This is a genomic window from Sulfitobacter sp. W074, assembly GCF_025142275.1.
Taxonomy (GTDB): domain Bacteria; phylum Pseudomonadota; class Alphaproteobacteria; order Rhodobacterales; family Rhodobacteraceae; genus Sulfitobacter; species Sulfitobacter profundi.
This window is the reverse complement of sequence record NZ_CP081130.1, coordinates 490001-950312: the sequence shown is the minus strand read 5'-3', so window position 1 is coordinate 950312 and position 460312 is coordinate 490001. Positions and strand designations below refer to the sequence as shown.

Here is a 460312-nt window from a genome sequence, read left to right as displayed (position 1 = left end):
GCACCAGATCATGGTTCGCGCCGATGCCACCGGTGGTGAGGATCACCGCCTCGGCGCTGTGGTCGAAATCGGCTTTGATGGAGCGCGAGGTGATGTGGCCGCGTGGGGCGCTGCTGTCGTCGAGGACATCCCCCGCGACGCCCGTCACGGCGCCGTCGGTGGTGATCAGACGGGTCACCCGGTGGCGGAAGCCGAGACGTAGTTGGCCTTTGGCCGCATGTTCCTGCATGAGCCGCGCAAAGGGGGCGACGACGCCGGTACCGGTGCCCCATGTGATGTGGAAGCGCGGGACGGAGTTGCCGTGGCCCTCTGCCCCTGCCCCACCGCGTTCGGCCCAGCCGACGACCGGGAACCAGCGCATGCCGAAACCTTGCAGCCAGTCGCGCATGTCGCCCGCGGCCCATTCGAGGAAACCCACCGCCAGCGCGCGGGGATTGGCGTCTTCGGGCCGGTCAAATTGCGCGGACCCCATCCAGTCGCGATAGGCCAGTTCCGGGCTGTCGCGGATGCCCATGCGGCGCTGCTCGGGCGTGTCGACCATGAAGAGCCCGCCAAGCGACCAGAACGCCTGTCCGCCAAGGCTTTGCGGCCCTTCCTGATCCAGCAGCAGAACCCGGCGCCCGCGCAGCACCGCTTCGTGAGCGGCCACCATGCCAGCCAAGCCCGCGCCGACGACGATCACATCTGCGTTGAAAGTCTCACTGCCCATCGCACCTCTCCCCTTTTGAAACGAGTGTGCGGCGAGTTCACGGCAAAGGCAATGTCACAGGCGCGGCGTGTCGAGCCCTTTGAGGCAGCGGTCCGGCGGGCCTTCGCTGCGGTAGGCTTCGGCCCCGCAGGCGACGCAGTGGTATTTGCGCAAAGCGCCCTTGTCGCCGGTCCGGTCTTCGCGCCAGCGGCAATCGCGCGTCGGCGCGTTGCGGCGGGCAAAGATCAGCACGATCACAAAGACGACAACGATGATGAAGGGCAGGATCATAAGATCACCAAAGGCCCGGCGCTTGGCCGGGCCTTGTTGTCTTTAGACGGTCCGTTCGACCATCAGTTTCTTGATATTGGCAATCGCCGCGGCCGGGTTCAGCCCCTTGGGGCAGGTCTTGGCGCAGTTCATGATCGTGTGGCAGCGGTAGAGCTTGAACGGGTCTTCGAGGTCATCCAGACGCTCGCCCGTGGCCTCATCCCGGCTGTCGATGATCCAGCGGTAGGCGTGCAGCAGGGCGGCTGGCCCAAGGTAGCGGTCGCCGTTCCACCAGTAGCTGGGGCAGGATGTCGAGCAGCAGGCGCACATGATGCACTCATAGAGGCCATCGAGCTTAGCGCGGTCGTCGATCGACTGCTTCCACTCTTTGCGGGGCTCGGGTGTCTCGGTTTCCAGCCAGGGCTGGATCGAGGCGTGCTGGGCGTAGAAGTGGGTCAGGTCGGGGATCAGGTCTTTGACCACCGGCATATGCGGCAGCGGGTAGATTTTGACCACGCCGTTGATCTCTTCCATGCCGTACGTACAGGCCAGCGTGTTGATGCCATCGATGTTCATCGCGCAGGAGCCGCAGATGCCTTCGCGACAGGAGCGGCGGAAGGTCAGCGTGGGGTCAATCTCGTTTTTGATCTTGATCAGCGCATCAAGGATCATCGGCCCGCAATCGTCCATGTCGACGAAATAGGTGTCGAGCGCCGGGTTCTTCCCGTCGTCGGGGTTCCAGCGATAGATGTGGAACTCACGCAGGTTGGTCGCGCCTTGCGGTTTGGGCCATGTCTTACCGCTGGTCATGCGGGAGTTTTTCGGAAGCGTCAGTTGAACCATTGTGCGTCTCCTAAAGCGTCAGACCGGCTGCGGGCGCGGCGGCCAGCAGGCAGGTACGGGTCTCGGGGCGCGACAGGATCGTGCGCACGGTGCCCGCTGTTGTGTCATCCACGCCGACCACGGCGGCGCGGGCCAATTCGCGCAGTTCCAGCGCGTCGGCATTGTCGATGATGCAGTCGGTGAAGGGCGTGATCAGCTCTTTGGGCACCTGCGGGAAGCGGGTGGCCAAGATTTCGGTCACCACCCCTTTGGAGCCTTGGCGGGCGGTGTCATCCACCGCCTGCTGGACTTCGACACAGCCCGAGAGAGCGAACAACGTGGCCGCGATGAGTGCTGTGCGAACCATCAATACACCCGTGCCTTGGGGGCGATTTTCTTCATGTCGATCCCGCCTTCGTCTTCTTTGGTCAGCGGGTCGAGGTGCACAGCGCGGTAGGTGAGTTTCGCGTCATTGCCATCGAACCACGCCAGCGAGTGCTTGCGCCACTCGTCGTCGTTCCGATCCGGGTAGTCCTCATGGGCGTGTGCACCACGGCTCTCTTTGCGGGCAGCGGCGGCGGTGATCGTGGCGGTGGCGTTGGGCATGAGGTTGGTCAGCTCCAGCGTCTCCATCAGGTCCGAGTTCCACACGAGGCTGCGGTCGGTGACATGCAGGTCGTTCAGCTTGTCGGCGACTTCGATCATCTTCTCGCGGCCCTCTTCCAGCGTCTTATCGGTGCGGAAGACGGCGGCATCGGCTTGCATGGTTTTTTGCATCTCAAGCCGCAGCTCGGCGGTGGGCGTGCCGCCCTTGGCATTGCGCAGACCGTCGAAACGATCGAATGCCTTTTCCACCGATTTGAGGTTCGGCGCAGGCACCGGGCTGTCGGCGTCGACAATCTTGGCGGCGCGGATCGCGGCGGCGCGGCCAAAGACCACGAGGTCAATGAGCGAGTTGGAGCCAAGCCGGTTCGCACCGTGGACCGAAGCACAGCCCGCCTCGCCCACAGCCATCAGGCCGGGTGCGATGGCGTCGGGGTTGTCGGCGGTCGGGTTCAGCACTTCGCCCCAATAGTTGGTGGGGATGCCGCCCATGTTGTAGTGCACCGTCGGCAGCACCGGGATCGGCTCTTTCGTGAGGTCCACCCCGGCAAAGATACGCGCGGATTCCGAGATGCCCGGCAGGCGCAGGTCTAGCGTTTCGGGCGGCAGGTGGTTCAGGTGCAGGTGGATGTGGTCTTTGTTTTCGCCCACACCACGGCCTTCGCGGATTTCCATCGTCATGCAGCGCGAGACAACGTCGCGGGATGCGAGGTCTTTGTAGGTCGGCGCGTAGCGTTCCATGAAACGCTCGCCTTCGGAATTGGTGAGGTACCCGCCCTCGCCCCGTGCGCCTTCGGTGATCAGACAGCCCGCACCGTAGATGCCGGTGGGGTGGAACTGAACGAATTCCATATCTTGCAGCGGCAGACCCGCGCGGGCTGCCATGCCGCCACCGTCGCCGGTGCAGGTGTGCGCCGAGGTCGCCGAGAAATAGGCACGGCCATAGCCGCCGGTCGCCAGCACGACCATCTTGGCGCTGAACAGGTGCATAGTGCCGTCGTCGAGCTTCCAGCAGAGCACGCCTTGGCAAACGCCGTCGTCCGACATGATCAGATCGATGGCGAAATATTCGATGAAGAATTCCGCGTTTTGCTTCAGCGACTGGCCGTAGAGCGTGTGCAGGATCGCGTGACCGGTCCGGTCGGCGGCGGCACAGGTGCGCTGCACGGGGGGGCCTTCGCCAAATTCGGTGGTGTGGCCGCCGAAAGGACGCTGATAGATCTTGCCCTCTTCGGTGCGCGAAAACGGCACACCGTAATGCTCAAGCTCGTAAACCGCCTTGGGCGCTTCGCGGGCGAGGTATTCCATCGCGTCGGTGTCACCCAGCCAGTCAGAGCCTTTGACCGTGTCATACATATGCCACTGCCAGTTGTCGGGGCCCATGTTGCTCAAGGACGCGGCGATGCCACCCTGCGCCGCCACGGTGTGCGAACGGGTTGGGAAAACCTTGGAGATACAAGCCGTGCGCAGCCCCTGCTCCGCCATGCCCAAAGTCGCGCGCAGACCAGCACCGCCTGCCCCCACCACGACAACGTCATATTCGTGGGTTTCATATTCATATGCTGCCATTTAATCGGTCTCCCGTTTGGGCGTATTTATTACAGGGCGAGCTTGGCGATGGCGAAAACGCCGACCGCTGCTGCGCCGTAGCTGATGATGGTCATCACGATGAGGGCGACTTTGTTGGCGAGACCGTGGACATAATCCTCGATCAGCACCTGCACGCCATCATTGAAGTGTTTAAAGCCCACGATCAGCGTCAGCGCCGCCACGATGGCCGGGAAAGGCCGCGCGTAATAGGCGAGGATCTCTTCGTATGTGCCGCCAAGCGCGCTGCCAAAGGTGAAGACGAACAGCGGGATCAACACCAGCAGCGCCAGCGAAGAGACTTTCATCGCCCAGAAATGCGCGGTGCCGGTTTTCGCCGAGCCAAGGCCGCGGGCGCGTTTGCGATCTGTCATGTATGCCATGGTGTCGCTCCTCAAACGATAATGATGGTCAGGATGGTCAGCACGACCGACCCGATCAGTGCCGCGATGCCTAGCTTTTCAGCGGTCGGCACGTCGAGCATGCGGCCTGTGTCCCAGATCAGGTGTCGGATGCCGGCGAGCGTGTGATACCACAGACCCAAGAGCGACAGGGTGAACACCAGATCACCGAACCAGCTGGTCATGATCCCGTTCACGGTATCAAAATACTCAACCGACGTCGCCGCGGCGAGGAACCACCACACGATCAACAGCGCGGTGATCAACATCGCGTTGCCGGTGATCCGGGTGAGAATCGACGTCATAGAGGTCAATTGTGGGCGGTAGATCGTCAAATGCGGGGAAAGCGGGCGGTTACCCCGGTTCACATCGGCCATGGCGCGGTCCTTTGTCCTGTGCTTTGTCCTGTGCTTTGCATCTTGATAGCGGTTTTTACAGGACTGTCACGGGGAACTGCGGGGAATCTGCGAGGTTTGGCCAGTGTTTCGGTGGAAAAATGGCAGACTGATGTGGTCATGCCCACTTTTGTGATCACAGCAGATTATCGTGTGATCACAAATTCTGCATCTCCCCGGAACGAAAAAGCGCGCCCCGTGAGGGACGCGCTTTCCAATTGATATGCTCTGGCGCTTACGCGAGGCTCTCGTCGATGCCTTTGCAGGCTTCGACCAGACCTTTGACCGCGTTGACGGAATTGTCGAACATGGTCTGTTCGTCTTTGTTCATCGAAATCTCGACCACGCGCTCAATACCACCGGCACCGATCACTGTAGGCACGCCCACATAGAAGCCATTCAAGCCGTAGGCACCGTCAACATAAGCGGCGCAAGGAAGCACGCGCTTTTGGTCTTTCAGATAGCTTTCAGCCATCTCAATCGCCGATGTCGCAGGCGCGTAGAAGGCGGAACCTGTTTTTAGCAGGCCAACGATCTCGGCGCCACCATCACGGGTGCGCTGCACAATCGCGTCGAGCTTGTCTTGCGTGGTCCAGCCCATTTTTACCAGATCGGGCAGCGGGATGCCTGCAACGGTGGAGTAGCGCACCAGCGGCACCATTGTGTCGCCGTGGCCGCCCAGAACGAAGGCAGTGACGTCTTTCATCGAGACGTTGAACTCAGTCGCGAGGAAGTGACGGAAACGCGCGCTATCAAGCACGCCTGCCATGCCGCAAACCTTGTTGTGCGGCAGACCGGAGAATTCACGCAGCGCCCACACCATCGCGTCGAGCGGGTTGGTGATGCAGATCACGAAAGCGTCGGGGGCGTGTTTGGCAATGCCCTCGCCCACGGATTTCATAACCTTAAGGTTGATGCCCAGCAGGTCATCGCGGCTCATGCCCGGCTTGCGCGCAACCCCGGCGGTGACGATGCAGACGTCCGCGCCTGCGATATCCGCGTAATCTTGGGTGCCCGACATGGTGGCGTCGAACTTGCCCGAGGGGCCCGACGACGCGATATCGAGAGCTTTGCCCTCGGGTGTGCCCTCGGCAATGTCAAAAAGGACGACATCGCCCAATTCCTTCAACGCTGCGAGATGGGCGAGAGTGCCGCCGATTTGCCCCGCGCCAATAAGCGCGATCCTGGGTCTGGCCATGGTCATGTCTCCGACAGAGGTTTCATTTGCGCCGGAAATACCGAAATGCACGGTCCCGTGCAAGTTGCAGCATTGAACAGCGGCTAACCCCTGCCCTCGCCACGAAAAAGGCCGCCCCGTGGGGCGGCCAATTGCTGAAACTTAAGGCGAAATATTAGTCGCCTTGGTACTCAGGCTGCGATTCCAGACGCTCTTCGGTGCTGTCGATGTAGATACGTACATCATCACCTTCGACGTTTTTCAGAACCTGCAGTTCGTCAAATGTCACGGCCACTGGCTTTTCGCCTAGACCAAGGAAGCCGCCAACGTTGATGACAACACGGTCGATCTGGCCGTTGTCGCCGATCAGCAGCGTGTCGATCTCACCTACGGTTTCGTCATTGGCACCATAGACATAGGAGCCTTCGAGGTCGTCAGCGCTCATCTGTTGGATCATGTCCGCTTCGGCAGCGGCATAGCCTTCACGCTCAACTTCGGGGCGCGGCAGCAGTTCACGCTCAACAGTTTCGTCGCCGGTGATCACGGTGGTGTTGGCATCCGCTTCGTTGACAGCTTCTTCTGTCTCAGCTTCGGCGTTCTCCATCATGGTTTCGGCTTCTTGCTCCATTTCCTCGGATTCGGCCTCTACTTCGTTGGCCATCTCTTCGGTTTCGGCTTCAAGGTTCTCGGCCGCGTTCTCGGTGTCTTGAACCATTTCCTCGGTCTCGGCCTCTACTTCATTGGCCATTTCCTCGGTTTCGGTTTCGCCGTTGGTGACGACGGTGACGTTGTCGTCAGTCTCGGTCATCGCTTCGCCTTCCATCGCTTCGCCGTCCATCATGGGGCGTTCGAATTCAGGCGCTTGCTCCAGCATCTCTTTCGAGGTGTTCACAACGAGGAAACGGTCGCCGTCTTCGTCGTTCAGGATGCGAATCTTGTCCATGGAGATGGAAACGTCACGTTCGCCCAGCCCAAGGAAACCGCCGATGCCGAGGATAACGGCAGTCACTTCGCCGTCTTTCGACACGATGATGTCGTTGATCTCGCCGATGTCATCCCATTCCTGCTCTGCGCCATTGGCAACGGGGGTGGCCGCATCGACTTCGGCTTCAGAGTTGTAAATGCGCATGCCGATCAGGTCGGATGCAAGGAAGTCTGTTTGTTCAACAGCAACGTTGCCAAAGCCTTCGGAATGCGCTTCCGCAAAGGCTGCGCCGGTCATTGTCAGTACGATGGCCGTGGTGCTCAGAAAACGTTTCATTGTAGTACTCCTTCCAAAATTGAGCGTTAATTGCTCTTCTGGAACCACAACCCGGATGGCCCTATCCAGTTCCACTGCCACGCAAATAAATAGATCGCGCCACCTTGGCCCAGACACAGGAAAGGCGGCCAATGGCCGCCCGCGCGTTCAGTCAATATCGCCCTTTTCAGGCGTCTTCGCCCTTGGCAGGCAATGCTTCGGCCAATGCCTCAAACCCCTGACCCGAGGCGACCAGACAGGTGATCCCATTGACCCCGGTCACCGTGATCGTCCAGCTGCCCGTTTGATCCGACGCGAAAACCTCCATCACCGCGTTGTCGCCGCCCAGCCCCATCGACTGGCGCGTCTCCCCATACCCATCGGCCAGTCGCAGCACCACATGATCGCGCGGCGCGCAGTTGCGCGGGGTCTGCGCCTCTGTCGTCGTGGCCAGCACGATTGCAGAGGCGGCGGTGAGTGCCGCGAGGTGGATAAATTTAACAAAACCTGACATAGCATCTGCCTTTGCATCAAAAGGCGTGACCCTTGGGGATGACAATGCGCGTCTTTCGCACCGGCCCTTAGGCAGCCTTGGTTGAAATGACTGCATCCGCTTTGCAAAAGGGTGCGGCAGATGCGATGCGCAAAAGACTGCGCCTCAAGCCTGAAGGACTGGTTAATCTGCCGCCCGCAAAAACAGCGCAACGGGTTCGCTGCGTCGCGGCATGTTTTGCCTTGAAGTTTTCGCACAAAAATGCCCCTCTGTGCGCAACAATGTTAGGCGGCCAATGCGCCGCCCTGCCCGAGGAGCCTTACATGACCGCCACAACCCGCCCGCTGCGTTCCGTTCTCTACATCCCCGGCTCCAAGCCCCGCGCCCTCGACAAAGCGCGCGGATTGGCCTGCGACGCGGTGATCTTCGACCTCGAAGATGCCGTCTCCCCCGATGAAAAGGTCGCCGCCCGCGAGACATTGGCCGAGGCGCTTGCCACAGGCGGCTACGGCGCGCGGATGCGGGTGGTGCGGATCAACGGGCTGGACACCGAATGGGGCGTCGATGACGCCCGTGCCGCCGCCGCGATGAAGCCCGACGCGATTCTCTTGCCCAAGGTCGGATCCCCCGCCGATCTCGAAGCGCTGACCGAGATTGTGGGCGACATCCCGCTCTGGGCGATGATGGAAACCCCCGGTGCCATGCTCAACGCCGCCGCTATCGCCGGACACCGCCAGTTGCAGGCCATGGTCATGGGCACCAATGATCTAGCGAAAGACCTGCAAACCCGCTTCCGCCCCGACCGCCTGCCGCTGATCACAGGGCTGGGCCTCTGCCTGCTGGCCGCCAAGGCGCATGGCGTGGCAATCATCGATGGGGTGTATAACGCCTTTAAGGACGACGACGGGCTGCAGTCCGAATGCCAACAGGGCCGTGACATGGGCTTTGACGGCAAAACGCTGATCCACCCCGCCCAGCTCGACATCGCCAACGCGGCCTTCACCCCGTCGGAAGACGAAGCCGCCCTCGCCCGCCGTCAGATCGACGCCTATGAAGAGGCACAGGCGGCGGGCCAAGGTGTGGCGGTCGTTGATGGCAAGATCGTGGAAAATCTCCATGTTGCCACCGCCCGCGAAACACTGGCAAAACTGGCGGCAATTGCAGCCATGAGCCCGGAGCCCTCGCCATGACAATCCTTATCCTCGGTCTGATCCTTTGGATCGGTGCCCATCTTTTCAAACGCCTGATGCCCGCCCAACGGGCGCAGATGGGCACCGCGGGCCGAGGCGCGGTGGCCGCCGCACTGGTCGTGGCGCTGGCCCTCATCATCTGGGGCTATCGCGCGGCGGAGTTCATGCCGGTCTGGAACCCGCCGAGTTTCCTGACGCACCTTAACAACCTTCTGATGCTGCTGGCCTTCTGGGTCTTCGGCTCAAGCGCCGCCAAGGGGGCCAAAGCGTGGCCCGCCTATAAGACCCGCCACCCGCAACTGCTGGCCGTGAAAATCTGGGCCACTGCACACCTACTGGTGAACGGTGATCTCGCCTCGATCCTGCTCTTCGGCACCATGCTGGGCTGGGCGGTGAGCGAAGTAATCCTCATCAACAGGGCCGAGCCGGGCTGGACGCCCCCGCCCCACGCAGGCCGCGCCACCTATATCCGTCTGATCGTGATCTCCACGATCCTCTTTGTCCTCGTCGCCGGCATTCACACTTGGCTCGGCGTTATTCCCTTCCCTCATTGACCCGGAGCCTTCCATGAAAGTTTACCGCTTCCTTTCCGAAGAAGACACGTCCGCCTTTTGCCACAAGGTCACCGACGCGCTGAACAAAGGCTGGGAGCTTTACGGCACCCCGACCCAGACATGGGACCACAAGGCCGGTGTCATGCGCTGCGGCCAAGCGGTGGTGAAAGACGCCCCCGGCACCTATTCGCCCGACACCAAACTGGGCGAGCAGTGATGAGCAAGACCAACCGCGGCCGCTTTTTCGAAGACTACCAACTGGGCGAGGTGCTGCATCACGCGGTGCCCCGCACCGTCGGCGCGGGCGAACGCGCGCTCTATCACGCGCTCTACCCCGCGCGGCACGCGCTTTATTCCGCCGATAGTTTCGCCCAGTCCTGCGGGCTGAAGGCCAGCCCGCTCGACGATATGATCGCCTTTCACATCGTTTTTGGGAAAACCGTGCCTGATGTCTCGCTCAATGCCGTGGCCAATCTGGGCTATGCCCAGGGCCGCTGGCTGCGGCCCGTCTGGCCCGGTGACACGCTGCGCGCGGAAAGCGAGGTCATCGGCCTCAAGCAAAACTCCAACGGCAAGACCGGCGTCGTCTGGGTCCGCACCACCGGATTGAACCAGCATGACGAAAAGGTGCTCGACTATGTCCGCTGGGTCATGGTCCGCAAAGGCGATATCGACGCCCCCGCGCCCGAGACGATCGTGCCCGATCTGCCCGACGCCCTGTCCGTGGATCAATTGCACATCCCGCAGGGCCTCGACTTCTCCAACTACGACTTCGCCCGCGCCGGGGAGCCGCACCGCTGGGGAGACTACGAGGTCGGCGAAAAGATCGACCACGTCGATGGCGTCACGATCGAAGAGGCCGAGCACATGATGGCCACGCGCCTGTGGCAGAACACGGCCAAAGTGCATTTCGACACCTCCGCCCGCCCGGATGGGTCGCGGCTGATCTATGGCGGTCACGTGATCTCAATGGCGCGGACGCTGTCCTTCAACGGGCTGGCCAATGCGCAGATGGTCGTGGGCCTCAACGGCGGGGCGCATGCCAACCCCTGCCTTGCCGGTGATACCATTCGCGCTTGGTCCGAAGTGCTCGACAAGGCCGAGACCTCAGCCCCCGGTGTTGGCGCTGTGCGTTTGCGGCTGGTCGCGACCAAAGGCGGCGCGCCGTTCGAACTGCGTGACGCGGCGGGCAAATACCGCCCCGAGGTTCTGCTTGACCTCGATTACTGGGCGCTCATGCCCCGCTAAAGCGCTGGCCCGCCCCTTTGGCCGGGCCAGCTATCCCCCGCAATACAAGCAAAAATCAGCCGATTCGGAGCCGTTGAGCGCATTTGTGATCACACGTATTTATCGTGTGATCACAAAACGCATTTTTAGCTGGTCAATCCCGGCTTTCTCCGAAAAAACCCTTACAGGAACGAAAGTCATCCCCATACTACGGGGCAACTGGAACAGAAACGGGACCGTTTTCATGAACATCCACGAATATCAGGCAAAAGCCCTCCTGCGCAGCTATGGCGCCCCTGTCTCCGACGGCCGCGTTGTGCTGAAGGCAGAAGATGCCAAGAACGCAGCCGGCGAAATGGACGGACCGCTTTGGGTTGTCAAAGCGCAGATCCACGCAGGCGGTCGCGGCAAAGGCAGCTTCAAAGAAGCCGCCGCTGGCGAAAAAGGCGGTGTGCGCCTTACCAAATCCGTGGAAGAAGCCGCTGAAGAAGCTAAAAAGATGCTGGGCAAAACGCTGGTCACGCACCAGACCGGCCCCGCAGGCAAGCAGGTCAACCGCATCTACATCGAAGACGGTTCCGACATTGAGCGCGAATTGTACCTCGCCCTGCTGGTTGACCGCCAGACCAGCCGCATCTCCTTTGTCTGCTCCACCGAAGGCGGCATGGACATCGAAGAGGTCGCCGAAGCGACACCCGAAAAAATCCTCAGCTTCTCTGTCGATCCGGCCACCGGCTACCAGCCCTACCACGGCCGCCGCGTTGCCTTTTCGCTGGGTCTTGAAGGCACAGCCGTCAAGCAGTGCGTCAAACTGATGGGTCAGCTTTACCAAGCCTTCGTCGACAAAGACATGGAGATGCTTGAGATCAACCCGCTGATCGTCATGCCCGGCAACGACCTGAAAGTGCTGGACGCGAAAGTCGGCTTTGACGGCAACGCCATGTACCGCCAGCCCGACATCGCCAACCTGCGCGACGAGACCGAGGAAGACTCGAAAGAACTCGAAGCCTCCAAGTATGACCTGAACTACATCGCGCTCGACGGTGAAATCGGCTGCATGGTGAACGGTGCGGGCCTTGCGATGGCGACGATGGACATAATCAAACTCTACGGTGCCGAGCCTGCCAACTTCCTCGACGTGGGCGGCGGTGCGACCAAAGAGAAAGTCACCGAAGCTTTCAAGATCATCACCTCCGACGAAAACGTCAAAGGCATCTTGGTCAACATCTTCGGCGGCATCATGCGCTGTGACGTCATCGCCGAGGGCGTTGTCGCTGCGGTGAAAGAAGTCGGTCTGAAAGTGCCGCTGGTTGTTCGCCTTGAGGGCACCAACGTCGAAGAAGGCAAAGCGATCATCAACAACTCCGGTCTTGATGTCATCGCCGCCGACGACCTGAAAGATGGCGCACAGAAGATCGTGAAAGCTGTCAAAGGCTAAACCCTCCCCCGGCCATCCCCCCACGGCTTTCGCGCCGGTCGGGGGTGGCCGATATCACCGTTCTTGCCGCCCCCGTGCGGCAGGGGCAAATGCGACGACGCCGCGCCGCGCCCACCCAATGATGCCCCGATGAGCAATGAGGTCAGTATGGATCAATCTCCCAAATCCTCCCCCGTCTTGACGGGCATTGCGCTATTGGGGGCCGGCATTCTGATCCGGCAATGGCACCCCGACGCCCTGCGTCTGCCTGAGCCTGCCAACCATCACCGCCGCGACCGCGGCCTGCGGCGCGCCGCGCGCAAGTCGCGCAACGGGTTGGCGATGATCCTACCATCGAACCTCACCGGCTCCATTGGGCGCAGCCTGATGATCATGGGCGCGGGCCTGCTGACCCTGCGACTGCTGGATCTGCTGGCTGATCAAGATGAGCAGCTTTACTGATGCCTGTCCTGTCGTCCGCTCCCCTTATGCCCAAAGCGGCCAAGCGCGACCGCGCTGCGCTAAAGGTGGTTCTATGACGCGGGCGCTTTCCTCCTCTCTCACCGGCTGGTGGGTGATCCTCGCCCTTATTGTGGCTTTTGCCGTGCAGATGGTGGTCGTGAACGCCCTCCCGGTCGCCACGCAGACCACCCTGCTGGCCGAAGGCGGTTTTTACGAAAACCTTTCGGTCGTGGGCTACCTGCTCTGCATTGTGGCGCTGGTCTGGACGCTGCGCGGCGCGGTGCTGCGGGTCTGGTATCTGCCGCTGGTGCTGGCGGTCATGGCGGCGCGCGAATTGGACCTCGACAAAAGCCTCTTCTCTCGCGGTCTGTTCAAAGCCCGGCAATATACCGGTGAGGGCGTGCCACTGGCCGAACGGCTGATCGCAGCGCTGATCCTTGCGTCGATCGTCACCGCGATTTTCCTCATGCTCTGGCGTCACGCTCGGCCCTATCTCTCGGCCCTCTGGCACGGCCGTGCATGGGCCGGGGCCGTCCTGATGGGGATCGGTTTCACCGTCGCTTACAAACTGCTCGACGGCATCGCCCGCAAACTCGCCCCCTTAGGGATCGAGATTTCCGCCGATGCCGAACGCACCGCTTTCGTCGTCGAGGAGATCGGGGAGCTTGGCATCCCGGTCATGTTCCTCGCCGCCATCCTGCTGTGGCCCGGCCCTTCGCCTGCCACGGCGCATCCCACCAACCGGGCGCACCGCGTCTGACGCCCCCGGGGCCCGCCCCCGGGATTAAATATCACCGACCAAGGAAGAAATCATGGCCGTACTAGTCAACGAAAACACCAAAGTCATCTGTCAGGGTCTGACCGGCTCGCAGGGGACGTTCCACACCGAACAGGCCATCGCCTATGGCACCAAGATGGTCGGCGGCGTGACACCCGGCAAAGGCGGTCAGACGCACCTCGACCTGCCCGTGTTCAACTCCGTGCACGAAGCCAAGCACGTGACCGAGGCGAACGCCTCCGTGATCTACGTCCCGCCCCCCTTCGCGGCAGATTCGATCCTTGAGGCGATCGACGCCGAGATGGAGCTGATCGTCTGCATCACCGAAGGCATTCCGGTGCTTGACATGGCCCGCGTCGCCCGCGCGCTCGAAGGCTCCAAGTCGCGCCTGATCGGCCCCAACTGCCCTGGTGTGATCACGCCTGACGCCTGTAAAATCGGCATCATGCCGGGCCACATCCACCGCCGCGGCTCCGTCGGCGTTGTCTCGCGCTCGGGCACGCTGACTTATGAGGCGGTCAAGCAGACCACCGACATGGGCCTTGGCCAATCCTCTGCCGTGGGCATCGGCGGCGACCCGATCAAAGGGACCGAGCATATCGACGTGCTGGAAATGTTCCTTGCCGACCCCGAGACCCAGTCGATCATCATGATCGGTGAAATCGGCGGCTCCGCCGAAGAGGAAGCGGCGCAGTTCTTGGCCGACGAAAAGAAGAAAGGCCGCTGGAAGCCCACCGCTGGCTTCATCGCGGGCCGCACGGCCCCTCCCGGCCGCCGCATGGGCCACGCAGGCGCAATTGTCGCCGGTGGTAAAGGCGACGCGGAGAGCAAGATCGAAGCGATGAAAGAAGCCGGTATCGTTGTGGCAGACAGCCCCGCGACACTGGGCGAAGCGGTCAAAGAAGCGATCGACAAGGGCTGATGCCCGCCGGGCGGGCCTTGGCCCGCCCATTGACCCACTCTGCAAAGCACTACGTTTTGCGGGGTCTTGAAAAGAACCACCCGGCGCCGCCCGCTTGCGAAGGAGGGTAAGATGCACATTCAGACCGCGCTCACTCCCTCCCGCCCCCGCGTGGCGCTGGCCCTTGGGCAAACGCCCGAACCGGCGGCCTTGGCTGACCTTGTGACCCCGCCCTCAATACCTATGGCCCCCCGCCCCGGGCCTGACTATAGACCGACCCTGATTCTGACCCTGTCCCGTCTGCCCCGCCGAACAAAGGTGACCCAATGACCGACCAACCCGCCAACGAACAGTTCCACGCCTCTTCCTTCATGGAAGGCGAAAACGCGGAATATCTTGAGGCGATGTACGCCCGCTATGCCAACGACCCCAACACGGTCGACGAGGCATGGCAGACGTTTTTCGCGGCGATGGGCGATGACGCCGAAACCGCACAGGCCGAGGCCGCTGGCCCCTCTTGGGCGCGGCCCGATTGGCCCCCCGCCCCCCAGAGCGAGGTGATGGGCGCGCTGACCGGCGTCTGGCCCGAACCGACCGAAGCAAAAGCCGCTGGCGACAAGATCAAGAAAAAGGCCGAGGAAAAGGGCGTTGCCGTCTCGGATGACCAAATCCGCGCCGCCGTGCTCGACAGCATCCGCGCGCTCATGCTGATCCGCGCCTACCGCATCCGTGGGCACCTCGCCGCGCAACTCGACCCCTTGGGCATGCGCGACATGGGCAACCAGCCCGAGCTTGACCCGAAATCCTACGGTTTCACCGATGCCGACATGGACCGCCCGATCTTTATCGACAACGTGCTGGGCCTCGAAGTCGCGACAATGAAGCAGATCGTCGGCATCGTCCGCTCGACCTACTGTGGCACCTTCGCGCTGCAATACATGCATATCTCCGACCCCGAGCAGGCCGGTTGGTTGAAAGAGCGGATCGAGGGCTACGGCAAGGAAATCGCCTTTACCAAGGAAGGCCGCAAGGCGATCCTGAGCAAATTGGTCGAAGCCGAGGGCTTTGAGAAGTTCCTCCATGTCAAATACATGGGCACCAAACGCTTCGGTCTTGATGGCGGCGAAAGCCTTGTTCCCGCGATGGAGCAGATCATCAAACGCGGCGGCCAGTTGGGCGTCAAGGACATCGTCATCGGCATGCCGCACCGGGGCCGCCTCTCGGTGCTGGCCAATGTGATGCAAAAGCCCTACCGGGCGATCTTCAACGAATTCCAAGGCGGCAGCTTTAAGCCTGACGATGTGGATGGTTCGGGCGATGTGAAATACCACCTCGGCGCCTCGTCGGACCGTGAGTTTGATGGCAATTCTGTCCACCTGTCGCTGACCGCGAACCCCAGCCACCTCGAAGCGGTGAACCCCGTGGTTTTGGGCAAGGTCCGCGCCAAGCAGGACCAGCTGAACGACAAGGACCGCACCGCCGTCATGCCGATCCTGCTGCACGGCGATGCGGCCTTTGCTGGCCAAGGCGTCGTGGCGGAATGTTTCGCGCTTTCGGGCCTCAAGGGTCACAAGACTGGCGGCACCATGCATATCGTGGTGAACAACCAAATCGGCTTCACCACCGCGCCGCATTTCTCGCGCTCCTCGCCCTACCCCACTGACAACGCGCTGGTGGTTGAGGCGCCGATCTTCCACGTCAACGGCGACGACCCCGAAGCGGTCGTGCACGCCGCCCGCGTGGCCACCGAGTTCCGTCAGAAGTTCCACAAAGACGTGGTCATCGACATCTTCTGCTACCGCCGCTTTGGTCACAACGAAGGCGACGAGCCGATGTTCACCAACCCGGTGATGTACAAGAGCGTCAAGAAACAGAAAACCACGCTCAGCCTTTATACCCAACGTCTGGTGGCCGACGGTCTGATCCCCGAGGGTGAGATCGAAGACATGAAGACCGCTTTCCAGAACCATCTGGGAGATGAGTTCGAGGCCGGTAAGGACTATCGCCCGAACAAGGCCGACTGGCTGGACGGCAAGTGGTCCGGCATGGACAAAAAGAACAAGTCCTACCAGCGCGGTAAAACCGCCATCGCGCCCGAGACGCTGCAAGACGTCGGCAAGGCGATCACCACCGCGCCGGACAAATTCCCGCTGCACAAGACCATCGGGCGTCTGCTCGAAGCGAAAAAGCAGATGTTCGAAAGCGGTGAGGGCTTTGACTGGGCCACGGCTGAGGCGATGGCCTTCGGTTCCTTGCTGACCGAAGGCTACAAAGTGCGCCTCTCGGGTCAGGACAGCACGCGCGGCACGTTCAGCCAGCGTCACTCCGCTTTCGTGAACCAAGACAACGAGGACCGCTACTATCCGCTGAACCACATCCGCGAAGGTCAGGCCGAGTATGAAGTCATCGACTCCATGCTCAGCGAATACGCGGTGCTGGGCTTTGAATATGGCTACTCGCTGGCCGAGCCGAATGCGCTGACGCTCTGGGAAGCGCAGTTTGGCGACTTCGCCAATGGCGCGCAGATCATGTTTGATCAGTTCATCTCAAGCGGTGAAAGCAAATGGCTGCGCATGTCCGGCCTCGTTTGCCTGATGCCGCATGGCTATGAGGGTCAGGGGCCTGAGCACTCCTCTGCCCGTCTGGAGCGTTTCCTGACCATGTGCGGCGGCGACAACTGGATCGTGGCGAACTGCACCACGCCCGCCAACTACTTCCACATCCTGCGCCGCCAGCTGCACCGCAGCTACCGCAAGCCGCTGATGTTGATGACGCCCAAGTCGCTGCTGCGCCACAAGCTGGCCGTCAGCAAGGCCGAGGATTTCACCACCGGCTCCAGCTTCCACCGGGTGCTCTGGGATGACGCCGAGAAAGGCAATTCCGACACCAAACTGCTGGCAGATGACAAGATCAAGCGCGTCGTGATGTGCTCGGGCAAGGTTTATTACGACCTGCTGGAAGAGCGCGACGCCCGTGGCATCGACGATGTCTACATCCTGCGGTTCGAACAATTCTACCCCTTCCCCGCGCAATCCGCGGTCAGAGAGTTGGAGCGTTTCAAAGGGGCCGAGATGATCTGGTGTCAGGAAGAGCCCAAGAACCAAGGTGCATGGTCCTTCATCGAGCCCAACATCGAATGGGTTCTGGGCCGCATCGACGCCAAACACGGCCGCGCCTCCTATGTGGGCCGCGCCACTTCGGCCTCGCCCGCGACGGGTCTGGCCAGCCAGCACAAAGCACAACAAGCCGCCCTCGTCGACGAGGCGCTGACCATCAAAGGAAACTAAACCATGACAAGCGAAGTACGCGTCCCAACGTTGGGCGAATCCGTCACCGAAGCCACCGTTGCCACATGGTTCAAAAAGCCCGGCGATACCGTCGCGGTGGATGAAATGCTCTGTGAATTGGAGACCGACAAGGTCACCGTCGAAGTGCCCTCCCCCGTTGCGGGCACCCTGAGCGAGATTGTTGCTCAAGAGGGTGACACCGTCGGCGTCGACGCCCTGCTGGCTAACGTCAGCGAAGGTGACAGCGGCTCTGCCACCGCGCCCAAAGCCAAAGAAGCCGCAGAAGACCCCGATGCCGCCTCTCAGTCCGACCGTGGCGGCGATGCGCCCAAAGCCATCGACGCAGGCGCCGCCGAAGTCGCCGCCCGCGAAGGCGAAAGCATCGACGTACAGGTGCCTACTTTGGGCGAGTCCGTAACCGAAGCGACCGTAAGCACTTGGTTCAAAAAAGTCGGCGACAAGGTCGAAGCCGATGAGATGCTCTGCGAGTTGGAGACCGACAAAGTCAGCGTCGAAGTCCCCGCACCCGCCGCTGGTGTCTTGGCCGAAATCTTTGCCGAAGAAGGCAGCACGGTTGAAGCCTCAGCCACGCTGGCCGTTCTGACCACTGGCGCGGGCGCTGCGGCCCCCAAGGGCGAAGACGCTAAATCCGGTGCCGGTGCCGCGCCCGAAACCAAAGCCGCCGATGGCAAAGATGTCGAAGACGCACCTTCGGCCAAGAAAGCCATGGCCGAAGCTGGCATCAGCCGCGATCAGGTCACAGGCTCGGGCCGCGATGGCCGCGTGATGAAGGAAGACGTGGCCAAAGCCGTGGCCGCTGGCACCTCTGCCGCGCCCAAGGCCGAGGCCAAACCCGCCGCACCGCGCCCCGCCTCCGCCCCCGACGATGCGTCGCGCGAAGAGCGGGTCAAGATGACCCGCCTCAAGCAGACCATGGCGCGCCGCCTCAAAGAGGCCCAGAACACCGCCGCGATCCTGACCACCTTCAACGAGGTCGACATGACCGAGGTCATGGCGCTGCGGAACACCTACAAGGCTGATTTTGAAAAGAAACACGGCGTCCGCATGGGCTTCATGTCCTTCTTCACCAAGGCCTGCTGCCACGCGCTGAAGGAAATCCCCGAGGTCAACGCCGAGATCGACGGCACCGACATCATTTACAAGAACTACGTCCACATGGGTGTCGCCGCAGGCACGCCCACGGGCCTTGTGGTGCCGGTGATCAAAGACGCCGACGCGATGTCCTTTGCCGAGATCGAAAAGGCCGTGAACGCCATGGGCAAAAAGGCCCGTGACGGCAAGCTGACCATGGCCGACATGACCGGCGGCACCTTCACCATCTCCAACGGTGGCGTCTACGGCTCGCTAATGACCGCGCCGATCCTGAACCCGCCACAGTCCGGTATCCTCGGCATGGCGAAGATTCAGGACCGTCCGATGGCGATCAACGGTCAGGTCGTGATCCGTCCGATGATGTATATCTCGCTCAGCTACGACCACCGGATCATCGACGGCAAAGGCGCGGTCACGTTCCTCGTCCGCGTCAAAGAGATGCTCGAAGATCCGCGCCGTCTGTTGATGGATCTGTAAAATGGAGCTTTTGCACGAAGAGGACTTTTCTGAGCTTCCCGAGCAGTCAAATCATAAATGGCTTGAACTCCAAAAAGTAGTTAGAGTGCGACGGAAGCTGGTGATGAAAGTGCGCAACTCTCAATGCGCTATATGGACTTGATAGCTACCCTCGCTGCTGAACATAAAGTTGGTGGCATTCAAGTACCTAGCAACGGCACTCTAGACGATCGACTGGCTCAATTTGAAATACTAACCGAACGTGCAAAAGCAAAAATTTGGTCGACTGGCCTACCAGAGTATCCCTTGGGACGCGTTCGATTAGCGAACGATGTAAAGTCAACAATCTTGTCGCTGGCGGCTGAGATAGAACAGCAGCTAGACGGATTGGAAGTTTGTGAGCGGAGAAGAACCTTAGCTCACAAACGGTTGGAAGCGTTCAGGAAGGAGATTAACCAACCACAAACGAGAGTAGGAGCGGCATTGCAGCAACTGGCACCTGTTGCCACTGTTCTAGCGATGGCTACCACAACTTTGGCACAAGGGCTGGACGCCGCCGCGGAAATTCAGCGCCTTTTAGGAGCCGAGCAACTCGAAGCCAGCCAGCCTGAACTGCGTCTCACAGAAGAAGAGAAAAAACTACTCTTGCCCCCTCCACCGAAGCAAATTGAAGGTCCGAAGTAATCTGAAAAAGGCATCTTGAAATGACAGAAACGACCCTCCTCGCCGCCTATGGCCTTCTGGTCATGCTGACGATCCTGCTGCAAGTGCTGGGCGCGACCCGGCAGCTCTCAATGGGCTACCTGATGTCCTCGCGGGATAAGACGCGGACCACCACCGGCATGACGGCCCGTCTGGGCCGCGCGGTTGATAATTCCGTCGTGGCCATGGCGCTTTTTGCGCCTGCCGTGCTGCTGATCGAGATGCTGGGCCGCAACAACAGCGCCACGCTGCTGGCCGCGCAGGTCTTCCTGCTTGCACGCATCATCTACGTCATTGTCTACGCCCTTGGCGTGCCGACGATCCGCACGCTGGCATGGCTCGCGGGCTATGCCGCCACCGCCGTTCTCTATTTCCACGCGCTCTGAAAGGCACTCCCATGCAGATGATCTGCCACTTCGACGTTACCGATTACACCGCTTGGAAAGACGCCTTTGACTCCGATGCCGAAGCGCGGCGCAACGCGGGGCTTTCGGTGCTGCAAATCTGGAAACACGCCGACAGCAGCACCAAGGCTTCCGTCCTGCTTGATGTGAACGACCGCAAGAAAGCCGACGACTGGCTCGCCCGCTCCAACGCGCTCAGCAGCGACGACAAGGGCTCCGTAACCGGCTCCACCGCCTATTTCGTGAAATCCGCATGAGCGCCGAACTCACCGTCCTGACCCTCGCGGCCCTGCTGCAAGGGCTGCAATTCGTCCTCTACGCCGTGCCCGCAAACCGCGAGATCGGCCCCGGCTATACCATGTCGGCCCGCGACCGCGAGCCGAGCCGCAAGCTGTCGGACCGCACCGCCCGTCTGGGCCGCGCGCTGGACAACCACTTCGAGGGGCTGATCCTTTTCGGCATCGCCGTGGGCGTGGTGCAGATGTCGGCCCAGAACACCGCGTTCACTGCCGCCTGCGCTTGGGTCTATCTCGTCGCCCGCGTGCTTTACGTGCCCGCCTATGCGCTCGGCCTGCGCCCGCACCGCTCACTCATCTGGGTCGTGGGTTTTGCCGCGACCATGTTGATGCTGCTGGCGGCCCTCATTTAACCCTTTCCCCAACACCCGCAGGCAGCGGCGCTTGCACCTGAAACCCGCGCCCCCTACCTTGCCTGCAACACCCGACTGCTAAGGAGACCCCCCATGTCGAGCTATGATGTCATCGTGATCGGCTCCGGCCCCGGCGGCTATGTTGCCGCCATCCGTTGCGCGCAACTGGGCCTGAAAACCGCCTGTGTAGAGGGCCGCGAAACCCTTGGCGGCACCTGCCTCAACGTGGGCTGCATCCCTTCCAAGGCGCTGCTGCACGCCACGCATATGCTGCATGAGGCCGAGCATAACTTCGAAGAGATGGGTCTGAAGGCAAAAGCGCCGACCGTCGATTGGAAGCAGATGCTGACCTACAAGGATAAGACGATCGAGACCAACACCAAGGGCATCGAATTCCTGTTCAAAAAGAACAAGATCGACTGGCTCAAGGGCTGGGGTTCGGTGCCGGAAGCGGGCAAGGTCAAAGTCGGTGATGAGGTCCATGAGGCCAAGAACATCATCATCGCCAGCGGTTCCGAGCCTGCGGGCCTGCCCGGCGTCGAAGTCGATGAAAAAACCGTCGTCACCTCCACCGGCGCGCTGGAACTGGGCAAGATCCCCAAGAAGATGGTCGTGATCGGCGCGGGCGTCATCGGGCTGGAACTGGGCAGCGTTTACGCGCGTCTGGGGACCGAGATCACCGTCGTTGAATACCTCGACGCGATCACGCCGGGCATGGACCCTGAGGTGCAAAAAACCTTTCAGCGGATGCTGAAAAAGCAGGGGCTAAACTTCGTCATGGGCGCCGCCGTGCAAAAGACCGAAGTTGCCAAGGGCAAAGCCAAGGTCAGCTACAAACTGCGCAAAGACGACAGCGAGCATGAGATCGAGGCCGATACCGTGCTCGTCGCCACGGGCCGCAAGCCGGTGATCAAAGGGATGGGTCTGGATGATCTCGGCATCAAGATGACCGAGCGTGGTCAGATCGCCGTGAACGAGCATTGGGAAACCTCCGTCAAAGGCGTCTATGCCATCGGCGACGTTATCGAAGGCCCCATGTTGGCGCACAAAGCCGAGGACGAGGGCATGGCCGCCGCAGAGGTGATCTCGGGTAAACATGGCCATGTGAACTACGGCGTGATCCCCGGCGTGATCTACACCCACCCCGAAGTCGCCAGCGTGGGCGAAACCGAGGCGACGCTCAAGGATGCGGGTCGCGAGTACAAGGTCGGCAAGTTCTCCTTCATGGGCAACGCGCGGGCCAAGGCGGTCTTTGCCGGAGACGGTTTCGTCAAGCTGATCGCCGACAAGGAAACCGACCGCATCCTCGGCTGCCACATCATCGGCCCCGGCGCGGGCGATCTGATCCACGAGGTCTGCGTGGCGATGGAGTTCGGCGCCTCGGCACAGGATTTGGCGATGACCTGCCACGCACACCCGACCTACTCCGAAGCCGTGCGCGAAGCCGCACTGGCCTGCGGTGACGGGCCGATCCACATGTAAGACCGAGGGGGCGGACCAAAGGTCCGCCCTTTTTCGTTGCGCAGGGTGCGCGCGGCGAGCGTATCAAGCGTTAACACCCCTGCTCTACAACCTCTCCCGTCGCGACACACACGGAAGACGAGGCCCTTCGCGGGTCATGTCGATACGTAGAGACATGCAGGGTGACGCCTGTCTTTTCCACCTCCCCAAGGCGGCGCCGCCACTTTAACGGCTTCCCAGTATAAAATAACGATAGCCCGCGAAGCATTGGCTTCGGCGGTGGTTCTACCTGTGCTGGTAGATAACAAAGGGCAGCGGCTTAGAAGGCACAGATCATGCCGAAAGCATTAAGCCGTGACCACAGGCCGCCACCCAGCTTCATGCAGCAAGGCGTTCGAACGGCTCTCGACCTCTTCTTCCAACCGCGCCATAAAGCTTCGCTTATCCAGCCCCGGCTCAATCGGTTCTAGAAACTCAACGACAGCCAAACCCGGCTTGCGGTAGAGCCCTCGACGCGGCCAGAAATGGCCCGCATTGGTCGCTACCGGCACGCAAACCTGCCCCATCTGGTCATAAAGCACCGCCGTACCAACCTTGTAAGGTGCGCTGAGGCCCGGTGCCACGCGGGTGCCTTGGGAATAGATCACCAACTGCCCCGGCTCGACCCGACCGGCGTTCACGTCGGCCATCATCTTGGTGATCGCCTGCCCGCGTTTGCCACGGTTGACGGCAATCATGCCCATCCGTTTGGCGTATTGGCCAATCACCGGGGTCCAAAGCACCTCGCGTTTCATAATGAATTTTGCACGCGGCAGAGCGTGAAAGATCATCAAGATATCCAAAAACGATTGGTGTTTTGCGGCCACCAAAACTTCACCATCCGGTACCGTGCCACGCACCTCGCAGCGCAGCCCGATCAGCCAGCGGGCCGACCACATGGCCCAAGCGGCATAGGTCTTGCAGGCCCGATAGGCCCCGCGTTTCGAAAACATCGCCCAAGGCGCAAAGGCCAACCCGAGCACCGGCATCGCCACGGTCACCTGCACGATATAGAGGATCGACCGGACCCATTGCAGCAGCTTCATGTCAGTTCCCTCAACGTACGCCGGGCCGCAGCCCCGGTGGCGGCAAAGGCCACCGCCCCGACCAAGATCGGCACCATAAGCGGCACCACCCAGTGCCAGCCGCGAAAGCCCAAGCCGGTCAAAAAGCCGCCCGCCTCGCCAGCATCTGGCAACAGAACGACCGCCACCATGCCAAGCACCGTGCCCGCCGCCGCACCCAAAAGCGCGCGCAGGGTAAAGCGCCGAATGAAGGCTCGGGCGATATAGTCATCGGTCGCCCCCACCAGCCGCAGCACCGCGATCACCTGCGCATTCGCCGCAAGGGCCGCCTGCGCGGCCAGCGTCACCATGGCCGCCACCGCAGCCCCGATCAGCAGGGTCGAAATCCAGCCCAACAGGCGCAACCGGCTTGCCGCCGCAACCAACGGCGCGCGCCAGCGGCTGTGGTCATCCAGCACGGCTCCGGGCACTTCGGCAGAGAGACGCAGGCGCAGGCCCACCGGGTCCAGCCCCTCGCCTTCCTCAACCACTTCGATTAAACGCGGCACCGGCAAGCTCTCCATCGCCAGTTCAGGGCCGAACCATGGGGCAAGCAGTTCTTCCTGCTCCGCATCCGTCAGCGCGCGGGCCGAGGCCACGCCCTTGGTCGTCTGCAACACCTTCAACGCGGCCTCAGTCTGGGCCGCGCGTTGGTCCAATGGCGCGACAATGCGGACCGTAGCCGACTGCGCCAACTCCTGCCCCCAAACCTGCGCCAACCGGCCCGAAGCAAGCGACAGCGCCAAGGCAAATACCGCGAGAAAGGCCATCGCCCCGGCGGCAAACAAGGTGAGCTGCGCCGTGAAACCCGAGGGCGGCACCACGCGGTCCGCTTGCCTGTCGCCTTTGAAAATCGCGCGCAGGGCACCCATGTCGAACCGCTTCACAAATCCGCCCCCGCCAGTTGAATGCGCCGGTTGGCGATCCGCAGCACGCGGGCTTGGACATGCGCCTTGGTAGCGCGGATCAGGCCCAGATCATGGGTGGCGATCAACACGGTCTTGCCCATGCGGTTCAACTCGATCAACAGGCGCAGCAGCCGTTGCGACATCTCCCAGTCAATGTTCCCCGTCGGCTCATCCGCCAAGATCACATCCGGCGACATAATCACTGCGCGCGCCAGGGCCGCACGCTGCCGCTCCCCCCCCGAAAGCTCGGGCGGCAGGGCATCGGCGCGGTGGGTCAGCCCAACCCAAGACATCAACTCTTCCAAATCCGTACCTCCGGCCTCGGCCTGACGGCCTGAGACGTTCAGTGGCAGCGCGATATTTTCGGTCAACGGCAGATGGTCGAGGAATTTTACATCCTGATGCACCACACCAACGCGGCGGCGCATCAGCGCAATGTCATCACGCCCCAGCCCGCGCACATCGGCCCCGAACATCCGCAGATGTCCCGCCGTGGGCAGCAAGGCCCCGTAGCAGAGCTTCATCAAGGTGGTCTTGCCCGCGCCCGAGGGGCCGGTGAGGAAATGGAACGATCCGGGGGCGAGTTTCAGCGTGATGTCGGACAGCAATTCGCCCCCGCCATAGCTGTAGGCCACATTTTCGAGCTCTATCACGCAACCACCTTAAAACACTTCGACCTGTTGTGCCTCAGCACCGGAAAGGATTCAATCACTCAGAACCCCAGCACCCTGTCCAGATATCACTTTTCCTACGTTATTCTAGGACATATGCTGTCCGTTACGATCCGAAAGCACCGAACGAACCCAGGAATGACCATGCGGCTGATCTGCCCCAACTGCGACGCGCAATACGAAGTCCCCGATGAGGTGATGCCGGTGGCAGGGCGTGACGTGCAATGTTCCAACTGCGGGCAGACGTGGTTTCAGCATCATCCCGACAATGCGCCCGAACAGGACGACAGTGAATTCGACGACCCGGATTTCGATGACGACGTGATGCATATGAAGCAACGCGCGTCGGATGACACCGGCGAAGAGCAGTCTGCGGCCAATAGCCTACCTGATCTGCAGCCCTTCGGGGATGAGGGTTATGAGGATTACGAAGACGAGGGCTTCGAAGACGACGGATTTGAAAAGGGGGCATTTGAAGAGGGCGACTTCGAAAACGACGCTTCTGATACCGACGCCTTCGAAAACGCTGCCGTCGCGCCGGAGGAGGAAAACGCGCGCCCGGCCCCCGCCGCCGCGCCCGTCAGACGCTCGCTCGACCCTGCCATCGCGGAAATCCTGCGTCAGGAGGCCGCGGCAGAGCAGGAAGCCCGCCGTCGCCGTCCGTCAGAGCCGTTGGAAAGCCAGCCGGACCTCGGGCTTGACGACGCGCCCCGTCCCGCGCCCAAACAAGCCCCCCATCCCGACATCGCCGAAGATGACCACGTGCCCGAGGACGAAGACGCCCGCCGCGCCCATGAAGCCCGGCTGCGCATGGCCAAAATGCGCGGAGAGCCGGTTCCCGAAAGCGAGAATGACGCCTACGGCAGCGCGTCGCGCCGGGATCTGCTGCCCGATATCGAAGAGATCAACTCAACCCTGCGCCACGACCGCACGCAGGGCCAGCAGGCGGGGCCAACGCCCACCGCCGCGCTCGACCGCCCTGAAAAACCTCGCAAATCGGGCGGGTTCATGCGCGGCTTCACCGTGATGATCGCCTTGGCGGCCATCTTGGCGGCAATCTATGTCTATGCGCCGCAGATTGCGCAATCCTTGCCGCAGGCCGATCCTTACCTATCGTCCTATGTGGCATGGATGGACGACGCACGCATTTGGCTCGATGGGCAGTTACAGGACCTGCTGGTCTGGCTCGACACCGTGGCGACCCAATCGCAGGGCTGACCCCGCTTAAAACCGATCCAAAAGTCTGTTGAGGTAATCGCGTTCAACTTCGGGCCGCTCCGCCTCGCCCGAGCGGCGGCGGATTTCGTCCAGCAGACGCCGTGCGCGGCCCTGATCGTCCGGCCCCTGTGCCAGCGGCGCGTCTGAGCTATTCGCCCCATTGCCCCCCTGCTCGCGTCCCAGCGGATCGCGCGCCTCGGCCCGGCGGTCGCCCTCAGCGGTGCCTTGACCGGGCTGGCCCTCGCCCTGTTCTTGCTCCATCGCATCGCCAAGCGACCGCATCCCTTCGCGCAGCGCCTCCATGGCCTGTGCTTGATTGTCGATTGCCTCGGCCAACTCATCGCGGCGCAGGGCGTCTCCGGCGCGGCCCATCGCCTCTCCGGCGCGGTCCAGTGCATCACGCGCGGCATCCCCTTCGGGCGTGCCTTGCCCCGGCAGACGGCCTTCCTGACGGCGCAGCTCGTCGCGCAGCGCTTGCTGACGCCCGGCCAGCCCTTCTTCGGCCCCCTCTTCGCCGGATTGGCCGCCCTGCCCCCGCTGGCCCTCATGGCTCTGACCGCGGCCCTGACCACCATTGCGACCTTCGTTGCCTTCATTCTCGCCCGCCCCGGTGCCGGGGTTGAACTGCTCTTGCAGGTCGCGGAAGGCCTGATCGCTCAGCCCCTGTTGCTCGCGCAGGGTTTCCGAGAGCCCCTCCATCGCCTGCTCACCCGGTGAATTGCCGCCCTCGCCGGGCTGGCCTTGGGTGACGCGCATGTTCTCCATCATTTCCTGCAACTGACGCAGCGCCTCAGCGGCTTCAGCCATGCGGCCCTGTTCCATCAACTCCTGAATGCGGTCCATCATGCGTTGCAGATCGTCTTGGGTCATCTGCATGGATTCGCCTTGCGGCTGCTGGCCCTCGCCTTCGCCCTCCTGCGCCTGTTGGCGCTGGAGTTGCTCCAGATACTCTTCGGTGGCGCGGCGCAGCTCTTCCATCAGTTCGGCAATCTCGGCCTGTGAGGCACCGTTTTTCATCGCCTCATTCAGCCGATCCTGCGCGCGACGCATCCGCGCCAGCGCATCGGCCAACACGCCTTCCTCCAGTTCGATCGCCAGCGCCCAGAGGTCTTCGGCCATCTCGGTCTGGACCTCTTCGTCCAACCCAAAGCGCGCCCGGATTTCCAGACGGCGGATCAACTGCTTGAGCCGCAGAACCGTCACATCCGAGCGCAGATCCTCCCCCGGCGCATAGGTCACAGCGCGAAGCACCTGCGCGATGCGCGGCGCATTGGCCCGCGACCACAAAAGATCGCGGCGCATCTCGATGACTGCTGCCGCCGCGGGATCGAAAAAGCGCCGCCCCGGCAGGGTCAATTGGCTCACCTCGGTCACGGCTTGCTGTTCGGCAGCGTCGAGCACGGAAAGCTCTAGAGATACCGGCAGATTGGCCCAAGGGTGCTTAGAGAAATTCTCGATCAAGCTTTCTTCAAAATCGCGCCGGTCACCGGTGATCGGCATGGGCAGCGGCACGACGATCTCGGGCCGTGTGTCAGGGTCGATGGTCAACCCATAGCGCCGGTCGACAGAGGCCAGATCAAGGCTGATCCGCGCCTCGCCCGCTTCGACGCCGTAATCATCCCGCGCGGCAAACGGCAGGCTCATCTCGCCCAAGGCAGTCACCTCGGGCGGGCCCAACCGCTCGATCTGGGGGGCGGCGTCGGGCAGCATCGTGATCTGCCATGCCCGCGCGCCCGGACCCTCAATGCTGATCACGCCGCTTTGGCGCAGGGTGAAATCCTGCGCGGGTTCTGACGACGCCGCCCCCTCCCGGCCCGAGACGTTTTCCGCGACCGTCAGCGTGCCCAACTCGCCGTAAAGCCGCAGGGTGATCAAGGTGCCCGCAGGCAGCGACAGTGCCCCGGCCTCAAGGTCATTCAGATAAAGCGTTGGCTTGCCCGTATGGCGCGGCGGTTCGGCCCAACCTTCCCAAACCGGACCAGAGGCTAACGCGCCGCCCGCGCCGCCGGGGGTCAGTTGCGTCACCTCACCCAGCCGCCAGACCGAACCAAAGACCAATGCCACAGTGAACGCCAGCAGCGCCAGATAGCGCAGCGCATAGGGGTCAGCACGCGACACACGCAGATCACCCTTTACCGGTTTGGCTGCCGCCGCCCGTGCCGCCATCCGTTTCTGATGGGCCTTCCAGACCGCCGCCGACGCCGCATCACCCGCGCCGATTGCCTGATCGTCCAACAGCGCCCGAATGGGCCGCCCCGGCAGGCTGGCATCCAGCCGGGCCAGCGCATCGGCGCGTGAGGGCACCCGAAAACGCCGCAGCGCAAACACCAAGGTGCCCAGAAATGCGATACCGAGAACGGCAAATACGGCCCAAAGCAGATTACCGCCCAGACCGTCCTGCGCCCCCATCATCAGCGCCGCGAGCACCGCCAGCGCCAGCGCAAGCATCGGCCAAAGCGCCTGCACCAGCGCCTCGGCCAGCATCCCCGCCCAAGTCAGCCGCAATGGCCCGCGCAATACGCGCAGCCCGTCTGCCTTGTCAGTGGATGTTTCCATGCGTCACGCTCCGGTGGCCCGGCGGCGGGATGCCGTCAAAGCCATTCAGGGATGGTATCGCGGTTTATCATTTCGTCAAAGCTTGGCCGTGGGCGGATAACCGCGAATTGATCGCCATTGACCAGCACCTCGGGGATCAGAGGCCGCGAATTATATTCGCTGCTCATCACCGCGCCGTAGGCTCCGGCAGAGCGGAAGGCCACCAGATCGCCTGAACCCAGCACCGGCATCATGCGTTGTTTGGCGAACGTATCGCCGGATTCGCAAACCGGGCCGACGATATCCACCGGACGCGGCTCGGCCCCCGGAGCGGGTTCATTCAGCGGCACGATGTCATGCCATGCGTCATACATGGCGGGCCGGATCAGGTCGTTCATCGCGGCATCAAGGATCAGGAAATCGCGGCCCTCGCCGGATTTGAGGTAGATCACTTCGCTGACCAAGACACCCGCGTTGCCCGCGATCAGGCGGCCCGGTTCAATCTCGACCTCGCAGCCCAGATGCCCCAGCGTGCGCTGCACCATCGCGCCGTAATCTGTCGGCAATGGGGGGGCGGAGTTGGATCGCTCGTAAGGGATGCCCAACCCGCCGCCAAGGTCCAGCCGCCGGATGTTATGACCATCGGCGCGCAGCACTTCGGTCAGTTCCGCGACCTTGCCATAGGCCTGCTCAAAGGGGGCGAGATCGGTGAGTTGGCTGCCGATATGCACGTCGATGCCGACAATCTCCAACCCCGGCAGATTGGCCGCCATGGCATAGACCTCGCGGGCGCGGGCGATGGGGATGCCGAACTTGTTTTCGCTTTTGCCGGTGGCGATCTTGGCGTGGGTTTTCGCATCGACATCGGGGTTCACGCGGATGGTGATCGGCGCGACCTTGCCCAATTCACGCGCCACGATATCAAGCAGGATCATCTCCGGCTCGCTCTCGACGTTGAACTGACGAATGCCGCCCGTCAGAGCCAATTCGATCTCTTCGCGGGTTTTGCCGACGCCGGAAAAGACGATCCTGTCGCCCGGCACGCCTGCCGCCTTGGCCCGGCGGTATTCCCCGCCCGAGACCACATCCATCCCCGCGCCCGCCTGCGCCAGCGTGCGCAACACGGCTTGGTTGGAATTGGCCTTCATCGCGTAGCAGACCAGATGATCCATGCCCGAAAGCGCATCGTCGAACAGGTGAAAATGCCGCAGCAGCGTCGCGGTGGAATAGACGTAGACCGGCGTGCCGACAGCGGCGGCGATCTCGGCCAAGCTTACGTCTTCGGCGTGCAACACACCGTCTTTATAGAGAAAATGATCCATTTGCGCGTCGCCTTACGTCGTCCCGGCCCTATTTGATCGGCGCTGTCCGCAGAAACAGATAGAGCGGCAGGCCACAGCTCACCCCAATACAGAACGTGGCGGGAATGGCAATCAGCGCGCTGAAATTCCGGCGCACGGCGACCTCGGCGATGATCCAGATGGTTAATGTGACGGCAGCGATGGTCAGATCCCAAACCAGCCCGCTGGCGGCGGCATTGGCGTGCCAAGCATCGACCATGGCGCTGAGGCTCCAGCCTTCGGCGTTGAACCAAGTGATGAAGTAGTACATCGGATGGATCGTGCCCCAGACCGCGAGGGCGAGGTAGAGCATGCGCAGGGGCGACATCAGAAAGTCTTTGCCACGCCGACGGTGGCATAGCCCGACAGGCTGATCCCCGGTTCGGCTGGCGGCGGCGCATCTTGCCGCGCCGATGGCTGCGGCGGGGTGCAGGCGGCCAAGCTAAGTGTCCCGACCACCAGAGCAATCTGCAAAAGCGGCCTCACGACCCGACCCCAAGCGCCAGCGAAAACGGCCCGCGGCGCAGCCCGACAGCAGTGCCGACCGACACGCCCGAAGACGACATGGTGATTGTGCTGCTGGCTGTCGGTTTCACAGGTTCGCCATCCGCGCCACAGGCGGCAAGGCTTAGCAAAGCAAGGGTCGCGAGGGCGCGTTTCACTTCAGAATTTCCTTCCAACGCTCGACTTGGGCACGCACCTGCGCAGGGGCGGTGCCGCCATAGGACATGCGCGAGTTTACCGAGTTTTCGACGCCAAGCACATCGAAAACGTCCTTAGTGATCTCGGCGTGCACCGATTGCATCTGTTCCAGCGTGAGGTCCGGCAGATCGCAGCCCTGCGCCTCGGCCATGGCGACCAGCGTGCCGGTCACATGGTGCGCGTCGCGGAACGGCAGGTTCGGCACTCGCACCAGCCAGTCGGCCAGATCGGTGGCGGTGGAGAATCCCGAGCCCGCGGCGGCGGCGAGGTTCTCGCGCTCCGCAGTCATGTCGCCCACCATCCCGGTCATCGCGGCGAGCGCCAGCATCAGGTTGTCGGCGGCGTCAAAGACCTGTTCTTTATCTTCCTGCATGTCCTTGGAGTAGGCCAGCGGCAGGCCCTTCATCACCATCATCAGCGCGGTATTTGCACCAAAGATACGGCCCACTTTGGCGCGGATCAGCTCGGCAGCGTCGGGGTTTTTCTTTTGCGGCATGATGCTTGAGCCGGTCGAGAAACGGTCCGACAGCGCCACGAAGCGGAACTGTGCCGACGACCAAATCACCAATTCCTCGGCAAAGCGCGACAGATGCATGGCGCAGATGCTGGCGGCCCCCATGAACTCCAACGCGAAGTCGCGGTCGCTGACGGCATCGAGGCTGTTCGCCGCGGGGCAGTCAAAGCCGAGCGCCTCTGCTGTCATGTCCCGGTCAATCGGGAAGGAGGTGCCAGCCAGTGCGGCGGCCCCCAGCGGGCATTCGTTCATACGGCGACGCGCATCGCGGATGCGCGAGAGATCGCGGCCAAACATTTCGACATAGGCCATCATGTGATGGCCCCATGTCACGGGCTGCGCGGTTTGCAGGTGGGTGAAACCGGGCATGACCCAATCAGCGCCCACTTCGGCCTGAGACAAAAGCGCGCGGATCAGGGCTTGCAGACCCTCATCGGCAGCGTCCAACTGATCGCGCACCCAGAGTTTAAAATCGGTGGCGACTTGGTCATTACGCGAGCGGCCCGTGTGCAAGCGGCCTGCGGGCTCCCCGATCAGATCTTTCAACCGCGCTTCGACGTTCATGTGAATGTCTTCGAGTGCTGCAGAGAACTCGAACCGGCCCTCTTCGATCTCTGACAAGATCGTGAGAAGCCCTTCCCGTATCGCGTCGGCGTCGTTATCAGTCAGAATGCCCGTGGCTGCCAGCATGGCGGCATGGGCACGCGACCCGGCGATGTCTTGTGCGGCCATCCGTTTGTCGAACCCGATCGAGGCGTTGATCGCCTCCATGATCGCGTCCGGTCCGGCGGCGAAACGGCCACCCCACATTTTGTTCGAGGTCGTGTCGGTCATGTTGAATACCCTTGGAGGGACGTATGAAAAATCTCGTGCTCGGCTTCGTTTATACGCTGCTTGTCGCAGGTGCAAACCCCGCCCTTGCTGGAACGGCTGACATCGCGGGGCTGCGCGACGGGGACATGAAGAAACTTGTGATCCATGACGCGCCACAAGCGGCCTCTGACGTGACCTTTGAGCGTGAGGACGATGGCGAGGCGATGTCGCTGGAGGATTACGAAGGTAAGATCGTGCTGGTGAACTTCTGGGCCACATGGTGCGCGCCCTGCCGCAAGGAAATGCCGCAGTTGAACGCGCTGCAAAAGGAATTCGGAGGCGATGATTTTCAGGTGCTGACCATCGCCACAGGCCGCAATTCAGAGGAAGGGATCAAGCGTTTCTTTGAAGAGGCCGGCGTCGACAGCCTGCCCCGCCACCAAGACCCGAAACAAAAGCTCGCCAGCCAAATGGGCGTTTTCGGCCTGCCGATCAGCGTGCTTTTAGACCGCGAAGGTCGCGAGATTGCCCGGTTGCAGGGCGATGCGGAATGGGACTCTGAGAGCGCGCGGGCGATCATCGCGGCGCTGATCAAAGAAGATGCCGAGGGCTAAACCCCAAACGTAAGGTCGGGCGTCAGCGCCCGGCCCTCAGGCCACATGCCGCAGGATCGCTGCCTCTGACGTGCTGAGATTGCGCCGCGCGAACGCGCCGTAACTGTGCGGATCAGCCTCCAACAGCGGATGCGCCGCCAAAAGCCGCGCCCGATCCTGCGCGCCAAGACTGGTGAGCGGGGCTGCGGCGGGATGAAAGCTCTCGGTTTCGACCCCATTGGCCCACATCACCTGATGCTCGGCCAGCAGCACATGGATATAGGTCACTTCGCGCAGGGACATATCGCTGGCCACGCTGCGCCCGTTAATCAGGTCTTTGGCCGCGACCAGCACCTCGTCACAATTGAACAGATCACGGGCCTGCGGGCCTTTCAGCACGATCCGGTGATCCGGCGAGACCAGCAGTGAAGCGTCTGGCTGCGCGATCCCTAACGCGCCGGGGCGTAACCGCACAGGGCGCAGATGAGGCATGGCATGCAGCCGTGCGCCGCTCATGCGGCGGCTGCCGATCCATTCGAGCGGCTGCGCGCCGTTGTCTTTGGTCTGGATCAGATCACCTTCGCGCAGCTCTTCGATGAGGGCGCTGCCCATGGGGGTGCGGATGCGGGTGCCGGGGGTAAAGCAAATCACACCACCGCTTTCGGCCTCTGAAAGCTCATCGCGCTGCGGCTTGAGCGTGCTGTGCATCACCCACAGTTCGCAATCCCGCGGTGGCAATTCATCGACAAACATCAACAGCGGTGTGCGACCTTGGCCTGCGTCAATCAGCGTGACCGTGTAGGTCCGCGCACCGTTGGTGACCATGAAACTGTTGTCGAGCGGTGGGGCGGTATGGTCTCCACGCTGGGGTTTGGAAGGCATCACGCCGCCCTCCTCCAGCGCTGCGCCGATCAGGCGCTGCACCTTGCGGGCCGCGCGTTTGCGCAGCTGCTCTGCCCCGTCCGCCATATCCAGCCGCAACACATCGTTCGGCCCATCCACACGGAGAGTATCCCCGCGCCACGACCAAGCCGAGCCCAGTTCGAGCGACTGAACCGGCGCGGCCTCCAGACCGTCGATCTCTGTTTGCGACCAGCTGATGACAAACGTGCCTCGAAAGCCCGTTTTCATTGCTGCTCTGCCTGCCTCACGTATTTTTATTAACGCCAGCCTAACAAAGCCGCTGCCCTCGCGGAAGATGGCATGAATGTGGCAGTGCAACCTGTTGCAATTTGATCTTCCCACCGCAGCACGCGCCGGAACGCTTGTAACTCGTCAGCGTCTTTGTAACGTTATCCGGATAAAACAACCGGAGGCACCGCATGTCGGAAGAAGTATCCCCCACCCCGTCACGCCGGATCGTCTCTTCGCGGCATTTGGCCGAGGGCGACGGCTGGGAAGCCTCCGAACTCGAATACGGGATGATCATCGCCTACAATGCTTTCACCCGCTGGATGTCGCGCTGCATGGCGGCGGCGGGCAATGGAGATCTGACGCCGCTGGAAATCCTCGTACTGCACAACGCCAATCACCGGGGCCGGGAAAAGCGGCTGACGGATATCTGTTTTCTGCTGAATATCGAAGACACGCATACGGTGAACTATGCGCTGCGCAAATTGGTAAAGGCCGAACTGCTGAGTGCCGAAAAGCGCGGGAAGGAGGTGTTTTATCGCACCTCCGCCGCGGGGTCCGATCTTTGCGAAGCCTATCGCGCGATCCGGCAGGCCTGCTTTCTCGATGGATTGCCGCGCACCGATATCTCGGGCGAGGAATTGCGCCAGATAGCAGCGCAGCTTCGGGCGATGTCGGGGCAATATGACCAAGCGAGCCGAGCGGCGGCGTCGCTGTAGAGTGGAACGCGGGAAGGACCTCCCCGCGCCCCAGAACTCTCGGCTTAGATCAACGCGGCAAGCGCACGCGCGGTGTCGTTCATGCGGTTCGAGAAACCCCATTCATTGTCGTACCAGCTGACCACGCGGATCATGCCGCCATCGGTCACCCGCGTCTGCTCGGGGGCAAGGGTCGAGGAATGCGGATCGTGGTTGAAATCAGCCGAAACCAATGGCGCGGGTTCATAGGCCAGCACGCCCTTCAGCGCACCGTTGGCCGCCTCTTGCATCGCCGCGTTCACCGCCTCTGCCGTGGCGGTTTTCTTGGGCATGATGCACAGATCAACGAGCGAGACATTGGCCGTTGGCACCCGCACGGCAGAGCCTTCGAGCACGCCTTTAAGATGCGGGATTACCTCGGAAATCGCGGCAGCGGCACCGGTGGACGTTGGCACCATCGACAGGGCAGCGGCGCGGCCCCGATACGGATCGCGGTGCGGGCTGTCGTGGGTCGGCTGGTCGCCGGTATAGGCGTGGATCGTGGTCATATAGCCGGTCTCGATCCCAAAGGTGTCGTCGAGCACCTTGGCCACCGGAGCGAGGCAGTTGGTGGTGCAAGAGGCGTTGGAAACGATCACGTCTTCGGCGGTCAGTTCTTGATGGTTCACCCCGTAGACCACGGTGCGGTCGACGCCCTTGCCGGGGGCCGAGATCAGCACCCGCTTGCTGCCGTTTTCCAAATGCTTCGCCGCCGCATCGCGCGTGGTGAAGAAACCGGTGCATTCATAGGCCACATCGACATCGCCCCAAGGCAGTTTCGCCGGGTCACGTTCCGCCGTCATGCGGATGGTCTGGCCTGCGACATGCAGGCTGCCGTCTTTCAATTCCGCGTCCGCGGTCAGGCGACCATGGACGGAGTCGTATTTCAGCAGGTGCAACAGGTTTTCGGCATCGGTCAGATCGTTGATGGCAACGACTTCGATCCCGTCAAAGCCGTTCTCGATCAGCGCGCGCAGCACGCAACGTCCGATGCGGCCAAAGCCGTTGATCGCGATTTTTGTGGTCATGGTGGGTCCTCCGGTGGCCCGGTTTCGGGCGGATTGGCGCGGTTAGCGCTAACATAGCATTGGATGCAGCGGAGTTCAATCGGCCTTAGATGCGAAATCGGCCCCCGGTGAGAGGGGCCGATCAAAAGTCAGCTAGAGAGCGGTTTTACGAATGTGCGCTGTGGCGGCGGCGTACGCTGTCCGGCCGCCCGGGCAGGCTGAGCCGCGCATCATTGCGCGACTGGCGTGAGATCACCCGCCCCTTGGCCACCACGCACAGACGGTCGGGCCGCAGGCGCAGCGCCTCAATCGGGTTGCCCGCGTCCAGCACCACCATGGAGGCCGTCGCGCCGACCTTGAGGCCATAGTCCTGCAAGCCCAGAATCCGCGCGTTCACATTCGTCACCATGTCGAAACAGCGGTGCATTTCCTCGGGCGAGGTCATTTGCGCCACATGCAGCCCCATGAAGGCCACGTCGAGCATGTCGCCCGTGCCCATGGAATACCACGGGTCCATCACGCAATCCTGCCCCCATCCGACGTCGATGCCCATGGCCTGCATTTCTTTCACGCGGGTCAGGCCACGGCGTTTGGGATAGGTATCGTGGCGGCCCTGCAGGGTGATGTTGATCAGCGGATTGGGAATCGCGGCGACCTCAGCCTCGGCCATCAGCGGCAACAGTTTCGAGACATAGTAGTTGTCCATCGAATGCATTGAAGTGAGGTGCGAGCCAGCCACCCTGCCCTGTAGGCCGAGGCGTTGGGTCTCATAGGCCAGAGTCTCAATGTGACGCGAATGGGGGTCGTCGGTCTCGTCGCAATGCAGATCGACCATCAGGCCGCGCTCGGCGGCGAGTTCGCAGAGTGCTGTGACGGAGCGTGCGCCGTCGGCCATGGTACGCTCGAAATGCGGGATGCCGCCGACAACGTCGACGCCCATGTCGAGGGCGCGAATGGTGTTCTCATGCGCCGTCGGGTCGCGGTAGAGCCCGTCTTGGGGGAAGGCGACGAGTTGCAGGTCGATGTAGTCTTTGACCGTTTCGCGCACGTCGAGCAGGGCTTCGACGCCTAGGAGCCGGTCATCGCAGGTGTCGACATGGCTGCGGATCGCCAGCAGGCCGAGCGAGGCGGCCCAGTCGCAATATTCCAGCGCGCGGGCTTTGACCTCGTCTTGGGTCATGACCTCTTTGAGTTCGCCCCAGAGGCCGATGCCCTCCAGAAGCGTGCCCGAAGCGTTGATCCGCGGGGTGCCGTAGCTGAGCGTGGCATCCATGTGGAAATGTGGGTCGACGAAGGGCGGGCTGACGAGGTCGCCGCTGGCGTCGATGGTCTCGCGCGCTTCAGCGGTAGAGAGGTCTTCGATGGCGGTGATTTTGTCGGCCTTGATGCCGATGTCGGTGCTGCGGCCATCGGGGAGTGTGCCGCCTTTGATGATGAGGTCGAACATGGGGTTACTCGTGTGATTGATTTGGCCCGGCGAAGGGCGTGATGGGAAGTGCCAACTCAGCGCTCCCCCTTGTTGAACGGCACCATCAGCGCCGCTGGCACCTGTGCCCGGCGGGACATCACGACCAGCGCGAGGATCGACAGGATATAAGGCGCCATCAGGAAGATTTGATAGGGAATATCCGCCCCGAGCGGCGTCTGCTGCACGCGGATTTGCAACGCATCAAAGGCCGCGAACAGCACCGCGCCCAAGAGCGTCTTGCCCGGTTTCCATGAGCCGAAGACCACCAGCGCGATGCAGATCCACCCGCGTCCGTTGACCATCTCAAAGAAGAAGGAGTTGAACGCCGACATGGTCAGAAACGCCCCGCCCACGGCCATAAACCCGCTGCCGACCATCACTGCGCCGATGCGGATGGCAGAAACGCTGAGCCCCTGTGCCTCGACCGCGGCCGGGTTTTCGCCCGCTGCGCGCAGGGCAAGGCCCATGGGCGTGCGGTAAAGGACCAACGTCACAGCGACGACCAGCACAAAGGCGAGATAGGTCAGCGGGGTCTGGTTAAAAAGCGCAGGGCCGATCACGGGGATATCGGAGAGGATCGGGATTTCAAGCGGTTGGAAGGCTTCAATCTTCGGCGGCGAGGTGACCTCGGGCAGCACCAGACGGTAGCAATAGTAGGTCAGCGATGTGGCCAGCAGCGTGATGCCAAGGCCGACGACATGCTGGCTGAGGCCAAAGGGCACCGTCAGCACCCCATGCACCAAGCCAAAGGCCATGCCCGATAGCATTGCCACCGCCACGCCGAACCACAGGCCGCCGCCGAGATAGACGGTGAGCCAGCCGGCGAAAGCGCCGACGACCATGATGCCTTCGATGCCGAGGTTCAGCACCCCTGCTCGCTCACAGATCAACTCGCCCAGAGCGGCAAAGATCAGCGGCGAGGCGATGCGGATGGCGGCGGTCCAAAAGCTCGCCTGAAGGAGAATGTCGAGAATATCCATCAGTCGCGCCTCACCCGGAATTTGGTCAGCATGATCGCCAGCACCATCGCCAGAAGCGCCAGCGCCAGCATGATGTCAGCCAGATACGTCGGCACGCCCGCCGCGCGGCTCATGCTGTCGGCGCCGACGAAGATGCCCGCGACGAAGAGGGCGGCGACCACCACGCCAAGCGGGTTCAGCAGCGCCAGCATGGCGACAATGATGCCGGTGTAGCCAAAGCCCGGCGAAATATCCAACGTGAGGCTGCCCTTCAGCCCTGCCACTTCGGAAAACCCTGCGAGGGCCGCGAGGCCACCCGACAGCAGTGCGGTTTTGATCAGCACGCGGTTCACCGGGATGCCCGCGAAACGTGCCGCTGCGGGGTTGAGGCCCACGGCGCGCATCTCGTAGCCGAGCGTGGTGCGGCGCTGGATGACCCAGACAATAAGGGCAGAGATCAGTGCGAGGCCAAAGCCCCAGTGCAGGCGCAGCCCGTCGACCATGCGTGGCAGCCGCGCCTCGCCAATGAGCCGCGCGGATTTGGGCCAGCCGAGGCCCATCGGGTCTTTCAGCGATCCTTCGAGCAGCATAGAGACCCAAAGCAGAACGACGAAATTGAGCAAAAGCGTGGTGACGACTTCATCGACGCCGAAGCGGGTTTTCAGAAAGGTCGGGACCAGCAGCACCAGCGCACCGCCGAGCATGGCAGCCACGGCGATGGTGGGCAGCAGGGCAAAGGCGGGCCATGCCAGCGCGCCGGTGCCCAAGACCACAGTGACCACCGCGCCCATGTAAAGTTGCGCCTCGGCCCCGATGTTCCACAGTTTCGCGCGAAAGGCGACGGCCACGGCGAGACCGGTAAAGATCAACGGCGTGGCGCGGTTGAGCGTCTCCAGCGTGGCGAATTTGGAGCCGAAGGCGCCCTTAACGATCAGGCCGAGCACTGAAAACGGCTGCGCGCCTGCGACCATCGCCAGCAAAGACGCGGCAACCACCGTAGCGAAAAGCGCCAGCGCGGGCAGGCCCAGCGAGCGGGTCCATGTCGGGTTGGTGACGGGTTCAAGCCGCATGGGATGTCTCCTCGAAACCGTCCCCGGCCATCCAGACGCCAAGCTCGGCGGGCGTGAGTTCGCCACGAGAGAAACCGGGCGACAATCGGCCTTCCGAGATCACGTGGATCACGTCCGAGAGCGCCGTGACCTCGTCGAGGTCTTCGGAGATCAGCAGCACCGCCGCCCCCCGGTCGCGGGCGGCCAAGAGTTGTTCGTGCACATAAGTGAGCGCGCCGATATCAAGGCCGCGCACCGGCTGGTTGGCCAGCACGACCGAAGGCGCGGTCTCCAACACGCGGCCCAAAATCAGCTTTTGCATGTTGCCGCCCGAGAGCAGCCGGATGCGGGTTTCCGGACCGGGGCAGCGCACGTCGTAGCCTTGGATGATCTTAGTGGCGAAATCACGGGCAGCGCGCCAGTTCATCCAGCCGTGGCGGGAGAAACCGGGGCGCGAGTAAAGCTCAAGCACCGCGTTTTCGGTGAGGTCGAAATCAGCGATGGTGCCGGTCTTGTGGCGGTCTTCGGGGATGCGGGCGATGCCTGCGCTTATGGCGGCATGGGGCGACCAACCGCGCGGCGCGGCGTCCTTCACGTGAAACGCACCGGAGGTGGGGCGGATCAGCCCGCCGATTAGGTCGGCCAGCGCGGTTTGGCCGTTGCCGGAGACCCCGGCCAGCCCAGTGATTTGCCCCGCACGCAGATCAAGATCGACGTTTTTCAGCCCCGGAGCAGAGCCGATGTCAGGCGAAGAGACGCCTGCAAGCGTGACCAGCGCCGCACCCGGATCGGCACGGCGCACGATCGGAGCGGCGACTTCTGAGCCGACCATCATCTGCGCCATTGCGGCGCGGTCGGTCTCGGCTGTCTTGGCCTCGGCCACCAGCCTGCCGTGGCGCAGTACGACGACGCGCGAGGAGATCGCCATGACCTCATGCAGCTTGTGCGAGATAAAGATCACCGAGAGGCCAAGCGCCACGGCCTTGCGCATGGTGGCAAAAAGATCGTCGGTCTCTTGCGGGGTGAGAACGGCGGTGGGCTCGTCCAAAATCAGGATACGCGCCTCGCGGTAAAGGGCTTTGAGGATCTCAACCCGCTGGCGTTCGCCCACGCTCAGGCTGCCGACCTGAGCATTAGGGTCCACCCTCAGCCCGTAGTCCTCCATCAGCGTGACAATCCGCTGCCGCGCCTGCGCACGGCCAAAACCGGGGCGCCAGATCGAGCGGGTGCCGAGCACGATATTTTCCAGCACGGTCATATTGTCGGCCAGCGTGAAATGCTGGTGCACCATGCCCACGCCTGCGGCCAGCGCGGCGCGCGGATTGCCCGCGGGCAGACCTTGGCCGAAGACTTCGACATGGCCTTCGTCGGGCGTGTAATGGCCGAACAGGATATTCATCAGCGTGGTCTTGCCCGCGCCGTTTTCGCCCAGCAGGGCAATGACTTCGCCCTGCCGCAGATCAAAGCTGATCGCGTCATTGGCGGTGAGCTTGCCAAATCGTTTGGTAATATTATCGAGGCGCAGGACAACCTGCGCCTCGGGTCTTGGATCGGTCATTAAGAGGACTTCGGTTCTTCGTCGTTGATGTCGACGGTGAAGGAGCCGTCCTTGATCGCCTGCTCGCGTTCCTTGACCAGATCAAGCGCCTCTTGCGGGATCTTGCCCTCGAAGGTGCCAAGCGGAGCCAGTGAAGACCCGCCCTCGGACATGAAGGAATAGCGGCCATAGTCGTCGGCCATGAACTCGCCTGCTTTGACGGCGGCGATGGCGGCATCAAGGGTTGGCTCAAAATGCCACAGGGCCGAGGCGACGACGGTTTCGGGGTACTCGGCTTGCGTGTCGATCACATTGCCGATGGCCAGAATGCCCTTTTCCTGCGCCGCGTCCGACACGCCGAAACGCTCGGCATAGAGCACGTCGGCCCCCTGCTCCACCATGGCGAAGGCGGTCTCCTTGGCTTTGGGCGGATCGAACCAAGAGCCGATAAAGCTCACTTGGAACTTGATATCGGGGTTCATTTCCGCGGCACCCGCCATGAAGGCATGCATCAGGCGGTTGACCTCAGGGATGGGGAAGCCGCCGACCATGCCGATGTTGCCGCTCTCAGTCATGGCACCGGCGATGATGCCCGACAGATACGCCGCATCTTGGATGTAGTTGTCGAAGACCGCGAAATTGGGCAGCGCATCATCTTGCTTGAAGCTGGAGCCCATGAGGAAAGCCACATCTGGGTAATCGGCGGCAACCTCGCGCGCCTCGGCTTCGGCACCAAAGACTTCGCCGACGATTAACTGGTTCCCGGCCTCGGCATATTCGCGCAACACGCGGGCGTAGTCGGTGTTGGAGACGTTTTCAGTGAAGGTATATTCGATATCGCCGCGCGCCTGTGCGGCTTCGGCAGCTTTGTGAATGCGGCTGACCCATTGCTGTTCGACAGGCACGGTATAGACGCCAGCCACTTTAAGCGGCTCGGCAGCCAGCGCGCCCTGTGGCAAAAGGCTGGCCCCGGCCAGCATGGCCGCCGTGCCCAATAGGAAGCGGCGTGTGAGATTGCGTTGTGTCATATTATATCCCCCGTTGGTTAGGTATTTTACCGTTTGATAAAATAATTTACCTGTCAAGCTTCTCCTGACCCTAGGTCAGCCCAAGCTTTTCCGAATACGCGCGGTGTGCTGATTAATGTGGCAGTCAGCAAGCGAAGCGGTAAATAGGGTCGACCCCAAGGATCGGATTCTACGATGAGCCATGTATTGCACCGTAACCTGCGCGCCACGCAACCTGTGATCGTGCGCGGAGAGGGAAATTTCCTTATTGATGACAAGGGGAAACGCTATCTGGATGCCTGCGGCGGCGCTGCGGTGTCGAGCCTTGGACATGACAACGCCGCCGTGCGCGCCGCTGTCGCCGCGCAGATGGACCAGCTCGCCTTTGCGCATACCGGCCTCTTCACCAACACCCCGGCAGAGGCTTTGGCCGACCATTTGATTGCCCGGGCGCCTGAGGGCACTGGCGAAGGGCGGGTGATGTATCTGGGCAGCGGGTCCGAGGCGATGGAAGCGGCGCTGAAGCTCGCGCGGCAGTATCATCTGGAGCGGGGCGACAAAGCGCGGGCGAAAATCATCGCGCGCAAGCCCAGCTATCATGGCAACACATTGGGCGCGCTGGCGGTGGGCGGCCATGCCGGACGCCGCGCGCCCTTTGCGCCGATGCTGATGGATGTCGAACATATCGACGCGGCCTATGCCTACCGCCTGCAACGCGAGGGCGAGAGCGAGGCAGATTTCGCGCAACGCTTGGCGGATCAGTTGGAGACGCGGATCGTTGAGCTGGGGCCGGAGACAGTCGCCGCCTTTGTGGCTGAGCCGGTGGTGGGCGCATCGCTCGGCTCACAACCCGCGCCTGCGGGGTATTTCAAGCGGGTGCGTGAGATTTGTGACCGCCACGGCGTGCTGCTCATCGCCGACGAAGTGATGTGCGGCATGGGGCGCACCGGCAGCCTTTTCGCACTTGAGCAGGAAGGTATCTGTGCCGACATCACCACCATGGCCAAGGGGCTAGGCGCGGGCTACCAGCCCATCGCGGCGGTGATGGCCCGCGAAAGCGTGATCGACGCGATCATGGCGGGCAGCGGCAATCTGTGGAACGGGCATACCTATATGTCGCACGCGGTGGCGACGGCGGGGGCGCTGGCTGTGCTGCAAGAGGTCGAGAGCCGCGATTTGCTGAGCGCGGTGCGCGCGCGGGGGCAGCAGTTGGAAACGGCGCTGCGCGAGCGGTTCGGCCAGCATGCCCATGTCGGTGACATTCGCGGGCGCGGGTTGTTCTGGTCCATCGAACTGGTGGCCGAGCGCGACAGCAAGACGCCCTTTGAGGTGAGCCGCAACCTTGCGGGCAAGATTCAGTGGGCGGCGATGGAGGCCGGGATGATCTGCTATCCCGCGCAGGGCTGTGCCGATGGCACGGCGGGGGATCACGTTCTGCTGGCCCCGGCCTTTACCTCTCCGCCCGAAGAAATCGAGATGACGGTCGAGATGCTGGGCAAGGCCGTCGACGGGGTGATTGCGGAGGGCTAAGCCCTCCGCCCGCTCATCGGCCTTTGATCTGGATCGAGAAGTTGCGCTGCGCCCCGGCGGGCGGGCGCGGGAAGGGTGCGGCCTGCCGTATGATGCCAAGCGCCGCTTGGTCCAGCGCCGCCGACCCGGAACTGCGCGCCACCCGGACGCCAGCCAACTGCCCGCCCCCGCCAATGGAAAAGGCGATCACGGCGGTCCCGCGTGAGCGAACACGCGGTTTGCCGACGCGGCCGATGCGGCTCATCACTTGGCCGGGATAGTTGCTGGCCGCCGCGTTGCCCGCAGGTGCTGCGGCCCGCTGACGGGTGCCGGACTGCGCGGCGTTGCCCGTCCGGCTGGCGGTCTGCGCGCCCTTGGTGTTGTCGCGCTTCGCATTGCCGCGCGCGGTTTGCTTGGGCTTGGTTTTCTGGGGTTTCGGCTGCGGCTTGGGCTTGGCCTTCTTGGCGGCCTCGGCGGCGCGTTCGGGGTCGCGGCGCTGTGGGCGCTGCGACAGGCGTGGCGCATCGTCCTCGGCCTCGGCGGTGAGGGTTTCGACCGGGGGCACCGGGGCCGCGGCTGTGATGGTCGGCGTGGCGCTGGTGGTCTCGGGCGGGGTTTCGACCGGGGTCAGGGCAGGCAAGACGGGTGTCTGCGCCGCAGTGGCGGGAGGTGGGGCCACGTGCATGGGCTCTGCCTTCACCGCTTGCATTGGCTCGGCGGCAGGCGTGGGCGTAACCGTTGGCGCGGGGGTCGGCGGCGGCGCCTCGGCGGTCTCCAAGGGTTCGGGCTCGGGGGTCGGCGTGATCTCTTCCACCGGTTCTGCCTCTAGAGTGCCGACGGCCATATCCTCAAACCGGGTGCCAAGCTGGGCCGCGGCGGGCGCACCGCCGCCCGCGATCTTGGCGCTGTCGTCAATTTGCGCGAGCTGCGACACGCCCACCACAAGGCTGGCGGCGATACCGACGGAGAATGTTTTGACAAGACCGGACCGGGGGATCATTGCAGCGCCCTTTCGGTGACAAGCATGACGCGCTCTGCCCCGGCCCCGCGCAGCTCGCGGGTCAGCTCCACAAGGCGGCGGGCGGGCAGCGCGCGGTCAGGCAGCAGCCGCACGGTGTCGCGCTCTTCTTCGGGGAGCGCGTCGATGAATTCAGCCACGCTGGCGCGGTCTTGGCCTGCGAAGGTCATGCGGCCATCGGCGTGGACCACCAGCGCATTGGGCGGCGCGCGGCCCTCAAGCTCACGGGTTTCCACGAGGTTCAGATCGGAATCCAGCGGCTGCGACAGGGTGCCCGCGACCATGAAGAAGACCAGCATCAGAAAGACGATGTTGATCAGCGCGATGGTCGGTTCGCGTTGCGGTTTGGCCTTGGCGATAGGACGCATGGTCAGCCCTCCAGAACCGAGACGCTGAGCCCCGGCAGGGCGCGCAGCGCGATGAGCAGATCGGCCAGCGCCTGCGCCTCGACCTCGGCCCCGAGCGAGACCAGAAGCGGCGTGCCCTTCTCGGCCTCGGCCAAGGGGCTGGCGGTCAGCGCGTCAAGCGCCAGCGCATCGCCATTGAGGCGCAGCCCCTCGGTGGTCAGTTGCAAAAAGAACGGTTTCGCCCCCGTCTCAGCCCCTGCCCCGGATGTCGCTGCGGCCAATTCGATCTCGGCAAATTTGGAGAAGGTCGAGGTCAGCATGAAAAACAACAACAGCAGAAAGATCACATCGATCAGAGAGGTCATGGAGAGGCGGTTGCGCCGCCGGCGTGGCCTAGCCATGGGCTGGCCGGGGCGCGGCGGCGGCAAATTGGGTCGCGGCAGGTGTGGCGGCGGGGGCCGCGTTCTGGCCGGGGTGCAGCACGGTGAGGATCGCCTTGTCGGCGATGACGCGCTCGGTCTCCATCCGCTGCTCCAGCCAGCTGAGCACCAGCGCGGTCGGCATGGCAACGACGAGGCCCACCGCAGTGGTCAGAAGCGCCACCCAAATGCCCCCCGCGAGGATCGAAGGATCCACCTGCGACCCTGCATCCTGCAAGGCGCGGAAGGCTTCGATCATGCCCAGAACCGTGCCGAAGAGGCCCAAGAGCGGGGCAAGCTGCGCCACGGAATCGAGCAGACGAAAGCCGCGCTCCAGCTTGGCAAAGCGCAACTCGGCCTCGGCCTGCAAGCGCGAAGCGCCCGCGTCGGGCGCAGACATGGCCAATTCGATCACCGGGGCGAGGTAGCTTTTCGACCGGCCCAGCGCAGAGCGTGCAGCGGCTGCATCGCCACGCTCCCAAGCATTGACCGCTTCGGACAGCGCCCGGTGGCGGCCCACGGCGGCGGCGCGGAACTGCCATGTTTTATAAAGTGCCACGGCGAGGGTCAGCACTGCCACGGCCATCAGGATTACCACCACCGGGCCACCGGTTTCGGCAATGCCCCGCAGAGGGGTCAGCAGTTCATCCAGTTGATCCATCAGCCCAGCACCTCGATCTCAGTCCGGGTTGCTGGGGCCAGCGCGTTTTCGCAGGTGCCCGCCGCGATCCCCGCGCCTTCGCAGCTTTGCGCACCGTTAAACAGGATACGGCCAAGGTTTTCGCAGGTGGTCTGCGGCACCACGAATTGGCGCACGCGCGGGCGGGCTACGGGCAATTGACCAAAGTCGAAAAGGGTCAGCCGGTTCACGGTGCCTTCGCGGTCGAACAGCACGGTCTCATAAACTGCCTTGTCCAAGGGGGCAGAGAGGTCGTTCGTGATGAGGAAGGTCAGCTTGCAATTGGCCTCCGTGGTATCGGCGGCGTTCAATTCGACCTTGAGCGAGGGGGCCGCAGTCGCCGCTGCGGCGGCAGGCGTCTCGGCGGCGGCACCTTGGGCAAAGGTCAGGGACAGGGCCGCGAGGAACGCGGAACGAAAATGCGGCATGGGGTGGCTCCCGATGGGTTTATCTTTGATCACGGCGCGTTGCTGGGACGCCTGCCACGGCTGGGCAGAATCGTCGCAGCACCTCTCGCGCCAAGCGGAATTTCTGCCTGCTGCCTAACAAAACCGGGCGGCAGTGACAATCCTGACTTTAATACTCGGATAAGGCGGCCGCCGCCCTGCCCACTTGGTGAGCAGGGAACAGTTGCGTCGATCTGGTGTTAGGCTGCTGAAACCATTGCCTGCGGGAAAACGACACCCGCGCAGAGAAGGAGGCCAGAATGACCGACGACAGCCAAAAGATCGCGACCATCGACCCTGCCCATAACGTGGCCCTGTTCACACCGGACGCCAAAGCACTGGAACAGGCGGCCTCGGCCGGGATGAAAACAGTGGTAAACTTCCGCGCCTCGGATGAAAAAGGCGGCCTCTCCCCCGATGAAGAGCGGCTGGTGGCTGAGAAGCTGGGGCTGAACTACCTGCACCATCCGGTCACGCCCGATACGCTTGGCCCCGAGACGGTGGACGAATTCCGCGAGTCACTGGACGACCTGCCGCAGCCGGTGTTCCTGCACTGCGCCTCGGGCAAACGGGCCGGGGCGATGACGCTGATGGCCCTTGCGGCAGACAAGGGATGGGACGGTGACACGGCCCTGCAAGAAGGCAAATCACGCGGCATTGACCTGACCGAAGAGAAGATCGGCCAGTTCGTCAAATCCTACGCGGATAGCAAAGCGTGAAAGAGGCGTCCGGTTTTACCGGGCGCATTATTTTTGCGCGCAGTAGAGGCCGTGCAGCGTTTCCAGAACGGCCACGGCCTCCTGCCCTTTGACCCGGTAAAAGATCGTCTGCCCCGCGCGGCGACTGTCCACAAGCCCCGCTTCTTTCAGCTTTTTAAGCTGCTGTGACATGGTGGATTGCGACAACCCGCAGGCCTGCGCCAAATCCCCAACCGAACGCTCTCCGCCCAGCAGCCGGCACAAGATCTGCAACCGCGCCTCTGATGCGAGCATCGTCATCAGGGCAGCCGCTCCGGCAATGTCACCGTCCAAGAAATCGTCCGAGTTTTTCATATTAGCATCATTGAATATTAGGAATGGGTAATATATACTAAATGACAGTCTGAGACAAGCCAGCCGCCAAGGCGGGCGCGTAAGGAGTTGAGAGATGGAAACCGAATTCACACCTTGGCTGTCGCTGGGCGGCGGCGCGCTGATCGGAGCCTCGGCGGTGCTGCTGATGGCGACGAACGGGCGCATCGCGGGCATCAGCGGGCTGACCTCACGGCTATTTGCGCGCAGCAGTGACGGCGAAGCGCGGGGCGTTTCGTTCTTCTTCGTGCTGGGGCTTTTGCTGGCAGCACCGCTTTGGTTGATTGTCTCGGGCGGCTGGCCGCAGCAGTGGGTGCCTTCGAACCCGCTTTTGATGGCTCTGGCCGGGCTGCTGGTCGGCTTTGGCGCGACCTATGGCAATGGGTGTACCTCGGGCCACGGGGTCTGCGGCATCAGCCGTGGCTCGGCGCGGTCGATCGTGGCAACGGTGACCTTCATGGCAACGGCTTTCGTGACCGTGTTTGTCATGCGGCATGTGTTAGGGGCGTGATATGAAACAGATATTCGCCCTCCTCTCCGGCCTCGTCTTTGGCATTGGCCTTATCGTCTCTGGCATGGCGGACCCCGCCAAGGTGCTCAACTTTCTTGACGTCTTTGGCACATGGGATCCCAGCCTCGCCTTTGTCATGGGCGGTGCGATCGCAGTGACAGCACCGGGCTTTGCATGGCTGTTCCGCAGCCGTCAGACCCCCTATTTCGACACCACATTCCGCGTTCCCACCCGCAACGATCTTGAGCCGAAACTGCTGACCGGCGCTGCGATCTTTGGCATCGGCTGGGGCTTGGGCGGCTTTTGCCCCGGCCCTGCGTTGACTGCCCTGCCCTTGGCGGCCAGTGGCACGTTGATCTTTGTCCCCTTCATGCTGGGCGGCATGTGGATCGCCCGCCACACCCCTGATTTGATGACCAAAACCAAGAAAGGACCTGCCTGATGAGCGACCCTCTGAATACACCCGTCGTGCGCCATTCCCCTTCAACCGGTGCGGGCAGCCCCGATGTCTGGGGCATCTATGAGCCCGACACAGGCTCGATCCAATACATCTGCGCCGATCCGGCGACCAAGAAGGCCGCGCTGATCGATGTGGTTTGGAACTTTGACCCGAAGAACTACAAGTTCAGCACCGAAAGCATGGATCAGGTCTTGGACCTTGTGAAAGAGCACGGCCTGAGCGTGGAGTGGGTGCTTGATACGCATCCCCATGCGGATCACGTCATGGCCTCCGCCCATCTGAAAGAACGGACCGGTGCGCCCAATGCCATCGGTGCGCTGGTGCCTGAGATCGCCAAGATTTGGGCGGACCTCTACAACCTGCCAAACGCCTTTGACCCCGACCGCGATTTTGATCATCTGTTTGAAGAAGGCGAGACGTTTAAGATCGGTGAATTGGACGCCAAAGTGATGCTGTCGCCCGGTCACACGCTGGGGTCGATCACTTACGTCTGCGGCGATGCGGCTTTCGTGCATGACACATTGATGCAGCCCGATGCAGGCACCTCGCGGTCGGATTTTCCGGGGGGCAAAACGGCAGAGCTTTGGGATTCGATCCAAGACATCCTCGCCCTGCCCGGCGACACACGGCTTTACATCGGCCATGACTACGGCACCGATGACCGCAAGGAACCGACGTGGGAGGCCACGGTGGATGAGCACAAGGCCAAGAACATCCACGTCAAAGATGGCACCAAGCGCGAGGACTATATCGAGCGCCGCCAGAAGCGGGACGCGACGCTTTCGCTGCCCAATCGGATCCTTGCGGCCTTGCAGATCAACCTGCGCGGCGGGCGCCTGCCCCCGGCAGAGGATGACGGCAACCACTACCTGAAACTGCCGGTGAACCGCTTCGACTAAACCAGACCGGGCGGCCCTTGGGGCGGCCCCTTCCCCTTGACGGATTGCCTGACATGACCCTGCGGCCCCTTGCGCAATATCTGCCGATCCTCGACTGGGGGCGGCGCTATGACCGTGGCCAATTCACCGGAGATTTGGTGGCGGCGGTAATCGTTACCATCATGTTGATCCCGCAATCGCTGGCCTATGCGCTGCTTGCGGGGATGCCGCCCGAGGCCGGTATCTATGCCTCCATCGCGCCGATTGTGCTTTATGCGATTTTTGGCACCAGCCGCGCACTGGCGGTGGGGCCAGTGGCCGTGGTGTCACTGATGACAGCGGCAGCGGTGGGCAATATCGCCGAGGCTGGGACGGCGGGCTATGTCACGGCGGCGCTGACGTTGGCGTTTCTGTCGGGCGCGATGCTGCTGGCGCTTGGGCTGTTCCGGCTGGGGTTTTTGGCGAATTTCCTGTCTCACCCTGTGATCGCGGGGTTCATCACCGCCTCGGGCATTCTGATCGCCGCCAGCCAGTTGCGTCATATTCTGGGGGTCGAAGGCGAAGGCCATACGCTGGTCGAAATCCTCGCTAGCCTTTGGGCGCATCTGGGGGAGGTGAACCCCATCACCCTTCTGCTGGGCGTTACCGCGACGGCTTTCCTGTTCTGGGTGCGGGGCGGGTTGAAACCCTTGCTTTTGCGTATCGGGCTGGGGTCACGCATGGCCGATATCGGGGCAAAAACGGGCCCGGTTCTGGCGATCGTCGGCACCACACTGGCGGTTTGGGCCTTTGATCTGGGCAGCCGTGGTGTCGCCATTGTGGGCGACGTTCCACAAAGCCTGCCGCCGCTCACCCTGCCCTCCTTCTCGCCTGACCTGCTGTCGCAACTGTTCATCCCCGCGCTGCTGATTTCGATCATCGGCTTTGTAGAAAGCATCAGCGTGGCGCAGACATTGGCCGCCAAGAAACGTCAGCGCATCGATCCGGATCAAGAACTCATCGGTCTGGGCAGTGCGAACCTTGGGGCCGCCTTCACCGGGGGTTTTCCGGTCACCGGGGGCTTCTCTCGCTCTGTGGTGAACTTTGACGCGGGGGCCGAGACGCCCGCCGCGGGGGCCTTCACCGCCGTAGGGCTCGCGCTCGCGGCGCTGTTTCTGACACCGCTGATCTATTTCCTGCCCAAAGCCACGCTGGCCGCCACGATCATCGTCGCGGTGCTGAGCCTCGTTGATTTCTCAATCCTCAAACGCGCGTGGGCCTTCAGCCATGCCGATTTCGCCGCCGTGAGCGTGACGATCCTGCTGACGCTGGTCTTCGGCGTGGAAGCGGGCGTAAGCGCAGGGGTCATCACCTCGATCCTCGTGCATCTTTACAAGACCTCGCGCCCGCATATGGCCGTGGTGGGCCGGGTGCGGGGGACTGAGCATTTCCGCAATGTGCTGCGCCATGAGGTTGAGACCCAGCCACATGTGCTGTCGCTGCGGGTGGACGAAAGCCTATATTTTCCCAATGCCCGCTTCCTTGAAGACCAATTGGCACGCCATGCCGCCGAAAAGCCCGAACTGACCGATGTGGTCCTGATGTTCCCGGCGGTGAATGAGATCGACCTGTCGGCGCTTGAATCCCTTGAGGCGATCAACACACGGCTGCGGGATGCCGATATCCGGCTGCATCTGAGCGAGGTGAAGGGCCCGGTGATGGACCGGCTGAAGCGCAGTCATTTTCTGGGTGACCTCACCGGCGAGGTCTTTCTAAGCCAGCACGAAGCCGTTTGCGCCTTGGCAGAGCGGCGGTAGAGACTGTCGAAAATTTGGCGGAGCCTAGGGAACCGCCCTGCCCGTCGCGCGTTGGCCTGCCATGAACAAGATATTCGCGCGCGCCGCCGCCCTCTCCGTCTGCCTTTTCGCCACTGCTGCCCCTGCCGAACAGGTGGGGAATGTCGATGTGGACTGGCTGGGTAATGACATCATCGTCGAAGCCGTGGCCGACCCCAAGGTCAAGGGCGTGACCTGTCATCTGGCCTATTTCGAACGCGGTTTGATTGACCGGCTGCAAAAGGGCAACTGGTTCGAAGACCCGTCGAACTCCTCCATCTCTTGCCGCCAGACCGGCCCGATTGAAGTTGGCGATATCGAGATGGATGATGAAGGCGAGAATGTCTTTAGCGAACGCCGCTCGATCATCTTTAAAACCCTGCGGGTGAAGCGTATTTTCGACAAAGAGAACAATACGCTGATCTACATCAGCCACAGCCAGCAGGTGCAGGACGGGTCGGCCAAGATGTCGATGTCGACTGTGCCGCTCTACCAGCCCGGACAATAAGCCTCAGCGGCCAAGTTTTCCTCGGCAAAGCCTTGCCAGCTTAGTGATCTCGCCTTGCCGGGCGACCTGCCTGCGATATGCTGCGCAAAACGCAACAAGCAGCGACAGGCAGGTTTATGAGACATTCACGCAGAACATTCGCATTCGGCCTCGCCGCTCTGGGGCTGACCTCGGCCTGCTCAACGGGAGGCGGGGCGCTTGGCCCCGCAGCGGCGGCTGGGGTGCCGGACGATCTGCGCCCGGTGCCCAATGCAGGATATGACGCTTGGGTCGCGGCGTTTAAGGGGCGTGCCTCGGCACAAGGGATTTCCGCCAACACCTTGGCTCAAGGGTTTCGCGGCGCGGGCTACCTGCCCGGCGTCGTGAAACGGGACCGTAACCAGACGGAATTCAGCCGCAGCTTGGAAGACTACCTCGCCATCGCGGCCTCGGACGAGCGTGTATCAAAGGGGCGCGCGGCTTTTGCACGGCACCGCAGCACGCTGAGCGCGATTGAGAACCGCTACGGCGTGGCGGCAGAGATCGTCGCGGCAGTTTGGGGGCTAGAGAGCTATTTCGGTGAGCGGCGCGGGAATGTGCCCGTCGTTTCGGCCACTTCCACATTGGCCTATGACGGGCGGCGCGGGGCGTTCTTTGAAAAGCAACTGATCGCGGCGCTGAAAATTCTGCAAAACGGCGATATCACCGCCGATCGCATGACCGGGTCTTGGGCGGGGGCCATGGGGCATACGCAGTTTATTCCCACCTCCTATCAAGCTTTCGCGGTGGATTTCACCGGCGACGGGCGACGCGACATCTGGTCGGAAGACCCCAGCGATGCACTAGCCTCGACCGCCGCGTATCTGTCGCGCAACGGCTGGACGCGCGGCGTGAAATGGGGCGGCGAAGTGGGCAGCATCCCCGCCAGCGCCGGGTCCGTGATCCAGCCACAGGCAGGCGGGCCGCAGTTTGTGGTAACCAGCAACTTCCGGGCACTGAAACGCTACAACAACTCCGACAGCTACGCGATTGGCGTGGGCCATCTGGCGGACCGCATCGCCGGGGGCGGACCGCTGCGCGGCAGCTTCCCCCCCGATGCAAACGGGCTGACCAAGGACGACCGTATGGCGCTGCAACAGCGGCTGACCGCGCGGGGGTTTGATACCGATGGCACCGATGGGGTGATCGGGCCAAACAGCCGCAAGGCGATCAGCGCTTATCAAGCCAGCGTGGGCCTGCCTGCGACGGGCGAGCCTTCGGTCGATCTGCTGCGCCGCCTGCAATAGGCGGTATCAGCCGGGGCTGATCCCGGCCCGGTCGAGCATCCCTGCCACCTCAGCAAATGAGGACTGCGGCGGGGTGTGCTCGGCCTTGCGCTGGCTAAGGAACGTCTCGCACGGCCCAGCGAATGCAATCGCGCGGTCCAGTTCGGGATTGCTGCCGCTGCGGTAGGCACCGATGCGGATCAATTCTTCCATATCGGCATGGGCCGCGAGCGCCTTATGGGCGGCGGTGAGCAACGTATACTCCACATCACTGTGGCAATCCGGCAACGTCCGCGAGACCGATGCGAGCAGGTCAATCGCCGGATAGCGCCCCTTTTCGGCAATCTTGCGGTCCAGCACGATATGCCCATCCGTGATCCCGCGCACGGCGTCGGCGATGGGGTCATTCATATCGTCGCCATCCACCAGAACAGTGAAAATCGCCGTGATGTCGCCCTTGCCCACCGGCCCCGGCCCGGCGCGCTCCAACATCTGCGGAAGCTCCGAGAAAACCGTCGGCGGATAGCCCTTGGCGGTGGGCGGCTCGCGCGAGGCGAGACCGATTTCGCGCTGCGCCATGGCAAAACGGGTGACGCTGTCCATCAGCAGCAACACATGCTGACCCTGATCGCGGAAATGTTCGGCCACGGCCATGGCGGTCCAAGCGGCTTGGCGACGGGTGAGCGGCGGCTCATCCCCGGTGGCCACGACCAGCACGGCCTTCTCCATCCCCTCTGGGCCGAGGTCGGTTGAGATAAAATCCTGCACCTCACGGCCCCGTTCACCAACCAGCGCCATAACCACCACGTCACACTCCGTATAGCGTGCCAGCATGGCCATCAGCGTCGATTTACCCACACCAGAGCCCGCAAAAATGCCCAAGCGCTGGCCTTGGCAAAGCGGGGTAAAGACATCGAGCGCGCGCACATGGGTCGCCAGTTTCGGGCCGATGCGTTTGCGGTCGAACGCACCCGGCGGGGCGGCGCGCAGCGGGCGCGGTTGGTTGCCTTCGGGCAGATGCCCCTTCCCGTCGAGCGGTACGGCAGAGGCACTGATCACCCGCCCCTTCCAGCTTTCATCCGGGCGGATCACATCGCGGCCAACGGCGACCTCGACCCGGTCACCCGCCGCGACCCCGCGCCACGACCCAAAAGGGAGCAACTCGGTGCCATGGGTGCCCAGCCCCACGACCTCTGCATGGACCGGCCCGTCAGAGCCATGCACGATGCAGCGCTCGCCGATGCCCAGCACCCGCTCCAGCCCCACGGCGGTCAGCGTAATGCCGGTGATCGCGCGCACTTCGCCGGTGATCTCGGCCTCGCCCGCCTCGCGGGCAAAGCTGGTCAGCTCGGAAAAGAGTGTCTGCATGGATAAATTTCCTCTAGGAGAGCAAGCTAATATTTACTATACAAGGATTAAACAGGCTATAGGCAAAAAAATGAACTTGTCTAATCTTTCTATTCTTGGACTTGCTTCGGACCGGATGCAGTGGCTTTCGGCCCGGCAAAAGGTCGTGTCTGAAAACGTGGCCAATGCGGCGACGCCGAACTTCAAGGCGCGCGATGTGTCGTCCTTCGCCTCAATGCTCAGCGGAGAGCTGTCGCGCGATAATGGGCTGGTGACCACCCATGACAAACACTTCACCGGCGTCGCCCAAGGTACGCCCGGCGTGCGTGAGGTAACGGACCGCAGCGCTGCTGGCGCGACGCTGGATGGCAATACCGTGAACCTTGAAGAACAGGCCGTGAAGGCCGCCGAGATCGGCGATCATTACCGGTTGGCCGCACAGCTTTATCGCAAGAGCTATGACATGCTCACCATGGCCGTCACCGGAAACAGGTAAGGAAAACGCATGGATCCGCTTCAGTCTATCGCCAAAATCGCCGCCAGCGGGATGACCGCGCAGACCGCGCGTTTGCGGGTGATCTCGGAAAACGTGGCCAACGCAGATTCCACGGGCACCACGCCGGGCGCCGACCCGTTCCGCCGCAAGACCATCAGCTTTTCCGAGTTGATTGATCGCAACGGCGGCGGCTCTTTGGTTGAGGTTGACCGCATCGGACGCGACCAGTCGCCGTTTCGCCGCGATTATGACCCGTCGCATCCAGCAGCGGATGACACCGGCTATGTCAATCGGCCCAATGTCGATCCGATCATTGAGATGGCCAACATGCGCGAGGCATCGCGCAACTACGAGGCCAACATGAACATGTTCGAGTCCGGTCGCCGGATGCGCGGCCAGATGCTCGACCTGTTGAAGTGAGGTAACCTGAGATGAGCGATCCCGCCTCCCTGATCTCGACCGCCGCCGTTCGCGGTGCCTATCGCACCTCGCAATCGCTAACGGCGCAAAAAGGCGAAGCTATCGCCGAAGAGGCAGGCGCCAGCGCCAATAGCTTCACCAATATGGTGCAGCAAGCCTCGGAAAACGCGCTGGAAACAGTGCGCGAGGGCGAGGCCGTGGCCCAAGCCGGGCTGCGCGGTGAGGCGGATACCCAGCAGGTGGTCGAAGCGATGCTGGCGATGGAAAGCACAGTCAAAGTCGCCGTGTCGGTGCGCGACCGCTTTGTCGAAGCCTATCAGGAAATCTTGCGGATGCCGATCTAGGCCATGACCGAAACCCAGACCTATGACATCATCTCTGCTACCGTCTGGGCCGTGCTTTTGGCCTCGGGTCCGGTGCTGGGGGTGGCGCTGGCGATCGGACTGGTGATCGCGTTTTTCCAAGCCCTGACGCAAATTCAGGAAATGACGCTGACCTTCGTGCCCAAGATCGTGATGATCTTTGTCACCCTGCTGGCCGCAACGCCGTTCATGTATGCCACGCTGAAGAACCTGTCGGACACAATCTTTGACCTCGTGCAGAACGGTGGGCTGTGAGGGGCTGGCGGCATATCGCAGCGGCGCTTTTGGCGGCCGCGCTCGCCACCCCTGCCCTCGCCCAAGGCTGGGGGTCGTTCTATGAGCCGACGCGCAAGGACAAAGTGACCGCGACCGCACAGACGCTGGCGGCCAAGGGCGGGCCGGAAGGCGTCTGCATCCGCGAAATTCTGGCGGCACAAACGCGGCATGGCATTCCAGATAACCTGCTGCTGGCCATTGGACTGCAAGAGGCGGGCACCCGGCGCAACGGGCATTTCACGGTCTGGCCCTATGCGGTCAACGCGGCGGGCGAAGGGCGGCTGTTCGACAGCCGCAACGCCGCGCTTGATTGGATCGCAGAGCGGCAGGCGAGTGGCATCCGCTCCATTGACGTGGGCTGTATGCAGATCAACATGCGCTGGCACCCGGATGCTTTCGACAACCCCGCCCAAGGGTTCGATCCGCGGGTGAATGTCGATTACGCGGCGCGGTTCCTCAAGCGGTTGCACCGGCGTACGGGCAGTTGGATGCAGGCCGCGGGGTCGTACCATTCTTTCGAGCCTGAGTACCGCGACACCTACCTTGACCGTCTGCAAAAGAACATTTCCGCCGCCAATGCGCGGCTGCCGGAGTTTCAGGCGCTGGCCAGTGCCAGCCCCGTTCCCGCGCGTCCGCGCAAGACGCCCCGCAGCACCTCGGGCAGTTATGACAGGTTAGCGGCCAAGGCCACATGGGGCGCGCAGATCGGCGGGGCGGCGAATGCGCGCCGTTCGCTCTATTCGGCACATGAGATGCAGCCGGTTCTGCCGCAGTTCACCACCGTCCGCGCGGAGGATGCGGGATGAGTACGAAACCCAACACCATCCTGCCGCAGCTGAGCATGTTCAGCGCCAACAAAGACGTCAGCTTTGCCGTTGGCATGGCGCTAGTGCTGGCGGTTCTGTTCTTGCCGCTGCCGCCGATCTTGCTCGATTTCGGGCTGGCGCTGTCACTGTCGCTCAGCGTGTTGATCTTCATGGTGGCGCTCTGGATCCCTTCACCGTTGCAGTTCAACTCTTTCCCGACGCTGCTGCTGGTCACGACCATGTTGCGCCTGTCGCTCAACGTGGCCTCAACCCGGCTAATCCTCAGCGAAGGCCATGCAGGTCTGCATGCGGCGGGCGATGTGATCCAAGGGTTCTCCAAGTTCATCGTGGCGGGTAATTTCGTCATCGGTGTGGTGATCTTTGCCATTCTCGTGATCATTAACTTCGTCGTGATTACAAAGGGTTCGACCCGTATCGCCGAGGTTGCCGCGCGGTTCTCGCTGGATGCGATGCCGGGCAAGCAGATGGCGATCGACGCCGATATGGGGGCGGGGCTGATCGACGAAGATGAGGCCCGTCGCCGCCGTAAGGAACTGGAAGACGAAAGCGCGTTCTTCGGGGCGATGGACGGTGCGTCAAAATTCGTGCGCGGCGATGCGGTGGCAGGGCTGATTATCACGCTGATCAACGTCATCGGCGGCATTCTGATCGGTGTCGTGCAGCGCGGCATGGGTGTAGGCGATGCCTTTAACGTCTTTACCTCGCTGACCATCGGGGACGGGCTGGTGAGCCAAATCCCGGCATTGGTCGTCTCGCTCGCCGCCGGTCTGATCGTGACCAAGGGCGGCACCCGGGGCGCGGCGAACGAAGCTGTCTTTGACCAGCTTTCGAACTTCCCCAAGGCGCTTTACATGGCGGCCTTGCTGCTGTTCGGCATCGGCCTTTTGCCCGGCTTTCCGCTGCTGGTCTTCGCCCTTCTGGCCGCTGCCATGGTGGGCTTGGGCGTGGTGATCCAGCGCGGCGCGGCAGAGGCGGCAGAGGCCAAGGCAAAGGCCGATGCAGAAGCGCAGAAACAGCAGGACATGCCAGAGGTCGACAGCAACCCGATGCACCTCGATGAGTTGCGGTTGGTTCTGGGCGAAGGGCTGGTGGCGCTGGCCAACCGCCCAGACGCGGTGCTGCCGAGCAAGATCAAATCCCTGCGCAAGCATTTCGCCGAAGAGTTCGGCTTTCCCATGCCCTCGGTCCGGATCAAGGATGACGTGAGCCTGCCGATCAACAGCTATTCCTTCCAAATCCACGGCGTTGATGTGGCCAAGGGCGACATTCGCGCCAATCAGATGATGGTGATCAACCCCGAGGGCGCGCCGCTGCAACTGCCGGGTGAGGCCACGCGCGAACCCACCTTTGGGCTGGACGCGCTTTGGGTCGACAGCAAGGTTGCCGATCAGGCCGAGGCGCAGGGCTATACGGTGGTGGACCCCGAAAGCGTGATCACCACGCACCTGACCGAAGTGGTCAAGGAAAACATGTCTGAACTGCTCACCTACGGTTCGGCGAAAGAGGCGATTGAGGGGCTGGACCGGAATTATCAAAAGCTGGTCAACGACCTGCCCGTCCCCTCCCCCGCCATTCTGGTGCAGCAGGTGTTGCAGGAACTGCTGCTCGAGCGTGTCTCGATCCGCAACCTGCCGCTGATCGTAGAGGCGATGGCCGAAGCCACGCGCCAGACCTCCAAACCCGCGCTGGTGCTTGAAAACGTCCGCCGCCGCCTGTCGAGCCAGATTTGCCAAGGCCTGTCCGATGGTCAGGGCTTCGTGCCTGTCATCACCCTGTCGCCCTCGTGGGAGGCCGAGTTCATCGAGGCGGTCAAGATCGTCGGCGAGGATCGCACATTCGTCATGTCCCCCAAACGGGTACAGGAATTCGTGCTGCAAGCCCGCCAGCAGATCCAGCGCTTCGCCTCCGAGGACAGCTGGCCCGCGCTGATGGTCAACCCCGAGGCGCGGTCCTATGTGCGCTCCATGTTGGAGCGGGTCAGCCCGATGACGCCGGTGATTTCCAACGCCGAAATTCATCGCAAGGTATCCCTGCGGACCGTCGCCACCATCGGGGGCTAGGGATGGACCTGTCCGCCCTTTTGACCGACGCGCTGATGGGATATTTCGTCGTCTTCGCCCGCATCGGCAGCGCGCTTTTGTTCATGCCGGGCTTTGCTGAAACCTCGGTGCCCACGCGGCACCGGCTGTTCTTTGGTCTGATCCTGAGTGCCGCGCTTTATCCGGTCACGGGCCTTGGCCCGGTGGCCGAGGATCGCCCCGGCGCCCTGCTGTTGATCTTCGGTTCCGAGATCACCGTGGGCCTGTGGATCGGGCTGGTGGCGCGCACCCTGCTCTCGGCGCTGCAATTCGCGGGCTATCAGATGGCGTTGATGTCGGGGCTGGCCAATGCCTTGGCCCCCAACATTGGCGCGTTTGAGGGAGCCACGAGCATGGCGGCGATGCTGCTGATCGGGGCCACGGCGCTGATTTTCATCACTGACCTGCACCACCTGATTATTGAATCCTTGCTGATGTCCTATCAGGTTTTCATCCCCGGCACCTTCATGTTGGCCGATCTGACCGATCAGTTTGCCCGCGCGACGCAGGTCAGCCTGTATCTTGGGCTGTCGATCGCCGCGCCTTTCTATGTGGCGGGTCTGGTGCTGAACGTCGGGATGGGTCTGGCCAACCGCATGATGGCGAGCCTTCAGGTCTTCTTTATTGCCCAGCCCTTGCTGATTGCCGCGGGGCTGGCCTTGATGGTGCTGGCGGTTCCGACCATGATGCGCGGGTTTCTTGAGCCTTTCGCGAATTGGCTCACCACCTACGGATTCTAGGCCATGTCAGACGAGGACAAGAGCAGTAAGACCGAAGAGCCGACGGAGAAAAAGCTCCGCGACGCGCGCAAGAAGGGCGACGTGCCTCAATCGCGTGAGACCGGCACGGCGATGCTGGTCTTTGCCCTGCTGATGATCCTGATCTTCGTGCTGCCAAGTTCGATTGGCCGGATCGTCGAAGCGCTGCAAGGCCCGCTGCTGGACGCTGGTGTCACCGCCATTGGCACCGGCGGCACCGGGGTCGTTGAGGCCGGGAATGTGCTGAAGTCACTTGGGTTTACGCTGGGGCTGGCGATGATGCCGGTCGCGGGGATCATGGTGTTGGCGGCCCTCTTTGGGGTGCTGATCCAAGGGGAAACCGTGGTCTCCGCCGAACGGATCAAGCCGAAAATTTCCAAACTGAACCCGCTGTCGGGGTTCAAGCGGCTGTTCTCGGCCGAAGCCTTTGTTGAGTTTGCCAAGAACACCGCCAAGGTGCTGGTGATCGGCTTCATCACCGTCTGGGCCGTGCGCGATATTGCGCAATCGCTGGGTCAGACACAGGCCTTCATCCCCGAGACATTGCTGGATGCGGCCTTGCAAAAGGTGCGCTGGATCTTTCTGGTCACCACCGTGCTGCTGGTGCCCATCGCCATTGCCGACATCATCTGGAAGCGTGCGCAGTGGAAGAAAAAGCAGATGATGAGCCTCAAGGAAATCCGCGACGAGCATAAAGACAGCGAGGGCGATCCGCAGATCAAGGGCCGCCGTGCCGAATTGCGCCGCGCCCGCGCCCGCCAGCGCATCGCGCAGGCCATCCCCAATGCCAGTGTGATCCTGACCAACCCGACCCATTACGCCGTGGCGCTGAAATATGAACAGGGCGTCGATGATGTGCCAGTCTGTGTAGCCAAGGGGGCGGATGTGATGGCCCACCGCATCCGCGAACTGGCCAAAGAGCACGACATTCCGATGATCGAAAACCGCCCGTTGGCCCGTGCGCTACATGCAGCGGTGGAAGTGGATGACCGTATCCCGATGGAGCATTGGCAAGCGGTGGCCGAGATCATCGGCTTTGTCATGGATCTGCGCCGCAACGTGCGCCGCAAGCCGCCCGCGGGGTCGTCGATCCGCGAAGATTAACCCGCCCGCTCAGCGCAGGCGCAGCCCTTCGAGATTGCGGTCGGCGGGGAGTTTGGAGCGTTCCAGCAGGATTTTGGTGATCAACCGCGCACGGACAAGGCTGAACGAGCCCATGATCTGCGCGGCATCGCGTTCGGGCATGGCACCGATCACCTGCACGGCGGTTTCCACGTCGATTTCATCCATGATGCCCGCCGCCACCTGCGGCTTCATGTTGCGATAAAGCTCGACCAGTTTGGTCATGTCTTGGTTGTTGGCCTCTTCGATCACCTTCAATTGCGCGCCGATCTCATCGCGCAGGCTGGCCAGCCGGGTCTGCTCGGCCTTGAGGCTTTCTTCGGCCAGCGCCAGCTTGGCTTCCCGGTCGGCGATCGTGTCGCGTTGGTCTTTGAGCAGGGCACGCTCTTCGGCGATGGCCTCGGCGATCAGATGGCTCGGCTCGCACATGCCGCTCTGACCCGGGGCGCTGGCGTCATAGCTGGGCGGCGCGGGGGCTGCGGCAAGCTCGACCGGTACCGGGGGTGTGTCACCCGGCGTCTCGGCGATGGCCATCATTGGCATGAACTCAACCGTGAGCTTGAGCACCCCGGCGACGCCAAGGCCAAAAAGCGCGATCTTTGGTAGGGAGATACGGCTCATTCCTTACGCTCCTTGGTGATGTCGAAAAAGGTGCGGACCAGCTCGGATTTGCCCTGCACCGCCGCCTGCCCCCGCACTTGGGAACGCCCTTTGAGACGCGCGGCACGCATCTGTGCGGGGCTTTGGCCTGCGGCGGCAGGCTCAGCCGCGGCTTGGCGCGGCTGCGGGGTGTCGCGCTGCACGGGTGGCTCGGGGCGCTGCACCTTGGTGCTGAGATCGCGGAGGTCGTCAACCGATTTGGCGGATTGATCAACCGCGCTGGAAAAGGCCCCAACCATCGGCTCCATTTCCTTCAAGGTGGTCATGAGCGCGCGAACCCGACGATCAAGAATAAAGGCATAGACCAGCGTGCCGACCAGCAGCACGATGATGAGGATATCAATCAAGGCCGGCATCATCGTCGCTGTCCTCCTGACTTTCCTTGGGCAGCAAGGACTGGATCACCCGCAGCGCCAAGGCGCCATTGCTGCGCTGGCCAAAGGCGGCTTGGAACATCGGCCGCGCGTTCACCATGCCGACGACGGGGGTATCAACCGTCATGCCCAGATCAATCACCTGACCGGGCTTCCATTCCAGCACCTCATGCAGCGGGATCGTCACCTCTTGGAGCACGCCGGTGATGGTGACCGTGGTGCTGGAAATCTGGCTGTTCATATCCTTGCGCGCGTTGCTGTCAGTGGGCGAGCGCCCGCCAAGGAACGGCTGCGCCAACTGCGCGCTGACCTCATCCAGCGTGCCATAGGGCAGCACCAAGGCCATATGGCCGCTGCGGTCTTCGAATTGCAGATGCATCCGGACCAGCACCGTCGCGGTGCGCGGGGCCGCCAGCATGACCGACCGGGGATTGGACTCCAACGATTGGATGTCGAATTGCACCGGGCTGACATCATGCAAGCAATGCGCCAGCCCTTTGAGCGACAGTTCCGCCAGTCTGCGGCCCAGTTTCTGCTCAATCGCAGTCAATCCACGCGGCTTCCACTGTTGGCTTGTGGCGCGGCGACCGCCCAGCATGATTTCTAGGACCGAAAACAGCAGGTCCGGCTCGACCACACAGGCGATCTGGCTGCCCCAGCCTTCGGCATTGGCGATGGCGATGAGCGAGGGCGCCTGAATGCTCTCCATCGCGTCCTCATAGGGCATGTATTCCAGCGAGCTGAGCTCGATCTCTGGCGCTACGGTGCAATAGGATTTGAGGTCGGGCACCAAAGCCAGCAACAGACGGTCGATGATGATCTCAAGCGTGGGCAGGCGCTGAAAGCTTTCGCGCGCCTGACGGATCATCGTCTCTTCGAGGCTTAGCGCATCGGAGGAATCCGCTATCGTCATTGCACCACCATATCGGCAATCAGTATTTCATGCGGCGCGTCAGTGTGGCCGACCGCCCGCGCCCGGCGCAGCAGTTCGGTCTTCAGCATCGCCAGCCCATAGCTGCCAGTCAGGTCGCTGACATGCAACTGCCGCAGGAAGTCTTGGAAGCTGTCGCGCAGGTAAATCTCACGCGCGATCAGGCGGTCCGCGCCCTCGGCGGTTTCGTCATAGACCATCAGCATGTTCAGCTTGAGAAATCGGCTGGTCTGCCCGCCCTGCGGCCCGGTATCGGTGACGTTCACGATGATCTCGGGGAAAGGCATGACCGGCATCTTGATCTCGGTCTTCGGCTTTTCGCCATGCGCGTCTTCGCTGCCTTCCTCACCATGGGCATTGTCAGCGGTCTCAACCGTATCCTCGACGGCTTCATCCCCGCCGAGCCCCACCATTTTCAAAAGCCCCGAAGGACCGATGGCAAGCGTCACCCCACCGACGCCAGCAAGAAGGCAGAGCAAGACGACAGCAAGGATAGCAAGAGGCTTTTTCATTCTTCAACTCTTAATCGGATCCTGCGCGGAGCGCCATATGCAAGAACAAATACATCCCCAAACAAGCTTTATTGCAACAGAAACCTGTTTATTTTTCGGTTCTCACAAGTATAAATCGATATATGCTTGCATAGTGGCGACCGAGCAGGGAATGCTCGGACTATCCAATCGAGTGAGGGCCCGTGAATCAGATCGTTGAAAACCTTAAGGATTTAGGTCCAAAGCGGCTGGCTCTTCTGGGCGGCATCGGTCTGGCGATCACCGCGGCCATCTTTATCGGCGCGCGGACCATCCTCGCCCCTACCTATGTTCCGGTTTACAGCCAGCTTAGCCCCGGCACCGCATCGCAGATGATGCAGACGTTGGAACAGGCGGGGCTCACGGTCGATCTGTCGCGCAATGGCGATACCATTTCGGTGGCCGAGACCGATATCGCCCGTGCCCGCATGGCGCTGGCTGATGCGGGGCTGCCGGGCGAAGGCGTGCCGGGTTGGGAGATTTTCGACAATATGTCCGGCATGGGGATGAACTCCTTCATGCAAAAGGTGAACCGGCTGCGCGCACTGGAAGGCGAGCTGGCCCGGTCGATCCAAACCATTAGCGGCATCAAAGCCGCGCGGGTGCATCTGGTACTGCCCGAACGCGCCGCGTTTTCGCGCAGCCGGGCCGAGGCCAGCGGCTCGGTCATCGTGCGCTCGCAAGCCAACGCCAGTATGACCCGCAGCCAAGCACAGGCGATCCAAGCATTGGTAGCCTCTGCCGTGGCGGATTTGGAAGCGCAGAATGTGACCGTGCTGTCGGCCTCGGGTGAGACGATCTTGGCCAAGGACGAAGGCGGCAGCTCTGACTTCTCCCTTCAAGGTCAGCGCAGCATGATCGAAGAACAACTGGCGCAAAAGGTTGAATCCATTCTCAACGCCCGCGTCGGGCCGGGCAATGCCCGCGTGCGGGTCAGCGTCGATCTGACGACCGAACGCGAAGTCCGCGTCTCGCGTAGCTTTGATCCTGCCCAGCAGGTGGCGCGGTCGATCGAAACCCGCGTGCGCAACTCCAATGAAACCGACCCGGCGGCGGCGACGGTGGATGTGGCCAATAACATCCCCGATGAGCTGCGCGACGATGCGGGCGGCGGCGCGGGGCAGTCCACCCGCTCTGAGAACGACGAGATCATCAACTACGAAATCGGCTCGATCCAGAGCGAGCTTGTGCGCGAGCCGGGCGATATCGAGCGTATCTCGGTCGCCGTGCTGGTGAACGGCAGCTATGGCACCCTGCCCGACGGGTCCGAGGGCTATATCGAGCGCAGCCCCGAAGAAATGCAACGTCTGAGCCAACTGGTCAGCACGGCCATCGGCTTTGATCAGGCACGCGGCGATCAGGTGCAGGTCGACAGCCTTCAGTTCCTTGATTTCGATTCCGAGTTCAGCAGCCCCGCAGGCCGTGGCTTGGGCGCGGTACTGGCCGATAACGCCATGACCATCCTGCGGTCGCTCTTTGCCTTGGCGCTGGTGGCGATCATCATGGTGCTGGGCGCGCGCCCGCTGCGCATGGTGCTGGATGCCACCCTGCCCCAGCCCGCGCTGGCCGGTGCTGGCGCAGACGCGGGCCTGCTAGACGGTCCTGAGCAGGATAACGCGCCAAAAGCGCTGACCGGCGGCACCCAGAACGAAACCCCGCCAAACCGCCTGCCCACCCCGGCGGGCGTCCAAACCGGTGCGGTGCTTGGCCCAATGGACGAGATGCCCCGCGACATGGTGCAACTTGCTTCGGTCGAGGGCGCGGTGCAACACAGCCAGTTGCGCGCCGTAGCCGAACTGGCCGAAGACAACACCGAAGACGCCCTGCGGGTTCTGGGCCAATGGCTGTCGGAAGGGGATGATCTGTGATCACGACCCTCAAGCTGCAAAACTTCGACGAAGACGGCAAAAGCAAGCCGCAGGATCCGGCGCTGCCCACGCCCGAAGAAATCGAAGCGAAGATCAAAAAGGCCCATAAGCAAGGCCATATCGAAGGCTATCTGGCCGGGGCCGACGCGGGCCGGGCCGAGATGCACCAGACCATGCAGGCCGAACATGCCGTGATGGCTGAAAAGCTGGCACAGGAACTGGCGCGGCTGTCGCAGGCGATGCAGGCCCATCAAGAGGCGCTGATGGCGCAGATCGTGGGCTTTACCTTGCAAACCTGCGAGATCGTCCTGCCCGAGGTGATCGAACGCCTGTCGACCGCGCGGGTGAAAAAGACCGTGACCCAATCGCTGAAAATGGCCATCGGGTCGAGCCAGATCAAAGTGCGCCTGTCGCCCGCCACGCTTGACCAGATCGGCCCAGACCTGCGCCAACGCGCTGTGTACTACAAATGCGACGGCGTGCTGGACCTGCGCGCCGATGCCGACCTGCCCGATGGGGATGCCCGGATGGAATGGGATCACGGCAGCCTTGATTACGGGTTCAAAAAGATTTGCGACCGCCTGCTCGCCGAATTGCGCGACACCCATGCGCGGGCGCTGACAGCACAAAAGGAGAAGGACGGAAATGGACAAGCCTGACCTGCAATCGCCCAAAGATGACAACAACGCCGCGAAAGGCACCCCGCCCGACGCCACACCCGGCGCGCAAGAACAGCCGCGCGCTGACGCCTTCGGCAATACCGCCAGCACAGGCAGCGATGACGCGGGCGTCTTCCCGCAACTCGACACCGAAGACTCGCGCAACGCCCTTGCCCCCCGCCCCGAGGCCGGTGGCGCTGGCATCAACGCCATGTTGAACGTCGGCCTTGATGTGCAGATCGTGCTGGGCCAAGCCCGCATGCCGATCTCGCGCCTGCTGGAACTCACCCGAGGCTCTATCGTAGAGTTGAACCGCAAAATCGGCGCACCGGTCGACCTCATGGTCTCTGACCGTCTGGTGGCACGCGGGGATCTTGTGAAGGTCGGCGAAGACCGGCTTGGCGTGTCCCTGACCCAGATCGTCAAGGACTATGTCCCTGACTGACCTCCCCTCTCTGCGCGCCTATGCGTCGGGCCGCATGGGCCTTGCCCTGCTGGTGCTTCTCGCCAGTGGCGGCATGGCCATGGCCCAAGACGGAGGGTTTCTCTCCACGCTGTCGGATGTGATTGGCGACACCGCGCCCGGCAGTGACGAAAACGCCAATCTGTCGGGCCGGATCGTTCAGTTCATCGCGCTGGTCACCGTGCTTAGCATCGCGCCGGGGCTCTTGGTGGTGATGACCAGCTTCACGCGCTTTGTCATCGTCCTGTCGATGCTGCGCTCGGCCCTTGGCCTGAACCAGACCCCGCCCAATATCGTGCTGACCTCGCTGGCGCTGTTCATGACCTTCTTCGTCATGCAGCCAGTGTTCAAGGACGCCTATGAGGCCGGGGTCGAGCCGCTGTTGGAAAACGCCATCGGCGAAGAACAGGCGCTGGAGCGGATCGCCACGCCCTTCAAAAACTTCATGTACGTCAACACCCGGCCCGAGGATTACGCCCTGTTCCTGCGCATCGCCCCAACGGATGAAGAGGCCGAAGAGACCCCCCTGCCCGCCTCGGCAGAGGAGGCCACCTTTCGCCATCTCGTTCCGGCCTTCATGATCTCGGAACTGCGCCGCGCCTTTACCATCGGCTTTCTGATCTACCTGCCCTTCGTCGCCATTGACCTCATCATCGCCTCGGTCTTGATGAGTGCGGGCATGATGATGCTGCCCCCGGTGTTGATCTCCCTGCCGTTCAAGGTGATCTTCTTTGTGCTGATCGACGGTTGGTACATGCTGGCAGGATCGCTGATCGAAAGCTATGTGCCGCTTGCCGGTGGCTGACCTGCACTGAAAGGATTTAACCATGTCGACCAATGCCCTTTCCAAAACCCGCAGAAAGCCCATCACGGTGGAGGATCTGAACGGTCCCACCAAGGCGGCCATCACCTTTCTCTGCCTCGGAGAGCAGACCGGTTCGGAACTCATGCAAAAGCTCGGCACCGCCGAGATTGAACGCATCACCAGCGCCATGAGCCGCCTTGGCCCGATCCCCGCAGAGGTGGTGGAACATGTGCTTAAAGAGTTCACTCAAAAGGTGGTCAGCGGCACAGGATCGGTCGTAGGGTCGCTGTCGACGGCAGAGTCCATGCTGCGCAAGTTCATGCCCGAAGAACAGGTGACCAGCATCATGGCCGGGCTCAAGGACAGCGAGCGCGAGAACGCCATGTGGCGCGGCTTTGGCGCGCTGGATGAGACGGTGATCGCCAACTATCTCAAGGGCGAGCACGACCAGACTGCGGCGGCGATCCTCAACAACGTCGACACCAGCGTGGCCGCCAAAGTGCTGCCGCTGCTGGGCCCTGAGCGGATGCAAGACATCGCCGAGCGCATGATCGCGATGGAGGCGGTGCCGCTGCACATGATGCAGCAGATCGAAGAGACGTTGAAACAAGACATTCTGTCGAACGCGATGCACACCAATTCGGTCGAGACGCATCAGCGCATGGCGGATCTGTTTAACCAGTTGGATGTGCAGGCATTCGAAGAGCTTTCCGGTGCGCTGGACGCGCGTATTCCCGACGCTTTCCAAGCCATCAAACAGCGTATGTTCGTCTTTGACGATCTGTTCAAACTGCCGATGCAGGACTTGGCGCAGGTGATGCGCGGGCTGGATGGGGCCACCCTGCCCATGGCGATGCGCGGCGCCAAGAAAGAGCAGCGCGATCACCTGATGGAATGCCTGCCACAACGCTCGCGTCAGATGCTGATGGACGAGATGGCCGCCACCGGTCCGGTCCGGGGCCGCGACGTGCGCGCCGCACAGGCCGCCATGGTGGAATATGCCAAGACCCTCGCCGACGAGGGCGTGATCGAACTGCCCTCGGCAGCCGATGACGACGAATTCATCGAATAAAGAGGATCAGCGGTAGGCGCTCGACGCGCTGTAGCCACCAGTGATCGTGGGGATGTCGATGGTGATGGCCGTGAAGGTGCCGCCCTGACCGATAGAGACGGCCCCCTGCATCAGCGAAAGCACGGTGTTCGACGACGACGAGACACCCTCTACCGCATCGTAAATCGCCGAGAACCGCGAGACGAGCTTGTCGACCTCGGCGGGGTCTTTCAGCTTTTCGATGTCGAACTTCTGTTCAAAAAGCGCGATCTGGCGGTCGAGATCGACCCCAATCGCCTCATCCGGTACGCCAAGCGCACGGCGCATAAAGCTGCCGAGGTCTTCGTCTTTCAACACGTCGAGCCAAGTGTTGATTTCAGAGGCTTTGGATTTGAACTCCAAGGCAATCCGGGCGCCTTCGTTGTCTTCCCCGGCAGAGTTTAGAACGACCCGTTCTTTGAACCGGTCGATCATCTCATCCTGCCAGCCCGTGCGATTGAAGTTAAAGCTCCGCCCACCATCGGGGGCAAAGCCCAACGTATCGTACATATCTTTGATCTTCGGGTTGCTCAGCCGGTTCACCAGAGCCGAAGACTCATCGGAATTGCTCTCTAGCGTTTTGCGGATCATTGCCTTGCCGAAGATCTGATCCTCAAGATCAAAAGCCCGCATGACAAAAGTATAAACTTCGGTATCGGCAACAAATTCCTTCGCAGATTTGATGTCGCCGATACGCTCTTTAAAGGCTTCGATCTGCCGGGCGTTCAAGGCATCGTTGGCGGCAAGGTCGAGCTGTTTGTCGCGCGTTGCGTCAAACAGCTTAACCGCCACCTGCGTGCCGATACCGCCCAGCGAAATCATGCGTGCGCGGCCTCATGGTTAGGCGCCGGAGGCGCCGGGCGAAGCTGCATCAGCTCAGTCTCGTATTTGAGAACCCCGCGCAATTCGCTCATCGCTTTGTAGAAGTCGGCCATAGAGACGAAGTTCGCCGCTTCCATGATCCGGCTGCGCATCTCAGCGCCAAAGCAACAGGCGAGATCAGCCAAGCCTTGCTGGATCATCGGCAAGATTTGATCGCGGGTATCGGGACGGATCAGCGCGGTTTGCACCAAGAAATAGACCTTGGACACGGGCGTGGATTCCGCATCCGGCTTCAACAGATCGGACTCGCGCACAATGTCGGCGCGGTTTTCGACGGTCAGCGCCTGACGGCGGTCGCCGTTGCGGATGACGCAGCCGTTCACGACCACACGTTCACGGGGGCGGAGGGTGAGTTTCAGCATCTTACACCTCCTGCATCTGCGGCGCGGCCTGCCCGGCCAAACCTGCGGCAATGTTGCCATTGATCTCAACGAGACCCGCCAGACGCCCCTCGCCTGCCATCAGCGCGGTGCTATGACGGTCCACCCAAAGTGCGATGGAGATCAGCGACGCTTTCAACGCATTAGGCATCTTGTTTTCCGGCTCAGATAGGTCATGGCGCAGGGCCGACCAGAACCGTTGATTTTCGTAGATTGCATCGCGCAGACCGGAGGCGAGGATGTTCAACCGCTCGCTTTTATCCTCGGTCGCATCAAAGCCTTGGCCCTTTTCGGCAAGGTCATGTGTGACGCGGCTCAGGATGCGGCGCTCGATCTGCCGCGGGGTTTCGCTTTCGCGAATTGTTCGTTTGTATGCTGCCAGCCCCATAGGAATTCTTCCTTGTTTTTATAGTTTGCTGCCTGCCAACCGCAAATTCTGAGGCGGTTGGACCGGGGCCAAAGCGCTAGGCTCTGGCCCCGAAAACCCTAATCCTTAACGGAACAGGCTCAGGATGTTCTGCGGTGCCTGGTTGGCGATCGACAGGGACTGCGATGCCAGCTGCTGCTGAACCTGAAGCGCCTGAAGACGGGCGGCTTCTTCTTCCATGTTGGCGTCAACCATCGCGCCAACGCCAGTGTCGAGGTTGTCGGAGAGCTTGGTCAGGAATTCCTGCTGACGCTCGATCGACTTTTCGGCCTGACCCAGAGTTGTGGAGGCACTTACGGAAGCTGTTTTGGCTTCATCGGCCTCGGTCAGCACTTGCGCAAGGAAAGCTTCACCGGTGGTGGCGTTGCCCGCGTTCGTCGCAAAGCCTGTCGCGATCAGGGCGAATTGCTCGCGCTGACCGTTCAGGTCGACCGGGGAGACGCTGATCTTAGTCGTGGTCAGGTTGCCAGCAGAATCACGGCTGATACCGCTTACGACTTCACGCGCCGCTTTTGCGCCGCTGGTGCCATCCGTGATTATACCAGTTGCGGGATCAATCGTTGACGCGGTGGCCGCGGTCCCGTCCGTTGCTGTGCCCTCTGCGTTAACCAAGTCGTCGCCGTTAAAGGTCGACTGCGAAATGATCGCGTCCATGTCGGCCACGAGACGGGTCAGGTCGGCTTCGATTTCGGTCAGACCCCCCTTGTTCTCTTGGGCGAATGCAACCTTGTCACGGAATTCCGATGCAAGCTCGGAGAACTGCTCTGCGCCAAGACGCGCGGTCGCAACCGAGTTCTTGGTCAGTGTCAGGCTCTCATTCACGGCTTTGGTCATGCCGCTGTCGCCCTTCATGGTTTCGGAAATCGCGAAGTAAGCTGCGTTGTCCTTACCGGAAGAAACTTTGAGACCGGTCGAGATACGGTCTTGGGTTGTCCCAAGGTTCGAGTTGACGTTCCGCAGAGTTGCGAGAGCATTCATTGCGGAGGTGTTTGTGTTGATCGAAGACATGTTCTTATTCCAGACTATTCTAGTTCGTTATGTCGTCGTTCTGACAACTGCGGGGCGAACCCGCTTGATTACGTTTTTACGCGAAAAACTGGCAACATTGAGGCAATTCAGAAACTTTTGTCCACGGTTGTCATCAGTGTTGCGCGGTTGTCACGCTTCGCACCGCTTCGGCCGTAAATGCCTGCAATGCTGTGCTTTTCCCGGATTCCGGAAACTTCTTTGATCATCTCTGCCGTGGCTTGGCGGGCCAATTGCAGGTGGTGATGATCGCGCGCAATCAGATCTTTTAGATCGCGCAATTTATCTTTGCTGACCGCTTCGGGGTCGTGGCTGAGTTGCTCTTCCAACACGGCGGTGAGTCGGGCTTTTTCGCTGGCAAACTCGACCAATTGATTGAACGCCCCGCCCTCGACCGCGGCGATTTCGCGGCGCAGCAGGTTGCCCAAAGCGTCAACGGCGGCGAGTGCTTTGCGCGGATCGCTCATCGGTCTGCCCCCGTTTGATAGCGCTGCATGGCGGTTTCAATGCTGCGGGCGATGCCGGTGCTGTTCTGCTCGGCGATGCTTTCGCCAATCGCGTTGGACAAAAAGCTGCGCCATGTCTCTTCGGCATGGCCGCCGCCAAAGCTGCCGATGTCCACAGTCGAGAGCATTTCATCGACCATCTGGCCGAGGAACATGGCCTCGAACTCCTGCGCTTTTTCGGCGGTGACAGCATCGGCCTGTGTCACTGCAGGCTTCGCTGCCGGAGGCGGCGCGGGGATTGGGAGAGATGCGAATTCCATGACCTGCCCCTAGATGATCTCAAGGTCGGCATGCAGAGCGCCCGCCGCCTTGATGGCTTGAAGGATTGAAATCGTCTCGGTCGCGCCGACGCCAATGGCGTTCAGCCCGTCGACCAGCCGTTGCAGGCTGACCGACCCGTCGATGACGGCGAATTTCGCGTCTTTCTCTTCGACGCCGACCGAAGAATTCGGCACCACCACGGTGGTCCCGCCAATCGACAGCGATTCAGGTTGGCTGACGTTGAAATCATCGCGGACGGTGACGGTCAGGCCACCTTGGCTGACCGCGACGCGGTCGATACGAACATTCGCGCCGATGACGATGGTGCCAGAGCGCGCGTCGATCACCACTTTGGCGACTTGATCGGGCTGCACTTGCAGCGGCTCGATCAGGGCCATCGTCTCCATCAACGATCCTTTGCCGTAGGCGGATACGGTGATGGTGCGCGAATCGATGGCGGTGGCGACCGGGCCCATGGCTTGGTTAATCGCGGCTTCCACCCGTTGCGCGGTCACAAAATCGGCGTTGCGCAGTGCGAGTTTGATGCTGGTCATCTCGCTGAAGTCAAAGTCGACCTCACGCTCGACGATGGCGCCGTTGTCAATCCGCGCGCCGGTGGGCACGCCTTCGACGATGGAGGCATTGAGACCTTGGGCCGCGAAACCCGCGACGGCGATCGGGCCTTGGGCCACGGCGTAAATCTCACCATCGGCGGCGGTCAGCGGCGTGACGATCAAAGTGCCGCCGCGCAGCGAAGACGCATCGCCCAAGGAGGATACGACCACATCAATGGTGCTGCCCATCCGCGCGAAAGGCGGCAGGGACGCGGTGACCATGACCGCGGCAGTATTCGCCGTGCGCATCTGGTCCTCGGTCAGGTTGCCGATGCCGAGCCGCTCCAACATGCCCTCAATCGCGCGTTCGGTGAAGGGCGCGTTGCGCAGGCTGTCGCCCGTGCCGTTGAGGCCCACAACCAGCCCGTAGCCGACCAATTGGTTCGACCGCACGCCTTCGACGGTGACGATATCCTTGATCCGCACCTGTGCAGCCGCCGGCGCGGCAAGCGCGAAGGTGAGGCCGATCAGCAGGAGTTTAAACAGGGCGTTCATGGGCGGCGGTTCCGGTTAAAGGTAGTTCAAAAAGGACAGGCGCGAGAGGCGCGCGGTGACGGCAAAGCTGGAGTCGAGCTGGTTTTGCAATTGGGTCAGACGGGTGGCTGCGTCATATTGATCGACGCCTTCGAGGTTCATCACTTCGGCGTCGAGAAACAGCGCCCGGCTTTCCTGAGCCGAGATCGTATCGGCCAGTTGCGCCCGTTTCAGGCCGGTCTGGGTTTCCAGATCGGTCAGCCCTTCGAGCCCGGCGCCGATGGCGCTGCGGGCCTCAGTTAGCCACGCATCACGGGCGGCCTCATCAGGGATATCGCTGGGGTTTACCGCGCTCAGCATGGCCAGACCGCGCATCAGATCGCGGATCGCCGGATCGTTGGCCTGCGCGCCTTGGGTCAGCGTCTGGGTCTCAGAGGTGCGCGAGGTCAGCGGCGGATTGCCCGTCGGTGCGCCGTTGTAAAAGGTGTTTTCGAAATTATGGTTTGGGAACACTGAACTATCGCCAAACCCCGCCTTAAGATCGTCGATGGCGCGCTGCACATCGGCCATATCCGTCAGGGGGCCGCCAATCATATGATCCACTGCGATGGCTGGGGATTCCCCCGTGCGCGGGTTGATCTCGTCCCATGCCTGAAGCGGGTTCGTGTCAGTGCGGGTGCCGGACATCAGGAAACCGGAACTGTCGCTGACCGCGGCTCGTTCCAACACCCGGTCAAGCGCCGTGCGCGCCGCCTGAGACAGGTAGCTCGTCGAAAGCCCGCCCGCGCTGTCAGCGGTGAAAGCCTGTTCAAGCACCTCTTGCCCGACATCGCGCATGGCGCCAAGCGAGGTTTCCACGGCGAGAAAGCGACGATCTAAAAGCGCATTGGAGGTCAGGAAACCATCGTTGCGGGTGATCTGCATCCGGATGGCGATGGCATCGGCAGAGCGATGGCCCAGATCGTCATAGGGGTTGGCCTTCAGCCCCGTTGTCACCTCTTTCGACACATCCGAGATCTCGGCGGCGAGGCGGCTGGTCTGCTCGCGCTGGCGCAGGCTTTGCAGGGCGGTGGAGACGGTGCGGGAAATCTCGGTCATTCTATCCTCACACGCTGGCCAAAAGGGTATCGAGCATGTCGCTCAGGCTGCTGAGCACCTGCGAATTGGCGCCGTAGGCCTGTTCAATTTCCAAGAGCTTTTGCAATTCGGTGTCGACGTTGACGCCTTCGATGCTGCTGCGGTTGTCCTCAAAGGTGATAAGCCGCACGCGGGCCGTCTCGGCCTGCGCGTCGGCGCTGACCCGCAGGACGTTCTGCTGGCTGACCAGATCAGCGGCGAAATCCCCCAGACGCGCATTGGTGCTAAGGCCGGTCGCCGCGTCGAAGGTCATCCCCGTTTCAAGGACATCGACGAAGGCGTTCAATTGCGTGGTGTCGCCCGGCTCTCCGGGGAGAGTGGCCCCGACGCCATCGCGCAGACGCCACAGCGCGCCGCCCTTGTCGGGCTGAACGCTGTTGTTGATCGAAAGCCGCCCGGCCAGCCCATCCAATTGCGCCGGGTCAAACGCGCCGCCCGCGTCGGTGAACAGCCCCGGCTGCCCGGCCCCAACAGAGGCATCGGCGGCCTCGAAACTCTGCACCAGCCCGCGGGCGAGCTCATCCAGCTGCAGTTTCATCTGCGGCAAATCATTGGCGATCAACCCGCTCAGCCCCGCAAGGCGGCCGCTGTCGGACCCGCGCGCGGTGGCGCTGTTTGGTGTGATATCGACATCCCCGGCCATCAGCCGCCCGGTATCGCGGTTGGCGCTTAGCTTGACGGCTGTCTCTCCATGAACCAATTCCGTGCCGCCGGTGGTGTGCAGCGTCAGCGTTCCGTCCGCTTCCCATCGGCCTTGGAAATCCATCTGCGTGCTCAACGCATCAAGGCGACGGTTCATCTCATCCATCAGCCCGCTGGTGCCGGTGGGATCGGTCCCGGCAAGCGCCAGACGTTCGTTCAGTTCGGCAATATCCGACAGCGCCGCGTTCACCTCGCCCACGCTCGACACAAGGCTATCGCCAGCCTGTCCGCGGCTGGCTTCAAGCTCGATGGCGGCTTTGTTGATGCTGTGCACCAAGGTCTCGGTCCGCGAGAGCAGGTCGTTCTGCGCCGCAGGATCGGAGGGGTTATTGGCCAGAAGGTCGAGACCGGCCTGAAACTCCGCCAGACGGGCGGCGGGGGAAACCTCATCGCCCGGCTCGCCCAAGGTAATCAGATAGCTGCTGAGAATCTCGCTCGTGGCAGAGGCTTGGCCCAGTTCGGCCGAAGCATTCCGCGACATGCCTGCAAGGCGTTCATCCACCTGCCGCGCGATGCGCAGCTCGACCGCTCCGCTTTGACCGTTGGTGGAGACCTGCGCCGCTTCACGGCGGACGTAACCTTCGGTTTGCGCATTGGCGATATTGCCCGCAACAAGGCTGGCGCGACCCTCTGTCGTGCTCAGCCCGCTGCGGGCAATGCTAAAGGCGGATGAGATGCTCATTCATGCACCGGGTTAACGTTTGATACTCAGCGTTTCACTCAGCATTTCGTCGCTGGTGGTGATGATCTTGGCGCTTGAGGAATAGGCCCGCTGCGTTTGGATCAGGTCGGTAAGCTCTTGGGCGATATCCACGTTGGAGCCTTCCAGCGCGCCGCTGTTGATGCTGCCCAGACCGTTCAGCATCGGATTGCCGATGCTCACTGCGCCGGAATCGCGGGTGGCAACATAGGCGTTGCCATCGACCGAGCGCATCTGGTCGGGGTTGGCAACATTGGCAAGCGGCACTTGGAACAGCGCACGGCGCTGACCGTTGTCAAAGACCCCATAAAGGATGCCGCTGTCGCTCATCTCGGCCCGCTCAAGGCTGCCGGTCTCGGTGCCGTCGTCCGAGAAGGCCGGGGGCGTGTAGTCGCCGGAAAACTGGGTCATCCCCTCAAAGGTGCCGGGCGCGCCGAAATCGATCTCAAGCGGTTGTGGAGTGCCGCCGTTGTTGATCTGCAGCGTCACAACACCGGTCGCGGGGTCAATCGGCAGGGTGCCGGGCGTGTAGCTCTCGGGGCTGCCCGCGTTGACGCCGCTGTCGGTGAAATTCACCGTTGCATCGCCATAGCTGTTGCCTGCCTCATCGCTGATGCTGACGGTCCATTCATTGGCCGTGGTGCCCGGAGCCCAAGACAGGGTCAGCGCGTCGCTGCCGCCCAGTTGATTGACGTAGCGCAGGGTGGATTCGAAGGCCGTGCCGGTGGTGCCAGCCCCGGTCTCTTGCGCAGGCACATTGCCCGACACGCCGACGCGCGCACTGGGCGTGCCTTGAACCTGATAGCTGGCCACATTCACGGTGCTGAGATCATTGTAGCTGGTGCTGCTGACGCTGCCGGTGGCCCCGGCTGCATCGGTGGGAAAGCCCGACAGAAAATAACCCGCAGAGTTGCGCAGGTTGCCGTCCTGATCCGGGGTAAAGGAGCCCGCACGGGTCATGTAGTAGTTGGATTCGACAGGATCATTCGGGTTGCGCGACACGACGAAAAAGCCATCACCCTGCACCGCCAGATCCGTTGAGCGACCGGTGCCCATGATGTTGCCATTGGCCGAGATATCGGCCCGCACGTCCGTGAGCACCCCCGCCTGCGTTGCCCCAGTATTCTGCGTCACGAATTCCGAAAAGGTCCGCCGATAGCCAACCGTATTGGCGTTGGCGATATTGCTAGAGATATTCTGGACGCGGGAGGAGTTGGCCTGCAACCCGCTGACCCCGATCTGGAGGGCGCTTGTAATGCTCATGACTTGATCCTGCTCGTTCTTGTTATTCTTGACCTATACATGAGAAAGCCGATTCTTCATGACTAAAGCAAGAATAAATTTTGCATTTGATATTTATGTCACTGACTTTCCTTGACATCCGTTACTTTGGTCACGGCATCAAGGATACGGTCCGCGCTTTCCATGCTCAGCCGCATCACGTCTGATCCCAGCGGCCCCTCCCCTCGGGGCTGTGCGCCGAGCCCGGTGGCGAGGTCTGCCCAGCCGGGCAATTCGGCAAGCGCGGGAAAGGCCGCGGCGGCCCGGGCGACGGTCTCGCTGTCGCCCGCTTGATAGGCGGCAAGGGTCAGGCGCGTAGCATCGGCAAAGGCGAACTGCGGGGGATGGGCCTCCCACATTTCAAGAAAGGCCTGCCGGGCCGCGCCCCATTTGCCGGTCTCGTATAGAGCCACCGCACGGCTGCGGCGCAGGTCCATGTCTTGGGCGCGCAGGCGCAGGGCGGCCAACTCATCCGTGCGGCCCGCCTGCGCCAAGGCTTCGACCAAAAGGGCTTCGGCCTCGGCCCCCTGATCGTCGGCATAGCCGCTTAGTAAATCTACGGCCGCATCCGCCTGCCCGCCTGCCAAAAGCGCGCGGGCCTCGCCGCGGCGCAGATCGGCCAAAAGGGCTGCATCGGGGGCATTCGTCCCGACCCCCTCCAGAGCCTCCACCATTTCACGCAGCGCGCGATACTCGCGCGCAGCAAGGGCGGTCATCCCGGTGTCCAGCAGGCGCTGCGGCACGGCGGCGGCATGTTCCACAAAACCCGGATCAAAGCGCCAGCGGGCGCTGATGCGGGCGTGCCCCTCAAGGAACGGCCCCAGATCGAGCTCACCTGCAGCGCCCGCGGCGTAGAATGCGCCATAGATGTCCCGCGCCTGCGCGCGTAGCGCGTCGGCCTCATCATCAGGTGCGCTGCGCAGCAAATTGTGCAAGGCCCAAAGGGCGGTATCGGTATCGCCCTGCTCTGTCGCGACCTCGGCCAGCAGCACCGCGCCCTCGCGGCCAAGGTCATCCCCGCTCCACATCCAGCGCGCGGTTTTGAGCAGCGACAGCGCATCTTTCCCCGGCAAAGTCTCGGTTTCTCGCCCCATCCGAACCAGCGCGAGCCGCGCCCGTTGCGCATAGAGATCGCGGCCCTGCGCGGCTTGGACATACCCCTCAAAGGCCATCAAAAGATCGCCCGACACTTCTGACGCGCGGGCCAGCAGGTAGCGATAGGCGGGGCCATCGCGCAACTCTGCATGTTTGGGAAACTGCGCGGCCAGTGCCTGCGCCACATCCCAATTCTCGGCCTCCAAAGCCGCCTCAAGCAGGTCCGGCAGGACCGCGGCTTGGATCGCGGGTGACAGGGCGCCGAGACTCTCCAACGTGCGCGGCATCAAACGCGCCGCCTCCTCCGCCGCCCCCAGCCGGGCAAAGGCCGCTGCCCGCAGGGCCTGCCCCTCGCTCCACCCGACGGACCAAGACACCGCCTGCCCCAAATCTCCGCCCGCGCCCGCGTCCTCTTCCAACAAAGCAAGGGCGAGGTTCAATGTTCGATGCCGCCGCGCTGCGTCACCTTTGAGGGCCTCGGCGTCGAGCGCCGCCAAAAAGCCTGCCGCCTCAGGGCGCATCATCCATGCAAGGTGCAGTTCCGAAAGGTCCAGCAGCGCCGCGGCCCGCTGAGGGGCATCCGGATCGGTCGCGGCGAAAAGCTGCGTCATCAGCGTCTCACGGGCGGCAAGGAAATCCTCTCGCCCATGTTCCACCAAGGATAGAGGCGCAAAGATAGCGCCCTCCTCCCCCGCCACAGGCGCGGCCAAGATCAAAGAGAGACCAAGGACAATGTTGTGCAGATGCTTCATTCTATGAATAGATGCACTTTATTCTTGTAAAGATCCATTCTTTATTTCACACTGACCTTCAATAAAGTCACGCCATCTTTGCCCAAACTGAGGCCCGCCATGACGGAAACCAGCCATATCAGCATGTCGCTGGCGACTTCCCTTCAGCGCCAACTCGACATCACCGCCAACAACATCGCCAACGCCAGCACCGCAGGCTACAAGGGCGAACATGTGGTGTTCGAAGCGCTGCTGCAGGACAACACCGCGCTTGGCGACGATCAGGCGGCATTCGTCAGCGACACGGGCTCCTACATCGACACCCGCCCCGGCGCGCTGTCGCAGACCGGCAACCCGCTGGATGTGGCGCTGCATGGCGAGGGGTGGTTCAGCTATCAAACCGCCGACGGGCAGCAGGCCTTTGGCCGCGATGGCAGCTTTGTCCTCGACCCAGAGGGCAATCTGACCCTGTTGTCGGGGGCAAAAGTGCTCGACGCGGGCGGTGCGCCGATCCAACTGCCACCCGCAGGCCTGGGCGACATCAACATTTCCGAAGATGGCACGATTTCGGGCAGTGAGACCGGCCCGCTGGGCCGTATCGGCGTTTTTAATATCCCAGAAATCCAAAGCTACAAGCGCCTTGGCGGCGGCATGCTGGTTGCGCCCGAGGGCGCTGCCAATCCCGCCGTGGCCGAAGCCGTGCAGGTGCGCCAAGGCACGCTGGAGCTTAGCAACGTCAACCCGGTGCGCGAGATGACCCGCCTGATCGACGTGCAACGCGCCTATGAGCGCACCAATACCATGATGGGCAATGCGGACGACCTGCGCCGCGACTCGCTCAAACGGATCGCGCAGGCGGTCTGACCCCGACATCCGTGAAACGGAAGGAACGAGACAATGAAGGCACTTAGCATCGCCGCAACCGGCATGATGGCGCAGCAGACCAATGTCGATGTGATCTCGAACAACATCGCCAACGCGAACACCACCGGGTTCAAAGCCAGCCGCGCCGCCTTTCAGGATCTGATCTATCAATCCATGCAGCGCGAGGGCGCTGTCACTTCCGAGGCCGGATCGACCCGCCCCGTGGGCATCGATATCGGCATGGGCGTGCAGACCGCAGGCACCGTGCGGCTGAATACTCAAGGCGGCATGGTTGCCACCGAGAACCAGCTTAACGTCGCCATCGACGGGCGTGGGTATTTCTCGGTCACGCTGCCCGATGGCGGCACTGCTTATACCCGCGACGGGTCGTTCCAGCTTTCCCCCGAGGGGGAGATCGTCACCATGCAGGGCTACCGCGTCGAACCGGGCATGGTCGTGCCCGAAAACACCACAGCGGTCGAAATCAACGAACAGGGCGTCGTGATGGCCTATGTCGAAAACGATCCCGTGCCGGTGGAGCTGGGCCAGTTCAGCCTGACCACCTTTGTCAACGAGCCTGGGATGCGCCCGGTGGGCAACAACTTCCTGCTGGCGACCGAAGCCTCGGGCGAAGCGCAGGTGGTGAACCCCGGTGATCCGGGCGCGGGGATGATCCGTCAGGGCTATCTTGAGGCGTCCAACGTGAATGTCATCCAACAGATTACCGATCTGATCTCGGCGCAGCGCGCCTATGAGATGAACTCCAAGTCAATCGAGACCGCAGACCAGATGCTCTCGGCTGCGAACCAAATCCGCTAATGAAACGGCTCGCCGCCCTCTTCCTTGGCCTGATGGTGCTGACGGGCCCTGCTCTCTCGGCCCCCATCGGCGTGTTGGTCGAGGAACGCGCGCGCACGGATTACGCCGACAGCCTGCCGCAGGATGGCGAGTTCGAGATCACAATCAAGGACGCCCCAGCTGACGCCGTGTTGACGCTGGCAGAGTTCTGGATGGACCCGCGCAGCGGCAAATTTCTGGCGAATGCGGTGCTTGAGACGGGCGAGGTGCAGCGCATCGGCGGCTATGCCCTTGTGACCATGCCGGTCCCTGTCCCCGTCACGCGCCTGCTGCCCGATGATATCATCATGGAAGACGACCTGACCGTCATGCGCCTGCCCGTGGGACGCATCGGCACCTATGTGATGACGGATATGGAAGAGGTCATCGGCAAGCAGGTCCGCCGCGTCCTGACGCCGGGCCGCCCGATCCAGATCCAGTCCATCATCCAGCCCTTGGTCATCAACCGGGGTGAGCGGGTGGATATCTATTTCAGCGACGGGCTTCTCGCCCTCTCCTCTCCGGGGCGCGCACTTGATGATGCGCATGAGGGGCAGGAAATCCGTATCGTGAACCTTGTCAGCAACAAAACGGTCACCGGCATCGCCACCGGCGAAGGGACCGTGGAGATCATTCGATGACCACCGCTTTCGCGCGCCCCTCTGTCTTGATGTTGGGCGCGGCCCTTGCCCTGACCGCCTGCGATACCGCAGATCACTTCGACCGCGATCCGCAGCCCTCGCCGATCGTGGTGGATGGGCAAACCATCCCTGAAGTGGCCCGCGTTCAAGTGCCGATGCCCGCCGTCGCGATGGAGCCGCCACGCCGCGGCAGCGCCAAAGCCTCGCTCTTCTCGGCCCGCAGCGAAGCGTTGTTTGCGGACCAGCGCGCCGATGATATCGGTGATATCGTCACGGTCGTGATCTCAATCGACGACCGCGCGCAATTGCGCAACTCCACCGACCGCGAACGCGAGGGCGCAAGCTCCATCGGTTTCCCGACATTCTTTGGCTATGGCGCGAAAATTGCCGCAATTCTGCCCGGAATCAGCGCAGCCGACCTCCCGAGCGGCGATGTCGTCGAGATCGGCTCGGCCTCCGAGGCAAGCGGCTCTGGCGCCATTTCGCGCAACGAACAGATCGAGCTTAAAGTGGCCGCCTTGGTCATCGACAAATTGCCCAACGGCACGCTCGTGGTCGCGGGACGCCAAGAAATCATGGTGAATCAAGAGCTGCGTGAGCTGCGCATGGCCGGGATCGTGCGCCCTGCCGACATCCGTGACGACAACACCATCTCTTATGACAAGATCGCCGAAGCTCGCATCGCCTATGGCGGTCGCGGCACGCTTTCGCGCGCCCAAGAGCGCAGTTACGGTGAAGATGCGATGGATGTGATCCTGCCCTATTAATTCGCGACTTGGTCACAAAGTGAGACCATTGCCGTCGCAATCGACCGTTAAACCTGACGAAAGCTCAGGAAAGGTCGAACATGAAAAAGGCAGCAATCGCATTCGTAGCACTCCCCTTGCTTTGCATGGGCGCAGGCTATGGCGCCGGTCTGGCCCTTGCCCCTGCCCCAGCCGAAGCGGCGGGAACAGAGATTGATGAAAACGCCCCCCATGGCGCGGATGAGGCGGCAAAAGACGCAGCCCATACCCCCGAGAAAGACGCCCATGGCGAGGCATCCGCCAAGGATGAGGCCCAAGCGCCGATGGACAGCTATGAACTGGCCAAGGACCGCACCGTGGTGCGGCTTGGTCAGATGACGATCCCGGTGGAGAAGACCAACAGCGTCTCTTATATCGTGGCGGATTTCGCGCTGAAGATGGGAACGCTGGAATTGGCCGAACGCTACCGCCGGGTCGAGGATGCGACGCGGATGCGCGATTCCCTTTTGCAGGCGATGAACCTCGCCGCCGAAAGCGCTGTGCTGCGCGGGGTGGCGATTGACAGCGAAGCTCTCTCGCGGCTGCTGCGCGATCTGATCAGCAAAGAGCATAAGGGCGTCGACGATGTGATGTTCGTATCGCTCTACAAACAGGATGTGGCGCGGCTCTGACCCGCGCCGCGCCGAAGGTTTACAGAACCGATCGCACCACGTTCGACAGCACGGATTCCCCGTTATCTAACTCCAACTCCGGCCCCAAGGCGGTGAAGTTCACCCGCGTCACCTCGGACCGGGTCAACGGGGTCACCCCCACGTCATTGCCAGCGGCATCCGTCGCCGTGATCTCAACCCGGAAAGTATCGGGCGGCACCGGCAGGCCCACAGAATCGAGGCGGTTCCAATCCACGTCGATCACCTCCCCCTCTGCGGTAGAGGGGCCGGGCATCTCGCGGATCAGGCTGCCGTCTTGGGAATAGATGCGGACGGTCACATCCTCCGCCCCGGCATTGAGCTGATAGCTCAGCGGGAATTCATCTTCGGTCATGCGCACTTGGGTCGAGGGGACAAGCACGTCGCGCCCGATCAATTGCAGGTCCGACATCGCGCCGACGGTGGAAAGCATCGTGCTGATCTGCTCAAGGCTCGCGTTGGTCGCGATGCTCTGCTCGACTTGGGTCAATTGCGCCAGTTGCGAAACGAACTGCGTCGAATCCACCGGGTTCAGCGGGTCTTGGTTTGAGATCTGCGCCGTCAGCAGAGTCAGAAAGCTGTTGTAGCTCTCTTGAAGCTCAGCCGAAGAGGTCGCCGCCGCCGAGGTGTTGGCGGTGCTCAGGGTGCTTGCTGTGGTCGCGTCAATCATGGTCTCGCCTTTCAGGTGAGGATATCCAACTGCCCGGCGCTCAAGTTTGAGCTGGGGGTTTGGGCCAAGGGCTGGGCGTCACTGCCCGGCGCGTCATCGGCCTGCGCTGCTCTTTGGGTGAACTCTGGCCCCTGCTGCTGCCCGCCGTTGCGGCCCCGGTCGTCGAAGGTCTGGAAATCAAGGTCGGCGTTATCGGCGCTGATGCCGCGCGACTGCAGCGCATCCAGCAGTTGTTCGCGGTCTTGCCGCAACATGTTCAGCACCGAGGCGCTTTCGGTGGTCATGGCGATCTGCATGCGGCCCGTCTCGCTGCGCACGACTTCGATCTCGATCTCGCCCATGCCGTAGGGCGAGAGCGAGAAGCGCAGCTTGTTGTCGGCGGTGTCGAGGCCGCGGATCTGCTGGCTGACATGCTGGCGCAGTTGCTCATCAGGCGCGGCGGCGGGGTTCGGCGCGGGCGCGGGTGTCGGCTGTGGCGGGCTGAGGCGAAGCCCCTCACTCTGCGGGGCCTGCGGCGCGGTCAAAGCGGCGACTTCGCGCAGCGCGGCCTCGGCTGCCGGGGCATTCGTGCCGGGCTGGGGCGCCTTGGCGGCATCGACAGAGGCGCTGAACCGGTCGGCGGCGGCGGTGATGCGGGGATCTGCGGCTTCCGCGCTCAAGTCCACCTGCGCGGCGGAAATTGTACTGGCCTCGGCAGCCGCAACGGGGGCGGCGGACGCAGCAGCCGCAACGGGCGCGGTGGGCGCGGTGGGCGCGGCGCCCATTTCTGTAGTCGAAGCAGGCGTCAACCGCAGGACCTGCGTGTCGCCCGAGGTTACCGGCTTGGCGGCCACTTGACCGACGATACCATCAATTTGCAAAGCCGGCGCTGCCCCTTCGGCCATCCCTAAGGCCTGCCCCTTAACGATGGCGATCCGCCCGACGACCGGCACCACCGCCGACGCGATGCTCAGCTGGCTGGTCGGCGTCGGGATGCGCATGGCACGGCCAAGTTTTTCTTCCAGCGCGGCCTCAAGGCTGGGGTCGTCAAACTGGGCCACCGCTTCCAACGCGCCGACGCTGTCGGGCGGCGCCGCGCCCAAGGCTTCGGCAAATGCGGCGAGTGCGGCCTTTGGGGTGACCGGGTTGTTGGTCTCCTCCAGCCCAGCGATGGTGTGATCCATCAGGGCCATCAGCCCCTCTGCCGTCTCAAGGTCGATCCCCTCGGGCAGCGCATCCTCGGCGGTGTCTGTTTCCGGCAAGGGGGTTTGCATGCCCTGAACTTGCGGCTCTGACGCAGCCTCTTGGCCCGCCATGCCCTGCATCAGCGCAGCAAAGCCTTCGGCCGCCCCTTTTTGGGACGGCTGCCCGAGACCTGCGGCTGTCTGCACCGCAGGTGCTACCTGAAGCTGAGCAATCATTTCGCGTCCTCCAACTTGGGCCTTCGCAAGGGAATCCGAAGGCCCTTTTGGGATCAGGAGATCCGCACGTTTCCGCGCTGATCTTCGAAGGCGCGGCGCGCGCTGCGGCCTTCAACAAGGGCTTTCAACCGCAAAGTCCACTGATTGAGGGTCACGGGTGTCTCCGTGCCGGTCAGGGCCCGCAGCGAAATCTGCGCGCTCTCGGCGGGCTGTGCTGCAAAGACCGAGTGACTGTCGACCGGACGGCCCCAGTACTGCCCCAGAACCGCGCTCAGCCCCATGCGGAAGGCCGCAGGCTCAAGCCCCAGCTTGAGCAGCTCATCCGCCTCTGCCGCGTGATGATATGCCTGACCCAATGCATGCAGAACGCTGTCTTCGTCCATCATCGGGAACAGTCCGCGCCCGATGATCCCGATCAAGACTTCGCCCACCAGCGCACCGGCGGCTTGGGAGATATTGGTGAAATTGTCGCTTTTGCGAATGACGACGAGCGAGCCATAAGGCACATCGGCGTCGAGTTCTTCGGCAAGGATATCGCCAAGGCAGATGCCCGGGATCGGTTCGATGCAATCAGGCATTGCCACCGGGTGACCGGCCCAATCCTGCATCTCAAAGACCGAAGCTTGAACCGGAATAAGCGCCCGGATCAGCATGTTGAAATGACGGCCATCGGCCGATGAATCCATGTGGCAGGCACCCTTCCAGATGCCACCTATAAGTGAGTTTACCTGCATTTCCGCCTCGTTCAGGACGTTCTGTCCATGGTTTATCCGGGCGTTTTTTAAAAGTTTTTTAGGTGCCCGGTGCTCGTTTATTGCTTTAGGTCTAGATCGCAAGACCTTGACCGTCAACAATTTTTCAAGTCCGGATATTATTTTTGGGAATCAGCGGCAGGGATGTCGCACTTTTGCCGAGGCTTGAATTACGCACAACCGGGCCGATAGAGCCTTGAAAACAAGGGCTACTCGGCCTGGTACACCAAGCGAATCGAGATGCGGCGATTTTCCGAAGCCAAGGGATCGATTGTGTTGATCGGTTGTGTGTCGGCCACACCGGAAACCCGCATGAAGCGCGCGCCAGTGATGCCTGCGGCCATCAACGTGCGACGCGTGGCGTTGGCACGATCCGCCGACAATTCCCAGTTTGTGTAGCCGTTGTTCGCGCCAAAGGCGGCGGCATCGGTATGGCCCACGATCTCAACGGGCTGGTTCTGATCGGCGATCACATCACCGATGGCCAGCAGCAATTCACGGGTCTTGGGCGTCACATCAGCACTGCCCCGTGCAAAGAGCGACCGTTCGTCCTGATCCAGCACCTGAACCGTCAGCGCCCCGTTCGATTTCTCCAACCGGACATTGCGCGCCAGATCATTCAGCGCGCTGTCCGAGGTGATCCGCTCAGCGATGTCTTCGGCCATGCGGTCGATCTCGGACTGGCGGCGCTCGGATTCCTCAATCGCGGCCAATGTGGCGGGATCGGCGGCTGCTGCGGGCTCGGGCGCTTCGGCATATTCCACGACCACTGCCGCCGGTTTGTCGCGCAGCCGGCTGTCGAAAACCATCATCGGGTTGTCCCGGCCAAAGGTCGGCTTTTGCACATTGCCGGTGTTGTCGACCGCGCCGGTCATCACCCCAGCGGCCATCAGCGGACGCAGGTCCGCCGCCGCATCCGAGGAGGAGCCCCCATCCGACACCGTCGGCGTAAAGTAATTAGCCAGACCGCGGAGCTTTTCCTCATCCGAGGCGGCGAGGATCCACAGCAGCAGGAAAAACGCCATCATCGCGGTCATGAAGTCCGCATAGGCCACCTTCCAACCGCCGCCGTGGTGGGCATGGCCGCCCTCCGCGTCGTAGCGCTTGATGATGATCATCGCGTTCTTTTTGTCAGCCATCACACGGCCTCCCGACTACGCAAGATCGGGCCCGGGGCCAGATCAGGAAAGCTCTGCGTTGTTGTCCGACTTGTCGCGGCTGTATTTGCCCAGCCCTGCGCGTTTCGCGTATTCGGCCTTGCGCTTGGAGTAGCTCGGCGCGACCAGCGGCGCGTCGGCGGGCAGGCTGAACATCACGCGGTATTCCGCTTCGGTCAGCCCATGTTCGGCCCCGAGGTGACGCTTGAGCATTTTGAACCCCTTGCCGCAGCACAGGCAAAAGATCGTGTCATCGGTCATCGGTTGCTCACCCGGCGCGGCAGTCATGCCTTGGGCCTTGGGCGCGATGGGCGCAACGGCGGCGGGGATATTGGCCAATGCGGTGGCAGGGGCGTCAGCCGGGGTGGCGCGCAGACGTTCGACCAAGGTCAAGATATCGTCGATCGTCACGTCGCTGCGGCTGGCGAAACCCGAAACGATGGTCGCAATCGCGGTATCGCTTAGATTCTGCTTGGGGGGTACATTAGGCATGAAGCAACTTCCTTGTTAAGTTAATCTTGCCTTCTGCAAGGTTCGCGAAGCATTCAAGAAGCGCTTCGCAAGGGACGCAGCAAAGATAAATAATTCTTTGCCGTTTATTCTTATCACGATTCGAATTGTATTTGGAACCCGCGCAAGCATTGGCAAGCACTTTTCCGCCATATTGTGCAGAATGCATCACGGCTCCATCTGCGCGACGGTTTTGAAAATCGCGCTTTTCGGGGCCGGATCAGGAACCACGTCATTCCCCGTCGTCTGCGCGATGATCGTGCTGAACAGACCGGTCACCCCCAGCCCTGCCACCGCGATCAGCGGGATATGCAGCGACTTCCACAGGCTCTTGCGTGGTGCGGGCGGCTGCGGCGTCAACGTCGCGGGGTCGAGCAACTCAGGCTCGGGTGCCGGGGGCACGTCAATCGGTGCGCCGAATTCGACAAAGATACCGCGGGGCATGACCGCGACCTTCACTTCGCGCCGCTCACAACTGTCGCTGAATCCGGCGGGGAAAAGCTCGGCCGGGATGTCGATCACCATGTTATCCTTGGGCCGCCACTCCGCCGCGAGCGTGTCGCGGGGGATATAGACCGATGCAAAATCGTCACGGAACGCAATGTCACGCACCAAGGTCGGCACCATGGGCAGCGGCTTTTCCGGGCTGGCCGCGATTCGCATCCGCCCCCCGGCGAGCCACATTTCAAGGCGCACGTAGAAACACTCACCCGGCTGCACCTCGGCGGAGGGCATATAACCTTCGGGCGGGCCCGTGCGCAGCTTGCGGCGCTTGCGGGTGCCGATAGGAAAGATCTTGTTGGTGCTGACGCGCTGGAACTGCTCCAACTCGGGGCGCTGGCGCATCAGCTCGTCGAAATCCAAGCCCTCTTCGCGGGCGAAGTTGTAGTTGATCAGGTAATCCGCCGCTGTTTCTTCCAGTGTTTTGCTTTCCTGAATTGCCTTCAACAGCGCGTTTTCCTCAGAAAACAACAACCTACGGCAGGGATGCCCCTCAACTTCAGGGCTGACGGCAAAGCTGCCCACGGGACGATCAAGGATATCCGCAACCCGGTCGAAAACCGCGTGCTCTTCGTCATTGTGAAAGACCACGAACTCACAAAGGCCACCCGCATCCATGCAAAGCAGCAGCCGCATCTCTTCGGGCCAGCCCTGCACGAGCACCGAAAGCTCAGAGGGGTCGACGAAATAGGCGAAGGCGTCGGGCTCTTGCAGAGCGTCGACATCATTCCTCAACTCTTCTTTGACCGAAAAACCACTATTCATCATAGAAACCCAAGTTCTTTCCTAGATAATACTTGTATAGACCCATTCACTCAAGGATAAAGTAAGAATAGTTTCTTTTTGGAGGCGTGTGCAGCAATGACACTCTTGCTTGGTCTTGTAATGGTCTTCGGTCTGGTCTTTGGCGGCTTCATGCTGTCAGGGGGCAATATGGACATCGTCCTGCACGCCCTTCCTTATGAAGGCATGATGATCGGCGGCGCCTCTCTCGGGGCTTTCGTGATCGCCAACTCCTTCTCGGTGGTGAAGTCATCGCTGGTCGGCGTGATGCGCGTGATCAAGGGGCCGCGTTGGAAGGCGGCGGATTACAACGATCTGCTGGCGCTGATGTTCGAGCTGGCGCGCCTTTATAAGACCAAGGGCATTGTCGCGATGGACGAGCATATCGAAAACCCCGAGGCCAGCCCGATCTTTCAACGCTACCCCAAGCTGATGAAAGACCATTTTCTGACCGACCTCATCGCCGACAGCTTCCGCATGATGTCGATGCAATTCGACGACCGTTTTCAAATGGAAGACGTGTTGAACCGCAAGATCAAGAAGCACCACCATGAATCGCTCGTCTCTGCCAGCGCGATCCAGAGCATGGCCGACGGGCTGCCCGCCATCGGCATCGTCGCGGCGGTGCTGGGGGTAATCAAAACCATGTCCTCAATCGACAAGCCGCCAGAGATCCTTGGCGCGATGATCGGCGGGGCCTTGGTGGGCACCTTCCTTGGGGTCTTCCTTGCCTACTGCATGGTGCAGCCCATCGCGGGCCGGTTGGAGCAGATCGAAGAGGAAGACGGCGCGATATATACCGTGATCCGCGACGTGATCGTGGCCATCGTGGCGGGCCACCCCCCCGGCATCTGCATCGAATTGGGCCGCGGCAACATCCCCACGACGAAACAGCCGAACTTCTCCGCCGTGGAGGCCTCGCAGCGCGAACTGCCCGCGGTATGATGCGCGCCCTGCCCCTGATCGCGCTCGTCGCGCTTCTTGCCGGGCCGGGGCTGGCTGCCAGCACGGACGACGAAAAGGGCGCAGAAAAGGTCGACAAGGCCGCCGAAGCAGAAGCCCGCCTGCCCAATTCCATGCGTCGGCACGGGGTGATCGGCCATGTTCCCCCGATGGCGGGACTGCCGCTGCTTGATCCTGAGGTGCTGGAACGGATGCGCGAGCGGCTCATTGTCCTGTCGCAGGGCGCCAAGCCGTGAAACCGCGGCGCGGCGACGGGCTGGCCGTATTGTCGCGGCTCAAACGCTTCGAGATGGAAAATGTGGCGCTGGAGATGGCCGAGGTGAACCGCGCCCTGACCCAGATCGAAAACGAACGCCACAGCCTGATGGAGCAGCTCAATGACCGTGGCGACCCCGATGCCGTGGAATCGACGCGCGTGGTCTCGGCCTTCATCCGCAACGTCTCGGAAACGATCCACCGCAAAGAGGCCGAGGCCGAGCGGCTGCGCGCCGATAGCGCGGGCATCCACGACAGGCTGAACGGGCTCTTCGCCGAGGCCAAGCGCATTGACCTGATCCGCAACCGCCGCGCCGAGGCCCGCAAGCAGGCTTTGCAAGAAGCCGAAACGGCTGCCCAAGCCGAAGGATTCCTGTCGATCTGGCTCGACGATCAGCGCTAGCGGGTCTACCCATTTACGGGAACTATTTCCGAAAATTCCCCTAAATAGCGAATATCGGACAAGAAAAAACCGCAATTCGATTCCATCAAAACCGCATTGTATATGCCGCCCCGGGGAGGGGCGCCGAGGCCGATGAGTTTGTATTTCGGCTTCGGTATAGTTTGAGAGGAATTACGATGAAGCGAAGAGGTTTTTTCACCGCCGCCGCTATCGGTGCTGCGTCATTGCGTGTCAGCCCGCTCTACGCGCAATCGGCGGAGGTGACCCTTGCCGAGGTGCAGGTCCTGTTCCAGAGCCGCGATCTGGGCGCGCGCCGCATGGTGCAAGACAGCTTGAAACACGAAGGCTATTACACGGGGGCCATCAACGGTGCATGGGGGCCGGGGACCGCAGAGGGCTTTCGCGCGCTCATGGCCTCCGACCGCTACCAGCGCCACGCGCCAACATGGACTTTCGCCCATGAGATACAGGTCAGCGAAACGATGTTTTTCCTGACCTCCGACGCCTATATGTGACCCCTGCCGGGGCCCTTTGGGGCCTCGGCCTTAGCTGGCTTCCGCAACCGCCAGTTCGGCCATGCGCAGCGCTGCCTCTCGGGTTGCCGCCACGGCGATGAAGCGCGCGTTGTGGCAGAATTTTGCCCCCGGCACTCCGCTTGCAGCCTCCAATTCGGCATCCGTTAGCCCGGCCCAAGCTTCGGGCAGATCGGCGCGGGCCTCAAAACCATCGCCGCTTTTGCGGATCGTGGTCAGAGCCCAATCGTCCCCACGCGGGTGCACAACGAAAAGCAAATGGTCCGCTCCGGCCTTTTCCACCGCCGAGCGGAAGGGCATGCCCGTCGGCAGTTCCAACACGCGCCCGCTGCCTGCCGCCTCAATGGCCTGCATCACCATCGACTCGGCCCGGCGTTTGGCGGCCTTGCCTTTGATCGCGGCTTCGACAAAGGCGCGGGCAACTGGTAAAGCGGCCATGAACGCGCGGTCGTCGGCACCCTCGCCCCGTTCATCGAAAACGGGTTTCAGTGTCTCCAACAGCACCGGCAGGGTCATGCCCGCCAGCGGCCCCGCCACCGACGGCTCAAGCGCGCCATTGTCGATCAGGTCAACCGGCAGCACGAAACCTTGGTCGAAGCTGCGGTGAATATCCTCAAGGTCCGCCTCGGGCAGGTCAAAGCTGCGCAGATAGTCGCGGCCATAGTGCTGCCAAATCAGCCCGAAAGAGCTGAAAGGCTGGCCATCTTCGCGCAGCGGGCCGGGGCGCTGGTGGTGGTCAAAGATCAACGCCTCGGCGTCATAATCGCGGCCTACGTCATAGATGATCCGCCCCGCGCCCGGCGTGATCCACTGGGCGTCACGGCTGCGCAGCAGCGTCGCTTCCGGGTAGAGCCGCGTCAGAATGACGGAGGACAAAAGCTCATCCGCGTGAAAGCCGCCCGAATGGGTGACGAGATGGGTGATGGTCATGGGGCTGGCTCCGCTCGGGCTGGGGAAATCGGTCTTTGGTGGTGGCTCGCGCCCCCATACTGCGCGGCGCGGGCCAAGTGCAAGCCGCCCGCCTTAGCGCGACAGCGCGACCAGCGTGGCCGAGACGGGATCAAGGATGAAGGCACCGACCTGTGCCCGGGCCTCCGCCAGCCTATCGCCCCCTTCCGGCATCAACTGCACGAGAGACGCAAAGCGGTTGTGATGGGTGCCATCCACCGCGCCAATGGCCGAGATATCGACCAGCAAAACACCATAGCGTTTGGCCAGCGCCTGCACCGCAGGCGTGCTGGCGTTGGTCCGCCCGATCCGAGGCCGCGCCCCGGCAAGACCCGCCGAGATGCGCAGCGCCCGATCATCCGGCGCGACGAGGATGGCCATGGGTGGATCAAGTGGCCCGATCACCTCAATCTGTTTGCGAAAGACATCCACGTCAATGTCGGGTGCCGCAAGCACGACATCGCTCAGCCGTGCGATCACCTCATCTTGCCCCGACAGGCGCAATTGCCGCAGCGCCTCGGCCACCAGCCAGCCGCCCATGCTGTGCCCGAAAAGTGTGATCTCCCCCACATCGGGATCAGCGGCGAGGGTACCGAGCATGGCGACCAGTTCATCGCGCGAATAGGCCGCTGCGTCTTTGTCGGCGACATAGCCCACCACTGTTCCGGCAGAGGGCCAAGCAAACAGGATCGGCTGTTCGGGCAGATGCCCGTCTGCCGCCACCTGCGCCAAACGGAACAGCGATTCGGGAAAGGTCTGGTTGTAGCCATGGACAAAGACCATCACATCCTGCCGCGCCCGCCCTGATCGGCGGATATCTAGCCCGCGCAGGGGATCACGCGCCGTCACCGCAAAGCTGCGGCTCGGGTCGGGGTCTTCGTCAGGCCATTCGATCTTGCTGGCCTCATGATTTGGCGGGATGGCGATGGTAAACCGCTCATAATTGAGCCCACGGGCGCGGTCATCGGTATAATGCCCCGACTGCGCGTCGCGGCCCCGGGTAGAGGCCACGGTGATCGCCAAAGACCGCGCGGAGCCGTCTGCCGGCACGACGGTCAAAGTCTCTCCGCCGGGGCGCGGCGCGCAGGCCGACAGCAGGACGACCAAAACCGCGCAGAGCGACTGTACCCCCCCGCCCCCGATGCTATGTCTTTGCATGTCGCGCCCCAGCCCCCATCGTTCCCGCATCGTTCGGCGCAGTTCTAGCCTGATCACCCAAGGAATTCATAGATCAAAGGCCAGACGCCGCTCTGGACCTAGATCTGGCCCGCTTCCCCGCCCGCCTCTGCCGCCAGCAGCTTGCGGCCCGTGTCGAGCACACCGTCGACGATGTCATTGGCAATCGCCGCGCTCAGCGCTGCGCCATCGCGTGCGGAAAGTGCCGCCAACACCTCTTTATGTCGGTCAATCTGATAGTATTCCGCCACCTCAGTGATGACCTGCCGCTGAAAGGGGCCGAGTTGCAGCCAGATGCTTTCGATCATCGGCAAAGACGCCTGCGCCGGGTTCACCGAATACAGCATCCGGTGAAAGGCTTGGTTCTGCAGCGTCAGTTGGTCCGAGTCCCGTTCCGCCACAAACCGATCCATGCTGCCGTCAATCTCGGTCAGCCTGTCGATCACGATGTCCGAGATATAGGGCAAGGCGCGCAGGGCGGCGTGGGTCTCGACCGCGATGCGCAGGGCGACCAGTTCCTCGAACCGGTCAGAGGTCATCAGCGGCACGGTCAGGCGGCGGTTGTCCTTGATCTGGATGGCGTGTTCCGAACTCAGCCGCCGCACTGCTTCGCGCACCGGGGTCGGGCTGAGGCCAAGACGCTCTGCAATGCCGCGCATGGTCAGCGAGGTGCCGGGCGTGATCGCGCCAAGCATGATCGCATTGCGCAGCCGCTCATAGACATATTCCTGCGTCGTCCCGCCCGGAATCTCAGGGATTTCGGGAATGTTGAGCGCGTCGTTTTCGGTGTCGGTCATCGGGCCGCCTTTGGTCTTTCGCCGCTGACCATACGCTCCGGGGCGATTGACAGACAAGCGAATAGTGGTATGACGTTTCCCTAAATGGTATCACATTTTCAGGTTCGATATCGAAAGGAACCCCATGTCTCAGAGCAAAGCCGAAGCGTGGCTGGCGCAACATCCCGAAATCGAATCCATCTTTGCCTGTGTCTGCGACCTTAACGGCACCATGCGCGGCAAGCGGGTGCCAGCGGATCAAGTCTCCAAGGTTGTCGAAGGCGGGCTGCGCATGCCCCTGTCCATCGTTGGCATGGATATCTGGGGCGAAGATGTCGAAAACAGCGAACTGGTGTTTGAGACCGGGGATTCCGATGGCCTTTGTGATTTCACGGGCCGCCCCTTGATGCCCATCACATGGACCTCGCGCCCGACCGCGCTTGCGATGCTCTGGATGCGTCAGGAAAACGGCGCCCCCTTCCCCGGCGATCCGCGCCGCGCGCTGGCCGAAGTGGCAGCTAAGTTCAAAGCACGCGGTCTGACACCGGTAGTGGCGACCGAGTTGGAGTTCTACCTTGTCGACCCGTCCGAGGATCACCCGCAGGCGCCCTGCTCTCCGGTGACCGGCAAGCGGCTGGATTCCGACGGCGCACTGTCGCTGGACGAGTTGCAGCACTTCGATGAGTTCCTGAACGAGGTCTATGACGCCTGCGAATTGCAGGGCATCCCGGCGGATGCGGCGATCTCGGAAAACGGGGCGGGCCAGTTCGAAATCAACATGCGCCATGTGGATGACCCGCTGCGCGCGGCTGATGACGCGGTGCTGTTCAAAAGGCTGGTGCGCGGCATCGCCCGCAAACATGGCTTTGCAGCAACCTTCATGGCCAAACCCTATGGCGATCTGGCGGGCAGCGGTTTTCACGTGCATTTCTCGCTGGTGGATGAAAACGGCGTTAACGTCTTTGACAATGGCGGGGATGAGGGCACGGCCCTGATGCTCAACGCCGTGGCCGGTCTGCTGGCAACGATGCAGCAAAACACGCTGACCTTCGCGCCGCATGAAAACTCCTATCGCCGCTTGCTGCCGGGTGCCCATGCGCCGACCAATGTCGCGTGGGGCTACGAGAACCGCACCGCCGCGATCCGCATCCCCGGCGGAGATGTCAAGGCACGGCGCATCGAACACCGCGTCGCCGGGGCCGATGCGAACCCCTATCTGGTGCTGACCAGCATCTTGGGCGGCGCGCTTTTGGGGATCGAGCAAGACATGCAGCCCGTCGCCCCGATCACTGGCGACGCCTATACGATGAAGCTCGACAACCTGCCGCTCGACTGGGCCACGGCGATTGATGCCTTCCGCAAAGGGCCGGATGTTCCCGGCATTTTCTCATCGCGGTTGCAGACCATGATGGTCGAATGCAAGACCCAAGAGCTGCGCAAATTCGCGCGGCAAGTGACCCATTTCGAATATGATACCTATCTGGAGATCGTCTGATGTCTCGTCCCCCCTACGCCGGTGACGGCAGCCATACGTCAAGCTACTACGCGGCCTCGGCCAATCCCTCGCCTGAGCGCCCAGAATTGCGGGGCGATCACGACATCGACGTTTGCATCGTCGGCGCGGGTTATAGCGGCCTGTCGACGGGTCTGCATCTGGCCGAAAAGGGCTATAAGGTCGCCATCATCGAAGGCGCGCGCGTGGGCTGGGGGGCCTCGGGCCGCAATGGCGGGCAGATCGTCAACGGGCTCAACGCCAGCCTGCAAACGATCAAGCGCCGCTACGGTCAGGACACGGCAACCTTCGTGGCCGGGTTGGTGCAAGAGGGTGGCGAGATCATCCGCGAGCGGGTCCGCACCTATGACATCAAATGCGACCTCAAGGAAAAGAACATCTTCACCGGGCTCACGCCTGCGCATATGCGCGAGTTGGAAGAGCGGCAGAAGCTCTGGCAAAGCTACGGCATCGACAATCAAGAGATGCTGGACAAGGACCAGTTGCGCGCCCACATCAATTCCGACCTCTATGAAGGCGGGCTGATCGATCATTCGGGCGGCCATATGCACCCGCTCAACCTCGCCCTCGGTGAGGCGGCAGCGTTTGAGAAAAACGGCGGCACGATCTATGAGATGTCCCCCGTGACGGATGTCGATCACGACGCCCCACGCCCCGTGGTCAGAACCGCCAGGGGCACGATGACCTGCAAGACGCTGGTGCTCTGCGGCAATGCCTACCTTGGGCATGTGGTGCCCACGCTGACCCCGCGCGTGATGCCCGTCTCGACCCAAGTCATGGCAACCGAACCGCTGAGCGAGGCACAAGCCCACGCGCTGCTTCCCACCGACGCCTGCGTCGAGGACATCCGCTATATCCTCGACTACTACCGTCTGTCGGGTGACAAACGCATGCTTTTCGGGGGCGGCACCGTCTATGGCGGCGCAGACCCGCGCGACATCAAAGCCAAGCTGAAGCGAAACATGGACAAGGTCTTCCCCCAACTCAAAGACGTGAAGATCGACTATGCCTGGAGCGGCAATTTTGCCCTGTCCTTCAGCCGTGTTCCGCAGATGGGCCGGATCGGAGACAACACCTATTTCGCGCACGGATACAGCGGCCACGGCGTGACCGGATCGCATACCTTCGGGCGCATCCTTTCGGAGGCGATCGACGGCGACCTCACCCGCTTTGATGTCTTCGCCAATGTGCCGTGGTTCCCCTTCCCCGGCGGGCGCATGTTGCGCGTGCCCTATTCGGTGATGGGTTCATGGTGGTACGGGCTGCGCGACCGCTTGGGGGTCTGAAACCTTTTGACAGGGCTGGGGGTTTCTTCACAATGACCGGGCGCATCGCCCGCCGTGACAGGAAGGACCCCCATGCCCGATCAAAAGCCCGTCTCTACAATCGTCTTCGACGTGAACGAAACCCTGCTCGACATCACGACGCTTGAGCCGCTGTTCGCGCGGGTGTTCGGCGACGCCTCGGTCCTGCGCGAATGGTTTGCCGAGTTGATCCTCTATTCCCAGACCATGACCCTCTCGGGACGCTATGCCCCCTTCGGTGCGCTGGCGGGGGGTGTCTTGCAGATGGTCGGCGCAAACAAGGGCGTGACGATCAGTGATGAGGACGTGGCCGAGTTAAAATCTCTCATCGGCTCCATGCCCGCCCATCCGGATGTCGCCCCCGCCCTGCGCAAGCTGCGCGAGGCAGGTTTCCGGCTGGTCACGCTGACCAATTCACCCCCCTCTCCCGCGCCGACACCGTTAGAGAAAGCTGGCATCGCTGACTTCTTCGACCGCAGCTTTAGCGTTGATGAGGTGGCAAAGTTCAAACCACATCCGGCGACCTACCAGATGGTGGCCGATGCATTGGACCTACAGACCGATGACCTTTGCATGGTGGCCTGCCATCTGTGGGACACCATCGGCGCGCAGGCGGCGGGCTGTAAGGGGGCGTTCCTGACCCGCCCCAACAACAACCTGATCGAGGCCGAAAACGTGCCGCAGCCGCATTACCTCTCGGACGATCTGGTAGACTTGGCCGAGCAGATCATCGCCGCGAACGGGGGCTGAGCCTCAGCCGCCCATGCGCCGCGCCAGCCGCGTTTCAAGCTGCACCATCGCGTCATAGATCAGCACCGCAAACAGCCCCACCGCCAGCCCGCCTTGCACAACGAAAGCGGTGTTATTCGTCAGCAGCCCCGCGATGATCACCTCACCCAAGGTCCGCGCCGCCACGGTCGAGCCGATGGTCGCCGTGCCAAGTGCGATGACCACCGACAGCCGGATGCCCGTCAGCGTCACCGGCAGGGCAAGCGGCAGTTCCACCCGCCACAGCCGTTGCCAACGGCTCAGCCCGATGCCGCGCGCGGCCTCCATCGTTGCGGGCGGCAGATTGGTCAGCCCCGTCACCGCGTTCTCAAAAATCGGCAGAAGCCCATAAAGAAAGAGCGCCACCAGCGTTGGCCCGGCGCCAAAGCCCAAAGCGGGAACGGCCAGTGCCAGAACAGCGACGGGCGGAAAGGTCTGCCCCATGTTGGTGATGGTGCGAGACAGCGGGCGGAACGCCGCGCCCGCAGGCCGGGTCACAAGGATCGCCAACGTCACCGCCACCACCGTCGCCGCAGCCGAGGCCATCGCGACCAGCGCCAGATGGCTCAGCGAGAGCGACAAAAGCGAGGCGCGCGTGTAGATCACCGGACCATTTGCCGGCGCCAAGGGCGCAAGCAGCGGCGTGAACCACTCAGGCCGCAGGACCAAAGACAGCAATACTGCCACCAAAAAGGGCCGCAGGATCCACCCGATCCTCATGCGTGCTGTCCGGCCCGCGCGCGGATCGCATCCAGCGTCACGCGGCCCAATGGCACGCCATCTCTCGCGACCGGCACCGCCCCACGCCCCGACCACAGACAGGCCGAGAGCGCGTCGCGCAGGCTGGCGTCGGCAGCCAGCGGTATGCCCTCGGCGGTGCCTTCTTCGACCAAATCAGCCACGGGGATCAGAGAGAGCAGGCGCAAGGGCCGCTCCACATCGCCGACCATATCCGCGACGAAATCCGTCGCAGGATCGGCGATGATCTCGGCGGGGGTGCCGTGCTGCACCAGATGCCCCCCGTCCATCACCGCCACCCGGTCACCGAGCCGGATCGCCTCTTCCATGTCGTGGGTCACCAGCATGATGGTCGAGCCAAGCCGCTGCTGGATGTGCCGCAGGTCTTCTTGCGCGCGGGTGCGAATGATCGGGTCCAGCGCGCCAAAGGGTTCGTCCATCAACAAAAGATCGGGCCGCGAGGCCAAGGCCCGCGCCACACCGACACGCTGTTGCTGCCCGCCCGACAGTTCCGCCGGATAGCGGTCGCGGAATTGCGCAGGGTCCATCGAGAATAGCGCCAGCAGTTCATCCACCCGCGCCGCGATCTTGTCGCGCGGCCAGCCCAGCAGTTGCGGCACCGCGCCGATGTTGCGCCCCACCGTATGGTGCGGAAACAGCCCGTGCCCTTGGATGGCATATCCAATCCGCCGCCGCAGGATATGCGGCTTGACCGAAAGGGTGGACTCCCCGTTGATCCGTACCTCCCCCGAGGTCGGCTCCTCTAGCCGGTTGATCATCCGCAAAAGCGTCGTTTTCCCTGACCCAGAGGTGCCGACGATCACCGTGATGGTTCCCGTCTCAACCGTCATAGACACGGAATCTACCGCTCGGATATCGCCATAGGTCTTGGTGATGCGGTCGATCTCGATCATGTGCTTTCCTTTGGGGTCTTGCGGGTCAGTTCGACCAATATGTCCATCACGATGGCCGCCGTAAGCGCCAGCACCACCGTCGGCAAAGCACCCAGCAGGATCAGATCTGTCGCGGTCTGGTTCAGCCCTTGGAAGACGAACGTGCCGAACCCGCCGCCGCCGATCAGCCCGGCGATGACCGCCAGCCCGATGTTCTGCACCAATACAATGCGCAGCCCGGTCAGGATGATCGGCAAGCCCAGCGGCAACTCTACCCGCAACAGACGCTGCAGCGGCGTCATCCCCATGCCTCGCGCGGCCTCAAGCGCCGCAGGCGGGGCGGATGCGAGCCCCGCAACCGTGTTGCCGACCACGGGCAGCAGCGAATAAAGCACCAGTGCGAGAAAGGCGGGCGCAAAGCCGATGCCCGCAATGCCAAGCGCCCGCGCGCCGGGCAAGTTCGCCCCAACCCAGCCGAGGATCGGGATCATCAAGCCGAACATGGCAAGCGAAGGGATGGTTTGCAAAAAACTCAGCACCGGCAAGGTGGCACCGCGCAGACTGGCAAGGCGGTGGCACAGCACCCCAAGCGGGAAGCCAATTACCGCTGCGGCGGCAAGCGAGCCGAAGGCCAGCCCGAGATGACGCAAGAATTCCCGCCCGAAAGCATCCGCACGGCTGGCGTATTCCTGCATGACCGACAGATCAGACAGCGCGCCCGACCACAAGATCGCGCCCAGCACCGCGAGCACCGCCGCCAGAACGCCGCCGCGCATCAGCGGCCCCGGTGCCATCGCGGCCAGCGCATCGGCCATGAGCAACATGAAAACAACCAGCAGACACCAAAACCCTACCGAAGGTGACACACGCGCATATTCACCCGCCCCGGCCAGCTGGCCAGACGCGCCTTGGGTCAGCAGCCAAAGCAGCCCGCCCAACCCCAAAACCGCGCCGCCGATACGCAGGCTATTGCGACCCGCAGGCAGCCCCATGACCAGCCCTGCGCCAATCGCGGCAAGGCCGGGCAGCACCACGGGAAAGCTGGCCACGCGCCATGCCATCACCCCCTCGCCCGCGACGATGCGGTTGGCCGCCAGCGTCATGAAGGGGGTCAACAGCGCCACCGCGCCCAGCACGGCGAACAAAAGCCCCGGCGCAGAAAACCCTGCGCCGGGGCCGGTCAATGTCCGCGTGGCGGAGATCAGTCCAGCACCCCGGTCTCGGTCAGATAAGCGCGGGCCACCGCCTCGGCTGGCTCCCCGCCGACCTGAATGCGACCGTTAAGCTTTTGCAGTGTCGCCATGTCGAGCCCGGCGAAGATCGGGTTCAGCACCTCGGCGATCTGGGGGTATTCCTCCAGCACCTCGGCGCGGACGATTGGCGCGGGCTCATAAACAGGCTGCACGCCCTTGTCGTCTTCCATCACCACAAGGCCGGTCGCACCGACACCGCCATCGGTGCCATAGACCATCGCCGCGTTCACGCCCGATGTGCCACGCGCCGCCGCCTGAATGGTCGCCGCCGTGTCACCGCCCGACAGGATCACGGTCTGGTCTTGGGTCAACGAGAAACCATAGGTCTCTTGCATCGCGGGCAGCACGGCCGGGGAGGACACGAACTCGGTCGAGGCGGCAAGCTTCACCTCACCGCCCTCGGCCACCCATGCGCCGAAATCGGACATGGTGGTGAGGTTGTTTTCCTCGGCCAGCGGGCCGGTCACGGCGATGGCCCAAGTGTTGTTGGCCGGGGCGGAATCGAGCCATGTGACGTTATTCTGACCGCCGTCCAATTCCTTGGCGCGGGCATGGGCCTTGGCCGCATCTTTCCAGACATCGCTTTCCGCTTCGTTAAAGAAGAAGGCCGCGTTGCCGGTGTATTCGGGGTAAATGTCGATCTGATCGGACAGGATCGCTTCGCGCACCACCTGTGTGCCGCCCAGTTGCAGACGGCGTTCAACCGGCAGGCCCGCATCTTCGAGCGCCAGTGCGATGACATTGCCCAAGAGACCGCCTTCGGTGTCGATCTTGGACGAAACGGTGATCTCGGCAGAGGCGGCAGAGGCCAGAGCGGCGGCAAGACCAGCGGCGGCAGCGGTAGAAAGAATGCGGGGACCCATGGGCGGAGAACTCCTTGAAACAATGGCCAGACACGGCGACGCGCCGTTTGAAAATGGTAAGGTAGCTGGCATTTTTGCGAAACCAAGGAAGGATTGCACGGTGGCGCGGAATTTTTACCACCCGCGGGTACGCCCAAGGGCGCGCCCGGAGTGACCGGGCGCGCCCTTCGTATTGCTGCGACACACCCCGCTAGGCCGCGCGCGCAGCCTCAGCTTCCCGCGCGGCGCTGCGTTTGAAGAAGATGAAGTAGAGCACCGGTGCCGCAATCAGGGTCAAGACCGAGGCAAAGGCCAGCCCGCCCATGATCGTTGCCGCCATGGACTGAAAGAAGGCATCCGACAACAGCGGCAGCATCCCCAGGATGGTCGTCGCCGCGGCAAGGAAGACCGGACGCAAACGTGAGGTCGATGCAAGCACGATGGCGTCCTTCAATTCTATCGTCGGATCGGCAGCACGGGTAAGGTCGATTTCTTCCACCAGCACGATGCCATTCTTGATCAACATCCCCGAGAGCGACAACAGCCCCAGAAGCGCGGTGAAGGTAAACGGCAACCCCGTCCCGAGCAGCGCAAGGCTGACGCCGTTCACCGCCATCGGCACCAAAAGCCAAATGATGATCGGCTGTTTCAGCGCGTTGAACAGCAGGACCGAGATCAGCACCATGATGATAATACTGAAGGGCAACTGTTTGCCCAAAGCGGCCTGCGCTTCGCCCGCGCTTTCCAACTCGCCGCCCCATTCCATGGCATAGCCTTCGGGGATTTCCATCGCTTCGATGGTTTCCTGTACCTCGGCCTGCACCTGTGCCGCCGTGACACCGCGCGGGATATCGGCCCCCACGGTGATCACATCGGCCCGGTCGCGGCGGTAGAGCAGCGTGTCCTGCGGCTCGAAGCGGAAACCGTCGATTACCTGCTCCATCGGGATCAGCGCGTTGGTGTTTTGCGCATAGATCACATGATCGGTCAGCGCCAGATCGGCATCCTGCGGGGCGCGGATCACGATGGGGATCTGACGATCCCGCTCGCGGAAGGTGCCGCCGCTGGTGCCTTCGGTGGCGAACTTCAGGGTCTCCGTGATCTCGGTCCGAGAGATGCCCGCGTCCTGTGCACGTTCCTCGGCATAGATCGGACGCAGCACCAATTCACGCTCGCGCCAATCCTGCCGCGGGGTGATGATATTGTCCGATGCCGCCTGCATCCGCGCCATGGCCTCATCCGCCAGTTCGCGCAGCACATTCGGATTGCGACCCGAGAAACGCACCTCAATCGGGGCACCGCCGCCGGGGCCGAAAGCCAGACGCTTGGCTCGGAACTCTCCTTGCGGGACCGCATCGATGGCGAATGCCTCCAGCGCCTCCATCTCATTTTGGATCACGTCAAGCGAGGCGACCCGAACGATCAGATGCCCATAGCTGGGGTTGGGGTCTTCGGCCTGATAGGTCAGCATGAAACGCGCCGCCCCCTGCCCTGCGTAAGAGGTCACGTCCTCAACATTGTCCCGCGCGACCAGCCAGTCTTCGAGCACGGCCAGATCGTTGGAGGTCTGGTGGATCGACGACCCCTGCGGCAGTTTGTAATGCACGAAGTACAGCGGTGTGTTGCTGTCGGGGAAGAACTGCTGCTTGATCTGCCCAAAGAGGGCATAGCACACCGCCGTCCCGGCAATCAGCGCCACGATCACCAGCCAACGCAGCTTGAGCGAGGCGCGCAGCACGGCAGCATAGCCTTTGAAGATCGCCCCGTCATAGCCGCCAGCCCCGCCTTCGGCCCCGCGTTTGAAAAAGTAATGCCCCAAAAGCGGCGTCGCGGTGATGGCCAAGAGCCAAGAGAGCAGCAGCGAGATCGCGATAACGGCAAAGAGTGAGAACAGGAATTCACCCGTCGCATCGGGGCTTAGCCCGATCCCGGCAAAGGCCATGATCCCAATGACCGTCGCCCCCAGAAGCGGGATCTGTGTCTTGCTTGCCGCCTCGGTCGCCGCATCTCGAGAGCTTTTGCCCTGCTGCATCGAGATTTGCATCCCCTCGGCCACAACGATGGCGTTGTCGACAAGCATCCCCATCGCGATGATCAACGCCCCGAGCGAGATACGCTCCATTTCAATCGCGCCGAGCGCCATGAAAAAGAGCGTCCCCACCACCGTCAGCAGCAAGGTGGAGCCCACCACGATCGCCGCGCGCCAGCCCATGAAGACGGCCAGCACGGCCACCACGATGGCAACGGACATGGCAAGGTTTAGCAAAAAGGCGTTTGACGCCTCTTCGACGACCGTGTGCTGGCGGTAGATCGATTCAATCGAGATGCCCAAGGGCAGCGTTTCGCGCAGCTGCGCGAGCTTGTCGTCGACCCGTTTGCCGATGTCGACGATGTTCTCGGTCGCGATCCCGGCCACACCGACGGTAAAGGCCTCCTGCCCATTGTGGCGGATCACCAAATCAGGGTCGGCTTCGCGGGTGCGGTAGATATTGGTCACATCGGCAAGGTTGATGACCTGACCGCCAACCCCCACCGACAGCGCCGCAATTTCGGACACGCTGTCAGAGCCTTCGGGCCGCTGGATCAAAGTGCGCCCATCTGCGTCTTGAATGGCGCCCCCGTCGACGATCTCATTGGCGCTGGATACCGCGCCGACGATTGCCGTGGGTGGGATGCCAAGCGTGGTGCTCAGCGCAAGCTGCGGCTCGACATAAATCACCTCATTAGGCACGCCCGAGAGCGCCACATCCGACACGCCATCGACCAGCAGCAATTCGCGCCGCAGATAGGTGGACAGCTCGTTCACCTCGGCATCGGAGTAGCCCTCGGCGGTGACGGCGTAGTAAAGCCCGTAAACGTCGCCGAAACCGTCGTTCACATAGGGCTGGGTCGCCCCGCTCGGCATGGCGGCCTCGTTCACGCGGTTGCGCAGTTTGGTCCAGATTTCCGGCAGTTCGGACCCGTCAAAGGTGTCCTGCATATTGACCGTGATCCACGACAAACCGGGCTGGTTCATGGATTGAATGTCCTTGATCTCGGACATCTTCTGGATTTGCGATTCCAGCGGTTCGGTGACCTCTAGCGCCACTTCCTCGGCAGAGGCACCGGGGTATTGGGTCACGACCACGGCGGTTTTAATGGTAAAAGCCGGGTCTTCGAGGCGGCCAAGGGTTGCAAAGCCCCAGATGCCGCCCAAAAGACAGATCAGCATGATGATCCAAGTATAGATCGGGCGGTTGATCGACAGACGTGCGATATCCATGCGCTCAGTCTCCAAAGCCGACGAAGCGGCGCACGGCGGCACCGTCTTCAAGCTGGCTTGCGCCGCTCACCACGATCTCTTGCCCATCCGAAAGCCCCGTCTCGACTTTGACATCGCCGCGCGCGGTGGGGGTGATCTCAACCGCCGTGCGGGCGACCGTGCCCTCGCGTGCGCCGGTGGGGTCAAAGACCATGACATAGGTGCCGCGGTCATTGCCCACCACGATGGCGGAATCGGGGACGATGATGCTCGACCCGCCGATGTTCAGCGTGGCGCGCACCTCAACCGAAGCGCCGGGCAGCGGCAAGAAATCCTCGGGCAAGTCCGCGCCAAGGGTGATGCTGTAGGTCTGGCCGACATCCGCCGTCTCGGCGTTGTATTCGCGAATCTGCATCGGGTAGCTATTGGCGTTCGCCGGGAATTTGGCCATGAACCGAACGTTCGGATCGCGCCCTGCGCGGAGGAACAGGGTTTCGGGCACGTCAATTTCGACGCGAAGCTCAGACATGTCATGCAGACGCACCACCGGCGTGCCCGCGCTGACGGTCGAGTAGTTGGGCACCAAGCGCGAGGCCACGATCGCATCGAACGGCGCGTGCAGGGTGGCATTCTCAAGATCACGCTCGGCATTGCGCACGGCGATATCATTCACCGTCACGGCGGTTTCGGCGTCTTGCAGATTGACCTCGGCCACCGAAGACCCCGCCAATTTCTGATAGCGTTCCATGGTCCGGCGGGCCTGCGCGTCATTGGCCTGCGCTTGCTCTAGCGCCAGTTCAAACGGCTCTAGATCCATTCGAGCGACGATTGAATCCTTGCTGACCGTGGCCCCCTCTTCGACCGAAAATTGCTCAATCTGGCCGCCGACCTGAAAGGCAAGGTCCACGGTTTCACGTGCAACCACCTTGCCGAAGAACACGCGCTCCATCTCGGCATCGCTGACTTTGACCGTCTGCAGCTTGACCACCGGGATTTCGGCGGCCGTGGCCATCGGCGCGGCCACGCCGCCGGCCAAGGCCAGCGCAAATCCCAATAGCCGCCCTGCGCCCGAACCGCGCATCGTCTTAACAAGCCACTTGGCCATGGTCAGTCTTCCTTATGAATAGCATCCGGCACGGGCCCAAGGGCGGCGGTCAGACTAAGTTGTTTGAGGGTGCGCAGCTGCGCGAGAAAATGGTCACGGTCCAGCGCATGCATGCCGGCGGCTTTGGCGGAACGCTGGATAAAATCGGCAAGTGCCTCGACGGTCAGGCCATTGCGGGTGAGCGCCGCCTCATGGGGCTGCAACACCTCGGCGATAACGCCACGGAAACGCCCTGCGGAACATTGCAGCGCCTCTTGGCTGACCGCATTGGCTCCGGCGATGAAATCCTGCGCGTTGGGCATCGCCTGCATGGTGTCATAGCCGCGCACCGCCATCCGGTCAAAGATCAGGTCCAGCTGTGCCCCCAGATCGGGTGCATTGGGCATCTCTTCGGCGATCTCTTGCAGTGCCAATTCGGTGTAGCGTGCGATCAGCCCGCGCAGAATGTCATCTTTGTTGCGAAACCGGTTGTAGAGCGTCTGGCGCGAGACACCGGCCTCTTCGCACAGATCGCCCATGCTGGTGCGCTTGACCCCATAGCGGGAAAAGACATGCAACGCAGCGTCAAGCACGGTCTTTTCAAGTTCGGTCATGCGGGCTCCTTGGCTGTCGTCAAGGGCAATTGGACAGTTGGACCGAATATGTCAACCTGTAAATACTTGGCCATGCGGCAGGCGCAGATCACATTCGCGTTTCACACATGGTCCGGGCCTAGGGCGCGGAAATCAGGCTTCCCAGATAGAGCGTGAGCGGCAGAGTGAAAAAGCTCAGTAATGTCTGCGTGGTGATGATGGCCGCCATCAGTGGCGCATCGCCCCGCATCTCACGCGCCAGCGTATAGCTTGCCACCCCGGTCGGCAGGGCCGCGAAGATCAGCGCGATTTGCAGGGTCAGTGGCGCAGGGGTCAACACCAGCGCCGCCAGCAGCACCGCCAGCGGGTTCACCAGATGTTTGCCGATGATCGAGAGCCCGATGACCGAGACAGACCCAGAAAGCCCCCGCAGTCGCAGATTGGCCCCCACGCAAAGCAGCATGATCGGCAGGGCCGCATCGCCCAAGATCCGCGCGCTTTCATGCAGAACGGGTACTTCGTGGAGACTCGCAAAGTTGAAAAGCACCCCCGCAAGGATGCCAAGGATCAGCGGGTTCTTGACCAAGCCTTTGAGGATAGACTTGCCACCGCCGCCCAATTGCCGGGTCATCAGCGTCACCACCGTCACATTCACCACCGGCACCAGCAGCGCCGAGCCCAGAACGGCGATCTGTAGCCCCGCGGTGCCAAAGACGGCCTCGGCAATCGCAAGGCCGATAAATGTGTTGAACCGCGCACTTCCCTGCATCAGCGAACTGCCCTGCGGCGCGGCATAGGCCCGCCCAAAGAGCCACCCGCAAAAGATCGCTGCAAAGAACCCGGCATAGAGCAGCAGGGCATAATCGCCCAAGCCCCCGCTGAGGTCCGCCGCCGAGATCTTGGCAAAGAACAACGCGGGCATCAGCACCCAATAGACCAGCCGGTCATTCAGGTTCCAGAATTTGGTTGAGGGGATGCCGCCCCGCCGCAGGCCATAGCCCATGAGGATCAGCGCAAAGACCGGCGCGATGGCCAGAAAGATAGTGAACATATTAACCGCCCGGAAGGATCGCGCGGACCGTAGGCGGCGCTTGGCCCGGATGCAACAGGGGCCGCTGCCTCAATTGAGGGCACCCCGGCCCCGAAGGGCCGGGGCGTGGATCAGTCGCTGCCGTGCACGGCAATCTGCGCGTCGGGCGCGGGGCGGAACTTCCACTGGATGGCAAAGATCAACGCCGCTACCGCGATGCCGATGAGGTCGGTCACCAAACCGCCCGCGATCATGCACAGCGCGGCAAGGATCAGACCCAACCGGATGAACCACGCGGCCCTGCTGCCCGCAAACCAGCCCTGCATCCCCGAAGACAGCAGATAGACCCCAAAGATCGCCGTGATGCCTGCGCGGATCACCTCGAACCATGTGCCGTCCATCAAGATCGCGCCGTTGTAGAAGAACATGAAGGGCACGATGAAGGCCGAGATGCCGATCTTGAACGACGCCACCGAGGTCTCCATCGGGTTGGCGCCCGATATCCCCGCTGCTGCATAACTGGCCAGCGCCACGGGGGGCGTGATGGCCGAGACGACAGCGAAGTAGAAGACAAAGAAGTGTGCCGTCAGCAGCGGAATACCCAGTTGCACCAGACCCGGTGCCACGACCGAGGCCGCCACCGCATAGGCCGCCGTGGTGGGCATGCCCATCCCCAGCAGGATCGCGATGCACATGGCGAAGAACAGCGCGAGGAACTGGCTCGCCTCGGCCAACCCCAAGAGTACCGAAGAGAAACGCGCGCCAACGCCGGTCAGGCTGATGACGCCAACGATGATACCGGCACAGGCACAGACCGCGATGATCTGGATCGACATGATCCCGGCAAGGTCAAAGGCTTTGACAATGCTGCGCAGCCCCATACGGAAGGGGGTGAACCACGAGACAACCGCCGCCGCCGCCGTCGCCAGCGTGCCCGCGCGGATGATCGAATAGCCCATGAACAGCGCATAGATCAGGATGATGATCGGGATGAACAGGAACACCCGGCGCAGCATGTCCTTGAGCTTGGGCAGTTCTTCGGAGCGCATGCCGCGCATGCCCAGCTTGGCCGCTTCGAAATCCACCATGAAGTAGATCGACACGAAGTAAAGCACCGCCGGGATGATCGCGGCGACGGCGATGTCGGTGTAAGGGATGCCCGTGATCTCGGCCATGATAAAGGCACCTGCGCCCATGATCGGCGGCATGATCTGCCCACCGGTCGAGGCGGCGGCTTCGACCGCGCCGGCGGTGCGGGCCGGGTAGCCGACTTTCTTCATCAGCGGAATGGTCAGCGAGCCTGTCGCCACCACATTGCCCGCCGAGGTGCCGTTGATCATGCCCATGAGGCCCGAGGCAAAGATCGCAACCTTGGCCGGACCGCCGCGCGAACGGCCAGCGGCGGCAAAGGCGAAGTTGACGAAATAGTCGCCCACTTTCGAGGCCTGAAGGAAGGCCGCGAAGATGATGAACAGGATGATATAGGTCGAAGACACCGCCGTGGTCGGCCCAAGGATGCCGGCATCGGTGTAGACTTGGCTAAAGAACCGCGTCCACTGGATGTTGGGCGCATTCAGGAAGCCCGGCAGCATGTCCCCCACAAAGACATAGATGAGGAAGATGCCTGAGATCACGATCAGTGCCAGCCCCGCCACGCGGCGCGTTAGTTCCATGATCAACGCGGTGCCTGCGACAGCGGCGATGGAGATACCGATGGGCGCGAAGGGCGTGCCCGTCGAGTTGCGCATCAAGGTGCTGTACATGGTGATCAGATAGATCGCCACGGCGATGCCACAGACCGACAGCAACAGATCCGCAGGCGAAACCTGCCCCCGCTCACGGCCCCGCAGCCAACCGACGACGATGCCGATGGCCGTCGCGCCCACCAGCGGCAGACCGTAGTGGTAAATTTCAAGGTTCTTGAACTCGGGGCTCATGCCGTTCCACTGCACCCCGGAGTTGATCTGGCTGGCGATGCCCCAGGCAGTCCAAATCGAATAAAGCGCCGGGATCATCGCAGCCCATGCCACGAAATCCAGCGGGTGGCGGCCCTGCCCGGTGCCTTCGTCGACAAAGCCCCGCGCGGAATAGAGGGTGAAGCCAAGGATCAGCGCGCCCGCAATGTGCACGATGCGGAAGTTCCACGTCTCCATCGGGAAGGTCGGCAACAGCGGGAGGCGGATGCCGGTCAGCTCACCGATCGACATGCCGTTGAGTGCCGCCATGTGGAAGAAGGCATAGATCGCCGACATCGCCGCGACGACCAGATAGGTGCGCCCGGTGAATATGCGGCGGTTGCTTTCTACCGGTTCGTCATCGACCCCTTCGGCGACAATCGGGCCCTGAGGGTCGGCGCTATGCTGGTCTGTCATGGAGGCTTCCTTTCCCGATATCTGCGCGGGATCTGTCCCGACAATCAGGCGGGATGATGGCAAGATGCCGCCCCGATTAGGGACGGCATGCACGTTTGTCTAGGCGTTTGCTTAGTTGCCGTAGATCATGTCGTCAGAAATGTCGGCATCCGCGTTCTCTTTGAACCACGCCGCCGCACCGGGGTGCCATTTCAGAACTTTGTTCTTGTCCCAGTTCTCAGGCAGGGAGGACGCAGCCGCCTTGTGAATGCCCTTCATCCGCTCATTGTCGGACATGACCACATCCACAGCCGCTTTGACGAAGGATTCCGGCAGATCGCAGTTGGCGATGGCGAAGTTCCACATGGAGACCGATCGCGCATCTGCTTCAAGCGTGGTGTAGGTGCTGGATGCGATGTCGAACTGAGATACCGGGAATTCTTCGAGCAGTTTGGCCTGCTCTTCCTCGGTGAACTCGATGATGTTCACATCCGTCTGCACTTCGAGCTGGCTGACCGCGGGGACCGGCACGCCGGCAGCAAAGGCGATCACGTCCAGCAGACCGTCCTGCAACTGGCCGCCCAGATCGGTCCAGCCGCCGTTGCGGCGCTCATACTCGACGCCCAGCGTGTCCATCATGCGCGGGAAATAGGTGTCGGAGGTGGAGCCCGCCGGACCAAAGCCGATCTTGGCGCCCGCCGGAATGTCAGCCACGGTTTCGATGCCCGAGGACGCAAGCGCAGTCACCGAGAAAGGTGTCTGATACATCGGGAACATCGCGCAGGCTTGGGTCATTTCCAGACCGGGTGCGATGGGGTTGGTGCCAGCCAGCGATTCCGCTGCCGGACCCATCGTGGTCATGCCGAAGGCCGCCTCGCCGGTGTGGACCAGCGCCATGTTCTGCATCGGACCGCCGGTGACTTCGCCGCCGCCTGTCAGGCCCAGTTCTTTGGCCACAAGGTTCGCCCAGCCGGAGCCATAGGCGAAGTAGGTGCCGCCTTGGCTGGCTGTGCCGACGGTAAAGCTGCTGGGCCAGTCGGATTTATCAACGTCCTGAGCGGCGGCAGCGCCTGCCAGAATGGTGCTTGCAGCGAGGATTGCTGTGAATTTCATGTCTCTCTCCCTTGGTTGCTCTTAACGGGCGTCGGCACAGGGTGCCGCGCGCCGCTGCTGTATTCAGCTTGCCCGGCCAATTAACTGTACTCTGACATGCAGAGGCAAGACCGAATTTACCGCCAAGCGCGAGATGAGGAAGAAAGAGGCAGGCTACCGTTAGGTCAAAAACGATTTCCTTAGCGCTCGCCGCCCACCCTCCCTCTTCAGAGGGAAAGTTAGGGCAGCAAACAGTCCCTACCCCGCCGCAAAAGATACGCGGCGGGGCGGGAGGATTTCGGGCCGGGTCAGACCTCAATCACCACCTTGCCGAGGGCCTGCCCGCTTTGCAGCCGCGCATAGGCCTCGCCAACTTGGCCCAGATCAAAGGTCTTTTCGTCCAGCAAGGGTTTCACCGCGCCCTCATCCACCAACGTGGCGAGGTTGCCAAGGATCTGCCCATGTACCGCGCGGTTCACGTCGTGCAGCATCGGCAAGAGCATGAAGACCACGTGCAGGGACAAGCCGCTGAAGTGCGCCGGGGTCAGGTCGATTTCCGAAAGGGCCACGGTTGTCACCACATGGCCGTTCAGCGCAGTGGCAGCGAAAGAGTTGGTCAGATTATCCCCGCCGACGGTGTCAAACACTGCATCGAACCCGCGACCCTCGGTTTGCCCGGCCACATAATCTTCGATTTTCTGGGTCTTAAAGTCGATGGCCCGCGCGCCATAGCCTTCGATCACCGCAAGCTGGTCATCCCCGGTACCGGTCGAAGAAACCTCGGCCCCCAGATGCCGGGCCAGTTGGATCGCCAGATGACCCACGCCGCCTGCGCCGCCTTGGACCAGCACCTTCTGCCCTGCCCCGACGCCCGCCCGGTGAAGCCCTTCCCAAGCGGTGATGCCCTTCCCAAGCGGTGATGCCCACCAGCGGCAGGGCAGCCGCCTCGCGCATCGACAGCGATTTGGGTTTATGGGCGATCAGCCGCGCGTCGGCGCGCATGAATTCGGCCAAGGCCCCTTGCAGATCAGCCAACCCACCGGCGCAGCCATAGACTTCGTCACCAACAGCGAAACCGGTGACGCCTTCGCCCAGTTCTTCGATAATCCCGGCGAAATCCATGCCCAAAACGGCAGGCAGATCGGGCGACAGGGGCAGGTCTTTGCCCGCGCCCTTGATCATGGTGTCGATGGTGTTCACGCTCGTCGCTTTGACGCGCAGCACCACATGACCGGGGGTGGCCAATGGGCGCGGCAGTTCGGCTTCGACAAAGGGAGCATCAGCGCCGTAGCTGGTGAGGGTCATGAATTTCATCGGTCTATCTTTCGTTGAATGTTGCGTTGAGGCAGATATAGACCAGCGGGATACGCCAGATAATCCAGCGGGAGCTAAGTTCAGTTTCTTGATATTAAATACAATATAAGCCACCTGTATGCTGGCCCTGCGGATAGCCCGCAGCAAGGACAGCCCCATGGACATCGACAACCTGCGCCTTTTCGTCATGGCTGCCGAACGGCTTAACATCTCGGCCGCCGGGCGCGCCTTGGGGATGGCCCCTGCCGTGGCCAGCGCGCGTTTGGCCAAGCTTGAACAGGAACTCGGGGTTGAGCTTTTGCGTCGCACCACGCGAAAGGTGTCGCTGGCGCTGGATGGGTCCGACTTTCTGCCCTATGCGCGGGAGATACTGGCGCAGGCCGATGCCGCGCGGGCCATTCTGGGCGGGACCAAGGCGGGGCCGAAGGGCATTTTGCGCTTCGCCGCCCCCAGCAGCTTTGCCCAACGCCATATCATGCCGTTGCTGCCAAAGTTTCACGAAACCTACCCTGAGTTGACCCTCGATCTGCGCCTCTCCGACACCCGATTTGACGCGATCGAAGGCAGTTTCGACCTCGCCCTGCGCAGCGCGCCTTTGACCGACAGCAGCCTGCGGGGGCGCAAGCTGGCCGATGACACCCGCGTTCTCTGTGCCGCGCCGTCCTATGTGGAGACCTATGGGATGCCCGACACCCCTGCCGACCTGCGGGGTCATCACTTTATCGCATGGGGCGATCTTGAACCGCGCGCGCTAATCGGGCCGGAGGGCGAGGCCGCCACGCTAGCCCCCAGCGAGATGACCTGCCGCGTCATCATGGACGATGGCGACGCCCAGCGGGAGGCGACACGCGCGGGGGCTGGCATCTCGGTCAATTCGCTGTGGAGCGTGGCGGATGAACTTGCCTCGGGCCAGCTGCTGCGGCTACTTCCGGGCTGGCGGATGAATGACCGCTCGGTGCTTTGGCTGGTCTACCCGCGCTCGAACGTGCTGACCCCCAAGACGCGGTTCTTCATCGACTTTCTGATCGCCCACCTTGGCAACCGCCCCGATTGGCGCGATTGAGAGGGCCCGGCGTGCGCCCTAGAAGCTGTGCCAAACCCCGACTTTGACCTTGGTCACGCTATCGGTGAATTCATGGGACAGGCCGAACTCCAGAAAGCTGTTCTCGGACACTTTGACCACATGCGAGGGCGCGAAGGCCAATGTGTCATCGCCGTCAGTGGGGGCCGCAAATTCCAGCTTGAAAATCGACAGGTTGCCATTGGCGTGGTTGATGCCAAAGGAACTGTCGATCTTACCCAGACCTTCGCCGTCTTCGTAGAGTGCATAGGTGCTTTCCACCCCTAGCCAGCCGTTGCCCCATGCGCCCGACACCGGGCGGCCCCATGACAGGCCGGGCCGCAAAGCCGCCACCGCGCTGCCATCGCGCTCGGCCCAGCCAAGACCAAGTTCAGCGGCGAAAACGTTGTCCCCCTCAGGTGCCCCCAATGGATAGCGCAAAAAGGCGATGGCGCTGACCTGACCGGCGTCTCGGCTTTTGCCGATGTCGAGACCGAAGGTCAGTTTCTCGGTGACACCGTATTCATAGTAAAACGCGCCGTAATCGCCGAAGTCGGGGCCATCTACCGTCGTTTCATATGACAGCGTTACAAAGCTTTTGTCCTCGCCCCGTGGCCAAGCCGCCGAAGTCACCTCGCTTGCCGGCACGGTCAATGCCGCAAAGGCCGAGAGGAAGGCGAGGCCGGACCATATGCGCCGCGTGGATTGTGTGGGCATCTGTGCTGTTTTGGGCATGATAAGTTCCGCTTAATCAAGGCCGCGAGGGGCTGCGCGATGAGGTATTAGGCGATCGACCGAATGAAATCCGCCAGCTTTAGCGGTTTGAACGGTTTGTGCAGAATGTAGTCGGCCCCAAGGGCGCGAAACTTCTTTTCCGATTCCGGCGAGGTTTTGGCGGTGCACATCACGATCTTCGTGTCGTCCAAATCCGCATTGGCCCGCGCACAGCGCAGCACCTCCATGCCATCGGGGGGCGGCATCATCACATCCAGCATGATCACGTCGAAAGACTGGGTTTCCATCGTGGCAATCGCGTCCAGCCCGGTGGCCGCGAATGTCGGTTCGATGTCATCTTCGGTCATGATCGCAAACTCGATCAACTCGCGGATGTCATCCTCGTCATCGACGAACAACACTCTCATGCCGCCCCCCCCTGCTCGGACGTGGCACCAGTATCACGGGCGAACCGCACGTAGAATGTTGTGCCGGGGTTTTCGTCTCCGTCTTCTTCAGAGCGCGTCTCAAAGCTTATATCGCCATCTTGTCGCAACACCAACTCCCGCGTGATGGCCAAACCCAGCCCCGTGCCATTCGCTTGGTTTTCGCGAGAATGCACAGGGTCAGCGAACCTTTTGAACATACGATCATGCGCGGATCTAGGGATGCCCGGCCCCGCATCGCAGACATAGAACGTGACCCATTGGTCGTCCACCTCGGCGCCGATTTTTACCGTCCCGCCGCGCGGCGTATATTTTACCGCGTTCGAGATTAGGTTGGAAAAGATCTGCTGCATGCGCACGGTGTCCACCTGCACATAGGCCTCTTGCGCCGCGTTTGGCCCTGCGTGAATGTCCAGTTGCACATCGCGGTTCACCCCATAGCCGGTGTTGGCGGCAATCGCCTCTGACAGCACTTCCGACACCGCGACCCGCTCGGCTTGGATGCTGAGTTGGCGTTGGTCGATGGCCTGAAGGGTCAGGATGTCATTGACCAGCACCAAAAGCCGGTCGGCGTTGCGGGTGGCCATCGACAACAGTTTGCCCGCGTTCTTTGGCATGGTATCGCCAAAGCGGTCATGCAGAATTTCAAGCGACCCGGCAAGGGATGTAAGCGGGGTGCGCAATTCGTGATTGACCGAGGTGACAAAGGCCGTGCGCGCCGCCACCAGACGCTCTTCGGCAGAGATATCCTGAAGCACGTTATAGGCGATATAATCCCCATGCAGATGCAGTTTCATCACCCGGCATTGCACCGCCACACTCTCGTTCTCTGCCGTGGGGATCTGAACGCGGTGAACGGCCACGTCTTCGTCCATCTGCGAGAAGGGAGGGACCATGCCGCGCAGCTTTTGAACGGCATCGATATCCGATGAGACGCCCATCAGTTGCCGCGCCTTGCGGTTGGAGCGGTGCAGCTTGTTGTTGTCATTGTAGACGATCAGCCCGTCGCCGACATTCTCGAAAATCGCGTCGAATTCGCTCTGCGCCACACGAATGCGCTCGCGGTCGCGTTCGGAGTTGCGCAGGGCCTGCGCCAGTTGGGTCGACTGCCGTCTGGCGCGGATCGCGGCGTTGATCACCGTCAAGAACAGGATCGTCGCAAGGCCCGCAAACGCCACCGTGCGCTGCCAGTAGCTTTGCATGACCGCCGCTTTGCTGCGCGTCACGTCGATATAAAGGTCAAGCGCCGGGATCTCCTTGCGCGCGCGGAACACCGGCGTGTCGGGGTCACGCTGGGGCCGCCCCGAGGCAAAGGCGCGCTCTCCGTTGGAGGTCACCACCTCGACGTACATGTCCTGTTGCAGCCCATCCAACGCAAGCAGTTGGGAGTAGTAGTCCTCGCCCAAGGACGACGCCAGCACCCCGCGCCCTTGACCGTCGATGCCGATCAAGGGCCATGCAATCGGCGTCAGCCGCCGCCCTGTGGCGCGCGATACGATAGGCACCCCGACCGTGTATTCATCAACATCAAGCCCGATCGCTGCCTGAAAATAGGCCCGGTCCCCAAGGTACTGCCCCATCAGAGGTTTGATCGTGGCCCAAAGCACGACCCCATCCGCACCGATCAGCACCAGCGCATCGACCTGTTTGGTCTCTTGCACGGCGGAATTCATCAACGCGCCATATTGCGCTTCGAATTGATCCGGGTCGCTCAGACGCGCGGTCGACAGCTCGTCGATGAGCCCCCACATCCGCACATTCGCAACCGAAAGGGAGGCATCGACCGCCTGCTCATAAAGCTCTGCGAAATGCTCCAGCTCCACTTCCGCACGGGTCGTGGCGCGGTTGTAGTCGGACCACGTGAGAAACGCGAGCCCAACGAAATAGATCAAAACGACCGTTGAGATCAGTCCCCAAAACAGGGTTTGCGAGCGCGAGGAAGGCTCCGCGTCGACTTTGTTGGTGGGCTCAGTGCTGACCATTCCTTGGCAGATGTCCTATATCGTTGGCGGCAAGGCAGATTGTGCCCGTCGCGCCTGTTTTTCCAGCACTTTCGACGCCCTGAATGCCCCGCGCAAGCGACGTGGCGACAGCCGCGTCGGAGGGCGGTACGACACAGGCACTGACGCTCAAAGGACGGGATGTCCAGCCTTCTTTCACAGAGGCCGACGCCTCTGCCACGGCAGAGATAAACTGCTGGGCCCGCGCTTCAAGCTGCGCGTGATCGGCATGAAGCGAGCCGTAGACGAACAGGTCATCCTCCCAATGGGAAAAACCGTCCCGGGCGGGGATATCGACCTTGCCAAAAAGCCCAGCCACAAGGTGCTGAAGCTCTTGCCGCTGGCCACGCGCCGCGTCTGCTTGATCGCGGTCACCGTCGATCCTAAACACGATCAGGCCAAGGTCTTTTTGCATCGCGGGGGACAACGACATGAGGTTGCCCTGAAAGCCGCCCTTGCTGCCAAAAAGGCTGGGCACCGTGGCCTCTGAGAAGCTCTGCACGGCACGGCGGCGCGCGCCCCGGTTTTCGCCCGACCGGCGGCGGTCCAACTCTGATTTCAAGCGCAGGCAACTGCGCATTCGGGCCTGAAGCTCAATCTGGTTGAAGGGTTTGGTGACATAGTCATTGGCCCCTGCCATGAAGGCTTCGGAAAGGGAGCCCATATCTGTCCGGCTGGTCAGCATAATGATCGGCACATCGCTCCATCTGTCTAGGGCGCGGATACGGGCACATAGTTCGATACCATCGATATCGGGCATCATTATGTCCATCAGGATCAGGTCTGCGGCGGCCTCATCGCTTTCGATCGCGTCAAGTGCCGCGCGGGGATCGATGAAGCTGACGACATCGTCGAACCCAAGCTCCGAAAGCGTGGCATTGATGAAATCCTGCGCGATGTCCGAGTCGTCGACTGCGATAATTCGTGGGCTCATGATTTTAATTCCACTCGTTAATTCTTTCAAAAACAAGCCATTGGCTGTTTTGAAAAACCTCCTCATACCCCGGCAGCTGCAATAGTCTCAGCTGCGGGAACCTGCGCAGAATTCTGTCTGCTGTGATCTGCCCCTCGGCCTGCCGCGGGACCACGATATAGTTTGTCCGCGGCACGCCCCCCTCAAGCGCCCAGTCGTAGGCAGGCTCTCCGGCGATCACCAGCCGGTCTATATTCCCCAAACCGACCACGATCTGGGGATTTTTTTCAACATCTACCATAATTTCAGACTTGTCGCGCAAGAATGAAACAACTTCCTGCGTGGGGCGCGACGCTGCGTTCTCTTTCCCAAGCATTGCATTGGTCCAAACGCGGGTTTCGTTATGGGCGACATGGCGCATGACAAGCGCAGAGGTCAGCAGCGACAGCGCCATCAGGGTGATGGCAATGGGTTCGCGCAGTGGCAGGTTGGGCCAAAAGCGGATCGCGGCGACCAAGACGCCCAGCATGGGCGCCAGCGCCATGGCCGGATCGCCTTCGACGTGGAAGAATGTGTTCAGCGTATACCCGCCCAGCACAGCGCCTACGGCGGCCAGCAGCGGCATGAACAGCCGCGGGATCAGGATGTTGCGCAGGATCGCGACAAAGGCCGCGGGGCCAAGCCCGGCCAGAATGACCAAATGCTCGCGCAGGGTCAGCGGCGTCGCGGTTTCCGACAAAAGCGGGACAAGGCGGCTGTCGAAGATCATGCTGACAAACATCAGCGACCCCACGGCGGCAAGCACCGGATAGAACATCGCCACAAGATACCCCGTGGAAGAGGCCGCAATCATGCTGGGCCGCGCCGCCACGATCATGAAGGGCATCGCCCCCAGGCAGAGCATCAGACCGTAGCTGTCCGAAAGCGCCACCACCAAAAGCCCCACGGCCACTTTCATCATGTCGGGCGCGTTGCCGGTCAGCCGCAGATTAACGATGCCGCGCGCGAACAACCATGTGCCCAAGATACAGAACATCGTTTCAGGCCCATCGGCCAAGGCGCGTAGGAAAAAGGGGTTCAACGCCAGCAGAAGCACGACCAGAGCCGCAGTCACACCCGAAAACTGACCCGTATCGCGCAGATTGAGGAACCACACAACCAGCAGCCCCGCCCCCACCAGCGCAGAGAGCACGAAGGGCACTGGCACCTGTGTGTCAGGCAAGACCGCCTGCCCCAACAGTGACAGCGCATAGGGCACGGGCGGGTAGAAGGCATCCGTCGCCTTGAACTGCACCGGCCCGTCGATCTGCACGATGGACTTGGCCCAGAGGTCGGTCACATCCATCGACATAAAGCCATGCGCCTCGGTCCAGCCAAGGCTGAGCAAGAGCACCAGCGCCAACACGACAAAGCCAAAGGACCAAGAGGCGGCGCGGATCATTGCGTGGCCTCCGTCGCTTCGGCGCTGGCTTCGGCGACCTCATTGGCGGTGTGTTTGGACAGGCCGTGCTGGGTCTTCTCCCAGTAGAACGGGTTGAAGATCAGTTGCGACAGCGCCTTGTAAGAGGCCACGGTCATCAACACCCAATAGCCCACCACCGTGATCCCCCAAGGGGCCAGATCGGTCCATCTGCGCCGGAAGGGCGCGACCATCGTGAGGTAGATCAGCAGCCCATTGCCCGCCAAAAGGTTGACCAGCGAAAGATACAGCACCGGCAGCGGGAAATAGGGGGTGATCACCTCGGTCCCGAAGATCAGCCAAATGGCAAAGATCGACCAGAACACCGGGTTCAACAGGCCCGACAGCACCGTGCCCCCGATGAAGAAGATAAAGCCAAAGACCCCCGCACTGCCGACCGATTGCCACAGGTGAATCGGTCTGCGGCTGTGCACAAGGAAGGTCTGCATATAGCCCTTGATCCAGCGCGACCGCTGGCGCACCCAGTTCGGGATCGAAACATTGGCCTCTTCAAAGGTCGTGGAATCGATGACGCCGACGCGGTAGCCCTTTTGCGTCAGACGAATGCCCAGATCGGCGTCTTCGGTCACGTTGAAGGGATCCCATGCGTTCAACTCGCGCAGCACATCCATGCGGAAGTGGTTCGAGGTGCCCCCAAGCGGGATCGGCACGCCCAAACGCTCCAACCCCGGCAGCATCAGGTCGAACCACAGCGAATAGTCCAGCGTGAACATCCGCGTCAGCCAGTTTTCCCGCGCGTTGTAATAGTTCAACCGGCACTGGATGCAGGCGGTATTGGGCGCGGATTGGTTGAAGGCGGCGATGACCTTTTTCAATTGATCCGGCTCTGGCTTGTCCTCGGCGTCAAAGATCACGAGGAAATCGCCCTGCGCATAGCGCAGCGCAAAGTTGCAGGCTTTGGGCTTGGTCTGCGGGTGGGAGGCCGGGACGCGGATGATCTCAAACACGCCTTCGAGGTCGAGCTTGCGCGCCGCGTCGATCGTCTCGTGGTCACCTTCCTCCAGCACGATCTTGATGTCGAGCTTGGCCAGCGGATAGTCGAGGTTGCGCAGCGCTTGGGCAAGGATCGGCAGCACCTCAGGCTCGCGGAACATCGGCACTAGCACGGTATAGATCGGCAGGTCTTCGTCGCGCAGCAGCGATGCCTCAGCCGCGATGGCCCGCGATGAGGTCTCCTGCGCGGCACCGCCCAGCCAGACAAGCAGCGCCTTGAACAAGAAGTTTCCGGTGTAGAAAACGGTCAGAAAGACGTTCAGCACGATCAGCGTGATCACCGGCGAAAACGCGAGCCCCAGCAACAGGGCCGAGACCAAGAGGTAAATCACCAAGATCTGCGGCGGGGTCACCACATTCTGCGCCGACATATCCGGGTCAAGCTCTGCCAGAGCAAAGACCGCTTCATGGGAATGTTTCTCCCGGAAAGCGCGTTGTAGCTGCCATGACACATCGAAATGCGATGCCACCACGATGGTCACGCCGGTGCCGTAGACCTCGCGGATGTGCAGCAGTGTGCGCGGCCCGGGCCGCGAGGTGGCCACCGTCAGGGTGCCATCCTCTGCCCGGCCAATCGGCACCGTCATAAACTGGTTCATCACCACCGGATCATACCGCCGGATCAGATCATCATCGGCGCGGTCTTCGATCAGATCGACCAGCGTCAGCCCATGGTAAAAGGCGATCTCCCGGTAGAGTGTCTGCGTGGTCAGCCAGCGCCGCGACAGTAGGACCTTGACCAGAGAGACGTTCCAGTCTTCGGCCAAATCCTCTGCCGCGTCGAGCTGTTCAGCCGTTAGCGCACCACGGTCAAGCAGCAGCGAACCAATGGCTTCGCTTTCGGCATCCAACGCCACGGTGACTTACGTCTCGTCTTTGCCGCGACGCGCGCGGTAGACGCGCTGGAAGACGACCAGCACAAGCAGCGTCACCAGCACCCAGATGGCCCCAACGATCCAAGGGCGGTACTTGGCCAACATCTGCGCAAGGCTGGTGCGGTCAGGGTAGACGACATCAACAAGCGGGCTGCGGTCAGTGGCAGTGGCAAGGATCACCCCGTCCTGCCCGATGAGGGCCAGATCGCCCCGGTCCAGCATCATGGGCCGCTCGGGCGTCAGTTCCGGTGCCGGGCCGTTGCCCGGACGCAGCCACAGACCACGGGTATCGCCACGGGTGACGATCTGCACCACACCAAGGCGCGACAGGTCTTCGCCCGAATAGATCAAGTTGTCTTGACGGTCGCGCACCTCAATGCGGCCCTGATCAAAGGTGATCAGCGGGTCGCCATCTCCGGGGTTTTGCTCAGAGATCACAAAGAAAGGCTCGTCCCCTTCAAGCGCGTCAACCGAGGCGCGGGGCAGGATGGTGGCACGGTCCGGGATCACGCTGCCCGCAACGCCTGCGAGCCACGGCAGTGTTTGCGCGAAATCCAGCGATAGATCGGGGTCGAGCACGACCTGAACGCCATTGCCGAACTCTTGCCGCAGGGCAAAGAAATCCTGATCCTGCGGCGCGGCATCGGAAAGCAACAAGGCGCTGCCAGGCAGGATCTGCGCCGGATAGCCCTGCGGTTTGAACCGGCATTCGCCGCCCGTGGGCTGACGCTGGACCGACACGCGCAGCAGGTTGTCGCGCCCCAGCAGGCCGCTGGGCACAGAAAAGGTCAATTGCTCGGGCTTGCCACTGCCAAGCGGGCGGTTGCCCAAAAGCGTGTCATTCAGAAAGACCGAGGCCGTCGCCCCGCGCCCTTCGGGATCAAGCGCTGCGGCCACATGCAGGTTAACACCGGCCACGCCCTTGCCCGCCGGAAGATCCGAGGACTGGAACGGAACAAAGAAGTCTTCGGTCGAGACCACGGCGCGCGGGGTGAGATCGGCCTGCAAAGCAGAGAGCGGCAAGCGGTCATCGAACAGAGCCTGAGCCCCTGCCACATCGACCACGGTCGCATCCGTGTTCGACAGGGCCGACCATTCCGACATCATCTGCCACAGCCCCACCTGCGGATCACTGCCGCGCAGGGTCAAGACCGGCAGGCCCGTTTGGGTGTCCACGGCCATCTCACTCGCCACGCCAGAGGCAGTCACGTCAAGCTGGATGACACCTTCGGACCATGCGCCCGCCGGGCTTGCCGTTTCCTCAGCAAAGGTCAGTCGCCCTGCCTCGGCGTCAAACAACGCCGCGGCGCGGGTCGCGGCAGCCAAGGCGGCGAGAGAATCGTTTCCGTTGATCGCAAGGCGCGTATTCGCAGGACGCAGCCCCGCGAAGGCAGCCGATGTGTCGATTTCCGAGGGGTCCAGTTGCAACGTCACGGAAGACGCCGCCGTGATCTCAAGGAAATCCCCCGAGGCACGCTCGTCCACACAGACCCGATCACTAAGGGCGCCGGAATAGGACAGGCCCACGGCGATAAACCCGCCAGAGACGTCTTCGGGGCTGAGCGGCACGGGCAGGCTCAGGCGCCCTGCCCCATTCGGCAGCGCCTGCGAAGTCACGGGGCGGCCCGCGACCGACACTTGCAAATAGCGGTCCACCTCGGTGGTGGAGGCGTGTTCAAGCTCTAGCTGCAAACTGCCCGAGTTCAGCGCATCCGCGTCGGGCAGCGGAATATAGATCGTCGCATTTCCAGACAGTTGGCGGAAAGAAATGCCGTTTTGAAACCCAAGCTCCGCCAGATCGAAGGTCCGTGCGATCAGCCCCTCTTGAACCTGCTCCGCGGGGGCACGCGCCGCGTCCTCACCCGTGGTCGTTTGAGCGTGAACTTGAAACGGCAGCAAGGCCGCCAACAAACCAATTGCGGGATACTTCATGGAAAGGCTTTCTTAGATATTTTCGACGACGCTATTGGCATCGGCCAGAGCCGTCTCAATTATACGAACATCATCGGCTGACAAGGGCGAAGAGGACTCATCGGCATCTTCGGCGACGCGCAGCCCCTTGCGCAGACAATCTTCAATCTTAAGGTATTCCAGCATCGCGGCGTTCCCGGCCAGATCGTGCAGCATGCGGTGGACCTTGCGCGCTTTCGTCTCGCGCGGATCGGCCCCGTCCGTCTCGCGCATTGCGTCAGAGACGGCCTGCAGGCGATCCGGGATCCCTTCGATAAAGCGTTTTCGCGTGGCGGCAACGCGCTGCTCATATGTCTCGGTAGGTGCCACAGATTGTCCTTCGTACCAGCCCGCAACCGGGCATAGATCGCGCGTTTAGATTATTGTTCGAAACCTGTCAGAATTATGGCGTGGAGGGTAAATCCCCACGTTTTTAAGAGAGAACGCGCAAAATTTTGGGCCGTTGAATTTGGGCAGTCTCTGTGCTGCCCGCCGAATGCACCCCCCGCTCAAGACGACGACGCCCCCGGCCAAGATGAAAGACGGGCGCGGCATGTCGCGCCCGTCTCTTGGTATCAGCTTTCCAGCGCCGCGAGGACCGCATCAGCGGTGATCGGCAGATGCCGTACCCGCGCCCCGGTGGCGTTGAAGATCGCGTTGGCAACCGCCGGCGCGATGACCGTGGTGCCCGGCTCGCCAAGACCGACGGGCGCTTCCGTGCTCTCGACAAAGGCCACTTCGATGTCCGGCACATCAACCATCCGCAACGGCGTATAAGACCCGAGGTTGAGATCAACGACATTGCCGTCTTCGATCCGCGTGCCCTCATGCAGAGCCATGGACAGGCCCCAGAGCGCCGCGCCTTCGCATTGCGCGCGCGCCCCGTCGGGGTCGACCACGGTGCCACAATCGAAGGCCAGCCACATCTTCTCGACAGCGACCTCGCCCGTTTCGGCATCCACCGCCAGTTTGACCGCGGCTGCGGTCCAAGTTGGCATGGTCCGCGACTGACCAAAGGTGGTGGCGATCCCGATTGCCGTGCCCTCGGGCAAGTCGGTCTTGCCGTAGCCTGACATCTCGGCCACGCGCTGCAAGACAGCCGCCTGACGCGACGCACCGCCAACCGCATTGGGCGCAGAGCCCGCGTTGATGCCTTCGGCCTTCAGGTGATCCAAACGGAACTGCAACGGATCGGCATCGACCTTATGCGCGGCCTCGTCCATGAAGCTTTCGACAGCAAAGTTGGTCCAGCCCGGCCCGACCGAGCGCAGCCAACCGGGACGGAAGGTCGCATTCGCCAGATCGTTGGAGATCGCCCGCACGCGGTGCGCGCCCACGCTGTACCAGTGATCCGCACCGTCGATGGCAAAGGGATCATAGGGTTCTTCGTTGACACCTTTGGGCATGAAACCCGGTGCCATCACCTGTGTCGGCCAACCGGCGGCGGCGTGGTGTTCCATGCCCGTGACGGCTTTGCCATCGTCAAACGCCATGCGCAATTTCTGCACCGAAGGCGAGCGAATGCTGTCAAACTGGGCGTCTTCCTCGCGGGAGAAGACCAGTTTCACGGGCTTGCCCACAGCCTTGGACGCCAGCGCTGCAGGCACGATATAGTCACCGTTCAACCGGCGGCCAAAGCCCCCGCCCAGCATGTAGCTGCGCATCACGATCTTATCGGCGGGCACCTCCAACGCGACGGCCAGCGTCGGCAGGATCAGCGATTGCCACTGGTTGCCCGCATGAGTTTCCCAGACGCCATCGGCGTTCTGGAAGACGGTCGCGTTCACCGGCTCCATCTGGAAGTGCAGCACGGACTGCGTGGTGTACTCGGCCTCAAGCGTCTCGGTGGCGGCGTCGAAAACGGCGCTGGTCTCGGGCTGTTCCGTGTGCAGGATCGACCCGGCATCGCTTCCGATCAACTCGCGCGAACGGGTTTGGATATCGTCCTCGGACACATCAGCCGTTTCGCCTGCGGTCCAATCGACGCTGATCTCATAGGTGGCCATCCGCGCGGCGTGGAGCGTTTTGCCCAGCACCACAACCCAGCCGGGCACGGTGCCCGATGGGTCATCCAGCACCACGGTCTCAAGGTAGCCTTTGACCTCTTTCGCGGCGCTGTCATCGACAGAATTGACCTTGGAGCCATAGCGCGTTGGCGGCAGCATCGGCACGCCGTAGACCATGCCATCGACCTTGGCATCCAGACCATAGATCGCCTGACCGGTGGTCTTCGTATCCAGATCAAGAGGATGCACGTCTTGGCCCACAAGACGCAGATCGGCATGGGGTTTCAACGGCAGGGCTGCCAATTCGTCTTCGGTAAAGCTCCGGTCAAGCCCTTCGGCCACCAGATCGCCGTAGCTAATGCTCTGGGTGCCATCGGTCACAGCACCGTCGCGGGCGGTAAGGCCAGAGGCGTCAACGCCCCATTTAGCCGCTGCCGCTTCGATCAGCGCAGTCCGCCCGGCAGCGCCTGCCTGACGGTAAACCGGCCAGCTTTGCCAGATCGACCAGCTGCCGCCGGTGACCATCAGGCCCCATTTCTCGGCTGAATCCACATGGGTGATGTGCACATCTTCCCACGCGACTTCCAGCTCATCGGCCAGAATACGCGCGATGGCGGTGCCGACGTGCTGGCCCATTTCGGCGCGGATGATGTTGACGTTGACCTGACCGTCGGCGTCGATCCAATACCACATCGACGGCTCGAACGTCTGGCCGTTTGGCATGATCGGTGTGCCATCTGCCACAGCGGGGTTCATCGCGGCGTTCGACGCCTGTGGGAAGCCAAAGGCAACGCCAGCGGCGGTCATGGACACCAGAAACCCACGGCGGGTCATTTGCGATTGATTGTCGGAGCCTTTCAGGCGGGACATCAGATTAGCCATTGTCGGAGCCTCCCATTGCGGTGGCGGCGTCGCGCACGGCTTGGCGAATACGGGGATAGGTCATGCAGCGGCAAAGGTTGCCGGTCATCACCGCGTCGATGTCTTCGTCGCTGGGGTTCGGCGTGTCTTGCAACAGCGACGCCGCCTGCATGATCTGACCCGACTGGCAGTAGCCGCATTGCGGCACGCGCAAGTTGCGCCATGCCTCTTGAACGGGGTGATTGCCCTTCTCGTCCAGCCCTTCGATGGTGGTAACCGACAGGCCCTCTACATCCCCGAGATAGGTGATGCAGGACCGTGTGGCGGTGCCGTCGATATGCACGGTACAAGCGCCGCAGGCACCGATGCCGCAGCCAAACTTGGTGCCGGTAAGACCGATTTCATCGCGGATCGCCCACAACAGGGGCATGTCCGGGTCTGCGTCGACAGAGATCTGCCGCCCGTTCAATTCGAATTTTATCATGAAGTGATTGTCCCTTGGGGTATGCTTTGCCTGAGGTGAGCGCGCGTATAGTTGCCCTGACGTGAGGGGCTGTACATAGGTCTAATGCCCGGCAATGACAGCCGCAGACTGCCCCGATCACGGAATTGTCAGACCGGGCACCCGCGCGCAGATCCCGGCCTTAGGGTAGCTCCTGCGCGCGTCTTAGACGTGCTGCCCGCCATTGATCTCAATCTCGGTACCCGAGACATAAGAGCTTTCCTCACTACACAGGAAATAGATCGCCCGCGCCACCTCATCCGGCTGGCCGAGGCGGCGCATGGGGATGTCGCGCACGATCTTGTCGGTGCCTTCGCTGAGGATCGCCGTCTCCACCTCGCCCGGTGCGATTGCGTTCACCCGCACGCCCAGCGGGCCGAAATCATGGGCCATTTCACGGGTCAGCGCGGCAAGCGCCGCCTTGGATGTCGCATAGGCCGCACCGGCGAAGGGATGCACCCGCGACCCGGCGATAGAGGTCACATTCACCACCGATCCGCGCCCGGCAGAGAGTTCATCCTGAAGCCCCCGCGCCAGCACCACGGAGGCAAAGAAATTCACATGAAACACCTGCCCCCACGTCCGCAGATCGGTGTCGAGCGTGCTGAGCCGCGCGCCATCTTCACCCTTTGGCGAAATGCCTGCATTGTTGACCAGCGCATGCAGCGGGTTACCGTTCAGCAGCCGCTTGACCTGCGCGACCGCCTCAATCGTCTGGTTCGGGTCGCTGAGATCGACCTGCACATGATCCTGCGCCCCACCGGGCCAAGGGCATTCGGGCGAGAATGCCTGACGCGAGCAACCGATCACCCGCCAGCCCTTGCCCGCGAAAGCCTTGGCCGTGGCATGTCCGATGCCCCGGCTCGCCCCTGTCAAAAGCAGCGTCTTTTGGTCGTGAACCGCAGTATCCATCGCTTGATCCAAATCTGGCATAACGCCTGAAATAGCGCCCTAGTCGGCAGCCGCCAGCGCGCGTTCATAATCCTGCCCCGGAATAGCGTCGAGCAGGCTGCGCGTATAGGCGGTATCGGGATCGTGCAACACTTTGCTGACCGGCCCGGCTTCGACGATCTGGCCCTTTTGCATGACGATGATCCGGTCGCAGATCCGCGCCGCGACCCGCAGGTCGTGGGTGATAAAGAGCATTGATAGGTTCAGCCGGGTCTTCAACTCGGCCAGCAGATCAAGCACCTGCGCCTGAATGGATACATCGAGCGCCGAGACGGCCTCATCCGCGATGATGATCGACGGCTCTAGCGCCAGCGCGCGGGCGATGCCGATGCGCTGCCGCTGCCCGCCTGAAAACTCATGCGGGAAACGTTTCATCGCGCTTTCATCTAGTCCGACGAGCTCGAGCAGTTCACGCGCCTTGGCCTTTGCCTCTTTATCCGGCGTGTCATAGGCGATCAGCCCTTCGGTCAGGATACGCGAGACACGGGCGCGCGGGTTGAGCGACGAGAACGGGTCTTGAAAGATCATCTGCAACTTGCGCCGCTGCGCGCGCAATTCCGCGCCGGACATATGGGCGATGTCGACGTCATCCATCAGCACCCGACCCCCATCTGGATCGAGCAGACGCACCAGACAACGCCCGACGGTGGATTTGCCCGAACCGGATTCTCCGACGATGCCGATGGTTTCACCTGCGTAGAGCTCAAAGCTCACGTCTTGCACGGCTTTCACCACGCGGCGCTTGCCAAAGAGCGTGCCAGAGCCGGTCGAAAAGGTCTTTTGCAGCCCTTCGACCTTGAGCAGCGGCGCGCGCTCTACCTGCTTGGGCGCGTCGGTCTGGGTCAGCCGGGGGATCGCGTCGATCAGGGCGCGGGTGTAGGGGTGCTGGGGTTTCAGCAGCACCTCTTGGGCCGGACCAGCTTCGACGATTTCGCCCTTTTTCATGACGATGACCCGGTCGGCGATATCGGCCACCACGCCAAAGTCATGGGTGATGAAAATGACCGCCATGCCACGCTTGCGGCGCAGGTCTTCGATCAGCGTGAGGATCTGCGCTTGGGTGGTAACATCAAGCGCCGTCGTCGGCTCATCCGCGATCAGGATATCAGGCTCCAGCGCCAAGGCCATCGCGATCATCACCCGCTGCCGCTGCCCGCCCGACAGTTGGAAGGGATAGGCCCGGATCGCCGCTCGCGGGTCGGGAATGCCGACCTCCTCCAACAGTTTCAACGCCCGCGCACGCCGTTCCGAGCTGTTGAGCGCGCCATGCGCCTCAAACACCTCGGCGATCTGCGCGCCGATCCGCATCAGCGGGTTCAGCGCGCTGAGGGGTTCCTGAAAGATCATCGAAATGCGGCTGCCGCGCAGCTTCAACATCTCTTTCTCAGACAGGCCGAGGATCGACTGGCCGTCAAAGGTGATGCTGCCCTTGTCGGGTTCAACACCTTGCGGCAGCAGCCCCATCACCGCATTGGCCGACATGGATTTGCCCGACCCGCTTTCGCCAACGATGCAGAGGATCTCCCCCGGTGCGAGGTCAAAGTTGATGTCTTTGGCGGCATAGAGCCGGTCCGCCCCCACGGGCAAAGCGATAGACAGATCACGGATGCTAAGCAGGGTCATTCGGATTTCCTCGTCAATCGCGGGTTCAGCGCGTCGTTCAGGCCCTCGCCGATCAGGTTCAGCGCCAGCACGGTCAAAAGGATCGCCATCCCCGGCAGGAACGACAGCCACCATGCGGTGCGGATCACAGTCCGCGCGGCCCCGATCATATAGCCCCAAGACATGATGTTCGGATCGCCCAGCCCCAGAAAGGACAGTGAGCTTTCCAGCAAGATCGCCTGCGCCACCATGAGCGAGGCCAGCACGATAATGGGCGGCAGCGCGTTGGGCAGGATGTGGCGGGTGATGATCTGAAGGTTGCCGAGGCCCGACAGGCTTGCCGCCTCGACAAACTCGCGGGTTCTGAGCGACAGCACCTCGCCCCGCACCAGACGCGCCACCGGGGGCCATGACACGATGGAGATCGCGATGATCACGAAAGTCAGGCTGGGCTGAAAGATCGCCAAGAGCACGATCGCCAAGGCGAAGCTGGGGATGGTCTGAAAGAACTCGGTAAAGCGCATGAGCGCATCATCAATCCGCCCCGCGAAATACCCCGCCGCCGCCCCGACCGGCACCCCGATGGCCAACGCCACGATGGTCGAGACCAGCCCGACCAGCAGGCTCACATAAGCGCCATGGGCCAGCCCTGCCAGCACATTGCGGCCAAGCGCATCGGTGCCCAGCATCAGCCCATCTTGGGTAAATGGCGGCAGAAAGGGGCGCTGCACCATTTTCCACGGGCTTTGCGGGAAAAGGATGGGCGCGAGGATGGCCGCGGCCACGACGAAGGTCAGGATGACCAGACCAATGACCGCGCCCCGGTTATAGCTAAAACGTTTCCAAAAGCTCATCATGTTGTCAGCCTTATCCGCGGATCAACAATGACATAGATGACATCCGTGATCAGGTTGAACAGCAGCACCATGGCCGCCGAGATGTAAAAGACCCCAAGGATCACGTTGTAATCTCGCTGGTTGATCGCCTCGAACATCAGCCGCCCGATGCCGGGCCATGCAAAGACGGTCTCGGTCAGGATCGCCCCGCCAAAGATCTGCCCCGCCTGAAGCCCGGCCAGCGTGATGACCGGCAAAAGCGCGTTGCGCAGGATGTGGCGCCGCTGGATCACGCCGCGGGTCAGCCCCTTGGCACGGGCGGTTTTGACGAAATCGAGCCGCGACACTTCGAGCATCGAAGCCCGCGTCATGCGCATGTAGATCGCCGTGAAGAACAGCCCCAAGGTACTGGCCGGGAGGACGAGGTGTTTGGCCACGTCCAGTACATGGGCAAACCCCGTATAGCCCGCCCCAATGGTCGAATAGCCAAAGCCCGGCAACCATTCGAGCCAGACTGAGAACACCAGCGTCGCCATCAGCGCCACCCAAAACAGCGGTGTCGCGTAAAACAGCAGCGCGAAGGTCGAGATCAGCGTGTCACCCCATCGCCCCTGCCGCGCGGAGGCCGCGACACCGGCGGTCACGCCCAAGACCAGAGACAGCACAAAGGCCACGCCGGTCAGCAGAAGCGTCGCAGGCAGGCGGTCGCCGATCATCTCGGCCACCGGCATCTGCTGACGGAAGGAATAGCCCAGATCAAGCTGCACCGCGCCTTTGATATAAAGCCAAAGCTGCATGTAGAGCGGTTGATCCAGCCCGAAACGCGCCCGCAGATCTGCAAGGAATTTCTCATCCGCCGCCCCGGCTTCGCCCGCCATGACCGCCGCAGGGTCACCCGGTGCCGCATGGATCAGCAGGAAATTGAAGACAAGGATCGCCAGCAGGATAAACACCGCCTTGACCAACCTGCCCAATATGAAACGTATCACGCTATCCGCCCCGTGTTGTTCTAAGGTGCGTCCGAGCCGCCGAAACGGCTCGGGCCTTGAGCGTTGTCGCTCTTTTTATTTGTCGATCCACACGTCGCGGAAACCGTCGTTCACCCCAAAGGCGGTGTTAACGGGGTTCTTCACGTCGCAGCGGTAGATCGTGGGGAAACCCAGTTCCAACAGCCAGATGTTCGGTACATCTTCGACGATCTGATCTTGGATTTCTTTATAGGCGGCCTTGCGCTCTTCGGGGCTGGCCATCAGTGCCGCTTCGGCGAACAGCTTGTCCGTCTCGGCGTTTTGATAGTTCGCAACGTTGTTCCAAGGCGAACCGGGGGCGGCGTTGTCGCCCATATAGGTCCGCGAAACGCCAAGTGCCGGATCGCCGTATTGGTAGAGGTAGGTAAAGGCGAGATCATAGTCACGGTCCGCGACTTTCTGGTTCCAGCCCGCCACGTCCGACGGCACGATCTCGGTCGTCATGCCGATCTCGCTCAGGTTTTGTTTAACGGCTTCGGCCCAACGCTGCCACGTCTCACCGTAGGGCAAACCCAAGATACGGATGGTTTCGCCGTCATAGCTGCTTTCTTCCAGCAGGGCTTTGGCTTTCTCCGGATCATAGGTGATGTCCGGCGTGTCGCCATCATAGAACCGTGTGGAAGACGACAGTGGCCCGGTCGAGACCTTGCCCAAGCCATTCCAAAGCGCGTCCCTGGCGAACTGACGGTCGACGCCATGCATAATCGCTTTACGCACATTCACATCATCAAGCGGCGCGTTGTCGTTGTTCACCCACATCCAAGACAGCGGGCCGAAGTATTCCCAGCCCTTGTCGGTGATGCAGGTGTTGTCCATCGCCTGAATGCGCGCCACGTCGAAGTTTTCGACCGAGCCGCCGGGCAGCACGTCGACCTTGCCGGTCTCATAGGCCACCGCGCGCGAGGCCGCATCGGGGATCACGTGGTAATAGACTTCGTCGACGTAGGGCTTGCCCTCCATGTAGTAGTCTTCGTTCTTCACCAGATGGATGAAGCTGCCCTTTTCCCATTCGTCGAACTTGAACGGGCCGGTGCCGATGGGCGTGTTGTTCGCCTCATTGTTGGCGAAATCCGTGCCTTCGTAGATGTGCTTTGGGATCATCGGCGCGGTGCCGGGCTCAAAGATACCGATGAAGGGGCCGAAGGGCTGCTTTAGGTTAAAGACGACCGTGTGATCGTCGGGCGTCTCGATGCTCTCGACATGCTCCATATAGGTGCGCATCCGCGAGTGGCTCTCGCGCAGGAACTTATCCATGGAGAATTCGACATCCGCCGAGGTGAAGGGCTCTCCGTCATGGAACACCACACCTTCGCGCAGCTTGAAGGTATAGGTCTTGCCGTCCTCTGAAATCTCCCAAGATTCCGCCAATTGGCCTTCGGGTTTCAGATCGAAATCATAGCGCAGCAGGCTTTCATAAATATCGCCGCCGACCATCTGTGTCGGGCCGTTCTGCACAAGGCCGATCATCAGGCTGGGCGGTTCGGGCTGGATCACAACGTTGAGCGTGCCGCCGGACTTTGGTTCGCCATCCTGCGCGGCCAGTGGCCCGGCCAGTGCCAGCGCCAGAACGGCTGCGGTTAATTTAGTGGTGTGTAGCATGTAAATCCCCATTGGTTTTGCTTTGACTCGCCCAGTGACAGCGTCCGCTCTGGTGTCGGCTTCTTGCAGTCGCTCGGGTGATGGCCGCGCGATGCGCAGCGCTTGAATTGCTCATTCGTCTATGGTGAACGATTGGATGTATCTGATGATCCCCTCCTTTGCGTCATCTATGTCTGCGCGCATCTCCGCGGCAGCCGCCGCAGGATCGCGACTTTCACAGGCGGCAATGATCGCCTGATGATGCCGGACCAGCCCCAGTTGCTCCCGCGCATAGTACCCGGCAATCAGCGGCCCCATGCGCAGCCACAGCCCGCTGAGTATCGCCAGCAGAATGGGCATCTCAGCCGCCTCCACCAATGCGAAATGGAACTCCTGATTGTACTTGACCGCCTGCGGCCAACGCCCGGCCACGGCTGCGGCCTCATTCCGCTCCACGATCTTTTTCAGGCGGCGGATTTCCTTGGGGCCCACCATCTCGGCGGCGCGGCCTGCGGCGAACCCCTCCAACTCGCGCCGGATGCTTGCGATCTCAAGATACTGCGCCTCTGTCAGCACCGGCACGCGCACGTCGCGCATGCTGCGCTGGATCAAAGCCTCATCCCGCAAGAGCCGCTGCACCGCGTCGCGTACCGGGGTCGAACTGGTGCCCAACCGCTCAGCCAACCCGCGAATGGTGACCTTTTCATTCGGGCGCAGCTTGCCTTCCACCAAGTCCTGACAGACCCGATCATAGATCGCATCGCCCAATGAAACTTGACTGATCTCGGCCATCGCGCCCTCGTCCTTACCGACCGAACCGTGGCCCGTTTTGATGCATGATGCATCATTTCTATTGAGCCTGCAAATTAAAACTGCAATGCTCCGCCGCAGCGACATCAGACCACAGGGAATGTGATGAAAGTCTTTTTCGACGAACGCCAGCTTGGCCACGCACCGACCCACTACTTTCGGCGCGGCGCGGCCATGCCGCATCAAGAACAGCCACAACGTGCTGAAATTTTACGCGATATGTTGATTGGCGAAGGATTTGAAATCGCCAAACCCCAAGATCACGGGCTGGCCCCGATCAAGGCCGTGCATAACCCCGATTACGTCGATTTCCTGCCCGACGCCCATGCTCGTTTTGTGGAAAGTGCGGGCCCCGATGCGCTGGCGATTCCCACGATGCACCCCGGCGTGCGCCGCGGGAAAGAGCCCAAGGACATTCACGGCCAACTGGGCTGGTGGATGACCGACACGTCAACCCCGCTGACCGAAGGATCATGGGACGCCGCCTATTGGTCGGCGCAAACCGCCGTGGAGGCCGCTGAGGCCATCGCCGCGGGCGACCGCGCCGCCTATGCGCTCTGCCGTCCGCCCGGCCACCACGCGATGCGCGATTGCTCAAACGGGTTTTGCTTTTTCAACAACGCCTGCATTGCGGCGGAGCATCTGACCCAGACCTACAAAAAGGTCGCACTGATCGATATCGACGTGCACACCGGCAATGGCTCGCTCGACATCCTCTATGAACGCGGCGACATCTTCTTCTGCTCGCTGCACCCCGACCCGGCCACCTACCCCACCTTCTACCTTGGCCATGCGGATGAAACGGGCGAAGGCGACGGGGCGGGCAAATCGCTGAACCTGCTGCTGGAACAGGGCGCGAGCCAAGATGACGTGCTGGCCTTGCTCGACAAAGGCATCGCCGCGATCCGTGATTTCGGAGCCGAGGCGCTGGTGGTCTCACTGGGTTTTGACATGGCCGCCGATGATCCGCTGGCCGCCGTAAACGTCTACCCCGACGGCTTTGCCGAAATGGCGCGGCGCTTGGCGGCGCTCAACCTTCCCACAGCATTGATCCAAGAGGGCGGCTACCTTGGCCCCTCCCTTGCCGATAACGCAAAATCATTTCTCACGACATTCCGCGAGGCCACAGCATGAGCAAGACACCCAAAGAGATGAATGGCGCTGAAAGCGTTGTCCGCAGCCTGCACGCGGGCGGGGTGGAGGTCTGTTTCGCCAATCCCGGCACCTCCGAGATGCAGTTTGTCGACGCGCTGGACCGGACCAAACTGATGCGCTGCGTCTTGGGCCTGTTCGAAGGCGTGGTGACCGGTGCCGCCGATGGCTATGCGCGCATGGCCGGGAAACCGGCAGTGACCCTGCTGCACCTCGCGCCCGGTTTTGCCAACGCCGCCGCCAACCTGCACAACGCCCGCAAGGCACGGGTGCCGATGGTGAACCTTGTGGGCGACCACGCGCTGCGGCACCAAAAGTATGACGCGCCCCTCTCGGCAGATGTCGAAGGCGCCTGTGCGCCCTTCAGCGATTGGGTGCGTTCGGGCCGGGATGCTGGCAGCTTTGCGGCGGATGCGATGACCGCCCTCGCCGTGGCGCAAAGCAAGCCCGGCAAGGTCGCCACACTGATCGCCCCTGCGGACATCGGCTGGGACGCGGGCGGCAAGATGGCCGAGGCCGTGGCCCCCGCTGCCCCTGCCCCGCTGGATGAACGCGCGCTAGATGCCGCGATCAACGCTTTGGAGAGCGGTGAGAAAACCGTTCTGCTGGTCGGCAGCGCGGTGCTGGAAAGCCAAGAAGCGATGGCCCTACTGCACGGCATCGCAGAAAAGACCGGGGCCGACATCCTCGCGCCCACCTCGAACCGCCGGATGGAGCGCGGACAGGGCCGCTTTGCGATCAACAAAGTCCCCTACCCGATCAACGCGGCCCTTGAATGCCTTGCCCCCTACAGCCGCGCGATCCTGATTGAGACGCCACCCCCCGTGGCCTTCTTTGCCTATCCCGGCAAGCCGAGCCTGCTGCTGCCGGTCGATTGCCACACCGTCACATTGGCCGCCGTCGATGCGGACGGCTCCACGGCTTTGGCCGCACTCGCAGACCGCATCGGCGCGAAACCCGCCACCCCGCGCGACCACGAACGACCCGCCGCACCGCAGGCAGGCGGCATCACCCTGCAAAACCTCGGCGCGGCCTTGGCGAACGCATTGCCCGAAGATGCGATTGTGGTGGATGAAGCCGTCTCCTCCGGCGGAGCCACCTTCCCCGCGGGCGACAGTGCGGCGCCGAACACGTGGCTGGCCCTGACCGGCGGGTCCATCGGCATCGGTATCCCGCTTTCTGCCGGAGCGGCCATCGCCTGCCCCGACCGTCCGGTCATCACGCTGCAGGCAGATGGCTCGGCCATGTACACCATCCAAGGACTCTGGACCCAAGCGCGCGAGAACTCCAACGTCACCACGATCATCCTCGCCAATCAGTCCTATGAGATCCTCAAGGGCGAATTGCACAACGTCGGCGCGCAGCCCGGCCCCGACGCGCTGAGCATGCTGAACCTCGACCGTCCGCAATTGGATTTCGTTGCCATGGCCAAGGGCATGGGCGTGCCGGGCAAACGGGTCGAAGACGTGACCGAGCTGATGCGCGCCATCGAAGACGCGGCGAAAGAACCCGGCCCTTTCCTCATCGAAGCGATGCTTTAACCCCTCGAAAGGACACGACATGACCCTCGATCCTGATCTGAAATCCCGCATCCTTCAGGCCGTTGAAGATGGCTTCGCTGAGCAAGTGAGCTTTACCCAACAACTCGTGCAGACCCCTTCGCTGCGCGGCCATGAACATGCGATCCAAGACCTGCTGTTTCGCAACCTGCAAAGCCGTGGCTACGCGATGGACCGTTTCAAGATGGACCGCGCCGCGATTGAGGCGCACCCCGGCGGCTCGAGATACTCGGACGATCACTCCGACGCGCCCATCGTCGTGGGCATCCACCGCCCGCGCGATGAGGCGGGCCGCTCGCTGATCCTGCAATCGCATCTCGACGTGGTGCCCGAAGGGCTGCACGACATGTGGGATGATCCGCCCTACTCGGCCAAGATCGGCGGCGACTGGATGTATGGCCGGGGCGCAGGCGATATGAAGGCGGGTGCTGCGGCGAATATCTTTGCCCTAGACGCGCTGCGCCGCATTGGGTTGCAACCAGCGGCGACTGTCTATGTGCAATCCGTGGTCGAAGAGGAATCCACCGGCAACGGCGCGTTGCAGACGTTCCTACAAGGCTACACCGCCGATGCGGTTTTCATTCCCGAACCCGAAGAAGAAATGTTGGTGCGCGCCAATACCGGCGTCATCTGGTTTCAGGTGCAGGTGCGCGGCGTGCCCGTCCATGTGCGCGAAATGGGCGAAGGCGCCAATGCGATTGACGCGGCGACCCGGGTTATGACCGCCCTGCGCGAGATGGAGGAAGACTGGAACGCCGAGAAAGGCGACCACCCGCATTTTGAAGACGAAGCGCATCCGATCAACCTCAACATCGGCAAGATTGAAGGCGGCGATTGGGCGTCATCGGTGCCGTCATGGTGCAATATCGATTGCCGCGTTTCCATCTATCCGGGCCGAAGCGCCGAGGATGCCGCGCGCGAGATTACCGAGCGGGTCAAAGCCTTTGCCCAGACCGACAACTTCCTGTCCAACAACCCGCCCGAAGTGGTCTTTAACGGCTTTCACGCCGAAGGCTATGTGCTGGAGCCGGGCAGCGAGGCCGAAGCGGTGCTGGAACGCGCCCACGAAGACGCCATCGGCGCGCCGCTGCAGTCTTTCATGACGGCGGGCTATCTCGATACGCGGGTCTATGCGCTGTATAACAAGATCCCGGCGCTCTGTTACGGGCCGAAGTCGCGCAACATCCACGGGATCAATGAATCCGTCAGCCTGAGTTCGGTCAAGAAAATCACCCAAGCCATGGCGCTGTTTATCGCCGAATGGTGCGGGACCGAGGACATCACCCCATGACCGAGGTCGGGATCACGCCTCAGGGCGGCCTGCCCCCCTTCCTCAGCGGCGTGCTGGTCGAAGAGAGCGGCAACAAGACCGATCTTCTAGCGCAAGATCCGCCCGCCTTTGACGCGGCGCGCGCGGCAGAGGTTGCCTTGCAGCGCTATGGTATCTCAGGCGAAATCAAGCCGCTTGCGGCGGAAAAGGATGCGAATTTCCTGATCACCCTGCCCACCGGGCAACAGGCGCTGCTGAAGATCACCAATGCCGCCGAAGAGCGTGCCGTGACCGATATGCAGACCGCAGCCCTGATGCATCTGGCCTCTGCTGATCCCGATCTGCCGGTGCAGCGCATCTGCGCCAGCCTCAATGGCAAGGCGGCCGAGGTTGCCACAGCGGCTGACGGTCAGCCCCATGTCGTGCGGCTCATGACCTTCCTTCGCGGCACTGTCCTCAGCAATGCCACGCCGCGCCCCGGCCTGCACCGCGCCTTGGGGGATTTTCACGCGCGGGTCACCCTTGGTCTGCGCGGTTTTTTCCATCCGGCGGGGGGGCATTTCCTGCAGTGGGACATCAAACAGGCGGGCCATCTGCGCCCGCTGCTGGCGGATGTGCAAGACGCCGCCCTGCGCGCCCAACTGGGGCGAACCCTCGATCACTTTGATGCAGAAGTCGCGCCCCAGCTTCCACATCTGCGGGCACAGGTCGTCCATAACGATTTCAATCCGCACAATATTCTGGTCGACGGACCAGAGGCGCAGCATCCCGTCGGGCTGATTGATTTCGGTGACATGGTGCATACGCCGCTGGCCTGCGATCTGGCGGTGGCTTGCTCCTATCAACTCGGCCAAGGCGCTGAGCCGCTACAAAACGTCTGCGAGATGGTCGCGGGCTTTGCCGCACGGCTGCCGCTGGAGGCCGAGGAAATCGCGCTTCTGCCCAGTCTGATCCGCCTGCGCCATGCCACCACCTTGGCAATCGGCGCTTCCCGCGCCCGGCGCTATCCCGATAACGCCCCCTATATCCTGCGCAACGCCGCCGCCTCGCAACGCGGGCTGGCAGCACTCGACGAAATTGCCGACGCCGCCGCGATCAAAGCCCTGCACCGTGCGGCGGGAACGGAGTGACCGATGACCATGATCAACGCCTATGACAGCGCCCAAGCCGAGGCCCTCAGCCCGGACGACCGCGCCCTGATCGACCGCCGCGCCAAGGCGCTCGGCCCCGCCTACCGGCTGTTTTACGACCAACCGCTGCACATTGAGCGCAGCGAAGGCGTCTGGCTGTGGGACAAGGACGGGCGCAAATACCTTGATGCCTATAACAACGTCGCCTCGGTCGGTCATTGTCATCCGCGCGTGGTCGAGGCGATTACTCAGCAGTTGGGCGTGCTGAACACCCACACCCGCTATCTACATGAAAACGTGGTGACTTACGCCGAACGGCTGCTCGCCACAATGCCCGACGCACTCGGCCATGTGATGTTCACCTGCACCGGGTCCGAGGCGAATGACATCGCCCTGCGCATCGCCCGCAGCTATACCCGGCGCGAAGGGGTCATCGTCACCCGCCTTGCCTATCATGGGCTGACCGAGGCGGTGGCGGAACTGTCCCCCTCCTTGGGGGATTTCACCCCGCGCCGCCCGCGCATCCGGCTGATCGACGCGCCCGACACGCTCCGCATCCCCGAGGCGCAGCAGGGCGCGAAACTCGCCGCCGATCTGGCCCAAGCGATTGCCGAGATACGCGCCGATGGGATCGAGCCTGCGGCCTTCATCGTCGATACGATCTTTTCCAGCGACGGGCTGCACCCCGATCCGGCGGGGTTCCTGCAACCGGCGGTCGATCTGATCCGCGCCGAGGGGGGGCTTTTCATCGCTGACGAAGTGCAGCCTGGCTTTGCCCGCACCGGCGATGCCTTCTGGGGGTTCCAGCGCCACGGGCTGGTGCCTGACATGGTCACGATGGGCAAGCCGATGGGCAATGGCTTCCCCCTTTCCGGCACCGCGATGCGGCCAGAGCTGGTGCAAGAATTTGGCGAAAAGGCACGCTATTTTAACACCTTTGGCGGCAACCCCGTGGCCGCCGCCGCGGGCATGGCCGTGCTCGACGTGATCGCGGATGAAGGGTTGCAGAACAATGCTGCCACGGTCGGCGGGGCCCTCAAGAACGGCCTGCAGGATATCGCGGCGCGTTACCCCGAGATCGGCCATGTGCGCGGCGCGGGGCTGTTTCTGGCCGTTGAGTGCGTCACTTCGCGCGCGACCAATGCCCCCGACGCCGCCCGCGCGAAATTCGTGGTGAACCACATGCGCCAGAATGGCGTCTTGATCAGCGCCACCGGGCCAAGGGCCAATGTGCTGAAGATCCGCCCGCCCCTTGTCTTGCAGCAGCCCGAAGCCGCATTGTTTCTCGACGTGGCAGAGGCCGCCTTTGCTGCGGCCCGCGCCGCGGATGTATAACCCGCCAGCGCCCTACTCCGCCTCGCGCAAGGACCGCTCCCGCGCGCGGGCCTCGGTCAGCCATTCCGGATCCATCTGCGGCACCGAGGTCAGCAACCGTTTGGTATAGGCCTGCTTTGGCGCGCCGAAGATCTCATCGCGCCCGCCCTGTTCGACGATCTGGCCGTTCTTGAGCACGATCACCTTATGGGCAATCGCCTCAACCGTGGCCAGATCATGGGTGATGAACATAAAGGTCAGGTGCAGCTCGGTCTGCAAACGCACCAACAGCCGCAAGATCCCCTCGGCCACCAGTTGATCAAGCGCGCTGGTCACCTCGTCGCAGATGATAAACTCAGGCTCGGCGGCCAGCGCACGGGCGATGCCCACGCGCTGCTTCTGACCGCCGGAAAGCTCGCTGGGTTTGCGGTCAAGGAAGGCGCGGTCAAGATCGACCAGATCCATCAGTTCCTCCACCCGCGCCCGAAGCACCCGGCCCTTGCGGCCCGTGAACTTGCGCACCGGACGGGACAAAATCTCGCGGATATTGTGGCGCGGGTTCAGCGAGGTATCCGCCGATTGATAGATCATCTGGATATTGCGCAGCGTCTCGGCCCCGCGTTTGGCCAATCGCGGTTCCAGCGGCGCGTCGTTCCAGAAAAACTGCCCCGAGGCGGGGGGCAGCAGCCCCGCGATCACCCGCGCGAGAGTGGATTTCCCCGACCCGCTTTCCCCCACCACCGCCGTCGTCTGGCCGCGCGGAAAGGTGAAGTTGAGATTGTCCAACACGGTCATCGGCCCATAGGCCGCCGAAACTCCCTCGCAGCGGATCAGCGCCGGAGCCTCCCCCGCCTCTGCATCGGGGCGGCGAAACGACCGCACGGCCCAGAGCGACCGGGTGTAATCCTCTTGCGGGGCGTCCAGCATGATTTTGGTCGGCGCGGTCTCGACCGCCTCACCGTCTTTCATCACGCAGATGCGGTCGGCCATCTGGCTGACCACGGCAAGGTCATGCGTGATGTAGATCGCCGCCGTGTCATATTGCTCGACAATATCGCGGATGGCGCCCAGCACTTCGATCTGGGTGGTGACGTCCAAGGCGGTCGTCGGCTCGTCAAAGATGATCAGGTCGGGGCGGCAGGCCATGGCCATGGCCGTCATCGCCCGCTGCAACTGGCCGCCCGACACTTGGTGCGGATAGCGAAAGCCGATCTCTTCGGGGTTGGGCAATTGCATCTGACGGTAGAGTGCGACGGCGTCCTGCTCTGCCGCCGCGCGGCCAGAGACACCGTGCAGTCGCGGCGCTTCGGTATATTGGTCGATCAGCGTCTTGGCGGGGTTAAAGCTTGCCGCGGCGGACTGGGCGACATAGGCGATCCGCTTGCCGTGCAGACGGCGCAATTGCCCGCCCGCCATGCCGATCAATTCGGTCCCGTCGAATTCGACGCTGCCCCCGGCAAAGCGCACCCCGTCGCGGACATAGCCCATCGCCGCCAACCCGGCTGAGCTTTTGCCCGCGCCGCTTTCACCGACAAGGCCCAGCACCTCACCCCGGTCGAGTTCCAGATCGAGCCCTTTGATAATCACACTGGGCCGCGCGCGGCTGCCTGCCTCAAGCCGGAGACCGCGAATGTTCAGAAGATTTCCCATATGCTTGGCCCCTGCTCGGTTAACTTTTCAGACCGCTGGCGCGGTGCAGCATCCAATCGACGATCAGGTTGATCGCAACGGTCAGCAAGGCGATGGCCGCCGCCGGGATCAGCGGGGTGATATCCCCGAAACTGATCAAGGTGGCGTTTTCCTTTACCATCGACCCCCAGTCCGCCGTGGGTGGCTGGATCCCGATGCCAAGAAAGGACAGCGCCGCGATAAAGAGGAACACAAAACAAAAGCGCACCCCAAACTCGGCGATCAGGGTCGACCAGATGTTGGGCAGAATCTCGCGCCGTAGCAGCCATGGCGTGCGCTCTCCGCGCAGCCTTGCGGCTTCGACGAAATCAAGGCCGACCACATTCATCGCCGCAGCCCGCGACAACCGGTAGACCGGCGCCACATAGATCACCGCGATCACCCCGACCATATTCGGGATCGACGGGCCGACGATGGCCAAGAGCATCAGCGCCAAGATCAGCGGCGGCACGGCCATCAGCACATCGACCAAGCGCGACAGGACTTCGTCCAGCCAGCCGCCTTTGAGCGCGGCCAGCATCCCCAGCGTCGACCCGACCGAAAAGGAAATAGCCGTCGTCAGCAGCGCCAGCCCGACCGTATTGCGCGCGCCAAAGATCATGCGCGACAGCATATCGCGGCCCAGATTGTCGGTGCCCAGCGGATGCGCCGCACTCCATGGCAAATAGGCATCGCCTACCACCTGCGTCTCGCCATAGGGCGCGACGATGGGCGCGAATATCCCCGTAAAGGCGACGATGGCCAGCACCACCATCCCAAAGATCGCCGAGGGGGGCGCGGATTTCAGCAAAGATTTCATCGTTATCTCCCGTGCCGCAGACGCGGGTTCGACATGATCGAGATGATGTCGGCCAAGACGTTGAGCGTGATATAAACAGCGGCAAAGAACAGCCCCACCGCCTGCACCACCGGGAAATCCCGGCTGGAGACCGCATCCACCAGTAACTGCCCAAGACCGGGGTAGGAAAAGACGACCTCTACCACCACCACGCCGACCACCAGATAGGCAAGGTTCAGGGCCACGACATTGACGATCGGCGCCAATGCGTTAGGCAGCGCGTGCTGCACGATGATGCGCCAGCGCGGCACACCTTTAAGGCGCGCCATCTCGATATAGGGCGAGGCGAGCACGTTGATGATGGCCGCCCGCGTCATCCGCATCATATGAGCGACAACCACCAGAATAAGCGTCAGCGCGGGCAGAAAGCTGCGGTAAAGCGCGTCCCACAGCCCCGTGGCGCTGTCGATCCGCGCCAGCGTCGGAAAGACGCCGGCCTTGATCGACAGAAACAGGATCAGCACGTAGCCCACGAAAAACTCCGGCATGGAGATCGCCGAAAGCGCGGTCAAATTGACGCCCCGGTCAAACAGCGTGTTGCGCCACAGAGCGGCCAAAAGACCAAGGATCACCGCCAGCGGAGCGGCGATGGCGGCGGCATAGGTGGCCAAGAACATGGTATTGGCAAGGCGCGGCCCCAAAAGCTCGGACACCTCGCGCCCCGAGGCCAGCGAGGTGCCAAAATCACCGCGCAACACGCCGCTCAGCCAATCGAAATAACGAAGATGCGCGGGCTGATCGAGGCCCAGTTCGGCGCGAAATGCCGCGAGGGTCGACTCGGTCGCTGATTGGCCAAGGATCTGCTGCGCCAGATCACCGGGCAAGAATTCGATGCCAACGAACATGAGGGCGGATACGACAAAAAGGGTCAGAATGCCGAGGGACACTCGGCCGATAACAAGCTTCTGAAGCCGGGACATTTTAAGGTTTTCTCCGGCCCGGATCGGGCCATTGGTGCGGGAAACGGACGGCCCCTTGGGGCCGCCCGGATGAGGCTGTGGCTTAGGACATCCACCAGCGTTCGATGAAGCGCTGGCTGTCGAGATCCCACATCTCGGACACTTCCTCAGGCATCTGAACGCTTTCGCTCATGGCCGAGACATATTGACCAAAGGCCGGGATCAGCGCGCCGCCCTGCTCTTTCACGATCTTTTGCATCTCGCCGTACATCTCGGCGCGGCGGGTCTGGTCCAGCTCAGGCCGCGCTTGCAACAGCAACTCGTTAAAGCGCTCGTTGTCCCATTTGGTCTCGTTCCACTCCGCATCGGCGGCATAGCCGGTCGAGAACATCAGGTCAGGCGTCGGACGGCCACCCCAATAGGAGCAGCAGAAGGGCTTTTGCAGCCAGACATTCGACCAATAGCCATCATCCGGCTCACGCTTCACCTCGATGTTCAGCCCCGCAGGCCGCGCGTTTTCGGCAAAGAGAACCGAGGCATCCACCGCCCCGTTAAAGGCAGCATCCGAGGTGGACAGCGTCACATCAAGGCTTTCAAGCCCCGCCTGTTTCAGGTGGTACTTCGCCCGCTCCGGATCATAGGTGATCTGCTCAAGGTCGTCGTTGTAATAGGGCATGGAACGCGAGATCGGTTGGTCGTTGCCCACGGTACCATAGCCGCGCAGAACCTTTTCGATCATATCTTCGCGGTTGATGCCGTATTTCAACGCCATCCGCACGTTCACGTCATCAAACGGGGCCGTGTTGGTCTGCATCGGCATGATGTAATGCAGCGTGCCGTCTTGGGTGTGGATCTTCACGTTGGGCGCGCGGCCCAGCAGGTTGATCGTCTTGAGGTCGGGCCGGTCGATCAGGTCAACCTCGCCGGTCATCAGCGCGTTCATCCGGGCCGCCGGATCGCCGACTTTCAAGATCACGACCTTGTCGAAATGCGCGCGGCCCTCTTTCCAGTAGTCATCGCGGCGCGTCAGTTCGACCCGTACGCCCGGCTCGAAAACGTCGATCACATAGCCGCCTGTGCCGATGCGGCTGTTGGGGTCGATCGTGCCATCGCCGGTGTCTTGGCGAATCCCGAGGTGGTAGTCATTGAAGATAAACGGGAAATCCGCGTTCCCTGCGGCCAGTTCAAAGATCACGACCTTGTCGCCATCGGCACGGATGTCGGTGATCTGCTCAAGCAGCGGTTTGATGCCGGATTTGGACTCTGGCCCCATGTGGTGACGGATCGAGGCGATCACATCATTCGCTGTCGCCGTTTTGCCGTCCGAGAATTGCGCGTTGTCGCGCAGGCGGAAGGTCCATGTGGCGGCATCGCTGCTGGCCTCAAAGCTCTCAGCCAAGTCGGGCTGGGCGGTGCCGTCGGGGGCGATTTCCGTCAGAGTGTTGAAGACCGCATAGCCGCTGGCAAACATGAAGTCGTTGTTGAAGGTTGCGGGATCAAGGCTGTCGGAGGTCGACCCTTGGGTGAAGCCAACCCGCAGCGTGCCACCCTTTTTGGGCTGAGCCTGTGCCCGTGCGCCCTGTGGCAAGATCAGCCCTGCCCCCACCGCAGCCGCGCTCCCGGCTAGAAAACTGCGACGGCTCGGTCCGTTTTGACGTTTTGTGAAATTGGTCATTGTATCCCCCTATGTTTGTTTTCTTGGTCAAGCGCTCTGACAAAGCGCTCGGCGTAATGGTCGGTTACGCGGCGTTTACCGCCGCCCCTCGCAGTGGCATGGGCCAGTCGCCCCACCTGCTATCGCGGTCGAAACACCGCCATCGCTGAACGACAGCGCGTCTCTGCCTGCAATGCGATCAGCCGCGGCAGTTTGCCCGCCGCAACGATCTTGGTCATAGGCATAGCCGGTTCCACCGCCGGGGTATAGATGCCCGGCGCGCGTGTCGCGAAGTTACGCTACGGCTAGAGAGGTTTTTCGGGGAGAACAAAGTGTTGTGGCCGGACTAGGAATGCGCCGAGCGCATCGACCTTTGCCGCGAGCGCCGCAAGACCGTGGGGCTGATCCCGCCCCGTCCGCGGCACCGCTTAGGGTATTTTTCGCCCGACAATAATAACTGAGCGATGCGAGAAAGCAGCGCGGGAATTTCGCACTGCTTTCGCGTTCACTTCTCTTTCTTCACCGCCTTTTGCGGGTTCTTTGGATCGAACTCCTCAGGACGGTGCGCCGCGCCTTCGTGGTCATCCTGCGCATTGTGGCGCTCCCGGTGGGGTGGGCGTTTCTCTTTGGCGTGATCTGGCTCGTTTGGCATGACGTTCTCCTTTCGGGCTGTTAATGCGGTCAGCGGCCTGTATTCGGGGCTTCATCAGCATAGACGCCGACCATCTACTGCGCGTTGTCACTCATCGGGCGCGGCACCGTGGGGCGCCATTCCTATGGTATAAATTGCCACATCGGGGTCGGTGTTCCGAAAGAGTTGGTCAGCCCCCCCCTACCGGCAGGAAATGACCGACCTGTGGTTGAAGCGCGCAGAGACCTAAGCGCCGCCCCGGGCCGCCCTCCTGCCCCGGAACCTTTTGATAAACCGCCCGTTATCCCCTTGCGATCCGGCCCGAAGGAATAAAGAGATGACGCCCCGCAAAGCCACGCCGCACGGTGCCAAAGGCGTGGGAAACCCACTCAACTTTACGACTGCAATGCTCCTCGCGGGGGTGAGCCTGCTTGCCGCCTGCGACGATCTGCGGTTCCCTCGCGATGTGGAAGGAACCCTCGAGACCGTTCTCTCCGACCAAGAAATGACCGTCGCGGTATCGGAAAACCCGCCATGGGTCGTGTTGCCTGACAGTGGCCCGCCACAGGGTGTCGAAGCCGATCTGGCGCGCGCCTTTGCCGAAGAATTGGGGGTCGCCATCGAATGGAAGCCTCTCGGCGCATTCGCGGCGCTGGAGGGGTTGGAAAAGGGCGATATCGACCTCGCCATCGGGAGCTTTGCCCGCAAAGACGTGACCAAGGTGAAAGGTGCTGCGCCAAGCTATACCTATTTCGAAGAAGCCTTTGTCATAGGCAGCCGCACGCCAAACGCCCGGCCCCATGACATCGAAGATCAGCAGGTTTTCGTACCACCCCACCTCCCCCTCGCCGCACTGGTGGCGGAGGAAGGCGGCATTCCGGTAGACCAATGGACCGAGGATCAGACCCTCGCCGCCCTTCCGCATTGGCAACTTGCGGTGAAAGACCTTGCCGCGACCGAAACGACGCTGGACCGGGCGGAACATGTCGTCGCCGTGCAGCAAGGCGAGAACGCTTGGCTGATGAAGATCGAGGATTTCTTCCGGCGCGAGGCCGGGACCATCGGGGCGCGTTTGCGCGCCTATGCACCGTGACCCGTTCCATCCGCACCATGCCCGAGGCGCAAAAGAGGGCGCTCCACCGGGCCCGTTGGTTGGAGGCCATCTGGCTCGTCGTCTTGGCCTCCATCGTGGCCGCGATTTACTTTGCGGTGGGCAGCAGCCAAGCGATGAAAACCGCATGGATCGAAGACCTGCTCAGCTTTGTACCGCCCATCGCCTTTCTCGTGGGGTCATGGATCGAGGGGTGGAAACCGAACCGCCGCTTCCCGCTGGGGTATATCCGTGTCACCTCAATCGCTTATCTGATCAGCGCGGTGGCCCTTGGCGGCGTGGGGATATTTCTCATCGTCGATTCCTCCATCGCCTTGATCAAACAAGAGCACCCTACCATCGGCAGTGTCGAACTCTTTGGTGCCACCATCTGGTTCGGCTGGGTGATGATCGCGGCGCTGGCCTATAGCGTCGTGATGCCGGTCATTTTCGGCCATCTAAAGATGAAGCCCGCCAAGATGTTGCATGACAAGACCCTCTACGCGGACGCCATGATGAACAAGGCGGACTGGATGACGGGGCTTGCCGGGATCGTGGGCATCCTCGGGATCGGGATGGGCTGGTGGTGGGCCGATGCTGTCGCGGCCATCGTGATCGCGTTGGACGTGCTTCACGACGGCTTCAAGCATACCGGCGCGGCGATCCGCGACCTCAGCGATGAGATGCCCCGGACGATCGAAGACAAAGAGTTCGATCCCCTGATCGAAGAGGTTCAAAAGACCTTTGGAGCGCTGCCGTGGGTGCGCGAAAGCCGCCTGCGTCTGCATGAGGAAGGGCGTTTTCTGACCGGCACGATCTACGTCGTGGCCCATGAGAACGGCTGTTCTGCGGAAAGGATCGAGGCGGCGGAGGCAAAGCTGCTGGACCTGCACTGGCGTATCCACGACATCTCGATCATGCCACGGACCAAGATCGAGGCATCGGTCACGATTAAAGGCGTCGATGACGGCACTTTGCCTTTGCGATCCGGGGCGCGGCGGCATCCAGTGGGCTGAGTACGATTTCTGTGAAAGAGGCTGAACTGAGCCGCAGGCCGGCTCAGTTGTCTTTCCACTGGGTGCGCTGAAACGCCCCCCGGTATCACCCCGCACGGCAACTGCCATACTGTGCGGGGCATAAGGCAACTGGTCTATCCCCCAACCAGCGTGCCGCCGTTCGGGTGCAACACCTGCCCGCTCATATAGGACGAATCCTCGCAGGCGAGAAACAGCAGGGAGGGCGCGACCTCATTCGGCTGACCGGGGCGGCCAAGGGGGGCGTTCTGGCCAAACTCCTCAACTTTATCGGCGGGGAAGGACGCCGGGATCAGGGGCGTCCGGATCGGCCCCGGTGCCACACCATTGACCAAAATACCCTCGGGCGCGAGCTTGCTTGCCATGGCGCGCAAGAAAGACAGGATCGCCCCTTTGGTCGAAGCATAGTCGATCAGCAAATCCTGCCCTTTATAGGCGGTGATCGAGGTGACACAGATGATCCGCGCGCCCTTTTTCAGGTGCGGCAACGTCGCCTGCGTCATCAAGATCATGCCAATGATATTGGTGCGGAACGTGCGCTCAATCTGGGCTTCTTCGATATCCTCAAGGCGCTCCTGCGCGTGCTGTTCGCCGGCGTCATTGACCAGAATGTCGATCTTGCCGAAGGTCTCCATCGTGCGGCGCACGGCATCTTTGCAAAAGTCTTTCTGGCCGACATCGCCCTCCAGCAACAGCGCCCGGCGGCCCTCGGCCTCGACCAACTGTTTGGTCTCTTCGGCATCACGGCTTTCGTTGCGGTAAACGATGGCGACATCCGCTCCCTCGCGCGCATAGAGAAGCGCCGTGGCCCGTCCGATCCCGCTGTCCCCCCCGGTGATAAGCGCAACCTTATCCTTGAGCCGATCCGAGCCGGGGTAGCGCGGCGTGTACTCGGGCGCAGGGTCCATCTTATGTTCCTGACCGGGCTGGCTCTGCGGGCTGTCGAGGGCATCAAAATTCTGATCTGTCATGGCGCATTCCTAACAGTTGCGGCCCCGAAAAGCGGGGCGTTCAAAAAAACTAGGGCTACAGAGGGCCAATGTTCGCCCCGTGGCTAGGGTTTCACCACGGGGCAGAGATGAGAGAAAACTTGCGCATCATGAACACCTGTCTCAGGTGCCAATCGGGAGGCTGCGCCTCTACCGCGTGCCGTCTTTGGCACATGCCTGACTTTCGCCGCGTAGCTTGCCGGTCGCCATGCGGTTTGCGCATCACATTCGCGGCCAACCCCGCGGGTCTCGCGTCTAGGATATTAAGCGCAAACCGCCCACCTCCAAAACGAACCCCTAGTCGCGTGCCTTTTCCAGCAAGGCGACCAATTCACGGAACTTCTGGCGCTGCTCTTCGCGGTCGCCCGATAGGATCGCCTCTTCCATACAGTGGTTGGCGTGATCCTCGATCACCAATCGCTCGACCGCGCGCAGTGCCGAGCGGACGGCGGCGGTTTGCACCAGCACGTCCACGCAATAGCGCCCCTCATCGACCATCCGTGTGACGCCGCGCAACTGCCCTTCCAGCCGCGCCAGTCGCTTAAGGATCGCTGCCTTGTTCTGCTTTGCTTCCACGTTTGGTGCCTCCACCTATCGGAACTAAGACGACCGTGGCCAGTTAACATACCATAGGGGGGTATCTAGGGCCGCCTCATTCGCACTTTGCCGGCGCGTTGCAAGGCCCGCATTGGCTTTGGCGATCATAGCCCCCCATGCCCTTGATTGCCACGGTGCGCGCCGCAATCGCGCAGAAATTTGAAAGAGGAGACACCCCATGTCCTACTGGCGTTTCGCCGCAATGATCGCGACTTCGACCATCGTGATGTTTGGCCTGATGTACCTGAACACCTACGCATTTGAGCATGTCTTTTTCAGCGAAACGCGGACCTATATGGCGCTGCTGATGGGGGCTGTGATGGCGGTCATCATGCTAAGCTTCATGTTGTCGATGTATTCCAACAAGGCCATCAACATCGCCATCTATATCGGCTCCATCGCGGTCTTCGCCCTGACCCTTTGGCTGGTGCGCAGCCAAGTTACCGTGGGCGATACCAGCTATATGCGCGCCATGATCCCGCACCATTCGATCGCCATTATGACCTCTGAACGGGCAGAGCTTTCGGACCCGCGCGTGCGCAAGATGGCCGATGGCATCATCGCCGCACAGCGCAAAGAGATCGCCGAGATGCGCAGCCTGATCGCCGACATCGAAGAGAACGGCGACGCGGTTGATCCGGAACTGGGCGAGGCCGAAAGCCAGCCCGAAGTCGGTACGGTGGACGACGCGCTATCCTCCGCAGAGGTCGCAAAAGTCGACCCGGCGGGGCTGACCCCTGAGGATATCAAAAGCCTGCTTGGCAGCGCCGCCACCTGTGAGTTTGGCCGCACCAACGAAGGCGACCCAAGCCTTGTGATGGCGGGCAACGCCGGGGGCATCAAACTCTCGGGCACCTTGATCGAATTGCAATCCGATGAGGCCATTGACCAAGCCGCGCTTGCCGATGGCGCCCGTTTCACCGCCGATGGCGTTGACGTGACCGTCACCCCCCTTGCCGGGGCGGATTGGACCGATACCGAAAGCAACCTGCGCCGCTCGGAAGCCGAGATGAAATTCCATCTCGACCGCGGGCTGACCGTTGGCTACCGCGGGTTCCTGGACTGCACGAACGAGATGTGACCCTCGCCAAGGGGGGCCTGCCGAACCGGGTGGGCCTCCCTTCGACTTTCGCGGCTTTGATGCAAAGGCCGAAGATTTAATTGCAATCCTTCCAGCGCTGGACGCGTTGACAGGCATCGCGACTTACGACACTGCTAAGGCCATGCGTGCTCTGGCAAACATATCAAACCTCTGCCGCACCCTACTGGGTGTGGTTCTGGCCTGTGGTTTGCTGCTGCTTCCGCCCTCTTCGGTTCATGCCGAAAGCGGAATGCACGAAAGCGCGCAGGCGGCGCATCACGCGGGCCACCAGATGACCGCAGCGTCAGACCTGCAACAGGATGTTGCGGCGCTACCTGATCTGACAGACATACCAGAGAGTTTCGAAGGCGAGCCTTGCTGTGGTGGCATCTGTCTGACGGCAGCGCTGACCACTTCGCAGGACGCCAAGATGACGGCCGTGCGATCCGTTGAATATACCAGCGTGTCCCACTCTGTCGCCTCTGGCCAGCCCACGGGCCAATTGCGTCCGCCTCGAGCCTGAGTTGATCCCGGCCCCCTGACGGCCTTTGCATCCGCGGTTTCGAGCCGCGGGTAAGATCACCTCTTTCTCAGGCAAAATACCAATGAAATTACCACTGATCGCAGGGACGCTGTCCCTGACCCTTGGCGCCTGCGCCACGGCGCTCCCGCCTCTTCCTGATGTCACTGCCGCCTATGTGCAGCAGCCCACGCCTCTGCCCCAAGTCGCCGCGATGACCGCCGCCGACAACAGCGCACGTGGCAGTGCTGCCACCGCCGAGGAACAGCCCTTTTCAGGCTACCGTCGTCGCGGTGTCGTCGAACCGCTCGATTGGCGGCGACTGAATGCGGAACAGGCCCCCAAGCCGGGCGCAATGCAAGGGATGAACCACTGATGCGTTGGAAATTGAAAACCGCCGCCGTCATTACGCCTCTGATCTTGGGCGCCTGCACGGCCCCGGTGCTGCCGGTAAATTACTCGGCCCGCGATGCCGGTTTTGCCGCCGTTGAGGCGCGCACCTCCAAGGCCATCGGCAAGCGCACCGTCTGGGCGCAGTCGCAGGCCGAGACCGTCGCGGCCTCCAAACAGGTCCGCGCCATGGTGCAGGGCAAGACGATCAGTGCTGAAACCGCGGTGCAGGTCGCGCTTTTGAACAACAAAGGGCTTCAGGCATCCTATGCGCAGATCGGCCTTTCGGCGGCCGAAGCATGGCAACAGTCCACGCCAGAAAACCCTGTCGTTTCCATTGGTCTTTTAGGCATCGGTGCGCCCGAGGTCGGGCTGTACCGCGCCTTGGAGAGCATGATCGCCGTTAACCTTCTGGACGCCCGCACCCGCAAACAGCGCATCGCCGCTGCCGAGGCCGAGTTCCAGCACGCGCAGATGCAAGCCGTCAGCGACACGCTGGCGCTGGCCAATGAAACGCGCGAGGCTTGGGTCAATGCGGTCGCGGCCTTTGAAACGGTCAGCTATCTGAAACGCGCGGCCGTCACCACCGATGCGGCGGCGGAACTGGCGCAGCAGCTGGGCAAGACCGGCGCGCTTAACAAAGCCGCGCAGGCCCGAGAGCAGGCGTTCAACGCCGAAATGGCGGGCCAATTGGCACAGGCGCGGCTGGACGCGCAATTGGCCAAGGAGCAACTGACCCGGCTTATGGGCCTTTGGGGGCAGGACGTGGCCTATTACGTGCCCGATGCCCTGCCGCGTGTGCCGAACACGGTCAGCAGCCACCGGGGCATCGAACGGCTGGCACTGGCCAATCGGGTTGATCTGGAAGTCGCGCGGCTTGGCCTTGCCGCCACGGCCAAAGCCTATGGCCTGACCGATGCCACCCGGACCCTGACCGATTTGGAAGTCATCGCCGGAGCCGAGATCGAGCGTGAAGAAGAGAACGGGGAGATTGAGACCAGCGTGTCACCGCAGGTCGAGTTTGAGTTCGTGATCCCAATCTTCGACAGCGGCAAAGCGCGGCTGCGCAAGGCCGAGCTGAGCTATCTTCAGGCGGCCAATGTGCTGGCCGAGCAGGCTGTGAACGTCCGCTCCGAAGCGCGGGCGGCGGCCACGGCCTACCGATCAAGCCACCAGATCGCGCGGCACTACTCAGACGTCGTGCTGCCCCTGCGCCGCACAATCGACGAGGAAGCACTGCTCAGCAACAACGGCATGATCACCAGCACCTTCGATCTGCTGAACGACGCCCGCGAGAAGATCGCGAGCCAGCTCGAAGCAGCCAGCGCCAAGCGTGAATTCTGGCTGGCCTCGGCTGGTCTGACTGCCGCGATCTACGGCGGTGGCAGCGGCGGCGGTGGCGCCGGTGGAGAAACCCAAATCGCCGCCGGTGGCGGCGCCGGACATTGAGACAAGGAAGCAACCACATGATCAACAGACGTCAACTTCTGGGGGCCGGTGCTGCGGGTGCAACGCTCGTGTCCTCCAAAGCATGGGGCCAGACCATGAACATGGGCCTGCCCGAAGCCGCGGTGATGGACAGCGCGCTGACCCAAGCCCCGACCCGTCCCACCAGCGGGCCGGATTATAACCCCGTGGTCACGCTTAACGGCTGGACCCTACCCCACCGGATGAACAACGGCGTCAAGGAATTCCACCTTGTTGCCGAACCGGTGGAACGTGAACTGGCCGACGGAATGGTCGCGCGGCTTTGGGGCTACAACGGCCAATCCACCGGCCCGACCATCGAAGCCGTCGAGGGCGACCGGGTGCGCATCTACGTCACCAACCGCCTGCCCGAGCATACGACGATCCATTGGCACGGTCTGATCCTGCCCTCGGGCATGGACGGTGTCGGCGGGCTCAGCCATCCCGGCATTCCGCCGGGCAAGACCTTTGTCTATGAGTTCGATCTGACCAAATCCGGCACCTTCATGTACCACCCTCACGGCGATGAGATGGTGCAGATGGCGATGGGCATGATGGGCATGTTCGTGGTCCACCCCAAGGATCCCGATTTCATGCGCGTCGATCGGGACTTCCTGATCATGCTGAACGCTTTTGATATTGATCCGGGCACCTACATACCCCGCATCATGACGATGACGGATTTCAACCTGTGGACTTGGAACAGCCGCATCTTCCCCGACATTGACCCGCTGGTGGTCAATCAAGGGGACAAGGTGCGCGTGCGCGTCGGCAACCTGACGATGACCAACCACCCGATCCACATGCACGGCTATGACTTCAAGGTTACCTGCACCGATGGCGGCTGGGTGCCAGAATCGGCGCAATGGCCCGAGGTCTCCATCGACATCCCTGTGGGTGCCATGCGCGCCTATGAGTTCGTGGCCGACCATCTGGGCGACTGGGCGATCCATTGCCACAAGTCGCACCACACGATGAACGCCATGGGCCACGACGTGCCGACGCTCATTGGCACCAGCAGTTCGAACATGACACGTCAGGTCCGCCGCGTGCAGCCCGAGTTCATGCCCATGGGCACGGCGGGCATGGCGGATATGGGCGAAATGTCGATGCCCCTGCCCGACAACACCGTGTCCATGATGGCCGGTTGGGGGCCACATGGCCCACTGGAAATGGGCGGCATGTTCTCGGTCGTGAAGGTGCGCCAAGGCATCGACGCGGACGACTACGAAGATCCCGGCTGGTACGAAAACCCTCCGGGCACCGAGGCGTATGAATGGACGGGCGAGCTGCCAGAGTTCGCGCAGAACCACAGCCCAAAAACCCAAATCACGCCGAAACCAACCTCCGAGGGCTAAGCGGCCCTCGGACCACAATGACAACCAACCCATACAGGAAACACCATGAATAAACTTCTTCTTTCGACCGCCCTCAGCCTTCTCATCACCGCCCCTGCCTTTGCCGCGGGCACCCATGACGGCGGTCATGACGATGATGGCCACGGCGACATGCACAAAGAGATGGCCATCGGCATGCCTGGCAAGGCCGAGGCGGTCGATCGCACCATCGACGTGACCATGCGCGAAACCGACGATGGCGAGATGATCTTTGAGCCCGCCGAGTTCGACATCAAGAAAGGCGAGACCATCCGCTTTGCCGTCACCAACAAAGGCGAGATCGAGCATGAGTTCGTGATCGACACGATGGAAGGCAATGCCGAGCACAAGGAAGCCATGGCCAAGATGGACATGGAGCATGACGACCCGAATTCGGTCCGTCTCGACTCCGGCATGGAGGGCGAGGTGATCTGGACCTTCGCCAACGAAGGCTCCTTCGAGTTCGCCTGCTTGATCCCCGGCCACTACGAATCCGGCATGCATGGCCCGATCACCGTGGCGCAGTCTGATGAGGCGCCAGAAGCGCCCGCGGTCTACTCCACCGGCAAGATCAAAAAGGTCGACGCCAAGGGCAAGAAGGTCACCATCATTCACGGCCCGCTGGAAAACCTCGACATGCCGTCGATGACCATGGTGTTCAAAGCCGATGAGACGCTGATCGCCAATATGAAGGAAGGCCAGAACATCGAATTCGTGGCCGACCGTGTGAAAGGCAAGCTGACCGTCACAGCGATGAAGTAAGCGCCGACAGCAGGGCCGGCGAACGGGCTGGCCCTGCTCTTTCCACCAAAAAAAGGCAGTTCGAGCAATGAGAACGCGTGGAACCATCGCCCTTTGGGCCATCGCTGCACTACAGGCAATTGTGGCAATCTTCTTTTCCGTCTGCTTCTTGCTGGACGCTGTCGGACTGGAGCCTGAATTTCTGATCTGGCAGAGCCATGAGTATCAGCAGACCGTGCTGGCCATCGGGTTGAACCTCGGCGTGGCACTTGGCTGGATCGCCCTTAGAACAAGCCTGCAACGCGCCCGGCTCGCCGAAGAGAAGATGCGCAGATGCACCTCGGAGTTCTCGCTGGTGATGACGCAGCATTTCACGGATTGGCGTCTGACCCCCGCCGAGCGGGATGTCGCGGTGTTTTTGGTCAAGGGCCTGAGCACCCGCGACATTGCGGACCTGCGCGGCACCTCCGAAGGCACGATCAAAGCGCAGACAAACGCGATTTATCGCAAGGCTGCCGTTACCGGGCGCACCCAGTTGCTCAGCACCTTCATAGAGGACTTGATGGATGACGCATTGATGCCTGCGGAGGCCCTGCAAACTGCGGCTGTGAATGGCTCAGCGATAGGCCCTGCAACCAGATCAAACGCCGCCCCGGCGTAATCGCTTGAGGAAAAGCCCCCCGCAAAACAGGTTGCCCCTTCATGATCCAAGCAATGCTTCTATCCGTTCTGGTCGTCAGCATCTGCACGGCGATCCACTATCTCGTGCTCAAACGGGTTTCCGATACCATCGCGCAGCGCAAAAGTGCTGCGCATGGCCAGAACCTTGGCTTGGCCGTCGGCGCAATCACAATCGCGCATGTCATCGAGGCTTTCATCTATACGCTGTTCTTCCTTTGGGCCGTGCAGGGTTTGCAAATCGGCGCGCTGAACGGATCCGGCCCGGCGGGCAAGCCCACCACGATGATGGATTATTTCTATTTCTCGCTGGTCAACTTCACCACCTTGGGGCGCGGCGACTTGACCCCCGTGGGGCACCTGCGCTTCATCACCGGGATAGAGGCATTTCACGGCTTTCTCATGATTACGGCGTCAGGCAGCTTCGTGCTGCAGGTCATGGCGGGACGCGCGCCCCTGTCGGACAAGGGGTGACCCAAGTGGTTCGGCCCATTCTCTTTCCCGATAGAGAGCGCATAGGCGGTCCACCTCCACCCCGTCACCGACAGTTGGAATTGGCCCCGGCAGGACATACCTACATGCCTCGGACATCGGCGCGCTCCGCCCCCCGTGGCAGCATCAACCGCAATTCATTCCGATAAGGCATGACATGAACAGAAGACAATTCCTCGCCAGCGTTTCCGCCGCCGCGGTTCTGCCCCTTCCGGGCTTTGCTGGCCAGACGCCACTGAAGCTGAAGGCCGAAACCGTAAGCCAGCAAATCCTTCCCGAAGGCGAAGGCTCCACCGCAATGCTGGGGTTCAACGGCTCGATGCCGGGACCTGAGATCAGGCTTAAACGGGGTGCGCGGGCATCGATTGAGGTCGAGAACGGGCTTGAAGAGGGCACCGCCGTTCACTGGCACGGCATCCGGCTGGAAAACCGGATGGACGGCGTCCCGGTGCTGACGCAAGACCTGATCAACCCCGGTGACAGCAAGACCTACAGCTTCGTGCCGCCCGATGCGGGGACCTATTGGTATCATTCGCACTATATCTCGCAAGAGCAGGTGGCGCGCGGCTTGATGGGGCCGCTGATCGTCGAAGACGACGCCCCCCTCGATCTGGATCATGACATCACCGTGATCCTGTCCGATTGGATCATCGACGAAGATGGCAGCCTTGTTGATGAATTCACCGACATGCACAGCGTCGCCCATGCGGGCTATATGGGCAATTTCGCCCGCGGCTTCCTATCGCGAAGCGAGGTGCGGCAAGGTGATCGCATCCGCCTGCGGCTGATCAATACGGCGACGAATCGTATTTTCCCCCTAAGCATCTCTGGCGTTTCTGGTTCGGTTGTCGCCCTGGACGGCATGGCACTGCGCCAACCCCGCGCGGCCTCTGACCTCGTTCTGGCGCCGGCCCAGCGGGCCGACCTGATCGTCGATGTCACCGGCCCGGTCGGCTTTGACATGCCCACGCGACAGGAACCTTACCGTCTGGCCGAATTGTCCATCTCTGGCAAAAATACGGATCGGCAATCGGGGCCTCTGCCGACCTTGGCGGCACCGGACCTCCCCGCACCGGGTGCCCCCTCCCAGCACCTGACGCTGACCATGATGGGCGGTGCCATGGGCGGGCGGCACGGCGGTGCCAATATCTGGTCCTTCAACGATGTCTCGGACCTGCCACAGGACCCCTTTGCCGCCATAGAACGCGGCGAAACGGTGCGGATCACCTTGGTTAATGATACCGCCTTTCCGCATGGCATCCATCTGCATGGCCATCATTTCTATGAACTTGCCGCCGATGATAGCCTTGGTGATCTGCGCGATACGACCTTGGTGGCGGCAGGTGAAAGCCGGGATGTGCTTTGCGTTTTTGACAATCCGGGCCGCTGGCTGATCCACTGCCATATGCTAAGCCATGCCATCGGAGGGATGCGAACATGGGTAGAGGTCACATGATCCGATATTCACTGCTTGCCCTTGTCTGGGCGACCACGGCGCAGGCGGGCCACGAGCTTGAGGGCCGCGACATCGATGCGGGTCGCACGCTCTATGCCGAGACCTGCGCGGCCTGTCATGGCGCCAACCTCGAAGGCCAGCCTGACTGGCGGACACCGGATGAGGGCGGCATTCTGCCAGCACCCCCTCATGATGCCACAGGCCATACCTGGCACCACGACAATGCCCTGCTCTTTGAATATACCAAGCGCGGCGGCAGCGCCGCATTGGCCGCGCGCGGGATTGATGATTTCGCCAGCGGAATGCCCGCCTTTGAAGGGGTTCTGTCGGACGCGGACATCTGGGACATTCTCGCCTACATCCGATCGACTTGGCCGCCCCGCGAACAGGCCGCTCAGGCAGGTCGCAACCGGCCACATTGAGGCCCCAGCCTCAGAACGCCAGCTCCAGCAGTGGCGTTAATGGCCCAGACCAAGTGCGCATGCCACAGAACTTCGCGGTGCTATGGCATGCGCAGCCGCCCCTACCTCTTGGGCTTCTCGCCTGCCGCTGCAAAGGCAGCTTCAAGGTCGGCCTCCGTCGGAAAGCCGATCAGCACACCCGCCCGCGCTTCGTTGAGGTCGATCCCGCGCCGTTCAATTTCAGCGTCGGACATCGTGGTGCGCTGGCTGATGCGGCGGGTCCATTGAAAGAACAGGTTTTGCAGCCGTTCGCATTCTTGCGCGGAATGCGGATCATCGCCCAGATCGTTGAACTCATCCGGATCAGCCTGCAAATCGAACAGCATCGGGCGGAAGCCTTCGGCAAAGACGTATTTCCAACGTCCATCAAAAAGCATCGTCAGTTTGGCCTCGGCAACGCTCACGCCCAAACGACGGCGGGCTTGCCGGAAAGAGTAGTCATATTCGGAGATGACAAAATCGCGCAAGGAGTCCGCCTTGCCCTGCATGAGCGGACGCAGGGACTTGCCCTCGATGATATGCGGAACGGCGGCCCCATCGAAATAGTCGAGGATGGTCGGCACCACATCAATCGCTTCGACCAGCGCGTCTGACACCGTGCCGCGTGTGGCATCCGCCTCTTTGCTGGGGTCGACAACGATCAGGGGAATGCGTGCCGAAGGGTCGTGAAACAACTCCTTCTCGCCAAGCCAGTGATCGCCCAGATAGTCGCCATGATCCGAGGTGAAGACGATCATCGTCTCATCGGTCAAACCCTTGGCGTCCAGAAACGCCATGAGTTCGCCCATCTGATCGTCGATCTGTTTGATCAACCCCATATAGGCGCCGATCACCTTGGTCCGGGTGATGTCACTGGTAAAGGCTTTAGACACCCGCTCTTCCATGAAGGCACCAAACACCGGATGCGGGTCCGTTTGTTCCGCGTCGCTGCGCAGCACCGGCTGATGGGTCTCTGGCGGGTACATATCGTGGTAGGGTTCCGGCACGATATAGGGCCAATGCGGTTTGATATAGCTAAGATGCAGGCACCATGGCGTGTCGCCCGCCTCTTGAATGAAGTCCATCGAACGGCGGGTGATATAGGGGGTCTCACTCTCTTCATCCGAGGCGCGGGCCTTGGCGTCCGAATTGTCGAGGAACCAGCCGCTCAGGATGTTGCCGTCTGCATCCTCGCCACTGTTGGCGACGCTCTCCCAAGGATTTTCATCCTCCCAGCCGCGGTCTTTCATGTAGTCATCATAGGCTTTGTTGCGCTTGCCGTAACTGGTGCTTGGGTGCAGCCCGTCGTCGCGCTCATAAGGCTCGAAACCACATTCAGACACCAAAGCGCCGATGGTGCTGTCGGGGGCCAAACCGAGGCGTTTCATCCCTTCGGCATCGGCGCTCATATGGGTCTTGCCGCAGAGTGCCGTGCGCACGCCCAGCGGGCGCAAATGGTCGCCCAGGGTCATCTCGCCCACTTTCAGCGGCACGTTGTTCCACGTCGATCCATGCGAACTGACGTAGCGGCCCGTGTAGAAAGACATGCGCGATGGGCCGCAGATCGTCGACTGCACATAGGCGCGATCAAACCGCACGCCGCGTTTGGCCAAAGCGTCAATATGCGGCGTATCAAGCCCCGGATGCCCTGCGCAGGACAGGTAATCCCATCGCAGTTGATCACACATGATGAAGAGTACGTTTTTTGTCATGATGGCGTCCGGGTCCGAGGTGTATTTAAGCTATAGCAGAAGGGACCGGGGCTGGGCGCGCCCCGGTCCTTGAGGTTAGGCTTTCGCCGCGTCAGGGATTTCGACCCCCAGTTCGGTCAAGGCACGCAAAGCGCCGGGGTGCAGCAGCAGGTTGATGTCTTGCACAGCGCCCGCTGGCGTGATTGCCCGCAGCCAAGGTGCACTTTCGCCCGCCTCTTTGACACCGTCGTAGAAGGCTTTGGTCATCTGATAGATCATCTCCTCGTCCGCGTCCTTGTTGGTTACGATCCCAACGATTACGCCCAGTGTCGTGACATCCCCCTCATTGGCCTGATTGTCGCCATAGATGCCCGCAGGCAGCGTGGCCGCGCTGAAGCCCGGGCGGCCAACAAGCGCCTGAACGCCTTCGGTTTCAAGCGTATCGGCAGGAATACCAAGGAAGCGGATCTTGTTGGTCACCGCGATTTGGGTCAGCGCAGGACTGGGCGCGTTGGTCGGGTTGCAGTACACGTCGAGGTTGCCGTCTTGGAAAGCCGCCGCCGCCGCATCCCAGCCGAGCTTGACGGCTTCGTAATCGGTGCCTTCTTCCAGCCCGGCCACGGCTTTGAACAGGCGCGCCATGGTGGTGTAGGCCGCCCCTCCGGGAGGGCCGAGGAACACACGTTTGCCAGCGATCTGATCCATCGACGTGATGCCGGAGGAATCGTAAACCGCGATGTGATAGACCCCCATCGGGAAGTTCAGCACGGTGCGCAGGTTGTTGACCAGTTCGGGCGCCTGTTCGATCTTTTCATACATGGCCGCCTGACGGCGCATCAGCGCGTGAATGACGGGCGAAGACATGCAAAAATCGCTGCGTCCCATCGCCACTTCCAGCACATGGCGCGTGGCCGCGCCGGTCGCGTTCAACTGAATTTCATAATCCGGCAGCGCGCCGTTCACGATGCTCGCGAAGGTGGTCATCACGAGGTTCGGACTGGTGCCCGGCCCCAGCGTCGACATGCGCAGAATGTCTTTTGCAAAAGCCGCGCCCGGCAAAGCGGCAAGCGCGGCAGCACCTGTGGCGGTGCCTAGAAAACCGCGGCGTGAGAATGTTGGGTTGGTCATGGGTTGTCCTCCTCTGGATTATGAAACTTCGGGTGTCATAAACGCCCCGAACCGAACGGCGGACCAAAGCGCCACGGTGGCTGCCACGGCAATCCACGACACCAGCGGTCCGAAAAACAAAAGCGCAAAGGCAATCCCGAGACCCAAGGGCGCATAGCCCGCCTTGCCTTTCGCCGGGTAGCAGGCGCGCGAGATATGCAGCACCGCCAAAGTAACGAACAGGATTGACTGCGCGGACTGCGCCAGCGGGTAGCCCGTCCCAAGCAGCATGGCCGGCTGGTAGATAAAGGCGAAAGGGATCACGAAACCGGGCATTGCCAGTCGTGACGCCTCGATCGCCGTGCGCATGGCCCCTGCCCTCGCGATGGGTGCCGCGGCAAAGGCCGCAAGCGCCACAGGCGGGGTCACCGCAGAGAGCACGCCGAAATAGAGCACGAACATATGCGTGTGAATGATCGGCACGCCGAGCCGTTGCAGCGCTGGCCCCATGACCAACACGATGATCAGATAGGCAGGCACGGTGGGCATCCCCATGCCCAAAAGCAGACAGGCCACGGCCATCAGCAACAGCGAAATCGCCAACTGCCCATCCGCATAACTTGCCACCAACGACGCGAACCGCAGGCCGACGCCGGTCAGGTTCAAAATACCGATGATGATACCAACCGCGCCCACGATCACCACAAGCTGGGCCGAGATCAGGCCCGCCGAGCGAATGAACCTGACCCACGACGATAGATCGGTCAAAAGGCCCGGCTTGATCGCGAAACCCAGCACGACGGCAAAGGCCACGCCGATAAAGCCTGCATAGGCCGGAGAAGAGCCGCCGACCATGGCAACGACGATGGCCGTCAGCGACAGCATAAAGACAATGATCTGCGCAAGCTCACGCCAAACGAAACTGGGCTTTGGCTGTTCGGAAACGTCCAGATCCATGCTCCGCGCCGCACTTGAGGTCGCCATGAACAACCCAACGTAATAAAGGATCGCCGGAACGGCGGCCGCCGCGCAGATGGTCAGATAGGGCTCACCGGTGACATCGGCCATGATAAAGGCCACGGCCCCCATGATGGGCGGCGTGATCTGCCCCCCGCTTGAGGCCGCGGCTTCGACCGCTCCGGCAAAATGCGCTTTGAACCCGCGTTTCTTGATCAGCGGTATCGTAATGACGCCGGTGCCGACGACATTGGCCACCGCGCTGCCGGAAATCGTGCCGAACAATCCGCTGGCAATGGTCGCCGCCGCCGCTGGCCCCGAACGGACCCGCCCGGTCGCCGCAAGCGCCAGCTTTACCAGCACCCGGTCGATCGTGAGAAACTCAAGGAAAGCGCCGAAAATAATAAAGATTAGGATGGTCGAGACGACCGTCGCCATGGGGCGGCCAAACACACCGTCAAAGGAATACCATAGAACTTGGATCAACTCTTCTGAGGTCATGCCCGCATGGCGCATGAACCCCGGCGCATATTGCCCAAAGGCCCCATAAAGCAGCACAAGGGCCGCCACGCTTGCCATGACCATGCCAACAGACCGGCGCGTAAGTTCGATCACGGCGATCAGCCCCAAAGTGCCCAGCCAAATGTCGGTGGAGGTCAGGAAATACAGCCCGGTTTCGATCTCTGCCGCTGCGCGAAAGTATTGAAAGACCGAGACCCCCAATAGTGCCGCCGTAAGCAGGGCCAAAGGTTTTTCAGCGCCAGTTTGGCCGCGTTCCATCTGGGTCAACAGGATCAACAACCCTCCGACCAGCAGCATCCCGACGCGCAGATAGGACTCGCTGAACACGCCAAAGACGGAAACGTAGAAAACGACGGCGATGATCAGTCCCGATAGCGCAAGGTTCAATCCGGTCACGGATTTTGAAAGCAGGTTTTGCATCGGTCCTCATCCCCCTAAATGCGGCACCCCGGCAAAGACCTCCTCCGCCCCTGCCGTGATTGCGCAAAAACTAGACAGCGAAGGGGTAACGGTCCAACATGGATTTCACTAGGTGGAACGCTATGACGAAATTAAATCGCTCCGTTGAACGCGGGCTCAACATCCTCGAAGTTATCTCCAGCAATGGCGTGTGTTCCTTGGCCTTTCTGGCCGAGCGCACCGGCTTGCCCAAGCCGACAATCCTGCGCATCTGCGCCACATTGGTCCAACAGCGCTGGCTGACCCAAAGCAGAAGTGACAGCCGCTACAGGGTCGGATCCCGTTTCCCGCGGGTGAATTCCCGCCCTACGTCGATAGACACGCTGGTCGAAGCAGGTGCCTCTGCGATCCTTTCCCTTTCTGATGCCACGGGACTTGGCGTGGACCTTGCCGCGCCCATCGGCAATGGCCGGGTCGAGATTGTGGATACGACGCGGACCTTTTCCACCCACGGTATCTTTCCCGATTGCATCGGCTACAGGCCCTCGCCTTTCCGCTCTGCACTGGGGTGCGCTTTTCTGGCGGCACTGGAGCCTGAGCAGGAGGCAGAATATTCCGCCCGTTTGGCCGTCCACACCACCCGCAAAGACCGCGCCGCCGCTTTGGCGCTGCCAGCAAAGTTGCGCGAGGTGCGCGCGCAGGGTTTCGCCATCCGAGAGGACGGCTATTGGGGGCGTGCGGTGGATTACGGCGGCATTCCAAGCGCGATTGCGGTCGCCATAGGGTCACAGGGTCATGCTGTCGGCGCGGTTAGCCTGATTTGGCTGGCCGAACAGCATAGCGTCGCCGCCATCGCCAAAGCGCATTTGAAAAAACTGACCGAGACGGCAGAGGAAATCGGCAAGCTCTACGCGGCCAACGTCGGTTAATTTCGTTGACCCGTCGTTCAGAGCTCGTCCGTTTGTTCATCTAAAGCGTCCTGCAACCGGGTTGTGCGCGGCCAATACGGACAGTCTGTAGGGGAGGAAGTCCGACAGGTTGAAGTCATCCGATGCCATCCGGAACGGCCCTCCCGCGATCGTTGCACCTGGAATTTTCTTGACGGATTGTCCCACGGCTCCCTATTAGTTGCAATTGTAACGATTCTGAAACGGCGGTTCTGGCATGGTTTATGGCCGACGCATGAAGGATCGAGGGGAGGGGAAAGATTGATGACTGGCACTGACAAAAACGGGCTCAATCCGGCCAGAGGGGACAGGCCCAGCTGTATGCCCGGTGGCGACTATTTCGAGCCCAAAGCGCTCCCCGATGCCCTGCCTCAAGTCATGAGCACGGTGCTCAAAGTTGTGCATACCCAGCCTTCCAGAAAAGAGACACAGCCTCAGGATGGTTACATCGACTGCTGGGCGGATATGGAAATAAACTTGGTCGGCACGCCGGGTAATGAATAACGCGATGCTTACGCTGTATTCCTACTGGCGCTCGACCACATCTTACCGCGTGCGGATAGCGCTGAATCTCAAGGGCCTGCCCTATCGGGTGGTTCCGGTGGACCTCGTGGCCGGGGACCAACGCAGCCCAGACTATGTGGCCAAGAACCCCATCAAGGGGGTGCCAACCTTGCTTCTTGAAGACGGGCGGGCGTTGACCCAATCGCTGGCAATCATGGCCTATCTGAACGAGATCGCGCCAGACCCTGCCCTTTTGCCCGAGCCTGCGTTTGAGCGGGCTCAGGTACTGGCCGCCGCTCAGTTGATCGCGACGGACATTCATCCGATCAACAACCTCAAGGTGGTCAGCCACCTGAAAACCCATCACGGACTGACCGCGGATGAAGGAACAGCATGGATGCGCCATTGGATGACTGAAGGGCTGCACGCCTATCAAGCGCTGCTGCCGGACGGCCCGAAATTCAGCTTTGCCGATCAACCGCTGCTTTGCGACCTTTGCCTTATCCCGCAGCTTTACAACGCCCACCGGTGGGGCGTTGAGATGACACCCTTCGCGCGGCTGCTTGAGATCGAACAGCAGGCCCTGCGCCTCCCGGCCTTTGACGCCGCACGCCCCGAAAATCAGCCGGACGCCAATTGAAGGGCAGCTCATGCCTTCATGGGCTGAAAGCGGCAATACCGCCGGGACTGATGCTGCGTGTCTCAATGGACGTCCGGGGCGACACCTCGAACGCCTCTGGCGATCTTGAAAACAGGCGGACATCTAACCTGAAGCAATCGACATTGGCCCTATCACGCCTATTTTCAAATCTCACCGAATAGAGTTGTCGTCACTTTGCTGGTGGTCGCCCCCTAGCCGCATCGAATACCCTCGCATAAACAGTCTTTTTCTTCCGGAGCATCCATGAGCACCAAATATTTCGCGCCACACGGGGGACATCCCGGGCAAGAGCAGCTTCTCACTGATCGCGCAGTTTTCAAGGATGCCTATGCGGTCATCCCAAAAGGTACGATGCGGGATATCGTCACCAGCTTTTTGCCTTTTTGGGAGGATACGCGCCTGTGGGTCATCGCGCGCCCGATGAGCGGCTTCGCCGAGACATTTTCGCAATACATCATGGAGGTACAGCCCGGAGGCGGTTCTGAAAAGGCTGAATTGGATCCGGAAGCCGAGGGCGTATTATTCGTTGTGGAAGGCGCGGCCACTTTGCGTGTCGGGGGCGAGACTTACGAGCTGAGCCCGGGCGGTTACGCATACCTGCCCCCGTCGAGCGCCTGGACCCTGCGAAACGAGGGCGATGAAGTCTTGCGCTTCCATTGGGTGCGCAAGGCATATGAGGCCGTCGAAGGGTTGGATATGCCCGATGTGTTGGTCCTGAACGAAAACGACATCGAACCGACGCCCATGCCGGGCACAGATGGCAAATGGTCGACGACCCGCTTTGTCGACCCATCCGACCTGCGCCACGACATGCATGTCACGATTGTGACATTCGAACCGGGCGGCGTCATTCCCTTTCTTGAGACACATGTGATGGAGCACGGGCTCTATGTGTTGGAGGGCAAAGCCGTTTACAATCTAAACAATGATTGGGTCGAGGTCGAGGCTGGCGATTACATGTGGCTCCGCGCTTTTTGCCCCCAGGCATGCTATGCGGGTGGCCCGGGGCGGTTCCGGTACCTGCTTTACAAGGACGTAAATCGCCATATGGCGCTCCGTCCCGGCGCCGCGTCATACCCTCAACATCAGCGCCTCAAGGCTGCGGCCGAGTAACGCTGCCCCCGATTGCGAAGCTCAATTGGTGAGCCGCCTTGATGACGGGGCGGCTCAATTCTTCGACCTCGGACGCGCCGACCCTGCTGGTTGGCCCGGATATCGAAATTCCCGCGACAGCTTCGCCATTCACGTCGAATACCGGCGCCGCGATACAGCGCATGCCTTCGTTCCTCTCTTCATTATCAACTGAAAAGCCGCTTTCCCGAATGGCTTCGAGATTCTGGCGCAGTGCTGTCGGATCGATGATCGTATGTGCGGTAAACCGCGTCATCTGCCCCTTCGAGAGTAGTTTGTCCAAACGCTCAGGATCCATATATGCGAGCAACGCCTTGCCAATGCCGGATGCATGCATCGGAGAAAGGCTGCCGGGCGGGAAAAAGGCGCGGATGTTCGCATGTGTCTCCACTTGGCTCAGGAACAGGACCGCCTCTTCTTTTCCGACGCCGATATTGGCTGTTTCACCGGTCGTTTCCATCAGCTTTCGCATGATGGGTCGCGCACGATCGACAAGACTTGTGCGCCGAAGGAAACGCGCGCCGATCACAAACGCGCGTGGACCAATGTACCAAACCTGCTCTTCGTGATCGAATTCGACCAGCCCCCTGCCCTCAAGGGTTACAAGGATACGGTAGACGGTCGCTGGCGATTGGCGCATCTCATCTGCCAACTTAGAGAGCGGCTTGCCCTGTGCTTCGCTGAGATACTCGAACACCTCCATGGCCCGGTCGAGCGATTTGATCGTGTTCTGCGCGGTCTTGTCCGTCCAGCCACGGGGCCTTCCGCGTGCTTTCCGACCAGTTCCTGAACCATTGTCTTGAGATTCCATAAGAACCTTTCGTTTCTATGTGAAAGCCGAAATCACCATGTGAAAAATATAACGCACTGACAACATTCATCTTTACGCATGAACCCAAAAACTGAAACCCTATTTCAAAAAAATATCGGTTCGCGCTGGTTCCGTCTATTGTGAAGCCAACAACGGAAGGAGACCGTCCATGAGCTTTCAAAATCCCGTTTTCATCCCGGGCCCGACCAACATTCCCGAGAGCCTGCGCAAGGCTTGCGACATGCCTACGATCGACCACCGGTCACCGCTGTTTGGGCAAATTCTACATCCCGCTCGCGCAAGTGTTCGTAAGATCCTCAAAAGCGACAACGCAGAAATCTTCATTTTTCCGTCCACCGGCACGGGGGGGTGGGAAACTGCGCTGACCAATACGCTCTCATCGGGTGACAAAGTGCTTGCGGCACGCAACGGCATGTTCAGCCATCGTTGGATCGATATGTGCCAGCGTCATGGTCTTGCTGTGCAGACAGTCGAAACCGCATGGGGCGCAGGGATCCCGGCGGATCGCTACGAAGAGATCCTGACCGCTGACAAAAGCCATGAGATCAAGGCCGTTCTCGCCACGCATAATGAAACAGCCACCGGCGTGAAATCAGACATTGCGGCCGTGCGCCGTGCGCTGGACGCATCGGGCCATCCAGCGATGCTGCTGGTCGATGGTGTTTCGTCGATTGCCTCAATGGATTTCCGTTTCGACGAATGGGGCGTGGATGTTGCCGTGACCGGGTCACAAAAAGGCTTCATGCTGCCCGCTGGTCTCGCCATCGTTGGCTTCTCACCCAAGGCGATGGAGGCCACCAAAACCGCCACTCTGCCCCGCACGTTTTTCGACGTACACGACATGGCCAAAGGCTACGCGAACAACGCCTATCCCTATACGCCTGCTGTGGGACTGCTGAACGGTCTGAACCAAGCCTGCAACATGCTGCTGACCGAAGGTCTGGAGAACGTGTTTGCCCGGCACTTCCGGATTGCGGAGGGTGTGCGCGCGGCGGTGGGCGCTTGGGGCCTTGATCTTTGCGCCACGGACCCTTCGGTTTACTCTGACACTGTCAGTGCCATTCGGACGCCCGAAGACTTCAACGCAACCGATATCGTGACACATGCCGCCAACAAGTATGGCGTGGCCTTTGGCGTGGGGCTCGGTGAGGTCGCCGGCAAGGTCTTCCGGATTGGCCACCTCGGCAGCCTGACGGATGTCATGGCACTCTCCGGCATCGCGACCGCAGAAATGTGCATGGTCGATCTTGGATTGGACATCAAACTCGGCTCCGGGGTCGCGGCGGCCCAAGAATACTATCGCGGCCATACCGCGGCAGCGCAAAAAGACGCGGCGTGATGAAGGATTACCAGATGTACATCCCGACGTACGAGGACATGTTGGACGCCCACGCGCGGATCGGCCCCTATATTCGCCGCACGCCGATCCGCACCTCGGACTACCTCAACGAACTTGCCGGTTGCGAGCTGTTCTTCAAATGCGAGAACTTTCAAGAGCCGGGTGCCTTTAAGGTGAGGGGCGCCTCGAACGCGGTGTTCGGACTTAGCGAGGAGCAGGCGGCCAAAGGCGTCGCAACACATTCCTCAGGCAACCATGCATCCTGCCTGTCTTATGCCGCTATGAAGCGCGGCATTCCATGCAACGTGGTGATGCCCCGCACAGCCCCTCAGGCAAAGAAGGATACGGTGCGCCGTTTTGGCGGTGTCATTACCGAATGCGAGCCGTCGACCAGTTCCCGTGAGGCGACCTTTGCCGAGGTGCAAGCTGCGACAGGGGGCGATTTCGTGCACCCCTACAACGATCCCCGAGTGATCGCCGGACAGGGCACATGTTCGAAAGAATTCATTGAGCAGACGGATGGTCTTGATGCTGTGGTGGCGCCAATTGGTGGTGGCGGCATGATATCGGGCACCTGCCTCACCCTCGCGACCCTCGCGCCCGAAACTCATATCATCGCGGCCGAGCCTGAACAGGCAGACGACGCTTACCGCAGCTTCAAGGCGGGTCATATCATCGCCGACGATGCCCCCAAGACCATTGCCGACGGCCTTCTGGTCCCGCTCAAGGACCTGACTTGGCATTTTGTCTCAAACCACGTGTCCGAAATCTACACGGCCTCCGAGCAAGAGATCATTGAGGCGATGAAGCTGACCTGGAAGCATCTGCGCGTGGTCATGGAGCCATCCTCTGCTGTGCCGCTCGCGATAGTTCTCAAGAACCCCGAAGCCTTTAGGGGCAAGCGCGTCGGCCTGATCATCACGGGCGGCAATGTCGACCTCGACAAGCTGCCGTGGCTGAACGCCGCCTGATCTCAAATATCGACTGAAAAACGAAGGAGCACGGACATGAAAGATATGACCAATCTCGACGAATTCGAAGTGGGCTACGATATCCCGGCAAAACCGGGCATGGACGAGGCCGACATCCAAACCCCGAGCCTTGTGCTTGATCTTGACGCGCTGGAGCGCAACATCAAGAAAATGGGAGACTACGCCAAGGCGCACGGCATGCGCCACCGGACCCACGGCAAGATGCACAAGTCGGTCGATGTCCAAAGGCTTCAAGAAAAGCTCGGCGGTGCATGCGGTGTCTGCTGCCAAAAAGTCTCAGAGGCCGAAGTCTTTGCGCGGGGCGGCATCAAAGATATCCTCGTCTCGAACCAAGTACGCGATCCCGCCAAAATCGACCGCCTCGCCCGTCTGCCCAAGCTTGGCGCCCGCACGATCTGTTGCGTTGACGACCTTGCCAATGTGGCTGATCTGTCATCGGCGGCGCAAAAACATGGCACCGAGATCGAATGTCTTGTCGAAATCGATTGTGGCGCGGGGCGCTGCGGTGTGACCACCACGCCTGACGTGGTGGCGATTGCCAAGGCCATCGACGGTGCCGAGGGGCTTAAGTTTTCCGGCCTGCAAGCCTATCAAGGCGCAATGCAGCACCTCGACAGCTATGACGAACGCAAGGCGAAAATCGATATCGCCGTGGCGATGGTCAAAGATGCGGTCGATACGTTGAAGGCAGAAGGTTTGGACTGTGACATCGTCGGCGGTGGCGGCACTGGCTCCTACTACTTCGAGTCCAACTCGGGTGTGTATAACGAACTGCAGTGCGGCTCCTATGCCTTCATGGACGCGGACTATGGGCGCATCCTCGACAAAGACGGCAAACGCATCGACCAAGGGGAATGGGAGAATGCCTTTTTCATCCTCACAAGCGTGATGAGCCATGCAAAGGCGGACAAGGCGATCGTCGACGCTGGCCTCAAGGCTCAATCCGTTGATAGCGGATTGCCAGTGATCTACGGGCGCGATGATGTCGAATATATCAAGTGTTCGGACGAGCATGGGGTGGTGATGGACCCAAACGGCGCGCTGAAGGTCAACGACAAGCTGAAGCTGGTTCCGGGTCACTGCGATCCGACCGCCAACGTCCATGATTGGTATGTTGGTGTTCGGAACGGCAAGGTTGAATGCCTCTGGCCAGTTTCGGCACGCGGTCACGCCTACTGATCTAGCGATGTAAGACAACTGCCCCATGTGTCTGCTTCCGGCGGGCACATGGGCGAACTGATTTGAAGCGTGTCAGAATACTCTTTTCCGCCCCAACCTGCGGCGCGACGTTCTCAAGCCATTGGCGAACCTCTCGGAGTCTTCTGAAACGAAATATTTGGAGAGACACATGCTGATCGTACCTGAACGTGAGATCGCCAACCTAATGACTCGCGAGGCAGCTTTTGATGCTATCGAGAAAGTCTTTGCCGCAATGGCCTCCGGCGACGCCTACAACTTCCCCGTCGTACGCGAAGCGATTGGGCACGAAGATGCGCTTTACGGGTTCAAAGGCGGTTTTGATCGCGCCGGGTTGAGCTTGGGATTGAAGGCCGGTGGATACTGGCCGAACAATCTTGAAAAACGCAACCTTATCAACCACCAGTCCACCGTATTCCTGTTCGATCCTGACACCGGCAAGGTCAAAGCGATGGTCGGTGGCAATTTGCTGACAGCGTTGCGTACGGCGGCGGCTTCGTCGGTTTCAATCAAACACTTGGCACGTGAAAACGCGACCGTCATCGGCATGGTAGGCGCAGGCCACCAAGCCACCTTCCAGCTACGTGCCGCATTGGAGCAGCGAAAGTTCGAGAAGGTGATCGGCTGGAACTACCACCCAGAGATGCTGCCCAATATCGAGAAAGTCGCGCATGAGGCTGGGGTTCCCTTTGAAGCCGTCGATCTGCCCGGCATGACCGAAGCCGACGTCATCATCTCGATCACCTCCGCCTTTTCACCGTCTTTGATGGCCGATCACGTCAGCCCCGGAACCCATATCGCCTGTATGGGCACCGACACCAAAGGCAAACAGGAGGTCGAAGCGGCCTTGCTGGCACGGGCCTCGGTGTTCACCGATGAGGTCGCCCAGTCCGTGAGCATCGGCGAGGCGCAACATGCCATTGCTGAAGGGCTTATCAAGGACACGGATGTCGCCCAGCTTGGCGCGGTCATCAATGGGACCAATCCGGGCCGCACGTCGGATCATCAAATCACACTGTTCGACGGGACCGGCGTGGGCCTTCAGGACCTCGCGGTGGCGGCCAAAGTCGTTGATTTGGCCGTTGAACAGGGCGTCGCAATCGACGTGGACTTCTAAGCCAAGGCACATTGAACTGGCCCAGAAACCGAAAGACTTTCTTTCAGCGCACAAACGGTAGGTTTCATGTTTTTGCCAATATCCCTGCTGTTTGTGGGGGCAGTTCTTGTGTTGAATGGTCTTTGGATGTCTGGGCGCATCTCGGATCGAGAGATTGTTGTCATCAACTTTGCCACAGCGGCAATTACCGCCACAGTCGCCGCTGTGTCACTCGTGCGCGCCACGACCGGGGATGAAATCCGCTCTGTTGCCCTGACGCTGCTGTTCAGCGCGACCTACCTTTGGGTGGCGGTTAATCGGTTGAATGGCGCCGATGGCCGCGGTCTGGGCTGGTTCAGCCTGTTTGTCTCTCTTTCCGTATTGCCTCAGGCCTTTTTAGCCCTCGCCTCTGCAGCGAAATTCATTGATATCTGGCTGGGCATTTGCTGGCTTATTTGGTCGGGTCTTTGGTTCATGTATTTCGTCACTTTGACGTTGAAGAAACCGGTTCAAGATCAAACAGCAGTTGCCACACTCCTAAGCGGCGTGCTGACTGCCTGGCTCCCCGCCCTTTTCCTGATGTACGGAGCTTGAACGTGACCCGCCAGCTAAGTGTCTTTATCAACGGTTTTGGTCGCATCGGCAGGACTTTGTTGCGCCAGATTTTACAAAATGAAAGCCAGTCCGCCGTCAAAGTCGTTGGCATCAACGATATCGCGCCACTCGAAACTTGCGCGTACCTGCTGCGCTACGACAGTGTTTTCGGTCCTTTACCCCTCCAAGTGGAAACGGGAGATCGCCAGATAACAATTGGCGGTCGCCCCATCCCATTTACCTGCGAACCGGACCTGCGGGCCTTGGATTTACGCGGTGTGGATGTTGTTTTGGAATGCACCGGAAGGGTCAAGGATAGAGACTTTGCAGAAGCAGGCATCGAGGCTGGGGCATCGAATATTCTGATTTCCGGCCCGTCCGAGGTCGCCGACCAGACGGTTGTCTTGGGCGCCAATGAACAAGAACTTGGCGATGCGCGGATCGTGTCCAATGCGTCTTGTACGACCAATGCGATCGCCCCCCTCCTCCGCACGATTGATCTAGGGCTTGGAATTTCCAGAGCACATGTAACGACCATTCATTGCTACACCGGGAGCCAACCGACTGTTGACCAGCCCGGTGCCAGTCTTGAAAGAAGCCGTGCTGCTGCTGTCTCAATGGTTCCGACAACAACCAGCGCGCTTAATCAAATCTTTAACGTCTTGCCAGAATTTCACGGACGCCTCAGTGTCAGCGCCGTCCGGGTTCCCTGCATCTCAGTTTCGGCAATCGATGCGACGCTGCAAATCTTGGAAAAGCCCGAAGGTTCTTTTGTCGAGTTCTTGCGCGAAGCCTTTGCAGACTCGACCCTCATTGGTCTGACAGAAGACCCCTGTGTTTCGACCGATTTTCGGAGCCGCCCTGAATCTCTGGTGATCGCCCTTCCCGAAACGCAATCGATCGAACAGCGCCAGCTGCGCGTCTTTGGGTGGTACGACAACGAATGGGGCTTCTCTGCACGCATGCTTGAAATGGCGGAACGCCTCGCGGCGAGAAGCCGGTGATCTGCCGGGAATGACGCACCTCTGAAAGGTTAAAGATATATTTCAGAAGAGGGCCGCGCTCTGTGAGCGATGTCTGAACCTTGGGCAAACCAGCGCTGGCGAGCTGCACGTTGGCACAGGTGCAGCTATCGTTGCGGCCTTTGGAGGTGGCATCGCCTAGTGTTTTGACCCCCCCATGTATCCTTTATCTGTTTGAGCCGTCCCCTTTGACGCTGCTCTCCGTCGGGCTGGCCAAGTCCCGAAATGAACCCGGTGATCCCGGCACGTACTTCTTCCAGCCCTAGCAGTTACCCACGAAAAAAATGCGGCGCAGAGACCTGCGCCGCATTTGCTATTCCTATTCCGCAGCAATCATCTCACCGCGAAAGCGACATCAGACGCGGTCACTCTGCGCGAGTGATCCGCTCCCTTGTCCTGCCATACCGCCAGAGACTTCCTCGGTGGCTTCACCCGAAAGCTCCTCGGGCAGTACCAGATTGAGAACGATGGCGATGAGGGCCGCAGGCAGAATGCCCGAAGTCCCTAGGACTTTCAGCGTGCCCGGCAGATACTGAAGCGCATCCGGCTCAAGCTGCAGGCCCAGACCAAGTGACAGCGCGATGGCAAAAATGACCATGTTGCGACGGTTCCAGTTCACATCGGACAGCATCGAGATACCAGCCGCGACCACCATGCCGAACATCACGATGACACCACCGCCCAGCACTTCGATCGGGATCGAAGAGATCACCGCACCGATTTTGGGAACAAGACCGCATATGATCAGAAAAATCGCCCCGATTGTAACGACCATCCGGCTCATCACACCCGTCATGGCGATGAGACCTACGTTCTGACTGAACGACGTATTGGGCAGCGCGCCGAACATGCCCGAGATGGCCGTGCCGATCCCATCTGCATAGGTCGCCCCTTGGATTTCGCGGTCGCTCGCCTCGCGGCCTGCGCCCCCTTTGGTGATCCCGGAAACATCGCCAACAGTTTCGATGGCCGAGACGAAAGACATGGCACAAAAGCCGATGACCGCGGCGGCCGAGAATTCGATGCCAAAGTGTAGCGGGTTCGGCAGCGCAAAGCTTGCCGCTTGACCTACATTGCCAAGATTGACCTGACCAAGCGCAAAGGCGACGACATAGCCAACCAAGAGGCCGATCAGAACGGCCGACACAGAAAGCATGCCGCGGGTAAAGAACTTCAGGCCAAGGGTCACCAAAATCACGGTACCTGCCATGAACCAGTTGAGCCCGGAGCCGTATTCTTCGGTGCCGATTGCAGGCACACCCCCTGCCGCATATTGAACACCGACCTTGACCAGAGCCAGGCCAATCATGGTCACGACCAAGCCAGTGACCAACGGCGGCAGTGCAAAACGAAGTCTCCCGATGAATAGCCCCAAAAAGGCGTGAAACAGGCCACCGGCGACGATACCCCCCATCAGGACCGCAATCGCGTCCACGCCCTTCCCGGCGACAAGCGGGATCATAATTGGAATAAAGGCAAACGATGTCCCCTGCACGATCGGCAAGCGCGCGCCAATCGGACCTACGCCGATCGACTGAAACAGCGTCGCGACCCCGGCAAAGAACATGGACATCTGTATCATGTAGATCATTTGCGGGAAATCAGGGCTGTTTGAGCCAAAGCCGAAACCTGCAGCGCCGCACACGATGATCGCCGGAGTGACGTTCGATACGAACATCGCCAGCACGTGCTGGATCCCCAGCGGCATCGCTTTTGTGAGCGGCGGGGTGTAATTTGGATCGCGGAGTTGGTCCGGCGTTCCGATGGATGCATCAGACATTATAATTGTCCCTCCCTATGGATGCGTGAGCCGGCGCTTTTTTTGCCGAGTTATTTATTATCGCTCGATGATGAATGGCTCATCGAACCAATGTTCCTCCAGATTTGGCCCCTCGCTGACGCGGTCGACGACCATGAAAAGCCCCGGATCGGACAGCGGACACAAAACCCCGTGCCAGACGTTGCGCCCGATGTTTACGCCCTGCCCCGGCCCAGCAATAAAGGCCCGGGGCGCAACCGGAGCACCGTCTTTATCTTCGGCTAGCACGACCAGATATTCGCCTTCCTGCATCGGCAGAAAAGCTTGGCTGCCCAAAGGATGACGCTCCATCATTTCCATTTTGAAAGGCATGGAAAACGATGTGGATTGAAAGACGCTGACCCCTACGCGACCATCAACGTCGAGGGTCGCCCGATCATGAAAACGTCCGCAACGCCCTTGGTTTATGAACTTGTCGGGCGTGTCTGATGCATCGATCAGTTCTGCTAGCCCCGCAATGGCATCGGAATTAATTGTGGTTGCCGTCAAAACGTTGTTCATGATGCAAACCTCTCAATCAGGCGCAGTTCTGCAATTCGCTCAACCTGTCGGCAGGCTTCGGAGAACTCGGTATCGCGGTCATTTTTGATACGGCGGTGAAATGCTTCGAGAATGCTCGATTTGGTGTTATCCTTCACGGCGATGATGAAAGGAAAGCCGTGCCGCTCAACGTATTCAGCGTTGAGGGCCTGGAAGGTCTCCCGTTCTTCGTCGGTCAGCAAATCCAGTCCGGCACCCGCCTGTTCGACAGTGCTTTCCTTTGTGAGGCGCCCGGCTGCCGCCAGTTTTCCCGCCAAGTCAGGGTGGGCGGTCAGCACACCCAGCCGCTGTTCTTCGGATGCGTTACGGAACACACGCGCCAGTGCGTTGTGAATGCCTGCTGCATTGTCATGGGTCGCACCAAGCTCAAGATCAAAGGCACCCTCGGCAATCCAAGGGCTGTGTTCGAACATGCCACCAAATTCCGCGACAAAGGTTCCCCTGTCCATATCAGATGGCGCGGCCCCCTCGGCAGGCGGGTGCAGGCTTGCCCAGTGATCGGCGATCTGTTCCCTTGTGGCGAACCAGACGCCGTCGTGTTTCGCGAAATGTTCCAAGGCGCGTTTCAACGCCATTGCGCGCCCCGGACGCCCGATAAGACGACAGTGCAAACCGATCGAAAGCATCTTGGGCGCACCTTCGGCCCCCTCGGCATAGAGCATGTCAAAGCTATCCTTGAGATAGCTCTCAAACTGATCACCGTTCGTGTATCCCGCTTGAATCGCGAAACGCATGTCGTTGCAGTCCATCGTGTAAGGCACGATCAACTGGTTCTTACCGCCAGCCCGCACCCAGTAGGGCAAATCATCAGCATAGCTGTCGGCGATATAGGCGAAATCGCCCTCCTCGGCGGCAAGGTCCACAGTGTTCATGGAGCAGCGTCCGGTGTACCAGCCGCGCGGGGCCTCCCCCACCACTTCGGTATGGAGGCGGATTGCCTCGCGGATCTGGGCGCGCTCTTCCTGCGGCTCCATATCCTTGTGTTCGATCCATTTCAGACCATGGCTGGCAATCTCCCAGCCCGCCTCCTTCATCGCCTTGAGCTGCTGGGGCGCCCGCATAAGAGCGGTTGCTACACCATAAACAGTAATTGGCGTGTTTTTGAGCAGTTTGTGAACACGCCAGAACCCGGCGCGGCTGCCGTATTCATAGATCGATTCCATGTTCCAATGGCGTTGACCCTGCCAGGGAGCGGCCCCGGTGATTTCCGATAGGAACGCTTCAGACGCAGCATCACCGTGGAGAATATTGTTTTCCCCACCTTCTTCATAGTTCAGCACGATCTGAACGGCGATTTTTGCGCCATTCGGCCATTGCGCCGCTGGTACAGCGCCACCATAGCCGGTCATATCTCTTGGGTAACGTTTCACGCAAATATTCCTTTTCTTCTAAAACCCAACCTAAACAGGAAAAATGGATCTGTTTTTCAAAAAAATTTTAAAGGAGCCTTCTGTTAGTGGAGATTTGTCACTTAAAGGCATTCAGCCTAGAAACAGACAGCGTTTCAGGAGAAGTTAAAAATGGCCGGCTATCTTACAACCCATGTCCTCGACACCGCCCTTGGGTGCCCCGCCGAAGGGCTGAAAATTGAATTGTTTCGCATCAGCGGTGTTGAACGGCATCTGTTGAAAACGCTTACGACGAACAACGACGGGCGCACTGACGAACAAATCCTGCCTGAAGCAGAGTTCGAAGTGGGCGAATATGAACTGGTGTTCCACGCAGGCCCCTATCTGGATGCAAGCGGCACGCCGCCTGAAGACCCCCGGTTTCTAGGCGTCATACCGATCCGCTTTGGGATGTCCGAGCAATCGCACTACCACGTGCCCTTGTTGCTTTCTCCTTTCGGATACTCAACATATCGCGGAAGCTGAGGCTTCGGCCCACTGATTGCTTCGCTAGATTGTCGCGGCGATGCGATCAACCATGAACTCCATGAAAAGGCGCGTTTTCGGGTCCTGTCTACGGCGATGCGTAAATAGGCACGCCATCTGAATCGGCTCGGGAGGCGTCTTTTCAGCGACAGGCACCAAAGCGCCGGTCCGCAAGTGTTCTGCAATTTCGAAAACCGGCTTCATTGCGACGCCATGACCGGCAAGTGCCCAATCGGTGAGCACGTCCCCGTCATCTGACTCATAGCGCCCCGAGACACGAAATCGCTTGGGGCCGTCCGGTGTCGTTAGCCGCCATTGAAATTCGGTCGCCCCCGGAAAGCGAAGGCTCAGGCATTCATGCCCCTCCGCCACCAGCGCGCTTCCGCTGTCGGGCATGCCACGGCGCGCAATATAGTCCGGCGATGCGCAGAGCACCCGCTCCACGTCTGCAATTTTTCGGATGCGCAGATTGCTGTCCTCGGGCTGCCCCAGAAAGAATGCCAAATCCAGACCCTCTGTGGTCAAGTCCACTTTCCGGTCGGACAAACGCAACCTCACGCTGACTTCGGGATAGTTCTTCAAGAAACCCGGGACCTGCGGGGCGATTAACCTACGACCGACACCTAAAGGCGCCGCAACATAGAGCGATCCTTTCAGGTTCTCGGTGATGTTGACGATCTGCGCCTCGGCGCTTTCGACGGCTTCGAGGATTTCAGTCGCCCCGCGGTAGAACGACTTGCCCTGCTCGGTCGGGGATAGACTGCGTGTCGTCCGTTGAAAAAGTCTGACGCCAAGCCGTTCTTCTAATTGTGAAATCCGTGATGACGTAACAGCTGGAGATATCCGTAAATCCCGCCCCGCGGCAGACATGCTGCCCAGTTCATAGACGCGCACAAAAGTGCGGATGTTATCGAAGTAGGACATTATTCTGTCTTTTTTGATGCTGCTTGGTCCTTTACGGCGATACCAGAACAAACCCGTCTCGCCTAGGGTGTTAGAAAATTCGAATCTAAGGAGACCAGCCATGTACGATTTGGCAATTCTGTGGGACTGGATCGCGTTCAGCGTCCGCTGGCTACACGTGATCACTGCAATGGCGTGGATCGGTGCGTCGTTCTATTTTATCGCGCTCGATCTAATGCTTAAACCAAACGACGCCCTGCCCGACGGCGCCTACGGCGAAGAATGGGAAGTACATGGCGGGGGTTTTTATCACACAGTCAAATATCTGGTCGCGCCCGCCCGGATGCCAGAGCACCTGACATGGCACAAATGGCAAAGCTACAGCACTTGGTTGTCAGGGGCGGCGCTCTTGATGATCATCTACTGGGTCGGCGGTGAATTGTTCCTACTCGACCCCACCAAAGCCGATATTTCGCTGTTTCAGGGCATCCTGATCTCCGGCGGCTCCCTGACGATTGGCTGGTTGCTCTATGATGCGATGTGCAAATCCAAATTGGCCGACCACCCCACAGTTCTGATGCTGCTTTTGTTCGTAATCCTTGTGATCATGTCATGGGGATACAACCAAATTTTCACCGGCAGGGCGGCGTTGCTACATCTCGGCGCTTTCACGGCGACGATCATGACCGCCAATGTGTTTTTCCAGATCATGCCCAACCAACGGGTCGTTGTCGAAGACCTTAAGGCCGGTCGCACACCTGACGCGAAATACGGCAAGATCGCCAAGGTGCGCTCGACCCACAACAACTACCTTACCTTGCCGGTGGTGTTCCTGATGCTGTCGAACCATTACCCGCTGGCATTTGGAACAGAGTTCAGCTGGATCATTGCAAGCCTGATCTTTTTGACCGGTGTCACCATTCGCCACTACTTCAACACGATGCACAAAACCGGTTCCGGTCCGCATTGGACTTGGGCGGTGACCGTGCTGCTTATGGTTTTGATCGCATGGCTTTCCACCATCAGAACGGGGGAGACATGGGAGGACGCAGAAGCCCGAGATCTGACGGCATATGAGCAGGCCTATGCCTCTGCTGAGGGGTTTGAGAGCGCTTACGATACCGTCATCGGCAATTGCTCTATGTGCCATGCCCGAGAACCAGTCTGGGGCAATATGCAGTGGGCGCCAAAGGGGGTCTACCTTGAGACCCCCGGCGACGTTGCGCGTCATGCGGACCAGATCTATCTCCAAGCGGGCGTGAGCCACGCCATGCCCCCGCCAAATGCCGTACAAATGGACGAGGAAGCGCGACGCAATATTGTCGCTTGGGTGCGCGAAGTGCGTAGCCAGTAACGCTCCCCATTCCGCATTTATTTCAAAGAATTATCGGCACCGACAGCGCGCGTTCACTACTGCAATTGGCAAAAAACCTTTGGCGCGGCGGCAGGCACCCGGCCATCCGTCACACCAGAGTGCAACGCTGAACGGGCGTCGAACTCAGACGAAAAAGCGTTTGCTGTTTCGTGCGATGTGATCAACGAACAGACGAACCTTTGGATCCTGAAGCTTTTTGTGGGGATACAGGCAGCCAAAAATGGTCGGCTTTGGCGGAGTGTGCGGTAATACCTCGACAAGTCGTCCCGACTTGAGGTGTTCACGCACATCAAAGCGCGGCTTGTTGATGATCCCACGCCCGGCCAGCGCCCAATCGGTCAGTACATCACCGTCATCAGCATCGAACCGACCGCGAACCTCCAGCTTTCGGGGGCCCATATCGGTCTGAAGTGTCCAATAATACTCTGGCGATCTTGGATACCGCAGCAAAAGGCAGTTGTGCGCCTGATCGTGAAGATCGTCAGGCGTCATCGGCGTTCCACAACGCGAAAGATAATCCGGAGAGGCACATAAGACCCGATCGCAATCCGCGAACTTTCGCAGCTTCATCGTGGAATCACTCGGCTCCCCGATAAAGAAAGCGATATCGAGCCCGTCTGCCATGATGTCTACCCGTCGGTCGGACAGCCGCATCCTTATCTCAGTATCAGGATAGGTTTCAGAGAATTCCGGGACCAAAGGTGCAACTATTCGACGCCCGACCCCAAGCGGTGCCGTGATCCGCAGGGCCCCTCGCGGGGCGTCGGAAAAGCTGGCGACCCGGGCCTCGGCGTTATCCAGCGCCTGCAAAATAGCATGGGCCTCATCGTAAAAAACGGTACCGACCTCTGTCGGGGTTATCGAGCGGGTCGTCCTGTTAAACAGGCGCACGCCGAGATGTTTCTCTAGCTCTTTCAAACGCTTGCTGGCAACTGCAGGCGTCAGCCTCAGGTCCCGCCCGCCCGCGGTGATACTTCCCAAGTCCATCACGCGAACGAAGACGCGCAAGCTTTCGATATAAGACATACGGCGCCCCCCCCTTCCATATGAACATGCCCAAGGTCCGATGAATTCTCAACGTTTTGTTGAAAGTATTTAGCGTTTCCGGTGATTTTTTTACCTAAACAACTGTGTCTATCGTAGCGGCGACGATCACAGCCAGACTGGCGATTGGGAGGCACCCCTTGGACTATCAACGCGACATCCGTTTCATTCTCAACGGCACAGACGTGGCGCTGGACGACGTTTCAGCCAGCCAAACGCTTTTGGACTTTCTTCGGCTCGAACGCCGTCTGACCGGGTCAAAAGAAGGCTGCGCCGAAGGCGATTGCGGCGCCTGTACCGTACTGGTGGGCCGGCTTGGCAATGCCGGGCTGGTCTATGAGCCCATCAATGCCTGCATTCGGTTTCTGGCCTCGATCAACGGTTGTCATGTGGTCACGGTCGAGCATCTCTCCGGCCCGAAAGGTCGGCTGCACCCTGTTCAGGAAGCAATGATTGAACATCACGGGAGCCAATGTGGTTTCTGCACGCCCGGATTTGTCATGTCGCTTTATGCGCTCTGGATGCAGACGCCCGAACCAACATCGCAAGAGGTTGAGACGGCCCTACAGGGGAACCTGTGCCGCTGCACCGGCTATGAGCCCATCATCAAGGCAGCGGTGGCCGTGTCGCGCTATGGCACGCCATCATCGGATCTTCTGAATGCCGAACGCGCGCAGATAATGACGCGACTGCAAGCGCTTCAGCATGGCAAGCGCATCGTCTCCGGACCCAAAGACAACCTGAGCATCATCCCGGCTAACGTGGATGATCTGGCCGATTGCCTTTTGAGCTACCCGAACGCAACCATCGTGGCGGGGTCCACAGACGTCGGGCTTTGGGTGACAAAATTTCTGCGTAAAATCGGGCCCGCGATTTTCACCGGCCATCTGAACGCGCTGAAAACAGTTGAGCGTCAGGGAGGGCAGCTAAAAATCGGGGCCGGGGCCAGCTACACCGATTGTCAGGCCATTCTGTCAGAGCACCTGCCTCATCTTCTCCCCTACTGGAACCGTATCGCGGGATGGCAGGTGCGAAACATGGGCACGGTCGGGGGCAATATCGCCAATGGTTCTCCTATCGGTGATACCCCGCCCGTCCTGATCGCGCTTGGCGCAGAGATCACGCTCCGCCACGGTGCTGCCCGTCGAAACGTGCCTCTTGAAAAGTTCTTTATAGACTATGGCAAGCAGGACCGCGCACCGGCGGAATTTGTCGAGAGCATTCAGGTTCCCCTGCCCGGCCCCGATGATTTGAACGCCGCCTATAAAATCTCCAAACGGCGCGACGAGGATATCTCGTCGGTGGCCGTTGGCATCCATATGACGGTAACCGGAAACGTCATCAGCAATGCCCGCATTGCCTTTGGCGGCATGGCCGCGACACCCAAACGTGCGACGGCGGCAGAAGCTGCGCTGAATGGTCAGCGCTGGACGCGAGAAAACTTCGAGGCCGCCGCAGCAGCGCTGGCCGAGGATTTCGAACCGCTTACGGACTGGCGCGCCTCCGCGGCGTATCGAAAGCTCTCTGCTCAGAATCTTCTGCGCCGTTTTTATCTGGAACAGGATGCGCAAAGCGCCGCTCCCGTTCAACTCATCAACGCTTAAAGCAAGGAGACGCAAAAATGAAAGACAACGTTTCCATTACCGGCACCGCCCACAGCGACCGCATTCATGACAGCGCGTCAAAACACGTCACGGGCGCGGCAGACTACACCGACGACATTACGCTGCCCGAAGGCACGTTGCATGCCTATCTAGGTGTCTCGGATGTTGCCCATGCGACGCTTTTGGACATCGACTATACCGATGTTCTGGCAACTCCGGGCGTGATCGGCATCCTAACCGCCGAGGATGTGCCAGGCGTCAACGACCTAAGCCCCACGGGACTGAATGATGAGCCAGTTTTCCCCACTGATTTGATTCAATTTCATGGCCAACCCCTGTTTGCGGTGATCGCAGAGACACGGGACATTGCGCGCCACGCCGCAGAAAAAGCCAAGATCAGCTGTGATGTTTTACCCCATGCGCTTGATCCCATTCAGGCGCAACAGGCGGGATACCCACACGTCACCGCTCCGTTGAAACTCGAACGCGGCGATGTCGATGGGGCGTTGGAAACCGCCAGCAATCGGATCAAGGGCAGGATCGCTGTAGGCGGACAGGACCACATGTACCTCGAAGGGCATATCGCCTTGGCCATTCCCGGGGAAGACGATGATATCAACGTGCATTCCTCCACGCAGCACCCCTCCGAGGCGCAGCATATGGTGGCTCAAGTTCTCGGCGTGCCCTCGAATGCGGTTGTGGTGAACGTGCGCCGCATGGGCGGCGGGTTCGGCGGCAAGGAAAGCCAAATGAACCTGTTCTGCGCTGTTGCCGCTATGGCGGCGAAAAAGTGGAACCGCGCCGTGAAGATCCGCCCCGACCGGGACCAAGACATGACGGCTACGGGGAAACGCCACGATTTTGTAATCGATTACGATGTGTCTTTCGACGCAGCGGGACGCATCGAAGCGGTGAATGGCAGCTTTGCTGCACGGTGCGGTTTTTCATCCGACCTCTCGGGCCCCGTGACCGACCGTGCCCTCTTTCACGCCGATAACGCTTATTTTTACCCGAATGTGCGGCTTGAAAGCCATCCGATGAAGACCAACACAGTCTCCAACACGGCTTTTCGTGGCTTTGGCGGCCCGCAGGGTGTGGTGGCGGCTGAACGAATTATCGAAGAGATCGCCTATGCCACAGGCCAAGATCCACTGGACGTGCGCAAGGCGAACTTCTACGGCGGCAAAGGGCGAGACATCACGCCCTATCATCAGAAAGTCGAAGACAGCATTCTCGAACGGCTTGTCGAGGAGTTGGAAACCACCTCTGACTACCGCCAGCGCCGCAAAGACATCATGGCCTTCAATGAGACCTCGCCGGTGCTCAAAAAGGGGATTGCCCTGACCCCGGTCAAGTTCGGGATCTCCTTCACGGCGACGTGGTACAATCAGGCCGGCGCATTAGTACATGTCTATAACGACGGGTCGATCCACCTGAACCATGGCGGCACCGAGATGGGTCAGGGGCTGAACACCAAAGTGGCGCAGATTGTCGCTGAGGCGTTTCAGGTCGACTTCGAGCGGATCAAGATTACCAAGACCACCACTGAGAAAGTGCCGAACACGTCAGCAACCGCTGCCTCCAGCGGAACCGACCTGAACGGCATGGCCGCGCTCAACGCGGTGGAACAAATCAAAGCGCGGTTGGTCGAGTTCGCGACAAGAACTTGGGGTGTTACCGCAGAAGAGGTAAGTTTCCACGCCAATCATGTGTTTATTGGCAAAGACATCCTGACATTTGCGGAGTTCATCAAGCAGGCCTATCTTGCCCGCGTGCAGCTTTCGGCGGCCGGTTTCTACAAGACGCCGAAAATTCACTGGGACCGCGCCAAAGGCCAAGGGCGTCCGTTCTATTACTATGCTTACGGGGCAGCATGCTCTGAAGTGACAATCGACACATTGACGGGCGAATACCGTGTCGAGCGTACCGACATCCTGCATGATGTGGGCCGCTCCCTCAATCCGGCGCTCGACAAAGGCCAGGTCGAAGGCGCGTTCATCCAAGGCATGGGCTGGCTCACAACCGAAGAGTTATGGTGGGACAATGCCGGACGACTGCGGACCCATGCGCCCTCTACATACAAAATTCCCCTCGCTTCCGACCGCCCCCGCATATTCAACGTGAACCTCGCCGACTGGTCGGAGAACCGCGAACTGACCGTGAAGCGCTCCAAGGCGGTAGGAGAGCCGCCCTTCATGCTTGGCATTTCGGTGTTCGAAGCGCTGTCGATGGCCGTCGCTTCGGTGGCCAACTACCGCGCGTGTCCGCGTCTTGATGCGCCGGCCACGCCGGAACGGGTGTTGCTGGCTGTGGCACGGTTGCAGGCCGAGGGGTGAACCATGTCGAATAACGCCGTTTCTTTGGATGAATTTCTTGCGGCACATGCATCGGTCATTCGCGTCGCACTGACCCGCGTGCGTGGTTCCTCCCCCCGGAACGAGGGAACTGAGATGTTTGCCTCTGCCCAAGGGCTTTGGGGAACGATAGGCGGTGGCCAGCTGGAATTTCTGGCCATCCAAGCAGCGCGGGACATGCTGCAGAGCGGAGATTTGGTGCGAGAGTTGGACGTGCCGCTTGGCCCTGAGATCGGCCAATGCTGCGGGGGAAGGGTCGAAATCCGCCTGACACGGATGCGGTCATCAGACAAGCGCGCCGCAGCGGACCGGGCTCGCGAGACAAAAGCCGCCCTGCCTCATGTCTATGTCATGGGGGCCGGTCATGTCGGGCGGGCCTTGGCCGACCTGTTTCAACATTTGCCCGTCAGATGCATCCTGATTGACACCCGAACCGAGGAGATCGCCCTCAATACGGCAGCGGTAGAGACCCGTATCAGCGTGCTGCCAGAGGCCGATATCTGGAGCGCGCCAGCAGGCAGTGCTTTTATCGTTCTGACCCATGATCATGCGTTAGACTTTCTGCTGACCTCCGCCGCGTTGGAACGGGGTGATGCCTTGTACGTCGGTATGATCGGCTCGGCGACCAAGCGCGCAAAATTTAAAAACTGGGCGCGCATGCACTGCGACGGCCAAACGATCGAACATTTGAATTGCCCCATTGGGGCATGCGGTAGCCGCGACAAGCGGCCCAGCGTCATTGCAGCCTTCGTGGTTGCCGAGGTGATCGCTGAATTGACCACTGAAACTGCCGCAACCGCCCCGATCGGGGCAATAGAAGCGCCCCACGGGCGCGCATATCTGGGCCGAACGGGGAGACTGGCCTGATTGGCCAGAGGCGTTCCGCCCTATCAGTGGAGGAGACCGTCATGGACGGGAGGATTTATAACTACAAGCTGTTTGCACGCAGCGATTTCAACGCTTTTTGGGCGTTATTTACCGACAACCTTGTGAACTTGCTGATCCTGACTGGCGTTTGCCAGTTCGTTTTTCAGATGCCACCCGAAATCGTTTTTGGCCGCATCGTACCCGGCGCGGCCATCGCCATTTTGGCCGGTGTTGCGGTCTATACCTATATGGCCAAATGGGCAGCCAACAAACAGGGCAAAGACGTGACCGCCCTGCCCTATGGCATCTCGACACCCGTGATGTTCGTCTATCTGTTCGGAGTCATCGGGCCAATCTACTGGGCCACGAACGACCCGTTGCTGGCATGGCAGGTCGGCATCGGGGCTGGCTTCATGGGCGGTGTCGTCGCTGCACTTGGGGCTATCGTCGGGCCGTGGTTGAAAGAGATCACGCCGCGCGCGGGCATGCTCGGCACCCTATGCGGCATCGCGCTTGTGTTTATCGGCTCGGTGCCCTTGGCGCAGATTTTCGAAAGCCCGATCATCGCCTTCACGTCGTTGTTGTTCATCCTATGGGGGCTGATCGGACGGTTTCGCCTTCCGGGCAACTTGCCTGCCGGTCTGGTGGCAATCGCTGCGGGTACAGTGATCGCCATTGTCTTGGGGGAGTCCAAAGTTGACGTGAGCGGAATCGGATTCTACCCGCCGGTTCCCTACATCGGCGATCTACTTGCCGGCATTCAGTACCTGTTCGCGAACCCTGAACTGTTCCTCGTGCTGATCCCGGTGCAGATCTACAACTTCATCGAAACCATGAACAACGTGGAATCTGCGGAAGCGGCAGGCGACCACTATCCGGTCGGTCTGTGTCAGGTTACCGATGGGGCGGGCACGATGCTGGGCGCACTCTTTGGATCGCCCTTTCCGACGACTGTCTACATCGGCCATCCCGCCTACAAACGGCTTGATGCACATGCGGGCTATATCATTGGTGTTGCTGTCGTCATCGCCGCTGCCGCATTTGTCGGGCTCTTGTCGTTCCTTGCGGGTCTGATCCCGGTTGCCGCGGCCGCACCGGTCTTGGTCTTCGTATCCGTCAGCCTGATCACCAATACGGCATGGGCGGTAAAGCCGATGCATATGGCTGCCGTGTCCTTCGCCATCCTGCCGCATATCTCGGCCTTCTTGGTGACCAAATGGGGTTCGTTGATGAATGCCCTGCGCAGTTCCGGCGTTGAGGGTCTGCCATCTTTGGGTGACGAAGCGCTCACCGCTGCGCTTTTGATGGAAGGCGCGCATTACGAAGGCCATCTGGCGCTTAGTCAGGGGGCGATTATCACCGGACTTATCTGGGGTGCGATCGTCGCTGACATCATTGACGGCCGCTTCAAAATGGCAGGCGGTTTTGCAATCGCAGCGTCTTTGATGTCGTCGGTCGGGATCATTCATTCCTACAAGCTGCAACTGCCGCAACTGGACCCGATCACCATAGGCTACCTGATCGTCGGCGCCTTCATGTACCTATATCCGTTGGTCGCACCGAAAGAGGACCTAGAGCACCGCATTGTTGTGCCCGATGAGCCAGACTTCATGGACGAAGATATGCCCGCCCATCAGGCGTAACCAAAGGATGGGCGGCAGGTCGCCGCCCCTCTAAACTCTTCCCTAGATTTGAGAACCATATGACCCAAAAACTACTTCGCGGTCGCCTGTTGACCTTTCACCGCGCGCCGCAAGATGGCTCTGATACCCAAGCCTACACCTACCTTGAAGATGCCGGTTTGTTGATCAGCGATGGCATCATTCAAGACAGTGGTCCCTTCGACAGTATATTGGCCAAAGCCCCCGATGTGCCGATCACGGATCACCGCCCTCATTTGATGATGGCAGGTTTCATCGACACCCATATTCACTTTCCGCAGGTGCAGGTGATCGCCTCATGGGGTTCGCAACTGCTGGACTGGCTCAACAATTACACTTTCCCGGAAGAAACGCGCTTTGCCTGCGAAGACCACAGTCACCGCATGGCACAGGCGTTCTTTGACCAGTTGGTTGCGCATGGCACAACCAGCGCCGCCGCATATTGTTCGGTTCACAAGACCTCGGCGGACGCTTTTTTCTCAGAAGCGACGCGGCGCAATATGCGGATGCTGGGCGGTAAGGTCTTGATGGACCGCAATGCGCCAGCCGATCTTCTCGACACGCCGCAGAAAGGGTATGATGAAACAAAGGCGTTGATCTCCGAATGGCACGGCAAAGGCCGGAACGGCTATGTCATAACGCCCCGGTTCGGCATCACGTCATCGCCAGAGCAGATGGAAACGGCGATGGCGCTCGGTGCGGAGCATTCTGATTGCCACATCCAGACGCATTTGTCCGAAAACAAAGATGAAATCGCCTTCACCAGAGAGCTCTATCCGCAGGCGCGTGATTATTTGGATGTGTACCAGTCCTACGGCCTGTTGCGGGACAACACACTGTTAGGACACGCCATTCATCTCGAACCTAGAGAGGTTGACGCGCTGGCGGAAACCGGCGCGCATCCCGTGTTCTGCCCCACTTCGAACCTTTTTCTCGGCAGCGGTCTGTTTGATCATCCCAACCTAACTGCGCGTGGCGTTCAGAGCGGGATTGCGACGGACGTGGGCGCGGGCACAAGCTATTCGATGCTCCAAACCCTGAAGGAGGGCTATAAAGTTCTGCAGCTACAGGGGCAATCTATGCATCCGCTCCAAGCTTTCGATTGGGCGACACGAGGCAACGCCAATGTTCTGGGTCTGGAGGACAAAATCGGTACGTTGGCATCGGGAACAGAGGCAGACGTTGTGATCTTGAACTCATCTGCCACAAGCGCGATGGCCCTGCGCATGGAGCGCGCCGAGAGCCTCGCGGAGGAGTTGTTCGTGCTGCAAATCATGGGGGACGACCGCGCTGTCGAAGAAGTCTACGTGAGTGGCGTTGCTCAAAAAGCTTGCCAAGACCGGCCTGCAGGGGTGGTCCGCTTCAGTGGGGGGATTACCGCCTAGCGCCTCGCGCAGGTTCTGCCGATTGATCGCGATTTACCGCAGCCTGCCCTTATGTTTGGCGAAGGGCTCGGGGCTGCGGGTCTCGTTCCTGCACGCAAAGCAAAACAGCGCTTTGCCGAAATGCTCACCGGCGTGGTTCAGCCGCAGAAGGAACACGACGTCATGCCGCCCGCTCGCACCTGACATGGGTGTCGCGCAACTCCCGGAGCTCTTGCGGGCCTTTGACGCAGCCTTCCCGCACATCCGGACAGCGCGGCGCGAAAAGGCACCCGCGGCGTGCGGCAAACGGGTCCGCCGCCGCCGCGCCCAGCTTTTGTTCCGGCAGCCCTACCTGTGGGTCCGGCAACAAGGTCGCGGCAAGAAGGGCACGTGTATAGGGATGGCAGGGATTTTCGAAAAGTGTATCGGTTCCGGCTTCTTCAATCTTTTGCCCAAGGTACATGACAGCCACGTGGTCGGCCAAATGCTCGACCACGGCCAGATTGTGGCTGACGAAAACCATCGTGAGGCCAAGCTCTTTCTTGAGCGAAAGCAGCAGATTGATGATCTGCGCCTGTACCGAGACATCAAGTGCCGAGGTCGGCTCGTCACAGATCAGCACACGTGGGCCGAGGATGAGCGCGCGGGCGATGGCGACACGCTGCCTTTGCCCGCCCGAAAGCTCGCCGGGATAGGCATCGGCCAATCGCGCGGGCAGCCCCACCAGATCGAGCATTCGCTTGACCTCGGCGTCGACATTTGTGCCGCCGTGCAGGCGCAGCGGCTGGCCGACGAGGGTCTGAATGCGCTTGACCGGGTTGAGCGAGGCATTGGGGTTCTGAAACACCGGTTGGATCAGCCGCACGCGGTCGGCCACCGGCATGGCGCCGATCTTCCGGCCCGCGATCTCGACCTCGCCTTGGTCTGGCTGCAACAGGCCCAGCATAATGCTGACCGCCGTGCTTTTGCCGCAACCGGATTCGCCGACGAGCCCAAGCGTTTCGCCCTCGGACACCTCAAGCGACAGGTCGTTGACCGCCACCAGCTCCTCGGTCGGAGCGAACATGCCGCGGCGCAGACGGTAGGCTTTGCGGATGTTGGTCATTCGGATCATGGGCGGCGTCATGCTGCCACCTCCGCTGCCTTGACACATTCAACGAAATGGCCGGGACCGGTGTCGACGCGCGGCACCGGGTCATTGATGCAGCCCGGTCCCGCAAGGGCGCAGCGGTCGCGAAAGGCGCAGCCCTGCATTGTGCCGATCAGCCCCGGCACGCGCCCCGGAATGGCGGGCAATTCGCTCCCGCGCGGGGTGACGCCCGGCACCGGGATCGCAGCAAGTAGGCCTTGGGTATAGGGGTGGCGCGGCGCGGCAAAGAGGTCAGCGGCGGGCGCGCGTTCGGCGATGCGTCCGGCGTACATCACCGCGACATCGTCAGCGATGGCCGCGACCACGCCCAGATCATGCGTGATTAGCAAAAGCGATAGGCCAAGATCGCTTTGCAGCTCGCCCAGAAGCGCCAAGATCTGGGCTTGAATGGTTACATCCAGCGCGGTCGTCGGCTCGTCCGCGATCAGCAGTCCGGGCCGCCCCATGAGCGCCGAAGCGATCATGATGCGCTGGCGTTGGCCGCCGGAGAACCCGTGCGGATATTGCGTCAGGCGCGCCGCCGGATTGGCGATGCCCACGCGGTCGAGCATCTCGATGGCGCGGGAGTTAGCGTCCTTACGGCTCAGCTTTTCGTGGCGCATGACGCCTTCGGTCAGCTGTCGCCCGATGGTCAGCGTCGGATTCAGCGCGCTGGTCGGATCCTGAAAGATCATCGCAACATCACGGCCACGCAGCTTTGCCAGCTTGCCATCGGTCCTCGTGGTCAGATCCTGACCCGCCATCTGAAAGCGGTCGGATGTGACCTTGGCGTAGCGCGGCAGCAGTCCCATGATCGAGGTCGCGGTCAGCGATTTGCCGCAGCCCGACTCGCCCACAAGGCAGAGCGTCTCGCCTTTGGCAATTTGCAGATCCACCCCGCGAACCGCGTTCAAGATGCCCCGTTCGGTGGGGATCGAAACGCGCAGGTTGCGAATATCAAGCATCATCTCGGTCATTTCCGTGCAGGTCCCGTTATATCGCGCAGTCCGTCGCCAAAGAGGTTCACAGCCAGCACCAGCAGACAGAGCGCCGATCCGGGAAGGGCGATCAGCCACGGATCAAACAGAATATTGTCGCGACCCTCGGAAATCATCAGCCCCCAGCTTGGCGTCGGGGGGCGCACCCCCAGCCCGAGAAAGGAGAGCGCGGCTTCCAGAAGGATTACGTTTGCGACCTCCAGCGAGACGACGACAAGGATCGTGGCGCGCATGTTGGGCAGAATCTCGAGGAATAGGATGCGGGTTCGGCTCGCCCCGATGGCCCGCAGGCCCATGATGAATTCCTGATGTCGAAGGCTTTGTGCGGCAGCGCGGGTGACGACGGCGAACCGATCCCAGAGCAGCAGACCCAGAACCGTGATCAGCGTGATCAGCGACGCGCCGCCAAGTGCCACCGCCGCCAGTGCGATCAGCACGATGGGCAGCGACAGCCGGGTTGTGATGGCGAAGCTGATAACCATGTCGATCCAGCCGCCAAAATAACCTGCAAGAAGGCCCAGCGTGATGCCGATGGCACCCGAGACGAGGATAACCCCCAGCCCCACACCCAGAGACACCCGCGCGCCATAGATCAGGCGCGACAGGTAGTCGCGGCCAAGGTGATCGGTGCCCAGAAGGTGTTCGGGCACGGAACGGTCATGCCAGAACGGCGGCAGAAGGCGGCGCGTCAGGTCCTGCGCGATCGGGTCATGCGGGGCGAGCAACGGCGCCAACAGCGCGATCAGAATGATCCCCGCCAGCAGCGTGCCGCCAATCAGCGCCCCGGTATTGCCGCGCATCTTGCGCCAAAGGCTGGGCCGTGCGGTTTCCATGGTGACTTCGGACATCAGGAAGCCCCCCGCAGGCGCGGATCAAGTACAGCGTTTAGAATGTCGGCCAGTGTGGTCAGAACGACGTAGAGCAGCGACAGGATCAGGATAATCGCCTGCATCACCGGCAGGTCACTGCGCAGCAGCGATTCCCAAGCCAGCCGCCCCAGCCCGTTCAGCGCAAAAACGCTCTCGATCACGATGGACCCGGACAGAAGCTGGCCCAGTTGCACGGCCGCCAGCGATACCAGCGGCAGCACCGCGTTGCGCAGCGCGTGGCGTGAAATCACCAAGTGCATTGGCAGCCCTTTGGCTTTGGCCGCTCGGATGTACTCTGTGGCCAGCACATCGATCATGCCCGAGCGGGTGATCCGCATAAGTTCTGGAATGGCGTAATAGCTCAGCACGATTACCGGCAGGATATAGCCCTGCCACGTGTCCGCACCTGAAATCGGCACCATGCCGTACCAGACGCCGAAGACGACGATGGCCATGAGCCCCAGCCAGAAGCTCGGGATCGCCTGTCCCGAGACGGCGATCACCAGCGCGAGGCGGTCAATCCAGCCATTCGGCCGCAGCGCCGCCGCGACGCCCAAGGGCACGGCGATCACCAAGGCAACGATGAAGGAGACGAACCCCAACGTCAGGGTGACGCCGACACGATTGCCGATGATCTCGGTCACCGGCACGTTGAAATAAATGCTCTGCCCCAAATTTCCGGTCAGCGCGCTGCCGATCCAATCGAGATATTGCACAATCAGCGGCCTATCGAAGCCATAGGCGATACGGACCGCCTCGGCGTCCTCAGCCCTGCCGCCGGAGCCCGCGATGGCAATCGCCGGGTCGCCCGACAGGAACATCAGCCCGAAGCTCAGCGCTGAAACGGTCAAACAGACCAGCAGCGCCACGGCCAAGCGTTTGGAGATGAAAGAGAGCATCGGTCTTTCCATTAATAGGGGCCGGACAGTGGGGAGCGGTCCGCCCGGCCCTGTTCCGCTGGAGGGGTCAGCCTATTTCCAGCTGGCCGCCCACCAACGGGCGAACTCGTCGGGGTGCGGGGTGAAGTTCAGGTCGTTGGACAGCCCGTAGTTGACGTTGAAGTTGTACATCGGCATCCAATAGGCCTCGTCCGCGACCTTCTTGACGGCCTTGGCGTAGTTCTCGGCGCGCACCTCGCGGTCGGATGCGGTATCGGCCTCGGTCAGCCATTCAGCCAGTTCGGCGTCCTGCACAAGATCGTCCGCGCCGCCGCCAAAGAAGTTCGACAGGATAAACGCCGTGTCGCCAATGCCGTAGCTGCCCCAGTTCGAAAAGAACGCCGGAAGCTCCTTGGCGCGCCACTTGCCGATACCCGAGGAATATTGCTGTTCGTTCAACTCCAGCGTCACGCCGACATTCGCGAGGTCCGCAGCCACAGCCTCGGCCGTCGGGCGGGGCATGGCGGCAAACACCATTTCCATCTCGAAGCCGTCTTCATAGCCTGCTTCGGCCAACAGAGCCTTGGCTTTCTCCGGGTCGTATTCATAGGCCGGAACGTCCTGCGCGCACCCGAATTGGGCCGGGTTGCAGGGGGTATTCAGCACCTCGGAGGCGCCGCCCGCGAAAGCTTCGACAATCGCGCCTCGGTTGGTGGCATGGATTAGCGCCTGACGTACCTTCTTGTCGGCAATCGGCGTGTCGCCCGCCATCGCTTCTGGAGCAAAACCCACATATCCGATGCGCATGATCGGCGCGCTGATGATTTGAACCCGGCCTTCCAGACGCGACGCCTGATCCGGGGGAATGCGCCAGATCCAGTCAAGCGAGCCCGAGATCAGCTCGGCATACTGGGTGTTCATTTCGGGGATGGTACGGACGGTGATCTTGTCGATGGTCGCGCCACCCTTGGGGCTGCCGGCGTAGTGATCTTCGAACCGCTCCATCTCGTATCGAATGCCCGGCTCTTGGCTCACCAGCTTGTACGGCCCGGTGCCGATCGGCGTGGCGGCTATCCCGGCAGACCCGTTTTCAGCAAAGAACTCATGCGGATAGATCGGAAGCGCATCGGCCAGCATCTCGACCGCGCCGGCAAAGGGCTTGGACATATTGATGCGCACCTTGTAATCGCCCAGCATCTCGACGTTGTCGATCCAGTCGACCGAAATCGAATAGCGGGTGCCGTATTCCGGGGTGATCACGGTATTGAGCGTTTCGACCACGTCGGCGGCGGTGAAATCGGCGCCATTGTGGAACTTCACACCCTGACGCAGAGTGAACTCCATCGTCAGCGGGCCGGTGAATTCCCAAGATTCCGCCAAGGCGGGCACGATCTCTCCCGTGTCGAGGTTCTTGTAAAGCAACCCGTCATAGATGTGCCGCGCGAGGATCAGGCCCTGACGACCGGCGATCTTATAGGTGTCAAGCGGCTCGGGTTCGGCGGCGAAGGCCACGTTGAGCGTATTGGATGCCTTGTCGGCCAATGCGGGCGTGCCCAGCATCAGCGCTGTGCTGGCGGCAAGCGCCGCCATCCCGGTGAAACGTTTTCTAGATACAGTTTGAATCATGGGTCTCTCTGTCGGTTGAGTGAAGTGAAGAAAGGTGGTGCCGGTTTTCCGGTTCTAGGAAGACTGCTTTGCGCCCCGCGTGATGTCGGCCAGTGTCTCGCCCGCGCGCAGGCGTTCGAGAATCCCGACCTCGTCTTTCTGCATCTTGCGGGCGCGCGCCGCGTGGTTTGCGGCCTGTTTCTTGTCCAGCACAACAACGCCGTTTTCGTCGGCCAGGATCATGTCGCCAGGCCGGACGGAGACACCGCCACAGCCCACGGTCACGTTGAAGTCGCCGCCAAGCCGGCGCGGCTTGGTGGTGATTGGCGAGCGACCGCGGCACCAGACCGGGAAGTCTTCGTGCTCTATGGCGGACCGGTCGGTGACAAAGCCATCAATCACCGCGCCCACCACGCCGCGCGCCTTGGCGGCGGCGGTGGTAACCGCGCCCCAGCAGGCATGGCGCAGATCGCCGCAACGGTCGATGACAATGACCTGACCGGGTTTCGCGGCAGAGAGTGCATCGGTGAGCATCGCGCCATCGTCGCCTTGTATGCGCACGGTCAGCGCCGGGCCAAATACCCGACGGCCGGGCAACAGCCCCTGCAGCGACGGCGCCATGAAGCCGGTTTCAAGGAAATGGCCCAGCGTCGCCGTTTCGATGTCCGAGAGGTCGAGTTGGGGTGTCATGCTCTGTCCTGTCGCCTGTTTTCTAGGAAAAGGATGGCGGCGAGAGAGCTAATGGGTCAAATAGCCGGGAGTTATGACAGGCATAACCCCCGGGCCGGGTGGCGGTGCTCAGACCGCCGCGGTGACGATGAATTCCACCTTGTAGTCAGGCGTGGCCAGTTTGGCCTCGCCACAAGCGCGCGCGGCCGGATTGGCAGGATCAATCCATGCGTCGTAGACCGCGTTCATCTCTTGGGAATCTGCCATGTCGTCCAGCCAGATAATAACCTGCAACAGCTTGGACTTACTGCTGCCTGCCTCATCCAGCAGGCGGTCGATGGCGTTCAGGCAGTCCTGGGTTTGGGTGGCGACATCCGCACCGGCGGTGCCGACTTGGCCGGCGAGGTAGACGGTGTTGTTGTGAATGACGGCCTGGCTCTTGCGCGGGCCTGGGTGCAGTCGTGTGATGCTCATGCTTTTCGCTTTCCGATTAAATGAGCGGCAAGCCTATCCGACGGCGGGCGAAGCGCACAGTTGCGCCACATAGGCGCTGTCAATCACAGGCATCCGCATTGACTATGTGGCCAGTGACCAAAAATAGGGCATTCTCAGCCAACCCGAACAAAATCGAGTCGCCCCCATGATCACCCAATCGCAATCCGACCTGAACTGGAACCTGCTGCGCATGTTCTACATGATTGCGAAAGAGCAGAGCATCACCAAGGCGGCCAGGCAGCTGGGCCTAAGCCAGCCTTCGGTCAGCAATGCGCTGCAAAAGCTCGAAGCGCAACTCGATTGCCAGTTGGTCTTCCGCGACAGCCGCCATTTCGAACTGACGACACGCGGCGACAAGATTTTTCAGGAATGCCGCGATATCTTTCACAGTGCCGAGCGGATCAACCTTCTGGTGCGCAATGCTGAAGAAGAGGAACGGGGGCAGGTCCGGTATCAGATCATCAGCAATCTGGTGTCACCGATGTTGGACGAGTTGCTGCGGCTTTATCATCAGCGTTATCCTTCCGTGGCCTTTCAAAGCGAGGTCCAGAACAGCCAGTCCATCGTCCGCTCGATCCAACAGGGGCGCGGCACGATCGGATTTTGCCTCTTGGCCAAACCGTTGGTCAATCTGCCGTCGATCCGCCTATTTCGAGAAGAGTTCCTCGTCTTTTGCGGTGCCGAGCATCCGCTCTTCGGGCAGGAGACCGTGGCACTGCGGGATCTCAGGCACGAGCCCTTCATCAGCTTCGCCTGCGCCACCGAAGGCATGGGGCTCGAGCCGATGTCGGTTCTGCGCGAAGGCACCCGGCTGGGCAGCCGCATCAACGGGCTGAGCACCAACATCGAAGAGGTTCGCAGGATGATCGTGGCCGGCCTTGGCGTTGGCATCCTGCCGCTGATGACCGCGCAGGACGACATCCGGCGCGGCGATCTCTGGCCGCTCAAGATCACCGATGAGGCCATCGGCGCCGATGTCTATCTCGTGCACGCCCCGAGAGAGAAGCTGTCGCCCTCGGAGCAGAAATTCGTCGATATCGCGCAGGAACTGCTGGCGCTTTACCCCGATATGGCGTGATCGCGCGCTAGGTTGGCCGCAGCCAAGTCCTGAAGCGCCATGCCTGCGGATTTGAAAACGGTGCGTGCTGTGTCATCCCTCCGGCCCGGATGCGCCCTTTGGCACAATTCGGCCAGATCGGCACGGATGTGGCCCGGCGTGATCTGCCCTGCGTCCAGCGGCTGAGCAAGGTCACCCGCCAGAGAGGCCCCGGCGCGCAGATCAACGAACAGCTCCGCCTGCGTGATCGCCTGATCGTCGCTTTCGCGCATATCACCCTTAAAGGCACCAATCAGGTCAAGGTGACTGCCGGGTTTGAGCCAGTGGCCATGGATGATCGGCGCTGTCGAGGCGGTGACTGTGCTGATCACATCCGCGGCTCGGCACGCCACCTCGAGGTCACGCGCGGCTTGCGCAGGCAGACCCTGTGCGCGGAGCGCTTCGGCGACAGCCACCGCCTTTTCGCGGCTGCGCCCCCATATCGACACCGTTGTGTAAGACCGCACCGCACAATGCGCCGCCGCCACGGCGAGCGAAAGCTGCCCGGTGCCGACGATCAGCAAATGACGGGCGTCCTTACGTGCGAGGAAATCCGCCGCCAGTGCCGAGGCCGCCGCCGTGCGCCGCGCGGTCAATGCGTCGCCATCCAGCGCCGCCTGCATCTGTCCGGTTTCGCCATTAAACAACAGATACCCTGCATTGATCGTCGGGCACCCCTTGGCGGCGTTGTCGGGAAAAAAGGTCACCACCTTGACGCCGATGCTTTCACCCGGAACCCATGCGGGCATGATCAGAAGCGAGGCTTCGCTGCCATCGGGCTGAGCGATGCTCAGCACCTGCCGGTCCGGGGCCTGCACCGCGTTGCCGCAGTACCAGTCGCGCAATTGCCCGATCAGATCGGGCCAGCCCAGCGCCGCTTCAAGCGCCTCATGTCCGATCAATGCGCTCATCGATCGGCCCGATTGACGACGGCATGCAGCAAGATATTCAGCCCGGCGACGAAATTCTCGGGCGTGCAATTTTCTTCGTTATTGTGGGTGATGCCGTTTTCGCAGGGCGTGAAGATCATCGCGGTCGGGCAATGGGTGGCAAGGAAATAGGCGTCATGGCCTGCTTGGCTCTGGATATCCCGCCAGTTGAAACCCATTCGGATCGCCTCATCGCGGATGCCGTCGATCATCTCGTGATCGAAGATGTCGCCACCCCATTCCCATTCATCTTCGATCTGCGCCTCGCAACCACAGCGCGCAGCGGATTCATAAAGCGCACGGCGCATCTTTTCCGCCATCGCACGGGTCGTGATCGGATCGGGATGCCGGACGTCGCAAACCGCCTCGGCCTTGTCCGACAGGATGCCCGGTTTATTGGGCCAGGCGGTCAACCGTGCGGCGGTGGCCTTGCCGTCATGAACCGCGAAATCCCAGCCAATGTCGTCTACCGCCGTCAGCCAGCGCGCCCCTGCCGCCAGTGCGTTCTTGCGCAGATCCATCGGCGTCGGCCCGGTGTGCGAGGTCTGGCCCCTGAAAGACGCCCGCATGCCGCGCACAGGGTAACCGCCGGTGACGATGCCGACCTGCCTATTTTCTGCGTCAAGGATCGGCCCCTGCTCGATATGCAGCTCGAAATAGGCGTCGATCTCCCCCGCATTGCAGGCGCGGTCGCCCTTGTAGCCGATCCGCTCCAGCTCATCCCCAAAGCGCGCGCCATCGTCGCCGACTAGGTCATGCACCCAATCGATATCGTATTTTCCGATGAAACAACCCGACGCGACCATCGGCGGCGAGAACCGCGCGCCTTCCTCATTGGTCCAATCGACAACGACGATAGGGCGTTTGGTGACATGGCCCGCATCGTTGAGGCTGCGGATCACTTCCAGCCCGGCCAGCACGCCTGCGATGCCATCAAAGCGCCCGCCGTTAATCTGGGTGTCGAGATGGCTGCCGATCAGGATGGGCGGCAGGTCGTTATCGGTGCCGTCGCGGCGACCAAAGATATTGCCGACGGCGTCCACCTCGACGCTCAGCCCGGCCTCTTCGCACCAGCTACGAAACAGGTCTCGCATGGCTTGGTCGTCATCGCTCAGCGTCAGGCGCGACAACCCGCCCGGGCGGCCTTTGCCGATCTCTGCCGAGGCTTCAATGGTCGACCAGAACCGATCGAGGTCAACGCGGGTATCGGGAGTTATTGACATGAGAAACTTTCTTTCTTGAGAGCCGGGATCAGAACAGGAGGCCCGGAAGATCGGTAATTAGAGCAGGAAACAGGACAAGAAGCAGCAACACGCCGACCATCACGCCAAGCAGCGGCACGAGGTATTTAAACGAGTCGCTAAGCGGAATTTGCCCCACACGACAGGCGGCCATCAGGTCAATGCCAAGCGGTGGGGTGTTCGCGCCGATGGCAAGGTTGATGGTCAGCAAAATGCCAAAGTAGACGGGGTCGATACCGTAGTGGCCAAGGATTGGCAGGAAGACCGGCGCGAGGATCAGAATGATCGCGATGCTTTCCATGAACGTGCCGAGGATCAACAAGACCGCCATCATCATCAGCAAGGCAACAGTGCCGCTTTCGGTCGCCTGCGTGATCCCTGCAACGGCCATCTGCGGCACCTGTTCGGCAGCGAGGATCCAGCCAAAGACCGACGCCGCGGCAATCACCAGCAAGATCACACCGGTCATTTCCGTAGTCTCACGCAAGAGTTGGGCCAGCATCTTGAGGCTCAGCGCGCGATAGACAAAAATGCCGATAAAAAGCGCATAGGCCACGCCGATGCCCGCAGCTTCGGTGGGGGTAAATATCCCCAGTCGGATCCCACCGACAATGATGATCGGTGCCAGCATGGCGAGGATCGAGCCCTTGGCAGCACGGCCAAGTTCACCCCAAGAAAACGGCTCTCCGCCCTGCCATCCGTTGCGGCGCGAAATCCACCACGCTACCAACATCAGCCCGAGGCCCAGAAGGATTCCGGGTATGATCGCGGCCACGAAAAGTTGGCCGATTGAGCTGTTGGTGGCGGTGCCATAGACGATCAGCACGATTGAAGGCGGTATCACGGTGCCGAGCGACCCCGCGCAGCCCAGAGCTGCCGCGCTGAACCCCGGCGCATAGCCTTGGTCGCGCATTGCAGGCAGCATCATCGTCCCGATCGCCACCACATCGGCCACGCCAGACCCGGAAAGCGAGCCGAACATCATGCAAGCAATGATCATGACCATCGCCAGCCCGCCGGTGCGCCGCCCGATGAGCGCCGAACACAGTGCAATGATCCGGGGTGCGAGCCCGCCATGGACCATTAACAGCCCGGCCAAAAGAAACAGTGGGATTGCCAGCAGCGTAAAGCTGTTGATCCCTGCCACGGCCCGCTGGGCCACAACGATCATCGGCGCAGCATCGGCAATCAGCAGGTAGAACATCGACGACAAGCCCAACGCGACGGCAATCGGCGCGTCCAGCAGCACCAATACAACGAAGACCACGAGAAGAAGAGCAAGCGCAAGGCTCATGTCCGGCCCCCTTTCAGGATGAGGCCCAGAAGGGCGAGACCGCAGCAGACCGGCAGGGAGAGGTAGAACAGACCTACGGGTAGCGAGAGTGCGGTCGTCTGATGCGACCATGTGATTGCGGTCAATTTCCAGCCGGTCAAGATGAACACCGCAAGAAAAACAAAGCTCGCCAGCCAGGCAAGAACGGCCAGCCCACGGCGCAGCATCGGCGGCATGACGATCAGGTCGAGCAGCCCGGCGCGAAAATGCGAGCCGCGCACAAAGCCCGAGATCGCGCCCACGAAGGTGAGCCAGACCAACGCCAGCCGGGGCAGTTCCTCAGCCCAACGCGGTGTGGAGGAAAACAGGTAGCGCGAGATGACGACGTATACGACCATCGCGGCAAACCCCGCCACCAGAGCGGCGCCAAACCAGCGCGCGGCACGGTCGATCAAAGTGGCCGCGCGCAGCGACCCGGTCCCGAGTGTCATGGTTTCAGAAATCCTTCCGGTCCGCGACAGAGCATGCATTCGTCGCAATAGGCCGCGACAACGACCCATTCGTCTGAGATCACCTCGACCGTGTGATCGAGCCCCGGCGGCAGGCGTACAGCGGTGCCTTCGGTCATATGGTATTCCTCGCCCCCTGCCCGTAGGATCGCTTCTCCTTTAAGTGTGAGCGTAACCTCGTCCCGGGGATGGCTGTGCGCGGTGGACTTCGCCCCCTTTCGGCCGGTGGTCACGGAAAGCTTGATAAAGCCCTCGCCGCGCGCCGCCGGTGAAAACAGCACTTTCTGTGTAAAGTCGAAAAGTTGCACCGGCTCCACCGATGCAACTTCTGTGATTTCAGGCCGCAGGGTCATTTGCTGTACTGGTCAAGGATGGTCAGAAGTTCTTCGCCATAGACGTCCTTTTGGCTTTCCCAGATCGGCGCGACCGCTTCGATAAAGGCAGCCTTGTCGACCTCGTTGAACGCCATGCCCTTCGCTTCAAGCTGCGCAATCAACTCGTCATTCGCGGCGGCAACCATATCGCGCTGTTTCAGACCCCAAGTAGTGGCGGCCTCCATCACGATGGTCTGGTCCTCGGGCGAGATTTTGTCCCACGTCGCGCTCGACATGGTCAGCGTCGCGGCACCCCAGATGTGCTCAGACAGCGAGACGTACTTCTGCACCTCAAAGAAAGAGGCCGAGTAGATGATCGCCAGCGGGTTTTCCTGCGCGTCGAACAGACCTTGTTGCAGCGCTGAATATAGCTCACCGAAGGACAGCGGTGCGGGCTCAGCGCCCAGTCCTTCGAACGTAGCAAGCCGCACCTTGTCTGGTGTGACGCGGATTTTTAGACCGGCGAGGTCTTCCGGATTTTCAATTGGGCGGACATTATTGGTGATGTTGCGGAAGCCGTTTTCCCACCAACCCAAAACCTTGATGCCTTTGGCGTCCATCATCTCGGCCAGCGCGGCACCCAGATCGCCGTCAAGCGCGGCAAACGCCTGTTCGCGGGCGCCCCATGCGTAGGGCATCTCGATGATGCCCATGCGTGGCTCAATCCCTTGAAACGAGCCTGAGCCGATCAGTCCGGCCTGAACCGAGCCGAATTGTAGGCCCTCGATCACTTCTTTTTCGCTGCCAAGTTGGCCCGAAGGGAAGACCTCAATCGCGACGCGGCCCTCGGTGCGGCTGTTCACTTCGTCCGCGAACCCGCTTGCAGCGGTGTGCCAGCTGTGGCTTTCCGGCAGAACGTGGCCAAGTCGGATGGACACATCGGCAGCCAAGGCGGCAACCGGTGCAAAGGCCGCAAGGCTAACCGCCAGCAGGCCGCCTTTGATAAGGGTGGTGGGGGCTTTCATTTGGGTCTCTCCTGTTGAGCATTGATTGCCGCAGAAGAAATACCGATCACGGATTCCAAGCAAATAGGCCCAGCCTATGGTTGGGAGAGCTTTTGCCAATGCTCCTCAACGCTTGGGGCCGCGCCAGTTAGCCGGAATATCGGCCCACCGCCTATCGTCGCAACCATTTTCCTCAGGGCCGGTTTGCCAAGCACGCCGCCAATGCCAGCCCTTGCGGGGTATTCGACTGCCGAGTGTCACGTTGGCAAGCCACTTTCTACTCGCTTTGATAGGTAATACCGGCCCTTACCTGCCGTTCGCTTCACGGCCGAGCGCTGCAGTGTAGCTTCACCAAACCGGCCATGCATGGCGCAACATTTCCGAAGAGTGAAGGTCGACAGATCGGGCGAAACGTCAATTCGCGGTGCCCACCCCAATGGACGCGATTGAAATCAGTGCTGGGAACTCTTGTGACATCGACCAATACGCCATCATAAAACGCAATGAAATGCGCAACGGCGTTGAGATACCTGCGCCTATGGCGATGCTGCCAATCGCGATAAAGTGCAGCGATTGCAACGGCGCGCATTTCGTCACTGTGAATGTTCCAAACGCGGCACCAATTAACCTCTTTAATCACCCTCTATCGATCAAAAGGCAGGCGGATAGGCCGACGGGCGTGTCCTTGAACGTCAGCGATCCACCGTGCATTTTCGCAATCGCTGCGACGATTGTAAGGCCAAGGCCATAACCGTCGATCGTTGCTGTGTTGGTACCGCGCTGGAATGGCGCCATCAGAGCTTCCATATCCGCAGCAGAGCTTTCCGAGCCCTCGTCTTCGATAACGATCGTTGCCGTCTGGGCATCGGCTTCCAACGCGACGGTGGCGCGTCGACCGTATTTGAGGGCGTTTTCGATGAGGTTTGTTACCGCACGTTCAAGCGAGATCGGCCGCCCCATCACTGTAACATCCCGGTCAGGTGCGAATACGCTTTGGCCCTGCCGCGACGTGAAGACCGAGCGCGCGCCTTGCACAATAATGTCAGAGCCTTCGCGGAAGGTCACATCCTTGCCCATATCCTGATAGTCCGCGACGATTGAATCGATCAGCGAGCCGAGCGAGAGCTTGCGGGGCGCTTCGACATTCATCTCGGCCCGCGTATAGGTCAGCACGCTTTCGATAATGCCTGTCATGCTGTCGATATCGGCCTCAAGCTTCTGGCGCAATTCGGAATCCGGGATCAGCGCAGTCCGCAGCCGAAGCCGCGTGGCGGGTGTTCCAAGGTCGTGACTGACCCCTGAAAGGACGGCAGCGCGGCTGGACAATTGCTGGCGCTCATCTTCGAGGAAACTGTTCACGGCGGCGACGATCTCCTGCAATTCTTGTGGTCCGGGCAACTCATAGCTCGCCGGGCCACCGATGCGTCGGCGGCTGCGCAATTGTTCGGCGAATTGAGAAAACTCAGCCGAGAGGTTCAGGATCACCGTGAGGATCGCCCCCATGGAAAGTGCGGCCAGCAGAACTGCCCACATGCGATGGTCGGCGGGCGCTGCGTCGCAGTTGAGCACCGAAGCGCCGTCAATCTCAAACCACGGGGCGCTGCCCATCTGGGCAAGCACGACCGGATCGGTGCAATAGGAGGCTACCAGTCGAAACACCTCGCCAGCCTTTTCCGCTGCCGTTTGATAGGCCCGGTTAGGAATCTCGGCCAGTTTGTAGGTAAGGTCGGGCGACAGGATCGCCATGGTGAGGGGCGCACCGGTCTGACTGTTGGCGCTGTCGGCAGAGATCAAGACGATGGTCACCCGCGCGGCGTGAGGGGCCTGCGAAATCTGGCGAAAGGCCCCGTTAGCGGCGTGGACCTGATCTTCCGGTGACAGGGCACGAATTTGCACCTCTTCGGCCGGGACGGTGCCGTTTTGCACGGCGTAGTAAAGGTTGATGCCCGCGACATAGGCCCGCTCCTGATGCGCCCGCCAGCTTGCATTTGAATTGCTCCAAAGCCAGACGGCAAGCCCGCCCGCTATGAAGGCCGCGATAACGAGGAGGCTGCCGATCGTCCGAAGGCTGCGGCGCTTGATCACGTGTCCTGTTCCATCACGTCGACCGCAAAAACGTAGCCGACCCCGCGTTCGGTTTTGAGGAATTTGGGGTGCTTGGGGTCTGCCTCAATCTTTGAGCGCAGCCGCCCGACCAGCACGTCGATGGCGCGACCAAGTCCTTCGCCCTGCGGTTCTGCCTCGCCGGTGACGTCAAGCGCGACGGCGATCTCCTCGCGGGTCAGGGGTATGTGGGGATTTGCAAGAAGCACCCGCAGCAAGGCAGTCTCGCGCCGGGAAAGGGACACCTGAACCCCGGTAGGAGAGCGCGCCTCGTTGTGCTTTGCGTCATAGGTCCAGCCGGAAAAGGTGAACGTCTTGGTGTTGCGGCGATGCACCAGCGAAGACGACCGCCGCGTTCGGTGCAGCACGGCCTTTACGCGGGCGAGCAGGAGTTCGGGGTTAAAAGGCTTGGCGATGTAATCATCGGCCCCCACCGCGTAGCCCTCCATGCGCTGGTGATCTGCCGAAAGGGCCGACACCATGATGATCGGCACGTCCTGCTCCTGTCGCAGCCGCCCACAGATATCGAGCCCGTTTTCGTCCCCCAGCATGACGTCTAACAAAATCAGATCGACCCGCCCGCCTTCGAGATGAGCCGCAACCTCGGCTTCCGTGGCAGCGGGCAGCGCGATTGTCCCGTGTTTACGGAGGAATTGCGTCATCATCTGACGCATTTCGGGGTCGTCATCGACCACCAGAATTCGGGGAATCGTCAACCGCTCTCCTCCTTAGGCTGGCGCGGGATACCGCTGCCTCGCCCCTCGTTTATGTAATATGATGCAACAAAATCCACGGCTAAGTAACAAGCTGTAACGGGCGGTGGGAATAAATGCATGTCGGGCGCAGATACCCGCTATGTCCGCATTGCATGCTTTGCCCTTCAGGCTCAGTCTCCCGTTATCCGGTCTGGGAGGGCCGTAGTTTCCACGGGAGGACATCTAATGAAAGCCTATGTAACTGGGGCAGTCTCTGCTCTGTCGATGATTGTAGCAACTTCGGCTGTTGCCGAACCGACCGCCGAAGTGCTGCACTATTGGACATCTGGCGGCGAAGCCAAATCCGTTGCCGTTCTGCAAAAAGAATTCGCTGACAAAGGCGGCAGTTGGACCGATATGCCAGTGGCCGGTGGCGGTGGTGACGCGGCGATGACCGCACTGCGCGCCCGCGTGCTGTCGGGCAATGCGCCGACGGCGGTGCAGCTCAAAGGCCCCGCAATTCAGGAATGGTACGAAGAAGGCGTTCTGGCCGATATCTCTGATGTTGCCGAAGCCAACGACTGGGACGCGGTGCTGCCCGCCTCCATCGCCGGCCATATGAAGTGTGAAGGCACATGGTGTGCCGCACCCGTTAACGTGCACCGGGTCGACTGGATCTGGGCCAATGCGGAAGTACTGAGCGCCAATGGCATTGAGATGCCGACGACTTGGGAAGAGTTCAACGCCGCCGCCGAGAAACTGCAAGAGGCCGGGATCATCCCGCTGGCGCATGGTGGACAGGCTTGGCAAGACGCCACGGTTTTTGAGGCTGTGGCTCTGGGCATCCTCGGGCCAGAAGGCTATCGCAAGGCCTTTGTAGAGCTCGACAAAGAGACACTCACTTCCGATGCTATGATTGCGGTGTTCGACCAGATGCGCATCATGCGTGGCTTTGTCGACAGCAACTTCTCGGGCCGTGACTGGAACCTCGCCACCTCGATGGTGATGAACGGCGAAGCCGCCTTCCAGATCATGGGCGACTGGGCCAAGGGTGAGTTTATGGCCGCAGGCAAAGTGCCGGGCGAAGACTTCCTCTGCGCCTCTGCGCCGGGCGAAGGCTTCCTCTACAACGTAGACAGCTTCGCGATGTTCGACGTGGATGGCGAAGACAAGAAAGCCGGGCAGCAACTGCTTGCTGAACTGGTCGTCGGTCAGAACTTCCAAAAGGTGTTCAACCTCAACAAAGGGTCGATCCCCGCCCGCACCGATGTAGCGCTGGATGAATTCGACGACTGCGCCCGTCTTTCCGCCGATGACATGCAAGCCAGTTCCGACGGTGATGCGCTGCTGCCAAGCTATGCACATGGCATGGCCCTGCGCGGCGCGCAGGCCGGTGCGATCACCGATGTGGTGACGGCGCATTTCAACTCGGACATGTCCTCTGCCGATGCGGTCCAGATGCTCGCAGACGGTATCGCGAACAGCATGTAACGCCTGCTCCTGCCCCCGCGTTTTCGTGGGGGCAGGCCAAATCCGGGACAATCAAATGATCAAGTGGCTTGAAGAAAACACGCCCAAATTGGTTCTGGCGCCCTCGTTCATCGCAGTTCTGATCTTCGTCTACGGCTTCATCGCCTGGACCGCATGGGTCTCGCTGACGCGCTCGCGCCTGCTGCCAAAATATGAAATCGAAGGCTTCATTCAATACGAGCGGCTGTTTGCGTCGCCCCGCTGGGAGACGGCCTTTGGCAACCTCTTCGTCTTCGGTATTTTGTTTATCGTAATCGCTATGGTGCTGGGCCTCGCGCTGGCCATCTTACTCGACCAGAACATCCGCACCGAAGGCGCGATCCGCACGATTTACCTCTACCCCATGGCGCTGTCGATGATCGTCACCGGCACGGCGTGGAAATGGATCCTCAATCCGGGGCTTGGTCTTGAGGCCATGGTGCGCGGCTGGGGGTTTGAAGATTTCACCTTTGACTGGCTTGTTGACCCCGACATGGCGATTTACACGATCGTCCTCGCGGCAATCTGGCAAAGCTCCGGTTTCGTGATGGCGCTGTTTCTCGCCGGTCTGCGCTCCGTCGATGGCGAGATCATCAAGGCCGCTCAGGTCGACGGTATCCCGACATGGCGGGTTTATACCGCGATTATCATTCCGGCGATGGCGCCGATCTTCTTGTCGGCCTTCATCGTGCTGTCACACCTTGCCGTCAAAAGCTTTGATCTGGTCATCGCGCTTACCGGCGGCGGCCCGGGATATGCAACCGATCTGCCTGCCACCTACATGTATGCCATGGCGTTTTCGCGCGGCGATATCGGTCAAGCGGCCAGTTCCGCCATGATTATGATGCTCGTCGTCTTCTCGATCGTGGTCCCTTATCTTTATTCGGAATTGAGGTCCAAAGATGGTTGAGCTCTCAATGTCTCAGGCGCAGGCCCCGGCGGATCGCCAGACAGGCAAGATCGTCCTACGGTGGGTGCTTTACATCGTACTGGTGCTCTTCGCACTGTTCTACCTGCTGCCGCTTTTCGTGATGTTGACGACCTCGCTGAAAAGCCTTGAGGAGATCCGCACCGGTGATCTGATCGCCCTGCCCCGCGAGGTGACTTTCGCCGCATGGCGCACGGCATGGTCAGAAGCCTGCACCGGCATCCAATGCGAAGGGGTGCGGCCATTCTTCTGGAACTCTGTGCTGATCGCCCTTCCGGCGGTGGCAATCTCGACGCTGCTTGGTGCGATGAACGGCTATGTCGTGGCACAATGGAGCTTTCGTGGCGCGAACCTGTTCTTTTCGCTGATGTTGTTCGGCTGCTTCATCCCCTTTCAGGTGGTGCTTTTGCCGATGGCGCGGGTGCTGGGACTGATGGGCATGGCGGGCACCATCCCGGGGCTGATCTTCGTTCATGTGATCTATGGGCTCGGCTTCACCACGCTGTTCTTCCGCAATTACTATGTCTCGATCCCGTCCGAACTGACCAAGGCGGCCAAAGTGGATGGCGCGGGGTTCTTCCGCATATTCTGGTCGATCTTCCTGCCGCTGTCGCTGCCGATCATCGTGGTGACTGTGATCTGGCAGTTCACCCAAATCTGGAATGACTTCCTCTTCGGCGTTTCGTTCAGTCAGGCAGGCACCCAGCCCGTCACCGTGGCGCTCAACAACATCGTCAATTCGACCACTGGCATCAAGGCATACAACGTGGACATGGCCGCCGCGATCATCGCAGGTCTGCCGACCCTCTTGGTCTATGTGATTGCCGGGAAATACTTTGTCCGCGGTCTGACCGCTGGATCCGTGAAAGGATAAACCAATGGCTCCGATCCTCGAAATCAACAACCTCTACAAGAGCTATGGCTCGATTGAGATCCTCAAAGACATTAACGTGTCGATCGAACAGGGTGACTTCCTTGTACTGGTCGGCCCATCCGGCTGCGGCAAATCGACTTTGCTCAACTGTATCGCCGGGCTTGAGCCGATCAGCGGCGGCGAAGTCCATATCGGGGGGCGCGACATGACCAATGTCAGCCCCAAGGACCGGGACATCGCCATGGTGTTCCAATCTTACGCCCTCTACCCGACGATGACCGTGGCCAAGAACATCACCTTCGGCATGAAGGTCCGCGGTGTGGATCAGGCGACGCAGGACAAGAAGCTCGCCTATGTAGCGCAACAGTTGCAGATCGAGCAATTGCTCAACCGCAAACCCGGCCATCTGTCGGGCGGCCAGCGCCAGCGGGTGGCCATGGGCCGCGCCTTGGTGCGCGATCCGAAGCTGTTCCTTTTTGATGAGCCGTTGTCCAACCTTGATGCAAAGCTGCGCGTCGAAATGCGGACCGAGATCAAGTCCCTGCACCAGCGTTTGGGCGCCTCTATGGTCTATGTAACCCACGACCAGATTGAGGCGATGACCCTTGCCACCAAGATCGTCGTGATGAAAGGCGGAATCATTCAGCAGATTGGCACGCCGGCAGAGATCTATAACCACCCGGCGAACCTCTTTGTGGCGGACTTCATGGGCAGCCCGGCGATGAACCTGATCCCGGCAAAGGCCAAATCAGACAGTGCCGGAACTCGGATCGAAATTGCCCGCAAGTCGGGCGGGCCGATGGTACTAACGGACCGCAAGAACCTCAGCCTGCCGGAGGATGTGATCATCGGCGTGCGCCCCGAGAACATTGCGGATGCAAAGGCGCAATCCGGCTCGGACTCGCAGGAAGCCGACTGCGTGATCGACATTGTGGAACCTGCTGGTGCTGACACCTATGCCGTCATGGAGTTGGGCGGCAAACATGTCACCGCGCGGTTGCACGCCGAAACCACCGCTTCACCCGGCGTGACACAGCGGTTGGCATTCGATCTGGGCAAAGTCTCCTATTTTGCGCCCGACACCGGCCTGCGTCTGAACTGATGTCCCTGCGTCTTGTTGCGGATATCGGCGGCATCAACGCCCGTCTGGCGCTCTGCCAGACGGGCGTTGAAGGCTGGCTCCGTCAAAAGATAGGCGAATACGGACTGGGCAAGCATCGACGCGGTGATTGAGGACTATCTGCAAGGACAGGTCACCGCCTCCCCTTCCGAAATTGTCATCGCGGTTGCGGGTCCGGTGCATGAGGGCAGCGCCAGATTGACCAACCGCGGCTGGTCAATCATAGCCGAGGACTTGGCCCGACAATTCGCTTGCCCTCATGTCCGCTTGTTGAACGACCTGACCGCGCTTGGCTATGCGATGCCATACTTGCGAGCTGAGCAGCTTGGCGAAATCAGCGCCGAAGCCGCCAGACGTTCAGACCATAGACAGTCACTGTAGGTACCCGGCAACGCCTATTGGAGAGCGGGCGCATCAGTAGGGTTTCTGAGATCAACGCTGCGTCGCCAAGACAGTTCCTGATTAAACTCGGTGCAACATACGGTGCAAACGAAACAATTCAGATGGTGTCCGCAGATACGGTACACCGCTTTACTGGTATGGAACTCTACCAAAGGAACCTTCGTGGGAAATCCGATGTCGTCGCTGTTGACGAAATACTTGCTGCTGGTGGTTCGCTCGCACCCTCCCGGTATCTCGGCGACGGTCCCACCGGTGGGCGTAGCCTTTCTGATCATTTCCAGAACACTTACAAACCCACCAGGCACCGGCTTGCCGATTTTTTCGAGATCATTCGGCCAAAGACGGCGAAAGGTGACCCGGTTGGGACGCTGCTGTTGCGAGAGGTGCGCGCAGGCGACCTCACTGAAAACGGCGAAATTTCCGGGGCATCACGCCAAATCAATATACGTGCGACGTTAGAAAGAGGCTTAGAGGAACAACTCTTGAAGCCGGGTGACGTCTTGTTTGCTCACCGGGGGCCAGTCGGGCGGGTTGCATACGTCAACGGCAGTGAAGTTGACGCCTCTAAAGTATGGGCAGCTCAGTCACTTCTGATATTCCGTCCCCGCAGGTCAACACCCGCGAAAGACGGGCTCCACTACTGCGATCCCCGCGTGCTGTTCATGTACCTCCTCACAGCCAAGGTCCGAAGCAGCTGGTCCAAGTTAGCAATCGGTGATCGCAGCCCCGCAATTCCAATTGGTGAAATTGAGAGGTTTGGCTTGCCGAACAACCTATTGCTGCCCAAAAAAACAAAAGAGCCAATCAATGCAACATTGCCGCCCGAGAACTATACGGCAGTAATGGTGGCAGCTTTCAAAGATCGCCAGATCAAACTTGCTGAAATACGCGATATCGAAGCCGATATGGCAGAGGGTCTAAATCAGGTGTGGGAAACAGCTTGATCTAAAAGTCTAGGGTCGCCTTGAACCTAAGGGCATTTCGCTTCGTAGTCGGAAGTGAGGCGCGCGGCCCGGGATCGCAGCCGCCGCATGTTCGGCCATGATCGGTATTCCAGCCTAATGTGGGCATCCAGAGGGGTTTTCCGCTGTTCTCCGCAATCCAGGCGCTCTTGAATAGGGTTGGTAGCTAGTAAATTCGCAAAAGAGAACGCAGGACCCGCGAAGCTTGAGACCGGTACGCAGCAGAAGGTTCGCATCCGACTTTGCTCAGTATCCACATTGCCGTTTGATATCATCGGCATGACATGCTCATAAAAACCGCAGAAGGCGCGCCTTGCGAAACAGTCACGTCGCGAATGGCTTCTTGGCATTAGAACTGATCTACCTGCGAAACCCAAAACCGCGGCTACCAGTGGCTAACATTGGTGCTGCCCGATCCAGCGCCAGTTGGCTCCGAGAAAAACGCACCGGCGTGCGCAGCCCATCAATACCCTCGGGGTCAATCCGCATGCTGCGGGCCACGATCTGTGGCTCGTTCAACGCCTCCGCGACCGTATTGATCGGGCCTGCAGGCACCCCGCATTCGGTGAGCCGTTCGATCAAAGACGCTTTCGTGTGATGAGCGGTGCGTTCCGCAATCAGGCGACAGAGCGTATCCCGGTGCCGAACCCGGGCGGGGTTTGTCGCGTATCGCGTGTCGCCAGCCGCCTCGGGCATATCCAGCACCTCGCAGAGTTTGCGGAACTGCCGGTCATTGCCGCAGGCAATAATCAAATGCCCCTCTTGGGTCGGAAACACCTGATAGGGTACGATGTTGGGGTGCGCATTGCCGAGCCGTTTGGGGGCGGCGTCGCTCAAGAGGTAATTACTCGCCTGATTGGCCAGAACGCCAACCCCGCAATCCAGCAACGACAGATCGACATGTTGCCCCTGTCCCGACCGCGCACGCTCGGCCAGCGCCGCCTGAATGCCGATCACGCCGTAAAGCCCGGTAAAAACATCCACCCATGCCACGCCGACTTTCTGGGGCGCACCGTCTGGCTCGCCTGTCAGGTCCATGATCCCGCACATGCCTTGGATCAGGAAATCATAACCCGCCTCCTTGGCACGTGGTCCGTCCTGACCAAAGCCACTGACAGAGGCATAGACCAGACCCGGGTTCTCAGCTGCCACTGACGCGTAGTCCAAGCCAAACTTGACCAGCCCCCCGACTTTGAAGTTCTCGATCACCACATCGGCCTCCGCGATCAGCGCTTTCAGTTCCGCCAGATCCGCGAGATTGGTGAAGTCGCAGGTCAGTGAGGTCTTGCCACGATTTGCCGATTGGAAATAAGCCGATACCGTTTCGGTGCTGCCATCGGGCCGAGTCCGTTCAATGAACGGCGGGCCCCAACGGCGAGTATCATCGCCCTCCGGGGCTTCGACCTTAATCACCTCCGCCCCGAGATCCGCGAGCGTTTGCCCGATCCAAGGCCCTGCGAGAATTCGCGCCAGTTCGACGACCTTGAGCCCGGCCATAGGCGCCAACCCAGACATCAGGTGCGAGGCTCGGAATGGATGTGGGACAGGGATGGCATGATTTTAGCCCTACTCATCTTGAGGTGTATTTCATTGCCGATCACTCTTTTGCGGGGCAGAGATCACAGGTTCTGCTCCACGATCCGCCATGCGTTTTCGGCTCGCACACGGGCGAGATGGCCCAATTTCAACGCTTTTTGCGACGCGGCGTTGCCATCAAGTCCGCGCTTGTAGACCCCTTGAATGATCGCGGCACTGCGGAAGAAGGAAAACACAACGAAAAACAGATGGTTCGATACATTCTCACGCCCTGAATAGCGGCAGTAGAGTTCCAAAAACTCCTGTTCGGTCGGAATCCCCAAGGCCTCGAAGTCCAGCCCCTTGAACTGCCCCGTGGGCAGGTTGTCGGCGTGATAATTCGCGCAGACATACCCCAGATCGGCGAGCGGGTGGCCCAGCGTGCAAAGCTCCCAATCCAGCAGCGCAGTTACCTCGGGCGTGCCGTCGCGCACGATCGCATTTCCAGGGCGGAAGTCGCCATGTACGATCGCGGCCTCGTCATCGGCAGGCAGATTGGCTGGCAGCCATTCCATCAGCTTGTCCATCGCCATGATGGTCTCGGTTTCTGTCGCTTTGTATTGCTTGGTCCAGCGGGCGACCTGACGCGACAGATATCCTTCGGGACGGCCGAAATCACCCAACCCCACAGCCTCGGGCTTGACCGCATGCAAGTCAGCCAAAGCCTTGATGAAGCTTTCGTAAAAGGCACGGCGCTCAGACGGGGTCAATCCCGGCAGGCTGGGATCGTGAAAGACCCGACCTTCGACCATTTCCATCACGTAAAAATCAGTGCCGATCACCGATGGATCAGTGCAGAGATGCAGCATCTTCGGCACCGGGACCGGCGTGTCGCGCAGGGCATCCATCACCCGGTATTCGCGATCAACGGCATGGGCAGAAGGCAGTAGCGTGCCCGGGGGTTTCTTGCGCAGGACGTATTTGCGCCCACCGGCGGACAGTTGATAGGTTGGATTGCTTTGGCCCGCATTGAACTGGCGCACCTGCAGGTCGCCGGAAAATCCTTCCAAATGGTCGGACAGATAGGCCTTTAGCGCGGCCTCGTCAAAGCTGAGGGCTTCGCTGACTGTGATAAGGGGGGGGCCACCATTCTCGCTCATTTTGTGCTTCCTTTTGTGACATGTCCTGTCAATGCGCCGTTCAGATCCGCAAAACTGCGACCCTCGCGCGCCATGTCGCGCAGCAAGTGCGGCACTTGCCAAAACTGGGGGTCATCGTTGGCATAGAGCTCAATCCGCCGGATCAGCTCTGCGGGGCCGATCAGGTCCGCCTGATGCATCGGCCCACCGCGGTGGCGGGGAAAGCCGTAGCCGAAAAGCTCGACCGCATCGATATCCACGGGCCGTAAGGCGATGCCCTCTTCGAGCACACGGACAGCTTCGGCGATCATGGCGGTGAGGCAGCGTGAAACGATCTCTTCGCTGGTGAAGCTGCGCTTGGGCAGGTTCAGAGCGCGGCGCTCCGCTGCAACAATCTCAAATGCTCCGGGGTTGCCACCCTGCTGCTTTCCGCCCTCGTAGACGTAATAGCCCTGCCCGGTCTTTCGACCAAACCAACCCTGATCGCAAATCAGATCGGCCACGCGGGAATAGCGTTCCTCCGCTGGCCGCGTGGCAGCTTTTCGATCGCGGGTCGCCTTGGCGATGTCGAGCCCGGCAAGATCGGACACCGCGAAGGGCCCCATGGCAAAGCCGAAATCCTCCAACGCGCCGTCGATCTCGGTGAAGCTGGCGCCGTCGAGCAGTAGGTAATCGGCCGCTCGGCGGTATTGGGTCAAGATGCGATTGCCGATGAAGCCGTCGCAGACCTCTGCCCGCACCGGCACCTTGCCGAGTTTGCGTGCCAAGGCGAAGGCCGAAGCAACACAGTCCGGCGCGGTCTCCTTCGCGACCACCACTTCGATCAGCCGCATGATATGGGCGGGCGAGAAGAAATGCAGACCAATCACATCCTGGGGCCGCTTGGTCGCGGCGGCGATCTCATTCACATCGAGATAGGAGGTGTTGGTAGCAAGGATCGCGCCGGGTTTGCAGATCGTATCCAGCTTGGTGAAAAGTGCCGTCTTGGCTGACATATCTTCAAAGATCGCCTCGATCACCAGATCGGCCCGGCCTGCGGCATCCAGACTGTCAGCGCAGTCCAGCGCAGCGAGAGCGGCATCATGCGCTTGTTCGGTCAGCTTGCCGCGTTTCAGCGCGCCGGCAAGATTGCTCTCCACCCCGGCACGCGCCTGCGCGACTCGTTCGCTCTGCGCTTCGATCAGGTCGACGTGGTAACCGCCGATGAGCAGGGACGTGGCAATGCCGACCCCCATCGTCCCGCCGCCGATCACGGCGATGCGGTCTATTTGCCGGGGGTGCGCGGCCTTCTCAGGAATATCGACAGTGGCGCGTTCAGCAAAGAACGCATGCACCAGCGCGGCACGTTCCTCTCCCGCCATCAATTCCATGAACAGCGCCCGTTCTTTGGCGAGCCCTTCGTCAATCGGCAGGGTGGCGGCGCAGACGGCCTCCAGTGCTGTGAGCGGTGCTTGCAAGGCAGGGCGCTTAGCCTTCAAGCGTGCTTTTGCGGCCTTCACTGCGGCAAGGTCTTCGGCCACATCGCGCGTATCTGTCCGGCGGGCAGCAAGCTTTCCGGCCAACACGTCGCGCGCGGCGATGATGCCCGCCTCGCGTGGCGCGCCTTCGGCAAGTCGATCCAGAATGCCAAGGTCCAGCGCCTCACGCGCAGACACGTCGCGCCCGGAACAGATGATATCTATCGCCCCTGCCAGCCCAGAGAGCCTCGGCAGTCGCTGCGCGCCCCCGGCGCCGGGCAGCAACCCCAGCTTCACTTCCGGTAGGCCGATGCGCAAATCCCCGACGCCGACGCGCAGGTGGGTGGCCAGCGCCACTTCCAGCGCTCCGCCAAAAGCTACACCGTGCAGCGCCACGATCACTGGCTTTTCGCTGTCATTCAGCGCTTTGAGGATATGCGGCAGGGTGGGTTGGATATCGGCCTTGCCAAAGTCTTTGATGTCGGCACCTGCTGAGAAAAAGCGCCCTTCGCCGTAGAGCACAATGGCCCGGACAGCGGGATCTTTCTGCAGGGTTTTGAAGCCCTCATAGATCGCCGTGCGGAGCGCCAGCCCGATGGCATTGACGGGCGGCTTAGCCAGCCGGATCAACCCGATCTCACCCTCTGTCTCGATGACCACCAATCCGCTGACATTATCTTTCATGGCCCTTGCCCCTTCCCCGTTCATTTCAACCGTTCGATGATCACTGCGATGCCCTGACCAAAGCCGATGCACATCGACAGACAGCCATAGCGCCCGCCGCTGGCCTCGAGCTGCCGAAGCCCAGTGAGCATGAGACGCGCGCCTGACGCACCAAGCGGATGGCCCACGGCAATGGCGCCGCCGTTTGGATTGAGCCGGCTGTCATCTGGCGAGAGGTCGAGCGCCTTGCAGCAGGCGAGCACCTGCGACGCGAAAGCTTCGTTGATCTCGATCACATCCATTTGCTCAAGGGATAGCCCTGCCCGGCTGAGCGCCTTAGGGATGGCCAGCGCGGGGCCGATGCCCATCACTCGAGGGGCCACACCCGATACAGCCCCGGCGAGGATGCGCCCGCGTGGCGCGGGGCCAAGGCCGTTCTGGCCAATCAGCAAAGCCGCAGCGCCATCATTGATGCCTGACGCATTCGCGGCGGTCACGACACCCGCCGGGTCCAGCGGCCGCAGGCTGGCCATCTTTTCCAGCGTGGTGTCCGGGCGCGGATGCTCGTCCTCGGCCACAGTGGTGACCGCGCCTTTGCGTCCAGCAATCTCAATCGGGATCAACTCGCCGTCGAAGAACCCACCTTTGCGAGCGGTTTCAAAACGGCGCTGGCTGTTGGCGGCAAAAGCGTCGCAGGCTGCGCGGGTTAGCCCGTAATCGGCGGCGAGGTTATCGGCCGTTTGCGGCATGCTGTCCTGTCCAAAAGCCGCCTGAAATCGTGGATTGGGGAAAGGTTTGCCCGCAGTCGCATCATGAATTTCCCCCTGACGCGACCAAGCGGTCGCAGACTTCCCCATGACAAAAGGCGCACGGGTCATGCTTTCAACACCGCCTGCAACAAACAGTTCACCCTCACCGACGGTCACCGCCCGCGCCACATCCAGCGCGGCAGACATGCTCGATCCACACAGCCGGTTCACTGTCTGTCCGCCGACCGCTTCCGGCAGGCCGGCGAGCAGTGCCGAGAAACGCGAAATATTGCGGCTGTCCTCGCCGGATTGGCAAACATTCCCAAGCACCACATCCTCGACCCATTCGGCCTGCAAGGTGCTGCGCGACATCAGTGCATTGATGACCTGTGCCATCAGATCATCGGGCCTGATCGCCGCTAGCGCCCCGCCGTGCCGTCCGAAGGGGCTGCGGAGTCCGTCATAGATATAGGCGTCCAACATCTTCTGCTCCTTGCGGTATTGGCTCAGGCCGTGGTGAAACGGCCAGCTTCGGCCATCGCATCGATCGAGGGCATCACTTTGACTTCAAGATATTCCTCCAGCCCAAAGGCACCGCCTTCGCGTCCGTTTCCGGAAAGTTTGAAGCCCCCGAAAGGCGAGCCATAGGCCGCGCCCTGTCCGTTGATCGCCACGACCCCCGCGCGCAACTGGTTGGCCACGCGCTGCGCCCGAGCGGCGCTGCCGGTTTGGACATAGGCTGCAAGGCCGTAGTCGCTGTCATTGGCGATGCGGATGGCGTCTTCTTCGGTTTCAAAGGGGATGATCGAAAGCACGGGGCCAAAGATTTCCTCGCGAGCGATGCGCATGTCGTTGTTCACATCGGCAAAGATAGTCGGCTTGGCGAACCAGCCTTTGGCCAACCCTTCTGGCCGCCCCAGTCCGCCCGCCAAGAGCCGTGCGCCCTCGTCAATGCCAAGCTGGATCATTGACTGCACCCGATTGAACTGCATCTCATCAAAGAGCGGGCCGATATGGCTGCCTTCCTTGGCCGGATCATCCACCACCTGCGCCTCGGCGGTCTGGCGCGCTAGATCGACGACCTTGTCATAGCAACTGCGTTCCACCAACATGCGCGTCGGCGCGTTGCAGCCCTGACCTGTGTTGAGAAAGCAGCGCGTGACCGACGCCGGAACAACCGTTTCCAGATCGGCATCGGCAAAGACCAGATTGGCCGATTTGCCTCCCAATTCCAATGCCACGCGCTTCACGCTCTCGGAACTGTCGCGCGATACCATGGCCCCGGCGCGGGTCGATCCGGTGAAAGACATCATCGCTACATCCGGGTGGCGCGACATGGCGCTGCCCACATCGGCCCCATCACCAAAGACAAGGTTGAACACGCCGGCGGGGTAGCCTGCTTCATGCACGCACTCGGCAAAGATAACCGCCGACAGTGGCGTGTGCTCAGACGGTTTAAGCACGCAGGTCGCCCCGGCGGCAAGCGCCGGCATCACCTTTTGTGCGATCTGGTTAATTGGCCAGTTCCATGGCGTGATCAGACCGCAGACACCGATGGGTTCTTTGCGGATGATATCGCCATTTGGCAGCGTGTATTCTTCCTCATGCGCCTCTAGCGCTGCGATATAGGCGGCGGCATGACGCGGCCCGCAGCCGGCTTGCGCGTTGCGCGCCAATGTCATAGGAGCGCCCATCTCCTGACTGATCGCCCGGCCCATGTCGTCAGTGCGGTCTTCCAGCGCCTTTTGCAGCGCGCGCAGATATCCCAGACGTTCGGCCTTGGAGCTCAGCGAAAAGCTGGCAAACGCGCGTGTGGCGGCGGCGACGGCATGGTCAACATCTGCGGCACTGCCCAGAGTGACGGTGCCGAACTGCGCCTCCGTGGCGGGGTTCATAATTGGGAAGGGCTTGCCGCCCTGCCCTGCGACCCACGCGCCGTCGATGTAATGTTTATCGACTGTGATCATGCCGTCCTGATGTCCGTTCACTTGGCTGCAACCTCCAGAAGACCGCGTTCTTCCAGTACCTTGCGGGCATGGCGGAAACATTCCAGCGACTGGGGCACGCCGCAGTAGATGCCGATGATGTGCAAGATCGAACGGATCTCTTCCTTCGTGACGCCGTTGTTGATCGCGCCGTTACAATGGATCTCCCATTCGTGCATCTTGCCCAAAGCGGCCAGCATCACGAGATTGAGCATCGAGCGGGTCTTGAGGTCGATGGTGTCATCGCCCCAGCCAAAGCCCCAGCACCAGGCGGTCATCGCTTCCTGAAACGGCAGCGAAAAGTCATCGGCTGCCGCGAGGTTCTTCTCGACATACTCTGCGCCGACGACCTTCTTGCGTTGCTGAAGGCCCAGTTCGAAAAGTTTCTCGTCCATTTGTCTATTCCTTTTGCTTTGTGCCTGCAGGGGTGGTCAGGCGACCACGCCATCCGCATAGAGTGTGTCAATCTGGTCGTTGCCGTAGCCCAGCTCCGTGAGGATCTGGCGCGTGTGCTGGCCGACGGTGGGGGATTGGGCGCGATCATCGCCCGGAACGAAGGCCGGCAGGCCGGGGATATTCGGCACCGGCCAAGGATCATTGGCACCGGCTTGCTGCAGCCATGAGAAAACGCCAACAGCCTCGGCCTGCGGATGGTGTACAAGCTCGCGGTAGGTCTGCACGACCTCGTTCTGCAATCCTGCCTTGCTTAGCAGGTCCGACAGTTCCGCCGTTTTCCAGCTTGCGGTGAAGCGGCGCACGTAGTCGTAGAGGAAGTCGATATCCTCCAAGCGTCCGGCAATGGTGTGATACTTCTCGTTGGCCCAAAGATCGTCCAGCTTCAGCAGGTCGCAGAACACCTTGAACTCGCGGTCGCGCACGATGTTGATCTGGATATGCCCATCGCTGGTCTGAAAGGTCCCCGAGGGCGCGGTGGAAGCGCGTCGCGGCCCGGTGCGATAGCCGCTCAGCAGACGCACGGCCTGAATGCTGGCTGCCGCTTCGAGCAGGCTCACTTCGATCTTGCGGCCCTCCGCCCCATCACGTCGCGCGTAAAGTGCAGCGGCCAGTGCTTGTTGCGCATAAAGCCCTGTGGACATGTCGAAATAGCTGACCGGTGTGTGGTGAGGCGTACCGTCGGTCCCCGTGTTTTCTGCAACGAAACCGCTGAACGCCTGCAACATCGGGTCCATCGCGGGCCGGTCGCGCATTGGGCCGCATTGCCCGAAGCCAGATACCGACACATAGATCAGCCCCGGATTGAGCGCGCGCAGCCGTTCGTAGCCATAGCCCAGCCGTTCGGCAACGCCCGGACGGTAGCCCTCGATAAAGACATCCGCCTGCGCAATCAGTTTGTCGACGATCTCGCCGCTGGGTTCGCTCTTGAGGTTCATCGCCAGGGCCCGCTTGCCGGTGTTGGCAACGATGGAATAGGCCGTGTGATCGCCAAAAACGCCCCCGATCAGGCGGGCCCAATCGCCCCCATGCGGTTCGATCTTGATCACGTCAGCGCCCTGCTGGGCCATCAGCATGCCGCAATAGGGCCCTGCCAGTCCTTGGGAGAGGTCAACGACCTTCAGCCCTTCATATGGTCGTTCATAGCTCATGACCGGTTCCTCTTTTCCAAAACCTCAAACACGCGGGTGAAGTCCGATTGCGGTGGCAGACTGTCTTCAACAAGGTTCCAGACCTCGGCCACGCGTTCGCCCATCAGGTTGGAGGTGCCCGCCTCTTTCACGAACTCGTTGTAGAGGCGGACGTCCTTGTTTAGCAGTTCCGCGAAGAAGCCTGCGTCATACGTGCCGGGCAGGACGCGATTGGGGAACTTGTCCTCAATGGCCGTATTATTACCGGTCGAGACCTTCACCACGTCGAGGATGGTTTTCATCTCGACCCCATGCGCCAAGCCAAACAACACCGCCTCGGAGGAGGCCGCCATGGCCGTGGCCGACAGGAAGTTGTTCAAAAGCTTCACCGCCTGCCCCTGTCCGGGCGTTTCACCGACATGGAACGTATTCTTGCTGAACAGATCGAGGATTGCCTGATGCCGCTCCATTTCGGTCTTAGGACCGGACCAGATGATGGTGATCGCAGCCTTGAGCGCGCCTTGCCGCCCGCCGCTGACCGGCGCATCGACATAAGTCATGCCCGCGCCTTCGATGGTGGCGGCGGCCTGTTTTGCGGCGGCGGGGCCGATGGTGGACATGTCGATGATGACCTTGCCCGCGACATTCGGCAGGGCGGCGATATCGTCGACGACAGCGTTCACGATCTTGCCGTCGGGCAATGACAGGAAGACCGTGTCGGCACCCGCAACAACCTCGGCAAGGCTATCTTTGGCGGTGCCGCCCTTAGGGGTTCGGTCCGGCACCCGGTCATAGCACAATACGGGGGTGTCGCCCTTGCAAATGAAGGCGCACATGGGTTCGCCCATTTGGCCCAACCCGATGAAACCGATGGTTTTAGGAGCGCTCATTTCAAACCCTTTCATTGGTGTAAGGCTTCAGTTCCAACCGGGCGATCTGGTTCTGGTGAACCTCGTCCGGCCCGTCCGCCAAGCGGATCGCGCGGGCCCGTGCATAGGCGTAGGAGAGACCGAAATCGCTGGAAATCCCGGCGGCACCGTGGACTTGGATTGCCCAGTCGATGACCTGCGCAGCCATGCGCGGGGCGACGACTTTGATCATGCCAATGTCTTTGCGGGCCTCTTTATTGCCGACCTTGTCCATCCGGTCCGCGGCCTTGAGCGTCAGCAAACGCGCCTGATCAATCATAATGCGGGATTCCGCGATCCGCTCGCGCGTGACGCCTTGATCGGAAAGCAGCTTGCCGAAGGGTCGCCGCTCGAGCGCACGTTTGCACATCTTCTCAAGGGCCACTTCGGCCTGCCCGATCATGCGCATGCAGTGGTGGATGCGTCCGGGTCCAAGCCGCCCTTGAGCGATCTCAAAGCCGCGCCCTTCGCCCAGCAGGATGTTTTCCGCAGGCACGCGAACATTGTCGTAAAGGATCTCGCCATGCCCATGCGGCGCGTCGGAAAAGCCGAAGACTGGGATCATCCGCTTGATCGTCAGGCCCGGTGTGTCACGCGGCACTAGGATCATGCTCTGTTGGCGATAAGGTTCGGCCTCTGGGTCAGTTTTACCCATCACGATGAACAGTTTGCAGCGCGAGTCGCCCGAACCTGAGGTCCACCATTTGCGCCCGTTGATGACGTATTCATCGCCTTCGCGGGTGATGGTCAGGCTGATGTTACGCGCGTCCGAGGACGCGACATCGGGTTCTGTCATGGAAAAGCAGGAGCGGATTTCGCCCGCCAAAAGCGGCTCCATCCACTCTTTCTTCTGCGCCTCGGTGCCAAAACGTTCCAGCGTTTCCATATTCCCGGTATCGGGTGCGGAACAGTTGAACACTTCCGCCGACCAAGGTGCGCGACCCATGATCTCGCAAAGCGGTGCATATTCGAGGTTGGTCAGTCCGCCACCCCGTCGGCTCTCGGGCAGAAAGAGGTTCCACAACCCGGCCTCGCGGGCCTTGGGTTTGAGCTCTTCGATGATCGGTACGCCGCCCCAGTTTTCCCAGTGCTCGATGCCGTGGCCCATTTCCTGGAGCTGCTGATTGTGAAGCTCCTGATTGGGGTAGATGTGCTCTTCCATGAAGGCGTTGAGCCTGTCGCAGAGGTCTTTCACCTTGGGGCTGTGATCGAAATCCATTGATATTACTCCTTTATTTTCCGGCCCGCGGCCGTTTTCAAGGTGCAAGAGGCCGCGGCCTAAAGTCGGCCGTTGCGCTACCTCCTGCAGCTTGGGTTCAGTTTTTGCTCAGAAACGCGGCCTTATGGCCCGACGATGGTTGTCCCCCCGTCCACGACGATGACCTCGCCGGTGATGAACCGGGCCGATGGTCCGGCCAAGAAAGTCGCCACCCCGCCGATGTCTTCCGGCGCGCCAAGTCGCCGGACCGGGGTCCGCGCAATACGGTCATCGCGCAGGCTGTCGTTCTCCCAAAGGGCGCGGGCGAAATCGGTCTTGATCAGCCCCGGCATGATGCAGTTGACGGTGATATTCTTCGGCCCCCACTCCACCGCGAGGGATCGCGTGACACCGACATCCGCTGTTTTCGAAATGCCGTATGCCCCCAGGGTAGCCGAGCCACGTAGACCGCCGATGGAGGAAACGATGATGAACGCCCCGCCACCCGCTTCGGCCATATGCGGCATGGCGGCGTTGGCGAACCAGATCGCACTGTGGACGTTGGAGGTCATTACTTTGTTGAACGCCTCGTCAGTTAGGTCGGCGAGCGGGCCATAGATCGGGTTCACCGCCGCGTTGGCGACGAAAATGTCCAGACGGCCCCATGTGTCATGGGTCTTGGCCACCAAGGCTTCACATTCGTCGCGACGCGAGATGTTGCAAGCCACGGCCATCGCCTCGCCCCCGGCATCGCGGATTTCCTGTGCGGCGGCTTCGCAGGCCTCAATCTTGCGGCTGGCGATGGCGACCTTGGCGCCCATGGCGGCAAGGTGGTGCGCGATGGACAGGCCGATCCCTTTGCTGCCGCCAGTCACGATGGCGACTTTGCCTTCAAGCGAGAATGGGTTCTTCATGGGGTTGTCTCCAGTCGTTTGGGTCATGCTGGCGTGTCCTTCATCCGCAGTTGCAGACGTTCGCCGGTGTAAGGATTGGCCTCGGCCACGGCTTCATCGAGTTCGACACCCAATCCCGGCGCGGTCGGTGGGATGACATAGCCGTCTTCCCAGTGGATCGGGGTCTTGAGAATTTCGGCCTGAAAGCCGCCCCATTGCTCGATCCCCTCCATGATGAGGAAGTTCGGGCTACAGGCAGAAACCTGAATGTTCGCCGCACCGACCAGCGGGCCGCAGAACAGATGCGGTGCGATTTGGGCGTGAAAGGCCTCGCCCATGGAAGCGACCTTCTTGGCCTCCAGAATGCCCCCGACCCGGCCGAGGTTCATCTGCAAGATCGACGCAGCATTCTGGCGCAGCAGATCGGCGAATTCGTATTTGGTGGTCAACCGCTCGCCTGTTGCCACAGGGATGCGGGTCCCGGCGGCGACGAGAGCCATGCCAGAGATGTTGTCAGGCGGTGTCGGCTCCTCGAACCAGAGCGGATCGTGCGGCTCCAACTTGCGCGCGAGGCGCAGCGCGCCCGAGGGGGACATCTCGCCGTGGGTGCCAATCAGGATATCGCAGCTTGCGCCCACCGCCTCCCGGACACGCGCCGTATAGCGGTCGGCAAAGTCGAGGGTCTCCATCGAAAGCTGGCGGGGATCAAAGGCAGTATAGGGCCGCGCCGGATCGAATTTCAGGGCCGTGAATCCTTGGGCGACATATTCCAATGCCCGCTCTGCCGCAGCGTCCGGATCGTCATAGACCTTCTGGTTCGACGCGGCATCGGGGGCGGCATTAAGATAGGTGTAGCTGCGCAGGCGTTCATGCACTTGCCCGCCGAGCAATTCATAGACCGGCTTGTCGAGCGCCTTGCCGATGATGTCCCACAGGGCCATCTCGATGCCGCTGAAGATGCCCATGACCGTCGGATCCGGACGCTGGGAAAAGCCTGCCGAATAGACCAGTCGGAAGTGGCGTTCGATCTTGAAAGGGTCCGTGCCTGCGAAATGGCGCTCGAACATGTCGTCGATCATCGCGGTCAGCGCCTTGGGATGAAACGCCACGCCGTAGATTTCGCCGTAGCCCACTGTGCCGCAATCGGTGGTGACCTTGACGAAGACCCAGTAAGGACCGCCCCGGTGAATGGATTTATTGCCGACCACGAAGGTCTTAATATCCTTGATCTTCATCTGCTTGCTCGCTTCTTGGGTTCGATGTGGGTCATGTCAGGCGATGTCCTCGAGGATCATGTCAGCGGCTTTTTCACCAATCATGATGCAGGCGGCATTGGTGTTGGCCGAAACCAGTGTCGGCATAATCGAAGCGTCCGCCACCCGCAGGCCGGTCAGACCATGCACCCTGAGCCGCGGGTCGACCACGGCGCCCGTGTCCACTCCCATGCGGCAGGTAGAACTGGGGTGAAAAATTGACGAACCATTGGCACGAACGTAGTCCAGCAGGGCATCATCGCTGGTCACATCACGACCGGGCAACATTTCCTCGCTGATGTAATCGGCCAAAGACGGTTGCGCCGCGACTTTGCGGACCAGTTTCATACCGGCGACCATGGTGTCGCGGTCGATGATTGCATCAAGGTAATTCGGCTGGATCGCCGGTTTCGCCCGATGATCCGGACCCGTGATCCGGACATGGCCACGGCTTTCTGGGCGCAGCTGACACATGGTCACGGTGAAGCCTGAAAACGGGTCCAGTGTGCGGCCGCGTTTCTGCGCGCTGTAGCGCAAGAAGTGGAATTGCACATCCGGGGTGTCGCATTCCGGGCGGGTCTTGGCAAAAACGCCGACCTGGCCCGCGCTGAGCGACATCGGGCCGCTGCGGTCCTTTAGCCATTGCAGCGCGACCCCGACCTTGCGCGGCCAGCTGCGGACCTCGTCATTGACGGTGACAGGCTGCGCGCAGCGGTAGGTGCTGCGGCAGGTGTAGTGGTCTTGAAGGTTCTCACCGACCTCTGGCAGATCATGCTCCACATCAACGCCAGCCCTGCGCAGCATCTCGGCGTCACCGATGCCCGAAACCTGTAAGATCTGCGGCGAGTTTATCGCCCCCGCCGCCAGCAGCACTTCGCGCCCGGCGCGCAGGGTTTCGACCTTGCCGCCCTGTTCGACCTCGACCCCAACCACGCGGGTGCCTTCGAGGATCAGACGGCGTACAAGCGTGTCGGTCTGCACATGTAGATTGGGCCGTTTGCGGGCGGGTTTCAGATAGGCTGTCGCTGCACTGCTGCGCCAGCCGTTACGGGTGGTGACCTGAAAGTATCCGGCACCTTCCTGCTCACGACCATTGTAATCGGGATTTGGTGGAATGCCGGCCTCATCTGCCGCGGCGATATAGGCGTCGCACAGCGGGTTCGCACTTGCGCGGCTGACACCGAGCGGGCCGTCGCGACCATGGAATTCCTCGTCGATATCGTCGATCGACGCACCCTCGGCCCGGCGGAAGTAAGGCAACACATCTGCATAGCTCCAACCCGGATTGCCAAGCTGCCGCCAATGATCAAAATCCGCCGCCTGCCCCCGGGCATAGACCAGCCCGTTGATCGAACTGCAGCCGCCCAGCACCTTGCCCCGCGGCCAGTCAAAGCGCCGACCGGCAGATTGCGGCACATCTTCGGTCTGGTACTGCCAGTTGATGCGCGTGTCATCCATCGTGCGGTAGTAGCCAATAGGGATGTGGATCCAGGGGTTCAAATCGCGCGGTCCGGCCTCAAGCAACAGCACGCGCAAGCCCGGCTTGGCCGACAAGCGATTGGCCAGCACGCAGCCGGTCGAGCCCGCGCCGACGATGATGAAGTCATAAGCCGCGTCGCTCATATCTCGGCTACCTTATGTCCACCCGACAGGGTCTGTGGTGCAAATTCGGCCATGTCGGGTATCTCCCAGCCCTGCCCCGGTTGCGCAGCGATCAGTGCCTTGGTGTATTCATGCTGCGGGTTGGTGAAGATGCGGCCAACGCCGCCCCGTTCCACCACTTCGCCATGCTTCATCACCAGCACTTCGTTGCAAATCTGCGCCGCGACCCGCAGGTCGTGGGTGATGAAGATTACGGTAAGGCCAAGCCGGTCGCGGATGTCGTTGATCAGCTTGAGCACCTCACGCTGGATCGATACGTCCAGCGCCGACACCGCTTCATCCGCGATAAGCACCTTGGGATTGACCACAAGTGCGCGTGCGATGCACAGGCGTTGGCGCTGACCGCCCGAGAACTGGCTGGGATAGCGGTGAACGGAATATTTTGGCATCTGCACGATTTCGAGCAGTTCATAGACTCGCTTCCACGCTTCTTCGCGCGGCATTCCGAAATTGATCGCGCCTTGGATCAACTGGCTGCCGATGGTGCGGCGCGGATTGAGCGAGCCATAGGGGTCCTGAAAGACGATTTGAATGTCCTTGCGGTGGCGGCGCAACTCGGCAGCGGTCTTGCTGGCAAAGTCCACACCCGAGATGTTGATTGCCCCGCTGTCGGGGTCAATGAGACGCATCAGACAGCGCACCAGCGTGGTCTTGCCCGAACCGGATTCGCCCACAATGCCCAGTGTCTCGCCCCGGCGCACCTGAAAGGAAATATCGTTCACCGCGGCGACGGTCCGGCTTTTCTTGAACATGCCGCCTGAGGTGTGAAAGGTCTTCATCAGCCCCTGCACGTCAACAACAACCGGGTTTTCCGAGATTGTCATCTCGCGGTCTTCGGCACGGCGCGGCACCGCGTCGATCAGCGCACGGGTGTAGGGGTGTTGCGGATTGTTCAGCACCTCATCGGCGGTGCCCTGCTCTACGATCTGGCCGTGGCGCATGACAACCACACGGTCGGCGATCTCGGCCACCACACCAAAGTCATGGGTGATGAACATGATGCCGGCGTCGTGTTTAGCGTTGAGCTGTTTCAGCAGATGCAGGATTTGCTTTTGAGTCGTGACATCCAGCGCGGTGGTCGGCTCGTCCGCGATCAGGAGTTTGGGGTCCAGCGCCAGCGCCATGGCGATCATGATCCGCTGCCGCTGGCCACCTGAGAGCTGGTGTGGGTATGAGTTGAACAGCCGCTCGGGGTCCGGAAGCCGCACCTCATCCAGCAGCTTCAACGTGCGCTCACGCCGCTCTGCCGCATCAAAGGACCGGTGGACGCGCAAGACCTCTTCGATCTGGTTGCCGACGGTATAGGCCGGGTTGAGGGCGGTCATCGGCTCCTGAAAGATCATCGCCATACGGTCGCCGCGAAGCTTGTTATGCTCGCTTTCGCTGAGTTTCAGAACATCGCGTCCGTCAAACTCGATCTCCCCCCCGGTCACCTTCAGGCTGGAGGCCAAGAGCCCCATCGTGGCCAGCGACGTGATCGACTTGCCGGAGCCGGATTCACCCACAACGCAGAGGATTTCCTTGGGCCGGACGTCAAAGGTCAGGTTCTCGACCGCGTTGGCGCGTTCCACCTGAACCGGCAAGGCCACCGTGAGGTTGCGGATCGAAAGAATTGGCTTGGTCGAATTGGTCATGTGCTCACCGATCTTGCCAGAGTGTTTCATCAGATTGCCCATCAGCTGCGGTCCTCCGGGGCGGTCACGTCGCGCAGCCCGTCGCCGAGCAGATTGATTGCCAGCACCAACATAAAGAGCGCGGTCCCCGGCACGGCGATCAGCCAACCGTCAAAGAACATCAGCCCCTTGGCGTCCGAGATCATCAGCCCCCAACTTGGTGTGGGCGGCTGCACCCCCAACCCGAGGAAGGACAGCGCCGCTTCGAGCAGGATGGCGTGGGCCATCTCAAGGGTGGCGATCACGATGATATGGTTAGAGATATTGGGCAGGACATCACTGAAAAGGATACGCGGTGTGGAACTTCCCAAAGCCTGCGCCGAGGCCACGAAATCCAGCCCCCGCACCTGCTGGGTCGCACTGCGCACCACCACCGCGAAACGGTCCCAGATCAGAAGGCCGATCACCCAGATCACCACCGTCAGCGAAGACCCGACAATGCTGATGACGGCCAGCGCCACCAGAACCACCGGCATCGAAAGGCGCGTGGTGATGATAAAGTTGATCACCATATCCACCCGGCCGCCGAAATATCCGGCACAGATGCCCAGGATGGTGCCGATCACTCCCGAGATCAGCATGGCGGAGAAACCGATCATCAGCGAGATCCGCGCGCCATACATCAGACGGGAAAGGTAGTCGCGGCCCAGATGGTCCGTGCCAAGTACATGGTCCCAAGTTGTTTTCGGGCTATCGAACCAAACCGGCGGGATCAGCTTGCGCGACAGCATCTGCGCATAGGGATCATGCGGTGCGATCAGCGGCGCCAGGAGGGCCACCAGAACGATTACAGCGATGACAAAGCCGCCGAGCATCAATCCGCGATGGGTCTTCGCATGTTGGAACATCATCTGCCGGGGGGAGCGAACGAGCGCTTCGCTGGGCATCGTGGGGGCGTTGTTTTGCAGCGTGCTCATATCATCCGATCCTAATCCGCGGGTCCAGCCAAGCGTTCAGAACGTCGGCGAGGAAGGTGAGTGCGATGTAAAAAAAGCTGAGAACCAGCACGATGGCCTGCATCATCGGCAGGTCCGCCCGTTGGATCGACTCCCAAGCCAAGAAGCCGAGGCCGTTGATCGCAAAAATCGTCTCGATCACGATGGACCCGCCCAGCATGAAGCCGAACTGCACGGCCGCCAGTGATACCACCGGGATGATTGCGTTGCGCAGCGCATGTTTGAACATCAGCGAGAAGCGACTGACCCCCTTGGCGCGGGCAGTCCGAATGTAGTCGGAACGCAGGACTTCCAGCATTCCTGCTCGGGTCAGGCGCATGACGCCCGGTGTGATGTAGTAGCCAAGGGCAATGGAGGGCATGACGAAATGCAGCCAGGTATTGCTGCCAGAGACCGGCAGGATGCGCCAATTGATGGCGAACCACAGCATCATCGTCAGCGCGAACCAGAAGCTGGGCATCGCCTGCCCCACCACGGCCACGGTCAGGGCAAATCGGTCAAACAGACTGTTGGGTCGGATCGCCGCCAACACCCCCAAGGGGATCGAGAGGACCAGCGCAAAGACAAGTGCGCTCAGTCCAAGTGTCATGGTGGTGGGCAGGCGTTGGAAGATCTCATCTGCAACCGGCTGGTTGAGGTAATGCGACTGGCCCAAGTCCCCCTGCAGCGCCCCGGTTAGCCAGTTGAAGTACTGAACCGGGATAGGTTTGTCGTAGCCATAAGCCTCGCGAATGGTCTGTAGGTCCTCTTGGGTGGCGCTTTCGCCCGCAAGGGCAATGGCCGGATCCCCCGAAAGGAAATTGAGCGAAAAGGTGAGCGACGACACGGTCAAAGCGACGAGTAGAGCCGTCGATATTCGCCTGAGAAGGAATGCAAGCACCGGTCAACCTCGATTGTTAATGCTGTGGATATTGGGTTTGCCCCGTCTGCGGATACCCAGGTTCTGGGTACCCGCAGGTTTGGGGGAGCCTAAATGGGGCGAAGCCCATACGGCCCCGCCCTCAAGCGGCGTGTTACTTCCAGCTCGCCTCATAGAGACGGGGGATCTCATCCGCGGTGGGCGTGAAGTTGAGATCATTGGAGAACACGTAGTATTTGGCGTAGGTGAACATCGGCAGCCAATAGACTTCTTCGGCGATGATATTCAGCGCCTCTTGATAGGCCTCTTTGCGCACTTCGGGATCGACCGAGGTATCACCGCGCGCCAGCGCTTCGGCAGTGCGCGGATCCTTGGCCGGATCATCGCTGCTGCCCGAGAAGAAATGGCTGGTGATCGCCGCGACATCGGGGATCGAACTTGAACCCCAGGTCATGTGGTTCACCGGGGTCTCGCCGTTCTGAACTTTTTCAAGCAGCGAGCTGTACTGCAGCCAGTTCAGATTGGCCTGAATGCCAACCGCCGCCAGATCGCCGATCACCGCTTCGGTGAACTCACGCTCTCGATAGCCATAAAGGTCGAACTTGAAACCGTCCGGGTATCCCGCCTCAGCCAACAGCTCTTTGGCCTTTTCCGGGTTATAGTCATAGTGCGGCACATCCTGAGAACAGGCAAACTGCTCAGGGTGGCAGGCGGAATGGATGGCGACAGAGGCCGGGCCGACCAGTTCTTTTGCAATGGCTTCGCGGTTGATGGCATGGGCAAAAGCGGCGCGGACCTTTTGATCTGTGAAGTAATCCTGACCAGAACTGCCATCGACATCAAAGGCCAGATAAGAAATCCGCAGCGTCTTTTCGTTGACCACCTGCACCTGTCCGCTTTCCTCAAGACGCAGAGCCTGCTCTTTCGGCACGTCCCATGCCCAATCGAGCCCGCCTGTCATCAGTTCGGCCAGTTGGGTGTTCGACTCGCCAATTGTCCGGAAGTTGATGTTGCCAATCTGAGGAGTGCCTTTCGGCCCGTCGGCAAAATACTGGTCATTCTTCGCCCAGTTGACGTATTTACCCGTTCTCACATCACTGACCGTATAGGGGCCCGTCCCGATTGGCGTCACCTTCGACAGGTCCCGAGTGCCATCTGCACCGATTGTTGAATTTTCGTAGTAGCCTTCGGGCATGATCGAGATTTCATTCGCCAGATAGGCAAAGGCGTTCGGGAAAGGCTGAACCAATTCCAGACGAACCTTGTACTGATCGATCTTGGTCGCGCCTTTCATCCAGTTGACGACAGACTGTGCAGGAACGCCATTGGCTTCGTCCGCCAAAAAATTGATCGTATAGACAACGTCATCCGCATCAAAGGTACTGCCATCGTGGAAGACGACGCCCTCACGCAGATCGAACTCGACCTCAGTGTTGCTTTTCCACTCCCACGAGGTGGCCAACAGCGGGTCAAACTCGCCGGTCTCATTGTTGAAAAGGACAAGGCCGTCCCACCCCATATGCCCCATGATGACGAGTTCACGGGTCACGCTGAAATAGGGGTCGACAACGGCGACTTCCTTGTCGGTGGCCCAATTCAATGTGTCATCCGCCTTACCGGCCATCGCCGGCATGGCGGTGCTGGCCAAAAGGCTCGCAGAAAGCGCAAGGTACATCGGTCTCATCAGCGGTCTCCTCCCAGAGATATATTGGCACTCATTCCTACCGAAAGCTGCCTCCCTGCAGCTCCCGATTTGTGCCTGTGCGACCGCCTGATATTTATCTGACTGGTCGATCTTGTAGAAACTTTGCTTAGGGCTGGGCATAAAGCAAATTCTAAATTAGCATCACATCATAACAAAACCTGATGGGGTCGAATTTCATGCTACGATTTAACATTCGGCAGATCGAGGCGTTTCGCGCAGTGATTGAAACTGGAAATATGACTCAAGCGGGCGAAGTGCTTGGCGTCACCCAGCCCGCCATCAGCCGCCTGATCCGCGACCTTGAAGAAGAGTATGGTCTACAGCTGTTTGCCCGTCATGCCGGCCGCATCGACCCGACCAAGGATGCCATTGCTCTCCATGCGGAAGTCGAACGCTGTTACGGAGAACTGGAACAGATGGTCAAGTTCGCCACTGAACTCGGCGCTCACCGCAAAAAGAGACTGCGCCTCGCCTCTACCGTCGGGCATTCGTATTTTTTTCTCCCCGAGGTCATCAAGACTTTTCACGCGCGCTGGCCAGATGTGGTGATCAGCTTGGTTAGCGGGCCATCGCCTGAGGTCGTCGAACATGTGGAAAAAGGCAGATGCGACATCGGGTTGGCGCTTTTGCCGCTTAATGTCCACGGTGTGGCCATCAAGACGATGCCCGAGACCAACCTTGTCTGTGTAATGCCAAAGGACCACGCTCTGGCCAAATTGAACTCCGTTGCGCCGCAGGATCTCAAAGAGACCCCTCTGCTACTGATTTCGGAGAGCAGCCTAATGCGAAAGCGACTGCTGAAAGCGTTCAACGAGGCAAATGTCACGCCAAACGTCATTCTGGACTCCACCTACACAGGCCCAATCTGCAGCTTGGTCGCGAGCGGGATGGGCGTGTCGATCATGGACATTCTGACAGCAGACGCCTATTCGAACCTTGAGATCGAAATACGTCCCTTCAGCCCCAGTATACCCTGTGAATTGAAGCTGGTGCTACCCGAGTCGCAGGTGCTGGCGCCGCCCGCGCAAGCGTTCGTGGAGATACTGATGGAAAGTGCCCGCTGAGCGGGCGCGATTACCGCCTTTATAGGTCTAAGCCCGCCTTTCGCGCCACCTCGATCCTGCCCGCCAGATTACCCGCAATAGAAGATAATCCGTTGCCGCAGCATCGTTAACGCCTATCGCCCGTTTCCGGTCCTTAGCGGCCCTTCGTGGTGAGCGCGGCGAAGGTCCGCTTGGAGCCGATTCTGTGGAAAAACAACGTGTTGCGGTCGCAGAAAGTAGTGCGCTGAACTGACCGCGAGCGCCTTTCTGATCAGGCTTTGCGCGTTTGCTGCGGTGCAGGAAGGATCTTGGCCAGTTTGCGGAGGTTTTGGGCGGTAGCGGCGAGTAGGAATTCGTCATTTGCGCCGCACGGCCCACGTAATCGCAGTCGTCCCAACCCGAGAATGCGTTTGAGGTGGGCAAAGAGCATCTCAACCTTCTTTCTGAGCTTCATCGCAATCTGGTACTCTTCGGTTTTGGCCAGATCCCTGGCGACCTGACGCGCATCTTCGTGCTCCTCGCGGGTGATCTTGCGCGCATCAGCGTTGGGGCAGCATTTTTGCTTGGACGGGCAGACCTGACAGACGTCTTTCAAGGCGCGATAGCGGGCTGTGCCTTTGCCCGTCGGGCCCCGGTTCGGATCAGAATAATTCCTGCGAAACTGTTTGAGCGCGTGACCCTCGGGGCAGATGTATTGATCATTCTCAGCGTCCCATTCGAAATCTGTGCGTGTCCAAGTGCCGTCGGGGCGTGCGGCCTTATCGATTACCGGGATGTAGGGGTCGATGTCGCGATCTACGAGCCAGCCGAGCATCGGGCCTGAACCATAGGCGGTATCGGCGATCATCCAGTCAGGGACCAGGCCGAACTTGTCTTTCACCCGTGTCAGCATGGTCTGCGTCGACCCAACCTCGGCTTGCCGGATTGAACGGGTGCCTTCGACGTCCAAAATAACACCGTGATCCGTGTCGATCAGATAATTGTCGGAATAGCTGAAGAAAGCAGGCCCTTTTCGCGCGGCAGTCCATTGGCTGGCCGGATCGGAATGCGAGGTGAACTTGGGCTGAACCTCGCTGGCCGCACCGAATGCCGCCTCATCCAGCGTGTCGAGATACTCGCGCACGGCGCGGGGCGCATCTGCGGGATCAATGCTCGACGCGTCCCATTCTTCCTTCGGCGTCGAGTTCTGTTTGTTGGCATCCGCTTCGATCAGGCTGGCATCCACTGCCATACGTTGCCCGCTGGCGAGGCCTTCTTCGATACAACGGGCTACGGTCGTCTCGAACAGATGGCGTAGCAACTCACTCTCTCGAAAACGGCCATGACGGTTCTTGGAGAAGGTCGAATGGTCAGGAATACGGTCGTTCAGATCGAGCCTACAGAACCAGCGATAGGCGAGGTTCAAATGGACCTCTTCACAGAGCCGCCGCTCGGATCGGATGCCAAAGCAATAGCCCACCAAAAGCATGCGGATCAGCAGCTCCGGGTCGACCGATGGACGCCCGGTGTGGCTGTAGTAATCCGCCAGATGCGCGCGGATGCTGCTCAGATCGACGAAGCGATCAATCGACCGCAGCAGGTGATCTTGGGGAACGTGATCTTCCAACGAGAACTCATAAAACAACGCCGCCTGCGCTTCCTGTCTCGGTCCCAACATCCGTCAATCCTCCCGCTCGCAAGAAGAATTGAATCAGCAGTTCACTCGCCGATCAAGCACGAGTTTTTCAACAAAATAAGCCCATAGTCACAGAGGAAGGCCTGTGAGATATTGGTAAAGTCCTGAAGGCTTGAGGGTAATATGGCAGATGAAATTACGGCTACCTGCCTCTGTGGCGAGGCACGACTGATATGTGGCCGTCCATTGGGAACGGGCAGCTATTGCCACTGCACGGATTGTCGTAAATCCACTGGCGCTGCATTCAGTGTCGCCGTCCCTTTCGAAGCAAGCGGCTTTCAAGTCATGTCCGGTAGAATTAGTTCGTTCACTAAGGTTTCGGACGCGGGAAGAGAGTTAACCCGTAACTTTTGCCTCGGATGCGGTGCTCCACTATTCGGAACATCTAAACACCTTCCCCAAACCGTTTTTGTGAAAGCTGGTGTGATTGACGATCAATCCTATGTTCTACCAACACACGAGAGCTGGTGTCAGTCAAAGGTCGAATGGTCGATGATAGGGCTTGATCTACCTGCGCACCTATATGGAAAATGACCTGCTCCCCTGAAAAGTCCGGTTTTTGAGTTAGCCTGTTCTCTCAAAAGGAGACAGACGATGAAGAGAAGCCGTTTCAGCGAAGAGCAGATAATCGTGATATTGAAGGAGCATCAGGCTGGGCTTGGCGCGAAGGAGCTTTGTCGCAAGCATGGCGTCAGTGATGCGACGTTTTATAAATGGCGATCTAAGTATGGCGGCATGGAGGTGTCCGACGCGAAGAAGACGCGAAGAAGTTGAAAGCGCTGGAAGCTGAGAATGCGAAACTGAAGAAACTTCTGGCGGAACAGATGATGGATGTCTCAACGCTCAAGGAGATGTTGGGAAAAAACTTTTGAGGCCCGGTTCACGCAGAAGCGCGGTGACCTGGGCCATGACAGAGAAACGATACAATCAGAAGCGGGCGTGCGCCTTGGCTGGGATCGACCCGCGTGTTTATCGGCGTACGTCGAAGCGGCCAGCGGATACTGATCTGCGAGATCGGTTGAAGGATCTGTCGTCTGAGCGGCGGCGGTTTGGTTATCGTCGTCTGCACATCCTGCTCAAACGCGAAGGCTGGCAAGTAAACTGGAAAAAGCTGTACCGGATTTACCGCGAAGAGGGATTAACAGTCCGTATACGTGGCGGTCGCAAGCGTGCAGTGGGCACCCGAGCGCCGATGGCGATCCCGCAGGGGCCAAACCAACGGTGGTCGCTCGACTTAGTGTCCGACAGCCTGTCCTGCGGTCGCCGGTTCCGCATTCTGAACGTGATCGACGACTTTAGCCGCGAATGTTTGGCTGCCGTGGTCGACACATCGCTCTCAGGCGACCGTGTGGGTCGTGAGCTGGACCGCATTGCTGAGATGCGCGGCTACCCCTGCATGGTGGTCAGCGATAACGTCCTATGCGCGGAGTAACTGGCTGATTTGGCATCAGGTCATTGTCGTATCGAGGTGCCTCGACACGTTCAGAGAATGCCTCAGTTCTGTTGATTGTCACCGAGAACTGACCCGGCAACTGCAGAAATTGTCATTGAGAATTGACCCATGTGTAACCTTGCCCCTGCTTGAATCAGCTGGGAGCTATTGGAGTGTTAGACATGGGATTTCTGAGGATTATTCGGAAATGGGCTCTGCGAGACAAGATGCCCATCCGCGAGATTGCGCGCCGGACAGGGGTGTCTCGCAACACGATCTAGAAGTATCTGCGGACAGGGATAGTTGAGCCCGAGTTCCAAATTTTGGACCGACCGAGCAAGTTAGACCCTTATGCTGAGAAGCTGACAGGCTGGTTGCTGTCTGAGCAGCGTAAATCACGCAAGGAACGGCGAACGGCCAAACAGATGCATGCAGATCTGGTTCAGCTCGGCTTTGATGGTTCATATGAGCGTGTCGCGGCCTTCGTGCGGAACTGGAAGGGCGAACGCCAGCGTGCTCAACATACGACTGACCGGGGTGTTTTCGTGCCCTTGGTCTTTCAGCCGGGCGAGGCGTTCCAATTCGATTGGAGCGAGGACTGGGCCTATGTCGGCGGCGAGCGCCTCAAGCTTCAGGTCGCTCATATCAAGCTGTCACACAGCCGCGCATTTCTGGTGCGGGCATATCGGCTGCAAACGCATGAGATGCTGTTCGATGCCCACTGGCATGGCTTTCGGGTGTTTGAGGGTGTTCCGGGGCGTGGCGTCTATGACAACATGAAGACAGCCGTTGACCGGATTGGTGTCGGCAAGAAGCGCGATGTAAACGCACGGTTCCTTGCGATGACCAGCCATTATGTTTTTGACCCTGAGTTCTGCAATCCCGCGGCAGGGTGGGAGAAAGGTCAGGTTGAGAAGAATGTGCGCGACGCCCGCCATCGGCTTTGGCAACTCATGCCCGCCTTTCCGGACCTCAATGCGCTGAATGAATGGCTGGAGGAGCGCTGCAAGCTTCTCTGGGCCGAGACACCGCATGGCAGATTGCCTGGCAATATTGCGGATATCTGGGACGCCGAGAAGGCCGCGCTGATGCCACTGCCCACAATGTTTGACGGCTTTGTCGAGCAGAGCAAGCGGGTATCCCCCACTTGTCTGATAGCATTCGACCGTAATCGCTACTCAGTGCCTGCCAGCTTTGCGAACCGCCCTGTCAGTCTCCGCATCTATCCTGAACGGCTGGTCATCGTCGCCGAAGGCCATGTGGTCTGCACGCATGAGCGCATTATTGAACGCTCACACCGTCAGCCAGGGCGCGTTATTTATGACTGGCACCATTATCTGGCGGTGGTTCAACGCAAACCCGGCGCGCTGCGCAACGGGGCGCCCTTCGTTGAGATGCCAGAAGGGTTCCGGAAGCTGCAGGATCATATGTTGCGTAGGCCAGGTGGTGACCGCGAGATGATCGACGTCCTATCCTTGGTCCTCCACCATGACGAACAGGCCGTGCTTTGCGCAGTAGAAATGGCGCTGGAGGCGGGCGTACCAACAAAAACCCATGTCTTGAACCTACTTCACAGGCTGGTGGATGGCGCACCGATAGACCAGCCCGATGTGACCCCGCCTGCGGCCCTTTCTTTGAATAAGGAGCCCGAGGCCAATGTCGCACGATATGACGGGCTACGCACCACGGGAGGAACACGTCATGCGTCATGATCCCGCCGGTGCTGCCATCGTCATCATGATGCGTAGCCTGAAGATGCCAGGCATGGCTCAGGCCGTGCAGGACCTGCATGAGCAGGGATCGCCCGCTTTCGATGCCGCGATCCCCATATTGTCGCAGCTGCTAAAGGCCGAGATTGCTGAACGTGAGGTGCGTTCCATTGCCTACCACATGAAGGCAGCACGCTTTCCGGCATACAAAGACATCTCTGGCTTCGACTTTGGCGCCAGCGAAGTCCGTGAAGCTTTGGTCCGCCAACTTCACCGATGCGAGTTCATGGACGCGGCTGAGAATGTAGTGCTGATCGGAGGCCCTGGAACGGGAAAATCGCATGTCGCTACCGCCCTCGGCATTCAAGCAATCGAGCATCATCGCAAGCGTGTGCGCTTCTTCTCCACGGTCGAGTTGGTCAATGCGTTGGAGCAGGAAAAGGCCCAAGGCAAGGCAGGAAAGATCGCCGAGGTGCTGGTGAAAGCCGATTTAGTGGTCTTGGATGAGCTGGGATACCTGCCGTTCAGCGCTACGGGTGGCGCGTTGCTGTTCCACCTTCTAAGCAAACTCTACGAGCGCACCAGCGTCGTCATCACAACCAACCTGAGCTTTAGCGAATGGGCCAGCGTGTTCGGTGATGCAAAGATGACCACCGCGCTCCTCGACCGCCTCACACATCGTTGCCACATTCTCGAGACCGGCAATGACAGCTACCGGTTCAAGGCCAGCTCCGCGACAGCCAAACAGAAACGAAAGGAAAAAGCGGCATTGACGCCATCATAACGCAAAGAACATAACAACTGGGTGGGTCAAGTCTCGGTGAAAATGCCGGGTCAGTTCTCGGTGACAATCAACAGCGTTAAACGCCTCATACGCGCTATGAAAGTGCGGTAGGTGCGTGGCGGTACAAAGAACGGTTGAAGATTGTTCTTCAAGGGCGGCGTGAGCCGCCCTTTTTTGTTGTGTCCCTACGGAGACCCAAGTTTGATTGTCTTGGCTAAGGCATCTCGAAGGTAAGCTGAGGGGTGATGCCTACTTAGCCCTGAAACGCCGCAATCTCAGACCGAGGAACTCCTAAACTTAATCCCGGACGCTGCTAAGTCCCCCCCTTGCCATCCAAAACAGGGACGATCGCACGCTTATACCGCTTAGCACCTCGAACATGAGGAAATTACGCGTTTCCGCTCGATTGACTTCTTATGCTTGCACAACGGCTATTCTAACCCGGCCGGTGGCCATTAATTGGTAGTCAGAACACTTAGCCCAAGCTATGTGCCGGTAGATCGGCGTGTCACGCATAGCGGCCGCGAAATCGCTGCCTTCGTCACCACCGGCACTGTCGCGTAGTCTCAATTTGTAGGCTTCCATGAAATTGGAAACGATGAGAGCATCAGGAACAATATCTGGGAGCCACGTTCAATACTCGCCACGGTTTGGGTATCATTCGAAGCGTGAGAAGTAGATCGCCTCATACGCGCTATGAAAGTGCGATAGGTGCGTGGCGGTCACCAAAGAGAAGATGAAGATTGTTCTTCAAGGGCGGCGTGAGCCGCCCTTTTTCGTTGTGTTCCTACGGAGACCCAAGTTTGATTGTTTTGGCTATGGCATCTCGAAGGTAAGCTGAAGGATGATCCCCACTTAATCGTGACAACGCCTCAATCTCAGAGACTGAGAAACTCTTAAACTTAATCCCCGTCGCCGCTAAGTCGGCCCTTGCCATCCAAGGCAGGGGCGATGGCACGCTTACACCGCTTAGCCCCCTACTTGGGGAAATTACGCGTCCGTTCGATTGACTTCTTATGCTTACAAAATGGCCATTCTAACCCGGCCGGTGGCAATTGATTGGTAGTCGGAACAGCAGGACTGTAACAGCTGTATTTTTTTGCCAATACAGGCTTGGATACGCGTTCTCAAAAAATCCATTGATTTCAACCTCAACAGCCTTTCGGCAAAACAGGCCCCGACTCTTGGCAGGCGAACTTACGGGTTTTGGCTTAACTACGCCCGTAAGATCACCTACAAACTACCACCCCAAAAATCACCCACACTTACTATGCCCACAGCTCCCACAAGTCATGCACCCCTCGACCATCCGCATATCGAACTGACCGCAAGACGGGCATGACTTGCCACGCGGCGCATCGAGGCCGACGACCTTCGCCTGCGGGTCGGTCTTCAGGCCCATGCCCTCGCCCGCGATGAAGCCGGTGGCGATCATGTGGCGCTCGATCACGCCGCCGATGGCCGCGAGGATGGAGGGGATGTATTTGCCCTGCATCCAAGCCCCACCGCGCGGGTCGAAGACAGCCTTGAGTTCCTCAACCACAAAGGACACGTCACCACCACGGCGGAACACGGCAGAGACCATCCGCGTCAGCGCCACGGTCCAGGCGAAATGCTCCATGTTCTTGGAGTTGATGAAGACCTCAAAGGGGCGACGGTGACCGTTCAGCACGATATCGTTGATGGTGATGTAGAGCGCGTGTTCACTATCGGGCCATTTGACCTTGTAGGTGTTGCCCTCCAACTCGGCCGGACGGTCCAGCGGGTCGGACATATAGACGATCTCGCCGCCCTCGCTGACCTGATCGGGGCTGTCGGCGGGGGCCTTGTCGGTCTTCTCCGACGAGACGCTCAGGACCGAACCGGTCACGTCGTTGGGGCGGTAGGTGGTGCAGCCTTTGCAGCCCGTATCCCACGCCTGCATATAGACGTCCTTGAAGGCATCGAAGGAGATATCTTCGGGGCAGTTGATGGTCTTGGAGATCGAACTGTCGATCCATTTCTGCGCCGCGGCCTGCATCTTGACGTGGTCGGCGGGCGGCAGGGTCTGGGCGTTGACGAAATAGTCGGGCAGTGGCGTGTCGCCTTTCAACTCGCGCCACATCTGCACGGCGTAGTCGACGACCTCTTCCTCGGTCCGGCTGCCGTCTTTCTGCAGCACCTTACGGGTGTAGGCATAGGCAAAAACCGGCTCGATCCCAGAGCTTACGTTGCCCGCATAAAGGCTGATCGTGCCGGTGGGCGCGATGGAGGTTAGCAGCGCGTTGCGGATGCCGTGTTCGCGGATCGCGTCGCGCACATCGTCGTCCATCTGCATCATGGTGCCGGAGGCGAGGAATTTTTCCGCGTCAAAGAGGGGGAAGGCCCCCTTCTCTTTCGCCAACTCAACGCTCGCCAAATAAGAGGCCCGCGCGATGGCCTTCAGCCAGCTTTCCGTCTGGGCCGCCGCCTCGTCTGAGCCATAGCGCAGGCCGACCATCAGCAGCGCATCGGCAAGACCGGTGACGCCCAGACCAATGCGGCGCTTGTTCTGCGCCTCAGCGGCCTGTTCGGGCAGCGGGAAGTTCGACACGTCGACGACGTTGTCCATCATGCGGACGGCGGTGGCGACAAGCTCGCTCATCGCATCTTGGTCAAGATGGGCGTCGTCTTCGAAAGGCTGCGCGACCAGACGCGCGAGGTTGATCGAACCTAGCAGACAGGCGCCATAGGGCGGCAGAGGCTGCTCGCCACAGGGGTTGGTGGCGGCAATGGTCTCGCAATAGTTCAGGTTGTTGGCGGCATTGATGCGGTCGATAAAGATCACGCCCGGCTCGGCGTAGTCATAGGTCGCCTGCATGATCTTGTTCCACAGGTCGCGCGCTTGCACGGTCTTATAGACCTTGCCGCCGAAAACGAGGTCCCACGAACCGTCGGCCTTCACAGCCTCCATGAAGGGGTCGGTGACCAGCACGGACATGTTGAACATGCGCAAACGCGCGGGGTCGGATTTGGCGGCGATGAAATCCTCCACATCCGGGTGGTCGCAGCGCATGGTCGCCATCATCGCGCCCCGGCGCGAGCCTGCGGACATGATAGTGCGGCACATCGCGTCCCAGACATCCATAAAGGACAGCGGGCCGGAAGCATCTGCCGAGACGCCCAGCACATCCGCGCCGCGTGGCCGGATGGTCGAGAAATCATAACCGATTCCCCCGCCCTGCTGCATGGTCAATGCAGCCTCTTTCAGCATGTCAAAGATACCCGACATGCTGTCAGGCACGGTGCCCATGACGAAGCAGTTGAACAGCGTCACGCGGCGCGCGGTGCCCGCGCCTGCGGTGATGCGGCCAGCGGGGAGGTATTTGAAATCCTCCAGCGCGTTGAAAAACTTGTCTTCCCAAACATCCGCCTTCGATTCGACCTGCGCGAGGTCGCGGGCGATGCGGCGCCATGTGTCCTCTACCGTGACATCTTTCGCGGTGCCATCGGCCCCTTTAAAACGGTATTTCATATCCCAGATTTGTTCGGCGATCGGGGCGGTAAAGCGGGACATACAACGGTTCCTTTGAGTCGTGAGGGCAGCACGAATGCGACTTAAGAGTTGGCATCGATACAACATGAAGGGCCGATTTCTCAACGCCCAAAATGCACATCTACGGGAATTTATTCTTCAGCCTACCACAATACCTTGCTAGCTCCGAAGGAGAAACTACTATATAGGGGCGCATTCTCAGGAAACCGTGCGGGGGAACTTTTGGATAACTACATCAATCTAATCAAACTTTCGGTCGGCACCGAAGGCGTCGAGAGCCTCGCCAAATGGCAGGCGCGCAAGGACGTGCGGACCAAGGACGGTCTGCCGCGCCATGTCACGCGGATGTGGCCCAAGCGCGAGGCCGAGATTCTCAACGGCGGCTCGATCTATTGGGTCATCAAAGGCGTCATCCAAGCCCGCCAGCGCATTATCCGCCTGGAGGAGATCACCCGCGCGGACGGCATCCGCCGCTGCGCCATCGTGCTCGACCCTGAGATCATCCGCACCCAAAACAGCCTGCGCCGCGCTTTCCAAGGCTGGCGCTACCTCAAACCCGAGGACGCGCCCCCCGACCTGCCCGAGGGCCGCGAAGCCGAGGCCGACCTGCCTGTCGAGCTGAACCGCGCTCTGGCCGAGATCGGCGTGCTCTGAGCCTCACGCAGCGTAGAGCGCTTCGATCTGGTCGCCGTAGAGTTCGTAGATTTTGGCCCGGCGCACCTTCATCGTCGCCGTCACCTCTCCGTCGTCGTGATCAAGCTCCTTGCGCATCAGCCAGACCTTCTTGACCTGCTCGACCCGAGCCAGATCGCGGTTCTGCTTGGCCACCTCAGCGTCGATCAATTCTTGCACCTTGGGATGCTCAGCGAGCGAGCGGAAGGTGGTATAGGCAATCCCCTGCCCCTCGGCCCAGAGCCGCACGGTGTCCATGTCGATCTGCACCAGCGCCGTCACATAGGGCCGCTTGTCGGCAACGGCCACGACCTCCTTGATGAAGGGGCTGGCCTTGATGACATTCTCGATATGCGCGGGCGCAAGGTTCTTGCCCGCCGCGTTGATCATGATGTCCTTCTTGCGGTCGATCAGGGTGATCGAGCCATCGGCCTCCTCGCGCCCCACATCGCCCGTGTGCAGCCAGCCATCCTGAATGGTCTCGGCGGTGGCTTTGGGGTTCTTGTAATAACCCTTGAAGATGGTCCCGCCCGAGAACAGCACCTCGCCATCCTCGGCGATGCGGGTGCGCACGCCGCTGACCGGAAAGCCGATGCGCCCGTCGCATTGGCCCCATGATTTCTGGATCGTGCCCACGCCCGAGGTTTCGGACATGCCCCATGCCTCACGGATATTGACCCCGATGCCGCGCATAAAGCCCAGAAGCTCGGCGCTGATCGGCGCGGCGGCAGAGATCGCGAAACTCGTGCGCCCCAGTCCCAGATAGCTGCGGATGTGCCGGTAGACGAGCGTATCCCAAAAGGCATGCGCCATGCGGTCCCCCGCGCTCCACTTGTCGCGCCGGATCATGCCGCGCCGCTGTGCGCCTTTCAGCGCCATCAGCGTCATCGGCCCTTTGATCCGGCCCGCGGTCTGCGCCTGCACCAACACCCCCGCCTGCATCTTTTCCCAAATTCGCGGCACGCCAAAGAAGACCTGCGGCGCGACCTCGCGCAGATCAAGGGTGATGGTCCGAAGGCTCTCGCCAAAATTCATCACGAATTGCTGCGCCAGCCCGTTGATCACCGTCACCGCCTGTTCGGCGATGTGGCACAGCGGCAGATAGCTCAGCACATCCGTCCCGGGCGGGTAGTCCCCGAAAACGTCACGCGCCACGCCGACGCCCGCGTGGATATTGCCATAGGAAATCTCAGCCGCCTTAGGCAGCCCGGTGGAGCCGGAGGTGAAGACCATCATCGCCGTGTCGTCGGGCTCGATCCCCGCCTGCCGCGCGCGCAGATCGTCGGCGAGACCCGAAAGCCGCGCCCTGCCCTGCTCAAGCAAGTCGTCGAAACTGATCAGCCCCAGCAGATCTTCGCCCCGCGTGCCCTTGGGGTTAAAAATCACCAACTGCCGCAGCTGCGGCACCCGGTCGCCCAGTTCCTTGATCTTGTCCAGCTGCTCCTGATCTTCGATGAACAGCACCGTGGTATCCGAGGCATTTACCAGATGCTCCAGCTCCGCCGCCGGGCTGGTGGGATACATGCCCACCACGACCCCCGCCGCCGCATTGATGCCGAACTGCGCCTGCACCCATTCGCTGCGGTTCTCGCTGAGGATGCCGACATGATCGCCAGCGTTCAGCCCCAGATCGACCAGCCCTGCGGCGGTGGCCTGCATGATCTCTTGCAGCCCCTCCCAGGTGATCTCGTTCCAGATGCCGAATTCCTTTTGCCGCATCGCCACGCCCGTGGGGCGGTTCTTGGCATGGTTGTGCACCATGCGGACCAGCGGCGCGAAGTCGCCCTTGAACTCGTCAAATGCCATGGCGGACCTCCCTAGCTGAGCCAGCGTTTGCGGCGCTTGTAATGTTTCACATCGCGGAAGGACTGCCGCGCGCCGCCCTCCTCGCCCATGCCGAGGTAGAAGGACTGGATGTCCTTGTCGCCGCGCAGCTTGGCCACATCGCCTTCCATGACGATCTGGCCGCTCTCCATGATGTAGCCGTAGTCGGCGACCGAAAAGGCCACCCCGGCGTTCTGCTCCACCAGCAGGATCGCGGTGCCGTCCTCTTGGTTCAGCCGCTTGATCGTGTCGAAAATCTCGGCCACCACCTTGGGCGCGAGGCCCAGCGAGGGCTCGTCCATCAAGATCAACTCAGGCCGCGCGATCATCGCCCGGCCAAAGGCCAGCATCTGCTGCTCCCCGCCCGAAAGGTAGCCCGCAATCTGGCGGCGCCGTTCTTTCAGCCGTGGGAAAAAGGCATAGACCTTGTCATAGTCCGGCTTCGCCTGCCGCCGGTCCAGCGCGTAGGAGGCGGCAATCAGGTTGTCCTCCACCGTCATCTCGCTAAAGATCCGCCGCCCCTCGCGCACGTGGAACAGCCCCTGCTGCACCAGACGGTCGGGCTGGATCGTCATGATCGACTGACCTTTGAAGCTGATCCGCCCCTCGCCGACCTCACCGTTCTCCAGCGCCAGCAGGTTGCTCGCCGCCTTCAACGTGGTGGTCTTGCCCGCGCCATTGGTGCCCAGAAGCGTGACGATCTTGCCGTCGGGCACTTCCAGCGACAGCCCGCGCAGCGCCTGCACCGTATGGTGGTAGGTCACTTCGATGTTCTCGATGGTCAGCACGGGCGCGTCCTTTTTCTAGGGTGTGGGGCGCCCGCCGGACGCCCCGCGTTTATCAAACGGTGAACCAATCGGATTTCGGCGTGAACAACCCGTCCTCGGGGTTGTAGCCATAGACCCGGCCCGTCCCGATGGCGTTGTTTTCCATGCTCACCGGCCCACCAAAGAAGCCGCCCGAATCCCAGTCCGAGATCCCCGCCAGCTTCTCGGCGATGTTGTCGGGTGTCAGCTCCAGCCCGGCCTCGGCGGTGTCGCGGAAGGCCTTCATGGCGATCTCCAGCCCGCACATGGTCTGGATCGCCCATGTCGACATGTAGTTCTCCAACGGCGTGCCCGCGAACATTTGCTTGCTGAGTTCGGCGTACTGCTGATAGCGCGGCGCCTCTTCGCGGTCATAGAAATAGCGGTAAGGCATGACGCCCTCATAGCCCGCAAGGAACGGCCCCGCCTCGGCGGTGATGCGGTCGGCAATCAGCTTCTCCATGCCCCAGAAGGTGCCCTTGAATTTGACCGGCAGACCAAACTGCCGCGCGCCGCCAATAAGCTGCGGCCAGACGCCAGTGACATAGCCCTGAAGGATGCAGTGATCCGCGCCGGACTGCGCCAGTTTGGTGACGTGCGTGGGGATATCGGCGCCTTCGGCCTTGGTGCTTTCCTCCAGCACGACCTCGAGGCCCAGCTCCTCGGCGGTCTTGCGCCCGTGTTCGATCGGATCGCGGCCAAACTCAGTGTTGGAGAAGATGAAGGCGACCTTCTGCCCGCCCTCGTTCTTGATGTTCTGCAACAGGATGTCGAACTGGCTTTGGTAGGTTGGACCCGAGAGATACTGGTAGGGATGCGTCGCAGGGTCGGCCAGTTCCGAGGCGAAAGAGGTCGAGCCCATAATCCGGGCGTTCTCGCCCTTAAGCTCGGGCGCGATCAGCTTCATCGCCCCCGTGCTGTCAGCGAAATAGCCGATCATGTTCTTGCCTTCAGAGGCCAGCGCCCGCTGGTAGTTGTTGAGCGCATTCTGCGGCACATAGCCCGAATCCTCGGTGACGAAGCGAATGGGCACCCCGGCCACCCCACCCTCGTCGTTGAAAAGCTTCGCGGCCATGGCAAAGGCAGGCGCGACCAACTGACCGGCGGTGGCAAAGGGCCCGGTGAGCGGCAGCGAGGCGCCGAGCACATACTCCTTGGGCTGGGCGCGCAGGATCATCGGCGTGCCCATGGCCGCCGTCGCGGCGGCGGTGGTGGCGAGGAAGGATCGGCGGTTCATGGTCATCTGGTCTTCTCCCTGATGTGGCCTTGTGAATTCTTACCCGCGCGCAAACGGCCAACGGTTTGCGGCGCGCAGGATACGGTCGACGATCTGGTTGATGCCCAAGGGTTCCTTGAGCAGGAACAACACCAGCAGCACGCCGAAGGCGATCTGCTGCAAGGGCGCGCGCAATTGCCCCGCGCCGGCGCTGTCACCCGCAAGCGCGCCAAAGAGCACTTTGATAAGTTCGGGCACCATCACCACGATGATGACCCCGAAAACCGGCCCCATCGTGCGCCCCATGCCACCGATGATCAGCGCCGCCACAAGGTTCAGCGACAGCGCCAGTTCGAACTGCTCGGGCAGGATGCGGGCGTAGAAATAGGCGAAAAGCGCCCCCGCCAGACCACAGTACGCGGCCGAGAGGGCAAAGCTCATCAACTTGTAGCGCAAAAGCGAGATGCCGAGGATCTCGGCGGAATAGTCGCGGTCGCGAATGGCGATGAAGGCACGACCCACGCGGGTGCGGATCAAGTTCTGCGCCGCCAGCAGCGACACCAACCCCACCGCCGCAATCAGACCGAACATCTCGCGTTTGGTATCCAACTCCCAGCCCAGCAGATTGGGCACATTGGTATTGATCCCCACCATGCCGCCAGTCCAAGGGGCAAAGAGGTCTTCTTCGATCAAAAAGATCACGATGAAATTCGCCGCCAGCGTCGCCACGGCGAGGTAGAGCCCCTTGACCCGCAGGCTCGGCAGGCCGACCAACACGCCCACCGCCGCCGCCAGCGCCACGGCCAAGGGCACCGAGACGAAGGGCATCAACCCTGCCGGGATCACCCCGTCGCCGAGGTTACCGAAGATGGTCACCGCATAGGCACCGATGGCCACGAAGGCGCCATGGCCCAGCGAGACCAGCCCGGTATAACCGGTCAGGATGTTGATCCCCACCACGGCGATCAGCAGGATGCCCATCTGGCTGGCAATCAGGATCAGGTAGTCATTGCCGAACAGGGTGAAAAGCGCCAGCGCAAGGATCGACCCGTAAACGAAGGCCTGTTTGTAGCGGTTGTTCAGCACCCGCTCATCGGCGGCATAGCTGGATTTGAGATTTGCGTTGATCATATCCGCTCGACCTCTTTCTGCCCCATCAGGCCGTGCGGGCGCCAGATCAGCACCACCAGCACGGTGACGTAGGGCACGATCTCGGCCCAGCCGCCGCCCATCTGCCACTGGGTCATCGCCTCAAGCACGCCCACGACCATCGCCGCGATCAGCACGCCGACATAGCTGTCGAGCCCGCCCATCAGCACGATCGCCAGCACCGAAAAACCAAAAAGCCCGAGGCTCGGCGAAATGCCGTTGCGGGTGGCGAGGATCGCCCCCGCGATGGCGCCGGTGGTGCTGGCCAGCACCCAAGCGCGGGAGAAGACCTTGGGCACCGAAATACCCATGGAATAGGCGGTCGACTGGTCCTCGGCGGTGGCGCGGATGGCGATGCCGCCCTTGGTGAACTTCACGAAGGCGACGATGCCACCGAAAAGCAGCAGGGCCACGACCATGTTCACCAGATCAGTGCCAAAGAGGAAGATCATCGTGCCGAACAACTCGAACCGGATCGGCATGTTGGGCGCGATATAGGGCACGCTTGCCGCATCCGCCGTCCAGATCAACTGCGCCGCGCCCGACAGGATCGAGATCAGGCCAACCGTGACCATGATCATCGCAAAAATAGATTGCCCCATCAGCGGGCGCATCAACACCCGCTCGATGATCCGGCCCAGAATGGCGTTGCAGACCAGCGCCCCCGCCAGCCCCAACAGGATGCGCGGCAGGTTCGCCACCCAATCAAGCACCGCCGCCACGGGCGAAAACATCGGCAGTTCGCCCCGCATTTCGACCATCCAGCCCGGCTGCCAAGAGGCGAGCCAAGCCGGCGCCCAAGGCTGGCCCGGGACGATCACGGCGAAGGTGAAATAGAAATAGGCCCCGAACATGATCAGGTAACCATGGGCGAAGTTCACCACCTTGGTCGCCTTGTAAACGCTGACGATCCCCACGGCGATCAGCGCGTAGATCGCTCCGGCCATCAGCCCGTTGATCGCGAATTGCACGAACTGCCCCATCAAAGCGCCTCCCTTTCCTTACCCTCGGAATTTTTCAAAAATTCCGGCGCGATTTCTTCAAAGGAAATCGGCGTCATGCCGCGGCACCCAGATAGGCTTCGATAACTGCCGGGTTGTTCGAGACCTCCTCGGGCGTGCCGCTGGCGATCTGTTGGCCAAAGTTCAGCACGACAATGCGGCTGCAGATGTCCATCACCATGTGCATGTCATGTTCCACCAGCAGGATCGTGGTGCCGAACTGCTCCTGCACGTCGAGGATGAACCGCGCCATGTCGGCGGTCTCTTCCCGGTTCATGCCCGCCACCGGCTCATCCAGCAGCAGCACGCGCGGGCGCATCGCCAGCGCGCGGCCCAGTTCGACCCGCTTTTGCAGACCATAAGGCAGCATGGTAATCGGGTATTTGCGGATGTGGTCGATCTCAAGGAAATCGATGACCTGCTCTTCGATCTCGCGGCGCAGCTCCAACTCGGCCTTCTGCGCCGCGCCGAAATAGCGCAGCGCTTGCCAGACGTTGGTATTGAGCCGCGTGTGACCGCCGAGCTTGATGTTGTCGAGCACGGTCATGCCGCGAAACAGCGCGATGTTCTGGAAGGTCCGCGCCAGCCCCAGCCCTGCGCGCCTGTCGGGGCTGAGCGTCGTGATATCCTGCCCGTCAAAGGACACACGCCCCCGGTCGGGCTTGTAAAACCCTGATATTGCATTGAAAAGCGAGGTCTTGCCCGCGCCGTTGGGGCCAATGACACCGGTGATCTCTCCGGCCCCGGCTTCGAAATTCACCCCCTGCAGCGCCTTGATGCCGCCAAAGGACAGATGCAAATCCTCAATCTTCAGCAATCGCCCACTCCCATGCGGCGACGGCTGCGGCCCCTCGCAAGGGGCGCGTGACATCCGATCATCGACGGATCCTCCCTATGTCCCGATCCCTGCCCCTTTTGGCGGAGCTTGTGGTATCGGCCTGTTGACCCTTTCACCCTATCCGAAGCGCGCTATCCCGCAAGTCTCTTGATAGGTCGCAGGGCGACAGGCGCCCGAGCCAGAGAGGCTCGGGAGGTGCAATCATATGGAAGGGAAGGGAAAAACCCGTGGCTGTGACGCTACGTCAGGTCAGTTGCGCGATCAGGGTTTTCAGCGCTTTGCGGCTGTGATCCTCTAGGGGCGCCATGCGCGACCGCCAGAGTGTGGCCTGCGATTGCAGGATCAAACCGTCGCTGAGGATCTTGAGGTGATTGGCGCGCAGCGTCTCTCCGCTGGAGGTGATATCGGCAATCGCCTCGGCGGTTTCATTCAGCACCGTGCCCTCGGTCGCGCCTTGGCTGTCGACCAGCGCGTAATCGGCCACACCGTGGGTGCGCAGGAATTCCCGCACCAACCGGTGGTATTTCGTGGCAATGCGCAGGCGGAAGCCATGTTCAGCGCGGAAGGCCGCCGCGGCGGCATCCAGATCATCCAGCGTATCGACATCGACCCAAGCCTGCGGCACCGCGATGATCAGGTCGGCATGGCCAAAGTTCAATTCCTCCAGCGGCTCGACCAGTTGATCCCAAAGCGCCAGCTTCTCTTGCACCAGATCGGTGCCGGTCACGCCAAGGTGGATCCGCCCCGCCGACAGTTCGCGCGGGATTTCTCCGGCTGAGAGCAGCACCAGAGAGACATCTTCGATGCCCTCGACCTTGCCCGCATATTCGCGGTCGGACCCGGTGCGCTGCAAGCTCACGCCGCGCGCGCCGAACCATTCAAAGGTCTTTTCCATCAGCCGCCCCTTGGACGGCACACCAAGTTTCAGCGTCATTGCCCGGCCTCCAGTTCCAGCATCAGACCGGGGCGCATCACACCGCCCACCGCCGGGATTTCATCGCCCTGCCCCAACCGCCGGGTCAGCGCGTCATAGCGCCCGCCGCTGGCGATGCTGGGCAGATCGGGCCGCGAGGCCGCGCGGAAGGCAAAAACGAAACCGTCGTAATATTCCATCGAAGACCGCCCATGGCTGGCCTCGAAGAGCAGCGCATCGGTATCGATCCCACGGGCGCGCATCGCATCGGCACGGGCCGCAACCCGGGCCACGGCATCGCCGATGGCGGGCATGTCGACGGCCAGATCGCGCAGACGGCTCAGCGCGTTCGGCAGGGTTTCTTTGACCTCCAACAGCGCCTCAAAAAGATCAACTTGCTGCGCGGAAATCGGCGCGGTCTTGGCATCCTCGCGCAGCGCTGCCACGCGGGCTTCGATCTCTGCCTGTGAGCGCAGTCCGACCATGGGTGCCGAAATCTCGGCCTCTGCCTTGGCCAGCAACGCTTTGCGTCCGGCAGGCACAGGGGTACGCCCCGCGTAGCGGTCCAGCAGCGCGCGAAAGCGGCGCGGGCGCCAGATGTGACGCATCAATGCCTGTTTGCGCGCGGGCGAGGTATCAAGCCCCTGAACCGCCGCCATCAGCACACCGATATCCCCCGTCACCGGGCGCACCGGCAGCCCCTGCATCGCCTCGGCGATCAGGGCGAAGACTTCGGCATCTGCCGCCGCAGGGTCGGCGCGATCAAAGACCTCAAAGCCAACTTGGATATATTCGTTGGCGCGGTTCGGATCATGCTCCTGCCGCCGAAAGACCTCTCCCGAATAGGTATAGCGCGCAGGCTCGGCCCCATGGGCCATATGCATCTGCACCACGGGCACGGTGAAGTCGGGGCGCAGCATCTGCTCGCCACGCAGCGCGTCCGAGGTGACATAGGCGCGCGCGCGGATATCCTCGCCGTAGAGGTCCAGCAGCGTGTCGGCCGGTTGCAGGATCGGCGGCTCGACGAGCACAGCGCCCTGCGCGTCGAAAATCGCGCGTAGCGACGCCGCCCGCGCCAGCGTTTCGGAACGTGTCGGCATCAGCTTGTCCGATCCAGAATATCGCGGACCGCCTTGATCAGATCGGCGCGGGGCACTTCATATTGGTTCGGGCGCTCTTTCCACTCATCGTGGCTCGCCTCTTGCGCCAGTTGCGCGCCCAGCACCATGTCCTTGATCTGCACCACGCCGCGGTCTTTCTCGTCACCGCCTTCGATGACCACAACCGGGCTCTGACGCTTGTCGGCGTATTTCATCTGGTTGCCGAAGTTCTTGGGGTTGCCCAGATATACCTCTGCCCGGATGCCCGCCTGCCGCAACTCGGCGACCATCGCCTGATAATCGGCCATGCGGTCGCGGTCCATCACGGTGACGACGACGGGGCCTGTGGCCTCGGTTTCCAATCGCCCCTTCGCGGCCAGCGCGGCCAGCAGCCGGTCAACGCCGATGGAGACGCCCGTGGCAGGCACTTCCTGCCCTGTAAACCGCTTGACCAGATCATCATAGCGCCCGCCGCCCGCGACCGAGCCGAAGTTCCGCGCGCGGCCCTTTTCGTCTTTGATCTCAAAGGTAAGCTCGGCCTCGAACACCGGCCCTGTGTAGTAGCCAAGGCCGCGCACGACCGACGGATCAATCTCAACCCGGTCAGGGCCATAGCCACCCGCGGCCAGCAGGTCAGAGATCAACTCAAGCTCATCCACACCCTGCACACCGACATCGGAGCCCGCGACCAACTCGCGCAGCCGCGCCACAGTCTCGGCCCCGCTGTCACGCTTGGCCTGCATGAACCACATGACCACATCGGCCTGCGCGTCTTCCAACCCGGCACCCTTGGTGAAATCGCCGCTGTCGTCCTTGCGGCCCTCGCCCAGCAAGGCGCGCACGCCCTCTGGGCCGAGGCGGTCCAACTTGTCGATGGCGCGCAGCACGATGCCGCGTTCGGTGTCCTTGTCGTCTCCGGCAAGGCCCGCAACTTCCAGCACGCCGTTCAGCACCTTGCGGTTGTTCACCCGCACCACATAGTCGCCGCGCGCAATCCCGACCTCTTCCAGACAATCGGCCAGCATCGCGCAAATCTCGGCATCCGCCGCAACTGATGGCGCGCCTACGGTATCCGCATCGCACTGATAAAACTGACGAAACCGCCCCGGCCCCGGCTTTTCGTTGCGCCAGACCGGACCCATCGCATAGCGGCGGTAGGGCATTGGCAGATCGTTGCGGTGCTGGGCATAGACCCGCGCCAAGGGCGCTGTCAGATCATAGCGCAGCGCCAGCCAATCACCGGGCTTGTCGCCTTCTGAATCTTCCTGCCACGCAAAGACACCCTCGTTGGGGCGGTCTACATCGGGGAGGAATTTGCCAAGCGCCTCGACAGTCTCCACGCCCGAGCTTTCCAGTGCGTCGAACCCATAGCGGTGGTAAACTGCGGCGATCTTGCTGAGCATCTCGGCCCGATGGGTCACCTCGGTCCCGAAATAATCGCGGAACCCTTTCGGGGTCTGCGCCTTGGGACGGGGGGTTTTCTTGGGCTTTGCCATGGCAAGGATCCTCGGTGCATCAATTGGCCTCGCGTCTAGCCCAAGCCCCCCGCAAGAGCAAGCAACGCGGCATCGCGCCCCTGTCCCGCGCCGCGCGACCGTGCTAGAGCGCGCAAAAAGGATGCGCGTCATGACAGAACAGACCCCAGACCAAACCGCAGACCATATCAGCCGTCTCGAAGAGCAGATCGCCCATCTGACCCGCGCGGTCGACGATATGTCAGAGATCGTCACCCGTCAGGAGGATGAGATCGTGACCCTGAACCGCCGCGTGCATATGTTGATGCAGCGCGAGGGGGAACGGGATGCTTCGGGCGGCGGCGCTGTCGTCATGGGCGATGAACGGCCCCCGCATTACTAAGCGGCAGCCCCGGTCTATGCCCGCAACCCGCTCAATCCGCTGATTTCATTGCCACGGCGGCCACCGCCCCGTCATGCACCAACACCTCAGACCAACGTGCGGTCTGGCCCAAACGCTCATAGGCGTTGACGAAAAACGCCGTTTTGTCGAGCGTGCCAATCCGCTTGCCGCAGGGTTTGCCCTTGCCCACGCCACAGACACTGGCCTTGATCGCCTCATAGGCCGCGTCGGTCTCGGCGATGGGCAGGTTTTCCCCTCCCGGGCCATAGTGCAACTGCTCATAGACCGAGGGCGTGCCGAACAAGACATTGGCCGCCGTCAACTGGCGTGCGCAGTCATCCGCAAAACCGGTGATGTAGAAACTGCGCGCCCCCGCGCTGCCGGGTTGCGAATCGAACAGCCGATAGCCCCGCGCCGCAGGTTCTTCGACCATCTTGCCCAAATCTTGCTCTCGCACATCACAGACGCGGGCGACCTCCCCAAAAGGCAGGGCGGTGCCAAAGCCGATCTCGGCAACCTGAGGCGCCGGCGCGGAGGGCGCCATGCCGCAGGCCGAGGGAAGCGCTGCCATGATCAAAAGGCCGATGCGTCGTTTCATGCTCTGCTCCCCGTTGCTTGTCAGGCAGTTAGCGCAGCCACTGCTTGCCGTCCACTGACGGGCGGAAAAAGGGCGGATCTGCGCGAGGGGCGAGATCAGATTTCCTCGACCTCCATCACCCCATCAAGCGAACGGATCGCGCCCTTGATCTGCGGTGTCACCGGGAACTCGCGCCCCAGATCAACCTCGACCTCGCCGGGCAGGCTTGGGTTTATCAGGCAGAACTGCACCGGCCCCTTCCCCGCCGCTTTGACCGCTTGACGCGCGCCATCAAGCACATCGGCCACCGATTGAATGGCCCCCGGCCCGTCGATGAAAACGCGCAGTCCCATGCTGCCCGCATCCGCAACCGCCGCGTCGATCGGGCCGATGCCGCGTGCCAAAAGCTTCAACTGGTCGCTTTCCATCGTGGCCTCGACCGTAACGACGACCTTGGAGCCGACCTCCAGATGATCGCGCGACGCCTCCAGCACGTCAGAGAAGATCGTCACCTCGTAGCCGCCTGTGGTGTCCGAAAGCTGCGCAAAGGCAAAGCGGTTGCCCCGCGCCGACTTGCGCTCTTGCCGTCCGGCGACCACGCCCGCCAGCCGCGCGTTCATCGCGCCGCGGGTGCTGACCTTTTCGTTCAATTCGTCCAGCGTGAGGAAGGGCAAGCCCGCCTCGCGCGCCCATTTGCGTTTCAAGGGCGGCATGTAGTCATCAAGCGGATGGCCCGAAAGATAAAAGCCCACGGCCTTGAATTCCTCGGCCAGCCGCTCCGCCGATTGCCAGTCATCGCAGGGCAGCATCCGCGGTTCGGGCAGATCATCGCCTGCCTCACCAAAGAGCGACACCTGGTTGCTGGCTTTCTGCTCATGGATCGCCGCGGAGTAGCTGACCAGCCCGTCGAGCGATTGGAACACCCGCCGCCGGTTGCTGTCGAGCTGATCGAAGGCACCCGAGCGCACCAGCATCTCAAGCGGGCGCTTGCCCACGCGCTTGAGGTCCACCCGACGGGCGAGATCAAAGAGCGTGGCAAAGGGCTTATCGACACCGTCGACCTTGCGCCCCTCGGTCACCAGCCGCATCGCCTCAAGCCCGACATTTTTCAGCGCGCCAAGCGCATAGACCAGCGCGCCGTCGACCACTTTGAAGGTCGCATCCGAGCGGTTCACGCAGGGCGGCACCCAAGGCAGTTCCAGCCGCTTGCGCACTTCCTCGAAGTAAACCGCCAGCTTGTCGGTCAGGTGGATGTCGCAGTTCATCACCCCGGCCATGAACTCAACCGGATGGTTCGCCTTTAGCCAAGCGGTCTGGTAGCTGACCACCGCATAGGCCGCGGCGTGGGACTTGTTAAAACCGTAGTTGGCGAATTTTTCCAGAAGGTCGAAGACCTCTGCCGCCTTCTTTTTATCGACCCCATTGGCCATCGCGCCCTTTTCGAATTTGGGGCGCTCCTTGGCCATTTCCTCGGCGATTTTCTTACCCATCGCACGGCGCAACAGGTCCGCGCCGCCAAGCGAGTAGCCCGCCATGACCTGCGCGATCTGCATCACCTGTTCTTGGTAAACGATGATGCCTTGGGTCTCTTCAAGGATGTAGTCGATCGACGGGTGCACGGATTCCAGCTCGCGCTGGCCATTCTTGACCTCGCAATAGACCGGAATGTTCTCCATCGGGCCGGGACGGTAAAGCGCCACGAGCGCCACGATGTCTTCGATACAGGTCGGCTTCATGCGCTTGAGCGCATCCATCATGCCGCTGGATTCCACCTGAAAGACCGCGACCGTCTTGGCGCTGGAGTAAAGCTTGTAGGTCGCCTTATCATCGAGCGGGATCGTGGCCACGTCATCCACGTGCCCCTCTGGCGGCTCATAAATTTGGCGACCATCCGCGGCGAGGTGCAGATGCCGCCCGCCCGCTTTGATCTGATCAAGCGCGTTTTGGATGACGGTGAGAGTCTTCAGGCCCAGAAAGTCGAATTTCACCAGCCCGGCCTGTTCGACCCATTTCATGTTGAACTGCGTCGCTGGCATGTCCGAGCGCGGGTCTTGGTAAAGCGGCACCAGATGGTCCAGCGGCCGGTCGCCGATGACCACACCCGCCGCGTGGGTCGAGGCGTTCCGGAGCAGCCCTTCGACCTGCTGGCCATAGGTCAGCAAGCGGTCCACGACCTCTTCGTTCTTGGCCTCTTCGCGCAGGCGCGGCTCATCCGCCAGCGCCTTTTCGATGGAGACGGGTTTCACCCCTTCCACCGGGATCATCTTCGACAGACGGTCGACCTGCCCGTAGGGCATCTGCAACACGCGACCAATATCGCGCACCGCCGCCTTGGACAAAAGCGCACCGAAGGTGATGATCTGCCCCACCTTGTCGCGGCCATATTTCTCTTGCACGTAGCGGATCACCTCTTCGCGGCGGTCCATGCAAAAGTCGATGTCGAAGTCGGGCATCGAGACCCGCTCGGGGTTGAGGAAACGCTCGAACAGAAGCGAATAGCGCAGGGGGTCGAGGTCGGTGATGGTCAGCGCATAGGCCACGAGTGACCCCGCACCCGAGCCCCGCCCCGGCCCCACGGGAATGTCATTGTCTTTGGCCCATTGGATGAAGTCGGCAACGATCAGGAAGTAGCCGGGAAACCCCATGCCTTCGATGATGCCGAGCTCAAAGTCGAGCCGCTTTTGGTAGTCCTCGACGCTGACCGCATGGGGGATCACCGCCAAACGCGCCTGTAGCCCCTCGTTGGCCATGCGGCGCAGTTCGGCCACCTCATCGTCGGCGAACTTCGGCAAGATCGGGTCGCGTCGGTAGGCCATGAAGGCGCAGCGTTTGGCGATCTCGACAGTGTTGCTTAGCGCTTCGGGCAGATCGGCGAAAAGCGTCGCCATCTCGGCCTGCGACTTGAAGTAATGCTGCGCGGTCAGGCGACGCCGGGGCTGGCTTTGGTCAACATAGGCACCCTCGGCGATGCAGATCAGCGCGTCATGGGCCTCGTACATATCCGGTTTCGGGAAATAGACATCGTTGGTCGCAACCAGCGGGATATCCATCGCATAGGCCATCTCGATAAAGCCGCGCTCGGTCAGACGCTCGGGCTCGGGCTGTCCGCCGTCTTCGGGGTGGCGCTGCAACTCGACATAAAGCCGGTCGCCAAAGGCACCCTGCAGCCGGGCCATCAACGCCTCTGCCGCCGGGCGCTGGCCGCCTTGCAAAAGCATCCCCACCGGCCCCAACGGGCCACCCGTCAGGCAGATGAGATCGGCGCTCAGCGCCTCAAGCTCCGCCAGCGTCACCTCGGCCACCGCGCCCCCCTTGTCGAGGTAGAGGCAGGAGTTCAGCTTCATTAGGTTTTCATAGCCCAATTCGCTTTGCGCCAGCAGGACCACCGGTGCGGGCGGGCGCGGCTTCTCACCCGGCTGCACCTCGACATAGGCGATATCGACCTGACAGCCGATGATCGGCTGCACGCCCGCGCCCGCCATGGCGACAGAGAATTCGAGGGCGGCGAACATGTTGTTGGTGTCGGTCAGCGCCAGCGCGGGCATGCCCGCATCGCGGCACATGCCGGGCAGTTTTTTCAACCGCAGCGCGCCCTCCAGCAAGGAATACTCGGAATGGCTACGCAGGTGAATGAATCGGGGATCATTGGACATGGCGCATTTTTACGCCACCCACCCCAAAGGCACCAGCACCGGATCGCACCCAGCGCATTTTTCGCCCAAGGTATTTTTTCTTGCCAAAACGCCCCCCGCCCCGCTAGCCTAACCTCTACCTCGCCCGCGCCCGGTTCTACGCCGCATCGAACCCCGCGCACCGTTATGGGCCACTTTGTACTGCGGCGGATGAGAACCAATGGACATCACTTTTCTTCTCAATGGAGAAGTCGTGTCACTCTCCAACGTGTCCCCGACCACCACCCTGCTCGACTGGCTGCGCGAAGAGCGTGGCCTGACCGGCACCAAGGAGGGCTGTAACGAGGGCGACTGCGGAGCCTGTTCGGTGATGATCACCGATGAAAACGGCAGCCGCGCGCTCAATGGCTGTATCCTGTTTCTGCCGCAGGTGAACGGCAAGGCCGTCACCACGGTCGAGGGCATGGCGAGCGCCGATGGCACGCTGCACCCGGTGCAGGAGACGATGATAGAGCATCACGGCAGCCAGTGCGGGTTCTGCACGCCGGGCTTCGTGGTCTCCATGGCCACGGCGCATCTCAATGGTGCGACGGATCATGACGTGCAACTGGCTGGCAACCTTTGCCGCTGCACCGGCTACGCCCCGATCATCCGCGCCGCGGAGGCCGCCGCAGGCGCGCCGGTGCCCGCCCATCTGCGCAGCCTGAAAGACACGTTGGCGCAGGACATCCCCGCGCCTACCAAAGCCGATGGCGCGCCGCATGTGCAGCCCGAAAGCAGCGATGAACTCGCCGCTTGGTATCTCGACAATCCCGATGCCACGCTGATCGCCGGGGCGACGGACGTGGGCCTTTGGGTCACCAAAGGCTTCCGCGATCTTGGCGCCGTCGCCTTCCTCAACCGCTGCGCCGATCTGCGCGGCATCACCGAGGACGAAACCGGCCTGCGCATCGGTGCAATGACCACGCTGACCGAGGTAGAGGCAAAGCTTGCCCCCCTGCATCCCAGCTTGGGTACCATGCTGCGCCGCTATGGCTCGACGCAGGTGCGCAACGCGGCGACGCTGGGCGGCAATATAGCCAATGGCTCGCCCATCGGGGATGGCCCGCCCGCGCTGATTGCGCTTGGGGCGACCCTGCAGTTGCGGCGCGGTAATGCGCGACGCGAAATAGCGCTTGAGGATTTCTTTCTCGACTACGGCAAACAAGACCGCGCGGCGGGAGAATTTGTCGAAGCCATCCTCATCCCCCGCCAACATGACACCCTGCGCTGCTACAAACTGTCGAAACGCTTCGATCAAGATATTTCGGCGGTCTGCGGCTGTATTTCGATCACCGGCAATGGCACCGAAATCCTCACCGCGCGCATCGCCTTTGGCGGCATGGCGGCAACACCGAAACGCGCTGCTGCGGCTGAGGCGGCGCTGGTCGGCCAACCGTGGAGCGAAGACACCATCCGCAAGGCGATGGCAGCGATGACCGACGATTTCACCCCCCTCTCGGACATGCGCGCCTCTGCCAGCTACCGGATGGAGGCGGCGCAAAACATGCTGCTGCGCTATTTCCATGACGCCAACGGTCAAGCCACCAACCTGCAGGAGGTCTCGGCATGAGCGTTGCAAAGCCCCTTCCCCATGACGCCGCGAAGCTCCATGTCACCGGTGCCGCGCGCTATGTAGACGACATCCCCACCCCGCGCGGCACGCTGCATCTGGCCTTTGGCCTCAGCCCCGTCGCGGCGGGCGAATTGACGGCGCTTGACCTCGACGCCGTGCGGTCTGCGCCCGGCGTGGTCAAAGTGCTGACTGCCGATGATCTCCTCCATGACTGCGACACCTCACCCTCGAACCATGACGAGCCGCTTTTGGCGACGGGCGAAATCCATTTCGCGGGCCAACCGCTCTATCTGGTCGTGGCCACCAGCCACCTCGCTGCCCGTCGCGCCGCGCAACTGGGCAAACCACAGATCACCCCGCGTGATCCGATCCTGACCGTCGAGCAGGCGCTCGCCGCCGACAGCCGGTTCGAAGACGGCCCCCGCATCTACCAGAAGGGCGATGCCGAGGCCGCGCTCTCCAAGGCCAGCCGCCGCCTCTCGGGCCAGATCGAGATGGGCGGGCAGGAGCATTTCTATCTCGAAGGTCAGGCCGCCATGGCGCTGCCGCAGGACAACGGCGACATGCTGGTGCATTCCTCGACCCAGCACCCGACCGAAATTCAGCACAAAGTGGCCCATGCCATTGGCCGCCCGATGCATGCCGTGCGGGTCGAGACCCGGCGCATGGGCGGTGGTTTCGGTGGCAAGGAAAGCCAAGGCAACGCGCTGGCGATTGCCTGTTCTGTCGCCGCGTCTCTGACGGGCAAACCCTGCAAAATGCGCTATGACCGCGATGACGATATGATCATCACCGGCAAGCGGCATGATTTCCGCATCGCTTACGACGCAGGCTTTGACGAGACGGGGCGCATCACCGCGCTGGACGTGACCCATTACACCCGCTGTGGCTGGTCGATGGACCTCAGCCTGCCCGTGGCCGACCGCGCCATGCTGCACGCCGACAACGCTTACCATCTGCACGACATCCGCATCACCTCGCACCGCTTGCGCACCAATACCGCCAGCGCCACGGCGTTTCGCGGTTTTGGCGGGCCGCAAGGGGTGGTCGGTATTGAGCGGGTCATGGACCATATCGCTCATGAACTGGGCCTCGACCCGCTCGCCGTGCGCCGGGCGAATTACTACACCGACAACGCCCACCGCCCGACCGAGGTGGAGGCCACCGGCACCGCGATCGACAACCGCACCCCACCGGATGCAGAGGCCGATCTATCCTCTCGCGGCGCGCCCCCTGCGCCGACTGGCAAGGCTGCGATCCCTGAAACCCCGTCGGACGTGCAGACCACGCCCTATCAGCAGCCGGTCACCGACTGTATCATCAATGCACTGACCGACCGACTGGTTGAGAGTGCCGACTACAACGCCCGCCGCGCCGCCATCGCCGAATGGAACGCCGCAAACCCGTTACTGAAACGCGGCATCGCTATCACCCCGGTTAAATTTGGCATCTCCTTCACGCTCACCCACCTCAATCAAGCGGGCGCGCTCGTGCATGTCTATCAGGATGGCTCGATCCACCTGAACCATGGCGGGACCGAGATGGGGCAAGGGCTGTTCCAGAAGGTTGCGCAAGTCGCCGCGTCGCGCTTTGGCGTCTCGCCCGAGGCGGTCAAGATTACAGCCACCGATACCGCCAAAGTGCCCAACACCTCGGCCACGGCGGCATCTTCCGGGTCAGACCTCAACGGGATGGCCGCGCAAAACGCCTGTGACACGATCCGCGACCGCATGGCGACGCATCTGGCCGAACGCTACCAGACCACGCCGGATCAAGTGCGGTTCACCGACGGCATGGTGCAGATCGGGGGCGAAGAGATCACCTTTGCCGCTGCCGCCGCTTCGGCCTATGAAAACCGCGTCAGCCTTTCGGCCACGGGATTCTACAAAACGCCCGACATCGAATGGGACCGCATCGCCGGACGCGGGCGGCCATTCTACTACTTCGCCTATGGTGCCGCCTGCACCGAAGTGGTGATCGACACGCTGACCGGCGAAAACCGCATTCTGCGCACTGACATCCTGCATGACGCGGGCGCCTCGCTGAACCCGGCGCTGGACATCGGCCAGATTGAGGGCGGATACGTGCAAGGCGCGGGCTGGCTCACGACCGAGGAACTGGTCTGGGACGAAACCGGCACCCTGCGCACCCACGCGCCTTCGACCTATAAAATCCCCGCCTGCTCCGACCGGCCGCCCGTGTTCAACGTGAAACTCTGGGACCAGCCAAACCCGGCGCAGACGGTCTACCGCTCCAAAGCCGTGGGGGAGCCGCCCTTCATGCTGGGCATCTCGGCCTTCATGGCGCTGTCGGATGCGGTATCGGCCTGCGGAGAGCGCTACGCCGATCTGCAAGCGCCCGCCACCGCCGAGGCCGTCCTTGCCGCCGTGGGACGGGCGCGGGAATGAGCGCGGTTTATGTCGAGGTCACCGCCACGCACGGATCGGCCCCGCGTGATGCGGGCACGGCGATGAAAGTCACGCCGGACAGCATCGACGGCACCATCGGCGGCGGCGCGTTGGAGCATCAGGCGATTGCCCATGCCCGGCGCCTGCTGGCCGAAGGGCGTTTCGAGGACAGCCAAACCCTGCCTCTCGGCCCCGGCCTTGGCCAATGCTGCGGCGGCGCGGTAAGCCTGCGCTACACTGCCGCGCCCCGCCCGCTCGACAACCCCACGCCGCTGCCGCTGGACGCCACATTCGAGAGCGACACGCCCCTCTGGCTTTGGGGGGCGGGGCACGTGGGCCGCGCGGTGGTGGCCGCCTGCCCAGCCAGTGCCTTTGCCATCACATGGATCGACAGCGCGACGGACCGTTTCCCCAAAGACGTGCCGCCCCATGTCACCGCCACCCCCGCCGCCGACATGCCGCGCCTTGCCGTCCACGCGCCGCAAAACGCGTATCACCTGATCTTCACCTATTCCCATGACATCGACCTCGCCCTCTGCGCTGCCCTGCTTAAACGCGGGGCAGAGAGTGTCGGCTTGATCGGCTCTGACACAAAAAAGTCACGGTTTTCCCGCCGCTTGCGCGACATGGGGCTGGATCCCTCTGGCATCATCTGCCCTATTGGCGATAAGTCGCTGGGCAAGCTGCCCGCCCAGATTGCACATGGTGCGTTGATCTCTCTCATCGCCCGGACCCAGACAAAGGTTTCCGCATGACTGACAAACTTCTCGACCTCTCTGGGTTGACCAAGGCCTACCCCGGCGTCGTCGCGAACGATGACGTGTCCTTGCGGATCGCCCCGGGTGAGGTCCACGCCCTGCTGGGCGAGAATGGCGCGGGCAAATCCACACTGGTCAAAATGATCTACGGGCTGGTCAAACCTGACGCGGGTCAGATGCAAATGCGGGGCGAGAACTTTGCCCCCACCGATCCCCATGCGGCACGACAGGCGGGCGTCGGCATGGTGTTTCAACATTTCTCGCTTTTCGATGCGCTCAGCGTGGCAGAGAACATCGCCCTCGGCATGGAAAACCCGCCGCGCATGCGTGAGCTGAGCCAGCAAATCCGCGATGTGTCGGATACCTATGGCCTGCCGCTTGCCCCTGACCGCACCGTCGGCGATCTGTCGGCAGGCGAACGTCAGCGGGTTGAGATCATCCGCTGCCTGCTGCAAGAGCCCAAACTGCTGATCATGGACGAGCCGACCTCAGTCCTAACGCCGCAAGAGGTTGAAATCCTGTTCAAAACCCTGCGCAAGCTCAGCGCAGAGGGCACCGCGATCCTTTATATCTCGCACAAGCTCGAAGAGATCCGCAGCCTTTGCGACAGCGCGACGATCCTGCGGTTGGGCAAGGTCGTCGGCCATTGCACCCCGCGCGAAACATCCGCGCGCGACATGGCTGAAATGATGGTCGGCTCGGCGCTGAAAACGCCCACGCGCGACAGCAAAGAACCGGGCGAAGTGACGCTGACGCTCAACAAACTCTCGGCGCGGTCGCCCCATGCTTTCGGCATGCCGCTGCGCGAGATTTCGGTCGAGGTACGGCGCGGTGAGGTGCTGGGCATCGGCGGCGTTGCGGGCAATGGGCAGGATGAATTGCTCAACGCTCTCTCGGGTGAAACGCTGGTCGGCGCGGGCATGATCACCTTTGACGGGCGCGACATCGGCCTTCTGGGCCCCACCGCCCGCCGTGCGCTTGGCGTGTTGACCGCGCCCGAAGAGCGGCTGGGCCATGCTGCCGTTCCGGATATGTCGCTAACTGAAAACGCGATGCTGACCGGTGCCGCCCGCGAAGGGCTGGAGCGGGGCGGCATGCTCGACTGGGGCAAGGCGCGCAGCTTTGCCGAGAAGATCATCAAGACATTCGACGTGCGCACCCCCGGCCCCGGCAATGCGGCGCGCTCGCTCTCGGGTGGGAACCTGCAGAAATTCGTCATCGGACGCGAGGTCCTGCAACGGCCCGAGCTGCTGGTGGTGAACCAGCCGACTTGGGGTGTCGATGCCTCTGCCGCCGCCGCGATCCGGCAGGCGCTTTTGGACCTCGCTTCCGGCGGCACCGCCGTGATCGTCATCAGCCAAGACCTTGATGAGTTGATGGAGATTTCCGACAATTTCGCCGCCCTGAACGAGGGCCGCCTGTCGCCGACGCGCCCCGCGCAGGGGCTGACGGTCGACGAGATTGGCCTGATGATGGGCGGCGCGCATGGCATGGAGGTGGCGCATGTTTGACGCAGCCTCCGTATCTTTCACTCTGACCATTGGGGGTGATCTGTGATCCGCCTTGAAAAGCGCCCGCAGCCCAGCCGGGCCCTTTCCCTGTCGACGCCGATCATGGCGGTGCTGGCCACTTTCATCTTCGGCGGGCTCTTGTTCGCCGTGCTGGGCAAAGACCCGGTCGAGGCGCTGCAAACGATCTTTTGGCAGCCGCTGTTTGGCGAATATGCCTTTTATTACCGCCCACAACTGCTGATCAAAGGCGCGCCCTTGGTGCTGATCGCCATCGGCCTCAGCCTTGGGTTCAAAGCGGGCATCTGGAACATCGGGGCCGAGGGGCAGTACATCATGGGCGCCATCTTTGGCGCGGCTGCGGGGCTGGCGTTCTACCCTGCCGAAGGGTGGTACATCTTCCCGCTGATGGTGCTCGCGGGCGCCTTTGGCGGTTGGCTTTGGGCGATGATCCCGGCCCTTTTGAAGGTGCGTTTTGGCACGAATGAAATCCTCGTCTCGCTGATGCTGGTCTATGTGGCCGAGCAATTCCTTGCTTCTATGTCATTGGGTTTGCTGAAGAACCCCGAAGGCTATGGCTTTCCCGGCTCGCGCAACCTGCAACAATATGCGCCCGCGCATAACGCCGAGCTTTTCGCGGGGTCCGGCATGCATTGGGGCGTGGTCGCGGCTCTCATCGCGGTGATATTCGCCTACGTCCTACTCGCCAAACACCGGTTGGGCTTTGCCATCCGCGTGACAGGCGAGGCCCCCCGCGCCGCACGTTTCTCGGGTGTGAACCCGGCGCGGCTGGTGTTGTTTTGCCTTGGCACCTCGGGCCTGCTCGCCGGGCTTGCGGGGATGTTTGAGGTCGCGGGCCCCTCGGGTCAGATCACCATCGACTTTAACGTGGGCTATGGGTTCACCGCGATCATCGTGGCCTTCCTTGGCCGTCTGCACCCCATCGGCATTCTGCTCGCAGGCGGATTGATGGCGCTGACCTACATCGGCGGCGACATCGCGCAGTCCAACCTCGGCCTGCCCGCCGCTGCGATCCAAGTGTTCCAAGGGATGCTCCTGTTCTTCCTGCTCGCGCTGGACGTTTTCACACATTACCGGCTGCGTCTTGGCGCGGCGGAGGCTGCCTGATGGATCTCTCTGCAATCAACCCGCTCTTGTTTGTCGCAGGCTTCCTTGTCGCGGCCACACCGCTGATTTTTGCCGCCATCGGCGAATTGGTGGTCGAGAAATCCGGCGTGCTGAACCTCGGCGTCGAAGGCATGATGATCACTGGCGCGATCTGCGGCTTTGCCACGGCGGTTGAGACCGGCTCGCCGCTTTTAGGCTTTGCCGCCGCTGCTGTTGGCGGTGCCGTCCTCAGCCTGCTCTTCGCCTTCCTGACGCAGGTGGCGCTGGCCAATCAGGTCGCCTCTGGCCTATCACTCACCCTCTTTGGCCTCGGCCTCTCGGCGCTGATCGGCCAAAGCTACGTCGGGATCAAACCGCCACGGTTGGGCGATATCGACTTTGGCCGCTTGGCCGACATTCCCGTCATCGGGCCGATCCTCTTTACCCATGACATCATCCTTTACCTGGGCATCGCGCTGGTCGCCGGGGTCTGGGCGGTGCTGAAATTCACCCGCGCCGGGCTGATCCTGCGCGCGGTGGGCGAAAGCCACGACGCGGCCCATGCGCTTGGCTATAAGGTTAAACGCATCCGCACGATGGCAATCTTGTTCGGCGGGGCCTGCGCGGGCTTGGGCGGCGCCTACATCAGCCTGATCCGTGTGCCGCAATGGACCGAAGGCATGACCGCCGGGATCGGCTGGATCGCCCTTGCCCTCGTCGTCTTTGCCAGCTGGAAACCATGGCGCGCGCTGCTGGGTGCCTATCTTTTCGGCGGCATCACCCAGTTGCAGTTGAACTTGCAAGGCGCGGGCGTTGCCATACCGGTAGAGTATCTGGCAATGTCGCCGTATATCATCACCATCATCGTTCTGGTGGTGCTGTCGGCGGATAAAAGCGCCGCGCCGGCCTCACTGGGCCGAACCTTCCACGCCTCAAACTAGGGGCATCACGTCACGCGGCCCTGCGCCGCACATCAAGCCCCAGCAAGGGGCACGTAAACAGGGGAAACCTCATGAAACTATCCACCCTTATGACCAGCGCGGCACTTGCGCTCGGCCTTGCTTCGGGCGCTGTTGCCCAAGACAAGACCAAGGTCGGCTTTGTCTTTGTTGGCCCCGTGGGCGACGGCGGCTGGACCTACGAGCATAACGAAGGCCGCTTGGCCGTCGAAGAAGAGTTCGGCGATAAGGTCGAAACCGTCTTCGTCGAAAGCGTTGCCGAAGGCCCGGACTCTGAGCGTGTGATGACCCAGATGGCGCTCGACGGTGCCGACCTGATCTTCACCACCTCCTTTGGCTACATGGACCCCACGATCAACGTCGCTAAGAAATTCCCCGACGTGAAGTTCGAGCACGCCACCGGCTACAAACGCGCCGACAACGTCTCGACGTACTCCGCGCGTTTCTACGAAGGCCGTGCCATTCAGGGCCACATTGCGGGCTCGATGACCGAGAGCAACATCATCGGCTACATCGGCTCCTTCCCGATCCCCGAAGTGATCCGCGGCATCAACTCCGCCTATATCCACGCCAAGAAAGTGAACCCCGACGTTCAGTTCAAAATCGTCTGGGCCTACACATGGTTTGACCCGGCCAAAGAAGCCGACGCCGCCAAGGTTCTGATCGAACAAGGCGCTGACGTGGTCCTGCAACACACCGATTCCACAGCACCCCAAGCGGCGGCACAGGAAGCGGGCAACGTGATCACCTTCGGTCAGGCGTCCGACATGGCGCAATACGGTCCCAAGCCGCGCGTCTCTTCGATCATTGACGACTGGGCACCCTACTACATCGAGCGCGTCAAAGCGGTCATGGACGGCACATGGGAATCCACCGACACATGGGACGGCATCGGGCCGGGCATGGTCGGCATTGGCGAGATCTCTGACGCCGTTCCCGCCGACGTGAAAGCCGAAGCGCTGGAAATGAAAGACAAGATCGCATCGGGCGAATACCACCCCTTCACCGGGCCGATCAACAAACAGGACGGCTCCGCTTGGCTGGCCGAGGGCGAGACCGCCGATGACGGCACGCTCGCGGGCATGAACTTCTATGTCGAAGGCATCGAAGGCACGATCCCGCAGTAAGCCGAACCGGCTCACAGATGACAGGGGCGTGCGGGCAACCGTGCGCCCCTTTTTCGTTGCGGCCCGCGCCGGGGTTGCTAGGCTCGCCCTTCCCTCTTCGTGAAAGGCGCTTGCCATGATCACCGTGCACCACCTCAACCGCTCCCGCTCACAGCGCATCCTTTGGCTGCTGGAGGAGTTGGATCAGCCCTATGACGTCATCCGCTACCAGCGCGATGCCGAAACCAACCTCGCCCCGCCCGAGTTGAAACTGGTGCATCCTTTGGGCAAATCCCCGATGATTGAGATTGACGGCCAGTTGGTTGTCGAAAGCGCTGCCATCGTCGATCTGCTCTGCACCCGCTTCGCGCCCGAAATGATCCCTGAACGCGATACGCCCGCCTTCCTGCGCCATATGGAGCTGATGCATTTCGCCGAAGGCTCTGCCATGACGCCGATCCTGCTGAACCTCTATGTCTCGCGCTTGGGCGATGCCGCCGCGCCGCTGCACCCGCGTATCAGTTCAGAGTTGGACAACCACTACAGCTATATGAACAGCCTCGTGCGCCCCTCCGGGCACTTCGTACAAGATACGCTTTCGGCCGCCGACATCATGCTGAGCTTCCCCGCCGAGGTTGCCATGCGACAAGGCCGGGCTGCGGATTACCCCGCCCTCAAAGGCTTCATCGAGACGATCCAAAACCGCCCCGCTTACCAACGCGCGCTAGAAAAGGGCGAGCCACAAGACGACTAGCGCCCCACCGCCTGCCCGGCGCCAAGCCCATTGCGCGCGGGCAGCGCCCATGCCACCAATCGTGCATGAACCAGATGCTCACCAGCCTTGACGGCACCCCCGCCAGCCGCCTCGCCTTCGGCACGATGCAATTCGGCGGTCGCGCCGATGCAGCGGCCTCCCGCGCGATGTTCGACGCCTGTATCGAGGCGGGGATCACCCATTTCGACACGGCCCACGTCTATACCGACGGGGCGTCCGAGACGCTGCTGGGCCAGTTCGTGCAAGACCGCCGCGACAGCCTGATCGTGGCCACCAAAGCCGCCTATATCGGCGGCGCAGGGCGTGCCAATATCCTCGCCTCTGCCGAGACTTCGCGCCAGCGGATGCAGCTTGATACGCTCGACGTGCTCTACTTGCACCGCTTCGACCCAGACACACCGCTGACCGAAAGCTTCGCCGCGCTGGCCGAGTTGAAAGATCTGGGCCATATCCGTCAAATTGGCCTGTCCAACTTCGCCGCATGGCAGGTCGTCAAAGCGGCCCATATCGCCGCCGACTTCGGCCTAGAGATCGCCGTGATCCAACCGATGTACAACCTCGTCAAACGCCAAGCCGAGGTCGAGATCCTCCCCATGGCCCATGACCTCGACATTCTCGTCGCGCCCTACTCCCCCCTGGGCGGCGGGCTGCTGACCGGGAAATATGCCACCGGAGGCACAGGTCGCCTCAGCGAAGATGACCGTTATGCTGCCCGCTACGGACAAGAGGTGATGCACGGCGCCGCTGCCGGGCTGGCCGCCCTCGCCCGCGATCTCGGCACCCATCCGGCGACCCTCGCCGTGGCATGGGCGGCGGCACACCCCACGCGGCCAACCCCGATCATTTCCGCCCGCTCTTTGGCACAGCTTGAACCGTCACTAGCCGCGCTGAACTACCACATGACGCCGCAGACCTACGCCGCCATCGCCGCGCTCTCGCCCACACCGCCCCCGGCCACCGATCGGCTGGAAGAGCAATCATGAGCCGACTGCCCCCGAGTGCCAGCGTCGCCGAAAACGCAGGCGGCGACCGTCTTTTCGCCCCCGCCGCCGCACGCAATCTCGACGCGCTTTGCGATCTGCTGGCAACCCACGCTCCACAAAAAGGCCGCGCGCTGGAAATCGCCAGCGGCACCGGCCAGCATGTGGTCGGCTTTGCCAAACGCCTGCCGGGCCTCACATGGCTGCCCAGCGACATCGACACAGCCCGCCGCGCCAGCATCAACGCCCACGCGGCCGAGGCCACCCTGCCCAATATCGCCCCGGCCCTGCCACTCGACGCGACCAGCCCCGGCTGGGCAGCCGAGCATGGCCCCTTCGACCTGATCATGTTGGCCAACCTGCTGCACCTCATCCCAACCCCCGCCACTCGGAGCCTGATCACCGAAGCCGCCACAGCCCTCGCCCCCGGCGGCACACTAATCCTCTACGGCCCCTTCAAACGCGCCGGCCAAACCACCTCTCCCGGCGACACCCGTTTTGACGCCGAACTGCGCACCGCCGACCCCACGATCGGCTACAAAGACAACATCGACATGGCCCGCTGGCTTAGCGATGCGGGCCTTAGCCCGATCGACGAAGTGGACATGCCCGCCAATAACCTCGCATTCATCGCCAGAAAGCCCAGCCCATGATCCTCCGCCGCGCCCTGATCCTGTCGCTCCTTGCCCTCGCCGCCTGTGGCCGCTCCGGCAGCCCGCCCCCCGCCGATCCCGGCACGCTCTTTCCGGCCCGTTTCGGCGACAGCGACCCGGTGGATTTCAACGGCCGCACACCGCAATCTTTCCCCGTCCACGGGATTGACGTGGCCCGTTTTCAGAACAACATCGACTGGAACACCGCCCGCAGAAACGGTGTGAACTTCGCCTTCATCAAAGCCACCGAAGGCGGAGACCTGAAAGACATCAACTTCGACACCCACTGGCAAGGCGCAGGCCAAGCCGCCGTCAAACGCGGCGCCTACCATTTCTATTACTTCTGCACCTCACCCGAGGATCAGGCCCGCTGGTTCATCCGCAACGTCCCCCGCACCCCCGGCATGCTGCCCCCGGTGCTCGACATGGAATGGAACCCGTTTTCCCCCACCTGCGCCCACATCCGCCCGCCTGCATCCGAAGTCCGCGACCAAATGCGCCGCTGGCTCGCCGTGGTAGAGCGTCACTACGGCCAGCGCCCGGTCATCTACACAACGCCGAAATTCTACCGCGAAAATGGCCTATCTGGCTTTAACGGCTATGACTTCTGGCTGCGCACCACCGCCAAAACCCCCGCCGAGGCCTACCCCGGCCAAACTTGGCGCTTCTGGCAATACAGCGCCACCGGCATCGTCCCCGGCATTGGCGGTGACGTAGACCTCAACGCCTTCTCCGGCAGCAGCGCCCAATGGCAAAACTGGGTCGCCACCCGCGCCGCACGCTAAAGCCAAAGGGGGGAACGCATCCCCCCCCCTCCCTTCATCCTTTCTTAAATACCGCTGCGCCACCTTACCCCCGCGCGCGCCGCTTGCGGCCGCCCTCAATCCCGCGCGTAATGACGCGCCACGACAAACAGCCCGCCCACCAACAAAAGCGGCAGCAAGAATATCCGAAACACATGCACGCCCAGCACCGCCAACAGCGCGCCAATCAACTCATCCGCCCGGCTCCAGAGGTTGCTCGCAAGCTGCCGATACTCCGTCAGCCCCGGCTCTTCCTCACCCAAAGCCTCGCTGCCACCGACACGGGCGGTGATCTCCTCGATCACCTTCATATTGCGGTCATAGACTCCCTCGGTCAGCGTCCCGGCCAGCGGCTCCGACACCACCAAGGCCAGCGGCAGCGCAAACCCCAGAAACCCACCATACCAAGCCAAACGCCGGGGCAGCCCCCCATGCCCACGCTTGCTCAAGGCCCATATCCCAAGCGCGAGGCTCAGCAAGCCCAAGCCAATCGCACTCACCGGGCCAAGCGCCACCGCGATCACCCCGGTGGCCACCATCACGCCGAAAACCAACCCCGCGATCCGCTCAACCGTGTCGTCAATCGGTTCCAACACCTTCAAAGGTCGCGCCGACCCCGAAGCGATGAAGGATAGCCCAACCTCGATCTCTTGCGCTGTCGATAGAAAGGCATTCAACGTGCGCAGCGTGACATAGCTCGCCGCCGCCGTAGTCGCCACATCCGCGGCATAGCCCTGCGCCGCGCTGACAACCGGATTGTCCCGCAACAGCGCCGCCGTCAGCGCCAGTACACAGAAAAAAGCAAGCAACCCCCGCCGGATCAACCGTCCGCCCGGATGCGCTGGTTCTTCGGATCATAGGGACTGTCTTCGACCACCTCGGCCTCCCACAATTGATCAAGCATCTTTACCTTCAGCTTCGTGCCTACCACCGCGTCTTGCAGTTGCACATAGCCCATGCCGATGCTCTTGCCGAATGCAACCGAATAGCCACCCGAGGTCAGCCGCCCGGTGCGCCGCGCGCCATTGTAAAGCACCTCACGCCCCCAAGGGTCCGCATCCTCCGGCCCGTCGATCAGAACCGTCACGCATTTCACGCGAATGCCGTGATCGAGCATCGCCTGCTTCCCGTGAAACTCTTTATTCAGATCCACAAAGCGCGGCAAATCCGCCTCCAACGGCGTCGCATCCCGGCCCAACTCATTGCCAAAGGCGCGATAGCTCTTCTCTTGCCTCAGCCAGTTCTGCGCCCGCGCGCCAACCAGCTTCATGCCATGCGGCGCGCCCGCCTTTTCCAACTGATCAAACAAATGGTTCTGCATCTCAATCGGATGATGCAATTCCCAACCGAGCTCCCCGGTATAGGCCACCCGGATCGCTCGTACCGGCACCATCCCCAACTCAATGTTGCGCATGGTCAGCCAGGGGAACCGCTTGTTGCTCAGCACCGTGTCGGGCTCCGCATCGCGCACCAAATCCCGCAGCACATCACGCGACTTCGGCCCAGCAATCGCAAAAACTCCCCACTGCGTGGTCACGTCATGACATTCGACATAACCCACCTCGGGCATCTTGTCGGCAATCGCCTTGCGCAGGTAATCGCTGTCATAGGCGCTCCACGCGCCCGCCGAGACAAGGTAGTATTCGTCCTGCGCCAGCCGCACGATGGTATATTCCGTCCGCGTCGTCCCTGCCCCCGTCAGCGCATAGGTCAGGTTAATCCGCCCCACCGAGGGCAGCTTATTGCAGGTGAACCAATCCAAGAAAGCCGTTGCCCCCGGCCCGCGGACCAGATGTTTGGTAAAGGCCGTGGCGTCAATCAAGCCCACCCCTTCGCGGATGGATTTCGCCTCGTCCACCGCGTGCTGCCACCAGCCCCCGCGCCGAAAGGATCGGCTGTCATGATCATTAAACCCTTCGGGCGCAAAATAATTCGGCCGCTCCCAGCCATTCACCTGCCCAAACTGCGCCCCCCGCGCCGCCTGCCGGTCATAGGCCGGAGAGGTCCGCAAAGGCCGACACGCAGGACGCTCCTCATCCGGATGGTGCAGGATATAAACGTGGTCGTAAGCCTCTTCATTCTTCCGCGCGGCATATTCCGTGGTCACCCAATCGCCGTAGCGTTTCGGATCAAGGCTCGCCATGTCGATCTCGGCCTCGCCCTCAACCATCATCTGCGCCAAATAATACCCCGTGCCCCCCGCCGCCGTGATCCCAAACGAAAACCCTTCCGCCAACCACATGTTGCGCAAGCCCGGCGCAGGGCCGACCAGCGGATTACCATCCGGCGTATAACAAATTGGCCCGTTGAAATCGTCCTTCAACCCGCAATTCTCAGCCGAGGGGATACGGTGGTTCATCGCCATATACTGATCTTCGATCCGCTCCAAATCCAACTGAAACAGATCCGCCCGGAAACTATCCGGCACCCCATATTCAAACCGCGCCGGGGCGTTCTTCTCATAGACCCCAAGTATCCAGCCGCCCCGTTCCTCACGCACATAGCTCTGCGCATCGGCATCCCGGATCACCGGATGCTCGCCATGCCCCGCCGCACGGTAATCAACCAGCGCCGGATCGCGGTCCATGACAATGAACTGATGTTCCACGGGCATCGCGGGCATCTTGATCCCCAACATCCGCGCGGTGCGCTGCGCATGGTTGCCGCTCGCGGTAACCACATGCTCGGCGGTAATGACGATCTGCTCATCACTGGCGACAAGGTTGCCGCCCTTCTCCACCATCTTGGTGCAAGTCACTTCCCAATGGGTGCCATTCCACTCAAAGGCATCCGCCTGCCACTTGCGCTCAATCGCCACGCCCCGCTGGCGCGCACCCTTGGCCATCGCCATCGTCACATCGGCGGGGTTAATATACCCGTCCGTCTGGTGATAAAGCGCACCCTTCAAATCCGATGTCTCAATCAACGGCCACTTCGCCTTGATCTCATCCGGGGTGAGCCATTCATACGGCACGCCGCAGGTCTCCGCGGTCGAGGCATAGAGCATATACTCATCCATCCGCGCATCGGTCTGAGCCATCCGCAGATTGCCCACCACGGCAAAACCAGCATTCAACCCGGTCTCAGCCTCCAAGGTCTTATAAAACTCGACCGAGTACTGATGAATATGCGTCGTCGCAAAAGACATGTTGAACAACGGCAGCAACCCCGCCGCATGCCAGGTCGAGCCCGAGGTCAGCTCGTCCCGCTCCAACAGCATCACATCATCCCAACCCGCCTTCGCCAGATGATAGGCAATCGACGTGCCAACCGCGCCGCCCCCGACAACCAATGCTTTGACTTGCGTTTTCATCTGCCAATCCCTCTGCCCTAGGCTCACCCCGTTGTACGCAGCAGGGCAAGAGACCGCAGGCACCAGCCGACCCAACATGGCCAAAAACCGACCTTACCCCCTCACCATACGCGCCAATCCCGCGTCAGAGCACCGCCACCCCAACTTCATTCTTTTACAAATACCGTGCACCACATTTCCCGCCGCACAACATCAGGGCAGCCCCCCCCATCTCACCCCGGCAAGATCTTCCCCGGGTTCAAAATATTATCCGGATCCAGCGCCGCCTTGAGCGTCGCCATCACATCCACCGCAGCGCCCAATTCCTTGCCCAGATAGGCCCGCTTGCCCTGCCCGATCCCATGTTCGCCGGTGCATGTCCCATCCATAGAGATCGCCAATTCCGCCAACCAGCTGACGAACACCTCGCCCCGCGCCACCTCATCGGCGTCGTCCATGTCGATCAACAGCGAGGCATGGAAGTTCCCGTCGCCTGCGTGGCCCACGATGGGCGCGATCAGCTTCAACTCCTCCGCCCGCGCCTGTGCCGCGACCACGGCATCGGCCAACCGGGAGATCGGCACGCAGACATCCGTCGCCACGGCCTTGCACCCCGGTCGCAGCGCCAGAACGGCCCAATAGCCGTCATGCCGCGCCTGCCAGAGTTTGTTGCGCTCTTCTGGGGTTGTGGTCGCCGCATAGCCGGTGCCACCAAATTCTTCGGCCAGCATGCCAAAGGTCTCGGCCTGTTCGACAACCCCGGCGTCTGAGCCGTGGAATTCCAACAACAAAAGCGGCGTTTCGGGCAGGGTCAGCTTGGAATAGGCGTTCACGGCCTTCACCACATCGGCGTCCAAAAGCTCAATCCGGGCCACGGGCAGGCCGTATTGGATCACTGCCATAACGGTCTCACAGGCCGCCTGCACCGTCGGGAAAGAACAGCGCGCCGAGGAGATCGCCTCGGGAATGCCCTGCAAACGCAGCGTGATCTCCGTGATGATCCCCAGCGTCCCTTCCGAGCCCACCATCAACCGCGTCAAATCATAGCCCGCCGAAGATTTCCGCGCCCGGCCGCCGGTGCGGATCACCCGGCCATCGGCCATCACCACCTCAAGGCTCAGGACATTGTCTTTCATCGTGCCATAGCGCACCGCATTGGTGCCGCTGGCCCGCGTCGCGGTCATCCCCCCAAGCGAGGCATTGGCACCGGGATCAATCGGGAAAAACAGCCCCTGATCGCGCAAATGGGTGTTCAACGCCTCGCGGGTCACGCCGGGTTGCACCCGGCAATCCAGATCGCCCGCGTTCACCTCAAGCACCCGGTCCATCTGCATGACATCAATGCAAATCCCGCCCGCCGGCGCGTTCACATGTCCTTCGAGCGAGGTGCCCGTGCCGAAGGCAATCACCGGCACCCGATGCGCGGCACAAATACGCACCGCCTGCGCCACATCGTCGGCCGAGCGCGCCATGACCACCCCGTCGGGGGCCTGCGTCTCGATCCATGTGGTGGTGTGGCCATGCTGTTCGCGAATGGCTTGGCCGGTCAGCAGATTGGGCCCAAAGGCTTGTGCCAATTTATCTAACGCTGCGGCAATGCCCGCCTCATTGCGCTGCAGTTCTGCGATCTTCGTCAATTTTCATCTCCCAACAGCGTCTGTGCGCCGCTGGAATGCCTGCGGACGCAACTGCGAAAATACGTTCCTTCAATAGCCGCCAGTCCGCCGCTCCTGCGGGCTTACAGCATGGAGGGCACAACCTGATCTGGCGGCCGGTGGCCGTCATCGAAGGTTTTGATATTGATCAAGACCTTCTCGCCCATCTCGATCCGGCCTTCGAGTGTGGCCGACCCCATATGCGGCAGCAGCACGACGTTTTTCAACTCGCGCAGACGGGGATTAATCTCCCGCCCATGCTCATAAACATCCAGCCCCGCGCCTTTGATGTCACCCGCACGGAGCATCCGCGTCAGGGCGTTCTCGTCGATCACCTCCCCGCGGGAGGTGTTCACGATCACCGCGTCGGGCTTCATCAGCCCCAAACGGCGGGCGTTCATCAGATGAAAGGTACTGGGCGTATGGGGGCAGTTGATGCTGATCACGTCCATCCGGCTGACCATCTGATCAAGGCTGTCCCAATAGGTCGCCTCCAAGGCGCTTTCGACCTCTTCACGCAGGCGTTTGCGATTGTGGTAATGTACCTGCATCCCAAAGGCCCGCGCCCGGCGCGCCACGGCCTGACCGATCCGGCCCATGCCCAGAATGCCGAGACGACGCCCGCCGACCCGACCGCCCATCAAAGCTGTTGGCGCCCAGCCATCCCAATTGCCCGATTGCATCACCGCCATGCCCTCAGGCATGCGGCGGGTCACGGCCAAGATCAGCGCCATGGTCATATCAGCGGTATCGTCGGTCAGCACGCCGGGAGTGTTCGACACCAACACGCCGCGTTGGCGCGCGGTGCCCACGTCGATATGATCAACCCCCGCGCCATAGTTGGCGATCAGTTTCAGCCGCTCGCCCGCCTGCGTGATCAGCGGCGCGTCGATTTCATCCGTGATCGTCGGCACCAGCACATCCGCTTGGCGCATCGCCGCGCCCAATTCCTCGCGGGTCATGGGCTTGTCATCTTCGCGTAGGGTCACGTCAAACAGCTCTGACAGCCGTGTTTCCACCGCCTCTGGCAACCGTCGCGTCACTACAACACTCAACCGCTTCTTTGACATGCCTGCTCTCCCGGTCTTGGCGTCGCCTCGTTTCACAGGCATGGTGTCTCATGCAGCGACGAGGCACAAGAACTCGCGCCGGAAAAAGAGCAACAATAACCCGCAGATTTGCACAGCACCGACCCACAGCAGTGAACCGCATAGCAGGCAATTCCATGATAACCGCTTTCCTTCGCAGTGCCCTGATGGTGGGCGCGCTGCTTTTGGCGCAGGCGACCTCCGGCGTCGCACAAGAGGCGCGCGGACAGGTCACCAACCTGCCCCTCCCCCGTTTCGTTTCGATGAAAGCCTCAGAGGGCAACGTCCGCCGCGGCCCGTCGCTGTCGCACCGGATCGACTGGGTGTACAAACGCCGCGACCTGCCGCTCAGGATCACCGCCGAACATGGCCACTGGCGCCGGGTCGAAGACCGCGATGGCATGGGCGGCTGGGTGCATTACTCGCTTTTGTCGGGCACCCGCACTGTCTTGGTCGAACAAGACATGCTGCAGCTTCACGTCAACCCCGACCCAAAGGCCGCCGTGGTGGCGCGGTTGGAACTGGGCGTGGTGGCGCGCTTGGGCGAATGCACGCTTGAATGGTGCGAGTTGCGTTCGGGCGGCTTTACCGGCTGGGCCCCCAAAGTGCGGCTTTGGGGTGTTGGCCCCAAGGAGCTGCGCGAATAACACCGCCTTTCAGGCCAATTGCATGATCCCGGCGCTTGCGCCACTCTGCCGGCAAAATTCAAGCCGGAGAGAGCGCCATGCAAGCCATCACCTATGACCAATTCGGAGCCGCCGCAGATGTGCTGCGTCTGTCAGAGATCGACAGCCCCGCCCCGCAACCCGGCGAGGTCTGCGTGGCGCTGAGCCATTCGGGCGTGAACCCATCGGACGTAAAGGCCCGCGCGGGCACCCGCCCCGGCGTGACCAAACCACCCTTCCCGCAGGTCATTCCCCATAGCGATGGCGCGGGAGAGATCATCGCCGTGGGTGCGGGCGTCGATTCTGCCCGTGTGGGTCAAAAGGTCTGGGTCTGGAACGCCCAATGGCAACGCGCCTTTGGCACGGCGGCACAGCAGATCACCCTGCCCGCGCATCAGGCCGTGCCGTTGCCCAAAGGCGTCTCTTTTGAGACCGGCGCGCAGCTTGGCATTCCGGGGCTGACGGCCTGCCACGCCGTTTTCGGCGGCGGTGGCGTGGCCGGGGAGACGGTGCTGATCCAAGGCGGTGCCGGAACTGTGGGCTACCTTGCCGTGCAACTGGCGAAATGGGGCGGGGCCAAAGTGATTGCCACCTGCAGCCCGCGCGACAATGATCTGGTCCGCGAGGCTGGCGCCGATGCGGTGCTGAACTACGCCGATCCCGATCTCGCCCGTGCCGTTCTGGAGGCCAACGGCGGCAAGCCCGTCGACACAATCGTCGAGACAGAGTTCGGCCTGAACATCACCACCGACACCGAGGTCATCGCCCCCAATGGCCGCATCGCCGCCTATGGCTCGGCGGCGGAAATGTCGCCCACACTGCCCTTCTACCCGCTTCTGTTCAAAGCGGTGACCATCGACATCATCCTGATCTACCTCCTGCCCGCAGGCCCGCGCGAACAGGCGATCACCCGACTGCATCACGCGCTGGAAGACGGGGCCCTGCGCTGCCCCGTCGATACGGTTCTCCCGCTTTCCGAGGCCGCCCGCGCGCATGCCTTGGTCGAGGCCGGACAGCGCAGCGGGGCGGTGCTGCTCGATTGTCGGGGGTAGTGCGCTAATTGACCAGCCACCGCCCTCACCGAGGGGCGGTGGCCCTGCCCGTCGACGGAGACCCCCATGCGCCTGATCCCTGCCCTGCCCCGCCTGCTCTTGTGTCTATTTCTGCTTCTTGCCCTGCCGCTGGCCCCCGCCTCGGCGCAGGACAACGACCAGCCCGAAGGTACCATCGCCCTCGAAGGGGACGCCACGGCAGACGCCGCCATCGCCAACCGCATCCGCGCCATCCTGCGCGAGCTTGAGGGATTTGAGAAGGTCGGCGTCTCCGTGTCCTCGGGCATCGTCACCCTACGCGGCACCACGCTCGACACCGCCAGCGCCGGACGGCTGAGCGAACTGGCGGGCCGTGTCGAAGGGGTGGTGGCAATCCGCAACGAGGTCCGCGAAAGCACCGATGTGTCGGAACGGCTCAACCCTGCCGTGGACCGCTTCCGGGGCCGGATGGAACAGGCCGTGGCTTTCCTGCCGCTGGCCTTGGTGGCACTTGGGGTCTTTGCCCTGATCGTCGTGGCCGGACTGGCGCTGGCGCGGCTGCGCAACCCGTGGGAGCGGCTGGCCCCCAACGCCTTTATCGCTGACATTTACCGCCAGATCATCCGGCTGGCCTTTATCATCGCGGCGCTGGTCGTGGCGCTTGATATCCTCGGGGCGACGGCGCTGCTGTCGGGCATCCTTGGCGCGGCGGGGATCGTCGGCCTCGCAATCGGTTTCGCGGTGCGCGACACGGTCGAGAATTTCATCGCCTCCATCATGCTGTCGATCCGCCAGCCGTTCCGCCCCAATGACACGGTCGAGATTGACGGTGACACCGGCAAGGTGATCCGCCTGACCAGCCGCGCCACGATCTTGCTCAGCTATGACGGCAACCATCTGCGCATTCCCAATGCCACCGTCTTTAAAAGTCGGATCACCAACTATTCGCGCAACGCCGAGCGGCGGTTCACCTTTACCCTTTCGGTGGCCAGCGACGCCGATCTGGCCCGCGCCCGAGACTTGGCGCTGGAGGTGTTGAATGGGCTTCCCTTTGTCCTGCCCAGCCCCGAAGCCGCCGCTTGGGTGGAGGAGGTCGCCGATCACTGGATCAACATGCAATTCGCCGGTTGGATCAATCAAGAGACCACCGATCTGGTCGCTGCGCGCAGCGAAGCGATTCGACTGACGCTGGCCGCCTTTGACGCGGCGGGCCTCACCGCACAGCCTCCCGCTTATCGGCTGATCACCCAAAGCGAATCGTCCCCAACCGCGCAACACGATTCGCCCCAAACGCCGAGCGCGCCTGCGAATCCCGCCGCCGCACAGCCAGTTGCCCCCCAAACCGAGCGTGAGCTGACCCGCATCGTCGCGCAGGAACGCGCCGAATTGCCCAGCAAAGACCTGCTCTCCGTTGATGCCGCCGAAGAATAGGCTAATTTATCAAAAACGGGTCTTGCACCCCGGGCCAGAGAACTCTAATTAGCGCCCTGTGTTGGGATGTAGCCAAGTGGTAAGGCAACTGTTTTTGGTACAGTGTACCGTAGGTTCGAATCCTACCATCCCAGCCAACACACTCCCCCGATAGCCATCACCGACTACCGCACAGCGCCCCTACGACATCACGTCGCAGACCAAAGCGCCCTATAGCGTTGCGGTGTCAGCCGCGGTATCAGCGCGCATGTCCGCCGTTTCGCGCATATCCTCGCTTCGGGTAAGCCTGACCCTCTTGCTGGTGCTGGCCCTTGCCAGCTTGCCCTTCGCACATCGTGCGACCGCGCAGGTACAGCAAGACCCGGCCTTCATCGCCTTTATCCAAGCGGGCGGCACGCTGAGCGATCTTTGCGACGGCCCGCTCGAGGGGCAGAACCATGCGGCCTTGGATTGCGAAGCCTGCCGGATCGTCAATGCGTTGATCTTGCCGACCCCGACAGATGTCTTGCTGCTGGGCGGGAGGCTGCGTTTTGCCAAACCGCGCGCGGCCCGTGCCCTCGGCGCACCGCGCAGCCCTGCGGGGGCGCCCCCGCCCGTCCGGGGGCCGCCATTCGTCTGAGCCATCGCTTCTTTCGCAATACTCAGACAATGGACCACGACAATGAAAACTTTCTATACCGCAGCCTTGGCTGCCCTACTTGCCCTGCCCGCCGCCGCGCATGAGTACACCGCCGGTGCTTTGACCGTCGATCATCCGGTGGCCTTTGAAACCCCGAAAACCGCCCGCGTCGGCGGCGGCTATCTGACGATCACCAATGGCGGAGACAGCGCAGACCGCCTCGTCAGCATCAGCGCCGAGGGCTTCGACGAAGTCTCCCTCCATCAGACGACCACCGATGATATGGGCGTCGCGCGCATGTCGCATATCGACGGCCTCGATCTGCCCGCGGGTGAGACGGTGACGCTCAAGCCCGGTGGGCTGCATATCATGTTCATGGGCCTCGACGGTGACCCTTTCGAGGAAGGCGAGAAAATCCCCGCCACCCTGACCTTTGAAAAGGCCGGGATCTTGGAGGTGATATTCAACGTCGAAAGCCGCCGCGGGCATGACGCGGGCGGCAGGGATCACGGCGCGCACGCGCAAAAACACTAACCCCAAGCCAGTCGCAGGATGCGCCGCAAAGCGTTGACCGGCCCGCTTCGACACCTCTGCCTTTGGGCGGTGGTGGTGTTGTTTGGGGCGTTCTCGGCGCTTGCGCCCGGAACCATGCCAGAGCGCCAGCAAGGCGCGCTGACCATGGTGCTGTGCACAGGTCACGGGGTGGAGACGGTGACCGTCGGGCCGGATGGCCGAAGGCACGCCTGCCACGCTCGACACGATTGATGCGCTGGCGCGGCAGATCGGGTTTGACGCACGCTACCAGATGAACCTGCCGCAGGGCAAAGAGGGTGTCTGGACCCTAAGCCGGGATACGATGAACACCGATGCGACCGACCCCACCAGCGACCGCACGGTGCATATCGACCGGCACACGGGCAAGGTCCTCGCCGATGTGCGCTACGCGGATTATTCGCTGGCGGGCAAGGCGATGGCCGTGGGCATCGCGCTGCATATGGGCACCTTGGGCTGGCCGAGTGTCATGGCCAATACGCTCTTTTGCCTGTCGGTGATCTTTCTTTGCGTCTCTGGCGTGGTGATGTGGTGGAAACGCCGCCCGACAAACCCGGCGGGCTGGCTCGCGGCCCCGCCTCCGCCGCGCAATATGACGCTTTGGAAAGGCGCGGTTGTGGTCGGTCTGGCCGTGGCGCTGGCCTTTCCAATGGCGGGGATCACCCTGCTGGTCGTCGGGCTGCTGGATTGGTTGTTGCTGCGCCGTGTGCCAGTGCTGAAACGCATGGTGTCCTGAAATGCCGCCCGCCCCTTCGCGGGGGCGGGCACCGCTTGGCCCTTAGGCCGTGTGCTGTTTGATCAGTTCTTTATAAAGCGCCTGAATGCGTTTGGTGACGGGCCGTTCTCCGCTGCCGATGGCCTTGCCGTCAATCTCTGCCACCGGGGTCTGCGCGCCAAAGGTGCCAGTGAGAAAGGCTTCATCTGCGCCATAAGCTTCGTAGAGCGAGAAGTTCTTCTCCCGCATCGGAATGCCGTTTTCATGGCACAGGTCGATCACCTTTTGCCGCGTCACCCCGTTCATGCAATAGTCCCCGGTCGAGGTCCAAACCTCCCCCCGCCGCACGATGAAAAAGTTGCAAGCGTTGGTGGTGTTCACAAAACCATGTGGGTCGAGCATCAGCGCCTCATCCGCGCCCGCTTCCTCGGCCTGAAGGCAGGCGATGATGCAGTTCAGCTTGGAATGACTGTTAAGCTTGGGGTCTTGGCTATGTGGCAGCCCGCGCACCTGCGGGACGCTCGCCAAACGAATGCCCGCAGATTGCAGGCGATCCACGGGTTTGGAATGCTCCATGATGATCACCAGCGTCGGCCCGGTGGTGCTGAGCGAGGGGTGCTGGAAGGGTTTATCCTTGATCCCCCGCGTGAGCATTAGGCGGCAGTGCACGTCACTGTGCATGTCGTTCGCCTCTGCCGTGCGGCGCAGCGCCTCGGCGATGCCGTCTTTGTCCAGGCCCACGTCGAGCGAGATTGCTTTGCAGGAATTAAAGAAGCGGTCCATATGCTCGTCGAAGAACGCCCATGTCCCGTTATAGAGGCGCATGCCTTCCCAGATGCCGTCGCCCAGCATGAAGCCCGCGTCATAGACCGAGACCTTGGCCTCGTCGCGGTGCACGATGTCGCCGTTGACGTAGATCTTGATGTCCTGGTTGCGGGCGTCTTCGTCGGCGGCGTGGGTGGTGGTGTGTTCGGTCATGGGAGGGGTCCGTTTGTGAGGGCGGTTGGCGCTATTGATAAGCAAATGGATCGATGTTGCCACCCCGGTCCCGGAATCAAGCCGCAGGCGCCGGGCTCTCAACGTTTTGACTACCACCCGGGCCCGGGACAAGCCGTAGGCGCCGGGCCATCGCCTGCCCGCCCGTCACGCCGGAGGCGTGCCAGCCTATATGAGCGCACCTTTGGTGCGACCGGGTAGGCGATTTGGTGAGGCTGGGTGTGCCCTCGCGGACCGCACATCAAAGCCGAGAAATAAAGTGGCACCAATTTACGTCAGATCGCCAACCCGCGGTCAGGCGCTGGCCCTCAGACCCGCCAGCTCAGCACGCGCCGTTCCACGAAGGCAACAGCCGCAGACACCGCCACGCCCAGCAGCGACAGGATCACCACACCCGCAAACAGACGCTCCAAATCATACAGGCTCCCCGCCTGCAAAATATACGCCCCGATCCCATATTCCGCGCCCAGCATCTCGGCAGCCACCAACAAAATAATCGCGATGGTCAGCGAAATCCGCAGCCCCGAGAGGATCCCCGGCATCGCGCCGGGCACCACGATTTTCGAGACAATCGACCACCAACCAAGGCCGAAACTCTGCCCCATGCGGATCAACACCCGGTCCACATTGTCGACCGCCGCATAGGTGGCGACCACCGTGGGCGTGAAGGTGCCAAAGGCGATGAGCGCGTATTTACTCGCCTCATCAATGCCGAACCAAATGACAAACAGCGGCAACAGCGCGATCTTGGGAATGGGGAAAATCGCCGCCACCAGCGGCACCAGACCCGCGCGGGCCAAAGAAAACAGCCCGATCAAAACGCCAACACCGATCCCGACCGACGCGCCGATCAGCGCGCCCACCGCCAGACGGGTCAGCGAGGGCACGAGGTGTTTGAACAACATCCCCGACTGGTAAAGCTCTTGAAACGTTAGCAACACATCGCTGGGCCGAGGCAACGTCAGGGCCGAGATAAAGCCGCTGCGCGTGCCCCATTCCGCCAGCAGGATCAGCACCACGAAAACCGCAAGCCCAACGCCGCGCCGCGTGCCGGGCTGGAAGCCACCGCCGCGAAAGGTTACTTCGCGGGCATTCACATCCGTCATTTCAGCCATCGATCAACTCCGCATCCGCCGCCGCGGCCTCATCGCGCATCAGCCCCCATAGGTGCTGTTGCTGCGCCTCCAACGCCGGGTCGCCATGGCGCCGCTCGGCCAGCGGCATGTCTAGGTTCACCACCTCGCGCAATTCACCCGGACGGCGCGAGAGCACGACGATCTTATGCCCCAACCGCACCGCTTCAGCGAGGTTGTGGGTCACATAGACCGCCGTGAACGGCTGCCGCGTCCAGAGCGCCACAAGGTCGTCCATCAAAAGCTCGCGGGTCTGGCTGTCGAGCGCGCTCAGCGGCTCGTCCATCAGCATCACCGCCGGGTTCACCGCCAGCGCACGGGCAATCGCCACGCGCTGCTTCATGCCGCCCGAAAGCTGTTTGGGCAGCGCATCGGCGAAATCGGTCAATTTGGTCCGCGCCAGCACATCGGCGATGATCGCCTCGCGCTGCGCCTTGCCCAGCCCGTGATCCTCAAGCACCAGCGCCACATTGCCCCGCACCGTGCGCCACGGCAGCAGCGCGAAATCTTGGAAAATATAAGTGAGCGGGTTCAGACAGCCCTCAGGCGCATCGCCCATTTGCAGCACGCGGCCTTCGCTGGGCCGCTCCAACCCGCCGAGCATGCGCAGCAGGGTGGATTTGCCGCAGCCGGAGGGGCCGACGATGCAAACGATCTGGCCAGACGGAATATCGAGCGTGATGTCACGCAGCACTTGGGTATCGCCATAATAATGGCTGACGGAGGAAAGCTTGAGGTCCATGCCGCCCTTTTTCAGCAAAAACGCCGCGCGTGCAATGTGCGATCCGCGTCCCGGCGCAACCGCCCTGCGCCGGTGGCGCGCTTAGGGCTGCTCACCCTCTTTGCGGCTCAGGCCGTCCACCGCGATCCCGGCGGTAAAACCATGCACCAAGGTCGACACGAGGATCGCAAAACCCACCATCGCCCAAAGCGGCTCTTCGTCCAGAAACTCGACCTTCCCCGCCGCATAGGCAAGGTAGTAGATCGACCCGATCCCCCGGATCCCATAAAGCGCCACAACCCAGCGGGGGCGCGTCTCGAGCGGCGTTCCCAAAAGGGATAGCCACCCCGCCAAGGGGCGCACGACAAAGATCAGCGCCAGCACGATCACCGCGCCCGACAGGGTCAGATCGCTCAGCAAGGCGGGCAACACCGCGCCAATCGCCACCAGCAAAAGCGCCGTCAGCGCGTGCTCAACGGCGGCGGTGAAATCATGCAAACGACGGTGGAATTCGTGGTCCGCCTCAACCCGCCGGATCACCAGACCGGCCACCGCCACGGCGATGAAACCATAGCCTTCGGCAAGCTCCGTCGTGCCATAGCACAAGAGCACCCCCGCCAAGGCCACCACGCCCGAAGATGTCTCGGCCAGAACCGCCTTGCGCGGCACGGCGAACAACACCTGCCCCAAGGCCCAACCGCCCGCCGCGCCCATCACGGTGCCGACAGAGATGCGCCAAAAGACGTCTCGCGCCAGCCACTCCACGCCCCAAGTCGCCGGGGCCAAGCCTTCGGCCGCGACCAGAATACCAAGGTAGACGAAGGGAAAGGCCAAACCATCGTTCAGCGCCGCCTCTGTGGTCAGGGCAAAACGCACCGGATGTTCGCCCCCTTCCTGCGGCGGGCCGACCTGCACGTCAGCGGCCAAAACTGGATCGGTGGGTGCCATCACCGCGCCCAGCAAAATCGCCCCGGCTGCAGTCATCCCGGCAAAGGCCCAGCCCATCACCGCGACCGACAGGATCGTCAGCGGCATGGTCAGCGCCAACAACCGCGCCGTTGGCCCCCAGCGGGACCAATCAGAAAGCCTGTCGATCCGCAGCCCCGTCGCGAAGAGCGCGACGATCACGCAAAGCTCCGACACGATTTCCCATGGAAAGGGGGTGGCGCGCGGGTCGGGGAAACTCGGCATGCCGGGAACAAGGGCGAAAACCCCCATCCCCAAAAGGATCAACAGCCCCGAGGCGGCAGGCTCTCGCCGACTGAAAAAGCGGGGCAGCCAATGGGCAAGGATCACCACGGCGCCGACGGCCCCCAAGGCGAAATGATAGCCGTTCAGGGCGAAAAAACTGCCGTCGCTCACTGCACATTCCCGTTTTATGGTCAGGGGCTTGGCCCCGCATCAGCACCAAAGGTATCTTGGCGCCTCTGCATTGCCAGTGATGCCTGCCGGAAATCCCACCCTGCGGGAGCAAAAGGTAAAGGCGCGCCCGTGAGGGACGCGCCATTCAAAGCGATCATATCACGCAAGCAACGCGCTTAGCTGCCCATCGTCTCGACATAAGAGGTGTCGATCAGCGTCTCTAGCGTGATGTCGGCATCGACCAGCCCTTCGGACTGGAACCACTCCAACTGGTCACGCACCGAAGCCACGTTCAGCTTGGCACCTTCGTTCAACCGCATGGTGCCGTTGATGATCGACGGCGCCGCCTTGTCGCGCGGGCGGTCGGTGTAGACATATTTATGGATCAGATCGACCATCTCATCCACGCCCGCATCTCCGCCATCCTTGGCGATCATCGCGGCGTTGTAATCGGCCACGCCCTTGGAATACCCGGCGAGGAAATTCTTGGTCATCTCCTGCTCATCACTGGCGTTCTTGGTCGAGGTGAAAACGGTCGTCACCTGATAATCCGGCAGATAGGTCGCCACATCGCCGATGATATGCACAGCACCCGACCCGGCCAACGGCTTGGCGATATGCGGCACGATCGACCACGCATCGATCTGGCCCGACTTCAGCGCACCGATCACCGCGCCGACCTTTTGCAGCGGCTTGAACTTGAGGCTGATCCCCTCAGCCTCGGCCATTTTGGCGCCCATGTAGTGAAAGGACGACCCCGCCTGCGTCATGCCAAAGCTTTTGCCATCCAGCATGCCCGGTTCGGTGATCCCCGCTTGATAGGCGGCGTCGGAGACAAGGAACTTCTGCCCGTCGATGCCCTGCTCTTCTTGCAACGCGCCACCGATAACCTTGACCGCGCCCTTTTGCGCCAAGGATACCAAACCGCCGGAAATCGCCGTTACCGCATAATCCACATCGCCGCTGGCGATCGCCACGGCCATCGGCTGTGCCGCCTCAAAGAACCGCAGTTCAACGTCCAGCCCGGCCTCTTTGAAATAGTCCCGCTCAAAGCCGACAAAGCTGCCCGCGTGGCTGGTGAAACGCAGCGCGCCCACGGTGATCTTGCGGTTCTGCGCCAGTGCCGGTGCCGCCAGCCCCACGGCGGTTGCAGCGCCCAAAGTTGCGATGGCCTGACGGCGGTTGAACAGGGTCATAATCTCACTCCTCCAATTTTGCCGCAGCATGGTCGGCGGCCACGCCGAAAGTCAAGCGAGAGCGCCCGCAGCAGCCACAACCAGGACTGGCATATCATTTCAAAGCATGGCATCGATTTGCCATGAAGCTCTTTTCATCCAAGACCCGCCCCATGCACCTCGGCCCCTTCCCGTTGGAGCGGCTGCGCCGGTTGCATGCCCCGCATGACCAACTGCCGAACACGCCCATGCCGGTGCTGCGGTTTGAGCGGCCCGAGGCGCCCCAAAGCATTTGCAACGCAATGGCCCCTTTCCAAGCGATGATGGACGTACTGCGCGATGGGCCGGTCAACACGGCAGGCGCGGTGATCCCCGAAAGCCCGGTGGAACGGGCCAATCACCTCAAATCATTTGGTTATTACAACGATGCCTCGATGATGGGCGTCTGCGCCCTACCGGATGAGGCACATCTTGCCACGCCCCGGCGCAGCGAAGGCACCGCTCAACTGGCCGAATTTCTCCGCAACCGCCAGACCAAGACGCTCGCCGCCGGGGTCGATATCATCATGGCGAACCTGCGCGATGCAGTTGATGCGCCCGAAACCTCAATCGACGCTCACAGCCACGCGCTGGTGGTCCTCACCGCCCACCCCCGCGACCCACGCGAAGATGAGCCGGGCAGCGATTGGATCATGGACGCCCAAGCCGAGCGCGCTTGCCTGCGCGGCACCGAAAACGCTACCGTGCTGGCCGAATACATCCGCCAGTTGGGGTTCGCGGCAAAGGTGCATTCAGGCACCACCTCTGATGTGAACCTCGGCCAATTGGCCGTGGCGGCGGGGCTAGCGGTTTGGGAAGACGGCACGCTTCAAGCGCCGTGGATCGGCTCGCGCTTCGGGCTGGCCGTGGTGACGACCGACATGGAACTTGCGCCCGATTTGCCGCTTTGCCCGTTCTCCGAGCAGCCTTGGTCCCTGCTGAAAGGCCCGCATTGGCAGTTGGGCACCCATGGCGGCGTCAGCGCCCGCGATGTCGATCCTTACGCGCGGCGCGACTATGCCGCAGGGCCGCATCCATTTGAGACGCTGAAACGGGTGGATGAGCCGACCACCTACATCGACGCGCCGAACGTGCCGCGCGTGCCGAAACGCGGGGATCTTTTCGCGCGCGGGCAGTTCGGCGACATGGGGCCAAAGGTGCAGAACGCCATGAAAGGCGGGCACCATGTAGTCAAATCCGCTCCCTCCGCCGCGCAGCGCCGGCTGCTGGGCGCGCTGATCTTGCTGCAAGATGGCCCGGTGAACGACGCCGCGCCCGCTATGGCGGACAGCGCCCGCAATGCCGCGAACCTTAAAGCGGCAAGCTACTTTCTGGGGGCCGATGCTGCGGGCCTCTCTGCCTGCCCCGATTGGACATGGTACAGCCACGACGCCACCGGCACCCCGATCACCCCGCCGCATGACCAAGCGCTGAGCCTTATCATCGACCAAGGCTTCGACACGATGGAGGGGTCTTCGGGCGACGACTGGATCGCCGTGTCGCAATCCATGCGGGCCTATCTGCGGTTCTCGATGCTGGGCGGCGTGATGGCCCAGCACCTGCGCAACTTGGGCCACGCGGCCAAAGCGCATACGGTGATGGATGGCGATGTGCTGCAACCGCCGCTGCTGTTGCTGGCGGGACTGGGCGAAGTGTCGCGGATTGGTGAAGTCATCCTGAACCCGTTCCTCGGCCCGCGCCTGAAATCCGGCGTGGTCACGACCACCCTGCCCGTTGACCACGACAAGCCCATCGACTTCGGCCTGCAAAAGTTCTGCGAAGCCTGCAACAAATGCGCTCGCGAATGCCCCTCGGGGGCGATCACCGCCGGGCCGAAGAAGATGTTCAACGGCTATGAAATCTGGAAATCCGACAGCCAAAAATGCGCCACCTACCGGATCACCAACCAAGGCGGCGCAATGTGCGGGCGTTGCATGAAGACCTGCCCGTGGAACCTTGAGGGGCTCTTCGCCGAGGCCCCCTTCCGCTGGGCCGCCTCCAACATCCCCGCCGCCGCACCGCTGCTGGCCAAGCTGGACGACATGGTCGGCAAGGGCCGCCTGAACCCGGTGAAAAAGTGGTGGTGGGACATCGAGCGCAAGCCCTCGGGCCAGTTCGACACGCCTGCCCAGCCGGTGAACGCCCGTGATCTGCAACCCGATCTTGACCTCAAATTCGAGGATCAAACCCTCGCCGTCTACCCCGCTCCGCTGGCGCCGCATCCTTGGCCCTACCCCGATCCGATGAACCGCGAGGCCGGGATTGCCGCCCATGCGGCCCTGCTGAGCGCCGATGAGCACCGCCGCAAAACCGCAGCGGGCGAAACCGACCATTTGCACCTTTACAAGGTCGGCAGCGACACCCCGGTGCTCGACCTGCGCATCACCGACGTCACCCGCCTGAACCCGACTACAGCGCTTTACGACATCGCCCACCCCGAAGGCCACGACCTGCCCGCATGGTCCGCTGGCGCGCATCTTGATCTGGTCGTCGCGCCGGAATTCCTGCGCCCCTATTCGCTGCTGGGCGACCCGTCCGACCGCAAACGCTACCGCATCGCGGTGCTGCGCGAAGACGCGGGCCGGGGCGGATCAGCCCTGCTCCACCGGGTTTTCACCAAGGGGCGACGCATCTTTGTCGGCAAGCCGGTGAACCATTTTGAACTGGTCGAGGACGCGCCGCATAGCCTGTTCATGGGCGGCGGCATCGGCATCACGCCGATGATCGCTTTTGCGCACCGGCTGCACGCCCTTGGGCGACCCTTTGACCTGCACTACTCGGCCTCAGACCGGGAAGCGGCGGCCTTTGCCGAGGAACTGGCGCAGGCCCCTTGGGCCGACCGTGTACACCTGCATATCTCATCTGAAAGCACCCGCGCCGACCTGCCCGCCATCATGGAACGCAGCGCGCCGGGCACCCATGTCTACACCTGCGGCGCGGATGCCTACATGCAGTCGGTCATGGCCGCCGCCGAGGCCGCGGGCATCCCCGAAGACGCGCGGCATCTGGAATATTTCTCAACCCCCGAGGTGCCAGATTACGTCAATCACCCCTTCACGCTGAAACTCACCTCAGGCCGCGAGATCGCCGTCTCTGCCGAGGAAACAGCCGCCGACGCGCTGATCGCGGCGGGGGTGCCGGTGGATCTGAAATGCAGCGATGGCATCTGCGGCGTCTGCAAATGCGGCCTGCGCGGCGGCGAAGTCGAACACCGCGACTTTGTTCTCTCGGCCAAGCAGCGCGAAGGCGCGATCATCCTCTGCCAGTCACGCGCGGCAGAGGCAGGCGGCGTGCTGGAACTCGACCTCTAACCCCTTTCGCAAAAAGCGCGCAGCCGTTAAGAGAAGCCAACCTCTGCAACAAAGGGCTGCCCCCATGACATTCGACCGTTCGATCAAGATCGCCCCCTCCATCCTCGCCGCCGATTTCGCCAACTTCGGTGCCGAATGCGAAGCCATTGAGGCCCAAGGCGCGGACTGGGTGCATGTGGATGTGATGGACGGGCATTTCGTGCCCAACATCACCTTCGGCCCCGCCACCTGCGCGGCGATCCGGCCCCACATCAAGGGCGTGATGGACGTGCATCTGATGATCGCCCCGGTCGATCCCTATATCGAAGCCTTCGCCAAGGCGGGCGCCGATGTGATCACCGCCCATGTCGAGGCCACCCCCCATATCCACCGCACGCTTCAGGCGATCCGCGGCGCGGGCGCGAAAGCGGGTGTGGCACTAAACCCCGGCACGCCAGCCAGCGCGGTGGCCGAACTGCTCGACATGGTCGACCTCATCTGCGTGATGACCGTGAACCCCGGCTTCGGTGGCCAGAAGTTCATCGACATGACAGCCAAAATCCGCGACCTGCGCGCGATGATCGGTGACCGGCCCGTGCATATCGAGATCGACGGCGGCGTCGATCCCAAGACCGCGCCGCTGGTGGCGCAGGCCGGGGCCGATGTGCTGGTGGCGGGCTCCGCCGTCTTCAAAGGCGGCTCGGTCAGCGCCCCCGCCCCCTACGGCGAGAACATCCGCGCGATCCGCGCCGCCGCCGAAGGCACCTACGTCTGATCTGGCCGGGCGCGGTTCAATTCGCGCCTAGCCCTCCAGCCGGTCGGCAAAGGCCGTCAGCAGCCGGTGTTTCAGGATCTTGCCTGTGGGTGCGGCGGGCAGGTCCGTGGCCACGATGATCTGCGCAGGCCGCTTGTAGCCGGTCAGCCGCTCTTTGACGAAACTGCGCAACTCCTCTGCCGTCACCTCGTCGCCGGGGGCGACCTGCACGAAGGCCAGCACCTCTTCGTCGCCTTCGCGCCGCCGTCCGACCACGGCCGATTGCACCACGCGCGGGTGATCGTTCAACGCGGCTTCGACCTCGGGCGGATAAACGTTGAAACCGCCGTGAATGATTAATTCCTTGCTGCGCCCGAGAATGTGCAACCGCCCATCCTCATCGAGCTTGCCCAGATCGCCGGTGTGCAACCAGCCCTCGGCGTCGATGGCTTTGTCGGTCTCGGTCGGGTTGCGGTAGTAGCCTTTCATCACATGCGGTCCGCGCACCAGCACTTCGCCTTCGCCCGCCCCATTGCCGCCGGGGGCTTGGTCGTCGATCTTGCATTCGGTGCCCGGCGTGACCGGTCCGACCGAAGTGTCGGGCGAGCCAAGCGCGTTGGTGGTGGCCGATGCGCCCGAGCATGTCTCGGTCATGCCAAAGCCGTTTTGCAGCGGCAGTTCATAAAACGCCTCGGCTTTGCGTTTCCACGCCGGATCAAGCGGTGCACCGCCCGATGAAACATAGCGCAGCTTGGGGCTTTCGAGTTTGGGCATCCCGCGCTCGCGCGAGTACTGCATCACCAGCGCGTGCATCTGCGGCACAGCGGGAAGGATCGTGACATCCTCGTGGGTTGCGGCATGCAGCTTCGCCGCCGAGAAACGGCTCTCCTGCCGGACCTTCGCGCCAGAACTCACCGCGGCCATCAAGACAGACACCAAACCGAAAACATGGGTCATCGGCAGCACGCCGTAAACCACATCACCCGGCACCATCTGTCGCAGGTCCGCCGAGGCACGCGCGCCAAAGCGCAGGTTCTGATGGGTCAGCATCACCCCCTTGGGATCGCCCGTGGTGCCGGTGGTATAAAGCAGCACCGCCACATCATGCAGATCGGCATCCGGGCTGCTGGGCAGCGGTGTGGCAAGGTGCAGGCTGCCGAAAGCGCCCGAGACCTCACGTGCGTTCAGCCGCGCCGCATGGGCCGCCGCTTCGGGCGAGACATCGCAGGTCAGCAGCACCGCCGCCGGGGTGGCGTGATCAATGATGCGGGTGACTTCGGCTTCGGTCTGGCGGGCGTTCACGGGGATGGCCACCGCGTCCAACTCCCACGCGGCATAGAGCGAGGCCACCGCCGCAACACAGTTTTCCACCATCAAAAGCACGCGGTCGCCCGCCTGCACTCCCGCGCTGCGCAACTCAGCGGCCAAGGCCACGCGCGCACGGTCCAGATCGGCATAGCTCCACGCGGCGCCGCTGGCGTCACTCAGCGCGGGCGCCTCTGGTCGGGTCGCCAATTGCTCAGCTAGAAAATCCTGTACCCTGGCATTCATGGGTGTCTCCTCCTGCCTATTCGCGACCCCCTCCTCCGGCGGCCGCTGCCCGGCTAAAACCGGGGCTTTCGTTTTTCCAAAAAGGCCGCGATCCCTTCGGCGGCCTCATCCCCGCCAGCCGCGTGGGCCATGGCGTTGCGTTCGGCATCAAGCTGATCGGCCTCTTCGGCCTCATAGGCCTGCGCCACCAACTGCCGGATCGCGCCTTGGGCAGCACGCGGCCCGGCGGCGAGCGTATCGGCCAGCATCAGCGCCTCGTCCAAGGCTTTGCCTTTGGCGCAGATACGGTTGACCGCGCCCAGTTCGGCAAAGCGCATCGCCATGACGGGACGGCCCAGAAGGCACATCTCCATCGACAAGGGCCGCGGTAAAAGCCGCGCCAAAGAAGCCGTCAGACCGGCATCCGGCACCAACCCGGCCTTCACATAGGCGGCAGTGAACTGCGCCTCTTCGCAGGCCACGATCATGTCGCAGGCCAGCGCCAGCGACAGCCCCGCCCCGGCAGCGCCACCTTCGATGGCGGCGATAACAGGCACCGGACAAGCACGCATGGCGCGGACCAGATCATGCAGCCCATCCACCCGCTCGCGGCGCTCGGCCTCGGTCAATTTGCGCCGTTCGATCAGCACGTTAAGGTCTCCCCCCGCGCAGAAAAAGCGCCCTTCGGAGGTGAGGATCACCGCGCGGATGCGCGGGTCTTCGGCCATGCGCATCGCCTCTGCAATCGCTTCATAAAGCTCTGGCGTCAGCGCCCCGCGCTTCTCGGCGTTGCCGTTCCAGACGATCAACCGATCGCCCCGGTCTTCGATCCGCGCACTCATGTTTTTGCCCTTTTGAAAACGCCCGTCGCACGCGACAGCAGCTTGCCCTCGGCATCATGCAACTGCGCCTCGGCATAGAGGATTTTATACCCCCCGCCCGTGACGCGGCCTGTGGCAACGACTTGGCCCTCGCGCACCGCCAAGATGTAATCGGTGGTCAGCGACAGGGTCAGCATCGGCACGAAGGGCCCGCTCATCGCGCAGTGCCGCGCACAGGCAAAGCCCGTGGCCACATCCAAGAGCAACGTATGCAACCCCCCGTGCAGCACACCTGAGACGTTCAGGTGCTGCGGGCCGAGGTCGAGTGTCACGCGGGTGCTGCCATCGGGGTTCGACAGGTCGGGTTGAAACCCGATCAGCTGTTGAACCCCGCTGGTCGGTGCCTCATGCGGCGGATAGTGCAATGAACCGCTCCAGATGATGATCAACGTCGCCAAAGCGGTGGTCCGCCATGGTGATGCGTTTGGCGATATGGGCCAGCTCATATTCCTGCGTCATGGCAATGCCGCCGTGCATCTGGATCGTGTCCTCGGAGACCAAACGCCCGACGCGCCCCATCAGGTTCTTAGCGGCAGAGACATGGCGCTCGCGGCTGGCGCGGTCGTCGGCCAGATGGCCTGCGGCATTGATCACGGCAGAGCGGGCCTGTTCGAGGTCAATCAGCAGGTCCGACATGCGGTGCGCCAGCGCTTGGAAGCTGCCAATCGGGCGGCCAAACTGCTTGCGGGTGCCGAGATATTCGCGGGTCAGATCGCAGGCGGTTTCCATCGCGCCCAGCGTTTCCGCGCAGAGCGCGGTGGTCGCGACGGCCACACGGGCCTCAATCGCGTCAAACGCCTTGCCAGCCTCGCCCAAGCGGGCGCTTTCGGGCAGGGTTACATCATCCAGTGTAACTTCGGCGGCGCGGCCACCGGCCAGCAGGGCATAGCCCGTGACGGTGAGCCCTTTGGTATCCGCTGGCACAAGGAACAGCGAAATGCCCGCCTGATCGCCACCCTCTCCGCTTTCGCGGGCAGAGACGACGAGCATGTCGGCAGCCTCGGCATTGGCGACGACGGCTTTGCGACCGTTCAACACGATGTCACCGCCGTTTTGCGACGCGGAGGTGGAGACGCGCTCAAGGTCATAGCGGCTGGTCGGCTCGCCATGGGCAAAGGCCAGTTGCAACGTGCCGCCGATCAGTGCCTCAATATGCTCCTGCTGCGCTTCACTGCCCAGATCGGCAATCAGCCCACCAGCCAGCACGGCGCTGTCGAGCAGCGGCTCGACCACACCGGCGCGGCCCAGTTCTTCGAACACGGTGGTCACGTCGAAACCCGCGCCGCCAAAGCCGCCCTGGTCTTCGGTGAAAAGCGCGCCGATGACGCCCAATTCGGCCAAGCCGTCCCAGATGTCAGCAGAGAAGCCTGCTTCGCTTTCCAGAATACCATTGCGCGTGGCGGTGTCGTATTTATCGCGCAGGAAACGGCGCAGGCTGTCTTGCAGCATCTGGCGTTCTTCGGTCAGGTCGAAATTCATTTTGCACCTCCCAGCGTTGTCTTGGCGATGATCTGCCGCTGGATTTCGTTAGAGCCGCCAAAGATCGACAGCTTACGGTTGTTGAAATACTGCGCGGCCACCGGACCGGCCTCGTTCGGATCGGGCAGCGCGTCGTTGCTGCCTGCCACCGCTTCCGAGGCGAAGGGCATCGCATAGACGCCAGCCGCACGGCGCGCGAGGTCGTTGATTTCCTGCCGGATGATCGTGCCTTTGACCTTGAGCATCGAGGATTCCACCCCCGGTGCCTGCCCTGCGGCGGCCTTGGAGATGATGCGCAAGTTGGTCGTGGCCATCGCCATCAGATCAATCTCTGCCTGCGCTACGCGGGCAGCGAAATGCGGGTTCTCGATCAGCGGGCGGCCCCCGGCCATTTCGGATTTGGCGATGCGTTTGACCGCCGACAGGCCCGCTTGGGAGAAGCCAACCCCGGCGATGTTAGTGCGCTCATGGGTCAGCAGGTACTTGGCGTAGGTCCAGCCCTTGTTCTCTTCGCCGACGAGGTTCTCGGCGGGCACTTTGACATTGTCAAAGAATACCTCGTTCACCTCGGCGCCGCCATCCAGCAGGATGATCGGGCGCACGGTGATGCCCGGCGTCTCCATGTCGATCAGCAGGAAAGAAATGCCCTCTTGCTCCTTCACGTCCTTGTCGGTCCGCACGAGGCAGAAGATCATGTTGGCGTGTTGGCCCAGCGTCGTCCAAGTCTTTTGGCCGTTGACGATGTAATGGTCGCCGTCCTTGACCGCCGTGGTTTTGAGCGAGGCGAGGTCCGACCCAGCGCCCGGCTCAGAGTAGCCCTGACACCACCAGTCTTCGCCCGACAGGATGCGCGGCAGCCAGTAGTCCTGCTGCTCTTTCGAGCCGAACTTTTGCAGCACGGGGGCCAGCATCGACAGGCCAAAGGGCACGATGCGCGGCGCGTGATGGGCAGCGGCCTCTTCCTCGAAAATATGGCGCTGCACGGCGTTCCACGCGGCCCCGCCGAATTCCTTGGGCCAGTTGGTGGCCAGCCAGCCTTGATCGTTCAGGATGGCGTGCCAGCGTTCGTGATCATCTTTCGAAAGCTCCTGCCCACGGCGCACCTTTTCGGAAAGCTCGCTTGGCAGTTTCTCGGTGAGGAATTGGCGCACCTCCTCGCGGAAGGCGCGTTCTTCGTCGGTATAGCTCAGGTCCATGTCGGCCCCCTTTAGTAGATTTCGAAGAGGCCAGCCGCCCCCATGCCGCCGCCGATGCACATCGTCACGACGCCCAGTTTCGCGCCGCGGCGGTGGCCTTCGCGCAGAATGTGGCCGGTCATCCGCGCCCCGGTCATGCCGAAGGGGTGGCCGATAGCGATCGAGCCGCCATTCACGTTGCATTTATCGGGGTCGATGCCGAGTTTATCGCGGCAGTAGAGCGCTTGGCTCGCGAAGGCCTCGTTCAGCTCCCACAGGTCGATGTCATCGACGGTCAGCCCGTGACGTTCCAGCAGACGCGGCACGGCAAAGACCGGGCCGATGCCCATTTCATCGGGCTCGCAACCCGCGACGGCGAAGCCTTTGAACGCGCCCATGGCTTGCAGGCCCTGCTGCTCGGCCTCTTTGCTGTCCATCAGCACAAGGGCCGCGGCACCATCGGAAAGCTGGCTGGCGTTGCCCGCGGTGATGAAGGCCCCCTCGCCGCGCACGGGCGTCAGGCCCGCAAGCCCTTCGAGTGTGGTGCCGGGCCGGTTGCATTCGTCGCGGTCCACTGTGACCTCGCGGGTGGAGATCTCCTTGGTCTCCTTGTCCTGCACGCCCATGGTGGTCTGCATCGGCACGATTTCGTCATCAAAGAGACCGGCCTCTTGCGCGGCGGCAATCAACTGCTGGCTGCGCAGACCGTAGGCGTCCTGATCCTCGCGGCTGATGTTGTAGCGTTTGGCCACGATGTCGGCTGTGTCGATCATCGCCATATAGACCTCGGGCTTATGCTCCTTGAGCCAGGCCTCTTTCACCGATTTCACATCCGGCTGGATCAGCGAAATGCTCTCGACCCCGCCTGCAACCATCGGGCCTGCGCCCTCTTGGCAGATTGCGTTGGCGGCCATGGCGACGGTCTGCAGACCGGAAGAACAGAAGCGGTTCACGGTCACGCCCGAGGCGGTCACCGGCAGGCCCGCGCGCAGGGCGATCTGCCGCGCGATGTTCGAGCCGGTGGCCCCTTCGGGGTAGCCGCAGCCGATCATCACGTCTTCGATCGCCGAGGGATCGATGCCCGAGCGTTTGACCGCTTCGGCAACGACATGGCCACCCATGGTGGCACCGTGGGTCATGTTGAACGACCCGCGAAAGGATTTGGCCAGCCCGGTACGGACGGCGGAGACGATGACAGCCTGTTTCATTTGGCAGCTTCCTTGTTCAGATCATCAAATGTGCGGTTGGTTTTGGCCAGATCGACCAGCAGCGGCGCTGGTTTCCAGAACCACGGGTCTTTCTCGGCAAACCCTTCGATGGCGGCGAGGACGTTGGGCAGGCCCTGAATATCGGCCCATTTCATTGGGCCACCCCAATAGCGCGGGAAGCCGTAGCCAAAGAGCAGCGTCATATCGATGTCGAGCGGGCGTTTCGCGATGCCCTCTTCCAGCACTTTGGCCGCCTCATTGACCATGGCGCACATGTAGCGGCGCACGATCTCTGCATCGGTGAACTCGCGCGGGGCGATGCCGCGCTCCTTCTGCTCTTCCTCGATCAGGCGGGTGATTTCCGGGTTCGGCGTGCCGCCGCGTTTGCCCTTTTCGTAGATGTAGTAACCTTGGCCGGTCTTCTGGCCGAAGTGGCCTTGTTCGCAGAGCCGGTCGATATAGGTCGGCACCCGCTCCTCGGGGTGGCGCGTGGCGGCTTTGCGCTTACGGGTGGCCCAGCCGATGTCGAGCCCGGCAAGGTCGGCCACGGCGAAGGGGCCCATGGCAAAGCCGAATTTCTCAAGTGCCGCGTCGATCTTGTAAGGGCTGGCGCCGTCCAGCACCATGTGGTCCGCCGCGGTGCGGTAGGTGGCGAGGATCCGGTTGCCGATGAACCCGTCGCAGACCCCGGCGCGGACACTGATTTTGCCCAGAGCTTTGCCAAGCGCGAAGCCAGTGGCGACAACATCCGGCGCGGTTTTGTCGGCCACCACGACTTCGAGCAGCTTCATCACATGCGCGGGCGAGAAGAAGTGCAGCCCGATCACATCCGCGGGGCGCGAGGTGCTGGCGGCGATTTCGTCAACGTCCAGATAGGAGGTGTTGGAGGCCAGCACGCAGCCCGGTTTGCAGACGGCGTCAAGCTTGCCGAAGACCTGCTTTTTGACATCCATGTCTTCGAACACCGCTTCGACGACCAGATCGACATCGCTAAGGCTGGCGTAATCGGTCGAAACAGTAAGCGCCTCGCCGGTCAACGTGTCAAATTTTGCTTGGTCGATCTTGCCGCGTTTCAGCGCGCCTTGCAGATTGCCCGAAATGCGGTCGTGCGCGGCCTTAGCGGCCTCGTCCTTCATCTCGATGAGCACGACCGAGAAGCCCGACAGCAGTGCCGCCGTGGCGATGCCCGCGCCCATGGTACCGCCGCCGATCACGCCAATGGCTTTCAGCGCGCGCGGCTCGACGCCTTTGAGTTCGGGCAGATTGCTAACGGCACGTTCAGAGAAGAAGGCGTGGATCATGCCCTGCCGCTGGTCGGTGTTCATCAGTTCCGAGAAGATGCGGCGCTCGGCCTTCATGCCTTCTTCGAAGGGTTTTTCGACACCCGCCTGCACGGCGCGCACGGCCTCGGCAGGGGAAATCTGGCCACGACCCTTTTTAAGCGTCGCCTCATAGGCGGCGTCCCAATCGATCGGCGCAGGCGCGGGCATCTCGCAGATCGGGCGACGCTCGGCGCCGCTGTCGAGCAGCTCGCGAACGTAAGCGAGACCGACCTCCTGCGGATCGCCCTCCTCCACCCGGTCGACGATGCCCATCTCAAGCGCCTGCGGTGCCTTGATGTGGCGGCCCGTGGTGATCGCATCCAGCGCGGGTTCAACGCCAATGAGGCGCGGCAGGCGTTGTGTCCCGCCTGCGCCGGGGATCAGGCCAAGGTGCACCTCAGGCAGACCGACCCGGGCCGAGGGCTGGGCGATGCGGTAATGCGCCGAGAGCGCGACTTCGAGACCACCACCAAGGCTGACGCCATGCATGGAGGCCACGACCAGAAGCGGCGACGCTTCGATGCGGCTGCACAGGTTCGGCAGATGCGGCTCCATCGGCGGCTTGCCGAATTCGGTGATGTCGGCGCCCGCGATAAAGGCGCGGCCTTCGCCCACGATCATCACGGCCCGCACGCCGTCTTCGGCCTCGGCGCGGTCCATGCCGTCGGAGAGCCCCTGCCGCACGGCTTGGCTCAGCGCGTTGACGGGCGGGTTTTCGATGCGCAGCACGACGATGTCGTCATGGCGGGAATAGGCAATCTTGTCAGTCATATCAGTAACTCCTTGATCTATCCGCGCCGGGACAGGGCCGGTGCCCGTCCGGTGCGTTGTTCGATGCCGCTGACCACGTCGCGCAGCGCTGGCCCCACTTGTGACAGAATGCGGCTGTCGGGCAAGTCACCCGGCAAAGCGCCGCAGGTAAAGGCCACAGGCTCGCCGAATTCCCCTGCGTAATAGGGCACGCTCACGGCGTTGATGCTACGGGCATAGCGGGTTTCAGGCGGGGCGAGGACAAAGCCCTGCGCCAGCAATTGCTCATACCCCTCACGGCGGAAATTGCGCAGCCGGTCATCCGGCTCCAGCCCGTCAAAACGGTTCTCGTCCAGACTGGCCAGCGTGGCGAGGCCAGAGGACGAACCATAGACCGGGATACGGTGACCCGGCTCTAGCCAGATGGTCGAAGCGGTATGCGGACGCCATGTGCGCACCAGCATCATCCGGTCGCCGTCGCGCACGGCGATCAGCGCCAGCGTGCGTGTTTCATCCGCCAGTTGCTGCATCGCATCTGACGCCATATCGACAAAGCTGACCGCGACAGAGGCGACCGAGCCAAGCGCAATCGCCGCAGGCCCAAGCCGGAACTTCTCGTTGCGCCCGCCATGCGCCAGATAGCCCAGTTCGCACAGCGTATAGGTCAGCCGCGAAACCGTCGGTTTCGGCAGGCCCGTCCGCTCGGCGATCTGCGCGTGGCTCAGCCCGCTGTCGCTGGCGCGGAACGCGCGCAAAATGCCAAGACCCCGCGCCAGCGTATTGGCGAACTTACGGTCCGTGACGGTATCCGACGCCGCCTTGTTCATCTTGCCGCCATCGGGATCAAAAGCGAGATCATCGGGAAGGACATGATCAGGATCAGCACGATGAAATCGACGCTGAGGAACCGGGTGATGCCCGCAAAGATCTTGTCAATCGGCGCTTCGCGGCCCACCACATTGGCGATGACAAAGACGTTCAATCCGACGGGCGGTGTAATCAGGCCGATCTCCAGCAGTTTGATGACCACGACGCCGAACCAAATGAGGTTGAGGTCATAGCTTTCCACCAGTGGGATCATCAGCGGCAGGGTCAGCACCATGATACCGATGGGATCAAGGAACATGCCCAAGAGCAGATAGATCAGCGCGATGCAGAGCATCAGCACAACCAGCGACATCTGCGCGTCTGAGACGAACCCAACGATGGTGCCCGCGACGCCCGTCAGCGCGACGAAGGCCACAAAGATCTTGGCACTGGCGGCGATGAGGAAGATCGCGGAGGTCTGCACGCAGGTCTCCTTGACCGCGGCCCAGAGGCCAGCCCAATCCAGCTTGCGCTGCACGAAACCGATCAACGTGGCGGAGACGACGCAGACGGCGGCGGCCTCGGTCGCGGTGAAGATACCGCCGTAGATGCCGCCGATGATCAGCACGAAAAGCAGGATCGCAGGCCAGCTATCAAGGGCCGCCTGCCAACGCTCACGCGCGGTGTAGCGTTGGTCGGTCGAGGGTGCTACCGCCGGATCGCGCCAGACCCAGACGGCGATGACCAGCACAAAGCCCGCCAGCGTCAGCAGCCCCGGCAGAACACCCGCGAGGAACAGCGACGAGATCGAAGTCTCGGTGAAAATGCCGTAGATGATGAACAGAACCGACGGGGGAATGAGCGAGCCCAATGTGCCCCCCGCCGCGACCGAAGCTGTGGCCAGACGCGGGTCATAGCCCATGCGCAGCATCTCGGGCGTGCAGATCTTACCCATGGTCGAGGCGCAGGCGATGGATGAGCCGGTGATCGCGGAAAAGCCCCCGCAGCCCATGACGGAGGCCATGGCCACCCCACCCGGCAGGCGGGTCAGCCAAACCTTGGCCGCATGGTAGATTTTCGTCGTAATATCCGCGCGATACGCGATATGTCCAAGCGCCACGAAAAGCGGGATCATCGACAGATCGTAAGAGTGAATGAGGTCGAAGGAGTTTGAGAACACCATCGAGGTGGTCGCCTTGATCGCACGTTCGGGCATGAAGGTCCCGGTGCGGAAGGCGAAGATAAAGAAGGTAGCGACGGTTGCCACTGCCGCCAGCGTGAAGGCAATCGGCACGCGCAGGGCGAGCAGGATCAGAACCGCCGCGAAGGCGATCATACCGATGGTTGAGGCATCCATTACAGCACGTCCTTCTCGGCCAGAAGGTCGGCCGCATGTTGTTGTTCGTCAGAGACCACGCCGCCCGCCAGCACGGTGCGCCCATCGCGCCACGTCAGTTCGGCCAGCCGCAGGAAGGTCGCGATCATCCCGATCAGGAACAAAAGCCGCCCGGGCCATTTCGGCAGATTGAGGTCGCCGTAGAAAAAGCTGCCTTTCTCGACCACGGCAAAGAACTCGCGCCCGCCGGAATAGATCAGCGGCGCCAGCGCCAGCATCCCGATGGCAGAGCCTGCAACGATCAACACCGAACGCGCGCGGTCGGGAAATCGGTCGGTCACAAAAGCGACCGAGACATGCGCGCGGGCAGCGGTGGCGGCGGCGAGGGGCAGCAGGATGGCGGCGACCATGAGCTCTCGCACCATGGTCACGCTATCGGGCACCTGACTGGCAAAGAGCGCGCGGGCGATCACGTTGGAGGTGATCAACACCCCCAAGGCGATCACCGCCAAAGCGCCCAATCCCAACAGGATTTTCTCCAGATTTACCAACATATGCTGCCCCTCCCCAGTATCAGCGATCAGTTGCTTTTGGCTTCCCAAGGATAGCCTTCGGCATCGCGCTGCTCGGTGTATTTAGCGATAAGGCCTTTATACTCTTCCAGCAGTTCGTCGCCCGGCAGACCGGCGGAACCGGCAGTCTCTGCCCATTCGTCGAGGAACTTCTTGCCCGCTTCGACGAGTTGCGCGCGATCCTCTTCGGGCAGGGTGATGACTTCGACGCCCTGTTCCTTCATCGAGGCGATGGCCTTGTCGTTGGCATCGGTGATCAGACGGCCAAACTCATCCGCCATGTCGGACCCGACGGAGGCCAGCGTTTCCTGCTGCTCAGGCGTCAGGCTGTCGTGCATGTCCTTGTTCATGAAGATGCCCAGACCGCCGACCTGACCCCAGTCGAGGATCGTGTAGCTGTCCATCACCTCGGCCTGCTTCAGCGCCGCCACGGCATAGCTGTAGCCCTGCGAACAGTCGATCAGCCCGGTGTCGAGACCTTGGTAGGCGTCATAGATCGACATGTTGACCATGTTCGCGCCCTGCTCACCAAAGACCTTGCCGTAGGCGCCCACGCCGCGGACCTTCTTGCCCGAGATATCCGCCACGGATTTGATCGCGCCGCCCTTGCAGCCGATGTTTACCTGGCTGGTGGTCCAAGTGCCGATATAAACGAGGTTCTTGTCGGCCAGATCGTCTTGGATCGCTTGGCTGGAGCGCATCAGCTCATCCGTGGCGCGCATGCCGACCCAAGCGTCGGGGTTGTTCACCGGCAGGTCGGCGATGCCGTAGCCGGCCATCTCTTGCGGGTAGTAGACTGCGATGACCGAACCGGTGTCGGCCACGCCATCGGCGATGGATTGCACAGCGGCGTTGGCTTTGAACAGCGCCCCGCCCCACTGGATGTCGAATCGCATGTCGCCGTCCGAACGCTCGGCGACCTGATCGGCGAACCACTGCAAAGCGTCGGCGCGTGCACCGCGGTTGGGCCCAGCTTCACCGTGAATCAATACAGTTTCAGCGCTTACCGCGCCACCAGCCAGCGCCAGAGCTGCGGCGCAGCTCAGGTGTTTAAAGATTGTCATGTAGGCTCCTCCCAGAGACTTGTTTCGCAATGCAAAACATAGTTTCGCATTTGTCGCAGGTCACGCTAGTCCGCGGACCGAAAGCGATCAAGCGAAACTTCAGCCATCTGAAGAGGGAGCAGTTAGGCTCTTGAATTTGTTAAGCGAAAAATGAGCGCGGGCGGCGGTGTGCGAGACAAACGCCCCGCTTTGCACCCCGGAATCGGCTGATCTGATGGATCGGCCCTGTCCGAGAAAACGGTCACGCCGCTGGGGCGTGACCGAAAGGGTTCGAGATTAATACCAGTCGCCGAATTTGACTTCGACATCGGTGCCGACCCGTTTGGCGAACTCTTCGGGGTCTTGCGTGCCGCCGTCTTTTCCCCGGAAGTGATAGGGGTAGACGTAAGTCGGTTTGAACTCAGCCACGGCAGAGGCGGCAGCGTTTGAATCCATAGTGAACGGCAGGTTCATGCACACGAATGCCAGCGAGATATCGGTCAGCCCGCGCATCTCGGGCGTGTCTTCGGTGTCGCCCGAAATATAGACGCGGAAGCCGTCGAAACCGAGGATATAGCCGTTGTCGCGCCCCTCGGGGTGAAACTTCTTGCGCTCTTCGGTGATGTTATAGGCCGGGATCGCGTCGATCGGCAGGCCGTTAAACTCGGTGCTTTCGCCATTGGCGATCTTGCTGGCCTTCGCGGCAAGCGCCTCGGGCAGCATGTCAAAGACGGCGGGGTTGGTGATGATCTGCACCTCATCCCCGGCCAGCGCGGCCAGCGTATCGGCGTTGTAGTGGTCGCCATGCTCATGGGTGATGAGGATCAGATCGGCGGCGGGGAAGTCGCTGTATTGCGCGGGCTCGCCCACTGGATCGACATAGATCACGCCCGCTGGTGTCTCTAGCACGATAGAGGCGTGGTCGACGGGATGCACCGTGATCGGACCTGCGCTGGTGTCGAATGTGTCACCACTATGCGCGGCGGCACGGGCGGCGAAGGGCAGCAGGGTTACGATGCCAGCGGCGGCGGCGGCGGTGGCAAGAAAATGGCGGCGGGTCTGGGACATTTCAGGCTCCTGTTGGTTACTGGAACGGGACATAGCTGCCCCGCCCCGCATTTCAACGCAGCGCCCTTCTTGCGGCAAGCCTATGCCGGGCGCAGACCCAGAATCTCACGCGCTTGTGCAGGCGTGGCGACAGGGCGGTCGTATTTCGCACATAAATCAGCCGCCCGCTGGATCAGCGCGGCGTTGGAGGGCGCCAGCCTGTCGCGGTCCAGCCGCACGTTATCCTCCAGCCCCGCGCGGGTATGGCCGCCCGCGGCGATGGCCCATTCGTTCAACACAATCTGGTTCGGCCCGATCCCGGCGGCACACCACTGCGCATCGGGGGCAAGGCGGTTGAGCGTCTGGATGTAGAAATCAAAGGTCTCACGGTCCACCGGCATGGCGTTCTTCACGCCCATGACGAATTGCACATAAAGCTGGCCGGGGATGCGCCCATCGCGGTTCATTTCGGCGGCTTTGTGGATGTGGCTCAGGTCAAAAGCCTCGATCTCGGGTTTGACCGCGTGGGTTTTCATTTCCGAGGCCAACCAATCGACCAATTCCGGCGGGTTCTCATAAACGCGCGTCGGGAAATTGTTGGACCCGACCGAAAGCGAGGCCATGTCGGGCCGGAGCGAGAGCATACCGCCCCGCTCCCGCCCCGCGCCCGAGCGCCCGCCGGTGGAGAACTGGATGATCATGCCGGGGCACTGCTTTTGCACGCCTTCCATCAGCCGCGCGAATTTCTCGGGGTCGGAGGACGGGGTCTCGTCGTCGTTGCGCACATGGGCGTGGCAGATGGAGGCCCCGGCTTCGAAGGCGGCGTGGGTCGACTCGACCTGCTCGGCGATCGAGATCGGCACGGCGGGGTTGGCGGCTTTGGTGGGAACGGAGCCGGTGATGGCGACGCAGAGGATGCAGGGGGTGGTCATGGGCGGGGGTCCTGTGGCGGCAGAGGCTTGGCGCAGGTTGAGAAGGCTGCGGGGAGATTTGTTGATCAGAGGTCAAATGTCACACAACGGACATCGGCTGTACACCCAGCAGACGCGGGTTGCGGTTCAGCGCTTTTTCACAAATTCGGTCAGGATCACGATGCGCTGGCCTTCGACCCGGCCCTCAATATGGGCGGGATTGTCGGCGACCAGCGAGATCCGCTGCACGGCGGTGCCGCGTTTGGCGGTGAAGCCCGCGCCTTTGACGGTCAGATCCTTGATCAGCACCACGGTATCGCCCGAGGCCAGCGGCACGCCGTTGCTGTCGCGGTGAGCGGAGGGCTGAGGGACGTTCTCGGCCCATGCGCGCGTCTCATCGTCGAGGTAAAGCTGCTCGGCAAGGTCGCGGGCCCAAGGCTCGGGGATTTTGGCGAGGGTGCGGGCGGCCAAGACCTGAATGGCGGGGTCTTCGGACCACATGGTGGAGGCCAAGGCGCGGAAGTGGGCCGGGTCTGGCGTGTCGCTGGCGGTCTGCTCGGCGCAGGTGGCGCAGATGGAGGCGCTGGCGTCAGCGGGGCCGCCGAGGACCGGGGCTTGGATGAGCGGGGCGTTGGCTGTGGCGCAGAGGGGGCATGTCATGGGGGTGGTTTAGGGTGGTGCAGCCGGATTGAACAGTCCGGGGGGCTGTTAAAATGCCGAGCGCGCAATTCGCGAGAATTGGGCCGGTGTGAAAATGGTGAGTTTTTGTGGGACCAGCAGACCCAATGTGGGGCTTTTAGTATTGATTGATCTTCTCTCAGTAACTTTTGCAATCTAGTCGTTCAGACTAAAGCCAGGAAAAAAGCCCTCATCCCACATGATCAATTCGGTCCCGCCGATAGACTTCATTTCACTCAATGCTTCTCGTTCAGCAGCAGTAAAATGTTTCAAGTCGGATTTTTTTAAGAATACTACATTGTCGCCATCAATCGTAGCAGCTTTAAGCATGTCTATCTTCTGACTTGCGACAAGCCCCTTATAATCTGCGTCAGACAAGACCCCTTCCAGCGCTTGATGCGTAAGTTCCTCATTTCCGACCAAATTAGCAGCCAAATATCCAGACATAATGCGTGCAAACCTTAGCTGGGTCGACGCGTCATCTCTGGCTTCAATCAACGAACCCAACTTTAACGAAATTTCAGACAAGCCGAGTTTCACATCGGTAGCATGCACTGCATTCTTATCAGCAAGTGAATAATTCTTGCTGATATCTTGCCGAACCTGATCAAGCTCTCTCGTTAACCAGAAGAAGGTGGGTATCGCCAGCAGGCTCAATGCTACTGCCATACCAGTAAAAACCGAAGTTGCCCGGCTAATCCAATCATTCATTGAAACGTTCTCCACAACGTTTCAAATACGTCTTTTAGAAAAAGCTGACAACTACGAAGTTAGGAAAAGCAATAGAAGCAAAGTTCCACCCACGGTCATTGTGGCAAGAAATGCTGATATAGCGATAGTCATGTCAATCTTCACAAATTTCATGTTACCTCCTGCACCCTAACGTCTTACCGACCACTTCCTAACAAGGTGTTAAGTATAACACCAAAAATCGAATTATTTCTTAGTATATCGACCCGTTTCACTAAAGTGTGAAAGATCGTGCCAAACGAAGTCGAATTACTTAGGTCAAACCCGCCCGCGCGTTGTTTGTTCCCTCACGACTGCGGTTTACGATACGTCGGAGCATCTCTAAGAACCGGCGTTCACCCGTCCATCTTCAACGCCGAGATGAATGCCTCCTGCGGGATGTCCACTTTCCCGAACTGGCGCATCTTCTTCTTACCGGCCTTCTGCTTCTCCAGCAGCTTCTTCTTCCGCGTCGCGTCCCCACCGTAACACTTCGCGGTCACGTCCTTGCGCATCGCGGAGAGGGTCTCGCGGGCAATGACCTTGCCGCCGATGGCCGCTTGGATCGGGATCTTGAACATGTGACGCGGGATCAGGTCTTTGAGCTTTTCCACCATCGCTCGGCCGCGCATCTCGGCGCGGTCGCGGTGCACCATGGTCGAAAGGGCGTCGACAGGCTCGTCGTTCACAAGGATCTGCATCTTGACCAGATTGTCCTGCCGGTAGCCGATCATTTGGTAGTCAAAACTGGCGTAGCCCTTGGTGACCGACTTCAGCCGGTCGTAGAAATCAAACACCACCTCGTTCAGTGGCAGGTCATAGACAACCATCGCCCGCGAACCAGCATAGGTCAGGTCTTCTTGAATGCCGCGGCGGTCTTGGCAGAGTTTCAGCACGTCGCCAAGGTATTCATCGGGCACGAGGATCGTCGCCTTGATCCGCGGCTCTTGCATGTGGTCCACCAGCGTCATGTCCGGCATGTCGGCGGGGTTGTGCAGCTCCTGCATCTCGCCGTCCTTCATGTGGACGTGATAGATCACCGAAGGGGCGGTGGTGATCAGGTCGATGTCATACTCACGCTCAAGCCGGTCGCGGATCACTTCGAGGTGCAGCAGGCCAAGAAAGCCGCAGCGGAAGCCAAAGCCAAGCGCGGCAGAGGTTTCCATCTCATAGGTGAAGGAGGCATCGTTCAGGGCGAGCTTTTCGATCGCATCGCGCATATCTTCGAAGTCATTGGCATCGACCGGGAAGAGACCACAGAAAACCACCGGCACCGAGGGCTTAAAGCCCGGCAGCGGGGTTTCACACTTGCGCTTTTCATGGGTGATCGTGTCGCCGACGCGGGTGTCGCGGACCTGTTTGATCGAAGCGTTCAGATAACCGATCTCGCCGGGGCCGAGGCTTTCGACGCCGGTCATCTTGGGCCGGTAAACGCCCACATCGTCCACGTCATAGGTGCCGCCGGTCTTAATCATGCGAATGCGGTCGCCCTTTTTCAGGGTGCCGTCGATGATCCGGACGATACAGATGACGCCGAGGTATTGGTCATATTTGCTGTCCACCAGCATCGCTTTGAGCGGCGCATCGGGGTCGCCGCCCTTGGGTGCGGGCAGTTTGTTCACGATCGCTTCCAGCACGTCGGGGATGCCGATGCCGGTCTTGGCAGAGATCAGGCAGGCATCGGAGGCGTCGATGCCGATCACGTCCTCGATCTGTTCGCGCACGCGGTCGGGGTCAGAGGCGGGCAGGTCGACCTTGTTCAGGACCGGCACGATCTCATGATCCGCATCGATGGCGGTATAGACATTGGCCAGCGTCTGCGCCTCGACGCCCTGAGTGGCGTCTACCACCAGCAGCGAACCTTCGACCGCATGCATGGAGCGCGCGACCTCATAGGCGAAGTCGACGTGTCCGGGCGTGTCGATCAGGTTCAACACATAGGTCTTGCCGTCCTTGGCAGGGTATTCGATGCGGACGGTGTTGGCCTTGATGGTGATGCCCCGCTCCCGCTCGATATCCATGTTGTCCAGAAGCTGGCTTTGCATGTCGCGTTCGGCGACCGTGCCGGTGAGTTGGATCAACCGGTCGGCCAGCGTGGATTTGCCGTGGTCGATATGCGCCACGATGGAGAAATTGCGGATGTTTTCAAGCGGTGTCATGCAAGGGGATATGGCGCAGTGCCGCGCCTGCGTCAATTGGCCTTGAGCGCGCCAGAGCCCGCTTCGCGCCCTTCACGGCGCTTTATCGCAGGCCAAGACGCCTTGCCCCCCAAAGGAGAATTGCGCGAAGCCCCATTTTGCGGCATAGTGATGGGCAGAGCAGACCGGGCCGACAAGGGGAAAACCCCATGGTCCAAAACAATAGGGCAAATCAATGCGGACAGTTGCAAGTTTGATGGCGCTCGTCGTCTTGGCGGGTTGTGGCGGATCACGTTATTCCAGCGATGCCGCCGTAGGGCGTTTTTCCCCGACGCCGGTGCTTTTCGCCACGGGACCAATTCAAAAGGCTTGTCTGGCCGATGGGCGCCGCGGCTCCAGCCATGCGCGTTGTGGCTGCGTACAAGCGGTGGCGGATCAGACGTTGTCGCGCTCGGATCAGCGCCAGGGCGCCAAGATTTTCCGCGACCCCCACCGTTTGCAGGAAATGCGTCAGTCCGACAACAAAAGCGACAACGCCTTCTGGAGCACGTGGAAAGCCTATGGCCAGAGCGCCGCGGCGGCCTGCTCCAACACCTGATAGCTCAGCTTTCGCTAGGCGGCTGGCCAAAGCGATCAATCAGCCGTCCGACGATCTGATCGCGGGCGGCGCGAAACTGGGTGAGTTTGGCCTCGCGGCTCTCGCCCAGTCCCGTGGGATCAAGGATCGGCCAATATTCCACGTCGAGATGGTAAAACCGCGTCAGCTCCAGCGCCCGGCGCTGGCTGGCGGGGCTCAGCGCGATGATCAGATCGAATGACCCCAGATCGTCGCCCCATTCTTCCATCTCATCGAAACTGCGGCTGCGATGCCGGTCCAACTCCACATCCAATTCACTGCACACGGCAATGGAAAAACCGTCGATCTCCATGTCGTTCTTGACGCCCACGGACTGCACATAGGTGCCGGTGCCGTAGAATTTCTTCATCAAGCCTTCGGCCATGGGCGAACGGACGGCGTTATGGTCGCAGCAGAAGAGAACGGATTGAGGCAGCAGCTGCTTCATTTATCCGCCGAAATGCAAAACGCAGATCAGGGTAAAGAGCCGCCGCGCGGTGTCGGTGTCGATCTCGGCCTTGCCCGACAGACGCTCTTGCAGCACGCGGGAGCCTTCGTTGTGGATGCCGCGCCGGGCCATGTCGATCGTCTCGATCTGGCTGGGGGGCAGTTTCTTGACCGCCTCGAAATAGCTTTCGCAGATTTGGAAGTAATCCTTTACCACCTGCCGGAACGGGCCGAGGGAAAGGTGGAATTCCGCCGCCTTTTCAGCCGCTTCGGTCTCCACATCAAAGACCAGCCGCTTGTCACGGATGGACAGGGACAGATGATAAGGCCCTTCGGGCACCGGGCCCTTCTCCCGTTCGGGCAGGACAAAGCTGTTCTCTTCCAGCAGGTCGAACATGGCCACCTTACGCTCCTGATCAATCTCAGGCGTGGGGGGCGGCATGTTCGCGTCATCAAGCGCGATATGGGTGATGCGGGTCATGGACGCATCCTTTTTGCTGGCGATACCATTTCGTGGATAGCGCAGCGGTGGGAAGGGGGCAATGCGCGAGAGCATGCCCGGTGGCGAATGTCGCGCCCGGGGGCACAGCGGGCAGCGCCCTGCCTCCTGCGCAGGCGGCTTCTGCCCCCCTGCCCTAGTCGTTCAGCTTGCGCAGGCGCGCGGTGACCGACAGGCCATGCGCCTCAAGGCTCTCTGACTGGGCCAACCGCTCTGCCGCCGGGCCGATGGCTTTGAGGGCTTCGGGCGACATCTGGGCCAATGTGGTGCGCTTCATGAAATCCAACACCGACAGCCCCGAAGAGAAGCGCGCCGACCGCGCCGTGGGCAGAACGTGGTTCGGCCCGCCGACATAATCTCCAATCGCCTCGGGCGTCCATTGGCCAAGGAAAATCGCGCCCGCATGGGTGATCTTTTCCGACAGCGCCTTTGGGTCCGCCACGCAAAGCTCAAGGTGTTCCGGCGCGATCCGGTTGCTAAGCGCCGCCGCAGCGTCGAGGTCAGCCACCGTGATGATCGCACCATTGTCGCGCCAGCTTGCGCCCGCGATGGCGCGACGCTCAAGGGTGAGCAGGCGTTTCTCGACCGCCTCTTCCACCGCGCGGGCAAAGGCGGGGTCAGTGGTGATCAGAATGCTCTGCGCGCTCTCGTCGTGCTCGGCTTGACTGAGCAGATCGAGGGCAATGAAATCGGGATCATTGTCCCCATCGGCGATGACAAGGATCTCCGACGGGCCGGCGATCATATCGATGCCGACTTTGCCGAAAACGCGCCGCTTGGCGGCGGCGACAAAGGCGTTGCCGGGGCCGGTGATCTTGTCCACCGGGGGGATCGTATCGGTGCCATAGGCCAGCGCCGCCACGGCCTGCGCGCCGCCGATGCGGTAAATCTCATCCACTCCGGCGATGCGGGCGGCCAGCAACACAAGCGGGTTCAACACGCCATCGGGCGTGGGCACGACCATGGCCAAACGCTCCACCCCCGCCACCTTGGCCGGGACCGCGTTCATCAGGACCGAGGACGGATAACTCGCCAGCCCGCCCGGTACATAAAGGCCAGCGGCGGAAACCGGCGTCCAGCGCCAACCCAACGTGGCGCCGTCGGGATCCGTCCACTCGGCGTCTTCGGGCAGCTGCCGTGCGTGATAGGCGCGGATGCGGTCGGCGGCCAGTTCCAGCGCCTTGCGGTCCTCGGGGGAGACTTCGGCGACGGCGGCATCAACCTCGGCAACACTGATGCGCAGGCTGTCGGGGGTGAGGGTCACGCGGTCGAACTTTTGCGACAGGTCGATCACCGCAGCATCGCCCCGCGCACGCACATCGGCGATGATCTCGGCCACCACGGCATCGACATCGGGGCTGTCTTCGCGCTTGGCGTTCAGCAGTTTGTCAAAGGCCGCTTCGAAATCGGGGGCGGAGGCATCAAGGGTGACGGGCATGGGGTCAGGCTTTCGAAAAGGGGGCCACCGCAGCGGGCTGGCCCAAAGGTATCAAGGCGCGGAAGGACGGCGCAGGCTGGGCTCGGCCCGCAGGCCCGATGTTTTGACAGCGGCACTGGGGGCGGAGCGCTGCGCCAAACGCATGGCGCGGGTGTCTTGGGCGTTGTCGAACACGGCGCGCGCGACATGGGCTGCCAGAATGGCAAACAGCCCGCCCGCAATCGCCGCGGCAGGGGCCAAAAGCCCCGGCAAGGTGACCGTGCCCAACAGATGCCGCACCGCCAGCGCCACACCAAGCAGCAAAAGCGCCCAGCCCGTCGCTTCGGTCATCAGGGCCGCCACGCGCCCCCGCGTAAATCTAGTCTGTTTTAGTTCCGACATCTTGCGATCCTTGCCACCGTGACGGGATGTCACTCGGGGTGAACGGGCCTTTTCTTTGAAGGGGCCACATAGGGACGTGTCACATCCTTGAGCGTTACCTCCAGAGCCTCGACCTCTAACCGGATCGCGCCGTCTCCGGCCAAGGTCAGCGTGACATGGCCCGAAGGCGCGTCGGTTTGCTCGAACGTGATGTCGAGCAGGGAGAGGATGGTATCGGCATCGCCCTTGGGCACGCCTTGGCTTGCCACACGCTGCACGTTGTTGAACATCAGCACCGATTGCACCCGCTCGGGCGCATGACGTGCGGCCCCCGTATCCTCATGCCGCAGCCGGTTCAGCAGCAGCGCGAAACGCGCGCCCGTGCGGTGCCAGCGCATTTCCGATGCGGGAAACACCGCATCTTGCGTGAGCGAGGCGATCACCGTGAGATCCTCGGCATCCAATGCGCCGAGGTTCAACGGCGCTTCGCGGCCATCTTCGAAACGTGCATCTTCGGTCATTTGCTGCTGATCCTTTCGATATCCGCACCCACGCCGCGCAGCTTGGACACCACATGCTCATAGCCGCGATCAAGGTGGTAGACCCGGCTTACCGTGGTCTCTCCGGTGGCGGCCAGCCCGGCGAGGATGAGTGAGATCGACGCTCGCAAATCGGTCGCCATAACCGGCGCGCCTTTGAGTTTCTTAACGCCAGTGACCTTGGCCGTGCCGCCGTGCACATCAATCCGCGCGCCCATGCGGATCAATTCCGGGGCGTGCATGAAGCGGTTCTCGAAAATCTTCTCTTCCAGTACAGAGGTCCCTTCCGCAGTGCAGAGCAACGCCATCATCTGAGCCTGAAGGTCGGTCGGAAAGCCGGGGAATGGCTCTGTCGTGACATCCACCGCCGAGATGCGGCCATTGCGCCGCGCCACCTTGAGGCCAGCCTGTGTCTCAGTCACCTCGATCCCTGCCGCGTCGAGCTTTTCGCAGAACGCCTGCAACAGGTCGATCCGCCCGCCCAGCAGTTCCACTTCGCCGCCGCAAAAGGCTGGCGCCAGCATATAGGTGCCAAGCTCAATACGGTCGGTCACAACTTTATGGGTCGCCCCATGCAGGCTATCGACGCCCTGAATGGTGATGCTCGGTGTGCCGTCACCTTCAATCTGCGCGCCCATGGCCCGCAGACAGTCCGCCAGATCGACGATCTCAGGCTCCCGCGCGGCGTTGTTGATGACGGTCGTGCCCTTGGCCAAAGTCGCGGCCATCAAGATATTCTCGGTCGCCCCGACAGAGGCAAAAGGGAAGTCGATCACGGCGCCCTTGAGCTTGCCGCCCTCAGCCTTGGCATAGAGATAGCCGTCACGCAGATCGATTTCCGCGCCCATCTTGGCCAGCCCATCGGTGTGAATATCCATCGGACGCGCGCCAATCGCGCAGCCGCCGGGCAGCGAGACTTCGGCATGGCCTTCCCGCGCCAGCAACGGACCCAGCACGAGGTTAGAGGCGCGCATCTTGCGCACGATGTCATATTCCGCACGGGTATTGATCGGCCCGTGGCTGGCCATCGTGATGACCTTGCCGTCTTGCATTGAGGTGACTTCCGCCCCCAGAGAGCGCAGCAGTTCGGTCATGGTGCGGATGTCGCTCAGCCGCGGCGCGTTGGTCAACGTCAGTGGCTCTTCGCTCAGCAATGTTGCGGGCATCAGCGCCAAACAGGCGTTCTTGGCCCCCGCGATGGGAATTTGCCCGTTCAGCGCACCGCCGCCTTTGACCAGAATGGAATCCATCGTTCAGCTGTCCTTTTCCGACCCGTCGGGGCCATTGCCTGTATCCTGCGCCACATCCTCGGCCCGCGCACGGGCCTGCGCCTTGCGCCGGGCCATATTCGCCTTGAGCGCAGCCTTCAGCCGCGCCTCCCGCGCAGAGGGTGTTTTCGCGTTCTTTTCCGGGGCGTTTTGCTTTGCCATGCCGCCTATCTAGCGCAGGGTGCAAGAAGGGTCCAGATCAGGGGTTGCACCCCCTTTCGATTGCGGCTAATCACCCGCCCACGGCGCTGCTGTAGCTCAGAGGTAGAGCACTCCCTTGGTAAGGGAGAGGTCGAGAGTTCAATTCTCTCCAGCAGCACCATTTACCCATCATTCCGCTAAATACACCCCACCTCGCATGAGCGATGGTCCCTCGACCTACGCCCGCCGCGGCGCGGCAGTCTGAGTGCGAGAGTCCGGTTCTTCCCTGCATCATATGGGCATGCCGTCCGCTTCTTGCCCGCCCGCGCCGATCAGCGGCACCGCGCCGATTCGACACCCCAACCCCGAATAAACGAGACCGGGGTGCCCAAGTCTCAGATCCCGTTACGAAGCCTCAAAGGCACCGCAGGCAATGCGCGAGCCCGCATCGCCGGAGGGCTGCGATTCGTAGTCGTCCGCACCGCTGTGAATAATGAAAGCCGCGCCGTTGTCATCTTTGATCATGGTCTTGATATCGAGCAGATCGAGAAAGACTTCGGCCTGAAGCACGCCATCTTCCCCCACTTCCATATTGGGCATGTCACCCGGATGCGGCCCACCTTCGACGAGCACACCATGCTTGTGGTCCCCCGCGATATGGCCCCCAGCAGATTTGAAATCATCTGCGGAACAATCGCCGGTTTCATGCAAGTGCACGCCATGGGTGCCCGCGGGCACGCCAGTCACGTCGATCTTTACCAAGGTCCGGCCCGAGGCGGTCGTGTTCAGGGTAACATTGCCCGAGATATCATCCGAATTGCCCGCCACCTGAGCAGATGCTGCCGTTTGCATATGGCCTTCGGCCTGCGCCGCGACGGCGCCCGTTGTGGCCAAAGCGGCCCCGAGTAGGATATTGCGCAGGTACATGGCTTCCTCCGTTGGGTTATATGTCGATGACGGCTCAACCCACCCGGCCCGCGTCGGGTTCCTCTTGATGCAGGGCAAGGCTTGCCCCTATAAGCGGCCGAGTGCTCCCTTAGCTCAGCTGGATAGAGCAGCCGACTTCTAATCGGCAGGTCGAGGGTTCGAATCCTTCAGGGAGCGCCAATTTCCGCCACGCCTACCCGCGCCCACTTACCCGCGCGCGAAATCGTCAATCGCTGCTGCGATCAGATGCGGAAAAGTGGGTTTGCCGAGCATGGCAATCGGTTCAAGCCCTCTCAGCCGTGTCTGGGTCGGTTCGTCCAGGTTGCCGCTCAAAAAGATGCAGCGGATATTGTGTTCGCTCAGCAACCACTGTGCGAGGTCCTCGCCAGATTCTCCATTCGCCAGTCGAAGGTCCATGAACGCCAAGTCCGGGCGGGACTGCGTCACCACCTCCCGGCAGGCCGCGAAATCCTTGACCGGGCCAAGAACGGAATGCTGAAGCTGTTCGAGCTGCATCTGAAGGTCCAAGGCAATCAGAAATTCATCTTCGACGATCAGAATATTCACCGGGCATTACCCGGCAGGCATGGGGATCTCAATCTCGACGCAATAACCATGCTCTGTTGCCCTCTTCTCCATCGTCGCCCCAAGCTGGCTAACAATGCCCGCCACGATCTTCGAACCGAGACCGACCCTCTCTAGACCTTTCGCGCTACCGATCCCATCGTCCGATACCGTCAAGGTCAAAAGGGTTCCCTCTTGATGCAAACGAACATCTACCCGGCCCTGTTCCCGCTCAACGAAGGCATGTTTATGCGCGTTGGTCACAAGCTCATTGATCAGCAGCGCAAGGTTGATCGCCAGATCCGTCGGAAGAACGACCGCCTGCGCGTAGACAACATTCTCAATCCGCCTGCTGTCGGTCTCTGTGCTGGTTGAAAGAAAGTCGACGAGTTGCGGGATGTATTCACCGACATCCACATGGGTAACGTTCTGAGATTTATAGATAAGTTCATGAACCGAGCTTACGGCATGCACCCGCAAAGAGGCCTGCTGCAGACTGTGTTTGACGTGGTCGTCTTCCACCGACGCGGCTTCAAGGCGTAGGATGCTCGACACCAGATGCAGGCTGTTCTTGATCCGGTGATTTACATCCCCCAGCAGCGTTTCTTTCTGCTCTAGAAGCTTGTCCCTCTCGGTCAGCGTTTTCTGCAAGACCTCTTCGCGCTTTTTGGAATGGGTCAGATCGAGGGACGCACCGATGAACCGCGCGGGTTTGCCATGCTCAAAAAGCACTTCGCCACGTGTGTTCAGCCATCGAATATCCCCTCGGGGCAAGACGATCCGATAGTCGGCGTTTACCGTTGCATCACTGGCCGTGACCCCTTCCAAGCTCTTCTTCACATGCTCCAGATCATCGGGATGGATACGCTCAAAAAGCTTGGTGATCGGAAAGGTTCCCTCGGTATCTGGATAGCCGAAAAGATCGGCCAACTCATGCGATACATTCGCGGTGCCGGTCTGAAGGTCCAGTTCCCCATAGCCGACACCCGACACCTGTTTTGCCAGATTGAGCCGTATCGCTTGGTCGCGGCGACCAATGAATTCCGAGGTGACATCTTCGACATGGTGAATAAGCGCGATCAGCTGGCCGTCTTGGAAAACAGGCGCGTTGAACGGCTGCCAATACTTCTCTTCAAAGGCCCCGTCGACGCTGTCGCGAATGGGGATATTGTATTTCTGAACGGCCATCCGATGCGGCTTGCCAGTGGCGGCGACAATCTCAAGCGACTTGCGCAGATTGTTGGTGCCATCCGCCGTAGCGTCAGAAGGATCATCCGGAAATGCATCGAACAGCAGTTTCCCAATGAGATCATCGGCTTTTGACCCGGTGATGCAAAGATACCGGTCATTCACGTCGATGATCATAAGATCAGTATCTAAAACAAGATAGCCATGGGGGGACGCTGCAAAAATTGCAGATCTCGGCACGCGCGCATTCGCCGATTCACCACCGCCCATAGGCCCGCTCTCCCGGTACTTACCATCTTCACTATTGATCGTAGCCCTTTAATTTAGAACATAAAAGCAAAGAGATACTAATTTAAGTTAAGTTGTACCAAACTGCGTTGATGTGGGGGACCGCAAGCAGTTTCAGAAACATGTGGGCAACCCATGCGCGAGAAAAGTTGCGCCCGGCTTCCATTGACCCGGCGACCAAAGGGGGCTGCCAATAGCGCTTGAGACGTTCAACAAGGCTAGTTAAGCCGTAGCGCGCCCGGAGAGCCTTGGGCTTTCCGCCTATCAAGCAAGCGCAACCACCTCAAATCGCGCCTGCCCCGCCACAGCCCCCGTTACGCCGCGGCGAGCGCATTCTCCACTCTGATCTCCGAAGCGCAATCGGGCAGATCCACGGTGAACTTCGTCCCGACCCCGACAGCACTTTCCACTTGAATGTCTCCCTCATGCGCCGCGGCGAGCTTCTTGCTGATCGCAAGGCCAAGCCCCGTGCCGCCATCGGCGCTTTTGGCGGCCGATTCCGCTTGAATGAAGGCTTGGAAGATCCGCTGCAAATCCTCTTCCGGCATCCCGCAGCCGTTGTCTTCGACCTCAAGCCGGCAGGTATCGCCGACCCTCTTGGCCCGCATGCGAATGCTGGAGGCCGATGAGAACTTCAGCGCGTTGCCTAAAAGGTTGATCAGGATCTGTTTGCAGCGCCCACGGTCGGCGAAAACGTCGAAGTCATCACATTCGATCTCCAGCACCGCCTGCTTTTCCTTGGCCAGCCCCTGAAATTGCTCCTCCAACTCGGCCAGCAGTTCGCCAGCCTGAAAAGAGTTTTTGTTAAGCTTGATCGAGTTAAGCTCGATACTGGTATAGTCGAGGAGTTCATTGATGATGGTTAACAAATGGTCGCCCGCAGATTTGATACGGCCGCCATAACGCTCTGTCTGGTCCCCCAGTTCTTCAAAATGCACCTTCGAGATTTGCTCGTTCGGCTTCAGCTTGGCGATGGTATGGCCCTTGAGCCCCGTCAAAAAGCTGGCGTAGCCGTTGATGATCGTTAGCGGCGTGCGCAACTCGTGGCTCAGAACGCTCATGAACTCTGACTTGGCGCGGCTGGCATCGCGGGCCTCATCCCGGGCTTGGCGCAATTCGACGATGTTCTCCAACCGCGTGCGGTTTTCGATGAAATAGGTGAACAGCCCGCCCATCACGATCATCGCAGCCGTCCCTGCGATAACCAGCGCCAGCAGTCTGTACTCATCAGGGTTGCTATGGCCACCGATCAAGGTTGTCGGTGTCACATGAAAGGCAGCCATCCCGGTAAAGTGCAGACCGACGATCGCCAAGGCAAAGCTCGCTGTCATTTTCGACCGGGCGTATTTGTCGCCCTGCGCGCCAAAGAACAAAGCCACGGTCGACAGCACCATGGCGAGCAGAACCGAGGCGACAAGATAGGTCTTATCCCAGTGAATGATCCCCTCGATCCGATAGGCGACCATCCCGGTGTAATGCATGGCCGAGATCGACAGCCCCAAGATCACCCCCCCGATCACGGTCGTGACCCGTCTGCGAAACATCCCCGCAATGAGAATGCCGACCGTAGACCCGGTAATCGCGATCACCAACGAGGCGAAAGTAAGACCAAAGTCGAAGCTTACCGGCGCATCGGGCTGATAGGCCAACATGGCGATGAAATGCGTGCACCAAATGGCGATGCCAGAGGTCACGGCGGTCAGAAAATACCACAACAACGCCTGACGCGGTGTCTGCTTGAGCCCGTGTCGGTAAAGATTTGCAATCACCCAGCTGCCGAATGCGCACAAAAGCGCGGCAAGCAAGACCAACGTCATATCGTGGTCAGAGTGCATAGAATGAGCCACTGTAAGCATTTTTTAAACCTCAAGATAATGAGGCCAGTGTTGCGCGGGGAATGCGTCGAAACCGTGTTCGAGTGGGTTCTTTTTGGCGGTAATTTCATATAGTGAAACCGTGGTAGGTGCCGGAGAGCGGGGGAAGCGCTCCCGGGGGCTCATGTCCCGGTTTCTGCGGCCCGCCACTGCGCGCTTGCCCCACCGCGTAGCCCACTCTGAACGCCCCTTCGCCCCTGTTGAGGGATGCAATCGCATCGTCCGATTGGTGAAAGTGACGGTACCAATTGACGCCCTTCACATCCAAGGGTTGCGTCGCCCTGCCTTAATACGCCACTAGAGCGCCAAACTTGCGCCGCATTCCAATGCTGATCTGCGCATATTCAATTTGGTTCATAGGTAACTCTGCCATGCTAACGTGTTTTCAGGGGCTAATGCTTGACCCGGTCTATTGGGCCGTGCTTGCCGTCAGCGTGATCGCTGCGGCTGTCGCCCTATGGACGCTCAAGTTTCAAGAGTTCCATGGCAAGGTTTACTATGCGCTAACCTTTGCCGGGATGATCTGGACCCTGATGATGGTCGGAGCCGAAGCCGCAACGCCCGGCTACGCCTGCCAGATGCAACAGGCGCAACTGGCGTGGCTGGGTCATGCTCTGGTTCCGGTCGCGTGGTCGTTCTTCATCTTTGAGTATGTCGGCCCCTCGAACCATGCGCGTGGCCGGGCGAGCCTTTTGGCCCTGATCGCCGTGCCACTGGCGGCCTTTGTCCTCGCCGCGACGAACGGCTGGCACCACCTGATCTATACCGCCGAGACCGCGATCCAGCCCGGCAAGGATCAGATCACCTTTGAACATGGCGCGGTATATTTCCTTGTCCTTGCGGTGCTCTATTGCTTTGTGATGGCGACGCTCATCTGGCTGGGGCGCGCATTTTTGCGGGCGAAACGGGCCGCTTGGCCGCTGCTGACGATGCTGGTGGTGATCACCCTGATCCCCCTGGGCGCGAACGCGGCCTATGCGCTGTTCGGCTTCACGGTCCTTGGCCTTGATCCGACGGCGTTCATGTTCACCTTGGGCATCTTCGCCTTTTCATGGCTGCTGGTGACCAACAAAACGATGGATATGCCCTCTGTCGGGCAATCGACCCTGTTTGACACGATGAGCGAACCGCTCATCCTATTGGACGCGCGGCGACACGTCATTCGCTCGAACGCCGCGGCTAAGCGCAGCGGGCTTTTGACGGATCCGACCTTGGGCAATGATCTGATCGCTGGGATAAAGGCGCAAACGGCGCAGACCGCCTCTGCCCATATCACCTGCGATGAACGCCTCTATGAGCCGCGCATTCACCCCATCGAAAACCCGCTCTCCCCCGCCGGCCCCGTCATCGGTTGGAGCGTCACCTTCGTCGATGTCACCCACCAGATCGCCACCACTACGGCCCTTGAACAAGCACTGAAAGAGGCCGATGAGGCCAACCGGGCAAAGGATGAATTCATCTCGGTCGTCAGCCATGAGCTGCGCACGCCGCTGACCTCACTGAAGGGCGGCTTGGCATTGGCGCTCAGCGGCAAACTGGGCGAGGTCAAGGGCCCGCTGCGTTCCTCGCTCGATATTGCCCATCGCAACGGGGTCCGCCTGTCCCGTCTGGTCGATAATATCCTGCTGGTGCAAAAGCTTGAGGTACAGGCGCTGGCACTTGAGTGGCTGCCCGTCGACCTGCCCGCCCTGCTGCGCGAAAGCATCGAGGAAAACCGCATGTACGCGCATGAGCGCGGCATCAGGCTGGATATCGGCAAGATCACGCAGCCTGCCGTGGTCTTGGGCGATGCCTTTGCGATCCGGCAGGTGGTCGACAATCTGATCTCGAACGCGGTGAAATTCTCCCATGTTGGCGACACCGTGGAGGGCAGGCTGACGGCGCACCAAGGCCGGGTCAGGATCTCTATCCGCGATCATGGGCGCGGCATCCCTGAGGGGATGGAGGAGCGGGTCTTTGGCCGCTTCGGACAGCTTGACGACGACGGTCAGAAATCGACCCAAGGCTCTGGCCTTGGCCTGCATATCTCCCGCCAACTGGCGCGGCAGATGGCGGGTGATCTGTTTTACGAAAGCGAGGCCGGTGTCGGATCGACCTTCCATGTCGAATTCGGCATCGGGGCCGAGGCAGAGCCCGCCCCGCAAGCGGCCCAAGGCGCGCTGCAAGGCACTGACTAAGCGCGCCCTTCGCGGTTAAAGTTCGATGCGGATGTCGTGGATCCACAGTTTCGGCGGACGTGAGAGGACAAAGACCACCACATCGGCCAGATCATCCGGTTCGGTGAAAATGTGGTTCGGCACATCCTCTCCGGCCTTGGCGAACATGCCGGTATTGGTGCCCGACTGATACAGCCCGCCAATCCGCACGCCGGTGTTTTCCTCATCCGCCTTCAGCACCTCGGTAAAGCCGCGCACGCCGTATTTCGTGGCCGTATAAACCGACTGCCCCGCCTGCGCCACGACACCGGATTTCGACACGACATTGAGGATGATCGCCTCGTCATTGTCGCGCAGCGCGGGCAGCGTTGCCTGTGTCATCTGCATCAGACCGGTCAGATTGGTCTGCACCGTGGCCTGCAGCATCACAGGCGCGATTGTGTCGAGCGGCCCGGCCTTGTGCCAAATCCCGGCGTTGTTGATCAGGATATCAAGCCCGCCAAAGCGCGCCAACACCTGCGCCGCGGCATGGTCGATCGCCGATGGGTCTTGCAGATCGCAGGTCAGCCCCACGGCCTCTGCCGCGCCTGCGGCTGTGCAGGCCTCGGCCACCGCCTGCAACCGCGTCTCATCGCGGCCCAGAATGGCCAGCCGCGCGCCGGTCTCCGCCAGTTTCAGGCAGATGTGCCGCCCGATCCCGTCGCTGCCGCCGGTAACCAAAATACGTTTGTCGCGCAGTTCCATGTCGTTCTCCTATGCTGGCGGCGGCTTACCGCGCGACAAAGCTGCCGCCAAGCCCTGCCCGCGCGGTCGGTCAGATCGTGATGATTTGCGCCCGAATTGCCTTGGCCACCGCATGGGTTTTGTTGGTCACCTGGAGCTTTGCGCAGGCATTATAGAGGTGGTGGTTCACCGTGCTGGCCGCCACCGTCATGATCTGCCCCGTTTCCCAAGCGGTTTTGCCCACGGCGGCCCATTTTAGCACTTCCTTCTCGCGGGTGCTTAACCGCGGCCCCAGCGGGGCGCTGGCAAGATTCGCCACGATGTCACTTTGGATCAAACAGCCCAGATAGATAGCATCGGCGATGATGCCACGCTTGTATTTGCGCCATTCATGAATGCGCAGGTCAGAGTTCAGCGTGAGCACCGCCTTTCCATGCAGGTGGTCCCGAATGGGGATCGACACGCCGTTTTGACGCACGCCAAACTCCATCGCCTCCCCGAAAAAATTGCGGGTGGTCCGGTCTACCTTGGGCAATTCGCTCCAGTCCACGGGCAAGGTGCCCTCAAGGGATTGGTCAACCACCGGGTCGATCAAATGATAGCTTTCCTCTTGGTAGCGCGTCAGCCAAGCCGGGTCATAGGTCGTGTGAATGACCGGATCGCTGTTGCCGGGGTTGGTTTTGTGAAACCCCAGATATGACAGGTTGTTCAACCCCATCTCCTGCGCCAAGACCTGCAGCATCTCGGTCGGCTTGATGTCTGGTCGTTGCTCTTTCAGGAGGAGGTAGCGGTCGGAAAGCGGGGTCACCATAGGGCGGCGTTCAAAAGCTCATTTGGTTAAAAACTGAGCACCTTGATAGGACGCCTCAACCCCTGAGGGAACATCACCGCCGTGAATGATTTCCCGGAATGGGGGAAACGGGCAGAGACGTTGCATTTTTGCCCTAATGACCAAGGGACAAGGCAAAGGACCGCCCGACCAAAGATCGGAACGTTCGCCCCCACGCTTGAGGCCGTGCAGGGCATAAAGCGGCCCCTGCCCGAAAACCTATGCGCCCCCTACAACAACAAAAGCGTCCAACTCAGCGGACAAGGGCGCGGCGTCCCGAAGCAGGGGCCGGAACAGAGCCAAATGGCAGGCCCTGTCAAAAGATCGCGTCAACCTGAGCGCGCATCTCTTGTTTGGCTATCATTAGCGCAGCCGCAAACTCCGATAACAAGATTCCCGCGATCGATCCTCAAGCATTTGTTATAGTTTGATTAAATTTCTGGCAGTTCTTGACTGATTGAGCCTGAGTGCGCCTGTAAACCTAGTAAAATTTATAGTCGCGAGTGAATCGTCAAAGCGAAGCATCGTTTTCATACGCCTGCAAGATTGCGCTGTTACAAAATTTTCACTGGCAATCTGACATATAGTTCTGTAATTCACGAATTATGGAACAAATAATTCCCAACCGCCTTGCCACCCTCGGCCATCCGCAGCGTCTCGCGCTTTTTCGGCTGCTGATGCGCCGCTACCCGGACCGGGTGCCAGCGACCGAACTGGCGCAAGCGCTTGGTCTCAAGCCCAACACCCTCTCGACCTATATCGGCGCGCTGATGCAGGCCGGGCTGGTGACCCAAGAACGGCAAGGCACCTCGCTGCGCTATGCGATTGATCTTGCGGCTGCCCGTGACACCATCGGCTACCTGCTGAACGACTGCTGTCGCGGACGGCCAGAGATTTGCCTCCCCCTCACGTCTTCAGATGGAAACGCGGGCATGAGCGATGACAAGTTCAACGTCCTGTTCATCTGTACCGGCAATTCCGCCCGGTCGATCTTTGCCGAAAGCATCCTGCGCGACCTCGCGGGGGATCGGTTTAATGTCTACTCCGCAGGCACCCGGCCACAATCCGCATTGAACCCCTTCGCGGTAGAGGTGCTCAAGCAGAAGGACCATGACGTGACGCAGCTTCGGTCGAAACATATATCCGAGTTTCAGACCGAAGACGCGCCCGGTTTTGATTTCGTTTTTACCGTTTGCAATCAAGCAGCTAACGAAGAGTGCCCCACATGGCCCGGCCAACCGATCACCGCCCATTGGGGCCTGCCCGATCCGGTGAAGGTCGAAGGCTCCGACGCCGAAAAGAGCCTCGCCTTTCAGCAAGCCTATGGCACGCTGCGCAACCGAATGTTGGGCTTTACCAGCCTGCCACTGACCTCGCTCGACCGTATTTCGCTGCAAAAAGCGCTCGATGACGCGGGCCAAACCGACAAAGAAGGATTCTCCGCATGACCGTCTATGCCATCAATGGCCTTGGCCGCATCGGCAAGCTCGCCTTGAAACCCCTGCTGGATCAGGGGGCGGAGATCGCATGGATCAACGACGCGGTGGGCGACCCGGAGATGCACGCACATCTGTTGGAGTTCGACACGGTGCACGGGCGCTGGCAGGCTGATTTCGCGCATGACGCCGACAGCGTGAGCATCAACGGCACCCGCCTGCCCTTTATCGGCACCCGCGACCTCAGCGCGCTGCCGCTCGACGGGGTGGATGTGGTGATCGATTGCACCGGGGTCTTCAAAACCGACGCCAAACTCGCCCCCTATTTCGAGGCGGGGGTGAAGAAGGTGGTGATCTCGGCCCCTGTAAAAGACGGTGACGCGGCCAATATCGTCTATGGCGTCAACGATGATGTCTATGACCCTGCCCGGCACCGGATCGTCACGGCGGCAAGCTGCACGACCAACTGCCTCGCCCCGGTGGTGAAGGTGATCCATGAGGCGATGAAGATCAAACACGGCTCCATCACCACGATCCACGATGTAACCAACACGCAAACCATCGTCGACCGCCCTGCCAAAGATCTGCGCCGCGCGCGCTCGGCCCTGAACTCGCTGATCCCGACGACCACTGGCAGCGCCACGGCGATCACGCTAATCTATCCCGAACTCAAAGGCCGCTTGAACGGCCATGCGGTGCGGGTGCCACTGCTGAACGCTTCGCTGACCGATTGCGTGTTCGAGGTAGAGCGTGAGACGACCGTGGAAGAGGTGAACGCCCTGTTCAAAGCCGCAGCCGAAGGCGAGTTGAAAGACATCCTCGGCTATGAGGAGCGCCCGCTCGTCTCGGCAGACTACACAAACGACACTCGCTCAAGCATCATCGACGCGCCCTCCACCATGGTGGTGAATGGCACGCAGGTAAAAATCTACGCTTGGTACGACAATGAGATGGGCTACGCGCACCGTTTGGTTGACGTAGCGCTGATGGTCGGGGCAAGTCTGTGAGCCAGAGCGCGACCCGCCCCGAGGGGCTATCGGCCTATATCGCAGTCACGGCGGCCTATTGGGCCTTTATGCTGACCGATGGCGCGTTGCGCATGTTGGTGCTGTTGCACTTTCACCGGCTTGGCTTTTCGCCCGTGCAACTGGCCTATCTCTTTGTGCTTTATGAGATCGCGGGGGTTGTCACCAACCTCTGCGCGGGTTGGATCGCGGCGCGGTTTGGGCTGGCCTCGACGCTTTATGCGGGGCTGGGCTTGCAGATCGTGGCGCTGCTGGCGCTGGCGCAGCTTGATCCGTCTTGGGCGGTTGGTGCCTCGGTGGTGTTCGTCATGCTGGTTCAGGGTGCAAGCGGGGTGGCCAAGGATTTGGCCAAGATGTCGTCGAAATCCGCCGTGAAGCTGCTGGCGCCGGCTGAGGATGGCGGGCTTTTTCGCTGGGTCGCGCTGCTGACGGGCTCCAAGAACATGGTCAAGGGTCTGGGCTTTCTGCTCGGCGCGGCGTTGCTGGCCACGCTCGGCTTTGTCTGGGCGGTGCTGGGCATGGCCGCGATCCTTGCGCTGATCCTGATCGCCGTCCTGACCGCCATGCCGCCCGGCCTGCCGAAGGGCCGCAGGGGCGCGAAGTTCTCCGAAGTCTTCTCCAAATCCCCCAACGTGAATTGGCTGAGCGCGGCACGGGTGTTTCTGTTCGGCGCGCGGGATGTGTGGTTCGTGGTGGGCATCCCCATCTATTTCTACGCGGTCCTCTCGGACGGCACGGAAGAAAGCAACCGCGCGGCCTTCTTCATGATCGGCACCTTTATGGCGGTCTGGGTGATCCTTTATGGCTTGGTGCAGATCTATGCGCCGCGCTTGCTGCGGGCAAAATCTCGCCCTGCAGGTGAGTTGATCCTAGCCGCGAAGGGCTGGGCGTGGGCATTGGCCGCCGTGCCTGCGGCGCTGACACTCGCCGCGCTGCTCAGCGACGGACCGCAGACATGGCTCACCGTGACGCTTGTGATCGGCCTCTTGACCTTTGGCGCGGTCTTTGCGGTGAACTCTTCCCTGCACTCCTACCTCATCTTGTCCTTCACAAAGGCCGAGCGGGTGACGATGGATGTGGGGTTTTACTACATGGCCAATGCCGCCGGGCGGCTGTTGGGCACGTTGATGTCGGGGCTGAGCTATCAAATTGGCGGGCTGCCCCTGATGCTGGGGGCGGCGGCGATCATGGTGGCCCTGTCGGCGCTGCTGGTCGGGTTCTTGAAACCCGACCAAGGCTGACCGTTAGCCTGCTTTGCTGGCGCGACCGTTGCTTTGACCGTCCTGCGTATAGGCGGTCATCGCCGCGACGGCGCCCTCGTCCCAGATCAGCGTGAGCCAAGCGACAAAAGCATCACGGAAGGCGTCGACCTGCGCCAGATCACCGTAAAGGCGGTCTTGCTCTAGCCACGCTTCGGGCCGTTCCCGCGCGGCCTGCGCCACGAATTGCAGATCGTCCCAGATCGGATCATTCGCCACGATCTCGCTGCCGTTTTCGCGCGTGCCTGCACACATCCGCGCCCAGAGAGCTTCGACCAAGGCCAAGCCAGAGACTGAGCGCCCCGCCGCCAGTTGATCCCGCAAGATCGGCAGGACAAAACCGGTGTGCCGTGCAGAGCCATCAAATGCGACGCGGCGCGTGGTGTCGACGATACGCGGGTTCGAGAACCGCTGTTCGATCAGATCGAGGTATGCCAGCGGCGTCATCCCGGGCACCGGGGCGACCGTCTGGGTGATCTCTTCGGCCTGTACGCGGTGGAACATCGCGCGGATCGCCGGATGCGCCATGGTGGCCGAAATCGTCTCGATCCCCAGCACTTCACCGACGTTCGCCAAAACCTGATGGCCCGCATTGAGGATACGGATCTTCATCTTTTCATAGGCATGCACATCGTCCGAGAAGGTGGCCCCCACCTGATCCCAATTGGGGCGGCCTGCGCAGAAATCGTCTTCGATCACCCATTGGCGAAAGGCTTCATGCGTGACGGGGGCCGCGTCGTTCACGCCAAACTCCCGCGCCTGCGCGATCTCGGCCGGGCCGGTGGCCGGGGCGATGCAATCGACCATGGAGTTGGGGAAGCTGGCGTTCGTTTCAATCCAGTCGGCCAGCGCCGGGTCGGACAGCCGCGCGAGCGACACGACCGCTTGGCGCAGGATATCGCCATTGCCTTGCAGATTGTCACAGCTGAGCCCCGTGAACGGCCCCTGCCCGGCATCGCGCCGCAAGCGCAGGGCCGCGACAATGGCCCCAAAGGCGGTGCGCGGGGTGTCAGGGTTCGCCGCGTCATGGACAATATCGGCGTGAGCGGCGTCAAAACCCTTGCTCACTGGGTCGATGTAATAGCCGCTTTCCGTGACCGTCAGCCCGACGATGCGAATGGCCGGATCGGCCATGGCGCGGATCAAGGCGCCGTTGCCTTCCTCGATCGGCAGGTAGTCGATCATGGAGCCCACAACCTCGGCCGAGGTCTGCGCGGGGTCGAGTTCGATCAGCGTCGTCAGACAGTCCTGCGCCAAGAGCTTCTCGCGCATCGCCGCATCATAGGGGCGCACGCCCGCGCCGAGGATCGCCCAGTCATGCGCTTGGCCGTTCTGCATCAAACGGTGCAGATACCACGCCTGATGCGCGCGGTGAAAATTGCCGACGCCGATATGCACGATGCCGGGGGTCAGGGCGCTGCGGTCATAGGTGGGCCGCGCGATATCAAGATCGCCCAGCGTCGCGTTCGAGAGGTCTACCAGTTTATCCATGATCCACATCCTTGTAGGGCCGCGCACCGGGGAGAGGGTGCGGGGGTCGGCCTGTCGTTCCTGTCGCTTGCATCACTCGACCCGAAGGCCCTGCGCATCGAACCGGTGCAGCTTGTCCGCCTGCGGGGTGAGGAAAATCCGGTCGCCATGTTTGACCGACAACTCCCCATCCACACGCACGGTCATCGGGTCACAGCCCGCGACACCGTGGATGTGCAAGAAGGTGTCAGAGCCCAGATGCTCGGCCACACCGATGGTGCCTTCCCAAGCGCCCTCGGTGGTGGAGACGTCAAAATGCTCGGGGCGGATGCCGATGGTCGGCGCGCCGCGCGCTTCGGCTTCGGCACCTTTGATGAGGTTCATTTTGGGCGAGCCGATGAAACCCGCGACGAATTCGTTGCGCGGCTTGTAGTAAAGCTCAAGCGGGGTGCCGACCTGTTCGATATAGCCCGCGCGCAGCACGACGATCTTGTCGGCCATGGTCATCGCTTCGACCTGATCGTGGGTGACGTAGATCATCGTCGTGGCCAGCCGCTTGTGAAGCTCGCTGATTTCCAGACGCATCCCCACCCGCAGCGCGGCATCGAGGTTCGACAGCGGCTCATCGAAAAGGAACGCCGAAGGCTCCCGCACAATGGCACGGCCAATGGCCACACGCTGGCGCTGACCGCCTGACAGTTGGCCCGGACGACGGTCAAGGTAGTCAGTCAAGTTCAGCGCTTTGGCAGCCGCTTCGATCCGACGGTTTTGTTCATCCGCAGGCAGCCCGGCCATCTTCATCGGAAAGGCGATGTTCTTGCGCACCGACATATGCGGGTAAAGCGCGTAGGATTGGAACACCATCGCCAGACCGCGTTTCGCGGGCGGCACATGGGTCGCATCCGTGCCGTCGATGTCGATATGGCCCGAGGTGATATCCTCCAACCCCGCAATCAGCCGCAGCAGTGTAGATTTCCCGCAGCCCGAGGGGCCGACGAAGACGGTGAATTCGCCGTCTTCGATGGTCAGATCAAGGGGCGGAATGACTTCCACATCGCCGAAGCTTTTGGAAACCTGATTAAGTTTGATTTGTCCCATGTGACTGTCCCTTACTTACTTGACTGCGCCGAATGTCAGGCCGCTGACAAGCTGCTTCTGGCTGAACCAGCCGAGGATGAGGATTGGCGCGATGGCCATGGTGGAGGCCGCGCTGAGTTTCGCGTAGAAAAGGCCTTCGGGGCTGGAATAGCTCGCGATGAAGGCGGTGAGCGGTGCCGCTTTGGCCGCGGTGAGGTTGAGCGTCCAGAAGGCTTCGTTCCATGCGAGGATGAAGTTCAAGAGCAGCGTGGAGGCAATGCCGGGGATCGCCATGGGCGTGAGGACATAGAGCACCTCTTCACGCAGGCTTGCCCCATCCATCCGTGCCGCTTCCAAGATCTCGCCAGGGATCTCGCGGAAGTAGGTATAAAGCATCCAGACGATGATCGGCAGGTTGATGAGCATCAAGATGATGACCAAAGCGATCTTGCTGTCGAGAACACCGAACTGGATGCAGAGCAGGTAGATCGGGTAGAGCACACCGACCGCGGGCAGCATCTTGGTCGAGAGCATCCAGAGCAGGATGTCTTTGGTCCGCTTGCCGGGCACAAAGGCCATCGACCATGCGGCGGGCACCGCAATCAAGATGCCAAGAACGGTCGAGCCCCCGGCGATGATGATCGAGTTCCACAAGAAGCGCCCGTAGTTCGAGCGTTCCAGAACCGCCTCGTAATTGGCCAGCGTCCAATCAAAGCCGAGGAAGATCGGCGGATCGGCGATGGCCTGTGCTTCGGTCTTGAAGCTGGTGAGGATGGTCCAAAGGATGGGGAAGAAGATCAGGAAACCGATACCCCATGCGAGGGCCGTGTTGACGATCTTGCGTTGTCTGGTGACTGCGCGTGCCATGATGTCTCCTCCTCAGGCGTCCAGGTTCTTGCCGACGATGCGCATCAGGAAGATGGCAACGATATTGGCGAGAATGATTGCATAGACACCGCCTGCCGATCCAAGGCCGATGTTCTGGCTTTCCAGCACCCGCTGGAAGATGAGATAGGTCAGTGTTTTGGTCCCAAAGGCACCGCCCGTGGTCACGAAAATCTCCGCAAAGATCGACAGCAGAAAGATCGTCTGGATCAAGATCACCACGGTGATCGCGCGGCCCAGATGCGGCAGGGTGATATAGGCGAAACGTTTGGTGGCGGGGGCGCCGTCCATCTCAGCAGCGTCAAGCTGCTCGCGGTCAAGCGATTGGATCGCGGTGAGCAGGATCAGCGTCGCAAAGGGCAGCCACTGCCATGACACGATGATAATGATCGAGGTCAGCGAGGCTTGGCTCATCCATTGCACCGGGGTCGCCCCGAAGAATTCCCAAAGGTAGGCGAAAAGCCCGTAGTTCGGGTCCATGAACATGTTCTTCCACACCAGCGCCGAAACGGTGGGCATAACAAAGAAGGGCGCGATGACGAGGATGCGGACAAAGCCCTGCCCCCACATCGGCTGGTTCAACAGGATGGCGAGCAAGATGCCCAAGCCTACCGTGATCGCCAGCACACCGCCGACGATAATCAGCGTGGTCATCACCGAGGGCCAGAAGGCGCTCGAGGTGACGAAACGCACGTAGTTGTCAAACCCCACCCAGCCCAGATCACCGCCGCGCATCGGCAGGTATTTCTTGAAGGAAAAATAGAGCGTCATGGTCAGCGGGATGAGCATCCATCCAAGGAGCAAGACCACCGCAGGGGCCATCATCAGGCGTGCCGCTGATCGGGAATGTTGGGTAGCCATCGGGCACATCTCCTCTGCAGGCGGCGGATGCCGCGTTTAGGTGAAGGGTATCATATCAGGTGGTTGGGCGGAAAAGGGCGGCGGTGTTTGCCGCCCTTTGTGCCGGAGAAGCAGCGGCTTAGCGGTAGCCAGCAGCTTCCATTGCGTCGTTGGTCAGGTCCTGTGCCTTCTCAAGTGCCTCTTCGACGGTCTGCTGACCGGCATAGGCGGCAGAGAACTCTTGGCTCACGTCGGTCGCGATGCCTGCAAACTCTGGGATCGCGGCGAACTGAACACCGACATAAGGCGTCGGATCGACGGTGGAGTTCTCAGGATCAGCCGAGAGGATCGAGTCGAGCGTCATCTGTGCAAAAGGCACTTTCTGGTACTCGGGGTTCTCATAGAGCGACTTGCGCGCGCCGGGAGGAACGTTGGCCCAACCTTCGTTCTCGGCAACCAGCTCGATGTAGTCTTTCGAGGTGGCCCATTCGATGAACTCTTTCGCGGCATCTTCTTTCTGAGTGCCCGCCGGGATCGCCAGCGCCCAGGCCCAGAGCCAGTTGGAACGTTTGCCAAGGCCTGTGTCCGGTGCCAGCGCAAAACCAACCTTGTCGGCCACGGTGGAATCATCGGTATTGGTCACGAAGGACGCCGCCACTGTGGCGTCGATCCACATGCCACATTTGCCCTGCTGGAACAGCGAGAGGTTCTCGTTGAAGCCGTTGGAGGCATAGCCCGCTGGGCCGCTCTCATCCATCAGGTCTTTGTAGAAGTTGATGGTGTTGGCCCAAGCCTCGGTGTCGAACTGGGCGTTCCAGTCTTCGTCGAACCAGCGTGCGCCAAAGGAGTTGGACATCGCCGTGATCAGCGCGCCGCCTTCGCCCCAACCGGCCTTGCCACGCAGGCAGATGCCATTGATGTCGTTCTCACGATCGGTCATGGCGGCGGCGGCTTCGCGGATGAATTCCCAAGTCGGGTCTTTCGGCATTTCCATGCCAGCTTTTTCCATCAGATCCGTGCGGTACATGATCATGGAGCTTTCGCCATAGAAAGGTGCCGCGTAAAGCGTGCCTTCGTGGCTCAAACCACCGGCCATGGCGGGCAGGATATCGTCTGCGTCATAGTCTTCGCTGAGGTCGTCCAGCGGCACCAGCCAGCCGTTCGCGCCCCAGATCGGCGTCTCGTACATGCCGATGGTCATGATGTCGAAAGAACCGCCCTTGGTCGAGATGTCGGTGGTGACGCGCTGGCGCAGCACGTTCTCTTCCAACGTGACCCACTCCACTTCGTGGCCGGTCTCTTCGGTGAATTTGTCGGTGTAGCCTTGCATCCGGATCATGTCGCCGTTGTTCACGGTGGCGATGGTGATCGTCTCAGCAAAAGCGCCGCCGCCCATGATCAGGGACAGGGCCGTCGCAGCGTGCAATGATTTATTCGAGAACATCAATAGTTCCTCCCTCTATAGATGATGGAACGAGACTAACGGCCTACATAACGCGCAGTCAAATTAAATTTTACGCGCGTTAATTATTTTTGAGGCAACTTGCGAACTCAATGGGTTACGCAGAGGCCCGCATCACCAGTTTGCCCTCAAATAACGTCTCTTCGCGCTCAGCCAGCCGCGTTTCGCTTTCGATAATGCGGAACAGGGTGCTGGCCGCACGATTCGCGATGGCGCCGTAATCCTGTGCGATGGTGGTCAGCGGCGGACAGGTGTAGCGCGAGAACGGGTGGTCATCCTGCCCCGCGATCCGCATGACGCAATCCTTGCCGTGGCCAACCCGCAGACCCAGCTCATAAGCCGCCGACAGCATCCCGATGGCCAAACGGTCGTTCGAGCACAGTACTGTATCCGTCTCAAATCCACCGGTTGAAATCAGCCGCCCGCCCTCGGTCGCGCCGATCTCTTCGAAATTCCATCCCTCGCCGGGCACTTGATAGATATGCGGTGCAAAGCCGTGCCGCTCCATCGCCTCTAGATAAGCCTGACGGCGTTTATTGGCATTGGGGTTGCTGGGTGTCTTCATCTCGAAAAAGCAGGGCGGCTCTCCGCTGCGGCACAGATATTCGACAATCAACTCCACACTTTGAAAATTGTCGGTACCCACGAAAGCCTCACAGACCCCTTCGACATTGGCGTCAAAGGTCACGACGGGCACATCCCGGCAAAAGCGCGCGATCGCCTCCCGGTCCGAGGCTTTGCCGAAGGGCGCCAAAAGCACGCCCGCAGGTTTCAGCGCCCGAAGCGAGTCGAGATTGGCCCGCTCTTGCGCCGGGTTGCCGTGCGAGCTGAGCAAGATCGGACTATACCCCGCCGCCAGACAGGCCAGTTCCACCTCGCGGCCAATCTCGGAAAAGAACGGGTCGGAGAGGTTGGGCACGACAACGCCGATGTTGCGGGTTTTGCGGCGGTTTTGGTTCACCGCATAGACATTGGGGCGATAGTCATGCTGGCTCAGCGCCGCTTCAATCTTCTCGCGGGTCGAGCGCCGCACGCTGTCGGGATCGTTAAAGTATTTCGACAGCGTGGGCCGGGAAATGCCACTTATTGCGGCAAATTCCTCCATATTGCGGATCTTTTGCTGCCCCATCTTAACGCTCCCTTGACGTAACGCTGCGCGCGTAAACTAAAGTCAATATAGAGATAAGTTCGGCCAGCCAGCAAGGGTCTGTTGACGGCAGGCTTTCCATGGCCGTCGCCAAAGCCAAACTGCCACCAGTCTTTAGGGGATTAGCCCGCCTTTCCTGATTGCGCTGCTGCACGCGCCAGCGCTTCGATCCCTGCCCAATCCTGCGCGTCGATCAGTTTCTTCGGGGCCACCCAACTGCCGCCCGCGCAAAGTACATTGGGCAGGCTCAGGTAGCTTTCCACATTGCCCGGGCTGACGCCACCAGTCGGGCAGAAGGTGATCTGCGGTAGCGGTGCGCCGATGGCTTTGACCGCAGGCGCCCCGCCAGAGGCTTCGGCGGGGAAGAATTTCAGCATGTCATAGCCACGTTCCAACAGCCGCATCGCCTCGCTCGCCGTGGCGGCACCGGCCAGCAGTGGCAGGTCTTCTTCCTCGCAGGCGGCGATCAGCGCATCTGTGGCACCCGGTGAGACGCCAAAGGTCGCCCCCGCCCGTTTCGCCGCGCGCACGTCTTCGGGGGTGATCAGCGTTCCCGCCCCCACATGGCCGCCCGTGACTTCGGCCATGGCCGCAATCGCGTCGAGTGCGGCAGGCGTGCGCAGGGTCACTTCCAACGCAGGCAGCCCTCCAGCGATCAGTGCTTCGGCCAAGGGCCGGGCGTCGGCGACATCTTCGATCACCAGCACAGGCACGATCGGGGCAAGCGCACAGATTTCGCGGGTGCGACGGCTGGCGTCTTTTGCAGTAAGGGTCATGGATCAGCCTCCAAAAATGGTTGCGCCGTTGGTAGCAGAACCGACTGTGTCGCGGAACATAGCGAACAACTCGCGCCCCGTCCCGGCATGGTAAGCAGAAAGATCAGCGGTGACGTTGGGACGGTCATCGAACCCTTCGGCCAGCACGTCAAGCGTACCGGCCACCGCGTCAACCCGCAGCATATCACCATTCTGCAACCGCGCGATGGGGCCGCCGTCGACCGCCTCGGGGCTGACGTGGATCGCTGCGGGCACCTTGCCCGAGGCCCCCGACATGCGGCCATCGGTGACCAGCGCGACCTTCTGACCGCGCCCCTGAAGAATCGACAGAAGCGGCGTCAGGCTGTGCAACTCGGGCATACCGTTGGCCTTTGGCCCTTGGAAACGGACGACAACGATCACGTCGTCGGTCAGCTCGCCCGCTTTAAACGCTGCCTTCACCTCATTCTGATCCGCAAAGACCCGCGCCGGGGCTTCGATGATGTGGTGTTCGGGCGCCACGGCAGAGACTTTCATGCAAGCGGTGCCAAGCGATCCGGCCATGCGCCGCAACCCGCCAGTGGGCTGGAAAGGATCGCTGGCGGGGCGAAGGATCTTCTCGTTCAGGCTTTCGCCCGCGCCCTTCTCCCAAACCAAACCATCGGCCTTTAGCTTCGGCTCGGAGGTGTAATGCTCCAACCCCTGCCCGGCGACGGTATGGGTGTCGGGGTGCAGATGGCCGGATTTCAGCAATTCACCGATCATATAGCCAAGACCGCCCGCCGCGTGGAAATGGTTCACATCGGCCAGACCGTTGGGATAGACCCGCGCCAGCAGCGGCGTGATGTCGGAGATGTCCGAGAAATCCTCCCAATCCAGAATGATCCCCCCGGCCCGCGCCATGGCGATAAGGTGGATCAGCAGATTGGTCGACCCGCCCGTGGCATTGAGCCCGACGATCCCATTCACGAACGCTTTTTCATCAAGGATCGAAGCCACGGGCGTGTAGTCATTGCCCAGAGCGCTCAGCGCCAGCGCCCGTTTCGCGCCCTCTTGGGTCAGCGCATCGCGCAGCATGCCGTTCGGTGGCACAAAGCTTGCCCCCGGCAGGTGCAGCCCCATGAACTCCATCAACATCTGGTTGGTGTTGGCGGTGCCGTAAAAGGTGCAGGTGCCCGGCCCGTGATAGGCGGCCATCTCGGCGGCCATCAGCGCATCGCGCCCGACTTCGCCCGCGGCAAACTGCTGGCGCACCTTGGCCTTTTCGTCATTCGACAGCCCGCTTTCCATCGGCCCGGCGGGCAGGAAGACGGCTGGCAGATGCCCGAACGCCTGCGCCGCGATCACCAGCCCCGGCACGATCTTGTCGCAGACCCCAAGGAAAACCGCCGCGTCAAAGGTGTTGTGGCTGAGTGCCACCGACGCCGCCAGGGCAATCACATCGCGCGAAAACAGCGACAGTTCCATCCCCGCCTCGCCTTGGGTCACCCCGTCGCACATCGCAGGCACACCGCCCGCTACCTGCGCGGTGCCGCCTGCGGAACGTACCGCGTCGCGGATCAAATCAGGGTAACGCTCAAACGGCTGATGCGCCGAGAGCATGTCGTTGTAGGTGGTCACGATCCCGAGGTTACCTGCGCTGGTGGTCGCCAGCCGATCCTTGTCTGCGCCAGACGCGGCATAGGCATGGGCCTGTCCGCTACAGGACAGATGCGCGCGGGCCGGTCCCTTGGCGCGGGCGGCTTCCATTCGGTCGAGGTAGGGGCGCCGGGTCGCCTCACTGCGGGCGATGATACGGTCGGTGACGCGGTCAATCGTGGAATGCAGGGTCATTGGTCGTCCTTTCGTGTGATCTCGCGCCAGCGGCGGCCGTCGCGGTGCATCAGCATCAGCGCCTCTTCGGGGCCTGAGCTGCCGGGGTCATAGGGGTACGGGGGTTGCCGGGTCTCTTCCCAGCCGTGAATGATCGGATCGGCCCAAGCCCAAGCGGCTTCGACCTCGTCCCCGCGCATGAACAACGTCTGATCGCCGCGGATCACGTCCATGATTAGCCGCTCATAGGCGTCTTGCGGGGTGGCCTGTTCGCCCAAAGCATCGGCAAAGGTCATATCCAGCGACACTTCGGCCAGACGCATGCCACCGGGGCCGGGGTCTTTGATGGTGTTGCGCAGGGTGATGCCTTCGTCAGGCTGCAGGCGGATGATCAGGGCGTTGCCTTTATGGCCCTCCATCGCCGGGAAGATCATATGCGGCGGGTCGCGGAAGATCACTGCGATCTCGGAACTGCGGCCACGCAGTTTTTTGCCCGTACGCAGATAGAAGGGCGTGCCCGCCCACCGCCAATTGGCAATCTTTACCTTCATGGCGACGAAGCTTTCGGTGCGGCTGTCGGGGTCGCCCGCATGATCGCAGTAGCTGCCCTCGCCCTGCGCGGCGCGGTATTGGCCGCGGGCGATGTCCTTCTGGACGACCGGCTCCAACGCCTCAATCACCTTCACCTTCTCATCACGCACGGCATTGGGGTCAAAACGCGAGGGCGGCTCCATCGCCGTCAGACACAAAAGCTGCATCAGGTGGTTTTGCACCATGTCGCGCATGGCACCGGATTTATCGTAATACTCCCCCCGCCCTTCGACGCCGAGGCTCTCGGAAACGGTGATCTGCACATGGTCGATATGGGTGGAATTCCACAACGGCTCCCACAGGGCATTGGCGAAACGCAGCGCCATAAGGTTCTGCACCGTCTCTTTGCCGAGGTAATGGTCGATGCGGTAAATCTGGCTCTCGTCGAAATTGGCGCGCAGATCGGCGTTCAGCGCCTGCGCGGTTTCCAGATCATGACCAAAGGGCTTTTCGACAACGATGCGGCTGTCGGATGTGGCGATGCCATGGTCATGCAGCTTGCCGCCGATCGTCCCGAACAGCGACGGCGAGACCGAGAGGTAGAAAGCCCGCACGACATCGTCGCGCATCAGGTCTTTGAGATCCGCCCAGCCCGCATCGCCCGAGGCATCCACGCGCACGTAATGTACCATGCCAAGGAACCGCTCCAAGGCGACGCTTTCTTGCGCGAGCTTGGGGGCGAACTCCAGCAGGCTGTCGCGGATCATCTTGCGAAAGGAATCAGCATCAAGCTCGGAGCGGGCCGCCCCGACGATCCGTGCGCCTTCGGGCATCTGGCCGACGGTGAAACGGTGGAATAGACCGGGCAGGATCTTGCGCCGGGCAAGGTCGCCGGTCGCGCCGAAAATGACGAGGTCGAAAGGGTCAACCGGAATTACGCGCGATACCATGGGGTCAGCCCTCCTGCCTGCGTTGATGCGCGGCGGCACCATGTTTTCGATTGCTCAAAGCCATCGCCATCCCTCCTGCGCCCTCCTCAGGGCGGCCACTGGTAGCGCTAACATATCTGAGCGAAAAAGATAGGCGGTTCTTCAACATTTCATATTTCCTCTACCCAAGGCGCGTTCGCTCCGGCGCGCGAAACGGTCACGGCGGCGACGCGCGCGCCATAGGCCAGCGCCTCGGTCAACACTTCGGGCGAAAGGGTGGCGAGCGCGGATTTATGGAGCTGACCCAGCTCAGACATCTTTGCCAAAACGCCTGCGTTGAAGGTATCGCCCGCCCCCACCGTATCGACGATTTCGGCTTTCACGGCAGGCACTTGCACCTCCTCACCATTGGCGAGATAGCCCATTGCCCCCTCGCCCCCACGGGTCAGGATGACAACCGACGGCCCCTTGTCCAACAACTCGGCCACCTTATCGCGCAGCGACAGGGGCGCCGGGTTGATCCAGTTCAGATCCTCATCCGATACCTTCACGATGTCCGACAGCGCCAGCATCCGGTCGAGCCTTTGGCGGTACCGCTCGATATCCTTGATGAAACCGGGGCGGATGTTGGGGTCGATCATCACCGCACGGCCTTCGGCGTTTCGCGCCAGCAGATCTGCATAGGCATCCGCGCCCGGCTCGCAAGCCAAGCTGATCCCGCCGAAATACAGCGCCGAGACTTCAGCCGAGAGCGCGGGCATATCCCCCGGCGTGATCATGCGCCCGGCCGAGTTTTCGTCATAGAAATCATAGGTCGCATGGCCACCGACCAGCCGAACAAAGGCCAGCGTCGTCGGACGGTCGGACACCACCAGATGCGAGACATCCACATGGCTGGCCTTCAGCCCATCGACCAACTGCCGCCCGAACATGTCAGACGACAGGCCCGAGAGCATCCCCACCTGCGCCCCGAGCCGCCCCAAGGCGATGGCCGTATTAAAGACCGCTCCGCCCGCATGGGGCACAAAGCCGTCGGGGCCTGCGGTGGTTGGGGTTGGGATCATATCGATCAGGGCTTCTCCGCAGCAAAGGATCATCTGTCAGCCTTTCAAAAATGCGTCGCGGTCGACGAGGAAACGGTCCGAAAGCGGCAGGCTTGCCGCGCCAAGCGCGCGGGCGTCGCTGCCGACGGTCCCTTCGCGCAGGGCCGGAAGGGTGACGCCCGGCAGGGGCTGGGCGGCAAGATGGCGGCGGGTGCGCGCCACCAGATCCGCGCGAATTGTCTCAGGAAATGATCCATCGATCATCACCGTGTCAAAATCGATCAAGCATGTTGCGGCGCGGACCGCCTGCGCCAGCGCCTCGGCAGTGCTGTCGAGCCATGGGTCCAGAATGCCGGCGGAAAGTTCCCAAGCCGCCAGATCGCTCCACGGGGCGCGGCGAGTCTCTCCGGCCTCCTGCAACGCCGCCTCCAAGACCGCCAAAGATGCCACATCGACCAATTGCCGAGGCACGCCCCCGACCAGCGGCATGGAGCCGAGCGCCCCCGCATTGCCGCTTTTGCCGGTGTAGAGTTTGCTATCCAGCACCAGCCCACCACCCACGAAATAGCCGATGTAGAAATACAGAAAATCGCGCGGCTTGTTCTGCGCACCAAAAACCAGTTCGGCCCCGCAAGCGGCAGAAGTGTCATTGCAAATGGAGATCGGCAGATCGAGCACCTCCGCCAAAGCGGCTTCGATATCAAAGTCCTGCCACGCGCTCAGATCGCCGCCCGCAACCTCCCATTCCCACATGCCAAACGGCAGGGCGACCCCCAGTCCCGCCACCCGCGCCTGCTGGTCAGCGGTCAAAGAGGCGAGCGTGTCCTGCAAAGCGCGCCGCGCAAATTCCATGACCGCAGCGGGGGTGGGATGGGCATAGACCTCGCTGCTGCGGCGCGTCACTTGGCCTTCGAAGTCGGTCAGGATCAACGCGACACTGCGCCGCCCGACCTTTAGCCCCAGAAAGAAGGCCCCCTCCGCATTCAGGCTGATCGGCACCGAAGGCTGGCCCACCCGGCCCCGCACCCGCGCGCCTTTTTTCAGCAGCCCATCCGCTTCGAGGGCGCGCATGATCACGGATACAGTCTGCGCCGACAGGCCGGTGAGCCGGGCAATCTCTGCCTTGGACGTAGGGCCGCTGCGCCGGATAAGCGACAGGACGAGCCGTTCGTTATAGGCCCGCATCCCGCTTTGGTTCGAGCCGCGCGCGGTCCGGTCGGCGAATGTCTGTAGCTGCTGCAAACTGGCCTCCCCTCCGGTTCATGCGGCGTCTCGAAGGACAAATCCCAAATGGGAGGGGGTGAGTCAACGATTAAATCAATCTAATTTACTTATTGGCAAGGAAGAGCCGCCTGCCCCTGTGGCAAACGGCCCATTTTCGCGCTTAACCGGCCACCGTGATGCCGATCTTTCCCATGTGAGATTTCTCAAGAAAGGCTTCCTGCGCCTGCTTAAGGTCTTGCAGCGCATAACTTTCCGCGACGACAGGCCGGATTTCTCCGCGTTCGATATACCCCACCAGATCGGCAAAAACGCTCGGTTCCTGCCGCGTGCTGCCCATGAGGGTCAGGTCTTTGAGGTAGAGCGTGCGCAGGTCCAACTCGACGATCGGCCCGGCAATCGCGCCCGAGGTCACATAGCGCCCGCGCGTCACCAGCGCATCAAGCAGCTTGGGCCAACGCGCCCCGCCAACAAGGTCGAGCACCACATCAAAGGCATCCTCCGGCAGCGCCGCATCCCGGTCGAGCGTCTCATCCGCGCCGAGCGCCTTCAGCGCCTCCATCTTGCCGGGGCTGGTCACCGCCGTCACATGCGCCCCGCGCCGTTTGGCCAGTTGCACCGCAGCCGAGCCGACGCCGCCAGAGGCGCCGGTGATCAACACACGCTCCGCCCCCAATGCCGCGCGCTGGATCATCCCTTCGGCAGTCGAAAAGGCGCATGGAAAAGAAGCGAGTTCGAGGTCCGTGAGTGCGCTGTCGATCCGTAGCGCATTGCTGGCCTCGGCGGTGGCGTATTCGGCAAAACCGCCATCCCGTTCCGATCCGAAGGTGACCAGGTCATCCGGCCCCGCCCCCGCAGGGCTGTACATGGGCCGGATCAGAATCCGCTCGCCAATCCGCCCCTCATCGACGCCCTCGCCCACGGCCACGATCTCTCCGCAGCAATCGGCGCCTTGGATGCGCGGAAAGCTCAAGGCGCCGGACCAGCCGCCATCGGCGTCCGACGCGCCGTCGTAGCCCTCGCTCGCCGCCGACCCGGTATCGCCTCGCACCGCTTTGGAATACCAGCCCGTGCGCGTGTTTACATCCGTGTTGTTCACCGCCGCCGCGCCGACGCGGACCAAAACCTCTCCGGCTGCGGGCTTTGGCACCGCAACGTCTTCGCGCCACTCCAGTTTGTCCAAGCCGCCGTGGCCGGTCAGCCGCATGGCTTTCATCGTCTCTGGTAGGGTCATCGCTTCGGCTCCTTCGAGTGTAGAATGATTACTCTACTTGCGTAGGTAGAGGGCTCCCTCTACATCGTCAAGCATGACAGATACCCAAAGCAAAATCGCCGCCGGGCTTGAGCGTGCCTTTGCCGCCCGCGGTTTCGCCGAACCCAGCGTCGAAGACCTGCGCGATGCGGCGGGGGTAAGCCTGCGCACCCTCTACAAATACACCCCTTCCCGCGCTGAAATGGTGCTGGCGGCATTGGAAAATCGCCAACAGCGGTACCTCGCGCTGGTCTTCGACGACCTACCGCAGGCACCCGCCGACGCGCTGGAGGCGATCTTGGCGCGTGTCGGGCAGTGGATGGAAACGGAAACCTCTCACGGCTGCCTGTTCCATGCCGCCGTCGCCGCCGACCCCGGCAGCGACAGCCTGCGCGCCCTGCTGACGCGGCACAAGGCCGAGGTCGCGGCCAAGGCCGCCGCGGCCACCAATCTGGCGGGGGCCGAGACGGCTTTATTGCTCATCATCGAAGGGCTCACGCAGACTTGGCCGCTTCGGGGGGCGGAGGCCGTGACCGCCGCGCAGCGTTTGGCGCAGGCGCTTTCGCGTCATCCAGAAGCTTGCGTGGGGGTATAATTAGGTATACCGGTCTACCTACCCGCAGGAGAGACCATGCCAAAGGTCCCCAGACAACGCCCCGCCCATGATCGGCTGATGCAGGCCGCGCAGGAGCTGTTTTACAACCACGGCATCAGTGCCACGGGGATCGACGCCATCGTCGCCCGTGCGGGCGTGGCCAAGAAAAGCCTCTACAACAACTTTTCCTCCAAAGCCGATCTGGTGAGCCAATGCCTAGAGGCGCGGCACGCGGAGTGGCTTGCGCTTTACGCCGAGCGGGCCGCTGCCGCACAGACACCTCAGGCGCGGGTCTTGGCCGTCTTCGACGCCTATCAGGATCATGCAGAATGCGCCTATGAGCGCGGCTTTCGGGGATGTGGCCTGTTGAACGCGGCGGCAGAGCTTGAGGCAGGCGATGCCGGGCGCGACGCGGTGCGCCAGCACAAAGAGGAGGTGGAGCGCATCTTGGCCCAGCACCTTGCCGAATTATTGCCCGAGGCCCCGGACCGCGCCGCCGCCACCGCCGCGCATCTTGCGTTTCTGTTGGAAGGCGCGATGGCCCGCGCCGGGCTTGAAGGTGACAGCCGCCGGGTGCGCACGGCGCGCGCGATGGCCGAAGATATGCTAAGGACGCTTACGTGATACTGGGCCACCGCTGGGGCGTGATCGCCATCCTTTTCGCGGCCGTCGTCTGGGGCACCACCGGCGCCGCCGCCACCTTTGCCCCCGACGTGAGCGCCGCCGCCATTGGTGCTGCGGCCATGGGTCTGGGCGGGATCGCGCAGGCCCTTTGGGCCGGGCGCGGCATCCTGAACCAGCGTGCGCGGCTCTGGCAGCAGCGCCGCCTGCTGGTCATCGGCGCAGTGACGGTAGCGGTCTATCCGCTGGCCTTTTACGGCGCCATGCGGCTGGCGGGGGTGACGGTGGGCACGGTCATCACCATCGGCTCTGCGCCGCTGCTCTCGGCGCTGATCGAGTACCTTCTGGATCGCCGCCGCCTGACCCTGCGCTGGTCCCTTGGCGCGGCGGTGGGGCTGATCGGCATGGGGCTGATCTGTTTGGCCGAAAACGCCGCCCATGGGGAAACGCTGCGCGCGCCATCGGTTCCCTTGGGCGTCTTGCTGGGCCTGATCGGGGGCTTCACCTACGCGCTTTATTCGTGGAGCGCGCGCAAGATGATGCTGCAAGGCACCGGCTCTACCGTGGCCATGGGAGCGACCTTCGGGCTGGGTGGGCTGCTGCTGATGCCGGTACTGCTGGTCTCGGGCGGGGCTTTTCTGGCGTCATGGAACAACGCCGCCGTGGGGCTTTATATGGCCGCTGTGCCGATGTTTTTGGGCTATATCGCCTTCGGCTACGGCCTTGCCCGGGTGGAGGCAAGCATGGCCACCGTGATCACCCTGTTCGAGCCGGTCGTCGCCGCGGTACTCGCCGTGGTCATCGTGGGCGAACGCCTTCCCCCGCTTGGCTGGATCGGCGTGGCGCTGGTGATTGGCTGTCTTGCCATCATCACCCTACCCTTGCCATCACGGCTGCGCCGCGGCGTGCCTGCGCAGCCGCCGGGTGTCGCTTGACGGGCCGCCGTCGCTACAGCTGATCCGGCGGCGTCTCTCCCCGGAAAAAGTGATCGAGGTTGTCCAGCGCCTTGAACCCCATCGCATCGCGGGTGGCCACGGTGGCGCTGCCGACATGCGGCATCATCATCACGTTGTCATGGGCGGCAAAGGCCGGATTGCCGCCCGGCTCGGTCACGAAACAATCCAGCCCCGCCGCGCCGACATGGCCCGAGGTCAGCGCCTCAAGCAGCGCCGCCTCATCCACCAGATTGCCGCGCGCGGTGTTGACGATTACGCAGCCCTTGGGCAGACGCGCCAGCCGTGCTGCGTTCAAAAGGCCGACGGTTTCGGGTGTGGCCGGGCAGTGCAGCGATAGGAAGTCCGACACCGCCAGCAGGTCGTCCAAGTCGGCGTGATAAGCCGCGCCCGCCTCCTCCTCCGGGTTCAGAGGGCGGCGGTTGTGGTAATGAATCTCCATATCCAGCCCGCGCGCCTTGCGGGCAAAGGCGCGGCCCACGCCGCCCATACCGATGATCCCGAGCCGCGCACCGGAGAGCTGTTTGCCGACCAGCATCGCGGGCGACCACGACTGCCACTGCCCGCTGCGCACAAGCTGGTCCCCCGCCACCGCATGCCGCGCAGCCCCCAGCATCAGCATCAGCGCCAGTTCTGCCGTGGCATCCGACAGAACGCCGGGCGTGTTCGTCACGACAATTCCCCGCGCCTTGAGGCTGGGCAGGTCGCAGTGATCCACCCCGACGGAGTGGTTGGCGATGATCTTGAGCCGGGGGTCAAGCTGGGCCACCACATCGGCGCTGAAATGCTCGGAGTGACAGGGGATCATGCCATCGACCCGCGCGCTCATCGCGATGATATCCTCGGCGCTGCCGGGTGCGTCAGCCGGATCCCAGATCACCTCATAGTCACGCCGCGCCCGGTTGAGCGTGGCGTCAGAAAGCTGCCGGGTGATCCAGATGACAGGCTTGCCCATGGGTCAGTCCCGATCCTTCCGACTGGAGGTGAAGAAATCATAGGCCACGAAGGCCAGCGTCACCGCGACAATGATGATCAGATCAATGCTGGGCACCTCAACCGCGAGGATCAGCAGAAAGATCGCAATCGCGGCAAAGGCGAAAAGAGCAAGTAAACGGTTCATGTTTCAATCCTCATTGGGTTGCGCCATCGGCCCAGTCGAAAAGCCATTGTGCGCTGCGCATCAGGCGTCCGTCTTGGCCGTGTCCGCCGACCAGTTGCACGCCCATCGGCAGCCCGTCTTCCGATGTCATCAAAGGCACGTTCACACAGGGGCTGCCGCAGAGCGTCCATAGCCCGTTGAAAATCGGATCCCCGGTCGTGTCCAACCCGTGCGGTGCGGGGCCGGTGGCCGATGGGCACAAAAGCACGTCGCAGCGGGTCAGCAATTCTTCCAGCGCGGCGGTCAGCACCTTGGGCAGATCGCGGGCCGATTGGTAATCGCGGGCCAGTACCTTGTTGCCCGCCTCCATCGCCTCGCGCGTCGCGGGTGACAGCAGGTCGGCCCCATCGCGCAGATAGGGGTAATAGTGATAGGCCATCTCGGCAAAGTTGATGCGTTTGCGCGCCTCTGCCGCCCCGTCGAAGACCGCCGGAAGCGGCAGCTCAAACGCCTGATCGCCGAGCGCTGCGACCAATTCTTCGAAAGCCGCGTGAAGCTGCGGGTCGGCATCCTCCCACCCCGGCGGGCGCACGAAACCAAAGACCGGCGGGATCGGCGGCGCGGTGGTGGTCTGCACCAAAAGCGCGGGCTTGGGGGCAAGTTCGGTGGCGCTGTCTTCGGGGTCATGGCCAAATAGCACCTCGGCCAGCAGCGCCGCACCGGCGGGATCGCTGGCAAAGACACCAATGGTGTCGAGAGAGGGTGACTGCGTCAGCACCCCCCGGCGCGGGATCGCGCCGAAGGTCGGTTTGAACCCGGTGACCCCACAATAGGACGCAGGCCGGATCACCGAGCCGCCCGTCTGCGTGCCGATGGCCAGCGGCACCATGCCATCCGCCACAGCCGCCGCCGAACCTTGGGACGAGCCGCCGGGGCTATGTGCCGGATTATGCGGATTGGAGGTCTTGCCCGGATGCATGAAGGCAAGCTCGGTCGTGACCGTCTTGCCCATGATGATCGCGCCCTCGGCCTTGAGCCGCTCCACGATGAAAGCATCGCGCAGCGGCACGCGCCCCTTGTCTTGGGCCGCGCCGTTCTCAGTCGGGATGCTGCGGGTGTCGATCACGTCTTTCAGCCCCACCGGCAGCCCGTGCAACCGCCCAAGCGGTCGGCCCGCCCGACGATAACTGTCGAGCGTGCGGGCCTGTGCGCGGGCGAACTCGGGATCGAACCACGCCCAAGCGCCCACGACTTCCTCGCGCGCTTCGATCCGCGCGATGTAGCTTTCCACCAGCGCCAGCGCGTCCAGCGCGCCGCTCGCCAAGCGGTCCCGCAGTTCGGTCACGCCAAGCGCTGCCGCTACGGTCATCCTTGGCTCAGCGCCCATAGAACACCTCCGGCAGGTAGAAGACGATCTGCGGGAAGACATACATCAGCACCATCGACAGGATCACGCAGAAGAGGAACGGCATCACGCCCGCGAAAATCTGCGTCAGACGCAACTCGGGCGGGGCGATCCCCTTGAGGTAATAGGCCGACATGGCCATCGGTGGTGTTAAGAAACTGGTCTGTAGGTTCAGCGCCACGAGGATGCCGAAAAACAGCGGATCAATCTCAAAGACCGCCAGCAAAGGTAGGAAAATCGGCACGAAGATGATGATGATCTCGGACCATTCCAGCGGCCAGCCCAGCAAGAAGATAATCAGCTGCGCGAGGATCAAGAACATGATCGGCGAGAGGTTCAGCGATTGCACGAACTCAGAGATCACATGCTCGCCGCCAAGGTAGGAGAACACCGCCGAGAAAGTGTAAGAGCCAACGAAAAGCCAGCACACCATCGCCGTTGTGCGCACCGTGAGATAGACGCTTTCGCGCATTCGCTGCCATGTCATCGCGCGGTAAATGAAGGCAAGGAAGATGCCGCCCAATGCGCCGATCGAGGCCGCCTCTGTCGGGGTGGCGAGGCCGAAGAGGATCGAGCCCAGCACCGCGAAGATGAGGAAGGCAAGCGGCAGGAAGGATGTGGCAATCATCAACAAGAGCTTGCCCATCGGCATATCCGGCACTTCATCCGCCGTAGGCCGCGGAGCGGAGGACGGCTGCAAGAGCGAGCGCCCGATGATGTAGACCAGATAGAGCCCAACCAGCGTCAGCCCCGGCAGCAGCGCCGCCGCGTAAAGCCGCACGATAGAGACGTTGGTCGCCGCCGCATAGACGATCAGCATGATCGACGGCGGGATCAGGATGCCCAACGTGCCACCCGCGCAGATGATGCCCGCCGCAAAGGACGGATCATAGCGTGCCTTCAACATCGCCGGCAGCGCCAAGAGGCCCATCAGCGTCACAACCGCACCGACGATGCCGGTAGCGGTCGCGAAAAGTGCGCAGGTGATCAACGCCGCGACCCCCATGGAACCGGGGATGTTTTTCGACGCGATGTTGAGCGTGGTGAAAAGCCGGTCGACGATGTTCGACCGCTCCACGATGTAGCCCATGAACAAGAACAGCGGCACGGCGGTCAGCACTTCGTTCGACATCACCGTAAAGGTCTGGTTCACGAAGAGGTCGAATATTCGGTTGTTGAATAACCCCTCGAACCACGTCGTCCATTGCTCCCATTGCCCGGCCCCCTCGTCCAGCCGGTCAAAGCTGCGCCACATGCGGCGCGCGTCGAAATAGGCGTAGTAGCCAAAGCCGATGCCCATCGCCATCAGCGTGAAAGCAATCGGAAAGCCCAGAAAGACGAAGACGATGAAGAGCCCGAGCATCATCAGGGCAATTTGCGGATCGGTCATGTGATATGGTCTTTCTCGGCCTTGTTGGCTTCGCGCATCATGAGGTCTTCGGTTTCAAAGACATCTTCCTCTGCTTCGAGCCAGTAATTTGAGCGGATTGCGATAAGACAGCGGCAAACCTGTGCAATGCCTTGGATGAACAGCAGGATCCCCGCCGCCACGATGATCGCCTTGAATTGATAGATCGGCACGCCCGCCGGGCTGTTGACCGACACTTCGCCATATGACCAAGATCGGGCGGCGTATTTCCATCCCGCGAGGATCAGCGCCGTGACCCCGGGGAAAAAGAAGATGATGTAGAGCACGAGATCGATCATGCCTTGGGTGCGCGGCTGGAACAGCCGGTAGAGGAAGTCCCCCCGCACATGGCCGCCCCGCGACAGCGTATAGGCCCCGCCCATCATAAAGAGCGTGCCATACATGATGAAGGACACGTCCAGCGCCCAAGCGGTCGGGTTGTTCAGCACATAGCGCACAAAAACTTCGTAGCCCGTGCCGATCGACATCAGCAGAATGAGCCAAGCGAAAGCCTTGCCGAACCATGCGGAAAGGTTATCGGCGAACCGAATGAAAGATATCATGATGTCCCCAGTGTCTCGTAGAGCCCCCGGCGCATGGTGGCGCCGGGGGCCTCATTACTTGCGGGTATGCGTGATCACATTTTGATCTTGCCGGGGAAGTAATGCTCATAAGCAAGCCCGTAGTCCGGCGAGTTCATCAACTCGTAATAGGCCACGCGGTCGACCCATTCGCGCTGACTGTCGAGGGTCTTTTTCATGAAGGGATCGGATTCCAGCTCGGGGATCAACTCGTCCCATGCTTTGAGCTGCGCATCGAGGATATCTTTCGACGTCCGCCGCACGTTCACGCCCGCTTCGTTTTGCAGGAATTGCAGGTCCGCCGAATAGCGGTCCATCGCCTTGGCCGTGTTCGCGGTCGAAACCGCTTCCACAGCGTATTTGAGGATCGCTTGAAGATCAGGGTCGAGGTCTTCGAGGAACATCTTGGAGAACAGGAATTCAAAGCTCTCAGACGCTTGGTGATAGGACGACAGATAGTAGTTCTTGGCAACGTCCTGTGCGCCGAAATCCTTGTCCGATGAGGGGTTGTTGAACTCAAAGGCGTCGATCACGCCCCGCTCCATCGCGGGTACGATTTCACCGCCCGGCAACTGTGCAACAGACATGCCCAGCTTGGCCATCAGATCGGCGGCCAGACCCACGGTGCGGTACTTGAAGCCTTGCAGGTCATCGACCGTATTGACCTCTTCTTTGAACCAACCAAAGGGCTGCGCGAACATCGGGAAGCCCATATAGCCCACAACGTCGAGGCCCATGATATCTTGCGTCAGCTCGTTATAAAGCTCCTGACCGCCGCCTTGGTAGAACCACGACAGCATGGTTGTGGCAGAGCCGCCAAAGACCGGCCCCGTGCCAAAGAGCGACGCAGCTTTGTTTTTGCCGTACCAATAGACGGGCACGGAATGCGCCGCATCAATCAAACCGTCGTTCACCGCATCAAGCACTTGGAACGCAGCAACAACCGCGCCCGCAGGCAGCACGTCGACCTTGAGACGCCCTCCTGACATCTCCTCCACCCGTGTCGCGTAATCGCGGGCAAAGTCTTGCCAGATGTTGGCGTCATTCCACGACGTCTGCATCTTGATGACGATCGGCGCTTGGGCCAACACCGCCGGTGCGGCCAGCATGCTCCCGGTAGCGGCCCCCCCAGCAAGTGCGGACTTCGTCAGGAACGAACGTCGATTGAACTTTTTAGTCTCAGTCATATTTCCTCCTCCCAGAGTGGCCGCCCCTTTGCTTACTTTGAAATACGCTTTCGGTCGGGCGGCCCGAGATCAGAGACTAACCGAAAGATCTCATTTGGCAAGAATTGTCCGCCGGCGTCTCATCAACTGCAACTTTATTGTGCAACTGACACACGAAACGACACTCTGCGCCGGGTCCGAGCATGCCTGATTTCGCAGGGTTTGGCGGGGCTATTACATGCCCCGCCCCACCTCACACGGCCCAGTGAAAACCGGTTTCTTCCTCGGACCGCTGCCAGAGTTTGACCATCGTGGCGTTGTCATAGGCATAGGGCTCCAGCGATCCGCGCCCGACCGGGCCGACCATCTCCATTCGGCCTGTGGGGCCGTAAAGCGCGCGCTGCTCCAGCCCGTTTTCGGTGGCGCACATGACCTCTGGATAGGCGCCCCGCTCTGCCGTTTGAACGATCGGCAGTTTCGACATGAGCCACCACGTGAACCGCGTCATCAGGCCACCGCTGGTGCTGATCAAAGAGGTGGCCGAGGCACCGGGGTGGCAGACATAGACCTCAACGTTCTTTCCCGCCTGCGCGACGCGGTCCTGCAATTCATAGGCAAACATCATCTGCGCCAGCTTGCTCTGACTATAGGCGGGGTTGGCGCGGTAGTTCTTGTCCCAGTTCATGTCGTCGAACTGGATGGTGCGCAGGCCCATCTTGTAGCCAAGGCTCGCCACCACCGCGATCCGGCCCGCGGTCTCTTCGATCCGGTCGAACAACAGCCCGCAGAGCAGGAAGTGGCCGTAGTGGTTGGTGCCCAACTGGCTTTCATGTCCCGCCTTGGTTAGCTGGCGGCTTGGCACCTGCGCGATGGCGGCGTTGCAGATCAGCGCGTCGATCCGGGGAACATCGCTCAGAACCTCTGCCGCAGCGCTGCGCACCGTGTCCAGATCGGCTAAATCCATGCGAACAAAGCTGACCTGCGCCGCCGCGCCATATTCGTCTTTCAGCTTTGCCACGGCCTCCGCCGACCGCTCTGTACTGCGGTTCAGCATCACGACCGCGGCACCTTTGCTCAGCAAGGTCCGCGCCGCTTGAAAACCGGCCCCCGCATTGGCCCCGGTGATCACAAAGGTCTTCCCCTCCAGCCTGCCAATCCGCTCAGGGGTCCAGCCGTGCGCGCCGAAAGTCTTGTCTGCCATGGTCTTGCTCCTTACCGTTAAAGAGGCATCGCGCCCCGTTGGCCTTGCAGATAAATCTCACAACCCAAGGGAAACAGGCCGGATCGTCGCGATTACTTGCCTGATCCTCTCACTCCTATTGCTTTCATCAAACAAGCGGCCCTAGATTGGGGCCATGAGCAAACAGCAAATCCGACATATCATCGAACAGCACAGCCAGCGCGACGGCCTGACCGAGACCGGCATCAAGGGCGTTCAGCTTTTCCAAGCGACCAGCGCGATCCCCTGTGTGCCAGCGGTCTATGAGCCCTGTGTCATCGCCATCGTCAGCGGCGCCAAGGAGGCTGTTTTGGACGGCAAGCGCTATGTCTATGACGACAGCCGCTATATGTGCTGCCCGATGTCGATGCCGGTCAAAGCGGGCACGCCAAGCGCGTCACCCCAAACCCCGCTTTATGGCGTCTTGATCGCCCTTGATGCGCGTTTGATGGCCGAACTATCGCTAGAAATGGAAAGCGCGGGAAGCCTCATCCCCCCCGCCCCCGGCGATCTGCGGGCGGAGGGCATCAAGCTGGCCGCATGGGATGATGCCTTCTCTGACGCGCTGTTGCGTCTGTTGCAATTGGGTCAGAGCGAGACCGACCGCGCCGTGCTCTCCGATGCGCGTCTGCGTGAGCTATACTATGCTATTCTCAAAGGGGAGGCAGGGGTCTTTGCGCGGCGCGCCTTTGGGGCGGGCAATGCTGTTGCGCGGGCGATTTCGCATGTCGCCGCCCATTTGGACGCGCCCATCTCTATCGACGATATGGCCAAACGCGCCGGGATGAGCCGCGCGGTATTTCACCGCAAGTTCAAAAAGGTAACGACGATGTCGCCGATTCAGTTCGTCAAATCCATGCGGCTGAACAATGCCGCCATGAAAATCGCAGGCGGGAGCACGGTCGGCGAAGCGGCGATGGGTGTGGGCTATGTCAGCGCCTCGCAATTCAGCCGGGAATTCAAGCGCATGTATGGCCAATCCCCCCGCGAATGGAGCGACGCACAGCAGATGGCCGCCGGGCTGGCGTAGAGGGGAACCGACAGCCCCCTCCGGGGCCTTGTTGATCCCTCTTTACGGTGTCAGCCGACAGAACAGACCCGCCGCCAGCTTGGCCCGCTCGGTCAGGCTGTCGATATAGATATGCTCTTGCAACGTATGCAGCCCCTTGCCGCGGACGCCGATGGAATCCAGCGTCGGCAGGCCCAGAAAACCGGTAAAGTTGCCGTCCGATCCGCCCCCGGCAGAGCTTCCGGTGATCTCGATCCCCAGTTCGCCCCCGATGTCTTGGGCAAGTTTCAGCATGGCCATCGTGCCGGGCTGGTCGGGCTCCCAAACCGGGCGGGTGACACCGCGGCGGATTTCCATGATCACGTCGCCCTCGTCCGAGTTCAGCGCCATCATCTTTTCCACGCCTGCGTCGAGTTGTTCTTGCGTCTTGGCCATGCTCAGCACCTCGGCATCGCAGACCGAGGACACGCAGTTGACCCATTGGCCCGCGTGAAAGACCCCAAGCGAAAAGGTGCAGTCCTCGGTCGTCATGCCTTCGATCGTGCCCACGGCCTTGGCCATTTCCGCGATGGCCGATCGGCCTTCGGACAGCGCCCAGCCCGCGTGACTGGGGCGGCCCCGCGTCTGAAGATTGAACCGCGCGATGGCATAGCGCCCGATCACCGCGCCGCCGTCGGGGCGCGCGGGTTCGGGGACGAGGATGTATTTGTGGCGCTTGGCCTCCTCTTCGATCAGCCGGCGGGTGGCGGGGGTGCCGATTTCCTCATCAGGGGTGAACAGCACCGTCACCGGCAGCGGCGTCTCGACCCCGGCGGCCAGCAGTTTGCGCAGCGCATCAAGATAGACGTAATTGCCGCCCTTCATGTCCATCAGGCCGGGCCCATAACAAATCTCGCCTTCGCGTTTGTAGGGCAGTTTGGCCAATGTGCCGATGGGGTGAACCGTGTCCATATGGCCCAGAAGCAGAATGCCCCCCTCGCCCGCTTTGGGATGAGGCATCTCCGCGCGCAGGCTGTCGCCCAGCCCCATCGGGCTTGGGATACGCTCGGTCCGCGCGCCCAGGATCGCCAGATCGTGCTGCACCACATCCATCATGCGGTTCACCGCCGCCCCGTCGAATGTGGGGCTTTCGGTTTCAATCCAAGGGCGCAGCCCGGTGAGCATTTCTTCGGTATCAAAGGGCAAATCGAGCGGGTTGGTCATATTCAAATTCCTTTTCTCCGCCGCGCGACAGCAGGGCGAATGGCTTAAATCAAAGCGGGTGGGTGCAATGGCCTAGCTGCCGACCTTCGGCAGGCGCGTCTCAACGATCCTTGCATAGATCGAGGCACCGATGGGCAGAATGGCGTCATCCAGTACGAAACCGGGGTTGTGCAACGGCACGCTGCCCGCATGACCCACCCGGCAATAGGCGCCTGGCACCACCTTTAGCATATCCGCGAAATCCTCGGACCCGCTGGCCTGCTCGGTCGAGACATGGGCATTCTCGCCCCCCACCACACTGGCCGCCGCTTCGACATAGGCGGTGGTGAGTTCCGGATCGTTCATCAACACGTCAAAGACGTTGCGGATATCAACCGCGATCTCAATCCCATAGGCAGTGGCCATGCCTGCGCAGAGTTCGCGCATCCGGGCCTCGGCCATCTCGATCACGTCTTGGTGGAAAAAACGGATCGTGCCCGCGATGGTGGCGGTATCGGGCACCACGTTATAGGCCGAGCCCGCGTTGAATTTAGTGACAGACAGCACGATCGGCTTGGTCGGCGGGGTGTTGCGGCTGACCACGGATTGCAACTGCTGCACCAGCGCCGTGCCGATGACGATGGGGTCACGCGATTGATGCGGCATCGCCGCGTGGCTGCCGGTGCCTTTGACGGTGATGTCAAAGAAGGCCGCCCCGGCCATGGCCGCACCGGGGGTGACATTGACCACGCCGGGCTCTGAGTTTGGATCGTTGTGCATGCCGTAGATCTCGTCACAGGGGAATTTTTCGAAGAGCCCTTCCTCCAGCATCCGGCGCGCACCGCCCAACCCCTCCTCGGCGGGTTGAAAGATCAGCACCACGGTGCCGTCGAAATCCCGTGTCTCCGCCAAATAACGTGCGGCCCCCAGCAGCATGGTGGTGTGGCCGTCGTGGCCGCAGGCATGCATCCGTCCGGGGTTGGTCGAGGCATAGGGCACGCCGGAATCCTCCACAATCGGCAGGGCGTCCATATCCGCGCGCAGCCCCACACGGCGGTTGCCGCCGCCCGCGCCCTTAATGATGCCGACAACACCCGTGCCGCCCAGCCCTTCGTGCACCTCGTCCACGCCATAGGCGCGCAGCTTTTCGGCCACGATGCCCGCGGTGCGGACCTCTTCGAACCCCAGTTCGGGATGGGCGTGGATATCTTGACGGATGGCGGTGAGATCGGCGGCAAAGGCTTCGATCTTGGGAAGGACGGTCATGCGGTGGCTCCTGTCGTCATGGTAGCGCTGCCGAGCGCGCGATAGTTGGCAAAATCCCAATGGCGGCCGGGCGCCGCTTCGATCAGGTTGCGGGTGTAGTCGTGATGTGGATTGGCCAGCACATCGCCTGCGGGGCCGGATTCAACGACCTGCCCGCGCTGCATGACCAAGACCTCGTCACAAATCTGCGCCGCGACGCGCAGATCGTGGGTGATGAACAGCATGGCCACGCCGAACTTCTCTTGAATGTCGTCCAAAAGGTCGAGCACCTGTGCCTGAACGCTCACATCAAGCGCCGAGACGGCCTCATCCGCGACCAGCAGATCGGGTTTCATCGCCACCGCGCGCGCAATGGCGATACGCTGGCGCTGCCCGCCCGAGAACTGATGTGGATAGCGGTCGAGCGCATCGCGCGGCAGGTCCACCAGTTCCATCAGCTCAGCGGCATGGCGCATCGCTTCGGCACGCGGGGTGCCAAAATTGATCGGCCCTTCGCAAAGACTGCGCGCCACGGTCCAGCGCGGGTTGAGCGAGCGGTAGGGATCCTGAAACACGATTTGCAGATGTTTGCGGTGGTCGCGCAGTTGGCGGCGCGAGAGTTTGGCAATCTCGGTCCCCGCGACATTCACGCTGCCCGCAGTCGGATCAATCAGCCGCATGATGGCCCGTGCCACGGTGGATTTGCCAGAGCCGGATTCCCCCACGATGCCCAGCGTCCGCCCCGGCTTGATGGTAAAGCTGACATCCTGCGCGGCCTTGACCCCTTCGCTGCGGCGCAGGAAGCCGCCGCCGCCATAGGTCATATCAAGCCCGGCGACACGCACCACCTCGCTCTGCGCTGCCGCCGCCCTTGCGGGGCGCGGGGTGAGGTTTGGCACTGCCGTCAAAAGCGTGCGGGTATAGTCCTTTTGCGGATCGGTCAGGAGCTTTTCAATCGGCGCGCGTTCGACGATCTTGCCCTGCTGCATGACCGTCACGGTATCCGCGATCTCGGCCACCACGCCCATGTCGTGGGTGATGAAGAGAACGGCGGTGCCGTGTCGCTCTTGCATCTCGGCAATCAGTTTGAGGATCTGCAATTGCGTGGTCACATCCAGCGCCGTTGTCGGCTCATCCGCGATCAGCAGATCAGGGTCGAGGATCAGCGCCATGGCGATCATGATGCGCTGGCGCTGCCCCCCGGAGAGCTGGTGCGGGAAGGCCGAGAAAATGCGGTTCACATCCGGCAAATGCACCTGATCCATCATGTCGAGCGTGCGTTTCTTGACCTCCGACTGACTGAGATCACTGTGCATGTTGAGCACTTCCATGATCTGCTCGCCCACCCGCAGCACCGGGTTCAGCGCGGTCATCGGCTCTTGGAAAATCATCGCGATGCGCCGCGCACGCAACTGGCGCATCTGGGCGTGGCTGGCGCTGGTGATCTCGAAGTCATCCAGCGTGATGCTGCCGCCCTGTACCTCTAGGGCCGATTTTGGCAGCAGCCCCATGGCCGCGAGCGAGGTCACGGATTTGCCCGAACCGGATTCACCCACCAAGCAATGCGTTTCGCCCGCCCGGATCGTCAGGTCGATGCCGTCAATCACCGGTTTGGCCTGTGGACGCCCGCTCAACCCAATGCGCAGATCGCGCACTTTGAGCACCTCACGCGCCTCCGAGAAGTCTTTGTTCTTGAACTGCATCTCTCAGCCCTCCCGTTTCTTCATGCGCGGATCGAGCAGATCGCGTGCGGTGTCGCCCAACAGGTTGATCGACAGGATGCAAAGCGACAGCAGCAGACCCGGCCAAAAGATCAGCCCCGGCTTGATCTGAAAGTAGGTCCGCCCCTCGGCCATGATGTTGCCCCATGTGGGGATCTCGGTGCTGACGCCCGCGCCAAGGAAGCTGAGGATCGCCTCGATCAGGATCGCCGAGGCGCAGATATAGGTGCCCTGCACGATCAGCGGTGCCATCGTGTTGGGCATCAGGTGCTGGATCAGGATTTTGGGCATGGAGGAGCCAAGCGCGATCGCGGCCTCGACATAGGGTTCCTCGCGCGCTGAGAGCACGACAGAGCGGACCAGCCGCACCACGCGCGGCACCTCTGGCACGGTGATCGCGATGATCACCGACCCAAGGCTCGGCCCATTCAGCGCCACCAAGGCAATTGCCAGCAGGATCGCAGGGATCGCCATCAGGCTGTCCATGATCCGCATGATGATGCTGTCGGCCATCCGAAAGAACCCCGCCACAAGGCCGATGGCCAAGCCGATGGCGACGCTGACCAGCGCCGCGCCGACGCCAATGAGCAGCGACACGCGCCCGCCCACCATCACCCGGGAGAATGTGTCCCGCCCGTAAGGGTCGGTGCCCAGCAGAAATTCCTCGGACGGTGGTTTGAGCCGCGCGGCTGAGTTCATCGCGAGCGGGTCATAGGGCACGTAGAGCGGTGCCAGAATGGAGGCCAGCACGATGGTTACAAGGGTCAGAGCCGCCAGCATGGGGCCGATACCGACCCTCGCGCCCGCAGGCAGGGAAAGCAGTCCGGTCAGCACCTGAAAGGCGCTGTGACGGGATTGGGGTTGCTCGATCATGTCAGTACCGGATCCTTGGGTCGAAGAATGAATAGGAGACGTCAACCAAGAGGTTCACGAAGACGTAGATGCCCGCGGTCAGCAGGATCATTGCCTGAATGACGGGGTAGTCGCGCGCGAGGATCGCATCGACCGTCAGACGCCCGATGCCGGGAATGTTAAAGACACTTTCCGTCACCACCACGCCCGAGATCAGCAGCGCGAAACCGGTGCCAATGATGGTCAAGATCGGCACCGCGGCATTGCGCAGCGCATGGCGGAAAAGCACGACATTCTCGCGCACGCCCTTGGCCCGCGCAGTGCGGATGTAGTCTTCGCCCAAAACTTCGAGCATGGAGGCCCGCGTCATCCGCGCGATGAGCGCGACATAAATCGTGGCCAGCGTCAGCGAGGGCAGAATGGCCCGCGAGAAGAACGGCCCGATGCCGTCCGACGGGGCCTTGTAGCCCTGCACCGGCACCCAACGCAGTTCAATCGCGAAGATTTGGATCAGGATATAGCCGATCACGAAGACCGGCACCGAAAAGCCCAGTACCGAGAAGGACATCACCAGAAAATCGACCCATGTCCGGTGACGCCAGGCGGCGATCACGCCCATCGGCACGGCCAGCAGAACCGAGATCGTGATGGTCATCAGCGCAATGTTGATGGTCGGCCCCAGCCGGTCGCCCAACATGCCCGCCACAGAGGTATTCGACAAAAGCGAGACGCCCAGATCACCGCGCAGCAATTGGCCGATCCATGTGAAAAACTGTGTCAGCAGCGGATCATTCAGACCCAGACGGTCACGGATCCGTTCGAGCTGTGCGGGGGTGGCGGCATCGCCGGCAAGAATGGCTGCCGGATCACCGGGGGTGAGACGCAGCAGAAGGAAGACGAAGATGGCGACGATCAGCATGACCGGGATCGTGGCCAATACGCGCTTCAGGATATAGACGAGCATTTTCCGGAAGGTCCCTTTCGGCGGAAAGAAGGCAGTCCCGAAGTCGGTTCGGGGCGCTGCCTGCGTGCAGAGGTGACGGTGGAGAGCGCGGCGGGCGCGCTCTCCGAGGGCTGGATTATTCCGCCTCTTTGGTCATGTTCCAAAACACCGGTACGGGCGACGGCAGCATGTTCTGGATCGTGTTGCGGCGCGCCTGCGGGATCAGATATTCGCCCATCATGATGTAGTTGACGTTATCCATGACGTGTTTCTGGATCTCTACAGCCACTTCTTTTTGCGCCTCGGGCCCTTCGGCTTTCATGAACTTGGCCCGCAGTTCTTCGATCTCGGGATCAGTCGGCCAGCCAAACCATGCCTCGTCGCCACGGCCACTGACCATCACATTGGTCAGCGGGTCCGAAACCTCGGGCACCATCCAGTTGGTGAAGAACATGTTCCAGCCGCCTTCAGAGACCGGGCTTTGCTGGGCGCGGCGCTGCACGACCGACTGCCAGTCCATCGACTGCATGTCGACTTCGAAACCGGCTTCGCGCAGGGCTTGGGCGGCCACGACAGGTTGGTTGATCAGGCTGATCACATCCGTCGGCGCCATCAACACGATCGGCGTGCCGTCATAGCCCGCTTCTTCGAGCAGCGCCTTGGCCTTTTCAGGGTCCGCGCCACCGGTCACGATCTCTGCATCCGCTTCGTCACCCAAGGGTGTCGAGCAACCAAAGATCGCGCCGCAGACGTTGTAATAGGCCGGGTCGCCCTGCATCGTTTGCAGCATGGATTCTTGATCCAGTGCCGCCATGGCCGCCTGACGAACCAGCTTGTTGTCAAAGGGTGGGTGCAGGTGGTTGGGCCGACCGATGGTGACATACCCAAGATCATCGCGAGTCTCGACCGAGACTTCGGGGCTGCTTTCGAGGATCGGCAGCAGGTCGATCTGCACCTGTTCAAGATAGTCGATCTCCCCCGCCGAGAGCGCGTTGATCGCGGTCAGCGCGTCGGGCATCGTGGTCCAGACAACACGGTCGACATTGACGACCTTGCCGCCCGCCATCCACGAGGCTTCCTCGTCGCGCGGGACGTAGTCGTCGAACTTCTCATAGGTGACATTCACGCCGGGCTCGTATTCATCTTGGTTAAAGACGAAGGGGCCGGAGCCGATGTATTCCGTGATCGTCTCATCCGCCGAGGTTTCGGCCACGCGCTTGGGCATGATGAAAGGCGGCACCGCGGATTGTTTGGAGATCACCGACAAGAGCGGGCCGAAAGGCTCGGTCAGGGTCCAAACGACGGTCTTTTCGTCGCTGGCCTCAAGGCTTTCGGTCACGTCAAAGATCAGCTGGCCACCGCCATCACGTTTGCCCCAGCGTTTGAGAGAGGCCACGACATCTTCGCCGGTGACCGGCGCATCGTCATGGAACATCAGCCCATCGCGCAGGGTGAAAGTATAAACCAACCCGTCTTCGGAGACTTCCCAGCTGGCCATCTGCGGCTGCGGCTCAAAATTCTCGTCCACGGCGGTCAGCACGTCATAGATCATATAGCCGTGGTTGCGGGTGATATGCGCGGTGGTGATGACCGGATCAAGAACCCGCAGGCCCGAGTGCATGACCGCCGTGATGGTCGTTTCGCCATCCTGCGCCGCCAGTGAGCCGGGCGCCAAAAGCGCCGTGGTGGCGGCGAAGGCGGCGGCAAGTCCGCGCGACTGTTTCAGTGCGGATCGTAGAGGTATCATGTGGTTTTCCCTTGTTGAGTGATCTTTTGATTTTTTATTGGGCCATGGCAGTCTTGCCGCCATGGTCAGGTGGTGCAGAAGGTGCACCGTCGGCCCCGAACCGGGGACCATCTGGGGACAGCCGAAGCCCAACGCGCAGGCGCGTGAAGGGCAAATCGGCCGGATTGAGGGGCATCGGCCCCGGCGCGCAGGCGACAAGGATGTCGCGCGCGATGGGGGCAAAGTCTGCTCGGAAATGGGTCGAGCTTTTGACCACCAGCAGGCCCATCTCTTCGGGTGGGATGCCGACAAAGCGAAACATCTCGCGGTCGGCCATCTGGGCAATGCGGCTGGTCACGACGACATGAACCCCGCCGATGCGCAGACAGGCAGAAGGGCCGAGGTTCAGCGCCGTGCCGCCGTAATAGGGGCCCGTTGCGCGCAGCGTCCCGTCAGACAGATGCACCACGGTGGCCGTCGTCTGAAACGGCGCGTCGTCCGTCACGCTGGCATGGCCGCCAAGGGCGACATTAACGTCGGCCCCGACCCCGGCCAGATGGGCCGCTTCGGCGGCGGCGGGGTCGACGATCAAACCGATGGCTGCATTCTGCGCCTCTGCCTTGACCAAGGCGCGCAACAGGCCGGTGGTCGCTGAAACGCCCCCCGCGCCGGGATTGTCTTGGGTGTCGGCGATGACGACAGGCCCCCGGCCCGCCCCGGCGGCGCGTGAAAGCGCCTCTGCCACCGCTGCGTCGGGGTCATAGGCTTCGTTCTTTAGAAAAGCGGGCGCTGCGGCTTCATAAGACGCCGCAAGCCTGTCAGCGGCGGCATCTACGTCGGCCTGAGTTTCGCCATAGGCCACGGCCACGGGGCCACAGTCAGGTATATCCGCGGCTGGAAAGCCCATGAACAGGCTGGCCGAAAGCGCCCCCGCGGCTTCGCAGGCAGCAACACCCTCATAGATCTCGCGCCCCGGCGACATTTCGGTCGATTGAAACGGGATCGGCACCAGATAAGACATCTGGCGAAAGGCCTTGGCCGGGCGCAGGCCCGTGGTCATGATCCGGTCAAGATGGCGGGCCGCAGCGGCGCCGGTTTCGGCCATATCCACATGCGGATAGGTGCGAAAGCCGACCAGCACATCGACATTCGAAACAAAATCTTCAGAAATATTGCCATGAAGATCAAGCGCCGTTGCGATGGGCAAATCCGGCCCCACGACCTCGCGCAGACGCCGGATTAGTTCCCCTTCCCCGTCGTCGAGATGTTCAGCCACCATGGCGCCGTGCAGGTCCAAAAAGACCCCGTTAAGCGGCCCGGCATTTCGGATGCCTTCAATGATCTCACCGGCGATCGTCTCATAGGCGTCGCGGCTCACATGGGCCGAGGGGATCGCCCCTGCCCAAAGGATCGGAACGATATCCCAGCCTTGGGCCTGCCCAACCCGCAGCGCGCCCGCCATGCCAAGATTGACCTCTTGGAAGGCGGAGAACATCGCCGCGCCGCGCACCATGGGGACATAGCCACCGCCGCGTTGGAAAGCCTCCATATCCGCCGGATTGGGGGCAAATGTGTTCGTCTCGTGCAGAAAGCCCGCAACAGCGACGCGCATTCCAGAACCACTTCCCAAACCTGTCTCCTTCGCCTTACCAGCCCCTGTATTTGCGGGACTGCACCCCTTGAGTATCGCAGTGCAATACACCTATAGTGCACAGCAAGCGTAAGCGGCGCATTAACGATTCGTCAACTACAGGCCATTCATGAGCAGATTTTTCCGAGAAGACGCCCCGCAGGCGGCGCAGAATCAGGCAGATGACGACCGATTGTTCGTCCGGGCAGCAGATCGCGCAATGCAGGTGCTGGGGGCCTTCCACCACGCGACCGGGCCGATGACGCTTTCCGACATCGCCAAGACCGCCGGGATCGACCGATCCGCGGCCCAACGGCTGGTGCATACGCTCACGAAGAGTGGCTATATCCGGCGCAGCGGGGACGACCGCGGATATCTGCCGGGCATCCGCCTGCTGGATCACACGCTTGATCTGCTGCGGCTCGACCCTGTGGTGCAAAAAGCCACCCCGGTCTTGCTGGAACTGCGCAAATCCCTGCGCGAGCGGGTCGACCTGAGCCTCTATGATGAGACGCGCCTGATCTATGCCCTGCGGATGCAAAGCAAACGCGAGACCTTTTTCGCGACCCTTGTGGGCCACAGCGTGCCAACCTTTTGCACCGCAGGCGGGCGGGCGGTGCTTTCGCAGCTTCCCGAAGACGAGGCGCGCGAAATTCTTACCCGCGCGCCGCTGCATCCCTTCACCTCCAGCACCAAGACCGACCCCGAAGCGATCGTGGCCGAACTCAGCCTCGCCCGCGAAAATCGCTTTGCCGTGGTATGCGATGAATATGCACTGGGCGAAGTGGCGGTGGGCGTTGCCATCACCGACCGCAACGGCGCCCCTCTCAGCGCGATCCACCTTGCCGGTTCCCTCTCGGAATACACGCCGGAAGAGTTTGTCGCCAAAGCAGCGCCCTTGGCCATCGAAGCCGCCAACGCCATCATGGCCGGATGATCGTGTTTTTGGCCGCCCTTGCGGGATCGCTCTGCCCCCAAACATTGGCCAGCCGCGCGAGGGCCACGAAAAGCCTGCTATATAACCAACCCCATCAACGCCCGCGCATTTCGCCCCGAATTTACTTGCGTTGCTAAATTCTTTCTCCGAAGTTCGCGACATCGGGGCGCGGATGCCGCTTTGAAAAATGACTGAACGAAAGGAACCGGAATGACCGACAGTAAACCGCTTTGGCAATGGGACGCGCAGGAAATCGCAAGCGCGACCCGCGCAGGCAAACTCTCGGCGGTTGAAGCGACCGAGGCGGCGATTGCGCGCATGGAAGAGGTCAATCCGGCGTTGAACGCGGTGGTCGAAAACCTCGCCGCCGAGGCCCGCGCTGAAGCGGCGGCGCTCGACAAAAGCGGCGCGCCCAAGGGGCCGCTGCACGGTGTTCCGGTGACCATCAAAATCAACGTAGATCAAAAGGGCCACGCCACCAGCAACGGCGTCCCTGCCTTTAAAGATGTCATCGCGCCCGAAGACGCGCCGGTGGTGCGCAACCTCAAACAAGCGGGCGCAATCGTGATCGGGCGCACCAACACGCCGGAATTCTCCTTTCGCGCCGATACCGACAACCCGCTTTATGGGCGCACCTACAACCCTTGGGGGCGACACCTGTCGGCGGGCGGCTCCTCCGGCGGCGCGGGGGCGGCTGTCATGGCGGGGATCGGCGCGCTGGCGCATGGCAACGACATCGGCGGCTCCCTGCGCTTCCCGGCCTCGGCCAATGGGGCGGTGACGGTAAAGCCGGGTCTGGGCCGGGTGGCCGCATTCAACCCCAGCCAGAGGGCCGAGCGGGGCTTTTTGGCGCAATCCATGTCGGTGCAGGGCCTGATTGCGCGCAGGGCAGCGGACCTGCATCTGTCGATGCCCAGCCTGATCGCCGCGGATGCGCGTGATCCGTTTCACGTGCCCCTGCCGTGGCGCGGCGAAGCGATCGAAGGCCCGATCCGCGTGGCTTTCACCCGCGATGATTTCGGCTTTGGCCTGCACCCGGACGTGGCCACCGCCCTCGACAAGGCGGCATCCGCGCTCGACAACGCGGGCTATGCCGTCGAAGAGGTGGAGCCGCCGCTCGCCTATGAAACCGGGAAGAATGGGTATCGCGCCCTCATGGGCGAAGTCGAGGCCCTGATGGGCGAGGATATCCTGGCCCATGGGTCTGACGATCTGAAGGCGATCTTTGAAAATTACTACACCGAATACCCGCCCTTCAAAGGCACCGAGCAGCTCTCCATGGTCGCCAAACGCACCCATTACGCGCGCGAATGGTCGATGTTCCTAGAGGACTACCCCCTCGTGCTGACCCCCTTCATGTTCGCCCCGTTCTTCACAGCCGGGCGCGACACCGAAGGTCTGGAAGGCGTTCGTGAGGTCTTGGGGAAGGGGCTTTGGTCTTTCGTCATGAACTTTACCGGCCTGCCCGCGGGCAACATCCCCACGCATATCGCAGAGCTGCCCAGCGGACCGCAGCCCATCGGCGTGCAAATCGCAGGCCGCCGCTGGCGCGAGGATCTTATCGTCGACGCCATGGCGGCGATCGAAGGCGAGATTCCTCCGGCGTGCACCAGATTGTGGGGAATTTGAGGCGATCATCGGGGCTGTAACGTTCCGCAGAAACGGAGCGGCGGCAGCCCCGGTCGGGACCTGATTTAGCGGAACGAAGTGAAGGACGCTGGCGCTTAAACGACGCCAGTTCTCGCCATTGTGACAGTTGTCAGCGGCATCGGTTCATATTCACGCAAGCCCTCCGAAAGCGGGGCCAGCAGCGATGTTGATCAGGTGAAGTGCAGAGCCGTCTACCCCTCAGTGGGTCCACGCCCCACGCCGCCCGGTCGCGAAATTCTCGCCATAGCCACCGGCGCGGATGTTGGGCTTGCGCTTGTTGGGCAGTTGCACCTGCGCGTCGATGCCGTGATCGCGGGCGTATTCTTCGGCGGCTTCGCGGGTGTCGAACTGCAAGCGCACTTGGCTCTGCGTATCATCGGACGAGGTCCAGCCCATCAGCGGATCAACGCTGCGCGCTTCCGCGGGCGAAAACTCAAGCAACCAAACACGGGTCTTGGCCGTGCCGGAGGACATCGCTGTACGGGCGGGTTGGTAGATACGTGCGCGCATTTCGGGACTCTCGCTTCAGGAACCTCGGGCTTTATCTAATATTCCGTGCCAAGGGGCAAGGGAATGCAGGATCGTGCAAATAAACCCTACCATGCTGCGGTGCAGAGACTACATGATGGCTACCTCATTGGAGTGCACGATATGACCCCCTTTACCTTCTTTGCTTTACAAAGCCAGTTTGCCGCCTTGGCGGTCGAAACCCAGATCGTGATGTCCCTGCGCCTTTTGGCCATGGCCGGTGCGCTGCCCGCGCGCCCCGGTGAAAATAACCGCATGGTCGCCGAGAAAGGCCCCGCCATGGTTAAAGCCTTCAGCGCCGGGACGCAGGCAATGATGCTGGGCAAAAGCCCCGATCAGGTCATGAACGCCTCGCTCGCGCCCCTTGCCCGCAAGGTGCGACAGAATCGTAAACGATTGATGAAGTAGCGGCAAAAGCGCCCTTCGCGGCCCCCTGCCCCTTGAACCCCGCGTGAAAGAGGGCACCTATGGGAAGCTTGACGAAGGATACCCGCGATGCCCTATGCCCATTCCGACAAATCCGAGGGGATGCCGATGCTGGCAAACCCCGCGCCAGACGTGCGCAGCCGCCCCAAGCTGGAGGGCGGCCATAAGTTCAAGCTGGTGACCGAGTTCGCTCCGGCGGGCGACCAGCCCACCGCGATCAAGGAATTGACCGAAGGGGTGAACTCGGGCGAGCGCGATCAGGTGCTTCTGGGCGCGACCGGCACGGGCAAGACTTTCACCATGGCCAAGGTGATCGAGGAAACGCAGCGCCCAGCGATCATCCTTGCGCCCAACAAGACGCTGGCGGCGCAGCTTTACGGCGAATTCAAGGGCTTCTTCCCCGACAACGCGGTGGAATATTTCGTCTCATACTACGACTACTACCAGCCCGAAGCCTATGTCGCGCGGTCCGATACCTTCATTGAGAAGGAAAGCCAGATCAACGAACAGATCGACCGGATGCGCCACTCCGCCACCCGCGCGCTGTTGGAGCGTGACGACGTGATCATCGTGGCCTCGGTTTCCTGCATCTACGGCATCGGTAGCGTCGAGACCTACGGCGCGATGACGCAAGACTTGAAAGCGGGCGGCATGTACGACCAGCGCAAGGTGATCGCCGATCTGGTGGCGCAGCAGTACAAGCGCAACGATGCAGCATTCCAGCGCGGCTCTTTCCGCGTGCGCGGCGACAGCCTTGAAATCTTCCCCGCTCACCTTGATGACCGCGCATGGCGGCTCAGCTTCTTTGGCGAGGAATTGGAAAGCATCACCGAATTCGACCCGCTGACGGGCGAGAAGACGGACACGTTCGACCAGATCCGCGTCTACGCCAACAGCCACTACGTCACGCCGAAACCGACGATGTCCCAAGCTATCATCGGCATCAAGAAAGAGTTGCGCACCCGGCTCGACCAACTGGTCGCCGATGGCAAACTGCTGGAAGCGCAGCGGCTGGAACAGCGCACCAATTTCGACATTGAGATGCTAGAGGCCACCGGCGTCTGCAACGGGATCGAGAACTATTCGCGCTATCTGACGGGCCGCGCACCGGGTGAGCCGCCCCCCACCCTCTTCGAATTCATCCCCGACAGCGCCATCGTCTTTGCCGATGAAAGCCACGTCTCGGTCCCGCAGATCGGCGGCATGTACAAAGGCGACTATCGGCGCAAATTCACGCTGGCCGAACACGGCTTCCGTCTGCCGTCCTGTATGGACAACCGCCCGTTGAAGTTCGAGGAATGGGACGCCATGCGCCCCCAGTCGGTCTTTGTGTCGGCCACGCCCGCGGCATGGGAGATTGAGCAGACTGGCGGTGTTTTCACCGAACAGGTGATCCGCCCCACCGGCCTGCTGGACCCCCAAGTCGAGATCCGGCCCGTCGAGATGCAGGTCGATGACCTACTGGATGAGGTCCGCAAAGTCGCCGCCGATGGCTACCGCACACTCTGCACCGTGCTGACCAAACGCATGGCCGAAGACCTCACCGAATACATGCACGAACAGGGCATCCGCGTGCGCTACATGCACTCCGACATCGACACGATCGAGCGGATCGAAATCCTGCGCGATCTGCGGCTCGGGGCCTTTGATGTGCTGATCGGGATCAACCTGCTGCGTGAGGGGCTCGACATTCCCGAATGTGGGCTGGTGGCCATTCTAGATGCCGACAAAGAAGGCTTCCTGCGCTCGGAAACCTCATTGATTCAGACCATTGGCCGCGCCGCGCGAAACGCCGAAGGCCGGGTCATCATGTATGCCGACCGCATCACCGGTTCGATGGAACGCGCCATGGGCGAGACTGAGCGCCGCCGCGTCAAGCAGATCGCCTATAACGAAGAACACGGCATCACCCCCGCGACGGTCAAGAAAAACGTCGAAGACATCCTTGCCGGGCTCTACAAAGGCGATGTGGACATGAACCGCGTCACCGCCAAAGTCGACAACCCGTTGGCAGGCGGCAATTTGCAAACCGTGCTCGACGGGCTGCGCACCGACATGCGCAAAGCGGCCGAGAACCTTGAGTTCGAAGAGGCCGCAAGGCTGCGCGATGAGGTCAAACGGCTTGAGGCGGTCGATTTGGCCGTGGCCGATGACCCGATGGCTCGGCAGCAGGCGGTGGACCGCGCCGTCGATGCTGCCCAGCAGGCCTCGGGGCGCAGCACCTCTGGCCGCGGCGGGATGCGCGGCGGCAACGTCAAGCGCCGCAAACGGTAACGCGTAAGGGCCGCCCCATGGGGTGGCCCTTACGCACGATCAGAATGTCAGAGCGGCGAGGCTACCGTCGAAGTGCCGCCACTAAGGCCAGCACCAGCGCCGCGCCAATCGCCGCCACGACCAGCAGCAAAAGCAAGCCCCCCGCCGCCACCACCGTGACGCCAAGCGCGGCAAGGATAAAGGGCAGCGCCACGGCGCCCACAACCCCCAGAATGAGGTACAGAATTCGGTGCCGGCCTGCCACGGCGCCAGCAATCGCCCCAGCAGCAAGCCCGACGACCACAAGCGCGATCAGCGCCACCGCGCCAAGCGTATCAAGAAAGGCTTCCATCAAACGGATCTCCTACATCAGATGAATGGTACGAATGGCACGCCGCACCCCGCGAGGGTAAGCAGCAGGCTAAAAGCGATCAATCGGCGCATCGAGAATTCCCTTTTCAGTCACGGCCAAACCGGCCGTCCCGGCATGAGACCCGATCCGCGCCGCGAAAACAATGGGCTGCGCTGAATATCGCCCCCACAAAAAAGGGAGGCGATACCGCCTCCCCCTTGTCAGTCGGGAATACCGATCAAAGCCAGTAGTAGGGCACGCCGTAGTGGTCAAACGTGCGCTCTTGCCATGCGCGGTCGCTGTGCCACTGTTCGGTTCGTTCCGGCGCACCTTTGACCGTGGCCTCGTCGATGTTTGTCCTGAAACCATCGCGGGCCGGATCATAGTCCAGCGCGTTCCAAGGCACGGGGTAATGCTCTTCTCCGATGCCGAGAAAGCCGCCGAAACCCATCACGGCATAGGCAACCTTGCCGGATTTCTTGTCGATCATCAGGTGGTCGATATGGCCGATTTCGGTCCCATCCGCGCTGAAAACGGCGGTGCCGTTCACATTGTCCGAAGAAACCAGCGATGCGGGTGCTGTCGTGTCAGTCATGGCTTGTTCCTCTCATGATTGCTGTAATGACAAAACCCAAGGCAGACGGCGCCGGTTCCCGTCATGCGGGCGGGCTGGCAAAGATCGGCTCACTTCTGCGCGGCGCGGCTTGGGAACTATTTGGCCCTCGCTTAAGTTGATGATTCAATAGAAACACACGCATTCGAGAGGGATCATACAATGGAATATGGACTTTTAGGGCTCATCGTCCTCATCGCCGACATCTACGCCATCTATCAGGTCATCACCTCAAACGCCTCGGGCGCTGCCAAAATCGCTTGGGTGTTGGGCATCATCATCCTGCCTGTACTCGGCTTCATCGTCTGGCTGATCGCAGGCCCACGTGGCAACAAAGCCCACGTTTAACAGCCCTGACATAGACGACCCCGAAACCCGGTGCCCATGGCGCCGGGTTTTTACGTTCGACCGTCCGAGGCAACGATTTGTTAACCGCTATTAACCAAGATCGCCGCAGGAGCCTGCCATGCGATCTGCCTTTTGCCTTACCCTGCTGGCCTGCCAGCTAAGCCCCGCCGCCGCCCCAGCCGGACCATGGCTGCGCGAAGAGGGCACGACTTTTATCTCAAGCTCCTTCTCGGCGACCTACTTCTACGACCTTAGCCAAAGCACCTATATCGAATACGGGCTGCGCGAGACCCTGACCCTCGGCTTCGACCTGAACACCGCCCAAAGCCGCTTTGGCCAACAAAGCGGCCATGCCACCGTGTTCCTGCGGTTTCCCTTGGGAGAGCCGACCGAAATGGGGCGTTGGGCCTATGACATCGGCGCCGGAGCAAGCTGGTCGGGGGATCAGATCTCTCCCCACCTCAGGGCGGGGCTGTCTTGGGGCCGCGGCTTCACCTTGGGCGCGCGAAACGGCTGGCTGACCGTCGATACTTCGGCAAGGTGGGAGTTTGGGTTTTCGCAAGAGGTCATCAAGATCGACAGCACCGCCGGGCTGGACTTCACTCCGGTGACCACCGGAATGGCGCAGGTCTTTCTGACCTACACCGGTGGCGAAACCTACGCCAAATTCGCGCCGTCCATCGTCCTGTCGCCCAGCTTCAGCAAGTACCGTCTGCAATTGGGCAGCGAAATTCCAATCGACGCGCCCGAAAATACCGCCCTCACCCTCAGCCTCTGGCGGGAGTTCTGATAAAAAAGGCCCCGCCGATCTCCGGCAGGGCCCTTCAGTGGTTCAGCAAGCCGCCGGGATCAGCGGTTGTCCATCCGCACCAACACAGAGACCTTCCCCTTCACCGGCGTCGGCCAGACCACATGAAGCTGATCTCGGTCCGGCCCTTCGGCATGTGTCACGTAAGGCATATCAAACTGCGCCACGTTGTTGCTGTTGCGGATCGCACCGTGAGCCACCACCGCATCGCTGTTCAGCGCCTGCCCCTCGAAAGGCAAATGGCCCGCCGTATCGATCACCCAAGTCTCTGACGGCGTGGACTGCGTGAACTCAATCTCGGCCATATTCTCCACCTGCGTGGTCACCGCGTGGAAAGAATTGCCCTTCATCACCACGTTCTTGCAGCGCGACAGATCAAGGTCGGCAAAGGTCGTATCCACCCGCTCCGCCCGGTCGATGCTGCCGTTCAGGCTGCGGAAACGGTTGCCGGTGATCGCCACCCCGCTCAGGAAATGCCCCGCGCCATGCGGTTTTACCACGATATAGCTGAACCAAGGCGCCACCTCCCCCGACAGAAAGATATTGTCGCTGATGCTGAGCGCACTGAACGAATAGCCCGAAGTGAAGGCGGGGGTCGGGTCCTGCTCATTCGTCCATTCGATAAAGCAGTTGTCGACGTAATTGCCCGTCACCACCGCGCTGGTATGCGCCGAGGCAAGGATGAGCCCCGCCGAGCGCACACCGTTGTCGACCTCATCCCCTTGAAAGAAGTGATTGCCCGTCACGATGCTGTTGCCGCCCGCCAGCAGCGCGAAATGGCGGAACTTGGTGGCGCGGCAGTCGCGCAGCTTCACGTCGTTGGCGTTGGTGTTGAGCGCGATAGAGGTCCGGTTCGGCACCGTCAGCGCATCCTCCGCCGACAGGAACTGGCAGCGGTCGATCAACATGCCCTGACAGCCCCCGCCGATCGACGTGACACCGCGGTCCTTGGGGCGGCTGACAAAACAATCGCGCAGGTGAAAGATCAGCCCCGCAGGCGCAAGGTTGATCGCGCTACAGCGGTTGTTGCACTGGAATTCGATGTCGGCCATCACGAACTTCGACAGCGAGGCGAAACCGCTGAAATCCACCATGTGTTGGAACTTGCGGAAGGTGAAATTCTGCGTCCCCTCCGCATCGTAGAGCGGCGCATTAAGGGTGATCTCCTGCGTGGCGACGTTTTTGGAGCGCACATAGATCTCGCGCCCCACCCCAGTGCCTTCAACCAGCGCGCCGACGGGGATATTGGCGATATTGGTCACATTGGTCAGCTTGCGGCTATCCGAGGCGGCATAGCGCGCCTGAGAGGTCACCACCACCGTGTCCCAATTGCTGCTAGACGCCGCCTCAAGCTGGCCATTTCGGATCACCCGACGCGTGGCATAGCTGGTCTTGTCCGGCACCGCCGCCTGCATATCCAGCGGTCCGGTCACATTCACCTTGCGCCCGCCCATGTCGAGAGAGTCGTGATCCGCGTTGTTCAGAAGTGCCTGAAACGATTTGAGAAAAGCGGTTTCTTCGTTTTCGAAGGCTTCGATATAGCTGGGCAGGTCAAAGTTGCGGCGCAGCAGCAGAACGGCCCCCACCGGCATGGTGACATGGCCCTCAAACTTGACCGCCGTGTCAAAGGTGACATCCCCGTTCAGCAGATAATTCCCCGCAGGCACCAAGACCGTGCGCCCGTCGGCGGCGGCATTGGCGGCCTCAAAGGCGGCTGTGTCATCGCTCACCCCATTGCCCACCGCACCAAAGTCGCGCACATCAACCTGCGCCAGCATGTCCCGCAGGAAAACAGAAGTGACATCTTCGATCTCGATATCGTCGATCCGAACCACGCCACCGGTCGGCCCGGTCAGGTCCAGCCCAAAATGGCCGTAGACGGCCCCGGTGCCCCAAACCATGTCGACGCCGCCCCGGTCGCCGCTGCCGATGATCGCGCTCACCTCGACCACCTCGCCATAGGTCGTCAGCGTCTCCGCCGGGCCAGCTTCCGTCACGCCGCTCACCCGGCCCCCGCCCGATTGCGCCGGGTATCCCGCGATCCGCACCGTTGGCAGATTGCCACTGACCGCCTTCACCCGCGCCGTCACCCGCAGGTAACACCCCGGCAGCAGCGTGGTTTGCCCCATATAGCGCAATTGTTGGGTACTTTGGGTCTTCAGCAGCTCCAGCGCCCCGCCGAAATCCTGATCTGCCGGGACAAAGGCCGCATTGGCCGCGTTCTCATAGGTGTCTGACCCCGGCGTGCCATCGCCGCTTGACCAGACATCCAGACCCGCCGCAAAGGGTGCCGGCATCAGCACCACGCCGTCGGTAATCGCCTTGTTCATCGCTTTTCCTTTCCCCGGTCCGCACCTCCCACCGGGGCGCGCCGCTCAACTGCTCTGGCTCGGACAGGCCGAACCGCGAGGTCAGGGAAGTATCAACGATGTGTTAATCGCCGCTTGGCCCGCCGTGCGGGCACCGCGCAACAGCGCTCAGACGTTGGCCCCCGGCGCGTCGAGGATCTGCACCCCTCCGATGCGCCAGCCTGCGTCCGTCTGCTCCATCAGATAGCCCAGCAAATGGGTAAACCCCTTGGGGTCGACAACCTGCACCACCTGATAAAAGCGCGACCCATCCGCGCGACGGTCCAGAAACCGCACCTCGGCAGGGTTCTGCACCATGGGATACCCGTTGCTTACCATGCTGCGAAAGTTCTCGGGGGTCTGGAAAAAGCGCTGCAAATTCGGCGTGGCGAATTCGAGGGCAGCGGCAAAGTCATCCGCGCGAAAGGCGTCGAATTGGCTGTTGATCGTCTCTTCGATCTCGGCCTGCTGCGCCATAGCGCCAAAGCTCAGGAGGGCCGACAGCACCAGCCCTCCGAAAAATGTGAACATCCCTTTACGCATCGCCTTTCCCCCTTTGCCCATATTGAATGATCTAAGTCACGCAAGGGCAGAGGCAAAAGTTTCACGTGTTGGTCAGCTTGCCTTCCAGTGCGGCGTCGATCAGTGCCACGGTCTCATCCACGCCGTAAAGCGCGATAAACCCACCAAATCGCGGCCCTTGGCTGGCCCCCAGCAGCACTTCGTAAAGCGCCGTGAACCAGTCGCGCAGCGGGTCGAAACGCTCTTTGCCGACGGCAAAAACCATGCTCTGCAACGCCTCGGCATCCAGACCACCGTCCCAAACCTTCAGCCGCTCGCGCAGGTCTTCTAGCGCTTCGCGCTCCAGATCGCTCGGCGCGCGGAACACTTTGGTCGGTTTGACGAAGTCATTGAAATAGCGCACCGCATGGCCCGCCGCCTGATCCATTCCGGGGTTGTTTTCCGGCGTGGCCTCAGGCGCATAGCGCTGGATAAAGCCCCAAAGCTGCGACTTGTCCTCGGCGCTCGACACGCTCGCAAGGTTCAGCAGCATCGAGAAGGGCACCACCATATCCGACTGGGGCACATCGCCGCCGTGGATATGCCAAACCGGGTTGTTGAGCCGCGCCTTGGTGTCCTGTGTTTCATAGGCCCGCAGCTGCTGGTGGTATTCGTCCACCGCCTTGGGGATCACGTCGAAATACATGCGTTTGGCCGTTTTGGGCTTTTGGAACATGAAATACGACAGGCTCTCAGTGCTGGCATAGGTCAGCCACTGATCGATCGAAATGCCGTTGCCAGAGGATTTGGAGATCTTCTGACCGTTCTCATCAAGGAACAGCTCATAGCTGAAATGCTCGGGCTTTTTGCCGCCGAGGATCTCACAGATACGGTCATAGATCGCGGTATTGGTCGCGTGTTCTTTGCCGTACATCTCAAAGTCGACATCCAGAGCGGCCCAACGCGCGCCGAAATCGGGCTTCCATTGCAGCTTCACGTTGCCGCCTGTCACCGGCAGGGTCATCTCGGTGCCGTCCTCGTCGTCGAAGGTGATCGTGCCGTCCTTGGCGTTGACCTCTTTCATCGGCACATAAAGCACGCGGCCCGTCTCGGGGTGGATCGGCAGAAAGATCGAATAGGTCTGACGACGCTCCTCGCGCAGCGACTTCAGCATCACCGCCATGATCTCATCGTATTTCTCGCAGGCGCGCAGCAGCACCTCATCGAATTGACCAGAACGATAGAACTCGCGCGCGGAATAAAAGTCATACTCGAACCCAAAGGTATCGAGGAACCGGCGCAGCATGGCGTTGTTGTGGTGGCCAAAGCTCTCATGCGTGCCGAAGGGGTCCGGCACCACGGTCAATGGCTTGTGCATATGCTCTTTCAGCATGTCCTGCTGCGGCACGTTGCCCGGCACCTTGCGCATGCCGTCCAGATCGTCCGAGAAGCACACCAGCTTGGTGGGAATATCGCTGATCTCTTCAAAGGCGCGCTTGATCATCGTGGTGCGCAGGACCTCGCCAAAGGTCCCGATATGCGGCAAGCCGGAAGGGCCATAGCCCGTCTCGAACAGCACATAGCCCTTCTCTGGCGGTTTCTTGGCGTAACGTTTGAGCACCCGGCGCGCTTCTTCAAAGGGCCATGCTTTGCTGCTGAGTGCCGCGTCTCGGGTCTCGGACATGTTAGATCATCCATCTTTTGGCGCCCCTGCGCCCAATGCGCACGGGGTCGCCCGTTCCTATTGCTTCGCACCCTGAGGGTCAATATTCTGCGCTGCAACATACCTGTTCAAAGGATTTCCCGATGCCCGACACATCTTCCCTCTCGCTCAGCGCCCAAGATAGCCTTGTCGCGCTGATGATCGCGGTCTCGGCCTCGGACGAAGACATTCGCACCGCCGAACTGGTCAAAATCGAATCCGCGCTGAACCTGCTGCCAGTGTTCTCGGGCTACGACAACGACCGCGTCGCGACGATCAGCAAGACGGTCTTTGACCTGTTTGAACAAGAAGACGGGCTGGATGCCCTCTTTGGCCTGATCCGCGAAGCGCTGCCCGAACGCCTGCATGAAACGGCCTATGCGCTGGCCTGCGACGTGGCCGCCGCCGATGGCACACTCGACGAAGCCGAACTGCGCCTGCTCGAAGAGATCCGCTATGAGCTCAACATCGACCGGCTCCACGCCGCCGCGATTGAGCGCGGCGCGCGGGCGCGGCATCTGACCTAAGCGCGGGTTAGGACTCTTCCAGCACGGCTTCCGGCTCTGCCGCGCCCTCAGCGTCAGGCTCGGGGGCCGTCTGCGTTTCAGGCTCGACTGCGGCTTCAGGCTCAGGTTTCACGGCCACGTTATACAGCAGCCCCCAACGCTCCAGCAGGCCACGCTGCACACGTTTGGCCCGCCCGTTCCAAGTCCGCGCCCCCGGCGGACGCTCCCGTTCCGCCCGGCTGATCTTGGCGCGTTCATCGGTGTTCGCGGTCAGGATCGCAAAGGCCAGCACCCGATCTTCGGGCGTGGTCAAAAACCCAGCCAGCGCCGAGACAAAGTTCAGCGTCCCGGTCTTTGCGTCGATCTTGATCGGATTGTCCCGCTCTGGACGGCCCCGGTCATCGCGCAGATAGACCGGCTTCAGAATAGGCCGCAGCCCGGTGCCGTGAATGCGCGCCAGCCCCCCGGCCATGTCATGCACGGTCATCTTGCTGTCATCGCCAAGGCCCGAGTGGTCGATCATCGCCGGGTTTTCCATGCCCAGTTCCTCGACCGCCCATTTGTTCATCTCTGCCGCCGAGGCCCGCAGGCTGGGCACCGTTCCCAGCCGTTTGGCGCTGGCGGCCAAGCCGACCATCTCTGCCGTGAGGTTGGTGGAATATTCCAGCATGTCCTTCAGGATCGGCCGCAACTTGGCGCTGCGATGGGTGACGAGGGTCTCCCCTTCGGGCAGCGCTTCGGCCAGTTCCGCATCGCCCAACTTGATGCCGTGGCTGCGGGCAATCGTCGCGAAAATATCGCCCGCATAGACGCCGGGCCGCCGGATCGGCAGCCAACGCGCGCCGCCCGAGCCCAAGGCGCTCTTTGCCACGGTCCAGACATCGCGGTCGGGTTTGTTCTCATAGGTGTAAACCGGCCCGCTTCGATCGACGACTTCCATCGTCGCGGCGCGCACCGCAGGCGCATAACGCCCCGCGCGGCCCTCCATCGTCACGTCATAACCACCGCCACTGCGTTTCCATTCGAAATGCACCCGGTTGTAATTCAGCGCGATGCCCGAAACGCCGGGGTTATAGCCCACATGGTCGGGCTGTTCGGGGTCAATCGCAAAGGTCGCGGGAAATGCGCCCTCATAGACCTTGAACGTGCCCTTTACGCCAATGATGCCCGCCTCTTTCAACTCTTCGGCCATCTGGCCCAGATCGTCGCTGTCGAGTGTCGGGTCACCCCCGCCAACGAGGATCAGATCGCCCTGCACCTCGCCATTGACCACACCCCCGGTCGCCAGCAACCGCGTCTCGAAAACGTGATCGGGCCCCAGTTGATCCAGCGCATAAAGCGCGGTGATCGCCTTGATGCTGCTGGCCGGCGGAATGCCATCGGTGGCGTTGGACGCCTCCAGCCAGACGCCGCTTTCGACATCGACCACGGCAAAGGCTACCGTGCCGCTGATCCCGCTGTCTGCGATGATCTCGGAAACGTTAGGAATGGCCTGTTTATACAGGTCGTCATCACGCCCCATGGGGCGCAACGAAGTGGTCGGGGACTCGGCCCAAGCAGAGGCCGCCACCATCGCAGCGGCAGCCGTTCCAAGGAAAATGCGTCGTGTAAAACTCTGGCTCATGGGCTTGATATAAACCCCATGCGGCGTTCGGCCACAACCTGTCTGACAACAGGGGGCCTTTCGCGGTTGCACAAAACCGCCGACCTGCTACCCCGACATCATGCAACGCGCTATTCCGATCATGTTTATCGCCATGTCACTGATCCCCGCAGGGGACAGCGCGGGCAAGATTTTGACCTCGGGGATGGGCGTGGCACCGGTTTTTGTGGCGTGGTCGCGCTTTGCCATCGGCGCGCTGATGGTGCTGCCGTTCCTGCCGCGTGGCACTTGGGGCCTGATGCGCGACTGGCGGCTCTGGCTGCGCGCCGCTACGCTGGCGTTGGGCATCACCTGCATTCAAACCGCGCTCCAGACAGAGGCGATTGCCAATGTCTTTGCCGCCTTCTTTATCGGGCCGATGGTCAGCTACCTTTTGGCCGCGATTTTCCTGCGCGAACGCATCAGCCTGCTGCGCAGCGCTTTGATCCTGCTGGGCTTTTGCGGTGTGCTGCTGGTGGTGCGTCCGGGGCTGGGCGGCGGCACCGGCGGGCCGGGGCTGCTGTTCGCCGTGGCCGCGGGGCTGTTCTACGGGGTTTTCCTGACCATGTCGCGCTGGCTTTCTGATCTGGCACCGCCCCTTGCGCTGACCTTCACCCAACTGGCGATGAGCGCGGTGATGCTGCTGCCCTTGGGCCTGATGAACCTGCCCCAAGCCACCCTGCCCGTCGCCGGATTGGCGACCGCAAGCGCGCTGTTTTCGATGTTGGGCAATCTGCTGCTGCTCTACGCCTATCGCCGCGCGCCCGCGACGCGGCTGGCACCTTTGGTCTATTTCCAACTGATCGCGGCGGTGCTGCTGGGGCTCTTCCTGTTTAGCACCCTGCCCGATGCGCTGACATGGGCGGGGCTTGCCGTCATCATCACCGCTGGCATCACCTCGGCCCGGCTACGCTGAGCGCCAGCCCCCGGCAGCGCGCAGCGCGGTGGATGAGACATCGACCATCGGCACATTCACGAAACACCACGCAGGCGCCGTGGCATGGCCCAAAAGCTGGCTGTTACGCCCCGCGATCCGGTAAGGCGCATAAAGCGCCGCCGCCCGGCTCATCCGGGCCGAGATACGTTGCCCGGGCCGGGCCAGCACGCCCACCGGCACCGTCTCCATGATTTGCCGCCAATCTTGCCACAGATGAAACTGCGCAAGGTTATCGGCCCCCATCAACCAGACAAAGCGCACGCCGGGGTAGTGCCGCCGCAGCGCCGCCAGCGTCTGAGCCGTGTAGCGGGTGCCAAGCTGCGCCTCGATATCGGTGATCTCAACGCGCGGGTGATCCATCACCGCCCGCGCCCGCGCTTTGCGCTGCGCCATGGGCGCTGGCCCGTGGTCTTTCAGCGGGTTGCCGGGGCTGAGCAGCCACCACACGCGGTCCAGCCCGAACCGTTTCAATGCCTCGCGGGTGATATGTGCATGCCCCTCATGCGCCGGGTCAAACGACCCGCCTAGCAGGCCGATGACCTGCCCACTTGTGGCGAATGGCATGGTATTACGCAAGAAAATGGCCCCCGATCGGAAATCAGGGGCCAAAGGAGGGGCATTGCTGCCCTTTGTCAATGCAAGGCGCTTACTTGTGCTTCACGATCTCGCCCGAACGCAGCCGCGTGACATAGCTGTTCAACTCACGCTTCACGATCGGCATCAGGAAGTAGAGCGCGATGATGTTCACGATCGCCATGGAGAAGAGCATCGCATCGCTAAAGTCGATCACCGGCCCAAGGCTCGCCGCCGCGCCGATTACGATGAAGACGCAGAAGATCACTTTGAAGACGAGCTCCTTCACCGCTCCCTCGCCGAACAGATAGGTCCAAGCCTTGAGGCCATAGTAAGACCAGCTGATCATGGTCGAGAAGGCAAAGAGCACCACCGCGATCATCAGCAAGACAGGGAACCATGAGAACGCCCGCGCATAGGCAGCCGAGGTCAGCGCCACGCCGCTCACTTCACCCTCGGTCGCGATCCGGCCCGCCTCGGCGTTCCAGATGTAGAGCCCGGTTTCGGGGTCTTGGTTGAGCACGCCGCTGATCACGATGACCAAAGCCGTCATGGTACAGATCACCACCGTGTCGATGAACGGCTCCAACAGCGCGACGTAGCCCTCGGTCACCGGCTCTTTGGTACGCACCGCGGAGTGGGCGATGGCCGCCGAACCGATGCCCGCTTCGTTGGAAAAGGCCGCCCGACGGAAGCCTTGGATCAACGCGCCAGTAAAGCCGCCGACAACGCCCAGACCGGTAAAGGCGCCCATGAAAATCTGGCCAAAGGCCCAGCCGATCATGTCCCAGTTGATGATGAGGATCAGCACCGACACCAGCACATAGAAGACACCCATGAAGGGCACGATCTTTTCCGTCACCCGCGCGATGGATTTCAGACCGCCCGCGATCACGGCAAAGGTCACACCGGCAAGGATCACACCGGTAATCCAGCCCGGATAGTCCCCCAAAACACCTGCAAGCTGCGCATGGGCTTGGTTGGCTTGGAACATGTTGCCCCCGCCTAGCGCGCCCAGAATGGTGAAGATCGAGAACAGCACCGCCATGAAGCCACCCAGCGGCAAGCCGCGCTCGGAAAAGCCTTTGACGATATAATACATCGGCCCGCCCGAGACGTGGCCGTCGGGGAATTCATTGCGGTATTTCACGCCCAGCGTACATTCGGTGAACTTGGTCGCCATGCCGAACAGGCCCGCAACCACCATCCAGAATGTCGCGCCCGGCCCGCCGATGCTGACAGCCACAGCCACGCCTGCGATGTTGCCCAGACCCACGGTGCCCGACAGCGCCGTCGCCAACGCCTGAAAGTGGCTCACTTCGCCCGCATCGTCCGGATCAGAATAATCGCCCCGCACCAGTTGGATCGAATGCCAAAACCCTTTGACCTGAATGGCCCCGAAATAGACGGTGAAGACCACCGCACCCACGACCAGCCACAGCGCGATCCATGAGAAATTCGTGCCCGGCAGCGGGGCGAAGATGAACGAAACATACCAACCGGTGTAATCGGCAAAAATCTGGTTGATACGCTGGTCGACGCCGACAGCCTCTTGCGCGGCGGCAAGGGTCGGCAGCAATGACGCAAAAACGGCCATCGCAAAGGTAAATAGCTTATTCATGGCTTATCCTTTCAGGGAATGATCGTGACAGGCACGCTGGAGCCCGCGACCAACCGGCCCGTCACCCCGCCAAAGAGCCGCTTGAGCCCGCGCTCACCGACCCGACCGACAACAATCTGAAGCGCACCGCGCTTCTTGGCGACACCTTCAAGGATATCGGCCACATCACCGTGCCGCACGATCCCTTCGACCTCCACGCCCGAGGCTTTGGCCTCTGCCACTGCCGGATCAAGCACCACATCATGCGCGCGCTGCAACTCCTGCTCGCGCCGCATGTGGCGCTGCTCGTTCTCTTCCTTGGTCTGAAAAGTGAAAGGCGACCATTCGATCACGAAGCAAACCGTGATCGAACAATCCCCGATCTGTTTGGCCTGAGCCTGAGCGAAGGCCAAAGCACGCGCGCCGGCTTCCGATCCGTCCAGACCCACAACGATTGTGGATTTTGACATGAGTATTTCCCTGTTTTTATGACTGCCAGTCGATACACCGCGAAGGGTGAGCACCGCTTTCAGCCTGCCTACTCCACGATGGCCGAAAATCGCCGCCCAATCGTAGATTGCAAGAATCCTAGCGCAAAAAGCGCAGAAAAGTCGACCGCATTTCGCTTCCCAACTGCACAGATCGCCTGCCAAACCGTTGTAAAACCATCCAATAGCCCGCATCGCCCGCCTGAGGCACGCGGCGCGAGACGCGCCTCTTGCGACACCGGCGGTCGACAGCCCTGCGGCGTATAGAGTGTTTGATCTTGCCCTGCCCGGGCGATATTGCACTGCAAACCCCAAATCGCGCTTCGAGGATTCTCCAAATGGCTGCCTATCAATACGTCTATCACATGTCCGGCGTCTCCAAGACCTACCCTGGGGGCAAGAAGACATTCGAAAACATCCACCTGAACTTCCTGCCCGGCGTGAAGATCGGTGTCGTCGGCGTCAACGGCGCGGGTAAATCCACCCTGCTCAAGATCATGGCCGGGCTCGACAAGGATTTCACCGGCGAAGCATGGGCCGCCGAGGGCGCCAAGGTCGGCTACCTGCCACAGGAACCCAAGCTCGACCCGACCAAGACCGTGCGCGAGAACGTCATGGAGGGCGTGGCCGGGAAAAAGGCCATTTTGGATCGCTACAATGAACTGGCGATGAACTACAGCGACGAGACCGCTGAAGAGATGGCCAAGCTGCAAGACGACATCGACGCCCAAGACCTTTGGGATCTCGACAGCCAGATCGACGTATCGATGGAAGCGCTGCGCTGTCCGCCCGATGACGCGATGCCCGAAAACCTCTCGGGCGGTGAAGCGCGCCGCGTGGCGCTGTGCAAACTGCTGCTCGAAGCGCCCGACATGCTACTCTTGGACGAACCGACCAACCACCTTGACGCGGAAACCATCGCGTGGCTGCAACAGCACTTGATCGACTACAAAGGCACGATCCTTGCCGTCACCCACGACCGTTATTTCCTTGATGACATCACCAGCTGGATCCTCGAATTGGACCGTGGCCGCGGCATCCCTTACGAGGGCAACTATTCCGATTGGCTGGAGCAGAAAGCCAAGCGCCTGAGCCAAGAGGCCCGCGAAGACAAGTCAAAGCAAAAAACGCTTGAGCGCGAACTTGAATGGATGCGCCAAGGTGCCAAGGCCCGTCAGGCCAAATCCAAAGCCCGGATCGCGGCCTATAACGAGATGGCCGAAACCTCCGAGCGCGAAAAACTCAGCCGCGCCCAGATCGTCATCCCCAACGGCCCGCGCCTTGGCAACAAGGTGATCGAGGTCGAAGGCCTGAAAAAGCACATGGGCGACAAGCAGCTGATTGATGGGCTGAATTTCAGCCTACCGCCCGGCGGTATCGTCGGTGTGATCGGCCCCAACGGCGCGGGTAAATCGACGCTATTCAAAATGCTCACCGGGCATGAAACACCGGACGAAGGCACCATCGAATACGGCGACACGGTTGATCTGTCCTATGTTGACCAGTCCCGCGATGACCTGAACCATGATGACACCGTCTGGCAGGCGATCACCGGCGGCGCCGAGATCATCAAGCTGGGTGATGCCGAGGTAAACAGCCGCGCCTATTGCTCGTCCTTCAACTTCAAGGGCGGTGACCAGCAGAAGAAAGTCGGCCTGCTGTCGGGTGGTGAACGCAACCGCGTACACATGGCGCGTCTGCTCAAAGAAGGCGGCAACGTGCTGCTGCTCGATGAACCGACCAACGATCTCGATGTCGAAACCCTCCGCGCGCTCGAAGACGCGCTGGTCGATTTCGCGGGCTGCGCCGTGGTCATCTCGCACGACCGTTTTTTCCTCGATCGTATCTGTACCCACATCCTTGCCTTTGAAGGCGAAGCGCATGTGGAATGGTTCGAAGGCAACTTCGAAGATTACGAAGAAGACAAGAAGCGCCGTCTGGGTGCCGATGCGCTTGAGCCGAAGCGCCTGAAGCACAAGAAATTCGCGCGGTAAGCATAGCGGATTAGCGATTTGGAGGGCGTCGGATTTCCGGCGCCCTTTTCTTTTGCTCAGCGCAGCATCGGTCCCGCCCGGAGACACGCCGGGCATCGCCTGAACGCGAAACGCCCGCCCCACCTCACGGCAGAACGGGCGCGTCACAAAGCTGAGGACGAGCAGAGCCCTCAGCGTTCTTCGTCGATCGCCGTTTCCAGCTGGGCAAAGAGGTTGTCTTCATCATGCCGCGCCAGACCGTGCAGCGGATCCCAGCTTTGCAGATACTCACGCAGCTTGTTGCTGGCCGAAAGACCCGACCAGAGGCGCTGCTCGGTGACCGAATGCACTTGCAAGGACGGGGCCAGCCCGCCGTTCATACCTTTGCCGTCCCAATTCTTTTCCAGATGCTCGCGCGTGCGATCGGCCATGGAGGCGGTGTTCAACCGGGCGCGGCTCATCACCACCCCGATGAAACGCCCACTGCCCGCATAGGCCAGATGAAAGCGCATGCCCTCCAGCGAATGCACCGAGGCGCGGGCCACCTGCTCCATCTGGCGGCGGAAGGCCGGGGCCTTGACCGCGCGATAGATGCCGCGCGCACCCTCGACTGAGATCGAAAAGAGGCTCATCGAGAAACAACCGCTCGGCAGGCGCAGCAGGTAATTCTCAAGCTCGGAGACGTTGCTACAGGCCGAGACATCGAGATCGAAATCCTCGTCAAAGCGGATCTGCATCATCTGCGTCAACTCGCTCAGCGTATGCTGCGCCTCACGTTCGCGCAGCAGCGAGGCATTGAGCATGCTGGCGGCATTGATCCGCGCGCTGAGCTCGACACCATCCAAAGGCTTGCAGAGGAAATCGGTGGCCCCCGCATCAAAGGCCCGCTGCATCATCGCAGGTTCTTTGCTGGCAGTGATCATGATGATCGGCACAGCGCGGTAGAAAGGCACATCGCGGATCATCTCACACAGGCTGATCCCGTTGATGCCGGGCATCATGATATCAAGCAGGAAGGAATCGAACGGTCGGTTCGACTCTTGCATGATCTCAAGCGCCTCTTCCGAGCTTTCGCAACAGGTCAGCTCGTAATTGTCATTCTCGGTCAGGCAACCTGTAAGCAGGTCAAGGATGACCGGGTCATCGTCTACGGCAAGGATACGCATCATGTCTCATTACTCCACATGAGGGGGGCGCTGGCAGGCGCACTTGGGGCTTTCTCACAAAAAACCACCTATGCCGGGCAGCAATGAGACCAGTTTTAGGCAAACTCGGGACAGCGCATTCGGGGCCGCTCCCCGCAAAATATGGGGAACACGAAACTTCGTGGCGATAATTTGCCGAAATCCGCAACAGCGCAGACCTGTTGTGGCCCCAAAATGCGATGCCCCTTGAACGAATCCCCTCCTGATGCAATATAGACGGTGCAGACGTTATCTTTTTCGACCCACTGTCTCCCTCATACGGCGCTCAGTCTATCGATCCAGACCAACCACGCCGGGCCATCGCACCAACGCGGATGGCATAAATATGGAGACTACGGATATGGCCACTGGCACCGTAAAATGGTTCAACACAACTAAAGGCTTCGGCTTCATTGCTCCCGATGGCGGCAGCAAAGACGTTTTCGTGCACATTTCCGCTGTTGAGCGCGCTGGCCTGACCGGCCTGGCCGACAACCAGAAAGTGACCTTCGACATCGAAGCAGGCCGTGACGGCCGTGAATCCGCGACCAACCTCGCGCTGGCCTAATGGCCGGGGGCCTCGGCCCTGATGCAAGAATTTGACCGACCTGCTGATACCGGCAGGTCGGTTTTTTTATGTCCAGCCTTGCTAAAATGCGCCCCCGTGGCAAAATGCAGAGCGAAACAGCAATAGATTGATGGAGCCTGCCATGCGCCGCCGTAGTTTTCTGACCAGCACCGTGGCCGCAGCCGCCCTTCCCCTGATGGCGCAGGCGCGCACCGCCGCCTACAGTGCCGCCCCGCAGATGGTGCCGATGAAAGCGCAATATGCGCCCGGTCAATTGCTGATCCTGCCGCGCAGTCATTACCTCTATTTCGTAACCGCCCCGGGCCAAGCGATGCGCTATGGCGTGGGCGTCGGTAAAGCGGGATTGGAATTCACCGGCACCGCCACCATCGATGTCAAAAAAGAATGGCCCACATGGCGCCCGACCAATGAGATGATCGAACGCGAGCCGCAGACCTACAAACGTTTCATCGGCAACACCGACGCCCAGCCCGGCGGCCCCGGCAACCCCTTGGGCGCGCGGGCGCTCTACCTGTTCCAGAATGGGCGGGACACCTTTTTCCGCATTCACGGGACCACGCAGCCGAACTCCATCGGCCGTTCGGTCTCCAACGGCTGCATTCGGATGCTGAACGAACATGTGATCGATCTCTATCAGCGTGTGCCGATTGGGACGAAGGTCACGGTGCTCTAAGCCCCTTTTGACAACGCTCAGCCCGGACTCAGGCCGCAGGCACCGGGCCATCGCCCGCCCGCCCGCCCGTCACGCCAAAGGCGTGCCGCATATAGAGCGCACCTTTGGTGCGACCGGCTAGGCGATTTGGTGAGGCCGGGTGCGCCATTAAAAAGGCGCGTCACGGCTGAACGATAAAGTAGCACAAAACTCCGTCGGATCGCCGACCGCGTGCAGGCGCTGGCCCCTCACACCAAAAGAAAGGGCCAGCGCATCGCGCCAGCCCTTCCACTCTCATTACCGTCAAAGCTTACTGAAGCGCTTTATCCGTAATGTCATGGGTCCAAGCCCCCTCGGGCGCTTTCGTGATCATGCCACCTTCCATGGTGATCTCCGCACTGCGGTCAAACGCGGTTTCGTCCAAGCGGCCATCGCTGCCCTCGGTCAGCTTGGCGATCTCGCCCATCATGCGGGTCTGGTGCTTCTCGGTCTGGGCGCCGGTCTGGTCGTTTTCCAGCACGATGTCGGCGGCTTCCTCGACATTCTCCTCGGCGTATTTCCAGCCCTTCATCGAGGCGCGGACGAAACGCGCCAGCTTGTCGACCATCTCGGGGTCTTCGAGGCTCTCTTCGGTGGTGTAAAGACCGTCTTCCAGCGTCGAGATGCCCTCGTCCTCATATTTGAAGACCACCAGATCCTCGGGCGTCAGCCCTGCGTCGATCACCTGCCAATATTCGTTGTAGGTCATGGTGGTGGCGCATTCGACCTGCTTTTGCAGCAGCGGGTCGACGTTGAAGTTGATCTTTTGGATCGTCACCCCACCGTCGGAGCCATCGGTGGGATAGCCCAGCTTGCCCATCCAGCTCATCAGCGGGATCTCATTGCCGAAGAACCAAGTGCCCAACGTGTTGCCGGGGAAATCCTCGGGGCTTTCGATGCCATGCTCTTTGAGGCAGGTCAGCATCAGGCCGGATTTCGCGAAAGGTTGTGCGATGTTCACAATCGGCGCGCCCTTTTCGCGCGCGGCCAGCGCCGAGGGCAGCCAGTCGACCATCACGTCGGCCCCACCGCCCAGAAGCACCTGCACCGGCGCGATGTCCGGCCCGCCGGGCTTGATCGTGACGTCCAGCCCCTCTTCCTCGTAAAAGCCCTTGTCCTTGGCGACGTAATAGCCCGCGAACTGGGCCTGCGTGACCCATTTGAGCTGCAGCGTCAGGTCGTCGGCGGCCTGCGCCACGCCCCCCCAAAGGCCCAAGGCGGCCCCGGCTGCGATCTTCGTGATGGTTTTCATTTTTATCTCCCTGTTGGTTGGTCGTCTTTAGTTCCTCTGGCTGGGGTGCCAAAAGGTCACCCGTCCTTCGATAAGGGCCATGATACCATAGAACGCCGATCCGGCTATTGCCGCGACAACAATCTCGGCCCAGACCAGATCAAGCGCAAGCTGCCCAACCGAGGTGGAGATGCGAAAGCCCATGCCCAGCACCGGAGAGCCGAAGAATTCAGCAACGATGGCGCCGATCAGGGCAAGGGTGGTGCCGATCTTTAACCCGTTGAAGACAAAAGGCATCGCCGCAGGCAGCCGCAGTTTCAAAAGCGTGCGCCAATAACCGGCGGCATAGGTCCGCATCAAGTCGCGCTGCATGGTGTCGCTGGCCTGCAAGCCCTGCACCGTGTTTACCAGCATCGGAAAGAACACCATGACCACGACAATCGCCGCCTTGGACTGCCAGCCAAAGCCGAACCACATCACCATGATCGGCGCCATGCCGATGATCGGCAGCGCGGCCACGAAGTTGCCCACCGGGAGCAGCCCGCGTTGCAGGAAAGGAAAACGATCAATCGCCAGCGCTGTCAGGAAGGCCGCGCTGCAGCCGATGATATAGCCGCTCAGCGCGCCCTTGATGACAGTCTGCACAAAGTCGACCCACAGAATGTCCAATGAGGTCGCAAACCGCGCAGCGATCACCGAAGGCGCAGGCAGCAGCACTTGGTTGATGTCAAAACCGCGCACCACCCCTTCCCAAACCGCGATGAGCGTCAGACCGAAAACAATCGGCGAAGCGAGCGCCGCCCAACGGGACGGTTTTTGCCGCGCAAGCCAGACGTTTATCGAAAGCCCGACCAGCCAAGCGGCGATGGCGAAAACTATCCAACCCATCATGCCATCCCCATTCGTTTTAGCGTGACCCGTTGGATCAACCCGATCAACCCCACCATCACCGCCGCCAAAGCTGCCGCCATGATAAGCGCGCTCCAAATCTGGACCGTCTGACCATAGTAGCTGCCCGCCAGCAACCGCGCCCCAAGGCCCGCCACAGCACCCGTCGGCATCTCGCCCACGATGGCACCGACGAGAGAGGCCGCGACACCGACTTTCAGCGAGGTAAAGAAGTACGGCATCGACGACGGCAGCCGCAGCTTCCAAAAGGTCTGCCAACCGCTCGCGTGCCAAGTGCGCATCTGGTCCAACTGCATCTGATCCGGGCTGCGCAGCCCTTTGACCATGCCCACGACCACCGGGAAAAACGACAGATACATGCTGATGATCGCCTTGGGCAGCAGGCCAGAGAGGCCCACGGCATTCAGCACCACGATGATCATCGGTGCGATGGCCAAAATCGGAATGGTCTGGCTGGCAATCACCCAAGGCATCACCGACATGTCCATCGTGCGGTTAAACACGATCCCCACCGCCAGCAGTGTCCCAAGTGCGGTCCCCATGACAAAGCCAAGGAAGGTCGCGCTGAAGGTGACCCATGTGTGATAGACAAGCGAGCGTTTCGACGTGACTTTCTTCATCACCGTGGTCTCCCACAGTTCGGCCCCCACCTGATGCGGTGCGGGCAGCTTGGGCTTATCCTGCGACCACGTATCGGCCACCAATTCCGAGAATGTCAGCGTTTTATCCGCCCGCGCCGCCACATCCCGCGCCCATTGCGCGTTGAGCGCGACAGCAGCGCCATACCAAACGACAATCAACAGCCCCACGACCGTAAGAACGGGGATAATGTTACGCATCAATCGTCCCCATGCCCGGCGCGCAGCCCCTCACGGACGCGATGCGCGATCTCTAGAAACTCAGGGCTTTCGCGGATTTCCAAGAGGCGTTCACGCGGCAGCGGGCTTTCGATCACATCCGCGATCCTACCGGGCCGCGGGCTCATCACCACGATCTTGGTCGACAGATAGACCGCCTCAGGGATCGAGTGGGTGACGAAGGCAATGGTCTTTTCCGTCCGGGCCCAGAGCTTCAGCAGTTGCTCGTTGAGGTGGTCACGCACGATTTCGTCCAACGCGCCAAAGGGTTCGTCCATCAGCAAGATGTCGGCATCGAACGACAACGCCCGTGCGATAGAGGCCCGTTGCTGCATCCCCCCCGACAATTGCCAAGGGAACTTCTTTTCAAACCCGCTGAGTTCCACCAGTTCCAGCACGCGCTGCACCCGTTCGGCCTGCTCAGCACGGGGAATGCCCATGATCTCAAGCGGCAGGCGGATATTGCCGCCGATGGTGCGCCACGGATAGAGCCCCGCCGCCTGAAAGACGTAGCCGTAGGCCCGCAATTTGCGCGCCTCCTCGGGCGAGACACCGTTGATGGTCACGGTGCCGCCCGTGGGCTGCTCAAGGTCGGCCATCACCCGCAGAAAGGTCGTCTTCCCGCAGCCCGAGGGGCCGATAAAGCTGACGAAATCCCCTTTGTGGATCTCAAGGTTCACGTCTTTCAACGCATGGACCGGCCCGTCATTGGTTTGAAAGGTCAGATCTAGATTGCTGGCGCTGATCACGCTCTGGCTGTCATTCACGTATTTTACTTCCCTGTTGGTCGGCCGCTTTTAGCGCGGCACTTTACCTGATTGTCGTGGCGGTTCTACATCGCTCAGATCCCCGCCGGAATGTTCAGCGGATCGCGCTTGATCATCTTGGGGCTGTTGAGCTCCTTCCACTTGCTGAGCGCGACATTGGCGCTTGGGAAGGCTGGGCGCGGCACGAAACGCCCACGTCCCGGCTGCGGCTGGCTGTTTTGACCCCAAGCCCAGATCACCTCACCTCGGCTGAGGGTATAGCGGCTCTGCGCCTTGACCTCAAAGCCCTCAAAGACGTTGTAATCAAGGATGGAATGGTGGTTCGCCGGGCTGATCGTCTTGGTGATTTTCGGATCCCAGACCACGATATCGGCATCAGCCCCTTCAACGATCGCGCCCTTCTGCGGATAGATGTTGAGGATCTTGGCGATATTGGTCGAGGTCGCGGCGACGAATTCATTCGGCGTAAGCCGCCCAGTCTCCACCCCTTCGGTCCAAAGCACAGCAAGCCGTTCTTCCAGCCCGTTCGAGCCGTTGGGAATGATCCGGAAATCATCGCGGCCTGCCCGCTTCTGCTCGGTGCTGAACGCCGCGTGGTCCGTTGCCACCACCTGCAAACTGCCCGCCTGCAACCCGGCCCAAAGGCTGTCTTGGTGGTCTTTCGAGCGGAAGGGCGGCGACATGACGCGCCGCGCGGCGTGGTCCCAATCTTTGTTGAAATACTCAGACTCATCCAGCGTCAGGAACTGGATCAGCGGCTCGCCATAAACCCGCATCCCCTTTTGCCGCGCCCGGCGGATCGCCTCATGGGTCTGCTCGCAGGAAACATGCACGATATAGAGCGGCACGCCTGCCGTGTCCGCGATGGTGATCGCGCGGTTGGCGGCCTCGCCCTCCAGCTCAGGCGGGCGGGAATAGGCGTGGCCCTCTGGCCCGGTGATGCCCTGATCGAAATACTTCTGCTGCAACTCGGCGACCAGATCGCCGTTCTCGGCATGGACCATCGGCAGCGCGCCAAGTTCCGCACAGCGTTTGAACGAGGCGAACATCTCGTCATCTTCGATCATCAAGGCACCCTTATAGGCCATGAAGTGCTTAAAGCTGTTCACCCCCATGTCGACCGCGTCTTTCATCTCGTTAAAGACGGTCTCGTCCCAGCCGGTGATCGCCATGTGATAGCCGATGTCGCTGCAGATCTGCGGCGCGGATTTGCGGTGCCACTCGTTGATCGCGTTTTTGATGCTGCCATCGGCGCCCGGCAGGCAGAAATCGACCACCATCGTGGTGCCGCCCACTGCCGCGGCCCATGTGCCGGACTCAAAGGTTTCGGCTGCCGTGGTGCCCATGAAAGGCATCTCTAGGTGCGTATGCGGATCAATCCCGCCGGGGATCACATAGGCGCCCTCGGCGTCGATATATTCGTCGCCCTTTAGGTCTTCGCCGATCTGTTTGATCTTCTCGCCTTCGATCAGGACATCGGCTTTCCATGTGCGGTCCGCCGTGCAAACCATGCCACCCTTGATTACCTTGCTCATCTTCTTCTCCCCATCTTTTCTGGCAATTCACGTCGGGGGGCCGGGGCAGCACCCCAGACCTCCGCCCGCGTGTTCAGCCCTCTATTTCCGCTGTCTCCAGCACCGCATGGAGCAGCACATCCGCCCCCGCCTTGGCCCAATCCTTGGTGATCTCTTCGGCCTCATTGTGGCTCAGACCATCGACACAGGGGCACATCACCATCGCCGTGGGCGCCACCCGGTTGATCCAGCAGGCGTCATGCCCCGCGCCCGAAATCAAGTTCATATGGCTATAGCCCAACCGCTCTGCGGCGTTGCGCACGGCCGTGACGCAGCCATCGTCAAAGGCCACGGGATCAAATCCGCCGACCTTTTCAAACTCGATCTGCATGTCCATATCATCGGCGATCTTTTGGCCCTCGTCGCGCAGACGGGCCTCCATATCCTCGATCACGGCCAGTTCGGGTGACCGGAAATCGACGGTAAACACCGTCTTGCCCGGGATCACGTTGCGCGAGTTCGGGTAGACTTCGATATGGCCTGCCGCCCCCACCGCATGGGGCGCGTGGCTGAGCGCAATCTCGTTCACCTTTTCCAGCACCCGCGCCATGCCCAGCCCCGCATCGCGGCGCATCGGCATCGGGGTGGAACCGGTGTGGCTGTCCTTGCCGGTGATCGTCACCTGCGTCCAGCTCAGGCCCTGCCCGTGGGTCACGACGCCGATGTCCTTGCCCTCGGATTCCAAAATCGGGCCCTGTTCGATGTGCAATTCAAAGAAGGCGTGCATCTTGCGCGCGCCGACTTCCTCATCGCCCTTCCAGCCGATGCGCTGCAACTCGTCGCCAAAGCTCTTGCCCTCGGCGTCGGTGCGCGCGTAGGCCCAGTCTTGGGTGTGGATGCCAGCAAAAACCCCCGACGACAGCATCGCGGGGGCGTAACGGGTGCCTTCTTCGTTGGTGAAGTTGGTCACGACGATCGGATGTTTGGTCTTGATGCCCAGATCGTTCATCGTGCGGATGATCTCCAACCCGCCGAGCACGCCAAGGATGCCATCGTATTTCCCGCCCGTGGGCTGGGTGTCGAGGTGGCTGCCCACATAGACCGGCAGCGCATCGGGATCGGTGCCCTCCCGCTGGGCGAACATATTGCCCATCTGGTCAAGACCCATGGTGCAGCCCGCGTCTTCGCACCACTTTTGGAACAGCGCGCGGCCTTCGGCATCTTCGTCGGTCAGCGTCTGACGGTTATTCCCCCCCGCCACGCCGGGGCCGATCTTGGCCATCTCCATCAAGGAATCCCACAGGCGGTCAGGATCAATCTTGAGGTTCTCTCCGGGCGCGGGCATAGGTCACTCCTCTGTATTGGCTTTGGCCATTGTTTTTTTACCATTTGGTAAATCCACGATTGCGATTAGGTTAGGCTCTGTCAAGAACTGGTTTGAAACAACCCGCCGCCGATCCGGCAAACGCCCTTTTAAGCAGCACCAAGGATCATTGCCTTGCCCGAAAGCACCGCCAAAAAACCCAGCCGCATCCAAAGACGCAACCGCCGGGTGATTCTGGATGCCGCGCTCGAAGTCTTCTCGAAACATGGCTACCGGGGCGCCACGCTGGATCAAATCGCCGCCGAGGCTGGGCTGAGCAAACCGAATATTCTCTATTACTTCAATGGCAAAGAAGACATTCACGTCACTTTGCTGTCGCAGCTTATGGAAACATGGCTTGACCCGCTGGTCGAGCTAGACCCCGATGGCGACCCCCGGCGCGAGATTTTGGACTATGTCGAGCGCAAGCTGACCATGTCGCGCGAACTCCCGCGCGAAAGCCGGCTTTTCGCCAATGAAATTCTGCAAGGCGCGCCGCGGATCGAGCCAGAGTTGAAGCGCCACCTCAAACCGCTCTTTGACGAGAAATGCACCGTGATCGCGGGCTGGGTGGCGGCGGGCAAACTGCCCCCGCTGGACCCGCAACATCTGATTTTCTCCATCTGGGCCACAACGCAGCACTACGCGGATTTCGAGGCACAGGCGCAAATTCTGCTCGGACCCGAGACCGATCCCCGCCCCCGCGCGCAGGCGCATCTTCAGGCGATGTTTGGCGCGCTTTTGGACCTGCCGGAGCCATCGGCAAACGGTTAACCATAGCCGCCAGAGATGGACCGCGTTTAATCCCCCATTAACATTTCCGCCGCAATCTGCCTACGGGTGTGGGCTCCTTAGTAGTTAGAGGGGCAGTGATGAATGTAGGCGATTTTAACGGCGCAGGGGCTGCGCGGAATGCGAAGGGACTGAATGCAAAGGGGTCTGATGAAGCGGCGAGCGCGCGACCGATCCCGCGCGAAGAGATGGCGCGGGATGCGGCCATGGCAGTGATTGCGGCGCGGCGCGATCTGGCACGGATGGTCCCGCAGCCATCTGCCGAAACCGCCGCCCCGTCGCGGAGAAACTCCTGAACGCGGGGCGGCGGGCCTTGTCTTACTCTGCCGGTTCAACCGCTTTGGCAGAGGGGTTGTTGGGGTGCGTGGTCCAGTTGGCGTAGTCCGGTGTCACCGTCTTGCCAGTGCGCAGGTCGGTGGCACCCACGGCCAATTCTTCCATTGAGATACAGTCTTCGACAGGACACACATTGACGCAAAGGTTACAGGCCACGCATTCCTCTTCGATCACGGTAAAGGTGCGGTCCTCGGACATGGCGATGGCTTGGTGGCTGGTATCCTCGCAGGCGGCAAAACAGCGGCCACAAGAGATGCACAAATCCTGATCGATCTTCGCCTTGGCGACATAGTTCAGGTTCAGCTGGTTCCAGTCGGTAACATTCGGCACCGCGCGGCCCACAAGCTCATCGACCGAGGTCATGCCCTTCTCGTCCATATACTCCGACAGGCCCGAGATCATCTCTTGGACCACCTTGAAGCCATAGGTCATCGCCGCCGTGCAGACCTGCACGTTGCCCGCGCCGAGGGCCAGAAACTCAGCCGCGTCGCGCCATGTTGTGACGCCACCGATGCCGCTGATCGGCAGGCCGTGGGTCTCAGGATTACGCGCAATCTCGGCCACCATGTTGAGCGCAATGGGCTTCACCGCCGGGCCGCAATAGCCGCCATGGGTGCCCTTGCCGTCGATCATCGGTTCTGGCGCAAAGAGGTCCAGATCGACCGAGGTGATCGAGTTGATCGTGTTGATCAGGCTCACCGCATCCGCGCCACCGCGCTTGGCGGCCTCGGCGGGGTAGAGCACATTGGTGATGTTCGGCGTCAGCTTCACGATCACCGGCATCCGCGTGTACATCTTGCACCAGCGGGTGACCATTTCGATATATTCCGGCACCTGCCCCACGGCGGACCCCATGCCGCGCTCGGCCATGCCATGGGGGCAACCGAAGTTCAGCTCAATCCCGTCGGCCCCGGTTTCCTCCACATGCGGCAGGATCGCTTTCCACGCTTCCTCCTCGCAAGGCACCATGATCGAGGCAATCAGCGCCCGATCCGGGTAGTCGCGTTTCACCGCCTTCATCTCGCGCAGGTTCACTTCCAGCGGGCGGTCGGTGATCAACTCGATGTTGTTCAGCCCCAGCAGCCGCCGATCCGCGCCATAGATCGCGCCGTAGCGCGGGCCATTGACGTTAACCACGGGCGGGCCTTCCATGCCGAGGGTCTTCCAGACCACCCCGCCCCAGCCCGCCTCATAGGCGCGGCGCACGTTGTATTCCTTGTCCGTCGGCGGCGCCGAGGCCAGCCAGAACGGGTTGGGGGATTTGATCCCGATGAATTCGCTTCTCAGATCAGCCATGTTATGTCTCCCTCTCGGCGCGGCCTCAGCCCGCCGCCCCCATCAATGTGGTGTGAATGTCCATCGCCGCGTCGCGGCCCTCGGCCACAGCGGTCACCGTGAGGTCATCACCACCGCTGGCGCAATCGCCCCCGGCCCAAACGCCATCCAGACTGGTGCGCCCGGTGCCATCAACCTTGATCTTGCGCCCGTCGAGATCGGGTAGCCCGTCGCCCAACAGCGTCTGACCGATGGCCTTGAACACCTGATCCGCTTGCAGACGCAGGGTTTGGCCGGTGCCCTTCATCGCCTCATCGACATATTCAAATTCAATCTCGCGCACCGAGCCATTGCCATGCACCGCGATCGGCACCGCATGGGTCACGATCCGCACCCCTTTGGAGGCGGCGAGGTCTTGCTCAAACACACTCGCGTTCATCCGGTCGCGACCACGGCGATAGACCAGCGTCACGTTCAACGCGCCCAGCAGTTTCGCCTGCACCGCGGCATCGACTGCCGTCATGCCGCCACCGATCACCACCACGTCGCGGCCAATCGGCACGCCTGACATGTCGCCCGACTGGCGCAGCTCCGAGATGAAATCGACCGCATTGGCGACCCCGGCCTTATCCTCGCCTTCGGCGCCCAAAGCGTTCACGCCCACTAGCCCCATTCCAAGGAAAACCGCGTCATAGTCGGCCTTCAACTCCTCAAGCGTGACATCCCGGCCCACGGCAACCTCATGACGGAAGGTGATCCCGCCAATCTGCATCAGCCAATCAACTTCGGCCTGCGCAAAACCGTTGGGTGTTTTATAGGCAGCAATGCCATATTCGTTCAGCCCGCCGGGCTTGGACCGCGCATCAAGGATTTCGACCTCATGGCCCAGCATCGCCAGACGGTGGGCGCAGGACAGACCCGCAGGGCCCGCACCAACCACAACAACACGTTTGCCCGTCACGGCCGCACGCTCAAAAGGATGCACGTCTTGGGCCTGCAAATGGTCGGTGGCATAACGCTGCAACTGGCCGATCAACACCGGCTTGCCCTCGGCCACCTCACGCACACAGACCTCCTCGCAGAGCGTTTCGGTCGGGCAGACCCGCGCACACATGCCGCCAAGGATGTTCTGGCTGAGGATTGTCTTGGCCGCCGCATCGGGGGTGCCGGTGGCGATCTGGCGGATGAACAGCGGAATGTCGATGTCGGTCGGACAGGCCGTCATGCAAGGTGCGTCATGGCAGAAGTAACAGCGGTCCGCCGCGACCAGAGCCTCATGTTCGTCCAAGGGTGGATGGAGATCCGAAAACCCCTCTGCGTAGTTCTGCGGCTCTAACCGCCCCGGAACGATCCCCGGCTCAAAGACATCTCGTGCCATATCAAAATCCCTGTCGTTTTCTTGGTGTTTTGAAAATGCTCACACGGAATCATTTTTTTATCAACTGGTAAATTTTTGAAAAGCGCGACTTCCCGAAAAACCCGTGACACCTGCCAGTTTTGTAACAGGCAGGTTATATTTCATGGGCGCTTCCTTGCTTGCCCCATGCCGCCCCGTAAAAATCCTTGATTTTAAAAATAGAGATTCCAATATCACAACTGCGACGCGAAGACTTTTCGACCCGGCTGCCCTAAGGCTCCAGCGATCACGAATTCGACCGAGCCGCGCTGCCGCATGTTGCGGGCAGATCAGACAGAGGGAGACACGGGTCATGGCTACTGGCACCGTCAAATGGTTCAACACGACAAAAGGCTACGGCTTCATCGCGCCGGACAGCGGCGGCAAAGACATCTTTGTCCATATTTCCGCAGTAGAGCGCGCAGGCCTGACCGGGCTTGCCGACAATCAAAAGGTTACCTTTGATGTCGAAGCAGGCCGTGATGGCCGCGAAAGCGCGAGCAACATCGCGCTGGCCTGACCGGGCCACATTTCGATGATCGAAACGGACGCTGCGGCGTCCGTTTTTTGTTAGCGGGTCTCTACGGCCTGTGCGGCAAGCTTGGCCACCGCCGGGCCGATGTCCTCCACGATCAGCGCCACGCCTTCGGCATTGGGATGGATACCATCCCCTTGAAAATAGCGTTGGATCGTCTCGCTTCGCGCGCTGGCCGCGCCCTTTTCCTCGGCCAGAAGTCCGGTAAAGAAATCCGGGTAGAACTGCGTTCCATGGGCTTCGGCCAAGTCGGGATAGAGCGCTTCGAAATCGGCCTTATACCCCGCGCCGTAATTGCCCGGTGCCGACATGCCGACCAGCAGCACCTCAACCTCGGCGCTCTTTGCCGCCGCAAGAATGTCATCAATGTTGCCGCGCGCCTGCGCCGGGTCCAGCCCGCGCAGCATGTCATTGCCCCCCAGTGTCACGATCATCGCGTCGACTTCGGGCGTCAGGGTCCAATCCACCCGCGCCCGCCCCCCAGCGGTCGTATCGCCCGAAACACCCGCGTTGACGATTTTCGCCTCAACGCCTTCGGCATCCAGCCACGCCTGCAATTGCGGCACGAATCCCTCTTCGGCGGGCAGGCCATAGCCTTGGGTCAGACTGTCGCCAAGGGCGGCGATCACCACCTCTTCGGCCTGTGCCGCGCTGCCTAAAATAAAGGCACAACAGATCAATACCTTGCGCATCCTTCACGGACCTCCATATCCAACTGATACTCAGAACAAAGGCGGCCCGATGAGCGACCCAGTCTATGACCTTCAAGATGTCACGCTAAGCCTCAAGGGCAATGCCGGAACCGTCGATATTCTGCGCGGCATTTCGCTGCAGGTCCAGCAAGGGGAAAGCATCGCGCTGACCGGGGCGTCGGGATCGGGCAAATCTTCGCTGCTGATGGTCATGGGCGGGCTTGAGCGTGCCACGGGCGGCAAGGTCATGGCCCTTGGCCATGATCTCAGCGCGCTGCGCGAGGATGGGTTGGCCCAGTTTCGCCAAGGCCGCATGGGGATTGTGTTTCAGTCCTTCCACCTCATTCCCACCATGACCGCGCTGGAGAATGTCGCCACACCGCTGGAGCTTTCGGGGGCCGAGGACGCCTTTGACCGCGCGCGCAGCGAGTTGGAGGCCGTCGGTCTTGGCCACCGCATCGATCAATACCCTGCGCAGATGTCAGGCGGCGAGCAGCAGCGCGTGGCCCTCGCCCGCGCCGCCGCCCCGCGCCCGGCGATCCTGCTGGCGGATGAGCCGACAGGCAGCCTCGACAGCCGCAATGGCGCGGCGATCATGGACCTGCTGTTTGAGCTGCGCGACCGCCATGGCGCGACGCTGGTGCTGGTGACCCATGCCGACGATCTGGCCGCGCGTTGTGACCGGGTGGTGCAATTGGCCGACGGGCGTCTCGCATGAGCCTGTCCCTCGCGGCCCGTTTCGCCCGCCGTGAGATGCGCGGCGGATTGCGCGGTTTTCGTCTGCTGCTGGCCTGCCTCGCGCTCGGCGTGGCCGCTTTGGCCGCCGTAGGCTCGGTCCGCGCTGCGATTGAAGCGGGGCTGGAAGCCGAGGGTGCCGCACTTTTGGGCGGCGATGCCGAACTTGATTTCACCTATCGATCGGCCAGCCCAGATGAGCAGGCGTGGATGGCCGAGCGGGCTGAACGTGTATCCGAAATCGTTGAGTTCCGCTCTATGGCCGTGGTCGGCGCGGGGGACACCTCTGAACGCGCGCTGACGCAGGTCAAGGCGGTGGACGACCTCTATCCATTGATCGGTGAGATGTTGTTGGACCCGGCCCTGCCGCTAGAGCAGGCGCTTGAGATCGGGCCCGAAGGACGGCCCGGTGCCGTGATGGAACGTGCCTTGTCGGACAGGCTCGGCCTTGCCCCGGGGGATGTTTTTGCCCTCGGCGAAACCGAATTTCGCCTGACGGCCCTGATTGAACGCGAACCGGATTCCGCCGCCAGTGGCTTCTCGCTCGGTCCTCGCACGCTGGTGCGGCGCGCCGCGCTGGATGGCTCGGGCCTGCTCGCACCGGGGACGCTCTTTAACAGCAAATATCGGCTCGATCTGCCCGAAGGCACCGCGCTTGACCCGTTGAAATCCGAGGCCGAGGCGCGGTTTGCCGACGCCGGGATGCGCTGGACCGATGCCCGCAACGGCGCGCCCGGCGTGGCGCGTTTCGTCGAACGGCTCAGCGCCTTTCTGGTGCTGGTGGGGCTGTCGGGGCTGGCCGTGGGCGGGGTCGGCGTCGCGGCGGCGGTGCGGGCCTATCTGCAACGCAAGACCGCTGTGATCGCCACCTTCCGCGCCATGGGCGCAACCCGGGCGACGATCTTCCAGACCTACTTCATTCAGGTCGGGCTGCTGGCCGTGATGGGCGTGGCGCTTGGCCTGCTGATCGGTGCCGGGCTGCCTCTGTTGCTTTCCCCGCTGATCGAAGCGCAACTGCCCCTTCCCGCCCGTTTTGGGATTTATCCCGCCCCGCTGGCCGAGGCTGCGCTATACGGGCTGCTCACTGCCGCGCTCTTCACCCTTTGGCCGCTGGCCCGAAGCGCTGACGTGCGTGCCGCCACCCTGTTTCGCGATGACTGGCAGCGCCAATCGCCTCTGCCCGGCGCGCCCTACCTTGTGGCGATGGCGCTGCTCTTGGCCGCGCTCTTGGCGCTGGCGGGCTGGTTTAACGGATCGTGGTCGCTCACCCTTTGGACGCTTGGCGGCTTGGCGGCGACGCTGGCGGTGCTGGCGCTGGCGGCAGCCGTGTTGCGGCTGATCGCGCGGGCCGCAGCCAAGCGCGTGCGGGGGCATCCGCGCCTGCGGTGGGCGCTCGCGGCGATAGGCGGACCGGGCGAAGGGGCCACGGCGGTGGTGCTGGCGCTTGGGCTGGGCCTGTCGGTCTTGGCAGCAGTGGGCCAGATCGACGGCAATCTGCGCCGTGCGATTTCGGGGAATCTGCCGGATGTGGCGCCGTCCTATTTCTTTGTCGACATCCAGAAGGATCAGATCGACGGCTTCAACGAACGGCTTACCAGCGATGCGGCAGTCAGCCGGGTTGAAAGCGCCCCGATGCTGCGCGGCGTGGTGACCGAGATCAACGGCCAACCGGCCCAAGAGGTGGCGGGCGATCACTGGGTGGTGCGCGGCGACCGGGGCATCACCTATGCCGCAAAGCCGGGCGAAGACACGCGGATCACGGTGGGAGACTGGTGGGCCGAAGACTACACCGGCCCGCCGCAGATCAGCTTTGCCGCCGAAGAGGCCGAGGAACTGGGGTTGAGCCTTGGCGACAGCCTGACCCTCAACGTGCTGGGCCGCGCCATCACCGGCGAGATCACCAGCTTTCGCGAGGTTGATTTCTCGACCGCCGGGATCGGCTTTGTGCTGACGATGAACCCCGCTGCACTGGCCGGCGCGCCGCATAGTTTCATCTCGACCGTCTATGCCGCGCCAGAGGCCGAAACCGCGATCCTGCGGGATCTGGCCGAAGCCTATCCCAACATCACCGCGATCCGGGTGCGCGATGCGATCGACCGGGTGGCGGCGGTGCTGGCGGGGCTGGCCTCGGCGATTTCGTTCGGCGCGCTGGCGACGCTTGCAACCGGCTTCATGGTGCTGATCGGTGCGGCAGCCGCAGGCACCGGGGCGCGCAGCTATGAAGCGGCCTTGCTGAAAACCATGGGTGCTTCGCGACGAACCATTGCCAGCAGCTTTGTGCTGCGTGCGGCCCTGCTGGGTCTCTTTGCCGGGGGCGTCGCGCTGATGGCAGGCATCGCGGGTGGCTGGGCGGTGAGCCATTACGTGATGGAGACCGATTTCACCGTGGTCTGGCCCAACGCGCTGATGATCATCGCAGGCGGGGTGCTGGCGACGGTCTTGGCGGGCTTGGGCTTTGCGCTGAGGGCGCTGAACGCCCGGCCTGCGGATATGCTAAGGGCGCAGGAATGATCCCGCGCCCTTTGGCTGTCTTGGTGGTCTGATCACTCCGCCGCTTCGGCGTAGTCCTCCAGCGGTGGGCAGGTGCAGATCAGGTTGCGGTCGCCGTGCACGTTGTCGACACGGTTGACCGGCGGCCAGTATTTGTCGACCCGGAAGGCCCCCGGAGGGAAGCAGCCCTGCTCGCGGCTGTAGGGCCGGTCGCCCCATTCCACCACCAGATCTTCGACCGTATGCGGTGCGTTTTTCAGCGGATTGTTGGCCCGATCCATGCGGCCCTCTTCGATCTCGCGGATCTCTTCGCGGATCGCCAGCATGGCGTCGCAGAAACGGTCCAACTCGGCCTTGGTCTCAGACTCCGTCGGCTCCACCATTAGCGTGCCCGCCACCGGCCAAGACATCGTTGGCGCGTGGAAGCCGCAGTCAACCAGCCGCTTGGCGACGTCTTCGTTGGTGATGCCCGCGGTTTCCTCATAGGGGCGCACGTCGATGATGCACTCATGCGCCACCCGACCGCTCGGCCCTTTATACAGCACGTCATAGGCCCCTTCGAGACGCTTGGCGATGTAGTTGGCGTTGAGGATCGCGGCGCGGGTCGCCTGCGTCAGACCGTCACCGCCCATCATCAGGCAGTAAGACCAAGAGATCGGCAACAGCGAGGGCGAGCCGTAAGGCGCCGCCGAGACCGCGGCCCCCTCTTCGTTCGGGTGGCCCGGCAGATGCGCGATCAGATGCGATTTCACACCGATCGGACCCATGCCGGGGCCGCCGCCGCCATGCGGGATGCAGAAGGTCTTGTGCAGGTTGAGGTGGCTCACGTCGCCGCCCAGATCGCCGGGGCGCGACAGGCCCACCATCGCGTTCATATTGGCGCCGTCGATATAGACTTGGCCGCCGTGGTCATGGGTGATCTTGGTCACCTCATGCACGGTTTCCTCGAACACGCCGTGGGTCGACGGGTAAGTGATCATGCAACCGGCAAGGTTTTCGCTGTGCTGCTCGGCCTTGGCGCGGAAATCGTCAAGGTCGATGTCACCGTTGGCGGCGGTCTTGATGACCACGACCTTCCAACCCACCATCTGCGCGGAGGCCGGGTTGGTGCCATGGGCGCTCATCGGAATAAGGCAGATGTTGCGATGCCCCTCGCCCTTGGCGCGGTGATAGGCGGCGATGGTCAAGAGCCCCGCATATTCGCCCTGCGCGCCCGAGTTCGGCTGCATCGAAATCGCGTCATAGCCGGTGATCTCGCACAGTTTGTCCGACAGATCGTCGATCATTTCCTGATAGCCAAGCGCCTGATCGGCGGGCACGAAGGGATGGATCAGCGAGAATTCACGCCACGTCACCGGCATCATCTCAGCCGCCGAGTTCAACTTCATCGTGCAAGACCCCAGCGGGATCATCGCCCGGTCCAGCGCCAGATCACGGTCGGCCAAGCGGCGCATGTAGCGCATCATCTCGGTCTCGGCCCGGTTCATGTGGAAAATCGGGTGCGTGAGGTAGTCGCTCGTGCGGACCATCGCGTCGGGCAGACGGTACTCAGGCGTGAAATCATTATCCGCCTGACGGATGCCAAAGGCGCGCCAGACCGCTTCGATGGTGTCGGGGCGGGTGCGCTCGTCCAGCGTGATGCCAACCTTGGTCCCGCCCACACGACGCAGGTTGATGCCTTCGTCCACGGCGGATTTCATCACCGCGGCCTGCAAGGGGCCGACCTCGACGGTGACCGTGTCGAAATAGCTCTCGGGCTGCACGTCAAAGCCAGCGGCCTCCAGGCCCTTCGCCAGACGCACTGTCTTGCGGTGGATGCGCTGCGCGATGGCTTTCAAGCCTTCCGGCCCGTGGAACACGGCATACATCGAGGCCATCACGGCCAGCAGCGCCTGCGCAGTGCAAACGTTCGAGGTCGCCTTCTCGCGGCGGATGTGTTGCTCGCGGGTTTGCAGCGACAGACGGTAGGCGCGGTTGCCATGGGCGTCGATGGACACGCCGACAATCCGCCCCGGCATGGCGCGCTTCATGGAATCCTTGCAGGCCATATAAGCAGCGTGCGGGCCGCCATAGCCCTCAGGCACGCCAAAACGCTGCGTGCTGCCCACGGCGATGTCGGCCCCCATCGCGCCCGGCTCTTTCAGCAGGGTCAGCGACAACGGGTCGGCGGTGACGATGCCGACGGCCTTGGCCTCATGCAGGGCCGCCATGTGATCGGTGAAGTCGCGCACATGGCCGTAGGTGCCCGGATACTGGAAGATCGCGCCAAAAACCTTTTCCGCGTCCATCTCTTCGGGTTCACCGACGATGACCTCAATGCCCAAAGGCTCGGCCCGGGTCTTCATCACGGCGATGTTTTGCGGGTGGCAATTGCTATCGATAAAGAAGCCCTTGGCCTTGGATTTCGAACTGCGCAGCGCCATGGTCATCGCCTCGGCGCAGGCGGTGGCCTCATCCAGAAGCGACGCATTGGCGATTTCCAACCCGGTAAGGTCGCTCACCATCGTCTGGAAATTGAGCAACGCTTCCAGGCGGCCCTGCGAAATTTCGGGCTGATAGGGCGTGTAGGCGGTGTACCACGCGGGGTTCTCAAGAATATTCCGCTGGATCGCCGGAGGCGTGACGGTGCCGTGATAGCCCTGCCCGATCAGGCTGGTGAGCACCTTGTTCTTGCCCGCAACCTTGCGCATGTGCTCAAGCACCTCGCGCTCGCTCATCGCCTTGCCGAAATCAAGCGGCTGTTTCGCACGGATCGCCTTGGGTAACGTGTCGTCGATCAGCGCATCAAGGCTTTCGGCGCCCACGGTGTCGAGCATCTGCGACATTTCGGAAGGGGACGGGCCAATGTGACGCCGGTTGGCGAAATCATAGGGCAGATAATCGGTGGGCTTGAAGCTCATGTCGGGTTCCTCGTCACGGCGCGGCAGCGGCGCCCCCTGTTTGTGGCGCGCCGCCCAAAGCGGGCGACGCAGGTGATCAGCAGCGCGCCAGTCCCCCGGCACGCGCAGCGGTTTAGCCGATGAATTTCTGGTAGGCGGCTTCGTCCATGAAGTCGTCCATCTGGCTGGCATCGGTGAACTTCATCTTGAAGAACCATGCATCGCCCTGCGGGTCATCGTTGACCATGCTGGGGTTGTCCGTGAGCGTGCTGTTCACCTCGGTGATCTCACCGTCAATCGGGGCGAGGATGTCCGACGCCGCCTTGACGGATTCAATCACGACAACTTCGTCATCCTTGCTAACGGTGGTGCCTTCGTCCGGCAGTTCCACGAATACGACATCGCCCAACTGCTCGGCGGCGTGTGTGGTGATGCCCACGACCACTTCGTCACCCTCGACGCGCAGCCATTCATGTTCTTCGGTAAATTTCATATCGGATTTCCCTGTGTAGATTCAGCGTTTGAAGTTCGCCGCGACGAACGGCATTTTCGTGACAGTCAGTGGCAAGCGCTTGCCGCGCACCTCGCCCCAAAGCGGCGTGTCGACCTTTGCATGCTCGGCGCTGACATAGCCCATGGCAACCGGGCCGCCAACCGTCGGACCAAAGCCGCCAGAGGTTACTGTGCCAACCTCATTGCCGCCCTCGGCTGCATCGAAAATCGGCACACCTTCGCGCATCGGCGCCCGGCCTTCGGGCAGCAGCCCCACCCGCTTGCGCGGCGCCCCATCGGCCAGTTGTTGCAAGATCACGCCCGCACCCGGAAAACCGCCCGCACGCTCGCCATCATTGCGCCGTACCTTCTGGATCGCCCAGTTCAGCGCCGCCTCAACCGGCGTGGTGGTGGTGTCGATGTCATGACCATAAAGGCACAACCCGCCCTCCAACCGCAAACTGTCACGCGCGCCCAGACCAATGGGCTCGACCTCTTCCAGCGCCAAAAGCTTGCGCGCCAAGGCCACGGCATCTTCATTCGCGACCGAAATCTCGTAGCCGTCCTCGCCCGTATAGCCCGAGCGCGAAAGGGTGACGGTGATCCCGTCAATGTCGACATCCTTGGCCACATCCATAAATTTCATATCCGCCACCAAGGGCTGCAACCGGGCCAGCGCCGCTTCGGCCTGCGGCCCCTGCAAGGCCAGCAGCGCACGATCTTCGAGCACTTCGATCTCACAACGATCCGACAACGCCTCTTTCATCAGGGCGATGTCATCATCCTTGCACCCGGCATTCACAACAGCGAACAAATGATCACCCAGATTGGCCAACATCAGATCGTCCAAGATACCACCCGTGGCATCCGTAAACATCGCATAACGCTGGCGCATCTCGGCAAGCCCCAGCACATCAACCGGCACGAGGCTCTCCATCGCCAAGGCCACATCTTCATAGCTGCCAGATTTGGCCCGCAGCACGACCTGCCCCATGTGGCTCACATCAAACAACCCGGCGGCGGCGCGGGTGTGCAAATGCTCTTTCATCACGCCAAGAGGGTATTGCACGGGCATTGAATAGCCCGCAAAGGGCACCATCTTGGCCCCCAGTTCCACATGCAAATCATGCAATGCCGTCTGCTTGAGATCGCTCATCCGGTTCGCCTTTCCTGTCGCTTCCGGATGACCTTTTGACCACGCCGGCACCTTAGCGCCGCTAACGCTGCGCATGATGCCCCCTCTGTCCTTCCGCCTGAGATCGTTATCCCTTCGGCGTGCGCATCCGCGCATCTCTCCAGAGTCTTGGTCACGTCACGGTCCTGGGGCCTGAGAGTTTCCGGGGCGGTTGCTCCTTCGGCATCGGTGTTAACCGATTCTCCCGTGACGATTGGGCCTTTCGTATGCCGCCGCATACCTCTGCGTCAAGCATGCTTGTGGCCGGATACGACACATGTTTTGGTGCGCGCGACAAATACAGGACCTTTCGCGCATGACCCCCTATTTTTTCGGCTACGGCAGCCTCGTGAATCGCAACACCCACAGCTACCCCGACGCCCGGCCCGCCCGGCTCGACGGCTGGCGGCGCAAATGGGTCCGCGCCGAAGGGCGCGACATCGTCTACCTCTCCGTGGTGCAAGACCAAAGCACCCGCATCGACGGGCTCATCGCCGCCGTGCCGGGCGCGGATTGGGCGGCGCTGGACCAGCGTGAATACAGCTACGAACGCCACGCCTCAGGCGGCGCCGTGGTCCATGATCTGGTCCCCGCACCCGACATCGCCCATTACGCCATCCCGCTCGAAATCGCGGTCGACCACGGCGATCACGTCATCCTTCTGAGCTATCTTGATGTTGTGGTCCAAGGCTTCCTGCGCGAGTTCGGCACCGATGGCGCGGCGCGCTTTTTTGACACCACCGAAGGCTGGGACACACCTATCCTGAACGACCGCGCAGCGCCCCTTTACCCGCGCCACCAGACCCTAACGCCAGAAGAAACGGCCGTGGTCGATCACCACATCGACCGCTTGTCGCTACAGGTGAAATCACGCGACGAAGTCCCCTTCACAAAGAAGAACTTCTGACCGCTTTAATTCATCCTTTTTCAAATACCCGCGGGGGTCCGGGGGCAGCGCCCCCGAATGCCCTCGGCCCGCCTCAGCCGCGTGCTTTGACGGTCTGGAGCAACGGCAGAACCTGCGCCATCTCTGGCCCGTGTTCCTGCCCCGTCAGCGCCAAACGCAGGGGCCGGAACAACCCACGTCCCTTGCGCCCGGTGGCTTCTTTGACCGCGGCGGTCCAGCTTGACCACGTGGCTTCATCAAAGGGCATCTCCGGCAGCAGCAGCATGGCCTGAGCCACGAATTCGCGGTCTTCCTCGGCAATCACCGGCTCGGCCCCGTCGCGGAACATAGCCCACCACGGACCCAAATCCTTCAGCGTCGAGATATTCTCGCGCGTGACCGCCCAGAACTGCGCGGCTTTGTCTTCCGGCACGCCAAGGGCGGTGATGTCGTCTTTCACGGCCTCAAGCGGCAGTTGCTGCAAATACCGCCCTGTCAGCGGGAACAGATCCTGCACATCGAACTTGGTCGGCGCCGAGCCGAAGCGGTTGATGTCGAAACCCTCGATCAACTCCGCCATATCCGTGCGCAGCTCCACCGGATCAGACGATCCCAACCGCGCCATCAGGCTCAGCAGCGCGAAGGGCTGAACCCCCTGCTCGCGCAGATCACGCAGGGCCAGCGTGCCAAGGCGCTTGCTCAGCGCCTCGCCCTGCGGGCCGGTGAGCAGCGAGTGGTGCGCGAACGAGGGCACCGCCCCATTGCCGAGCGCCTGCATGATCTGGATCTGGGTCGCGGTGTTGGTCACATGGTCCGACCCGCGCACCACATGGGTCACGCCCATTTCGGTGTCATCCACGACGCTCGCCAAGGTATAAAGGATCTGCCCATCGCCACGAATGAGTACGGGGTCACTAACCGAGGCCGCGTCGATGGAAATATCGCCCAAGATACCGTCGTCCCATTCGATCCGCTGGTGATCGAGCTTGAACCGCCAAACGCCATCGCCACGCTCGGCACGCAGCGCGGCTTTCTCATCGTCGGAGAGGTTCAGCGCGGCGCGGTCATAGACCGGCGGCTTGCCCATGTTGAGCTGCTTCTTGCGCTTGAGGTCCAGCTCTGTCGGCGTCTCGAACGCCTCGTAGAAACGGCCCTTTTCGCGCAGGTCTTCGGCGGCGGTATGGTAGCGGTCCAACCGCTCTGACTGTCGCTCGACCCGGTCCCATTCCAAGCCCAACCATTCGAGGTCTTGCTTGATGCCGTCGACGTATTCTTCGCGGCTGCGCTCGGGATCGGTGTCGTCGATGCGCAGGATGAAAGTGCCGCCCGCCTTGCGCGCGATGAGGTAGTTCATCAGCGCGGTGCGCAGGTTGCCCACGTGGATATAGCCAGTGGGGGACGGGGCGAAACGGGTGATCGTTGGGTTGGACATCTGGCGTACTCCTGTTGCGCGCGGGCTTGCCACAGGGCGCGGGCGTTGTCCAGCAAAGGCGGGGGTCAGCCGCCGTCCGCCGCGGTGCCAGTCGGGGCGGGCACAACCTCAGAGGTGTCGGCGTCGGTGCCGTCGTCTGACACGCCCTCATCGGGGGCGTCTGCCGCTGCCGGTGCCGCATCTGCAGGCTGTGCTTCGTCCGCAGGAGTCTCCGCCGCGGCGCCAGAGGCGGTGCCGGCTGCGGGATCGGCTGCGGTGTCAGAAGCCGCCCCGGCGGTCCCATCGCTCAACGCGCCGTTCTCCCAATCGCCCGAGGCTTCCTCGCCGCTGGCATAGCGCATGGTGCCGCTGCCCTGCCGCTTGCCCGCTTTGAACGTGCCCTCATAGACATCGCCATTGGCATAGGTCGCCACGCCCTGCCCTTCGATCTCTCCCTCGGTCCACTCGCCTTCGTAGACGAAACCGCTGGCCATGGTGATCTTACCCTGACCGTGACGCTGCCCATTTCTGAACGCGCCTTCATAGACCGTGCCGTCGGGATAGGTCGCCTTGCCCTGACCATGGCGCTGACCGTCCTGCCAGCCGCCCTCATAGCGGTAGCCGTCGGCATAGGTCATCACCCCTTGGCCATGGTTGCGGGCATCTTTGAATTCGCCCTCATAGACCACGCCATTGGTATAGGTCGCGATGCCTTCGCCTTCGATCACACCTGCCACCCAAGCGCCCTCATAGGTCGATCCATCGGGATAGGTGATCTTGCCCGTGCCATCGGCCAGATCATTGCGGAAGGTGCCAACGTAAACCGATCCGTCGGGATAGGTTACCTGCCCCTCCCCCTCGATCTGCCCGGCGACCCAAGAGCCTGTGTAGACATAGCCATCGGTGCCAGTGAATGTGCCCTGCCCGTCGCGGCGGTCATCCTTGAAGTCGCCTTCATAGGTATCGCCGTTTTCATAGGTGACCTTGCCCTTGCCCTCACGGCGGCCCGCGACCAGCGTGCCTTCGTAGATATCGCCATTGGGCTGGGTCAGCGTGCCGGTCCCGTCGATCTGGCCGTCTTTCCACAAGCCCACATAGACCAACCCGTCGGGCATGGTCAGCGTGCCCTCGCCACTGCGTTTGCCCCCTTCGATTTCACCTTCATAGACCGCGCCATCGGGGTAGGTGATCGTGCCGACGCCCTGTTTGACGCCATCAACCCAGTCGCCCTTGTACTCATAGCCGCCGGGGCTTTGCATCACGCCCTTGCCGTGGTGTTTGGCGTTGCGGAACTCACCCTCATAGCGCACGCCATTGGCATAGATCGCCACGCCTTGGCCCATGATTGCCCCGGCTTCCCATTCGCCCTCATAGGTACCGCCATCGGCAAAGGTGATCTTGCCCAGACCTTCGGGCTTGCCCTTGGCGAAATTACCCTCATAGACCGAGCCATTGGGAAAGCGCGCGACGCCTTCGCCCTTGATCTCACCCTCGACCCATTCGCCGGAATATTCATAGCCGTTGGGCAGCTTATAGGTACCGGTGCCATGCTGAAGGCCGCCTTGAAACGTGCCCTCATAGATGCCGCCGTCGTCATATTCCTTGGTCAGCACCTGCCCGTCCTGCGCCGCAAGCGGCGTGGCCAGAAGAGCGATCAGACAGAGGGGCAAGCTGCGGTGCAACATGGGCGGAATTTCCCGATCTCGTTAGGTGTCATTTGCCCTGAGGTTACGGGTGATAGAGGGCAGAGGCAACGTGTTTGCAGGACAGGCACGCCGGTTTCGGCGGATCCCGCGCACCCGGTGCGGCGGGCCAGCCTGCGCGCAGGGGTTTCGCCCTCGGCCCGATCTGCTACATCCAACCCACACCAGCCAGCCCGGAGCCTTTGCATGTCAGACCGTTTTCGCCTCACCCTCGGGCAATTGAACCCGACCGTCGGCGACCTGCCGGGGAACGCGGCACTGGCGCGCGAGGCATGGCAGGCCGGGCGCGACGCGGGTGCGCAACTGGTCGCCTTGCCCGAACTGTTCCTAACCGGGCATGATGCGAAAGCGCTGCTGCACAACCCGGCCTTTCAACGCGATGTCGTGACCCATCTTGAGGCGCTCGCCGCCCATTGCGCCGATGGCCCCGCCTTGGCGCTTGGCGCGCCTTGGGTCGAGGGGGCGAAACTTCATAACGCCTACCTCATCCTGCAGGGTGGCAAGATCGCCCAGCGGGTGCTTCAACACAGCCCCGCGCGGCACTCTCGCTTTGATGCAGGTCCGATCAGTGGCCCCTATGCTGTTGAGGGGCTGCGCATCGGTTCCCCCATCGGGGCGGATGGCTGGACTGGTGATGTGGCCGAAACGCAGGCCGAAACGGGGGCCGAATTCCTTTTGATCCCTAATGCGGTCCCACATCAACGCGGCGCAATGGACAGGCGGCTGAATCATATGGTCGCGCGGGTGATCGAGACGGAGTTGCCGCTGATCAGCCTCAATATGGTCGGGGGGCAGGACGAGGCGGTCTTTGACGGCGCGTCCTTCGCGCTGAACCCCGGTGGCAAGCTGGCGCTGCACCTGCCTGCCTTTGACAGGGCCATTGCCCATGTCGATCTGGAACGCGCACCGGAGGGTTGGCAGATCGTGGCCGGAGACCTCGCGCCGCAGCCAAGCGCGCTGGAGCGGGATTACCGCGCTTTGGTTGTCGGCCTGCGGGATTATGTCGCCAAAGCCGGAGCCTCTAAGGTGCTGGTCGAACAGACCGAGGGGCGTGATGCCGCGCTGGCCGCGACGATCGCAGGAGACGCTTTGGGGTCCGAGAATGTCCGCCAGATCGCGGTCCCGGTGGGGGGTGATTTACAGTCCACACTGCACGGCCGCCTCGCAGGGCTTGGCGCGGCGGTCGGCGCCGATAGCCTCGCGCTCCCCCTGCGCGGCCTGATGCTCCGCGCTTTGGCGCAGGACGCGGGGGAGCTGTTGCTCACGGCACAGAACAAATCCGCGGCCGCCATGGGACAGAGCGCGGTGCCGGGCGATTTCAATCCGATCAAAGACCTGTACCAGACCGAGGTGCTGGCCCTTTGCCAATGGCGCAACACCACCCACCGCGCTTGGATGCGAGGCCCAACCTCTGCGGCGCTTCCGCAGCGGGAACATTCGCAAGAAGATAGCGCTCAAGAAGATAGCGCAGTGGACGACATCCTGCGCATCTTGCAAGAAAGGAACGGCAGTGTGGGGGACTGCGTAGCGGAGGGCTTTGACCAGCGGACCGCCCAAAAGGTCGCGGAGCACCTTTTTAACAACCAGCCGCGGAAAAATCGCTCCGCCCCCGGCCCGCGCGTCACGGCATCGCGGCCAGAGCCCCCCTACCCCGCCCACTGGCGCGATGGCTCATAACGCCGAGATCACCTCTCTGGTTTCCCACTTTTCCCTGAGCGCCAGGGGCAAGCGACTTCCCGCCACCTGCCAGCAGGTTAGCGCCCAATTATTGACCAATGGGAGCCAAAAACCGGGCGCTCCGTGCTTCATGGGGGAACGAACCCTTTCCCCCACAGTTGTCCAAACACGACCAACAACGGCGCTGGATTTCCCGCAGGGCACTCCCGCCGAACAGAAAGGGTTAAGAGATGAATATCGTTAAACTTGGAATGGTATCTGCCATCGCTTTGGGTGCCGCTGCACCTGTCTATGCACAGTCTGCCGAAGCCTATGCCGCAACCGATCTCAACATCCGTTCGGGCCCCGGCCCGCAGTACGACATCGTCGGTGTCATCCCCGGTGGCGAAGCCACTATGGTGGAAGGCTGCCTTGACGGCCAATCCTGGTGCCGGGTCAATTTCGGCGACACGATGGGCTGGTCCTACTCCGATTACCTCGCCGTTGAAGTCGAAGAGCAGGCCGTGGCCCTGACCACCCGCCCCGCGACCGTCGAAGTGGGGACCGTGACCTATGAAGACCCCGATGGCACCGCCGAGAATGAGACCGAAGGCGCTGCTGCCGGTGCGACCCTTGGCGCGCTGACAGCCTATGCCGTTGGTGGCCCGATTGGCGGCATCATCGCCGGTGGCATCGCAGGTGGTGCGGCAGGTTCCGCCGCTGCTGAGCCAGAGGAATCCACCATCACCTACGTCCGCGAGAACCCGGTTGATACCGTGTACCTCGACGGTGAAGTAGTTGTCGGCGCGGGCATCCCCACGACCGTGACCACCTATGAGGTCCCGGAAACCACATACCGCTATGTCAACATCAACGGCGCGACCGTGATCGTTGACAACGAGACGAACCTGATCGTCGACGTTGTGCGCTAAGCTGCAATAACGTGCTGCGCTAAGCCACCATAGACTTGGACAAAGAAGGCTCGGAGAGTGATCTCCGGGCCTTTTCTTTGTCCGAAAACTAGGGCTAGCATGGGGGCAGCAACCGCAGGGAGCCACCATGATCGCCGTTATTTTCGAAGTCTTCCCCCACCCCGACCGCCGCGAGGAATACCTCGATGTCGCGGCCAAGATGCGGCCCCTGCTGGATGAGGTGGATGGCTTCATCTCTGTCGAACGGTTCCAAAGCCTGACCAACCCCGAAAAGCTGCTTTCGCTCTCTTTCTTCCGCGATGAAGAGGCGGTGCAGAACTGGCGCAAGCTGACCGCGCACCGCGGCGCGCAGGCAGCAGGGCGCGAAGGCATCTTTACCGATTACCACCTGCGCATCGCCCATGTGATCCGCGACTATGGTATGTTCGACCGCGCAGAGGCGCCACAGGACAGTCAGGAAATCCATCCACCACGGCCCACTCCCGAAGGCTGAAGGCTGACCGGGACTAGACCGTCTCCCCCGCCTCCAGCCGCCGCAACCAGTTGCCCGCATCGCGCAAGACCGCCTCGCGGCGGTCGGCATCCATGCGGTCCCACGTGGCATACATGTTTCTCATACGCGCATTGCCCTGAAACCGCTCTCGGTGCCGGTCAAGAAAGTGCCAGTAAAGCAGGTTGAACGGGCAGGCTTTCTGTCCCGCCTTCGCCGTGACGCTGTAGCTGCATCCTTTGCAGTAGTCAGACATGCGATTGATGTAAGCCCCGGACGAGACATAGGGTTTCGAGGCGATGACCCCGCCGTCGGCGAATTGGCTCATGCCGACGGTGTTGGGCGCTTCGACCCATTCATAGGCGTCGGCGTAGATCTCTAGATACCATTCATGCACCTGATGCGGATTGATCCCGGCCAGCAGGGCGAAATTGCCCGTCACCATCAGCCGCTGGATGTGATGCGCATAAGCGTATTTCTGCGTTTGCCCGATGGCTTGCCGCAGGCAATTCATCTGCGTGTCGGCACCCCAGAAAGAGGCAGGCAAGTCGCGGTCGTGTCGCAGCACGTTGCGCGCCACATACTCCGGCCCCTCAAGAAAATAGATGCCCCGCACATATTCGCGCCATCCAAGGATTTGGCGGATGAACCCTTCGGCAGCGTTGATCGGCACGTCCCCCTGCTGCCACGCCTTTTCGGCAGCCCGGCAGACCTCCATCGGGTCGAGCAACCCAAGGTTCAGATAGGGAGAGATCAGCGCGTGAAAGAGATAGGGCTGCCCTTCCAGCATCGCGTCCTGATAATCGCCAAATCGCGGCAGGGCGTGGGTGATGAAATGCGCCAAGACCTGCAGGGCCTCCGCGCGCGTGGTGGCAAAGTGAAAGGGGAGCAGATCACCGAAGTTGTCCCCATAGCGCGTCTCCACAAGGTCAAGCACCGCTTCGGTCTCAGCATCAGGCGCAAAGCTGAGCGGCTGGGGGAACTCCAGCCCCTCCTTCGGGGGCTTGCGGTTGTCGTGGTCGAAATTCCATTTGCCCCCTGCGGGATCGTCGCCCTCCATCAACAGGCCGGTCTCGCGGCGCATCTCGCGGTAGAAATACTCCATCCGCAGCGCCTTGCGCCCCTCGGCCCAATCTTCGAACCGTTTGCGAGTGGCGATAAAGCGGTCATCCGGCAAGAGATGCGTCGGGATCGGCGCATCGGTCAGCGTGTTGAGCAGCCGCCACTCCCCCGGCTCTGTCACGATCACCTCGCCCGCGCCGGTTTCCTCCGCCCGACGAAGCAGTTCGCCGACGAGAGAGCCTGCGTTTTCGGGGTCATCCAGCCGGGTATAGCGCAAGCTCCAGCCGTCATCCTCCAACTGGCGGGCAAATTTGCGCATTGCGGCGAAGACAAGCGCGATTTTCTTGGGGTGGTGACGGACATATTCCGCCTCTTGCGCGACCTCGGCCATGACCACCACATCGCGCGCCTTGTCGGCCTCGCGCAGCGATGACAGGTTTAGGGAGAGTTGATCGCCCAGAACCAAGATCAAACGGCTCACCACGGCACCGCCTTTCCGGCCCAATCAAAAAACCCGCCGCTATTGTCCGGGGTCAGCCCGTCGATCACCCGCAGCAGATTGCCCGCAGCCTCCCCCGGCGGCACCGCCGGATGGCGGCCCAGGTATTTCTCGGTAAAGGGTGTTTCGACGGTGCCGGGGTGCAGTGCCACGCAGATACTTTGCGGATGGGAGCGGCTGAGTTCAATCGCGGCGGTATGCACGATCTGGTTCACCGCCGCCTTGGCGCTGCGGTAGCTGATCCAACCGCCCAAGCGATTATCTCCGATAGAACCGACCCGCGCCGAAAGCACGGCGAATACCGCCCGCCTGTCGCGCGGCAAGAGCCGCCCCGCATGACGCAGGATCAGCGCCGGACCAACGGCGTTGAGTGCGAATTGATCCAGCATCGCCTTTTGCGTGATGGCCCGCAGCGACTTTTCCGGGGCTGCCCCGTCGATCTCCAAAGCGCCTGTGGCGACGATCACCGCGTCGAAGGGGCCGGTAAGCCCCTCCAGCGCCGCGTTAACCGAAGCCTCATCCCTAAGGTCCAGCCCATCGCTGGCGCGAGAGAGCGCCGTTACCTCATCCCCGCGCGCCCGCAAGGTGTCGCTCAGCGCCGCGCCGATCCCGCCGCTGGCCCCGATCACAAGCACCCGCGCACTCACGCCGCCGCGTCCTGCGGTATCGCTTTGTACTGCATCCTGAACTCCCTTGCTTATAGGCAGATAGGCGGCGCTGACGCGGGGGCAAACAAAAGCCGCAACACCCCCTTTCCATTTGAAAACGGGTGCGTATAACTATCCGCATGACACAGGCCGTCCATATCCCGACCCTGCCGCGCTGCTGCGCGGGCCTGCTGTGTGCCAACTTGCTGCACCTAATTCGCCTCTGAGCGTGCCCTTCGGCGCGCCCGCTCAGAGGGATGTGTCGCGCGCCAAGGATACCAGCAAAGAAAGAACCCAGGATGACCGATATGACGAAACAGGACCGTGTGCTGATTTTTGACACCACCTTGCGGGATGGCGAACAATCCCCCGGGGCGACGATGACCCATGCCGAAAAGCTGGAGATTGCGCAGCTTTTGGATGAGATGGGCGTCGACATCATCGAAGCAGGCTTTCCCATCGCCTCCGAAGGCGACTTTAACGCGGTGAGCGAGATTGCCCGCCAAAGCCAAAACGCCGTGATCTGCGGCCTTGCCCGCGCCCAATTGGGCGACATCGACCGATGCTGGGAGGCCGTGAAACATGCCCGTCAGCCGCGCATCCACACCTTCATCGGCACCTCGCCCCTGCACCGCGCCATTCCGAACCTGACACAGGATGAGATGGCCGACCGTATCCATGAGACCGTGACCCACGCGCGTAACCTGTGTGACAACGTGCAATGGTCGCCGATGGATGCCACGCGGACCGAGCTTGATTACCTCTACCGCGTTGTGGAAATCGCCATCAGAGCCGGGGCCACCACGATCAACATCCCCGACACCGTGGGCTATACCGCCCCACGCGAAAGCGCCGATCTGATCGCCAAACTGCTCGAAAACGTGCCGGGCGCGGATGAGATCATCTTTGCCACCCACTGCCACAACGATCTGGGCATGGCGACAGCCAACAGCCTTGCCGCCGTGGAAGCCGGGGCGCGGCAGGTGGAATGCACCATCAACGGTCTGGGCGAACGCGCGGGCAACACGGCGCTCGAAGAGGTCGTCATGGCGCTCAAGGTGCGCAATGACATCATGCCCTACGAGACGCGCATCGACAGCACCAAGATCATGAACATCTCGCGCCGTGTTGCGACGGTCTCGGGTTTTGCGGTGCAGTTCAACAAGGCCATCGTCGGCAAGAACGCCTTTGCCCATGAGAGCGGCATCCACCAAGACGGCATGCTCAAGAATGCCGAAACCTTTGAGATCATGCGCCCGGAGGATGTGGGTCTGACCGAGACCAATATCGTCATGGGCAAACACTCGGGCCGCGCGGCGCTGCGCTCCAAGCTCGAAGACCTCGGGTTTGAACTGGGGGATAACCAGCTCAAGGATGTCTTCGTGCGGTTCAAGGAATTGGCCGACCGTAAAAAGGAAATCTACGAGGATGACCTGATTGCGCTGATGCGCACCGCGACCGATCCTGAAGAGGACCGCATTCGCCTCAAATCGATGAAGGTCGTGTGCGGCACCGATGGCCCGCAGACCGCCGACATGGTGCTGGATGTGGATGGTGTTGAGCAGAGCACGAACCAGACGGGCGATGGCCCCGTCGATGCGGCGTTCAACTGCATCAAGGCGCTGGTGCCGCACACCGCGCGCTTGCAGCTTTACCAAGTGCATGCGGTCACCGAAGGCACCGACGCGCAGGCGACGGTGTCCGTGCGGATGGAGGAAGAGGGCCGCATCGTGACGGGGCAATCTGCCGATACCGATACCGTGGTGGCGAGTGTGCGGGCCTATATCCACGCGTTGAACCGTCTGTTGGTGCGGCGTGAAAAGGGCGGCACGGATAAGCGCGAGATCAATTATAAAGATGTGAGTTGATGCGGAGGGCGGGGGAAACCCCGCCCTTTTCGCTTGAGGGCCATCGCCTGCCCGCGGGTCGGCGATCCAAGGCTAAGTTGGTGCCACTTTATGGTGCAGCCGTGGTGTGCGTTTTCTAGGTCACACCCAGCCTCACTAAATCGCCTACCCGGTCGCACCAGAGGTGCGCCTAATACATTCTGGCACGCCTCCGGCGTGACGGAGCGAGCAGGCGATGGCCCGGCGCCTACGGCTTGCCTCCGGGCTGGGGTGGCATTCGTCACCGAAGAACCAATCTCAATACGGGTTCTTCGCCCCGCGATCCGCACTCAGCGACGCCTGCCCCCGCTCCACAATCATCACCACCGCATCCGCCAGATGTTGCCGCTGGATATGATCATCTCCCGCCGCAACCCGCAGCTTATGCGCCTCTAGCATCACCTCGGCATGGCTCGACCCGCGCGGCGGGATGAACGTGTAGCAGGCCAGTTCAATCAACAGACCCAGCGGATCCTTGAAATAGATCGAATGCATAAAGCCTCGATCCTTCACGCCCGAATGCCCGATGCCCCGCGCCTCTAACCGCTCGGGGATTTGGTCAAACATCGCGCGGTCCACCTCAAAGGCCAGATGATGCACGCAGCCCGGATCCATCGGGGTGCGGTTATGCACCCGCTTGCGGTTCTCATTGGTGAAGATCGTGATCAGCCGCCCATCGCCCGGATCGAAATACAAATGCCCCTCATCCGGGTCATCCAAATTAGGCTGGTCAAAAATGAAAGGCATTCCCAAAACGCCCTCCCAGAAGTCGATTGAACTTTGCCGATCGGCCCCGGTGAGGGTGATGTGATGCACCCCAAGTGTCTGTATCTTCTGCATGGTATCGCCGACCTCCGCCCTAAATATACCGCTCTATGATAGCGCGGCGGCAATATCGCGCCACCTTTACGGTCTTGCCCCTTTCACCCTGACCCTGTGCGCCCTATAAGAGCCAATAGCCCGCGCGTGGTCCCATGCTGGCGGGCCTGTCCGAATATTTGCAAGGCTCCGCTACTGTTATGTCCATCCTCGATCAATTCCGCGGCCTGTTCTCCTCCGATATGGCGATCGACCTCGGCACCGCGAATACGCTGGTTTATGTCAAGGGTAAGGGCATCGTGCTGAGCGAACCTTCGGTTGTCGCCTATCACGTCAAGGACGGCGTGAAGAAAGTGCTCGCCGTGGGCGAAGACGCCAAGCTGATGCTGGGCCGAACGCCCGGCAGCATTGAAGCGATCCGCCCGATGCGTGAAGGGGTCATCGCCGACTTCGACACCGCCGAGGAAATGATCAAGCACTTCATCCGTAAGGTGCACAAGCGTTCGACCTTCTCCAAACCCAAGATCATCGTCTGCGTGCCGCATGGGGCGACCCCGGTTGAGAAGCGCGCGATCCGCCAGTCGGTGCTGAGCGCTGGCGCGCGCCGCGCCGGGCTGATTGCGGAGCCTATCGCCGCGGCCATCGGTGCGGGCATGCCGATCACCGATCCCACGGGTAACATGGTCGTCGATATCGGCGGCGGTACGACCGAGGTTGCGGTGCTGTCTCTGGGCGACATCGTCTATGCACGCTCTGTCCGCGTCGGCGGTGACCGCATGGACGAAGGCATCATCAGCTACCTGCGCCGTCAGCAGAACCTGCTGATCGGTGAGACGACTGCCGAGCGGGTCAAGACCTCTATCGGTACGGCGCGGATGCCCGACGACGGGCGCGGCACCTCGATGCAGATCCGGGGCCGTGACCTGCTGAATGGTGTGCCAAAAGAAATCGAAGTGACCCAAGCGCAGATCGCCGAGGCGCTGGCCGAACCGGTGCAGCAGATTTGCGAGGCAGTGATGACCGCACTGGAAACCACCCCGCCGGATCTGGCCGCCGACATCGTCGACCGGGGCGTGATGCTGACAGGCGGCGGTGCGCTGCTAGGTGACTTGGACCTCGCCCTGCGCGAGCAGACCGGCCTTGCGATCTCGGTCGCGGATGAGCCGCTGAACTGCGTGGCCCTCGGCACCGGCAAAGCGCTGGAATACGAGAAACAACTGCGCCACGCGATCGACTACGACAGTTAACACTGGCAAGTTAGCCAGACCCGGCACGCGGCGACACCGCCCCGCCTGACCGGGTGGGAGTTTCGGCACAGATGCCCAAAGACCGTTCCAGTTCCAGCGATTTCACCGGCCCCCTGCGCCGGTTGCTGCTGGCTGTGTTGGTGCTGGCGCTGGTCGGGATTTTCTTGCTTTGGCGCATCGACAGCCCCCGCGTTGAACGCTTTCGCGCGCAGGTGACCGACCGTTTCGTGCCGAACCTTGATTGGGCAATGGCCCCGGTGACTGGCACGATCAACCTGCTACGCGATTTCCAAAGCTACCAACGTCTGAGCGAACAGAACCGCGAGCTGCGTTCGGAACTGCGGCAGATGCAGGCGTGGAAAGAAGCGGCCCTTCAGCTAGAGCAAGAGAACGCCCGCCTGCTGGATTTGAACAACGTGCGGCTCGACCCGCGCCTCACATTCATCACCGGCACCGTGCTGGCCGACAGCGGCTCGCCCTATCGCCAATCTGTGCTGCTGAACGTCGGCGCGCGCGACGGGCTGGTCGAGGGATGGGCGACAATGGACGGCATCGGACTTGTGGGCCGCATCGCCGGTGTGGGCAAGAACACCGCGCGCGTGATCCTGCTGACCGACGCTTCCAGCCGCATTCCGGCGACGATCCAACCCTCGGGCCAGCGGGCCATCGTGGCTGGCGACAACAGCGCCGCGCCGCCGCTCGACTTCATTGAAAACCGCGAGTTGGTTCGCCCCGGCGACCGGGTGATCAGTTCGGGCGATGGCGGGGTGTTCCCGGCGGGCATCCTCATCGGTCAAGTCGCCGCCGATCCGGGCGGGCGTCTTCGCGTCAGGCTGGCGGCGGATTACGAGCGGTTGGAGTTCCTGCGCGTGCTGCGCCACCATGGCAATGAAACCGTGCCGGACACCGCCCATGTCATCACCTCCGATGGCCCCTTGGCCGATCCGGCGGCGCCGGTCGGAGTGCAGCCATGACCGATCTGTCACGCAGTCGCCTGTGGGTCATGCGCCTGAGCTTTGTTGCGCTGGCGCTGGTGATCTTGTTCTTCCACCTGCTTCCGCTTGAGACGACCCCGCGCCCTTGGGCCGGGCCGGACCTGCTGTTGGGCTTTGCCTGCGCTTGGGGGCTGAGACGGCCTGAATATGTGCCCGCCCTTTTTCTGGCCTTGGTCTTTCTGCTGGCCGATCTCTTGCTACAACGTCCGCCCGGCCTTTGGGCGGTGCTGGCGCTGATCGGGGTCGAAAACCTCAAATCGCGGGGGCGGCAACTGCGGGATGCGAGCTTTGCCGCCGAATGGCTGACCGTGGTGGTGATCCTGACCATGGTGATCTTTGCCAACCGCATTCTGCTGAGCCTTGCGCTGGTGCCCACGCCCGCCATGACGCTGAACCTCACGGAATTGGCACTGACAGCGCTCGCTTATCCGCTGATCGTGGCCGTGACCCATGGTATCATGGGCGTGCGCAAAACCGCGCCGGGCGATCTGGATGCGCTTGGCAAACGGGTGTGATCGGGGAGCGATGAGATGAGACGTAGCCGCGCCGACAACGATGCAAACCACACGCGCCTGACCCGGCGCGCCGCGCTTTTGGGCGGGGCACAACTGCTGTTCATGGGCGGTCTGGCCGCGCGGATGCGCTATCTGCAGGTCGATCAGGCCGACCAATTTCGCCTGCTCGCCGAAGAGAACCGCATCAACATCCGCCTGATCCCGCCCTCCCGCGGTGAGATTTTCGACCGCAACGGCGTACAGCTTGCCGACAACGTGCCCTCCTACCGGATCGTCATGGTGCGCGAAGACGCGGGCGACGTGGCGGCGGTGATGGAACGTTTGGCCCAAGTTATCGAAATTGATGACGAAACCCGCGAACGCGCCATGACCGAGATGGCTCGCTCTGCGCCCTTCCTGCCCGTCACCATCGTCGATGACGTCAGTTGGGAGGTCGTGAGCAAGGTCAGCGTCAACGCCCCTGCCCTGCCCGGCGTCACCCCCGAAGTAGGCCTGACTCGCGTCTACCCGCGCGGCGCGGATTTCGCCCATGTGGTGGGCCGCGTGGGCCGCGTGAGCCAAGCCGACCTCGACGCGCTGGTAAACCCCGATCAGGTGCTGCGCATTCCGCGCTTTCAAATCGGCAAGATCAACGTCGAAGCCCGCGCCGAGAACCTGCTGCGCGGTGCGGCGGGCACCAAACATGTAGAGGTGAACGCCACAGGCCGCGTAATGCGCGAGTTGGAGCGGCGCGAAGGTCAGGCCGGGGCCGACCTGCAGCTGACCGTGGATGCCAATCTGCAACGCTATGTGCAGGCTCGTCTGGGTGAAGAAAGCGCCGCCGTGGTCATCATCGATTGCGAGAATGGCGATCTGGCCGCACTCGCCTCTTCGCCCAGCTATGACCCGAACCTTTTTATCGGCGGCATCTCTTCGGCGGATTATAATCCGCTGTTGAATTCCAAATACCGACCCTTGGTGAACAAGCCGGTGCAGGGCACCTACCCGCCCGGTTCAACCTTCAAGATGATCGTCGCACTCGCCGCAATCGAAGAGGGCATCGTCGGCCCCGAAGAGACGGTATATTGCCCCGGCCATCTGGAGGTCGCGGGGCGGCGGTTCCACTGCTGGAAACGCGCGGGCCACGGATGGGTTAATTTACAGGATTCGCTGAAACAATCCTGCGACGTCTATTACTACGACCTCGCCGTGAAGGTGGGCATCGAAAAGATCACCGCCATGTCGAACCGCTTTGGCCTTGGCATCAAACACGATCTGGCGCTGTCTTCGGTCGCGGGCGGGCTTGCGCCGACCAAACAGTGGAAACGCTCGGCCCGGGGCGAGGATTGGGTCGTGGGCGACACGGTCAACGCCTCCATCGGGCAGGGTTTTACCCTGTCCTCCCCACTGCAACTCGCGGTGATGAGCGCGCGGATCGCCACCGGGCGCGCGGTGGCGCCGCGGCTGATTAAATCCATCGACGGGGTGGAGCAACCCAGCGGCGCGGGCGAGCCGATGGGCCTGAACGAGAACAACCTGCGCCAATTGCGCAAAGCGATGTACGACGTGGTCAACGACCGCCGCGGCACCGGCTATCGCAGCCGCATCATCGACGACACGATGCGCATGGCGGGCAAGACCGGCACCAGTCAGGTGCGCAACATCACCGCCGCCGAACGCGCCCGTGGTGTGACCAGCAACGCCGACCTGCCGTGGGAGCGCCGCGACCACGCGCTGTTCGTGTGCTTCGCGCCCTACGACAAACCCAAATACGCGGCCTGCGTGCTGGTGGAACACGGGGGGGGCGGATCAACCGCCGCCGCCCCGATTGCGCGCGACGTGATGTTGCAGGCCATGGCCGGGGGCGAGCCGCCGCTCGAAGCCTACCCCAAGTCCGACCGGGGCCGCATCGCCACCCAGCAAGAAGAGCTGCGCGACACCGCGCCGGAAACCTCGGCCAGCGTAGCGGGAGACGATCAGGCATGAGCTATCTTGAGCATACGGTCAAATCCGTCCCCACGGGGCTGCGCAAGATCCTTTTCATGAACTGGCCGCTGGCGATCCTGTTGACCAGTGTCGCGGGCGTGGGGTTCTTGATGCTCTACTCGGTCGCGGGCGGGTCATTCTCCCCTTGGGCTGAACCGCAGATGAAGCGTTTCGGCATGGGCATTGCGATCATGTTCACTGTGGCGATGGTGCCGATCTGGCTCTGGCGCAACCTGTCGGGCGTGGCCTATGGGGCGACCTTGGTGCTACTGGTCGCGGTCGAACTCTTTGGCTCTGTCGGCATGGGCGCGCAGCGTTGGATCGACATTGGCTTCATGCGGCTGCAACCGTCGGAGTTGATGAAGATCACGCTGGTGCTGTTTCTGGCCGCCTATTACGACTGGCTGCCGGTCAAAAAGGTCTCGCGCCCCTTTTGGGTCCTGCTGCCGATCCTGATCATCGTGGTCCCCACCGCTTTGGTCCTGAAACAGCCCGACTTGGGCACCTCGATCCTGCTTTTGACCGCCGGGGGCGGGCTGATGTTCCTTGCAGGTGTGCATTGGGCCTATTTCGCCGCTGTCATCACCGCCGCCATCGGGCTGGTCACCGCCGTCTTCCAATCGCGCGGCACCCCGTGGCAACTGCTCAAAGATTACCAATACCGCCGCATCGACACTTTTCTCGACCCCAGCCAAGACCCGCTTGGCGCGGGCTACCACATCACCCAATCCAAGATCGCGCTCGGCTCGGGCGGCTGGTCTGGGCGTGGCTACATGCAAGGCACCCAGTCGCGGCTGAACTTCTTGCCCGAGAAACACACCGACTTTATCTTTACCACGCTGGCCGAAGAGTTCGGCTTCGTCGGCGGCGTCTCTCTGCTGGGGCTTTATGCGCTGATCATCCTGTTCTGCGTGGCCTCGGCGGTGAAGAACAAAGACCGGTTCTCCAGCCTGCTGACACTGGGCATCGCGCTTAACTTCTTTCTCTTTTTCGCCGTTAACATGTCGATGGTCATGGGGCTGGCCCCTGTGGTTGGCGTGCCGCTGCCGATGGTGAGCTATGGCGGCTCGGCCATGCTGGTGCTGCTGCTGGCCTTTGGGCTGGTGCAATCGGCACATGTTCATAGACCGAGGTAATTCATGACGATTAATATTCTCTTCGCCGCCAAAGCCGAACGCTGGGACTGCTACGAAAAACCGTTGAACGACGCGCTGCGCAAGGCCCTGCCGGGGCGGGATTTCACACTCGCCACCGACCTGCCGCCCGAAGAGGTCGATTATATCGTCTATGCCCCCAACAGCGACTTGCAGGATTTCACCCCCTACACCCGCGCCAAAGCGGTGCTGAACCTCTGGGCCGGGGTGGAGGCGATCACCGGCAATGAGACCTTGAATATCCCGCTGACACGGATGGTCGATTTCGGCCTGACCCACGGCATGGTCGAATGGTGCACGGGCCATGTGCTGCGCCATCATCTGGGGATGGATGCGGACATTCTGCGCAAGCACGCCAAATGGGAGCCGCGCACCCCGCCACTGGCACGCGAGCGGGGCGTGGCGGTGCTGGGCATCGGTGCGCTCGGCCAAGCGGTGGCCGCGGCGTTGGTGGGTCTGGGCTTCGACGTGACCGGCTGGTCGCGCAGCAAAAAGCAGATCGAGGGCGTGCGCTGCCTGCATGGCGATGCGGGCCTGACAGAAACGCTGAAACGGGCCGAGATCGCCGTGCTGCTGTTGCCCGACACCCCCGCCACGCGAGATGTGCTAAATGCCGAGACACTGGCGCAGATGCCCAAAGGCGCGTTCATCATCAACCCCGGTCGTGGCCCGCTGATTGATGATGACGCCCTGCTTGCCGCGCTCGACAGCGGGCAGATTGCCCATGCCACGCTGGATGTCTTCAGCGTGGAACCGCTGCCTGAGGATCACCCCTATTGGGCGCATCCGCGCGTCACCGTAACCCCGCATCTCGCGGCGGCCACGCGCAATGAGACGGCCTCGGAAGTCATCGCCGAGAACATCCGCCGCAGTGAGGCCGGAGAGCCTCTGCTACATCTGGTAGACCGCGACCGGGGGTACTAACCCCCGGCCGCGTCAAGGCTCAGGCCGCCAGCCCGCGCCCTTTGAGCAGCGCCTCCACCCCCGGCAGTCGCCCCCGGAACGCGGTATAAAGCTCTGCCGGATCGCGGCTGCCGCCGGTCGACAGGATGTGGGTCTCCAACGCTTCGGCGCGCTCCGCGTCAAAGGCGCCGCCCGCTTCTTCGAAGGCGGCAAAGGCGTCGGCGTCCATCACCTCGGACCACATGTAGCTGTAATAGGCGCTGGAATATCCGTCACCCGAGAAGACATGCGCGAATTGCGGCGTGGCGTGGCGCATCCGGATCGCCTGAGGCATGCCGATGCTGCTGAGCACCTCGGCCTGTTTCACCATCGGATCGGCGGGCGGGGCACCGTCGTGGAACTCTAGATCGACGAGGGCCGAGGCGATATATTCCACCGTCTGGAACCCCATGTCGAAGGTCGACGCCGCCAGCACCTTGTCCAACATCTCACGCGGCATCGGCTCGCCCGTGCGGGCATGGGTGGCGAATTTCTGCAAGACCTCGGGCTGGTCCAGCCAATGCTCATAAAGCTGGCTGGGCAATTCCACAAAGTCCCGCGCCACCGAGGTGCCGCTGACGCTTTCATAGGTCACGTCCGACAGCATCTGGTGTAGCGCATGGCCGAATTCGTGAAACAGCGTGCGCGCGTCGTCATAGGACAGCAGCGCCGGGTCGCCCTTGGCGAAATTGCAGACGTTGATCACCACCGGCGCCTGCGCGCGGGGGAACTTCGCTTGGCTCCGCATAGCCGAACACCATGCGCCCGAACGCTTCGAGCCGCGCGCGAAGTAATCGCCGATAAAGACCGCCACATGCTTGCCGTTCCGCGTCACCTCCCACGCCCGGCAGTCGGGGTGGTAGAGCGGCACGTCGAGCGGCGCGAACGCCAGCCCGAACAACCGGTTGGCACAGTCGAAGGCCGCGTCGATCATCCGATCGAGCTGGAAATAGGGTTTCAGCGCCGCCTCATCGAGGTCATGCTCTGCCGCGCGGCGCTTTTCGGCGTAGTAGCGCCAATCCCATGGCTCCAGCGCCCCGTTCACGCCGTCCTCGCGCATCAGCGCGGTCAGCACCTCGGCATCGGCGTCGGCCTGCGCCTTGGCAGGTTTCCAAACCGACATCAGCAAGTCGCGCACGGCGTCCGGCGTCTTGGCCATTTCGGTTTCCAGCTTGTAGGCGGCGAAATTTTCATAGCCCAGAAGTTCCGCGCGCTCCTTGCGCAGGGCCAGCGTTTCGGCAGCGATGTCGCGGTTGTCGGTTTCCCCGCCATTCGCACCGCGTGCTTCCCACGCACGAAACGCCTTTTCGCGCAGGTCGCGACGGTCTGAGAATTGCAGGAAGGGTGTGATCAGCGACCGCGAGAGCGTGACCACCGGGCCCTCCGCGCCCTTCTCCTTGCCCGCCGCGCGGGCGGCGTCGAGCGCGAAATCCGGCAGGCCGGTCAGATCGCCCTCCGACAGCGGCATGAACCAATCCCGCTCATCGGCCAGTAGGTTTTGCGTGAACTGCGTGCCCAGCACCGCCAGCCGTGCCTTAATCTCTTTCATCCGCTCGGCGGCCGCCCCGGTCAACGCCGCGCCAGAGCGGACGAAGCCGCGATGTGTCAGCATCAGCACGCGGGCCTGCTCCTCGGTCAGATCGAGCGTGTCGCGGGCCTCCCAGATGGCAGCGATGCGGGCAAAGAGCTTGGTGTTGCCCGAGATCGCCGATTGATGCGCGGCAAGCTTGGGCGAGAAATCGCGCTGCAACGCCTCGCGCGCGCCGTTGCTGTCGGCCCCCGCGACGGTGAAGAACACGCTCAGCACCTTGTCGAGCGCGTCGCCGGATGCTTCGAGCGCCTCGATCGTATTGGCAAAGCTGGGCGCCTCGGGGTTCTCGGCGATGGCGTCGATCTCGGCCCGGTGGGCGGTCAATGCCTCCTCAAGCGCGGGGGCGAAATCATCGTCTGAAATGCGATCAAAGGGGGCGATGCCGAAGGGCGTGTTCCAGTCAGCGAGCAGCGGATTTGTCATGTAAATCTCCTTTGCGCTCTAGATGGGGCGCGGGGAGGAGACTTGCAATCACCCGCCGCAGGTTTCGCAGCCCGCCCGCCGCTTGAGCCCGATCTTGCGGGTCTCACCGTAAAGCCCGTCGTAGATCATCATCTCGCCGCGCAGCACGCTGCCCGCGCCGGTGATCAGCTTAACCGCCTCAAGCGCCATCATCGTGCCGATCACGCCGGGCAGCGGCCCGATCACCCCGGCCTCGGCACAGGAGGGTGCCAGCCCCGCGGCAGGCGCTTGCGGAAAAATGCAGCGATAGCAGGGCGCACCGCGCGCGGGATCAAAGATGCTGAGCTGCCCCTCCCACTGGCTGAGCGCGCCTGAAATCAGTGGCTTACCAGCCGCGACACAGGCGGCATTGACCCGGTAACGGGTGTCGAAATTATCGGTCCCGTCGAGCACGAGGTCATAGTCGGCCACCAGTTCGGCGGCGATCTCGTCGCTGAGGCGACGGTGGTAGGGGCGCACGGTGATATGGGGGTTTTGCGCCAGCATCTCGGCTTGGGCCGAGAAGACCTTGGGCGTGCCGATGGCCGCGTCTTTGTGGATCACCTGCCGTTGCAGGTTCGCGTTCTCGACCGTGTCGTCGTCGATCACCCCGATGGTGCCAACGCCCGCCGCCGCGAGATATTGCAGCGCCGGCGCGCCGAGGCCACCCGCCCCCACGACAAGCACCTTGGCGTTTTTCAACGCCTTTTGCCCGGCCCCGCCGACCTCGCGTAGTACGATATGGCGGGCATAACGGCTGAGTTCACTGTCCGAGAAACGGCCCGAGGTCTGGGGCGCCGCCGGTTCGCGCGGTGTGGCGCGGGCGCGCAGGGTTGCCAGCCCCTGCCGGTAGAGCATCACCAGCGCAACGAAGCCGCCCAGCAGCAGCCAAGGCGCGGCGCTGCCCCCGGTGGCCAGCCGCAGCGGGTGCGTGGCCGGAAAGACCAGATGCAGCCCCACCAAAGCCAGATACATAACCGCAACCAGCCCCGCACGTAGCCCGCGCGGCAGGCCGAGAAACCCGCCGCCAAACCAAAGAGCGGCAGCGATGATTAAAACCGCCAGCATCAGAGCGCCCCCGTCGAGCCGAAACCGCCCGCGCCGCGCAGGGTTTCATCAAGGCTGTCGGCCAGATCGAACCCCGCCTGCATCACCGGGGCCGCGACCATCTGTGCGATGCGCATGCCGTGTTCGACGGTAAACGCCTCTTGCCCCATATTGCCCATGATCACCCCCACGATGCCGCGATAATCGCTGTCGATGGTGCCGGGGCTGTTGATCAAGGTGATCCCATGTTTCAGCGCAAGGCCCGAGCGCGGGCGGATCTGCACCTCGAACCCCTGCGGGATCGCCATATGCAATCCGGTCGAGATCAGCGCCCGCGCGCCAGGGGCCAGCGTGACCGGACCTTCGGGCAGGTTGGCCCGCAGGTCCGCGCCCGCCGCGCCTGCGCTTTCATAGGCAGGCAGTGGCAGGCTGCGGTCCGCGCCATCGGCCCAGCAGAGTTTGATCGTCGTCATAGCTTCCCCTTAGGCAAGTGCTGCGGCGATGCGTTCGGCCAGACGGGCGGCCACGGCATCCTTGCCCATGCGCGGCCAGTCCTCTGCGCCCGCGTCGGTGATCAGCGTCACGGCATTCTCGCGCCCGCCCATGATGCCGGTGGCGGGGGAAACGTCGTTGGCGACGATCCAGTCACAGCCCTTGCGCGCGCGTTTCTCGGTGGCATGGGCCAGCACATCGTCGGTCTCTGCCGCGAAGCCCACGACGAGCGCGGGGCGGCCTTCGCTGCGCTGGCTGATGGTTTTCAAGATGTCGGGGTTTTCCGCGAATGTGAGACTGGGCAGCCCGTCTTTGGATTTCTTCAGCTTGCGGTCCCCTGCGCCCTGCACGTGCCAATCGGCCACCGCAGCGGCAAAGACGGCGGCATCGGCGGGCAGTGCGGCGTCTACCGCCTGCATCATCTCTTGCGCCGTTTGCACGGGCACCACCTTGACCCCCTCGGGCGGCGCAACCTCTGCCGGGCCGGTGACAAAGGTCACCTCTGCCCCCAAAGCCCTGAGCGCGCGCGCGATGGCCGTGCCCTGCGCACCAGAAGAGCGGTTGGCGATGTAGCGCACCGGGTCGATCGGCTCATGGGTCGGGCCGGAGGTAACGAGGATGCGTTTGCCCTTGAGAGGTCCATTGCCAAGCTGGGCCTCAACAGCGGCGACAATCTCAAGCGGTTCGGCCATGCGCCCCGGTCCAAATTCGCCGCAGGCCATGTCACCGTCATTCGGGCCCACCATGGTGATGCCATCGCCGCGCAACGTGGCGATGTTGCGCTGTGTCGCGGGGTGCTGCCACATGCGCACATTCATCGCAGGCGCCAGCAATACGGGCGTGTCGGTGGCCAACAGCAGGGTCGAGGCCAGATCATTCGCCGCACCCTGCGCCATCTTGGCCATCAGATCAGCCGTGGCGGGGGCGACCACCAGCAGGTCTGCCGCGCGGCTAAGTTGAATATGGCCCATCTCGGCCTCATCCCCCAGATCGAAAAGATCGCGAAACACCTTCACCCCGGTCAGGGCAGAGACGGAAAGCGGGGTGACGAACTCTTCGCCTGCGCGGGTCAAAACCGGGGTCACCTTGGCCCCGCGTTCGCGCAGGCGGCGGATCAGATCGAGGGATTTATAGGCGGCAATGCCACCGCCGATGATCAGCAGAATATGTTTGCCCGACAGCATAAAGGCCCCCCGTTTGCGTTCGGGAGACCTTAATCCGGGGCGGCGAAATCTGCCAGCCCCGGTGGGCATCGCTGTAGGGGGTCAGGCGAGAAAGGCAAAAACCTCGCGCGATTGCAGTTCAAGCGACTTGCGCATTTTGCCAAAGGCCGCGGCCTCAAGCTGGCGCACCCGCTCTTTGCTGAGGCTCAGCTCATCCCCGAGGCTCTCCAAGGTGCGGGCAGGGTCGCGCAATTTGCGCTCGCGCACGATGAACTGCTCCCGTTCGGACAGCCCCTGCATGGCCGTCAGCAGCCAGTTGCGCAGTTGCGCGGTGTCGTGGCTTTCTTCGACACGTTCCGCGGCCTGCGCGCTTTCGTCGGCCAGCGCTTCGATCCACTCGCGGCCTTCGTCCTCAGCCGATTGCGTGGCGTTCAGCGAATAGTCAGAGCCCGACAGACGCCCTTCCATCATCTCGACATCATGCAACGGCACGCCGATCTCGGTCGAGATCATCTGGCGCAGCTGGTGCTTGTCCAATGTCTCGCCCATGGCCGTGGCCTCACGCTCCAACCGGGCCTGCACGCGGCGCATGTTGAAAAACAGGGATTTCTGCGAGGAGGTCGAACCGGTCCGTACCATCGACCAGTTGCGCATCACATGATCCTGAATGCTCGCCTTGATCCACCAGACCGCATAGGTCGAGAACCGCACGCCGCGGTCGGGGTCGAATTTGTCGGCGGCTTTCATCAGGCCCAGACCAGCCTCTTGGATCAAATCGTTCATCGGCGCGCCGTAGCGCTTGAACTTGCCCGCCATTGAGATCGCCAAACGCATGTAGGCGGTGATCAAACGATGCAGAGCGGCCTCATCCCGCTGATCACGCCACGCATAGGCCAATTCCAACTCTGTCTCGGCGTCGAGCAATTCGGCCTTCATTGCGGTGCGGGTGAGTGAAAATTCGCGAGCGGTCTGCAATGACATTTGGTATCCCCCTTGAGAAATGCGTGGCGCACCTTGTGATGGGCCGTTGGTGGAGATACGCAGAGACATGCCATTTGGTTCAAATATTTGGTGAGAAGATGTTGCCTAGAACTACCTTTGCCCTAGGCGGGGCGGCCTCGGGCAAGTCGGAATGGGCTGAGAGCCTCGTAAATTCCTACGGTTTGCCAAAGACTTACCTTGCCACCGGACGCATTTGGGATGACGAAGTTCAAGAACGCGTGAAAAAGCATCAAGCAAGACGTGATGCAGGATGGCGCACCGTTGAATGCCCGCTCGATCTGGCCGAACCGCTGGCGAAATTGCCCGCAGGCGAAATCGTGCTGATCGACTGCGCGACCATGTGGCTTAGCAATCATTTGATGGAAGACAGCGATCTAATGACCGCTCAGGCACAGCTTTTGACGGCTCTACAAGCCTGTGCCGCGCATTGGGTCATCGTCTCGAACGAGGTCGGCCAAGGCATCGTGCCCGAGAACGCTATGGCGCGGCAGTTCCGCGAGGCGCAGGGGCGGCTCAACATCGCCTTGGCCGCCGAGGCGGACACCGTGGTGCAGGTCGTCGTTGGCCTGCCGCAACTGCTGAAAGGGGAAATGCCATGACCATCTGGCACTGGGTGCGCCACGGCCCGACCCATGAGAAAAACTTCGTCGGTTGGCGCGATGTCCCGGCCGACCTTTCCGATGCCCCCCGTCTGGCACGTTTGAACCTGCACCTGCCTGATGACGCGCTGCTTGTGTCCTCGGACCTGATGCGCGCGGTGGATACGGCGGATGCGCTCGCCCAGCCCAAGCGCCGCCGCCTGCCCCATGAACACGGGCTGCGCGAACTGCATTTCGGCGCTTGGGACGGGCTGCATTTTTCCGAAGTTGCCGCGCGTGACCCCGACCTCAGTCGCGCCTATTGGGAGACGCCCGGCGATGTCGCGGCCCCCGAAGGGGAAAGCTGGAACCAGACCAAGGCCCGCGTCGACCGAGTGGTGGCACGGATCAACGCGGCCCACCCCAACGCCCATGTGATCGCAGTGGCGCATTTCGGGGTGATCCTCACGCAGGTCCAACAGGCCCAAGGCGGCGGCCCGCTTGAGGCGATGGCCCATAAGATCGACAATCTCTCGGTCACGCATTTGGTACATGAAAGCGGCACTTGGCGGATCAACGGCATTAATCACACGCCCTAGCCTGCACCGCCGCACAAAGGGCTTTGCTTGGCGACCTGCTTCTGCCTAATTTCGCCTATGACATATGATCTTTATATCGGCGATCGCACCTTCTCCAGTTGGTCCCTCAGGGGATGGCTGATGCTTGAGAAATTCGGTCTGCCCTATCGCGCGCATCTGGTCGGCCTCTACAGTGGGACCATGGCCCAAGACCTTGCCCCCCTCGCCCCGGCGCGTTTGGTGCCTGCCCTGCGTCTGCCCGACGGCACCGTGGTGGGAGAGACGCTGGCCATGGCCGAAACGCTGGCCGAACGGCATCCCGATGCCGGGCTCTGGCCCGCCGATCCAGCCGCACGCGCCACGGCGCGCTGGCTATGTGCTGCGATGGCTTCCGGCTTCGGCGCGCTGCGCGGAGCCTGCCCGATGCAATTGCAACATGTGTGGGAAGGGTTCGACCCGGATGCCGACACCCGGCAAGACCTAGAGCGCATCGAAGACTTGTGGCGACATGCCCGCAGCCAATCGCGCAGCGCAGGGCCGTGGCTTTTCGGGGCCTACTCGCTCGCTGACGTATTCTATGCCCCGGTTGCCGCGCGGATCGTCGGCTATGACCTGCCTGTCTCGGCTGATGCGCGGGCCTATTGCGACGCCACAATCCATGATCCGGCCTTCAAAACATGGCGCGCTGCCGGGTTGGAAACCGCGTATGAGCCGTTTCCCTATGAGCTTGGTTTGCCCAAACGGGACTGGCCCGTCGCTAAGGCGGCCTAAGACCTGCATTAACCATTCCTAAACCCGTCTTGCCTATCGATTAACCATAGCAAGGCGGGAGAGTAGGCAATGGTATCGCGGGCCTATACGGTCGCATTCCAGGGGGTTGAGGCGCGCATTGTCGAGGTGCAATGCGCGGTCACTGCGGGCCTGCCCGGTTTCTCTATCGTCGGACTGGCGGACAAGGCCGTGTCAGAAGCGCGCGACCGGGTGCGCACCGCGCTCAGCGCCATGGCCATCGCATTGCCGTCAAAACGCATCACCGTGAACCTCTCCCCAGCAGACCTGCTCAAGGAGGGCAGTCACTTCGACCTGCCCATCGCACTGGCACTTCTGTCAGCACTCGACATCCTGCCGGAAGACATCACCCAGAATGTGGTCGCCTTGGGAGAGCTTTCGCTCGACGGCACGCTGATGCCGGTCGTCGGTGCCCTCCCCGCGGCGATGGCTGCCGCCACCCACGACCGCAGCCTTCTATGCCCCGCAGGATCGGGAGCAGAGGCCGCTTGGGTCGGCAACACACAGATCATCGCCGCGGCCAATCTAGGCGACGTTGTTCGCCACTACACAGGCCAAGTGCCAATCACCCCCGCAGAGCCGGGGGAAGTGCCATTGACTGCGGCAGGCCGCGATCTACGCGAAGTCAAAGGTCAGGAACGCGCCAAACGCGCGCTGGAAATCGCCGCCGCCGGACGGCACCATTTGATGTTGGTCGGCACGCCGGGTTCGGGCAAATCCATGCTGGCCGCACGGCTGCCGGGCATCCTGCCGCCGCTCACAGCGACCGAGGCGCTGGAGACGTCGATGATCCACTCCCTCGCCGGGCTTCTGGATGAGGGGGGCATTTCCCGCAGCCGCCCCTTTCGCGAGCCGCATCACACGGCCTCGATGGCCGCGATCATCGGCGGCGGACGCCAAGCACGACCGGGTGAGGCATCCCTCGCGCATAATGGCGTGCTGTTCATGGATGAGTTTCCAGAGTTCAATCGCACGGTCCTCGAAACCCTGCGCCAGCCAATCGAGACTGGCGAGGTCATGATCGCGCGCGCCAACGCCCATGTGAAATACCCCTGCCGCTTCATGCTGGTGGCCGCAGCAAACCCGTGTAAATGCGGTTATCTGCCCGATCCGGCCCGCGCCTGCGCCCGCGTCCCGGCCTGCGGCGAAGACTACCTAGGCCGCATTTCGGGCCCGCTGATGGACCGTTTCGACCTGCGTGTCGACGTGCCGCCCGTCAGCTACAGTGACCTCAACCTGCCCGCCAACGGAGACACCTCTGCCGAGGTTGCGGCAAGGGTCGCTGCCGCGCGGGCGCTCCAATCAACCCGCTACGCCCAGCATGACGGCATATCGGCCAATGCCGACGCGGCGGGGGAATTGCTCGAAACAGTCGGCAGCCCGGATGCGGAAGCGCGCGACCTGCTGCTGCGTGCGGCTGAACGGTTTTGCCTCTCCGCGCGTGGGTATCACCGGGTCATGCGCGTGGCCCGCACCATCGCCGATCTCGAGGGCGCCGCCGAGGTGCGCCGCCCCCATATGGCCGAAGCGATCAGCTTTCGCCTGCCCGACCTGGCGGCAAGGCGTTGATCCACCCGGCCAGGGTCGCAAGGGTCTCCCGCGCCTCCGGCAGGTGGTTTTGGAACAGCGGCCAAACATGCGGCAGATCATGGACCTCTTGAAAGGTGACCGGCACCTGCGCGTCGCGCAAACGGGCCGCCAAGCGGCGGCTGTCGTCGCGTAGGATTTCGCTGTCACTTACGGTAAGCCAGACCGGCGGCGCCCCATTGAAATCCGCGAGGATTGGACTTGCCCGCGGGCTCTCTGCGCTCTGCCCCCGCAGATATAGCCGCGCCATCTCTGCCGCGCGGGCGGCGGGCAACAACACGTCACTTTCGGCATTCTGCGTGAAGCTCGCGCCGGAAAAGGTCATGTCCAACAAGGGGGAAAGCCCGAAGACGCCCGCAGGCAGCGCCGCGCCTTCGCGGCAAAGCTCCGCCAAAAGATCAAAGACCAAAGCACCGCCCGCGCTGTCGCCGCCAATCACGATGTCCCGCGCGGCGATGCCTGTCCGACACAGCGCGTCCCAAGCCGCGCGGATGTCTTCCGCAGGTTTGGGAAAGGCCGCCTCCGGCACCCGCGCATCGCGCGGCAGCACCGCCTGCGCGCCCGTCAGCAGCGCCAAACGCGCGACCATGGCACGGTGGGTTTCCGGGCTGCCGAAAACAAATCCACCGCCATGGATGTAGAGGATCACGCGACCATTCGAGGGGCCCTGTGGCGTAAGCCAAAGCGCCGAACCCGCCCCCGGCAAGCCCCGCCATTCGGCAGAGACATCGCCCGGCCCTTTGAAAAAGAGCCGCGCCTGCATCTCCATCGTGGCCCGCAGCATTTGAGGGTTTGCGCGCGCCAACAAAGGCTTCTCTGTCAGACGCAGGCAGCGGTTCAAAAGTTGCTGGCGCAGGCTCACCCGCGGCGGGCCTCGATCGCCTCCCAGATTTTGCCGGCGATATTCTCGCCGTCGAACCGTTCCAGTTCCTGAATGCCGGTGGGAGAGGTCACGTTGATTTCGGTCAAATAGTCGCCGATGACATCGATACCGACGAAGACCTGACCCTTTTCTTTCAGCAATGGGCCAATGGCGGCGCAAATCTCCAGATCGCGCTCGGTCAACCCGACCTTCTCTGGTCGCCCGCCGACATGCATATTCGACCGCGTTTCGCCTTCCGCCGGTACGCGGTTGATCGCGCCTACTGGCTCCCCGTCCACAAGGATGACGCGCTTGTCGCCTTTCGACACGGCAGGCAGGAATTTCTGAACGATCAGCGGCTCCCGAGAGAAACCGGTGAATAGCTCATGCAACGAGGTAAGGTTGCGGTCATTGGCATCCAGCCGGAACACCCCGGCGCCGCCATTGCCATAGAGCGGCTTCAAGATCACATCGCCGTGCTTCGCCTTGAAGGCTTTGATGGTCGATAGATCCCGCGCAATGGTGGTGGGCGGCGTCAGGTCGGGGAAATCGAGAACCAAAAGTTTCTCGGGATAGTTGCGCACCCAGAAGGGATCGTTGACCACCAATGTGGTGTCTTTCAGCCGGTCCAGCAAATGGGTCGAGGTAATGTAGTGCATGTCGAAAGGCGGGTCTTGGCGCAGCCAAACCACGTCGAAATCGGCCAGATCGACCTCTCGCTCCTCTCCGAACTGGGCATGATCGCCCTGCACGCGCTGTACGGTAAAATCATAGCCCCGCGCGGTGATCCGCCCCTCTTGGTACGCCAGATGATCGGGTGTGTAAAAGAACAGCTCATGCCCCCGCGCCTGCGCTTCTTCAGCCAGCCGAAAGCTGCTGTCGGCGTTGATGTTCACGTCCCCGATCGGGTCCATTTGAAAGGCGATTTTCATCGGCGTCCCCCGCTGCTTACCTTGTCGTGATCCGACCCGGACCGACGGTGCAGGCGTTTGGGATCGCTTCTTAGATGGCGCAGCAGGGGCCTATGCGCAATGGGTCAGCCGTAGCCAAAAGCGTTTTCGATGATTTCCGTGGCTCCCTGCCCATCGACAAGCGCCACGTCAAAGCGCACTTCGGTCAGGCTGCCAGCAGGTTCACCGGCAAGGAATTCTTCGGCAGAGCGGTAAATGCGTTGCATCTGTCGGGCGGAGAGGCTTTCAGCGGCACGCGCGAAACTTCGGCTTTGCTTCACTTCGACAAAGATCAGGGCAGCCCCATCGCGCAGGATCAGGTCAATCTCTCCGGCGCGGCCACGCCAGCGGCGGCGCGCGATGGCAAAGCCGCGTCTTTCGTAGTCTTGCGCGATCCTATTTTCGGCTGCGATCCCGGCATGATAGGCCATGCGGCCCCGTTGGCGTTTGGCCGCAGTTCGCATCATTCCTGTGTCACCCTGCGCCATGTTCGTTACTCCGACCGTTGTCCTAACCTTTGCCGAGCGCCAATGCCGCCTGATAGACTTGCCGCCGTGGCAGGCCATGGGCCTGCGCCACCAAATCGACAGCGTCACGCATCGACATCTCTTTAAGCGCCCGTTGCAAATCTGTTTCTAGGTCAAGGTGATTAACAGACTCTGAACGGCTTCGATCAATAAGAACGACCACTTCGCCTTTTGGCGATTGGCCCTGATAGGTCTCTGCAAGGTTTTCAAGCGTATCGCGTTGAATCTCTTCGAACTTCTTGGTCAACTCTCGGCACATGGCTGCTTTACGCCCCGCGCCCAGCGCGGTTGCCGCATCGCGCAGCATGGCCCCAAGCCGTTTGGGTGATTCGTAAAATACCAAGGTTCCCGGCACGTCGCGCAGCTTTTCCAGCGCCGCGATCCGTGCGGATTTACTATTGGGCAGGAAGCCTGCGAAGAAGAACGCATCCGTCGGCAGGCCGCCCAGCGCCAGCGCGGTCAGCACCGCCGAGGGCCCCGGTGCGCAGGTCTGCATCACCCCCGCCTCGGCGGCGGCACGGCTAAGCTCGAAGCCCGGATCGGCGATCAGGGGCATGCCCGCCTCTGACGCATAGGCGACCGATTTGCCCTCACGGACCGCCGCGATAAGCCGCTCTTGCACGGATGGGCCGCTGTGGTCGTGCAGGGCGATCACCTTGCGTCCATTAAGCGGCACCCCGTGGATTTCCATAAGCCTGCGCAGGCTGCGCGTGTCTTCGGCCGCCAGCAGATCCGCCGCGGCGAGCGTGTCCAGCGCACGCAGCGTGATATCGCGTGCGGTGCCGATTGGGACGCCCACGAAATAAAGTCCTGGGGCTAGATCTGTCTTGAGGAATTTCAACGCTGGACCCGCCTTTCGCAGTGACTATGATCGCGGCCATGTTCCGGCGACCGTCGTCGTCTTGCCACCACCGGGGAGTGAATACAAATGATTGCCTGTTTCCGAGCCTTCCGCAAGAAGATGCACCTGCTCTTATTGCCTCTATTCGCGGTCCTGCTGGCGGCCTGTCAGCCCGTCGCCATCGGCGGCGCCAATTCCGGCGGCCCGCGCATTGACCCCTCTGCCCCCGTTCCTGTCGCGCTTTTGGTGCCGCGCGGTGGCTCTGCTAGCGATGAGTTGCTGGCCAAAAACCTTGAGAATGCAGCGCGTCTTGCGATGCGCGACCTTGGCGGCGTCGAGATTGACCTGCGCGTCTATGGCACCGCGGGCAACGCCAGCAAAGCCGCTGCCGCTGCCTCTCAGGCGGTGAATGAAGGGGCCAAGATCATCCTCGGGCCGGTTTACGGCGAGGCGGCCAATGCGGCCGGCGTGGCGGTGGCCTCTTCCGGGGTCAATGTGATCTCTTTCTCGAACAACCCGACCATCGCGGGCGGCAATGTCTTCGTGCTTGGGCCGACCTTTGCCAATACCGCCAACCGTTTGGTGAGCTTTGCCAAGCGCAATGGCAAAGACAAAATGGTCGTGCTGCATGGTCAAGACCTTGCCGGTCAACTGGGCCGTGATGCGATTGTTCAGGCGATCAGCGCCAATGGCGCGACACTGGCGGGCACCGTGGATTACGCGTTGAGCCAAGAGTCGGTCGTGGCTGCCGTGCCGCGGGTCAAGGCGACGATCGAAGGCAGTGGCGCGAATGCGCTGTTCCTCACAACGTCCTCGGCCAGTGCCCTGCCACTTTTCGCAGAGCTGCTGCCCGAAGCTGGGATCCAATCGGCGACCACACAATATGTCGGCCTGACCCGTTGGGACATCCCGCAGCAAACGCTGGCCCTACCCGGCGTGCAGGGCGGCTGGTTTGCCCTGCCAGACACAGCGGCAAGTGGTGCCTTCTCCAACCGCTACAAAGCGGCCTATGGCAGCGACCCCCATCCTTTGGCCGGGCTGGCCTTTGACGGGATCGCGGCGATCGGGTCCTTGGTAAAGAGCGGCAAATCCAACGCGCTTTCCGGTGCGGCCCTCACCCAAGGGGCGGGTTTCCAAGGGGCCAGCGGCATCTTCCGTCTGCGCCGCGATGGCACCAATGAACGTGCGCTGGCCGTGGCCACGATCCGCAACAACCGGGTTGTCGTGCTAGACCCAGCGCCGCGCGGCTTTGGCGGGGCTGGTTTCTGAATTGGACCTCGCGAAACCGACAACAACATCAGGCGCGCGTCGACACCCGCGCCTGATTTGCGCGCCCGAACAAATCTTTGACGATACAGCCGTCTGGCAGGCCCTTTCGCAACGCGATAGCACGCTGGAAGGTGCCGCGCTGCGGGCCGAGATCGTCCCCCTCATCCAAGAAGCCCAGCAGGCAGGCCGCAAGGCAATCGCCGCGGGCTTTGCGGAATCGCCCTTTGATGCGCGGGCGATGACCTCTTCCTACACCTATCTTACCGACCAACTGCTGCGCTGCGTCTTGCAGATTGCCACGCAGGTTCTGCACCCCAATCCGAACCCGACCGAGGGTGAACGGCTCGCCATGATCGGCGTGGGCGGCTATGGCCGGGGAGAGATGGCGCCCTTTTCCGATGTCGATCTGCTTTTCCTCATCCCTTACAAGGCCACCGCTTGGTCGGAGAGCGTGATTGAATCGATGCTCTATATCCTGTGGGATTTGAAGCTGAAGGTAGGTCACGCCACCCGCACCATCGAAGATTGCCTGCGGCTTGGGGCCGATGACTACACCATCCAGACCGCTCTGCTGGAAAACCGGTTCATCGATGGCGATCTCACCCTCGCCCAAGAGCTTTCCGAACGCCTTAAGAACGACCTCTTTTCGGGCGCCGGGAAGGATTTCATCGAAGCCAAGCTGGAGGAGCGCGACAACCGCCACCTGAAACAGGGTGAGCGCTATATGGTCGAGCCCAACGTCAAGGAAGGCAAAGGCGGGCTGCGCGATCTGCATTCACTCTTTTGGATTGCCAAGTTCATCCATGACGTGGACCGGGTCGCCGATCTGGTCGATCTCGGTGTCTTTCGCGCCGATGAATACGACACCTTCCGCGAGGCCGAGGCCTTTCTCTGGGCCGTGCGCGGGCATCTTCACCTGATTGCAGGTCGCGCGACGGAACAGTTGACCTTTGACATGCAGGTGCAGGTTGCCCAAGCGATGGGCTATCAGGATATCGGGGGCCGGCGGGGCGTCGAGATCTTCATGCAGGCCTATTTCCGCCACGCAACGGCGGTGGGGGATCTGACCCGTATCTTTGTCAGCGGGCTTGAAGCGTCGCATATGAAGGCCGAGCCGCTGCTGGAGCGCATCTTTCGCCGCCGCCCGAAAATGCGCGAAGGGTTTCAGGTGGTCCACAACCGCATCGCGCTAAAGGACGACCAAGAGTTTCTGCAAGACAAGTTGAATCTGCTGCGGATCTTTGAAGAAGCGCTGCGCACGGGGATGCTGATCCACCCGGACGCAATGCGGCTGATTAAAGCCAACCTCGCGCTGATCGACGATGACATGCGCCGCACACCCGAGGCGCGGCGCATCTTCCTTGATCTGCTGTTGAAACACGGCAATCCCGAACGCTCCCTGCGGCGGATGAACGAATTGGGCGTCTTGGGCGCCTTCATCCCTGAGTTTGAGCCCATCGTGGCGATGATGCAGTTCAATATGTACCACTCCTACACCGTGGACGAACATACCATCCAGTGCATTGCCAACCTCGCCCGGATCGAAAAAGGCGAGCTGGAAGAAGAACTGCCCGTTGCCTCTTCGATCCTGAAGCGCGGGGTCAATCGCAAGGTGCTTTATGTGGCACTGCTGCTGCATGACATCGGCAAAGGGCGGCCCGAGGATCATTCGATCATCGGCGCGAAACTCGCGCGGCGCATCGGCCCGCGGCTGGGGCTGAAACGCGATGAGGTCGACACCGTGGAATGGCTGGTGCGCTATCACCTTCTGATGTCTGACATGGCCCAGAAACGTGACATCGCCGATCCGCGCACGGTGCGCGATTTTGCCAAGGCGGTACAGACGGTCAAACGGCTCGACCTGCTCTGTGTGCTGACGGTCTGCGACATTCGCGGCGTCGGGCCGAACACGTGGAACAATTGGAAAGCGGTGCTGATCCGGGCCCTCTATCGCCAGACCGAGCGGGCACTTGAAACCGGGCTTGAAGATCTCAACCGCGAGAACCGGGGGGCGGAGGCCAAGAAAGCCCTGCGCGCCGCGCTTTCCGACTGGCCGCGCAAGCTTTTGCAGCAAGAGACCGCCCGCCACTACCCGCCCTATTGGCAGGGTCTGCATGTCACCGCCCATGTCGCCTTTGCGGAACTGCTGCGCGACATCGGCAACGATGATATCCGCATCGACCTGCACCCGGATGAGGATCGCGGTGCCACCCGCGCCAGCTTTGTCATGGCCGATCATCCGGGCATCTTTGCTCGGCTTGCGGGGGCGCTTGCACTGGTCGGGGCCAATGTCGTCGACGCGCGCAGCTATACCACCAAAGACGGTTTCGTGACCGATGCCTTCTGGATTCAGGACAGCGAAGGCAACGCCTATGAAGCTTCGCGTCTGCCGCGCCTGCGCGACACGATCGAAAAGACCCTCCGCGGTGAAATCGTCGCCCGCGATGCGCTGAAATCGCGCGATAAGGTCAAGAAACGCGAACGCGCTTTCAAGGTGCCGACCCATATTACTTTCGACAACGAAGGGTCTGAAATCTATACGATCATCGAGGTCGACACCCGCGACCGGCCCGGCCTTCTTTATGATCTGACCCGCACCTTGGCTGGCTCGAACGTCTATATTGCCAACGCCGTGATCGCGACCTTTGGCGAGCAGGTGGTCGATACCTTCTACGTCAAAGACATGTTCGGCCTGAAATACTACACCGAGGCCAAGCAGCGGACCTTGGAAAAGCGCTTGCGCGAAGCGATTGCCGCAGGGGTTGAGCGGGCCGAGGGCTAGGGTTCCTTCGGCACGCTTTGACTGGCAAAATCCCGCCACCCTCTATTTCCGCGCTTTGCTTTTGACATGGGATCCTCAAAATCCCTTTCAACCCGGCAGAAGCGCGGGATTCCATGAATGAGGGACATATGAGCGTCAAACGCGCAGCACTGCCGAACCGGGGCCTGATGGCCCTTTGCGCCACACTTCTTTTGACGGCAGCCTGCGCCAAAGCGCCTGACATCCCGCAGCCCTATGATTTCTCAGGAATAGATCCGCAGCGCCATTTCATGGCCGTGCAGACAGCCCAAGACATGCGCGCCAAGGGCCAGCGCGTTTGGTGCGTGCCCTTTGCCCGCAATGTCAGCGGCATCCAGATTCGCGGCAATGCGGAAACGTGGTGGGACAAGGCCAAGGGGCTTTATCCGCGCGGTGATGAGCCGGTGGTCGGTGCCGTTATGGCGTTTAGCGGGACCAGCTCGTTGCCGATGGGGCATATCGCTGTGGTTTCCGATGTCGTCTCGCCGCGCGAAATCCGGGTGGATCACGCCAATTGGAAACGCAATCAAGTCTCGCTCAAGATGGCGGTGATTGATGTGTCCAAGGCCAACGACTGGTCTGCCGTGCAGGTTGAAAGCCAGCCCGGCGCCTTTGGCAGCACCTATCCGATCAATGGGTTCATCTACCCCACCGGGGGATAAGCGCCACCTTGCCATAGCCAAGGGGCTAGCCTTCCGGCACCGCTCACCGCGATTGCACCGGGTAAGCGCCCGCGCTAGGGATCACCTCAGCGCAATTTAAGGCACCTTTTGATGAAACCTATCCGTCTTATGTCCGGCTTTTTCACTGTCGGTGTTTGGACCCTGCTGAGCCGCGTGCTCGGCTTCCTGCGCGAAGTACTGCTTCTGTCGCTCATTGGCCCCGGCCCGGTGATGGACGCTTTCGTGGCCGCTTTCCGCCTGCCCAATATGTTCCGCCGTTTCTTTGCCGAGGGCGCGTTCAACGCTGCCTTCGTGCCTATGTTCGCGAAAAAGCTGGAGGGCGAGGAAGGTGCTGGTAAGTTCGCCCGTGACGCCTTCAACGGGTTGTCACTGGTGGTGCTCGCGCTGACCGCTTTGGGCATGATCTTCATGCCCGGTCTGGTCTGGTTGACCGCCGAAGGTTTCGTCGGAGACCCCCGGTTTGACATGACGGTCGCCTTTGGCCGCATCGCCTTCCCCTATATCCTGTGCATGTCGCTCTCGGCGCTGTTCTCGGGCATTCTCAATGCTACCGGGCGCTTTGCCGTGGCCGCCGCCGCGCCGGTGTTGCTGAACATTTTTGTCATCGCTGCCATGACATTCGCCGCCCTCACCGGGGGCGATGTGGCGCTTTGGCTGATCTGGTCGATCCCAGTGGCTGGCGTGGCCCAACTGGCGCTGACATGGCGCGCTGCGGCTGAGGCGGGCTATCCGCTGCGGCCCACGCGGCCCCGCTGGACTCCCGACATGCGGGCGATGATCGTCATCGCCCTGCCCGCCGCGCTGGCCTCAGGCGTCATGCAGATTAACCTCGTGGTCGGGCAGCTGGTCGCCAGTCAATATGACAAAGCCGTCTCATGGCTCTTTGCCGCAGACCGTCTGTACCAATTGCCCTTGGGCGTTGTGGGCATCGCCGTGGGCATCGTGTTGCTGCCCGACCTGTCGCGCCGCTTGCGGGCCGGCGACAACGATGGGGCACAGACCGCCCTCAGCCGGGCAGCTGAAATCTCGCTCGCGCTGACCATTCCTTCGGCAGTGGCCCTGATGGTCATACCCTTCGCGCTGGTCACTGTGTTGTTCGAGCGCGGCGCCTCTGGCGTCGATGACACCGCAGCGATTGCCACAGCGGTGATGATCTACGGTCTCGGCCTGCCATCCTTCGTGCTGCAAAAGATCCTGCAACCGGTCTATTTCGCCCGCGAAGACACCCGCCGCCCCTTCTATTTCGCCGTGGTCGCTATGGTGGTGAACGCCGCCCTCGCCGTTGGTCTTGCGCCCTTCATCGGCTGGATCGCCCCGGCGGTTGCGACCACGCTGGCAGGCTGGACGATGTTTGCCTGCCTTGCCATCGGCGCGCGGCGTTTCGGGGATGCGGCAAAGTTCGACGCGCGGTTTCACAAACGCATCTGGCGTATCCTCATGGCCTCTGCCGTGATGGGGGTCGCCCTCTGGTTGGGCAACGCCGCCCTGCAACCGATGCTGGGCCTGCCATGGTGGCGTGGGCTGGCGCTGGTGATGCTTCTTGCAATTGCCGCGATCAGCTACTTCGGCATCGGCCAATTGATCGGCGCCTTCCGCCTGTCCGAGTTCAAATCCGCAATGCGGCGCGGTTAACGCTGCTGCAACCGCGCCCTCAGTCGCGCCCATTCACCGGGCGCGACCAAAAAGCTCAGGCCAAAACCACAAAAGAACCCGGCCAACTCGGCGACCCACAAAAAGCCGGTCTCAAAAAAGATGCCCCAGAAAAGCTGTAGCCCCATCAGCAGAGCGATCAGCGTGAACGCCTGATACTGCGGCCCGCCCGAGCCAAGCAACCGCCGCCACATCACGAAACTATAGCCGCCAATCAGCCCATAAACATTTGGATAGGCGCCCGCCAACCAAACCGGGTCGTTCAACAGCACGCCATAAACCAACGCCCCGCCGATCCCCGACAGCACAAAGATCACCAGAAAGGCCATCTGCCCCATCGCCTCGGCCACCAACTTGCCCAGCGCCAACAACAGCACGACGGCAAAGATCGCATGGGTAAAGCCCAGATGAATGAACGGATAGGTCACCACCCGCCAGATATGCTCAATCGGGTACTGGCCCGCCCCGATCATCGCGTCAAAGATCAGCCCCGAAAAGCCAAAGTCGCGCACCAGCGCCAGCCGCCAGCCTACGGCAGCGGGGCCACCGACCAGCCCAGCCTCTGCCAAGGACAACACCACCTCAACGCCAGTAATGGCTAAAAACAACACGACAACCACTGGCGGCAACGGGTTCACGGGGGGCTGGATATCAGGGTCTTGCATGGGCGCTCCTTGACGGGGTTCGCGGCCAGAAGTAAGCCTGCCGCGCAAGACTTTCCAGCCCAGAGGTGCCGCCCGATGTCCGAGACCCAATTCACCCCGCGCGTGTTTTCCGGCATTCAGCCCTCGGGCGACCTGCATCTGGGCAACTATCTGGGGGCGCTGAAGCGCTTCGCCGATGCACAGGAAAAGGGCGTGCAGTCGATCTATTGCATGGTCGACCTGCACGCGATCACGGTCCCGCAAAAGCCCGAAGACCTCAAACGCAGCACCCGTGAACTTTGCGCCGGCTTCATCGCTTCGGGCATCGACCCGGAAAAGTCCATCCTGATCAACCAAAGCCAAGTGCCCGAACACGCGCAACTGGCTTGGATTTTCAACTGCGTCGCCCGCATGGGCTGGATGGGCCGCATGACCCAGTGGAAAGACAAGGCCGGCAAGAATGCCGAGGCCGCCTCGCTGGGCCTTTTCGCCTACCCCGCGCTGATGGCCGCCGACATCCTGATCTACCACGCCACCCATGTGCCGGTGGGCGAGGACCAGAAACAGCACCTCGAATTGACCCGCGACATCGCGGCCAAGTTTAACCACGACTATGGCGTCGATTTCTTCCCCCTCACCGAACCAGTGATCGAAGGCGCGGCCACCCGCGTCATGTCCCTGCGCGACGGATCAAAGAAAATGTCGAAGTCCGATCCTTCGCCCGCCAGCCGCATCAACCTCACCGACGATGCCGACACGATCGCCAAGAAATTCCGCAAGGCCAAGACCGACCCCGACGCTCTGCCGTCCGAGGCCGAGGGCCTGAAGGACCGCCCCGAAGCGCGCAACCTCGTGAACATCTACGCCGCCCTCAGCGACCAGACCATCGATCAAGTCTTGGCCGAAGTCGGCGGCCAGCAGTTCGGCACCTTCAAACCCGCGCTGGCGGAACTGGCTGTATCCAAAATGGGCCCGATCACCACCGAAATGCAGCGCCTGATGGCCGATGAGACCGAGATCGACCGCATCCTCGCCCGGGGCGCGGAACAGGCCCGCGAAATCACCACCCCGATCCTCAAGCGCACCTATGAGATCGTCGGCATGGTCGGCTAACAGACCGGGGCTGCGCGCAATGCCGCACAGCCCCCCTTGCTCTCCTGCGCAATTGCGCCTGCCCCCTCTCGCTGCCACCTTGACTGGAAAGCGAAAGGACCAAGCGATGAACCACGCAACCGTCGGCCATATACACCTCAAGGTCGCTGACCTTGACCGCGCCATTCATTTTTACGGCGACTTGCTGGGCTTTGCCGTGACCCAACGCTACGGCGATCAGGCTGCGTTTCTGGGCGCGGGCGGCTATCATCACCACATCGGGCTGAACACATGGGAAAGCGCGGGCGCCACACCGCCGCCGCCGGGCCATACCGGTCTTTACCACAGCGCCTTTCTCTACCCCGACCGGCAGCAGCTCGCGCGCGCCCTGCGCCGGGTGCTTGAGGCTGGCATCACATTGGACGGCGCCGCCGATCACGGCGTCAGCGAAGCGGTCTACCTGCGCGATCCCGACAACAACGGTGTTGAATTGTACCGGGACCTTCCCCAAGCCGACTGGCCGCGCGATGCGCAAGGCGACCTCAAAATGGTCAACTCCCCACTCGATGTCGCCGCCCTACTGGCCGAGGCAAACTGACCGCAACGCCGCTGTCAGAGCCCCCTCCCTTCCCCCTTCATCCTTTTCCAAATACCGAATCCCGCACCCACCCCACACACCACCGCCCGCCTGGGCCCTGCCTGCCATGGACAAACCCGCAGCCCTGCGCCACGTTCCCCGCAAGGATGAAGGGGATCACACGATGACCACAGGTTTTTTCTGGGACGAACGCTGCTTCTGGCACGCAGGCGGGAACTACGCCTTTACCATGCCGGTCGGCGGGCTGGTGCAGCCCCTCGCGGCAGGCGGCCTGCCGGAAAACCCCGAAACCAAGCGCCGCATGAAGAACCTCATGGAGGTGACGGGCCTGTTCGCCGAACTCGATACCCGCAGCGCCGCCCCGGCCAGCCGCGAAGCGCTGGCACGGGTGCATCCCGAAAGCTACCTTGATGAATTCAAGCGACTCTCTGATGCAGGCGGCGGAGACTTGGGCCATGCAGTCCCCTTCGCCCGCGGCGGCTATGAATTGGCCGCGCTGTCTGCCGGGCTGGCCATCGCCGCGGTCGACGCCGTGGCATGCGGCGATCTCGACAATGCCTATGCCCTCAGCCGCCCACCGGGGCATCACTGCCTGCCCGATCTCCCCAATGGGTTCTGCCTGCTGGCCAATATCGCCATCGCCATCGAGGCCGCACAGGCCAAGGGGCTGGCCAAGCGCGTGGTCGTGCTGGATTGGGACGTGCACCACGGCAATGGCACCGAGGCGATCTATTATGACCGCGATGACGTGCTGACGATCTCTCTGCACCAAGAAGGGAATTACCCCATCGACACGGGCGCGCTGGCAGATCGCGGGCGGGGTGCTGGCGAAGGCTATAACATCAACCTGCCGATGCACGCGGGCTCGGGCCACACCGCCTACCTACACGCGATGGACCGCGTGGTGATCCCGGCGATCAAGGCTTTCGCCCCCGACATGATTATCGTCGCCTGCGGCTATGACGCGGCAATCGTCGATCCACTGGCCCGAATGCAGGCCACCGCCGCCACCTTTGCCGAGATGACCAAGCGCATCCGTGATACCGCTGATAAGGTCTGCGATGGCAAACTGGTCCTCGTGCACGAAGGCGGCTATTCCGAAGCCTATGTCCCCTTCTGCGGCCATGCCACGATCGCCACTTTGGCGGGCAGCAAGATCGATGCCCCCGACCCAATGGCCCGTGCCTTGCACGCCCGCCAACCCTCGCCTGCCTTTGACGCCTTCCTGCGCCAGTCGATTGACGATATGGCGCGGCAACTGGACCTGTAAGAGACTGCAATGCCGACACCTGATCCCGCCACCCTCGCCTTTCTGCAAAACCGCCGCTCGCGCCCTGCCAAGACCCTCGGCCTGCCCGTCCCGGACGCCGACGCCCTGCGCCCCCTTCTGACCGCCGCCGCGCGCACGCCGGATCATGGGAAGCTGGAGCCGTGGCGTTTCGTGGTCATCGACCGCGCGGCGATGGCGCGATTGGCCGAAGCGGCTGAGAATCGCGGCGCAGCCCTTGGCCTCGGGCCAGAGGACACCGCCAAGGGGCGTGGCCAGTTTGACCAAGGCAACCTCGCCGTGGCGGTCATTGAGGTGCAAAAACCTTCGCCCAAGATCCCCCCACTGGAGCAGACCTATTCCGCCGGGGCCGTCTGCCTTGCGCTGCTCAACGCGGCGCTTGCCGCAGGCTGGGGCGCGAATTGGCTCAGCGGTTGGCCTTCCCATGACCGCGGTTTCATGGAGGAAGGCTTTGCCCTCGCCCCGCATGAGCGTATCGCGGGGATCATCCATATCGGCACCGAAACCGCCGCCCCACCGGAACGCCCGCGCCCTGACATCGACGAGATCACCACATGGCTGTAAACGCGATCCTGCGGTCCTTTACCCGCGCACTTGGTCAACTGGGCGATGCGCGCTTTCGCAAGGTGGTCCTGCTCGGCGTGGGCCTGTCGCTGGCGCTGCTGGTCGCGGCGACGGCGGGCTTTGCCTATCTGGTGGATTGGATCACGCCCGAGGACGCTTGGCTTCCGGTACTGGGCGAGGTCAACTGGCTCGATGATCTGCTGAGTTGGAGCGCGCTAATCCTGCTGATGGTGCTCTCGGTCTTTTTGATGGTGCCTGTCGCCTCGGCGATTACATCGATGTTTCTGGATGACGTGGCCGATGCGGTGGAAGAGGTGCACTACCCCCATCTGCCCCCGGCGCACCGTGTCAGCATCGGCGATGCGATCCGCGATACTGTCAACTTCATGGGCGTGCTGGTGGGGGCAAACCTGCTGGCGCTGATCCTATACCTGCTCTTCGCCCCGGCGGCGCTGTTCATCTTTTGGGGGCTGAACGGGTTCTTGCTGGGGCGCGAATATTTCACCCTCGCCGCGCTGCGCCGCCATGGGCGGGACGAGGCGAAGCGCCTGCGCCGCCGCCATGCGGGCACGATCTGGCTGGCCGGGGTTCTGATGGCGGTGCCGCTGTCGGTGCCGCTGCTGAACCTGCTGATCCCGATCCTAGGGGCGGCGACCTTTACCCACCTGTACCATGCGTTGGTGCCGCATTCGGATGCAGCCAGCCTTCGATATCCGCGACGCTGATCCAGCCCGACAGGATGACCGTGGCGCTGATCGCCCAGATGATTGCGGCCACCAGCGTGGTCCACAGCGCCTTGCGCCCCAGATGATGCTGCGCTGGCGCGCCCGCATGGGTGCCGGGCACGACCTCGCCTGCGTCCCCTTGGGTTTGCACCCGAATCGGCAGGGCGACCATGAATGTCATCGACCAGATGACGGCAAAGAGCACGAGGCCCGAAACGATCCCCATGCTCAGACCTCCTCAAGCTCGACGAGCGCGCCGTTGAAATCTTTGGGGTGCAGGAACAGCACTGGCTTGCCATGGGCGCCGATCTTGGGCTCGCCCGAACCCAGCACCCGCGCGCCGGTGGATTTCAGGTGATCGCGCGCCGCGATGATGTCATCGACCTCGTAGCAGATGTGGTGGATGCCACCCGCCGGGTTCTTTTCCAAAAAGCCATTGATCGGGCTGTCATCGCCCAAAGGATGCAGCAATTCGATCTTGGTGTTGGGCAGTTCGATAAAGATCACGGTCACCCCGTGATCCGGTTCGGCTTGTGGCGCGCCGACCTTGGCGCCAAGCGCGTGGCGATACTGATCCGCCGCCGCATCGAGATCCGGCACGGCGATGGCCACATGGTTAAGACGTCCGATCATCTTGGGTGCTCCTCGTGATTTGCCAGCTTTATGCCCGCCCGTCCGCTGAACAACAATGCGTCACGTTAACGCGTCGTTAGCCAACGCGGCGTAACGATTGTGCAGCAGAAGTTGTTGGAGGCGATCATGGACGACACCGACCCTTTCGAAAGAACCACCCCCACCCCCACGGCGGAGCGACCGCTGCTGGGCCTCACCGTTTTGGTGGTGGAAGACAGCCGTTTCGCTTGCGAGGCGATGCGCCTGCTCTGTCTACGCTCTGGCGCGCGGATCAGGCGGGCAGATAGTTTGCGCTCTGCCCGGCGCCATCTACAGGTCTATCGCCCCGCCGTGGCGCTGGTCGACCTTGGCCTGCCCGACGGCAGCGGTCTGGACCTGATCGCCGAACTCACACAAAGCACGCCCCGGGTGGAAACGATCATCGCCATCTCTGGCGACAGCCATATGGAGCCGGATGCCCGCGCGGCCGGGGTCGATGGGTTTATCGCGAAGCCGATTACATCGCTGTCATCCTTCCAGCAGGCCATTCTGAAAACCCTCCCCGAAGAGCGTCGCCCCGTGGGCCTACGCGCCCTCCCGGATGAAGATGTCTCCCCGGATCGAATCGGCTTTCAAGATGACATTGCCCATATCGCGGGCGTCCTCGGCGGCGAACCGGATGAGCCCACGCTTGATTATGTCGCGCAATTTCTCTGCGGCGTTGCCCGCTCCGCGAATGACCTTAGGCTGGAAGAGGCGGCAAGGGCTTTGGCACATAAACGCGCACTCGGCCAACCCGCGGGCTCAGAGGCCGCCACCATCGCCGGAATGATCCAGATCCGATTGACTGAGAAAATTGCGATTTAACCCACCCGGCAGGCAGGCCACTTAAAGCATCGGGTCGCTCGTTACACGAACAAGGCGGGTCAGATCGCCGAGCCGTTCCTTCTGTTGCCCCTGCCCGTCAAAATTACTGGGGGACAGCCAAGCTTCGAACGCCTCTTTCAGCGCGGGCCATTCCGTGTCGATCGCGGCGAACCAAGCCGTGTCGCGGTTGCGCCCCTTGACGATGGTCGCTTGCCGAAAGACACCCTCATAGCTCAGCCCCAACCGCTGCGCGGCGCGGCGGGACGGACGGTTGAGCGCGTCGCATTTCCACTCGAACCGTCGGTAGCCCGCCTCAAAGGCCCATTGCATCATCAGGAATATCGCCTCGGTCGCCGCGGGGGTGCGCTGTAGGGCCGGGCTGAAGTTGATGTGGCCCACCTCGATACTGCCTGCATCGGGCTTGATCCGCAGAAAACTTGCCACGCCCACCCATTGATCCCGCGCGCGGTCTTTCACTGCCATGAAATACGGATCAACCTGCGCTGCACTATCGCGCACCCAGCGGTGATACTGCGCCGCCGAAGAGAATGGCCCGTAGGGCAGATAATCCCAAACGTGGTCCTCCCCCACATAGGCGGGGTAGAGCAGCGCGGCGTGTTTCTCTGCCGAAAGCGGCTCCAACACGACATGGCGCCCGGAAAGCACCTCACCGGCGGGCCGTTGGGGCTCGGCCCAATTCTCTATCGTGGGCCCGACAGGGCGCGGGTCTGATCTGCTGTTCATAGCAAAGTTATGCACCGCGCTTATCGGGCCGCCAAGATGAATAAACTTGAAATAATTCCACCAGACCCCAGTCTTGGCATTCAAGTTACACATTCATGCCACATTCAGCTTGCAGCATTATGCTAAACCCAAGCGACCCCCGGAGGGTGATATGACCCAGCACCACGCCAAGGACAGCGCCAAACCCGCAAAGCCGGTCGATTGGATCGTCGTGGGCGCGAATGTTCTGGGGCTGGTGGTCGTTACTTTGGCGGCATTTCACGCCCAAACAGGCGGGCTGTTCCAACAGGTCGCCGGCCAAGCGGCGAAGGGCGCGGTCTTCTAGGGCGGGAACCTGCCGGTGGCTTCGGCGTTAGCCACAGGTAACACCAAAGGATTTTTCCCATGCCCTCTATCTACGACGCGATCAAAGAAGATCATGATGAACACCGCGCCCTGCTCAACACCATTGCCGACACCGAAGGCGACAGCGCCGAGCGCCGCAAGGCTTGGGACCGTTTTTACCATGACGTGAAATCCCACGCCGCCGCCGAGGAAGAGACCTTTTATTCCACGCTGATGTCCGAAACATGGGGCCAAGATCACGCGCGCCATTCGGTTCACGAACACCAGCAGCTTGACGATATCATGGAAGAGCTGCGCGAAACCGATATGTCGTCCTCTGCTTGGCTGACTCGTTTCAAGCAACTCAAGCATGACTACGAGCATCACATGGACGAGGAAGAAGACGAGCTTTTCACCCGCGCCAAGAAGGTCATCGGCGAGGAACATAACGACGCCTTCGGCGACAAGTTCCTGAAGCGTAAGGAAAAGGAAGCCAAGCTCATCGAGGAAAAGCGCGAAGACAGTCTTGAGGATTGACCGGACACGCTCTTACCTGATAAACGTGTTCTCTTAACGTTCTTGTGGATATCCAGCCCCTCTGGGCAGGTAGCGGTTGCAAGAAAGCCCGAGGAAACGCAATATATTGGATATGAGCGATAATCCATCACAAGACCTACGCGACTTTCTGGGCAAAGACCGGTTTGGATGCGTCATGGCGGACCCGCCGTGGCGCTTCACCAACCGCACCGGCAAGGTCGCACCCGAGCACAAGCGGTTGGCCCGTTATCCCACGATGACTGTGGATGACATCTGCGCCCTGCCCGTGGCCGATCACCTCGAAGACCGCGCGCATTGTTACATGTGGGTGCCGAACGCGCTGTTGCCCGAGGGGCTGCAGGTGCTCAAGGCTTGGGGATTTGAATATAAATCAAACATCATTTGGCACAAAATCCGCAAAGATGGCGGCAGTGACGGGCGCGGCGTGGGTTTTTATTTCCGCAATGTGACCGAAATTTTGCTGTTCGGCGTGCGCGGCAAGAACGTGCGCACCTTGGATGCCGGGCGGCGTCAGGTGAACATGATGCAGACCCGCAAGCGGGAGCATTCGCGCAAGCCGGATGAGCAATATGACCTGATCGAAAGCTGCTCTTGGGGCCCCTACCTCGAACTGTTCGGGCGCGGTGTCCGCGAGGGCTGGACCGTTTGGGGCAATCAGGCCGAGGCGGATTACAAGCCCGATTGGAAGACCTACAGCTACAATTCCAGTGTCGCGGCTGAGTAATCTGGCGCGGCGCATCGACGACGCGGTTTTTGACGATGAAAGGCTCGTCGAAGACCTGCTGCCCGTCGATCTGCGCGATCGCTACTCCGTCACCAGCTACCGCAGCGCCGGCGCCGTGCTACAACAGCGCGCGCCCGAAGAACTGGCCGCGATCATCCGCGTGCTGCGGCAGTTCACGATTAGCCGCAATGAAATCCGCGCGCCGGGGGGCAACCGCATGTCGGCCACCACCCGTTTCGCGCAATATGCGGCGGCCGAGAATTTCCACGAAGAGGTGCGCATCAAAGCCGATCTGTTGGTGCAACTTACCGCTGGCAAGGGCGACAGTGCCCCCGAGGTCGACCGCATCATCCGCGAGGACTTCATCCACAACCATATGGTCGACTTTTGGCGCAGCCGCGTGGCTTTCGACTATGAGTGGAACAGCAAAGACCAGACCTACGACCGTGACCTCTATGCCTTTCGCAGCTTTTTCGAAGCGGGGGTGATCGACGTTGGCGTCATCGTGACGCGCGAACTGTCGAACGGATTTTTCAAATCGCTCGGCAATTGCTTGGATAAATTCGGCAATGAGACCGACAAGACCGTAAGCGCGAAGTTCGGGGCCAGCACCACCGGCACCCATAAGCTTATCAGCCGCATCGCCGCCGGGCGCAGCGGCGGCTGCCCGGTTCTGGTGCTGGGCATCCTACCGGGCAATATCACCCCCGACTGAGCCGGGGATGACGCTTCATTCAGACAGGATCACTCCTGCGGGATGACCCGCAGACCCAGCTCCATCAGCTGATCGCTGGTGGGTTCAGAGGGCGCGTTCATCATCAGGTCTTCGGCACGCTGGTTCATCGGGAAGAGGATGACTTCGCGGATGTTCTGCTCCTCGGCCAGCAGCATGACGATCCGGTCAATACCGGCGGCACAACCACCGTGCGGCGGGGCGCCGTATTGGAATGCGTTAACCATGCCGCCAAAGCGCTTGCGCACCTCGTCTTCGCCATAGCCTGCGATCTCAAACGCCTTGAACATGATCTCGGGCTTGTGGTTTCGGATCGCACCCGAGACCAGCTCATAGCCGTTGCAGGCGAGGTCATATTGATAGCCCAGCACCTTGAGCGGATCACCCTGCAGCGCCTCCATCCCGCCCTGCGGCATGGAGAAGGGGTTGTGCTCGAAGTCGATCTTGCCGGTCTCTTCGTCACGCTCGTAAATCGGGAAATCCACGATCCATGCAAAGGCGAAACGTTCTTTGTCGGTGAGGTTCAACTCCTCGCCGATCACGTTCCGCGCGCGGCCTGCGACTGCTTCAAACGACTTCGGCTTGCCACCGAGGAAGAAGGCCGCGTCGCCGACACCCAGATCCAACTGCTGGCGGATCGCCTCGGTGCGCTCGGGGCCGATGTTTTTGGCCAGCGGGCCAGCCGCCTCCATCCCGTTGCCCTGATCGCGCCAGAAGATATAGCCCATGCCGGGCAGACCTTCTTTTTGAGCAAAGGCGTTCATGCGGTCGCAGAACTTGCGGCTGCCGCCCTTGGGCGCGGGGATCGCGCGGATTTCGGTGCCATCCTGCTCCAGCAGCTTGGCGAAAATCGCGAAGCCGGAATCGCGGAAATGGTCCGAGACCACCTGCATCTTGATCGGGTTGCGCAGGTCGGGCTTGTCCGAGCCATACCACAGCGCCGCGTCTTTGTAGGAAATCTGCTCCCAGGTCTGATCGACCTTTTTGCCGCCGCCGAACTCTTGGAAGATGCCTGCGATCACCGGCTGGATCGTGTCGAAAACGTCCTGCTGGGTGACAAAGGACATCTCCATGTCGAGCTGGTAGAAATCGGTGGGCGAGCGGTCGGCGCGCGGGTCTTCATCGCGGAAGCAGGGCGCGATCTGGAAATATTTATCAAAGCCCGAGACCATCAGCAGCTGTTTGAACTGCTGCGGCGCCTGCGGCAGGGCGTAGAACTTGCCGGGGTGCAGACGGCTGGGCACGAGGAAGTCGCGCGCACCTTCGGGGGAAGACGCGGTGATGATCGGCGTCTGGAACTCACGGAAGTTCTGATCCCACATGCGCTTGCGGATGGAGGTCACAACGTCGGAACGCAGCGCCATGTTCTTTTGCATCTTCTCGCGACGCAGGTCGAGGTAACGATAGCGCAGGCGCGTCTCTTCGGGGTATTCCTGCTCGCCGAAGACCTGAAGCGGCAGTTCAGCGGCGGAACCCAGCACTTCGATGTCGCGCGCATAGACCTCAATCTCGCCGGTGGGCAGCTTGGGGTTCACAAGGCTTTCGTCCCGCGCCTTTACAGTGCCATCAATGCGCACGCACCATTCCGCGCGGACCTTTTCCATCTCGGCGAAGGCCGGGCTGTCAGGGTCGCAGATGACCTGAGTGATCCCGTAATGGTCGCGCAGGTCCAAAAACAGCACACCGCCGTGGTCCCGCACCCGGTGCACCCAGCCGGACAGGCGCACAGTGTCACCCTTGTTCTCAAGGCTCAGATCGGCACAGGTATGGCTGCGATAGGCGTGCATGATGGTCCCTTCCTAGGGCTATTTCAGGTTTCGCGCAGGTACACCGTTTGACGGTCGGGAAGTCAAGACTTTGCTGCCCCGCCGCTCCACAATAATAGAAGGGTTTTGTGCCTTACGGGCAAGCCGGGCCTGCGCGCAAGACGGGCAACAGCGATCAATTATAGCGCAAGCGCGTCCAAGAGTTGCGTGCGTTGGGCTTCGGATTTTGGGATCGATTGGGTGATTTTGCCGCGCTGCATGACGTGGAAATGATCGGCATTGAGGTAGGCAAATTCGAAATTCTGCTCCACTAGCACAATGGCCAATTCCCCCCGATCCCGCAGAAGGCGAATGGTGTGGCCAATCATCTGAATGATATTGGGCTGAATTCCTTCGGTCGGTTCATCCAACAGCAGCACCTTAGGGCGGGCAATAAGCGCCCGGGCGATGGAAAGCTGCTGTTGTTGCCCACCAGACAAGTCCCCCCCGCGCCGGGCCTTCATCTCAGCGAGGACCGGAAAAAGCTCAAAAATGTCATCCGGGATCTTATGCTCGGATTTGGGAAGGCAGGCAAAGCCCGTTTCAAGGTTCTCTTGAACGGTCATGAGCGGAAATATCTCGCGCCCCTGTGGCACATATCCGACGCCCGCTTTGGCCGACAGGGCCGCACGGCCCGGTTGCAATTCCTCACCATCAAGGCTGATCCGCCCGCCCGAAAAAGGATGCCGCCCGGCGATGGCTTTCAGCAAGCTGGTTTTGCCGACCCCATTGGTGCCCGTTACACAGGTCACCTGCCCCACGGGCGCGTTCAACGTGACCTTATGAAGTATCTGAGATTGCCCGTATTTCAGGTTTAGGTTCTCAATCTCCAGCATCGCTGCGCCCCAAATAAACGTCTATAACAGTCTGGTTGCTGGTGACATGATCCAGCGACCCTTCGGCCAGCACCGATCCTTCGTGCAACACGGTCACCTTGCAATTCAGCCGCCGCACAAACTCCATGTCGTGTTCCACCACGATAACGGCGCAGGTCTCGGCGGCCTTTTTCAGGATGTCTGTGGTGTGTTCGCGTTCATGCGCCGTCATGCCTGCGGCGGGCTCATCCACCAGCAGCAAGCGGGGCGATTGCGCAAGCAGCATCCCGATCTCCAGCCATTGCTTTTGCCCGTGGCTTAACTCTCCGGCGGGGCGGGAGAGATGGGCGGTCAGGTTGATCTCATCGGCGATCTTTTCAAGCCGCGCCGCCCCTTCCGAGGTCTTGCGGTGGAACAGCACCGAGAATGTACCACGCGGGTTCTTTAGCGCCATGGCAAGGTTTTCGCGCACGGTTTGCGCCTCAAACACTGTCGGCTTTTGAAACTTGCGCCCAATCCCAAGCATCGCGATCTGGCTTTCCGACATGCCAATAAGAGAGCGGCTGTCATCACCAAACAGAATATAGCCTTCATCCGGCTTTGTCTTGCCGGTGATGATGTCCATAAAGGTCGTCTTGCCCGCGCCATTGGGGCCGATCACCGCGCGCAATTCCGGTTCACCGATCTGTAGACTAAGGTTCTTGATCGCCTGAAACCCGTCAAAAGATTTCGAAATTCCGGACATTTCCAAAAGAGAACTCATGACTTGCGCACCAGTTTGTCAAAGAGGCCGCCGATGCCCTTGGGGGCAAACAGCGTGATAAGTACAAAGCTCAGGCCAAGCAGCACCAGCCACCAATCGACCCAGTGGATCGTATAGACCCCCTGATTGATGCTGGGCGCGCCGCCGCCCGTAAACCAACTGGACAAAAGTGAGACCACTGCCGCACCGATCACCGCACCGTAGAGCCGGCCACGTCCGCCGATGGCGACCCATACCGCGAGATAGATCGACGCGATGGGGGCGATTTCAGCCGGGTTGATGATGCCCGCTTGCGGGTAATAAAGCGCACCGGCGATGCCTGCGACGATGGCGGTGATGGTGAAAACGAAGAGTTTATAGCTCTCTACATGGTAGCCCAGAAAACGAACGCGCGATTCATCGTCACGGATGGCTTGGATGACATTGCCCAGCTTGCTGTCGGTGATCCATGCGAAAAACAGATAGCCCAGAGCAAGCGCCAAGGCAGAGGCGAGGAAAAAGACGATGGAGACCACGTCTTGGCCGCTTTCGGCGAAGCCGGGAATGTTTTGCAGGCCCGACAGACCGTTGTTGCCACGCAAACCGCTGTCGTTCTGAAACAGGTAGAGCGCGAGCGCCAGTGTCATGGCTTGGGTCAGGATCGACAGGTAAACGCCGTTGACGCGGCTGCGGAATGCGAGCCAGCCAAAGACCAGCGCAAGGGCGCCGGGGATCAGCACGACGAAGGCCAATTGGATAAAAAGGTTGTCCGCGAAGGCCCAGATCAATGGGAATTCCGATGAGCCGACGACACCGAAAATCTGGTTTCCGATGGCGTCTGAAATCTCTTGCGGGATTGGCGGGATGACCTGACCTGCGAGGCTTTCCGCGACGATGTTTTCCGTCCGCGCATACATGAGCCACATCCCGATGGCGTAGCCGCCGATCCCGAAAAAGGCGAAATGACCGAGGCTAAGGATGCCGCAATACCCCCAAACGACATCCATCGCGATGGCCACGAGGCAAAGACACAGGGCTTTGCCCAATGTCTTGACGAAGGAGGTTGAGACAAGACCGGTACCGGCGGCTTCGGACATCACCGTCACAAGGACTGTAAAGAGACCCAGTGCGGCAAGGAAGTAGAGAACCGAAGGATTGCGGCCGATGAAAGACCGTCGTTGGCTGTGCGTCTGGGTCATGGCTCAATCCGCCGCTGCCCGGCCTTTGGGGGCGACGATGCCCTTGGGCCGGAATTGAATGAACAGGATGATGAAAAGGATCATGTAGGTCTGTGCCGCCAGTGTGTTGGACGGGTTCAACCACTCGATCCCCTTCTGCAGGAAGCCGATCAGCCCCGCTCCGGCCAGCGTGCCGAATACCGATCCAACACCGCCCACTACGACAGTCATGAAGCTTTGCACGATATAGTTCGCGCCCATTTCAGAGGTGACCTGCGCATAAAGGCCGATGCCGACGCCCGCGACCCCTGCGATTCCCGACCCCAGCCCAAAGGTCATCATATTGATGCGGTCAGGGTTGATGCCCATTGAAGCCGCCATGCCCGGGTTTTGCGTCACCGCGCGCACCTCCAAACCAAGGCGCGTGCGCTTGAGAATATACAGCAGCAAAAATAGAAAGATCAGCGCCAGCACGAATATGGCAATGCGGATGTAACTGATTTGAACCACATCCGAGATCACGAGCGCGCCCCGAAGCCACTCAGGCGAGGTCAACGGACGGGCCTGCGTGCCAAAGATATTCTTAGCGATTTGCTGCAAGGCGATTGAGATGCCGAAGGTCGCCAACAAGGTTTCAAGCGGGCGATGGTAGAGATGCCGGATCACCAGCCGCTCCATTGCGACACCCGCCCCAAAGGTAACGGCAAAGGCTAGCGGCAGCGCGATGAGCAGCGAGACCGTGTAGTCAGGGACGATGAGTTGCACGACATAGCCCGTATAGGCGCCCATCATGATAAACTCGCCATGGGCCATGTTGATGACCCCCATCTGCCCAAAGGTGATCGCCAGCCCAATCGCTGCGAGGAAATAAATCGAGGCCAGCGACAAACCGTCCAACGTCAAATCAAAGGTCTGCGCCCAGCCGACCTGCGTCTCAACCGCGTCAAGCGTGGTGCGGGCAGCGTCGGTGATCGCCCTGTCATCCTCTTCGTAGCGTTCATAGAAGACGGCATTCTGCAGGGCGGTGACGATATCATCCGGCGTTACCAACGGCGGGACGGTCCCCGCCTCGGCAAGCGCGCGATACGCATCCATCCGCCTGTCCGGGTCGTCCAATTGCGCCAAAGAGATGCCGCCGACGCGGCCATCGACGATATTGGCTTCAAGGGCGGCGCGAATATCACCGGGCGGCACGATTGCAGGGGCAAGTTCAGCTTCGACCAGCGTCTCATAGCTTGCCGAAGGGTCCGCCATGGGGTCAAGAATGCGGGCGATGTTACCCTCGGGCTGCTTTGCCGCAACGCCTGTCCTTACAGATAGAATTTGGTTCAGCACCGCGCGGGCTTCGAGAGAGGTGTCGGAAGACAGACTTTCGATCGCACGATTGCGCGCCTCGGGGGCCGCTCCGAAGCGCGCGGTCAAGAAATTGCTCAGTTGCTCTTTGCGGGCGCGCAGGATGGGATCATTCTCTCCTTCGAGCGAGGCCAAGAGCGGGTCAAGCTGGCTGGCATCACTGCGTCGCGCGATGCTTTCAAGGGCGGCGCTTCGGCGTTCGGGGTCGGGATCAGACAGTTGGAACTGCACCAATGCCGTGCCGATGACACGCCGCACACCGCCGTTGGGGCGCAGCTGGCTGAAACTGTCCGAAGAAGCCGCTGTCTCTTCGCCCGTATCAACGTCGCGCAGCGCGAGTGTATCGCCGGCTTCCTTCGCAAAGTAGAACAGGCCCGTTGCATCGTCTTGCCAGACGCTCCGCTCGGCCCATTGCTCAAGAAAAACAGGAACCTGCGGCAGGCCCGATGCCACCAGATCGTCCAGCAAAACGCCGACCGATTTGCGCGATGGCTTGGCCACCTCTTCGGCGTGGGTCTGCAATACAGACTGAAGTTCCTGGGCTGAAGCAAGACTGACGGATGTCAGCAAGCACATCAGGCTGAGCAGTATTCGAACCATGAGATATGGGGCTTTCGGACGGAAAGAGTGTTTAGAAAGAGTGTCGGGCGCGGCTGAGGACGCGCCCGGCTGTTGGCGTTAGTAATTCGAGGTCAACTGGACGCAGGTCTTGGTTTCGGTATTGTACATGCCGCACTCAAGCTCTTTCCAATCGGAGACCAGAACAGCGGATTCAGGCAAGAAGTCCGTCCATGCATCGCCGGGCACTTCTTCGGTCTGGCTGATGATGTCGAACTGGCCGTCAGAGGTGATTTCACCGATCAAGACAGGCTTGGCGAGGTGGTGATTGGGCAGCATGACAGCCGTCCCGCCGGTGAGGTTCGGGAATTCCTGCCCATACATCGCCGCACGCACCGCATCTACATCCGTGGTGCCTGCTTCGGTGACCGCGTTCACCCACATGTTGAAACCGATGTAATGGGCTTCCATCGGGTCGTTGGTCACGCGGTCTTCGCCCATCGCCTCTTTCCAAGCGGCGACCCACTCATCGTTCGCGTCGGATTCTGCGGATTGAAAGTAGTTCCACGCCGCGAGGTGGCCGACAAGATCAGCGGTATCGAGGCCCGAAAGCTCTTCTTCCCCGACCGAGAATGCCACGACCGGAATGTCGTCAGCCGAGATACCGGCAGCCGCCAACTCCTTGTAAAAGCCGATATTCGCGTCGCCGTTGATGGTCGAGATCACGCCCACCTGAGAGCCATCCGCCCCCAGTTCGACCACATCCGCCACAATGGTGGACCAGTCCGAATGCCCGAAGGGTGTATAGTTAACGAAGATGTTTTCCTTGGGGATGCCCTTGTCCAAAAGGTACTGTTCAAGGATATTGTTGGTGGTTCTGGGATAGACATAGTCCGTGCCGAGCAGAGCAAATTTCTCGACGCCCAGTTCCTCCAGGAAATAATCGGTCGCAGGGATCGCCTGCTGATTCGGGGCCGCGCCCGTATAGAACACGTTGCGCGAGCTTTCCTCGCCCTCATACTGAACCGGGTAGAACATCAGGCCGTTCAACTCTTCCAGAACAGGCAATGCGGATTTGCGCGAAACAGATGTCCAAGAGCCGAAGATGACATCCACCTCGGACACGGTCAGAAGCTCACGCGCCTTTTCGGCGAACAAAGGCCAGTCCGAGGCGGGATCCACGACAACGGCTTCGATTTCGCAATCCAACAGACCGCCCGCAGCGTTTTGTTGCGTGATCAGAAGCTCCATCGTGTCTTTCAACGTCGTCTCGGAAATGGCCATCGTGCCGGACAGAGAGTGCAGCACGCCAACCTTGATCGGGTCCTCGCATTCCGCGCTGGCGGCTGAACCTGCGATCAATAGGGCAGCGGTCGCAGTAAGTGTGCGTTTGGTGGAAAGTCTCATTACGGTATCCCCGTTTGGTGTGCGGAAGAGCGGAGACGCAAGCATGCCAAAGGCCAAATGCTTTTCCACACAGCGTTTATTATAGTTACGCGCGGATGGCCCCCTTGCCGGACAGCTCCGTTCGCGACGCCCCGTAGCGGAGCCTCTACAGCCTCAGTTCAGAGGACCGAGCCAGCAAGCCCCGACCGCGGGGAAATTTCTGCACCGCAGAAAGGGTGCTGTATGATTGGGCAGTTGGCAGCCGAACTGTGAAATTTTGGGCAACTCGCGTATGGGGCGCGCGCTGTTTTGCGGTAGAAGCGGAATGTCGGATGGGGACGGCCCGTGTGACGTTGGTGCGGGAAGGCGTGAGGGGTAGACCACGATGGGCGGGAGGAATTGCCCATTCCAACGCAAGTGAGAGTACGCCCTGCAGGGCGTCAGAGGACTAAATCTATTGGATAGTCCAGTTGCGGGAGCACGATTTGGGCGCTGGCGTGAGGTGGAGAAACTCTGAGAAAGCGCTGGCGATCAGACCGCTGTAATAAGTTCGCTTGATGCTCATGAACTGAACTTATTCGATCAAGTAGGCGCCCCGCGAAGCACAGGGGCGCTCCTTGCCTTGACGTCTAAGCTCATGACAGTCTAAGTCAGCCAGAAAATTTTTAAAATCATCTTGAAAAATTTAGGAAGCCACATAGTGAAAAAAGCTATTATCACGGGCATTACCGGCCAGGACGGGTCTTACTTGGCAGAGTTTCTGCTTGAGAAAGGCTATGAAGTTCATGGGATCAAGCGACGAGCTTCCCTTTTCAATACCGGCCGGATTGATCACATTTATGAGGATCCCCACAACGACAACTCCCGATTTCACCTGCACTACGGAGATCTGACAGACTCCTCAAACCTGACCCGTATTATCAGCGAAGTGCAGCCTGACGAAATCTACAACCTCGGCGCGCAGTCACATGTGGCGGTGAGCTTTGAAGCGCCAGAGTACACTGCGGATGTCGATGCGATGGGAACCCTCCGCCTCCTAGAAGCCATCCGCTTTCTAGGGTTAGATAAAAAGACGCGCTTCTACCAAGCCTCGACCTCTGAACTTTACGGTCTTGTCCAAGAGATACCCCAAACTGAGACAACGCCCTTTCACCCGCGTTCTCCCTATGCAGTCGCGAAGATGTATGCTGTTGATTGTCACCGAGAACTGACCCGGCATTTTCACCGAGACTTGACCCACCCAGTTGTTATGTTCTTTGCGTTATGATGGCGTCAATACCGCTTTTTCCTTTCGTTTCTGTTTGGCTGTCGCGGAGCTGGCCTTGAACCGGTAGCTGTCATTGCCGGTCTCGAGAATGTGGCAACGATGTGTGAGGCGGTCGAGGAGCGCGGTGGTCATCTTTGCATCACCGAACACGCTGGCCCATTCGCTAAAGCTCAGGTTGGTTGTGATGACGACGCTGGTGCGCTCGTAGAGTTTGCTTAGAAGGTGGAACAGCAACGCGCCACCCGAAGCGCTGAACGGCAGATATCCCAGCTCATCCAGGATCACCAAATCAGCTTTCACCAGCACCTCAGCGATCTTTCCTGCCTTGCCTTGGGCCTTTTCTTGCTCCAACGCATTGACCAACTCGACCGTGGAGAAGAAGCGCACACGCTTGCGATGATGCTCGATTGCTTGAATGCCGAGGGCGGTAGCGACATGCGATTTTCCCGTTCCAGGGCCTCCGATCAGCACTACATTCTCAGCCGCGTCCATGAACTCGCATCGGTGAAGTTGGCGGACCAAAGCTTCACGGACTTCGCTGGCGCCAAAGTCGAAGCCAGAGATGTCTTTGTATGCCGGAAAGCGTGCTGCCTTCATGTGGTAGGCAATGGAACGCACCTCACGTTCAGCAATCTCGGCTTTAAGCAGCTGCGACAACATGGGGATCGCTGCATCGAAAGCAGGCGATCCCTGCTCATGCAGGTCCTGCACGGCCTGAGCCATGCCTGGCATCTTCAGGCTACGCATCATGATGACGATGGCAGCACCGGCGGGATCATGACGCATGACGTGTTCCTCCCGTGGTGCGTAGCCCGTCATATCGTGCGACATTGGCCTCGGGCTCCTTATTCAAAGAAAGGGCCGCAGGCGGGGTCACATCGGGCTGGTCTATCGGTGCGCCATCCACCAGCCTGTGAAGTAGGTTCAAGACATGGGTTTTTGTTGGTACGCCCGCCTCCAGCGCCATTTCTACTGCGCAAAGCACGGCCTGTTCGTCATGGTGGAGGACCAAGGATAGGACGTCGATCATCTCGCGGTCACCACCTGGCCTACGCAACATATGATCCTGCAGCTTCCGGAACCCTTCTGGCATCTCAACGAAGGGCGCCCCGTTGCGCAGCGCGCCGGGTTTGCGTTGAACCACCGCCAGATAATGGTGCCAGTCATAAATAACGCGCCCTGGCTGACGGTGTGAGCGTTCAATAATGCGCTCATGCGTGCAGACCACATGGCCTTCGGCGACGATGACCAGCCGTTCAGGATAGATGCGGAGACTGACAGGGCGGTTCGCAAAGCTGGCAGGCACTGAGTAGCGATTACGGTCGAATGCTATCAGACAAGTGGGGGATACCCGCTTGCTCTGCTCGACAAAGCCGTCAAACATTGTGGGCAGTGGCATCAGCGCGGCCTTCTCGGCGTCCCAGATATCCGCAATATTGCCAGGCAATCTGCCATGCGGTGTCTCGGCCCAGAGAAGCTTGCAGCGCTCCTCCAGCCATTCATTCAGCGCATTGAGGTCCGGAAAGGCGGGCATGAGTTGCCAAAGCCGATGGCGGGCGTCGCGCACATTCTTCTCAACCTGACCTTTCTCCCACCCTGCCGCGGGATTGCAGAACTCAGGGTCAAAAACATAATGGCTGGTCATCGCAAGGAACCGTGCGTTTACATCGCGCTTCTTGCCGACACCAATCCGGTCAACGGCTGTCTTCATGTTGTCATAGACGCCACGCCCCGGAACACCCTCAAACACCCGAAAGCCATGCCAGTGGGCATCAAACAGCATCTCATGCGTTTGCAGTAGATAGGCCCGCACCAGAAATGCGCGGCTGTGCGACAGCTTGATATGAGCGACCTGAAGCTTGAGGCGCTCGCCGCCGACATAGGCCCAGTCCTCGCTCCAATCGAATTGGAACGCCTCGCCCGGCTGAAAGACCAAGGGCACGAAAACACCCCGGTCAGTCGTATGTTGAGCACGCTGGCGTTCGCCCTTCCAGTTCCGCACGAAGGCCGCGACACGCTCATATGAACCATCAAAGCCGAGCTGAACCAGATCTGCATGCATCTGTTTGGCCGTTCGCCGTTCCTTGCGTGATTTACGCTGCTCAGACAGCAACCAGCCTGTCAGCTTCTCAGCATAAGGGTCTAACTTGCTCGGTCGGTCCAAAATTTGGAACTCGGGCTCAACTATCCCTGTCCGCAGATACTTCTTGATCGTGTTGCGAGACACCCCTGTCCGGCGCGCAATCTCGCGGATGGGCATCTTGTCTCGCAGAGCCCATTTCCGAATAATCCTCAGAAATCCCATGTCTAACACTCCAATAGCTCCCAGCTGATTCAAGCAGGGGCAAGGTTACACATGGGTCAATTCTCAATGACAATTTCTGCAGTTGCCGGGTCAGTTCTCGGTGACAATCAACACCCAGCCAATGCATCGGCATGACAGGGCTCTTGAAGGACGAGGCAGAACAGGCAGTCTTGGGCGGCGTGAAACGCGCGCTGCTCGGGTCCGATGCTTTCACGCGGTTCCGGCAGGAGTATGCGAGGGCGCTTGCTGATGCGACGCAGTCGCTCCAGGCCGATCGCGCTTCGGTCACCCGGCAGCTCCGCGCAGTGGAGACTGAAATCCGGAACGGAACCGACGCGATCCTCGCCGGCGTGAACAGCCCTGCCCTCATTGAAGCCCTGTCAAAAGCCGAAGCGCGGAAGCTCAAGTTGCAGGCCCAACAGCGGCAGATTGAAGACGCCCGGCCGATGCTGCCAACCGACTTAGAAGAGGTCTACGCCGCGCATGTCAGAAAGCTGGAAACGATTCTCACAGAACCGGACTTAGTCATCCACGCGCGCGATATCCTTCGGGTTCTGGTGGAAACCATCAGCGTCGAGGAAGTGGAGGAAGGAAAACACCTCCTAGGCATCGAGGGAGATTTGACAAAGTTCCCAATGACATACGCAAAAGCCGCCCCGAAGGGCGGCTTTGCGAACAAAAGTTCGATAGGCTTGGTTGCGGGAGTAGGATTTGAACCTACGACCTTCAGGTTATGAGCCTGACGAGCTACCGGGCTGCTCCATCCCGCGCCAATGCCCTTCGTTTAGACTTATAGCACGAGGGCTGCAAGGGCATTCGTACATAGAATTTAGATTTTTCTTGAGATTTTACGCAGCACCCTTAACTTTCGCTTCGCCAAAGTTCGCGCGTGAGTTTGGGGACACAGAAACGTGCCGATAACGCCCCCCGCCCCCAAAGACAAAACCGCCGCAGCTTTATAGCTGCGGCGGTTTTGTTATTTTTCTCATCGTCGAGAGATACTTTTTTTTATCAGGAACTTATTAGGTTTGGCGATGACCTACTCTCCCACGTCTTAAGACGCAGTACCATCGGCGCTACGGCACTTAACGGCTGGGTTCGGGATGGGACCAGGTGTTTTGCTCGCGCTATGATCACCAAACCAAATAAATTCCTGATAAAGCGCTCTGCGCGTTGCGACGCAGAGCGTGGTCCAAGTCATGTACAACTGATTGTATGTGTATGCTTTTGCCCAGTTAAGCAGTCTTGCTTCTACTGGATCAAATCAAGCCTATCGAGCAATTAGTACCAGTCAACTGAACGTGTTACCACGCTTACATCTCTGGCCTATCGACGTGGTGGTCTACCACGGCTCTCAGGGATACCTTGTTTTGAGGGGGGCTTCCCGCTTAGATGCCTTCAGCGGTTATCCTGTCCGATCATAGCTACCCAGCACTGCTATTGGCATAACAACTGGTCCACCAGTGGATCGTTCACCCCGGTCCTCTCGTACTAGGGGCAACTCCTCTCAAGTATCCTACACCCACGGAAGATAGGGACCGAACTGTCTCACGACGTTCTAAACCCAGCTCACGTACCTCTTTAAACGGCGAACAGCCGTACCCTTGGGACCTGCTCCAGCCCCAGGATGAGATGAGCCGACATCGAGGTGCCAAACACTGCCGTCGATATGGACTCTTGGGCAGTATCAGCCTGTTATCCCCGGCGTACCTTTTATCCGTTGAGCGATGGCCCTCCCACTTGGGACCACCGGATCACTATGGCCGTCTTTCGACTCTGCTCGACTTGTCAGTCTCGCAGTCAGGCTGGCTTCTGCCATTGCACTCAACGAGCGATTTCCGACCGCTCTGAGCCAACCTTCGCGCGCCTCCGTTACGATTTAGGAGGCGACCGCCCCAGTCAAACTACCCGCCACACAGGGTCCCGGAACCGGATAACGGTCCGCGGTTAGACATCAAGCAGAACAAGGGTGGTATCTCAAGGGAGGCTCCACCGAGACTGGCGTCTCGGTTTCAAAGCCCACCACCTATCCTGCACATGTTCGGCCTAATGCCAGTGTGAAGCTGTAGTAAAGGTGCACGGGGTCTTTCCGTCTAACCGCGGGTAACCGGCATCTTGACCGGTAATTCAATTTCGCTGAGTCTATGTTGGAGACAGCGGGGAAGTCGTTACGCCATTCGTGCAGGTCGGAACTTACCCGACAAGGAATTTCGCTACCTTAGGACCGTTATAGTTACGGCCGCCGTTTACCTGGGCTTCAATTCAGAGCTCTCACCCCTCCTTTTAACCTTCAGGCACCGGGCAGGCGTCAGACCCTATACGTCGTCTTACGACTTCGCAGAGCCCTGTGTTTTTAATAAACAGTCGCCACCCCCTGGTTTGTGCCCCCAGCCTCTAGTTGCCTAGAAACCGGGCCTCCTTCTCGCGAACTTACGGAGGTATTTTGCCGAGTTCCTTCAACATAGTTCTCTCAAGCGCCTTGGTATTCTCTACCTGTCCACCTGTGTCGGTTTAGGGTACGATCTAGCGATGGAGCTATTTCCAGGGACCTCTAAGCAGCCCATTCAATCCGATAAGGATGAACTACCCTCGAGATCCGTCACTTCCATCTGGCCCAGGAATATTAACCTGGTTCCCATCGACTACGCCTTTCGGCCTCGCCTTAGGGGTCGGCTTACCCTGCTCAGATTAGCTTTAAGCAGGAACCCTTGGACTTTCGGCGAGAGTGTCTCTCACACTCTTTGTCGCTACTCATGTCATCATTCTCACTAGTGATCTCTCCACCGGATCGCTCACGCGCCAGCTTCACAGAAAGCTCCTTGTGTCCAATCCTACCTAAGTAGGTAAGGACACATGGAACTATGTCACACTACGCTCTGCTACCATGCAATAAATGCATCCTCAGCTTCGGCTCATGGCTTGAGCCCCGTTACATCTTCGCCGCAAGACAACTTATTTAGACCAGTGAGCTGTTACGCTATCTTTAAAGGATGGCTGCTTCTAAGCCAACCTCCTGGTTGTTTTGGTCGTCTCACCTGCTTTCCCACTTAGCCATGAATTAGGGGCCTTAGCTGGAGGTTAGGGTTGTTTCCCTCTTCACGACGGACGTTAGCATTCGCCGTGTGTCTGCCGACTAGTACTCCTCGGTATTCGGAGTTTGGTTAGGATCAGTAAGCCTGTGGGGCCCCATTACCCATCCAGTGCTCTACCCCCGAGGGTATTCGGTCGACGCTCTACCTAAATAGATTTCGCAGAGAACCAGCTATCTCCGAGTTTGATTGGCCTTTCACCCCTAGGCACAGCTCATCCCGATCTTTTTCAACAGATGTGGGTTCGGTCCTCCAATAAGTGTTACCTTATCTTCAACCTGGCCATGCCTAGATCACTCGGTTTCGGGTCTGATCCCACGAACTCAACGCCCTATTAAGACTCGCTTTCGCTACGCCTACACCTAACGGCTTAAGCTTGCTCGTGAGACCAAGTCGATGACCCATTATACAAAAGGTACGCTGTCAGGACGCAAGGTCCCTCCAACTGTTTGTAGGCGTTCGGTTTCAGGTACTGTTTCACTCCCCTCGTCGGGGTGCTTTTCACCTTTCCCTCACGGTACTGGTTCACTATCGGTCAGTAAGGAGTACTTAGCCTTCGAAGGTGGTCCTCCGATCTTCAGACAGAATTTCACGTGTTCCGCCCTACTTAATACGTCCAATCATGCTTCTTATACGGGACTATCACCCACTTTGGTTGCGCATTCCAACGCATTCTAACCACACTCATGGCTCGGCTGGTCCCCGTTCGCTCGCCGCTACTAGGGGAGTATCATATTGATTTCCTTTCCTCCGGGTACTTAGATGTTTCAGTTCCCCGGGTTTGCCTTTTTAAGCCTATATATTCAGCCTAAAAATACCTGGTTTACCAAGTTATTAGCTGATCCGAAGATCAGTAATAACAAAGTATCAGGTGGGTTGCCCCATTCAGAAATCCATGGATCAAAGCTTATTCTCAGCTCCCCATGGCTTATCGCAGAGTATCACGTCTTTCATCGCCTCTTACTGCCAAGGCATTCACCAAACGCCCTTTTCGCGCTTGATTTGATCCAGAAAAAGCAAGACTTAGCGTCTCGCGCGAA

At 61.5% G+C, this 460312-nt stretch carries 428 protein-coding genes, 4 tRNA genes, 2 rRNA genes, 4 pseudogenes and 1 riboswitch (1 of these 439 only partly in view); of the genes and pseudogenes, 177 read left to right on the top strand and 261 right to left on the bottom strand.

What is annotated here, in order from left to right; translation table 11 throughout:
* From K3762_RS04640 to K3762_RS04595, 10 genes are all read right to left on the bottom strand, one after another.
* Positions 1-709 carry the 5' end (the start) of an FAD-binding dehydrogenase gene (locus K3762_RS04640; protein WP_132446580.1) on the bottom strand. It extends 944 nt beyond the left edge of the window, so only the first 709 of its 1653 coding nucleotides appear in the window; the start codon lies at positions 707-709; its stop codon lies off the left edge, out of view.
* Between the two features lie 54 nt (positions 710-763).
* Positions 764-979, bottom strand: coding sequence for a hypothetical protein (locus K3762_RS04635; protein ID WP_132446578.1), 216 nt, complete (start codon positions 977-979; stop codon positions 764-766).
* Between the two features lie 42 nt (positions 980-1021).
* Positions 1022-1801 (bottom strand): succinate dehydrogenase iron-sulfur subunit, encoded by a 780-nt coding sequence (locus tag K3762_RS04630; protein WP_132446576.1) that lies wholly within the window; start codon positions 1799-1801, stop codon positions 1022-1024.
* A 10-nt stretch (positions 1802-1811) separates the two neighbouring features.
* Complete coding sequence (locus K3762_RS04625; RefSeq protein ID WP_132446574.1) at positions 1812-2147, bottom strand: hypothetical protein; 336 nt, start codon at positions 2145-2147, stop codon at positions 1812-1814.
* Positions 2147-3952 (bottom strand): succinate dehydrogenase flavoprotein subunit, encoded by a 1806-nt coding sequence (gene sdhA / locus K3762_RS04620; protein WP_067630456.1) that lies wholly within the window; start codon positions 3950-3952, stop codon positions 2147-2149. The genes K3762_RS04625 and sdhA overlap by 1 nt, the downstream gene beginning before the upstream one ends.
* Before the next feature lie 29 nt (positions 3953-3981).
* On the bottom strand, positions 3982-4353 hold the full coding sequence (sdhD, locus tag K3762_RS04615) for a succinate dehydrogenase, hydrophobic membrane anchor protein (RefSeq protein WP_132446572.1): 372 nt from the start codon (positions 4351-4353) through the stop codon (positions 3982-3984).
* Positions 4354-4364: 11 nt separating this feature from the next.
* Positions 4365-4748, bottom strand: coding sequence for a succinate dehydrogenase, cytochrome b556 subunit (sdhC, locus tag K3762_RS04610; RefSeq protein ID WP_120350482.1), 384 nt, complete (start codon positions 4746-4748; stop codon positions 4365-4367).
* 253 nt (positions 4749-5001) lie between these two features.
* The gene (gene mdh, locus K3762_RS04605) at positions 5002-5964 is read right to left on the bottom strand and encodes a malate dehydrogenase (protein ID WP_132446570.1); all 963 of its coding nucleotides are present in this window, start codon (positions 5962-5964) and stop codon (positions 5002-5004) included.
* 154 nt (positions 5965-6118) lie between these two features.
* The gene (locus K3762_RS04600; RefSeq protein WP_132446568.1) at positions 6119-7204 is read right to left on the bottom strand and encodes a PRC-barrel domain-containing protein; all 1086 of its coding nucleotides are present in this window, start codon (positions 7202-7204) and stop codon (positions 6119-6121) included.
* 166 nt (positions 7205-7370) lie between these two features.
* Positions 7371-7697, bottom strand: coding sequence for a hypothetical protein (locus K3762_RS04595; RefSeq protein WP_067630467.1), 327 nt, complete (start codon positions 7695-7697; stop codon positions 7371-7373).
* Between the two features lie 302 nt (positions 7698-7999).
* Here K3762_RS04595 and K3762_RS04590 point away from each other — a divergent pair, with 302 nt between their 5' ends.
* The 15 genes from K3762_RS04590 to lpdA all read left to right on the top strand — a co-directional run bounded on the left by K3762_RS04590 (position 8000) and on the right by lpdA (position 22298).
* Positions 8000-8866: a CoA ester lyase gene (locus K3762_RS04590; protein WP_260011808.1), complete on the top strand. Its 867-nt coding sequence runs from the start codon at positions 8000-8002 to the stop codon at positions 8864-8866.
* A complete protein-coding gene (locus K3762_RS04585; protein WP_120350479.1) occupies positions 8863-9420 on the top strand; it encodes an NnrU family protein in 558 nt (185 codons plus the stop codon). The genes K3762_RS04590 and K3762_RS04585 overlap by 4 nt, the downstream gene beginning before the upstream one ends.
* Before the next feature lie 13 nt (positions 9421-9433).
* Complete coding sequence (locus tag K3762_RS04580) at positions 9434-9637, top strand: DUF1737 domain-containing protein (protein WP_067630476.1); 204 nt, start codon at positions 9434-9436, stop codon at positions 9635-9637.
* Entirely contained in the window at positions 9637-10668 is a 1032-nt protein-coding gene (locus tag K3762_RS04575) for a MaoC family dehydratase (protein WP_132446564.1), read from the top strand. The genes K3762_RS04580 and K3762_RS04575 overlap by 1 nt, the downstream gene beginning before the upstream one ends.
* A gap of 223 nt (positions 10669-10891) precedes the next feature.
* A complete protein-coding gene (gene sucC / locus K3762_RS04570) occupies positions 10892-12085 on the top strand; it encodes an ADP-forming succinate--CoA ligase subunit beta (RefSeq protein ID WP_132446562.1) in 1194 nt (397 codons plus the stop codon).
* 147 nt (positions 12086-12232) lie between these two features.
* Positions 12233-12526: a hypothetical protein gene (locus tag K3762_RS04565; RefSeq protein ID WP_067630494.1), complete on the top strand. Its 294-nt coding sequence runs from the start codon at positions 12233-12235 to the stop codon at positions 12524-12526.
* A gap of 73 nt (positions 12527-12599) precedes the next feature.
* The gene (locus K3762_RS04560; RefSeq protein ID WP_132446559.1) at positions 12600-13286 is read left to right on the top strand and encodes a hypothetical protein; all 687 of its coding nucleotides are present in this window, start codon (positions 12600-12602) and stop codon (positions 13284-13286) included.
* A gap of 52 nt (positions 13287-13338) precedes the next feature.
* On the top strand, positions 13339-14226 hold the full coding sequence (sucD, locus tag K3762_RS04555; RefSeq protein ID WP_067630488.1) for a succinate--CoA ligase subunit alpha: 888 nt from the start codon (positions 13339-13341) through the stop codon (positions 14224-14226).
* A 305-nt stretch (positions 14227-14531) separates the two neighbouring features.
* Positions 14532-17492, top strand: a complete 2961-nt coding sequence (locus K3762_RS04550; RefSeq protein ID WP_132446557.1) for a 2-oxoglutarate dehydrogenase E1 component — start codon at positions 14532-14534, stop codon at positions 17490-17492.
* 3 nt (positions 17493-17495) lie between these two features.
* The gene (gene odhB / locus K3762_RS04545) at positions 17496-19082 is read left to right on the top strand and encodes a 2-oxoglutarate dehydrogenase complex dihydrolipoyllysine-residue succinyltransferase (RefSeq protein WP_132446555.1); all 1587 of its coding nucleotides are present in this window, start codon (positions 17496-17498) and stop codon (positions 19080-19082) included.
* A 123-nt stretch (positions 19083-19205) separates the two neighbouring features.
* Positions 19206-19745, top strand: coding sequence for a hypothetical protein (locus K3762_RS04540; RefSeq protein WP_260011801.1), 540 nt, complete (start codon positions 19206-19208; stop codon positions 19743-19745).
* Positions 19746-19765: 20 nt separating this feature from the next.
* On the top strand, positions 19766-20149 hold the full coding sequence (locus K3762_RS04535) for an MAPEG family protein (protein ID WP_132446551.1): 384 nt from the start codon (positions 19766-19768) through the stop codon (positions 20147-20149).
* A gap of 11 nt (positions 20150-20160) precedes the next feature.
* Complete coding sequence (locus K3762_RS04530) at positions 20161-20424, top strand: hypothetical protein (RefSeq protein ID WP_132446549.1); 264 nt, start codon at positions 20161-20163, stop codon at positions 20422-20424.
* Positions 20421-20816 (top strand): MAPEG family protein, encoded by a 396-nt coding sequence (locus K3762_RS04525; RefSeq protein ID WP_132446546.1) that lies wholly within the window; start codon positions 20421-20423, stop codon positions 20814-20816. The genes K3762_RS04530 and K3762_RS04525 overlap by 4 nt, the downstream gene beginning before the upstream one ends.
* Before the next feature lie 93 nt (positions 20817-20909).
* Positions 20910-22298 carry a dihydrolipoyl dehydrogenase gene (lpdA, locus tag K3762_RS04520; protein WP_132446544.1) on the top strand — a complete coding sequence of 463 codons (1389 nt, stop codon included), beginning with the start codon at positions 20910-20912 and terminating at the stop codon, positions 22296-22298.
* A 326-nt stretch (positions 22299-22624) separates the two neighbouring features.
* On the opposite strand, the gene K3762_RS04515 is transcribed toward lpdA, so the two are convergent.
* The 3 genes from K3762_RS04515 to K3762_RS04505 are packed head-to-tail and all read right to left on the bottom strand — an operon-like array spanning position 22625 to position 24941.
* Complete coding sequence (locus K3762_RS04515; RefSeq protein WP_132446542.1) at positions 22625-23362, bottom strand: 1-acyl-sn-glycerol-3-phosphate acyltransferase; 738 nt, start codon at positions 23360-23362, stop codon at positions 22625-22627.
* Positions 23359-24252 (bottom strand): ABC transporter permease, encoded by an 894-nt coding sequence (locus K3762_RS04510; protein ID WP_067942216.1) that lies wholly within the window; start codon positions 24250-24252, stop codon positions 23359-23361. The genes K3762_RS04515 and K3762_RS04510 overlap by 4 nt, the downstream gene beginning before the upstream one ends.
* Positions 24253-24263: 11 nt before the next feature.
* Positions 24264-24941 (bottom strand): cell division ATP-binding protein FtsE, encoded by a 678-nt coding sequence (locus K3762_RS04505; RefSeq protein ID WP_132446540.1) that lies wholly within the window; start codon positions 24939-24941, stop codon positions 24264-24266.
* Positions 24942-25103: 162 nt separating this feature from the next.
* On the opposite strand from K3762_RS04505, the gene K3762_RS04500 reads away from it, so the two are divergent.
* Positions 25104-26177, top strand: coding sequence for a zinc-ribbon domain-containing protein (locus K3762_RS04500; RefSeq protein WP_132446538.1), 1074 nt, complete (start codon positions 25104-25106; stop codon positions 26175-26177).
* Positions 26178-26183: 6 nt separating this feature from the next.
* On the opposite strand, the gene K3762_RS04495 is transcribed toward K3762_RS04500, so the two are convergent.
* Genes K3762_RS04495 through argH form a run of 6 tightly spaced genes read right to left on the bottom strand, consistent with a single transcriptional unit; the run spans position 26184 to position 32102 of the window.
* The gene (locus K3762_RS04495; RefSeq protein WP_132446536.1) at positions 26184-28733 is read right to left on the bottom strand and encodes a DUF4175 domain-containing protein; all 2550 of its coding nucleotides are present in this window, start codon (positions 28731-28733) and stop codon (positions 26184-26186) included.
* Positions 28734-28768: 35 nt separating this feature from the next.
* Positions 28769-30034 (bottom strand): diaminopimelate decarboxylase, encoded by a 1266-nt coding sequence (gene lysA / locus K3762_RS04490; protein WP_120350465.1) that lies wholly within the window; start codon positions 30032-30034, stop codon positions 28769-28771.
* A gap of 28 nt (positions 30035-30062) precedes the next feature.
* Positions 30063-30380, bottom strand: coding sequence for a DUF2834 domain-containing protein (locus K3762_RS04485; RefSeq protein WP_120350464.1), 318 nt, complete (start codon positions 30378-30380; stop codon positions 30063-30065).
* Entirely contained in the window at positions 30380-30538 is a 159-nt protein-coding gene (locus tag K3762_RS04480) for a hypothetical protein (RefSeq protein ID WP_161487440.1), read from the bottom strand. The genes K3762_RS04485 and K3762_RS04480 overlap by 1 nt, the downstream gene beginning before the upstream one ends.
* Positions 30535-30714 carry a hypothetical protein gene (locus K3762_RS04475; protein WP_067628460.1) on the bottom strand — a complete coding sequence of 60 codons (180 nt, stop codon included), beginning with the start codon at positions 30712-30714 and terminating at the stop codon, positions 30535-30537. Before K3762_RS04475 ends, K3762_RS04480 begins: the two co-directional genes overlap by 4 nt.
* Positions 30711-32102 carry an argininosuccinate lyase gene (gene argH / locus K3762_RS04470; RefSeq protein WP_132446534.1) on the bottom strand — a complete coding sequence of 464 codons (1392 nt, stop codon included), beginning with the start codon at positions 32100-32102 and terminating at the stop codon, positions 30711-30713. The genes K3762_RS04475 and argH overlap by 4 nt, the downstream gene beginning before the upstream one ends.
* Positions 32103-32125: 23 nt before the next feature.
* On the opposite strand from argH, the gene K3762_RS04465 reads away from it, so the two are divergent.
* Positions 32126-32695, top strand: a complete 570-nt coding sequence (locus K3762_RS04465) for a TlpA family protein disulfide reductase (RefSeq protein WP_132446532.1) — start codon at positions 32126-32128, stop codon at positions 32693-32695.
* A gap of 36 nt (positions 32696-32731) precedes the next feature.
* Here K3762_RS04465 and K3762_RS04460 read toward each other — a convergent pair whose 3' ends face one another.
* Positions 32732-33805 carry a Hint domain-containing protein gene (locus K3762_RS04460; RefSeq protein ID WP_132446530.1) on the bottom strand — a complete coding sequence of 358 codons (1074 nt, stop codon included), beginning with the start codon at positions 33803-33805 and terminating at the stop codon, positions 32732-32734.
* A 191-nt stretch (positions 33806-33996) separates the two neighbouring features.
* On the opposite strand from K3762_RS04460, the gene K3762_RS04455 reads away from it, so the two are divergent.
* Positions 33997-34524 carry a winged helix DNA-binding protein gene (locus tag K3762_RS04455; protein ID WP_132446527.1) on the top strand — a complete coding sequence of 176 codons (528 nt, stop codon included), beginning with the start codon at positions 33997-33999 and terminating at the stop codon, positions 34522-34524.
* Positions 34525-34568: 44 nt separating this feature from the next.
* Here K3762_RS04455 and gap read toward each other — a convergent pair whose 3' ends face one another.
* The 6 genes from gap to K3762_RS04425 form a co-directional block, all read right to left on the bottom strand.
* Complete coding sequence (gene gap, locus K3762_RS04450; protein WP_132446525.1) at positions 34569-35570, bottom strand: type I glyceraldehyde-3-phosphate dehydrogenase; 1002 nt, start codon at positions 35568-35570, stop codon at positions 34569-34571.
* A 145-nt stretch (positions 35571-35715) separates the two neighbouring features.
* Entirely contained in the window at positions 35716-36996 is a 1281-nt protein-coding gene (locus tag K3762_RS04445; protein WP_132446523.1) for an amidohydrolase family protein, read from the bottom strand.
* Positions 36997-37052: 56 nt separating this feature from the next.
* On the bottom strand, positions 37053-37997 hold the full coding sequence (locus tag K3762_RS04440; protein ID WP_132446521.1) for an ABC transporter permease: 945 nt from the start codon (positions 37995-37997) through the stop codon (positions 37053-37055).
* On the bottom strand, positions 37997-39046 hold the full coding sequence (locus K3762_RS04435; protein WP_132446519.1) for an ABC transporter permease: 1050 nt from the start codon (positions 39044-39046) through the stop codon (positions 37997-37999). The genes K3762_RS04440 and K3762_RS04435 overlap by 1 nt, the downstream gene beginning before the upstream one ends.
* The gene (locus tag K3762_RS04430; RefSeq protein WP_260011784.1) at positions 39036-40583 is read right to left on the bottom strand and encodes an ABC transporter ATP-binding protein; all 1548 of its coding nucleotides are present in this window, start codon (positions 40581-40583) and stop codon (positions 39036-39038) included. Before K3762_RS04430 ends, K3762_RS04435 begins: the two co-directional genes overlap by 11 nt.
* On the bottom strand, positions 40583-41590 hold the full coding sequence (locus tag K3762_RS04425) for a BMP family protein (RefSeq protein ID WP_260011781.1): 1008 nt from the start codon (positions 41588-41590) through the stop codon (positions 40583-40585). The genes K3762_RS04430 and K3762_RS04425 overlap by 1 nt, the downstream gene beginning before the upstream one ends.
* A gap of 174 nt (positions 41591-41764) precedes the next feature.
* Here K3762_RS04425 and K3762_RS04420 point away from each other — a divergent pair, with 174 nt between their 5' ends.
* Positions 41765-43099, top strand: a complete 1335-nt coding sequence (locus K3762_RS04420) for an aspartate aminotransferase family protein (protein ID WP_260011778.1) — start codon at positions 41765-41767, stop codon at positions 43097-43099.
* Between the two features lie 13 nt (positions 43100-43112).
* On the opposite strand, the gene K3762_RS04415 is transcribed toward K3762_RS04420, so the two are convergent.
* From K3762_RS04415 to K3762_RS04395, 5 genes are read right to left on the bottom strand one after another with little or no spacing between them, the layout of a single operon-like run.
* Positions 43113-44078: an energy transducer TonB gene (locus K3762_RS04415; RefSeq protein ID WP_260011776.1), complete on the bottom strand. Its 966-nt coding sequence runs from the start codon at positions 44076-44078 to the stop codon at positions 43113-43115.
* On the bottom strand, positions 44075-44464 hold the full coding sequence (locus K3762_RS04410) for a biopolymer transporter ExbD (RefSeq protein ID WP_120350451.1): 390 nt from the start codon (positions 44462-44464) through the stop codon (positions 44075-44077). Before K3762_RS04410 ends, K3762_RS04415 begins: the two co-directional genes overlap by 4 nt.
* A gap of 2 nt (positions 44465-44466) precedes the next feature.
* Positions 44467-44844 carry a biopolymer transporter ExbD gene (locus K3762_RS04405; protein ID WP_132445053.1) on the bottom strand — a complete coding sequence of 126 codons (378 nt, stop codon included), beginning with the start codon at positions 44842-44844 and terminating at the stop codon, positions 44467-44469.
* The gene (locus tag K3762_RS04400) at positions 44837-45523 is read right to left on the bottom strand and encodes a MotA/TolQ/ExbB proton channel family protein (RefSeq protein WP_132445051.1); all 687 of its coding nucleotides are present in this window, start codon (positions 45521-45523) and stop codon (positions 44837-44839) included. The genes K3762_RS04405 and K3762_RS04400 overlap by 8 nt, the downstream gene beginning before the upstream one ends.
* Positions 45523-45969: a hypothetical protein gene (locus tag K3762_RS04395; RefSeq protein ID WP_132445049.1), complete on the bottom strand. Its 447-nt coding sequence runs from the start codon at positions 45967-45969 to the stop codon at positions 45523-45525. Before K3762_RS04395 ends, K3762_RS04400 begins: the two co-directional genes overlap by 1 nt.
* Positions 45970-46247: 278 nt before the next feature.
* Between K3762_RS04395 and K3762_RS04390 the strand changes: the two genes are divergently transcribed.
* Positions 46248-46706, top strand: a complete 459-nt coding sequence (locus tag K3762_RS04390; protein ID WP_132445047.1) for a beta-lactamase hydrolase domain-containing protein — start codon at positions 46248-46250, stop codon at positions 46704-46706.
* Between the two features lie 27 nt (positions 46707-46733).
* Here the strand turns inward: K3762_RS04390 and K3762_RS04385 are convergent, their stop codons facing one another.
* Positions 46734-47039, bottom strand: coding sequence for a helix-turn-helix transcriptional regulator (locus K3762_RS04385; RefSeq protein ID WP_067628498.1), 306 nt, complete (start codon positions 47037-47039; stop codon positions 46734-46736).
* 94 nt (positions 47040-47133) lie between these two features.
* On the opposite strand from K3762_RS04385, the gene K3762_RS04380 reads away from it, so the two are divergent.
* From K3762_RS04380 to K3762_RS04355, 6 genes are all read left to right on the top strand, one after another.
* Entirely contained in the window at positions 47134-47568 is a 435-nt protein-coding gene (locus K3762_RS04380) for a YeeE/YedE family protein (protein ID WP_067628499.1), read from the top strand.
* Position 47569: 1 nt separating this feature from the next.
* On the top strand, positions 47570-48010 hold the full coding sequence (locus K3762_RS04375) for a YeeE/YedE family protein (RefSeq protein WP_132445045.1): 441 nt from the start codon (positions 47570-47572) through the stop codon (positions 48008-48010).
* The gene (locus tag K3762_RS04370) at positions 48010-48927 is read left to right on the top strand and encodes an MBL fold metallo-hydrolase (protein ID WP_132445043.1); all 918 of its coding nucleotides are present in this window, start codon (positions 48010-48012) and stop codon (positions 48925-48927) included. The genes K3762_RS04375 and K3762_RS04370 overlap by 1 nt, the downstream gene beginning before the upstream one ends.
* 53 nt (positions 48928-48980) lie before the next feature.
* The gene (locus K3762_RS04365; protein ID WP_260011755.1) at positions 48981-50702 is read left to right on the top strand and encodes a SulP family inorganic anion transporter; all 1722 of its coding nucleotides are present in this window, start codon (positions 48981-48983) and stop codon (positions 50700-50702) included.
* Positions 50703-50763: 61 nt separating this feature from the next.
* On the top strand, positions 50764-51228 hold the full coding sequence (locus K3762_RS04360; RefSeq protein WP_132445039.1) for a CreA family protein: 465 nt from the start codon (positions 50764-50766) through the stop codon (positions 51226-51228).
* A gap of 116 nt (positions 51229-51344) precedes the next feature.
* Positions 51345-52493 carry a lytic murein transglycosylase gene (locus K3762_RS04355; protein WP_132445037.1) on the top strand — a complete coding sequence of 383 codons (1149 nt, stop codon included), beginning with the start codon at positions 51345-51347 and terminating at the stop codon, positions 52491-52493.
* A 6-nt stretch (positions 52494-52499) separates the two neighbouring features.
* Here K3762_RS04355 and K3762_RS04350 read toward each other — a convergent pair whose 3' ends face one another.
* Positions 52500-53840 carry a FliI/YscN family ATPase gene (locus tag K3762_RS04350; RefSeq protein WP_132445035.1) on the bottom strand — a complete coding sequence of 447 codons (1341 nt, stop codon included), beginning with the start codon at positions 53838-53840 and terminating at the stop codon, positions 52500-52502.
* Positions 53841-53910: 70 nt separating this feature from the next.
* On the opposite strand from K3762_RS04350, the gene flgB reads away from it, so the two are divergent.
* Genes flgB through flhB form a run of 8 tightly spaced genes read left to right on the top strand, consistent with a single transcriptional unit; the run spans position 53911 to position 60140 of the window.
* On the top strand, positions 53911-54315 hold the full coding sequence (gene flgB / locus K3762_RS04345; RefSeq protein WP_132445033.1) for a flagellar basal body rod protein FlgB: 405 nt from the start codon (positions 53911-53913) through the stop codon (positions 54313-54315).
* A 9-nt stretch (positions 54316-54324) separates the two neighbouring features.
* Positions 54325-54735 carry a flagellar basal body rod protein FlgC gene (flgC, locus tag K3762_RS04340; protein WP_067630405.1) on the top strand — a complete coding sequence of 137 codons (411 nt, stop codon included), beginning with the start codon at positions 54325-54327 and terminating at the stop codon, positions 54733-54735.
* Positions 54736-54746: 11 nt separating this feature from the next.
* A complete protein-coding gene (locus tag K3762_RS04335) occupies positions 54747-55079 on the top strand; it encodes a flagellar hook-basal body complex protein FliE (RefSeq protein WP_120350438.1) in 333 nt (110 codons plus the stop codon).
* A gap of 3 nt (positions 55080-55082) precedes the next feature.
* On the top strand, positions 55083-55352 hold the full coding sequence (fliQ, locus tag K3762_RS04330; RefSeq protein ID WP_067261035.1) for a flagellar biosynthesis protein FliQ: 270 nt from the start codon (positions 55083-55085) through the stop codon (positions 55350-55352).
* Positions 55349-56179: a lytic transglycosylase domain-containing protein gene (locus K3762_RS04325; RefSeq protein ID WP_132445031.1), complete on the top strand. Its 831-nt coding sequence runs from the start codon at positions 55349-55351 to the stop codon at positions 56177-56179. Before fliQ ends, K3762_RS04325 begins: the two co-directional genes overlap by 4 nt.
* Entirely contained in the window at positions 56176-58260 is a 2085-nt protein-coding gene (gene flhA / locus K3762_RS04320) for a flagellar biosynthesis protein FlhA (protein WP_132445029.1), read from the top strand. The genes K3762_RS04325 and flhA overlap by 4 nt, the downstream gene beginning before the upstream one ends.
* Positions 58261-58262: 2 nt before the next feature.
* Positions 58263-59018: a flagellar biosynthetic protein FliR gene (locus K3762_RS04315; RefSeq protein ID WP_120350435.1), complete on the top strand. Its 756-nt coding sequence runs from the start codon at positions 58263-58265 to the stop codon at positions 59016-59018.
* A gap of 3 nt (positions 59019-59021) precedes the next feature.
* Entirely contained in the window at positions 59022-60140 is a 1119-nt protein-coding gene (flhB, locus tag K3762_RS04310) for a flagellar biosynthesis protein FlhB (RefSeq protein WP_132445027.1), read from the top strand.
* Positions 60141-60149: 9 nt separating this feature from the next.
* Here the strand turns inward: flhB and K3762_RS04305 are convergent, their stop codons facing one another.
* From K3762_RS04305 to K3762_RS04290, 4 genes are read right to left on the bottom strand one after another with little or no spacing between them, the layout of a single operon-like run.
* Positions 60150-60779, bottom strand: coding sequence for a MotE family protein (locus K3762_RS04305; RefSeq protein WP_120350433.1), 630 nt, complete (start codon positions 60777-60779; stop codon positions 60150-60152).
* Positions 60776-61177, bottom strand: a complete 402-nt coding sequence (locus tag K3762_RS04300; protein WP_132445026.1) for a flagellar motor switch protein — start codon at positions 61175-61177, stop codon at positions 60776-60778. The genes K3762_RS04305 and K3762_RS04300 overlap by 4 nt, the downstream gene beginning before the upstream one ends.
* A complete protein-coding gene (locus K3762_RS04295) occupies positions 61158-62105 on the bottom strand; it encodes a flagellar motor switch protein FliM (protein ID WP_132445024.1) in 948 nt (315 codons plus the stop codon). The genes K3762_RS04300 and K3762_RS04295 overlap by 20 nt, the downstream gene beginning before the upstream one ends.
* Positions 62102-62635: a flagellar basal body-associated FliL family protein gene (locus tag K3762_RS04290; protein WP_120350430.1), complete on the bottom strand. Its 534-nt coding sequence runs from the start codon at positions 62633-62635 to the stop codon at positions 62102-62104. The genes K3762_RS04295 and K3762_RS04290 overlap by 4 nt, the downstream gene beginning before the upstream one ends.
* Positions 62636-62817: 182 nt before the next feature.
* On the opposite strand from K3762_RS04290, the gene fliF reads away from it, so the two are divergent.
* The 5 genes from fliF to K3762_RS04265 are packed head-to-tail and all read left to right on the top strand — an operon-like array spanning position 62818 to position 67520.
* Positions 62818-64521, top strand: coding sequence for a flagellar basal-body MS-ring/collar protein FliF (fliF, locus tag K3762_RS04285; protein ID WP_120350429.1), 1704 nt, complete (start codon positions 62818-62820; stop codon positions 64519-64521).
* On the top strand, positions 64518-65180 hold the full coding sequence (locus tag K3762_RS04280; RefSeq protein WP_120350428.1) for a FliH/SctL family protein: 663 nt from the start codon (positions 64518-64520) through the stop codon (positions 65178-65180). The genes fliF and K3762_RS04280 overlap by 4 nt, the downstream gene beginning before the upstream one ends.
* On the top strand, positions 65167-65625 hold the full coding sequence (locus K3762_RS04275; protein ID WP_120350427.1) for a FliM/FliN family flagellar motor switch protein: 459 nt from the start codon (positions 65167-65169) through the stop codon (positions 65623-65625). The genes K3762_RS04280 and K3762_RS04275 overlap by 14 nt, the downstream gene beginning before the upstream one ends.
* A complete protein-coding gene (fliP, locus tag K3762_RS04270) occupies positions 65612-66448 on the top strand; it encodes a flagellar type III secretion system pore protein FliP (protein ID WP_132445022.1) in 837 nt (278 codons plus the stop codon). Before K3762_RS04275 ends, fliP begins: the two co-directional genes overlap by 14 nt.
* A 22-nt stretch (positions 66449-66470) precedes the next feature.
* A complete protein-coding gene (locus K3762_RS04265; RefSeq protein ID WP_067629210.1) occupies positions 66471-67520 on the top strand; it encodes a flagellar motor switch protein FliG in 1050 nt (349 codons plus the stop codon).
* Positions 67521-67526: 6 nt separating this feature from the next.
* Here the strand turns inward: K3762_RS04265 and K3762_RS04260 are convergent, their stop codons facing one another.
* The 11 genes from K3762_RS04260 to K3762_RS04210 all read right to left on the bottom strand — a co-directional run bounded on the left by K3762_RS04260 (position 67527) and on the right by K3762_RS04210 (position 77775).
* Positions 67527-68360, bottom strand: coding sequence for a DUF1217 domain-containing protein (locus tag K3762_RS04260; protein WP_132445020.1), 834 nt, complete (start codon positions 68358-68360; stop codon positions 67527-67529).
* Positions 68357-68782: a flagellar biosynthesis repressor FlbT gene (locus tag K3762_RS04255; RefSeq protein ID WP_132445018.1), complete on the bottom strand. Its 426-nt coding sequence runs from the start codon at positions 68780-68782 to the stop codon at positions 68357-68359. Before K3762_RS04255 ends, K3762_RS04260 begins: the two co-directional genes overlap by 4 nt.
* 1 nt (position 68783) lies before the next feature.
* Positions 68784-69188, bottom strand: coding sequence for a flagellar biosynthesis regulator FlaF (flaF, locus tag K3762_RS04250; protein ID WP_260011719.1), 405 nt, complete (start codon positions 69186-69188; stop codon positions 68784-68786).
* Positions 69189-69293: 105 nt separating this feature from the next.
* Complete coding sequence (locus K3762_RS04245) at positions 69294-70235, bottom strand: flagellin (protein WP_120350422.1); 942 nt, start codon at positions 70233-70235, stop codon at positions 69294-69296.
* A 107-nt stretch (positions 70236-70342) separates the two neighbouring features.
* Positions 70343-70720 carry a hypothetical protein gene (locus K3762_RS04240; RefSeq protein ID WP_120350421.1) on the bottom strand — a complete coding sequence of 126 codons (378 nt, stop codon included), beginning with the start codon at positions 70718-70720 and terminating at the stop codon, positions 70343-70345.
* Positions 70717-71019, bottom strand: coding sequence for a rod-binding protein (locus K3762_RS04235; protein ID WP_260011717.1), 303 nt, complete (start codon positions 71017-71019; stop codon positions 70717-70719). The genes K3762_RS04240 and K3762_RS04235 overlap by 4 nt, the downstream gene beginning before the upstream one ends.
* A gap of 9 nt (positions 71020-71028) precedes the next feature.
* Positions 71029-72129 carry a flagellar basal body P-ring protein FlgI gene (locus K3762_RS04230; protein WP_260011716.1) on the bottom strand — a complete coding sequence of 367 codons (1101 nt, stop codon included), beginning with the start codon at positions 72127-72129 and terminating at the stop codon, positions 71029-71031.
* 15 nt (positions 72130-72144) lie between these two features.
* A complete protein-coding gene (locus tag K3762_RS04225) occupies positions 72145-73206 on the bottom strand; it encodes a flagellin (RefSeq protein WP_132445012.1) in 1062 nt (353 codons plus the stop codon).
* Positions 73207-73213: 7 nt separating this feature from the next.
* Positions 73214-74629, bottom strand: a complete 1416-nt coding sequence (flgK, locus tag K3762_RS04220) for a flagellar hook-associated protein FlgK (protein WP_260011715.1) — start codon at positions 74627-74629, stop codon at positions 73214-73216.
* Positions 74630-74641: 12 nt separating this feature from the next.
* A complete protein-coding gene (locus K3762_RS04215; RefSeq protein WP_132445008.1) occupies positions 74642-75910 on the bottom strand; it encodes a flagellar hook protein FlgE in 1269 nt (422 codons plus the stop codon).
* Positions 75911-76008: 98 nt separating this feature from the next.
* On the bottom strand, positions 76009-77775 hold the full coding sequence (locus K3762_RS04210; RefSeq protein ID WP_260011714.1) for a hypothetical protein: 1767 nt from the start codon (positions 77773-77775) through the stop codon (positions 76009-76011).
* 99 nt (positions 77776-77874) lie between these two features.
* Between K3762_RS04210 and flgF the strand changes: the two genes are divergently transcribed.
* The 5 genes from flgF (at position 77875) to K3762_RS04185 (ending at position 81513) form a co-directional block, all read left to right on the top strand.
* The gene (gene flgF, locus K3762_RS04205) at positions 77875-78618 is read left to right on the top strand and encodes a flagellar basal-body rod protein FlgF (RefSeq protein ID WP_067629234.1); all 744 of its coding nucleotides are present in this window, start codon (positions 77875-77877) and stop codon (positions 78616-78618) included.
* A 33-nt stretch (positions 78619-78651) separates the two neighbouring features.
* Entirely contained in the window at positions 78652-79437 is a 786-nt protein-coding gene (gene flgG / locus K3762_RS04200) for a flagellar basal-body rod protein FlgG (protein ID WP_067938908.1), read from the top strand.
* Positions 79437-80096, top strand: coding sequence for a flagellar basal body P-ring formation chaperone FlgA (flgA, locus tag K3762_RS04195; protein WP_120350414.1), 660 nt, complete (start codon positions 79437-79439; stop codon positions 80094-80096). Before flgG ends, flgA begins: the two co-directional genes overlap by 1 nt.
* A complete protein-coding gene (locus tag K3762_RS04190; RefSeq protein WP_120350413.1) occupies positions 80093-80863 on the top strand; it encodes a flagellar basal body L-ring protein FlgH in 771 nt (256 codons plus the stop codon). Before flgA ends, K3762_RS04190 begins: the two co-directional genes overlap by 4 nt.
* Positions 80864-80943: 80 nt before the next feature.
* Positions 80944-81513, top strand: coding sequence for a hypothetical protein (locus K3762_RS04185; protein ID WP_067629242.1), 570 nt, complete (start codon positions 80944-80946; stop codon positions 81511-81513).
* A gap of 19 nt (positions 81514-81532) precedes the next feature.
* Here the strand turns inward: K3762_RS04185 and K3762_RS04180 are convergent, their stop codons facing one another.
* The 6 genes from K3762_RS04180 to K3762_RS04155 form a co-directional block, all read right to left on the bottom strand.
* A complete protein-coding gene (locus K3762_RS04180) occupies positions 81533-82201 on the bottom strand; it encodes a flagellar hook assembly protein FlgD (protein WP_067629244.1) in 669 nt (222 codons plus the stop codon).
* An 11-nt stretch (positions 82202-82212) separates the two neighbouring features.
* Positions 82213-83601: a flagellar hook-length control protein FliK gene (locus K3762_RS04175; protein ID WP_132445000.1), complete on the bottom strand. Its 1389-nt coding sequence runs from the start codon at positions 83599-83601 to the stop codon at positions 82213-82215.
* 53 nt (positions 83602-83654) lie between these two features.
* Entirely contained in the window at positions 83655-84287 is a 633-nt protein-coding gene (locus K3762_RS04170; RefSeq protein ID WP_067938894.1) for a hypothetical protein, read from the bottom strand.
* Positions 84288-84562: 275 nt separating this feature from the next.
* Positions 84563-85492, bottom strand: a complete 930-nt coding sequence (locus tag K3762_RS04165) for a flagellar motor protein MotB (RefSeq protein WP_260011707.1) — start codon at positions 85490-85492, stop codon at positions 84563-84565.
* Between the two features lie 42 nt (positions 85493-85534).
* Positions 85535-86002, bottom strand: a complete 468-nt coding sequence (locus tag K3762_RS04160; RefSeq protein ID WP_120350411.1) for a MucR family transcriptional regulator — start codon at positions 86000-86002, stop codon at positions 85535-85537.
* Between the two features lie 186 nt (positions 86003-86188).
* Entirely contained in the window at positions 86189-87289 is a 1101-nt protein-coding gene (locus K3762_RS04155) for a hypothetical protein (protein ID WP_120350410.1), read from the bottom strand.
* Between the two features lie 93 nt (positions 87290-87382).
* On the opposite strand from K3762_RS04155, the gene motA reads away from it, so the two are divergent.
* From motA to K3762_RS04135, 4 genes are all read left to right on the top strand, one after another.
* Complete coding sequence (motA, locus tag K3762_RS04150) at positions 87383-88249, top strand: flagellar motor stator protein MotA (protein WP_120350409.1); 867 nt, start codon at positions 87383-87385, stop codon at positions 88247-88249.
* Positions 88246-88503 (top strand): hypothetical protein, encoded by a 258-nt coding sequence (locus K3762_RS04145; RefSeq protein ID WP_120350408.1) that lies wholly within the window; start codon positions 88246-88248, stop codon positions 88501-88503. The genes motA and K3762_RS04145 overlap by 4 nt, the downstream gene beginning before the upstream one ends.
* A complete protein-coding gene (locus K3762_RS04140) occupies positions 88500-88925 on the top strand; it encodes a hypothetical protein (RefSeq protein ID WP_067629259.1) in 426 nt (141 codons plus the stop codon). Before K3762_RS04145 ends, K3762_RS04140 begins: the two co-directional genes overlap by 4 nt.
* A gap of 176 nt (positions 88926-89101) precedes the next feature.
* Positions 89102-89440, top strand: a complete 339-nt coding sequence (locus tag K3762_RS04135; protein WP_260011702.1) for a hypothetical protein — start codon at positions 89102-89104, stop codon at positions 89438-89440.
* Between the two features lie 30 nt (positions 89441-89470).
* On the opposite strand, the gene K3762_RS04130 is transcribed toward K3762_RS04135, so the two are convergent.
* The 3 genes from K3762_RS04130 to K3762_RS04120 form a co-directional block, all read right to left on the bottom strand.
* Positions 89471-90388 (bottom strand): MYG1 family protein, encoded by a 918-nt coding sequence (locus K3762_RS04130; protein ID WP_132444993.1) that lies wholly within the window; start codon positions 90386-90388, stop codon positions 89471-89473.
* A gap of 93 nt (positions 90389-90481) precedes the next feature.
* Entirely contained in the window at positions 90482-91564 is a 1083-nt protein-coding gene (locus K3762_RS04125) for an alpha/beta hydrolase (protein ID WP_165935572.1), read from the bottom strand.
* Positions 91565-91662: 98 nt separating this feature from the next.
* Positions 91663-92379 (bottom strand): GntR family transcriptional regulator, encoded by a 717-nt coding sequence (locus K3762_RS04120; protein WP_132444989.1) that lies wholly within the window; start codon positions 92377-92379, stop codon positions 91663-91665.
* Positions 92380-92503: 124 nt separating this feature from the next.
* Between K3762_RS04120 and K3762_RS04115 the strand changes: the two genes are divergently transcribed.
* From K3762_RS04115 to K3762_RS04105, 3 genes are all read left to right on the top strand, one after another.
* Positions 92504-93853 (top strand): glutamine synthetase family protein, encoded by a 1350-nt coding sequence (locus tag K3762_RS04115; RefSeq protein WP_132444987.1) that lies wholly within the window; start codon positions 92504-92506, stop codon positions 93851-93853.
* Entirely contained in the window at positions 93853-95157 is a 1305-nt protein-coding gene (locus K3762_RS04110) for an FAD-binding oxidoreductase (RefSeq protein ID WP_132444985.1), read from the top strand. The genes K3762_RS04115 and K3762_RS04110 overlap by 1 nt, the downstream gene beginning before the upstream one ends.
* A gap of 72 nt (positions 95158-95229) precedes the next feature.
* Positions 95230-95925: a haloacid dehalogenase type II gene (locus K3762_RS04105; protein WP_132444983.1), complete on the top strand. Its 696-nt coding sequence runs from the start codon at positions 95230-95232 to the stop codon at positions 95923-95925.
* Positions 95926-95928: 3 nt separating this feature from the next.
* Here the strand turns inward: K3762_RS04105 and K3762_RS04100 are convergent, their stop codons facing one another.
* From K3762_RS04100 to K3762_RS04045, 12 genes are all read right to left on the bottom strand, one after another.
* A complete protein-coding gene (locus K3762_RS04100; RefSeq protein WP_132444981.1) occupies positions 95929-96663 on the bottom strand; it encodes an ABC transporter permease in 735 nt (244 codons plus the stop codon).
* On the bottom strand, positions 96660-97595 hold the full coding sequence (locus K3762_RS04095) for an ABC transporter ATP-binding protein (protein WP_067935691.1): 936 nt from the start codon (positions 97593-97595) through the stop codon (positions 96660-96662). The genes K3762_RS04100 and K3762_RS04095 overlap by 4 nt, the downstream gene beginning before the upstream one ends.
* Positions 97592-98758, bottom strand: a complete 1167-nt coding sequence (locus K3762_RS04090; protein ID WP_132444979.1) for an ABC transporter permease — start codon at positions 98756-98758, stop codon at positions 97592-97594. Before K3762_RS04090 ends, K3762_RS04095 begins: the two co-directional genes overlap by 4 nt.
* 17 nt (positions 98759-98775) lie before the next feature.
* Positions 98776-99690, bottom strand: coding sequence for an ABC transporter substrate-binding protein (locus K3762_RS04085; RefSeq protein WP_132444977.1), 915 nt, complete (start codon positions 99688-99690; stop codon positions 98776-98778).
* 190 nt (positions 99691-99880) lie between these two features.
* A complete protein-coding gene (locus K3762_RS04080; RefSeq protein WP_260011691.1) occupies positions 99881-102931 on the bottom strand; it encodes an efflux RND transporter permease subunit in 3051 nt (1016 codons plus the stop codon).
* Positions 102932-102935: 4 nt separating this feature from the next.
* Positions 102936-104015 (bottom strand): efflux RND transporter periplasmic adaptor subunit, encoded by a 1080-nt coding sequence (locus tag K3762_RS04075; RefSeq protein WP_132444973.1) that lies wholly within the window; start codon positions 104013-104015, stop codon positions 102936-102938.
* 2 nt (positions 104016-104017) lie between these two features.
* A complete protein-coding gene (locus K3762_RS04070; RefSeq protein WP_120350395.1) occupies positions 104018-104608 on the bottom strand; it encodes a TetR/AcrR family transcriptional regulator in 591 nt (196 codons plus the stop codon).
* A 118-nt stretch (positions 104609-104726) separates the two neighbouring features.
* Positions 104727-105638 (bottom strand): AEC family transporter, encoded by a 912-nt coding sequence (locus tag K3762_RS04065; protein WP_132444971.1) that lies wholly within the window; start codon positions 105636-105638, stop codon positions 104727-104729.
* Between the two features lie 110 nt (positions 105639-105748).
* Positions 105749-107989 (bottom strand): TRAP transporter permease, encoded by a 2241-nt coding sequence (locus K3762_RS04060; RefSeq protein WP_067630892.1) that lies wholly within the window; start codon positions 107987-107989, stop codon positions 105749-105751.
* Between the two features lie 111 nt (positions 107990-108100).
* A complete protein-coding gene (locus K3762_RS04055; protein ID WP_120350392.1) occupies positions 108101-109081 on the bottom strand; it encodes a TAXI family TRAP transporter solute-binding subunit in 981 nt (326 codons plus the stop codon).
* Between the two features lie 287 nt (positions 109082-109368).
* Positions 109369-109884: a zinc-binding dehydrogenase gene (locus K3762_RS04050; protein WP_240791603.1), complete on the bottom strand. Its 516-nt coding sequence runs from the start codon at positions 109882-109884 to the stop codon at positions 109369-109371.
* On the bottom strand, positions 109814-110374 hold the full coding sequence (locus K3762_RS04045) for an alcohol dehydrogenase catalytic domain-containing protein (RefSeq protein WP_240791602.1): 561 nt from the start codon (positions 110372-110374) through the stop codon (positions 109814-109816). The genes K3762_RS04050 and K3762_RS04045 overlap by 71 nt, the downstream gene beginning before the upstream one ends.
* Positions 110375-110531: 157 nt before the next feature.
* On the opposite strand from K3762_RS04045, the gene K3762_RS04040 reads away from it, so the two are divergent.
* A complete protein-coding gene (locus K3762_RS04040) occupies positions 110532-111437 on the top strand; it encodes a LysR family transcriptional regulator (RefSeq protein ID WP_132444969.1) in 906 nt (301 codons plus the stop codon).
* 18 nt (positions 111438-111455) lie between these two features.
* Here the strand turns inward: K3762_RS04040 and K3762_RS04035 are convergent, their stop codons facing one another.
* From K3762_RS04035 to K3762_RS03960, 16 genes are all read right to left on the bottom strand, one after another.
* Entirely contained in the window at positions 111456-112169 is a 714-nt protein-coding gene (locus K3762_RS04035; protein ID WP_240791601.1) for a hypothetical protein, read from the bottom strand.
* A 47-nt stretch (positions 112170-112216) separates the two neighbouring features.
* Complete coding sequence (locus tag K3762_RS04030; RefSeq protein ID WP_067630899.1) at positions 112217-112576, bottom strand: response regulator; 360 nt, start codon at positions 112574-112576, stop codon at positions 112217-112219.
* Positions 112573-114576 carry an ATP-binding protein gene (locus K3762_RS04025; protein WP_260011684.1) on the bottom strand — a complete coding sequence of 668 codons (2004 nt, stop codon included), beginning with the start codon at positions 114574-114576 and terminating at the stop codon, positions 112573-112575. Before K3762_RS04025 ends, K3762_RS04030 begins: the two co-directional genes overlap by 4 nt.
* On the bottom strand, positions 114563-115528 hold the full coding sequence (locus tag K3762_RS04020; protein ID WP_132444965.1) for a PleD family two-component system response regulator: 966 nt from the start codon (positions 115526-115528) through the stop codon (positions 114563-114565). Before K3762_RS04020 ends, K3762_RS04025 begins: the two co-directional genes overlap by 14 nt.
* Positions 115529-115532: 4 nt before the next feature.
* Positions 115533-116948 carry a hypothetical protein gene (locus K3762_RS04015; protein ID WP_132444963.1) on the bottom strand — a complete coding sequence of 472 codons (1416 nt, stop codon included), beginning with the start codon at positions 116946-116948 and terminating at the stop codon, positions 115533-115535.
* Positions 116945-118837 (bottom strand): glycosyltransferase family 2 protein, encoded by a 1893-nt coding sequence (locus K3762_RS04010; protein WP_132444961.1) that lies wholly within the window; start codon positions 118835-118837, stop codon positions 116945-116947. Before K3762_RS04010 ends, K3762_RS04015 begins: the two co-directional genes overlap by 4 nt.
* Before the next feature lie 6 nt (positions 118838-118843).
* Complete coding sequence (locus tag K3762_RS04005; RefSeq protein WP_132444959.1) at positions 118844-120787, bottom strand: cellulose biosynthesis cyclic di-GMP-binding regulatory protein BcsB; 1944 nt, start codon at positions 120785-120787, stop codon at positions 118844-118846.
* 12 nt (positions 120788-120799) lie between these two features.
* A complete protein-coding gene (locus K3762_RS04000; protein WP_132444957.1) occupies positions 120800-121135 on the bottom strand; it encodes an Hpt domain-containing protein in 336 nt (111 codons plus the stop codon).
* Positions 121136-121380: 245 nt separating this feature from the next.
* Positions 121381-123681, bottom strand: coding sequence for a xanthine dehydrogenase family protein molybdopterin-binding subunit (locus K3762_RS03995; RefSeq protein WP_132444955.1), 2301 nt, complete (start codon positions 123679-123681; stop codon positions 121381-121383).
* Positions 123682-123685: 4 nt separating this feature from the next.
* Complete coding sequence (locus tag K3762_RS03990) at positions 123686-124156, bottom strand: (2Fe-2S)-binding protein (protein ID WP_120350382.1); 471 nt, start codon at positions 124154-124156, stop codon at positions 123686-123688.
* Positions 124157-124339: 183 nt separating this feature from the next.
* On the bottom strand, positions 124340-125086 hold the full coding sequence (locus K3762_RS03985; RefSeq protein WP_206054309.1) for an SDR family NAD(P)-dependent oxidoreductase: 747 nt from the start codon (positions 125084-125086) through the stop codon (positions 124340-124342).
* A gap of 39 nt (positions 125087-125125) precedes the next feature.
* A complete protein-coding gene (locus tag K3762_RS03980; protein WP_132444951.1) occupies positions 125126-126748 on the bottom strand; it encodes an ABC transporter ATP-binding protein in 1623 nt (540 codons plus the stop codon).
* Positions 126745-127584, bottom strand: a complete 840-nt coding sequence (locus K3762_RS03975) for an ABC transporter permease (protein WP_082849458.1) — start codon at positions 127582-127584, stop codon at positions 126745-126747. The genes K3762_RS03980 and K3762_RS03975 overlap by 4 nt, the downstream gene beginning before the upstream one ends.
* Positions 127581-128552: an ABC transporter permease gene (locus tag K3762_RS03970; protein ID WP_067630932.1), complete on the bottom strand. Its 972-nt coding sequence runs from the start codon at positions 128550-128552 to the stop codon at positions 127581-127583. The genes K3762_RS03975 and K3762_RS03970 overlap by 4 nt, the downstream gene beginning before the upstream one ends.
* Positions 128553-128627: 75 nt before the next feature.
* The gene (locus K3762_RS03965) at positions 128628-130202 is read right to left on the bottom strand and encodes an ABC transporter substrate-binding protein (protein ID WP_409202466.1); all 1575 of its coding nucleotides are present in this window, start codon (positions 130200-130202) and stop codon (positions 128628-128630) included.
* Positions 130203-130301: 99 nt separating this feature from the next.
* A complete protein-coding gene (locus tag K3762_RS03960; protein ID WP_120350377.1) occupies positions 130302-130961 on the bottom strand; it encodes a GntR family transcriptional regulator in 660 nt (219 codons plus the stop codon).
* 123 nt (positions 130962-131084) lie between these two features.
* On the opposite strand from K3762_RS03960, the gene K3762_RS03955 reads away from it, so the two are divergent.
* The 5 genes from K3762_RS03955 to K3762_RS03935 are packed head-to-tail and all read left to right on the top strand — an operon-like array spanning position 131085 to position 137425.
* Positions 131085-132113, top strand: a complete 1029-nt coding sequence (locus K3762_RS03955; protein WP_260011658.1) for a histone deacetylase family protein — start codon at positions 131085-131087, stop codon at positions 132111-132113.
* Positions 132110-133672 (top strand): acetolactate synthase large subunit, encoded by a 1563-nt coding sequence (locus K3762_RS03950; RefSeq protein WP_132444945.1) that lies wholly within the window; start codon positions 132110-132112, stop codon positions 133670-133672. Before K3762_RS03955 ends, K3762_RS03950 begins: the two co-directional genes overlap by 4 nt.
* Positions 133673-133691: 19 nt before the next feature.
* Positions 133692-134981 (top strand): ArgE/DapE family deacylase, encoded by a 1290-nt coding sequence (locus tag K3762_RS03945; protein WP_132444943.1) that lies wholly within the window; start codon positions 133692-133694, stop codon positions 134979-134981.
* On the top strand, positions 134978-136090 hold the full coding sequence (locus tag K3762_RS03940) for a phosphotransferase (RefSeq protein ID WP_132444941.1): 1113 nt from the start codon (positions 134978-134980) through the stop codon (positions 136088-136090). The genes K3762_RS03945 and K3762_RS03940 overlap by 4 nt, the downstream gene beginning before the upstream one ends.
* Before the next feature lie 3 nt (positions 136091-136093).
* On the top strand, positions 136094-137425 hold the full coding sequence (locus K3762_RS03935; RefSeq protein WP_132444939.1) for an aspartate aminotransferase family protein: 1332 nt from the start codon (positions 136094-136096) through the stop codon (positions 137423-137425).
* A 12-nt stretch (positions 137426-137437) separates the two neighbouring features.
* Here K3762_RS03935 and K3762_RS03930 read toward each other — a convergent pair whose 3' ends face one another.
* The 5 genes from K3762_RS03930 to K3762_RS03910 all read right to left on the bottom strand — a co-directional run bounded on the left by K3762_RS03930 (position 137438) and on the right by K3762_RS03910 (position 143136).
* A complete protein-coding gene (locus K3762_RS03930) occupies positions 137438-139054 on the bottom strand; it encodes an ABC transporter ATP-binding protein (RefSeq protein WP_132444937.1) in 1617 nt (538 codons plus the stop codon).
* A gap of 19 nt (positions 139055-139073) precedes the next feature.
* The gene (locus K3762_RS03925) at positions 139074-139892 is read right to left on the bottom strand and encodes an ABC transporter permease (RefSeq protein WP_206054308.1); all 819 of its coding nucleotides are present in this window, start codon (positions 139890-139892) and stop codon (positions 139074-139076) included.
* Between the two features lie 2 nt (positions 139893-139894).
* Positions 139895-140851 (bottom strand): ABC transporter permease, encoded by a 957-nt coding sequence (locus tag K3762_RS03920; protein WP_132444935.1) that lies wholly within the window; start codon positions 140849-140851, stop codon positions 139895-139897.
* An 82-nt stretch (positions 140852-140933) separates the two neighbouring features.
* Positions 140934-142505 (bottom strand): ABC transporter substrate-binding protein, encoded by a 1572-nt coding sequence (locus tag K3762_RS03915; RefSeq protein ID WP_132444933.1) that lies wholly within the window; start codon positions 142503-142505, stop codon positions 140934-140936.
* 484 nt (positions 142506-142989) lie between these two features.
* Positions 142990-143136, bottom strand: coding sequence for a hypothetical protein (locus K3762_RS03910; protein ID WP_162931808.1), 147 nt, complete (start codon positions 143134-143136; stop codon positions 142990-142992).
* A 316-nt stretch (positions 143137-143452) separates the two neighbouring features.
* Here K3762_RS03910 and K3762_RS03905 point away from each other — a divergent pair, with 316 nt between their 5' ends.
* Positions 143453-144208, top strand: coding sequence for an ABC transporter substrate-binding protein (locus K3762_RS03905; protein WP_132444931.1), 756 nt, complete (start codon positions 143453-143455; stop codon positions 144206-144208).
* A complete protein-coding gene (locus K3762_RS03900; protein ID WP_165935570.1) occupies positions 144205-145221 on the top strand; it encodes a cation transporter in 1017 nt (338 codons plus the stop codon). Before K3762_RS03905 ends, K3762_RS03900 begins: the two co-directional genes overlap by 4 nt.
* Before the next feature lie 134 nt (positions 145222-145355).
* On the opposite strand, the gene K3762_RS03895 is transcribed toward K3762_RS03900, so the two are convergent.
* Together K3762_RS03895 and K3762_RS03890 are read right to left on the bottom strand one after the other, a co-directional pair.
* A complete protein-coding gene (locus K3762_RS03895) occupies positions 145356-146210 on the bottom strand; it encodes an SDR family oxidoreductase (protein WP_132444927.1) in 855 nt (284 codons plus the stop codon).
* A gap of 315 nt (positions 146211-146525) precedes the next feature.
* Positions 146526-146804, bottom strand: a complete 279-nt coding sequence (locus K3762_RS03890; protein ID WP_067630970.1) for a metal-sensitive transcriptional regulator — start codon at positions 146802-146804, stop codon at positions 146526-146528.
* Between the two features lie 199 nt (positions 146805-147003).
* Here K3762_RS03890 and K3762_RS03885 point away from each other — a divergent pair, with 199 nt between their 5' ends.
* The 10 genes from K3762_RS03885 to K3762_RS03840 all read left to right on the top strand — a co-directional run bounded on the left by K3762_RS03885 (position 147004) and on the right by K3762_RS03840 (position 155448).
* Entirely contained in the window at positions 147004-147906 is a 903-nt protein-coding gene (locus K3762_RS03885; protein ID WP_132444925.1) for a DUF305 domain-containing protein, read from the top strand.
* Between the two features lie 142 nt (positions 147907-148048).
* Positions 148049-148429, top strand: a complete 381-nt coding sequence (locus K3762_RS03880) for a hypothetical protein (RefSeq protein WP_132444923.1) — start codon at positions 148049-148051, stop codon at positions 148427-148429.
* An 82-nt stretch (positions 148430-148511) separates the two neighbouring features.
* Entirely contained in the window at positions 148512-148802 is a 291-nt protein-coding gene (locus K3762_RS03875; RefSeq protein WP_120350362.1) for a hypothetical protein, read from the top strand.
* Positions 148802-150265 (top strand): TolC family protein, encoded by a 1464-nt coding sequence (locus K3762_RS03870; protein ID WP_132444921.1) that lies wholly within the window; start codon positions 148802-148804, stop codon positions 150263-150265. The genes K3762_RS03875 and K3762_RS03870 overlap by 1 nt, the downstream gene beginning before the upstream one ends.
* Before the next feature lie 17 nt (positions 150266-150282).
* Positions 150283-151641, top strand: a complete 1359-nt coding sequence (locus K3762_RS03865) for a multicopper oxidase family protein (protein WP_260011639.1) — start codon at positions 150283-150285, stop codon at positions 151639-151641.
* Between the two features lie 45 nt (positions 151642-151686).
* Positions 151687-152421, top strand: a complete 735-nt coding sequence (locus tag K3762_RS03860; protein ID WP_120350359.1) for a copper-binding protein — start codon at positions 151687-151689, stop codon at positions 152419-152421.
* Between the two features lie 67 nt (positions 152422-152488).
* On the top strand, positions 152489-153061 hold the full coding sequence (locus K3762_RS03855) for a helix-turn-helix transcriptional regulator (RefSeq protein WP_260011637.1): 573 nt from the start codon (positions 152489-152491) through the stop codon (positions 153059-153061).
* Between the two features lie 41 nt (positions 153062-153102).
* Positions 153103-153552, top strand: coding sequence for a potassium channel family protein (locus K3762_RS03850; RefSeq protein ID WP_260011635.1), 450 nt, complete (start codon positions 153103-153105; stop codon positions 153550-153552).
* Between the two features lie 175 nt (positions 153553-153727).
* A complete protein-coding gene (locus tag K3762_RS03845) occupies positions 153728-155026 on the top strand; it encodes a multicopper oxidase family protein (protein WP_260011633.1) in 1299 nt (432 codons plus the stop codon).
* Entirely contained in the window at positions 155023-155448 is a 426-nt protein-coding gene (locus tag K3762_RS03840) for a cytochrome c (protein ID WP_132444909.1), read from the top strand. The genes K3762_RS03845 and K3762_RS03840 overlap by 4 nt, the downstream gene beginning before the upstream one ends.
* Positions 155449-155549: 101 nt before the next feature.
* Here the strand turns inward: K3762_RS03840 and K3762_RS03835 are convergent, their stop codons facing one another.
* The 3 genes from K3762_RS03835 to K3762_RS03825 all read right to left on the bottom strand — a co-directional run bounded on the left by K3762_RS03835 (position 155550) and on the right by K3762_RS03825 (position 160163).
* Positions 155550-157178, bottom strand: coding sequence for an alkaline phosphatase family protein (locus K3762_RS03835; protein ID WP_260011631.1), 1629 nt, complete (start codon positions 157176-157178; stop codon positions 155550-155552).
* 75 nt (positions 157179-157253) lie between these two features.
* Positions 157254-158285 (bottom strand): TAXI family TRAP transporter solute-binding subunit, encoded by a 1032-nt coding sequence (locus tag K3762_RS03830; protein ID WP_120350354.1) that lies wholly within the window; start codon positions 158283-158285, stop codon positions 157254-157256.
* A gap of 18 nt (positions 158286-158303) precedes the next feature.
* The gene (locus K3762_RS03825; RefSeq protein ID WP_132444903.1) at positions 158304-160163 is read right to left on the bottom strand and encodes a TRAP transporter fused permease subunit; all 1860 of its coding nucleotides are present in this window, start codon (positions 160161-160163) and stop codon (positions 158304-158306) included.
* 122 nt (positions 160164-160285) lie between these two features.
* Between K3762_RS03825 and K3762_RS03820 the strand changes: the two genes are divergently transcribed.
* From K3762_RS03820 to K3762_RS03805, 4 genes are all read left to right on the top strand, one after another.
* On the top strand, positions 160286-161071 hold the full coding sequence (locus K3762_RS03820) for an IclR family transcriptional regulator (RefSeq protein ID WP_132444901.1): 786 nt from the start codon (positions 160286-160288) through the stop codon (positions 161069-161071).
* A gap of 282 nt (positions 161072-161353) precedes the next feature.
* Positions 161354-161593: a hypothetical protein gene (locus K3762_RS03815; RefSeq protein ID WP_132444899.1), complete on the top strand. Its 240-nt coding sequence runs from the start codon at positions 161354-161356 to the stop codon at positions 161591-161593.
* Positions 161594-161597: 4 nt separating this feature from the next.
* Complete coding sequence (maiA, locus tag K3762_RS03810) at positions 161598-162233, top strand: maleylacetoacetate isomerase (protein ID WP_132444897.1); 636 nt, start codon at positions 161598-161600, stop codon at positions 162231-162233.
* 264 nt (positions 162234-162497) lie between these two features.
* Positions 162498-163367 (top strand): bifunctional allantoicase/(S)-ureidoglycine aminohydrolase, encoded by an 870-nt coding sequence (locus K3762_RS03805; RefSeq protein ID WP_120350349.1) that lies wholly within the window; start codon positions 162498-162500, stop codon positions 163365-163367.
* Here K3762_RS03805 and bhcR read toward each other — a convergent pair.
* Complete coding sequence (bhcR, locus tag K3762_RS03800) at positions 163348-164196, bottom strand: HTH-type transcriptional regulator BhcR (protein WP_260011623.1); 849 nt, start codon at positions 164194-164196, stop codon at positions 163348-163350. The two genes, K3762_RS03805 and bhcR, sit on opposite strands and share 20 nt — an antisense overlap.
* 169 nt (positions 164197-164365) lie before the next feature.
* Here bhcR and bhcA point away from each other — a divergent pair, with 169 nt between their 5' ends.
* The 6 genes from bhcA to K3762_RS03770 all read left to right on the top strand — a co-directional run bounded on the left by bhcA (position 164366) and on the right by K3762_RS03770 (position 170439).
* A complete protein-coding gene (gene bhcA, locus K3762_RS03795) occupies positions 164366-165556 on the top strand; it encodes an L-aspartate--glyoxylate aminotransferase BhcA (protein WP_260011620.1) in 1191 nt (396 codons plus the stop codon).
* A complete protein-coding gene (gene bhcB / locus K3762_RS03790; RefSeq protein ID WP_260011619.1) occupies positions 165556-166527 on the top strand; it encodes a beta-hydroxyaspartate dehydratase BhcB in 972 nt (323 codons plus the stop codon). Before bhcA ends, bhcB begins: the two co-directional genes overlap by 1 nt.
* Positions 166528-166563: 36 nt before the next feature.
* Positions 166564-167727: a 3-hydroxy-D-aspartate aldolase BhcC gene (bhcC, locus tag K3762_RS03785; protein ID WP_260011616.1), complete on the top strand. Its 1164-nt coding sequence runs from the start codon at positions 166564-166566 to the stop codon at positions 167725-167727.
* A 169-nt stretch (positions 167728-167896) separates the two neighbouring features.
* Positions 167897-168862: an iminosuccinate reductase BhcD gene (gene bhcD, locus K3762_RS03780; protein WP_120350345.1), complete on the top strand. Its 966-nt coding sequence runs from the start codon at positions 167897-167899 to the stop codon at positions 168860-168862.
* A gap of 66 nt (positions 168863-168928) precedes the next feature.
* Complete coding sequence (locus K3762_RS03775; RefSeq protein ID WP_132444889.1) at positions 168929-169435, top strand: AmiS/UreI family transporter; 507 nt, start codon at positions 168929-168931, stop codon at positions 169433-169435.
* Positions 169436-169437: 2 nt separating this feature from the next.
* Positions 169438-170439: a type I glyceraldehyde-3-phosphate dehydrogenase gene (locus tag K3762_RS03770; RefSeq protein ID WP_132444887.1), complete on the top strand. Its 1002-nt coding sequence runs from the start codon at positions 169438-169440 to the stop codon at positions 170437-170439.
* A gap of 373 nt (positions 170440-170812) precedes the next feature.
* On the opposite strand, the gene K3762_RS03765 is transcribed toward K3762_RS03770, so the two are convergent.
* From K3762_RS03765 to puuE, 3 genes are read right to left on the bottom strand one after another with little or no spacing between them, the layout of a single operon-like run.
* Positions 170813-172237, bottom strand: a complete 1425-nt coding sequence (locus K3762_RS03765) for a uracil-xanthine permease family protein (RefSeq protein WP_260011615.1) — start codon at positions 172235-172237, stop codon at positions 170813-170815.
* Positions 172238-172294: 57 nt separating this feature from the next.
* Positions 172295-172777, bottom strand: a complete 483-nt coding sequence (locus tag K3762_RS03760) for an ureidoglycolate lyase (protein ID WP_120350341.1) — start codon at positions 172775-172777, stop codon at positions 172295-172297.
* A complete protein-coding gene (gene puuE / locus K3762_RS03755) occupies positions 172774-174186 on the bottom strand; it encodes an allantoinase PuuE (protein ID WP_409202465.1) in 1413 nt (470 codons plus the stop codon). Before puuE ends, K3762_RS03760 begins: the two co-directional genes overlap by 4 nt.
* Positions 174187-174336: 150 nt before the next feature.
* Between puuE and uraH the strand changes: the two genes are divergently transcribed.
* Positions 174337-174690 carry a hydroxyisourate hydrolase gene (gene uraH, locus K3762_RS03750; RefSeq protein WP_067628535.1) on the top strand — a complete coding sequence of 118 codons (354 nt, stop codon included), beginning with the start codon at positions 174337-174339 and terminating at the stop codon, positions 174688-174690.
* Positions 174691-174714: 24 nt separating this feature from the next.
* Here the strand turns inward: uraH and K3762_RS03745 are convergent, their stop codons facing one another.
* The gene (locus tag K3762_RS03745; RefSeq protein ID WP_120350339.1) at positions 174715-175614 is read right to left on the bottom strand and encodes a LysR family transcriptional regulator; all 900 of its coding nucleotides are present in this window, start codon (positions 175612-175614) and stop codon (positions 174715-174717) included.
* A gap of 100 nt (positions 175615-175714) precedes the next feature.
* Here K3762_RS03745 and K3762_RS03740 point away from each other — a divergent pair, with 100 nt between their 5' ends.
* Positions 175715-176947 (top strand): urate hydroxylase PuuD, encoded by a 1233-nt coding sequence (locus tag K3762_RS03740; protein WP_067628530.1) that lies wholly within the window; start codon positions 175715-175717, stop codon positions 176945-176947.
* A 144-nt stretch (positions 176948-177091) separates the two neighbouring features.
* Here the strand turns inward: K3762_RS03740 and K3762_RS03735 are convergent, their stop codons facing one another.
* Complete coding sequence (locus K3762_RS03735) at positions 177092-177994, bottom strand: LysR family transcriptional regulator (RefSeq protein WP_120350337.1); 903 nt, start codon at positions 177992-177994, stop codon at positions 177092-177094.
* Positions 177995-178152: 158 nt separating this feature from the next.
* Between K3762_RS03735 and xdhA (K3762_RS03730) the strand changes: the two genes are divergently transcribed.
* From xdhA (K3762_RS03730) to guaD, 5 genes are read left to right on the top strand one after another with little or no spacing between them, the layout of a single operon-like run.
* Positions 178153-179616 (top strand): xanthine dehydrogenase small subunit, encoded by a 1464-nt coding sequence (gene xdhA / locus K3762_RS03730; RefSeq protein WP_132444881.1) that lies wholly within the window; start codon positions 178153-178155, stop codon positions 179614-179616.
* Between the two features lie 17 nt (positions 179617-179633).
* On the top strand, positions 179634-181952 hold the full coding sequence (xdhB, locus tag K3762_RS03725) for a xanthine dehydrogenase molybdopterin binding subunit (RefSeq protein WP_260011591.1): 2319 nt from the start codon (positions 179634-179636) through the stop codon (positions 181950-181952).
* 3 nt (positions 181953-181955) lie between these two features.
* The gene (gene xdhC / locus K3762_RS03720) at positions 181956-182837 is read left to right on the top strand and encodes a xanthine dehydrogenase accessory protein XdhC (RefSeq protein WP_260011588.1); all 882 of its coding nucleotides are present in this window, start codon (positions 181956-181958) and stop codon (positions 182835-182837) included.
* A 41-nt stretch (positions 182838-182878) separates the two neighbouring features.
* On the top strand, positions 182879-184480 hold the full coding sequence (locus tag K3762_RS03715; protein WP_120350333.1) for a xanthine/uracil/vitamin C permease: 1602 nt from the start codon (positions 182879-182881) through the stop codon (positions 184478-184480).
* Positions 184481-184539: 59 nt separating this feature from the next.
* Positions 184540-185883 (top strand): guanine deaminase, encoded by a 1344-nt coding sequence (gene guaD / locus K3762_RS03710; RefSeq protein ID WP_260011585.1) that lies wholly within the window; start codon positions 184540-184542, stop codon positions 185881-185883.
* Positions 185884-186043: 160 nt separating this feature from the next.
* On the opposite strand, the gene K3762_RS03705 is transcribed toward guaD, so the two are convergent.
* From K3762_RS03705 to K3762_RS03675, 7 genes are all read right to left on the bottom strand, one after another.
* Positions 186044-186988 carry an oligopeptide/dipeptide ABC transporter ATP-binding protein gene (locus K3762_RS03705; RefSeq protein WP_132444872.1) on the bottom strand — a complete coding sequence of 315 codons (945 nt, stop codon included), beginning with the start codon at positions 186986-186988 and terminating at the stop codon, positions 186044-186046.
* The gene (locus K3762_RS03700) at positions 186985-187959 is read right to left on the bottom strand and encodes an ABC transporter ATP-binding protein (protein WP_132445063.1); all 975 of its coding nucleotides are present in this window, start codon (positions 187957-187959) and stop codon (positions 186985-186987) included. Before K3762_RS03700 ends, K3762_RS03705 begins: the two co-directional genes overlap by 4 nt.
* 5 nt (positions 187960-187964) lie before the next feature.
* Complete coding sequence (locus K3762_RS03695) at positions 187965-188837, bottom strand: ABC transporter permease (RefSeq protein WP_132444870.1); 873 nt, start codon at positions 188835-188837, stop codon at positions 187965-187967.
* A complete protein-coding gene (locus K3762_RS03690; RefSeq protein WP_132444869.1) occupies positions 188837-189757 on the bottom strand; it encodes an ABC transporter permease in 921 nt (306 codons plus the stop codon). Before K3762_RS03690 ends, K3762_RS03695 begins: the two co-directional genes overlap by 1 nt.
* A gap of 72 nt (positions 189758-189829) precedes the next feature.
* Complete coding sequence (locus K3762_RS03685) at positions 189830-191362, bottom strand: ABC transporter substrate-binding protein (RefSeq protein ID WP_260011565.1); 1533 nt, start codon at positions 191360-191362, stop codon at positions 189830-189832.
* Between the two features lie 54 nt (positions 191363-191416).
* On the bottom strand, positions 191417-192031 hold the full coding sequence (locus K3762_RS03680) for an RraA family protein (protein ID WP_260011563.1): 615 nt from the start codon (positions 192029-192031) through the stop codon (positions 191417-191419).
* 108 nt (positions 192032-192139) lie between these two features.
* Positions 192140-192484, bottom strand: coding sequence for a RidA family protein (locus tag K3762_RS03675; protein WP_260011560.1), 345 nt, complete (start codon positions 192482-192484; stop codon positions 192140-192142).
* A gap of 166 nt (positions 192485-192650) precedes the next feature.
* Between K3762_RS03675 and K3762_RS03670 the strand changes: the two genes are divergently transcribed.
* The gene (locus K3762_RS03670; protein ID WP_260011557.1) at positions 192651-193583 is read left to right on the top strand and encodes a LysR family transcriptional regulator; all 933 of its coding nucleotides are present in this window, start codon (positions 192651-192653) and stop codon (positions 193581-193583) included.
* Here K3762_RS03670 and K3762_RS03665 read toward each other — a convergent pair.
* The 8 genes from K3762_RS03665 to K3762_RS03630 form a co-directional block, all read right to left on the bottom strand.
* On the bottom strand, positions 193565-194512 hold the full coding sequence (locus tag K3762_RS03665) for an ornithine cyclodeaminase family protein (RefSeq protein ID WP_260011554.1): 948 nt from the start codon (positions 194510-194512) through the stop codon (positions 193565-193567). The two genes, K3762_RS03670 and K3762_RS03665, sit on opposite strands and share 19 nt — an antisense overlap.
* Positions 194509-195753: a Zn-dependent hydrolase gene (locus tag K3762_RS03660; protein ID WP_260011552.1), complete on the bottom strand. Its 1245-nt coding sequence runs from the start codon at positions 195751-195753 to the stop codon at positions 194509-194511. The genes K3762_RS03665 and K3762_RS03660 overlap by 4 nt, the downstream gene beginning before the upstream one ends.
* 28 nt (positions 195754-195781) lie before the next feature.
* Complete coding sequence (locus K3762_RS03655; protein ID WP_120350321.1) at positions 195782-197065, bottom strand: TRAP transporter large permease; 1284 nt, start codon at positions 197063-197065, stop codon at positions 195782-195784.
* Entirely contained in the window at positions 197062-197535 is a 474-nt protein-coding gene (locus tag K3762_RS03650) for a TRAP transporter small permease (protein WP_260011543.1), read from the bottom strand. The genes K3762_RS03655 and K3762_RS03650 overlap by 4 nt, the downstream gene beginning before the upstream one ends.
* The gene (locus K3762_RS03645; protein WP_240791598.1) at positions 197532-197906 is read right to left on the bottom strand and encodes a cupin domain-containing protein; all 375 of its coding nucleotides are present in this window, start codon (positions 197904-197906) and stop codon (positions 197532-197534) included. The genes K3762_RS03650 and K3762_RS03645 overlap by 4 nt, the downstream gene beginning before the upstream one ends.
* On the bottom strand, positions 197903-198892 hold the full coding sequence (locus tag K3762_RS03640; RefSeq protein WP_260011540.1) for a DctP family TRAP transporter solute-binding subunit: 990 nt from the start codon (positions 198890-198892) through the stop codon (positions 197903-197905). The genes K3762_RS03645 and K3762_RS03640 overlap by 4 nt, the downstream gene beginning before the upstream one ends.
* Positions 198893-199507: 615 nt before the next feature.
* Positions 199508-200956 carry a HAMP domain-containing sensor histidine kinase gene (locus K3762_RS03635; protein ID WP_260011538.1) on the bottom strand — a complete coding sequence of 483 codons (1449 nt, stop codon included), beginning with the start codon at positions 200954-200956 and terminating at the stop codon, positions 199508-199510.
* Entirely contained in the window at positions 200953-201690 is a 738-nt protein-coding gene (locus tag K3762_RS03630) for a response regulator transcription factor (protein WP_120350317.1), read from the bottom strand. Before K3762_RS03630 ends, K3762_RS03635 begins: the two co-directional genes overlap by 4 nt.
* 225 nt (positions 201691-201915) lie before the next feature.
* On the opposite strand from K3762_RS03630, the gene K3762_RS03625 reads away from it, so the two are divergent.
* The 6 genes and pseudogenes from K3762_RS03625 (at position 201916) to K3762_RS03600 (ending at position 207446) form a co-directional block, all read left to right on the top strand.
* Positions 201916-203160, top strand: a complete 1245-nt coding sequence (locus K3762_RS03625; protein WP_132444859.1) for an ABC transporter substrate-binding protein — start codon at positions 201916-201918, stop codon at positions 203158-203160.
* Between the two features lie 55 nt (positions 203161-203215).
* A complete protein-coding gene (locus K3762_RS03620; RefSeq protein ID WP_120350315.1) occupies positions 203216-204088 on the top strand; it encodes a carbohydrate ABC transporter permease in 873 nt (290 codons plus the stop codon).
* Positions 204081-204980, top strand: coding sequence for a carbohydrate ABC transporter permease (locus K3762_RS03615; RefSeq protein ID WP_120350314.1), 900 nt, complete (start codon positions 204081-204083; stop codon positions 204978-204980). Before K3762_RS03620 ends, K3762_RS03615 begins: the two co-directional genes overlap by 8 nt.
* Positions 204981-204984: 4 nt before the next feature.
* On the top strand, positions 204985-206082 hold the full coding sequence (locus tag K3762_RS03610) for an ABC transporter ATP-binding protein (RefSeq protein WP_132444857.1): 1098 nt from the start codon (positions 204985-204987) through the stop codon (positions 206080-206082).
* Between the two features lie 108 nt (positions 206083-206190).
* Positions 206191-206481 (top strand): annotated as a pseudogene (locus tag K3762_RS03605) (glucokinase); the annotation flags it as partial.
* Positions 206482-206498: 17 nt separating this feature from the next.
* Positions 206499-207446 (top strand): restriction endonuclease subunit S, encoded by a 948-nt coding sequence (locus K3762_RS03600; protein ID WP_260011522.1) that lies wholly within the window; start codon positions 206499-206501, stop codon positions 207444-207446.
* 378 nt (positions 207447-207824) lie between these two features.
* Here the strand turns inward: K3762_RS03600 and K3762_RS03595 are convergent, their stop codons facing one another.
* The 16 genes from K3762_RS03595 to K3762_RS03520 all read right to left on the bottom strand — a co-directional run bounded on the left by K3762_RS03595 (position 207825) and on the right by K3762_RS03520 (position 227641).
* Complete coding sequence (locus K3762_RS03595; protein WP_409202464.1) at positions 207825-208961, bottom strand: CaiB/BaiF CoA transferase family protein; 1137 nt, start codon at positions 208959-208961, stop codon at positions 207825-207827.
* A gap of 122 nt (positions 208962-209083) precedes the next feature.
* Positions 209084-210139 (bottom strand): phosphotransferase family protein, encoded by a 1056-nt coding sequence (locus K3762_RS03590; protein ID WP_132444849.1) that lies wholly within the window; start codon positions 210137-210139, stop codon positions 209084-209086.
* Positions 210136-212259 (bottom strand): 3-hydroxyacyl-CoA dehydrogenase NAD-binding domain-containing protein, encoded by a 2124-nt coding sequence (locus K3762_RS03585; protein ID WP_132444848.1) that lies wholly within the window; start codon positions 212257-212259, stop codon positions 210136-210138. The genes K3762_RS03590 and K3762_RS03585 overlap by 4 nt, the downstream gene beginning before the upstream one ends.
* Positions 212260-212279: 20 nt before the next feature.
* Complete coding sequence (locus tag K3762_RS03580; protein ID WP_132444846.1) at positions 212280-213470, bottom strand: acetyl-CoA C-acyltransferase; 1191 nt, start codon at positions 213468-213470, stop codon at positions 212280-212282.
* Between the two features lie 23 nt (positions 213471-213493).
* Positions 213494-214954, bottom strand: a complete 1461-nt coding sequence (locus K3762_RS03575) for an aldehyde dehydrogenase family protein (RefSeq protein ID WP_132444844.1) — start codon at positions 214952-214954, stop codon at positions 213494-213496.
* 17 nt (positions 214955-214971) lie between these two features.
* Positions 214972-215367, bottom strand: a complete 396-nt coding sequence (locus K3762_RS03570; protein ID WP_067627552.1) for a carboxymuconolactone decarboxylase family protein — start codon at positions 215365-215367, stop codon at positions 214972-214974.
* A gap of 36 nt (positions 215368-215403) precedes the next feature.
* Positions 215404-216576 carry a CaiB/BaiF CoA-transferase family protein gene (locus K3762_RS03565; protein ID WP_132444842.1) on the bottom strand — a complete coding sequence of 391 codons (1173 nt, stop codon included), beginning with the start codon at positions 216574-216576 and terminating at the stop codon, positions 215404-215406.
* Positions 216573-217445, bottom strand: a complete 873-nt coding sequence (locus tag K3762_RS03560; protein ID WP_165935567.1) for an NAD(P)-dependent oxidoreductase — start codon at positions 217443-217445, stop codon at positions 216573-216575. The genes K3762_RS03565 and K3762_RS03560 overlap by 4 nt, the downstream gene beginning before the upstream one ends.
* Position 217446: 1 nt before the next feature.
* Positions 217447-218682 carry an acyl-CoA dehydrogenase family protein gene (locus K3762_RS03555; RefSeq protein ID WP_132444838.1) on the bottom strand — a complete coding sequence of 412 codons (1236 nt, stop codon included), beginning with the start codon at positions 218680-218682 and terminating at the stop codon, positions 217447-217449.
* A gap of 122 nt (positions 218683-218804) precedes the next feature.
* On the bottom strand, positions 218805-219602 hold the full coding sequence (locus tag K3762_RS03550) for an SDR family NAD(P)-dependent oxidoreductase (RefSeq protein ID WP_206054306.1): 798 nt from the start codon (positions 219600-219602) through the stop codon (positions 218805-218807).
* Positions 219599-220789, bottom strand: a complete 1191-nt coding sequence (locus tag K3762_RS03545) for a mandelate racemase/muconate lactonizing enzyme family protein (RefSeq protein WP_132444836.1) — start codon at positions 220787-220789, stop codon at positions 219599-219601. The genes K3762_RS03550 and K3762_RS03545 overlap by 4 nt, the downstream gene beginning before the upstream one ends.
* Before the next feature lie 36 nt (positions 220790-220825).
* Positions 220826-222430: a GMC family oxidoreductase gene (locus K3762_RS03540; RefSeq protein WP_132444834.1), complete on the bottom strand. Its 1605-nt coding sequence runs from the start codon at positions 222428-222430 to the stop codon at positions 220826-220828.
* Positions 222427-224145 (bottom strand): ABC transporter ATP-binding protein, encoded by a 1719-nt coding sequence (locus K3762_RS03535; RefSeq protein ID WP_409202463.1) that lies wholly within the window; start codon positions 224143-224145, stop codon positions 222427-222429. Before K3762_RS03535 ends, K3762_RS03540 begins: the two co-directional genes overlap by 4 nt.
* Positions 224145-225059: an ABC transporter permease gene (locus K3762_RS03530; RefSeq protein ID WP_206054305.1), complete on the bottom strand. Its 915-nt coding sequence runs from the start codon at positions 225057-225059 to the stop codon at positions 224145-224147. Before K3762_RS03530 ends, K3762_RS03535 begins: the two co-directional genes overlap by 1 nt.
* A 1-nt stretch (position 225060) precedes the next feature.
* A complete protein-coding gene (locus tag K3762_RS03525; RefSeq protein WP_132444832.1) occupies positions 225061-225978 on the bottom strand; it encodes an ABC transporter permease in 918 nt (305 codons plus the stop codon).
* A 133-nt stretch (positions 225979-226111) separates the two neighbouring features.
* Positions 226112-227641, bottom strand: a complete 1530-nt coding sequence (locus K3762_RS03520; protein ID WP_132444830.1) for an ABC transporter substrate-binding protein — start codon at positions 227639-227641, stop codon at positions 226112-226114.
* Positions 227642-227838: 197 nt separating this feature from the next.
* Between K3762_RS03520 and K3762_RS03515 the strand changes: the two genes are divergently transcribed.
* On the top strand, positions 227839-228726 hold the full coding sequence (locus tag K3762_RS03515; protein ID WP_165935566.1) for a LysR substrate-binding domain-containing protein: 888 nt from the start codon (positions 227839-227841) through the stop codon (positions 228724-228726).
* Between the two features lie 250 nt (positions 228727-228976).
* Here the strand turns inward: K3762_RS03515 and K3762_RS03510 are convergent, their stop codons facing one another.
* A complete protein-coding gene (locus tag K3762_RS03510; protein WP_260011505.1) occupies positions 228977-230362 on the bottom strand; it encodes an IS1182 family transposase in 1386 nt (461 codons plus the stop codon).
* Positions 230363-230503: 141 nt separating this feature from the next.
* On the opposite strand from K3762_RS03510, the gene K3762_RS19670 reads away from it, so the two are divergent.
* From K3762_RS19670 to istB (K3762_RS03495), 4 genes and pseudogenes are all read left to right on the top strand, one after another.
* Positions 230504-230914, top strand: coding sequence for a GFA family protein (locus K3762_RS19670; RefSeq protein ID WP_132444826.1), 411 nt, complete (start codon positions 230504-230506; stop codon positions 230912-230914).
* Positions 230915-230974: 60 nt separating this feature from the next.
* Positions 230975-231794 (top strand): annotated as a pseudogene (locus K3762_RS03505) (IS3 family transposase); the annotation flags it as partial.
* A 200-nt stretch (positions 231795-231994) separates the two neighbouring features.
* Positions 231995-233524: pseudogene (istA, locus tag K3762_RS03500) on the top strand (IS21 family transposase).
* Entirely contained in the window at positions 233514-234305 is a 792-nt protein-coding gene (gene istB / locus K3762_RS03495; protein WP_260011503.1) for an IS21-like element helper ATPase IstB, read from the top strand. Before istA (K3762_RS03500) ends, istB (K3762_RS03495) begins: the two are co-directional and overlap by 11 nt.
* A 1255-nt stretch (positions 234306-235560) precedes the next feature.
* Here the strand turns inward: istB (K3762_RS03495) and K3762_RS03490 are convergent.
* Positions 235561-237840 (bottom strand): adenosylcobalamin-dependent ribonucleoside-diphosphate reductase, encoded by a 2280-nt coding sequence (locus K3762_RS03490; protein ID WP_120350293.1) that lies wholly within the window; start codon positions 237838-237840, stop codon positions 235561-235563.
* A 201-nt stretch (positions 237841-238041) separates the two neighbouring features.
* On the opposite strand from K3762_RS03490, the gene K3762_RS03485 reads away from it, so the two are divergent.
* Positions 238042-238473, top strand: a complete 432-nt coding sequence (locus K3762_RS03485) for a DUF1489 family protein (RefSeq protein ID WP_067938213.1) — start codon at positions 238042-238044, stop codon at positions 238471-238473.
* A 3-nt stretch (positions 238474-238476) separates the two neighbouring features.
* Here the strand turns inward: K3762_RS03485 and K3762_RS03480 are convergent, their stop codons facing one another.
* The 9 genes from K3762_RS03480 to hisS form a co-directional block, all read right to left on the bottom strand.
* Positions 238477-240297, bottom strand: a complete 1821-nt coding sequence (locus K3762_RS03480) for a long-chain fatty acid--CoA ligase (RefSeq protein WP_132444581.1) — start codon at positions 240295-240297, stop codon at positions 238477-238479.
* A gap of 11 nt (positions 240298-240308) precedes the next feature.
* Positions 240309-241103 (bottom strand): ABC transporter ATP-binding protein, encoded by a 795-nt coding sequence (locus K3762_RS03475; protein WP_067629504.1) that lies wholly within the window; start codon positions 241101-241103, stop codon positions 240309-240311.
* Between the two features lie 52 nt (positions 241104-241155).
* The gene (locus tag K3762_RS03470; RefSeq protein ID WP_236627389.1) at positions 241156-242364 is read right to left on the bottom strand and encodes an ABC transporter substrate-binding protein; all 1209 of its coding nucleotides are present in this window, start codon (positions 242362-242364) and stop codon (positions 241156-241158) included.
* A gap of 33 nt (positions 242365-242397) precedes the next feature.
* Positions 242398-243468: a branched-chain amino acid ABC transporter permease gene (locus K3762_RS03465; protein ID WP_132444583.1), complete on the bottom strand. Its 1071-nt coding sequence runs from the start codon at positions 243466-243468 to the stop codon at positions 242398-242400.
* Positions 243465-244469 carry a branched-chain amino acid ABC transporter permease gene (locus tag K3762_RS03460; RefSeq protein WP_067629500.1) on the bottom strand — a complete coding sequence of 335 codons (1005 nt, stop codon included), beginning with the start codon at positions 244467-244469 and terminating at the stop codon, positions 243465-243467. The genes K3762_RS03465 and K3762_RS03460 overlap by 4 nt, the downstream gene beginning before the upstream one ends.
* A 73-nt stretch (positions 244470-244542) precedes the next feature.
* Complete coding sequence (locus tag K3762_RS03455; protein WP_067629499.1) at positions 244543-245358, bottom strand: ABC transporter ATP-binding protein; 816 nt, start codon at positions 245356-245358, stop codon at positions 244543-244545.
* Between the two features lie 211 nt (positions 245359-245569).
* Entirely contained in the window at positions 245570-246259 is a 690-nt protein-coding gene (hisG, locus tag K3762_RS03450; RefSeq protein WP_067624598.1) for an ATP phosphoribosyltransferase, read from the bottom strand.
* Positions 246256-247338 carry an ATP phosphoribosyltransferase regulatory subunit gene (locus K3762_RS03445; protein WP_120350290.1) on the bottom strand — a complete coding sequence of 361 codons (1083 nt, stop codon included), beginning with the start codon at positions 247336-247338 and terminating at the stop codon, positions 246256-246258. The genes hisG and K3762_RS03445 overlap by 4 nt, the downstream gene beginning before the upstream one ends.
* A complete protein-coding gene (hisS, locus tag K3762_RS03440) occupies positions 247338-248834 on the bottom strand; it encodes a histidine--tRNA ligase (protein WP_120350289.1) in 1497 nt (498 codons plus the stop codon). Before hisS ends, K3762_RS03445 begins: the two co-directional genes overlap by 1 nt.
* 166 nt (positions 248835-249000) lie before the next feature.
* Here hisS and K3762_RS03435 point away from each other — a divergent pair, with 166 nt between their 5' ends.
* Positions 249001-249195, top strand: coding sequence for a SlyX family protein (locus K3762_RS03435; RefSeq protein ID WP_120352147.1), 195 nt, complete (start codon positions 249001-249003; stop codon positions 249193-249195).
* Between the two features lie 31 nt (positions 249196-249226).
* Here the strand turns inward: K3762_RS03435 and K3762_RS03430 are convergent, their stop codons facing one another.
* Together K3762_RS03430 and dnaE are read right to left on the bottom strand one after the other, a co-directional pair.
* On the bottom strand, positions 249227-249793 hold the full coding sequence (locus tag K3762_RS03430) for a hypothetical protein (RefSeq protein WP_132444587.1): 567 nt from the start codon (positions 249791-249793) through the stop codon (positions 249227-249229).
* A gap of 95 nt (positions 249794-249888) precedes the next feature.
* Positions 249889-253425 carry a DNA polymerase III subunit alpha gene (dnaE, locus tag K3762_RS03425; RefSeq protein ID WP_120350287.1) on the bottom strand — a complete coding sequence of 1179 codons (3537 nt, stop codon included), beginning with the start codon at positions 253423-253425 and terminating at the stop codon, positions 249889-249891.
* 199 nt (positions 253426-253624) lie between these two features.
* Here dnaE and xdhA (K3762_RS03420) point away from each other — a divergent pair, with 199 nt between their 5' ends.
* The 11 genes from xdhA (K3762_RS03420) (at position 253625) to K3762_RS03370 (ending at position 266058) form a co-directional block, all read left to right on the top strand.
* Positions 253625-255016 (top strand): xanthine dehydrogenase small subunit, encoded by a 1392-nt coding sequence (xdhA, locus tag K3762_RS03420; protein WP_132444591.1) that lies wholly within the window; start codon positions 253625-253627, stop codon positions 255014-255016.
* Positions 255013-257427 carry a xanthine dehydrogenase molybdopterin binding subunit gene (xdhB, locus tag K3762_RS03415; protein ID WP_132444593.1) on the top strand — a complete coding sequence of 805 codons (2415 nt, stop codon included), beginning with the start codon at positions 255013-255015 and terminating at the stop codon, positions 257425-257427. The genes xdhA (K3762_RS03420) and xdhB (K3762_RS03415) overlap by 4 nt, the downstream gene beginning before the upstream one ends.
* A complete protein-coding gene (xdhC, locus tag K3762_RS03410; protein ID WP_260011493.1) occupies positions 257424-258182 on the top strand; it encodes a xanthine dehydrogenase accessory protein XdhC in 759 nt (252 codons plus the stop codon). Before xdhB (K3762_RS03415) ends, xdhC (K3762_RS03410) begins: the two co-directional genes overlap by 4 nt.
* The gene (locus K3762_RS03405) at positions 258179-259696 is read left to right on the top strand and encodes an ABC transporter ATP-binding protein (protein WP_132444597.1); all 1518 of its coding nucleotides are present in this window, start codon (positions 258179-258181) and stop codon (positions 259694-259696) included. The genes xdhC (K3762_RS03410) and K3762_RS03405 overlap by 4 nt, the downstream gene beginning before the upstream one ends.
* 42 nt (positions 259697-259738) lie before the next feature.
* Positions 259739-260821, top strand: a complete 1083-nt coding sequence (locus tag K3762_RS03400; protein WP_132444599.1) for an ABC transporter permease — start codon at positions 259739-259741, stop codon at positions 260819-260821.
* Positions 260821-261741, top strand: a complete 921-nt coding sequence (locus K3762_RS03395) for an ABC transporter permease (protein WP_120350281.1) — start codon at positions 260821-260823, stop codon at positions 261739-261741. The genes K3762_RS03400 and K3762_RS03395 overlap by 1 nt, the downstream gene beginning before the upstream one ends.
* A gap of 71 nt (positions 261742-261812) precedes the next feature.
* Entirely contained in the window at positions 261813-262886 is a 1074-nt protein-coding gene (locus K3762_RS03390) for a BMP family ABC transporter substrate-binding protein (RefSeq protein ID WP_120350280.1), read from the top strand.
* A gap of 115 nt (positions 262887-263001) precedes the next feature.
* Positions 263002-263619: a glutathione S-transferase family protein gene (locus K3762_RS03385; protein WP_132444601.1), complete on the top strand. Its 618-nt coding sequence runs from the start codon at positions 263002-263004 to the stop codon at positions 263617-263619.
* 65 nt (positions 263620-263684) lie between these two features.
* Positions 263685-264623 (top strand): aldo/keto reductase, encoded by a 939-nt coding sequence (locus tag K3762_RS03380; protein ID WP_132444603.1) that lies wholly within the window; start codon positions 263685-263687, stop codon positions 264621-264623.
* Positions 264620-265273 carry a DUF938 domain-containing protein gene (locus K3762_RS03375; protein WP_206054300.1) on the top strand — a complete coding sequence of 218 codons (654 nt, stop codon included), beginning with the start codon at positions 264620-264622 and terminating at the stop codon, positions 265271-265273. The genes K3762_RS03380 and K3762_RS03375 overlap by 4 nt, the downstream gene beginning before the upstream one ends.
* On the top strand, positions 265270-266058 hold the full coding sequence (locus K3762_RS03370; RefSeq protein WP_132444607.1) for a GH25 family lysozyme: 789 nt from the start codon (positions 265270-265272) through the stop codon (positions 266056-266058). The genes K3762_RS03375 and K3762_RS03370 overlap by 4 nt, the downstream gene beginning before the upstream one ends.
* Positions 266059-266153: 95 nt before the next feature.
* On the opposite strand, the gene K3762_RS03365 is transcribed toward K3762_RS03370, so the two are convergent.
* The 4 genes from K3762_RS03365 to K3762_RS03350 all read right to left on the bottom strand — a co-directional run bounded on the left by K3762_RS03365 (position 266154) and on the right by K3762_RS03350 (position 272093).
* Positions 266154-266885 carry a hypothetical protein gene (locus K3762_RS03365; RefSeq protein WP_132444609.1) on the bottom strand — a complete coding sequence of 244 codons (732 nt, stop codon included), beginning with the start codon at positions 266883-266885 and terminating at the stop codon, positions 266154-266156.
* Positions 266886-266896: 11 nt separating this feature from the next.
* Positions 266897-269389: an FAD-dependent oxidoreductase gene (locus K3762_RS03360; RefSeq protein ID WP_132444611.1), complete on the bottom strand. Its 2493-nt coding sequence runs from the start codon at positions 269387-269389 to the stop codon at positions 266897-266899.
* A gap of 212 nt (positions 269390-269601) precedes the next feature.
* Positions 269602-271005: an FAD-binding oxidoreductase gene (locus K3762_RS03355; RefSeq protein WP_132444613.1), complete on the bottom strand. Its 1404-nt coding sequence runs from the start codon at positions 271003-271005 to the stop codon at positions 269602-269604.
* 101 nt (positions 271006-271106) lie between these two features.
* Entirely contained in the window at positions 271107-272093 is a 987-nt protein-coding gene (locus tag K3762_RS03350) for a D-glycerate dehydrogenase (RefSeq protein WP_132444615.1), read from the bottom strand.
* A 155-nt stretch (positions 272094-272248) separates the two neighbouring features.
* Here K3762_RS03350 and K3762_RS03345 point away from each other — a divergent pair, with 155 nt between their 5' ends.
* From K3762_RS03345 to K3762_RS03315, 7 genes and pseudogenes are all read left to right on the top strand, one after another.
* The gene (locus tag K3762_RS03345; RefSeq protein ID WP_120350271.1) at positions 272249-272758 is read left to right on the top strand and encodes an SH3 domain-containing protein; all 510 of its coding nucleotides are present in this window, start codon (positions 272249-272251) and stop codon (positions 272756-272758) included.
* A gap of 77 nt (positions 272759-272835) precedes the next feature.
* Entirely contained in the window at positions 272836-273828 is a 993-nt protein-coding gene (locus K3762_RS03340) for an NADPH:quinone reductase (protein WP_132444617.1), read from the top strand.
* 66 nt (positions 273829-273894) lie between these two features.
* Complete coding sequence (locus tag K3762_RS03335; RefSeq protein ID WP_260011485.1) at positions 273895-275238, top strand: mechanosensitive ion channel family protein; 1344 nt, start codon at positions 273895-273897, stop codon at positions 275236-275238.
* 62 nt (positions 275239-275300) lie between these two features.
* Positions 275301-275375, top strand: a tRNA-Gln gene (locus K3762_RS03330).
* 110 nt (positions 275376-275485) lie between these two features.
* Positions 275486-275857 carry a hypothetical protein gene (locus K3762_RS03325; RefSeq protein ID WP_260011482.1) on the top strand — a complete coding sequence of 124 codons (372 nt, stop codon included), beginning with the start codon at positions 275486-275488 and terminating at the stop codon, positions 275855-275857.
* Between the two features lie 42 nt (positions 275858-275899).
* Positions 275900-276391 carry a copper chaperone PCu(A)C gene (locus K3762_RS03320; protein WP_260011479.1) on the top strand — a complete coding sequence of 164 codons (492 nt, stop codon included), beginning with the start codon at positions 275900-275902 and terminating at the stop codon, positions 276389-276391.
* A 214-nt stretch (positions 276392-276605) separates the two neighbouring features.
* A pseudogene (locus K3762_RS03315) lies at positions 276606-277145 on the top strand (PepSY domain-containing protein); the annotation flags it as partial.
* Positions 277146-277187: 42 nt separating this feature from the next.
* On the opposite strand, the gene K3762_RS03310 reads toward K3762_RS03315, so the two are convergent.
* From K3762_RS03310 to K3762_RS03290, 5 genes are all read right to left on the bottom strand, one after another.
* Complete coding sequence (locus tag K3762_RS03310; RefSeq protein ID WP_260011476.1) at positions 277188-278102, bottom strand: D-amino acid aminotransferase; 915 nt, start codon at positions 278100-278102, stop codon at positions 277188-277190.
* A 326-nt stretch (positions 278103-278428) separates the two neighbouring features.
* Positions 278429-279235 carry an ABC transporter permease gene (locus K3762_RS03305; protein WP_260011473.1) on the bottom strand — a complete coding sequence of 269 codons (807 nt, stop codon included), beginning with the start codon at positions 279233-279235 and terminating at the stop codon, positions 278429-278431.
* The gene (locus K3762_RS03300) at positions 279228-279995 is read right to left on the bottom strand and encodes an ABC transporter ATP-binding protein (RefSeq protein ID WP_067629970.1); all 768 of its coding nucleotides are present in this window, start codon (positions 279993-279995) and stop codon (positions 279228-279230) included. The genes K3762_RS03305 and K3762_RS03300 overlap by 8 nt, the downstream gene beginning before the upstream one ends.
* A gap of 81 nt (positions 279996-280076) precedes the next feature.
* A complete protein-coding gene (locus K3762_RS03295; protein WP_260011468.1) occupies positions 280077-281336 on the bottom strand; it encodes a sodium:proton antiporter in 1260 nt (419 codons plus the stop codon).
* A 176-nt stretch (positions 281337-281512) separates the two neighbouring features.
* Entirely contained in the window at positions 281513-282532 is a 1020-nt protein-coding gene (locus K3762_RS03290) for an ABC transporter substrate-binding protein (protein WP_260011465.1), read from the bottom strand.
* 122 nt (positions 282533-282654) lie between these two features.
* Here K3762_RS03290 and K3762_RS03285 point away from each other — a divergent pair, with 122 nt between their 5' ends.
* Positions 282655-285861: a 4Fe-4S double cluster binding domain-containing protein gene (locus tag K3762_RS03285; protein WP_260011462.1), complete on the top strand. Its 3207-nt coding sequence runs from the start codon at positions 282655-282657 to the stop codon at positions 285859-285861.
* A gap of 64 nt (positions 285862-285925) precedes the next feature.
* On the top strand, positions 285926-286615 hold the full coding sequence (gene rpe, locus K3762_RS03280) for a ribulose-phosphate 3-epimerase (protein WP_132444631.1): 690 nt from the start codon (positions 285926-285928) through the stop codon (positions 286613-286615).
* Between the two features lie 27 nt (positions 286616-286642).
* Here the strand turns inward: rpe and K3762_RS03275 are convergent, their stop codons facing one another.
* From K3762_RS03275 to lepA, 16 genes are all read right to left on the bottom strand, one after another.
* On the bottom strand, positions 286643-288145 hold the full coding sequence (locus K3762_RS03275) for a class I adenylate-forming enzyme family protein (RefSeq protein ID WP_132444633.1): 1503 nt from the start codon (positions 288143-288145) through the stop codon (positions 286643-286645).
* Between the two features lie 53 nt (positions 288146-288198).
* Complete coding sequence (locus K3762_RS03270; protein WP_132444635.1) at positions 288199-288966, bottom strand: oxepin-CoA hydrolase, alternative type; 768 nt, start codon at positions 288964-288966, stop codon at positions 288199-288201.
* A complete protein-coding gene (locus K3762_RS03265) occupies positions 288963-289370 on the bottom strand; it encodes a PaaI family thioesterase (RefSeq protein ID WP_120350233.1) in 408 nt (135 codons plus the stop codon). The genes K3762_RS03270 and K3762_RS03265 overlap by 4 nt, the downstream gene beginning before the upstream one ends.
* The gene (locus K3762_RS03260; RefSeq protein WP_132444639.1) at positions 289351-290484 is read right to left on the bottom strand and encodes an acyl-CoA dehydrogenase family protein; all 1134 of its coding nucleotides are present in this window, start codon (positions 290482-290484) and stop codon (positions 289351-289353) included. The genes K3762_RS03265 and K3762_RS03260 overlap by 20 nt, the downstream gene beginning before the upstream one ends.
* On the bottom strand, positions 290481-291680 hold the full coding sequence (locus tag K3762_RS03255) for an acyl-CoA dehydrogenase family protein (RefSeq protein ID WP_132444641.1): 1200 nt from the start codon (positions 291678-291680) through the stop codon (positions 290481-290483). Before K3762_RS03255 ends, K3762_RS03260 begins: the two co-directional genes overlap by 4 nt.
* An 11-nt stretch (positions 291681-291691) precedes the next feature.
* The gene (locus K3762_RS03250) at positions 291692-292867 is read right to left on the bottom strand and encodes an acetyl-CoA C-acyltransferase (protein ID WP_132444643.1); all 1176 of its coding nucleotides are present in this window, start codon (positions 292865-292867) and stop codon (positions 291692-291694) included.
* Positions 292864-294960: a 3-hydroxyacyl-CoA dehydrogenase NAD-binding domain-containing protein gene (locus tag K3762_RS03245; RefSeq protein ID WP_132444644.1), complete on the bottom strand. Its 2097-nt coding sequence runs from the start codon at positions 294958-294960 to the stop codon at positions 292864-292866. The genes K3762_RS03250 and K3762_RS03245 overlap by 4 nt, the downstream gene beginning before the upstream one ends.
* A gap of 17 nt (positions 294961-294977) precedes the next feature.
* Positions 294978-295766 (bottom strand): IclR family transcriptional regulator, encoded by a 789-nt coding sequence (locus K3762_RS03240; protein ID WP_132444646.1) that lies wholly within the window; start codon positions 295764-295766, stop codon positions 294978-294980.
* A complete protein-coding gene (locus tag K3762_RS03235) occupies positions 295763-297103 on the bottom strand; it encodes a TRAP transporter large permease (protein WP_067940100.1) in 1341 nt (446 codons plus the stop codon). The genes K3762_RS03240 and K3762_RS03235 overlap by 4 nt, the downstream gene beginning before the upstream one ends.
* Positions 297103-297636: a TRAP transporter small permease gene (locus K3762_RS03230; RefSeq protein ID WP_067627369.1), complete on the bottom strand. Its 534-nt coding sequence runs from the start codon at positions 297634-297636 to the stop codon at positions 297103-297105. The genes K3762_RS03235 and K3762_RS03230 overlap by 1 nt, the downstream gene beginning before the upstream one ends.
* Positions 297637-297662: 26 nt before the next feature.
* Positions 297663-298718, bottom strand: coding sequence for a C4-dicarboxylate TRAP transporter substrate-binding protein (locus K3762_RS03225; RefSeq protein WP_132444648.1), 1056 nt, complete (start codon positions 298716-298718; stop codon positions 297663-297665).
* A gap of 276 nt (positions 298719-298994) precedes the next feature.
* Positions 298995-299765 (bottom strand): MBL fold metallo-hydrolase, encoded by a 771-nt coding sequence (locus tag K3762_RS03220; protein ID WP_132444650.1) that lies wholly within the window; start codon positions 299763-299765, stop codon positions 298995-298997.
* 80 nt (positions 299766-299845) lie between these two features.
* Positions 299846-300676, bottom strand: coding sequence for a 3-keto-5-aminohexanoate cleavage protein (locus K3762_RS03215; protein ID WP_132444652.1), 831 nt, complete (start codon positions 300674-300676; stop codon positions 299846-299848).
* A gap of 126 nt (positions 300677-300802) precedes the next feature.
* Complete coding sequence (locus K3762_RS03210) at positions 300803-301315, bottom strand: alkylphosphonate utilization protein (RefSeq protein ID WP_132444654.1); 513 nt, start codon at positions 301313-301315, stop codon at positions 300803-300805.
* Positions 301316-301489: 174 nt separating this feature from the next.
* Positions 301490-302044, bottom strand: coding sequence for a hypothetical protein (locus K3762_RS03205; protein ID WP_132444656.1), 555 nt, complete (start codon positions 302042-302044; stop codon positions 301490-301492).
* A 374-nt stretch (positions 302045-302418) separates the two neighbouring features.
* Positions 302419-304221, bottom strand: coding sequence for a translation elongation factor 4 (lepA, locus tag K3762_RS03200; protein ID WP_132444658.1), 1803 nt, complete (start codon positions 304219-304221; stop codon positions 302419-302421).
* Positions 304222-304435: 214 nt separating this feature from the next.
* On the opposite strand from lepA, the gene K3762_RS03195 reads away from it, so the two are divergent.
* Positions 304436-304798 (top strand): hypothetical protein, encoded by a 363-nt coding sequence (locus K3762_RS03195; RefSeq protein ID WP_067623915.1) that lies wholly within the window; start codon positions 304436-304438, stop codon positions 304796-304798.
* A gap of 4 nt (positions 304799-304802) precedes the next feature.
* Here K3762_RS03195 and K3762_RS03190 read toward each other — a convergent pair whose 3' ends face one another.
* From K3762_RS03190 to K3762_RS03160, 7 genes are all read right to left on the bottom strand, one after another.
* The gene (locus K3762_RS03190; RefSeq protein ID WP_132444660.1) at positions 304803-305264 is read right to left on the bottom strand and encodes a low molecular weight phosphatase family protein; all 462 of its coding nucleotides are present in this window, start codon (positions 305262-305264) and stop codon (positions 304803-304805) included.
* On the bottom strand, positions 305265-305768 hold the full coding sequence (locus K3762_RS03185) for a UPF0262 family protein (protein ID WP_260012785.1): 504 nt from the start codon (positions 305766-305768) through the stop codon (positions 305265-305267). It lies immediately after the preceding gene.
* 130 nt (positions 305769-305898) lie between these two features.
* Positions 305899-307200: a histidinol dehydrogenase gene (hisD, locus tag K3762_RS03180; protein WP_120350220.1), complete on the bottom strand. Its 1302-nt coding sequence runs from the start codon at positions 307198-307200 to the stop codon at positions 305899-305901.
* Between the two features lie 51 nt (positions 307201-307251).
* Positions 307252-307581: a hypothetical protein gene (locus K3762_RS03175; protein ID WP_260011412.1), complete on the bottom strand. Its 330-nt coding sequence runs from the start codon at positions 307579-307581 to the stop codon at positions 307252-307254.
* A 29-nt stretch (positions 307582-307610) separates the two neighbouring features.
* Positions 307611-308081: a DUF2948 family protein gene (locus K3762_RS03170; protein ID WP_067623929.1), complete on the bottom strand. Its 471-nt coding sequence runs from the start codon at positions 308079-308081 to the stop codon at positions 307611-307613.
* Positions 308078-309349, bottom strand: a complete 1272-nt coding sequence (murA, locus tag K3762_RS03165) for a UDP-N-acetylglucosamine 1-carboxyvinyltransferase (RefSeq protein WP_120350217.1) — start codon at positions 309347-309349, stop codon at positions 308078-308080. The genes K3762_RS03170 and murA overlap by 4 nt, the downstream gene beginning before the upstream one ends.
* A 3-nt stretch (positions 309350-309352) precedes the next feature.
* Entirely contained in the window at positions 309353-309529 is a 177-nt protein-coding gene (locus tag K3762_RS03160; RefSeq protein WP_162931795.1) for a hypothetical protein, read from the bottom strand.
* An 85-nt stretch (positions 309530-309614) separates the two neighbouring features.
* Between K3762_RS03160 and K3762_RS03155 the strand changes: the two genes are divergently transcribed.
* Positions 309615-309689 (top strand) — tRNA-Thr (locus K3762_RS03155).
* A 224-nt stretch (positions 309690-309913) separates the two neighbouring features.
* Here K3762_RS03155 and K3762_RS03150 read toward each other — a convergent pair.
* Positions 309914-310435, bottom strand: coding sequence for a superoxide dismutase family protein (locus tag K3762_RS03150; protein WP_260011411.1), 522 nt, complete (start codon positions 310433-310435; stop codon positions 309914-309916).
* A 103-nt stretch (positions 310436-310538) separates the two neighbouring features.
* Here K3762_RS03150 and K3762_RS03145 point away from each other — a divergent pair.
* Positions 310539-310615 (top strand) — tRNA-Arg (locus tag K3762_RS03145).
* 27 nt (positions 310616-310642) lie between these two features.
* Here K3762_RS03145 and K3762_RS03140 read toward each other — a convergent pair.
* The 3 genes from K3762_RS03140 to K3762_RS03130 form a co-directional block, all read right to left on the bottom strand.
* Positions 310643-311002: a response regulator gene (locus tag K3762_RS03140; RefSeq protein WP_120350215.1), complete on the bottom strand. Its 360-nt coding sequence runs from the start codon at positions 311000-311002 to the stop codon at positions 310643-310645.
* Positions 311003-311008: 6 nt separating this feature from the next.
* Complete coding sequence (locus K3762_RS03135) at positions 311009-312457, bottom strand: histidine kinase dimerization/phosphoacceptor domain -containing protein (protein WP_120350214.1); 1449 nt, start codon at positions 312455-312457, stop codon at positions 311009-311011.
* A gap of 332 nt (positions 312458-312789) precedes the next feature.
* Positions 312790-314310, bottom strand: a complete 1521-nt coding sequence (locus tag K3762_RS03130) for an MHYT domain-containing protein (protein ID WP_260011410.1) — start codon at positions 314308-314310, stop codon at positions 312790-312792.
* Between the two features lie 434 nt (positions 314311-314744).
* On the opposite strand from K3762_RS03130, the gene K3762_RS03125 reads away from it, so the two are divergent.
* Positions 314745-316526 (top strand): histidine kinase N-terminal 7TM domain-containing protein, encoded by a 1782-nt coding sequence (locus K3762_RS03125; RefSeq protein ID WP_260011409.1) that lies wholly within the window; start codon positions 314745-314747, stop codon positions 316524-316526.
* 15 nt (positions 316527-316541) lie between these two features.
* Here the strand turns inward: K3762_RS03125 and K3762_RS03120 are convergent, their stop codons facing one another.
* Together K3762_RS03120 and K3762_RS03115 are read right to left on the bottom strand one after the other, a co-directional pair.
* Positions 316542-317249: an SDR family oxidoreductase gene (locus tag K3762_RS03120; protein ID WP_132444670.1), complete on the bottom strand. Its 708-nt coding sequence runs from the start codon at positions 317247-317249 to the stop codon at positions 316542-316544.
* A gap of 70 nt (positions 317250-317319) precedes the next feature.
* A complete protein-coding gene (locus tag K3762_RS03115) occupies positions 317320-318039 on the bottom strand; it encodes a LuxR family transcriptional regulator (protein ID WP_120350211.1) in 720 nt (239 codons plus the stop codon).
* Between the two features lie 623 nt (positions 318040-318662).
* On the opposite strand from K3762_RS03115, the gene K3762_RS03110 reads away from it, so the two are divergent.
* From K3762_RS03110 to arsJ, 3 genes are read left to right on the top strand one after another with little or no spacing between them, the layout of a single operon-like run.
* Positions 318663-319505, top strand: a complete 843-nt coding sequence (locus K3762_RS03110; protein ID WP_132444672.1) for a helix-turn-helix domain-containing protein — start codon at positions 318663-318665, stop codon at positions 319503-319505.
* Positions 319502-320500, top strand: coding sequence for an ArsJ-associated glyceraldehyde-3-phosphate dehydrogenase (locus K3762_RS03105; RefSeq protein ID WP_067939467.1), 999 nt, complete (start codon positions 319502-319504; stop codon positions 320498-320500). Before K3762_RS03110 ends, K3762_RS03105 begins: the two co-directional genes overlap by 4 nt.
* The gene (gene arsJ / locus K3762_RS03100) at positions 320497-321759 is read left to right on the top strand and encodes an organoarsenical effux MFS transporter ArsJ (RefSeq protein ID WP_260011405.1); all 1263 of its coding nucleotides are present in this window, start codon (positions 320497-320499) and stop codon (positions 321757-321759) included. The genes K3762_RS03105 and arsJ overlap by 4 nt, the downstream gene beginning before the upstream one ends.
* Positions 321760-321762: 3 nt before the next feature.
* Here arsJ and K3762_RS03095 read toward each other — a convergent pair whose 3' ends face one another.
* The 12 genes from K3762_RS03095 to K3762_RS03040 form a co-directional block, all read right to left on the bottom strand.
* Positions 321763-323268 carry a mannitol dehydrogenase family protein gene (locus K3762_RS03095; RefSeq protein WP_260011402.1) on the bottom strand — a complete coding sequence of 502 codons (1506 nt, stop codon included), beginning with the start codon at positions 323266-323268 and terminating at the stop codon, positions 321763-321765.
* A 72-nt stretch (positions 323269-323340) separates the two neighbouring features.
* Positions 323341-324345, bottom strand: a complete 1005-nt coding sequence (locus K3762_RS03090) for an ABC transporter ATP-binding protein (RefSeq protein ID WP_120350207.1) — start codon at positions 324343-324345, stop codon at positions 323341-323343.
* Between the two features lie 15 nt (positions 324346-324360).
* Entirely contained in the window at positions 324361-325191 is an 831-nt protein-coding gene (locus K3762_RS03085; protein WP_067625898.1) for a carbohydrate ABC transporter permease, read from the bottom strand.
* A 12-nt stretch (positions 325192-325203) separates the two neighbouring features.
* Entirely contained in the window at positions 325204-326070 is an 867-nt protein-coding gene (locus tag K3762_RS03080) for a carbohydrate ABC transporter permease (RefSeq protein ID WP_120350206.1), read from the bottom strand.
* Positions 326071-326188: 118 nt separating this feature from the next.
* Positions 326189-327493, bottom strand: coding sequence for a sugar ABC transporter substrate-binding protein (locus K3762_RS03075; RefSeq protein WP_260011397.1), 1305 nt, complete (start codon positions 327491-327493; stop codon positions 326189-326191).
* Positions 327494-327608: 115 nt separating this feature from the next.
* Positions 327609-328640 carry a LacI family DNA-binding transcriptional regulator gene (locus K3762_RS03070; protein WP_260011393.1) on the bottom strand — a complete coding sequence of 344 codons (1032 nt, stop codon included), beginning with the start codon at positions 328638-328640 and terminating at the stop codon, positions 327609-327611.
* Positions 328641-328780: 140 nt separating this feature from the next.
* A complete protein-coding gene (gene eda / locus K3762_RS03065; protein WP_132444682.1) occupies positions 328781-329434 on the bottom strand; it encodes a bifunctional 4-hydroxy-2-oxoglutarate aldolase/2-dehydro-3-deoxy-phosphogluconate aldolase in 654 nt (217 codons plus the stop codon).
* A gap of 3 nt (positions 329435-329437) precedes the next feature.
* The gene (edd, locus tag K3762_RS03060) at positions 329438-331246 is read right to left on the bottom strand and encodes a phosphogluconate dehydratase (protein ID WP_260011389.1); all 1809 of its coding nucleotides are present in this window, start codon (positions 331244-331246) and stop codon (positions 329438-329440) included.
* Positions 331243-332706 carry a glucose-6-phosphate dehydrogenase gene (gene zwf, locus K3762_RS03055; RefSeq protein ID WP_260011386.1) on the bottom strand — a complete coding sequence of 488 codons (1464 nt, stop codon included), beginning with the start codon at positions 332704-332706 and terminating at the stop codon, positions 331243-331245. Before zwf ends, edd begins: the two co-directional genes overlap by 4 nt.
* Positions 332707-332855: 149 nt before the next feature.
* Positions 332856-333782 (bottom strand): carbohydrate kinase, encoded by a 927-nt coding sequence (locus tag K3762_RS03050; RefSeq protein WP_260011383.1) that lies wholly within the window; start codon positions 333780-333782, stop codon positions 332856-332858.
* A 3-nt stretch (positions 333783-333785) separates the two neighbouring features.
* Entirely contained in the window at positions 333786-334913 is a 1128-nt protein-coding gene (locus K3762_RS03045) for an ROK family transcriptional regulator (RefSeq protein ID WP_132444815.1), read from the bottom strand.
* A 199-nt stretch (positions 334914-335112) separates the two neighbouring features.
* Complete coding sequence (locus tag K3762_RS03040; RefSeq protein ID WP_260011380.1) at positions 335113-336183, bottom strand: alcohol dehydrogenase family protein; 1071 nt, start codon at positions 336181-336183, stop codon at positions 335113-335115.
* Between the two features lie 73 nt (positions 336184-336256).
* On the opposite strand from K3762_RS03040, the gene K3762_RS03035 reads away from it, so the two are divergent.
* From K3762_RS03035 to K3762_RS03025, 3 genes are read left to right on the top strand one after another with little or no spacing between them, the layout of a single operon-like run.
* Positions 336257-336796 carry a TetR/AcrR family transcriptional regulator gene (locus K3762_RS03035; protein ID WP_132444692.1) on the top strand — a complete coding sequence of 180 codons (540 nt, stop codon included), beginning with the start codon at positions 336257-336259 and terminating at the stop codon, positions 336794-336796.
* A gap of 36 nt (positions 336797-336832) precedes the next feature.
* Positions 336833-337420 (top strand): TetR/AcrR family transcriptional regulator, encoded by a 588-nt coding sequence (locus K3762_RS03030; protein ID WP_132444694.1) that lies wholly within the window; start codon positions 336833-336835, stop codon positions 337418-337420.
* Positions 337417-338352, top strand: coding sequence for a DMT family transporter (locus K3762_RS03025; protein WP_132444696.1), 936 nt, complete (start codon positions 337417-337419; stop codon positions 338350-338352). Before K3762_RS03030 ends, K3762_RS03025 begins: the two co-directional genes overlap by 4 nt.
* Before the next feature lie 13 nt (positions 338353-338365).
* On the opposite strand, the gene K3762_RS03020 is transcribed toward K3762_RS03025, so the two are convergent.
* From K3762_RS03020 to K3762_RS02990, 7 genes are all read right to left on the bottom strand, one after another.
* The gene (locus tag K3762_RS03020; protein ID WP_132444698.1) at positions 338366-339325 is read right to left on the bottom strand and encodes a D-glycerate dehydrogenase; all 960 of its coding nucleotides are present in this window, start codon (positions 339323-339325) and stop codon (positions 338366-338368) included.
* A 3-nt stretch (positions 339326-339328) separates the two neighbouring features.
* On the bottom strand, positions 339329-339490 hold the full coding sequence (locus tag K3762_RS03015) for a hypothetical protein (protein ID WP_165935563.1): 162 nt from the start codon (positions 339488-339490) through the stop codon (positions 339329-339331).
* 10 nt (positions 339491-339500) lie between these two features.
* Positions 339501-340838 carry an amidase gene (locus tag K3762_RS03010; protein WP_260011361.1) on the bottom strand — a complete coding sequence of 446 codons (1338 nt, stop codon included), beginning with the start codon at positions 340836-340838 and terminating at the stop codon, positions 339501-339503.
* Between the two features lie 7 nt (positions 340839-340845).
* Entirely contained in the window at positions 340846-342264 is a 1419-nt protein-coding gene (locus tag K3762_RS03005; RefSeq protein WP_120350194.1) for a TRAP transporter large permease subunit, read from the bottom strand.
* Positions 342261-342845, bottom strand: a complete 585-nt coding sequence (locus tag K3762_RS03000) for a TRAP transporter small permease subunit (protein ID WP_132444702.1) — start codon at positions 342843-342845, stop codon at positions 342261-342263. Before K3762_RS03000 ends, K3762_RS03005 begins: the two co-directional genes overlap by 4 nt.
* A 74-nt stretch (positions 342846-342919) precedes the next feature.
* Positions 342920-344050, bottom strand: a complete 1131-nt coding sequence (locus tag K3762_RS02995) for a TRAP transporter substrate-binding protein (RefSeq protein WP_120350193.1) — start codon at positions 344048-344050, stop codon at positions 342920-342922.
* A 232-nt stretch (positions 344051-344282) separates the two neighbouring features.
* On the bottom strand, positions 344283-345230 hold the full coding sequence (locus K3762_RS02990) for an SDR family oxidoreductase (protein ID WP_132444704.1): 948 nt from the start codon (positions 345228-345230) through the stop codon (positions 344283-344285).
* A 154-nt stretch (positions 345231-345384) separates the two neighbouring features.
* Here K3762_RS02990 and K3762_RS02985 point away from each other — a divergent pair, with 154 nt between their 5' ends.
* Positions 345385-346278 carry an AraC family transcriptional regulator gene (locus tag K3762_RS02985; protein ID WP_132444706.1) on the top strand — a complete coding sequence of 298 codons (894 nt, stop codon included), beginning with the start codon at positions 345385-345387 and terminating at the stop codon, positions 346276-346278.
* A 42-nt stretch (positions 346279-346320) separates the two neighbouring features.
* Here the strand turns inward: K3762_RS02985 and K3762_RS02980 are convergent, their stop codons facing one another.
* From K3762_RS02980 to K3762_RS02950, 7 genes are all read right to left on the bottom strand, one after another.
* The gene (locus tag K3762_RS02980) at positions 346321-347460 is read right to left on the bottom strand and encodes a M20/M25/M40 family metallo-hydrolase (RefSeq protein WP_132444708.1); all 1140 of its coding nucleotides are present in this window, start codon (positions 347458-347460) and stop codon (positions 346321-346323) included.
* A 72-nt stretch (positions 347461-347532) separates the two neighbouring features.
* On the bottom strand, positions 347533-348705 hold the full coding sequence (locus K3762_RS02975; protein ID WP_132444710.1) for a M20 aminoacylase family protein: 1173 nt from the start codon (positions 348703-348705) through the stop codon (positions 347533-347535).
* On the bottom strand, positions 348702-350387 hold the full coding sequence (locus K3762_RS02970) for an ABC transporter ATP-binding protein (protein ID WP_132444712.1): 1686 nt from the start codon (positions 350385-350387) through the stop codon (positions 348702-348704). Before K3762_RS02970 ends, K3762_RS02975 begins: the two co-directional genes overlap by 4 nt.
* 3 nt (positions 350388-350390) lie before the next feature.
* Positions 350391-351278 (bottom strand): ABC transporter permease, encoded by an 888-nt coding sequence (locus K3762_RS02965; RefSeq protein ID WP_067625113.1) that lies wholly within the window; start codon positions 351276-351278, stop codon positions 350391-350393.
* Position 351279: 1 nt separating this feature from the next.
* Positions 351280-352221 (bottom strand): ABC transporter permease, encoded by a 942-nt coding sequence (locus K3762_RS02960; protein WP_120350187.1) that lies wholly within the window; start codon positions 352219-352221, stop codon positions 351280-351282.
* Positions 352222-352336: 115 nt separating this feature from the next.
* Entirely contained in the window at positions 352337-353947 is a 1611-nt protein-coding gene (locus K3762_RS02955; protein WP_132444714.1) for an ABC transporter substrate-binding protein, read from the bottom strand.
* 34 nt (positions 353948-353981) lie between these two features.
* The gene (locus K3762_RS02950) at positions 353982-355538 is read right to left on the bottom strand and encodes a M81 family metallopeptidase (RefSeq protein WP_132444716.1); all 1557 of its coding nucleotides are present in this window, start codon (positions 355536-355538) and stop codon (positions 353982-353984) included.
* A 148-nt stretch (positions 355539-355686) separates the two neighbouring features.
* Here K3762_RS02950 and K3762_RS02945 point away from each other — a divergent pair, with 148 nt between their 5' ends.
* Together K3762_RS02945 and K3762_RS02940 are read left to right on the top strand one after the other, a co-directional pair.
* Positions 355687-356493, top strand: coding sequence for an IclR family transcriptional regulator (locus tag K3762_RS02945; protein WP_132444718.1), 807 nt, complete (start codon positions 355687-355689; stop codon positions 356491-356493).
* Between the two features lie 210 nt (positions 356494-356703).
* Positions 356704-358122 carry an amidase gene (locus tag K3762_RS02940; RefSeq protein ID WP_260011358.1) on the top strand — a complete coding sequence of 473 codons (1419 nt, stop codon included), beginning with the start codon at positions 356704-356706 and terminating at the stop codon, positions 358120-358122.
* A 219-nt stretch (positions 358123-358341) separates the two neighbouring features.
* On the opposite strand, the gene K3762_RS02935 is transcribed toward K3762_RS02940, so the two are convergent.
* Positions 358342-358653 carry an ETC complex I subunit gene (locus K3762_RS02935; protein WP_067622040.1) on the bottom strand — a complete coding sequence of 104 codons (312 nt, stop codon included), beginning with the start codon at positions 358651-358653 and terminating at the stop codon, positions 358342-358344.
* 63 nt (positions 358654-358716) lie between these two features.
* Between K3762_RS02935 and K3762_RS02930 the strand changes: the two genes are divergently transcribed.
* Complete coding sequence (locus tag K3762_RS02930) at positions 358717-359079, top strand: antifreeze protein (RefSeq protein ID WP_240791591.1); 363 nt, start codon at positions 358717-358719, stop codon at positions 359077-359079.
* A gap of 87 nt (positions 359080-359166) precedes the next feature.
* Positions 359167-361371: an excinuclease ABC subunit UvrB gene (gene uvrB, locus K3762_RS02925; RefSeq protein ID WP_120350182.1), complete on the top strand. Its 2205-nt coding sequence runs from the start codon at positions 359167-359169 to the stop codon at positions 361369-361371.
* Between the two features lie 61 nt (positions 361372-361432).
* Here the strand turns inward: uvrB and K3762_RS02920 are convergent, their stop codons facing one another.
* Positions 361433-361702, bottom strand: a complete 270-nt coding sequence (locus tag K3762_RS02920) for a GlsB/YeaQ/YmgE family stress response membrane protein (RefSeq protein ID WP_120350181.1) — start codon at positions 361700-361702, stop codon at positions 361433-361435.
* Between the two features lie 238 nt (positions 361703-361940).
* Positions 361941-362297 (bottom strand): PRC-barrel domain-containing protein, encoded by a 357-nt coding sequence (locus K3762_RS02915; protein WP_120350180.1) that lies wholly within the window; start codon positions 362295-362297, stop codon positions 361941-361943.
* A gap of 180 nt (positions 362298-362477) precedes the next feature.
* Between K3762_RS02915 and K3762_RS02910 the strand changes: the two genes are divergently transcribed.
* Complete coding sequence (locus K3762_RS02910) at positions 362478-362663, top strand: PLDc N-terminal domain-containing protein (protein WP_067622028.1); 186 nt, start codon at positions 362478-362480, stop codon at positions 362661-362663.
* Positions 362664-362781: 118 nt separating this feature from the next.
* Entirely contained in the window at positions 362782-363453 is a 672-nt protein-coding gene (locus K3762_RS02905; RefSeq protein ID WP_120350179.1) for a hypothetical protein, read from the top strand.
* Positions 363454-363512: 59 nt separating this feature from the next.
* Here the strand turns inward: K3762_RS02905 and K3762_RS02900 are convergent, their stop codons facing one another.
* The 3 genes from K3762_RS02900 to K3762_RS02890 all read right to left on the bottom strand — a co-directional run bounded on the left by K3762_RS02900 (position 363513) and on the right by K3762_RS02890 (position 368004).
* Entirely contained in the window at positions 363513-365801 is a 2289-nt protein-coding gene (locus tag K3762_RS02900) for a glycosyl hydrolase family 28-related protein (protein WP_132444722.1), read from the bottom strand.
* Between the two features lie 147 nt (positions 365802-365948).
* Complete coding sequence (locus K3762_RS02895; RefSeq protein WP_067941556.1) at positions 365949-366350, bottom strand: DUF4864 domain-containing protein; 402 nt, start codon at positions 366348-366350, stop codon at positions 365949-365951.
* Positions 366351-366423: 73 nt separating this feature from the next.
* Entirely contained in the window at positions 366424-368004 is a 1581-nt protein-coding gene (locus tag K3762_RS02890; protein WP_120350176.1) for a lysine--tRNA ligase, read from the bottom strand.
* A gap of 122 nt (positions 368005-368126) precedes the next feature.
* Between K3762_RS02890 and K3762_RS02885 the strand changes: the two genes are divergently transcribed.
* Positions 368127-368549: a tellurite resistance TerB family protein gene (locus K3762_RS02885; protein ID WP_067622015.1), complete on the top strand. Its 423-nt coding sequence runs from the start codon at positions 368127-368129 to the stop codon at positions 368547-368549.
* Between the two features lie 7 nt (positions 368550-368556).
* Here the strand turns inward: K3762_RS02885 and dacB are convergent, their stop codons facing one another.
* The gene (gene dacB / locus K3762_RS02880; protein ID WP_260011352.1) at positions 368557-370152 is read right to left on the bottom strand and encodes a D-alanyl-D-alanine carboxypeptidase/D-alanyl-D-alanine-endopeptidase; all 1596 of its coding nucleotides are present in this window, start codon (positions 370150-370152) and stop codon (positions 368557-368559) included.
* Between the two features lie 100 nt (positions 370153-370252).
* Here dacB and K3762_RS02875 point away from each other — a divergent pair, with 100 nt between their 5' ends.
* Positions 370253-371086 carry a DMT family transporter gene (locus tag K3762_RS02875; protein ID WP_120350174.1) on the top strand — a complete coding sequence of 278 codons (834 nt, stop codon included), beginning with the start codon at positions 370253-370255 and terminating at the stop codon, positions 371084-371086.
* Here K3762_RS02875 and K3762_RS02870 read toward each other — a convergent pair.
* From K3762_RS02870 to K3762_RS02860, 3 genes are all read right to left on the bottom strand, one after another.
* On the bottom strand, positions 371078-371671 hold the full coding sequence (locus K3762_RS02870) for a nicotinate-nucleotide adenylyltransferase (RefSeq protein WP_260011349.1): 594 nt from the start codon (positions 371669-371671) through the stop codon (positions 371078-371080). The genes K3762_RS02875 and K3762_RS02870 overlap by 9 nt on opposite strands.
* Positions 371672-371753: 82 nt before the next feature.
* A complete protein-coding gene (locus tag K3762_RS02865; protein WP_260011346.1) occupies positions 371754-373301 on the bottom strand; it encodes a sodium:alanine symporter family protein in 1548 nt (515 codons plus the stop codon).
* 11 nt (positions 373302-373312) lie between these two features.
* Complete coding sequence (locus K3762_RS02860) at positions 373313-373750, bottom strand: universal stress protein (protein WP_067623405.1); 438 nt, start codon at positions 373748-373750, stop codon at positions 373313-373315.
* Between the two features lie 356 nt (positions 373751-374106).
* Between K3762_RS02860 and ettA the strand changes: the two genes are divergently transcribed.
* Positions 374107-375762: an energy-dependent translational throttle protein EttA gene (gene ettA, locus K3762_RS02855; RefSeq protein ID WP_120350171.1), complete on the top strand. Its 1656-nt coding sequence runs from the start codon at positions 374107-374109 to the stop codon at positions 375760-375762.
* 170 nt (positions 375763-375932) lie between these two features.
* Here ettA and K3762_RS02850 read toward each other — a convergent pair whose 3' ends face one another.
* Positions 375933-376910 (bottom strand): response regulator, encoded by a 978-nt coding sequence (locus K3762_RS02850; RefSeq protein WP_240791592.1) that lies wholly within the window; start codon positions 376908-376910, stop codon positions 375933-375935.
* A gap of 376 nt (positions 376911-377286) precedes the next feature.
* Here K3762_RS02850 and K3762_RS02845 point away from each other — a divergent pair, with 376 nt between their 5' ends.
* The gene (locus tag K3762_RS02845) at positions 377287-377493 is read left to right on the top strand and encodes a cold-shock protein (RefSeq protein WP_067265226.1); all 207 of its coding nucleotides are present in this window, start codon (positions 377287-377289) and stop codon (positions 377491-377493) included.
* A 142-nt stretch (positions 377494-377635) separates the two neighbouring features.
* Positions 377636-378187: a L,D-transpeptidase gene (locus tag K3762_RS02840; RefSeq protein WP_067623420.1), complete on the top strand. Its 552-nt coding sequence runs from the start codon at positions 377636-377638 to the stop codon at positions 378185-378187.
* Positions 378188-378476: 289 nt separating this feature from the next.
* Here K3762_RS02840 and K3762_RS02835 read toward each other — a convergent pair whose 3' ends face one another.
* The 6 genes from K3762_RS02835 to K3762_RS02810 all read right to left on the bottom strand — a co-directional run bounded on the left by K3762_RS02835 (position 378477) and on the right by K3762_RS02810 (position 384828).
* Complete coding sequence (locus K3762_RS02835; protein ID WP_132444730.1) at positions 378477-379457, bottom strand: ABC transporter substrate-binding protein; 981 nt, start codon at positions 379455-379457, stop codon at positions 378477-378479.
* A gap of 27 nt (positions 379458-379484) precedes the next feature.
* Positions 379485-380324 carry an ABC transporter permease gene (locus tag K3762_RS02830; RefSeq protein WP_132444817.1) on the bottom strand — a complete coding sequence of 280 codons (840 nt, stop codon included), beginning with the start codon at positions 380322-380324 and terminating at the stop codon, positions 379485-379487.
* On the bottom strand, positions 380324-381184 hold the full coding sequence (locus tag K3762_RS02825) for an ABC transporter permease (RefSeq protein ID WP_206054302.1): 861 nt from the start codon (positions 381182-381184) through the stop codon (positions 380324-380326). The genes K3762_RS02830 and K3762_RS02825 overlap by 1 nt, the downstream gene beginning before the upstream one ends.
* Entirely contained in the window at positions 381184-381969 is a 786-nt protein-coding gene (locus K3762_RS02820) for an ABC transporter ATP-binding protein (protein WP_260011342.1), read from the bottom strand. Before K3762_RS02820 ends, K3762_RS02825 begins: the two co-directional genes overlap by 1 nt.
* 74 nt (positions 381970-382043) lie before the next feature.
* A complete protein-coding gene (gene hydA, locus K3762_RS02815) occupies positions 382044-383504 on the bottom strand; it encodes a dihydropyrimidinase (protein ID WP_132444736.1) in 1461 nt (486 codons plus the stop codon).
* A gap of 73 nt (positions 383505-383577) precedes the next feature.
* Positions 383578-384828, bottom strand: coding sequence for a Zn-dependent hydrolase (locus K3762_RS02810; protein WP_132444738.1), 1251 nt, complete (start codon positions 384826-384828; stop codon positions 383578-383580).
* Between the two features lie 153 nt (positions 384829-384981).
* Here K3762_RS02810 and K3762_RS02805 point away from each other — a divergent pair, with 153 nt between their 5' ends.
* Positions 384982-385620, top strand: a complete 639-nt coding sequence (locus tag K3762_RS02805; RefSeq protein WP_132444740.1) for a TetR family transcriptional regulator C-terminal domain-containing protein — start codon at positions 384982-384984, stop codon at positions 385618-385620.
* Positions 385621-385718: 98 nt separating this feature from the next.
* Positions 385719-385934: a hypothetical protein gene (locus K3762_RS02800; RefSeq protein ID WP_132444742.1), complete on the top strand. Its 216-nt coding sequence runs from the start codon at positions 385719-385721 to the stop codon at positions 385932-385934.
* Between the two features lie 22 nt (positions 385935-385956).
* On the opposite strand, the gene preA is transcribed toward K3762_RS02800, so the two are convergent.
* Both preA and K3762_RS02790 read right to left on the bottom strand, forming a co-directional pair.
* Positions 385957-387270: an NAD-dependent dihydropyrimidine dehydrogenase subunit PreA gene (preA, locus tag K3762_RS02795; RefSeq protein WP_067623374.1), complete on the bottom strand. Its 1314-nt coding sequence runs from the start codon at positions 387268-387270 to the stop codon at positions 385957-385959.
* 25 nt (positions 387271-387295) lie between these two features.
* Complete coding sequence (locus K3762_RS02790) at positions 387296-388627, bottom strand: NAD(P)-dependent oxidoreductase (RefSeq protein ID WP_132444744.1); 1332 nt, start codon at positions 388625-388627, stop codon at positions 387296-387298.
* A gap of 331 nt (positions 388628-388958) precedes the next feature.
* Here K3762_RS02790 and K3762_RS02785 point away from each other — a divergent pair, with 331 nt between their 5' ends.
* Positions 388959-389165 carry a cold-shock protein gene (locus tag K3762_RS02785; RefSeq protein WP_067623368.1) on the top strand — a complete coding sequence of 69 codons (207 nt, stop codon included), beginning with the start codon at positions 388959-388961 and terminating at the stop codon, positions 389163-389165.
* A 50-nt stretch (positions 389166-389215) separates the two neighbouring features.
* Here K3762_RS02785 and K3762_RS02780 read toward each other — a convergent pair whose 3' ends face one another.
* Positions 389216-389872: an arylesterase gene (locus tag K3762_RS02780; RefSeq protein ID WP_132444746.1), complete on the bottom strand. Its 657-nt coding sequence runs from the start codon at positions 389870-389872 to the stop codon at positions 389216-389218.
* A gap of 49 nt (positions 389873-389921) precedes the next feature.
* On the opposite strand from K3762_RS02780, the gene K3762_RS02775 reads away from it, so the two are divergent.
* Both K3762_RS02775 and K3762_RS02770 read left to right on the top strand, forming a co-directional pair.
* Entirely contained in the window at positions 389922-390590 is a 669-nt protein-coding gene (locus K3762_RS02775; protein ID WP_067623362.1) for an ABC transporter ATP-binding protein, read from the top strand.
* Positions 390587-393118 (top strand): ABC transporter permease, encoded by a 2532-nt coding sequence (locus tag K3762_RS02770; RefSeq protein WP_132444748.1) that lies wholly within the window; start codon positions 390587-390589, stop codon positions 393116-393118. Before K3762_RS02775 ends, K3762_RS02770 begins: the two co-directional genes overlap by 4 nt.
* A gap of 32 nt (positions 393119-393150) precedes the next feature.
* Here the strand turns inward: K3762_RS02770 and gcvP are convergent, their stop codons facing one another.
* From gcvP to gcvT, 3 genes are all read right to left on the bottom strand, one after another.
* On the bottom strand, positions 393151-395997 hold the full coding sequence (gene gcvP, locus K3762_RS02765; protein WP_132444750.1) for an aminomethyl-transferring glycine dehydrogenase: 2847 nt from the start codon (positions 395995-395997) through the stop codon (positions 393151-393153).
* 112 nt (positions 395998-396109) lie between these two features.
* A complete protein-coding gene (gcvH, locus tag K3762_RS02760; RefSeq protein ID WP_067623356.1) occupies positions 396110-396469 on the bottom strand; it encodes a glycine cleavage system protein GcvH in 360 nt (119 codons plus the stop codon).
* Positions 396470-396490: 21 nt separating this feature from the next.
* Entirely contained in the window at positions 396491-397624 is a 1134-nt protein-coding gene (gcvT, locus tag K3762_RS02755) for a glycine cleavage system aminomethyltransferase GcvT (protein WP_132444752.1), read from the bottom strand.
* Between the two features lie 149 nt (positions 397625-397773).
* Positions 397774-397860, bottom strand: a riboswitch (glycine riboswitch).
* Positions 397861-397958: 98 nt separating this feature from the next.
* On the opposite strand from gcvT, the gene K3762_RS02750 reads away from it, so the two are divergent.
* Positions 397959-398549 carry a gamma-glutamylcyclotransferase family protein gene (locus tag K3762_RS02750; protein ID WP_067938472.1) on the top strand — a complete coding sequence of 197 codons (591 nt, stop codon included), beginning with the start codon at positions 397959-397961 and terminating at the stop codon, positions 398547-398549.
* Positions 398550-398622: 73 nt separating this feature from the next.
* On the opposite strand, the gene gltX is transcribed toward K3762_RS02750, so the two are convergent.
* Positions 398623-399960, bottom strand: coding sequence for a glutamate--tRNA ligase (gene gltX, locus K3762_RS02745; RefSeq protein ID WP_132444754.1), 1338 nt, complete (start codon positions 399958-399960; stop codon positions 398623-398625).
* Positions 399961-400025: 65 nt separating this feature from the next.
* Positions 400026-401624: an MORN repeat-containing protein gene (locus K3762_RS02740; protein ID WP_132444756.1), complete on the bottom strand. Its 1599-nt coding sequence runs from the start codon at positions 401622-401624 to the stop codon at positions 400026-400028.
* A 204-nt stretch (positions 401625-401828) separates the two neighbouring features.
* Here K3762_RS02740 and K3762_RS02735 point away from each other — a divergent pair, with 204 nt between their 5' ends.
* The 3 genes from K3762_RS02735 (at position 401829) to K3762_RS02725 (ending at position 404723) form a co-directional block, all read left to right on the top strand.
* Entirely contained in the window at positions 401829-403319 is a 1491-nt protein-coding gene (locus tag K3762_RS02735; RefSeq protein ID WP_132444758.1) for a nitrilase-related carbon-nitrogen hydrolase, read from the top strand.
* A gap of 230 nt (positions 403320-403549) precedes the next feature.
* Positions 403550-404230: a DUF1236 domain-containing protein gene (locus tag K3762_RS02730; protein WP_132444760.1), complete on the top strand. Its 681-nt coding sequence runs from the start codon at positions 403550-403552 to the stop codon at positions 404228-404230.
* Between the two features lie 127 nt (positions 404231-404357).
* Positions 404358-404723 carry an antibiotic biosynthesis monooxygenase gene (locus K3762_RS02725; RefSeq protein ID WP_067941467.1) on the top strand — a complete coding sequence of 122 codons (366 nt, stop codon included), beginning with the start codon at positions 404358-404360 and terminating at the stop codon, positions 404721-404723.
* A 13-nt stretch (positions 404724-404736) separates the two neighbouring features.
* Here the strand turns inward: K3762_RS02725 and K3762_RS02720 are convergent, their stop codons facing one another.
* Both K3762_RS02720 and K3762_RS02715 read right to left on the bottom strand, forming a co-directional pair.
* Positions 404737-406263, bottom strand: a complete 1527-nt coding sequence (locus K3762_RS02720) for a cryptochrome/photolyase family protein (RefSeq protein ID WP_206054303.1) — start codon at positions 406261-406263, stop codon at positions 404737-404739.
* Complete coding sequence (locus tag K3762_RS02715) at positions 406260-406928, bottom strand: SDR family NAD(P)-dependent oxidoreductase (RefSeq protein WP_120350154.1); 669 nt, start codon at positions 406926-406928, stop codon at positions 406260-406262. The genes K3762_RS02720 and K3762_RS02715 overlap by 4 nt, the downstream gene beginning before the upstream one ends.
* Before the next feature lie 299 nt (positions 406929-407227).
* Here K3762_RS02715 and K3762_RS02710 point away from each other — a divergent pair, with 299 nt between their 5' ends.
* A complete protein-coding gene (locus tag K3762_RS02710; protein WP_132444764.1) occupies positions 407228-408796 on the top strand; it encodes a 2-isopropylmalate synthase in 1569 nt (522 codons plus the stop codon).
* A gap of 276 nt (positions 408797-409072) precedes the next feature.
* On the opposite strand, the gene K3762_RS02705 is transcribed toward K3762_RS02710, so the two are convergent.
* On the bottom strand, positions 409073-409654 hold the full coding sequence (locus K3762_RS02705) for a VOC family protein (RefSeq protein ID WP_120350152.1): 582 nt from the start codon (positions 409652-409654) through the stop codon (positions 409073-409075).
* 179 nt (positions 409655-409833) lie between these two features.
* On the opposite strand from K3762_RS02705, the gene K3762_RS02700 reads away from it, so the two are divergent.
* The 6 genes from K3762_RS02700 (at position 409834) to K3762_RS02675 (ending at position 416433) form a co-directional block, all read left to right on the top strand.
* A complete protein-coding gene (locus K3762_RS02700) occupies positions 409834-410880 on the top strand; it encodes a rod shape-determining protein (protein ID WP_040700660.1) in 1047 nt (348 codons plus the stop codon).
* Between the two features lie 71 nt (positions 410881-410951).
* A complete protein-coding gene (gene mreC, locus K3762_RS02695) occupies positions 410952-411854 on the top strand; it encodes a rod shape-determining protein MreC (protein ID WP_120350151.1) in 903 nt (300 codons plus the stop codon).
* The gene (locus tag K3762_RS02690) at positions 411851-412390 is read left to right on the top strand and encodes a rod shape-determining protein MreD (RefSeq protein ID WP_120350150.1); all 540 of its coding nucleotides are present in this window, start codon (positions 411851-411853) and stop codon (positions 412388-412390) included. Before mreC ends, K3762_RS02690 begins: the two co-directional genes overlap by 4 nt.
* Positions 412391-412405: 15 nt before the next feature.
* Complete coding sequence (gene mrdA, locus K3762_RS02685; protein WP_132444766.1) at positions 412406-414355, top strand: penicillin-binding protein 2; 1950 nt, start codon at positions 412406-412408, stop codon at positions 414353-414355.
* Positions 414352-415491, top strand: coding sequence for a rod shape-determining protein RodA (gene rodA, locus K3762_RS02680; RefSeq protein ID WP_067916467.1), 1140 nt, complete (start codon positions 414352-414354; stop codon positions 415489-415491). The genes mrdA and rodA overlap by 4 nt, the downstream gene beginning before the upstream one ends.
* A 3-nt stretch (positions 415492-415494) precedes the next feature.
* Positions 415495-416433 carry a glyoxylate/hydroxypyruvate reductase A gene (locus K3762_RS02675; RefSeq protein WP_132444768.1) on the top strand — a complete coding sequence of 313 codons (939 nt, stop codon included), beginning with the start codon at positions 415495-415497 and terminating at the stop codon, positions 416431-416433.
* 19 nt (positions 416434-416452) lie between these two features.
* Here K3762_RS02675 and K3762_RS02670 read toward each other — a convergent pair whose 3' ends face one another.
* The 5 genes from K3762_RS02670 to K3762_RS02650 form a co-directional block, all read right to left on the bottom strand.
* On the bottom strand, positions 416453-418465 hold the full coding sequence (locus tag K3762_RS02670; protein ID WP_132444770.1) for a M3 family metallopeptidase: 2013 nt from the start codon (positions 418463-418465) through the stop codon (positions 416453-416455).
* A 48-nt stretch (positions 418466-418513) separates the two neighbouring features.
* The gene (locus K3762_RS02665; RefSeq protein WP_132444772.1) at positions 418514-419551 is read right to left on the bottom strand and encodes a molybdopterin-synthase adenylyltransferase MoeB; all 1038 of its coding nucleotides are present in this window, start codon (positions 419549-419551) and stop codon (positions 418514-418516) included.
* Complete coding sequence (dut, locus tag K3762_RS02660) at positions 419551-420003, bottom strand: dUTP diphosphatase (protein WP_132444774.1); 453 nt, start codon at positions 420001-420003, stop codon at positions 419551-419553. Before dut ends, K3762_RS02665 begins: the two co-directional genes overlap by 1 nt.
* Positions 420004-420012: 9 nt before the next feature.
* The gene (coaBC, locus tag K3762_RS02655; protein WP_132444776.1) at positions 420013-421206 is read right to left on the bottom strand and encodes a bifunctional phosphopantothenoylcysteine decarboxylase/phosphopantothenate--cysteine ligase CoaBC; all 1194 of its coding nucleotides are present in this window, start codon (positions 421204-421206) and stop codon (positions 420013-420015) included.
* Between the two features lie 81 nt (positions 421207-421287).
* Positions 421288-422166, bottom strand: coding sequence for an RNA polymerase factor sigma-32 (locus tag K3762_RS02650; protein ID WP_067626281.1), 879 nt, complete (start codon positions 422164-422166; stop codon positions 421288-421290).
* Positions 422167-422264: 98 nt separating this feature from the next.
* On the opposite strand from K3762_RS02650, the gene cobU reads away from it, so the two are divergent.
* From cobU to K3762_RS02630, 4 genes are all read left to right on the top strand, one after another.
* A complete protein-coding gene (cobU, locus tag K3762_RS02645; protein WP_132444778.1) occupies positions 422265-422786 on the top strand; it encodes a bifunctional adenosylcobinamide kinase/adenosylcobinamide-phosphate guanylyltransferase in 522 nt (173 codons plus the stop codon).
* Positions 422783-423364, top strand: a complete 582-nt coding sequence (locus tag K3762_RS02640) for a histidine phosphatase family protein (protein ID WP_120350142.1) — start codon at positions 422783-422785, stop codon at positions 423362-423364. The genes cobU and K3762_RS02640 overlap by 4 nt, the downstream gene beginning before the upstream one ends.
* Before the next feature lie 57 nt (positions 423365-423421).
* Entirely contained in the window at positions 423422-424114 is a 693-nt protein-coding gene (locus tag K3762_RS02635) for a glutathione S-transferase (protein WP_132444779.1), read from the top strand.
* 69 nt (positions 424115-424183) lie between these two features.
* The gene (locus K3762_RS02630; protein ID WP_132444781.1) at positions 424184-425701 is read left to right on the top strand and encodes a YifB family Mg chelatase-like AAA ATPase; all 1518 of its coding nucleotides are present in this window, start codon (positions 424184-424186) and stop codon (positions 425699-425701) included.
* On the opposite strand, the gene K3762_RS02625 is transcribed toward K3762_RS02630, so the two are convergent.
* The 4 genes from K3762_RS02625 to rsmI all read right to left on the bottom strand — a co-directional run bounded on the left by K3762_RS02625 (position 425664) and on the right by rsmI (position 428899).
* Positions 425664-426524 carry an alpha/beta hydrolase gene (locus K3762_RS02625; RefSeq protein WP_260011321.1) on the bottom strand — a complete coding sequence of 287 codons (861 nt, stop codon included), beginning with the start codon at positions 426522-426524 and terminating at the stop codon, positions 425664-425666. The genes K3762_RS02630 and K3762_RS02625 overlap by 38 nt on opposite strands.
* Before the next feature lie 53 nt (positions 426525-426577).
* On the bottom strand, positions 426578-427513 hold the full coding sequence (gene gshB, locus K3762_RS02620; protein ID WP_067941500.1) for a glutathione synthase: 936 nt from the start codon (positions 427511-427513) through the stop codon (positions 426578-426580).
* Between the two features lie 104 nt (positions 427514-427617).
* Positions 427618-427995, bottom strand: coding sequence for a YraN family protein (locus K3762_RS02615; protein ID WP_067941502.1), 378 nt, complete (start codon positions 427993-427995; stop codon positions 427618-427620).
* Positions 427996-428041: 46 nt separating this feature from the next.
* Complete coding sequence (gene rsmI / locus K3762_RS02610) at positions 428042-428899, bottom strand: 16S rRNA (cytidine(1402)-2'-O)-methyltransferase (protein ID WP_120350138.1); 858 nt, start codon at positions 428897-428899, stop codon at positions 428042-428044.
* A gap of 87 nt (positions 428900-428986) precedes the next feature.
* On the opposite strand from rsmI, the gene K3762_RS02605 reads away from it, so the two are divergent.
* The 4 genes from K3762_RS02605 to murJ all read left to right on the top strand — a co-directional run bounded on the left by K3762_RS02605 (position 428987) and on the right by murJ (position 435283).
* Positions 428987-430168 (top strand): penicillin-binding protein activator, encoded by a 1182-nt coding sequence (locus K3762_RS02605; RefSeq protein WP_132444787.1) that lies wholly within the window; start codon positions 428987-428989, stop codon positions 430166-430168.
* A 1-nt stretch (position 430169) separates the two neighbouring features.
* Entirely contained in the window at positions 430170-432950 is a 2781-nt protein-coding gene (locus K3762_RS02600; RefSeq protein WP_067623796.1) for a [protein-PII] uridylyltransferase, read from the top strand.
* A 128-nt stretch (positions 432951-433078) separates the two neighbouring features.
* The gene (locus K3762_RS02595; protein ID WP_240791594.1) at positions 433079-433630 is read left to right on the top strand and encodes a CHAP domain-containing protein; all 552 of its coding nucleotides are present in this window, start codon (positions 433079-433081) and stop codon (positions 433628-433630) included.
* 111 nt (positions 433631-433741) lie between these two features.
* Positions 433742-435283, top strand: a complete 1542-nt coding sequence (gene murJ, locus K3762_RS02590; RefSeq protein WP_132444791.1) for a murein biosynthesis integral membrane protein MurJ — start codon at positions 433742-433744, stop codon at positions 435281-435283.
* Here murJ and K3762_RS02585 read toward each other — a convergent pair.
* Positions 435280-435966 (bottom strand): rhomboid family intramembrane serine protease, encoded by a 687-nt coding sequence (locus K3762_RS02585; RefSeq protein ID WP_132444793.1) that lies wholly within the window; start codon positions 435964-435966, stop codon positions 435280-435282. The genes murJ and K3762_RS02585 overlap by 4 nt on opposite strands.
* A gap of 75 nt (positions 435967-436041) precedes the next feature.
* On the opposite strand from K3762_RS02585, the gene trpS reads away from it, so the two are divergent.
* From trpS to K3762_RS02560, 5 genes are all read left to right on the top strand, one after another.
* A complete protein-coding gene (gene trpS, locus K3762_RS02580; protein ID WP_132444795.1) occupies positions 436042-437058 on the top strand; it encodes a tryptophan--tRNA ligase in 1017 nt (338 codons plus the stop codon).
* A 106-nt stretch (positions 437059-437164) separates the two neighbouring features.
* On the top strand, positions 437165-437635 hold the full coding sequence (locus tag K3762_RS02575) for a VOC family protein (protein ID WP_132444797.1): 471 nt from the start codon (positions 437165-437167) through the stop codon (positions 437633-437635).
* Positions 437636-437798: 163 nt separating this feature from the next.
* The gene (locus K3762_RS02570) at positions 437799-438905 is read left to right on the top strand and encodes a class II histone deacetylase (RefSeq protein ID WP_132444799.1); all 1107 of its coding nucleotides are present in this window, start codon (positions 437799-437801) and stop codon (positions 438903-438905) included.
* A gap of 9 nt (positions 438906-438914) precedes the next feature.
* Positions 438915-439487, top strand: coding sequence for a nitroreductase family protein (locus tag K3762_RS02565; protein ID WP_260011315.1), 573 nt, complete (start codon positions 438915-438917; stop codon positions 439485-439487).
* Positions 439478-440212 (top strand): EI24 domain-containing protein, encoded by a 735-nt coding sequence (locus K3762_RS02560; RefSeq protein WP_260011313.1) that lies wholly within the window; start codon positions 439478-439480, stop codon positions 440210-440212. The genes K3762_RS02565 and K3762_RS02560 overlap by 10 nt, the downstream gene beginning before the upstream one ends.
* Here K3762_RS02560 and K3762_RS02555 read toward each other — a convergent pair.
* A complete protein-coding gene (locus K3762_RS02555) occupies positions 440145-440438 on the bottom strand; it encodes a DUF1467 family protein (protein WP_120350130.1) in 294 nt (97 codons plus the stop codon). The two genes, K3762_RS02560 and K3762_RS02555, sit on opposite strands and share 68 nt — an antisense overlap.
* Positions 440439-440440: 2 nt before the next feature.
* A complete protein-coding gene (mce, locus tag K3762_RS02550; RefSeq protein WP_067623753.1) occupies positions 440441-440845 on the bottom strand; it encodes a methylmalonyl-CoA epimerase in 405 nt (134 codons plus the stop codon).
* 126 nt (positions 440846-440971) lie between these two features.
* On the opposite strand from mce, the gene K3762_RS02545 reads away from it, so the two are divergent.
* A complete protein-coding gene (locus K3762_RS02545; RefSeq protein WP_132444805.1) occupies positions 440972-441691 on the top strand; it encodes a response regulator in 720 nt (239 codons plus the stop codon).
* A 21-nt stretch (positions 441692-441712) separates the two neighbouring features.
* Here the strand turns inward: K3762_RS02545 and K3762_RS02540 are convergent, their stop codons facing one another.
* The gene (locus tag K3762_RS02540) at positions 441713-442435 is read right to left on the bottom strand and encodes a GNAT family N-acetyltransferase (RefSeq protein WP_260011299.1); all 723 of its coding nucleotides are present in this window, start codon (positions 442433-442435) and stop codon (positions 441713-441715) included.
* 151 nt (positions 442436-442586) lie between these two features.
* Here K3762_RS02540 and K3762_RS02535 point away from each other — a divergent pair, with 151 nt between their 5' ends.
* The 4 genes from K3762_RS02535 to K3762_RS02520 all read left to right on the top strand — a co-directional run bounded on the left by K3762_RS02535 (position 442587) and on the right by K3762_RS02520 (position 444756).
* Positions 442587-442760, top strand: a complete 174-nt coding sequence (locus tag K3762_RS02535; RefSeq protein WP_260011297.1) for a hypothetical protein — start codon at positions 442587-442589, stop codon at positions 442758-442760.
* 59 nt (positions 442761-442819) lie between these two features.
* Positions 442820-443296: a hemerythrin domain-containing protein gene (locus K3762_RS02530; protein WP_120350127.1), complete on the top strand. Its 477-nt coding sequence runs from the start codon at positions 442820-442822 to the stop codon at positions 443294-443296.
* 112 nt (positions 443297-443408) lie between these two features.
* Positions 443409-444041 (top strand): MT-A70 family methyltransferase, encoded by a 633-nt coding sequence (locus K3762_RS02525; protein ID WP_067623744.1) that lies wholly within the window; start codon positions 443409-443411, stop codon positions 444039-444041.
* Positions 444025-444756: a BglII/BstYI family type II restriction endonuclease gene (locus tag K3762_RS02520; protein ID WP_260011295.1), complete on the top strand. Its 732-nt coding sequence runs from the start codon at positions 444025-444027 to the stop codon at positions 444754-444756. The genes K3762_RS02525 and K3762_RS02520 overlap by 17 nt, the downstream gene beginning before the upstream one ends.
* A gap of 29 nt (positions 444757-444785) precedes the next feature.
* On the opposite strand, the gene aspS is transcribed toward K3762_RS02520, so the two are convergent.
* The 6 genes from aspS to urtA all read right to left on the bottom strand — a co-directional run bounded on the left by aspS (position 444786) and on the right by urtA (position 452632).
* Entirely contained in the window at positions 444786-446561 is a 1776-nt protein-coding gene (gene aspS / locus K3762_RS02515) for an aspartate--tRNA ligase (protein WP_120350126.1), read from the bottom strand.
* 158 nt (positions 446562-446719) lie between these two features.
* A complete protein-coding gene (gene urtE / locus K3762_RS02510; RefSeq protein ID WP_120350125.1) occupies positions 446720-447415 on the bottom strand; it encodes an urea ABC transporter ATP-binding subunit UrtE in 696 nt (231 codons plus the stop codon).
* Positions 447402-448157, bottom strand: a complete 756-nt coding sequence (gene urtD, locus K3762_RS02505) for an urea ABC transporter ATP-binding protein UrtD (protein ID WP_260011291.1) — start codon at positions 448155-448157, stop codon at positions 447402-447404. Before urtD ends, urtE begins: the two co-directional genes overlap by 14 nt.
* A complete protein-coding gene (gene urtC, locus K3762_RS02500) occupies positions 448154-449335 on the bottom strand; it encodes an urea ABC transporter permease subunit UrtC (protein WP_260011288.1) in 1182 nt (393 codons plus the stop codon). The genes urtD and urtC overlap by 4 nt, the downstream gene beginning before the upstream one ends.
* A 3-nt stretch (positions 449336-449338) precedes the next feature.
* A complete protein-coding gene (urtB, locus tag K3762_RS02495; protein WP_260011286.1) occupies positions 449339-451267 on the bottom strand; it encodes an urea ABC transporter permease subunit UrtB in 1929 nt (642 codons plus the stop codon).
* 78 nt (positions 451268-451345) lie between these two features.
* Positions 451346-452632 carry an urea ABC transporter substrate-binding protein gene (gene urtA, locus K3762_RS02490; RefSeq protein ID WP_067624380.1) on the bottom strand — a complete coding sequence of 429 codons (1287 nt, stop codon included), beginning with the start codon at positions 452630-452632 and terminating at the stop codon, positions 451346-451348.
* 679 nt (positions 452633-453311) lie between these two features.
* On the opposite strand from urtA, the gene K3762_RS02485 reads away from it, so the two are divergent.
* Positions 453312-453878: a GDP-mannose 4,6-dehydratase gene (locus K3762_RS02485; protein WP_260011282.1), complete on the top strand. Its 567-nt coding sequence runs from the start codon at positions 453312-453314 to the stop codon at positions 453876-453878.
* On the opposite strand, the gene istB (K3762_RS02480) is transcribed toward K3762_RS02485, so the two are convergent.
* The 5 genes from istB (K3762_RS02480) to K3762_RS02460 form a co-directional block, all read right to left on the bottom strand.
* Positions 453873-454664 carry an IS21-like element helper ATPase IstB gene (gene istB, locus K3762_RS02480; protein WP_260009488.1) on the bottom strand — a complete coding sequence of 264 codons (792 nt, stop codon included), beginning with the start codon at positions 454662-454664 and terminating at the stop codon, positions 453873-453875. The two genes, K3762_RS02485 and istB (K3762_RS02480), sit on opposite strands and share 6 nt — an antisense overlap.
* Positions 454654-456183 (bottom strand): IS21 family transposase, encoded by a 1530-nt coding sequence (gene istA, locus K3762_RS02475; protein ID WP_132447149.1) that lies wholly within the window; start codon positions 456181-456183, stop codon positions 454654-454656. The genes istB (K3762_RS02480) and istA (K3762_RS02475) overlap by 11 nt, the downstream gene beginning before the upstream one ends.
* Positions 456184-456876: 693 nt before the next feature.
* Positions 456877-456953: transfer RNA gene (locus K3762_RS02470), tRNA-Met, on the bottom strand.
* A 256-nt stretch (positions 456954-457209) separates the two neighbouring features.
* A 5S ribosomal RNA gene (rrf, locus tag K3762_RS02465) occupies positions 457210-457324 on the bottom strand.
* Between the two features lie 119 nt (positions 457325-457443).
* Positions 457444-460275, bottom strand: a 23S ribosomal RNA gene (locus K3762_RS02460).
* Between the last annotated feature and the right edge of the window lie 37 nt (positions 460276-460312).

Coding starts and splice junctions, on each gene's coding strand:
- K3762_RS04635 (WP_132446578.1), bottom strand. CDS start 979: ATGATCCTGCCCTTCATCATCGTTGTCGTCTTTGTGATCGTGCTGATC.
- K3762_RS04630 (WP_132446576.1), bottom strand. CDS start 1,801: ATGGTTCAACTGACGCTTCCGAAAAACTCCCGCATGACCAGCGGTAAG.
- K3762_RS04625 (WP_132446574.1), bottom strand. CDS start 2,147: ATGGTTCGCACAGCACTCATCGCGGCCACGTTGTTCGCTCTCTCGGGC.
- sdhA (WP_067630456.1), bottom strand. CDS start 3,952: ATGGCAGCATATGAATATGAAACCCACGAATATGACGTTGTCGTGGTG.
- sdhD (WP_132446572.1), bottom strand. CDS start 4,353: ATGGCATACATGACAGATCGCAAACGCGCCCGCGGCCTTGGCTCGGCG.
- sdhC (WP_120350482.1), bottom strand. CDS start 4,748: ATGGCCGATGTGAACCGGGGTAACCGCCCGCTTTCCCCGCATTTGACG.
- mdh (WP_132446570.1), bottom strand. CDS start 5,964: ATGGCCAGACCCAGGATCGCGCTTATTGGCGCGGGGCAAATCGGCGGC.
- K3762_RS04600 (WP_132446568.1), bottom strand. CDS start 7,204: ATGAAACGTTTTCTGAGCACCACGGCCATCGTACTGACAATGACCGGC.
- K3762_RS04595 (WP_067630467.1), bottom strand. CDS start 7,697: ATGTCAGGTTTTGTTAAATTTATCCACCTCGCGGCACTCACCGCCGCC.
- K3762_RS04590 (WP_260011808.1), top strand. CDS start 8,000: ATGACCGCCACAACCCGCCCGCTGCGTTCCGTTCTCTACATCCCCGGC.
- K3762_RS04585 (WP_120350479.1), top strand. CDS start 8,863: ATGACAATCCTTATCCTCGGTCTGATCCTTTGGATCGGTGCCCATCTT.
- K3762_RS04580 (WP_067630476.1), top strand. CDS start 9,434: ATGAAAGTTTACCGCTTCCTTTCCGAAGAAGACACGTCCGCCTTTTGC.
- K3762_RS04575 (WP_132446564.1), top strand. CDS start 9,637: ATGAGCAAGACCAACCGCGGCCGCTTTTTCGAAGACTACCAACTGGGC.
- sucC (WP_132446562.1), top strand. CDS start 10,892: ATGAACATCCACGAATATCAGGCAAAAGCCCTCCTGCGCAGCTATGGC.
- K3762_RS04565 (WP_067630494.1), top strand. CDS start 12,233: ATGGATCAATCTCCCAAATCCTCCCCCGTCTTGACGGGCATTGCGCTA.
- K3762_RS04560 (WP_132446559.1), top strand. CDS start 12,600: ATGACGCGGGCGCTTTCCTCCTCTCTCACCGGCTGGTGGGTGATCCTC.
- sucD (WP_067630488.1), top strand. CDS start 13,339: ATGGCCGTACTAGTCAACGAAAACACCAAAGTCATCTGTCAGGGTCTG.
- K3762_RS04550 (WP_132446557.1), top strand. CDS start 14,532: ATGACCGACCAACCCGCCAACGAACAGTTCCACGCCTCTTCCTTCATG.
- odhB (WP_132446555.1), top strand. CDS start 17,496: ATGACAAGCGAAGTACGCGTCCCAACGTTGGGCGAATCCGTCACCGAA.
- K3762_RS04540 (WP_260011801.1), top strand. CDS start 19,206: ATGCGCTATATGGACTTGATAGCTACCCTCGCTGCTGAACATAAAGTT.
- K3762_RS04535 (WP_132446551.1), top strand. CDS start 19,766: ATGACAGAAACGACCCTCCTCGCCGCCTATGGCCTTCTGGTCATGCTG.
- K3762_RS04530 (WP_132446549.1), top strand. CDS start 20,161: ATGCAGATGATCTGCCACTTCGACGTTACCGATTACACCGCTTGGAAA.
- K3762_RS04525 (WP_132446546.1), top strand. CDS start 20,421: ATGAGCGCCGAACTCACCGTCCTGACCCTCGCGGCCCTGCTGCAAGGG.
- lpdA (WP_132446544.1), top strand. CDS start 20,910: ATGTCGAGCTATGATGTCATCGTGATCGGCTCCGGCCCCGGCGGCTAT.
- K3762_RS04515 (WP_132446542.1), bottom strand. CDS start 23,362: ATGAAGCTGCTGCAATGGGTCCGGTCGATCCTCTATATCGTGCAGGTG.
- K3762_RS04510 (WP_067942216.1), bottom strand. CDS start 24,252: ATGGGTGCCCTGCGCGCGATTTTCAAAGGCGACAGGCAAGCGGACCGC.
- K3762_RS04500 (WP_132446538.1), top strand. CDS start 25,104: ATGCGGCTGATCTGCCCCAACTGCGACGCGCAATACGAAGTCCCCGAT.
- K3762_RS04495 (WP_132446536.1), bottom strand. CDS start 28,733: ATGGAAACATCCACTGACAAGGCAGACGGGCTGCGCGTATTGCGCGGG.
- lysA (WP_120350465.1), bottom strand. CDS start 30,034: ATGGATCATTTTCTCTATAAAGACGGTGTGTTGCACGCCGAAGACGTA.
- K3762_RS04485 (WP_120350464.1), bottom strand. CDS start 30,380: ATGTCGCCCCTGCGCATGCTCTACCTCGCCCTCGCGGTCTGGGGCACG.
- argH (WP_132446534.1), bottom strand. CDS start 32,102: ATGACCGACACGACCTCGAACAAAATGTGGGGTGGCCGTTTCGCCGCC.
- K3762_RS04465 (WP_132446532.1), top strand. CDS start 32,126: ATGAAAAATCTCGTGCTCGGCTTCGTTTATACGCTGCTTGTCGCAGGT.
- K3762_RS04460 (WP_132446530.1), bottom strand. CDS start 33,805: ATGAAAACGGGCTTTCGAGGCACGTTTGTCATCAGCTGGTCGCAAACA.
- K3762_RS04455 (WP_132446527.1), top strand. CDS start 33,997: ATGTCGGAAGAAGTATCCCCCACCCCGTCACGCCGGATCGTCTCTTCG.
- gap (WP_132446525.1), bottom strand. CDS start 35,570: ATGACCACAAAAATCGCGATCAACGGCTTTGGCCGCATCGGACGTTGC.
- K3762_RS04445 (WP_132446523.1), bottom strand. CDS start 36,996: ATGTTCGACCTCATCATCAAAGGCGGCACACTCCCCGATGGCCGCAGC.
- K3762_RS04440 (WP_132446521.1), bottom strand. CDS start 37,997: ATGGATATTCTCGACATTCTCCTTCAGGCGAGCTTTTGGACCGCCGCC.
- K3762_RS04435 (WP_132446519.1), bottom strand. CDS start 39,046: ATGCGGCTTGAACCCGTCACCAACCCGACATGGACCCGCTCGCTGGGC.
- K3762_RS04430 (WP_260011784.1), bottom strand. CDS start 40,583: ATGACCGATCCAAGACCCGAGGCGCAGGTTGTCCTGCGCCTCGATAAT.
- K3762_RS04425 (WP_260011781.1), bottom strand. CDS start 41,590: ATGACACAACGCAATCTCACACGCCGCTTCCTATTGGGCACGGCGGCC.
- K3762_RS04420 (WP_260011778.1), top strand. CDS start 41,765: ATGAGCCATGTATTGCACCGTAACCTGCGCGCCACGCAACCTGTGATC.
- K3762_RS04415 (WP_260011776.1), bottom strand. CDS start 44,078: ATGATCCCCCGGTCCGGTCTTGTCAAAACATTCTCCGTCGGTATCGCC.
- K3762_RS04410 (WP_120350451.1), bottom strand. CDS start 44,464: ATGCGTCCTATCGCCAAGGCCAAACCGCAACGCGAACCGACCATCGCG.
- K3762_RS04405 (WP_132445053.1), bottom strand. CDS start 44,844: ATGGCTAGGCCACGCCGGCGGCGCAACCGCCTCTCCATGACCTCTCTG.
- K3762_RS04400 (WP_132445051.1), bottom strand. CDS start 45,523: ATGGATCAACTGGATGAACTGCTGACCCCTCTGCGGGGCATTGCCGAA.
- K3762_RS04395 (WP_132445049.1), bottom strand. CDS start 45,969: ATGCCGCATTTTCGTTCCGCGTTCCTCGCGGCCCTGTCCCTGACCTTT.
- K3762_RS04390 (WP_132445047.1), top strand. CDS start 46,248: ATGACCGACGACAGCCAAAAGATCGCGACCATCGACCCTGCCCATAAC.
- K3762_RS04385 (WP_067628498.1), bottom strand. CDS start 47,039: ATGAAAAACTCGGACGATTTCTTGGACGGTGACATTGCCGGAGCGGCT.
- K3762_RS04380 (WP_067628499.1), top strand. CDS start 47,134: ATGGAAACCGAATTCACACCTTGGCTGTCGCTGGGCGGCGGCGCGCTG.
- K3762_RS04375 (WP_132445045.1), top strand. CDS start 47,570: ATGAAACAGATATTCGCCCTCCTCTCCGGCCTCGTCTTTGGCATTGGC.
- K3762_RS04370 (WP_132445043.1), top strand. CDS start 48,010: ATGAGCGACCCTCTGAATACACCCGTCGTGCGCCATTCCCCTTCAACC.
- K3762_RS04365 (WP_260011755.1), top strand. CDS start 48,981: ATGACCCTGCGGCCCCTTGCGCAATATCTGCCGATCCTCGACTGGGGG.
- K3762_RS04360 (WP_132445039.1), top strand. CDS start 50,764: ATGAACAAGATATTCGCGCGCGCCGCCGCCCTCTCCGTCTGCCTTTTC.
- K3762_RS04355 (WP_132445037.1), top strand. CDS start 51,345: ATGAGACATTCACGCAGAACATTCGCATTCGGCCTCGCCGCTCTGGGG.
- K3762_RS04350 (WP_132445035.1), bottom strand. CDS start 53,840: ATGCAGACACTCTTTTCCGAGCTGACCAGCTTTGCCCGCGAGGCGGGC.
- flgB (WP_132445033.1), top strand. CDS start 53,911: ATGAACTTGTCTAATCTTTCTATTCTTGGACTTGCTTCGGACCGGATG.
- flgC (WP_067630405.1), top strand. CDS start 54,325: ATGGATCCGCTTCAGTCTATCGCCAAAATCGCCGCCAGCGGGATGACC.
- K3762_RS04335 (WP_120350438.1), top strand. CDS start 54,747: ATGAGCGATCCCGCCTCCCTGATCTCGACCGCCGCCGTTCGCGGTGCC.
- fliQ (WP_067261035.1), top strand. CDS start 55,083: ATGACCGAAACCCAGACCTATGACATCATCTCTGCTACCGTCTGGGCC.
- flhA (WP_132445029.1), top strand. CDS start 56,176: ATGAGTACGAAACCCAACACCATCCTGCCGCAGCTGAGCATGTTCAGC.
- K3762_RS04315 (WP_120350435.1), top strand. CDS start 58,263: ATGGACCTGTCCGCCCTTTTGACCGACGCGCTGATGGGATATTTCGTC.
- flhB (WP_132445027.1), top strand. CDS start 59,022: ATGTCAGACGAGGACAAGAGCAGTAAGACCGAAGAGCCGACGGAGAAA.
- K3762_RS04305 (WP_120350433.1), bottom strand. CDS start 60,779: ATGAGCCGTATCTCCCTACCAAAGATCGCGCTTTTTGGCCTTGGCGTC.
- K3762_RS04300 (WP_132445026.1), bottom strand. CDS start 61,177: ATGATGCCGGCCTTGATTGATATCCTCATCATCGTGCTGCTGGTCGGC.
- K3762_RS04295 (WP_132445024.1), bottom strand. CDS start 62,105: ATGACGATAGCGGATTCCTCCGATGCGCTAAGCCTCGAAGAGACGATG.
- K3762_RS04290 (WP_120350430.1), bottom strand. CDS start 62,635: ATGAAAAAGCCTCTTGCTATCCTTGCTGTCGTCTTGCTCTGCCTTCTT.
- K3762_RS04275 (WP_120350427.1), top strand. CDS start 65,167: ATGGACAAGCCTGACCTGCAATCGCCCAAAGATGACAACAACGCCGCG.
- fliP (WP_132445022.1), top strand. CDS start 65,612: ATGTCCCTGACTGACCTCCCCTCTCTGCGCGCCTATGCGTCGGGCCGC.
- K3762_RS04265 (WP_067629210.1), top strand. CDS start 66,471: ATGTCGACCAATGCCCTTTCCAAAACCCGCAGAAAGCCCATCACGGTG.
- K3762_RS04260 (WP_132445020.1), bottom strand. CDS start 68,360: ATGATTTCGCTGGGCGGTATCGGCACGCAGGTGGCGGTTAAGCTGTTT.
- K3762_RS04255 (WP_132445018.1), bottom strand. CDS start 68,782: ATGCTGAAACTCACCCTCCGCCCCCGTGAACGTGTGGTCGTGAACGGC.
- flaF (WP_260011719.1), bottom strand. CDS start 69,188: ATGGGGCTGGCAGCATACAAACGAACAATTCGCGAAAGCGAAACCCCG.
- K3762_RS04245 (WP_120350422.1), bottom strand. CDS start 70,235: ATGTCTTCGATCAACACAAACACCTCCGCAATGAATGCTCTCGCAACT.
- K3762_RS04240 (WP_120350421.1), bottom strand. CDS start 70,720: ATGAGCGATCCGCGCAAAGCACTCGCCGCCGTTGACGCTTTGGGCAAC.
- K3762_RS04235 (WP_260011717.1), bottom strand. CDS start 71,019: ATGGAATTCGCATCTCTCCCAATCCCCGCGCCGCCTCCGGCAGCGAAG.
- K3762_RS04230 (WP_260011716.1), bottom strand. CDS start 72,129: ATGAACGCCCTGTTTAAACTCCTGCTGATCGGCCTCACCTTCGCGCTT.
- K3762_RS04225 (WP_132445012.1), bottom strand. CDS start 73,206: ATGACCGAGATTTCCCGCACCGTCTCCACCGCCCTGCAAAGCCTGCGC.
- flgK (WP_260011715.1), bottom strand. CDS start 74,629: ATGAGCATCTCATCCGCCTTTAGCATTGCCCGCAGCGGGCTGAGCACG.
- K3762_RS04215 (WP_132445008.1), bottom strand. CDS start 75,910: ATGAGCATTACAAGCGCCCTCCAGATCGGGGTCAGCGGGTTGCAGGCC.
- K3762_RS04210 (WP_260011714.1), bottom strand. CDS start 77,775: ATGAAGCATCTGCACAACATTGTCCTTGGTCTCTCTTTGATCTTGGCC.
- flgF (WP_067629234.1), top strand. CDS start 77,875: ATGACGGAAACCAGCCATATCAGCATGTCGCTGGCGACTTCCCTTCAG.
- flgG (WP_067938908.1), top strand. CDS start 78,652: ATGAAGGCACTTAGCATCGCCGCAACCGGCATGATGGCGCAGCAGACC.
- flgA (WP_120350414.1), top strand. CDS start 79,437: ATGAAACGGCTCGCCGCCCTCTTCCTTGGCCTGATGGTGCTGACGGGC.
- K3762_RS04190 (WP_120350413.1), top strand. CDS start 80,093: ATGACCACCGCTTTCGCGCGCCCCTCTGTCTTGATGTTGGGCGCGGCC.
- K3762_RS04185 (WP_067629242.1), top strand. CDS start 80,944: ATGAAAAAGGCAGCAATCGCATTCGTAGCACTCCCCTTGCTTTGCATG.
- K3762_RS04180 (WP_067629244.1), bottom strand. CDS start 82,201: ATGATTGACGCGACCACAGCAAGCACCCTGAGCACCGCCAACACCTCG.
- K3762_RS04175 (WP_132445000.1), bottom strand. CDS start 83,601: ATGATTGCTCAGCTTCAGGTAGCACCTGCGGTGCAGACAGCCGCAGGT.
- K3762_RS04170 (WP_067938894.1), bottom strand. CDS start 84,287: ATGGATTCATCGGCCGATGGCCGTCATTTCAACATGCTGATCCGGGCG.
- K3762_RS04165 (WP_260011707.1), bottom strand. CDS start 85,492: ATGGCTGACAAAAAGAACGCGATGATCATCATCAAGCGCTACGACGCG.
- K3762_RS04160 (WP_120350411.1), bottom strand. CDS start 86,002: ATGCCTAATGTACCCCCCAAGCAGAATCTAAGCGATACCGCGATTGCG.
- K3762_RS04155 (WP_120350410.1), bottom strand. CDS start 87,289: ATGATGAATAGTGGTTTTTCGGTCAAAGAAGAGTTGAGGAATGATGTC.
- motA (WP_120350409.1), top strand. CDS start 87,383: ATGACACTCTTGCTTGGTCTTGTAATGGTCTTCGGTCTGGTCTTTGGC.
- K3762_RS04145 (WP_120350408.1), top strand. CDS start 88,246: ATGATGCGCGCCCTGCCCCTGATCGCGCTCGTCGCGCTTCTTGCCGGG.
- K3762_RS04135 (WP_260011702.1), top strand. CDS start 89,102: ATGAAGCGAAGAGGTTTTTTCACCGCCGCCGCTATCGGTGCTGCGTCA.
- K3762_RS04130 (WP_132444993.1), bottom strand. CDS start 90,388: ATGACCATCACCCATCTCGTCACCCATTCGGGCGGCTTTCACGCGGAT.
- K3762_RS04125 (WP_165935572.1), bottom strand. CDS start 91,564: ATGCAAAGACATAGCATCGGGGGCGGGGGGGTACAGTCGCTCTGCGCG.
- K3762_RS04120 (WP_132444989.1), bottom strand. CDS start 92,379: ATGACCGACACCGAAAACGACGCGCTCAACATTCCCGAAATCCCTGAG.
- K3762_RS04115 (WP_132444987.1), top strand. CDS start 92,504: ATGTCTCAGAGCAAAGCCGAAGCGTGGCTGGCGCAACATCCCGAAATC.
- K3762_RS04110 (WP_132444985.1), top strand. CDS start 93,853: ATGTCTCGTCCCCCCTACGCCGGTGACGGCAGCCATACGTCAAGCTAC.
- K3762_RS04105 (WP_132444983.1), top strand. CDS start 95,230: ATGCCCGATCAAAAGCCCGTCTCTACAATCGTCTTCGACGTGAACGAA.
- K3762_RS04100 (WP_132444981.1), bottom strand. CDS start 96,663: ATGAGGATCGGGTGGATCCTGCGGCCCTTTTTGGTGGCAGTATTGCTG.
- K3762_RS04095 (WP_067935691.1), bottom strand. CDS start 97,595: ATGATCGAGATCGACCGCATCACCAAGACCTATGGCGATATCCGAGCG.
- K3762_RS04085 (WP_132444977.1), bottom strand. CDS start 99,690: ATGGGTCCCCGCATTCTTTCTACCGCTGCCGCCGCTGGTCTTGCCGCC.
- K3762_RS04080 (WP_260011691.1), bottom strand. CDS start 102,931: ATGGATATCGCACGTCTGTCGATCAACCGCCCGATCTATACTTGGATC.
- K3762_RS04075 (WP_132444973.1), bottom strand. CDS start 104,015: ATGGCCAAGTGGCTTGTTAAGACGATGCGCGGTTCGGGCGCAGGGCGG.
- K3762_RS04070 (WP_120350395.1), bottom strand. CDS start 104,608: ATGACCGAACTTGAAAAGACCGTGCTTGACGCTGCGTTGCATGTCTTT.
- K3762_RS04065 (WP_132444971.1), bottom strand. CDS start 105,638: ATGTTCACTATCTTTCTGGCCATCGCGCCGGTCTTTGCGCTGATCCTC.
- K3762_RS04060 (WP_067630892.1), bottom strand. CDS start 107,989: ATGACAGACCAGCATAGCGCCGACCCTCAGGGCCCGATTGTCGCCGAA.
- K3762_RS04055 (WP_120350392.1), bottom strand. CDS start 109,081: ATGAAATTCACAGCAATCCTCGCTGCAAGCACCATTCTGGCAGGCGCT.
- K3762_RS04045 (WP_240791602.1), bottom strand. CDS start 110,374: ATGAAATTCATGACCCTCACCAGCTACGGCGCTGATGCTCCCTTTGTC.
- K3762_RS04040 (WP_132444969.1), top strand. CDS start 110,532: ATGGACATCGACAACCTGCGCCTTTTCGTCATGGCTGCCGAACGGCTT.
- K3762_RS04035 (WP_240791601.1), bottom strand. CDS start 112,169: ATGCCCAAAACAGCACAGATGCCCACACAATCCACGCGGCGCATATGG.
- K3762_RS04030 (WP_067630899.1), bottom strand. CDS start 112,576: ATGAGAGTGTTGTTCGTCGATGACGAGGATGACATCCGCGAGTTGATC.
- K3762_RS04025 (WP_260011684.1), bottom strand. CDS start 114,576: ATGGTCAGCACTGAGCCCACCAACAAAGTCGACGCGGAGCCTTCCTCG.
- K3762_RS04020 (WP_132444965.1), bottom strand. CDS start 115,528: ATGAGCCCACGAATTATCGCAGTCGACGACTCGGACATCGCGCAGGAT.
- K3762_RS04015 (WP_132444963.1), bottom strand. CDS start 116,948: ATGATCCGCGCCGCCTCTTGGTCCTTTGGCTTTGTCGTGTTGGCGCTG.
- K3762_RS04005 (WP_132444959.1), bottom strand. CDS start 120,787: ATGAAGTATCCCGCAATTGGTTTGTTGGCGGCCTTGCTGCCGTTTCAA.
- K3762_RS03995 (WP_132444955.1), bottom strand. CDS start 123,681: ATGTCCCGCCTGAAAGGCTCCGACAATCAATCGCAAATGACCCGCCGT.
- K3762_RS03990 (WP_120350382.1), bottom strand. CDS start 124,156: ATGATAAAATTCGAATTGAACGGGCGGCAGATCTCTGTCGACGCAGAC.
- K3762_RS03985 (WP_206054309.1), bottom strand. CDS start 125,086: ATGGATACTGCGGTTCACGACCAAAAGACGCTGCTTTTGACAGGGGCG.
- K3762_RS03980 (WP_132444951.1), bottom strand. CDS start 126,748: ATGACCCTGCTTAGCATCCGTGATCTGTCTATCGCTTTGCCCGTGGGG.
- K3762_RS03975 (WP_082849458.1), bottom strand. CDS start 127,584: ATGATGAGCTTTTGGAAACGTTTTAGCTATAACCGGGGCGCGGTCATT.
- K3762_RS03965 (WP_409202466.1), bottom strand. CDS start 130,202: ATGGGGATTTACATGCTACACACCACTAAATTAACCGCAGCCGTTCTG.
- K3762_RS03960 (WP_120350377.1), bottom strand. CDS start 130,961: ATGGCCGAGATCAGTCAAGTTTCATTGGGCGATGCGATCTATGATCGG.
- K3762_RS03955 (WP_260011658.1), top strand. CDS start 131,085: ATGAAAGTCTTTTTCGACGAACGCCAGCTTGGCCACGCACCGACCCAC.
- K3762_RS03950 (WP_132444945.1), top strand. CDS start 132,110: ATGAGCAAGACACCCAAAGAGATGAATGGCGCTGAAAGCGTTGTCCGC.
- K3762_RS03945 (WP_132444943.1), top strand. CDS start 133,692: ATGACCCTCGATCCTGATCTGAAATCCCGCATCCTTCAGGCCGTTGAA.
- K3762_RS03940 (WP_132444941.1), top strand. CDS start 134,978: ATGACCGAGGTCGGGATCACGCCTCAGGGCGGCCTGCCCCCCTTCCTC.
- K3762_RS03935 (WP_132444939.1), top strand. CDS start 136,094: ATGACCATGATCAACGCCTATGACAGCGCCCAAGCCGAGGCCCTCAGC.
- K3762_RS03930 (WP_132444937.1), bottom strand. CDS start 139,054: ATGGGAAATCTTCTGAACATTCGCGGTCTCCGGCTTGAGGCAGGCAGC.
- K3762_RS03925 (WP_206054308.1), bottom strand. CDS start 139,892: ATGAAATCTTTGCTGAAATCCGCGCCCCCCTCGGCGATCTTTGGGATG.
- K3762_RS03920 (WP_132444935.1), bottom strand. CDS start 140,851: ATGTCCCGGCTTCAGAAGCTTGTTATCGGCCGAGTGTCCCTCGGCATT.
- K3762_RS03915 (WP_132444933.1), bottom strand. CDS start 142,505: ATGACCAATTTCACAAAACGTCAAAACGGACCGAGCCGTCGCAGTTTT.
- K3762_RS03910 (WP_162931808.1), bottom strand. CDS start 143,136: ATGCCAAACGAGCCAGATCACGCCAAAGAGAAACGCCCACCCCACCGG.
- K3762_RS03905 (WP_132444931.1), top strand. CDS start 143,453: ATGACGCCCCGCAAAGCCACGCCGCACGGTGCCAAAGGCGTGGGAAAC.
- K3762_RS03895 (WP_132444927.1), bottom strand. CDS start 146,210: ATGACAGATCAGAATTTTGATGCCCTCGACAGCCCGCAGAGCCAGCCC.
- K3762_RS03885 (WP_132444925.1), top strand. CDS start 147,004: ATGTCCTACTGGCGTTTCGCCGCAATGATCGCGACTTCGACCATCGTG.
- K3762_RS03880 (WP_132444923.1), top strand. CDS start 148,049: ATGCGTGCTCTGGCAAACATATCAAACCTCTGCCGCACCCTACTGGGT.
- K3762_RS03875 (WP_120350362.1), top strand. CDS start 148,512: ATGAAATTACCACTGATCGCAGGGACGCTGTCCCTGACCCTTGGCGCC.
- K3762_RS03870 (WP_132444921.1), top strand. CDS start 148,802: ATGCGTTGGAAATTGAAAACCGCCGCCGTCATTACGCCTCTGATCTTG.
- K3762_RS03865 (WP_260011639.1), top strand. CDS start 150,283: ATGATCAACAGACGTCAACTTCTGGGGGCCGGTGCTGCGGGTGCAACG.
- K3762_RS03860 (WP_120350359.1), top strand. CDS start 151,687: ATGAATAAACTTCTTCTTTCGACCGCCCTCAGCCTTCTCATCACCGCC.
- K3762_RS03855 (WP_260011637.1), top strand. CDS start 152,489: ATGAGAACGCGTGGAACCATCGCCCTTTGGGCCATCGCTGCACTACAG.
- K3762_RS03850 (WP_260011635.1), top strand. CDS start 153,103: ATGATCCAAGCAATGCTTCTATCCGTTCTGGTCGTCAGCATCTGCACG.
- K3762_RS03845 (WP_260011633.1), top strand. CDS start 153,728: ATGAACAGAAGACAATTCCTCGCCAGCGTTTCCGCCGCCGCGGTTCTG.
- K3762_RS03840 (WP_132444909.1), top strand. CDS start 155,023: ATGATCCGATATTCACTGCTTGCCCTTGTCTGGGCGACCACGGCGCAG.
- K3762_RS03835 (WP_260011631.1), bottom strand. CDS start 157,178: ATGACAAAAAACGTACTCTTCATCATGTGTGATCAACTGCGATGGGAT.
- K3762_RS03830 (WP_120350354.1), bottom strand. CDS start 158,285: ATGACCAACCCAACATTCTCACGCCGCGGTTTTCTAGGCACCGCCACA.
- K3762_RS03825 (WP_132444903.1), bottom strand. CDS start 160,163: ATGCAAAACCTGCTTTCAAAATCCGTGACCGGATTGAACCTTGCGCTA.
- K3762_RS03820 (WP_132444901.1), top strand. CDS start 160,286: ATGACGAAATTAAATCGCTCCGTTGAACGCGGGCTCAACATCCTCGAA.
- K3762_RS03815 (WP_132444899.1), top strand. CDS start 161,354: ATGACTGGCACTGACAAAAACGGGCTCAATCCGGCCAGAGGGGACAGG.
- maiA (WP_132444897.1), top strand. CDS start 161,598: ATGCTTACGCTGTATTCCTACTGGCGCTCGACCACATCTTACCGCGTG.
- K3762_RS03805 (WP_120350349.1), top strand. CDS start 162,498: ATGAGCACCAAATATTTCGCGCCACACGGGGGACATCCCGGGCAAGAG.
- bhcR (WP_260011623.1), bottom strand. CDS start 164,196: ATGGAATCTCAAGACAATGGTTCAGGAACTGGTCGGAAAGCACGCGGA.
- bhcA (WP_260011620.1), top strand. CDS start 164,366: ATGAGCTTTCAAAATCCCGTTTTCATCCCGGGCCCGACCAACATTCCC.
- bhcB (WP_260011619.1), top strand. CDS start 165,556: ATGAAGGATTACCAGATGTACATCCCGACGTACGAGGACATGTTGGAC.
- bhcC (WP_260011616.1), top strand. CDS start 166,564: ATGAAAGATATGACCAATCTCGACGAATTCGAAGTGGGCTACGATATC.
- bhcD (WP_120350345.1), top strand. CDS start 167,897: ATGCTGATCGTACCTGAACGTGAGATCGCCAACCTAATGACTCGCGAG.
- K3762_RS03775 (WP_132444889.1), top strand. CDS start 168,929: ATGTTTTTGCCAATATCCCTGCTGTTTGTGGGGGCAGTTCTTGTGTTG.
- K3762_RS03765 (WP_260011615.1), bottom strand. CDS start 172,237: ATGTCTGATGCATCCATCGGAACGCCGGACCAACTCCGCGATCCAAAT.
- K3762_RS03760 (WP_120350341.1), bottom strand. CDS start 172,777: ATGAACAACGTTTTGACGGCAACCACAATTAATTCCGATGCCATTGCG.
- uraH (WP_067628535.1), top strand. CDS start 174,337: ATGGCCGGCTATCTTACAACCCATGTCCTCGACACCGCCCTTGGGTGC.
- K3762_RS03745 (WP_120350339.1), bottom strand. CDS start 175,614: ATGTCCTACTTCGATAACATCCGCACTTTTGTGCGCGTCTATGAACTG.
- K3762_RS03740 (WP_067628530.1), top strand. CDS start 175,715: ATGTACGATTTGGCAATTCTGTGGGACTGGATCGCGTTCAGCGTCCGC.
- K3762_RS03735 (WP_120350337.1), bottom strand. CDS start 177,994: ATGTCTTATATCGAAAGCTTGCGCGTCTTCGTTCGCGTGATGGACTTG.
- xdhB (WP_260011591.1), top strand. CDS start 179,634: ATGAAAGACAACGTTTCCATTACCGGCACCGCCCACAGCGACCGCATT.
- xdhC (WP_260011588.1), top strand. CDS start 181,956: ATGTCGAATAACGCCGTTTCTTTGGATGAATTTCTTGCGGCACATGCA.
- K3762_RS03715 (WP_120350333.1), top strand. CDS start 182,879: ATGGACGGGAGGATTTATAACTACAAGCTGTTTGCACGCAGCGATTTC.
- guaD (WP_260011585.1), top strand. CDS start 184,540: ATGACCCAAAAACTACTTCGCGGTCGCCTGTTGACCTTTCACCGCGCG.
- K3762_RS03705 (WP_132444872.1), bottom strand. CDS start 186,988: ATGACGCCGCCCATGATCCGAATGACCAACATCCGCAAAGCCTACCGT.
- K3762_RS03700 (WP_132445063.1), bottom strand. CDS start 187,959: ATGATGCTTGATATTCGCAACCTGCGCGTTTCGATCCCCACCGAACGG.
- K3762_RS03695 (WP_132444870.1), bottom strand. CDS start 188,837: ATGTCCGAAGTCACCATGGAAACCGCACGGCCCAGCCTTTGGCGCAAG.
- K3762_RS03690 (WP_132444869.1), bottom strand. CDS start 189,757: ATGCTCTCTTTCATCTCCAAACGCTTGGCCGTGGCGCTGCTGGTCTGT.
- K3762_RS03685 (WP_260011565.1), bottom strand. CDS start 191,362: ATGATTCAAACTGTATCTAGAAAACGTTTCACCGGGATGGCGGCGCTT.
- K3762_RS03680 (WP_260011563.1), bottom strand. CDS start 192,031: ATGACACCCCAACTCGACCTCTCGGACATCGAAACGGCGACGCTGGGC.
- K3762_RS03675 (WP_260011560.1), bottom strand. CDS start 192,484: ATGAGCATCACACGACTGCACCCAGGCCCGCGCAAGAGCCAGGCCGTC.
- K3762_RS03670 (WP_260011557.1), top strand. CDS start 192,651: ATGATCACCCAATCGCAATCCGACCTGAACTGGAACCTGCTGCGCATG.
- K3762_RS03665 (WP_260011554.1), bottom strand. CDS start 194,512: ATGAGCGCATTGATCGGACATGAGGCGCTTGAAGCGGCGCTGGGCTGG.
- K3762_RS03660 (WP_260011552.1), bottom strand. CDS start 195,753: ATGTCAATAACTCCCGATACCCGCGTTGACCTCGATCGGTTCTGGTCG.
- K3762_RS03655 (WP_120350321.1), bottom strand. CDS start 197,065: ATGAGCCTTGCGCTTGCTCTTCTTCTCGTGGTCTTCGTTGTATTGGTG.
- K3762_RS03650 (WP_260011543.1), bottom strand. CDS start 197,535: ATGACACTCGGGACCGGGTCGCTGCGCGCGGCCACTTTGATCGACCGT.
- K3762_RS03645 (WP_240791598.1), bottom strand. CDS start 197,906: ATGACCCTGCGGCCTGAAATCACAGAAGTTGCATCGGTGGAGCCGGTG.
- K3762_RS03640 (WP_260011540.1), bottom strand. CDS start 198,892: ATGAAAGCCCCCACCACCCTTATCAAAGGCGGCCTGCTGGCGGTTAGC.
- K3762_RS03625 (WP_132444859.1), top strand. CDS start 201,916: ATGAAAGCCTATGTAACTGGGGCAGTCTCTGCTCTGTCGATGATTGTA.
- K3762_RS03620 (WP_120350315.1), top strand. CDS start 203,216: ATGATCAAGTGGCTTGAAGAAAACACGCCCAAATTGGTTCTGGCGCCC.
- K3762_RS03615 (WP_120350314.1), top strand. CDS start 204,081: ATGGTTGAGCTCTCAATGTCTCAGGCGCAGGCCCCGGCGGATCGCCAG.
- K3762_RS03610 (WP_132444857.1), top strand. CDS start 204,985: ATGGCTCCGATCCTCGAAATCAACAACCTCTACAAGAGCTATGGCTCG.
- K3762_RS03595 (WP_409202464.1), bottom strand. CDS start 208,961: ATGGCCGGGCTCAAGGTCGTCGAACTGGCGCGAATTCTCGCAGGGCCT.
- K3762_RS03590 (WP_132444849.1), bottom strand. CDS start 210,139: ATGAGCGAGAATGGTGGCCCCCCCCTTATCACAGTCAGCGAAGCCCTC.
- K3762_RS03585 (WP_132444848.1), bottom strand. CDS start 212,259: ATGAAAGATAATGTCAGCGGATTGGTGGTCATCGAGACAGAGGGTGAG.
- K3762_RS03580 (WP_132444846.1), bottom strand. CDS start 213,470: ATGTTGGACGCCTATATCTATGACGGACTCCGCAGCCCCTTCGGACGG.
- K3762_RS03575 (WP_132444844.1), bottom strand. CDS start 214,954: ATGATCACAGTCGATAAACATTACATCGACGGCGCGTGGGTCGCAGGG.
- K3762_RS03570 (WP_067627552.1), bottom strand. CDS start 215,367: ATGGACGAGAAACTTTTCGAACTGGGCCTTCAGCAACGCAAGAAGGTC.
- K3762_RS03565 (WP_132444842.1), bottom strand. CDS start 216,576: ATGAGCTATGAACGACCATATGAAGGGCTGAAGGTCGTTGACCTCTCC.
- K3762_RS03560 (WP_165935567.1), bottom strand. CDS start 217,445: ATGAGCGCTCCTAAAACCATCGGTTTCATCGGGTTGGGCCAAATGGGC.
- K3762_RS03555 (WP_132444838.1), bottom strand. CDS start 218,682: ATGGATTTCGATCACAGCCCCAAGGTGAAAGACCTCTGCGACAGGCTC.
- K3762_RS03550 (WP_206054306.1), bottom strand. CDS start 219,602: ATGACCCAAACGACTGGAGACAACCCCATGAAGAACCCATTCTCGCTT.
- K3762_RS03545 (WP_132444836.1), bottom strand. CDS start 220,789: ATGAAGATCAAGGATATTAAGACCTTCGTGGTCGGCAATAAATCCATT.
- K3762_RS03540 (WP_132444834.1), bottom strand. CDS start 222,430: ATGAGCGACGCGGCTTATGACTTCATCATCGTCGGCGCGGGCTCGACC.
- K3762_RS03535 (WP_409202463.1), bottom strand. CDS start 224,145: ATGGGCAATCTGATGAAACACTCTGGCAAGATCGGTGAGCACATGACC.
- K3762_RS03530 (WP_206054305.1), bottom strand. CDS start 225,059: ATGAGCACGCTGCAAAACAACGCCCCCACGATGCCCAGCGAAGCGCTC.
- K3762_RS03520 (WP_132444830.1), bottom strand. CDS start 227,641: ATGAGACCGATGTACCTTGCGCTTTCTGCGAGCCTTTTGGCCAGCACC.
- K3762_RS03515 (WP_165935566.1), top strand. CDS start 227,839: ATGCTACGATTTAACATTCGGCAGATCGAGGCGTTTCGCGCAGTGATT.
- K3762_RS03510 (WP_260011505.1), bottom strand. CDS start 230,362: ATGTTGGGACCGAGACAGGAAGCGCAGGCGGCGTTGTTTTATGAGTTC.
- K3762_RS19670 (WP_132444826.1), top strand. CDS start 230,504: ATGGCAGATGAAATTACGGCTACCTGCCTCTGTGGCGAGGCACGACTG.
- istB (WP_260011503.1), top strand. CDS start 233,514: ATGCGTCATGATCCCGCCGGTGCTGCCATCGTCATCATGATGCGTAGC.
- K3762_RS03490 (WP_120350293.1), bottom strand. CDS start 237,840: ATGTCCCGCTTTACCGCCCCGATCGCCGAACAAATCTGGGATATGAAA.
- K3762_RS03480 (WP_132444581.1), bottom strand. CDS start 240,297: ATGGCATTTGACGAGTTCAAGGGCGACTTCGCGCCGCTGGTCCGCATG.
- K3762_RS03470 (WP_236627389.1), bottom strand. CDS start 242,364: ATGACCATGAACCGCCGATCCTTCCTCGCCACCACCGCCGCCGCGACG.
- K3762_RS03465 (WP_132444583.1), bottom strand. CDS start 243,468: ATGATCAACGCAAATCTCAAATCCAGCTATGCCGCCGATGAGCGGGTG.
- K3762_RS03460 (WP_067629500.1), bottom strand. CDS start 244,469: ATGGGGCAGTTCGTGCAATTCGCGATCAACGGGCTGATGGCCGGAGCG.
- K3762_RS03455 (WP_067629499.1), bottom strand. CDS start 245,358: ATGTCACGCGCCCCTTGCGAGGGGCCGCAGCCGTCGCCGCATGGGAGT.
- hisG (WP_067624598.1), bottom strand. CDS start 246,259: ATGACGCTGAAACTTGGTGTGCCGTCCAAGGGGCGGCTGATGGAAAAG.
- K3762_RS03445 (WP_120350290.1), bottom strand. CDS start 247,338: ATGCCGACACGTTCCGAAACGCTGGCGCGGGCGGCGTCGCTACGCGCG.
- hisS (WP_120350289.1), bottom strand. CDS start 248,834: ATGGCAAAGCCCAAGAAAACCCCCCGTCCCAAGGCGCAGACCCCGAAA.
- K3762_RS03430 (WP_132444587.1), bottom strand. CDS start 249,793: ATGAAACGACGCATCGGCCTTTTGATCATGGCAGCGCTTCCCTCGGCC.
- dnaE (WP_120350287.1), bottom strand. CDS start 253,425: ATGTCCAATGATCCCCGATTCATTCACCTGCGTAGCCATTCCGAGTAT.
- xdhA (WP_132444591.1), top strand. CDS start 253,625: ATGGACATCACTTTTCTTCTCAATGGAGAAGTCGTGTCACTCTCCAAC.
- xdhB (WP_132444593.1), top strand. CDS start 255,013: ATGAGCGTTGCAAAGCCCCTTCCCCATGACGCCGCGAAGCTCCATGTC.
- xdhC (WP_260011493.1), top strand. CDS start 257,424: ATGAGCGCGGTTTATGTCGAGGTCACCGCCACGCACGGATCGGCCCCG.
- K3762_RS03405 (WP_132444597.1), top strand. CDS start 258,179: ATGACTGACAAACTTCTCGACCTCTCTGGGTTGACCAAGGCCTACCCC.
- K3762_RS03395 (WP_120350281.1), top strand. CDS start 260,821: ATGGATCTCTCTGCAATCAACCCGCTCTTGTTTGTCGCAGGCTTCCTT.
- K3762_RS03390 (WP_120350280.1), top strand. CDS start 261,813: ATGAAACTATCCACCCTTATGACCAGCGCGGCACTTGCGCTCGGCCTT.
- K3762_RS03385 (WP_132444601.1), top strand. CDS start 263,002: ATGATCACCGTGCACCACCTCAACCGCTCCCGCTCACAGCGCATCCTT.
- K3762_RS03380 (WP_132444603.1), top strand. CDS start 263,685: ATGAACCAGATGCTCACCAGCCTTGACGGCACCCCCGCCAGCCGCCTC.
- K3762_RS03375 (WP_206054300.1), top strand. CDS start 264,620: ATGAGCCGACTGCCCCCGAGTGCCAGCGTCGCCGAAAACGCAGGCGGC.
- K3762_RS03370 (WP_132444607.1), top strand. CDS start 265,270: ATGATCCTCCGCCGCGCCCTGATCCTGTCGCTCCTTGCCCTCGCCGCC.
- K3762_RS03360 (WP_132444611.1), bottom strand. CDS start 269,389: ATGAAAACGCAAGTCAAAGCATTGGTTGTCGGGGGCGGCGCGGTTGGC.
- K3762_RS03350 (WP_132444615.1), bottom strand. CDS start 272,093: ATGTCAAAGAAGCGGTTGAGTGTTGTAGTGACGCGACGGTTGCCAGAG.
- K3762_RS03345 (WP_120350271.1), top strand. CDS start 272,249: ATGATAACCGCTTTCCTTCGCAGTGCCCTGATGGTGGGCGCGCTGCTT.
- K3762_RS03340 (WP_132444617.1), top strand. CDS start 272,836: ATGCAAGCCATCACCTATGACCAATTCGGAGCCGCCGCAGATGTGCTG.
- K3762_RS03335 (WP_260011485.1), top strand. CDS start 273,895: ATGCGCCTGATCCCTGCCCTGCCCCGCCTGCTCTTGTGTCTATTTCTG.
- K3762_RS03325 (WP_260011482.1), top strand. CDS start 275,486: ATGTCCGCCGTTTCGCGCATATCCTCGCTTCGGGTAAGCCTGACCCTC.
- K3762_RS03320 (WP_260011479.1), top strand. CDS start 275,900: ATGAAAACTTTCTATACCGCAGCCTTGGCTGCCCTACTTGCCCTGCCC.
- K3762_RS03310 (WP_260011476.1), bottom strand. CDS start 278,102: ATGACCGAACACACCACCACCCACGCCGCCGACGAAGACGCCCGCAAC.
- K3762_RS03305 (WP_260011473.1), bottom strand. CDS start 279,235: ATGGCTGAAATGACGGATGTGAATGCCCGCGAAGTAACCTTTCGCGGC.
- K3762_RS03300 (WP_067629970.1), bottom strand. CDS start 279,995: ATGGACCTCAAGCTTTCCTCCGTCAGCCATTATTATGGCGATACCCAA.
- K3762_RS03290 (WP_260011465.1), bottom strand. CDS start 282,532: ATGACCCTGTTCAACCGCCGTCAGGCCATCGCAACTTTGGGCGCTGCA.
- K3762_RS03285 (WP_260011462.1), top strand. CDS start 282,655: ATGAAGCTCTTTTCATCCAAGACCCGCCCCATGCACCTCGGCCCCTTC.
- rpe (WP_132444631.1), top strand. CDS start 285,926: ATGACATTCGACCGTTCGATCAAGATCGCCCCCTCCATCCTCGCCGCC.
- K3762_RS03275 (WP_132444633.1), bottom strand. CDS start 288,145: ATGAATGCCAGGGTACAGGATTTTCTAGCTGAGCAATTGGCGACCCGA.
- K3762_RS03270 (WP_132444635.1), bottom strand. CDS start 288,966: ATGAGTGCGCGGATCGAAGACCGGGGCGATCGGTTGATCGTCTGGAAC.
- K3762_RS03260 (WP_132444639.1), bottom strand. CDS start 290,484: ATGAATTTCGACCTGACCGAAGAACGCCAGATGCTGCAAGACAGCCTG.
- K3762_RS03255 (WP_132444641.1), bottom strand. CDS start 291,680: ATGGACCTGAGCTATACCGACGAAGAACGCGCCTTCCGCGAGGAGGTG.
- K3762_RS03250 (WP_132444643.1), bottom strand. CDS start 292,867: ATGAAACAGGCTGTCATCGTCTCCGCCGTCCGTACCGGGCTGGCCAAA.
- K3762_RS03245 (WP_132444644.1), bottom strand. CDS start 294,960: ATGACTGACAAGATTGCCTATTCCCGCCATGACGACATCGTCGTGCTG.
- K3762_RS03240 (WP_132444646.1), bottom strand. CDS start 295,766: ATGAACAAGGCGGCGTCGGATACCGTCACGGACCGTAAGTTCGCCAAT.
- K3762_RS03235 (WP_067940100.1), bottom strand. CDS start 297,103: ATGGATGCCTCAACCATCGGTATGATCGCCTTCGCGGCGGTTCTGATC.
- K3762_RS03230 (WP_067627369.1), bottom strand. CDS start 297,636: ATGTTGGTAAATCTGGAGAAAATCCTGTTGGGATTGGGCGCTTTGGCG.
- K3762_RS03225 (WP_132444648.1), bottom strand. CDS start 298,718: ATGACAATCTTTAAACACCTGAGCTGCGCCGCAGCTCTGGCGCTGGCT.
- K3762_RS03220 (WP_132444650.1), bottom strand. CDS start 299,765: ATGTCCCAGACCCGCCGCCATTTTCTTGCCACCGCCGCCGCCGCCGCT.
- K3762_RS03215 (WP_132444652.1), bottom strand. CDS start 300,676: ATGACCACCCCCTGCATCCTCTGCGTCGCCATCACCGGCTCCGTTCCC.
- K3762_RS03210 (WP_132444654.1), bottom strand. CDS start 301,315: ATGACATGCCCCCTCTGCGCCACAGCCAACGCCCCGCTCATCCAAGCC.
- K3762_RS03205 (WP_132444656.1), bottom strand. CDS start 302,044: ATGAATGATTGGATTAGCCGGGCAACTTCGGTTTTTACTGGTATGGCA.
- lepA (WP_132444658.1), bottom strand. CDS start 304,221: ATGACACCGCTTGAAAACATCCGCAATTTCTCCATCGTGGCGCATATC.
- K3762_RS03195 (WP_067623915.1), top strand. CDS start 304,436: ATGCGGACAGTTGCAAGTTTGATGGCGCTCGTCGTCTTGGCGGGTTGT.
- K3762_RS03190 (WP_132444660.1), bottom strand. CDS start 305,264: ATGAAGCAGCTGCTGCCTCAATCCGTTCTCTTCTGCTGCGACCATAAC.
- hisD (WP_120350220.1), bottom strand. CDS start 307,200: ATGCCCGTCACCCTTGATGCCTCCGCCCCCGATTTCGAAGCGGCCTTT.
- K3762_RS03175 (WP_260011412.1), bottom strand. CDS start 307,581: ATGTCGGAACTAAAACAGACTAGATTTACGCGGGGGCGCGTGGCGGCC.
- K3762_RS03170 (WP_067623929.1), bottom strand. CDS start 308,081: ATGACCGAAGATGCACGTTTCGAAGATGGCCGCGAAGCGCCGTTGAAC.
- murA (WP_120350217.1), bottom strand. CDS start 309,349: ATGGATTCCATTCTGGTCAAAGGCGGCGGTGCGCTGAACGGGCAAATT.
- K3762_RS03160 (WP_162931795.1), bottom strand. CDS start 309,529: ATGGCAAAGCAAAACGCCCCGGAAAAGAACGCGAAAACACCCTCTGCG.
- K3762_RS03150 (WP_260011411.1), bottom strand. CDS start 310,435: ATGTACCTGCGCAATATCCTACTCGGGGCCGCTTTGGCCACAACGGGC.
- K3762_RS03135 (WP_120350214.1), bottom strand. CDS start 312,457: ATGGGCGGTGGTGAATCGGCGAATGCGCGCGTGCCGAGATCTGCAATT.
- K3762_RS03130 (WP_260011410.1), bottom strand. CDS start 314,310: ATGCACTCTGACCACGATATGACGTTGGTCTTGCTTGCCGCGCTTTTG.
- K3762_RS03125 (WP_260011409.1), top strand. CDS start 314,745: ATGCTTGACCCGGTCTATTGGGCCGTGCTTGCCGTCAGCGTGATCGCT.
- K3762_RS03120 (WP_132444670.1), bottom strand. CDS start 317,249: ATGGAACTGCGCGACAAACGTATTTTGGTTACCGGCGGCAGCGACGGG.
- K3762_RS03115 (WP_120350211.1), bottom strand. CDS start 318,039: ATGGTGACCCCGCTTTCCGACCGCTACCTCCTCCTGAAAGAGCAACGA.
- K3762_RS03110 (WP_132444672.1), top strand. CDS start 318,663: ATGGAACAAATAATTCCCAACCGCCTTGCCACCCTCGGCCATCCGCAG.
- K3762_RS03105 (WP_067939467.1), top strand. CDS start 319,502: ATGACCGTCTATGCCATCAATGGCCTTGGCCGCATCGGCAAGCTCGCC.
- K3762_RS03095 (WP_260011402.1), bottom strand. CDS start 323,268: ATGGATAAACTGGTAGACCTCTCGAACGCGACGCTGGGCGATCTTGAT.
- K3762_RS03090 (WP_120350207.1), bottom strand. CDS start 324,345: ATGGGACAAATCAAACTTAATCAGGTTTCCAAAAGCTTCGGCGATGTG.
- K3762_RS03085 (WP_067625898.1), bottom strand. CDS start 325,191: ATGGCACGCGCAGTCACCAGACAACGCAAGATCGTCAACACGGCCCTC.
- K3762_RS03080 (WP_120350206.1), bottom strand. CDS start 326,070: ATGGCTACCCAACATTCCCGATCAGCGGCACGCCTGATGATGGCCCCT.
- K3762_RS03075 (WP_260011397.1), bottom strand. CDS start 327,493: ATGTTCTCGAATAAATCATTGCACGCTGCGACGGCCCTGTCCCTGATC.
- K3762_RS03070 (WP_260011393.1), bottom strand. CDS start 328,640: ATGGGGCAGCAAAAGATCCGCAATATGGAGGAATTTGCCGCAATAAGT.
- eda (WP_132444682.1), bottom strand. CDS start 329,434: ATGACCCTTACTGCAAAAGACGCCAGCCGTCGCACCCGCGAAATCTGT.
- edd (WP_260011389.1), bottom strand. CDS start 331,246: ATGACCCTGCATTCCACGATTGACCGCGTCACCGACCGTATCATCGCC.
- zwf (WP_260011386.1), bottom strand. CDS start 332,706: ATGGTATCGCGCGTAATTCCGGTTGACCCTTTCGACCTCGTCATTTTC.
- K3762_RS03050 (WP_260011383.1), bottom strand. CDS start 333,782: ATGATCCTTTGCTGCGGAGAAGCCCTGATCGATATGATCCCAACCCCA.
- K3762_RS03045 (WP_132444815.1), bottom strand. CDS start 334,913: ATGCGGGCCTATAACGAACGGCTCGTCCTGTCGCTTATCCGGCGCAGC.
- K3762_RS03040 (WP_260011380.1), bottom strand. CDS start 336,183: ATGACCCTACCAGAGACGATGAAAGCCATGCGGCTGACCGGCCACGGC.
- K3762_RS03035 (WP_132444692.1), top strand. CDS start 336,257: ATGACAGATACCCAAAGCAAAATCGCCGCCGGGCTTGAGCGTGCCTTT.
- K3762_RS03030 (WP_132444694.1), top strand. CDS start 336,833: ATGCCAAAGGTCCCCAGACAACGCCCCGCCCATGATCGGCTGATGCAG.
- K3762_RS03020 (WP_132444698.1), bottom strand. CDS start 339,325: ATGGGCAAGCCTGTCATCTGGATCACCCGGCAGCTTTCTGACGCCACG.
- K3762_RS03015 (WP_165935563.1), bottom strand. CDS start 339,490: ATGAACCGTTTACTTGCTCTTTTCGCCTTTGCCGCGATTGCGATCTTT.
- K3762_RS03010 (WP_260011361.1), bottom strand. CDS start 340,838: ATGACCGTAGCGGCAGCGCTTGGCGTGACCGAACTGCGGGACCGCTTG.
- K3762_RS03005 (WP_120350194.1), bottom strand. CDS start 342,264: ATGACCGATCCGCAAATTGCCCTGATGATGCTCGGGCTCTTCATCGTC.
- K3762_RS03000 (WP_132444702.1), bottom strand. CDS start 342,845: ATGATATCTTTCATTCGGTTCGCCGATAACCTTTCCGCATGGTTCGGC.
- K3762_RS02995 (WP_120350193.1), bottom strand. CDS start 344,050: ATGACTGAGACTAAAAAGTTCAATCGACGTTCGTTCCTGACGAAGTCC.
- K3762_RS02990 (WP_132444704.1), bottom strand. CDS start 345,230: ATGGCAGACAAGACTTTCGGCGCGCACGGCTGGACCCCTGAGCGGATT.
- K3762_RS02985 (WP_132444706.1), top strand. CDS start 345,385: ATGAGCAAACAGCAAATCCGACATATCATCGAACAGCACAGCCAGCGC.
- K3762_RS02980 (WP_132444708.1), bottom strand. CDS start 347,460: ATGACCAACCCGCTCGATTTGCCCTTTGATACCGAAGAAATGCTCACC.
- K3762_RS02975 (WP_132444710.1), bottom strand. CDS start 348,705: ATGACCGTCCTTCCCAAGATCGAAGCCTTTGCCGCCGATCTCACCGCC.
- K3762_RS02970 (WP_132444712.1), bottom strand. CDS start 350,387: ATGCAGTTCAAGAACAAAGACTTCTCGGAGGCGCGTGAGGTGCTCAAA.
- K3762_RS02965 (WP_067625113.1), bottom strand. CDS start 351,278: ATGATCGAGCAACCCCAATCCCGTCACAGCGCCTTTCAGGTGCTGACC.
- K3762_RS02960 (WP_120350187.1), bottom strand. CDS start 352,221: ATGCTCGTCTATATCCTGAAGCGCGTATTGGCCACGATCCCGGTCATG.
- K3762_RS02955 (WP_132444714.1), bottom strand. CDS start 353,947: ATGATACCTCTACGATCCGCACTGAAACAGTCGCGCGGACTTGCCGCC.
- K3762_RS02950 (WP_132444716.1), bottom strand. CDS start 355,538: ATGCGCGTCGCTGTTGCGGGCTTTCTGCACGAGACGAACACATTTGCC.
- K3762_RS02945 (WP_132444718.1), top strand. CDS start 355,687: ATGAGCAGATTTTTCCGAGAAGACGCCCCGCAGGCGGCGCAGAATCAG.
- K3762_RS02940 (WP_260011358.1), top strand. CDS start 356,704: ATGACCGACAGTAAACCGCTTTGGCAATGGGACGCGCAGGAAATCGCA.
- K3762_RS02935 (WP_067622040.1), bottom strand. CDS start 358,653: ATGCGCGCACGTATCTACCAACCCGCCCGTACAGCGATGTCCTCCGGC.
- K3762_RS02930 (WP_240791591.1), top strand. CDS start 358,717: ATGCAGGATCGTGCAAATAAACCCTACCATGCTGCGGTGCAGAGACTA.
- uvrB (WP_120350182.1), top strand. CDS start 359,167: ATGCCCTATGCCCATTCCGACAAATCCGAGGGGATGCCGATGCTGGCA.
- K3762_RS02920 (WP_120350181.1), bottom strand. CDS start 361,702: ATGGAAGCCTTTCTTGATACGCTTGGCGCGGTGGCGCTGATCGCGCTT.
- K3762_RS02915 (WP_120350180.1), bottom strand. CDS start 362,297: ATGACTGACACGACAGCACCCGCATCGCTGGTTTCTTCGGACAATGTG.
- K3762_RS02910 (WP_067622028.1), top strand. CDS start 362,478: ATGGAATATGGACTTTTAGGGCTCATCGTCCTCATCGCCGACATCTAC.
- K3762_RS02905 (WP_120350179.1), top strand. CDS start 362,782: ATGCGATCTGCCTTTTGCCTTACCCTGCTGGCCTGCCAGCTAAGCCCC.
- K3762_RS02900 (WP_132444722.1), bottom strand. CDS start 365,801: ATGAACAAGGCGATTACCGACGGCGTGGTGCTGATGCCGGCACCCTTT.
- K3762_RS02895 (WP_067941556.1), bottom strand. CDS start 366,350: ATGTTCACATTTTTCGGAGGGCTGGTGCTGTCGGCCCTCCTGAGCTTT.
- K3762_RS02890 (WP_120350176.1), bottom strand. CDS start 368,004: ATGTCCGAGACCCGAGACGCGGCACTCAGCAGCAAAGCATGGCCCTTT.
- K3762_RS02885 (WP_067622015.1), top strand. CDS start 368,127: ATGCCCGACACATCTTCCCTCTCGCTCAGCGCCCAAGATAGCCTTGTC.
- dacB (WP_260011352.1), bottom strand. CDS start 370,152: ATGAGCCAGAGTTTTACACGACGCATTTTCCTTGGAACGGCTGCCGCT.
- K3762_RS02875 (WP_120350174.1), top strand. CDS start 370,253: ATGCAACGCGCTATTCCGATCATGTTTATCGCCATGTCACTGATCCCC.
- K3762_RS02870 (WP_260011349.1), bottom strand. CDS start 371,671: ATGCCATTCGCCACAAGTGGGCAGGTCATCGGCCTGCTAGGCGGGTCG.
- K3762_RS02865 (WP_260011346.1), bottom strand. CDS start 373,301: ATGAATAAGCTATTTACCTTTGCGATGGCCGTTTTTGCGTCATTGCTG.
- K3762_RS02860 (WP_067623405.1), bottom strand. CDS start 373,750: ATGTCAAAATCCACAATCGTTGTGGGTCTGGACGGATCGGAAGCCGGC.
- ettA (WP_120350171.1), top strand. CDS start 374,107: ATGGCTGCCTATCAATACGTCTATCACATGTCCGGCGTCTCCAAGACC.
- K3762_RS02850 (WP_240791592.1), bottom strand. CDS start 376,910: ATGATGCGTATCCTTGCCGTAGACGATGACCCGGTCATCCTTGACCTG.
- K3762_RS02845 (WP_067265226.1), top strand. CDS start 377,287: ATGGCCACTGGCACCGTAAAATGGTTCAACACAACTAAAGGCTTCGGC.
- K3762_RS02840 (WP_067623420.1), top strand. CDS start 377,636: ATGCGCCGCCGTAGTTTTCTGACCAGCACCGTGGCCGCAGCCGCCCTT.
- K3762_RS02835 (WP_132444730.1), bottom strand. CDS start 379,457: ATGAAAACCATCACGAAGATCGCAGCCGGGGCCGCCTTGGGCCTTTGG.
- K3762_RS02830 (WP_132444817.1), bottom strand. CDS start 380,324: ATGGGTTGGATAGTTTTCGCCATCGCCGCTTGGCTGGTCGGGCTTTCG.
- K3762_RS02825 (WP_206054302.1), bottom strand. CDS start 381,184: ATGCGTAACATTATCCCCGTTCTTACGGTCGTGGGGCTGTTGATTGTC.
- hydA (WP_132444736.1), bottom strand. CDS start 383,504: ATGAGCAAGGTAATCAAGGGTGGCATGGTTTGCACGGCGGACCGCACA.
- K3762_RS02810 (WP_132444738.1), bottom strand. CDS start 384,828: ATGCCCGCGCCCGGAGAGAACCTCAAGATTGATCCTGACCGCCTGTGG.
- K3762_RS02800 (WP_132444742.1), top strand. CDS start 385,719: ATGAATGTAGGCGATTTTAACGGCGCAGGGGCTGCGCGGAATGCGAAG.
- preA (WP_067623374.1), bottom strand. CDS start 387,270: ATGGCTGATCTGAGAAGCGAATTCATCGGGATCAAATCCCCCAACCCG.
- K3762_RS02790 (WP_132444744.1), bottom strand. CDS start 388,627: ATGGCACGAGATGTCTTTGAGCCGGGGATCGTTCCGGGGCGGTTAGAG.
- K3762_RS02785 (WP_067623368.1), top strand. CDS start 388,959: ATGGCTACTGGCACCGTCAAATGGTTCAACACGACAAAAGGCTACGGC.
- K3762_RS02780 (WP_132444746.1), bottom strand. CDS start 389,872: ATGCGCAAGGTATTGATCTGTTGTGCCTTTATTTTAGGCAGCGCGGCA.
- K3762_RS02775 (WP_067623362.1), top strand. CDS start 389,922: ATGAGCGACCCAGTCTATGACCTTCAAGATGTCACGCTAAGCCTCAAG.
- K3762_RS02770 (WP_132444748.1), top strand. CDS start 390,587: ATGAGCCTGTCCCTCGCGGCCCGTTTCGCCCGCCGTGAGATGCGCGGC.
- gcvP (WP_132444750.1), bottom strand. CDS start 395,997: ATGAGCTTCAAGCCCACCGATTATCTGCCCTATGATTTCGCCAACCGG.
- gcvH (WP_067623356.1), bottom strand. CDS start 396,469: ATGAAATTTACCGAAGAACATGAATGGCTGCGCGTCGAGGGTGACGAA.
- gcvT (WP_132444752.1), bottom strand. CDS start 397,624: ATGAGCGATCTCAAGCAGACGGCATTGCATGATTTGCATGTGGAACTG.
- K3762_RS02750 (WP_067938472.1), top strand. CDS start 397,959: ATGACCCCCTATTTTTTCGGCTACGGCAGCCTCGTGAATCGCAACACC.
- gltX (WP_132444754.1), bottom strand. CDS start 399,960: ATGTCCAACCCAACGATCACCCGTTTCGCCCCGTCCCCCACTGGCTAT.
- K3762_RS02740 (WP_132444756.1), bottom strand. CDS start 401,624: ATGTTGCACCGCAGCTTGCCCCTCTGTCTGATCGCTCTTCTGGCCACG.
- K3762_RS02735 (WP_132444758.1), top strand. CDS start 401,829: ATGTCAGACCGTTTTCGCCTCACCCTCGGGCAATTGAACCCGACCGTC.
- K3762_RS02730 (WP_132444760.1), top strand. CDS start 403,550: ATGAATATCGTTAAACTTGGAATGGTATCTGCCATCGCTTTGGGTGCC.
- K3762_RS02725 (WP_067941467.1), top strand. CDS start 404,358: ATGATCGCCGTTATTTTCGAAGTCTTCCCCCACCCCGACCGCCGCGAG.
- K3762_RS02710 (WP_132444764.1), top strand. CDS start 407,228: ATGACCGATATGACGAAACAGGACCGTGTGCTGATTTTTGACACCACC.
- K3762_RS02705 (WP_120350152.1), bottom strand. CDS start 409,654: ATGCAGAAGATACAGACACTTGGGGTGCATCACATCACCCTCACCGGG.
- K3762_RS02700 (WP_040700660.1), top strand. CDS start 409,834: ATGTCCATCCTCGATCAATTCCGCGGCCTGTTCTCCTCCGATATGGCG.
- mreC (WP_120350151.1), top strand. CDS start 410,952: ATGCCCAAAGACCGTTCCAGTTCCAGCGATTTCACCGGCCCCCTGCGC.
- K3762_RS02690 (WP_120350150.1), top strand. CDS start 411,851: ATGACCGATCTGTCACGCAGTCGCCTGTGGGTCATGCGCCTGAGCTTT.
- mrdA (WP_132444766.1), top strand. CDS start 412,406: ATGAGACGTAGCCGCGCCGACAACGATGCAAACCACACGCGCCTGACC.
- rodA (WP_067916467.1), top strand. CDS start 414,352: ATGAGCTATCTTGAGCATACGGTCAAATCCGTCCCCACGGGGCTGCGC.
- K3762_RS02675 (WP_132444768.1), top strand. CDS start 415,495: ATGACGATTAATATTCTCTTCGCCGCCAAAGCCGAACGCTGGGACTGC.
- K3762_RS02670 (WP_132444770.1), bottom strand. CDS start 418,465: ATGACAAATCCGCTGCTCGCTGACTGGAACACGCCCTTCGGCATCGCC.
- K3762_RS02665 (WP_132444772.1), bottom strand. CDS start 419,551: ATGCTGGCGGTTTTAATCATCGCTGCCGCTCTTTGGTTTGGCGGCGGG.
- dut (WP_132444774.1), bottom strand. CDS start 420,003: ATGACGACGATCAAACTCTGCTGGGCCGATGGCGCGGACCGCAGCCTG.
- coaBC (WP_132444776.1), bottom strand. CDS start 421,206: ATGCTGTCGGGCAAACATATTCTGCTGATCATCGGCGGTGGCATTGCC.
- K3762_RS02650 (WP_067626281.1), bottom strand. CDS start 422,166: ATGTCATTGCAGACCGCTCGCGAATTTTCACTCACCCGCACCGCAATG.
- cobU (WP_132444778.1), top strand. CDS start 422,265: ATGTTGCCTAGAACTACCTTTGCCCTAGGCGGGGCGGCCTCGGGCAAG.
- K3762_RS02640 (WP_120350142.1), top strand. CDS start 422,783: ATGACCATCTGGCACTGGGTGCGCCACGGCCCGACCCATGAGAAAAAC.
- K3762_RS02635 (WP_132444779.1), top strand. CDS start 423,422: ATGACATATGATCTTTATATCGGCGATCGCACCTTCTCCAGTTGGTCC.
- K3762_RS02630 (WP_132444781.1), top strand. CDS start 424,184: ATGGTATCGCGGGCCTATACGGTCGCATTCCAGGGGGTTGAGGCGCGC.
- gshB (WP_067941500.1), bottom strand. CDS start 427,513: ATGAAAATCGCCTTTCAAATGGACCCGATCGGGGACGTGAACATCAAC.
- K3762_RS02615 (WP_067941502.1), bottom strand. CDS start 427,995: ATGCGAACTGCGGCCAAACGCCAACGGGGCCGCATGGCCTATCATGCC.
- K3762_RS02605 (WP_132444787.1), top strand. CDS start 428,987: ATGATTGCCTGTTTCCGAGCCTTCCGCAAGAAGATGCACCTGCTCTTA.
- K3762_RS02595 (WP_240791594.1), top strand. CDS start 433,079: ATGAGCGTCAAACGCGCAGCACTGCCGAACCGGGGCCTGATGGCCCTT.
- murJ (WP_132444791.1), top strand. CDS start 433,742: ATGAAACCTATCCGTCTTATGTCCGGCTTTTTCACTGTCGGTGTTTGG.
- K3762_RS02585 (WP_132444793.1), bottom strand. CDS start 435,966: ATGCAAGACCCTGATATCCAGCCCCCCGTGAACCCGTTGCCGCCAGTG.
- trpS (WP_132444795.1), top strand. CDS start 436,042: ATGTCCGAGACCCAATTCACCCCGCGCGTGTTTTCCGGCATTCAGCCC.
- K3762_RS02575 (WP_132444797.1), top strand. CDS start 437,165: ATGAACCACGCAACCGTCGGCCATATACACCTCAAGGTCGCTGACCTT.
- K3762_RS02570 (WP_132444799.1), top strand. CDS start 437,799: ATGACCACAGGTTTTTTCTGGGACGAACGCTGCTTCTGGCACGCAGGC.
- K3762_RS02565 (WP_260011315.1), top strand. CDS start 438,915: ATGCCGACACCTGATCCCGCCACCCTCGCCTTTCTGCAAAACCGCCGC.
- K3762_RS02560 (WP_260011313.1), top strand. CDS start 439,478: ATGGCTGTAAACGCGATCCTGCGGTCCTTTACCCGCGCACTTGGTCAA.
- K3762_RS02555 (WP_120350130.1), bottom strand. CDS start 440,438: ATGGGGATCGTTTCGGGCCTCGTGCTCTTTGCCGTCATCTGGTCGATG.
- mce (WP_067623753.1), bottom strand. CDS start 440,845: ATGATCGGACGTCTTAACCATGTGGCCATCGCCGTGCCGGATCTCGAT.
- K3762_RS02545 (WP_132444805.1), top strand. CDS start 440,972: ATGGACGACACCGACCCTTTCGAAAGAACCACCCCCACCCCCACGGCG.
- K3762_RS02540 (WP_260011299.1), bottom strand. CDS start 442,435: ATGAACAGCAGATCAGACCCGCGCCCTGTCGGGCCCACGATAGAGAAT.
- K3762_RS02535 (WP_260011297.1), top strand. CDS start 442,587: ATGACCCAGCACCACGCCAAGGACAGCGCCAAACCCGCAAAGCCGGTC.
- K3762_RS02530 (WP_120350127.1), top strand. CDS start 442,820: ATGCCCTCTATCTACGACGCGATCAAAGAAGATCATGATGAACACCGC.
- K3762_RS02525 (WP_067623744.1), top strand. CDS start 443,409: ATGAGCGATAATCCATCACAAGACCTACGCGACTTTCTGGGCAAAGAC.
- aspS (WP_120350126.1), bottom strand. CDS start 446,561: ATGCACGCCTATCGCAGCCATACCTGTGCCGATCTGAGCCTTGAGAAC.
- urtE (WP_120350125.1), bottom strand. CDS start 447,415: ATGCTGGAGATTGAGAACCTAAACCTGAAATACGGGCAATCTCAGATA.
- urtD (WP_260011291.1), bottom strand. CDS start 448,157: ATGAGTTCTCTTTTGGAAATGTCCGGAATTTCGAAATCTTTTGACGGG.
- urtC (WP_260011288.1), bottom strand. CDS start 449,335: ATGACCCAGACGCACAGCCAACGACGGTCTTTCATCGGCCGCAATCCT.
- urtB (WP_260011286.1), bottom strand. CDS start 451,267: ATGGTTCGAATACTGCTCAGCCTGATGTGCTTGCTGACATCCGTCAGT.
- urtA (WP_067624380.1), bottom strand. CDS start 452,632: ATGAGACTTTCCACCAAACGCACACTTACTGCGACCGCTGCCCTATTG.
- istB (WP_260009488.1), bottom strand. CDS start 454,664: ATGCGTCATGATCCCGCCGGTGCTGCCATCGTCATCATGATGCGTAGC.
- istA (WP_132447149.1), bottom strand. CDS start 456,183: ATGGGATTTCTGAGGATTATTCGGAAATGGGCTCTGCGAGACAAGATG.